The sequence below is a fragment of the Lysinibacillus sp. 2017 genome, from assembly GCF_003073375.1.
Taxonomy (GTDB): Bacteria; Bacillota; Bacilli; order Bacillales_A; family Planococcaceae; genus Solibacillus.
In genome coordinates this window covers 1,268,771-1,730,143 of record NZ_CP029002.1, presented here as the reverse complement: position 1 = coordinate 1,730,143, position 461,373 = coordinate 1,268,771, and the positions used below count along the sequence as shown (strand labels likewise).

477 protein-coding genes, 23 tRNA genes, 3 rRNA genes, 1 other RNA gene, 11 pseudogenes and 2 other annotated features (1 of these 517 running past the window's edge) are annotated in these 461,373 nt (G+C 35.9%); of the genes and pseudogenes, 120 read left to right on the top strand and 395 right to left on the bottom strand.

Features of this window, described 5'->3' with window-relative positions:
• The 3 genes from DCE79_RS08335 to DCE79_RS08325 all read right to left on the bottom strand — a co-directional run.
• A protein-coding gene (locus tag DCE79_RS08335) for a methionine ABC transporter permease (RefSeq protein ID WP_108712601.1) crosses the window boundary here: on the bottom strand, window positions 1–512 show its 5' portion. Its footprint begins 151 nt before the window's first position; the window shows 512 of its 663 coding nt (coding positions 1–512); it begins with the start codon at window positions 510–512; the stop codon falls past the left edge of the window.
• A complete protein-coding gene (locus DCE79_RS08330; RefSeq protein WP_108712600.1) occupies window positions 509–1,252 on the bottom strand; it encodes a methionine ABC transporter ATP-binding protein in 744 nt (247 codons plus the stop codon). The genes DCE79_RS08335 and DCE79_RS08330 overlap by 4 nt, the downstream gene beginning before the upstream one ends.
• 249 nt (window positions 1,253–1,501) lie before the next feature.
• Entirely contained in the window at window positions 1,502–2,470 is a 969-nt protein-coding gene (locus tag DCE79_RS08325) for an acyltransferase family protein (RefSeq protein ID WP_108712599.1), read from the bottom strand.
• Between the two features lie 341 nt (window positions 2,471–2,811).
• Here DCE79_RS08325 and DCE79_RS08320 point away from each other — a divergent pair, with 341 nt between their 5' ends.
• On the top strand, window positions 2,812–3,261 hold the full coding sequence (locus tag DCE79_RS08320) for an Hsp20/alpha crystallin family protein (protein WP_108712598.1): 450 nt from the start codon (window positions 2,812–2,814) through the stop codon (window positions 3,259–3,261).
• 308 nt (window positions 3,262–3,569) lie between these two features.
• Window positions 3,570–7,547: a S8 family serine peptidase gene (locus tag DCE79_RS08315; RefSeq protein ID WP_234417374.1), complete on the top strand. Its 3,978-nt coding sequence runs from the start codon at window positions 3,570–3,572 to the stop codon at window positions 7,545–7,547.
• 102 nt (window positions 7,548–7,649) lie between these two features.
• On the opposite strand, the gene DCE79_RS08305 is transcribed toward DCE79_RS08315, so the two are convergent.
• The 3 genes from DCE79_RS08305 to DCE79_RS08290 form a co-directional block, all read right to left on the bottom strand.
• The gene (locus DCE79_RS08305; RefSeq protein WP_108712597.1) at window positions 7,650–8,069 is read right to left on the bottom strand and encodes a GNAT family N-acetyltransferase; all 420 of its coding nucleotides are present in this window, start codon (window positions 8,067–8,069) and stop codon (window positions 7,650–7,652) included.
• 21 nt (window positions 8,070–8,090) lie between these two features.
• Window positions 8,091–9,128, bottom strand: a complete 1,038-nt coding sequence (locus DCE79_RS08300; RefSeq protein WP_108712596.1) for a serine hydrolase domain-containing protein — start codon at window positions 9,126–9,128, stop codon at window positions 8,091–8,093.
• Window positions 9,129–9,593: 465 nt separating this feature from the next.
• Window positions 9,594–10,070 carry a GNAT family N-acetyltransferase gene (locus DCE79_RS08290; protein ID WP_108712595.1) on the bottom strand — a complete coding sequence of 159 codons (477 nt, stop codon included), beginning with the start codon at window positions 10,068–10,070 and terminating at the stop codon, window positions 9,594–9,596.
• Window positions 10,071–10,624: 554 nt separating this feature from the next.
• On the opposite strand from DCE79_RS08290, the gene DCE79_RS08285 reads away from it, so the two are divergent.
• A complete protein-coding gene (locus tag DCE79_RS08285; protein ID WP_108712594.1) occupies window positions 10,625–11,476 on the top strand; it encodes a manganese catalase in 852 nt (283 codons plus the stop codon).
• Window positions 11,477–11,729: 253 nt separating this feature from the next.
• A complete protein-coding gene (locus DCE79_RS08280) occupies window positions 11,730–12,428 on the top strand; it encodes a YoaK family protein (protein WP_108712593.1) in 699 nt (232 codons plus the stop codon).
• Between the two features lie 109 nt (window positions 12,429–12,537).
• On the opposite strand, the gene DCE79_RS08275 is transcribed toward DCE79_RS08280, so the two are convergent.
• The 5 genes from DCE79_RS08275 to DCE79_RS08255 form a co-directional block, all read right to left on the bottom strand.
• Window positions 12,538–13,515 carry a serine hydrolase domain-containing protein gene (locus tag DCE79_RS08275; protein WP_255417982.1) on the bottom strand — a complete coding sequence of 326 codons (978 nt, stop codon included), beginning with the start codon at window positions 13,513–13,515 and terminating at the stop codon, window positions 12,538–12,540.
• A gap of 55 nt (window positions 13,516–13,570) precedes the next feature.
• Window positions 13,571–14,350, bottom strand: coding sequence for an SDR family oxidoreductase (locus DCE79_RS08270; protein ID WP_234417372.1), 780 nt, complete (start codon window positions 14,348–14,350; stop codon window positions 13,571–13,573).
• A 129-nt stretch (window positions 14,351–14,479) separates the two neighbouring features.
• On the bottom strand, window positions 14,480–14,842 hold the full coding sequence (locus tag DCE79_RS08265; protein WP_108712590.1) for a VOC family protein: 363 nt from the start codon (window positions 14,840–14,842) through the stop codon (window positions 14,480–14,482).
• Between the two features lie 181 nt (window positions 14,843–15,023).
• On the bottom strand, window positions 15,024–15,536 hold the full coding sequence (locus DCE79_RS08260) for a hypothetical protein (RefSeq protein ID WP_108712589.1): 513 nt from the start codon (window positions 15,534–15,536) through the stop codon (window positions 15,024–15,026).
• A 316-nt stretch (window positions 15,537–15,852) separates the two neighbouring features.
• Window positions 15,853–16,446, bottom strand: a complete 594-nt coding sequence (locus DCE79_RS08255) for a GNAT family N-acetyltransferase (protein ID WP_108712588.1) — start codon at window positions 16,444–16,446, stop codon at window positions 15,853–15,855.
• A gap of 302 nt (window positions 16,447–16,748) precedes the next feature.
• On the opposite strand from DCE79_RS08255, the gene DCE79_RS08250 reads away from it, so the two are divergent.
• A complete protein-coding gene (locus tag DCE79_RS08250; RefSeq protein WP_108712587.1) occupies window positions 16,749–17,084 on the top strand; it encodes a L,D-transpeptidase in 336 nt (111 codons plus the stop codon).
• A gap of 59 nt (window positions 17,085–17,143) precedes the next feature.
• Here DCE79_RS08250 and DCE79_RS08245 read toward each other — a convergent pair whose 3' ends face one another.
• The 4 genes from DCE79_RS08245 to DCE79_RS08230 form a co-directional block, all read right to left on the bottom strand.
• Window positions 17,144–18,121: an HAAS signaling domain-containing protein gene (locus DCE79_RS08245; RefSeq protein ID WP_108714464.1), complete on the bottom strand. Its 978-nt coding sequence runs from the start codon at window positions 18,119–18,121 to the stop codon at window positions 17,144–17,146.
• A complete protein-coding gene (locus tag DCE79_RS08240) occupies window positions 18,108–18,461 on the bottom strand; it encodes a PadR family transcriptional regulator (RefSeq protein WP_108712586.1) in 354 nt (117 codons plus the stop codon). The genes DCE79_RS08245 and DCE79_RS08240 overlap by 14 nt, the downstream gene beginning before the upstream one ends.
• 214 nt (window positions 18,462–18,675) lie before the next feature.
• On the bottom strand, window positions 18,676–20,475 hold the full coding sequence (locus DCE79_RS08235; protein WP_108712585.1) for a S9 family peptidase: 1,800 nt from the start codon (window positions 20,473–20,475) through the stop codon (window positions 18,676–18,678).
• Window positions 20,476–20,815: 340 nt separating this feature from the next.
• Window positions 20,816–21,631 carry a lipid II flippase Amj family protein gene (locus DCE79_RS08230; RefSeq protein ID WP_108712584.1) on the bottom strand — a complete coding sequence of 272 codons (816 nt, stop codon included), beginning with the start codon at window positions 21,629–21,631 and terminating at the stop codon, window positions 20,816–20,818.
• 518 nt (window positions 21,632–22,149) lie between these two features.
• Here DCE79_RS08230 and DCE79_RS08225 point away from each other — a divergent pair.
• Complete coding sequence (locus tag DCE79_RS08225; RefSeq protein ID WP_234417371.1) at window positions 22,150–22,758, top strand: glycosyltransferase family 2 protein; 609 nt, start codon at window positions 22,150–22,152, stop codon at window positions 22,756–22,758.
• A 46-nt stretch (window positions 22,759–22,804) separates the two neighbouring features.
• Window positions 22,805–23,392: a glycosyltransferase family 2 protein gene (locus DCE79_RS08220; protein ID WP_108712583.1), complete on the top strand. Its 588-nt coding sequence runs from the start codon at window positions 22,805–22,807 to the stop codon at window positions 23,390–23,392.
• Between the two features lie 193 nt (window positions 23,393–23,585).
• Here DCE79_RS08220 and DCE79_RS08215 read toward each other — a convergent pair whose 3' ends face one another.
• A complete protein-coding gene (locus DCE79_RS08215; RefSeq protein WP_199912309.1) occupies window positions 23,586–24,110 on the bottom strand; it encodes a class I SAM-dependent methyltransferase in 525 nt (174 codons plus the stop codon).
• 257 nt (window positions 24,111–24,367) lie between these two features.
• Between DCE79_RS08215 and DCE79_RS08210 the strand changes: the two genes are divergently transcribed.
• Genes DCE79_RS08210 through DCE79_RS08200 form a run of 3 tightly spaced genes read left to right on the top strand, consistent with a single transcriptional unit; the run spans window position 24,368 to window position 26,911 of the window.
• Window positions 24,368–24,970 (top strand): glycosyltransferase family 2 protein, encoded by a 603-nt coding sequence (locus tag DCE79_RS08210; protein WP_108712581.1) that lies wholly within the window; start codon window positions 24,368–24,370, stop codon window positions 24,968–24,970.
• 59 nt (window positions 24,971–25,029) lie between these two features.
• A complete protein-coding gene (locus tag DCE79_RS08205) occupies window positions 25,030–26,052 on the top strand; it encodes a polysaccharide biosynthesis protein (protein WP_108712580.1) in 1,023 nt (340 codons plus the stop codon).
• 1 nt (window position 26,053) lies between these two features.
• Entirely contained in the window at window positions 26,054–26,911 is an 858-nt protein-coding gene (locus tag DCE79_RS08200; protein WP_108712579.1) for an SDR family oxidoreductase, read from the top strand.
• Between the two features lie 249 nt (window positions 26,912–27,160).
• Here DCE79_RS08200 and DCE79_RS08195 read toward each other — a convergent pair whose 3' ends face one another.
• Both DCE79_RS08195 and DCE79_RS08190 read right to left on the bottom strand, forming a co-directional pair.
• Window positions 27,161–28,909 (bottom strand): collagen-like protein, encoded by a 1,749-nt coding sequence (locus DCE79_RS08195; protein WP_108712578.1) that lies wholly within the window; start codon window positions 28,907–28,909, stop codon window positions 27,161–27,163.
• 61 nt (window positions 28,910–28,970) lie between these two features.
• Window positions 28,971–30,047, bottom strand: coding sequence for a tetratricopeptide repeat-containing glycosyltransferase family 2 protein (locus DCE79_RS08190; protein ID WP_108712577.1), 1,077 nt, complete (start codon window positions 30,045–30,047; stop codon window positions 28,971–28,973).
• A gap of 147 nt (window positions 30,048–30,194) precedes the next feature.
• Here DCE79_RS08190 and DCE79_RS08185 point away from each other — a divergent pair, with 147 nt between their 5' ends.
• Window positions 30,195–31,295 (top strand): glycosyltransferase family 4 protein, encoded by a 1,101-nt coding sequence (locus tag DCE79_RS08185; RefSeq protein ID WP_108712576.1) that lies wholly within the window; start codon window positions 30,195–30,197, stop codon window positions 31,293–31,295.
• Window positions 31,296–31,416: 121 nt separating this feature from the next.
• Here the strand turns inward: DCE79_RS08185 and DCE79_RS08180 are convergent, their stop codons facing one another.
• The 9 genes and pseudogenes from DCE79_RS08180 to DCE79_RS08140 form a co-directional block, all read right to left on the bottom strand.
• Entirely contained in the window at window positions 31,417–31,941 is a 525-nt protein-coding gene (locus tag DCE79_RS08180; RefSeq protein ID WP_108712575.1) for a DUF1572 family protein, read from the bottom strand.
• Between the two features lie 37 nt (window positions 31,942–31,978).
• Window positions 31,979–32,251 (bottom strand): DJ-1/PfpI family protein, encoded by a 273-nt coding sequence (locus DCE79_RS08175; protein ID WP_108712574.1) that lies wholly within the window; start codon window positions 32,249–32,251, stop codon window positions 31,979–31,981.
• Window positions 32,252–32,292: 41 nt separating this feature from the next.
• Window positions 32,293–32,511, bottom strand: a pseudogene (locus DCE79_RS08170) (VOC family protein); the annotation flags it as partial.
• Window positions 32,512–32,627: 116 nt separating this feature from the next.
• Window positions 32,628–32,987 carry a VOC family protein gene (locus DCE79_RS08165; RefSeq protein ID WP_108714462.1) on the bottom strand — a complete coding sequence of 120 codons (360 nt, stop codon included), beginning with the start codon at window positions 32,985–32,987 and terminating at the stop codon, window positions 32,628–32,630.
• A 296-nt stretch (window positions 32,988–33,283) separates the two neighbouring features.
• Window positions 33,284–33,571: pseudogene (locus tag DCE79_RS08160) on the bottom strand (hypothetical protein); the annotation flags it as partial.
• 161 nt (window positions 33,572–33,732) lie between these two features.
• Entirely contained in the window at window positions 33,733–34,278 is a 546-nt protein-coding gene (locus tag DCE79_RS08155; RefSeq protein WP_108714461.1) for a GNAT family N-acetyltransferase, read from the bottom strand.
• A 55-nt stretch (window positions 34,279–34,333) separates the two neighbouring features.
• Window positions 34,334–35,104 carry a YqjF family protein gene (locus DCE79_RS08150; RefSeq protein ID WP_234417370.1) on the bottom strand — a complete coding sequence of 257 codons (771 nt, stop codon included), beginning with the start codon at window positions 35,102–35,104 and terminating at the stop codon, window positions 34,334–34,336.
• A 186-nt stretch (window positions 35,105–35,290) separates the two neighbouring features.
• On the bottom strand, window positions 35,291–36,196 hold the full coding sequence (gene spoIIP / locus DCE79_RS08145; protein ID WP_108712572.1) for a stage II sporulation protein P: 906 nt from the start codon (window positions 36,194–36,196) through the stop codon (window positions 35,291–35,293).
• Window positions 36,186–36,725, bottom strand: coding sequence for an RNA polymerase sigma factor (locus tag DCE79_RS08140; RefSeq protein ID WP_108712571.1), 540 nt, complete (start codon window positions 36,723–36,725; stop codon window positions 36,186–36,188). Before DCE79_RS08140 ends, spoIIP begins: the two co-directional genes overlap by 11 nt.
• Window positions 36,726–36,938: 213 nt before the next feature.
• Here DCE79_RS08140 and DCE79_RS08135 point away from each other — a divergent pair, with 213 nt between their 5' ends.
• Window positions 36,939–37,403, top strand: coding sequence for an SAM-dependent methyltransferase (locus DCE79_RS08135; protein WP_108712570.1), 465 nt, complete (start codon window positions 36,939–36,941; stop codon window positions 37,401–37,403).
• Between the two features lie 5 nt (window positions 37,404–37,408).
• Here the strand turns inward: DCE79_RS08135 and DCE79_RS08130 are convergent, their stop codons facing one another.
• From DCE79_RS08130 to DCE79_RS08095, 8 genes are all read right to left on the bottom strand, one after another.
• Entirely contained in the window at window positions 37,409–38,134 is a 726-nt protein-coding gene (locus tag DCE79_RS08130) for a ZIP family metal transporter (RefSeq protein ID WP_108712569.1), read from the bottom strand.
• A gap of 173 nt (window positions 38,135–38,307) precedes the next feature.
• Window positions 38,308–38,811, bottom strand: a complete 504-nt coding sequence (locus tag DCE79_RS08125; RefSeq protein ID WP_108712568.1) for a QueT transporter family protein — start codon at window positions 38,809–38,811, stop codon at window positions 38,308–38,310.
• A gap of 155 nt (window positions 38,812–38,966) precedes the next feature.
• A complete protein-coding gene (locus DCE79_RS08120; RefSeq protein WP_108712567.1) occupies window positions 38,967–39,689 on the bottom strand; it encodes a 3-oxoacyl-ACP reductase in 723 nt (240 codons plus the stop codon).
• A 55-nt stretch (window positions 39,690–39,744) separates the two neighbouring features.
• Window positions 39,745–39,969, bottom strand: a complete 225-nt coding sequence (locus DCE79_RS08115; RefSeq protein ID WP_108712566.1) for a DUF2829 domain-containing protein — start codon at window positions 39,967–39,969, stop codon at window positions 39,745–39,747.
• 123 nt (window positions 39,970–40,092) lie between these two features.
• Window positions 40,093–40,884 carry a DUF4097 family beta strand repeat-containing protein gene (locus DCE79_RS08110; RefSeq protein WP_108712565.1) on the bottom strand — a complete coding sequence of 264 codons (792 nt, stop codon included), beginning with the start codon at window positions 40,882–40,884 and terminating at the stop codon, window positions 40,093–40,095.
• On the bottom strand, window positions 40,877–41,110 hold the full coding sequence (locus DCE79_RS08105) for a DUF1700 domain-containing protein (protein WP_108712564.1): 234 nt from the start codon (window positions 41,108–41,110) through the stop codon (window positions 40,877–40,879). Before DCE79_RS08105 ends, DCE79_RS08110 begins: the two co-directional genes overlap by 8 nt.
• Window positions 41,111–41,296: 186 nt before the next feature.
• Window positions 41,297–41,707 carry a hypothetical protein gene (locus tag DCE79_RS08100; protein WP_108712563.1) on the bottom strand — a complete coding sequence of 137 codons (411 nt, stop codon included), beginning with the start codon at window positions 41,705–41,707 and terminating at the stop codon, window positions 41,297–41,299.
• Complete coding sequence (locus tag DCE79_RS08095; protein WP_108712562.1) at window positions 41,708–41,920, bottom strand: helix-turn-helix transcriptional regulator; 213 nt, start codon at window positions 41,918–41,920, stop codon at window positions 41,708–41,710.
• A 415-nt stretch (window positions 41,921–42,335) separates the two neighbouring features.
• Between DCE79_RS08095 and DCE79_RS08090 the strand changes: the two genes are divergently transcribed.
• Window positions 42,336–43,106, top strand: a complete 771-nt coding sequence (locus DCE79_RS08090; protein WP_108712561.1) for a MerR family transcriptional regulator — start codon at window positions 42,336–42,338, stop codon at window positions 43,104–43,106.
• Between the two features lie 784 nt (window positions 43,107–43,890).
• On the opposite strand, the gene DCE79_RS08085 is transcribed toward DCE79_RS08090, so the two are convergent.
• The 10 genes from DCE79_RS08085 to DCE79_RS08040 all read right to left on the bottom strand — a co-directional run bounded on the left by DCE79_RS08085 (window position 43,891) and on the right by DCE79_RS08040 (window position 49,586).
• Window positions 43,891–44,109, bottom strand: coding sequence for a hypothetical protein (locus tag DCE79_RS08085; protein WP_108712560.1), 219 nt, complete (start codon window positions 44,107–44,109; stop codon window positions 43,891–43,893).
• A gap of 378 nt (window positions 44,110–44,487) precedes the next feature.
• Window positions 44,488–45,495, bottom strand: a complete 1,008-nt coding sequence (locus DCE79_RS08080) for a DUF4179 domain-containing protein (protein WP_108712559.1) — start codon at window positions 45,493–45,495, stop codon at window positions 44,488–44,490.
• Window positions 45,473–46,015 carry a sigma-70 family RNA polymerase sigma factor gene (locus DCE79_RS08075; protein WP_108712558.1) on the bottom strand — a complete coding sequence of 181 codons (543 nt, stop codon included), beginning with the start codon at window positions 46,013–46,015 and terminating at the stop codon, window positions 45,473–45,475. The genes DCE79_RS08080 and DCE79_RS08075 overlap by 23 nt, the downstream gene beginning before the upstream one ends.
• Before the next feature lie 246 nt (window positions 46,016–46,261).
• The gene (locus tag DCE79_RS08070) at window positions 46,262–46,870 is read right to left on the bottom strand and encodes a CPBP family intramembrane glutamic endopeptidase (RefSeq protein ID WP_234417368.1); all 609 of its coding nucleotides are present in this window, start codon (window positions 46,868–46,870) and stop codon (window positions 46,262–46,264) included.
• A 297-nt stretch (window positions 46,871–47,167) separates the two neighbouring features.
• Complete coding sequence (locus DCE79_RS08065) at window positions 47,168–47,533, bottom strand: nuclear transport factor 2 family protein (RefSeq protein ID WP_108712557.1); 366 nt, start codon at window positions 47,531–47,533, stop codon at window positions 47,168–47,170.
• An 84-nt stretch (window positions 47,534–47,617) separates the two neighbouring features.
• Complete coding sequence (locus DCE79_RS08060; RefSeq protein WP_234417367.1) at window positions 47,618–47,962, bottom strand: nuclear transport factor 2 family protein; 345 nt, start codon at window positions 47,960–47,962, stop codon at window positions 47,618–47,620.
• A gap of 204 nt (window positions 47,963–48,166) precedes the next feature.
• Entirely contained in the window at window positions 48,167–48,586 is a 420-nt protein-coding gene (locus DCE79_RS08055; protein ID WP_108712555.1) for an RDD family protein, read from the bottom strand.
• 148 nt (window positions 48,587–48,734) lie between these two features.
• Window positions 48,735–48,866: a DUF3658 domain-containing protein gene (locus DCE79_RS18970; RefSeq protein WP_108712554.1), complete on the bottom strand. Its 132-nt coding sequence runs from the start codon at window positions 48,864–48,866 to the stop codon at window positions 48,735–48,737.
• Window positions 48,867–48,882: 16 nt separating this feature from the next.
• Entirely contained in the window at window positions 48,883–49,101 is a 219-nt protein-coding gene (locus DCE79_RS08045; RefSeq protein ID WP_159083073.1) for a hypothetical protein, read from the bottom strand.
• Complete coding sequence (locus DCE79_RS08040; protein WP_108712552.1) at window positions 49,098–49,586, bottom strand: DUF1835 domain-containing protein; 489 nt, start codon at window positions 49,584–49,586, stop codon at window positions 49,098–49,100. The genes DCE79_RS08045 and DCE79_RS08040 overlap by 4 nt, the downstream gene beginning before the upstream one ends.
• Before the next feature lie 414 nt (window positions 49,587–50,000).
• Between DCE79_RS08040 and DCE79_RS08035 the strand changes: the two genes are divergently transcribed.
• Window positions 50,001–50,369 (top strand): VOC family protein, encoded by a 369-nt coding sequence (locus DCE79_RS08035; protein WP_108712551.1) that lies wholly within the window; start codon window positions 50,001–50,003, stop codon window positions 50,367–50,369.
• Window positions 50,370–50,496: 127 nt separating this feature from the next.
• Here DCE79_RS08035 and DCE79_RS08030 read toward each other — a convergent pair whose 3' ends face one another.
• The 10 genes from DCE79_RS08030 to DCE79_RS07985 all read right to left on the bottom strand — a co-directional run bounded on the left by DCE79_RS08030 (window position 50,497) and on the right by DCE79_RS07985 (window position 60,452).
• Window positions 50,497–50,877: a hypothetical protein gene (locus tag DCE79_RS08030; RefSeq protein WP_108712550.1), complete on the bottom strand. Its 381-nt coding sequence runs from the start codon at window positions 50,875–50,877 to the stop codon at window positions 50,497–50,499.
• Between the two features lie 132 nt (window positions 50,878–51,009).
• Complete coding sequence (locus tag DCE79_RS08025) at window positions 51,010–51,249, bottom strand: hypothetical protein (RefSeq protein WP_108712549.1); 240 nt, start codon at window positions 51,247–51,249, stop codon at window positions 51,010–51,012.
• 177 nt (window positions 51,250–51,426) lie between these two features.
• On the bottom strand, window positions 51,427–52,737 hold the full coding sequence (locus DCE79_RS08020; protein WP_108712548.1) for a serine hydrolase domain-containing protein: 1,311 nt from the start codon (window positions 52,735–52,737) through the stop codon (window positions 51,427–51,429).
• 350 nt (window positions 52,738–53,087) lie between these two features.
• Entirely contained in the window at window positions 53,088–55,493 is a 2,406-nt protein-coding gene (locus tag DCE79_RS08015; protein WP_108712547.1) for an ABC transporter permease, read from the bottom strand.
• The gene (locus DCE79_RS08010) at window positions 55,493–56,269 is read right to left on the bottom strand and encodes an ABC transporter ATP-binding protein (RefSeq protein ID WP_369916811.1); all 777 of its coding nucleotides are present in this window, start codon (window positions 56,267–56,269) and stop codon (window positions 55,493–55,495) included. Before DCE79_RS08010 ends, DCE79_RS08015 begins: the two co-directional genes overlap by 1 nt.
• Window positions 56,262–56,801, bottom strand: a complete 540-nt coding sequence (locus tag DCE79_RS08005; RefSeq protein ID WP_255417981.1) for a sigma-70 family RNA polymerase sigma factor — start codon at window positions 56,799–56,801, stop codon at window positions 56,262–56,264. Before DCE79_RS08005 ends, DCE79_RS08010 begins: the two co-directional genes overlap by 8 nt.
• Window positions 56,802–57,070: 269 nt before the next feature.
• Window positions 57,071–57,760, bottom strand: a complete 690-nt coding sequence (locus DCE79_RS08000; protein WP_159083072.1) for an ABC-2 transporter permease — start codon at window positions 57,758–57,760, stop codon at window positions 57,071–57,073.
• Entirely contained in the window at window positions 57,753–58,676 is a 924-nt protein-coding gene (locus tag DCE79_RS07995) for an ATP-binding cassette domain-containing protein (protein WP_108712543.1), read from the bottom strand. The genes DCE79_RS08000 and DCE79_RS07995 overlap by 8 nt, the downstream gene beginning before the upstream one ends.
• Before the next feature lie 139 nt (window positions 58,677–58,815).
• The gene (locus DCE79_RS07990; RefSeq protein ID WP_108712542.1) at window positions 58,816–59,748 is read right to left on the bottom strand and encodes a sensor histidine kinase; all 933 of its coding nucleotides are present in this window, start codon (window positions 59,746–59,748) and stop codon (window positions 58,816–58,818) included.
• 2 nt (window positions 59,749–59,750) lie between these two features.
• Window positions 59,751–60,452 carry a response regulator transcription factor gene (locus DCE79_RS07985; protein ID WP_108712541.1) on the bottom strand — a complete coding sequence of 234 codons (702 nt, stop codon included), beginning with the start codon at window positions 60,450–60,452 and terminating at the stop codon, window positions 59,751–59,753.
• Between the two features lie 243 nt (window positions 60,453–60,695).
• Between DCE79_RS07985 and DCE79_RS07980 the strand changes: the two genes are divergently transcribed.
• On the top strand, window positions 60,696–60,896 hold the full coding sequence (locus DCE79_RS07980; RefSeq protein WP_108712540.1) for a helix-turn-helix transcriptional regulator: 201 nt from the start codon (window positions 60,696–60,698) through the stop codon (window positions 60,894–60,896).
• Window positions 60,897–60,898: 2 nt separating this feature from the next.
• On the top strand, window positions 60,899–61,210 hold the full coding sequence (locus DCE79_RS07975) for a hypothetical protein (RefSeq protein WP_108712539.1): 312 nt from the start codon (window positions 60,899–60,901) through the stop codon (window positions 61,208–61,210).
• Window positions 61,211–61,341: 131 nt separating this feature from the next.
• On the opposite strand, the gene DCE79_RS07970 is transcribed toward DCE79_RS07975, so the two are convergent.
• The 11 genes and pseudogenes from DCE79_RS07970 to DCE79_RS07920 all read right to left on the bottom strand — a co-directional run bounded on the left by DCE79_RS07970 (window position 61,342) and on the right by DCE79_RS07920 (window position 69,872).
• Window positions 61,342–62,364 (bottom strand): DUF4179 domain-containing protein, encoded by a 1,023-nt coding sequence (locus DCE79_RS07970; RefSeq protein WP_108712538.1) that lies wholly within the window; start codon window positions 62,362–62,364, stop codon window positions 61,342–61,344.
• Window positions 62,361–62,924: a sigma-70 family RNA polymerase sigma factor gene (locus DCE79_RS07965; protein WP_108712537.1), complete on the bottom strand. Its 564-nt coding sequence runs from the start codon at window positions 62,922–62,924 to the stop codon at window positions 62,361–62,363. Before DCE79_RS07965 ends, DCE79_RS07970 begins: the two co-directional genes overlap by 4 nt.
• A 391-nt stretch (window positions 62,925–63,315) precedes the next feature.
• Window positions 63,316–63,801, bottom strand: coding sequence for a lysozyme inhibitor LprI family protein (locus tag DCE79_RS07960; RefSeq protein WP_108712536.1), 486 nt, complete (start codon window positions 63,799–63,801; stop codon window positions 63,316–63,318).
• Window positions 63,802–63,904: 103 nt separating this feature from the next.
• Window positions 63,905–65,212, bottom strand: coding sequence for a glycoside hydrolase family 18 protein (locus DCE79_RS07955; protein ID WP_108712535.1), 1,308 nt, complete (start codon window positions 65,210–65,212; stop codon window positions 63,905–63,907).
• Between the two features lie 93 nt (window positions 65,213–65,305).
• Entirely contained in the window at window positions 65,306–65,830 is a 525-nt protein-coding gene (locus tag DCE79_RS07950; RefSeq protein ID WP_108712534.1) for a hypothetical protein, read from the bottom strand.
• Between the two features lie 138 nt (window positions 65,831–65,968).
• A complete protein-coding gene (locus tag DCE79_RS07945) occupies window positions 65,969–66,595 on the bottom strand; it encodes a DUF6944 family repetitive protein (RefSeq protein WP_108712533.1) in 627 nt (208 codons plus the stop codon).
• Between the two features lie 112 nt (window positions 66,596–66,707).
• Window positions 66,708–66,893 (bottom strand): annotated as a pseudogene (locus DCE79_RS18490) (YfzA family protein); the annotation flags it as partial.
• Window positions 66,894–66,927: 34 nt separating this feature from the next.
• Window positions 66,928–67,536, bottom strand: a complete 609-nt coding sequence (locus tag DCE79_RS07935) for an ABC-2 transporter permease (protein WP_159083071.1) — start codon at window positions 67,534–67,536, stop codon at window positions 66,928–66,930.
• On the bottom strand, window positions 67,520–68,398 hold the full coding sequence (locus tag DCE79_RS07930; RefSeq protein ID WP_108712531.1) for an ABC transporter ATP-binding protein: 879 nt from the start codon (window positions 68,396–68,398) through the stop codon (window positions 67,520–67,522). The genes DCE79_RS07935 and DCE79_RS07930 overlap by 17 nt, the downstream gene beginning before the upstream one ends.
• Window positions 68,398–68,775 carry a GntR family transcriptional regulator gene (locus DCE79_RS07925; RefSeq protein WP_108712530.1) on the bottom strand — a complete coding sequence of 126 codons (378 nt, stop codon included), beginning with the start codon at window positions 68,773–68,775 and terminating at the stop codon, window positions 68,398–68,400. Before DCE79_RS07925 ends, DCE79_RS07930 begins: the two co-directional genes overlap by 1 nt.
• A 185-nt stretch (window positions 68,776–68,960) precedes the next feature.
• Complete coding sequence (locus DCE79_RS07920; RefSeq protein ID WP_108712529.1) at window positions 68,961–69,872, bottom strand: DMT family transporter; 912 nt, start codon at window positions 69,870–69,872, stop codon at window positions 68,961–68,963.
• A gap of 132 nt (window positions 69,873–70,004) precedes the next feature.
• Between DCE79_RS07920 and DCE79_RS07915 the strand changes: the two genes are divergently transcribed.
• Window positions 70,005–71,414: an aminotransferase-like domain-containing protein gene (locus DCE79_RS07915; protein WP_108712528.1), complete on the top strand. Its 1,410-nt coding sequence runs from the start codon at window positions 70,005–70,007 to the stop codon at window positions 71,412–71,414.
• Between the two features lie 352 nt (window positions 71,415–71,766).
• Here the strand turns inward: DCE79_RS07915 and DCE79_RS07910 are convergent, their stop codons facing one another.
• Both DCE79_RS07910 and DCE79_RS07905 read right to left on the bottom strand, forming a co-directional pair.
• A complete protein-coding gene (locus DCE79_RS07910) occupies window positions 71,767–73,044 on the bottom strand; it encodes an IS110 family RNA-guided transposase (RefSeq protein WP_108712527.1) in 1,278 nt (425 codons plus the stop codon).
• Window positions 73,045–73,143: 99 nt separating this feature from the next.
• Window positions 73,144–73,422: a hypothetical protein gene (locus DCE79_RS07905; protein WP_108712526.1), complete on the bottom strand. Its 279-nt coding sequence runs from the start codon at window positions 73,420–73,422 to the stop codon at window positions 73,144–73,146.
• A gap of 310 nt (window positions 73,423–73,732) precedes the next feature.
• Between DCE79_RS07905 and DCE79_RS07900 the strand changes: the two genes are divergently transcribed.
• Together DCE79_RS07900 and DCE79_RS07895 are read left to right on the top strand one after the other, a co-directional pair.
• Window positions 73,733–75,010, top strand: coding sequence for an IS110 family RNA-guided transposase (locus DCE79_RS07900; protein WP_108712525.1), 1,278 nt, complete (start codon window positions 73,733–73,735; stop codon window positions 75,008–75,010).
• 407 nt (window positions 75,011–75,417) lie between these two features.
• Window positions 75,418–75,873, top strand: coding sequence for a hypothetical protein (locus DCE79_RS07895; protein ID WP_108712524.1), 456 nt, complete (start codon window positions 75,418–75,420; stop codon window positions 75,871–75,873).
• Window positions 75,874–76,009: 136 nt separating this feature from the next.
• Here DCE79_RS07895 and DCE79_RS07890 read toward each other — a convergent pair whose 3' ends face one another.
• From DCE79_RS07890 to DCE79_RS07880, 3 genes are all read right to left on the bottom strand, one after another.
• Window positions 76,010–76,549, bottom strand: coding sequence for an AAA family ATPase (locus DCE79_RS07890; RefSeq protein ID WP_108712523.1), 540 nt, complete (start codon window positions 76,547–76,549; stop codon window positions 76,010–76,012).
• A gap of 115 nt (window positions 76,550–76,664) precedes the next feature.
• Window positions 76,665–77,069, bottom strand: coding sequence for a VOC family protein (locus DCE79_RS07885; RefSeq protein WP_108712522.1), 405 nt, complete (start codon window positions 77,067–77,069; stop codon window positions 76,665–76,667).
• Between the two features lie 185 nt (window positions 77,070–77,254).
• Window positions 77,255–78,028, bottom strand: a complete 774-nt coding sequence (locus tag DCE79_RS07880) for a Cof-type HAD-IIB family hydrolase (protein ID WP_108712521.1) — start codon at window positions 78,026–78,028, stop codon at window positions 77,255–77,257.
• Between the two features lie 65 nt (window positions 78,029–78,093).
• On the opposite strand from DCE79_RS07880, the gene DCE79_RS07875 reads away from it, so the two are divergent.
• Both DCE79_RS07875 and DCE79_RS07870 read left to right on the top strand, forming a co-directional pair.
• Window positions 78,094–78,564: a DinB family protein gene (locus DCE79_RS07875; RefSeq protein WP_108712520.1), complete on the top strand. Its 471-nt coding sequence runs from the start codon at window positions 78,094–78,096 to the stop codon at window positions 78,562–78,564.
• A gap of 1 nt (window position 78,565) precedes the next feature.
• A complete protein-coding gene (locus tag DCE79_RS07870; protein WP_108712519.1) occupies window positions 78,566–79,180 on the top strand; it encodes a kinase in 615 nt (204 codons plus the stop codon).
• A 62-nt stretch (window positions 79,181–79,242) separates the two neighbouring features.
• Here DCE79_RS07870 and DCE79_RS07865 read toward each other — a convergent pair whose 3' ends face one another.
• The 7 genes from DCE79_RS07865 to DCE79_RS07835 all read right to left on the bottom strand — a co-directional run bounded on the left by DCE79_RS07865 (window position 79,243) and on the right by DCE79_RS07835 (window position 85,275).
• On the bottom strand, window positions 79,243–80,397 hold the full coding sequence (locus DCE79_RS07865) for an ABC transporter permease (RefSeq protein WP_108712518.1): 1,155 nt from the start codon (window positions 80,395–80,397) through the stop codon (window positions 79,243–79,245).
• On the bottom strand, window positions 80,394–81,266 hold the full coding sequence (locus DCE79_RS07860) for an ABC transporter ATP-binding protein (protein ID WP_108712517.1): 873 nt from the start codon (window positions 81,264–81,266) through the stop codon (window positions 80,394–80,396). The genes DCE79_RS07865 and DCE79_RS07860 overlap by 4 nt, the downstream gene beginning before the upstream one ends.
• Window positions 81,251–82,021 carry a hypothetical protein gene (locus tag DCE79_RS07855; RefSeq protein ID WP_108712516.1) on the bottom strand — a complete coding sequence of 257 codons (771 nt, stop codon included), beginning with the start codon at window positions 82,019–82,021 and terminating at the stop codon, window positions 81,251–81,253. Before DCE79_RS07855 ends, DCE79_RS07860 begins: the two co-directional genes overlap by 16 nt.
• Window positions 82,018–82,542, bottom strand: a complete 525-nt coding sequence (locus DCE79_RS07850) for an RNA polymerase sigma factor (RefSeq protein WP_108712515.1) — start codon at window positions 82,540–82,542, stop codon at window positions 82,018–82,020. The genes DCE79_RS07855 and DCE79_RS07850 overlap by 4 nt, the downstream gene beginning before the upstream one ends.
• Window positions 82,543–82,987: 445 nt before the next feature.
• Window positions 82,988–83,860, bottom strand: a complete 873-nt coding sequence (locus DCE79_RS07845) for a methyltransferase (protein WP_108712514.1) — start codon at window positions 83,858–83,860, stop codon at window positions 82,988–82,990.
• Window positions 83,861–84,388: 528 nt separating this feature from the next.
• On the bottom strand, window positions 84,389–85,006 hold the full coding sequence (locus tag DCE79_RS07840; RefSeq protein WP_135841974.1) for an SdpI family protein: 618 nt from the start codon (window positions 85,004–85,006) through the stop codon (window positions 84,389–84,391).
• 5 nt (window positions 85,007–85,011) lie between these two features.
• Window positions 85,012–85,275, bottom strand: a complete 264-nt coding sequence (locus DCE79_RS07835) for an autorepressor SdpR family transcription factor (RefSeq protein WP_199912308.1) — start codon at window positions 85,273–85,275, stop codon at window positions 85,012–85,014.
• A 527-nt stretch (window positions 85,276–85,802) separates the two neighbouring features.
• Here DCE79_RS07835 and DCE79_RS07830 point away from each other — a divergent pair.
• Complete coding sequence (locus DCE79_RS07830) at window positions 85,803–86,018, top strand: DUF4368 domain-containing protein (RefSeq protein WP_108712511.1); 216 nt, start codon at window positions 85,803–85,805, stop codon at window positions 86,016–86,018.
• A gap of 177 nt (window positions 86,019–86,195) precedes the next feature.
• Here DCE79_RS07830 and DCE79_RS07825 read toward each other — a convergent pair whose 3' ends face one another.
• The 3 genes and pseudogenes from DCE79_RS07825 to DCE79_RS07815 form a co-directional block, all read right to left on the bottom strand.
• Window positions 86,196–86,948, bottom strand: coding sequence for an aminoglycoside phosphotransferase family protein (locus tag DCE79_RS07825; protein WP_108712510.1), 753 nt, complete (start codon window positions 86,946–86,948; stop codon window positions 86,196–86,198).
• A 137-nt stretch (window positions 86,949–87,085) separates the two neighbouring features.
• Window positions 87,086–87,570 (bottom strand): annotated as a pseudogene (locus DCE79_RS07820) (NUDIX hydrolase).
• 258 nt (window positions 87,571–87,828) lie between these two features.
• Window positions 87,829–88,356, bottom strand: a complete 528-nt coding sequence (locus tag DCE79_RS07815) for a GNAT family N-acetyltransferase (RefSeq protein ID WP_108712509.1) — start codon at window positions 88,354–88,356, stop codon at window positions 87,829–87,831.
• A gap of 163 nt (window positions 88,357–88,519) precedes the next feature.
• Here DCE79_RS07815 and DCE79_RS07810 point away from each other — a divergent pair, with 163 nt between their 5' ends.
• Window positions 88,520–89,083 (top strand): cupin domain-containing protein, encoded by a 564-nt coding sequence (locus tag DCE79_RS07810; RefSeq protein WP_108712508.1) that lies wholly within the window; start codon window positions 88,520–88,522, stop codon window positions 89,081–89,083.
• A gap of 146 nt (window positions 89,084–89,229) precedes the next feature.
• On the opposite strand, the gene DCE79_RS18620 is transcribed toward DCE79_RS07810, so the two are convergent.
• The 5 genes and pseudogenes from DCE79_RS18620 to DCE79_RS18615 form a co-directional block, all read right to left on the bottom strand.
• Window positions 89,230–89,373: a hypothetical protein gene (locus DCE79_RS18620; protein ID WP_168214724.1), complete on the bottom strand. Its 144-nt coding sequence runs from the start codon at window positions 89,371–89,373 to the stop codon at window positions 89,230–89,232.
• A gap of 107 nt (window positions 89,374–89,480) precedes the next feature.
• The gene (locus tag DCE79_RS07805; RefSeq protein ID WP_234417364.1) at window positions 89,481–89,831 is read right to left on the bottom strand and encodes a hypothetical protein; all 351 of its coding nucleotides are present in this window, start codon (window positions 89,829–89,831) and stop codon (window positions 89,481–89,483) included.
• Window positions 89,832–90,027: 196 nt separating this feature from the next.
• Window positions 90,028–90,195, bottom strand: a complete 168-nt coding sequence (locus DCE79_RS18485; RefSeq protein ID WP_159083070.1) for a hypothetical protein — start codon at window positions 90,193–90,195, stop codon at window positions 90,028–90,030.
• A gap of 89 nt (window positions 90,196–90,284) precedes the next feature.
• Window positions 90,285–90,749 (bottom strand): hypothetical protein, encoded by a 465-nt coding sequence (locus DCE79_RS07800; protein WP_108712507.1) that lies wholly within the window; start codon window positions 90,747–90,749, stop codon window positions 90,285–90,287.
• 111 nt (window positions 90,750–90,860) lie between these two features.
• Window positions 90,861–91,069: pseudogene (locus tag DCE79_RS18615) on the bottom strand (hypothetical protein); the annotation flags it as partial.
• A 165-nt stretch (window positions 91,070–91,234) separates the two neighbouring features.
• On the opposite strand from DCE79_RS18615, the gene DCE79_RS07790 reads away from it, so the two are divergent.
• Window positions 91,235–91,732: a hypothetical protein gene (locus tag DCE79_RS07790; RefSeq protein WP_108712506.1), complete on the top strand. Its 498-nt coding sequence runs from the start codon at window positions 91,235–91,237 to the stop codon at window positions 91,730–91,732.
• 107 nt (window positions 91,733–91,839) lie between these two features.
• Here DCE79_RS07790 and DCE79_RS07785 read toward each other — a convergent pair whose 3' ends face one another.
• Window positions 91,840–92,280: a cell wall hydrolase gene (locus DCE79_RS07785; protein ID WP_108712505.1), complete on the bottom strand. Its 441-nt coding sequence runs from the start codon at window positions 92,278–92,280 to the stop codon at window positions 91,840–91,842.
• 1,007 nt (window positions 92,281–93,287) lie between these two features.
• Here DCE79_RS07785 and DCE79_RS07780 point away from each other — a divergent pair.
• Window positions 93,288–94,106, top strand: coding sequence for a DUF2785 domain-containing protein (locus DCE79_RS07780; RefSeq protein WP_159083069.1), 819 nt, complete (start codon window positions 93,288–93,290; stop codon window positions 94,104–94,106).
• A 173-nt stretch (window positions 94,107–94,279) separates the two neighbouring features.
• Here DCE79_RS07780 and DCE79_RS07775 read toward each other — a convergent pair whose 3' ends face one another.
• The 3 genes from DCE79_RS07775 to DCE79_RS07765 form a co-directional block, all read right to left on the bottom strand.
• The gene (locus DCE79_RS07775) at window positions 94,280–95,005 is read right to left on the bottom strand and encodes a 3-ketoacyl-ACP reductase (protein ID WP_108712503.1); all 726 of its coding nucleotides are present in this window, start codon (window positions 95,003–95,005) and stop codon (window positions 94,280–94,282) included.
• A 256-nt stretch (window positions 95,006–95,261) separates the two neighbouring features.
• A complete protein-coding gene (locus DCE79_RS07770) occupies window positions 95,262–95,939 on the bottom strand; it encodes an ABC transporter ATP-binding protein (RefSeq protein ID WP_108712502.1) in 678 nt (225 codons plus the stop codon).
• Window positions 95,940–97,052 carry an ABC transporter permease gene (locus DCE79_RS07765; protein WP_108712501.1) on the bottom strand — a complete coding sequence of 371 codons (1,113 nt, stop codon included), beginning with the start codon at window positions 97,050–97,052 and terminating at the stop codon, window positions 95,940–95,942.
• A 223-nt stretch (window positions 97,053–97,275) separates the two neighbouring features.
• On the opposite strand from DCE79_RS07765, the gene DCE79_RS07760 reads away from it, so the two are divergent.
• The gene (locus DCE79_RS07760) at window positions 97,276–97,944 is read left to right on the top strand and encodes a response regulator transcription factor (RefSeq protein ID WP_108712500.1); all 669 of its coding nucleotides are present in this window, start codon (window positions 97,276–97,278) and stop codon (window positions 97,942–97,944) included.
• Entirely contained in the window at window positions 97,941–99,314 is a 1,374-nt protein-coding gene (locus tag DCE79_RS07755; RefSeq protein ID WP_108712499.1) for a sensor histidine kinase, read from the top strand. Before DCE79_RS07760 ends, DCE79_RS07755 begins: the two co-directional genes overlap by 4 nt.
• Before the next feature lie 99 nt (window positions 99,315–99,413).
• Here DCE79_RS07755 and DCE79_RS07750 read toward each other — a convergent pair whose 3' ends face one another.
• From DCE79_RS07750 to DCE79_RS07735, 4 genes are all read right to left on the bottom strand, one after another.
• Window positions 99,414–101,369 (bottom strand): ABC transporter permease, encoded by a 1,956-nt coding sequence (locus DCE79_RS07750; RefSeq protein ID WP_108712498.1) that lies wholly within the window; start codon window positions 101,367–101,369, stop codon window positions 99,414–99,416.
• The gene (locus tag DCE79_RS07745) at window positions 101,362–102,123 is read right to left on the bottom strand and encodes an ABC transporter ATP-binding protein (RefSeq protein ID WP_108712497.1); all 762 of its coding nucleotides are present in this window, start codon (window positions 102,121–102,123) and stop codon (window positions 101,362–101,364) included. Before DCE79_RS07745 ends, DCE79_RS07750 begins: the two co-directional genes overlap by 8 nt.
• Window positions 102,124–102,208: 85 nt before the next feature.
• A complete protein-coding gene (locus DCE79_RS07740) occupies window positions 102,209–103,174 on the bottom strand; it encodes a sensor histidine kinase (protein WP_108712496.1) in 966 nt (321 codons plus the stop codon).
• Complete coding sequence (locus DCE79_RS07735; RefSeq protein WP_108712495.1) at window positions 103,171–103,782, bottom strand: response regulator transcription factor; 612 nt, start codon at window positions 103,780–103,782, stop codon at window positions 103,171–103,173. Before DCE79_RS07735 ends, DCE79_RS07740 begins: the two co-directional genes overlap by 4 nt.
• 496 nt (window positions 103,783–104,278) lie before the next feature.
• Here DCE79_RS07735 and DCE79_RS07730 point away from each other — a divergent pair, with 496 nt between their 5' ends.
• The 8 genes from DCE79_RS07730 to DCE79_RS07695 all read left to right on the top strand — a co-directional run bounded on the left by DCE79_RS07730 (window position 104,279) and on the right by DCE79_RS07695 (window position 111,816).
• Window positions 104,279–104,965 carry a response regulator transcription factor gene (locus DCE79_RS07730; protein WP_108712494.1) on the top strand — a complete coding sequence of 229 codons (687 nt, stop codon included), beginning with the start codon at window positions 104,279–104,281 and terminating at the stop codon, window positions 104,963–104,965.
• Window positions 104,952–105,941: a sensor histidine kinase gene (locus DCE79_RS07725; protein ID WP_108712493.1), complete on the top strand. Its 990-nt coding sequence runs from the start codon at window positions 104,952–104,954 to the stop codon at window positions 105,939–105,941. Before DCE79_RS07730 ends, DCE79_RS07725 begins: the two co-directional genes overlap by 14 nt.
• An 80-nt stretch (window positions 105,942–106,021) precedes the next feature.
• The gene (locus DCE79_RS07720; RefSeq protein WP_108712492.1) at window positions 106,022–106,708 is read left to right on the top strand and encodes an ABC transporter ATP-binding protein; all 687 of its coding nucleotides are present in this window, start codon (window positions 106,022–106,024) and stop codon (window positions 106,706–106,708) included.
• Window positions 106,708–109,257, top strand: coding sequence for an ABC transporter permease (locus DCE79_RS07715; RefSeq protein WP_108712491.1), 2,550 nt, complete (start codon window positions 106,708–106,710; stop codon window positions 109,255–109,257). Before DCE79_RS07720 ends, DCE79_RS07715 begins: the two co-directional genes overlap by 1 nt.
• Window positions 109,258–109,277: 20 nt before the next feature.
• Window positions 109,278–109,592 carry a methyltransferase domain-containing protein gene (locus DCE79_RS07710; protein WP_108712490.1) on the top strand — a complete coding sequence of 105 codons (315 nt, stop codon included), beginning with the start codon at window positions 109,278–109,280 and terminating at the stop codon, window positions 109,590–109,592.
• Window positions 109,593–109,668: 76 nt separating this feature from the next.
• The gene (locus DCE79_RS07705; protein ID WP_108712489.1) at window positions 109,669–110,169 is read left to right on the top strand and encodes a GNAT family N-acetyltransferase; all 501 of its coding nucleotides are present in this window, start codon (window positions 109,669–109,671) and stop codon (window positions 110,167–110,169) included.
• Window positions 110,170–110,327: 158 nt separating this feature from the next.
• Window positions 110,328–111,239: a class I SAM-dependent methyltransferase gene (locus tag DCE79_RS07700; RefSeq protein ID WP_108712488.1), complete on the top strand. Its 912-nt coding sequence runs from the start codon at window positions 110,328–110,330 to the stop codon at window positions 111,237–111,239.
• 100 nt (window positions 111,240–111,339) lie between these two features.
• Window positions 111,340–111,816 (top strand): VanZ family protein, encoded by a 477-nt coding sequence (locus DCE79_RS07695; RefSeq protein ID WP_108712487.1) that lies wholly within the window; start codon window positions 111,340–111,342, stop codon window positions 111,814–111,816.
• An 89-nt stretch (window positions 111,817–111,905) separates the two neighbouring features.
• Here DCE79_RS07695 and DCE79_RS07690 read toward each other — a convergent pair whose 3' ends face one another.
• From DCE79_RS07690 to DCE79_RS07675, 5 genes are all read right to left on the bottom strand, one after another.
• Window positions 111,906–112,910 (bottom strand): YdcF family protein, encoded by a 1,005-nt coding sequence (locus tag DCE79_RS07690; RefSeq protein WP_234417363.1) that lies wholly within the window; start codon window positions 112,908–112,910, stop codon window positions 111,906–111,908.
• 169 nt (window positions 112,911–113,079) lie between these two features.
• Window positions 113,080–113,565 (bottom strand): hypothetical protein, encoded by a 486-nt coding sequence (locus tag DCE79_RS07685; RefSeq protein ID WP_135841922.1) that lies wholly within the window; start codon window positions 113,563–113,565, stop codon window positions 113,080–113,082.
• A 27-nt stretch (window positions 113,566–113,592) separates the two neighbouring features.
• Window positions 113,593–113,754 (bottom strand): hypothetical protein, encoded by a 162-nt coding sequence (locus DCE79_RS18475; protein ID WP_159083067.1) that lies wholly within the window; start codon window positions 113,752–113,754, stop codon window positions 113,593–113,595.
• A gap of 85 nt (window positions 113,755–113,839) precedes the next feature.
• A complete protein-coding gene (locus DCE79_RS07680) occupies window positions 113,840–114,292 on the bottom strand; it encodes an NUDIX hydrolase (protein WP_108712485.1) in 453 nt (150 codons plus the stop codon).
• 808 nt (window positions 114,293–115,100) lie between these two features.
• Entirely contained in the window at window positions 115,101–115,484 is a 384-nt protein-coding gene (locus DCE79_RS07675) for a peptidylprolyl isomerase (protein WP_369916810.1), read from the bottom strand.
• A 233-nt stretch (window positions 115,485–115,717) separates the two neighbouring features.
• Between DCE79_RS07675 and DCE79_RS07670 the strand changes: the two genes are divergently transcribed.
• Window positions 115,718–116,185 (top strand): NUDIX hydrolase, encoded by a 468-nt coding sequence (locus tag DCE79_RS07670; protein WP_108712483.1) that lies wholly within the window; start codon window positions 115,718–115,720, stop codon window positions 116,183–116,185.
• Window positions 116,186–116,295: 110 nt separating this feature from the next.
• On the opposite strand, the gene DCE79_RS07665 is transcribed toward DCE79_RS07670, so the two are convergent.
• The 5 genes and pseudogenes from DCE79_RS07665 to DCE79_RS07650 form a co-directional block, all read right to left on the bottom strand.
• Window positions 116,296–116,523, bottom strand: coding sequence for a hypothetical protein (locus tag DCE79_RS07665; RefSeq protein WP_369916804.1), 228 nt, complete (start codon window positions 116,521–116,523; stop codon window positions 116,296–116,298).
• 100 nt (window positions 116,524–116,623) lie between these two features.
• A pseudogene (locus DCE79_RS18965) lies at window positions 116,624–117,064 on the bottom strand (methyl-accepting chemotaxis protein); the annotation flags it as partial.
• A gap of 69 nt (window positions 117,065–117,133) precedes the next feature.
• A pseudogene (locus tag DCE79_RS18960) lies at window positions 117,134–118,024 on the bottom strand (PAS domain-containing protein); the annotation flags it as partial.
• Window positions 118,025–118,387: 363 nt separating this feature from the next.
• Window positions 118,388–119,281 (bottom strand): 3-hydroxyacyl-CoA dehydrogenase, encoded by an 894-nt coding sequence (locus DCE79_RS07655; protein ID WP_108712482.1) that lies wholly within the window; start codon window positions 119,279–119,281, stop codon window positions 118,388–118,390.
• Between the two features lie 172 nt (window positions 119,282–119,453).
• Entirely contained in the window at window positions 119,454–119,825 is a 372-nt protein-coding gene (locus DCE79_RS07650; protein WP_108712481.1) for an SLAP domain-containing protein, read from the bottom strand.
• A 114-nt stretch (window positions 119,826–119,939) separates the two neighbouring features.
• Here DCE79_RS07650 and DCE79_RS07645 point away from each other — a divergent pair, with 114 nt between their 5' ends.
• Window positions 119,940–120,326 carry an SET domain-containing protein gene (locus DCE79_RS07645; protein WP_108712480.1) on the top strand — a complete coding sequence of 129 codons (387 nt, stop codon included), beginning with the start codon at window positions 119,940–119,942 and terminating at the stop codon, window positions 120,324–120,326.
• Window positions 120,327–120,367: 41 nt separating this feature from the next.
• Here DCE79_RS07645 and DCE79_RS07640 read toward each other — a convergent pair whose 3' ends face one another.
• The 3 genes from DCE79_RS07640 to DCE79_RS07630 form a co-directional block, all read right to left on the bottom strand.
• Window positions 120,368–121,102: an alpha/beta hydrolase gene (locus DCE79_RS07640; protein WP_234417362.1), complete on the bottom strand. Its 735-nt coding sequence runs from the start codon at window positions 121,100–121,102 to the stop codon at window positions 120,368–120,370.
• Between the two features lie 33 nt (window positions 121,103–121,135).
• Entirely contained in the window at window positions 121,136–121,498 is a 363-nt protein-coding gene (locus DCE79_RS07635) for a rhodanese-like domain-containing protein (RefSeq protein WP_234417361.1), read from the bottom strand.
• Between the two features lie 63 nt (window positions 121,499–121,561).
• Window positions 121,562–122,173 (bottom strand): DUF5052 family protein, encoded by a 612-nt coding sequence (locus tag DCE79_RS07630; protein WP_108712479.1) that lies wholly within the window; start codon window positions 122,171–122,173, stop codon window positions 121,562–121,564.
• A 418-nt stretch (window positions 122,174–122,591) separates the two neighbouring features.
• On the opposite strand from DCE79_RS07630, the gene DCE79_RS07625 reads away from it, so the two are divergent.
• Window positions 122,592–123,023, top strand: coding sequence for a hypothetical protein (locus tag DCE79_RS07625; protein WP_108712478.1), 432 nt, complete (start codon window positions 122,592–122,594; stop codon window positions 123,021–123,023).
• Between the two features lie 207 nt (window positions 123,024–123,230).
• Here DCE79_RS07625 and DCE79_RS07620 read toward each other — a convergent pair whose 3' ends face one another.
• From DCE79_RS07620 to DCE79_RS07555, 14 genes are all read right to left on the bottom strand, one after another.
• Window positions 123,231–125,357, bottom strand: a complete 2,127-nt coding sequence (locus DCE79_RS07620; RefSeq protein ID WP_369916803.1) for a penicillin-binding transpeptidase domain-containing protein — start codon at window positions 125,355–125,357, stop codon at window positions 123,231–123,233.
• Window positions 125,358–125,852: 495 nt separating this feature from the next.
• Complete coding sequence (locus DCE79_RS07615; protein ID WP_108712476.1) at window positions 125,853–126,497, bottom strand: pentapeptide repeat-containing protein; 645 nt, start codon at window positions 126,495–126,497, stop codon at window positions 125,853–125,855.
• A 190-nt stretch (window positions 126,498–126,687) separates the two neighbouring features.
• Window positions 126,688–127,311, bottom strand: coding sequence for a bifunctional 4-hydroxy-2-oxoglutarate aldolase/2-dehydro-3-deoxy-phosphogluconate aldolase (locus DCE79_RS07610; RefSeq protein WP_108712475.1), 624 nt, complete (start codon window positions 127,309–127,311; stop codon window positions 126,688–126,690).
• A 10-nt stretch (window positions 127,312–127,321) separates the two neighbouring features.
• A complete protein-coding gene (locus DCE79_RS07605) occupies window positions 127,322–128,260 on the bottom strand; it encodes a sugar kinase (RefSeq protein WP_108712474.1) in 939 nt (312 codons plus the stop codon).
• A 15-nt stretch (window positions 128,261–128,275) separates the two neighbouring features.
• The gene (locus DCE79_RS07600; protein ID WP_199912307.1) at window positions 128,276–129,121 is read right to left on the bottom strand and encodes an SDR family oxidoreductase; all 846 of its coding nucleotides are present in this window, start codon (window positions 129,119–129,121) and stop codon (window positions 128,276–128,278) included.
• Complete coding sequence (gene uxuA, locus DCE79_RS07595) at window positions 129,118–130,188, bottom strand: mannonate dehydratase (RefSeq protein ID WP_108712473.1); 1,071 nt, start codon at window positions 130,186–130,188, stop codon at window positions 129,118–129,120. The genes DCE79_RS07600 and uxuA overlap by 4 nt, the downstream gene beginning before the upstream one ends.
• A gap of 19 nt (window positions 130,189–130,207) precedes the next feature.
• Complete coding sequence (gene uxaC / locus DCE79_RS07590) at window positions 130,208–131,608, bottom strand: glucuronate isomerase (RefSeq protein ID WP_108712472.1); 1,401 nt, start codon at window positions 131,606–131,608, stop codon at window positions 130,208–130,210.
• Window positions 131,609–131,625: 17 nt separating this feature from the next.
• The gene (locus tag DCE79_RS07585; protein WP_108712471.1) at window positions 131,626–132,906 is read right to left on the bottom strand and encodes a TRAP transporter large permease; all 1,281 of its coding nucleotides are present in this window, start codon (window positions 132,904–132,906) and stop codon (window positions 131,626–131,628) included.
• Window positions 132,907–132,918: 12 nt separating this feature from the next.
• Window positions 132,919–133,407: a TRAP transporter small permease gene (locus DCE79_RS07580; RefSeq protein ID WP_108712470.1), complete on the bottom strand. Its 489-nt coding sequence runs from the start codon at window positions 133,405–133,407 to the stop codon at window positions 132,919–132,921.
• Window positions 133,408–133,415: 8 nt separating this feature from the next.
• Window positions 133,416–134,423, bottom strand: coding sequence for a C4-dicarboxylate TRAP transporter substrate-binding protein (locus tag DCE79_RS07575; protein ID WP_234417360.1), 1,008 nt, complete (start codon window positions 134,421–134,423; stop codon window positions 133,416–133,418).
• A 54-nt stretch (window positions 134,424–134,477) separates the two neighbouring features.
• The gene (locus DCE79_RS07570; RefSeq protein WP_234417359.1) at window positions 134,478–135,188 is read right to left on the bottom strand and encodes a GntR family transcriptional regulator; all 711 of its coding nucleotides are present in this window, start codon (window positions 135,186–135,188) and stop codon (window positions 134,478–134,480) included.
• Window positions 135,189–135,559: 371 nt separating this feature from the next.
• Window positions 135,560–136,024 carry an 8-oxo-dGTP diphosphatase gene (locus DCE79_RS07565; RefSeq protein WP_234417358.1) on the bottom strand — a complete coding sequence of 155 codons (465 nt, stop codon included), beginning with the start codon at window positions 136,022–136,024 and terminating at the stop codon, window positions 135,560–135,562.
• 740 nt (window positions 136,025–136,764) lie between these two features.
• Complete coding sequence (locus tag DCE79_RS07560; protein WP_108711351.1) at window positions 136,765–137,652, bottom strand: IS3 family transposase; 888 nt, start codon at window positions 137,650–137,652, stop codon at window positions 136,765–136,767.
• The gene (locus tag DCE79_RS07555) at window positions 137,592–138,149 is read right to left on the bottom strand and encodes a helix-turn-helix domain-containing protein (RefSeq protein ID WP_108712468.1); all 558 of its coding nucleotides are present in this window, start codon (window positions 138,147–138,149) and stop codon (window positions 137,592–137,594) included. Before DCE79_RS07555 ends, DCE79_RS07560 begins: the two co-directional genes overlap by 61 nt.
• 219 nt (window positions 138,150–138,368) lie before the next feature.
• Between DCE79_RS07555 and DCE79_RS07550 the strand changes: the two genes are divergently transcribed.
• A complete protein-coding gene (locus DCE79_RS07550; RefSeq protein WP_108712467.1) occupies window positions 138,369–138,800 on the top strand; it encodes a hypothetical protein in 432 nt (143 codons plus the stop codon).
• 34 nt (window positions 138,801–138,834) lie between these two features.
• Here the strand turns inward: DCE79_RS07550 and DCE79_RS07545 are convergent, their stop codons facing one another.
• The 22 genes from DCE79_RS07545 to DCE79_RS07440 form a co-directional block, all read right to left on the bottom strand.
• Window positions 138,835–139,395, bottom strand: coding sequence for a YdhK family protein (locus DCE79_RS07545; protein WP_108712466.1), 561 nt, complete (start codon window positions 139,393–139,395; stop codon window positions 138,835–138,837).
• Window positions 139,396–139,475: 80 nt separating this feature from the next.
• Window positions 139,476–141,893, bottom strand: coding sequence for a heavy metal translocating P-type ATPase (locus DCE79_RS07540; RefSeq protein WP_108712465.1), 2,418 nt, complete (start codon window positions 141,891–141,893; stop codon window positions 139,476–139,478).
• A gap of 80 nt (window positions 141,894–141,973) precedes the next feature.
• Window positions 141,974–142,180, bottom strand: coding sequence for a copper chaperone CopZ (copZ, locus tag DCE79_RS07535; RefSeq protein ID WP_108712464.1), 207 nt, complete (start codon window positions 142,178–142,180; stop codon window positions 141,974–141,976).
• Between the two features lie 74 nt (window positions 142,181–142,254).
• Window positions 142,255–142,587 (bottom strand): metal-sensitive transcriptional regulator, encoded by a 333-nt coding sequence (locus DCE79_RS07530; RefSeq protein ID WP_108712463.1) that lies wholly within the window; start codon window positions 142,585–142,587, stop codon window positions 142,255–142,257.
• Between the two features lie 202 nt (window positions 142,588–142,789).
• Complete coding sequence (mdh, locus tag DCE79_RS07525; RefSeq protein WP_108712462.1) at window positions 142,790–143,734, bottom strand: malate dehydrogenase; 945 nt, start codon at window positions 143,732–143,734, stop codon at window positions 142,790–142,792.
• A gap of 4 nt (window positions 143,735–143,738) precedes the next feature.
• Window positions 143,739–144,077, bottom strand: a complete 339-nt coding sequence (locus DCE79_RS07520; protein WP_108712461.1) for a BMC domain-containing protein — start codon at window positions 144,075–144,077, stop codon at window positions 143,739–143,741.
• Entirely contained in the window at window positions 144,070–144,351 is a 282-nt protein-coding gene (locus DCE79_RS07515; protein ID WP_108714450.1) for a EutN/CcmL family microcompartment protein, read from the bottom strand. Before DCE79_RS07515 ends, DCE79_RS07520 begins: the two co-directional genes overlap by 8 nt.
• A 17-nt stretch (window positions 144,352–144,368) precedes the next feature.
• Complete coding sequence (gene pduL / locus DCE79_RS07510; RefSeq protein ID WP_108712460.1) at window positions 144,369–145,229, bottom strand: phosphate propanoyltransferase; 861 nt, start codon at window positions 145,227–145,229, stop codon at window positions 144,369–144,371.
• Window positions 145,229–145,825, bottom strand: coding sequence for a phosphate propanoyltransferase (locus tag DCE79_RS07505; RefSeq protein WP_108712459.1), 597 nt, complete (start codon window positions 145,823–145,825; stop codon window positions 145,229–145,231). Before DCE79_RS07505 ends, pduL begins: the two co-directional genes overlap by 1 nt.
• A gap of 25 nt (window positions 145,826–145,850) precedes the next feature.
• Window positions 145,851–146,138, bottom strand: a complete 288-nt coding sequence (locus DCE79_RS07500) for a BMC domain-containing protein (RefSeq protein ID WP_108712458.1) — start codon at window positions 146,136–146,138, stop codon at window positions 145,851–145,853.
• 15 nt (window positions 146,139–146,153) lie between these two features.
• Window positions 146,154–147,644: an aldehyde dehydrogenase family protein gene (locus DCE79_RS07495; RefSeq protein ID WP_108712457.1), complete on the bottom strand. Its 1,491-nt coding sequence runs from the start codon at window positions 147,642–147,644 to the stop codon at window positions 146,154–146,156.
• A 12-nt stretch (window positions 147,645–147,656) separates the two neighbouring features.
• The gene (gene eutL, locus DCE79_RS07490; RefSeq protein WP_108712456.1) at window positions 147,657–148,304 is read right to left on the bottom strand and encodes an ethanolamine utilization microcompartment protein EutL; all 648 of its coding nucleotides are present in this window, start codon (window positions 148,302–148,304) and stop codon (window positions 147,657–147,659) included.
• A gap of 11 nt (window positions 148,305–148,315) precedes the next feature.
• Window positions 148,316–149,227: an ethanolamine ammonia-lyase subunit EutC gene (gene eutC / locus DCE79_RS07485; RefSeq protein WP_234417357.1), complete on the bottom strand. Its 912-nt coding sequence runs from the start codon at window positions 149,225–149,227 to the stop codon at window positions 148,316–148,318.
• Between the two features lie 8 nt (window positions 149,228–149,235).
• A complete protein-coding gene (locus DCE79_RS07480; RefSeq protein ID WP_108712455.1) occupies window positions 149,236–150,600 on the bottom strand; it encodes an ethanolamine ammonia-lyase subunit EutB in 1,365 nt (454 codons plus the stop codon).
• Window positions 150,601–150,611: 11 nt separating this feature from the next.
• Window positions 150,612–152,042 carry an ethanolamine ammonia-lyase reactivating factor EutA gene (locus DCE79_RS07475; RefSeq protein ID WP_108712454.1) on the bottom strand — a complete coding sequence of 477 codons (1,431 nt, stop codon included), beginning with the start codon at window positions 152,040–152,042 and terminating at the stop codon, window positions 150,612–150,614.
• Window positions 152,043–152,054: 12 nt separating this feature from the next.
• On the bottom strand, window positions 152,055–152,546 hold the full coding sequence (locus DCE79_RS07470) for a EutP/PduV family microcompartment system protein (protein ID WP_108712453.1): 492 nt from the start codon (window positions 152,544–152,546) through the stop codon (window positions 152,055–152,057).
• A 9-nt stretch (window positions 152,547–152,555) separates the two neighbouring features.
• Window positions 152,556–152,897, bottom strand: coding sequence for an ethanolamine utilization microcompartment protein EutS (eutS, locus tag DCE79_RS07465; RefSeq protein WP_108712452.1), 342 nt, complete (start codon window positions 152,895–152,897; stop codon window positions 152,556–152,558).
• Between the two features lie 12 nt (window positions 152,898–152,909).
• Entirely contained in the window at window positions 152,910–154,145 is a 1,236-nt protein-coding gene (gene eutH / locus DCE79_RS07460) for an ethanolamine utilization protein EutH (protein ID WP_108712451.1), read from the bottom strand.
• Window positions 154,136–154,459, bottom strand: coding sequence for an ethanolamine ammonia-lyase light chain EutC (locus DCE79_RS07455; protein ID WP_369916802.1), 324 nt, complete (start codon window positions 154,457–154,459; stop codon window positions 154,136–154,138). Before DCE79_RS07455 ends, eutH begins: the two co-directional genes overlap by 10 nt.
• Before the next feature lie 196 nt (window positions 154,460–154,655).
• On the bottom strand, window positions 154,656–154,871 hold the full coding sequence (eutB, locus tag DCE79_RS18955) for an ethanolamine ammonia-lyase subunit EutB (RefSeq protein WP_369916801.1): 216 nt from the start codon (window positions 154,869–154,871) through the stop codon (window positions 154,656–154,658).
• 409 nt (window positions 154,872–155,280) lie between these two features.
• Complete coding sequence (locus DCE79_RS07445) at window positions 155,281–156,270, bottom strand: C40 family peptidase (protein ID WP_108714448.1); 990 nt, start codon at window positions 156,268–156,270, stop codon at window positions 155,281–155,283.
• A gap of 286 nt (window positions 156,271–156,556) precedes the next feature.
• Entirely contained in the window at window positions 156,557–157,747 is a 1,191-nt protein-coding gene (locus tag DCE79_RS07440; protein WP_108712449.1) for an MFS transporter, read from the bottom strand.
• 113 nt (window positions 157,748–157,860) lie between these two features.
• Here DCE79_RS07440 and DCE79_RS07435 point away from each other — a divergent pair, with 113 nt between their 5' ends.
• Complete coding sequence (locus tag DCE79_RS07435) at window positions 157,861–158,751, top strand: LysR family transcriptional regulator (RefSeq protein WP_108712448.1); 891 nt, start codon at window positions 157,861–157,863, stop codon at window positions 158,749–158,751.
• Between the two features lie 100 nt (window positions 158,752–158,851).
• Here the strand turns inward: DCE79_RS07435 and DCE79_RS07430 are convergent, their stop codons facing one another.
• From DCE79_RS07430 to DCE79_RS07405, 6 genes and pseudogenes are all read right to left on the bottom strand, one after another.
• Window positions 158,852–159,055, bottom strand: coding sequence for a hypothetical protein (locus tag DCE79_RS07430; protein ID WP_108712447.1), 204 nt, complete (start codon window positions 159,053–159,055; stop codon window positions 158,852–158,854).
• Window positions 159,056–159,346: 291 nt separating this feature from the next.
• Complete coding sequence (locus tag DCE79_RS07425; RefSeq protein WP_108712446.1) at window positions 159,347–159,562, bottom strand: DUF3923 family protein; 216 nt, start codon at window positions 159,560–159,562, stop codon at window positions 159,347–159,349.
• A 201-nt stretch (window positions 159,563–159,763) separates the two neighbouring features.
• Window positions 159,764–160,033 (bottom strand): annotated as a pseudogene (locus DCE79_RS07420) (cysteine hydrolase family protein); the annotation flags it as partial.
• A 30-nt stretch (window positions 160,034–160,063) separates the two neighbouring features.
• Window positions 160,064–160,837: a GNAT family N-acetyltransferase gene (locus DCE79_RS07415; RefSeq protein ID WP_108712444.1), complete on the bottom strand. Its 774-nt coding sequence runs from the start codon at window positions 160,835–160,837 to the stop codon at window positions 160,064–160,066.
• A 155-nt stretch (window positions 160,838–160,992) separates the two neighbouring features.
• The gene (locus DCE79_RS07410; RefSeq protein WP_108712443.1) at window positions 160,993–161,409 is read right to left on the bottom strand and encodes a hypothetical protein; all 417 of its coding nucleotides are present in this window, start codon (window positions 161,407–161,409) and stop codon (window positions 160,993–160,995) included.
• Window positions 161,410–161,514: 105 nt separating this feature from the next.
• Complete coding sequence (locus tag DCE79_RS07405) at window positions 161,515–162,705, bottom strand: FtsW/RodA/SpoVE family cell cycle protein (RefSeq protein WP_369916800.1); 1,191 nt, start codon at window positions 162,703–162,705, stop codon at window positions 161,515–161,517.
• Window positions 162,706–162,977: 272 nt separating this feature from the next.
• Between DCE79_RS07405 and DCE79_RS07400 the strand changes: the two genes are divergently transcribed.
• Window positions 162,978–163,385: a MarR family winged helix-turn-helix transcriptional regulator gene (locus DCE79_RS07400; RefSeq protein ID WP_108712442.1), complete on the top strand. Its 408-nt coding sequence runs from the start codon at window positions 162,978–162,980 to the stop codon at window positions 163,383–163,385.
• Window positions 163,385–163,732, top strand: a complete 348-nt coding sequence (locus DCE79_RS07395) for a DUF3147 family protein (protein ID WP_108714446.1) — start codon at window positions 163,385–163,387, stop codon at window positions 163,730–163,732. Before DCE79_RS07400 ends, DCE79_RS07395 begins: the two co-directional genes overlap by 1 nt.
• A gap of 510 nt (window positions 163,733–164,242) precedes the next feature.
• Here the strand turns inward: DCE79_RS07395 and DCE79_RS18470 are convergent.
• Window positions 164,243–164,395, bottom strand: a complete 153-nt coding sequence (locus tag DCE79_RS18470; protein WP_159083066.1) for a hypothetical protein — start codon at window positions 164,393–164,395, stop codon at window positions 164,243–164,245.
• Window positions 164,396–164,475: 80 nt separating this feature from the next.
• Window positions 164,476–165,027 carry a TetR/AcrR family transcriptional regulator gene (locus DCE79_RS07385; protein ID WP_108712440.1) on the bottom strand — a complete coding sequence of 184 codons (552 nt, stop codon included), beginning with the start codon at window positions 165,025–165,027 and terminating at the stop codon, window positions 164,476–164,478.
• Between the two features lie 150 nt (window positions 165,028–165,177).
• On the opposite strand from DCE79_RS07385, the gene DCE79_RS07380 reads away from it, so the two are divergent.
• From DCE79_RS07380 to DCE79_RS07360, 5 genes and pseudogenes are all read left to right on the top strand, one after another.
• Entirely contained in the window at window positions 165,178–165,357 is a 180-nt protein-coding gene (locus tag DCE79_RS07380; RefSeq protein WP_108712439.1) for a hypothetical protein, read from the top strand.
• 56 nt (window positions 165,358–165,413) lie between these two features.
• Window positions 165,414–165,758: a DoxX family protein gene (locus DCE79_RS07375; RefSeq protein ID WP_108712438.1), complete on the top strand. Its 345-nt coding sequence runs from the start codon at window positions 165,414–165,416 to the stop codon at window positions 165,756–165,758.
• Window positions 165,759–165,782: 24 nt separating this feature from the next.
• A pseudogene (locus DCE79_RS07370) lies at window positions 165,783–166,112 on the top strand (LLM class flavin-dependent oxidoreductase); the annotation flags it as partial.
• A gap of 186 nt (window positions 166,113–166,298) precedes the next feature.
• Window positions 166,299–166,742: a MarR family winged helix-turn-helix transcriptional regulator gene (locus DCE79_RS07365; RefSeq protein ID WP_108712436.1), complete on the top strand. Its 444-nt coding sequence runs from the start codon at window positions 166,299–166,301 to the stop codon at window positions 166,740–166,742.
• Window positions 166,735–167,922, top strand: coding sequence for an MFS transporter (locus DCE79_RS07360; protein WP_108712435.1), 1,188 nt, complete (start codon window positions 166,735–166,737; stop codon window positions 167,920–167,922). Before DCE79_RS07365 ends, DCE79_RS07360 begins: the two co-directional genes overlap by 8 nt.
• Window positions 167,923–168,023: 101 nt before the next feature.
• On the opposite strand, the gene DCE79_RS07355 is transcribed toward DCE79_RS07360, so the two are convergent.
• From DCE79_RS07355 to DCE79_RS07345, 3 genes are read right to left on the bottom strand one after another with little or no spacing between them, the layout of a single operon-like run.
• A complete protein-coding gene (locus DCE79_RS07355; RefSeq protein WP_108712434.1) occupies window positions 168,024–168,755 on the bottom strand; it encodes an ABC transporter permease in 732 nt (243 codons plus the stop codon).
• A complete protein-coding gene (locus DCE79_RS07350; RefSeq protein ID WP_108712433.1) occupies window positions 168,752–169,486 on the bottom strand; it encodes an ABC transporter ATP-binding protein in 735 nt (244 codons plus the stop codon). The genes DCE79_RS07355 and DCE79_RS07350 overlap by 4 nt, the downstream gene beginning before the upstream one ends.
• A complete protein-coding gene (locus DCE79_RS07345) occupies window positions 169,486–169,917 on the bottom strand; it encodes a helix-turn-helix domain-containing protein (protein WP_108712432.1) in 432 nt (143 codons plus the stop codon). Before DCE79_RS07345 ends, DCE79_RS07350 begins: the two co-directional genes overlap by 1 nt.
• A gap of 233 nt (window positions 169,918–170,150) precedes the next feature.
• Here DCE79_RS07345 and DCE79_RS07340 point away from each other — a divergent pair, with 233 nt between their 5' ends.
• Window positions 170,151–170,720, top strand: a complete 570-nt coding sequence (locus DCE79_RS07340) for a GNAT family N-acetyltransferase (RefSeq protein WP_108712431.1) — start codon at window positions 170,151–170,153, stop codon at window positions 170,718–170,720.
• A 160-nt stretch (window positions 170,721–170,880) separates the two neighbouring features.
• Here the strand turns inward: DCE79_RS07340 and DCE79_RS07335 are convergent, their stop codons facing one another.
• The 17 genes from DCE79_RS07335 to DCE79_RS07255 form a co-directional block, all read right to left on the bottom strand.
• Window positions 170,881–171,723, bottom strand: a complete 843-nt coding sequence (locus tag DCE79_RS07335) for a cytochrome c oxidase assembly protein (RefSeq protein WP_108712430.1) — start codon at window positions 171,721–171,723, stop codon at window positions 170,881–170,883.
• The gene (locus DCE79_RS07330; protein WP_108712429.1) at window positions 171,720–172,175 is read right to left on the bottom strand and encodes a DUF2243 domain-containing protein; all 456 of its coding nucleotides are present in this window, start codon (window positions 172,173–172,175) and stop codon (window positions 171,720–171,722) included. The genes DCE79_RS07335 and DCE79_RS07330 overlap by 4 nt, the downstream gene beginning before the upstream one ends.
• Before the next feature lie 208 nt (window positions 172,176–172,383).
• Complete coding sequence (locus tag DCE79_RS07325; protein ID WP_108712428.1) at window positions 172,384–174,375, bottom strand: catalase; 1,992 nt, start codon at window positions 174,373–174,375, stop codon at window positions 172,384–172,386.
• A gap of 154 nt (window positions 174,376–174,529) precedes the next feature.
• The gene (locus DCE79_RS07320; RefSeq protein ID WP_108712427.1) at window positions 174,530–175,066 is read right to left on the bottom strand and encodes a GNAT family N-acetyltransferase; all 537 of its coding nucleotides are present in this window, start codon (window positions 175,064–175,066) and stop codon (window positions 174,530–174,532) included.
• Between the two features lie 124 nt (window positions 175,067–175,190).
• Window positions 175,191–175,423 (bottom strand) — a binding site (T-box leader).
• A 78-nt stretch (window positions 175,424–175,501) separates the two neighbouring features.
• Window positions 175,502–176,290 carry a sulfite exporter TauE/SafE family protein gene (locus DCE79_RS07315; RefSeq protein WP_108712426.1) on the bottom strand — a complete coding sequence of 263 codons (789 nt, stop codon included), beginning with the start codon at window positions 176,288–176,290 and terminating at the stop codon, window positions 175,502–175,504.
• A 58-nt stretch (window positions 176,291–176,348) separates the two neighbouring features.
• On the bottom strand, window positions 176,349–176,576 hold the full coding sequence (locus DCE79_RS07310) for a sulfurtransferase TusA family protein (protein ID WP_108712425.1): 228 nt from the start codon (window positions 176,574–176,576) through the stop codon (window positions 176,349–176,351).
• Between the two features lie 116 nt (window positions 176,577–176,692).
• The gene (locus tag DCE79_RS07305) at window positions 176,693–177,820 is read right to left on the bottom strand and encodes an MBL fold metallo-hydrolase (protein WP_108712424.1); all 1,128 of its coding nucleotides are present in this window, start codon (window positions 177,818–177,820) and stop codon (window positions 176,693–176,695) included.
• Between the two features lie 111 nt (window positions 177,821–177,931).
• On the bottom strand, window positions 177,932–178,327 hold the full coding sequence (locus DCE79_RS07300) for a DsrE/DsrF/DrsH-like family protein (RefSeq protein WP_108712423.1): 396 nt from the start codon (window positions 178,325–178,327) through the stop codon (window positions 177,932–177,934).
• Between the two features lies 1 nt (window position 178,328).
• Window positions 178,329–178,889 carry a sulfurtransferase TusA family protein gene (locus tag DCE79_RS07295; protein ID WP_108712422.1) on the bottom strand — a complete coding sequence of 187 codons (561 nt, stop codon included), beginning with the start codon at window positions 178,887–178,889 and terminating at the stop codon, window positions 178,329–178,331.
• A gap of 54 nt (window positions 178,890–178,943) precedes the next feature.
• The gene (locus DCE79_RS07290) at window positions 178,944–179,240 is read right to left on the bottom strand and encodes a rhodanese-like domain-containing protein (RefSeq protein ID WP_108712421.1); all 297 of its coding nucleotides are present in this window, start codon (window positions 179,238–179,240) and stop codon (window positions 178,944–178,946) included.
• Window positions 179,241–179,252: 12 nt separating this feature from the next.
• Window positions 179,253–179,594: a rhodanese-like domain-containing protein gene (locus tag DCE79_RS07285; protein ID WP_108712420.1), complete on the bottom strand. Its 342-nt coding sequence runs from the start codon at window positions 179,592–179,594 to the stop codon at window positions 179,253–179,255.
• 61 nt (window positions 179,595–179,655) lie between these two features.
• On the bottom strand, window positions 179,656–179,913 hold the full coding sequence (locus DCE79_RS07280; protein ID WP_108712419.1) for a metal-sensitive transcriptional regulator: 258 nt from the start codon (window positions 179,911–179,913) through the stop codon (window positions 179,656–179,658).
• A gap of 154 nt (window positions 179,914–180,067) precedes the next feature.
• Entirely contained in the window at window positions 180,068–180,826 is a 759-nt protein-coding gene (locus tag DCE79_RS07275; RefSeq protein ID WP_108712418.1) for a response regulator transcription factor, read from the bottom strand.
• The gene (locus DCE79_RS07270) at window positions 180,819–182,519 is read right to left on the bottom strand and encodes a sensor histidine kinase (RefSeq protein WP_159083065.1); all 1,701 of its coding nucleotides are present in this window, start codon (window positions 182,517–182,519) and stop codon (window positions 180,819–180,821) included. Before DCE79_RS07270 ends, DCE79_RS07275 begins: the two co-directional genes overlap by 8 nt.
• Before the next feature lie 15 nt (window positions 182,520–182,534).
• Window positions 182,535–184,199, bottom strand: a complete 1,665-nt coding sequence (locus DCE79_RS07265; RefSeq protein ID WP_108712416.1) for an ABC transporter permease — start codon at window positions 184,197–184,199, stop codon at window positions 182,535–182,537.
• Window positions 184,192–185,277: an ABC transporter ATP-binding protein gene (locus tag DCE79_RS07260; protein ID WP_108712415.1), complete on the bottom strand. Its 1,086-nt coding sequence runs from the start codon at window positions 185,275–185,277 to the stop codon at window positions 184,192–184,194. The genes DCE79_RS07265 and DCE79_RS07260 overlap by 8 nt, the downstream gene beginning before the upstream one ends.
• 70 nt (window positions 185,278–185,347) lie before the next feature.
• Window positions 185,348–186,391, bottom strand: a complete 1,044-nt coding sequence (locus DCE79_RS07255; protein WP_234417356.1) for an extracellular solute-binding protein — start codon at window positions 186,389–186,391, stop codon at window positions 185,348–185,350.
• Between the two features lie 243 nt (window positions 186,392–186,634).
• On the opposite strand from DCE79_RS07255, the gene DCE79_RS07250 reads away from it, so the two are divergent.
• Window positions 186,635–186,925, top strand: a complete 291-nt coding sequence (locus DCE79_RS07250; RefSeq protein WP_135841917.1) for a hypothetical protein — start codon at window positions 186,635–186,637, stop codon at window positions 186,923–186,925.
• A gap of 350 nt (window positions 186,926–187,275) precedes the next feature.
• Here the strand turns inward: DCE79_RS07250 and DCE79_RS07245 are convergent, their stop codons facing one another.
• The 6 genes from DCE79_RS07245 to DCE79_RS07225 all read right to left on the bottom strand — a co-directional run bounded on the left by DCE79_RS07245 (window position 187,276) and on the right by DCE79_RS07225 (window position 190,679).
• Window positions 187,276–187,569: a histidine kinase gene (locus DCE79_RS07245; RefSeq protein WP_108712413.1), complete on the bottom strand. Its 294-nt coding sequence runs from the start codon at window positions 187,567–187,569 to the stop codon at window positions 187,276–187,278.
• An 84-nt stretch (window positions 187,570–187,653) separates the two neighbouring features.
• Window positions 187,654–188,229, bottom strand: coding sequence for a phosphoglycerate mutase family protein (locus DCE79_RS07240; RefSeq protein WP_108712412.1), 576 nt, complete (start codon window positions 188,227–188,229; stop codon window positions 187,654–187,656).
• A gap of 92 nt (window positions 188,230–188,321) precedes the next feature.
• Complete coding sequence (locus tag DCE79_RS07235) at window positions 188,322–188,513, bottom strand: hypothetical protein (protein ID WP_108712411.1); 192 nt, start codon at window positions 188,511–188,513, stop codon at window positions 188,322–188,324.
• A 148-nt stretch (window positions 188,514–188,661) separates the two neighbouring features.
• On the bottom strand, window positions 188,662–188,799 hold the full coding sequence (locus tag DCE79_RS18465; RefSeq protein ID WP_159083064.1) for a hypothetical protein: 138 nt from the start codon (window positions 188,797–188,799) through the stop codon (window positions 188,662–188,664).
• A gap of 100 nt (window positions 188,800–188,899) precedes the next feature.
• On the bottom strand, window positions 188,900–189,349 hold the full coding sequence (locus tag DCE79_RS07230) for an NUDIX hydrolase (protein ID WP_108712410.1): 450 nt from the start codon (window positions 189,347–189,349) through the stop codon (window positions 188,900–188,902).
• Between the two features lie 148 nt (window positions 189,350–189,497).
• Entirely contained in the window at window positions 189,498–190,679 is a 1,182-nt protein-coding gene (locus tag DCE79_RS07225; RefSeq protein ID WP_108712409.1) for an MFS transporter, read from the bottom strand.
• Between the two features lie 364 nt (window positions 190,680–191,043).
• Between DCE79_RS07225 and DCE79_RS07220 the strand changes: the two genes are divergently transcribed.
• Complete coding sequence (locus DCE79_RS07220; RefSeq protein ID WP_108712408.1) at window positions 191,044–191,625, top strand: hypothetical protein; 582 nt, start codon at window positions 191,044–191,046, stop codon at window positions 191,623–191,625.
• A gap of 79 nt (window positions 191,626–191,704) precedes the next feature.
• Here the strand turns inward: DCE79_RS07220 and DCE79_RS07215 are convergent, their stop codons facing one another.
• Window positions 191,705–192,163 carry a DUF2975 domain-containing protein gene (locus tag DCE79_RS07215; protein WP_108712407.1) on the bottom strand — a complete coding sequence of 153 codons (459 nt, stop codon included), beginning with the start codon at window positions 192,161–192,163 and terminating at the stop codon, window positions 191,705–191,707.
• Window positions 192,164–192,295: 132 nt separating this feature from the next.
• Complete coding sequence (locus DCE79_RS07210) at window positions 192,296–192,496, bottom strand: cold-shock protein (RefSeq protein ID WP_108712406.1); 201 nt, start codon at window positions 192,494–192,496, stop codon at window positions 192,296–192,298.
• 481 nt (window positions 192,497–192,977) lie between these two features.
• Between DCE79_RS07210 and DCE79_RS18610 the strand changes: the two genes are divergently transcribed.
• Window positions 192,978–193,148, top strand: coding sequence for a hypothetical protein (locus tag DCE79_RS18610; RefSeq protein WP_168214710.1), 171 nt, complete (start codon window positions 192,978–192,980; stop codon window positions 193,146–193,148).
• Between the two features lie 97 nt (window positions 193,149–193,245).
• On the opposite strand, the gene DCE79_RS18950 is transcribed toward DCE79_RS18610, so the two are convergent.
• Window positions 193,246–193,359, bottom strand: a complete 114-nt coding sequence (locus DCE79_RS18950; protein WP_108712405.1) for a DUF3885 domain-containing protein — start codon at window positions 193,357–193,359, stop codon at window positions 193,246–193,248.
• Between the two features lie 198 nt (window positions 193,360–193,557).
• Here DCE79_RS18950 and DCE79_RS07200 point away from each other — a divergent pair, with 198 nt between their 5' ends.
• Both DCE79_RS07200 and DCE79_RS07195 read left to right on the top strand, forming a co-directional pair.
• Window positions 193,558–194,547, top strand: a complete 990-nt coding sequence (locus DCE79_RS07200; protein ID WP_108712404.1) for a S66 family peptidase — start codon at window positions 193,558–193,560, stop codon at window positions 194,545–194,547.
• Between the two features lie 16 nt (window positions 194,548–194,563).
• Window positions 194,564–194,863: a hypothetical protein gene (locus tag DCE79_RS07195; protein WP_108712403.1), complete on the top strand. Its 300-nt coding sequence runs from the start codon at window positions 194,564–194,566 to the stop codon at window positions 194,861–194,863.
• A gap of 246 nt (window positions 194,864–195,109) precedes the next feature.
• Here DCE79_RS07195 and DCE79_RS07190 read toward each other — a convergent pair.
• The 25 genes from DCE79_RS07190 to DCE79_RS07070 all read right to left on the bottom strand — a co-directional run bounded on the left by DCE79_RS07190 (window position 195,110) and on the right by DCE79_RS07070 (window position 202,214).
• Window positions 195,110–195,181 (bottom strand) — tRNA-Glu (locus tag DCE79_RS07190).
• Window positions 195,182–195,183: 2 nt separating this feature from the next.
• Window positions 195,184–195,259 (bottom strand) — tRNA-Asn (locus DCE79_RS07185).
• Between the two features lie 12 nt (window positions 195,260–195,271).
• Window positions 195,272–195,345, bottom strand: a tRNA-Ile gene (locus DCE79_RS07180).
• Window positions 195,346–195,350: 5 nt separating this feature from the next.
• Window positions 195,351–195,424: transfer RNA gene (locus tag DCE79_RS07175), tRNA-Gly, on the bottom strand.
• A 3-nt stretch (window positions 195,425–195,427) separates the two neighbouring features.
• Window positions 195,428–195,503: transfer RNA gene (locus DCE79_RS07170), tRNA-Phe, on the bottom strand.
• Window positions 195,504–195,508: 5 nt separating this feature from the next.
• Window positions 195,509–195,584 (bottom strand) — tRNA-Asp (locus DCE79_RS07165).
• A gap of 3 nt (window positions 195,585–195,587) precedes the next feature.
• Window positions 195,588–195,662, bottom strand: a tRNA-Met gene (locus tag DCE79_RS07160).
• A 23-nt stretch (window positions 195,663–195,685) separates the two neighbouring features.
• Window positions 195,686–195,760: transfer RNA gene (locus DCE79_RS07155), tRNA-Met, on the bottom strand.
• Between the two features lie 22 nt (window positions 195,761–195,782).
• Window positions 195,783–195,857, bottom strand: a tRNA-Met gene (locus DCE79_RS07150).
• Window positions 195,858–195,880: 23 nt separating this feature from the next.
• Window positions 195,881–195,955 (bottom strand) — tRNA-Met (locus DCE79_RS07145).
• A gap of 23 nt (window positions 195,956–195,978) precedes the next feature.
• Window positions 195,979–196,053, bottom strand: a tRNA-Met gene (locus DCE79_RS07140).
• A 24-nt stretch (window positions 196,054–196,077) separates the two neighbouring features.
• Window positions 196,078–196,152: transfer RNA gene (locus DCE79_RS07135), tRNA-Met, on the bottom strand.
• A 24-nt stretch (window positions 196,153–196,176) separates the two neighbouring features.
• Window positions 196,177–196,253: transfer RNA gene (locus DCE79_RS07130), tRNA-Met, on the bottom strand.
• A 24-nt stretch (window positions 196,254–196,277) separates the two neighbouring features.
• Window positions 196,278–196,353 (bottom strand) — tRNA-Ala (locus DCE79_RS07125).
• 8 nt (window positions 196,354–196,361) lie between these two features.
• Window positions 196,362–196,435: transfer RNA gene (locus tag DCE79_RS07120), tRNA-Pro, on the bottom strand.
• A gap of 5 nt (window positions 196,436–196,440) precedes the next feature.
• Window positions 196,441–196,517: transfer RNA gene (locus DCE79_RS07115), tRNA-Arg, on the bottom strand.
• A 25-nt stretch (window positions 196,518–196,542) separates the two neighbouring features.
• Window positions 196,543–196,627, bottom strand: a tRNA-Leu gene (locus DCE79_RS07110).
• A gap of 19 nt (window positions 196,628–196,646) precedes the next feature.
• Window positions 196,647–196,722 (bottom strand) — tRNA-Lys (locus DCE79_RS07105).
• 6 nt (window positions 196,723–196,728) lie between these two features.
• A tRNA-Gln gene (locus tag DCE79_RS07100) sits at window positions 196,729–196,803 on the bottom strand.
• A 26-nt stretch (window positions 196,804–196,829) separates the two neighbouring features.
• A tRNA-His gene (locus DCE79_RS07095) sits at window positions 196,830–196,905 on the bottom strand.
• 26 nt (window positions 196,906–196,931) lie between these two features.
• Window positions 196,932–197,005 (bottom strand) — tRNA-Trp (locus DCE79_RS07090).
• Between the two features lie 8 nt (window positions 197,006–197,013).
• Window positions 197,014–197,097: transfer RNA gene (locus DCE79_RS07085), tRNA-Tyr, on the bottom strand.
• Window positions 197,098–197,140: 43 nt separating this feature from the next.
• Window positions 197,141–197,256, bottom strand: a 5S ribosomal RNA gene (gene rrf / locus DCE79_RS07080).
• 150 nt (window positions 197,257–197,406) lie between these two features.
• A 23S ribosomal RNA gene (locus DCE79_RS07075) occupies window positions 197,407–200,335 on the bottom strand.
• A 323-nt stretch (window positions 200,336–200,658) separates the two neighbouring features.
• Window positions 200,659–202,214, bottom strand: a 16S ribosomal RNA gene (locus DCE79_RS07070).
• Together the 16S, 23S and 5S rRNA genes with 22 tRNA genes alongside form the textbook arrangement of a ribosomal RNA operon.
• Window positions 202,215–202,869: 655 nt before the next feature.
• Between DCE79_RS07070 and DCE79_RS07065 the strand changes: the two genes are divergently transcribed.
• The 7 genes from DCE79_RS07065 to DCE79_RS07035 all read left to right on the top strand — a co-directional run bounded on the left by DCE79_RS07065 (window position 202,870) and on the right by DCE79_RS07035 (window position 209,432).
• Window positions 202,870–203,631 carry a class I SAM-dependent methyltransferase gene (locus tag DCE79_RS07065; protein WP_108712402.1) on the top strand — a complete coding sequence of 254 codons (762 nt, stop codon included), beginning with the start codon at window positions 202,870–202,872 and terminating at the stop codon, window positions 203,629–203,631.
• 363 nt (window positions 203,632–203,994) lie between these two features.
• Entirely contained in the window at window positions 203,995–204,570 is a 576-nt protein-coding gene (locus DCE79_RS07060) for an ATP-binding cassette domain-containing protein (protein ID WP_108712401.1), read from the top strand.
• A complete protein-coding gene (locus DCE79_RS07055) occupies window positions 204,503–204,748 on the top strand; it encodes a sigma-70 family RNA polymerase sigma factor (protein WP_108712400.1) in 246 nt (81 codons plus the stop codon). Before DCE79_RS07060 ends, DCE79_RS07055 begins: the two co-directional genes overlap by 68 nt.
• A complete protein-coding gene (locus tag DCE79_RS07050; protein WP_108712399.1) occupies window positions 204,745–206,301 on the top strand; it encodes a S26 family signal peptidase in 1,557 nt (518 codons plus the stop codon). Before DCE79_RS07055 ends, DCE79_RS07050 begins: the two co-directional genes overlap by 4 nt.
• A 437-nt stretch (window positions 206,302–206,738) precedes the next feature.
• Entirely contained in the window at window positions 206,739–207,584 is an 846-nt protein-coding gene (locus DCE79_RS07045) for a DegV family protein (RefSeq protein WP_199912306.1), read from the top strand.
• A gap of 168 nt (window positions 207,585–207,752) precedes the next feature.
• Complete coding sequence (locus DCE79_RS07040; protein ID WP_108712398.1) at window positions 207,753–208,406, top strand: DedA family protein; 654 nt, start codon at window positions 207,753–207,755, stop codon at window positions 208,404–208,406.
• 195 nt (window positions 208,407–208,601) lie between these two features.
• Complete coding sequence (locus DCE79_RS07035) at window positions 208,602–209,432, top strand: flagellin N-terminal helical domain-containing protein (protein ID WP_108712397.1); 831 nt, start codon at window positions 208,602–208,604, stop codon at window positions 209,430–209,432.
• Between the two features lie 53 nt (window positions 209,433–209,485).
• On the opposite strand, the gene DCE79_RS07030 is transcribed toward DCE79_RS07035, so the two are convergent.
• Entirely contained in the window at window positions 209,486–211,420 is a 1,935-nt protein-coding gene (locus tag DCE79_RS07030; RefSeq protein ID WP_108712396.1) for an elongation factor G, read from the bottom strand.
• A gap of 165 nt (window positions 211,421–211,585) precedes the next feature.
• Between DCE79_RS07030 and DCE79_RS07025 the strand changes: the two genes are divergently transcribed.
• On the top strand, window positions 211,586–213,223 hold the full coding sequence (locus tag DCE79_RS07025) for a multicopper oxidase family protein (protein ID WP_234417355.1): 1,638 nt from the start codon (window positions 211,586–211,588) through the stop codon (window positions 213,221–213,223).
• A gap of 101 nt (window positions 213,224–213,324) precedes the next feature.
• On the opposite strand, the gene DCE79_RS07020 is transcribed toward DCE79_RS07025, so the two are convergent.
• Window positions 213,325–213,954, bottom strand: coding sequence for an RsiV family protein (locus DCE79_RS07020; RefSeq protein ID WP_199912305.1), 630 nt, complete (start codon window positions 213,952–213,954; stop codon window positions 213,325–213,327).
• A gap of 175 nt (window positions 213,955–214,129) precedes the next feature.
• Entirely contained in the window at window positions 214,130–215,041 is a 912-nt protein-coding gene (locus DCE79_RS07015) for a 1,4-dihydroxy-2-naphthoate polyprenyltransferase (protein ID WP_108712394.1), read from the bottom strand.
• A 1,118-nt stretch (window positions 215,042–216,159) separates the two neighbouring features.
• Here DCE79_RS07015 and DCE79_RS07010 point away from each other — a divergent pair.
• Entirely contained in the window at window positions 216,160–217,065 is a 906-nt protein-coding gene (locus tag DCE79_RS07010; RefSeq protein WP_108712393.1) for a cation diffusion facilitator family transporter, read from the top strand.
• Window positions 217,066–217,218: 153 nt separating this feature from the next.
• Here DCE79_RS07010 and DCE79_RS07005 read toward each other — a convergent pair whose 3' ends face one another.
• The 10 genes from DCE79_RS07005 to DCE79_RS06960 all read right to left on the bottom strand — a co-directional run bounded on the left by DCE79_RS07005 (window position 217,219) and on the right by DCE79_RS06960 (window position 225,155).
• Complete coding sequence (locus DCE79_RS07005) at window positions 217,219–217,833, bottom strand: C40 family peptidase (protein WP_108712392.1); 615 nt, start codon at window positions 217,831–217,833, stop codon at window positions 217,219–217,221.
• A 334-nt stretch (window positions 217,834–218,167) separates the two neighbouring features.
• Window positions 218,168–218,878, bottom strand: coding sequence for a hypothetical protein (locus DCE79_RS07000; protein WP_108712391.1), 711 nt, complete (start codon window positions 218,876–218,878; stop codon window positions 218,168–218,170).
• An 82-nt stretch (window positions 218,879–218,960) separates the two neighbouring features.
• Window positions 218,961–219,698 (bottom strand): SDR family NAD(P)-dependent oxidoreductase, encoded by a 738-nt coding sequence (locus DCE79_RS06995; protein WP_108712390.1) that lies wholly within the window; start codon window positions 219,696–219,698, stop codon window positions 218,961–218,963.
• A gap of 47 nt (window positions 219,699–219,745) precedes the next feature.
• Window positions 219,746–220,363, bottom strand: a complete 618-nt coding sequence (locus DCE79_RS06990; RefSeq protein WP_108712389.1) for an NUDIX hydrolase — start codon at window positions 220,361–220,363, stop codon at window positions 219,746–219,748.
• Window positions 220,360–220,503 carry an HAD family hydrolase gene (locus DCE79_RS18605; protein ID WP_199912304.1) on the bottom strand — a complete coding sequence of 48 codons (144 nt, stop codon included), beginning with the start codon at window positions 220,501–220,503 and terminating at the stop codon, window positions 220,360–220,362. Before DCE79_RS18605 ends, DCE79_RS06990 begins: the two co-directional genes overlap by 4 nt.
• Before the next feature lie 171 nt (window positions 220,504–220,674).
• On the bottom strand, window positions 220,675–221,946 hold the full coding sequence (locus DCE79_RS06980) for a histidine--tRNA ligase (RefSeq protein ID WP_108712388.1): 1,272 nt from the start codon (window positions 221,944–221,946) through the stop codon (window positions 220,675–220,677).
• 252 nt (window positions 221,947–222,198) lie between these two features.
• Complete coding sequence (locus DCE79_RS06975; RefSeq protein WP_234417354.1) at window positions 222,199–223,089, bottom strand: S16 family serine protease; 891 nt, start codon at window positions 223,087–223,089, stop codon at window positions 222,199–222,201.
• A 192-nt stretch (window positions 223,090–223,281) separates the two neighbouring features.
• Window positions 223,282–223,821: a histidine phosphatase family protein gene (locus DCE79_RS06970; protein ID WP_108712387.1), complete on the bottom strand. Its 540-nt coding sequence runs from the start codon at window positions 223,819–223,821 to the stop codon at window positions 223,282–223,284.
• Between the two features lie 47 nt (window positions 223,822–223,868).
• Entirely contained in the window at window positions 223,869–224,393 is a 525-nt protein-coding gene (locus tag DCE79_RS06965) for a GNAT family N-acetyltransferase (RefSeq protein ID WP_108712386.1), read from the bottom strand.
• Between the two features lie 465 nt (window positions 224,394–224,858).
• On the bottom strand, window positions 224,859–225,155 hold the full coding sequence (locus DCE79_RS06960) for a hypothetical protein (RefSeq protein WP_108712385.1): 297 nt from the start codon (window positions 225,153–225,155) through the stop codon (window positions 224,859–224,861).
• A 424-nt stretch (window positions 225,156–225,579) separates the two neighbouring features.
• Here DCE79_RS06960 and DCE79_RS06955 point away from each other — a divergent pair, with 424 nt between their 5' ends.
• Both DCE79_RS06955 and DCE79_RS06950 read left to right on the top strand, forming a co-directional pair.
• Window positions 225,580–226,005, top strand: coding sequence for a MerR family transcriptional regulator (locus DCE79_RS06955; RefSeq protein ID WP_108712384.1), 426 nt, complete (start codon window positions 225,580–225,582; stop codon window positions 226,003–226,005).
• Between the two features lies 1 nt (window position 226,006).
• Window positions 226,007–226,354, top strand: a complete 348-nt coding sequence (locus tag DCE79_RS06950) for a DUF4260 domain-containing protein (protein ID WP_108712383.1) — start codon at window positions 226,007–226,009, stop codon at window positions 226,352–226,354.
• 135 nt (window positions 226,355–226,489) lie between these two features.
• Here the strand turns inward: DCE79_RS06950 and DCE79_RS06945 are convergent, their stop codons facing one another.
• From DCE79_RS06945 to DCE79_RS06930, 4 genes are all read right to left on the bottom strand, one after another.
• Entirely contained in the window at window positions 226,490–227,083 is a 594-nt protein-coding gene (locus DCE79_RS06945) for a beta-class carbonic anhydrase (RefSeq protein WP_108712382.1), read from the bottom strand.
• A gap of 195 nt (window positions 227,084–227,278) precedes the next feature.
• Window positions 227,279–227,536, bottom strand: coding sequence for a DUF4190 domain-containing protein (locus DCE79_RS06940; RefSeq protein ID WP_108712381.1), 258 nt, complete (start codon window positions 227,534–227,536; stop codon window positions 227,279–227,281).
• A gap of 196 nt (window positions 227,537–227,732) precedes the next feature.
• A complete protein-coding gene (locus tag DCE79_RS06935; protein WP_135841887.1) occupies window positions 227,733–228,380 on the bottom strand; it encodes an alpha/beta hydrolase in 648 nt (215 codons plus the stop codon).
• 21 nt (window positions 228,381–228,401) lie between these two features.
• A complete protein-coding gene (locus DCE79_RS06930; RefSeq protein ID WP_108712379.1) occupies window positions 228,402–229,283 on the bottom strand; it encodes a hypothetical protein in 882 nt (293 codons plus the stop codon).
• A 97-nt stretch (window positions 229,284–229,380) separates the two neighbouring features.
• Here DCE79_RS06930 and DCE79_RS06925 point away from each other — a divergent pair, with 97 nt between their 5' ends.
• Window positions 229,381–229,617: a DUF3977 family protein gene (locus tag DCE79_RS06925; protein WP_108712378.1), complete on the top strand. Its 237-nt coding sequence runs from the start codon at window positions 229,381–229,383 to the stop codon at window positions 229,615–229,617.
• Between the two features lie 23 nt (window positions 229,618–229,640).
• Here DCE79_RS06925 and DCE79_RS06920 read toward each other — a convergent pair whose 3' ends face one another.
• Both DCE79_RS06920 and DCE79_RS06915 read right to left on the bottom strand, forming a co-directional pair.
• On the bottom strand, window positions 229,641–230,423 hold the full coding sequence (locus tag DCE79_RS06920) for an MBL fold metallo-hydrolase (protein WP_108712377.1): 783 nt from the start codon (window positions 230,421–230,423) through the stop codon (window positions 229,641–229,643).
• Between the two features lie 210 nt (window positions 230,424–230,633).
• On the bottom strand, window positions 230,634–231,173 hold the full coding sequence (locus tag DCE79_RS06915; RefSeq protein ID WP_108712376.1) for an ATP-dependent exonuclease: 540 nt from the start codon (window positions 231,171–231,173) through the stop codon (window positions 230,634–230,636).
• 315 nt (window positions 231,174–231,488) lie between these two features.
• Between DCE79_RS06915 and DCE79_RS06910 the strand changes: the two genes are divergently transcribed.
• Window positions 231,489–232,538 (top strand): beta-carotene 15,15'-monooxygenase, encoded by a 1,050-nt coding sequence (locus tag DCE79_RS06910; protein ID WP_369916799.1) that lies wholly within the window; start codon window positions 231,489–231,491, stop codon window positions 232,536–232,538.
• Between the two features lie 93 nt (window positions 232,539–232,631).
• On the opposite strand, the gene DCE79_RS06905 is transcribed toward DCE79_RS06910, so the two are convergent.
• The 3 genes from DCE79_RS06905 to DCE79_RS06895 are packed head-to-tail and all read right to left on the bottom strand — an operon-like array spanning window position 232,632 to window position 233,769.
• Complete coding sequence (locus DCE79_RS06905) at window positions 232,632–233,027, bottom strand: HIT family protein (RefSeq protein WP_108712374.1); 396 nt, start codon at window positions 233,025–233,027, stop codon at window positions 232,632–232,634.
• Window positions 233,028–233,078: 51 nt separating this feature from the next.
• The gene (locus DCE79_RS06900; protein WP_108712373.1) at window positions 233,079–233,477 is read right to left on the bottom strand and encodes a hypothetical protein; all 399 of its coding nucleotides are present in this window, start codon (window positions 233,475–233,477) and stop codon (window positions 233,079–233,081) included.
• Between the two features lies 1 nt (window position 233,478).
• Complete coding sequence (locus DCE79_RS06895; protein ID WP_255417975.1) at window positions 233,479–233,769, bottom strand: LytTR family DNA-binding domain-containing protein; 291 nt, start codon at window positions 233,767–233,769, stop codon at window positions 233,479–233,481.
• A 385-nt stretch (window positions 233,770–234,154) separates the two neighbouring features.
• Here DCE79_RS06895 and DCE79_RS06890 point away from each other — a divergent pair, with 385 nt between their 5' ends.
• Window positions 234,155–235,840, top strand: coding sequence for a methyl-accepting chemotaxis protein (locus DCE79_RS06890; protein ID WP_159083063.1), 1,686 nt, complete (start codon window positions 234,155–234,157; stop codon window positions 235,838–235,840).
• A gap of 133 nt (window positions 235,841–235,973) precedes the next feature.
• Here DCE79_RS06890 and DCE79_RS06885 read toward each other — a convergent pair whose 3' ends face one another.
• The 4 genes from DCE79_RS06885 to DCE79_RS06870 form a co-directional block, all read right to left on the bottom strand.
• A complete protein-coding gene (locus DCE79_RS06885) occupies window positions 235,974–236,795 on the bottom strand; it encodes a GNAT family N-acetyltransferase (RefSeq protein WP_108712371.1) in 822 nt (273 codons plus the stop codon).
• A gap of 20 nt (window positions 236,796–236,815) precedes the next feature.
• Window positions 236,816–238,492, bottom strand: coding sequence for an arginine--tRNA ligase (gene argS / locus DCE79_RS06880; protein ID WP_108712370.1), 1,677 nt, complete (start codon window positions 238,490–238,492; stop codon window positions 236,816–236,818).
• Window positions 238,493–238,552: 60 nt separating this feature from the next.
• Window positions 238,553–238,772, bottom strand: a binding site (T-box leader).
• Between the two features lie 75 nt (window positions 238,773–238,847).
• Window positions 238,848–239,375, bottom strand: a complete 528-nt coding sequence (locus tag DCE79_RS06875) for a P-loop nucleotide/nucleoside kinase family protein (protein WP_108712369.1) — start codon at window positions 239,373–239,375, stop codon at window positions 238,848–238,850.
• Between the two features lie 87 nt (window positions 239,376–239,462).
• A complete protein-coding gene (locus tag DCE79_RS06870) occupies window positions 239,463–240,032 on the bottom strand; it encodes a DUF6434 domain-containing protein (RefSeq protein ID WP_108712368.1) in 570 nt (189 codons plus the stop codon).
• Between the two features lie 545 nt (window positions 240,033–240,577).
• Here DCE79_RS06870 and DCE79_RS06865 point away from each other — a divergent pair.
• Genes DCE79_RS06865 through DCE79_RS06850 form a run of 4 tightly spaced genes read left to right on the top strand, consistent with a single transcriptional unit; the run spans window position 240,578 to window position 243,228 of the window.
• A complete protein-coding gene (locus DCE79_RS06865) occupies window positions 240,578–241,027 on the top strand; it encodes a LytTR family DNA-binding domain-containing protein (RefSeq protein ID WP_108712367.1) in 450 nt (149 codons plus the stop codon).
• The gene (locus DCE79_RS06860; RefSeq protein WP_108712366.1) at window positions 241,028–241,444 is read left to right on the top strand and encodes a DUF3021 family protein; all 417 of its coding nucleotides are present in this window, start codon (window positions 241,028–241,030) and stop codon (window positions 241,442–241,444) included. It abuts the gene before it with no gap.
• On the top strand, window positions 241,441–242,352 hold the full coding sequence (locus DCE79_RS06855; protein WP_108712365.1) for an ABC transporter ATP-binding protein: 912 nt from the start codon (window positions 241,441–241,443) through the stop codon (window positions 242,350–242,352). Before DCE79_RS06860 ends, DCE79_RS06855 begins: the two co-directional genes overlap by 4 nt.
• Before the next feature lie 9 nt (window positions 242,353–242,361).
• Entirely contained in the window at window positions 242,362–243,228 is an 867-nt protein-coding gene (locus DCE79_RS06850) for an ABC transporter permease (protein WP_108712364.1), read from the top strand.
• Between the two features lie 161 nt (window positions 243,229–243,389).
• Here the strand turns inward: DCE79_RS06850 and DCE79_RS06845 are convergent, their stop codons facing one another.
• The 5 genes from DCE79_RS06845 to DCE79_RS06825 all read right to left on the bottom strand — a co-directional run bounded on the left by DCE79_RS06845 (window position 243,390) and on the right by DCE79_RS06825 (window position 249,751).
• Entirely contained in the window at window positions 243,390–245,096 is a 1,707-nt protein-coding gene (locus DCE79_RS06845; protein ID WP_108712363.1) for a sensor domain-containing diguanylate cyclase, read from the bottom strand.
• Window positions 245,097–245,481: 385 nt separating this feature from the next.
• The gene (locus DCE79_RS06840) at window positions 245,482–247,293 is read right to left on the bottom strand and encodes an alpha/beta fold hydrolase (protein ID WP_108712362.1); all 1,812 of its coding nucleotides are present in this window, start codon (window positions 247,291–247,293) and stop codon (window positions 245,482–245,484) included.
• Between the two features lie 172 nt (window positions 247,294–247,465).
• On the bottom strand, window positions 247,466–248,161 hold the full coding sequence (locus DCE79_RS06835; RefSeq protein ID WP_108712361.1) for an AIM24 family protein: 696 nt from the start codon (window positions 248,159–248,161) through the stop codon (window positions 247,466–247,468).
• 232 nt (window positions 248,162–248,393) lie between these two features.
• Window positions 248,394–248,993 (bottom strand): hypothetical protein, encoded by a 600-nt coding sequence (locus DCE79_RS06830; RefSeq protein ID WP_234417353.1) that lies wholly within the window; start codon window positions 248,991–248,993, stop codon window positions 248,394–248,396.
• Window positions 248,994–249,007: 14 nt separating this feature from the next.
• A complete protein-coding gene (locus DCE79_RS06825; RefSeq protein WP_108712360.1) occupies window positions 249,008–249,751 on the bottom strand; it encodes an FxLYD domain-containing protein in 744 nt (247 codons plus the stop codon).
• A gap of 119 nt (window positions 249,752–249,870) precedes the next feature.
• Here DCE79_RS06825 and DCE79_RS06820 point away from each other — a divergent pair, with 119 nt between their 5' ends.
• The gene (locus tag DCE79_RS06820; protein ID WP_234417352.1) at window positions 249,871–250,164 is read left to right on the top strand and encodes an AMP-binding enzyme; all 294 of its coding nucleotides are present in this window, start codon (window positions 249,871–249,873) and stop codon (window positions 250,162–250,164) included.
• A 403-nt stretch (window positions 250,165–250,567) separates the two neighbouring features.
• Here the strand turns inward: DCE79_RS06820 and ptsP are convergent, their stop codons facing one another.
• From ptsP to DCE79_RS06790, 6 genes are all read right to left on the bottom strand, one after another.
• Window positions 250,568–252,274: a phosphoenolpyruvate--protein phosphotransferase gene (gene ptsP / locus DCE79_RS06815; RefSeq protein WP_108712358.1), complete on the bottom strand. Its 1,707-nt coding sequence runs from the start codon at window positions 252,272–252,274 to the stop codon at window positions 250,568–250,570.
• On the bottom strand, window positions 252,271–252,540 hold the full coding sequence (locus DCE79_RS06810) for an HPr family phosphocarrier protein (RefSeq protein WP_108712357.1): 270 nt from the start codon (window positions 252,538–252,540) through the stop codon (window positions 252,271–252,273). The genes ptsP and DCE79_RS06810 overlap by 4 nt, the downstream gene beginning before the upstream one ends.
• Window positions 252,509–253,714 (bottom strand): mannitol-1-phosphate 5-dehydrogenase, encoded by a 1,206-nt coding sequence (locus DCE79_RS06805; protein WP_108712356.1) that lies wholly within the window; start codon window positions 253,712–253,714, stop codon window positions 252,509–252,511. Before DCE79_RS06805 ends, DCE79_RS06810 begins: the two co-directional genes overlap by 32 nt.
• Window positions 253,715–254,146, bottom strand: a complete 432-nt coding sequence (locus DCE79_RS06800; RefSeq protein ID WP_168214678.1) for a PTS mannitol transporter subunit IIA — start codon at window positions 254,144–254,146, stop codon at window positions 253,715–253,717. It lies immediately after the preceding gene.
• A gap of 98 nt (window positions 254,147–254,244) precedes the next feature.
• The gene (locus DCE79_RS06795; protein ID WP_108712354.1) at window positions 254,245–255,657 is read right to left on the bottom strand and encodes a PTS mannitol transporter subunit IIBC; all 1,413 of its coding nucleotides are present in this window, start codon (window positions 255,655–255,657) and stop codon (window positions 254,245–254,247) included.
• Between the two features lie 342 nt (window positions 255,658–255,999).
• The gene (locus DCE79_RS06790) at window positions 256,000–257,148 is read right to left on the bottom strand and encodes an amidohydrolase family protein (RefSeq protein ID WP_234417351.1); all 1,149 of its coding nucleotides are present in this window, start codon (window positions 257,146–257,148) and stop codon (window positions 256,000–256,002) included.
• A 271-nt stretch (window positions 257,149–257,419) separates the two neighbouring features.
• Here DCE79_RS06790 and DCE79_RS06785 point away from each other — a divergent pair, with 271 nt between their 5' ends.
• Window positions 257,420–258,655, top strand: coding sequence for a helix-turn-helix domain-containing protein (locus DCE79_RS06785; RefSeq protein ID WP_108712353.1), 1,236 nt, complete (start codon window positions 257,420–257,422; stop codon window positions 258,653–258,655).
• Window positions 258,656–258,875: 220 nt separating this feature from the next.
• Here DCE79_RS06785 and DCE79_RS06780 read toward each other — a convergent pair whose 3' ends face one another.
• The 8 genes from DCE79_RS06780 to DCE79_RS06750 form a co-directional block, all read right to left on the bottom strand.
• Entirely contained in the window at window positions 258,876–259,193 is a 318-nt protein-coding gene (locus tag DCE79_RS06780; protein WP_108712352.1) for a hypothetical protein, read from the bottom strand.
• Window positions 259,194–259,634: 441 nt separating this feature from the next.
• Complete coding sequence (locus DCE79_RS06775; protein WP_108712351.1) at window positions 259,635–260,228, bottom strand: Type 1 glutamine amidotransferase-like domain-containing protein; 594 nt, start codon at window positions 260,226–260,228, stop codon at window positions 259,635–259,637.
• Between the two features lie 23 nt (window positions 260,229–260,251).
• Window positions 260,252–260,503: a hypothetical protein gene (locus DCE79_RS18460; RefSeq protein ID WP_135841888.1), complete on the bottom strand. Its 252-nt coding sequence runs from the start codon at window positions 260,501–260,503 to the stop codon at window positions 260,252–260,254.
• An 85-nt stretch (window positions 260,504–260,588) separates the two neighbouring features.
• Complete coding sequence (locus DCE79_RS06770; protein WP_108712350.1) at window positions 260,589–263,669, bottom strand: MMPL family transporter; 3,081 nt, start codon at window positions 263,667–263,669, stop codon at window positions 260,589–260,591.
• Between the two features lie 340 nt (window positions 263,670–264,009).
• A complete protein-coding gene (locus DCE79_RS06765; protein WP_108712349.1) occupies window positions 264,010–265,233 on the bottom strand; it encodes an MDR family MFS transporter in 1,224 nt (407 codons plus the stop codon).
• Between the two features lie 292 nt (window positions 265,234–265,525).
• Complete coding sequence (locus DCE79_RS06760) at window positions 265,526–266,710, bottom strand: DUF2812 domain-containing protein (protein ID WP_108712348.1); 1,185 nt, start codon at window positions 266,708–266,710, stop codon at window positions 265,526–265,528.
• The gene (locus DCE79_RS06755) at window positions 266,703–267,029 is read right to left on the bottom strand and encodes a PadR family transcriptional regulator (protein ID WP_108712347.1); all 327 of its coding nucleotides are present in this window, start codon (window positions 267,027–267,029) and stop codon (window positions 266,703–266,705) included. The genes DCE79_RS06760 and DCE79_RS06755 overlap by 8 nt, the downstream gene beginning before the upstream one ends.
• Window positions 267,030–267,569: 540 nt before the next feature.
• A complete protein-coding gene (locus DCE79_RS06750; protein ID WP_108712346.1) occupies window positions 267,570–268,274 on the bottom strand; it encodes a CPBP family intramembrane glutamic endopeptidase in 705 nt (234 codons plus the stop codon).
• 84 nt (window positions 268,275–268,358) lie between these two features.
• Here DCE79_RS06750 and DCE79_RS06745 point away from each other — a divergent pair, with 84 nt between their 5' ends.
• Window positions 268,359–269,093 (top strand): MerR family transcriptional regulator, encoded by a 735-nt coding sequence (locus tag DCE79_RS06745; protein ID WP_108712345.1) that lies wholly within the window; start codon window positions 268,359–268,361, stop codon window positions 269,091–269,093.
• A gap of 116 nt (window positions 269,094–269,209) precedes the next feature.
• Here DCE79_RS06745 and DCE79_RS06740 read toward each other — a convergent pair whose 3' ends face one another.
• Together DCE79_RS06740 and DCE79_RS06735 are read right to left on the bottom strand one after the other, a co-directional pair.
• Window positions 269,210–269,719 carry a YfiT family bacillithiol transferase gene (locus DCE79_RS06740; RefSeq protein ID WP_108712344.1) on the bottom strand — a complete coding sequence of 170 codons (510 nt, stop codon included), beginning with the start codon at window positions 269,717–269,719 and terminating at the stop codon, window positions 269,210–269,212.
• 75 nt (window positions 269,720–269,794) lie between these two features.
• A complete protein-coding gene (locus DCE79_RS06735) occupies window positions 269,795–270,736 on the bottom strand; it encodes an ATP-grasp domain-containing protein (RefSeq protein WP_108712343.1) in 942 nt (313 codons plus the stop codon).
• A gap of 240 nt (window positions 270,737–270,976) precedes the next feature.
• On the opposite strand from DCE79_RS06735, the gene DCE79_RS06730 reads away from it, so the two are divergent.
• Complete coding sequence (locus DCE79_RS06730; RefSeq protein WP_168214679.1) at window positions 270,977–272,191, top strand: MFS transporter; 1,215 nt, start codon at window positions 270,977–270,979, stop codon at window positions 272,189–272,191.
• A 4-nt stretch (window positions 272,192–272,195) separates the two neighbouring features.
• Window positions 272,196–273,473, top strand: a complete 1,278-nt coding sequence (locus tag DCE79_RS06725; RefSeq protein ID WP_108712341.1) for an alkaline phosphatase family protein — start codon at window positions 272,196–272,198, stop codon at window positions 273,471–273,473.
• 62 nt (window positions 273,474–273,535) lie between these two features.
• On the opposite strand, the gene DCE79_RS06720 is transcribed toward DCE79_RS06725, so the two are convergent.
• Entirely contained in the window at window positions 273,536–274,792 is a 1,257-nt protein-coding gene (locus DCE79_RS06720) for a helix-turn-helix domain-containing protein (protein ID WP_108712340.1), read from the bottom strand.
• A gap of 193 nt (window positions 274,793–274,985) precedes the next feature.
• On the opposite strand from DCE79_RS06720, the gene DCE79_RS06715 reads away from it, so the two are divergent.
• Window positions 274,986–276,275: an MFS transporter gene (locus DCE79_RS06715; RefSeq protein ID WP_108712339.1), complete on the top strand. Its 1,290-nt coding sequence runs from the start codon at window positions 274,986–274,988 to the stop codon at window positions 276,273–276,275.
• A gap of 53 nt (window positions 276,276–276,328) precedes the next feature.
• On the opposite strand, the gene DCE79_RS06710 is transcribed toward DCE79_RS06715, so the two are convergent.
• From DCE79_RS06710 to DCE79_RS06685, 6 genes are all read right to left on the bottom strand, one after another.
• A complete protein-coding gene (locus DCE79_RS06710; RefSeq protein ID WP_108712338.1) occupies window positions 276,329–277,156 on the bottom strand; it encodes an SDR family oxidoreductase in 828 nt (275 codons plus the stop codon).
• A gap of 63 nt (window positions 277,157–277,219) precedes the next feature.
• Window positions 277,220–278,389: an MDR family MFS transporter gene (locus tag DCE79_RS06705; RefSeq protein ID WP_108712337.1), complete on the bottom strand. Its 1,170-nt coding sequence runs from the start codon at window positions 278,387–278,389 to the stop codon at window positions 277,220–277,222.
• 94 nt (window positions 278,390–278,483) lie between these two features.
• Window positions 278,484–278,867, bottom strand: a complete 384-nt coding sequence (locus DCE79_RS06700) for a VOC family protein (protein ID WP_135841889.1) — start codon at window positions 278,865–278,867, stop codon at window positions 278,484–278,486.
• Between the two features lie 115 nt (window positions 278,868–278,982).
• Window positions 278,983–279,192: a hypothetical protein gene (locus tag DCE79_RS06695; RefSeq protein ID WP_108712335.1), complete on the bottom strand. Its 210-nt coding sequence runs from the start codon at window positions 279,190–279,192 to the stop codon at window positions 278,983–278,985.
• Between the two features lie 72 nt (window positions 279,193–279,264).
• Window positions 279,265–279,597 carry a redox protein gene (locus DCE79_RS06690; RefSeq protein WP_108712334.1) on the bottom strand — a complete coding sequence of 111 codons (333 nt, stop codon included), beginning with the start codon at window positions 279,595–279,597 and terminating at the stop codon, window positions 279,265–279,267.
• 219 nt (window positions 279,598–279,816) lie between these two features.
• Entirely contained in the window at window positions 279,817–280,386 is a 570-nt protein-coding gene (locus DCE79_RS06685; protein WP_108712333.1) for a 3D domain-containing protein, read from the bottom strand.
• 314 nt (window positions 280,387–280,700) lie between these two features.
• Between DCE79_RS06685 and DCE79_RS06680 the strand changes: the two genes are divergently transcribed.
• The gene (locus DCE79_RS06680; protein WP_108712332.1) at window positions 280,701–282,050 is read left to right on the top strand and encodes an MATE family efflux transporter; all 1,350 of its coding nucleotides are present in this window, start codon (window positions 280,701–280,703) and stop codon (window positions 282,048–282,050) included.
• A gap of 98 nt (window positions 282,051–282,148) precedes the next feature.
• On the opposite strand, the gene DCE79_RS06670 is transcribed toward DCE79_RS06680, so the two are convergent.
• Window positions 282,149–282,631 (bottom strand): homoserine dehydrogenase, encoded by a 483-nt coding sequence (locus DCE79_RS06670; RefSeq protein ID WP_234417350.1) that lies wholly within the window; start codon window positions 282,629–282,631, stop codon window positions 282,149–282,151.
• Window positions 282,632–282,925: 294 nt separating this feature from the next.
• Here DCE79_RS06670 and DCE79_RS06665 point away from each other — a divergent pair, with 294 nt between their 5' ends.
• Window positions 282,926–283,120 carry a hypothetical protein gene (locus DCE79_RS06665; protein WP_108712331.1) on the top strand — a complete coding sequence of 65 codons (195 nt, stop codon included), beginning with the start codon at window positions 282,926–282,928 and terminating at the stop codon, window positions 283,118–283,120.
• Window positions 283,121–283,166: 46 nt separating this feature from the next.
• Here the strand turns inward: DCE79_RS06665 and DCE79_RS06660 are convergent, their stop codons facing one another.
• The 8 genes from DCE79_RS06660 to topB form a co-directional block, all read right to left on the bottom strand.
• Complete coding sequence (locus tag DCE79_RS06660) at window positions 283,167–284,738, bottom strand: Na/Pi cotransporter family protein (RefSeq protein WP_108712330.1); 1,572 nt, start codon at window positions 284,736–284,738, stop codon at window positions 283,167–283,169.
• Window positions 284,739–284,857: 119 nt separating this feature from the next.
• Window positions 284,858–285,115 carry a hypothetical protein gene (locus tag DCE79_RS06655; protein WP_234417394.1) on the bottom strand — a complete coding sequence of 86 codons (258 nt, stop codon included), beginning with the start codon at window positions 285,113–285,115 and terminating at the stop codon, window positions 284,858–284,860.
• Window positions 285,116–285,183: 68 nt separating this feature from the next.
• On the bottom strand, window positions 285,184–285,420 hold the full coding sequence (locus DCE79_RS06650; RefSeq protein ID WP_108712328.1) for a thymidylate synthase: 237 nt from the start codon (window positions 285,418–285,420) through the stop codon (window positions 285,184–285,186).
• Between the two features lie 11 nt (window positions 285,421–285,431).
• Window positions 285,432–285,962 carry a tubby C-terminal domain-like protein gene (locus DCE79_RS06645; RefSeq protein ID WP_108712327.1) on the bottom strand — a complete coding sequence of 177 codons (531 nt, stop codon included), beginning with the start codon at window positions 285,960–285,962 and terminating at the stop codon, window positions 285,432–285,434.
• Between the two features lie 65 nt (window positions 285,963–286,027).
• Window positions 286,028–286,723: a DsbA family oxidoreductase gene (locus tag DCE79_RS06640; RefSeq protein WP_108712326.1), complete on the bottom strand. Its 696-nt coding sequence runs from the start codon at window positions 286,721–286,723 to the stop codon at window positions 286,028–286,030.
• A 104-nt stretch (window positions 286,724–286,827) separates the two neighbouring features.
• Window positions 286,828–288,189 carry an aspartate kinase gene (locus tag DCE79_RS06635; RefSeq protein ID WP_108712325.1) on the bottom strand — a complete coding sequence of 454 codons (1,362 nt, stop codon included), beginning with the start codon at window positions 288,187–288,189 and terminating at the stop codon, window positions 286,828–286,830.
• 263 nt (window positions 288,190–288,452) lie between these two features.
• Window positions 288,453–289,301, bottom strand: a complete 849-nt coding sequence (locus tag DCE79_RS06630) for a DegV family protein (RefSeq protein WP_108712324.1) — start codon at window positions 289,299–289,301, stop codon at window positions 288,453–288,455.
• A 163-nt stretch (window positions 289,302–289,464) separates the two neighbouring features.
• Window positions 289,465–291,597 (bottom strand): type IA DNA topoisomerase, encoded by a 2,133-nt coding sequence (topB, locus tag DCE79_RS06625; protein WP_108712323.1) that lies wholly within the window; start codon window positions 291,595–291,597, stop codon window positions 289,465–289,467.
• A 316-nt stretch (window positions 291,598–291,913) separates the two neighbouring features.
• On the opposite strand from topB, the gene DCE79_RS06620 reads away from it, so the two are divergent.
• Together DCE79_RS06620 and DCE79_RS06615 are read left to right on the top strand one after the other, a co-directional pair.
• The gene (locus DCE79_RS06620) at window positions 291,914–292,756 is read left to right on the top strand and encodes a DegV family protein (protein WP_108712322.1); all 843 of its coding nucleotides are present in this window, start codon (window positions 291,914–291,916) and stop codon (window positions 292,754–292,756) included.
• A 189-nt stretch (window positions 292,757–292,945) separates the two neighbouring features.
• On the top strand, window positions 292,946–293,668 hold the full coding sequence (locus DCE79_RS06615; RefSeq protein ID WP_159083062.1) for a ZIP family metal transporter: 723 nt from the start codon (window positions 292,946–292,948) through the stop codon (window positions 293,666–293,668).
• A gap of 73 nt (window positions 293,669–293,741) precedes the next feature.
• Here DCE79_RS06615 and DCE79_RS06610 read toward each other — a convergent pair whose 3' ends face one another.
• Window positions 293,742–294,407 (bottom strand): hypothetical protein, encoded by a 666-nt coding sequence (locus DCE79_RS06610; protein WP_234417349.1) that lies wholly within the window; start codon window positions 294,405–294,407, stop codon window positions 293,742–293,744.
• Between the two features lie 120 nt (window positions 294,408–294,527).
• On the opposite strand from DCE79_RS06610, the gene DCE79_RS06605 reads away from it, so the two are divergent.
• Window positions 294,528–294,926 carry a glucosamine 6-phosphate synthetase gene (locus DCE79_RS06605; protein WP_108712320.1) on the top strand — a complete coding sequence of 133 codons (399 nt, stop codon included), beginning with the start codon at window positions 294,528–294,530 and terminating at the stop codon, window positions 294,924–294,926.
• A gap of 183 nt (window positions 294,927–295,109) precedes the next feature.
• On the opposite strand, the gene DCE79_RS06600 is transcribed toward DCE79_RS06605, so the two are convergent.
• From DCE79_RS06600 to DCE79_RS06590, 3 genes are all read right to left on the bottom strand, one after another.
• Complete coding sequence (locus tag DCE79_RS06600; protein ID WP_108712319.1) at window positions 295,110–296,762, bottom strand: DUF4179 domain-containing protein; 1,653 nt, start codon at window positions 296,760–296,762, stop codon at window positions 295,110–295,112.
• A complete protein-coding gene (locus DCE79_RS06595) occupies window positions 296,749–297,282 on the bottom strand; it encodes an RNA polymerase sigma factor (RefSeq protein WP_108712318.1) in 534 nt (177 codons plus the stop codon). Before DCE79_RS06595 ends, DCE79_RS06600 begins: the two co-directional genes overlap by 14 nt.
• Before the next feature lie 371 nt (window positions 297,283–297,653).
• Window positions 297,654–298,145 carry a sigma-70 family RNA polymerase sigma factor gene (locus tag DCE79_RS06590; protein WP_108712317.1) on the bottom strand — a complete coding sequence of 164 codons (492 nt, stop codon included), beginning with the start codon at window positions 298,143–298,145 and terminating at the stop codon, window positions 297,654–297,656.
• A 525-nt stretch (window positions 298,146–298,670) separates the two neighbouring features.
• Here DCE79_RS06590 and proB point away from each other — a divergent pair.
• Genes proB through DCE79_RS06575 form a run of 3 tightly spaced genes read left to right on the top strand, consistent with a single transcriptional unit; the run spans window position 298,671 to window position 301,951 of the window.
• Window positions 298,671–299,753 carry a glutamate 5-kinase gene (gene proB, locus DCE79_RS06585; RefSeq protein ID WP_108712316.1) on the top strand — a complete coding sequence of 361 codons (1,083 nt, stop codon included), beginning with the start codon at window positions 298,671–298,673 and terminating at the stop codon, window positions 299,751–299,753.
• Between the two features lie 15 nt (window positions 299,754–299,768).
• Window positions 299,769–301,022, top strand: a complete 1,254-nt coding sequence (locus DCE79_RS06580; RefSeq protein ID WP_108714438.1) for a glutamate-5-semialdehyde dehydrogenase — start codon at window positions 299,769–299,771, stop codon at window positions 301,020–301,022.
• A gap of 41 nt (window positions 301,023–301,063) precedes the next feature.
• Window positions 301,064–301,951, top strand: coding sequence for a DMT family transporter (locus tag DCE79_RS06575; protein ID WP_108712315.1), 888 nt, complete (start codon window positions 301,064–301,066; stop codon window positions 301,949–301,951).
• Between the two features lie 65 nt (window positions 301,952–302,016).
• Here the strand turns inward: DCE79_RS06575 and DCE79_RS06570 are convergent, their stop codons facing one another.
• From DCE79_RS06570 to DCE79_RS06520, 11 genes are all read right to left on the bottom strand, one after another.
• The gene (locus tag DCE79_RS06570; RefSeq protein WP_108712314.1) at window positions 302,017–303,210 is read right to left on the bottom strand and encodes a hypothetical protein; all 1,194 of its coding nucleotides are present in this window, start codon (window positions 303,208–303,210) and stop codon (window positions 302,017–302,019) included.
• A gap of 201 nt (window positions 303,211–303,411) precedes the next feature.
• Window positions 303,412–304,530 (bottom strand): virulence factor, encoded by a 1,119-nt coding sequence (locus tag DCE79_RS06565; protein WP_108712313.1) that lies wholly within the window; start codon window positions 304,528–304,530, stop codon window positions 303,412–303,414.
• Between the two features lie 10 nt (window positions 304,531–304,540).
• Entirely contained in the window at window positions 304,541–306,427 is a 1,887-nt protein-coding gene (locus DCE79_RS06560) for an ABC-F family ATP-binding cassette domain-containing protein (RefSeq protein WP_108712312.1), read from the bottom strand.
• A complete protein-coding gene (locus DCE79_RS06555) occupies window positions 306,424–307,056 on the bottom strand; it encodes an HD domain-containing protein (RefSeq protein WP_108712311.1) in 633 nt (210 codons plus the stop codon). The genes DCE79_RS06560 and DCE79_RS06555 overlap by 4 nt, the downstream gene beginning before the upstream one ends.
• Window positions 307,057–307,236: 180 nt before the next feature.
• Complete coding sequence (locus DCE79_RS06550) at window positions 307,237–307,845, bottom strand: DUF4166 domain-containing protein (RefSeq protein WP_108712310.1); 609 nt, start codon at window positions 307,843–307,845, stop codon at window positions 307,237–307,239.
• Window positions 307,846–307,956: 111 nt separating this feature from the next.
• Window positions 307,957–308,886: a ribose ABC transporter substrate-binding protein RbsB gene (rbsB, locus tag DCE79_RS06545; RefSeq protein WP_108712309.1), complete on the bottom strand. Its 930-nt coding sequence runs from the start codon at window positions 308,884–308,886 to the stop codon at window positions 307,957–307,959.
• Window positions 308,887–308,898: 12 nt separating this feature from the next.
• Window positions 308,899–309,834, bottom strand: a complete 936-nt coding sequence (gene rbsC, locus DCE79_RS06540; protein WP_108712308.1) for a ribose ABC transporter permease — start codon at window positions 309,832–309,834, stop codon at window positions 308,899–308,901.
• Between the two features lie 2 nt (window positions 309,835–309,836).
• On the bottom strand, window positions 309,837–311,318 hold the full coding sequence (locus DCE79_RS06535) for a sugar ABC transporter ATP-binding protein (protein WP_108712307.1): 1,482 nt from the start codon (window positions 311,316–311,318) through the stop codon (window positions 309,837–309,839).
• Between the two features lie 18 nt (window positions 311,319–311,336).
• Complete coding sequence (gene rbsD, locus DCE79_RS06530) at window positions 311,337–311,723, bottom strand: D-ribose pyranase (RefSeq protein ID WP_108712306.1); 387 nt, start codon at window positions 311,721–311,723, stop codon at window positions 311,337–311,339.
• A gap of 4 nt (window positions 311,724–311,727) precedes the next feature.
• Window positions 311,728–312,603, bottom strand: a complete 876-nt coding sequence (gene rbsK / locus DCE79_RS06525) for a ribokinase (RefSeq protein ID WP_108712305.1) — start codon at window positions 312,601–312,603, stop codon at window positions 311,728–311,730.
• Window positions 312,604–312,609: 6 nt separating this feature from the next.
• Window positions 312,610–313,584, bottom strand: a complete 975-nt coding sequence (locus DCE79_RS06520; protein ID WP_108712304.1) for a LacI family DNA-binding transcriptional regulator — start codon at window positions 313,582–313,584, stop codon at window positions 312,610–312,612.
• A 346-nt stretch (window positions 313,585–313,930) separates the two neighbouring features.
• Here DCE79_RS06520 and DCE79_RS18600 point away from each other — a divergent pair, with 346 nt between their 5' ends.
• Window positions 313,931–314,083, top strand: a complete 153-nt coding sequence (locus DCE79_RS18600) for a hypothetical protein (RefSeq protein ID WP_168214676.1) — start codon at window positions 313,931–313,933, stop codon at window positions 314,081–314,083.
• Window positions 314,084–314,175: 92 nt separating this feature from the next.
• Here DCE79_RS18600 and DCE79_RS06515 read toward each other — a convergent pair whose 3' ends face one another.
• Window positions 314,176–315,855, bottom strand: a complete 1,680-nt coding sequence (locus DCE79_RS06515; protein ID WP_108712303.1) for a formate--tetrahydrofolate ligase — start codon at window positions 315,853–315,855, stop codon at window positions 314,176–314,178.
• A 189-nt stretch (window positions 315,856–316,044) separates the two neighbouring features.
• Here DCE79_RS06515 and DCE79_RS06510 point away from each other — a divergent pair, with 189 nt between their 5' ends.
• Window positions 316,045–316,245 (top strand): cold-shock protein, encoded by a 201-nt coding sequence (locus tag DCE79_RS06510; RefSeq protein WP_108712302.1) that lies wholly within the window; start codon window positions 316,045–316,047, stop codon window positions 316,243–316,245.
• 65 nt (window positions 316,246–316,310) lie between these two features.
• Here the strand turns inward: DCE79_RS06510 and DCE79_RS06505 are convergent, their stop codons facing one another.
• The 5 genes from DCE79_RS06505 to DCE79_RS06485 form a co-directional block, all read right to left on the bottom strand.
• The gene (locus tag DCE79_RS06505) at window positions 316,311–316,544 is read right to left on the bottom strand and encodes a hypothetical protein (RefSeq protein ID WP_108712301.1); all 234 of its coding nucleotides are present in this window, start codon (window positions 316,542–316,544) and stop codon (window positions 316,311–316,313) included.
• Window positions 316,545–316,588: 44 nt separating this feature from the next.
• A complete protein-coding gene (locus DCE79_RS06500; protein WP_108712300.1) occupies window positions 316,589–317,395 on the bottom strand; it encodes a VOC family protein in 807 nt (268 codons plus the stop codon).
• The gene (locus DCE79_RS06495) at window positions 317,382–317,879 is read right to left on the bottom strand and encodes a YbaK/EbsC family protein (protein ID WP_108712299.1); all 498 of its coding nucleotides are present in this window, start codon (window positions 317,877–317,879) and stop codon (window positions 317,382–317,384) included. The genes DCE79_RS06500 and DCE79_RS06495 overlap by 14 nt, the downstream gene beginning before the upstream one ends.
• 83 nt (window positions 317,880–317,962) lie before the next feature.
• Entirely contained in the window at window positions 317,963–318,625 is a 663-nt protein-coding gene (locus DCE79_RS06490; protein ID WP_108712298.1) for a phosphopantothenoylcysteine decarboxylase domain-containing protein, read from the bottom strand.
• Window positions 318,626–318,648: 23 nt separating this feature from the next.
• Window positions 318,649–319,518 carry a LysR family transcriptional regulator gene (locus DCE79_RS06485; protein WP_108712297.1) on the bottom strand — a complete coding sequence of 290 codons (870 nt, stop codon included), beginning with the start codon at window positions 319,516–319,518 and terminating at the stop codon, window positions 318,649–318,651.
• Between the two features lie 214 nt (window positions 319,519–319,732).
• Here DCE79_RS06485 and DCE79_RS06480 point away from each other — a divergent pair, with 214 nt between their 5' ends.
• Window positions 319,733–320,635 carry a DMT family transporter gene (locus DCE79_RS06480; protein WP_108712296.1) on the top strand — a complete coding sequence of 301 codons (903 nt, stop codon included), beginning with the start codon at window positions 319,733–319,735 and terminating at the stop codon, window positions 320,633–320,635.
• A gap of 222 nt (window positions 320,636–320,857) precedes the next feature.
• Window positions 320,858–321,841 (top strand): YecA family protein, encoded by a 984-nt coding sequence (locus DCE79_RS06475; RefSeq protein ID WP_108712295.1) that lies wholly within the window; start codon window positions 320,858–320,860, stop codon window positions 321,839–321,841.
• Between the two features lie 236 nt (window positions 321,842–322,077).
• Here the strand turns inward: DCE79_RS06475 and DCE79_RS06470 are convergent, their stop codons facing one another.
• Window positions 322,078–322,272 (bottom strand): zinc-finger domain-containing protein, encoded by a 195-nt coding sequence (locus DCE79_RS06470; RefSeq protein WP_108712294.1) that lies wholly within the window; start codon window positions 322,270–322,272, stop codon window positions 322,078–322,080.
• A 109-nt stretch (window positions 322,273–322,381) separates the two neighbouring features.
• Between DCE79_RS06470 and DCE79_RS06465 the strand changes: the two genes are divergently transcribed.
• Window positions 322,382–322,780 carry a ribonuclease HI family protein gene (locus DCE79_RS06465; protein WP_108712293.1) on the top strand — a complete coding sequence of 133 codons (399 nt, stop codon included), beginning with the start codon at window positions 322,382–322,384 and terminating at the stop codon, window positions 322,778–322,780.
• 51 nt (window positions 322,781–322,831) lie between these two features.
• On the opposite strand, the gene DCE79_RS06460 is transcribed toward DCE79_RS06465, so the two are convergent.
• From DCE79_RS06460 to DCE79_RS06445, 4 genes are all read right to left on the bottom strand, one after another.
• A complete protein-coding gene (locus DCE79_RS06460) occupies window positions 322,832–324,004 on the bottom strand; it encodes an MFS transporter (protein ID WP_108712292.1) in 1,173 nt (390 codons plus the stop codon).
• Between the two features lie 4 nt (window positions 324,005–324,008).
• The gene (locus DCE79_RS06455; protein WP_108712291.1) at window positions 324,009–324,407 is read right to left on the bottom strand and encodes a MarR family winged helix-turn-helix transcriptional regulator; all 399 of its coding nucleotides are present in this window, start codon (window positions 324,405–324,407) and stop codon (window positions 324,009–324,011) included.
• Window positions 324,408–324,675: 268 nt separating this feature from the next.
• The gene (gene coaW, locus DCE79_RS06450; protein WP_108712290.1) at window positions 324,676–325,512 is read right to left on the bottom strand and encodes a type II pantothenate kinase; all 837 of its coding nucleotides are present in this window, start codon (window positions 325,510–325,512) and stop codon (window positions 324,676–324,678) included.
• Between the two features lie 100 nt (window positions 325,513–325,612).
• A complete protein-coding gene (locus DCE79_RS06445; RefSeq protein WP_234417348.1) occupies window positions 325,613–326,683 on the bottom strand; it encodes a 3'-5' exonuclease in 1,071 nt (356 codons plus the stop codon).
• Between the two features lie 265 nt (window positions 326,684–326,948).
• Between DCE79_RS06445 and DCE79_RS06440 the strand changes: the two genes are divergently transcribed.
• Complete coding sequence (locus tag DCE79_RS06440) at window positions 326,949–327,770, top strand: squalene/phytoene synthase family protein (protein WP_108712288.1); 822 nt, start codon at window positions 326,949–326,951, stop codon at window positions 327,768–327,770.
• 139 nt (window positions 327,771–327,909) lie between these two features.
• Here DCE79_RS06440 and DCE79_RS06435 read toward each other — a convergent pair whose 3' ends face one another.
• Genes DCE79_RS06435 through DCE79_RS06425 form a run of 3 tightly spaced genes read right to left on the bottom strand, consistent with a single transcriptional unit; the run spans window position 327,910 to window position 330,079 of the window.
• Window positions 327,910–328,266: a DUF4181 domain-containing protein gene (locus DCE79_RS06435; RefSeq protein WP_108712287.1), complete on the bottom strand. Its 357-nt coding sequence runs from the start codon at window positions 328,264–328,266 to the stop codon at window positions 327,910–327,912.
• Between the two features lie 15 nt (window positions 328,267–328,281).
• Complete coding sequence (locus tag DCE79_RS06430) at window positions 328,282–329,610, bottom strand: D-serine ammonia-lyase (protein ID WP_108712286.1); 1,329 nt, start codon at window positions 329,608–329,610, stop codon at window positions 328,282–328,284.
• A complete protein-coding gene (locus tag DCE79_RS06425) occupies window positions 329,603–330,079 on the bottom strand; it encodes a YaiI/YqxD family protein (protein WP_108712285.1) in 477 nt (158 codons plus the stop codon). The genes DCE79_RS06430 and DCE79_RS06425 overlap by 8 nt, the downstream gene beginning before the upstream one ends.
• Window positions 330,080–330,242: 163 nt before the next feature.
• Here DCE79_RS06425 and gdhA point away from each other — a divergent pair, with 163 nt between their 5' ends.
• Window positions 330,243–331,610 carry an NADP-specific glutamate dehydrogenase gene (gene gdhA / locus DCE79_RS06420; protein WP_108712284.1) on the top strand — a complete coding sequence of 456 codons (1,368 nt, stop codon included), beginning with the start codon at window positions 330,243–330,245 and terminating at the stop codon, window positions 331,608–331,610.
• Window positions 331,611–331,771: 161 nt separating this feature from the next.
• On the opposite strand, the gene DCE79_RS06415 is transcribed toward gdhA, so the two are convergent.
• On the bottom strand, window positions 331,772–332,194 hold the full coding sequence (locus DCE79_RS06415) for a universal stress protein (RefSeq protein ID WP_108712283.1): 423 nt from the start codon (window positions 332,192–332,194) through the stop codon (window positions 331,772–331,774).
• A gap of 176 nt (window positions 332,195–332,370) precedes the next feature.
• Here DCE79_RS06415 and DCE79_RS06410 point away from each other — a divergent pair, with 176 nt between their 5' ends.
• The 3 genes and pseudogenes from DCE79_RS06410 to DCE79_RS18945 all read left to right on the top strand — a co-directional run.
• Window positions 332,371–333,057: a phosphoribosylaminoimidazolesuccinocarboxamide synthase gene (locus DCE79_RS06410; RefSeq protein ID WP_108712282.1), complete on the top strand. Its 687-nt coding sequence runs from the start codon at window positions 332,371–332,373 to the stop codon at window positions 333,055–333,057.
• Between the two features lie 157 nt (window positions 333,058–333,214).
• Complete coding sequence (gene nhaC / locus DCE79_RS06405; protein WP_108712281.1) at window positions 333,215–334,594, top strand: Na+/H+ antiporter NhaC; 1,380 nt, start codon at window positions 333,215–333,217, stop codon at window positions 334,592–334,594.
• Between the two features lie 290 nt (window positions 334,595–334,884).
• Window positions 334,885–335,181, top strand: a pseudogene (locus DCE79_RS18945) (DNA-binding protein); the annotation flags it as partial.
• A 168-nt stretch (window positions 335,182–335,349) separates the two neighbouring features.
• Here the strand turns inward: DCE79_RS18945 and DCE79_RS06395 are convergent.
• From DCE79_RS06395 to DCE79_RS06385, 3 genes are all read right to left on the bottom strand, one after another.
• Complete coding sequence (locus DCE79_RS06395; protein ID WP_199912303.1) at window positions 335,350–336,423, bottom strand: phosphotransferase enzyme family protein; 1,074 nt, start codon at window positions 336,421–336,423, stop codon at window positions 335,350–335,352.
• A 158-nt stretch (window positions 336,424–336,581) separates the two neighbouring features.
• Complete coding sequence (gene rsgA / locus DCE79_RS06390) at window positions 336,582–337,655, bottom strand: ribosome small subunit-dependent GTPase A (RefSeq protein WP_108712279.1); 1,074 nt, start codon at window positions 337,653–337,655, stop codon at window positions 336,582–336,584.
• A 579-nt stretch (window positions 337,656–338,234) separates the two neighbouring features.
• Window positions 338,235–339,092, bottom strand: a complete 858-nt coding sequence (locus DCE79_RS06385) for a patatin-like phospholipase family protein (RefSeq protein WP_234417347.1) — start codon at window positions 339,090–339,092, stop codon at window positions 338,235–338,237.
• A 163-nt stretch (window positions 339,093–339,255) separates the two neighbouring features.
• On the opposite strand from DCE79_RS06385, the gene pepF reads away from it, so the two are divergent.
• Window positions 339,256–341,061 (top strand): oligoendopeptidase F, encoded by a 1,806-nt coding sequence (pepF, locus tag DCE79_RS06380; protein WP_108712277.1) that lies wholly within the window; start codon window positions 339,256–339,258, stop codon window positions 341,059–341,061.
• A gap of 49 nt (window positions 341,062–341,110) precedes the next feature.
• Here pepF and DCE79_RS06375 read toward each other — a convergent pair whose 3' ends face one another.
• Window positions 341,111–342,325 carry an NAD(P)-dependent malic enzyme gene (locus DCE79_RS06375; RefSeq protein ID WP_108712276.1) on the bottom strand — a complete coding sequence of 405 codons (1,215 nt, stop codon included), beginning with the start codon at window positions 342,323–342,325 and terminating at the stop codon, window positions 341,111–341,113.
• A gap of 396 nt (window positions 342,326–342,721) precedes the next feature.
• Between DCE79_RS06375 and DCE79_RS06370 the strand changes: the two genes are divergently transcribed.
• Window positions 342,722–343,537, top strand: a complete 816-nt coding sequence (locus DCE79_RS06370) for a S1C family serine protease (RefSeq protein WP_108712275.1) — start codon at window positions 342,722–342,724, stop codon at window positions 343,535–343,537.
• A gap of 40 nt (window positions 343,538–343,577) precedes the next feature.
• On the opposite strand, the gene DCE79_RS06365 is transcribed toward DCE79_RS06370, so the two are convergent.
• The 6 genes from DCE79_RS06365 to DCE79_RS18455 all read right to left on the bottom strand — a co-directional run bounded on the left by DCE79_RS06365 (window position 343,578) and on the right by DCE79_RS18455 (window position 351,291).
• Window positions 343,578–344,594 carry an inorganic phosphate transporter gene (locus DCE79_RS06365; protein ID WP_108712274.1) on the bottom strand — a complete coding sequence of 339 codons (1,017 nt, stop codon included), beginning with the start codon at window positions 344,592–344,594 and terminating at the stop codon, window positions 343,578–343,580.
• Window positions 344,595–344,612: 18 nt separating this feature from the next.
• Window positions 344,613–345,233, bottom strand: coding sequence for a DUF47 domain-containing protein (locus tag DCE79_RS06360; protein WP_108712273.1), 621 nt, complete (start codon window positions 345,231–345,233; stop codon window positions 344,613–344,615).
• Between the two features lie 303 nt (window positions 345,234–345,536).
• A complete protein-coding gene (locus DCE79_RS06355) occupies window positions 345,537–346,346 on the bottom strand; it encodes an MBL fold metallo-hydrolase (protein WP_108712272.1) in 810 nt (269 codons plus the stop codon).
• Window positions 346,347–346,515: 169 nt separating this feature from the next.
• Window positions 346,516–347,325, bottom strand: a complete 810-nt coding sequence (locus tag DCE79_RS06350) for a sulfurtransferase (RefSeq protein WP_108712271.1) — start codon at window positions 347,323–347,325, stop codon at window positions 346,516–346,518.
• A 15-nt stretch (window positions 347,326–347,340) separates the two neighbouring features.
• Complete coding sequence (locus tag DCE79_RS06345; protein WP_108712270.1) at window positions 347,341–350,952, bottom strand: dynamin family protein; 3,612 nt, start codon at window positions 350,950–350,952, stop codon at window positions 347,341–347,343.
• A 195-nt stretch (window positions 350,953–351,147) separates the two neighbouring features.
• Window positions 351,148–351,291 carry a hypothetical protein gene (locus DCE79_RS18455; RefSeq protein ID WP_159083061.1) on the bottom strand — a complete coding sequence of 48 codons (144 nt, stop codon included), beginning with the start codon at window positions 351,289–351,291 and terminating at the stop codon, window positions 351,148–351,150.
• A gap of 283 nt (window positions 351,292–351,574) precedes the next feature.
• Here DCE79_RS18455 and DCE79_RS06340 point away from each other — a divergent pair, with 283 nt between their 5' ends.
• From DCE79_RS06340 to DCE79_RS06330, 4 genes are all read left to right on the top strand, one after another.
• Window positions 351,575–352,036 carry a chemotaxis protein CheX gene (locus DCE79_RS06340; RefSeq protein ID WP_108712269.1) on the top strand — a complete coding sequence of 154 codons (462 nt, stop codon included), beginning with the start codon at window positions 351,575–351,577 and terminating at the stop codon, window positions 352,034–352,036.
• Between the two features lie 196 nt (window positions 352,037–352,232).
• Window positions 352,233–352,355: a hypothetical protein gene (locus tag DCE79_RS18845; protein ID WP_255417973.1), complete on the top strand. Its 123-nt coding sequence runs from the start codon at window positions 352,233–352,235 to the stop codon at window positions 352,353–352,355.
• A gap of 26 nt (window positions 352,356–352,381) precedes the next feature.
• The gene (locus DCE79_RS06335; RefSeq protein ID WP_108712268.1) at window positions 352,382–352,882 is read left to right on the top strand and encodes a cytochrome c oxidase subunit II; all 501 of its coding nucleotides are present in this window, start codon (window positions 352,382–352,384) and stop codon (window positions 352,880–352,882) included.
• The gene (locus DCE79_RS06330; protein WP_108712267.1) at window positions 352,860–354,521 is read left to right on the top strand and encodes a b(o/a)3-type cytochrome-c oxidase subunit 1; all 1,662 of its coding nucleotides are present in this window, start codon (window positions 352,860–352,862) and stop codon (window positions 354,519–354,521) included. The genes DCE79_RS06335 and DCE79_RS06330 overlap by 23 nt, the downstream gene beginning before the upstream one ends.
• A 134-nt stretch (window positions 354,522–354,655) precedes the next feature.
• Here DCE79_RS06330 and DCE79_RS06325 read toward each other — a convergent pair whose 3' ends face one another.
• From DCE79_RS06325 to DCE79_RS06310, 3 genes are all read right to left on the bottom strand, one after another.
• The gene (locus tag DCE79_RS06325) at window positions 354,656–356,236 is read right to left on the bottom strand and encodes a recombinase family protein (protein WP_108712266.1); all 1,581 of its coding nucleotides are present in this window, start codon (window positions 356,234–356,236) and stop codon (window positions 354,656–354,658) included.
• A gap of 200 nt (window positions 356,237–356,436) precedes the next feature.
• Window positions 356,437–357,354: a hypothetical protein gene (locus DCE79_RS06320; RefSeq protein WP_108712265.1), complete on the bottom strand. Its 918-nt coding sequence runs from the start codon at window positions 357,352–357,354 to the stop codon at window positions 356,437–356,439.
• Window positions 357,355–357,782: 428 nt separating this feature from the next.
• A complete protein-coding gene (locus DCE79_RS06310) occupies window positions 357,783–359,063 on the bottom strand; it encodes a hypothetical protein (protein WP_108712263.1) in 1,281 nt (426 codons plus the stop codon).
• A gap of 650 nt (window positions 359,064–359,713) precedes the next feature.
• Between DCE79_RS06310 and DCE79_RS06305 the strand changes: the two are divergent.
• Window positions 359,714–360,832: pseudogene (locus DCE79_RS06305) on the top strand (cbb3-type cytochrome c oxidase subunit I); the annotation flags it as partial.
• A 136-nt stretch (window positions 360,833–360,968) separates the two neighbouring features.
• On the opposite strand, the gene DCE79_RS06300 reads toward DCE79_RS06305, so the two are convergent.
• From DCE79_RS06300 to DCE79_RS06260, 9 genes are all read right to left on the bottom strand, one after another.
• Window positions 360,969–362,870, bottom strand: coding sequence for an ATP-dependent DNA helicase (locus tag DCE79_RS06300; protein WP_108712261.1), 1,902 nt, complete (start codon window positions 362,868–362,870; stop codon window positions 360,969–360,971).
• 189 nt (window positions 362,871–363,059) lie between these two features.
• Window positions 363,060–364,202, bottom strand: a complete 1,143-nt coding sequence (locus DCE79_RS06295) for a THUMP domain-containing class I SAM-dependent RNA methyltransferase (protein WP_108712260.1) — start codon at window positions 364,200–364,202, stop codon at window positions 363,060–363,062.
• A gap of 6 nt (window positions 364,203–364,208) precedes the next feature.
• Window positions 364,209–365,957: a putative bifunctional diguanylate cyclase/phosphodiesterase gene (locus DCE79_RS06290; RefSeq protein WP_108712259.1), complete on the bottom strand. Its 1,749-nt coding sequence runs from the start codon at window positions 365,955–365,957 to the stop codon at window positions 364,209–364,211.
• A gap of 166 nt (window positions 365,958–366,123) precedes the next feature.
• An RNA gene (rnpB, locus tag DCE79_RS06285) (RNase P RNA component class B) lies at window positions 366,124–366,502 on the bottom strand.
• A gap of 62 nt (window positions 366,503–366,564) precedes the next feature.
• A complete protein-coding gene (gene gpsB / locus DCE79_RS06280; protein WP_108712258.1) occupies window positions 366,565–366,861 on the bottom strand; it encodes a cell division regulator GpsB in 297 nt (98 codons plus the stop codon).
• Between the two features lie 112 nt (window positions 366,862–366,973).
• A complete protein-coding gene (locus DCE79_RS06275; RefSeq protein WP_108712257.1) occupies window positions 366,974–368,221 on the bottom strand; it encodes a ribonuclease H-like domain-containing protein in 1,248 nt (415 codons plus the stop codon).
• A 4-nt stretch (window positions 368,222–368,225) separates the two neighbouring features.
• The gene (locus DCE79_RS06270) at window positions 368,226–370,502 is read right to left on the bottom strand and encodes a DEAD/DEAH box helicase (RefSeq protein WP_108712256.1); all 2,277 of its coding nucleotides are present in this window, start codon (window positions 370,500–370,502) and stop codon (window positions 368,226–368,228) included.
• On the bottom strand, window positions 370,495–370,860 hold the full coding sequence (locus tag DCE79_RS06265) for a YppE family protein (protein ID WP_108712255.1): 366 nt from the start codon (window positions 370,858–370,860) through the stop codon (window positions 370,495–370,497). The genes DCE79_RS06270 and DCE79_RS06265 overlap by 8 nt, the downstream gene beginning before the upstream one ends.
• A 49-nt stretch (window positions 370,861–370,909) precedes the next feature.
• Window positions 370,910–371,107, bottom strand: coding sequence for a molecular chaperone (locus tag DCE79_RS06260; RefSeq protein WP_108712254.1), 198 nt, complete (start codon window positions 371,105–371,107; stop codon window positions 370,910–370,912).
• A 184-nt stretch (window positions 371,108–371,291) separates the two neighbouring features.
• Between DCE79_RS06260 and recU the strand changes: the two genes are divergently transcribed.
• Entirely contained in the window at window positions 371,292–371,942 is a 651-nt protein-coding gene (gene recU / locus DCE79_RS06255) for a Holliday junction resolvase RecU (protein WP_108712253.1), read from the top strand.
• A 1-nt stretch (window position 371,943) separates the two neighbouring features.
• Window positions 371,944–374,688 (top strand): transglycosylase domain-containing protein, encoded by a 2,745-nt coding sequence (locus DCE79_RS06250; RefSeq protein ID WP_108712252.1) that lies wholly within the window; start codon window positions 371,944–371,946, stop codon window positions 374,686–374,688.
• 58 nt (window positions 374,689–374,746) lie between these two features.
• On the opposite strand, the gene DCE79_RS06245 is transcribed toward DCE79_RS06250, so the two are convergent.
• The 19 genes from DCE79_RS06245 to dapB all read right to left on the bottom strand — a co-directional run bounded on the left by DCE79_RS06245 (window position 374,747) and on the right by dapB (window position 393,524).
• Window positions 374,747–375,094: a YpoC family protein gene (locus DCE79_RS06245; protein ID WP_108712251.1), complete on the bottom strand. Its 348-nt coding sequence runs from the start codon at window positions 375,092–375,094 to the stop codon at window positions 374,747–374,749.
• A 2-nt stretch (window positions 375,095–375,096) separates the two neighbouring features.
• Window positions 375,097–375,750: an endonuclease III gene (gene nth, locus DCE79_RS06240; protein ID WP_108712250.1), complete on the bottom strand. Its 654-nt coding sequence runs from the start codon at window positions 375,748–375,750 to the stop codon at window positions 375,097–375,099.
• Window positions 375,751–375,767: 17 nt separating this feature from the next.
• Window positions 375,768–376,490 (bottom strand): DnaD domain-containing protein, encoded by a 723-nt coding sequence (locus DCE79_RS06235; RefSeq protein WP_108712249.1) that lies wholly within the window; start codon window positions 376,488–376,490, stop codon window positions 375,768–375,770.
• Window positions 376,491–376,591: 101 nt separating this feature from the next.
• On the bottom strand, window positions 376,592–377,887 hold the full coding sequence (gene asnS, locus DCE79_RS06230) for an asparagine--tRNA ligase (RefSeq protein WP_108712248.1): 1,296 nt from the start codon (window positions 377,885–377,887) through the stop codon (window positions 376,592–376,594).
• 32 nt (window positions 377,888–377,919) lie between these two features.
• The gene (locus tag DCE79_RS06225; RefSeq protein WP_108712247.1) at window positions 377,920–379,113 is read right to left on the bottom strand and encodes a pyridoxal phosphate-dependent aminotransferase; all 1,194 of its coding nucleotides are present in this window, start codon (window positions 379,111–379,113) and stop codon (window positions 377,920–377,922) included.
• A 12-nt stretch (window positions 379,114–379,125) separates the two neighbouring features.
• Window positions 379,126–379,608: a cell wall elongation regulator TseB-like domain-containing protein gene (locus DCE79_RS06220; protein WP_108712246.1), complete on the bottom strand. Its 483-nt coding sequence runs from the start codon at window positions 379,606–379,608 to the stop codon at window positions 379,126–379,128.
• Between the two features lie 100 nt (window positions 379,609–379,708).
• On the bottom strand, window positions 379,709–382,489 hold the full coding sequence (gene dinG / locus DCE79_RS06215; RefSeq protein ID WP_108712245.1) for an ATP-dependent DNA helicase DinG: 2,781 nt from the start codon (window positions 382,487–382,489) through the stop codon (window positions 379,709–379,711).
• Window positions 382,490–382,767: 278 nt separating this feature from the next.
• Window positions 382,768–383,916: a cation:proton antiporter gene (locus DCE79_RS06210; RefSeq protein WP_108712244.1), complete on the bottom strand. Its 1,149-nt coding sequence runs from the start codon at window positions 383,914–383,916 to the stop codon at window positions 382,768–382,770.
• A gap of 279 nt (window positions 383,917–384,195) precedes the next feature.
• Window positions 384,196–385,530 carry a dihydrolipoyl dehydrogenase gene (gene lpdA / locus DCE79_RS06205; RefSeq protein WP_108712243.1) on the bottom strand — a complete coding sequence of 445 codons (1,335 nt, stop codon included), beginning with the start codon at window positions 385,528–385,530 and terminating at the stop codon, window positions 384,196–384,198.
• 76 nt (window positions 385,531–385,606) lie between these two features.
• Complete coding sequence (locus tag DCE79_RS06200) at window positions 385,607–385,828, bottom strand: DUF423 domain-containing protein (RefSeq protein WP_108712242.1); 222 nt, start codon at window positions 385,826–385,828, stop codon at window positions 385,607–385,609.
• 116 nt (window positions 385,829–385,944) lie between these two features.
• On the bottom strand, window positions 385,945–386,496 hold the full coding sequence (locus DCE79_RS06195) for a 3D domain-containing protein (protein WP_108712241.1): 552 nt from the start codon (window positions 386,494–386,496) through the stop codon (window positions 385,945–385,947).
• Between the two features lie 182 nt (window positions 386,497–386,678).
• Window positions 386,679–387,062, bottom strand: coding sequence for an aspartate 1-decarboxylase (panD, locus tag DCE79_RS06190; RefSeq protein ID WP_108712240.1), 384 nt, complete (start codon window positions 387,060–387,062; stop codon window positions 386,679–386,681).
• Window positions 387,055–387,918 carry a pantoate--beta-alanine ligase gene (panC, locus tag DCE79_RS06185; RefSeq protein WP_108712239.1) on the bottom strand — a complete coding sequence of 288 codons (864 nt, stop codon included), beginning with the start codon at window positions 387,916–387,918 and terminating at the stop codon, window positions 387,055–387,057. Before panC ends, panD begins: the two co-directional genes overlap by 8 nt.
• Window positions 387,918–388,754, bottom strand: coding sequence for a 3-methyl-2-oxobutanoate hydroxymethyltransferase (gene panB / locus DCE79_RS06180; RefSeq protein WP_108712238.1), 837 nt, complete (start codon window positions 388,752–388,754; stop codon window positions 387,918–387,920). Before panB ends, panC begins: the two co-directional genes overlap by 1 nt.
• Window positions 388,755–389,001: 247 nt before the next feature.
• Complete coding sequence (locus DCE79_RS06175) at window positions 389,002–389,985, bottom strand: biotin--[acetyl-CoA-carboxylase] ligase (protein ID WP_108712237.1); 984 nt, start codon at window positions 389,983–389,985, stop codon at window positions 389,002–389,004.
• Window positions 389,963–391,132 (bottom strand): CCA tRNA nucleotidyltransferase, encoded by a 1,170-nt coding sequence (locus DCE79_RS06170; RefSeq protein ID WP_108712236.1) that lies wholly within the window; start codon window positions 391,130–391,132, stop codon window positions 389,963–389,965. Before DCE79_RS06170 ends, DCE79_RS06175 begins: the two co-directional genes overlap by 23 nt.
• Entirely contained in the window at window positions 391,101–392,264 is a 1,164-nt protein-coding gene (bshA, locus tag DCE79_RS06165) for an N-acetyl-alpha-D-glucosaminyl L-malate synthase BshA (protein WP_108712235.1), read from the bottom strand. The genes DCE79_RS06170 and bshA overlap by 32 nt, the downstream gene beginning before the upstream one ends.
• Before the next feature lie 41 nt (window positions 392,265–392,305).
• Window positions 392,306–392,710, bottom strand: coding sequence for a methylglyoxal synthase (mgsA, locus tag DCE79_RS06160; RefSeq protein WP_108712234.1), 405 nt, complete (start codon window positions 392,708–392,710; stop codon window positions 392,306–392,308).
• Between the two features lie 16 nt (window positions 392,711–392,726).
• A complete protein-coding gene (gene dapB, locus DCE79_RS06155) occupies window positions 392,727–393,524 on the bottom strand; it encodes a 4-hydroxy-tetrahydrodipicolinate reductase (protein WP_108712233.1) in 798 nt (265 codons plus the stop codon).
• A gap of 309 nt (window positions 393,525–393,833) precedes the next feature.
• On the opposite strand from dapB, the gene DCE79_RS06150 reads away from it, so the two are divergent.
• Entirely contained in the window at window positions 393,834–394,700 is an 867-nt protein-coding gene (locus DCE79_RS06150) for a YitT family protein (protein WP_108712232.1), read from the top strand.
• Window positions 394,701–394,746: 46 nt separating this feature from the next.
• On the opposite strand, the gene DCE79_RS06145 is transcribed toward DCE79_RS06150, so the two are convergent.
• From DCE79_RS06145 to der, 30 genes are all read right to left on the bottom strand, one after another.
• Window positions 394,747–395,430: a zinc metallopeptidase gene (locus DCE79_RS06145; protein ID WP_108712231.1), complete on the bottom strand. Its 684-nt coding sequence runs from the start codon at window positions 395,428–395,430 to the stop codon at window positions 394,747–394,749.
• Between the two features lie 65 nt (window positions 395,431–395,495).
• Window positions 395,496–396,095, bottom strand: a complete 600-nt coding sequence (locus DCE79_RS06140) for a lipoprotein heptaprenylglyceryl N-acetyltransferase LhaT (RefSeq protein ID WP_108712230.1) — start codon at window positions 396,093–396,095, stop codon at window positions 395,496–395,498.
• 176 nt (window positions 396,096–396,271) lie between these two features.
• Window positions 396,272–397,063, bottom strand: coding sequence for a menaquinol-cytochrome c reductase cytochrome b/c subunit (locus DCE79_RS06135; protein ID WP_108712229.1), 792 nt, complete (start codon window positions 397,061–397,063; stop codon window positions 396,272–396,274).
• A gap of 40 nt (window positions 397,064–397,103) precedes the next feature.
• Window positions 397,104–397,778 carry a menaquinol-cytochrome c reductase cytochrome b subunit gene (gene qcrB, locus DCE79_RS06130; protein WP_108712228.1) on the bottom strand — a complete coding sequence of 225 codons (675 nt, stop codon included), beginning with the start codon at window positions 397,776–397,778 and terminating at the stop codon, window positions 397,104–397,106.
• Window positions 397,779–397,799: 21 nt separating this feature from the next.
• On the bottom strand, window positions 397,800–398,303 hold the full coding sequence (locus DCE79_RS06125; protein WP_108712227.1) for a Rieske (2Fe-2S) protein: 504 nt from the start codon (window positions 398,301–398,303) through the stop codon (window positions 397,800–397,802).
• 167 nt (window positions 398,304–398,470) lie between these two features.
• A complete protein-coding gene (locus DCE79_RS06120) occupies window positions 398,471–398,914 on the bottom strand; it encodes a YpiF family protein (RefSeq protein ID WP_108712226.1) in 444 nt (147 codons plus the stop codon).
• Between the two features lie 48 nt (window positions 398,915–398,962).
• A complete protein-coding gene (locus DCE79_RS06115; RefSeq protein ID WP_108712225.1) occupies window positions 398,963–399,511 on the bottom strand; it encodes a ReoY family proteolytic degradation factor in 549 nt (182 codons plus the stop codon).
• Between the two features lie 15 nt (window positions 399,512–399,526).
• Window positions 399,527–400,771 (bottom strand): tetratricopeptide repeat protein, encoded by a 1,245-nt coding sequence (locus DCE79_RS06110; protein ID WP_108712224.1) that lies wholly within the window; start codon window positions 400,769–400,771, stop codon window positions 399,527–399,529.
• 327 nt (window positions 400,772–401,098) lie between these two features.
• On the bottom strand, window positions 401,099–402,388 hold the full coding sequence (aroA, locus tag DCE79_RS06105; RefSeq protein WP_108712223.1) for a 3-phosphoshikimate 1-carboxyvinyltransferase: 1,290 nt from the start codon (window positions 402,386–402,388) through the stop codon (window positions 401,099–401,101).
• A gap of 52 nt (window positions 402,389–402,440) precedes the next feature.
• Window positions 402,441–403,538 (bottom strand): prephenate dehydrogenase, encoded by a 1,098-nt coding sequence (locus DCE79_RS06100; protein WP_108712222.1) that lies wholly within the window; start codon window positions 403,536–403,538, stop codon window positions 402,441–402,443.
• The gene (gene hisC, locus DCE79_RS06095; protein ID WP_108712221.1) at window positions 403,535–404,635 is read right to left on the bottom strand and encodes a histidinol-phosphate transaminase; all 1,101 of its coding nucleotides are present in this window, start codon (window positions 404,633–404,635) and stop codon (window positions 403,535–403,537) included. Before hisC ends, DCE79_RS06100 begins: the two co-directional genes overlap by 4 nt.
• Before the next feature lie 25 nt (window positions 404,636–404,660).
• On the bottom strand, window positions 404,661–405,023 hold the full coding sequence (aroH, locus tag DCE79_RS06090; RefSeq protein WP_108712220.1) for a chorismate mutase: 363 nt from the start codon (window positions 405,021–405,023) through the stop codon (window positions 404,661–404,663).
• 2 nt (window positions 405,024–405,025) lie between these two features.
• Complete coding sequence (aroB, locus tag DCE79_RS06085; protein ID WP_108712219.1) at window positions 405,026–406,111, bottom strand: 3-dehydroquinate synthase; 1,086 nt, start codon at window positions 406,109–406,111, stop codon at window positions 405,026–405,028.
• 1 nt (window position 406,112) lies between these two features.
• Window positions 406,113–407,294 carry a chorismate synthase gene (gene aroC, locus DCE79_RS06080; RefSeq protein WP_108712218.1) on the bottom strand — a complete coding sequence of 394 codons (1,182 nt, stop codon included), beginning with the start codon at window positions 407,292–407,294 and terminating at the stop codon, window positions 406,113–406,115.
• A 283-nt stretch (window positions 407,295–407,577) separates the two neighbouring features.
• Window positions 407,578–408,348, bottom strand: a complete 771-nt coding sequence (locus tag DCE79_RS06075; protein WP_108712217.1) for a CheR family methyltransferase — start codon at window positions 408,346–408,348, stop codon at window positions 407,578–407,580.
• An 80-nt stretch (window positions 408,349–408,428) separates the two neighbouring features.
• Window positions 408,429–408,659, bottom strand: a complete 231-nt coding sequence (locus DCE79_RS06070) for a hypothetical protein (RefSeq protein WP_108712216.1) — start codon at window positions 408,657–408,659, stop codon at window positions 408,429–408,431.
• Between the two features lie 21 nt (window positions 408,660–408,680).
• Window positions 408,681–408,908, bottom strand: a complete 228-nt coding sequence (locus DCE79_RS06065) for a hypothetical protein (protein ID WP_108712215.1) — start codon at window positions 408,906–408,908, stop codon at window positions 408,681–408,683.
• Between the two features lie 46 nt (window positions 408,909–408,954).
• A complete protein-coding gene (locus tag DCE79_RS06060) occupies window positions 408,955–409,176 on the bottom strand; it encodes a hypothetical protein (protein ID WP_108712214.1) in 222 nt (73 codons plus the stop codon).
• A 158-nt stretch (window positions 409,177–409,334) separates the two neighbouring features.
• Window positions 409,335–409,754 carry a nucleoside-diphosphate kinase gene (gene ndk, locus DCE79_RS06055; RefSeq protein WP_108712213.1) on the bottom strand — a complete coding sequence of 140 codons (420 nt, stop codon included), beginning with the start codon at window positions 409,752–409,754 and terminating at the stop codon, window positions 409,335–409,337.
• A gap of 169 nt (window positions 409,755–409,923) precedes the next feature.
• Window positions 409,924–410,898, bottom strand: a complete 975-nt coding sequence (hepT, locus tag DCE79_RS06050) for a heptaprenyl diphosphate synthase component II (protein ID WP_108712212.1) — start codon at window positions 410,896–410,898, stop codon at window positions 409,924–409,926.
• A gap of 22 nt (window positions 410,899–410,920) precedes the next feature.
• Window positions 410,921–411,622, bottom strand: coding sequence for a demethylmenaquinone methyltransferase (locus DCE79_RS06045; protein ID WP_108712211.1), 702 nt, complete (start codon window positions 411,620–411,622; stop codon window positions 410,921–410,923).
• 23 nt (window positions 411,623–411,645) lie between these two features.
• Window positions 411,646–412,392: a heptaprenyl diphosphate synthase component 1 gene (locus DCE79_RS06040; protein ID WP_108712210.1), complete on the bottom strand. Its 747-nt coding sequence runs from the start codon at window positions 412,390–412,392 to the stop codon at window positions 411,646–411,648.
• 91 nt (window positions 412,393–412,483) lie between these two features.
• Window positions 412,484–412,699 carry a trp RNA-binding attenuation protein MtrB gene (mtrB, locus tag DCE79_RS06035; RefSeq protein ID WP_108712209.1) on the bottom strand — a complete coding sequence of 72 codons (216 nt, stop codon included), beginning with the start codon at window positions 412,697–412,699 and terminating at the stop codon, window positions 412,484–412,486.
• Window positions 412,700–412,756: 57 nt separating this feature from the next.
• Entirely contained in the window at window positions 412,757–413,326 is a 570-nt protein-coding gene (gene folE / locus DCE79_RS06030; protein ID WP_108712208.1) for a GTP cyclohydrolase I FolE, read from the bottom strand.
• 261 nt (window positions 413,327–413,587) lie between these two features.
• The gene (locus DCE79_RS06025; protein WP_108712207.1) at window positions 413,588–413,860 is read right to left on the bottom strand and encodes an HU family DNA-binding protein; all 273 of its coding nucleotides are present in this window, start codon (window positions 413,858–413,860) and stop codon (window positions 413,588–413,590) included.
• Between the two features lie 190 nt (window positions 413,861–414,050).
• Entirely contained in the window at window positions 414,051–415,532 is a 1,482-nt protein-coding gene (gene spoIVA, locus DCE79_RS06020) for a stage IV sporulation protein A (RefSeq protein WP_369916798.1), read from the bottom strand.
• A 140-nt stretch (window positions 415,533–415,672) separates the two neighbouring features.
• Complete coding sequence (locus tag DCE79_RS06015) at window positions 415,673–416,395, bottom strand: hypothetical protein (protein ID WP_108712206.1); 723 nt, start codon at window positions 416,393–416,395, stop codon at window positions 415,673–415,675.
• 18 nt (window positions 416,396–416,413) lie between these two features.
• Window positions 416,414–416,713, bottom strand: coding sequence for a DUF2768 domain-containing protein (locus DCE79_RS06010; RefSeq protein WP_234417345.1), 300 nt, complete (start codon window positions 416,711–416,713; stop codon window positions 416,414–416,416).
• A gap of 137 nt (window positions 416,714–416,850) precedes the next feature.
• Window positions 416,851–417,864, bottom strand: coding sequence for an NAD(P)H-dependent glycerol-3-phosphate dehydrogenase (locus DCE79_RS06005; RefSeq protein WP_108712205.1), 1,014 nt, complete (start codon window positions 417,862–417,864; stop codon window positions 416,851–416,853).
• Between the two features lie 120 nt (window positions 417,865–417,984).
• A complete protein-coding gene (gene der / locus DCE79_RS06000; RefSeq protein ID WP_108712204.1) occupies window positions 417,985–419,295 on the bottom strand; it encodes a ribosome biogenesis GTPase Der in 1,311 nt (436 codons plus the stop codon).
• 352 nt (window positions 419,296–419,647) lie between these two features.
• Between der and DCE79_RS05995 the strand changes: the two genes are divergently transcribed.
• Both DCE79_RS05995 and DCE79_RS05990 read left to right on the top strand, forming a co-directional pair.
• Window positions 419,648–420,097 (top strand): GNAT family N-acetyltransferase, encoded by a 450-nt coding sequence (locus tag DCE79_RS05995; protein ID WP_108712203.1) that lies wholly within the window; start codon window positions 419,648–419,650, stop codon window positions 420,095–420,097.
• Window positions 420,098–420,234: 137 nt separating this feature from the next.
• The gene (locus tag DCE79_RS05990) at window positions 420,235–420,663 is read left to right on the top strand and encodes a hypothetical protein (protein ID WP_108712202.1); all 429 of its coding nucleotides are present in this window, start codon (window positions 420,235–420,237) and stop codon (window positions 420,661–420,663) included.
• A 1,049-nt stretch (window positions 420,664–421,712) separates the two neighbouring features.
• Here the strand turns inward: DCE79_RS05990 and rpsA are convergent.
• The 12 genes from rpsA to DCE79_RS05925 all read right to left on the bottom strand — a co-directional run bounded on the left by rpsA (window position 421,713) and on the right by DCE79_RS05925 (window position 433,650).
• Window positions 421,713–422,855: a 30S ribosomal protein S1 gene (gene rpsA, locus DCE79_RS05980; RefSeq protein WP_108712200.1), complete on the bottom strand. Its 1,143-nt coding sequence runs from the start codon at window positions 422,853–422,855 to the stop codon at window positions 421,713–421,715.
• A gap of 115 nt (window positions 422,856–422,970) precedes the next feature.
• Window positions 422,971–423,645 (bottom strand): (d)CMP kinase, encoded by a 675-nt coding sequence (cmk, locus tag DCE79_RS05975; protein WP_108712199.1) that lies wholly within the window; start codon window positions 423,643–423,645, stop codon window positions 422,971–422,973.
• A gap of 143 nt (window positions 423,646–423,788) precedes the next feature.
• Window positions 423,789–424,442 carry a flagellar brake protein gene (locus DCE79_RS05970; protein WP_108712198.1) on the bottom strand — a complete coding sequence of 218 codons (654 nt, stop codon included), beginning with the start codon at window positions 424,440–424,442 and terminating at the stop codon, window positions 423,789–423,791.
• Window positions 424,443–424,533: 91 nt separating this feature from the next.
• On the bottom strand, window positions 424,534–425,817 hold the full coding sequence (locus DCE79_RS05965) for a PepSY1/2 domain-containing protein (RefSeq protein ID WP_108712197.1): 1,284 nt from the start codon (window positions 425,815–425,817) through the stop codon (window positions 424,534–424,536).
• Between the two features lie 12 nt (window positions 425,818–425,829).
• The gene (gene sleB / locus DCE79_RS05960; RefSeq protein ID WP_108712196.1) at window positions 425,830–426,603 is read right to left on the bottom strand and encodes a spore cortex-lytic enzyme; all 774 of its coding nucleotides are present in this window, start codon (window positions 426,601–426,603) and stop codon (window positions 425,830–425,832) included.
• 96 nt (window positions 426,604–426,699) lie between these two features.
• A complete protein-coding gene (gene prsW / locus DCE79_RS05955; RefSeq protein ID WP_108712195.1) occupies window positions 426,700–427,374 on the bottom strand; it encodes a glutamic-type intramembrane protease PrsW in 675 nt (224 codons plus the stop codon).
• 167 nt (window positions 427,375–427,541) lie between these two features.
• Window positions 427,542–428,507, bottom strand: a complete 966-nt coding sequence (locus DCE79_RS05950) for an asparaginase (protein ID WP_108712194.1) — start codon at window positions 428,505–428,507, stop codon at window positions 427,542–427,544.
• Between the two features lie 12 nt (window positions 428,508–428,519).
• On the bottom strand, window positions 428,520–429,485 hold the full coding sequence (locus DCE79_RS05945; RefSeq protein ID WP_108712193.1) for a YpdA family putative bacillithiol disulfide reductase: 966 nt from the start codon (window positions 429,483–429,485) through the stop codon (window positions 428,520–428,522).
• A 67-nt stretch (window positions 429,486–429,552) separates the two neighbouring features.
• Window positions 429,553–430,296 (bottom strand): metallophosphoesterase, encoded by a 744-nt coding sequence (locus DCE79_RS05940; protein WP_108712192.1) that lies wholly within the window; start codon window positions 430,294–430,296, stop codon window positions 429,553–429,555.
• An 83-nt stretch (window positions 430,297–430,379) separates the two neighbouring features.
• Window positions 430,380–431,090, bottom strand: coding sequence for a LysM peptidoglycan-binding domain-containing protein (locus DCE79_RS05935; RefSeq protein ID WP_108712191.1), 711 nt, complete (start codon window positions 431,088–431,090; stop codon window positions 430,380–430,382).
• An 86-nt stretch (window positions 431,091–431,176) separates the two neighbouring features.
• The gene (locus tag DCE79_RS05930; RefSeq protein WP_108712190.1) at window positions 431,177–432,616 is read right to left on the bottom strand and encodes a RecQ family ATP-dependent DNA helicase; all 1,440 of its coding nucleotides are present in this window, start codon (window positions 432,614–432,616) and stop codon (window positions 431,177–431,179) included.
• A complete protein-coding gene (locus DCE79_RS05925) occupies window positions 432,613–433,650 on the bottom strand; it encodes a YpbB family protein (protein ID WP_108712189.1) in 1,038 nt (345 codons plus the stop codon). The genes DCE79_RS05930 and DCE79_RS05925 overlap by 4 nt, the downstream gene beginning before the upstream one ends.
• A gap of 101 nt (window positions 433,651–433,751) precedes the next feature.
• On the opposite strand from DCE79_RS05925, the gene DCE79_RS05920 reads away from it, so the two are divergent.
• The 6 genes from DCE79_RS05920 (at window position 433,752) to DCE79_RS05895 (ending at window position 438,999) form a co-directional block, all read left to right on the top strand.
• On the top strand, window positions 433,752–434,000 hold the full coding sequence (locus DCE79_RS05920) for a ferredoxin (protein WP_108712188.1): 249 nt from the start codon (window positions 433,752–433,754) through the stop codon (window positions 433,998–434,000).
• Window positions 434,001–434,143: 143 nt separating this feature from the next.
• Entirely contained in the window at window positions 434,144–434,920 is a 777-nt protein-coding gene (fabI, locus tag DCE79_RS05915; protein ID WP_108712187.1) for an enoyl-ACP reductase FabI, read from the top strand.
• Window positions 434,921–435,077: 157 nt separating this feature from the next.
• Window positions 435,078–437,162, top strand: a complete 2,085-nt coding sequence (locus DCE79_RS05910) for a DUF2339 domain-containing protein (protein WP_108712186.1) — start codon at window positions 435,078–435,080, stop codon at window positions 437,160–437,162.
• A gap of 52 nt (window positions 437,163–437,214) precedes the next feature.
• Window positions 437,215–437,670, top strand: a complete 456-nt coding sequence (locus tag DCE79_RS05905; RefSeq protein ID WP_108712185.1) for a helix-turn-helix transcriptional regulator — start codon at window positions 437,215–437,217, stop codon at window positions 437,668–437,670.
• 108 nt (window positions 437,671–437,778) lie between these two features.
• A complete protein-coding gene (locus DCE79_RS05900; protein WP_108712184.1) occupies window positions 437,779–438,477 on the top strand; it encodes a glycerophosphodiester phosphodiesterase in 699 nt (232 codons plus the stop codon).
• A 342-nt stretch (window positions 438,478–438,819) separates the two neighbouring features.
• Window positions 438,820–438,999 (top strand): hypothetical protein, encoded by a 180-nt coding sequence (locus DCE79_RS05895; protein ID WP_108712183.1) that lies wholly within the window; start codon window positions 438,820–438,822, stop codon window positions 438,997–438,999.
• 230 nt (window positions 439,000–439,229) lie between these two features.
• On the opposite strand, the gene DCE79_RS05890 is transcribed toward DCE79_RS05895, so the two are convergent.
• On the bottom strand, window positions 439,230–440,492 hold the full coding sequence (locus DCE79_RS05890) for a M48 family metallopeptidase (protein WP_108712182.1): 1,263 nt from the start codon (window positions 440,490–440,492) through the stop codon (window positions 439,230–439,232).
• A 173-nt stretch (window positions 440,493–440,665) separates the two neighbouring features.
• Here DCE79_RS05890 and DCE79_RS05885 point away from each other — a divergent pair, with 173 nt between their 5' ends.
• Both DCE79_RS05885 and DCE79_RS05880 read left to right on the top strand, forming a co-directional pair.
• Window positions 440,666–440,884 (top strand): hypothetical protein, encoded by a 219-nt coding sequence (locus tag DCE79_RS05885; RefSeq protein ID WP_108712181.1) that lies wholly within the window; start codon window positions 440,666–440,668, stop codon window positions 440,882–440,884.
• Window positions 440,885–441,031: 147 nt separating this feature from the next.
• Window positions 441,032–441,104: transfer RNA gene (locus tag DCE79_RS05880), tRNA-Val, on the top strand.
• Window positions 441,105–441,200: 96 nt separating this feature from the next.
• Here DCE79_RS05880 and DCE79_RS18595 read toward each other — a convergent pair.
• Window positions 441,201–441,323 (bottom strand): integrase, encoded by a 123-nt coding sequence (locus DCE79_RS18595; RefSeq protein WP_199912302.1) that lies wholly within the window; start codon window positions 441,321–441,323, stop codon window positions 441,201–441,203.
• A 257-nt stretch (window positions 441,324–441,580) separates the two neighbouring features.
• Between DCE79_RS18595 and DCE79_RS18940 the strand changes: the two genes are divergently transcribed.
• The gene (locus tag DCE79_RS18940) at window positions 441,581–441,778 is read left to right on the top strand and encodes an IS3 family transposase (protein ID WP_369916809.1); all 198 of its coding nucleotides are present in this window, start codon (window positions 441,581–441,583) and stop codon (window positions 441,776–441,778) included.
• A 624-nt stretch (window positions 441,779–442,402) separates the two neighbouring features.
• A complete protein-coding gene (locus DCE79_RS05870) occupies window positions 442,403–442,606 on the top strand; it encodes an alpha/beta-type small acid-soluble spore protein (RefSeq protein WP_108712179.1) in 204 nt (67 codons plus the stop codon).
• A gap of 396 nt (window positions 442,607–443,002) precedes the next feature.
• Here DCE79_RS05870 and DCE79_RS05865 read toward each other — a convergent pair whose 3' ends face one another.
• A complete protein-coding gene (locus tag DCE79_RS05865) occupies window positions 443,003–443,362 on the bottom strand; it encodes a hypothetical protein (protein ID WP_108712178.1) in 360 nt (119 codons plus the stop codon).
• A 544-nt stretch (window positions 443,363–443,906) separates the two neighbouring features.
• Here DCE79_RS05865 and DCE79_RS05860 point away from each other — a divergent pair.
• A complete protein-coding gene (locus DCE79_RS05860) occupies window positions 443,907–444,323 on the top strand; it encodes a hypothetical protein (protein ID WP_108712177.1) in 417 nt (138 codons plus the stop codon).
• 353 nt (window positions 444,324–444,676) lie between these two features.
• Window positions 444,677–445,189, top strand: coding sequence for a VanZ family protein (locus tag DCE79_RS05855; protein WP_108712176.1), 513 nt, complete (start codon window positions 444,677–444,679; stop codon window positions 445,187–445,189).
• Window positions 445,190–445,265: 76 nt separating this feature from the next.
• Here DCE79_RS05855 and DCE79_RS05850 read toward each other — a convergent pair whose 3' ends face one another.
• The 4 genes from DCE79_RS05850 to DCE79_RS05835 all read right to left on the bottom strand — a co-directional run bounded on the left by DCE79_RS05850 (window position 445,266) and on the right by DCE79_RS05835 (window position 450,894).
• Window positions 445,266–445,877, bottom strand: coding sequence for a hypothetical protein (locus DCE79_RS05850; protein WP_135841890.1), 612 nt, complete (start codon window positions 445,875–445,877; stop codon window positions 445,266–445,268).
• Complete coding sequence (locus tag DCE79_RS05845) at window positions 445,837–446,505, bottom strand: hypothetical protein (protein ID WP_108712174.1); 669 nt, start codon at window positions 446,503–446,505, stop codon at window positions 445,837–445,839. Before DCE79_RS05845 ends, DCE79_RS05850 begins: the two co-directional genes overlap by 41 nt.
• A 415-nt stretch (window positions 446,506–446,920) precedes the next feature.
• The gene (locus tag DCE79_RS05840) at window positions 446,921–449,290 is read right to left on the bottom strand and encodes a FecR family protein (RefSeq protein WP_159083060.1); all 2,370 of its coding nucleotides are present in this window, start codon (window positions 449,288–449,290) and stop codon (window positions 446,921–446,923) included.
• Between the two features lie 23 nt (window positions 449,291–449,313).
• The gene (locus tag DCE79_RS05835; protein WP_108712172.1) at window positions 449,314–450,894 is read right to left on the bottom strand and encodes an NHL domain-containing protein; all 1,581 of its coding nucleotides are present in this window, start codon (window positions 450,892–450,894) and stop codon (window positions 449,314–449,316) included.
• Between the two features lie 896 nt (window positions 450,895–451,790).
• Here DCE79_RS05835 and DCE79_RS05830 point away from each other — a divergent pair.
• Window positions 451,791–453,551 (top strand): GIY-YIG nuclease family protein, encoded by a 1,761-nt coding sequence (locus DCE79_RS05830; RefSeq protein ID WP_108712171.1) that lies wholly within the window; start codon window positions 451,791–451,793, stop codon window positions 453,549–453,551.
• A 238-nt stretch (window positions 453,552–453,789) separates the two neighbouring features.
• Here the strand turns inward: DCE79_RS05830 and DCE79_RS05825 are convergent, their stop codons facing one another.
• From DCE79_RS05825 to DCE79_RS05795, 7 genes are all read right to left on the bottom strand, one after another.
• Window positions 453,790–454,029 (bottom strand): cAMP-binding protein, encoded by a 240-nt coding sequence (locus tag DCE79_RS05825; RefSeq protein WP_108712170.1) that lies wholly within the window; start codon window positions 454,027–454,029, stop codon window positions 453,790–453,792.
• Window positions 454,030–454,429: 400 nt separating this feature from the next.
• Window positions 454,430–456,166 carry an ABC transporter ATP-binding protein gene (locus DCE79_RS05820; RefSeq protein WP_108712169.1) on the bottom strand — a complete coding sequence of 579 codons (1,737 nt, stop codon included), beginning with the start codon at window positions 456,164–456,166 and terminating at the stop codon, window positions 454,430–454,432.
• The gene (locus DCE79_RS05815; protein ID WP_159083059.1) at window positions 456,163–456,450 is read right to left on the bottom strand and encodes a hypothetical protein; all 288 of its coding nucleotides are present in this window, start codon (window positions 456,448–456,450) and stop codon (window positions 456,163–456,165) included. Before DCE79_RS05815 ends, DCE79_RS05820 begins: the two co-directional genes overlap by 4 nt.
• Window positions 456,432–457,925 (bottom strand): ABC transporter ATP-binding protein, encoded by a 1,494-nt coding sequence (locus tag DCE79_RS05810; protein ID WP_108712167.1) that lies wholly within the window; start codon window positions 457,923–457,925, stop codon window positions 456,432–456,434. The genes DCE79_RS05815 and DCE79_RS05810 overlap by 19 nt, the downstream gene beginning before the upstream one ends.
• Before the next feature lie 366 nt (window positions 457,926–458,291).
• The gene (locus tag DCE79_RS05805) at window positions 458,292–458,615 is read right to left on the bottom strand and encodes a DUF4177 domain-containing protein (protein WP_108712166.1); all 324 of its coding nucleotides are present in this window, start codon (window positions 458,613–458,615) and stop codon (window positions 458,292–458,294) included.
• 21 nt (window positions 458,616–458,636) lie between these two features.
• On the bottom strand, window positions 458,637–459,158 hold the full coding sequence (locus DCE79_RS05800; protein WP_108712165.1) for a D-glycero-alpha-D-manno-heptose-1,7-bisphosphate 7-phosphatase: 522 nt from the start codon (window positions 459,156–459,158) through the stop codon (window positions 458,637–458,639).
• A 223-nt stretch (window positions 459,159–459,381) separates the two neighbouring features.
• Window positions 459,382–461,313, bottom strand: a complete 1,932-nt coding sequence (locus DCE79_RS05795) for a sigma-70 family RNA polymerase sigma factor (protein ID WP_159083058.1) — start codon at window positions 461,311–461,313, stop codon at window positions 459,382–459,384.
• Between the last annotated feature and the right edge of the window lie 60 nt (window positions 461,314–461,373).

Here is a 461,373-nt window from a genome sequence, read left to right as displayed (position 1 = left end):
CCAACGACGCCCATAATCGTTGAATACGAAATAAAGCTTATTGTAGAGGTTGTTAGACCAAGAACAAGGCCCGAACGCGCTTCAACAAATAGAAATTTAAAAATCACTTCCTTCACCGAAGCACCCATTGAAATAGCTGCATCGATAACGCCTTTAGGTACTTCTAACAACGATTGCTCAACAAGACGAGAATAATGAGCAATCGCAATAATCGCTAACGGTACAGTTGCAGCTGTCGTCCCAATCGCAGTTCCGACAAGCCATCTAGTAAATGGAATTAAAAACACGACCAGTAATAAAAACGGAAATGATCGAATAATATTCACCAGCAAATTTAATGTTACATACAATATACGATTTTCTAATAAACGCTCCTTACGACATAAAAATAACAGTGTGCCCACGGGTAATCCTACAATTATTGCAGCTACTATCGATACGCCAACCATCATAAATGTTTCTAAAATCGATTGAAGTATTTCTGCTTGGTATTGTACTAAAATATCTATCATTTCACGTCATCCTTCCTCGTTAATTGTTCGACGAAGGTTTGTGGATCGTGTGCGATTTTAGTAATGCCAGCCGGGATAATGTCTACCGTTTCATAAACTTTACCGTCTGCTAAGACACAAACACGCTGACAAATACTCTTAATCACGTCCATCTCATGGCTGACAATGACAATCGTTACACCAAACGTTTTATTGATCGTTTGCAATACTGTTAAAATTTCAGCGGTCGTCGTTGGGTCGAGTGAAGAGGTAGGCTCGTCGCAAAGTAACATTTGTGGCTTATTTGCTAACGCACGCGCAATCGCGACACGTTGCTTTTGTCCACCACTTAACTGTGAGGGATATCTTTTCTGCATCGATTCAAGCCCAACAAATTTTAAGCATTCTTCCACTCTTGTTTTTATTTCTCGTTTTGGATAATTTGCTAACTTCAATGAAATTGCAACGTTCTCATATACTGTTTTATTTGCTACTAAATTAAAATGTTGAAAAATCATACCAATGGATTTTCTCGCATTACGTAATTGATTTGAAGATAGGTATGTGAGCTGTTGTCCAGCCACATTTACCTCACCGGCATCTGGAAATTCTAGTAGATTCATCAGCCTTAGTAGTGTCGATTTCCCTGCCCCACTTGGACCTATTAATCCGTAAATTTCGCCTTGATTAATAGTAAGTGATACGTTTTTGACCGCATAAAACTCCTCATATTTTTTACTGACATTATGTAATTGAATCATGTATTTTCCTCCAGCTAACCTGTAACATTTGTCACAATGCATCTAAGTATACCGTTTAATTTAAATAATGCGAATGATATTAACTTAATTTTTATAATAATGCGATTTTTGTCTATATTTATATTGGATTTTAAACGTATTGAAATACCTTAAGCTCGATTTAGAATTCATGTTTACTTACTTTAAACGAAAAAGACTGCAGAAAACTCAATTTCTCTAGAGTTTTCTGCAGTCTGAATTGTTTTGCTATTATTTCTTATTTACTGTAAGTATCGGAGCAGTTATGCGCCACACCCATTTACGCGATAATACATAGACAATGATAAAGGCAATCGCAAACAATGCGAGATAATTCCCCGTATCCTCTATCCATTCAAAAATTTGAGTTTCTTTAAATGCTCGGACGATAAATAAATGTAGTAAATAGACACATAGTGTTTTACCGCCAATCGTTGTGTACCATAGATTTCCCTTTGGAACAAGTGTTAAAAAGATATATGTACTAACCATCATTAATCCGTAAATTAGTAATCTGCTTAGTACACTTGATTGAAGTATTCCATAGTGAATCTCTTCGTACGGTATACGTCCTAAAAACCATTCCTGCCAATGGACATCGCCGTATAAATAGACGAGTAGTACAAGCATAACCGCTAGTGTACTCGCAACTCGTACGTTCCATTTATTTTTCATCTTCGCAAAATTTTCCCGATTCAAGTAATAACCTATTAAAAAGAATGGGAAGAAGAAAAATGTTCTCGATAAAGTTAGCCACTCATTCACTTCACTCATATAACCTACTAGTAAGGATACAACGATGGATACTAAAACCATCGCTTTATGACCACCGAACACCAATAGCATGAGTTTCCACATCACCATACTGAGTAAAAACCATAAGGCGTAGCGTGGTTCAAAAAACTCTATTTCTACTCCGTCACCAAAGATGCTTTTATAGTAAAGACTATATATGAGTTGGAAAATAACATAGGGTAAAATCAAAGTTTTAGCGATTTTCTTTAGATCTGCTTTACTTTTAATTTTTCTAGAAAAATGTCCTGAAATTAAAATAAAGGCTGGCATATGGAATAAATAGATAACTAAATATAATGTGTCTAAATATTTATTTTCCAACAAATAGCCCGATAGTAAATGTCCTAATACAACTAAGTAAATTAAAATAGCTTTTGCGTTATCAAAATATGCTGTTCTTTTCATGATGCTTCCTTTCAAGCATCCATTGTAACACAATTTTTTGTGGTTCGATGTGCCAATTGTTCCCTTCCTAAAAGTAAAACTATTTCACTTTTTCCTACTATTAAGAATAGAAATATACTTCCGAAATTTCGCCTGACAATTAGTTGTATATTACCCCTCCCCACCTCCTGCCCAAACATTCAGCGGCCATCCGGATACACATCGAAATAAACATTTATCCAGATCAGTCCTTCAAACAGGTTCTCTGTAATGTGAATTTCACTAAATAATTGATATTGCCCAGCCAATTTAAGGAGCCCTGCACATAAAATATAAGCAAAAGTAAATAGGAGGCTTATAGAATGTCATTACTACCTGATGATTCATTTAAACAATTATCGAATGTAAGAAAAGAATTTGACCGGATGTTTTCAGCTTTTCCTTTTGATTTGAGTTTTTTTGATAATATGTTTGGAAACTTTAGCGGCATGAAAGTCGATGTGCATGAAACAGCAACGGAAGTCATCGTTATTTGTGATATTCCTGGTTTAGAAAAGGACGACGATATACAGATCAATGTTGATCAGAATATGTTAAGCATTAGAGGTTCCATCAATAAAGCAACAGAAATAAATGATGGAAATATGTTTAGACAAGAGCGTTATGCAGGTGGCTTCTATCGTTCTATATTCCTACCAAGTCCTGTTTCTAGAGACAGTGTGAAGGCAATTTATAGAAATGGTGTGCTTGAGGTAAGAATGCTTAAAACGGCACAAACTAACGTACAAAGTATTGATATAGATTTTTATTAACAAGCTACTAAAATATAATTATATAAATGCACCTCAATAATCGTGCCTCTTGAATAGGGATTTCCCATTCCAAGAGGCCTATTTTAGTTGTTTTTCTCAGCCCTTTCTTTAATTCCATTCTGAAAGTTCTACTTTTTATTATATTACCAGGAAGATAGATGTAACCTATTTTCCATAAACTATTACTTTATATCAATATTTAGAAATATCAGAGTATTTCGATATATAAATTGGTTTCCTTGTGATAAATTGTAAGCGTCATACTAAACTGAAAAGTATGAAAATTAAAACAAGGGGGGAATTGAGATTTGAATAAGTTTAAGTTTACAAAGTTCTTAAGTAGTATTCTAGCTTTCGTTATGGTGCTTTCTCTATTAGTTCCATTCTCGAGTGCTAGTGCTGAAGAACGGAATCCATTCAAGCAGGATAGTCAAAGTCAAAGTATGATCGAACTAAAGGCGGCTATTGCTGAACAGCTAAGCTTGTCTAAAGATGGTCCCACTCTTCATGAAAGCTTACAAAATGTATCAGGCAATGAAGAGGTTGCAGTTATCGTTCATTTATCTGAAAAGCCAGTTGCACTAGAGCAAGGGATGAGCGAAGTAAAAGGCAAAAAATTCTCTAATGCTCGAGCAAATGAAGTTCGTTCAAATGTTAAAGCTCAACAGGCAAAAGTAAAAAGAGAGTTAGTTGCAAAACAAGTACAGATGACGCAAGGATACACATTTGATACGGTGTTAAACGGTTTTGCGGCAACTATCAAAGCAAATGACCTTCCGAAATTACTAACAATTGAAGGAATTACATTAATTGAACCTGATGCAATTGTTTATGCTTCAGAGGATAATTCAACGAAATCATCGGAACTTATTAAGGAAGATCAATTAGAAGCTCAAATGAATACAAGTAATTCTTTCCTTGGCATCGAACAGCTTTGGAATGAAGGAATTGAAGGACAAGGGGTAAAAGTAGCTGTACTAGATACTGGTATTGATGCAGACCACCCTGAGTTTGCTGGAGTTTATAAAGGCGGGAAAAACTTCATCCCTAACTCGTCAACTTACACTAAGCCCCGTGAAGATAACGATGCATCGGAGACATTACCTTCAGAGCGCCCAGCTGGGACACCTGAATTTAATGCAAACGGAAGCGCGTTCTATACTTCTCACGGTACACATGTTGCCGGAACAATTGCAGCAATCGGAGCTAACGAATTCGGTATTAAAGGAATCGCTCCAAAAGTAGACCTGTATGCTTATCGTGTTCTTGGGGCATATGGAAGTGGTGCTACGTCTGGTATTGTGAAAGCAATTGAAACTGCAGTAATAGAAGAAATGGACATTATCAATCTTTCACTTGGCGGCGGTGCTAACTCTGAAACAGATGCTGGCTCATTTGCTATTAATAATGCAATGATGGCTGGAACAATTGGAGTGATTGCAACAGGAAACTCTGGTCCAAACCGCGGTACTATGGGAACACCAGCAACTGCTCGTTTAGGGATTGCAGTTGGTAACACAACAAATCCTGAAACAATGTATAACGGTGAAGTTAACGTTACAGTAGGCGATTTCAATCTTACAAAACAACTTCCATTGATGGGAACTACTTTTGGTGGAAATTTAGTAGCACAGCTTCAAGGAGAATTTGATCTAGTTGCGATTCCTGGAAACGGAGAAATGAAAGATTTTGAAGGAATTGATGTAGAAGGTAAAGTGGCTTTGATTTCTCGCGGCAGTATCGCATTTGTTGATAAAATTGCGAATGCCAAAGCAAATGGAGCAGTTGCAACAATTATTCATAACTTTGCTGGCGGAACAAATGCACCAGATATTTCAGGTACATTCCTTGGTGACTCATTTGAGTTCCTGCCAACATTCGATTTGTCCGTAACAGATGGTAATGCTATCCGCGCTGCATTAGCAGGCGGAACTGGAAAAGTAAGCTTTGGTAAGTTTGGTTCCACATCGACAACTGGGGATGATGTAAACTCTTCTAGTTCACGTGGACCATCTACACCAAACTTTGATATTAAACCAGACGTATCAGCGCCTGGAACAAATATTATGTCAACGATTCCAATGTATAAAACAGATTTCCCTAATGCAGTTTACGATAAAGCATATGATCGCAAAACAGGAACTTCTATGGCAACACCACATATTGCGGGTATTGCTGCATTAGTGAAACAAGCAAATCCTGATTGGAACGCGTTCGATGTAAAAGTTGCGCTATCCAATACTGCAAAAGTTTTAGACACAGCAAAATATGATGTGTTCTCTCAAGGTGCAGGGCGTGTAAACCCTTATGCAGCTGCTCATCCAGAAATTCTTGCGTATGCACTTGATACGGCAGTTTTAGATGGAACTGGAGCTGTTGTAGAAAACCAGAAAGGTACTGTTACTTTTGGTCCTCAATCACTGAAAGACGGGAATATTTCTGTAACGAAACAAGTATTAGTAAAAGATATTAAAGGAAATGGCGGCCAATACAATGTATCAGTAGATGTAACAAAAACATTTGGTGATGCTGCCGTTACAGTAGATCAGCCGACATTTAATCTAGCTGGTGAGCAAATTTTAAATATTACATTAACTGCCTCACAAGCTACGGCACCAAACGGCTCTGAAATACTAGGATATATCCACATTAACGGTGGAGCTACAGACATTTCATTGCCATTCGCTGCTGATTTCGGTAGTGTGGCTACAACTCAACTAAAAGACTTCAAGATTACAGAAACAGACTTATCGTTTAACGGAGATGGCGTGAAAGACTCGGCTGTACTTTCATTCACATTAACTGGAGATGTATCAACGAACTATATCGAGCTTTGGGATATTATGAATCCTGAAGGCGGAGAATATGGAGATGGCTACATCGGTTATCTACACGCAGGTACTTCGCTTGGAAAAGGATCTTATACGCTGAACGTTGGCGGGCAATACAAACCGTGGAGCTCAGCACCTGCAACAACGATTCCGGATGGTCTATATACAATTGACTTCACAGGTCTTGCTGCTACAGGAGTAGTTTCGGATTATGTTGGACCAATTGTTGTAAAAACGACAAAGCCGGAAATTACAGGTTCAGTAGCTGAAGGTGTCGCTACAGGACAAGTAACTGATAAGTATATCGATTACAATGAAGAATTATATTTATACGGTTTAGATTACAATTTAAATGATAAATTAAAAGCTTCATATATTGCGACGGTAAATGGCGAAGTACAAGCGCCAGTTGCTTTTGAATTAAATCAGAACGGTAGCTTCACATTCCCAGTAACAGCAGAAACGAATGCTGTGACAGTAGTAATTACTGACGCTGCTGGAAATGTTGGCGAGGCAATAATCTATGAAAAAGAAATAGTAGAACCTGTCTTAACACTTTCTGTAAACCCTACTGTGTTAGATCTAACAGTTGGAGAAACTGCACAGCTTGCGGTAACGGAAACATCAACGCCTGCTGAAGGCGAGGCATCAGAGGAAGATGTAACTTCAAAAGCTACGTATGTTATTGCAGATGAAAATGTTGCAACTGTAGTAAATGGATTAGTAACTGCAGTAGGAGATGGCACAACGACAATTACTATTTCATACGGTAATAATGAAGTAAATGTAAATGTTACAGTTAAGGCGCCGGTTATAGAAGAACCGGTAGTAACTCTAGAAATCGACCAAGCTCAGGTTGAAACTAGTATAGGTAAAGAAGTTATGGTTAAGATTAATGAAATAACTACTTTTGACGGTAAAGTAACAGAAAAAGACGTTACAACACTTGCAAATTACAAAGTAGAGAATGATAAGATTGCTACTGTAAAAGCGGGTGCTGTAAAAGGTAAAGGTCAAGGTACTACAAAGATTACAGTAACGTATGGTGAAAACACACTAACGTTTGAAGTGAATGTTGGGAAGCCAGGCAATGGTAACGGTAATGGTAACGGCAACGGCAACGGCAACGGTAATGGTAACGGTAACGGCAACGGTAATGGTAATGGTAATGGTAATGGTAATGGTAATGGTAATGGTAATGGTAATGGTAATGGTAATGGTAATGGTAATGGTAATGGTAATGGTAATGGTAATGGTAATGGTAATGGTAATGGTAATGGTAACGGTAACGGTAACGGTAACGGTAACGGTAACGGTAACGGTAACGGTAACGGTAACGGTAACGGTAACGGTAACGGTAACGGTAACGGTAACGGTAACGGTAACGGTAACGGCAACGGTAATGGTAATGGTAATGGTAACGGCAACGGTAATGGTAACGGTAACGGCAACTAAAGAAGTTACCGAGTACGAGTTATAATTAATTTCAGTTCAAACAAAAAGAGAAATTGCACAGCGCAATTTCTCTTTTTTGCGATTTGTTATTAAAAAAACCAATTAATGAAGGTTACTAAAAACCCAGATTTTATACTCTTCATTTTGTTCTTGTAAACTCCAACCCGTTTTACGAAAATAGTCATTAAAATCAGAATTCATTGGACAAAGTATCATGATAGGTAAATCATTTATCGGTTTTAACATCTTTTTTAACAATCCTTGACCCCGATAATCCCCTCTTATCGCAAATTGATATAAAGAAATTTTATTTTGTGTCTTTTTTCTATAAAATCGAAATGCTCCCACTACTTGACCTTCTACTGTTGCTACTATCATTTGATTTCTTCTGATGGCTGCTTTAATTCCAAGAGGACATACAAACTCTTCGGAATAAACTGCGCTATGATTACTATCTAAATTTTCATTGAAAAATGATACAACTTCAGATATATGGTTTAGATTCGCGAAAGCTATTTGCATCTTTCTCCCCCCTAAAATAATTTAAGACATAAGCATTGTATATATCTCTCCTATAATTCCTTCCATTTGATGCACACCTAAATCTGCATTAGTCATGATAACTGCCCCTTTTTCCATATGTGGTAATGCTACCATCATACATTGAAAGCCCACTCCCCAACCAAGTGATGTAATTTCTAATTGTTTTTCGGAACCTTCAAGAAACACACCTAATCCAGTCCAACTCTTACCTTTTTGCGGTGTTATCATTTCTTTTGCTAATCTTTCTGAAATGCCAATTTTACTTTCTCCTTTTAGAGCATTCAGTAACTCAAGAACTAATCGAGCTAAATCTAAAGAAGTTGTCCATAATCCAGAAGCTGCTGGGTAAGGATATATAGGATACTTTTCCTCAACCAATTCCCCTTCTTTATTATGACCACAAGAAAATTGTTTTTTATCTTTCTCTAACATTGTTGTATTTAAATTGCTATTTCCCATTCCTAATGGCTTAAATATGAACTCATTCACCACTTGATAAAACGGCTTATCTGTAACATCTTCAATTAGTTGCTGAATAACACAATAACCTGCATCTGAGTAGTGAAATTCACTCTCTGGTTCACACAGCACTTTAATAGGAGCTTTACAATAAGGACTTTTGCCCTCCAATAATTCAACCATTGAAGGAATGCCTATTTCTGAATTTAGTTCAGAAAAGCTGCCTTCTGGGTCCTTAATTCCAGATTGATGACTAAGTAAATTTCTCAATGTAACACCTTTATTTTTAGTAAATTCATTTTCTGGTACTTTCCATGATTTAAGTCTTTGATTTATATCCTCATCTAAATCTATAAAGCCTTCCTCTATTAGCTTTATAGCAAGTATTCCTGTTAAAAACTTGCTAATGGAACACGCACTAAAAATAGAATTTTCATTAACCTTCCTATCGCTTTCTGCCTCTAGTAAACCGTAATTTTCTGTTCCGCTAATTTGCCCGTTCTCAAGCAAAGCAATACTCAAACCTAGCACATTATAATGTTTCATTTGTCCATCAATGTCGATATTCTTTAATTTCATATTTTCCCCCTACAATAGTGATTACCCATAAAAGTTAAATAGTTGCCCGAATATAGCGCGAAAATGTTATAGGTAAGCCATCTTCTGTTGCATGCTGTTCAAAAACTTTAGCTATTTTATACAAGTCTTTTTCTTTCAATGTTTCATAAATTGATGGATGCTGGCCAAAACAACGTAACTTTAAAATATCTAGGGGGGAATGAATAAACTCTGTACTATTTATTACATCTATATTCGAATCAGAGAAATTACTATTAGCTTTGAGTCACTTCTTTATCAAAAATAGTTTCTCCATTAGGCTCACTAATTGTAGAGTTCCAAGATTAGATGTATTTTCCCTGAAGGTTACTGAGTTGTTTGTACCATTCGATGGAATGTGGATGTAGCCATGCTTCAAAAGTAGTTGGGTCAGTTAATTTCATGAATTTTCCCACCTTTTAGCTGTAGAATTCTGTTATATCCCTATTAACCGACTTTTTTAACCATTGTCATAAATTCTGCAAAATCGGTGCTAAATTCATTTTCCGCCACAAAACCAAGCTTTTCATATAGATGAATAGCTCTTAGGTTAAATTTTGCCACTGTTAAACGAATTGGCGTACTTTTACAATTTTCTTGGATAAATTTAATAATAAATGAGCAAAATTCATAACCATTTCCTCTGCCAACAAGATTCGGATTCATACCAAGTCCCATATCAACAAAATCCTCTATATAAACTCCAAATTGTTTTCCAATGGGCACTTGGGCATTCTCACCCATGCAAAAAAATCCAATTAATTCTTTCAATTCATCAACAATCGCGTAGTATGAACCATCAAGTATTTCCTTCATCGCTTCATCGGTTACTTCATTATTGTAAAAGTCATATGGCTTATCGTATTTCCAGTTGAGAATTTCGTTAGCCATATTTCCATTCAAATTTTCAATATATAGTTTCATTTTATTCTCTCCTTAATAATAGAGGTAAATATATTTTATATGTTGACCCCATTCGTAGATTTTGATCTACGCATAATCTTTTCTACATATTTTATGATTATTACGCCTATCCTGGGGGCGTGGCTCCATCTTGATATCAATTTTGTTACTCTAATAGGGTCAAACTACCGATTAAAAATATCATTTCATATACAAATTATTGTTTGAAATTAAGTCTTGGTAAAAAATTTGCCCACTATATCTGATAGAACTAATACAAATAAAAATTTACCCAATGAAGTAGTGATTTAGCTTTTTCCATTATAATACAAATACATTTTCTTTCATACCTCGCCCTGTTCGATACATTAAACCTCAAATGATAGCCTGTTTTGTAACAGAGCATTTTGAATAAGGAGATAAAACGAAAAAATTCCCATAGCTCTAGTCAAGTTCGTAATTCAAATGAATACATATTGTTCCCCTCTAAGTTGTAAGAAATATCTAAAAACATGCACCCAATTTTTTTTAAGTCATATAATGGTTGGTAGTATTAAACAAAAGGGTGTGGAAAATTGTTTTATCATACAAAAAAGTTACAATATCATGCAAAGCCTGAAAAACCGGATCCTTTTTTTGCCAAGCAATTACAAGAAATTTTAGGTGGGCAATTTGGGGAGATTTCCGTTGCTTTGCAATATCTGTTCCAAGGTTGGAATGTTCGTGGAGATGGCAAGTATAAAGACCTTTTGATGGATACTGGTACTGAAGAATTGGCACATATAGAAATGCTCGCTACCATGATTGCAAGGTTATTAGATGGTGCTCCAGTTGGGGATTTAGAGGTCGCTGCAAAAGATCCTGTAATCGGAGCCATTCTCGGTGGTATGAATCCGCAGCATGCTATTGTCTCTGGACTTGGCGCTATGCCAGTGGATAGTGTAGGAAATCGTTGGAATGCAGATTATATTGTTGCAAGTGGAAATTTACTTGCAGACTTTAGAGCAAATTTAAACGCAGAATCTCAAGGCCGATTACAAGCGGTAAGATTATATGAAGCTACTACTGATCGAGGTGTAAAAGATATGCTATCGTGGTTAATTGCGAGAGATACTATGCACCAAAATCAATGGATAGCCGCCATTAAAGAACTTGAAGCAAAAGAAAACATTATTGTTCCAAGCACATTCCCACGTGAGCTTGAAAAACGCGAGGTATCTCATACATTATTTAATTTTTCAAAAGGAAATGAGAGCGCTGCAGGTAGATGGGCAAATGGACCAAGTTTAGATGGAGAGGGGCAATTCCGTTACGTCGAGCAGCCTCTACCACTAGCACCAAAACCAGCTTTAAATCCTGCCCCACCTTATATACATGACACGTTACCTTCAATTATTAAAGGTGATTTGCCTCCAAATTTCGCTTAAAAAGCTGTATAAACAATATCCAAGGAAAAGGTCAAGAAACGTTTATTTCACAACGTTTCTTGGCTTTTTGTGTCTTGAAAGACTTTCATTCGAGTTCCCCTTCACTATTGATAATAATGCATAAAGGTACTGGAATTGCTTTCTTCGAATAATTAGAGCTTAACTGTGGAATAATTCCGGTTAAGTGGTGGTGTTCTTATGGTCCCGCCTATTAACTATGTAACGGAGCATTTTGAGTAAGGAGATAAAACAGATGATGGATAAAACGAAAAAATGGTACTCATTAGCACCGAACTCCTTGATTATGGGTATGTTATTAGCTTTAGTTGGGGGTTATTTAGATGCGTATACTTATATCACCAGAGATGGCGTGTTTGCAACAGCACAAACCGGTAATACTGTATTATTTGCGGTAAGAGCTGCAAGTCCGGAGTATGATGGAGCATTCCAAAATGTACCACCCTTTTTGGCCTTTATTGCAGGTGTTTTAGTTGCAGAACATATGAAAGATCGACTAGATAAGTATAGACGAGCCGTTCTGGCATTGGAGTGTGTAATTTTATTTATAGTTGGATGGTTACCAGGAAGTGTACCTAATATGATTATCACCATCAGTGTTGCATTTGTGTCCTCTTTACAAATTGCGACCTTTAACAAATTGGGAAAGTGGAGCTACAATTCAACAATCACTACAGGGAATCTACGAACAGCAGCTTCCGCTTCCTATGGAGCATTTGCAAACCATGATCAAGAAGCCAAGAAAAAATTCATATATTTCTCTGCAATTATTCTTTCTTTTATTGGTGGCGCTTTAATTGGGACCTTTTTTAGTACGTCCTTAGAACACAAAGCCATATGGATAGCATCAGGTATTATACTAATTACTGTAATCCTTTACCATAAGAACAGAGAACAGGAAGGCACGAAAGAACCAATTGAGGTGAAAGAATAAATCATTTAGATTGTCTCATTCCAAATAGCCAAATAGCATTAAATAAAACATACACAAACGCTCACCTGTTGATCAGGTGAGCGTTATTTTGCGCTTTCATCCTAAACCATCATTTTAAATCTAATATAATTGCATCTCCAAAAGCTCTTACATCCTTCAAATAATCATAGCCCTCTGGATTTCCATAGCTATTAAATGCTCTTACAGCTACGATGTTTTCACTTGGAATTACTAAAAGTGTAACCGTTGTATATCCTAAGATTTGATAGGCACCATTTGGCACAAGTGCTCCTATTTCGGATTTTTTAGCCTGTGACGCTTTCACAAACCAAAAAATTCCATTATCAGGCAAATCAACGTTTGAGTAAGGCGTGCTTTGTATAGTCGTAGCAAGTTTAAAAATGTTTGGATCAAGCACTTGTTCCCCGTTTAACGAGCCTTTATTTAGATGAATTAGCCCCCATTTCGCTAGTTCACGTGCTGAAACATACATATTCATTTTGCTACCGTCAAGATTTTTGGAAGCTGACCAATGTCTATTATTCTCTTTTCCAATCACATCAACAAAAGTATCATCAAATGTGTTGTACCAATTTGTTTCAGTGAAATTTAAAGGTGTAAACACCTCATCATTTACTATAGCTGCAATTGTTTTTTTAGTTGTAAATTGAATAATTTCAGATATTAATTCTACATTTATGCCACGATATGCCCAGCTCGTACCAGCAGTAAATTCCCTTACACCTTCTCCATTACTTTCTGTAAGTCCGTGTGAATGCGTTACAAGATGACGAATTGTCGTGCCTTTATATATTTCCTTCTGATGTGATAGCGGGAGGTACATTAAAATTTCATCGTCTAATGATCGAATGTAGCCATAATGGAGCGCATAGGCAACAGCAAATGCGACATAACTTTTTCGACAGGAAGCAATATGAAACTTTGTATCGGGTTGAACTAAACGAGCGTCTTCTTTGGCAGATTGTTTCCCATAATATTGCTCGACCTTTAATTCATTGTTATGAAAAATCACAAGAGCTGCACCTGTACAATCTAAAGTTTGATATGTATTTTCTACGGAATGAATAACATTTTTAAAAGTAGTTGATGTTAAAATATGCGAACACCCTTTCTGTATTTAATTACTTACCCAAAAATCCACCATCAGAATTAATAATTTGACCAGTAATCCATTCGGAATCATCACTTGCTAAAAATTTTATTAACTTTGCTGCATCTTCAGGTACCCCTAAACGTCCCATAGGAAATAGATTTATGAAGTGAGATTTTAATTCTTCATTCATCCACCCTGTATCAGTCGGACCTGGATTAACCGAATTTACAGTTATGCCAATTGGGCCGAGACCAACTGACAATGGTTCAGTAATCGCAATAATAGCCCCTTTAGTAGCAATATAGGCTAAATTATTTGGATCTGGACCTCCAGAAACGAGATTTATGATTCTTCCACCTTTTTTACTTAAAAAAACTTTTTCAAACCTTTTTGCAAATTCTATACTTAGCAAAATTGTCCCGCTATTATTAACTTGATAATGTTTATTTAAAATTTCTTCATTTAAATTTCTAAAATTAGATGGTGCCCCAAATGTTGCATTGTTGACCAAAATGCTAGGCGGCCCAATTTTATTTTCAACCTCATTTAGAAGTTCTATTGGTGCTTCAGGCTTTGATAAATCAATCTCTAAATGATGACATCTAACACCTAATTTACTTATCCGTTCACTAAGAATGTCTGGAAAATCTCTTTCTGCACCATTACCTTCTTTTTCATCAAATTGACTCCAATGTGTAAAGAAAATGTCTGCACCCGCTTCTGCAAATGCTAGACACACAGCAGCTCCAATTCCAGTAGAGCGACTAGCACCTGTTACAATAGCTAACTTACCTTTTAAATTTGTCAAAATAGCATCCTCCAATAAGTTTAATAAACATATAATAACTTCAAAGTCATTAGAAAGTTGCCACAAGACATTCTCCATTCCGCTTCTACTTTCTGTGAACTGCTCATTAAGTTGAATACTAAAAAAAAACTAAATTTCTTTAATAATCTCTACTCTGTTTCCAAAAGGGTCTCTAAACTCAAAGCGCTCAAAATTAGGAATTGGTACTGAATCTAATATTTTTATACCCTTTTCCATCAATAGGCTTCTCCAATACGATACATCCTCTACCTGGTATGCTAAGTGAGCTTTTGTTGTCAATCGATCAAAGCCATCTTCTGTTCCTACATGTACTTCTTTATTACCAACTTGTAACCAAAAGCCTCCTCTTCCTCGAAGTGAAACTGGCTTCTCAATTTCTTCTAATCCCAATACATTACAATAAAAATTCTTACCTTCCTCTTCAGCACCGCTTGGAATCGTTATCTGTGCGTGATGTAATCCAAGAATCATGCATTTCCCTCCTAAGTATGAAAAGTATTTCTTTTCTTTATCATACTCGATAAGGTATATAAAGAAAAATATGGGTTATTTATGTAAATCCATAATTATTTCTTATTGAAGTAAACTGTCTTTTGTGACATAAGAAAAAGGCCTCCTATCATTAAAGGAAAGCCCCCTTATATTCAGCTTCTTAAGCATCAGTCACTATATAATCAAATAGCCATTGTCCATTCTGTTTAATAAATCCAAAATAAATGGTACTATGTCCCTCAAAAAAATAGTTTGCAAAGCCAATTATCAACGTATCATTTTTTAATTCATAAAAACGGTACTCTAGGTTTTCTAAAAGATACTCCATATCATTAATTTTATAACTATAGTTAGTAGAATTGATCATACTTTCTTCCACGTCAACTTGAACATTCGAAGAAGAAATGGATGTAATATAATCAAAATCTTTATTATTTATTGCCGTGAAAAGATGAAATGCTAAATTCATTGTTGTCCGTAACGCTTCCTTTTCTTCGTCATTCTTCTTTTCCATTTCAGATATTTGATTTTTCAATTGCTCATTTACCATTTCGAGTTGCTCAATTTGGGCATTATTATTTACTTCACTACTTTCTAATACCGGTATTGATTTCTCCTCACATCCAAATAAAAATAAGACTAAGGTAAATATAAAATATTTCTTTATTTTCATGTACCTCCCTCTAAAAATTGGCAGTGTTCTGCTCTTCAATCGATTACCTTATACTACTTTGCTTTTATGATTACTTGAAACTAAACTGCTGCTATAGTCTATTACTTCAACAAAAAAGGCATTAATCCTTTTTAGATCAACGCCCCCGTTAGTCCAACAACGATTAAGTCATTAGAACCTTTACTATTTATTATTACGTAATTCTTTTAATACGCTTATTTTTAAATAATTGTATTGTTCAATGTTCGTATCCATTAATGCCTCTTCCCTATTTGAAAGAACATCTTCATAGCTTATCTTTTCCCGTTTTAATCTTCTAACCTAAGGATATAACTTTTGGCACCATCATGGATTTAAGATAATCTTCTTGAAGTATTCCATAAATAGCACAGTCTTTGTATTGATTCTTGGCATTGCGAACCATATGTCTGATGATTCCTTCTTGGACCATCCCTGCCTTACGCATTACCTTTCCGGAAGCTATGTTGTCAGTATTATGTGCTGCTGCGATTTTATGTATATTCATATTTCGAAAACCAAACTCCATAATCGCCCTTAATACTTCGGTCCCATACCCCTGGTTCCACCATTCGTATCCAATCGAATAACTTACCTCACAGTTTCCAGTGGTATTGTCGAAATCATACAAATCAATTTCTCCAATTAATTCTCCGGTAACTTTTCGCTCAATAGTCCACCAGCAAAAATCTTTATTATCATAATCCTTTACTATTTTTTCTATCCTTTCGATAGTTTCCGAAACAGTCTTATGTGCCGCGCTGACTCGATTGTCAGATACCCTTTCATCCGAAAGCCAGTTGTCAAAAGCCTTTGGAGCATCAGACAGTTCCATCCTTCTAAGAATTAATCTATCGGTTTCAATTTTGGGTGTTCCTAAATAATTGATCATTTATGTCACCTTTCTAAATAGCGAAGATCTAAGATATTAGCTGCTCATCCATATCACTTGTAACAATTTCCGCCTCCCAGTAGATAAAATACTAATGATTCTTATTCTGCGAGGGTTTGGTAAGACTTCGAAAATAAGATACTTCATATATAATATTTTATTACATATATACATAAATGTAAAAATAATCAATTTGCAAAAAACTTACCTGAAAACCTTTTATGGAGGTCTTAAATGAAAAATAAGAAAATCAAAAGCCTTATCTCCTACATAATATAAACTTAAAACTGGAGTTGGTCTTATTGGTAAAATGGATTGACGTATCTACATCACAACATCAGTTAAAACTTTTTGATGGTAATGAGCTTATAAAAACCTATCCGATAGCTGTTGGGAAGATATTATCACCAACGCCTACTGGATCGTACACAATTATTAATAAACAGAAAAATCCTGGTGGACCATTTGGAGCCTTTTGGTTGGGTCTATCAAAACCTCATTATGGGATACACGGAACCAATCAACCGTCGTCAATTGGCCATAATGTTTCCCATGGGTGCATTAGGATGTTTAATCATGATGTTTTAGATCTATCATCTAGAGTCCAAACTGGAACTACTGTATATATTCATAAATAAATTAAAAATACCCCAAGAGTTAGATTCTTTACCTCTAACTTTTGGGGTATACGCATTTTCTAACGCGCTCTAACCCTCTTGAACCCATCATATACATTAACTGCGGCGCCAATTATAAAGATGAAAATTAAAATACCAACTATCTGTTGATCTTTCCAATCGGTCATATACGTGATGAATGCTTGGTTCATTATATTCGGATTCGTTATAATAATAGTGAAGACAATGGTTATAATTATTTGGAGGATAGTATTAAATATGGCCATTCTTTTTGTCCATTGTTCCTTGAGTAACTTATAAAGAGAAAGTGCTATTTCAAAAACGATTATCATCACGATAATTGGCCTATAGCTTAGTAAAACTTCCTGATTCAGAGCAGGGATCACAAATTCAAATCGATCACCATCCCCTTCATATACACCTACAAGCTGGCTGGCATAAAAATATAGAGTTGCCCAAATGGCCGTCCACATCAAACTTCCAAAAACTTCAAACTTCGAAATGGCTTTTCTCTTAGGAATATAAGTAATATTTTTTAAATCGTCTGCAGTCCATTTTTCCATACTTGAAGTTACTGGTTGTGGATCTTTATCCTTATCCACCCTTTCGATAATCGCAAAGGTAAGTGTTAACCAGAAAAAGACTTGGATTCCCACCTCGATGATAGACCCAATCCCTTTAACAATAATGGTTATAACAACATTTAAAATTGACTCTTCTCCACTGTATCCAATAAAATTTTGAGCAATTATTGAGATTAAGGAAATGACAATTGCAATTGGTACAATCATTTTTAATAACGAGACATATAGATCAAAATATCGTGGACCTATGAGATGCATTGGCTGGTCTTTGTAACCATTCGCCAATACTGCTGGGTTCCCTAATTGATTTAGTACCCTTTTAACATGTTCCTCTCGATAATTATCTGGAAGCATATCCTCAATGGTTGAACGTAACTCGAGTGCAATATCTGTACGCATTCTTTCAGGCAGCCTACGAGTAACCTCTTGAATATAAACCTCAATTAACCTCATCTTCATCTTCCTCATCCTCTCTTAATAGAGCATAAAGTTCCTTCGAATTGTTAATCCATTCTTTTTTTAATTGCAAAAAAATTTCCAAACCATATTCACTCAATACGTAGTACTTACGAGGTCTGCTTTCTGATGTGTCCCAACTACTTGAAACCAACTCTTGTTTTTCTAATCGGCGAAGTAATGGATATAGGGTACTTTGATCAATGGAAATTCCAGACCCCTCCAATAACTGAACTAGTGAATATCCGTACTGAGGAGTTCTTAACTGACTTAAAACCGCTAATGTCAGCGTTCCTCTCCTAAGCTCTGTTGTTAATGAATTCAATAAATTACTCATGGACTCACCTCTTGTTCTTTATTGTATGTCGTACAGTATTTAACTTATACTATGTATCATACATTATTATTGTTACAGATTTCATCGTTCATGATGTGTATTCGCTTTTTCGCCCATTGATTTTATAAAAAAACACCCTATAAGATAGACTTTTTGCAAAGTGACTATTTTATAGGGTACATTTTATTTTATTCCATGCTTGAAGGAAGTCCTTTTATGCTTTCACTTTCGCTTCAACGAATTGATTAAAAAATGTGAGGATTTTTTTGTAAACAGCAATTTCATTTTCCTTTTTAGAGAATCCATGGCCTTCGTCTTCAAGAAGCATGTATTCGACATCACGACCTTTATCTTTTAAAGCTTGCACAATTTGGTCGGATTCTGCTTTCACAACACGTGGGTCATTTGCTCCTTGGATAACGAGCATTGGCTTCGTCATCGTATCTAAATACGTAATTGGAGAGTATTCAGTCAGTTTTTCTTTGTCCTTTTCTGGATTTCCTACCCATTTATCCATCATCGGTTTCCAATCTTCAGGAACTGAATTGATAAATGAGAACAAATCAGATGGGCCAAAAATATCCACTACGGCTTTGAAATAATCAGCATGTCGGCCGTGAAGCAATAACGCCATGTATCCTCCATAGCTTCCGCCCATCAATAAAATATTGCCTTTTTCCGCGTAGCCATTATCAATAAGCCAATCGAGACCAGCGACATTGTCGAGGCGTGGGCCGTGTCCCCAATCCCCATCTACCATTTTCGTGAAAGCTAAGCCATAGCCTGTTGAACCACGGAAATTAGGAGCAAAGATGCTATAGCCATTATTTAAAAAGAATTGGAACGAAGCTCTGAAAAATTTACGCTCGGCAGCTTGCGGACCACCATGTGGCCAAAAGATGATTTCACAATTATCATTTTCCTTTTTTGCCTTGAAGAATAAGGATTCAATTTCAAGCCCGTCATAGGAAGTATACGTGATTACATCTGGCTCGACTAACTCGCTTTGATCGACGCCTGGAACTGAGTATTGCGTTAGAGAGATCCAAACATTTTCCATCAGTTGATAAATATTATGTGGATTTGTAGCTCCTCTTCCTAATAAATACAAACTACCGGATTTCGTAACGACAAGTTTTTCGATAACACTGCATGGTGTTTGCAGTTCTTTCCAATCATTTGTTTGCAAATCATACATGTATAAATGATCTTCTACACCTTTTTCACTACTAATATACAAGCGCTGTTGTTGTTTATCATATTTTAAGCCAGTAAAACTTTCATTCTCTATATCTTTCACTTTGGTAAATTCATTTTTCTCTAAATTATACGTAGCCAAATACGTAAAGTCTGCATCATAATTCGTTAAAAAATAGATGAGTTCGTCGGATACGAAACAGGCGTCACTGACCGTATGTTCCTGCTCTGTAAGTGGTGTCAGGAGAATATGCTCCTCTCCTCGTTTGGCATACATCAGTGAATACGTATTGGCAAAGGCTTTTACATAGAGGAATGTCTCTTCATTTGGGCTAAAATCTACTAAAAAAGTTGTCGTATCTTTACCCTCAAGGACGATTTCTTCCTCGCCTGTCTCAAGGTCATAGCCATAAGCATTTAAATAAGTTGGGTTTCCTTTAGAAGATGTGTAATATAGCTTTTTCCCATCTTCAGATAAAATGGGTCCAGCATTACGCGTTCCTTCTTCATAAATAATTGGTTTCAGTGTCCCCCCTTGTAGCGGAAGTCCATAAAATTGAGAATTTTCATCTCCATTTTGGTCAAAACCGGCAATGATGAACTGTCCTTGTTTATCATAAAGAAGACCTTGGCAGCTTTGGTCAATAAATGTCAGCTGCATCGGGAACGTATTCGGCAAATTCATCGCCCATAAATTATACTTACCACTTAAATTTGTACTGAAAACAAGTTGTTTTTCATCTGGACTCACCGCAAAATCACCTATCGCAAATGTTCGTAGAAACTGTTCCACATCAGGTTTAGAAAACGATACCATACTAAAAAAATCCCCCTCAAGTTTAAAATTAATGAAAATTCTGTATTTTTATAATATCACCATTACTGTTCTTTATATGGAAATAACAAAAAAATATATAAAAACACACTGAATGTACTATATGTTGATGGGTTGAAGATAAGTACACCTATTCATAAAACAAAGCTTTTCATATATTTCGAGAACCATAACGTGTAGATTTTCTCTCACATTCCCTTATTGTTAAGTAACTTATTTTACGCAATGAAAAATAAAAGATTTAGCTTCTGCTGTGGCTATTTTGAATGCCCAATCTTCATAAGCATTGACGGATTTGCAGCATTCTCAATTTGTTCTATACTTAAATCCACTCGGCAAACCACGCAACATAATAGGCTGCTGGTATAAATAATAATTGAGCAAAAATGGTACCAAAAAATTTCGAGCTAATCATCGTTAGTGAATAACTTTTCAAAAAGACATAATCGCTTTCCTTTTTTAATACTCTATCTGCTAAAACAGAAGCCTTTGGATCTATAAATAATGTCAGTAAAATCGTTGCTACTCCATTAATAATCCCTGAAGACATTAAAGCGGTCTGTACATAATCCTCTGGGACTAACATCGATGCATATAAAGAAGATAAAACGCCAATTGTAAAAACAGCAGAGACAATAACATTTATCACAAATAACCGTTTCGGTATGGTCTTAAATGTAATACCCTGTAAGTGCGTTAATTTAGGGAAGCGAAAACACATAACAATTTTTTTCATACCTTTAAGGTTTAATTGCTTGAACAGCATGGTGATTACCGAACCTTTTTCATTGGATAATTGAATAATAGCTCTTGAAAAAATGTTGATAAAGGTTGGAAATAAAAGAATACCAAGTAATACGCCAACAGATGTAATCCCTATTAAAATCCGATACTGGTCTTCTATAAAACCTAACTTGTTTAGATCTGGTGCTTCTGCTATTAGTTTTGCTGTTAAAGGTTGTTGAATCATAGTAGAAAATCTTGAAACAATCACTAACGTACTAAACAACGAAATAGCCGTTGCGATTAATCTTACCCTTATACCAGAAATCCGCGTAGAATAAGCTAAAGTCTCAATCGCAGTAATAATTAACAAGAACAATGCGATTACAATTACTTTACTTGTTATTAACTCCATCTACATCCTCCCCTAACATTCTTCTTCAATTGATAGCTTAGTCAAAATTAGTGGCATAACAATCTTATTGAATGAAAATTCTGACGAAATAGATAAAGGAATGTTCCAAGTACATTTGGAAATTCTAGTATGCATTTTAGGATAGAAGTATCAAATTAAGATCGGTAAAGAAATTTATCACGATATTGGTTTTGCATATTAGAGTTTGTACATTGATTTTATGGTTTTTCCCCACATAAACCGAACCCCGTTAGAATGCTCCCCATCTTGTTTTAATTAGCTTTCGGCAATACTATAAGCAAGTAATAAAAGATACCCGATTGTACACATTGCAATAATATTAATTCAACAAAAAATGCGCTAATCCTTTTTGGACCAACTATGTGTAATGAGTTAAGTAACTTAGATGTTTGAACAATAATCTCCTTCTAGGGGGGAGTCCTTAATCCTTTAATTATTAGTGCATATAGTATTGGAGAAGTGAGTTATAGGCATCTTCAACTAAAAGGTACAAAGGAGTGATTCCCATAAAATTTAGTTTTTTAACACCTGCATATAATTCTGAAAAGTGGATTTCGCGACTGTTAGACAGTATCCCGAAAAAATATGCATATGAAATTATTATTTGTGATGATGCTTCAACAGATAATACGCTGAATATTTTATTAGACTATCAAAAAAAATGCCCTCAACTTAAAATCTTAATCAATAAAAAAAATCTTGGCGCTAGTGAAAGTTATAATCGTTTAATCGAAGAGGCAACTGGAGATTACGTAGCCATTATAGATAGCGACGACATGTATTTACCAACGATTGTTGATGTATTAAAACAAGTCGATGGAACGTATGATATTTACTATTACAATATGTTAACAAAAGATGGGCAGGCATTTATTAAACGGCCTACCGATGGCTATATATGGCCAGGTCAATTTAAAATTATTCGGCGCTCCTTTATAGGGAATGCGCGATTTGTAACAAGAAAAGAATATGCCGGGGATACTGATTTTAATATGGCGTTACTTAATCAAGGTCCTACCTGTAAATATACTGGGATTTTCGCTTATTGGTACAACTTCCCGAGAGAAAATTCAGAATCTGATTTACATCTAAGAGGGTTAAAATAAATGGTGATTAAGCAATTAAAATAGTATATTTGAAAAGAGGTTTACTATGAAGTTTAGTTTTGTAACGCCAGTTTATAATGCTGAAGATTCTATTGAGATGATGCTCGATAGTATTCCAAAAGAATATGCTTACGAAATTATCGTTTGTGATGATGGCTCAACCGATCGAACATTAGAAATTTTGGAAAACTACCAAAAAACATGTCCTCAACTTAAATTTTTAAAGCATGAAAAAAATAAAGGGGCAAGTGAATCTTACAATGACTGCTTAGCTGCAGTTACAGGAGATTATGTAGCCATTATCGATAGTGATGATATCTATTTACCAACGATTAATGACGTATTACACCAAATCGATGGTACATACGATATTTATTATTACAATATGTTAACGAAAGAGGGTAGCTATTATATTCACGGCCCAGTTGATTGGCCAGGAAACTTTAAAATCTTTCGAAGTAGCATAATTGGGGATGCAAAATATACAAAAAAGCCTACTGGTGCAGATTTAGATTTTTATAATTCTTTATTAGCGAAAAATCCAACCCGCAAACATACAGGGATTTTTGCTTATTGGTATAACTACCCTCGAGAAGGTTCAGAGTCAGATTTATACTTTAAAAGTTTACATTGATATACTGGAAAATCTAATCTTTCAAATAAAAAAGCTCAAATTTTACATTACACTGTAAAATTTGAGCTTTTTTCTCTTTCATTATATTAACAATATCTTGGAAGCCTATTGCTAACTATATGTTTTTAGTCGTTTCTTCCCCATCTCCGAACAATTCGCTTCACTTAATCCATATTGTTTCTGCAGTAGCTTGTTACTCGTGCCAAGATAATTGCTTTTTACGTTTTCTGCAAAGAGTTAAACCAGGGTTAACCGGTATTGTCATTAATTCATACTCCGTTGTGTCTTTTGACAATTCTTCAATTGCTTGAAAGGCCGTATCGCAAAGAGCCCTTTGCATCATCCAATTATCCCTTGGGTGTGTATCATGGAACAAAATTAAACCATGTGGTGCGACGAAAGGAAAATAATCATAAAAGTCCTGTAATACCGCTTCTTTTGCATGGTCCGCGTCGATAAACAAAAGATCAATTTGCAATGGATTTTCTTGTAATTCTTGCACAAATTGTTGTGTAGTACCGTTAAAAAAACGGACTTTTTCCGACTGTTGCATAAAATTTCCTGCTACAGGATTCATGTCAACCCCAATTAATTTTTCCGCATGGGGAATCATTCTATTAAATAAATCACAGTGAAATAACCCAAGTTCTACATATAACTTTGGGCGAATAAGGCCTCCAAGAAAATCGATTAAATCCTCATGCCACGTTTCCTTCAATTTCTCACTACCTTCCTTATTGTATAAAAATTTATTAGAATTTAGCTCCTCTATCATATTTTGAAATGAACGAAATGTTACAAGAATAACATTTCATTTAATAATCTTTTCTAATTTCCCTTAGAACAACTTCTCTTCACAAGGATTCAAATATTTGGGTAGTAGCACCCAAACTCAAAATCCCCCTACCCATATAATAATTAGAGAATCATCTATAAAACTATAAAAAGTTTAATTCGACGGAATGGGGTGTTTATTTGAAATTCAGCTTTTTATCCCCTGCGTTCAATAGCGAGGCGTGGATTAAGCGAATGCTAGATAGTATTCCAAAAGAATATGCCTATGAAATTATTGTATGCGATGATGGTTCTATCGATCGGACCGTTGAAATTTTAGAGAAGTATCAGCAAACTTGTCCTCAACTCAAAATATTGAAGAACGGCGCAAATAAAGGCGCAAGTCATTCCTATAATCGATGCATTGAGGAAGCAAGCGGAGATTATATTGCAATTATTGACAGTGATGATATTTATTTACCTACCATACGAGATGTTTTAGCTCAAGTAGATGGTACATACGACATTTACTATTACAATATGTTGACTAAAATTGGGCAACGTTTTGTGAAGAGTGAAACAGATGGGTACAGTTGGTGTGGGCAATTTAAAATTATACGTAGAAATTTTATAGGGGATGCGAGATTTACAAATCGAAAAGATATGGCTGGAGATTACGATTTCAATAAAACATTAATTGATCAACATCCAACGAGCAAATATACAGGAATCTTCGCCTATTGGTACAACTACCCAAGGGAAAATTCGGAGTTTTATTTATATCAAAGAGGATTAAAATCGTGAATCCATAATGAAGTACGACTAATATTTAATATTACAGTGAAGTTTGGAGAGAATACACCTTGTTTAAAGACAAAATATTATTGATAACTGGCGGCACTGGTTCATTTGGAAATGCAGTATTGAAACAATTTTTAAATACGGATATTAAAGAAATTCGAATTTTTTCTCGAGATGAAAAGAAACAAGATGACATGCGGACTTTATATCAAAATGATAAATTAAAGTTCTTTATCGGGGATGTCAGGGACATTCATAGTATTAATCATGCTATGTATAATGTGGATTATGTATTTCATGCTGCAGCCTTGAAGCAAGTACCTTCTTGCGAGTTTTTTCCTTTAGAGGCTGTCAAAACAAATATTCTTGGCACAGATAATATGTTAACTTCCGCTATTCAAGCAGGTGTTAAAAAAGTCATTTGTCTTTCTACCGACAAAGCCGCTTATCCTGTAAATGCCATGGGGATTTCTAAAGCAATGATGGAAAAAACGTTTATTGCAAAATCACGAATGGCTCCTGATGAAACGTTAATCTGTGGTACTCGTTATGGAAATGTAATGGCATCAAGAGGTTCGGTCATTCCGTTATTTATCGATCAAATTAAGAGTGGAAAACCACTGACAATTACTGATGACAAAATGACACGCTTTATGATGAGTCTAGAAGAAGCGGTAGACTTAGTCATCTATGCATTCCATCATGCATCAAATGGTGACATTATGGTACAAAAAGCTCCCTCTTCTTATATTAAAGACCTCGCTCAAGCATTAATTGAGTTATTTGAAGCAAATAATGAGATTCATACAATAGGCACTCGTCATGGTGAAAAAATATATGAAGTACTATTAACGAAAGAAGAAGCAGCGAAGGCGATTGATATTGGCAACTTTTATCGAATCCCCGCTGACAACCGTGATTTAAATTACGCAAAATATCTCAATCAAGGCTCCCCTAAAATTACATTAAGTGATGAATATAACTCCAACAACACAAAAATCCTTACAATCGATGAAATAAAACAGAAATTACTAACGCTCCCTTTAATACAAGAGGAATTAAATTCTTGGAAGGGTGGTCATTAGTTTGAAATATTTAGTATTAGGCGCAACTGGAATGGCTGGTCATACAATTGCTCTTTATTTGTTGGAGAATGGGCATGAAGTCATTACGTACTCTAGAAGTCCTTTTTCGTATGGAGATAATGTGAATGGTGATTTAACAGATGGAGCATTTTTAAAGTCCCTTCTTCTCGATTTGGACTACGATATTGTGATTAATTGTATCGGCGTATTGAACGATGCTTGTGATAAAGCACCCTCCAATGCGGTCTTTTTTAACAGTTATTTACCACATGCCATTGTTGAAATACTTAAAGCCGATGAACATAAAAAGTTATTCCACATGAGTACAGATTGTGTATTTTCAGGAAAAAAGGCCCCCTATTATGAGCATAGTCTTCGTGATGGAGAAACCTTTTATGATCGCACGAAGGCATTAGGGGAAATCGAAAATGAAAGACATTTAACATTTAGAAATTCCATTATCGGTCCTGATATGAAAGAAGACGGAATTGGCTTATTTAATTGGTTTATGAAACAAAATGGCACGATACATGGTTATAAAGAGGCTATTTGGACTGGAGTTACAACGTTAACGTTAGCTAAAGCGATGGAAAGAGCAGGAAGCGAAGGGTTATGCGGATTATACAATTTAGTAAATAATGCTAGCATAAATAAATTTGACCTTTTAACGTTATTCAATCAACATTTTAAGGATGAAAAAATAATCATTTTACCTGATTCAAAAGTGAAATTAGATAAAACCCTTATCAATCAACGGCAGGATTTTAAATTTAAAGTCCCGTCTTATGAACAGATGATTATCGAGATGAAAGATTGGATTGAGTCTCACCATAATTTATATGCGCATTATTTCATTTAAATATATGAACTTTCAAAACTGAGTTTGTTAAAAACAAATTCAGTTTTTTATTTGCGTTTTTGAGCTGAAAAATACCCGTGAAAAAATTCAACCCTGACGTTTATTAGAATAACTCCTACCATCTCTAACTGTACCAAAAACAGCCTAAGGGTAAAATAAAAAAAGTGTTGCAAATCTACTAGCATTTGATTTGCAACACTTTAAATTTATAGAGTTGGGTTTCATCCCAGCACCTTTATTTATAATTTTCTATGCTAATCGAATAATAGTTAATGAGGCATTTATTACCTCTTGACCATCTAAGGTTTCTCTAAGCGTTGTTGGTGAAGTACCTGCATTAACTAAGTTGATAGTAGCTGGTGCAGTAATAGAAAGTATAGCATTCCCCGTTAAACTTTGTGTATCAAGACCTGATGAAGTGAATTGACCATATACAGTTGAAGGTTGCGTAATTGAATTTACCTGAATACCAAATACTGCATTATCCAAGCCAGTAGATAAAGCGGTGTATACAATCAAGTACGTTCCACTTTCTGTTATAACTACATCCTGCGATGGTGCGGTAAATGTAATACCTCCCAAAATTGGTCCGTTAGCTCTTAATAGAACCGGTGTAGCTGCCCCAACAGATGTAGTTCCTGTTGTGAAGAAATATCCAAATCCAGAAATTGTACCGGTTGCTCCTGTTGCTCCGGTCGGACCCGTTTCACCTGTTGCTCCTGTTTCACCTGTCGCTCCGGTTGGTCCTGTTGGGAATGTTGTTTGTTCGATTGTAACAATGGCAGAACCTGGTGTTACTATAATTTCCAATGTATCAGAATTAAAAGCTAAAACATCTCCTAAACCTACTGTTGCTGTACCAGTCTCTCCTGAAACAAAGAATAAAGCTTGGCCTGTTGCGAATGCACCTGTTGCGCCTGTTGCCCCAGTTGCTCCTGCTTCTCCTGTTGCTCCAGTTGCTCCCGCTTCTCCTGTTGCTCCAGTTGCTCCGGTTGCTCCCGCTTCTCCTGTTGCCCCAGTTGCTCCTGCTTCTCCAGTTGCTCCGGTTGCTCCCGCTTCTCCTGTTGCCCCAGTTGCTCCGGTTGCTCCCGCTTCTCCTGTTGCCCCAGTTGCTCCCGCTTCTCCTGTTGCTCCTGCTTCTCCTGTTGCTCCTGCTTCTCCAGTTGCTCCGGTTGCTCCTGTATCTCCTGTCGGTCCGGTTGCTCCCGTTGTTCCTGTTACTCCTGTTGCTCCGGTTGCTCCTGTTGCCCCAGTTGCTCCGGTTGCTCCCGCTTCTCCTGTTGCCCCAGTTGCTCCCGCTTCTCCTGTTGCTCCTGCTTCTCCAGTTCCTCCTGTTGCTCCAGTTCCTCCTGTTGCTCCGGTTCCTCCAGTTCCTCCTGTTGCTCCAGTTGCTCCAGTTCCTCCAGTTCCTCCTGTTGCTCCAGTTGCTCCTGTTCCTCCTGTTGCTCCGGTTGCTCCTGTTGCTCCTGTTGCTCCAGTTCCTCCTGTTGCTCCTGTTGCTCCTGTTGCTCCAGTTCCTCCTGTTGCTCCAGTTCCTCCAGTTCCTCCTGTTGCTCCGGTTGCTCCTGTTGCTCCAGTTGCTCCAGTTCCTCCTGTTGCTCCGGTTGCTCCTGTTGCTCCAGTTGCTCCAGTTCCTCCTGTTGCTCCTGTTGCTCCTGTTGCTCCTGTTGCCCCAGTTGCTCCTGTTGCTCCAGTTGCTCCTGTTGCTCCTGTTGCTCCAGTTCCTCCTGTTGCTCCAGTTACTCCAGTACCTGGACCTGTTGGACCTGTTGGACCTGTTGGACCTGTTGGACCTGTTGGACCTGTTACCCCAGTCGGACCAGGACTTGGAGGCGTAGGAGGTAAAGGTACACAATGACATTTTGGTGAATGACATCTTATACAAGCATCTTGGGCACGATATACTTTTAATGGACCTTTGTTTTGATTCTGGCAAATACAATCTGAATGGTGACACATTTTACAAGCATGATGATTATAATAATTATTTAAACTCATATTTTCTCACCTCCCTCGTAATAAGCTATTCAACTCTATAATGGGAGGTAAGGACATAAAACTATTTGAATAAAATATTATCAAAGTATTTTTTGTTATATAGTACTTTTTCAGAGTTTGGAATATATTTACTAGCTAACTCATTATGCATATAAGCAGTTTGGTAATCTTTTAAACGATCGTATAGAACACATAGTTGTAAATGTGGAAGCCAAGTAGAAAATGCTGGATTTTGCAGACTTAAACTCGATTCTACACTCGTGCTGTGTAAAAGAGCATGTTTATACCAATATATTGCTTCATTATTTTTATTTTGCTCCATAAAATAGAACCCAATTCGACAGCATGCTTCTGGTCGTGGCATATCATAAGAAAAGGTTCTTAACGTTGCTGTAATCGCCTTATCTTTTTCCTTTATTTCACTATAACAATCAGCTATTCGAAGACAAGCTCGAATATTATCCTCAACCCACCCTTTTTTTGTTTCAAGAAATTCCTCATATTTCTTTATTGCTTGAAGATATTCTCCATGATCTGCGAGTTCATTTGCATAATAATAAAGATCTCTTGGAGAAAAGTCTTTTCCTGCTTCTAACATTTTTTCATAAATTCCGATATTCCGATTCGTATCATGACTTAACGGAAGATGGCTAACCGCTAAATCACTCTGATATATATTTCCATGAACTGCGAGATACTCATGGACTTCACCAACCCATTGGAAATTGTTCAATCTTTTCGCTAAGCGATTTCTTCGTAAAAGTGCAGTAACATTCCCATCATTATCAAATCCTAAATTATAGATCATAGAAACTGCATCAACATCTGGAGAAAGCGTTTCTTTTAAACGTTTAAACTTTTCTTGGTCTTCTTCCAGAAATACATCATCTGCATCAATCCAGAGAATATAGTTCTTCGTTGCTTGCTGGAAAGAGAAATTTCTTGCAGCAGCGAAGTTATTAATCCACTCAAAATCAAAAATTCTATCGGTAAAAGTACTAACAATTTCTTTTGTTTTATCTGTTGAACCTGTATCGACAATATTTATTTCATCAACGAGGTCTTTTACAGATTCAAGACAACGACCAATTACCTCTTCTTCATTTTTTACAATCATACATAAACTAATTGAAATCATTACATTTCCCTCCCGTACTATATATATGTATAGGAAGTAAGATTGGTTGGGACATATATAGGGAAAATGTGTAAGAATGGAACCTAATTTGTACATGAAAACTATCATATTGTAAGGGGACAGAAAATACTATGGAGGGGAAATTTCATGAAAAAAATTGCGTTACTCAGTATGGATGGGCATACATTAGGTGATCAATATATTTTTAAAGATATTTGCTTAATTCCTATCTTGTTAGGGGATTATTTAGGCTATGATGTTCTAATTACGACGGAAATAAATCAAGAAAAGTTAAAGGAAACTTTTCCAAGTATCAATTTTGAATTTATCGCTTTTCAGGATAATTATGAAATAAATATGAATCAATATTTACAAGACCATGCGAACGAAATCGATATTACCTTTGCCTTTGGGGCTTATCCTTCTTATTTGCAACTATTAGAGACATACAAAAAGAACAACCCAAATGGAAAAACGTATTTAAAATTGGATATGAACCGCTATTGGTTAAATCGTTTAGTAGATTCACCCAATTATTTAAATCACCTATTTCAGCATTGTGATTTTGTATCAGCAGAATGTACACCCATTGTAAAAATACTTGAGGAAAAATATCAAAGGAAAATTCACCATATTCCAAATGGGTATTATGATTTTTCCCCAACAGAAGCGGTGTCTTATGATGAAAAGAAAAATATAATTTTAACTGTCGGTCGATTGGATTCACCGGATAAACAAGTAATGATGACCGTACATGCTTTTTTGAATGCCAGGCTTCCGGATTGGGAGCTTCGTTTAGTTGGTGCCATGTCAGATGAATTTAAAAAACAGTTAATAGATGTTGTTTCTGCTAGTCCGTATTCGAATCAGGTTAAAATTTTAGGACCTATCTTTGACAAGCTTAAATTAGAGGCCGAATATCGACAAGCTAAAATATTTTGTCTTACATCAAAGGTTGAATGTCATGCCCACGTATTAGCGGAAGCTGCAAAAAACGGATGTTATCTCATGTTGACGGATATAGATGGTGCAATTGATATTACGAAAAATCAAAGATGGGGAAGAATCCATCCTATATACAATTGGCCCTTCTTTACTGAGTCACTTAAAGAAGTGTCAGAACAGGAAGAATTGCTTAAAGTAACATGTGAGGAAATTCAAAACTTTGCAAGAGAGAACTTAAATTGGCATCACCTCATTGAGAAAATAGCGAAAATTTTAGGAGAAGAACTTGAACAAAAAAACTGAGTTACTATTTTGGATGGAACCTATATATTAGTATGCGAAATTATCGAATGATGAATAAAGCAAAGTTTAGTAAACGACGGCTATAAATTAGAATTTTGGACAGAAGCTTATCTAGTTACGCTTACAGTCCGGATTTAGTTACATTGTCCTTCTTGGATTTCTTAGGAATCGTTAATGATTGCCAATTACTTGATTTTAAATGTTTGGCTATATAAATGATTTGCCCAATATGATAAGAATAATGGTACATTTGACGTTCAATTGCTTCTATCACTGAATGCGACTCATTTCGGATCGTAATTGTTTTTAACAGGTGTTCTTCGTCAATGTCTTTTAATGACGTTAAAAAGGTAGTCCAACCAAGGTTCCACAGTTCCATAACCTGATCTTTCGTATGAAAATCTCCTACAAATTCTTCATCCCGATTACGGTCCGGTTTTTCCCCATCTGTTGTAAAAAAATCAGTCCAACGAGAAACCATATTTCCACTCATATGTTTGATAATAATCGCAATACTATTAGACTCTTCATCAGGAGTCCAAAACAATTCACTTTCCGTTAATTGCTCAATTGCTTTTTCGGCCGTTATTTTTGCTTCTGTAAAGCGTTGAAGAACTGTTCTCAAATACTCTCTACCTATGCTCATAAACTCACCTTTCTATAAAGGATTTTTCCACCAGCATTTAACCTTGGTACCATCTTTCATCAAAAGAAAGGTTCAATGCTTTTCCTATTAATGTTCCAAACTGTATAAACCCACTCCCTGTAGCAGTAATTAATTTACCATCTTGGACTACGAGATTATCCGAATAATGTTCACGTTCAAAAATCCCTAACGTCTCACGTGCTTGTTCCGTCAATCCGACTGTATATTTTTTACCCTTTAACACGCCCGCTTTAGCTAGGAGATAGGGAGAACTAGAAATGCTGGCAATTAATGCAACTTTACTTTCCATCTCTCGAATAAAATCAAATAGTCTTTCCTCATTTTGCAGTATTCTATTGAAAAGGCAATATGTGTATAGGATTGGCTTATTTCATTACGGGGTATATTTTTCTCTACGTTCAGAGCAAGCCACATACCATTTATATCGAAGTAAGCAGTTTTTTTACCCTTTACTAACAATTTAGCATCAAAAACTTTATGATAAAACTCTATTGAATCTTCTAAATCAGTAACTGAAAATAGTAAATGATTAAGACCTTTTATAGACACTTTTATCACCCCTAAGTTTGAATCTTAAATTAAACTGGGTCGTTAATTGTAGTGGGAAATATCCCTAATCCTTAACGAAGTAAATAAGTAACTACACTTCAACAGATTTATTCTTATTATTTACCTACTAAAACAAACACATTTCCATCTGGTGCTTGCATTACAGCAACATGACCACCTAAAGAATTAGGGAAAGGCGTGCGAATCCACTGCACTTCAGTATTTAATTTTAATCTTTTGTAAGCCTCCCGAACGTCTTCAACAACAATTTCCGCTTCAATAAAATTCAAATTGGGGTTATTCTTTAATACTAACTCTGAATTACCATCAGGAAATTTCATGCCAACCAGTGTCCATTGTTTTTCTTCGTCTTGAAATGTTTCCCAAGATTTTGTTAACCCTAATGATTGATAGAACTTTACCGACTTTTCAATGTCTTCTGTATAAATTGCAACACATTCTAATGCTTTCCACATCATTCATTCTCCCCTTCATAAAACAAAAACTTATGTTCCTTATATATAATAATCCATATTTTAAATACCCATAATGAATATCACAAATGTTAATTTTCTCTTTTTATTGATTTAGAATCGACTATTTTGTCACCAATAAACGCTATTAATAAACCAATAATGATTGGTAAGAGGGCAACTTCAGTACTTGAAGGTGTAATCTTAAATACAAGAAAATCTATATCGAATATAAACCCCAATAAATATAGGAATGCCATTGATCCTAACGAAAGAATTAAAGGAATCATATACTCTTTTTTGCTATAAATTTCATAAGCAAAGTATCCAAATAACAAACCGAATCCAGCTCCTAAACTAATTGCAGAAAGTAAAGAGATTGGAGAAAATATGCTAAGGAGTATCCCAACAACATAACCAATTACCATTCCCAGCGGTATTAAACTATCTAATAAAATTTGAGCACCTTTTGAATTTTTCTTACCCAAGGTGCCTTTCTTAAGTTTGCGCTCCATTCTTTTCACTACGAATACAGCAATTCCACCTACTATTATAAGAGGTAGAGCGATTTCCAAAGCTAAATCCATATTAGAATCTCCCTTGTTTAGCATAATTTATTCCGCAAAATAGCCCGCTTGCGGAATAATGCTGGTGATTAATGAAATTTCATTTTCCATCTGTATAATATGCGCAAAAAGCCTTTCCTCATTTTGTAGTATTCTATTCCCCATGAAGCCTGCTGTTTAATTTATTCATTAAATCTTCCCATGACAACTGTATTATAATAATTCCCATCGGATAGTAGCCTATCATTTTTTAGTACGCCTTCTTGTTCAAACCCTAACTTTTTATACAGCATGATGGCTTTTTCATTGGTTTCGAGTACATTTAAAGTCATTTTTCTAATATCGTTAGCATCAGCCCATTTAATAGATTCCTTTAACAAGTTCGTACCAATGCTATAGCCCCAAAAATCCTTTAGTACACAAACACCAAACTCCACTTTATGAGCCATTCTTTTCAACTCATTGCCTTCACACCTTGAAAAGCCTACTATACTACCGCTTACTTCACAGACTAGAAAAAGATTATGAGATTTTTTTGTGTCTTCTTTAATTAACTGTTTAAAACCAACCTCATCTATGTACGCTTCCCCTTGTTCCCTATCCATATTTTCTGTTTCACCATCGATTTGGAATCGTACTTCAGACAATTTTTTCGCATCCTCTTGTTTCGCTGACCTTAAAGAATAGGTTAAATTACGAATATGGAATTCTATTGGATTTACTATTATTACAAACTCCTCCCTCCTGAGATTTTCCAGCTTAAAGCGATAACTATCTCTGTCCTCAAATACTAAAACGATTCGTGAAATGATGAACCAATGGCCAAGCACGCACCTCTATTTTTTTTGCAAAATGCAGTATAGGCAAATCACTCTCAACAGCAATTCCTTGCTTGGACAGTATCGAATTATGCTTAAATTCTGCTTCTGCATTTTGTAATATCCAAGGCTCATGTAAAATATCGCAACGTAGTGGTACACCTGAGGAATTTAACGTATAAAAGCAGTAACGCTCGACCAACCATTCCTCGAAAGACCCAATAGGTGCTTGAAATGGTTCTGAAATCGGTCTATAGCTACACGCTAATTCAATTTCAGTGTCCTTTCGTCTCTTACTTTCAAATTCAATAGTTGTTGTTCCACTATTTTTGATTTCCATTTCAGAGTACCAATATGGTAAATGATAGAGAGTTTTAGCTCCCTGTACAGCAAGCCAGTTGGCAGCATCCAAACTAAAAAAGTACACGCCAGGCTTACCATTTAGCACTACATAGGTCCGTACATTCAGCTCCGGAAATTGGTCTGTTCCCGGAATAGGTGGCAATCCTCGTAGCCTAACTCCCGACATACGAAACGGCACAACCCCAATCCAGCACATATCATTATATGAATCCAAAGGCAGTTCTTCAGGTACTAACTTTCGTAATGCTTCAAATTTAATTGGATAATGGGCAAATAAAAGATCGCTCCATGTCTGTTTCATCGTCCAAGGTAAATTCGGTAGAGCCCACGGACGATGACTGTCATCCCATCGATTTTTCGAATTTTTTTCCACAGCAAGTCACTTCCTTTTTTACTTATTATTACATAATTTTCGAAGTCTAAATTAATTTATTTTCAAAGATTGTTTGATAATTATAATAACTACTTAAATTGTATCTAACTGTAAAAAGAGCTGTTGAACTTTGTCGATCAACAACTCATTATATTTTTATGGGACAAAGATTACCCAAACATAATTTTATTCTTTTAATTCCTGAATTATTTCCTTAATAGCTTTTGCTAAAGCATTAGTAGTTCTATAAGATTCCTCTAATGTATTTTCAACACCACCAATGTTTAACAAGGCGGCTTGATCATAGACATCTTGATTATATGTGTTTCGAGGATTCACACCTTTTTCACTAACACCTTTTGATAATCCAGGATACAGTTGCTCTAATTTTTCATGAATGCGGTTGGCAAATGCTTTGTTTTTTTCATAATTATCGCTTGTCTTTGATACAACAAACCCGATTCTTGCATAATTGATTCCGTCAATCTTGATTGTGGTTGTTGTTCTTTTTTCGGAATCTCTGTGTATATCGAAAACCATTTTAATGCTGTTATATTTATTTACGGCATCCTGTACAACTTCCCTCGAAATGGTATAGGCGTCATTGAAAGTTAAATTTTGTTCCTGTAGCATTTCGAAAATATCGGTCTCACTGTACACACTGTTAATATTGTTTTCCTTTAGAGCCTCACTTAAAGCCTTTCCGACTAAAGTGACATTTTTAGTTGGGCTAAATGGTTCGCCAAATTGTGTGATATTATGTTCTGGCAAATATGATTCGTGATTATGTGTGTGGTAAATAAACACTACTGGATTTTTGTCATCAATGGCAGTGGCGGACGATCCATTGCCAGCATGACTAAACATAGTTGTAATTGACTTGTCCTCTATAAAGAAAAGCATATAGGATAATACGATTGCGAAAAGTAAAATACTGCTTGTGACAGCTGATAATCTTTTTACACTGCTCGTTCGCTTCATACCTCTTGCCTTTTGTCTCAACTTCTTTTCGGTTGATGCAATAAAGTCCTTACTTGGATGTTGAGGATACGTTTCTTTCATCATTTGAAATAGTTCTTTTTCATTTAACATTTGTCAAAACCCCCTCTACGCCAATATTCAATTTTCCTTTCAGGTCTTTCAATGCTCTGTGGTAATCTACTTTCACTTTTGATTCACTACATTGTAGAATTTCCGACGTCTCCTTGATGGAGCATTCATTGATGCCGCGCAAAATGACGACCGCCCTATATTTTGGCTTTAATTTAGAAATCGCTGCATGCACCATTTGTTCCATTTCAGAAATTTCAACCTCTTCATCAGGCTTTTTGTCTTTAGACTCTAATTGCGTGAAAAACCCTTCCTTAAAGACAGCGGTAAACTTCTTTTTTCGATAATGGTCTACTGCTACATGTTTGGCGATGGAGAAGATCCATGTCTTTAGATTGTTGCCTTCTTTAAAATTTGGTAAGTTTTTTAATACACGAATAAATACTTCTTGCGTCAAGTCCTCTGCATCGTTTTGATTTCCTGAAAAACAAATAAGAAATCGAAATACGTCTAAATAATGTTTGTGGTAAATCTCAACGATACTCGATTCTAAGTCCTTTCGATCAATCAAGCTTATCCCTCCTCAATCTGTTCACTCATTATTCGTTTGAGGTTTAGAAAAGGTTACAATTATTTGATTTAAAATTTCCCATTCTCCCCCGCTGCTCCATAAGACAAAGTTATGACACTATATAATAGATGAATATTATCTTTTATATATTGTAGTTGGTATGATGAATATGAAAATAATGGGATTTTTTATTCAAATAAGGAGGAACAGCAAATGCAGTATTCAATCCAGCCCGTAGCTTATGTAAATAATAATCGAAAAGAGATTGCGGATGATAATTGGGGTTCCATCTTATCAACAATTGAACTTGCAGAAAATATTAATACTTCATCATTAAAAGGTATCAATGAATTCTCGCATTTAGAAATCATTTTTTACTTTGATAAAGTATCCGATCATCAAATTCAATATGAAGCAAGACATCCAAGAAACAATCAAGCATATCCTGAGGTTGGGATCTTCGTTCAACGGGGAAAAAATAGACCAAATAAATTGGGCGTAACTATGGTTGAACTGGTTGACGTTAAAGAGCGGGCTTTAATTGTTAAAGGATTAGATGCAATAGATGGAACGCCCATTATCGACATGAAGCCAGTAATGAAGGAATTCCTACCTAAAGGTGAAGTAAGACAACCGAATTGGTCCATCTCTTTAATGGAAAATTATTGGGGAGATTAATATTGTTATCGAAACCAATCCGTTAAAATCACCATTGTCAGAAAGCCGAAAATGAAGGCGATTGTTGCTGCTCTTTCATTGCCATCTCCATGACTCTCTGGAATTAATTCTTTATAAACAACAAAGAGCATTGAACCTGCAGCAAAAGCAAGGCCATAAGGGACAATATATTCAAACGATTCTCCAAATAATATACCAATTAATCCAGCACACATTTCAATGATTCCTGTCAAGGTAGCCAAAAAAATGGCCTTACTACGTTTCACATTTTGTGTCACTAAAAACAGGGCAACTAAAAAGCCATCTGGTACATTTTGAAGTCCAATTGCAATCGCAACAAGTACCCCCAACTCCTGTCCATTGCGTACATTACTAATACCGACTGATAAACCCTCAGGCAAGTTATGTAAAGACATGGCAACTAAAAACAAAACGATTGCTCTCGAATTAGTCGCCGGTTTACGTGAATGCTCTAAATCAACATGTGGAATTATACTTTCTAATAGCGTGAGGACAAACGTACCGATCAGTATCCCTATAACCAATACAGTAATGTTCGATAGTTTGAGAGCAGATGGAATTAAACCATAGGCGGAAGCGGCAACCATTATGCCTGCTGTATAAGCGAGCAATGTATCCTTTCCTTTATGGGAAACGTTTTTAATTAACAAAACAGGAATGGCGCCTAAGCCTGTACAAAGAGAAGAAAGAATAATAGGTAAATACTGCATTGGAATCCTCCAGAATCGTGTTAATTCATGTTATGTAAAAATCCCAGTAACATGCACCCTAGATGGCTGCATATTGATTCATCAAATACTGATTCGGGTTTCTAACTATTTTTAAAATAGTATTATATAAGCCCAATAGAAAAGCCCCGCTTAAATTTGCGAGGCTGGAGCTGTTATTTAGTAAAATCAATTTTCTTCTGTAATAAATAAATTGTGATGCCACCTACTAGCATTGAAAAGGCTTCACCGACTGCTACCATGCCATATGTTGGCCAAAATGGTGCATTAAATATGATCGTGATTTGTGCAGCTACTGTAAACATCGAGGCTGTAAAAATTATGCCGGTTACAATCAATTTCCACACCAAGCTTTTCATATTTTTTGTTAGCATTCGACAAATCATCAATGCAATGAATGTCGCAATACCACCTACCGGTACATCAACCCACCACATCGGTGATAAGAAATTTGCGATAACTACGCCAAGCGTTACCGCCATAATATAACGTTTATGGAAAAGTGCTAAATAGTTAAACATTTCGGATAGTCTTAATTGAACAGCACCGAAACTAATCACAGCTAAAACAAGTGTCACTGCCACATAAAGCGAAGCAATGATAGCCACCTTAGCCGTTTCATGCACGCTAACACGTGACGTTGAAACAGAAGTTGCCATTATTTAAATTTCCTCCTTTATAAAATAGCTTTTTGCTATTTTACTAATAACTATGACCAAAGGAGCAAGAGTGCTAGTACTCTGCCAAAGTGCCATAGTGTGCTTTTGCACCTTTCTATTATGAAGGAAAAAGTAAATAATGGCAATATTCATCTTTACTTGTTCATCCAGCCGCCATCTATCGGCATAATCGTTGCGTGCATATAATCGCTTGCTTCACTTGCTAAAAATAACGTAAGGTTCGCAACTTCCTCAGGCTTTGCCCAACGTTTTGCTGGTGTTTGCTCAGCAACCCATTTCGCCATCTCGCCAGTCCCTTCAAAATCTGCAGCATTCATCGGCGTTTCAATTGCTCCAGGGGCAATGCCGTTTACACGTATCCCGTCTCGACAATAATCGTACGACAGCTGCTTTGTATAACCTATAACAGCATGCTTAGAAGCTGTATATGCTGCACCACCACCACCTGCAATAAGACCAGCAATGGAAGCCATATTAATAATGATGCCTTGCTTACGTGGTAGCATTTTTTTCAGCGTTGCATTCGTCACGAAATACATACCTTTTACATTCACATTAAAAATACGATCCCAAAGAGCTTCATCCGTTTCCAGTGATTTCGCATAGCCGTCTAGCATACCTGCCGTATTACATAAAATATCTATTTGTTCGATTTGTGCAATTGTTTGCTCAAGGAATTCCTGATCCGTCACACTCCCTACAAAATGCGAGTAGCTTTCCTCCACGACATCGCTTTTCTGAATGTCAATTCCTATTACTTTAGCACCTTCCTGTAAAAATGCCTTCACCTGCGCTCGTCCAATACCAGATGCAGCTCCCGTTACAAGTACTACGTTGTTTTCAAAACGATTATTCATTTATTTATCCTCCATAAAAAGAACTGACCTGCTAGATACAAGTCAGCTCTTAGTATTACGCTGTTACGACTTCCCAATCGTCCGCTAAAATATCACATACTGTTGGTGTAAACATCGTATAGCCTTCACCTGTCACATTAATAACAAAATACGGGTTCATCGATAAACCATCTAATGTCGTTTGCGGCACATACTTTACATATAGCTCTGCTCCGCCCCAGCCTTTACGAATAATTTTCTCTCCATTTTTTAAGCACGGTAAAATTTCCTCAAATGTCATTGGTCATCTTCCTCTAACTAATTATGTCATCTAGTCATTATACCATTTTTAACGGCGGAAAATAGCATATAATCAGGCTTTTTTATAAATCCGACGATTTACATTCTCTCTACAATCCTCTTTTTATTTTATCACTTCGATTTTGCCGTTATTCGATTCTAGATCAACTAGATTTTCTCCCTTTCCTATGACTGCATTCCCCTGATATTTATCGAGAATATTGATTTCCCCATTGTCTGCAGATATTTTAAAGGTGGTATTAGTCGGTTCCTTATCCGTTTTAATCGTAATTTTACCATTGTCGCTCTCTAATTGTATGTTCCGATCTAAGTCTTTTGTAGTGAGCGATATTTTACCATTATTTGAGGAACCCTTGAGATTTCCTTCTACATCATTAAGCTCCAACTTGCCATTTGCACTTTTTACGTCAACGTTTTCTGCTACAATCTTATTTAATTCAATACGACCATTATCCGTTTTCACTTTCAAATTCTTTATATTCAGCTCTGACATTTTCACTTTTCCATTATCATTATCGACGACAAAGGAAGAATACGATTTTTGCGGGACATAAACGTATAAATGAGAGGATTGAATATTAAAGTCAATGCTGAAACTACTGTTGCGCTCTTTTAATCTAATGGTAAGCTTATTCCCTTTTACTTCGGCATTAAAATCCAACTTAGAAACATCCACACCTTTTGTTACATGCTCTACTTTAATTTCTGAATCCGAAGTAGGAAGAACTTCTACAGTTGCATTGTCCGTTTGAATGTAGACCTCTTTCACCATATCAGAACTCACTGTTTTCTCTGTCGTGGTTTCTTCTTGATTGGTTTGGGAAAACGTAATGAAACTGCCGATACCGCCAATTAGTAAAAGAAGCAACGCAAGGATTGATAATTTTTTACCCATGCTTCAAACCACCCTTCACAAAAGTAATGTTAAATTTCAAATAGCGAATAAATCCTTTAGTTAGAGCTTTTGTTGCGACGAACATCCCCATCGCTATAAATATTCCAATTCCACAAAGACCAAGTGAGAAGAATAAGTCAAACATTCTGAATACCCCTATAAATAAATTAATAAGAATACTGAATGGAGCAAGAATAAACGCTATAGACGCCAACCATCCGGAAATGAAGTGACCCCTAAAAGTTAGACATGGTTATTGGTTACCTAACTTTAATTTGGAAACGTTATTTTGTATGATTCTGCATATTTTATAAATCTTTAATGAACTAAGAACTTTGAATTTAATGACGCTTCTCCAACAATCGTGCCGCATGGTTGAAGAGAACTTACTATGTTAAATTAGATTATCATTTTATAATCTTTTCACTACTAAAGTACCTAGACCAAGTATAGTATACAAACCGAACAAACAGAAAATTAATAAACCTGTTTCGATATATTCGATTCCCAGTGAATAGGCAATGAGTAACGCAGCACCACTAGCCAATAAAATAACATAAAGTGCAATCAAAAAATACTTCTGAATTAATGACACACTACGCTCATCAATATCTGGCACATTTCCATTTCTTTTTTGCTTGAACTTTGAAAATACGATAAAAATTAGAAAACCACCAAATGTACCAAGGCAAATTGGCAATAATAAGTCATAATTAAATCGCCCTGTTTCTTTTCCTATCAAATAAATCCCCAATAACCCACCTATCAAAAAACACCCTATAATTACAATCCAAGTAATTATTTGCAACTTCTTAGGTGACATTTATTTCCCCTCCATTTCATCTAAATAAAATAACTGTTCAATCGGTACATCAAAATACTTCACCAGTTTTAGTGCTAACTCAAGGCTAGGATTATACTTGTTTTTTTCAATTGCATTTATAGTTTGTCTAGTGATTTGTAAATCCTCTGCCATTTGTACTTGTGTAATGCCTTTTTTTAATCGGATTTCTTTGATGTGATTAATTACTTTCAAATTTGCACCTCCACAAAAAAGTAAAGATATCTTTACATGTATATTATAATAAAAGCAGGTCAATGTAAAGATATCTTTACATTGACCTGCTTTTTATTGAATAGTGAAAAAACATTCCCTAAGTGGCATTGAACGTTTATTAGATTTTATTTGTATGCTTCCTAAGTTATATTTTGAAATATTTAACAACACTCGACTTCACTTTATAGGAATTTAAATATAAAATTACAATAGTTGTAATAATAATAAACAAGATACTTATGAAAGAAGGTTGTTTTAATGACAATGGAAGGTTTCTTTATTTTAGTGATTGAACCGCTCATTGTGACAATATATCAATTTCAAATTTATCCCTTGAACCTCAAGTTACTTGAGGTTTTATAATGAACTTATACTTTTGTTAGGAGGAATTTTGATGAATAACAATAACAAGTTTTCCGTTGGGGAGTTTTCAGAAAAAACAGGAATACCTATTCCTACTTTACATTACTATGATGAAATTGGTTTATTACGACCAGAAAAGAATCCTTCTTCAGGGCATCGCATTTACAATTATCAAGATATTATAATATTACAAAAAATTTTGAGTTTAAAATACCTAGGATATAGTCTGGATGAAATAAAAAATTTATTAAATAAAACAAGCTTTACCGTTGATTTAAACGAAAGCTTGTATCTCCATTTTCAAGCTTTAGAAAAAGAGAAAAAACAAATCGAACAGTCAATGAAATCTATTAATAGAGTAATTAGGTTAATTGAGGAAGAGGGAACAGTGGATAGTAACTTAATACTTAACCTTATTCACGGTATGCGTATTCAACATATACAAGAAGAATGGATGGATCGCCATATGTTAACGGATATCGCGGAAGAGTTAGAAAAGAAACCGGAAGAAGATAAAATCTCTTTAGATAAAACGTTTATTCAAGTGTCTAAAGAAGTGAAACAATTATATGGTAAACCCGTAGAGGACCCGAAAGTACAACGAATGATTAAGAACTATGTAGAAGAATTTTTTTCATTTCTTGGTGAGGATTTGATACAAAAACTCGCTGATACGAATATAGAAGGAGAACTTGATATTCAAGAACTTGAAAATATGACACCTTCTCCTTTTACAGAAGATGAACAAAAATGGTTTGATCAAGCGATAGAATATTATATTCAGCAAGAAGAAATGGAATAGATATTAATGAGCTATACTCTTAAATTATAGTTGGTCAATCTTATTTAAAACAATACACTTGATTTTCCATTACAGGGTATGATGAAGGGGGATATAGTTACTTAACTTTGATTTGGGAACGTTTTATTGCATAGCATTTACATTCGATTGCTAAATATATAGTTTAAAATCAGAAGCAGTCAAACCACTTAATATAATAAATAATGCAATTGCTGCTAATAATAGCGGCTTGCTACTAGAGTTTTCATTTTTTATTAACTCTTTAATATTAATCCTTCTCCTTTCTAACTGAAAAATTGCATATAAATTTCCGTGTCATTTGGGAACGTTTATTTGTATGAGATTGTATATTCTACACTTAGCTAAAAGTGCCGACTAAATCTATAAATTTTCCATTATGGGCGTCTATCACGATCGTCGCATTCATTTCAGGGGCTTTTATTGTCACTTCCCATTGCATTCTATTAAATAATTCATTCAAAAATCCAGATTTTTCGGAAAGGTTTACATGTATATCTTCTTCTGGGATTCCTTCTAGTCCATCAAATAAAATCGTTCCCCATTCTTCTGATGGATTTAGTAAATATTTTTCCGCATTAATTAAAGCTGCGTCGGCACTAAGTATGGGTGTTTTATAAAAATATAAAAAACAAATGACACTAGAAACGATTAAAACTAATGCTATTTTTTTAAAAATAATACCACCTCAAATGAAATTATTGTGTTATCTATTCAAATCGCCCCCAAAGTGTCCTTTGGGAACGTTATTTGTGTATCGTATTAATTATTGATAACCATCTTTTTTGCTACTAAGTTTGATAAAAAAGGGGAAAATATTTGCAAGCAGAAAACTAATAGAACCTAAGCTCATAATGTTTTGAGTTGTTTTTGAAACATACTGTTTTTCTCCACAGTTAGGACATGATTTACCGTCTTTTGAAAATCCAGCAGTCATGACCTCTTTAAACGTCCATTTATAGTTACAATTTGTGCATCTTGCCATACAAATCCTCCTCCATAACTTTTATACAAGTATACATGATAAGGATTTTAAAACTGAAATTATAGCACTCATAGAACATTCCCAAAGCGTCGTTTGGTAACATTTCATGCCATTCAGAACAAGTGGATCGAACAGTCCTCTTTAAAATAATTTTTCACAGCGTCTCAGAGCGTTATTTTCTATAAAAACAGCGACAAACACTGTGAAATCAGTGTCTGTCGCTGTTTGAAAGGTTCCCAAACTTGAAGTGACCCCTAAAAGTTAGACATGGTTATTGGTTACCTAACTTTGATTTGGGAACGTTATTTGTATTTATTTTTTATACAGTATTAGTTGTTGTTACATTGGGGTCCCTGTTAGTGCAATAATGATAAATAGTTAATTCAATTCAATCGTAATCGCTTCGAAATCAATTCGTTTATTATCACTTTGACTATTACTTACATGGGCGAATGGGTAAAACGTAATCGATGTTGCCTCGGAATCCAGTCCATGAATTGTTGCATTCCAGGTGATATCTTCACTCGAATCCCCACCTTTTGTGTCAGATCCACCATTATATGGAACTTCATATTTATTGCCTAAATTATCAATCGCACTCAACTCAGCCTCAACATACCTCCATCTTTCATGAACAGCAGGATCGATATCTTGTAAGTAATTGATCGTTAAATTAACATCTGTTTTGATTGCATCGATTAGCTCGATCGATACCCCCTCTTTGTTTACTTGCTCATTAATTACGATCTGTTTTCCTTCTAGCTTGTTTAAAGAAAATTCAAAATGCCAGTCACCTTTCATTACTTTTTCTCCTGAATGAATTGCTTGAGGACTCCACTCTATATTCACTTTGTCTTGTGGGTTATCACGCATGGATACCGTCATCATGCATACATAGCCAACACCGTTCACATACTTCCCATCATAGCCTGCGTTACTTATATTCGTTGGCATATTTTCAAAAGTCGGAAATGAACCTAAATCCTCTTCAGCTCGTAAAACGTATGAAAGAGTTACCGTACTCCCATCGTAAAATGCTTGCTCAATAATTATCTCAATCCCATTGCTTTCTTCAACTAAACCAATATCTGTACTGATTTCCTCATATGCTTGATAGTAGCCTTCTTGTGAAATGAAATAGTCGAATGCCTGACCAATAATCGGAATTTGTGTAACAAAGTTAGCAAATGCAGGTGAAACATAAACAGATGAAATTAGACCAATCGATAGAATTCCCACGGCAGCAGTATATTTAACCATTCGTTTAAAAGGGAATTTCCGCTGCTTCTTCTCTTGCTGAAAAGCGTCAGCCAAAATAGCGTCTAATTCTTTAGAAGGAACAGGAATTTCATTCATAGCCTCTTTAAATCGGTTTTGTTCGTTCATCTATGTACACTCCTTTCAATGCCTTTTTTATTTTCTCTAACGCTCTTTTACCATTCGATTTCACTGTGCCAATCGGTTCGCCAAGCACCTGTGCTATTTGTTCGAAAGTCAAATCCTCATAATATTTTAAAAGCAGTACCGTTTTATATTTTTCATCTAACCGATAGATCGCATCAAGCAAGTCCAACTTTTCATCAGATGTTGCGATTTCAGTAGAGAGAGTTTGCAATTTTAACTCATCAATTAAAATTACATTTTTTTGTTTATGTAATACATGAAGCGACGCATTAATACAAATTTTCATCAGCCATGTCGTGAAATACTTTGGCTCTCGTAGCTGATGAATGGACTCAATCGCCAGTAGCACCGTTTGCTGAAAAACATCTAGTGCATCCTCTTTATTTTGAACATAACTATAAGCAGTTCTATAAAGCTTATCTTTTTCTTGATTTAGTAAAAATAGTAGAGCTTCGCGATCTCCTCTTATAGCTTGCTTTACCTTCTTTTCGTTAACCGTCATGTTTTCACCCCCTAATTATTAGAGAACCAGTCATCGAAAAAAGATGCACTTTTTTATAAGAAATTTAAAATTATAACAGTGGAGCTAGTTGAATAAAAAATTCTCCAAAGCGATGGGGGAAGAAAAGCAGCTAAGACAAGAAGATGTCCTAGCTGCTCACCTGAATGTTCCAAAAGTTTCATTTGGGAACGTTATTAGGTCTGTTTATGTATACGTTATGAATGCTTGTAGCACTAAAATATATCATTACAACAAATTAAATAAAGCCAAAGTGGAAGAGATTGTATTAACAATCCCGTGTATTAGCCAACTTGAAATAATTGAACCGTTTGATTGCTTCTCATTTATCCAGCCAAGCAAATATCCTCCAATTCCAGTAATTAGAATAATAATTATTAGTTGTATTGGATTGAGTAGCATCATAAAAATTGCACCATGCATTAATCCAAATAGAAAACCCTGTATAGAATTACCGAGTTGAAAACCGAATTTATTTATTAATCTTTTAGCTAGAAAACCACGGAAAAATAATTCTTCTGATAGTCCAGTTTGCAAAAAGGCATAGATTAAAGCTGGGATAAATGCTGAAATCCCTTTACCTGTAAACTGTGAGGTTGCCATTGCCGATTCATCGATATAAAAATTAATTGCTATATAAGCGGGTATTACTAAAATAATAATAATGAATAAAAATAAAGCCATATACGTTTGATTGTTTCTTATTTTTATTTTTTTAATTCCTAACCAAGTTAAGAACCTAGTTTCTTTTCTAGCAGTAACCAGCCACCAAACGAATGGAAATATTGAAAAAAGCAATACTTGGAAAATTGCACTAATTAACAAATTAATTATCATTTTTCACGCTCCTTTATAATCAATAATCTATTCTACATTCATAACTTCAATAAACTTATTACTTAAATACGATTGAAATAATTTTAAGTTCCATATTTTTGTAAATAAATTATTTTAAATTGACAAAGTCCACAGCTAGCTATCCATGCAGCAAAACAACATTGCTGCACCACAGAAAATGAAAGTGAGGATGGTTCCTTTCGTGAAAATTGAATGAAAAATGTTACCAAGCTTTGATTTGGGAACGTTTTATTGATTGCAATTGTATACTTTATAAATCGTTTAATTAAATAAAAATTAAAGTGAAGAAGGTATTTTTGTACCCTGATGAAAATGCATTTTCCAATGTCCATCAACTAATTTCCATATTGAACTACGTAAAGAAGATTGTTGGTTTAACTTATTATAAATTTTATAAGTTGTTAAAATAATTTCCTCTGATAATGGATGAATTTCAAAATCACTTAAACTCATTTGTACTTCACTAAGTTGTATTTCATTAATATTTTCATCTTTATACAGCACTTTACCCGAACTTCCGAATTCAAAAAAACTTTCCGCCAGTAACTTACATAATTCAGCTTTTGAACTACGAACTTCAGGTTCTAATAATTTTTTTTCTAATTCGAAGAGTTGTTTCTCTATCGAAGAAAATTCCCGCATCTATTTCACCTTTTCTTTTCATAATTATTACCCAAACTTGCATTTATATTTATTTAGATTATTCATTCAATTTACAACTATAATTTAAAGAGTACGTGTTCCCTGATGAAAATACAGATACCAACGTGTATTTTCATATCGCCAAATAGAACTTCTTAATGTTTTGGAACCCTCAACTATTGATTCTGTTTGATAAGTTATATGTGCAATGTTCTCCGATAATAAATTTACATAAAAATTCGTAATTATAAATGGAATTTCGGTTAATCCTTTTTCATTTACGAAACTTAATTGTGATGTCTTATCATATACTTTCCCCGACGTTCCAAACTCAATAAAATCTTCGGATAGAATCGTTTCAAAATCGTGTAATCGATAATACATTAGTTGCTTTTCTAAGTTTAAAAGTGTTGTTTTTAACTCTATCAATATAGCTCACCTCTTAATATTCAAGATTTGGAGTTCATAATAATTTAATTAAGCATAACCTTCCCAAAGCGATGTTGAAGTGAACCCTAAAAGTTAGACATGGTTATTGATTACCTAACTTTTATTTGGGAACGTTATTTTATATGGATTTGTATGTTTTATAAATCGTTGTTGTACTAGAGCATCTGTTAGTGAAAGAAAAATTTATTCTTTATTAACATAAGTCCCGCCAATGAAATCATGAATGGCTCTCTTGTCTTCTCGTAAGATAACCATAAGTCCACTGACCAATACTGATATTCCAAAGGTAGCTAATACAATGATATATTTACCAACCACTTCTCTCATAATCATATTGAGTATTGTAGGGTTCTCATCATCGTTAAAACGCTTTATTTTAACCTTACAAATTTTCTTGCCGATTACGTATCCACCCCACAAAATAGGAGTAATGGTCAAATACAAGGTATATAATGCTTGAAAAGTGAATTCTTCGGTCTGTTCGATAGAATAATTACCGTTTATCATGTAAAATACGATTCCAAATATTGACGAAATAATTAAAAAATCTATAATACTTGCTACAAATCTTATACCAAATCCTGCTGGTTTCTTAAAATTCATCTAATCCCCCTAAAATCCCATTTATTATAAATTATACTATTTTATTGTTGAACTACTATCTCGTTAATTGAAGAAAAACGTCCCCAAAGCGGTGTTTAGGAACGATTTTTGAAATAACAGTTGCCATCTAGGCTAGGAAGCTAATGTATTATTTAATTTTAATGCTATAGTATCGCATTGCTGTCGGCACACCTTCCATGTCCAATACGCCATTCATGATTAAGCGTATGACGCGATACTGGATAAATTGGTCGCCAATATATTGATTTAAATGACCCATTACTTCGCCAATGATTCTATTGCCAGATTCGCAAAGCTTCTTTCTCGACACATAGTCGCTCCCATTGTTGTTCGAATGCTTTACGTTCTGATTGTGTTAGTGCATGCCAATTTTTCTTGTTTTCATGCATTTGTTGTAATTGCTTCGCTGAAAGTTCACCCATATGTCGTGGGGTAAAATCAATTTCAGGTCGTTCAAAATGCGTTTTATAGGCTTCATTTATATTGATCATCACAATATCGTTTTTGTTTTTTCTTTTAATACATAGAGCATAAATCGCAAAGCCGTTTGTTCATGTGCATTTTCTCCAGCCCAAATCACAACTTGGTGATGCTTTGGCATTTGTTCAATCGTTAATAGATTTTGTTTAAAGTTGTCTTCATAATTGAATAGCACTTCATCATCCATGCTTATATGTGTACGTAACCACTCGTATCGATTATTGATTCCTTCTACGGCATGTAAGTTCCAAATCGGACCTATTGAAAATAAATCGGAAAAGTTAAATATGTTTTCTTGTTGCATTAAATCAGACTCTTTTAAAGCGATTTTTAAACAACCAGCAGGTGAATCATCAAATACAATATGCGTCGTGTGAAATTGTGTTTGATCGACACTAGCTTGATTTTTTTTATATGCTAACAGGTCGTTATATGTATTTTTTATATCTAAAAAGAATTGCTGCTCTGAATAGCCTTTTCTCTCCTCAACAGTTTGCATATGCAAAAAGACTTAAAGTAATAATGATTTTAATTCTGTATCTTCCAAATGATTAATCATATCTTTCATTTCATTAAACAATTAAAAAACCTCCTTTTGTACAATTTTACCATATATTTAATTAAGGTAATTGAAGTAGAATGTCTCCAAACCGTCGTTTGGTAACAATTCTTTGAGAGTCTATTTATATGTTACAGCCATTCAGAACAAGTGGGATCGAACAGTCCTCTTTAGAATAATTTTCACAGCGTCTCAGAGCCTTATTTTCTATAAAAAACACCGACAAATACTGTTAAATTAGTGTTTTTCGGTGTTTGAAGTGCTCCCAAATTGTCATTTGGCAACGTTTATTAGGTTTATTTTGTATGCTTTATAAAGTATAATTTAACCACAATAAACAAAAGGTGGGATAAAGTGGTTAATAAAGTTTGTGTTATAAGTATTTACGTACCAAATCTAAATCAAGCGATTGACTTTTATACCAATACTTTAGGTTTTGAACTAAACAAGCAATACGGTCCTAATATTGCTTCACTTGTACATGGCGAGTTACCAATTATTTTAGAAGAGAATGATAATGTAACTTACAATCAAGATAATAAAACTTCAAGAGTTGTATTAGGTTTGCAAACAGATAATATTTTTGAGACGGTCAAATCCTTAAAAGAAAAAGACGTGAATTTTATAATAGAAGAACCAACTGATTGTCCCCCAGGAAAATATATTAGTTTCACTGACCCATTCGGAAATATTTTAGAATACCTTCAATTTGAAAATGTATAACCAGTTAAGTTCAACAAATTTGTTGAACCTTTTTTATTTTATCTTCAATTGACCTATTTTATTAATTTAAAAAATGCACCCAAAGCGACGTTGGAAACATATATCCCTCATTTGAACTTCAAGAAGGCTACTTTTTATTTTTTGGGAAAAATTTAATGCAGCTATTTTCATTGTTATGTAAGAATCGTAAATCTTCAATCGTTACTTGCTGTGGATTTATTCGATGTATGTTTTTAGAAGGTACTTTTTCACTGTGCCATATTGCCCAAAATTCAACTCGGTTTTGTTCTTCAACATTCTCCTTAATATAGTCAACAAGTTGATCTAAAAACGTTTCATTTATATTCCCTCTCACTTTGTAGATATTAGGCTTTTGAATTTGCCCCCCTGATGCGATAGGAGGATTTTTTCTACAAGGAAGAACTTCAAACTGTTCCCCAAAATGGTATTCTAAATTTATAACAGTCGGTAAGGGATTTTTTGAAGCAAAATAACGATAAAGGCTCATTATATTCCTCTTTCTAAATAGTTTTAATTAAAAATAATATACCAAATAATGTAACTATGAAGTTAGATAGTTACCAAATACGCGTCTAATTTACGTTTGGTAACGTTATTTTGTATAGCTTGAATAAATGTCTTAATCCAACTTAACGTTACGTTTTTGTAGAAAAAAGCTAAATATAACACTGACTATTATTGAAATTACTATTTTGAAAAGGTAGTTATTTGTAAATCCTTCAATCACATAGCCCTTAAATTTTTGTAGAAATGTCGCTTCTGGCACCCAATCAATAACATATCCAATCCCTAATATCGCTGGAAGGCTAACCAATATATATATAACGATAAAACTAATAATAACCGTCTTAATATTCATAATGTTAAACCACCGTTCTTTGCTAAAACTTCAAATTACAGATTTAAATTATTTCGACACATAGAATTTCATTCCTTTAAATATTCCCAAAGCGGTGTTGAAGTGACCCCATATCTACCATCCACGACTAATGTCTTGATAAGCCACTTCAACTCGTATCATGCCTTCTAATAGTACTTAAAATTCAATGCGATAACATATGTATTCCTCACCATACAGGTCAATGTATTGCATATAATCAATTTCTCCTGAAGTTCTTGAATAATGAAGGATTACTTTTTCATTTATATATTCAGTTAAAAAAGTTATTTTATATAATTCTTGTTCAACAGGAATCAGTCTATATTTATAGAGTACACCATACATTTTTGGAGCTATCAAATATAGTTCATTTAGTTTTTCAGAGATATGCACCTTTTTACTTTGGTCATTTTCAAACTGATATTCACCTACTATTTTTGGGGGATTCTTTAATTGAATGGATTCTAATGGCCTTGGAAGGGTAACTTCTTCATCAAAAACCACTTTTGCTACCTCTTTTGTTAAATGCGATACAGGAGTAATATTCAAATTACTTAAAAAGATTACAGTAACTTCTTCATCAATAAATCGAAGAAAACTACTGCAATAGCCACTTAAATCACCAAAGTGATGTATACATTTTCTACTAAGTATTTCAGATACAACCCACCCAGATGCATAAGAAGAATAGTGGGGTGTAAACATTTTTGTCATTAAATTATCATTCAAAAGATTAGAATTTTTTAATGTTTGATCCCAGATATACAAGTCTTCTGTCGTGGAATATAGCCCATAAGAACCTAAGGGAAATGACATATCGGTATATTCAGCGTGAATTGTCTCTTCCCATAAAGAATAACCTGATGCCAACTCGGGTATTATCTTTCTACCATCATCACAACCAGTATTCTTCATTCCAAAAGGAATAAATATCTCCTCTCGCATATAATTCGAATAAGATAAACCCGACACTTGTTCAATGATAGCTGTTAAAATAGCATAACCAGAATTAGAATATTCAAATTGTTCTCCGGGTTTAAAGTTTAAAGGTTGATCTTTAAATGTATCGATTAGTTGTTTTAGAGAAGATGGTAACCGCATTGTACTAGACCAAAAGTCTCGAAAACTAGTATAATTCGGAATTCCAGATGTATTAGTTAAGCAATGATAAATTGATATATTCTCTCCAACCGGATAATTATCTATGTATTTACTAATCATATCGTTTATATTTAATTTTCCTCTATCAAGTAATTGAAAAATAGCATAAGCTGTAAAGGCTTTAGAAAGTGATCCTATACGGTATTTAGTTGATTTTGAATTAGGTATAGCGTGTTCTATATTAGCATAACCAAATCCTTTATTTTCAAGGATATTCCCTTTAGATGCTACAAGAATTGATCCATTTAAATATCCATTTTTGTTATATGAATCTAACATTTGCCTTACTTTTTCTGATGTAGCCATAATATTTCACTCCAAATAAACATTTTTTCTACATAGGTTTAATTCGACAAATACTGCCTATATCCTTTTCACTAAAATGCACCTCCTTGTTAGACACATCTAACAAGGGTGTAGTTCACGTTTCGGAACATTATTTGCTTAACTTTGTAAATCCGCATAAATCTGGTAGGACTCAATAGGGCCCATTTTTGCGTAAAAGATACATTAGTACATGCCTTGGTCAAAAAATATTCAAGCCACATGTGCAAAATAGTCAGCTAACTGAAAAAAATTTCAGTTAGCTGACCATTCGTCGTTCGTACCGTGAAAAAATCGAAAAGCCGATAAATATACAGTAAGCCCGAAATATATCAAAGCTCCACCATTTCCTCTGAAAGCTTGCGTCTGCTAATCATATACCCCTGTAACCCAAATACAATGAGTAATACGAAAATGAGTCCCGCACTGACTAAGCCAATCGTTCCGAAATCAAACGCAATTTGTCCTCCCTTATCAATCAGAGCGACCAGACGCGTTAATAACGCGCCGATTAGTAAACCTGTCACTAAGCCATACAACACAAAGCATAAAACCTGCATACATAAGTATTTCACTAACCCATTTGGCGAAAGGCCGAGCAAACGTTGAATGGTATACTGTGCACGATTCGTATAAATTAAATGCATTAAAGTTTGAATAATGCCGATTGTTGTTGTAACAAGTAACACACAAAATACTCCAACAAATAGGCTCCAACGCTGGTAGAACATCGTATTTGATTGTTCAATTGCTTCCTGCTTTTCTATCAAATGAAACATTGGATAACGACTTAATAGCTGATCTAGCTGACCTCTATCTACTGTATCGAGCTTGATTTCACGCAATGGTAATTGATTTCGGGCATATTCTGAGGATAAATCGATATAGGCATGGTTGTTTAAATACTCTTCTTTTCCAATGATTTTGACAACTTCAAATGCTCCTTGCTGCTGCATGAAACCAGAACTATACCCGTAGAAATACGGTGTGATAAAATTACCAATTGCAATATTTTCAGCGTTAGCAAATTTTTCGGTTATAACAATTTTATTTTCTGTTGCCCCCTCAACTCCGTATGCACTCAAGTTTACCGCAAAGAAATTAAATATCTCCCCATCAGCTGACAGCGACAGTGACAGCGAATTCCCATAACTTCTTACACGTTTCACTACGGTATTTGGTAATTGCTCAAGCTCTGTTAAAATATTGCTATTTACCGCTATATCCGATGCGGAATTTGTCAAAATGTACTGTGCCTCAAAACGTTCCTCGAGATACACTAAATCATTTGCCTGCAGCGATTTTAGTACCGATGAACCAAACACTAAAATAACAACTAAGCCTACTAGTGTAAGGACAATTTTGATATTCACACGAATTTGTGGAATAAGTTGCTGGCACGCTAAATAGGCTTCCTTCCCGAAAATCATGCGAATTGGGCGTAGTACACCTTTTAATAGCCACTGGAAGGCAAATGGAATTAAATACAGCACAGTTAATGCCAATAATAGCGAGCCAAAAAGGATTTGCAACGCTCCCGTTCCGCCTCCTGGATCAAGCTGTCCACCTAATACTAAAAGTAAAGCCATGACTGCAAAAATTCCGACAACAATCATCTTCCACTTCGTTAAAACAAACATACGCTGTTCTGTGTCATTAACGATTTGTAGCGGTAAAATATTCGTAGCTTTTTGCACTTGCATCAGCATATAGCCTGTTAATAATAGGCCAATTCCAAAGACTATACCCAACACTAAAACAATTGGAAATTCCGTTGATGCTTCCGGTAACTGCATCCATTTAATGAACTGAGGTAAAGCGAAATGAATGGTTACAAAACTAAGCATCGTGCCTGAAATTAAACCTAAAGCGACTATACTAACAAGCTGAATTCGAATAAGCTGTGCAATTTGTGTAGTAGATGCGCCAAGCGAGCGTAATATCATGAGCTGCTCTTTTAGTTTTGTAAATAACAGCTGCATTGTTGATAACAATAATAGCGCAGTAATGAGTATGACAAATACAGATAATACGACCACAAAAATAAGCAAAGTCAGTAAATTCATTTTGACAAAATCATAATCATTCACAATATCAATTCTGAGCTGTGAATCAAACGTATGTAACGCCTTTGCTATTGTTTCAACTTCGTCAGTTTGAATAAGCATAAACAACGCTGCAAAACCGCTCTCTTTTAATTCATCGTTATGAACGAATGCCATATTAAATGGCTCTGCGCCCATCGCTGTAGGCAACACTTCAATTACGGTGTAAACCTTGTCATTTAACGTGACCGAATCTCCTTTTGTTACAGTTAATGTTTTCGCCAACAACTCACTTATAATGACGGTTTCATCTGTCACATCCTGCTCAAAATGATAGCGGCTTTTTACAAGTGCATCGTTTTCTACTCCGAGTGTATAGACATTTGATAATTCATTAATGTCTGTCATTTCAAGGGAAACCGGCGAAATCGCATCCACTTCTGGTAGCTCCTGCACCGTTTCAAACAGTTCAGATGAAACATATTGTCCTTGCCCGTAATCGTAGCCTGCGAGTATATCCATTTCGCCAAACATGGCATCAATATTGGCATCTAATGTCGCTTTCGCATTATGAATATACGTGGCCATTGTGACGATTAAACAGATTGAAACGGCAATGATACTGATACTTGTGATGACATGCGTTTTTGCAGCCTTACATAATTTCCATGCAATCGCTCTCAAATCAAACATTACGCATCACCTCTAGAAATCGTTTTAAAGCGCTCTAAAATGATATCTAAATCCTCTGGGGCTTGCTCTGTTTGGTAGCTATCGACGATTTGACCATCATGGAAAAATAACACACGCCCCGCAAACGTTGCCACATACGGATCATGTGTCACTAAAATAATCGTTTGCCCTTGCTGTTGTAACTCAGTTAATAGCTGTAAAATGTCATTTGTTGTGTTCACATCAAGTGCCCCTGTTGGCTCGTCTGCTAGTAAAATCGGTGGTTCATGAATAATCGCTCGGGCAATGGCCACACGCTGCTTTTGCCCACCGGATAATTGCTGTGGACGATGCTTGCGCCACTCATAAATACCAAGTTGCTTCATCACCTTTTCCACTCGACTCGCAATTTCTTTAGAAGGCACGTCATTTAAAATAAGCGGAATCGCGATGTTATCCTCCACATTCAAATCCTTTAATAAATGAAAATCCTGAAAAACAAAGCCAATCTGCTCTTTTCTAAATTTCGACGCATTCGGTTCCTTATACATCTCATTGGCATTTTCGCCAAATAAATAAAGTGTTCCAGATGAAGGCTCATCAATCGCACTAATCATGTTCAGCAGTGTACTCTTCCCTGAGCCACTTGTTCCCATAATTGCCACCATTTCTCCTTCATAAATCGTACAATGGACATTTTTTAAGGCCCGGACCGTATGTGACGGTTGCTCGAAAAGTTTACTCATACCATCAATTCGTAGCACCTCTCTTAGCGGTGGTACCGGTATTTTATTCATCATTTCCTTCAACGGATTGTAGCCATTCATCTAGATACACCCCTTTCAATTTTTGTTTTAGTTGCATGAGACCACGCCTAATATTTGTTTTCACCGTACCTAAAGGCGTTTCTAAAATATTTGCCACTTCTGGTACCGTATAGTCTTGGTAAAATCTTAAAAGCAGCACCGTTTTGTATTTTTCTTCTAATGATTGCAGGGCATCCCACAAATCGATTTCTTCTTCCTGATATGTATGCGAAACAGACTGGACATCGACTAGTTCAAGCGGATCTGTCACATCTAGTTTCCTTGTTTTTGCCAAATACGTTTTACTACAATTAATGACAATTCGAATCATCCACGTTTTGAAATAATTTGGCTCTTTCAGGCTGTCGATGCGTTCATATGCTTGAATCATCGCTTGCTGAAGGATGTCGACTGCATCGGCTTCATTTTGCACATACGCATAAGCCATGCGATAAAGATCCGCATGAATTGGCTGAATGAGCTCATAAAACACCTCTGAATCGCCTTGCTTGATACGTTCAATTAAATTTTCCTGTAAACAATTAATAAGACCTCACCGCCCTCTATTCATTAGACTAACGAACGCCTTAAATCGATTCAAAATATTTTCATTTTTTATAAAAATAAGGTAAGTTTTAACCGGAAGAGGATCGATTTTGACGAGAACAATGTTTAATTTGTTTGTTGACATAAGATTGGCACCCCCTTTAAAAGATACGTTTATCGTACAGGAGGTGCCAGGTTGTTTATATGCGTATTTTGATTGGGGCTTACCGAAATACGCCCCAACGATCAAATATCTACATGTTCAATATTTCTTACTGCCAGATAACCAATGATGATTCCTATTATCCCAAGAGAAATCAGCATGGAAATTAGTTGTAACATGCTGACCCCATCAATTGACGATCCTGTAAGAGTTGCAAGGAGAATAGCTGAAACAATTGTAGCTGTCGATGATTTTTTACGCATTCCAAAAAATAGTGGAATAAGGCTCAACCCCGCCGTTGCCAGTGCACCGAAAAAGCTTGTCGTTAGAAACGCTACAACATTCTCTCCACTAATCGATTCAGGGACAATATGGATCATGGGATTAAGTAAATAAACGCCAACACCCATCAACAATGATGAAAACATAATCGTTGTAAAAGTAAAGATTACAACAATGGTTAGCTTCGAAAGTAAAATCTTCTTTCTACTAATTGGGTAGGTAAACATAATACTCATTAAATTACTTTTATACTCTTCTATGATTATTTTAACCATGATAATCGATGAAAAAATAAGAAACGTAGCTCGAATTAGAGTATCACTCATACTCATCATCATATTAAAATCTTCAAATGGCATATTTAACTCAATTTTTTCTATAATAAATATCATACTCATCAATGCGATAATACTTATATTCGCTATTAGGACGCCTAACCAGTAATTAAATAGCTTATGTTTCTTAATTTCTAGATGAATTAGTTTAAGCAATTGTCCCACCCCCATTAATTATTTTCATAAAGTAATCTTCTAATGAATGTTCTTTCTTATTCATCTTGGTTACAAGAACACCATTCAAAATAAGAGCCTTTGAAATCTCACCTTCAGCTATTTCCGACTCATATATCCGGATTGTTTGAGTATCGATTATTTTAAAGTTCGTGATTTTTAATATTTCATTAATTACAAATACAGATTTCTTGATATCATCTGTTTCTAATTCTATATAGCTCACATTCTCTGATCGAATTTCCTCCATTAATACTTCCTTAATGAGTTGGCCATCTTTAATAATCGCAATAGTGTCTGCAACTTTTTCAATTTCCCCAAGATTATGACTAGATATCAACAATGTCATTCCATAATCTTCCTTCAAAATCTTGAAAAGCGTACGCATTTCTTTAATCCCAACCGGATCTAGACCATTTAATGGCTCATCGAGTATTAATAATTCGGGTTTAGTTAGAATGGCCCTTGCAATGCCTAAACGCTGCTTCATACCTAATGAAAAATCCTTTACTTGTTTCTCTTCAAAGTCCTTTAATTGGACCATTGCGAGAGCAGCATCAATCCCATTTTTGTCATAATAACCGATATATTCACAGTGAAGATTTAAGTTTTCACGAGCTGTTAATTTTTCATAAAAAATCGGGTATTCAATGATATTACCGATTCTTTTGAAAAGCTCATAGGATGTAGGAGTTAGCTTTTGATCAAAAACGAGTATCTCTCCGTGAGATGGCTTTACCAAATTCAAAATCATTCTCATGATAGTTGTTTTCCCTGCACCATTCGGACCTAAAAGCCCATAAATTTCTCCCTTCTTCACATGTAAATTTACATTCGAAACAACTTCTTTATCTTTATAAATCTTTGTTACATTCTTTGCCTGTAGTATATAGTTCATTTTCTAGCCCCTTTCATAATTTTATTGTATCGAATAAACTTATCCTTTTTATTAACCATTCCTTACGAATTCCTTACTTTTCCAAAAAAATAGTTGGAATACTAACATCTTTTCGATATTAGGTATTCCAACGACATGTTTAACCTATAAACCTATTTAATTTAACAGTGAAGGCCGTTCTATGGTAAGGCGTACTCTCTAATAAAATTTCTCCACCCATTTTTTCCACCAATGTTTTCGTAATCGTTAAGCCAAGACCGCTTCCTTGGTAACGGCTATTTCGAGAATCATCCATCGTATACATCCGATCAAAAACATGCTCTTTATGTATTTCATCTATCCCCTTGCCTTGATCCGATACCACAATATAAATATGCTCCTTATCCGCCTTTACCTCTAAGCCGACCATTTTTCCATCAGCACCATATTTAATGGCATTAGATAGTAAATTATCGAGAACTCTTTCCATTTCTATTGTATTTACTAAGGCATAATAAATATCTTCAGGAATTAAAATAGATACTTTAAAATCTTTACTCGACAATATATCATAATAATCGAGAATTTTTTTTCGACATATTTCATTTATATTAACTTTTGAAATTTCTACCGTCTTATCTTCTGATTCAAGCTTTGCTAATTCAAAAAACTTATTGATTAATCCAATGACCTCTTCCGCTTTTAGATTCACGATATTTAACAACGAATTCAACTGTTGAGGGGTTAGACTTTCGTCATTGGCCATCATTTCTGTATAACCAAGAATGACTGTTAGCGGTGTTTTAATATCATGTGAAATATTAGACAACATTCTTCTCATGGAACGTTCGATACGATTGTAATCTGCTGCCATGATTTGGTTGTAATCTAGTAAACGATTTATTTGCGTTAGTAAAGATTGTATCTGAGAATTATCCGTATAAAGCAATAATTTTTCATCGTTTTTTTCATGTATAATTTGCTGTATTTTCATATGAATATATTCCAGTTGTTTGTATTGCGACACACGTTTCATAGACAGATAGACATTTAAACTAAGTGACAGTCCGAGAACTACGAGGATGACTACCATTTTTAAAATTCCCCCAGCCTATAGCCGATACCCCATAAAGTTTGAATATACTTAGGGTTTGAAGGATCTTCTTCTATCTTTTCTCTAAGCCTTCTGATATGGACATTGATGACATTCATATCTTGCACGTACTCTGCCTGCCATACAAGATTATATAATTGCTCCTTCGTAAATACTTGCTTCGGCTTTGTTAAAAGTAAACTTAAAATACTGAATTCTTTAGCGGTAAGTTTCAAATTTTCACCGTTTTTGTTCACAGCATAACCGTTCAAATCAACTACTAAATCTCCTACTCTAATAATATTCTCTTGTTTGTTTGCAATTTCAGTAGAATAATTTGTCGTTCTTCTTATGAGCGCTTTAATTCTAGCGATCAATTCTATCATTGAAAAGGGTTTTGAAATGTAGTCATCAGCACCCATCCCAAGTCCTAATGCTTTATCTACATCATCACCTTTTGCAGACATTATTAAAATCGGCACTACACTATTGAGTCGAATCACTCTTAGACATTCAAGACCATCCACTTTCGGTAGCATTAAATCTAAGAGAATTAAATCAAAGTCCTGCTCACGGGTCAGGACGTCTAAAGCTTCTTCGCCATCAAATACAGTCGTTACTAAATAATCTTCCCTTGATAAACTATCACTGACCATCTGACTAATTGCTTGGTCATCTTCAATAATCAATATTTTTTTCTTCAAAATAACACTCCACTTCTAAAATGATGCTGAGTTCATTTCTTAATTATAAAATATAAGCAGCATATTGGAAATAAATTACACGTATAATTGCAAATCTCTTTGGTTATGTTGGCTATTTCTAATTTGGTACTTAAAAATCTTTTTAAAAAAGCAGCAGCAAATGTAATATTTTTTTTACAAAATGTATGAAATATATTACAATGAAATCATGTCTTCAGAAGATGCGTTAAAAAGGGGGATACTTTGCTTACAAATAACATTTTAATCGGCAGAGCTGAAAAAAAGTGGACACAACAGCACTTAGCGGATGCCGTTGGAGTAAGTCGTCAAACGATCGTGGCTTTGGAACAAAATAAGTACAATCCTTCTTTAGTGTTAGCTTTTAAAATAGCAGCCGCACTGGAAAAGGAAATAACAGATATTTTTGAATATAAGGAGGATTAGAATTGATTAATATTTTCACATCTATTATTTTGGGGTTAGTAATCATCACGTTGGTAGCGGAATTTTACAAAGCGACTTTTGAACATAACAAGGAGTCGCAGGATGAAAGAGGCAAAATGATTACTTATAAAATAAAGTCATTTTCTTATACCTTTCTTACGGGCGGAATAATCATTGGTGTCATTTTAGTAGCAATTTTCGAGTTATTTAATCGAGAATTATTTATCTTTTATGTCATGTTCGTCTTCTTTATTCAAAGCATCGCATCATCAATATATTTAGCCATTGTAAGAAAATATAATCTGGTAAAATAAATAAACAGCTCAGTTTACAACTGACTCTAAAATTTAGGCTTGGTGATATCTAGTTCAATAAAAAAGGCTTTACTCCTTCTTGAAGTAAAGCCCGTTAGTTTATTTAATGATTATGAATCATAACTCTCAATCTATCTCTCAAGTTTCACTATAATTGGCTCTAGCAATTCACTCATATCTGACGTGATGACACCTGATTGTGCCACATAAGACAGTTCAGCTGTTAATGTAATTGTCGATACATCCTCCGGTAAATCATATAAGGCAAAACTCCAATTAAAACCGTGACCTTCTTTTGAAATCATTCCACCATTGTCATGAATATCATACTCATTGCCAAAAGTATCGACCGCTTTTACGATATGAATGGATGATAGCGGGTACTTTTTCATAATGGCTGGGTCGATGTTATATTCATAATGGATAACTGTTGATAAATCCGTATAGTCAACGGTATGAATTTGGATTTGCGCGTTATCATCCGTTATAGTTGTTGTTAATTGTTCAGATTTGCTAGGAAGTGCATCCATTGTAAAAGCAAATGACCAATCTCCTTCAAACGTTTCATTGGTCTCGGGATTTGTAATTGTTTTAGGCTGCCACTTAATTTGCAATACGTCCATGTTCTTATTAAATTTAGGGGTTACTGAGCTCAGACCGGTATAAAGACCGTTAGCAGATTTATCTAATGATGAAGTCCCTGTTGCAACAATTGCTCCCTTTATATCTAACATTGTACCCGTCATAGGCTGTTCTCCTAAATCTTTGTCGGAATGGATGGCATATGTCACCATTAATGTCGTACCATCATAAACAGCATTTTCAATCATCATATCAATGCCATTACTGGATTCCACTTGGTTAATAATTGTCGCGAGATCCTCATAGTTTTTAGGTACAAAGTTAGGATCAATTTTCTCTAAAATATTTTCAACAAAAGGCAACTGACTGGCGATAGTCGGTAATGCATATACACTTCCAAAAATCACTACTAAGCTTACAACGGCAGCTGTAAGCAATTTGTTCCACTTACGATTTGGTACTTTTTTTATACGTGCATTTTTACGGATTTTCTGCTTTTGTATGTCTGTTAGTGGTATTTCTTCTACTGTATCTATATCCATTTGCACGAATCGTTTCATTTCATCATTCATATGAATTGCTCCTTTAATTTTATATTTTGAGCAAGCTTTTTCCGACCACGTGATAATCGATTATCGATAGCAGATACAGACAACTGTAAAGCTTCTGCGATTTCACCACTTGGTAGATCTAAAAAGTATTTCATCATGAAAATGTCGCGATCTATTTCTGGCAATCCACTAATGGCAGCTAATAGCTCATCTCTTTGTTCCTTTTGTATATAGGTCATTTGCATATCAGGTATTGCTTGCGCCAAAATCACCTGTTCATCAATTTTTTCACGTGTCTTTTGCTTTTCTAAGGCGCGATAATAATCAATGGCCTTATATTTCGTAATCATGCCAACCCACTTTTTAAAGGCTTTTGTATCTCCATCAAATTGATGCGCACGTTGCCAAATCAGTAAAAATGTATCATTCACACATTCATCGACAGCTTGACGGCTAATATGTCCCAAAATTTGATGAGTGATACCGTGTACTAAACCACCGTAATGATTCATTATATATTCAAGTGCGTCTTCTTTTTTCTTTTTGAGTCGGCTAATATAATTTCTCTCTGTACATTTCATATGCTCGCCCCTTCATGTCATTCGAAAAGCTTTTCACTAATTATAACGAATCCATTTCGAATTTCCTCGCATAGAATACACACAAAAAACCCGGAAAAATTAATTTCCGGGCGTGATTAACACTTACATATAATCTTCCATGACACACTGCCTCGCGTCTGCCTTAATTCTCCTAAGAAAATTGTGCATTAGCTGTATTCAGTTTTGATGGTCCTTCAGAGAAAACGATCATTCGCACTCATCGGGTTAACCCTCCTAGTCATTTAGATTGGAAGTGAAATCTTTAATAGTATAGGTCGATTATTAACTTTTATACACTTACTTTTAAATTTTTTTGTTTTTAGTTTCCTGTTGCTATGTAGTTGGAAAATTTGAGATTTATGGTTGTTCGCTACTTCATATATTTCTCCACTAACTCATAGCATCGATCCCTTGTAAGATTTGCTAGCGTAGTCACATATTCTAATGGTTCCATCGAGCCACCTTCATACTTAAGTGAAGCTTCTTTTGCAGTTTCATCTCTGTGTTTTATCCAGTTCCGTTGTTCTTCTCTTAATTTATTCATCTGTTCTGCACTAAGCTGAGCTTTCAACACTTCGTAAATTTCGTTCAGCTCCGCGTCCCATTTTTTATATCTCTCCGAAGCTTGTTCATTCAACTCTACCATTGTTGTTCCAGCTTCAATGTTTTTATCGGATTCTTCCATAGCATTAAGTTTCTTGAGATATTCTTCCTTCTTAATTTCACTTGTATTCGTGTCAGCGTTTATATGCTCACGATCTTTTGTGTTCGCTATATCGGTAGAATTTTCACAACCCGCTAATAATGCTAAAACTAAAGCAAATATTATCATTACTATTTTTTTATTTTTGTCCATTTCAAATCCACCTTCCTTAATAATATATTAGTGTCTTTTAAAGTAAATAGGTTACATTATTTCACGTGAAATTAAATAAAGGGTAGGTTTCCCTACCCCCGAATCAATTTGAACTTCTATTAGCTTTCTTCACTACATTAAAATTTGCTCCGATAAGTTGCCAGTTTTGTGGGAACGGAAGTCCGAGTTTCCAATAACCTACACCGCGCAAATTCAATCGTTTTACTAAATTAAACTTTGCTTGGATAGAACGAGCATCTTCAAACCACACCGTATGCGTACGACCTTGTTCATCAACATAGTTAAAATAAGGTGCTTGTGCTGTATAGTCATAGTAAATGACTGCATTATACCGTTTTGCAATTTCAATTGCACGTTGTGGACTTACTGCTTCTGCATATTCGCCACCTTGTACGAAGGGTAGCGTCCAGTCATAGCCATATAAGTTTTGTCCAAGCATTATTTTACTCGCCGGTATTTCGGTTAATGCATACCGTACTACTTCTTCAACTTGTGGCAACGGCGAAACGGCCATTGGTGGTCCTGCAGAATACCCCCACTCATATGTCATCAACATTACAAAATCAACTATTTCCCCATGTGCCCTATAGTCATGCCCAGCCGTCCATTCTCCTGGCTGATTAGCTCTTGTTTTTGGTGCTAGTGCTGTCGATACTGTGTAGCCTTCTGCGTGCATGCGTTCAACCGCTCTTCGTAAAAAGTTATTATATGCTTCTCGTTGATCTCCTGGTATTTTTTCGAAATCAAAATGAATATCCGAAATCGTTCCAACGCGCTTCGCTTCTTTAATAATATTGTCAAAAAGTAAATTTTGAACAGCTACACTTTGAAAAATGTCGCGTGCTAGTTCACTACTGAACTGAAAGTCTTCAAGATTTGTTATCACCATTGCTATAACGGTATTGCTTTGTGCTGCAATGGTTGGCAATGGCTCAATTGGCGGAGCTTTTAACGTACCATCACGCATTGCTTCATAACTAAATAGCGCCAAATACGTTAAATAAGGACTTGCTTCCCTTGCTTGGTTTACTAATGCTTCGCTCACTGCATCTCCTCTGGGTTCAATATACGCTAGAATTTCTGCGGATGTTTTTGGAAGTGGCGGAATAAATAAATTCGTTCCTATCATCAATAGTGCATTCGGATTAATGCCATTCATTTGAGCAATCGTTAAATAATTTATACCAAAACGCTGCCCAATGGACCATAAACTATCCCCTGGCTGCACGACATAAAATTGTCCCCACATTGGTATCACTAAAGCTTGCCCGACAACTAAACGGTCTGGTTCTGGAATTTGATTGGCCGAAACCAAATTTTCTATAGTTGTTCCATAAGCTTGAGCAATCCCCCACAACGACTCCCCTGGTTGTACTACATGAATTTGAATCGTACGTCCTCCTCTTGTTTCTGGTTTTATAATTTATGAGTTGGATTCGAGGAGTATGTACGGAATATACATGGAAGTAGATGCGAAACTTGATTAAGCATCCCCTACGAATATGTATTTAAATTTCATGTCATTGTCAAATAACATATAAATTAAATCTGATCTATCATAGTTTGGGTTAGAAATAAAATAACTAATTTCCATGCCTTCTTTATGTTTTATAAAATTTGCGATATACATAAAGTTTGAAGCTAATTCTATTGAAAATGGGGCATTGGATTCTGGTACGCCAAAAACTATTACATCATCTTTAATCTCAAATTCCACACGATATTCTGTCTTTAATTTTTCAAATTCACCTTCTGCAATAAGTCGCATTATTTTCCTAGCCTCACGATCTGTTTCTTGTAAGGATGTTCTATAGTCCGTGTCTGGAATGAGTTTATAGGCTTCAATCTCTTCTTTCAATTCCTTAATTTCTTTTTGTTGCTCTTGTATGACCTTTTGTTTTTCATCAAGTTGGTTCTCGAATTTTTTCGTTAATTGAACTATATCTTCTGTTTTTGAGCATCCCCCAACAATAAACAAAATAAAAAAGAGTAGACTCAATTTTTTCATCTCATATCTCTCCCAAAATGTAGGTCCATATTCTTCAACAACCTACGTGTATCTTTAGTTCAATAACTTCAACAAAAATATCGTTACTCCTTTTTTCAACATTCTATTATCAATTTACCTTTTACCTTCTTAATTACCTTATTCAGTAGCCAATGCTGTAATTACAGCTCCGACCACTTGTATCCAAGCACCTATAGCGTTCATTTCGATTCCTTCTTGTGTATCAGTATTAGCGAAAACTTGAATTACTGTCCCTATTAATTGAATTATATTTCCCGTATTAGATATAGTTTGTAAGAGTGTTTGTTGCCCCTGAGTATTAATGGTAACCCCTATTCCCACTACTTGAAGAAGATTTCCTTGCATTTCTAAAAGTTGACTTGACTGCTCATTATTCCCCAGTATTCCTGCCACAACAGCTAAATTACCTATAGCTTGTAGTTGGTCTCCAACACTATTTAATAATGAATCTTCACTTTCTGCTGCAATTGCGGTTCCACCAGCTTCTAATATATTTCCAATTATATTGAAATCTGTTAGCGTTTGTTGAGTAAAAATAGTTGAAGGTGTGCTCCCAATTGCAGTTATTATTGTTCCAATAGCTTCAATCCAGTTCCCCGCAATAGCAGTAATATTGGAATCACTTTCGTTATTATTACTTGAACTATTCTGATTTTCTCGTCTTTTAGGGAACACTAAGTTATCCCATTTATTAAAAGGGTTATTTTGTTTTCTCGAATTATTTGAGCTATTAAAATCCGTCATTTTTCTCCACCTACTAAGTATAAAAAAAGAAAGTTATATTCCTATTGATTAAACAAACATACAACAGTATATGATTTTTTAAATGGATTAGTTAGACCTTTATAATGACGGACTATGCACATATTGTGGTTGTGTTCTTCGTCATATGAGGATTGAACCAGATGCCTTTTATATTTGCATTTTGACAACCATCAATCTCTTTTAACCGAGGAACCCATCCTGTCAGCTCCAATAAAATGAAGATGCATTGTAAAATGGCGAATGACAAAATAGCAAGAAACCACTGTCTTTTATAAAAGGGTTTTCGTTTTTGCTTGAAGCATCACCTCTCATTAAAACACTTTCTTTTCATAAATCTTGATTGATAATAACCATGATGTACAGTAAACAATCACTAATGCGATCATTGCATATAAGAGATATATCGGTTCTCCTCCAGCAGCGATATTGGCAAATGCGTTACGTATTTGATCATTCAAATTTGGCACAAATAATTTAACGGTTAAAAAATAAAATGCAAATCCTACGAAAAATGCAATGAGTAAATATTTACTCGCAAATTTATATGAGAATGGATACATTAAGGCGACAAAAAACAAGGATACGATGACAACGAAGGCTAGATGTAACCAGTTTGGTAGCTCTTGGTGAATTACTAAATTACCAGCGCTCATCGTTACTACAACTAATAAAACATAAAGTATTGCTGAAATGTATTTTGAGCTAACTATCTCTTTACGAGTAAACGGTAAAGAACTTAAGAGCATTTTTGCTTGTCGCTTCTCATCGCTTGAAAATACTTGCATTGTCATCGTCCAAGAAAATAAAAGACCAAGGATAATCATTGAAATATCGACAACCATATAAGCAATCAATGCAGCAAACATAATCACTAATATATTTTTATGAATAATGAAGTCCTTCTTAACTAATTGAAACAACACCCTCATCTCCCTTCTTTGTATAGAACATAATGTCTTCTAACGTAGCCTTTTCGTAAAGTGCTAATTCACCAAATAATTGCATGACACGTTCCTTATTACTCGACAGACCTTCAAAACCGAGCTTTGATTTTCGGATCGCGACAAATTCTTTTTCAGTGTCTGTATCAAGTAAATCTAACCCGCCTTTTACAAGCACATATTGTTCCGCAACCGCATAAAATTCTTGGGTAAATATAATCTCCCCCTTATGCAAAAAGACAATGTAATCCGCAATTCTATCTAAATCTGATGTGATGTGCGTAGAAAAAAATATCGTTTTCTCCCCGTCCTGAACAATATCATGTAATAAATTTAAAAACTCTCTTCTAAAAACAGGATCCAATCCTGCAGTTGGTTCATCCATAATAATTAGTTCTGCATGATGAGACAAAGCAATTGCAAGTGAAGCTTTCATCATCATCCCTTTTGAGAATGTCTTTAATTTTTTCTTTAGCGGAAGTTGAAATAGTTTTATATAAGAACCAAATAGCTCATCGTCCCATCGTTCATACATGGGCTTAATAAGCTTTTTCATTTCAATTAATGTTAAATGCTCATAAAAAACATGCTCATCGTATACGAATCCGATTTTTTGTTTAATTTCTTTTTCATGCTCTTTATAACTTAAGCCGAAAACCTTTACGGTCCCACTATCTGGCTGAAGTAAATTCATAATCAACTTAATAGATGTCGATTTCCCCGCACCATTTGCCCCAACAAATCCGGTAACAAATCCTTTTTTCACTTGGAACGAAAGATCTTTAATCGCAAACCCATCAAAAGCTTTATTTACATTGGATAGCTCTATAATTGATTCCATTAATCCATCTCCTCATATAAAAGTGTAATTAATTCTTGTATTTCATCTAAGCTAAGTCCAATTTCTTTACTATTTTTAATTGCCTGACTTAGCTGCTCTTCGATTACCTTTTGCTTTCTGTCAATAATCATTTCCAGGTTTTGCTCTGAAACGAAAGAGCCCTTCCCTACTACGGAGTAAATCAAACCCGCTTTCTCTAGCTCCTCATATGCACGTTTGGTCGTAATGACACTGACATCTAAATCTTTTGCCATATTGCGCATAGATGGCAGTGCGTATCCTGATGGGAGTTCATTCGCTAATATACCTGTCTTTATTTGATTAACGATTTGTTCATAAATAGGCTCTTTCGAATTGTGAGAGATTAAAATTTGCATGCATGTTCCTCAATTCACATTGTATATATACTTTATACACAATATACATAATGCATCCATTTAATGTCAAGTGAAATAAATTAAATAATTCAGATTATTTATTCGAACTTAAATGCTTTTATACAAAAAGCCGTTTAACATCTTAAAGCAATGCTAAACGGCTATTCTAGTTCTATCATTTCTATTTACTCTAGATCCAATAACTCTGTATTCAAAGCGGAAGACTCTTTTTTTGATATCGATGCATTTTTCCCAATAACTACCGCGACTACAACAATCATAGCGGTTAGAACTGTCACTATTGTTATCGACTCTTCTAAAAATAATACGGCGAAAGTAATCATTAAAAACGGCTGCAAATATTGTAATTGACTGATCCTTGCAATTCCCCCTAATGCCATTCCCCCGTACCATGCTACATATGCTAAGAACTGACTAACAACGGCTAAATAGAATAAACTAACCCAAGCTTTCATTGGTGCATCCAGCATTTCTATGGAGAGCTCTAATCCTACTGGAATGACAAAGAATGGTGCTCCGATAACAATCGCCCATGCAATAACTTGCCAACTCCCCATTTCTTGAGATAATTTTCCACCTTCTGCATAACTAAGTCCTAGAATTAATACAGCTCCTAATAATGCGAAATCCGCAACATGAAAGCCACCGATTCCTAAATTAAGGGCGTATACAATAACCGCGCTTGAACCGACAAGACTAGCTAACCAAAATCGCAAAGACGGTCGTTCACCAGCTCTAAAAATTGCAATACCTGCTGTAGCTAATGGTAATAAAGCAAGCTCTACTGCCCCATGTGAAACGGGCAAAGTCTCCATCGCCCAAGAAGTGAGTAATGGGAATCCTAATACTGCGCCCACTGCTACAATTAGCAAACTTTTAAATTGTTTACGTGTGGGCAGCTTTTCTTTACGAACTAAAAATATAATCGCAACTAATATGGCTGCTATGACGGTTCTCCCCAAACCAACTACGGTAGTACCAAAATACGCCACTGCAACACTTGTGGAGGGTAGCGTCAAACTAAAACAAGTCACCCCAATTATTCCTAACAACAACCCTGCTTTCTCTTTTTCCATAACGCTTCCTCCCAATCAAATTGTCCCATTCATTAGGGGCAATTTTTGTTATAATGCAAGAATAAAGGACCCGTTGCTAATTTAACATTCCATTTTTAATTCACTGTATGGGTACAGATTGGGGGAAATAGGATGAAAGCAAAGTATTTAGAGATTGTTGATACGATAAAACAGCAGTTGCAAAATGGCGATTATCAAGCAGGAAGTAAGCTACCATCGATTAGACAACTATCCGTACAGTTTAATTGTAGTAAAAATACGATTTTAAAGGCCTATGATGAATTAGAAAAGGAGCATGTCCTTTATGCAAAAGCACAAAGTGGCTACTATATAGTGAACGATTATAAAACCATGCTACCTACAACAAACGAAATCGACTTTTATTCTGCTGGACCAGCCAAGGATTTAATTCCATATACTGATTTTCAACATTGTTTGAACCAGGCAATTGATACCTATAAAGAGGAACTTTTCGATTACGCTGCTCCACAAGGTCTATACTCATTGCGTACAGAAATTGCCAAACGGCTACAAACATTACAAGTCTTCACTACACCAAATCGCGTTGTCATGGTCTCGGGTTCCCAACAGGCTCTTCATCTCTTAACGACTATGCCATTTCCAAACGGTAAGAAAAACATATTGATTGAACAGCCAACCTATTTTGGCATGATTGAATCACTAAATCTCAGTCAAACAACCACATTTGGTATTGAACTAACGATGAATGGCATTGATTTAGAACGACTTGAATACATCTTTAAAAATAACGAGATTAAGTTTTTCTATGTCATCCCGCGCTTTCATAATCCACTTGGTCACTGTTACACAAATTTAGAAAAGAAGAAAATAGTCGAGCTCGCTAAGAAATATGATGTGTACATTGTTGAAGATGATTTTTTAGGGGAATTAGATACGGATAAAAAGGCTGACCCCTTCTTTAGTTTTGATCCTTCTGGCAGGGTCATCTACATTCAAAGCTATTCTAAAATATTTTTACCTGGCTTACGTATTGCAAGTATTGTTTTACATGAGCTCCTAATCAAAACATTTCTACGCTATAAAATTAGTACCGATTTTACCAGCCCCATTCTTTCACAAGGCGCACTCGATATTTATTTGAAAAGCGGGATGTATGTAACCCATTTAAAAAAGATCAAAAAAGTTTATCAGCATAAAATGGATGTATTAAAAAAAGCCTGTGCGCACTATTTACCCGTAGAAATCGATTATACAAAGCCTAGTACAGGGTTCTACTTATCTATCTATTTGCCAAAAAACATTTCAGCTAAAAAGCTAACTTATTCGCTAGCTGAAAATAACATCCTTGTTGACGACACCGAACGCATGTTTTTAGATATGTATAAACAGGATAATCTCATTCGCTTATGTATTTCTCAGCTAGATGAACAACAAATAATATCTGGGATCAAAAAAATAGGAGACCTAATTGTAGAACTCAATAAAAGAAAATCTACGTCCCGTAAGCTGCCACCTCCCTCTATAAATGTTGATATATCAATGGCTCACGCCATTTTTTGAGTGTCAAAAAAATATTTTCAACACGTACATCTAACGTTATTTTGTAATTATTGATTTTTCTTACAATCTGTCCGAACGCTTCGCTAAAGGATGAACCATTAACTGGTAATGATTATCCTGATCCCGTGCGGTATATCGATGCACTTTTGGATCTCTGCGATGCTTATGATGACGGACCCTCCCATGTCTCTAGGCGTCTGTTTGCGCGTACATTCCTTCGTTCGGTCTATTCATAAGGCAGAGGCTGGCGATGCTCCTTAAGGGACTCGTTTAAATAAATCACGGTCGGATGGTGAAAATAATGCCGGCTTCTCCGTGTCATCCTCTTGTTTTGACTTTCGATGAAATACGTTTAGGCAGCCGTTTGAAGACTAGCGAAATCACTCATCATTTGTTGTTCGTTAAACATTGTTTTCTTTTTGCACAAGGCATGTAAAACCTTTAACAGTTTGCCACACAACACAACGATCGATTGCTTCTTGCGAAGCGGATTGGCTGTGCGTGTAGTGTAGTATTCGTGTAATTGCTTAAAGGCTGGGTTATGCAAAATTAAAGGCATCATAACTCGGAATAGAAGCGCACGTAATTTACGTCTACCTCTTTTGGATATACGTTTTTGTCCCTTTTGCTGGCCGGAAGAGTTTTCACGCAATGTGAGTCCCGCTAGTTTAATTAATTGGCGTGGATGTGCATATTGAGTGAGAGAACCAACTTCTGATAGTAAGTCGACAATAGTAACATCTCCGATTCCTGGGACAGATGCTAAGTAGTCATAATCCGCCATTTGTTTGGCTAGCTCTACGAGCTGAGACGTTAATTCATCTAGTTGAGTTTGCATCAATTTGTACTGTGAAAGAAGTGTGGCGATTTCGAATTTGGCCATCACTAAGCCTTCTGTCAATCCAATTGAGTTTTCTGCAACTTCGACTAATTGTTTTGCCTTTGGTAGTTGTGGACATTTCATCCCTTCAACTTGGCGATATAAGAAGAGTAACTCTTCTGGTGATTTCCCTTTAATATCTGTCGGCAGAGGTGTCATTTCGAGCACCGCATAGGCCATTTTCCCGAAGTTTTTAAACACTTGTGTAAACTCTGGGAAAAAGCGATCTAACCAACGAATCATGCGATTTTGAAGGGCATTTAAATCTTCTTGAATCTTCGAGCGTAATGTAGCACCGTTTCGTAATTCAGCTTCCACACCTTCCAAAATGCGAGGATAGCTGAAGCGTCCGTCTCGCATTAAACGGGCAATGACGAGTGCATCTTTTTGGTCATTTTTCGTTTGGAGATTGTCATCAAGCTCCTTTGAACGATTGACGTGCATTGGGTTGACCATCACAAATGGAATTCCATAGTTCGTTAAAAACGCTGCTAAGTTCATCCAGTAGTGACCTGTTGGCTCGAAACCAACGAGGATTTCTTGTTTTTCATGAGTTGTTCTGAGCGCCATTAGGCGTTCATAGAAGTTTTCAAACCCAATACGTGATTGCACGACTGGAAATGATTTTTGGAGCACCCGACCTCGATCGTCGATGGCACATGCGAAATGTTTGTGCTTTGCGATATCGACACCGATGACTAGTGTATTTTCAGAAACTTGATTTATTTTTTCATTCGTATTAAAATTCATTGTTATGGAGTCCTCTCTGTAGATGTGCGAGTCAATGGCTGTTGACACTCAAGCATCATACAAGAGGGCTTTTTTTATTTCAAGTCCCCGAAAATCCTTCTAACAGGAATGCTCTTTAAATGGAATGGATTGCTCATCTCTATTGGTTCCGGGGCTTGAATTAGGAAGAATATGGTCTTTGAAAAACGTGTTGAGCAAATGCTTTTTCAGCGTGTCAAAAACGAACAACACCACAGTCAATTCTTGAGGGCTGTTTTGTAAGGCATAAAAAAAGGATATTCTACCTAACGCTCCTATTGACACTCCACTGAACATTGTAAAAAACATAACAACAAAGATTAATAAAGTAGTAAGTGAAAAAACACTATATTTATTCAAATGGGTTCACCTCCTGAAAGTTGTTTGTTATTCGTAATTTAACATATTCAATAATTTAAGATTAAATTAAAATTCTAAGTGACTTTATCTTAAGATTTTTAGGTTATGCCTGATTGAATTAGCCCAAATATTACTTGGGATATTTACTTTAGGTTATTTAAAGATTATTATTGAAATGGAAATTTTCCACTTATAAGGAGCATTCCTGTTAGAAACATTTTCGGGGACTTGAAAATAAAAAAGCCCTCTTGTATGATGCTTGAGTGTCAACAGCCATTGACTCGCACATCTACAGAGAGGACTTCCAAAAATGAATTTTAATACGAATGAAAAAATTAATCAAGTTTCTGAAAATACTTTAGTCATCGGCATCGACATTGCCAAACACAAACACTTCGCTTGTGCAATTGATGATCGTGGCCGTGTGCTCCAAAAATCATTTCCAATACTGCAATCGCGCGTTGGATTTGAAGGCTTTTATGAACGTCTACTTACGTTAAAAGTAGCCCATGAAAAACAGGGAATCCTTGTTGGTTTCGAGCCAACAGGTCACTATTGGATGAACTTAGCAGCGTTTTTAACGAACTACGGGATTCCGTTTGTGATGGTCAATCCGATGCACGTCAACCGTTCAAAGGAATTGGACGATAATCTCCAAACTAAAAATGACCAAAAAGATGCACTCGTCATCGCACGTTTAATGCGAGATGGACGCTTCAGTTATCCTCGTCTTTTAGAAGGTGTGGAAGCGGAATTACGAAATGGCGCGACATTGCGCTCGAAAATTCAAGAAGATTTAAATGCCCTTCGAAATCGCCTGATTCGTTGGTTAGATCGCTTCTTTCCCGAGTTTCCACAAGTCTTTAAGAAGTTCGGGAAAATGGCGTATGCGGCGCTCGAAATGACGCCACTACCTTCGGATATTAAAGGGAAATCACCAGATGAACTACTCTTCTTATATCGCCAAGTAGAAGGAATGAAAAGCCCACAACTACCAAAGGCAAAACAATTAGTTGAAGCGGCTCAAAACTCGATTGGATTAACAGAAGGTTTAGTGATGGCCAAATATGAAATCGCCACACTGCTTTCGCAAATCAAATTGATGCAAGCTCAACTTGATGAATTAACGGTTCAGCTCACAGAGCTAGCGAAACAAATGACAGATTATGATTATTTAGCATCTATACCAGGAATCGGGGATGTAACGGTTGTCGATTTACTTTCAGAAGTCGGTTCTTTAACACAATATGAGCATCCACGCCAATTAATTAAACTCGCGGGACTTACATTGCGTGAAAACTCTTCTGGTAAGCAAAAGGGACAAAAGCGCATTTCTAAACGAGGAAGACGTAAGCTACGAGCACTCTTGTTTCGTGTGATGATGCCCCTAATTCGACATAATCAAGCATTTAAGCAATTACATGAATACTACACAACACGTACAGTGAATCCACTTCGCAAGAAGCAATCGATTGTCGTCCTGTGTGGCAAGTTACTCAAGATTTTACATGCCTTGTGTAAAAAGAAAACAATGTTTAACGTACAACAAATGATGAACGATTTCGCCAGTCTTCAAGCAGCTGCTTAAACGTACTTCATCAAAAGTCCAACCAAGAGGATGACACGGAGAAGCCGGCACTATTTATTCCATTCGACCGTGCACAAATAGCAACGAGTCCCCTGAGGAGCATCGCCAGCCTCTGCCTTATGAATAGACCGAACGAAGGAATGTACGCGCAATTAGACGCCTAGAGACATGGGAGGGTCCGTCATCATAAGCAACGCAGAGATCCAAATGTGCATCAAAATAACGTACTGGATCAAGGGATTAATTACCATTAAAAGGGAATTAATTTAGCGAAGCTTTCAGGTGTATTGTTAAAAAAATCAATAATTACAAAATAAAGATAGATGTACGTGTCGAAAAAAATTTTTTGAACACTCAAAAATGGCGCGAGCCATTGATATATCAACATTTATAGAGGGAGGATATTTATGCATGAATTTTATTTGATAAAAAAGACCGAAACACAAGATGACGATTTTTTTCTATACTTTTATAGGGATAACGACAATTACAAGGATTTAATTGTTGAATACATTGGGCTTGAAGATAACATCGTTGAATATATTTATGATTCACTTACATGGATTCCATGTATGAACCCCGCTTTCCCAGGAAACCCCAAACAAGTAGGGTTTAATGACATTGGGATAACACTATTTGATGAACATTCGGCTCCTTCCCTTATATCTATTTTTACTGCTTGGAGTGATTTATTAAGGAATGGTCCAAAAGAAATCCTAAAAATGATTTATTATCATGATTACTCCGAGGATGAATTAGTGCGTTTTGATAGAGATATCGCGATAGAAAAATTTGGAAAAATCATTTCTATATCTAAACAATTGTCTGATGGCAAGTACTACTTATATCATTGTGGTATATGAAAACTTAAAAACAACCGGATGATGCGCTCATCTATGCCATTGAAAAGGGGAATTTCGGCTGTACCCTTGGATAATAAGGATATGTACTTTTTTCGCTTGAAATTTAAAATAGATAGAGTTTCTCGCTCTAATGATCTTAAACTTTGTTAATTAGATTTAGCTTTTCTTTTATATTGTCAATAATTTCAGTAATGCTTACCCCTTCAGTGTTGATATACGTTCCAAAGTTGTGTGCATTATAGGCTTCTAGACATTTATCCGTTTGTTGAAAGCACCAATTCCCTTCTTCCTCTCCGCGCTGTCTTAGCCTTTCGTAAATGGTTTCTTTACTTGCTTGCAAGCAAAAGTGATGCGTTTGCTCATCAATACTTTTGAAACCATTTTGAATGAAATGGAAGTACTCTACTTTCCGAATAGTCATAGGTACTATTAGGTTCATGTTATATTTAGTTATTAAACGTTTTGCCACATCCACCGTTAATTCTTTCCATAAATCCAAATCCTGAAAATCACCTGTATCTGCTTCAATTTTTCTAATTTCCTCAGGTACAATATTTCTTAACATATACCCTACCTCTTCAGGGTCATATATCATGCTATTTTGAATTTCTTTGTGAAGCGCATTGGCAATTGTGGTCTTTCCCACACCAAATGCTCCATTAATCATGATTATCATTAGTCTTTCCCCCTCTATAAAGATTGAAATTTCAATTATTTCTATTCAATAATTTCCTGAGAAATAATTTTAGAATTTTCAGTAAACTGAATGATGTACATAATCCAAACTTCATTTAAACTCCTGGATTATTACGTAATTCGATAATTGTTCCTTCTGGCGCTATTAACTTGCATAACTCACCATTTTCAACATGGTAAATAATTTCTTTATTTTTTTGTAAAAAATTCACGTTCATTCTCTTTAAACGTTCGACTTCAAATTCTAGATCTTCCACCCAAATACAAAAATGAACAAGCCCTTCACTATTCGAATTGATCTGTGCTAGTTGTTCATTCTGTTTGCCTGTCTGGAGTTCAATATAAAAAGTACCTAGCTTTAACCATGTATTAAATTCACGACCATGAAAATCAGGAGATTCTTGAACAAGTTCAAATCCTAACCCTTTCGTATAAAATTCAATCGTTTCCAAATATGAATTTGTCTGTATACATAAATGATGTACATAACTCGTTTTCATAGTATGATCAACCCCCCCCTCTTTAACATTCCGTTCGCTCCTGCATGACCACATCTTCATCATAACAAGCTCCCCAAAATATTATTTTAATATTTTAAATAGCGAAACATTTTTAATCCTTGCAACTAATTTCATTTTAAATAAAAGTAATCTTGGGATACTCCATACAGCAAAAGGATTCATTTTCAAATGAAGCCATATTTCTTTAAAGCGATTGTGATACCATCTTCACTAGATTCTTTCGTAACAAAATTGGCAATCGATTTTAACTTTTCTCCTGCATTCCCCATTGCTATTCCGACATCAACCATTTCTAACATATCCATATCATTTTCTCCATCGCCAAATGCTACTGCTTCACTTTTGTCTAACCCAAAATATTCAAGTACTTTTATAATTGCTTTTGATTTTGAAACGTCTTCTTCAAGTACGTTTAAAATAAAAGGATGCCACCGTTTAAACGTAAGCTGCGGAAAACGAATTTTGTATTTATGAATCATATCTTCATTTGCAAATATACACATTAAGTAGGTATCTTCCTCATAAGCAGCTAAATTTTCAGGTGGATACTCTTCCAATGATAATGTTTCGTTTAGTGCTTTTAATATCATTGGATGTTTTATATTATTCATCTGTAATTTTTCAGAGTAAAAGGTAAGTGCATTTTTTTCGGTCGATGCGTAATCCATGACCGCTCTTACTATCTCATGATTTAAAACGATTTTATGAATGACAATATCGTTGTGTTTCACATAAGCCCCATTTGCAGTAATAAACGTGTTTATACCTAATTTTGCTATTTCATCACACATGGATAAGGGTCTGCCGGTTGCTGCAACAACTTGAATACCCATATCCAGCAATTTTCGAATAGCAGCTTTCGTGCTCTTAGCAATCGTTCCATCTTTATAATTTGTGATTGTTCCATCGACATCAAAAAATACAATTTTATGTTTCATTTTTATCACCTCAAGTTTATGCTAATATTACCATATAATGTTATAAAAAAAGAATGAGGTGCAACATGTTAAGCTTATTTAATTACAATTGGCAAGTACGTGAAGATTGGTTTAAATGGTGTCAATCACTCCCTACAGAAGAGTTTCATAAAGAACGAATTGGCGGTATGAAAAGTATTCGCGAAACCTTAATTCATATCATAGACTGTGAACTGCTTTGGTTAAATAGCATGTCAGAACGGAAAATTGTATATGAAAAGCGAAACACTATAAGTGAATTAAATGATATAAAAGAATACTCGGATTTTGTGAAATCCCAAACTCAACTATTCATTCGTCATTTACCTGTAGAATATGAAAATCATGCAGTTGAAATTAAAAGAAAAAATGGGACTATATTAAATTTTACTCAAGAAAAGATTCTGTTACATATGATTACTCATGAAGTCCATCATGTTGGACAGTTATCGATTTGGTCTAGAGAGCTTGGCCTCAAGCCCATTTTTTCGGATCTTATAGCGAGGGATTTTTATTAAAATGGATAAATATGATGATTTAATTCGCCAAATTAACGATGGCTATAAAAAGCATGTTGAAGCAAGGCCTTATATTGTTGCAATCGATGGCTTAAGTGGTGCTGGCAAAACGACACTTGTGAATCACCTGAAAGAAATGCTAGATAACCTAGTCATTATTCATATTGATGACCATATTGTTGAACAATCTAAGCGCTATAATACTGGTCATGACGAATGGTTTGAATACTATCAGTTACAGTGGGATAGCAATTATTTAAAAGAAGAATTATTTGATAAATTATATACAAATGAAAAATGCCTACACTTACCCTTTTACAATAAAATTAATGATACATTTACTCAACAAGAAATAAAAATAGCTCCTAACAATATTATCGTAATCGAAGGGATTTTTCTTTTAAGAGACGAATGGAAAAACTTTTATGATTACATCGTTTTCTTAGATTGTCCTAAGGAAATAAGATACGAGCGTGTACTTCATCGTGATACATACATTGGAAATTTAGAAGAAAGATTAAATAAATATAAAAGAAGATATTGGCCGGCAGAGGAATATTATTTAAAAAATCAAAAACCACTCGACCTTGCCCATTCTATTCAAAAATCGTTCTAACAGTCCGCCCGAGACTTTTTTTAGGTACAAGTCTACTTAACAGGTAGCACTCTTTTTCCTTATTAAATCTGGTGATTCTTAAAATTCCGGTAGGTGAAAATGAGTAATAAAATAGACAGTATAGCTGCAGTGAAAATCATCATGATTGGCTGCAACAACGGCATACCGAAGAAATTATAAGACACGCCTAATTCAAAATGTTGTGCTGCATTCATCATATTGATTGGAAATAAATCTAATATAAGAGCTGCTGTATACGAAATTTCCGATACGTCTATTTTCGGAATGTAAAGGATTGCTGCAGATAGGATGACTGCTATAAATGGATTTTTCATTTTAGATGATATAAATAATGTGATGACCGCTATAAACAACAGCCCAATCAAACTTAAGCCGAACGAATAAATAGTTAACTCTAAGAAATCCATATTATAAGGCGATTGATAGTACCATCCGTGAAGCTGTATGCTGGCTTTGTAACCATCTAATCCATAAATCATTGCATGTAGAATAAAGTGCAATGATACAAATAAAAAATAGACAGCGAGCGTAAATATCAATGAACTAAGTAGTTTTGCTACAATCACTTTATTTTTTCCGTATTTTGTTGTTAAAATGATTGCATCTGTTCTTTGGCTATACTCCTCGGAAAAAACGGGGGATAAACAGATGACAATAATTGCACTTATAACTAAAGCTACTAATATAGAAAAACTTGAACTCATTTTTTCCCAACCATCGTAATAATCGTAGTAAAAAGGTACTTCAATTTGTTCATACATATTGAGTAATTTAGTCAATTCATTACTTGTTCCAACAGGCCTTGGTTTATCTGATATCGGCTCGTTCAAAATATTATCGTAAATACGATTGATATTCCCTGCCTTTAACTCCGATATTATATTAGGTAAGCGGACTTCTTGTACACCAATAGTAGGTAAAATCCCCCAATATGTAGGGTCATTTTGATTAGCTTCTATATTTATTTGATTAATATATTCGTCCGTAAGGTACCCACTTAGCTCACCCTGAACATTCCTTTCATTTTCAATAGCTTGAAATCCTTTTAATTTTTCTGTTTCAGTAATGTATGAGGTTTCAGCTACTGCACCAAAGAAAATCGCAAAGAAACTTATAAGTAATGCCACAATTATGATGTAGAGTGTACTACGCTTTCGAATGTTTTTTTTTAATTCAAAAGAGATAAGCCCCTTCATTGCGCTTTCCCCCCTTCAAAGTAATGAAGGTAAAGATCTTCAAGATTAGGGGAAACATTCACTGCACCATTAATAGGTCTAGTTTCGGAAACAATTCGAATCTTTACCTTATTCTCTACATGTTTTAAATTACTTATCGTGTGTGTCTGATTTAATGTATTTGCTTCTTCCTTCGTTACTTCGCATTCCCACACATAACCTTCTATACCACTTGTAATCTCTTTCACATTTCCTTTATGCAACAACTGTCCGGCTTTCATTACGATAATTTCATCTGCAATATATTCAACATCAGAGACAATGTGAGTGGATAAAATAATGATTCTATCCGTGCTGATCGAACTTATTAGATTTCTAAAGCGTACCCTTTCCTTTGGGTCTAGTCCTGCTGTAGGTTCATCTAATATCAATAATTTAGGGTCATTAAGAATCGCTTGAGCAATTCCCAATCGTTGCCGCATACCACCAGAGAATGTTTTTATTTTTTTATCTTTTTCATCTATAAGGCCTACCAGTTCAAGCAACTCTAAGCTTTTTTTCTTCGCTTTGAAATGAGGAATTCCTTTTAAAGAAGCAATATACATTAGAAAATCGTATGCTTTAAAATTCGGATAGTAGCCAAAGTTTTGAGGAAGATAGCCTAATAGGTCACGGTAATCCTCGCCAAGCTTGTTTATTTCTATTCCATCGTATTTTATTTCTCCAGTTGTCGGTCTTAAGGTCCCGCTAATCAATTTCATCAGGGTGGTTTTCCCCGCTCCATTCGCACCGAGTAACCCATAAACACCTGAAGTAAGTGTAGTGGTAAATGCATCAACGACAGTTTCATTTTCATATTTTTTCCCAACATTTTCTATTGATAATTCCATAACATTTCCCCTCCACTTTGAGTGGCTTTAATGAACTTCACCACTTCTTGCATTAAAGTACAAATTGAAAAAGCCAATAAAATAACCCATATAAATGTTGATGCTAGTACATACCAGGCATTAAATATTGAAAGAGAAGCAAGTGCAACCACGATAATTAACCCCGCTATTAAACACCTAATTACGCCAACTTTCTCATGCGATTTTCTTAGTAAAAATAAATACACACTGTTTGCCAAATTAAAGGGTACAAGGAAATAGAGTAAACTACTGACTAGGCTAATGTCATAAAAGACTTTCGTTGTCATCATCAAAATCGTTATGATTGTTATGTCGACTATGCCTATAATCAAAAGGCGTATAGCAATTAACTTTTGGAGGTTAAATTTACTAGTAGATTCAATTTCCCACATGTTATAGCTAAAGCTTTTTGCTAGCTCAGGTATCGCAACTAATGCAATAATCGGAGCTGTCACAGAAAGTATCGTAATTATTGCATGCTGTTCGTTCACCCCATTGGCAGAGGGAGACAAAATAAATAACACGATAAAAAGAAGAATTGTTTGAACAATCCAAAGATAAGGAGAAATATATTTTATTTGCCCTACAAATAATTCTCTAAACGGCATTTTATATTGAATAGGTGTACTTTCAAACTCGTGTTTGGCAAGGTCTACCGTTTTTTCAATCACTGAATCTGGCATTTGTGGCGACTGATAACTTTTTAATGTATCTTCTAGTTTTTTCGGTTTCAAAATACGTCCTCCCTATTTAAGATTTTTTTTAGTTTATCCAATCCTTGTTTTAACCTTGATTTGGTTGTAGCAAGGGAGGAATCCGTTATTTCAGCAATTTCCTTTAGTTTCATGTCATGATAAAAACGTAAAATAATCACATCTTTTTGGAAGTCTGGCAAACTTCCTATCGCCTTCGTAATTACTTCTGATTGATCAAACCTTGTGAGATTATTATCACTATCCGGAATCTCCAATAAATCGATATCCTCACTGGCTTCCGCATTCTTTTGGTAATAATCATGACACGTATTTTTTGCGATAATAAAAAGGTAATTTTTAAATTTACCTTTGTGAACATAAGTATGTATGTATTTTGCGAGCCTCAAAAATACTTCTTGCGTCAAATCAGCAGCAACAAATGCATTTCCTGTTTTTCTGTAACAATAGCTATACATATCGTTGTAGTATTTCCTAATGATTACATCAAGCGCATCGCTATCCCCTTGTTGTATTTTTTTTATCAGCTTTTTATCATCCAACCAATGTCACCCCCAAACCCATATCATTTCCTTTTTTATCCTTTCATATAGTTTAACTCTAAAAAAGAACAAAAGGATTTAATCATTGTTGGATTTATTTTTGGATTTTTATCTCATATGAATTTAAAACACCAAATCCCTTCAAAGAGATTTGGTGTATGCACTATTTATTAAACTAATTCCAACCATGCCACCGCTTCTGTATGTGTGGAGTGTATGTGGCAACACATTGGTGCTGGTGGGTTTAATTTATTGGCTAGGTTTCACCAAAGTAGAACAAGCTTTTTTTAGTCTTCCAAGATAAATACTTATAAAAACTAAACCGTGTAAAACAAGTTGAGATCGACTGTTTCACAAAATAAATATCCATAAAGAATTGAGGTGTTGAAGATGATTTAATTAAAGCCCTCAGTAGTTGAAGAAGATCTAAAGGTGTTAAGATTAATTAACACCTTTTTATATCTCCAAAAGTAATTTTCATACTTGGTGCGTATATTAAATAGGAATCCATGTTAAAAACTTGAGAAAACAGTAGTTCAGCTTCGAATTGTTCCTGAGCATCATTATATGTAACTCCTCGTTTTATCAAGTTCTCGATAAACTGATCCTTTTTTATTGGCTCTCCACCAACTCCATCTTCTTTAAGCGAATAAAACAACTTTTTCTTAACGTGTTGAGCTTCTTCAGGATTGAGGAAGTTAACTTTATCACTGACTCTACACTCAATGTTCTTTACACCCAATTCAGATAAATATCTAGGTAATTTCACTCCAATATTCCCATTTATATTTTTACTTTTTTCGAATAATTTCTGCAGAACTCCAAGAGGCACAATTTGTGATTGTTCATACCCTCCAAGTTCGTATGATGACATGCCTGAAATCCAATGTGGTTCAAAGCAAATTATTTTCCCACCGTTAGCTATAGAATTTACCATTTTTTTTAGTACCTTTTGGGGTTCGGACATGTGTAATAAAAATGCGTGGCAAATCGCAATATCGTACTTACCCTCTAATTCAATCTCATTAATATCTGTGACAAAGAATTCAGATTCATACGGAAACCCATGAAAATATTCTATGGCCTTATTAATGAGTTGTTGTCCTTTATCTATTCCTGTATATTTAGAACCTTTTGGTAATAGGGGTAATAATTTAAGTCCTAAATACCCGTACCCACACCCAAAATCAATAATATGTACTGGTTTAGAAATCTTCCAAACACTTTTTACTAAAAACTCTAAGTAGTCATCGTTATAATATAAATCCCTCGTTCTTTTGAGGTATTCCAGCTGCGTATCCCAATAATAATCTTCCATCTAATCCCCCCTATATTTCTATAACCAAAACATTCTATACAAATCGTACAATTCCCTTCTTAACTAAGCTGCACATTAGTTTAAGTGAATCCACGATATGGCCCCTTAATGAAAAAAAGCGCGTTCCTACATAAACGCGCCCGATTGTTGAATAAGAAAACTGCATTCCATACAGGTTTTTTATCAAACTTTATTATAAATGATCGAACTTAATTATATTTTCCATCTTCATTAAAAGACCCAAAAAAAATACATCCATTATCTCAATAAATATTTAGTGGATGTATTTTTATATACAAAAAAAGTTTGATTATTTTTAATCAAACTCAACCCCTATATATATAATGTTTGACTTTAATTCATTATACTATTTACCCTATATACATATAAGCTGAGCGTTTTTTTAAATATTTCACTCCAAATGTTCCAATAGAAAATGCGTAAACGCTTTTAAATCAGCGTTTACGCATTTTCTGTGTATTCCCAAACTTTTATTTAGGAACATTATTTTTACTAGTTTTGTAAAATTTATAAATTATTTTTTACTAATTTATTTGAATACACCTGAATAACAAATAACATTGACGCAAAAATAAGTGATATTGTGACGACTGCGTATAAAAAAGATGGGATTAAAGCTGTACAACTCATTAATAACCCACATATAACAAAAGTGTTTCCACTAAATCTTTGAATTTTATTCCATGTTTTTTTATCCTTAAAACTCGCTCCATTTCTAACACCGATTTTAAGATTATAACGTACTGTGGGTAGATAATTTCCGATGACAATAAAAATACATCCAACAAATATTAACAAGAAGCTATCAGTATTTAATGATTCATTATGAGCATTCAATAGGTATACAATATTCAAGCCTATTACAAAGAGACTACCTATTATGGCAAATGCCTTATTTATTTTTGAATTACTCTTCCGTTCTATAAGCAATAACAATGAAAACACTACTAATATGAAAAAAGAAATAATCATGAACATTATAAACATAAAACTTTTCGTCGCATAATCAATACTGCCTACTGAATCAACATGCATTATTACTCTTTTCGGTAAAGAGCCATAACAACTTAACCAAATAATTAAAGATATAAAGAATGAGGAAATTAATAATAATAAATTTTTCAATTTATTCACCCTTTCGTATTAATCAAAGACAAAAACCATTTAAAACTTTCTTCTAATACCGTCGTATTCAATGAATAATAAATATGTCTTCCTGATTTCTCTGAAGTGATTAATCCTGCATTTCTCAAGATGGTTAAGTGGTTAGATATACTGGGTTGGCTGATATTAAATTTTTCAACAATTTCGTTTACAGTTAAATCACTTTCTTTTAATAAATTTAAAATTTCTCTTCTAATAGGGTCTGCAATGGCTTTGAATATATCCCCCACTATTATCTTCTCCTTAAAATTCGATATATAGCTATATATCTATATAATACAACAAAACCATAAAATGTAAAGCGATAAAACACTTGGAATTTTTATTCATACAAGTTTCATCGGTTCCTTCTAATGCAACTTGCCTCGTCAATTTAAATACTTTACATCACAATCTAACCCAAAATGTATGTATCCCATCTTTGTAATTCGCATTTCATTATTACCACCAAAAATTCTTCAAACTTTTAATATCTTTATTACTCTATATAGCGGGTCTTTATACTTAAATTTGGATCTGCGCTATCAGAAAAAAACTATTTTTATTTTTCTTAAAGGGTTGAATTTAATTAACCCTGAAAATATAATCCCTTCGGAGAATTTAGTAACTGGTTGAAAAGATAATCAAGCAAATCAATAGCTTGTGTTCTGCAATTTTCACTTACTTTTTTTCAATTTATCAGATCTATTGATTTGGAACAAGTAATCTCGTGTGACATAAAGGCCTTATTTCAAATCTTTAAGGACCTATTTCTGATTTGGATCGTGAGTTAAATAATTGTTCAAATGAAAACTATCTACAATCCCTAATGAATAAGCTTGAACAATTTCTCTCCATCGATAAATTAACTTCACAAATGCTAAATGCATTAGTCGATAAAATTACTTGTAGTGTAAACGGTGAAATTCGAATTCATTATAATTTTGAAAATCCGTTTGAAACGCAAAAAGAAGACAGTAACCTCGATGGGTAGCTGTCTTCTTTAAAAGGATTAGTCCTCTTCTTTTAAAATGAGTTGCGAGACACACTCGACGTGTGTGGAGTGTATGTGGCAACACATGAGATGTTGATAAAGCCAATCGTAATCTTTTCTCCTTTCATTATTTGAATTACTACCTTGGTACATTAACTACTACAAACTATAGTTTTATTATAATGGACAGTATTGATTAACTATCTCCATAAGACGTTCATTCTTTTCTGATGATACATTTTCAGATAATCTTGCCCCGGCAATAATTGGAGCCCATTGAAAAATGTCCTCTTTTGATAACCCACTTTTTTGACAATAAAGGCGCAAATACATTTCTGCTAATTGTACTGAGAACTGTTCATACAAAAGATAAGTTCGATAGACGTCTGCACGTAAATCCCCTGCACTAGAATCTACCCAATCAATAATTGTTACTTGTTGGTTATCTGACATAATTAAATTAAACATATGAAAATCGCCATGACATAACCTTTTTTTATATGTAATCGTATCCATTTTTTGTAGCAAAGCGTTCTTTTGTCTTGTATCTAAATCGAGTGCGGATTCAATTTGCCGATGTAACTTTAAAGACATCGGTTCAAGTGAATCAGCTTCTATCCTATGAATCTTTTGTTGGATTTCTATGGAAATATTCATGTAATATTCTGCTTGGTCCATATTTTCTAACAAAAGATTCCCTATTGTTTTCCCCTTAACAAACTCCATTATTATGGCTTGTTTCCCATCTATTGTCGTGACATCAAATATTTTTGGTACAGAAAGTCCACATGAATAGGCATATTTTTGTTTATTTGCTTCATATGAAGATTCTGTATCGGGCAAAAAATCATTGAATACTTTAATAATCTTGTTTTCATACAGATAAATTTGTGCTGTATTTCCAATTGCTATTGGAGTGCCTAAATTCATGGGTTTCTACTCCCCCTAATTTTATTTAATTGGTATTATAGAAATCATTCTAACCCCCACGGATACGATGCTTTATTAATGTACTTTGGATTCCTTTATTGTCTTCCGGATAAGTATGTTTTAATTTTGTATTCGGTTTATTGTATAGCACAATCCAATATTTTCTGATAAAGCATATTCCACTTGTGATAATATGAGGAAACATCATTAGAGTTTACAAGCATACGTTGAGCAGATTCATATTTACCTTCAAATGGAAGCAGTTTTGTTATATTCATTTTGTAGAATATTTGAAAACCAATTTTAGGATAAGGACTACTTTCTGTCCACAATGGATTTTCGCTATGGTCAACAATTATGTATCCTAATAACTTACATTCACCTTCAACATACCCTTCTTCTAGTGCTTCCCGTTTAAAGCATTCTTCTGGAGTTTCACCAGATTCAATATGTCCTCCTGGGAAATCCCACCCTCTATGGTTTAAGTCGACCAATAATAATTTATCTTCTTGAAAACAAAAGCCGTGAACACTTGTGATTAAATTATTTGTGGAAGCAAGGTATTTTTTTCCCAAGTTAACTTAACTCTTGATTTTCCCCAATTTACGTAAGTAGTAGTCAATTTTTTTCCTCCAATAAAAACCAAGCTCTATTCATTTTCTTAATTTCCCATTCATCTGCTTGATTCTGTTTTTCTTGCCAGATTATAAATAATCAATAGATTAGTTAGAGACCACCCTTACATACATTCCTCTTGTAGCTTTTTCATATGCTACATTGCCCATAATCTCCACTTTTTTTGATAATTGCGATGATGGGATTATCCATGATGAGTTATTATCATTTTTTCTAATGACAGATTTAGAGTCTTAGCCAATATTTATTTATAGTAGTCTTCTTGAAGCATGCCCATTAGGACTTCATCAGAATATTTATTGTTCATGTAAAGGGATTGTCTCAATGTTCCCTCTTTTTTAAACCCTGCTTTTTCATATGCTTTTATGCCTCGAACGTTATGAGAAAATACTTCTAATTCCAAACGATTTAGTTTAAGCTCCTCAAAAGTAAATTTTAGTGCAAGTTGAGTGGCTTCAGTACCATAACCTTTGTTCAAAGTATTTTTACTATGCAGCGATATTCTAAAACCCGCCTTTTTATTGTCTTGGTCAATGTCTACTATGGATAAATCACCTATTATTTCATCCGTATCTACTAAACAAATGGCAAAATCATAACGTGTCGGGTCTTTACTAAACTGTTTATAACTTTTAATGATTTCATCAAGTGTAAATGTCTTACGAGTACCCGTCATATACAAAAATTCTTCATCTTGACAAGACATATAAATGCTTTCCATATCTTCCTCTTCAATAGATCTTAAGTATATGAATTTTCCCTTTACCTCCATAATAACTACCTCTTTCTACTTTTTAATTTTCAAAACATCAGATTGTAAATATATTTTAGATTTTAATCAACAAGCGCTTCCTTGACTTCAATATGTACACTCCTGTGTTACCGTACATAAAATAATTTGTAATGAATAAATGAATGTGGGAGGAATTAGAAAAATGTACTATATGCCTTACACGTATCAATATCCTAATTATTCAAATGGACCAACGCATCCTCAAGGAAATCCTACTGGCTATTGGGCTGTTCCTAATGAGTTGCCGTTTGGTTCTTATCAATATGGTGACGGTGGAAACTTATTAAAAGATTATGGAGCAAACCCATTTGTTATAAATATCAACGAGGCCACCAAGCAAAACAACACGTATCGTACAGCACTATGGACAGGAAATCATCTGCAAGTCACATTAATGAGCATCAATGTTGGTGAAGATGTCGGTTTGGAAATACACCCTAATGTGGACCAATTCTTACGTGTTGAACAAGGTCAAGGGATTGTACAAATGGGTAAGAGTAAAGATAATTTAAGTTTCCAATGTAGAATCTTCGATGACTCAGCTATTATTATACCATCCGGAATGTGGCACAATGTCACAAATACAGGAAATATCCCATTAAAATTGTACTCTATCTATGCCCCGCCTAACCACCCATTCGGTACTGTTCATAAAACTAAAACAGATGCAATGATTATGGAAGCAGGTTTGGGTGAACCACATTAAAATAAGAACAGTATAGCCAAGAGTTTCCATAAAAAAAGCAGACGGTATATTAAAAGTACTTTTTCGTACATTTTAATCGTCTGCTTTTATAATCAGAATATAATTTTTATACTAACTCCAACTTTTTTACTAAAATTGATAAAAATTTATGTTCCTCTGTGCTTTGTAACTTCTTGCGGTGGGTTATTATGAATTACTTGATTGAACTCTTTTGAATATTCTTCACGCCGATTCGTATCTTTAGTTTCCTTTTTATCCTTCTTGAAGCTGGTTTTACTTTTCTTTGCCATTCTATTACACCTCCAGAAAAAGACTGACTATAAAGTCTAATCTAATGTGCGCAAAATTATTGATATTATTCTGCATTTCACATAAATAAAGGAAACAAACAAGGTTTTTACGGATCGATGTGACTTGATTCTTCTAATGACTCACCACGTATTTTGGCTACTCTTCCTTTAATAATGCCATCTAGCTTTTTGAAATCTGATTTACCAAACGTTAGCGCATACACAATCATGATAACGATCAAAATTTGATAAATTGAAAATTCACCAGTACGCCGATAATCCATAAAAGCTAATAACGCAATCCATAAATCATTAATGATAAAAACGCCAAAAGCAAACATACTTAGTTTATCGAGCTTATACCAATAGCGTAATAGTAAAAACGCAATCGCACATACCCAAAAAATAATTTCTGCTGTAATAAGGAAAAACCATTTATGTTCTAAAATAATATCCAAACCTTCACTCCTTTGAATCTCTTAACATATCCATACATTTCATATCTGCTAATACTTACTAATATAAAGTACATTTCTCAAATGTACATCACTTAAGTACGTTATGTAAAAACTATAGACCATAAAGTAAATTTATGGTCTATAGTAGAAAAATTGCTCTTATTGTTTTGTTGAAATAACATAAAAGGGGTTCGAATTATTCGTTTTTGCTTGGAAAGACTGAGTCAGCTGCAACAGCGGCTGCATTATCTTCTTCGCTTTTTGACGAATTCATATTGGTGAACTGTTGAAACATGCCATTTTGCATTACTTTCGTTACTCCATAAATAGCAGCGCCGATTAATCCCCATTTAAAGTATTTCAATTGTAAAACCTCCTTCTTAAATTAAATTATGAAACAGCTTTAGTATTAGATATTACAAATAAAGTATACTGAACATTTTTTGACACTAATTATTCTTTAATTTCATAAACTAAAATATCAAATAACTTTTCGTCAGTATAAAGCAAAATTGCCCATTCTCCTGGCTCTGGTATTTTAACGCTAGAAGGTATATGTGCATCTGCTCCATTATTTGCGCTACTAAGCTCCGTTGTCCAGCCATCTATTAAAATCTGATGGATAGTTTCTGATTCTTTATGAAAACCAACAATGGTTAACTTTGTATTATTAGGATTTTCAATTCCCCAAAGGTGCCACATCCACTTTTGAACGTTTAAACTTGGCATTTCTGCACCTATAACACCTGATTTATTTTCATTTCCAATAATTCCACTGTCACCAAATTTCACTGCTTTTCTTTCCCAATTAATTGTTTCAAAATCACTTTCTTGAACAAAGTTAGGAATGTCATCAGGTAAAACTGTTTTACTTTCTACTACTTCATCTGCTGTGCAACCTACAACAAAAAGAAACATACTTAATAAAATTAATGTCCTAGTTATTTTTTTAATAAAATCCCTCCGTTAAAATAATGTTATAAAAAGAATTAACAATTCTAGTAAATTTGATTCCCTAATTATTAATATTTATTTAGGAATTACAGGAACCCAAAGTTCATTTCTAGGTTTGTGCTTTGGGGGATAATAGCATTCGATACAAGGAATATCAGCAAGTTCGTATCCTGAAGTAGGAATCTTTCCTATTACTTTTAATTCAAAATCAAGAGTTTCAATCCGATAATCCATTTCGGTATCCCCTTTATCGAAATTTGAAAGGAGATTTTTGGATAGGCTTTTTATGGCTATATCTCATTTCATTTCCCCTTTCCTTTCACATTTCTTTACCATTGACTCAGTTCTAGTTATTATTAGGAATTTCCTTCTTTTGCTGTCTTTGTATGTAATACACTACAAATTAAAAATGAATGGAAGTCTACTATATTTATTTTTGGAGGTCTTATATGACAAATTTTTATTCTTTTCAAGGAACGATCATGGAGATTACGGATTTTAATACAGGTCAAAATGGTAATAACGAGGGTTGTACTAAATTTTTTACACTAGTAAATGAATTAGGTAATATCGTTAATTTCGTGGTTTCACCTTCAACTTACGTTGTTGACCAAGAAACACTTGTAGTTGGCGACCGTGTAACAGGATATTATGACGGAGATGCACCGGCTATTCTTATTTACCCTCCACAATATCAGGCACTAGTTATAGTAAAAGATAACCCAAATTACAATGTAAAGGTTGATTATTTTAATAACCAATTGGTGAGTAGTGATGGTCAATTACAGTTAAATTTATCTCCAGATACCCAAATACTTTTAACGAATGGTCAATACTTTTCGAATTTTCCAGGAAATAGAGATTTAATTGTTACTTATAGATATACTACAAGAAGCATTCCCGCTCAGACCACACCATATCGTATTATAGTTTTATGTTCATCTTAATCTTGCTTCCTTGAATAAATTACTATAACAAATAATTTAAAGGGAACTACCTGGATACCCAAGCAGTTCCCTTTTTTTTGAGTTAAATTAATTGGCAGCTAAATGTTCTAACCCTGATAAACACTATCACATGTTCCTGGTGCTGGTTCATAAAAACAATGTTGTTTAAATTGACCTGTAAAAGGTTGCCCGTACCAGCTTGGCGGGCACTCACCAGACGGATTAAAGTACCAAAGTGCATATTTTGCTGGGTGGTCCCGCCAATAATCTAACGTTTGCTTTGCCAATCTTCTTTCAGTTTCTCTCGCTCGTTGATAAAACATATTCCCCTTTTGAACTGCTTCAAAAGAGTAATTATTTCCCTGTACCTGATATATGACTTGTTCAACTGTTCTTACATCATTAAAGTCTAAACAACTGGCAATCACACGGTTCACAATGACATTTCCTACATATAACATACCTTGTTTACCTTCACCTTCAGCCTCTGCTCGCATCATCCTTGCCATTAGGTCAATATCAGCATCACGGTATTTTATTCTCGGCATCTTTTCACCCCTAAAGATATAGTATGAAAAAATGTCAGATTGATGATTGATAAGCTGAATTGTGAATCTTCAACTTATGTATATTTTAGTAACCTTTTTGAATATCAATTGACTATGTAACTGGATAATCACCATAAGTTGGGGATGACATAATTTTAGGATTCAAAGTGATTCCTTTTTAATCTAGTCCGTTCTGCTACGCTACGGGGGACGCTTTCCTGGGGGCGTGGCTCCATCTAACTTGTTACTTGCCTCTACGGCGGCAAGCAACAAGTGGATATTCCGCGCACGCTTAATCCCCAAGGGGTCGCCCCCTGCGCTTCGCGGCACTCTATTTTAGAATAAAAATTTTTTTCTAATAAGGTGTTTTAGATAAGGCTTATTCGATAAAGTATCTTTTATAAACGTGAAAATAGTTTAAATGAAAGAGTGTTCATCATAACTGAAACCATGGCATTCACTTTCATTTCAATAACGAAATAGGATTCAAAATTCACTTAGAATAGAGGATAAACTTGATCAATCCCCGCCGCCTCGCGATAGCGCAAGCGGCATTATCAGACGCATTTAACCGGGTAAAATGTACAACACTTGGCGGGCCTTGCATGCGGTATTAAAGACAGTAGTATGGACACGTACCACGTGGCCATACTGCGGGTAGCCCGCCAATAGCTAGACAAACTGATAAAACAATAATCAACCCCATGTTACGGTGATGAACCAATTAGGCTCTCCACCATAAGTTGGGGATGACAAAACTTGATAGAAAAACGAGTTGATTGGAATGGAGGGAAGGCGACTCCTGCGGGAACAGCACGAGCGAAAAATCCATTTTTTGTGCCGCCGTAAGAGGCACAAAAAATTAGTTGGAGCCGTGCCCGCGGAAAGCGTCCGTACCGGAATGGTAATCAACCCCATGTTACGGTGATGAACCATCTATTTCCTAAAAAATACAAATAATGTTACATTTATTTTATACGAAAATTACAATAAAGGGGACATTAATATTGGACTATCAAATAATATTAGAACAGCTTGCAAACGATGAACTAAATCCACTACAAAATATTGATATTGAGAATTTAATCGACTACATGATTGAGAATATAGGAAATCCTGACCCGTATATTCGCGACACTTTAGTGTATTTCGGGTTCTCAAAATTACTGCTAAAACACCCTATTGAGGATAAAATACTTCACAAACTATTAACGATTTGCATGGATGATGAGCATTTGTTTTATAAAATCGATGAACAAATTATAGATGATTCTGTGTTTACTCGTTCTTTTTCTGCGTTAGTCATTGCTTTAGTACTTTATCAAGATGCTAAAACACCCGCTCTACCAAAAGATATTTTACTACCGACTCTTACTGCGAGCATTAACTATTTAAAACGAGAGTATGATTATCGTGGTTATGTAGAACAAAAAGGTTGGGCCCATAGTGTTGCGCATGGCAGTGATCTGTTAGCGGATGCTGTTGCTCACCCTCAATTTGAAAATGTGGCGACCATTGAGGAATGCCTATGCGTCTTGCAAAAATGCTTACATACTGACTATGCATTTATTGATGAAGAAGATGATAGAATGTTGCCTGTCTTAGATATGCTTTTTGAAAAAGGCTTATCCGATCATCAATTAAAGCAGTGGTTAATCAAGCTCCATACGGTTGAGGATATGGATGAGTTAAAAAAGGCTCGCATGTATTGGAATGTGAAGAAATTTACGATGACACTGTATGTCCATTTAATACGTACGAACAATCATACCGAAACAAAGGATTGGATTTATTCAACGATAATTTTAAATGAAAATATTTCATAATGCAGATTTTAATCAACAAAAAAAATTCGCCAATCAACAAAGTGACCGGCGAACTTTTTCTATATTCTCTAACCCATACGTTAAACACATGTCTTTTCGCTACTCAAGAAAATTTAAACGGATCGCTCCATTCTTAAAACTTTCGTGGCTAAAAATTATCGAGTTACAATAACTCAGTATGGATTTGTGTTCATTAGTGTAGCGTTTTTAATGTACATGCGTTGGCTTAGTTTTAATTGTGACACGATGTATTCTGCTACATCTTCTGGGTGCATGTATTGATCGCGTTTGTCAGCAGGAATTAAGTTAAGTGCATCTGCTAAGTCTGTGGCAATTGTACTTGGTGTTAAAACTGTTACACGAATATTGTTACGACGAACTTCTGCCGCTAACGATTCTGTAATCCCAATAACGCCGAATTTTGCAGCACTGTATGCACTTGAAGTTGCTGCGCCGTTTAAGCCGTTTGTAGATGAAATATTAATGACATCACCCGCATTTTTTTCGATTAATTGTGGCACGATTGTGTGTGACACGTTGAATGTCCCCATAATGCTTACGTCCACGATATGTTTGAAGTCTGCTGGATCCATATCGACAAGCTTTTCAAATTTCCCAGCGCCTGCGTTGTTAACTAAAATGTCTGTTAAGCCTAATGTTGCTTTTAATTTGTCCGCAGCAGCTTGTACTTGTTCTAGGTTTGTTACGTCCGCAACTGCATATGCCGCTTTTACGCCGTAGCCTTCGATTTCTTTTGCAACTGCTTGTAAATCGTTTTCAGAGCGCGCGATAATCCCTACGTTTACGCCCTCTTTTGCTAATGAAATAGCAATGGCTTTCCCAATACCACGTGCAGCACCTGTTACGACTGCTACTTTACCTTTAATTGATTGACTCATGATGATCTACTCCTTTATAAGAGATAGGTTAATGATCCTACCTTAAACTACATAAATATGCACAACTTGTTTGAACAAACAATTGCATACTTTTCCTACAACTATTGTACAATATAAACTTTGTTCTTACATAATTGAAGCCTTGAAAATGCTATTTTTTTTGAATCGTATTGCAAATAAAAAAGGGTGTACCCACGCTCTATACAATGCGCTGAGTACCCCCCTATTTAACATTTGCTACCGAACAATTAGTGTATTAATCTTGCAGTGTTAATACGCCGTCTTCCATGCGGTAAATTTTATCACAAAACTCTAGCATACGTTCATCATGCGTTACCATAATGGCTGCTTTGTTGCGATCTTTTACTTCATTTCGAATTTGTTTAACTACTTCATATGCACGTTTAGAGTCTAAACTTGCTGTTGGTTCATCGGCTAAAATGATTTTCGAATCATTAACGAATGCACGAGCAATTGCCACACGTTGACGTTCCCCACCTGATAATTCGTTCGGGAATTTAGTTAGTTTATCGCCTAAGCCTAGTTCTGTTAATAATTGTTTAGCAAAGTCAGTATCTTTTGTAGATACTTTGCCGCTCATTTTGCGAATAAGTAACAGTTGGTCTAACACATTTAAATAAGGGATTAAGTTTGATGTTTGTAAGATGAAGCCAACGTCAGTTAAACGGAAACCAGAAAGTTCTTTTTCTTTCATTTTCCCAATGTCTGTCCCATTTACTAACACTTCACCATTTGTAGGTTGTAATAATGCTCCTGCAATTGATAACAGTGTACTTTTACCAGAACCAGATGGACCAATGATAGCGATGAAGTCTCCAGGGTTTACTGTTAATGATACATTTTTTAATGCGTCTACAGTAGAATTCCCTTCTTTAAACGATTTCGTTACGTTTTTTAATACTAATCCTGTCATCTATTCCACTCTCCCAATCGCTGTTAAAGGATCGATTTTTGTTACTTGACGAGCAGAAACAATTGAACCTAAAACAGAAACAATTAATAACACAATTGCGTATAAAATAACCATTTTAAAGTCTAAATTAAATGGCATACCTTCAGGGAATATTAAGGCAGTTAAATACGTTAACACAATCCCAGCAATAATACTAATGAGTGATAACACGAACACTTGTGCAATAATTGATTTTTTAATGAATTTATCTGAAGCACCGATTGCTTTCATAACACCAAATTGTTGCGTTTTTTGTAAAATAAATACATAGAAGAATACAGCAATAATTACTGCTGAAATCGCAAATAAGAAGGCAAGCATCAGATAAATTGTACCGCTCTCTTCTTTATAACCTGGCATACCCATTACGGCTTCAGATTTCGTGAATGTTTCGATTTCATCGAAGTTGTCTTCGATTTTTTGTGCATCAATATCTTTACCTTGTAATGCAATCATAGCGGTTGGGCTTTCGAAACCATTATCAGAGCCTGGTGCTGCGAATGCATAGTTTTGCCAAGTGTCTACGTTAGCGAATACACTTGGTACGTGGTTAAATGTTTCGCCTTTTGTAATACCGATTACTGTTAATTCAATGTCAGAGCTTGCTACTTGGATTTTGTCACCAATGCCATACCCTTTTTCTGTTAAAGTTTCATCGATAATAACGCCAAATTTATCATCTGTAGATAATTGTTTACCATCAATTACTTTTGGTTCGATAAATTTGCCTGGTTCAATCCCAAGAAATGCAATGTCATTTTTTGACTTACCATCTGGTGATTTTACGTTGACAGTAGATTGTCCAAATTGTGCTGCATTTTTTACACCATATTTACCTTCTACGTCATCAACGATTTTACCCTCTATCTTCGTTTTCATCATTGTAGCTGCAGAGCCCTCTTCATAAATAAAAAGATCTCCGTCAATATTTTTCATCGTTGCAGCTGCTAATGTTGATAATCCATTACCTAAGCCCGATAAAATAAAAACAAGCCATGCGATTAGCATAATAATTGAGCCAATCATCACGAATCTTTTTTTAGCATGTTTCATTTCTTTAATTGCTAAAAACATTGTGCGTTCCTCCTCAAGTTCTATTACGAAAATTGATTCTATCATAAAAATTTATTATGAAATCACTTTTGCGTCATATCCATATGCTATCATATAACACGAATATAAACTCTAGATAAACTTTTCCTAAATAGTTTCGAAAGTTGACATACCCGTAAATGCGCTTTACAGTATTGTTTTGAATTATAAAATAATCGTATACTTTTGAAAGGATGTTAAACTTTTGCACATTTTAGTAGTAGATGATGACCCATTTATCCGAAAATTAATTGGCATTCATTTGAAAAAGAATGGCTATGACGCACTATTTGCCAGTAACGGCATTGAAGCACTTGAAATGGTGAATCATCACACGTTAGATTTAGCAATTGTTGATGTGATGATGCCAAAAATGGACGGAATATCATTAACTGAGCGCCTAACAGCTAAAGAAATCCCTGTGCTTTTGCTAACCGCTAAAACAGCACTTGAGGATAAAGAAAAGGGTTTTCTAGCTGGGGCTGATGATTATATGGTAAAGCCGTTTGAGCCAAAAGAATTATTATTCCGCATACAAGCTATTTTACGTCGTTATCAAAAACTTGAAAGAAATCACACTTATCTAGGAAACATGCTTATTGACCGACTTACTTATGAAGTCAAGGTCGGCGAACAAGTACTACTTTTACCATTAAAGGAGTTTGAGCTACTAAGTATTTTATGTAGTAAGCCTGAACTCGTTTTCAGTCGAGAACAGCTTATGGAGCAAGTATGGGGCTATGATTATAACGGAGATGATTATACGTTGACGACCCATATTAAACGCCTTCGTGCTCGTTTAGAAGAAGTAAAAGCCGCCGTGAAAATTCAAACGGTCCGTGGAATTGGCTATAAAATAGAGGAATTGAAATGAAAACACTATACAAGCAATATATTATCGTAACCATTATCGTTATCGTAGCAAGCATAGGGATTTCCATGATTTTAGTAAATGGTCTTTATAACTTGAAAGTAAGAGAAGATACGGATTCCAAAAATTTACATGTTGCACAACAAGTATCCTCGATTATCCAAACATTGCCTCAAAATCAAATGGATGACTATTTAAGCTCTGTTGCACAGCTTGGCTATCAAATCGTTACGCTAAATGATAAGAATAAGCCAACCTTTTATGGTGCGCCATTTGATGATACAAATATGACGAATGACATGTTACATGTATTGTCGGCCAATAGCACTTATCACGGAATTAGAGATTATAGAAAACACTTTTCTATTGTGAATCATTATGCCAATGACGTAGAAAATACTATTGGCATACCTTTACAAGTGGAAGGCAAACAATTTGCCCTTTTTATTCGTTCAGATAATGCTTCATCATTTACCGAAATGCACTATTTGATCGTTGGCTTTTTACTTGTCAGTGCCATTATGATTTTTGCTGCAATGATTTTTTTAGCACGACAGCTTGTGCGACCAATCAAACAATTACAGCTAGCAACCGAGCAAATTGCGCAAGAAAATTATGACATCAATTTAAATATTAATCGAAATGACGAGCTTGGCTTACTTGCAACGCAGTTTCAAAAAATGGCACAACATTTAGCAGAAAATGACCAGTTAAAAAAAGACTTTATTAATAATGTGTCTCATGATTTCCAATCACCACTTCTCAATATTCAAGGCTATGCAAGCGTCTTAAAGGATGCCGAAAATACAGAGGAAGAGCGTATTCAATATTTGGAAATTATTGAGCAAGAAACAAAACGTCTATCTGCGCTTACAAAGCAATTACTATTACTTAGTTCATTGGACCAAAGGAATTTACCGATTGAGAAAAAAAGGTTCGCCGTCGATCAGCAGCTTAAAAATCTATTATTTGCAAAGCGCTGGCTATTGGATGACCGGGAAATGGAACTCGTGTATGAACTCGAGCCTTTAGAAATTTTTGCTGACGAGCATTTACTTGAACAAGTATGGGATAACTTATTAACGAATGCGATTCGCTATAGTGAAAATAAAGGGAAAATTGTGGTGACGTGTACGAATGATGAACAAACGGTTAACGTCGTTATAAAAGACTATGGTATTGGTATTCCCGAAGAGGCAATTGAACGTGTAACCGACCGCTTTTACCGAGTAGATACTGCTCGCTCTAATCAAAGTAGCGGCCTTGGCCTTGCGATTGTAGCGGAAATTGTACAGCGTCATGAAGGCGAGCTAATCATTAAAAGTGAATTAGGAAAAGGTACGACCATTACCGTACAGTTGCCGAAAAATTAGCTGTTAATACACAAATTAAGTAAGTGAAGGTCTAACTAAAAAAGGCTATAATACTATTGAAAGGATGATTTCTGGACAAGACAGAAATCATCCCTTTTTTTAATTTTCTTGCATTAACACATGTTTTTTAGTAATCGCAAATGTCACAGCAAAATAAATGAAATAAATCATGACAATGACTGCTACGATAACAATGGATAAGAATTGCATACTTAGTTCCTCTTGAAAACCGAGTAAATGAATGAATTGCTCGGATACAATCGCAATAGGAATCGCCAATAAAATCGGAATGATTACTGGGAACGCAAAGAATAGCAATATTTGCTTAGCTAACGTCATTGTTTGAACGGCTTTAGACACACCGATTCGATATAAAATGCGGTATCTTTTCTCATCCTCACTAATGGCCGATAATGTTTTAAGTGCTAAAATGGCCATCGCAAGCAGAATGAAAACAAAGCCTAAGTATAGAACACCTACAATTAAAATCGCCGAGAATGCCATACTATCTAATCGCTCATAGCTTTGAATACGATAGTCACTTCGTTGCACAAAATAATTGCTATAAGGCTCTTTATAAGATAATGCTTTTTGTAATGCCTCTGCATCAAAATCCGATTCTTTTACATCCCATGCATATGCAGTTTGCACCTGCTGCATTCCATCCACGACTTCATCAGGTACAACGATCACAAAATATGCCCAAACAAATGCGGGTAATTTAGCTTCAACATCGTTTAACCGATACAGTTTCCCATTATGTGTAATCGTCTGTTTACTAAAATCGTAGCTTTCGATAATTGCACTGTCTGAATAAATCGCATATTCATTATTCAGCTTGATTGGCTCCTCACCAAGCGCTCGTAGTAACGTATTTAAATCCGATTCACGTAGATAGACGTCTCTATCTGTAAAATTTTCATCATACCACGACGTTAGCTTTAAAAAATCGACCGCTCCAGACGTAAAAAAAGGTGTTTCGATTGAGCGTTCAATTATTGTATATTTTTCAATGGCTTGTTTTGCTTGCTCAAACGAAATAGCTGGTGCTTCATGAGCATCTTCGTTACCCATCACATCAAATGGAAACCGTTTCTCTACATTTACCTCTTCCACCGCTTTATATAAAAAGCCAGTATTTGCTGCGATAATCGCAAAGGAAATGAGAAAAGCTAATATTCCGAGTAACAATGCATTCGAACTTAATGTAGCGCTTAGCTGACGGAGTACAAACTGATTTGTTCCCCTGCGACGTAGTTTTTTACTTTTTAACAGTAGATACATCAAGCTTTTGGCTAGGCCGATATGGAAAAGTGTTAATGCAATCGCAAGTAATGCAATCATCCATAGAAGCCCAATTTCACTACCGCTTTCTTCTTTAAATACACCTTCTAGATGTGTGGAAAAATTCGTAAAAGCATACACAATGGCAACAGCGGAAATAAGCGTTAAGCATACTGAAAATATTGGCTTATGTTGTACTTTTTGGACTTTGTTTTCTCCATGAATGAGTTCATAAATCGTCACGCGCTTTAAATACACACTGGATGAAAAAAATGTAACAGCAAAAATAAACAGTGCCATGATGATGGTGATGATGACCCCTTTTGCTGAAACAAACGAAAATGCAAATGGATAATCCAGTAATTCGGACATCAATAGCATTAAGCCTTGATAGAGAAGTGAGCCAAAAACAAAACCCGTTCCAACCGCAAAAATGCCTAAAAAGCTATTTTCAAGTAAAAATAGCTTCACAATTTGATGGCGTTTCATACCGAGCGTTAAATAGGTACCAAACTCCCGCTTTCGTAATCGAAGTATATAAGCATTCGCGTAGCCAAGTACGATGGCGATTATAACACATAAAAAGCCCGATAATACGAGCAGCCCGACAGATAAAGACGCAAACGAATTAGCCCGCGCTTGTAAATCAGCATTATAAATCATATTGTTCATGGCAAACACAAGCGAAATGGTCATCGCAATCGTCACAAAATAAATTAAATAATTGCGAAGCTGACGTTTCATATTGCGAAAGGCTAATGTTTTATACACGCCCTTCACCTCCAAGTAGTGCCATCGTCGCTAAAATTTCTTCATGCATCGCACGACTTGATTTATCCCCTTTATAAAGCTCATTCCAAAGCTTACCGTCCTTTAAAAACAGCACACGCTTTGCATAGGAACCGACTAATGCATCATGTGTGACCATTAAAATCGTTGCATCCATCTGTTCGTTCATGATGGCCAATGTTTCCATTAGCTTTTTTGAATTCGTCGAATCTAATGCGCCAGTTGGTTCATCCGCCAAAATGATACGAGGATTCGTAATTAATGCCCGCGCACACGCTACTCGCTGACGTTGCCCGCCTGATAATTCAATCGGAAATTTTTGAAGCTGTTCGACGATACCGAGTTCCTTTGCCATTTTCCGGCAAAGTACGGATGCTTTCTTTTCTGGTACACCTTGTAAATTTAATGGCAACACGATATTTTCTTCTACCGTTAATGTATCGAGTAAATTATACTCTTGAAAAATAAAGCCTAATTGATCACGTCTGTAGTTCGCTAATTCATTTTCTTTTTTTGCTGAAATTTCTTCTCCCGCAAGTACAATTTTCCCTGCACTCACTTTATCGATTGTGGCGACACAGTTTAGGAGTGTACTTTTTCCTGAACCAGAAGCCCCCATAATCGCAATAAAATCACCCTTTGTCACCTGAAAGGAAATGCCGTCTAATGCCTTAGTCATGACCTGACTGTTTCCATAATATTTCGTTACATCCTCTATTTGAAGTAAAGCCGTCATTCTATCTTCCTCCATTTCGACTTTAACTTAGCACGAGTAAGATTGATTTGTTCTAACGCTATCTATCAGTAATCTTACATTTTCGTTAGATTTGTGGAAATGTCAGTGTAAAACGTGTAAACTGTCCAACTTCCGCTTCTACCTGTATGTGAATGTGCAGCTCCTGACACATGTTCGCAACAATATACAAGCCCATTCCTGTACTTGTCCCTAACTTTCTACCATTCGTTCCTGTGTATCCTCTCTCAAAAATACGTGGAACATCATGCTTCATAATCCCAATCCCGTTATCCTCATAGGTGAACACATTGTCACAAACCGTCATGACTACTTTACTTTCAGGACAATATTTTGCACTATTGATTAAAAACTGGTTGACTATAAACTGTAGCGCCTTTTGATCTGTGTAAACAGTTGAATCCCCTTCAATGGATACTTGAATTCGCGCTGCAATTAATACATCCATTTGATTTTTCACGGCCTGATTAAGTAATATTGCAAGCGAGAATCGATCAAATTGTTTATCCTTTTCAATTGATTGAAGTCTAGCAAAATGAAGCACTTGATCTGTTAAATTGTCTAACCGCTTTAGTTCTCGACGCAATTTTCGCTTATCGCCATCATTCGCTAAAATCAAGTTCATCGCGGTAAGCGGTGTTTTTAGTTCATGAATCCATTGTTCAACAAATTCCCTGTATTCATATGCCTCACGATTTGCCTGTTCCACACGATGAATGGCATCTTTTGATACTACTTGCATCAGTTCATAATATTGTTTTTCAGTATAGGAGCTTGGCACAGGTAACACTTCACCAACTAAATAACGCTGCTCTAATTGCTGTACTAAATGGTTAAGTTTGGTTTGTTTTCTTTTAGCCAAAGTAAAGCTTACGATGAGCCAACCAGTAAAGCTCAATATATATACGGCACCCATTGTACTAATCGTGATGACCGGTACATTGAGAACAACTAAAAAAACGACCATGAAAATAAAAGCCATGCATAAAAAACCAATTGTAATCATCTTATCCAATAAAAATGGTTTCATCATAAACGATAGCCAACCCCGCGCACCGTCTTAATAAAATCGACTGCATCAATTTGCTTTAATTTTTCACGTAATCGATTAATATTCACATACAATGTATTTTCATCAATATATAAGCTGTCATTCCATAAGTCTTCAATGATTTCTTCACGTGTCATCAATTCTTTTTTCATTAAACTCGCTAAAATGCGACTTTCATTTTTTGTGAGCTCCGTGGATTTCTCATGATAGCGTACTTTTAAATTCGCTAAATCTAAACTAAGCTCGCGTACGGTGCTCGTTACATTTGTTTTTCGTGCGAGTAATCGCTCAATTCGTGCAAGTAAAATGGAAGAATTATATGGCTTATGTATATAATCATCCGCCCCTATGCGAAAGCCGATTAGCTCATCCTCCGTTGAATCCCTCGCAGTTAAAAAAATTATCGGGATATCCGATTTTTCGCGAATTTTCCGAGCAATTTCAAACCCATTCTCACCTGGTAAATTCACATCAAGCAACGCTAAATCACAAGGAAAGCTATTTACCGGCTCATATCCATGAAGACGTAGCAGGAATTGCAGCTCTTCATAAATGGTTTCATCATCTTCTATTACTAAAATTTTATTCATCCACTCACCTCTTTCATTTGCATTTTCTATGAAGCAGTATTACACAACAAGTTAAACTAAAAGCTATAATTTTTATACTACAAAATAATTAAAACAAGTTTTCTTAACTTTAACATGATATAAATAGCAATTATAAAAAACTTACCCTAAATAAAACAATTCCCCTCATATTATTGGTTCTCTTTAGTACAAATATGGAATAGCTAACTTTGTAGTTACGCAGACGTGGAAATAGACAAAAACGATAGCACCATTTAGGTTCCTCGCTTGTCATACAACATACAGCATTATACAATTCACAAGCTTATCCATTCATGTGCTATGTTATAAAAGAAAGAAGCGGGTATTTATCAATTACACGGACATTTCCCTCTAATTTTCCGTGTTCGTCCGAATTACTTGAAACAATGTACGCTGAATGAAAACATTCATTTTGAACGACTTACCAGATTTCAATACCATGATTATTGGTTTTAAAAGAAAAGGATGACGAAAAATGAACCATATTTTTTTAGTTGAAGACGATGCAGAGATCGCGAAAAACCTTTCTCTTCTTCTACGCTCTGAAGGCTTTACAATTACGCATGCTGCTTCACAGACTGAAGCGATTACACTCGTTACTGAACAAAAATTTAATTTAGCACTTGTTGATATTTCTCTTCCAGATGGAAACGGCTTTGCGGTATGCACAGAAATCAAACAAACCCAAAACATCCCGGTGATCTTTCTAACCGCTTCTGGTGACGAAGCGAGTGTTGTCACAGGACTTAATATGGGTGCTGACGACTACATTACGAAACCGTTTCGCCCACGTGAATTGATTGCACGTATTGGCAATTGTTTACGCAAATATACGCCAACATCTACTGCCTTTGAGCTCGACGGACTTTATGTGGATGCGACAACGGGTATTGTCAAAAAAAATGGCCAAGAAGTATTTCTATCCGCACTGGAGTACCGGTTATTACTCGTGTTTATTAATAATCCGAAAAGCATTATTACACGTGACCGGCTACTTGATGAGTTGTGGGATGCATCGGGCGAATTCGTCACAAACAATACGTTAACCGTTTATATTAAACGACTGCGTGAAAAAATCGAGTCGGACACTAGCAACCCACATTTCATTTTAACTGTTCGCGGCACTGGCTACCGTTTAGGAGGCAGCCATGTTTCGCAATAATGAAGTTCGCAAACTCGCATATAGTTTTAGCACGATTACTGCAATCGCAACAGTACTAGGATTTCTCATTGAGCCGTTAGCTGGTCTATTACTACTTATTACTTGTGTACTACTTGGGACGATCTTTTTCATTTTCACAAGAACACGCTATAAAAGTATTGCACAAATTTCAGAGCAAATTGACATGGTGCTTCATCACGATGACCAGCTATTTATACAAGCGGCAGAGGAAGGAGAACTGTCGATTTTACAACATGAAATCACCAAAATGACGGTGCGTATTCGCGAGCAAAACGAAGCGTTGCAAAAGGAAAAAGTGTATTTAGCAGAGTCCCTAGCAGACATCGCACATCAGTTACGTACCCCACTCACATCGGCTACACTCATTTTGTCACTACTTCAAAACGAGCCAAATGAACGAAAACGTAAAATGTTGCTAAGAGATAGTCAAAAATCCTTCGACCAAATGGACTGGCTCATTACGTCACTTCTTAAAATTTCTCGATTAGATGCAGGCATTGTGACATTTAAAACAGAGACACTTCGCGTGGAACAATTAATCCAACAAACGCTTCAGCCTTTTCAAATCACAATGGACTTGCACAATATTACCGTACATCTAACTATTCCTAACCAAGCAACGATACAAGGCGATTTTGACTGGCTTTCAGAGGCTCTACAAAATATGATCAAAAATTGTATCGAAAGCACGGTCAATGATGGAGTCATTCAAATTACGTGCGAGGAAAACCCGTTATATACTGAACTTAGCTTGCACGACAGCGGACCTGGCTTCAAAAAAGAAGATATCCCTTATCTTTTTGAACGTTTTTACCAGGGGAAAAATACAAATACTGCAGGATACGGGATTGGTCTTGCCCTATCTAAAACGATTCTTACCCGTCAAGGCGGGATGGTGAGTGCGAAAAACCATCAAGATGGCGGTGCAATTTTTATAATTCGATTTCCAAAGTGACGAATCTCTCACTTTCCCGTCACGAAAATGTAACGCAAACGATCTATTATAAGCGTATAGCACAAAAGGAGGCACTTATAATGGAATTCCTAAAAATTGAACACTTATGTAAAGAATATGGACAAGGTGAAAATAAAATAACAGCCCTTGACAATGTCTCTTTAACAATTGAAAAAGGCGAATTTACCGCGATCATTGGTTCTTCAGGCTCCGGTAAATCGACATTACTGCATGCCATTGCCGGTGTAGACGTACCGACGAGTGGAAAAATCTATTTAAACGGCCAAGATGTATACGCCCAAAATAATGATAAGCTTGCGATTTTTCGTCGACGTGAAGTAGGTTTAATTTATCAGTTTCACAACCTGATTCCCACATTGAATGTAGTCGAAAATATTACATTACCGATTTTGATGGATAAACGGAACGTGAATGAAGCACGCTTATACGATTTACTCCAATTACTTGGGCTTCATGAACGCAAAACCCACCTACCTAATCAGCTTTCAGGTGGTCAACAGCAGCGTGTAGCCATTGGACGTGCACTCATGAATGCACCAGCTGTCATGCTTGCAGATGAGCCAACAGGTAGCTTAGACAGTAAAAATGGTCATGAAATTATGCGTTTATTAAAATCGAGTCATGAAAAATATGAGCAAACATTAATTGTTGTTACACATGATGAAAATATCGCCTTACAAGCCGACCGCATTATTACGATGGCTGACGGCAAAGTCATTCGCGATGAGAGACGGGTGGCACGATAATGAATATTTTCAATAAAGTGGCGCTGCAAGGTTTACTAAAAAACCGTACGCGAACAATTGTGACGATTATTGGTGTGATTCTATCTGCTGCGATGATTACAGGCATTGCGACCTTTGCGACTTCCCTACAAAACTATATGGTGAATGGTTCCATTATGAAGTATGGCGATTGGCATGTTGGCTTTTCAGACGTGGATAAAGCGTTTATCGAACAACAGCAGGAAGATGACCGTATTGCCAACACGATTACATTTGAAAACATTGGTTATGCTGCGCTTGAAAACAGTAAAAATGAACATAAGCCATACGTTTTTATTGCTGGCTTTGATCAAAATACCTATGGCGAACTACCGATTACGTTAACAACTGGTCACTACCCTGAAAACAATTCTGAAATCATTGTGCCTTCCCACTTAAAAGAAAATGGTGAGGTGTCTATTGCAATCGGTGACACCGTAACGCTAAACATTGGACAGCGTATGCAAAATGAACAGTCCCTTTCCCAATATGATGCATATCAAGGACAATCTGAAACATTGAACGCACAACAGGAAAAAACGTATACCGTTGTCGGTACATTCAGTCGCCCTACTTTTGAGGAAGCCTCAGCACCTGGCTATACCATTATTACAACAGCAGAAAATTTAGAAGAAACAAGTAGCTTTAGCGCCTTTATTAAAATGGATAACCCAAGAAATGTACATGATTATGTAGATGAAGTGAAACAACAGCATTTCATGTACAACGATAATGTATTACGTTTTATGGGGCTCTCTAACGATAAGACCTTCAATACATTACTCTATTCAGTCGGTGCCATTTTAGTTGCACTCATTATGCTTGGCTCTGTATTCCTTATTTACAATGCGTTTACGATTTCATTAAATGAACGGATGCGTCAATTCGGCATTTTATTATCCGTTGGTGCAACGGCGAAGCAATTACGAAATTCTGTTTTATTCGAAGGGCTTTGCATTGGTGCAGTCGGTATTCCGCTTGGTGTACTTGTCGGCATTCCAACTGTTAGTGGTGTATTATCACTTGTCTCTAAAAACTTCAGCAATATTGCCTATAGTGGTGTTCCCTTAACTTTACACGTCTCAATGCCAATTATTTTAATTGCCGTCGCAATTAGTTTCGTAACAATTTTAGTTTCGGCATATATACCTGCACGGAAAGCAGCCAATACACCTGTTATGGCATGTATTCGTCAAACAAACGAAATTAAAGTTGAGATGAAAGAAATTCAAACATCTAAGTGGACGGAGCAACTATTTGGCTTAGAACGCACACTCGCACTAAAAAACTTTAGACGTAACAAAAGACGCTATCGCACGATTGTCTTATCCTTAACCTTAAGTGTTGTCATGTTCGTATCAGCAAGTGCTTTCAAAACCACATTACAACAAGCTGCTGACTCTTCCGCCGTGAGCACAGACTATGACTTACTTTTCTTTAGTGAAAATATGCAAGAAGACGAAGCAACACAGCTATTTGAAAAGTTCCAAAACGTAGAAGGTATTTACGGGGGCTCATATCAAGCAATGATGGACTATTCAACAGATGTGCATGTTGACGACGTAACATCTGGTTTTCGTCAAACAATAAATGCTGAACCAACTAATGGAACAATCGATTTGCCTTTAGACGTTCAGTTTTTAGAGGATGAATTGTACTTCGATTTCTTGAACCAATTAGGTCTTAATCCCGCTGAGTATACAGGACACAATGCGAAAGCAATCGCAGTGGCGAAAGTGTTACCTAACGATGCGACGGACTATATGGATGTATTTACAAAGCAATCAAAGTTACTCGTACTAACACCTATGACGAATGATGGGGAGCAAGTAGAGGCGCATTCGGTTGACATGACATTTGTTGAAACGTATCCAATTGATCCACTACCAAAGCAGCTATCAGAAGTAAAGCCGTATACCTTTATGGTTGTTGTGCCGTATCAACAAATCGAGGAATGGGGATTAACCGGTGTACCAATGGACCGAGGTTTAACGTTCCAGTCAAAAGATACAACATCAGCGGTAACAGATATGGGGAAAATCGCACAGGCACAAGCTATCTCTAGTGAGTATACAATATACAATGCCAACGAAATCTTTGAGCAAAACCGTAATATCATTTTCATTATTGATTTGTTCACGATTGTGTTCATTGTGATGATTTCACTCATTGCGATTGCCAATGTATTTAACACGATTTCAACAAACATTCGCTTGCGTAGACGGGAGCTCGCCATGCTTCGTTCTGTCGGAATGTCTGATCGTAACTTCAATAAAATGATGCGCTTTGAGTGTGCCCTTTACGGCTTCCAAACATTATTATTTGGTCTTCCGATTTCTGGACTTCTCGCTTGGCTTATTTACAAAGGCATGTCTGCTGGTGGTGCGGATGTTCAATTTAAATTCCCATGGATGAGTATTACCATTAGTATCATAGGCGTGTTTATCATTATTTTTATAACAACGATGTATGCGCTCCATATGATTAAAAAAGAAAATATAATTGATGCACTGCGTGATGATTTAAATTAATGAAATAGCGACCAGTTTTAATCGTATTTCATCTAAAACAAAAGAGAAAAAGAAAGCAATGGAAGTTCGAGCATAAAGTCATCCCTTTGCATGCAAATGCACTATACTTACCATATGCAGATAAGTTTTTTGATACAATTGTGAGCATTGACGCCTTTCATTATTACAGCTGCGAGCCACAATTTTTAGCGAACAAAATGCACCCCCTTTTAAAAGGGGGTGGCTATGCACTCCTATACGTTCCAGTTGTAAAAGCAGTGCCAGAACAAATGCCCAAGCTTATGGAAGAATGGGCGCAAGAATCAGCGGATACTTTTCATAGTGTCGCATGGTGAGAAAATCATATTTAACAACATTGATGCACTCAAAATAGGATGCATCTTCATAAACTTAAAAAAGAAGGTTTTAATAATGTTAGGAACGAAACGTTTAAAGCTAGTTGACTACACAGAGGCTGATCTTCCATTTTTAGAGAATATGCTACGTAATCCGAATGTGATGCGTTTTATCAGCGATGGACAAGTTCGAAATAAAGAACAAGCCGTTCAATTTTTGAATCGGATTATGGGCCATTATCATACACATGCCGATTATGGCTTAAAGCTTTTACTCGATAAAGAAACCGGTGCCAAAATTGGCCATGCCGGACTCGTACCACAAACAATCGACTGCGAGGAATTTATCGAAGTCGGCTACTGGATTGATGAGCCTTTTTGGGGCAATGGCTACGCGTCTGAAGTGGCAATTGCACTACTACAACATGGCTTACAAACATTACATTTACCAAAAGTAATTTCCTTAATTCAACACGGAAATATCGCCTCTGAAAAAATTGCCATAAAAAACGGCATGAAAAAAGTACGTGATCTTATGTTAAGCGGAAAATCCGTTCATTTATATACAAGCAGGTAATCGCTATCAAATGGATAGAAAATGACTATTTCCATACTATTAAAAGGGTAAATATTTGACAAAAAAATTAATTTATGCTATAATTTACATATAAAATTACAAGTGATACAATGAGATTCTCCTGGCCAGGGGAATCTTTTTTTATTGGAGTGTTTTAAATGAAAAATAATGAATCTAGTTTAACATCTCTTGTATCGGCTTTTAGTAGAGCCTACCACGTAAAAGAGGATTACCCGATTATTTTTAACGATACAGTCGCACAGCATTTTTTATCAAATGAAGAATACAATGCGATTTCCTCTAACATGGCACAGGGTATCCAGTTTTTCAGTCCCGAAATGGCAGAAAAACTAAAAGGCAATGATGCCGCCATTTTAAAATGGGTCAATCAAATCCAACTATCCCCTACTCCGTTAGCTCGAGCTGCTTATGCCGAACAGGTTGTAACTAATGAAATTATGCTCGGTGCAGAGCAGTACGTCATTTTAGGTGCAGGATTAGATACATTTGCATGGCGTCACCCAAATCTAGACGTCGCAATCTTTGAAGTGGACCACCCTTCCACCCAGCAATTTAAGCTACAACGACTGCAACAAGCAAACCTCGCATACCCGGACAATTTAACATTTGTCGCGATGGATTTCACGGAAGAACTTTCACTTAAAAAGTTAATAGCAAATGGATTTGATCCAAATAAGAAAACCGTCTTTACTTTATTAGGGGTTACGTATTATTTAACAAAAGATATCCTTCAACAGCTTGTAAATACATTATTTAGAGATTTAACAAAAGGCAGCTCGATACTATTTGATGTAGCGGATGAGCGCTTATTTACAGAGCAAGGCATTTATAATCGCGTGCAACATATGGTTCAAATGGCCGCAGCTTCTGGGGAACCAATGAAATTTAGCACGACACTTCCAGAGCTTGAACAACTGCTTGCCAAAGAGCAGCTATTCATTTATGAGCACCTGTCCCCACAAGACATTCAAAATCAATTTTTCGATAACCGCGACGACAACTTGCAAGCATTTGAAACGATTCACTATATACATGCGGTAAAAAGCTAATTTTTGTAAAACAAAACTTAAGAATATCTTAAGTTTTCACCTCAATTTCTCTTAATCTTTCCGTGATATGCTATAGAAAGTAAGCTTAAAGGGGAATTATATGAAGAAAGTTTTAAATATCGGCTATTGGTTTGTTTTATTATTCTATGTATATCTACTGATTGACACTGTATTTTTAGCACGTGACGCAAGACGTAGTATTAACCTAGTACCGTTTGACATGATTACTGAACAAGGCTTTTCGTTAAATGTATGGGGAAATATGTTAATGTTTATTCCACTAGGGCTTTATGTAGCAAACTTAATGAAGCCGTTTCGTTTTTGGAATGTACTCGGAGCTATTGCTGGGACAAGCTTAGGCATTGAAATACTTCAATATATTTTGAAACGTGGCGCTAGCGATATCGATGATTTATTGTTAAATACAGCAGGTGGACTCATCGGGATTTTGATTTACTTCGTGTTCAAATTACTATTCAAATCCAAAGAACGTATCCACACTGCCATTTCTGTGCTATCACTTGTCGTCGGTATTCCAGTTGTGATTTTAGTGGCGATTCTATACTTAGGAAATTAAAAGAGAGAAATTCATTCGCATCCATATGTGAATGAATTTCCCTCTTTTCCACTGCCTTTTTAAATGAAACAGAATATAAAATTCTTTGCTTAATTCGACGCCCGTAAAACCAACAGCATAAAAATTGTATACAATGCAATAAGCGTAATATGGCGCCATTTAAACATTTCGAGTAAGCCAATAAACTCACGTGTAAAAGCGTTTGGAACGTAGTAAAAAGCGGTTTTCGAGCCAACACCATTTGCCTGTAATTTCGCTCGGCGCGCATAGTAGCCAGCACGTAAAATATGATAATTGTTTGAAACGAATAGACCGCGTGCTTTTTCGCCGAATCTTTCCTTAATGATCTTTTTAGAAAACAGCATATTTTCTAAAGTTGTTGTGGAACGGTCTTCCATCACAACCGCTTCATCTGGAATTTCTGGGTAGTGCTCATGAATGTATTTTTTCATCGCAAAGCTTTCTGCAACTTTTTCATCACTACCTTGTCCGCCAGATGTAATAATTAGAGGACGGCCATTATATTTTTTATATTGTTGAACGGCTCTATTTATGCGACTTGCAAGTAGTGGTGGTACACGGTCACCAATTAATCCAGAACCTAAAATAATAATATAATCCGGCGTATAGGAAATAGGACGCCAATTATAAAGTGCTGCGTAAATAGCTGTTGCAGAATACATCATCGTAAAGTAAACAAAAAGTCCAAAAATATAATAAAACGCTACTTCACTATACACATTTCCACTAATCGTACGCATCGAATAAATATAATAAATAAGCACAATATTTGTTGCTACACCTAGAATGCCTAAAAATAAATTGGACTTTTTACGCCCTTCTTTTTCAAGAAGCACCTTACTATTGAAGTATGTTAATACGGATAACGTAGCCATAATTAGTGGGATAAATGCAAATACGAATGTGAAGCTTGTAATGTTAAGTACTTGTTCACTAAAGTTCGTATTAAAGAATATTTTTTCTGTATAATAAAGCAACTCTACTAATAAAATAAGTGCCAATAAATAAATATTATTATACGAGCGTGGCTCAATTATAAAGAAGGCAATAACGATAAAAATTAAAATTGCCAAGATTATCCCTCCTGTTCAACTTCACTTTAAAATAATATTATACAGTGTCTATCCCCGATATAATATGAAATTATCCAATGATATAATGATTTACGTTTACAAGGAAATAGTTTCCTTTAAGTTGAACGGCTTTTCGAAAAGATTATTAATGCCTATGTATAAAAAGTGTCTACTTCATTAAGTCCATCGCGAAACGATAAAATGATGTATCTTCTGTTTCATAATAATAATGCTTCTTACTAGGATTTACCCCTAATAAACTGATCACTGTTTTTCCATCGTGTTGTTTAAATAACATTTTTTTTGTACCATTAATCGCGTTGATCGTTTGCTCTGTATCAAAACTGATAATATACGCAGTGCTATCGATTGCTTCTAATCGTTCCTTCGACTTTTTAATATCCGTTAACGCTAAATAACCAAATAAGGTTTCAAGTTTTGTTCCTTCTATCAATATATGTTGTGGATCAGATACGACATTCACAAGTTGTGCAGATAGTATATCTTCAGTTACTAAGACGCTATCATCCTTCCAATTTCCCTTGGCTTCTAATAGATCCAATATGGATATCGGCTCTTTAATAGCAAATAGATAAATAAAACCCGTCCAAAGAATTAAAAATACAACGGTGCTCAGTATTCTCTTTTTGTTCATAAAACCCTTCCTTCTCTGATTGCTAAATTATGTGGAGCGTTTGCCTTTAAAAAGCCTTTCAATCAACAAAATACCGCCAAAAATGATGACGATGGAGTAAATAATATAAAATCCATCTTTTTGAACGCCTAATTTATTCATACTATATCCATATAGAAAGACCCATAAAATGATGATGCCTATTTTCATCCAAAACTCCCCTTTGTAAAGTTCTCAATAAATTTGAATTCAAAGTAAGATGGTGCGTGTATCTCATTAACGAAAATATTATTTACTATTCATTAATCACAATGTACCCCGCCTTTTCAAGCAGCTTTGACGTTGTATAATTAAGATTAGGCAGGTTGTCTAATGCAAAATAGTTTAATGCCTTGCTTTCTTCGTTTTTATGTAGTGTACCTGTTACATTTATTGCTTTATAAATCGCCGTTGCATTGTAAATTTCATCGCCATGCGGGAATTTATAATATAAGTCTTTGCCAGAAGCTAGTCCTACTAGTCGCAAATCTTGTGCGATCAATCCTGTTTCTTCGAATAATTCCTTTTGAGCGGTTTCTTCAAAGCTATCGCCAATTTCCATACCACCACCCGGAAGGCCCCAATCATTTGTATCTGAGCGTAGTTGCAATAATAGTTCATTGTTTTCATTCAAAACAATAATAGCCGATCCTGGTGCAATAATTGGACTTGTTCCGATGTGTTGACGTAATGATTTAATATAATTCATCGTTAACCCTCTTTCTATAAATTAACTAAATTGTATTAGCATAATGGTTCATCACCGTAACATGGAGTTGATTATTGTTTTATCAGTTTGTCTAGCTATTGGCGGGCTACGGCCAGGCCCACCAATACAAAGTGTTGTACATTTTACTCGGTTAAATGCGTCTGATAATGCCGCTTGCGCTATCGCGAGGCGGCGGGGATTGATCAAGTTTATCCTCTATATTTTGAATCCTATTTCATTAATGGAATGAAAGTGAATGCCATTGTTTCATTTATGATGAACACTCTTTAATTAAACTATTTTCACGTTTATAAAAGATACTTTATCGAATACGCCTTATCTAAAACACCTTATTAGAAAAAATTTTTATTCCAAATTAGAGTGCCGCGAAGCGCAGGGGGCGACCCCTTGGGGATTAAGCGTGCGCGGAATATCCACTTGTTGCTTGCCGCCGTAGAGGCAAGTAACAAGTTAGATGGAGCCACGCCCCCAGGAAAGCGTCCCCCGAAGCGTAGCAGAACGGACTAGATTAAAAAGGAATCACTTTGAATCTTAAAATTATGTCATCCCCAACTTATGGTGATGAGCCAGCATACACCGATAAATACATAGCTAAAAACATAAGAATTAAAGCTGAAATTTTTCTCCATCCCATAAATTCATATCCTTTCTAAGCTTGCTTCAAAGGTGATATTTTAATATTTGGTACCATAGTTATTTTCGAAAGATTTTTTCAGAAAGTCATCATAGTGTCATTTGGGAACGTTTTTTGTATGTAGTTACATTAAAAATTCACAAGTCAATATTTTTAAAAAATCGTCCTACCACCATCAAAAGGCATATTTTCCTCGTTAACTAACACATTAATTGTGTCATGTTCTGAATCTCCACGATTTAATTTATAAACATACTGTTTTAACTCAGTATTTTCTTGATTTGTTGTATTAAATTTTATGTTTAATATATTCTCTGTCACTTCAAGCTCAACTGAAACGGCTTCTGTTGAGTGAAAAACAATGTAGGTGTTCTTTTCGCCATTAGTAATCATTTGCAGTGTAGAATCAGATTTGATTACATCTTGTACTTTACTAGGAACGCTTTGAAGTTCACTAATACTCAACTTTGAATTACAAGCTGCTAAAATGATTATAGCAACTAACATTAAAGAAAATAATCTTTTCAATTTAATCACCTCTTTCATCAAGGTTACCATATCGCCATACAATTATGGATATTTTTGTATGTTAAACATAGGTAAGGTAAGGTAAGGTAAGGTAAGGTAAGGTAAGGTAAGGTAAGGTAAAATATAATAGAATAAAATTTAAGGTAAGTTCTTTTAATGTAGTCTGCTCTGCTTCGTTAAGGGGGGCTGGATTTTTTCAACAATCCTACAAGCTGAAAATAAGTCATTTTGAGGTGATAAAGTTGAGTTATATTTTGAATTTAAGAAAAAAGATTGGGTCTGAACCACTTATCATGGTCGGTGCTTGTGTACTCATTTTCAACGAACAAAAGCAATTATTGCTACAATTAAGAAAGGATAATGGTTGTTGGGGATTAGCTGGAGGGTCAATGGATTTAGGTGAAAGTTTAGAGGAAGTGGCTGCTAGAGAAATGGTTGAAGAAACAGGATTAACTGCAAACAAGCTAACGTTGCTTCATCTTTTTTCTGGAAAAGCTCTTTATTATCAATATCCACATGGTGATGAAGTATACAATGTGGTGGCAGCCTATACGTGTGAAAACTATAGCGGTATTATCCAGTTTGATGAAACAGAATCAACCGATATCAAATTCTTTGATGTACATAATCTCCCACAGCAAATTAGTCCCCCTGATAAAATCGTTATCGATTATTTTTTACAGCAATTCACTATGAAAGACACAAAATAAAATTCAGCCTCGTAATCGTTTTTATTTTAGACTACGAGGTGTTCTTAACATTTAAATCTTACATATTTCATAGGTTAAAAAATTGGCTCTACATTCGTACTTTTACTACGTTAAAAACTCGACATCTTTAAAATGATGAAATAATTGATAATCGTAGGTGCTAAAAGTGCAAGTGCCAGTGAAAGTACTGCAAAAAGCTTCGAACTCTTTTGAAGTTGCGTGTCCCCTGATTTTAAATGTTGAAAAAATGTAAGTGTAAAATAAAAACAACTAATATAAAACACTACTGGAATGATGGTAAACCAAATTGCATTGCCAAATGTATTAATCATCTCCACAAATATCCCCCCATTTCTCTTTTTCTCACTTCATCATATCAAATATTTTCCAATATAAAAATGCACATTCACTTTTGTATGTAAATGTGCATGCGTCATCTTATTTTTTTGCGAAATCAACTAAATCTTGTGACATACTATTAATTTCATCAGCCGAAGCATTCATTTGTTCAGTTAATGCTGCTTGTGTTTGCGCTAAATCACTAATTTTCGTCATGTAATTTAAAATTGTATCAATCGATTTTTTCATTTGCGTTAGGCTGGATTCAATACTATCAGTCGCTTCAGCAGAATTCACTGCCAGTTTACGTACTTCATCTGCGACAACGCCAAAGCCTTTGCCATGTTCTCCTGCACGCGCTGCCTCAATTGCTGCGTTCAAGCCAAGTAAATTCGTTTGGTCTGCAATTCCCTTGATAAAGTTAGAAATATCTTGTGTTTTATTAGCCAATGTTTTCGCATCTGCTGCAGCTTCTGAAGTTCGCTCCTGTGTCGTAGCTAGTTCTTGTGCTTGTTGTGTAATGGAATTAATACCCGTTACCATCTCGTTGATTGAAGCAGATAATTCTTCCATACGTGCTACCGTTTCTACGATATTTGCTTGTTTGTTCTTCTCAAATGAAATGTCACGTATTGTTCCAGCCAAGCGTATTGGAACACCTTTAGAATCACGTCGAGTCTTACCACTTGCATGGAACCAAACATATTCACCCGATTTTAGCTGTAAACGGTAATCCTCTTCAAATGGGGTACGTCCTGAATAATCCATTAAATGATTCGTAAACGCTTGTAATGCATTTTCTTTATCTTCTGGATGTAATCGATCACTCCATGAGCTCATAACATTTGGAAAATCACTTTCATCTTTAAAGCCTAGTGTTTTGCGGAACTGAGGACTCCACCAAAAGTTGTTATTAGTATTCATTGGATCCGATTGTTCAATCGTCATATCCCACGGAGCTTCTATAAGTGCTTCATTGATTAAATCATATCGTGTAACAAAGCCTTCAAGCTCTTCAGAATTCACTTTCTGTTCATGAATATTTGTAATGGTCGCAATCATACGGTATGGCGCACCATCTGAATGACGTTTCGCCGTACCGAAAGTATGTACCCAACGATATTGTCCATCTTTAAAACGCATTGGATGCTCTAAATCAAATGGTGTTTTGCCTGATTTATCATTTAAATGAGCCATCATACCAGATAATACTTGCTCACCGTAATTTTCAGGAACCAGTGTTTCTAAATCAGCTAAACCCCGATTTAACTCTGAATCGTCGTAACCTAATACACGCTTCAATGTAGAATCAATGATGAATTCATTTTCCTCATTATTGAAATCACCAGTTGGTAGTTTCAGCTCCCAAAAACCGACCTGATTAATCGTTGTTAAATTAAATAATTTTTGACGCAATACGCATTCATATGTCTCACGCAATTCATTTACTTCATTTGTATTTATTAGTAATTTTTTTAAATCTTCATTTTCTACATCCATTTGATAAGTGTAATCAAATTTCCCTGCTTTTGCTTGCTGTAATTGTTTTTCACTTTCTGCTATAAACGCAGCTAGTGAGTTTGAGTTTGACTTTTCTTTTTTAGAAAACAATATTTTCCCTCCAAAATTTTATTTGTTAATTCATATTATACAGAAACTTTATAAATATAACATTTATTTAAGCCTTTAGTCATATTTATCTAAAAATAGAGAAGTATAAAGTACCAAGAAGCAAAAATCTTACAACAATATCTTTATTTTCTACATTTTAAATTGAATTTAATAACAAAAAAACTGCATCACCCATTAGAATTACTAATAGGAATGCAGTATAGATTTTAGAAATTTTATAGAAAAATGGCTTTAATTTGATTTTAAGAAATTTGGGTCTTGGTACGCTGGATTTGGATATTTGTAGAAGCCTTCGCCAGTACTAACTCCCATTTTACCTTGATCTATCATTTCACGTTTAATTTTGTCTGCTACAAATTGTGCAGCTGGATCTTCTTTTGCACGCATTAAGTTTAAATTATAAGGTGTTTCCATACCAACGATATCATAAATTGCGAATGGACCAGCTGGCGCACCTGTAGAAATCATCCAATTTTTATCGATCGTTTGTGGGTCTGCAATGTCTTTTACCCAAAGCTCCATTGCAGCTGATAAGAATGGTACTAATAATGAGTTTAAAATATAACCTGGTTGCTCTTTTTTCAGTACAAATGGAATCATACCAATACTACGAGCAAATTCAGTTACTTCGTCAACATATTTGAAGTCTGTTCCGGGATGTCCCATTACTTCAGCCGTATTTTTCTCCCAAATAGAGTTTGCAAAGTGAAGCGCTAAAAACTTCTCGGGACGACCAGTGAACTTAGCAAATTGACTTGGTAATAATGTTGAAGAGTTCGAAGCAAAGACTGCTTTTTCAGGTGCTACTTTCGCTAATCCTTCATAGAAGCTTTGTTTGATTTCGATACGTTCTGGTACCGCTTCGATGACTAAATCGGCATCTTTAACCGCTTCAGCTAAAACAGTATAATAATTTAAACTTGCGAATGCTTTCTCCGCGCGTGCTACGTCATTAAAGTACGTACCGTATATGCCCTCTAAATTTCCCAGACGAGATTTTGCTGCTTCAATTGCCCCATCATTAATATCATAGACGCTTACTTCAAAGCCGTGGAATGCTGATTGGAAGGCGATTTGACTTCCTAGTACGCCACTACCTGCAATTGTTACCTTTTTGTATTTCAAGTTTCATTCTCCTTTTACAAGCTACTAAGAACTTGATTCATTTACAAGCTTAACTTTACCTATATCGATTATTTTAATCATAAAGCATGGCATATTATACATACAAAACTATTTTGACGTAATTAAACTGGAATAAAAAAAGACTTCGTTTACGTTCGCGAAGTCTTTCTCATTATTCGTCAATTTTCACCCCAAGTAATTCTGTAAATAAAAATTCAGCACTATCCTCAAATATAAATGTCCATGGCATGCTTGTCTGACTAGGGATTGTTAATGCGGGAATGGTGAACTTTTGTGAGACACTGCCCTCTTCAAGCAAACAATATACTTCACGATTATCAAATGCTATGTCTCCGTCGGTGAAATTATGGATAAGTACGGTGATTAACATTTGGTTTTTGTGATTGATGGCTTGACGAATACTATGACAGATGATGTTACTATTTTTAAATTCGAAAGTGTTTTGGAATAGTTGTTCGATTTCTTTACGATCCTTCATACTAATTGCTTTATTCCAAGAATGTTCAAATTGCAGTTTTAGCATATAATCAGCCCCTTCTTTAAAAATAATTCATAAAAAATATGAAATAATCCACGCGTTGTCGTGCGATACATGGTACAGTAAGACAGAATCTTAAAAGTGAGTAGGAGAACAAACATGATTGAAGTAAAAACATCTCCCATTAGTGATGGAGAATATAACCGCGGCGTTTTTGCAAAAACCGCGATTTCAAAAGGCACGTTATTCCATGAAGCACCTGTATTAGTCTATCCAAATGAAGAGCATGAGCACATTGAAAAAACGGCCCTTGCTGATTATGCATTTGAATATGGTATCGGACGCTCATGCATTCTATTAGGCTATGGTATGTTATTTAACCATTCTTATGAGCCCAACGCAACATATGAAATTAACTTTGAAAATAATACATTCGATTTCTTTGCCTATAAAGATATTGCAGCTGGTGAAGAAATTTTCATTAATTACAATGGCGATGTTGATGACCAAGATCCGCTTTGGTTCAATAAAGAAGACGAAGAATAATACGAAAATCACCATCTCACTTTAATGTGGATGGTGATTTTTTATGAAGTCGATTGAATAAATGCTATTAAATCTTCCGCTAATTCCTCACGTTCTTTTCCTAATGTAATGAGATGTCCGCTATTTTCGTATAATTTCTTTATGACGATTTCACTCTGTACGGTTTTTTCAATCAAATCAATGCTTTCCATAAATACGATATCATCAAGTGCGCCCTTTGCTAAATAGAGCGGCTGTTTTAGTTGTGGTAGCATCAAACCTGTTCTTACAATAAATTGTTGGAGCGCGATTAATTTTTCAGGTGGCCGTGGGAAATGTTTTCCTAAAAACACCTGTAATTCGTCCTCTGATGTCCCTTTATTTAAAAAATAACGCTTAGAAAAATGCTCAACACGTTTTTCTAAGCCCTCTATAGGTCGCTCAATAACAGGTGAAGATATAATACATAAAGCTTTACACGCTTCGAAAGTATTGGCTAAACGGATTCCCAATACGCCCCCAAGAGACTGACCTACTACAACTATTTCCTCATGCCCTTTTTCCATTAATTGTTCGAACGCTTCCTTTGCCCCTTGCCACACATCTTCCATCGAAGAAGCAAACAATTTTTCTGGGCTAGTCCCATGACCTGCTAAATTCGGTGCAGAACATGTATACCCCGCTTCGTGAAATGCAGTTGCTAAATGACGCATTTCTTTGGCATTACTCGTAAAACTATGTAATAGAAGTACGGCATTATTTCCTGCTTCTAAATAAATATTCTCGACTTTTTGCAAAGCACTTACCTCATTTTTTTAACCCGGTTTTTATTAAATGTCGCCGCGCTGTTGATACGAACTAATGCCACCTTTAACATTTGTAATGCGTGGGTAGCCAAGTTTTTTCAGCTCTTTACACGTATCAAGTGAACGGATTCCAGAACGACACATCACGACAATCTCTTTATCTTTTGGTAGCACTGCAATGCCCTTACCACTTGGATCATTAATAAATGGTGAGACATGCATTTTATTAAAATCACGTGCGCTACGAACGTCGATGAAAATTTTATCGTTATCACGCAACATCGTCTGTAGTTCATCGGTTGTAATCGTTTTAATGCCTTGTACTGGACGCTTTTTCCAAATTACAACGACCGCGCAAATGGCGATAACGACGATTAATTGAATCATGCTTACTACCCCTTTAAAACATTTTTACCCTATTGTAGCATGATTCGAAGTTATATTTGAATTTCAAGAACCTGCTAATAAGCTCATATCATAAATTGTATAATCACAGCGGTAAATGAATAAATAGTGTCCGTCAATTAATAGACCTGTAGATTTGTCCATTTCTGTCGCATAATAGCTAACATCTTTACCGGCAAATGTAGCTAATGGTTGTCCAGATTGCGAACGAACTAACACGACCTTATCCTTCCCTGTTGTGTAATTCGATAAATCATTCACCATGCGATTGATAAATGGTACCGATCGATCAAAATTCGACAAATCGACTTGCTGTGAATAAATATCAAATAAATCCTCTAAGCCATCCTCATACGCTATTAGACTACTCCCGACATGCAACATTTGTTTACCACCGACCGTAATATTTAAGACAGAAGATTTTTCAACCGTATTGCCTTCCTTGTCCTTTAAACTAAACTTGTCATCCGCTTCAATACTAACACTTTTCCCTTGTACGCGATCAATTAACTGACTGTTTTCGTCATATGTTTGAATCGTTAACTCACGCCCAACGAATTGTTCTTTAATATTACCGAACTTCATCTCAAGCCAGTTACAACCAGATAATACAATAGTCGCGCATAAAATGACGCTAATAAATAATCCCTTTTTCATGAAATCTCTCTCCCTACTATGTATGAAATAGTATATTAACGAATGAGCATAGGAAAAAGATTCATTTTATTAGAAAAATATTTTACTGATGACTTTCAAAAATTAAAATACGGTTTGCTTTTTGCTGGTTAATAGCCGTTAACGCATCATCATGCTGAATCGCATACATGTTTTTTACTCAATGCATAAAAAATTACACATATCCATTTGCCTGTCCCAAATTTTCTTCCGTTACTTTTGTAAAATCGTTTAGCTCTTCCGGTGTTTAATTACATTTTAATGAGCTGGATATTTATGTTAAAATCAAGATGACTTTGTGAAGAAATACTTAAACTAAATGGTCAGGTTAGTTGTAGAAGGATTGGCATAAGGAAACAGAAAGTTTATTTATAAATTGAAAAATGAAGGGGGACTGTTCATGAAGAAATTAATACCGTATTTATGGAAGTTAGCCTGGGTTGTTGGTCTATTGTTATTAACAATCATAAGTTTTGATATTGATAAACAAATAGATTCATTCTCAGCTTCCAGTTTTAATATATCACCTAAATTTTGGGCTAATTTTCTTATTCATTTTATTTGGGGGATCTATTTATCATTAATTTGCATTAAGAAATGGACTTTTCAAATTAACCTACCTTTACTAATTTGTGTATTCTTACCTTGTATTCTCTTTTCGCTTATTATTCCAATTTCTGTTGTTACATCCATAAATGTTCCATTAGGCGGAATTTGGTTTGTAAAAGTTCTTGCTTCGGGTTTTATTGAAATTGTTGCAGGTTTCACACTCATGCTAAGCATTTTTAACAGGCAAACTATTGAAATATCGACTGCTTTAGTTGAAAAATGATTTTCCACAATCGGGTGCTTTCTTGGAAAACCAGGTAAGCGTCTTTGTTATAGGACATAGTGTTATTGAAAGCAGGATTTGGGCGCAGTTATTCAATAAAACTTAGATTTTCAAACGATTTATTGTTATTTTTTAGTATAGTGAACCCCGTCCTAAATTCGAACGGGGTTATTCTTGTTTTTGCTTTTAAAACGCACCCTCATTATTTCATTCCGACTCTTCATTTTCTTCTGTTACTTTTTCAGAAAATGTAGTCATAGGTAGCTGTACTTTGTTTGTTGAAATATTTTCATTTTGGTATTGATCTTTCAGTTCAAAATAAATATCTAATATTTCCCTAGCCGCTTGATTTCCATGAGGAAGTGACACATCGAAATTTGTCGTAGCCCATGGAAAGATTACTGCATAAGCCACTTCTGGATTTTCAAATGGTGCAAAACCGACGTGTACAATATTAATTGTTTCGGTTCCGTATTTATCATGTTGAGGGCCGTAATATACTACTTGGGCTGTCCCTGTCTTACCTGCCGCAGTATAGGCAGCATCTCCAAAGACTTTTCTTGCTGAACCTTGTGAACCAAAGTAAACACGGCGTAAGCCTTCTTTGACATGATCAATTTCTTCCTCTGTATTTGCAATGCGATTTAAAATGGTTGGGGGAACTTCTAATACTAGTGGCCCTAAAATTTCGCCATCATTTGAAGGTTTTCGTATTTCCTTTAATATACGGGGCTGGATCCGATAGCCCCCATTCGCTATCGTCGAAATATACTGTACTAGTTGCATTGGCGTATACGTATCAAACTGTCCAATCGCTAAATTTAATAATTTAACATCTCGATCTGGGTTTGCTTGATAGCCTGCAGCTTCACCTGGCAAATCGATTCCTGTTGGAACGCCAAGTCCGAATTGTGCATATTCATTCCGCATTTTAGTAAGTGTTCCTTTAGCTAGACTAAAGCGCATTCCAGGTGCATAAGTTCTTCCGCCAATCGCCATCGCAATTTTGAACATATATACATTTGAAGATTTTTCTAACGCTTTTAAATCATCAATCATTTCACTTCCATGTTTATTAAATAAAGAATTTAACGTTAACTCACCAATCTGCATCGGTGCATCTAACATCACTGTTCCAGGAGTAATAACGTCTTCGTTATAGCCCATTAACACCGTTGCACCCTTTATACTTGAGCCTGCTTCATACGCTGTTGAAAATGTTCCGTAAGAGTAGTCTGCCATATAATGTTCATTTGTTTCCTTATTCGTTTCGATTTTCTTACCTACAACGGACAATAATTCACCTGTATTTGGGTTCATCATGACATAAAATGCACGATCTAATAATTCCGAATGACCAAGCGATTTTAAATTTAACAGTTTATCCTCAATGATTGCTTCCGCTTTTCTTTGTAGTTCAATATTTATTGTCGTTACCAAATCCCTACCTGGTTCACCCTCGAAAGTGGTAATCGTATCCTTAACTTGCCCTTGTTTGTTTGTAATATTTTTTACAACTGCCTTTTGTCCTTGTAAAAGTTCTTCATATTGCCATTCAAAATAACTTTCTCCAACTCGATCATTTCGTGCGTATCCACGAGCTAAATAAGCATTTATCTGAGACTTTGGAATACCTTTACTCGGGATTGTAGTACGGCCTAAAACTGATAATGTAGATGCATGCACACGTCTCCAATCGGTTGTCGCATTAACTCCCGGTAATTCGCTCAACTGTTCCGAAACACGGGCAAATTCTTCAATTGTCACGTTTTCACCTTTAATAATTTGGGGTGATAAAAAATAACCTGTCAGCATTTCGCGGTAAATTGCCATTACATTTAAATCAAAATCGGTTAAAGTAGCTAACTCTTTATCTGTAATTCGTTCACGTACTCGTCGATCATGTTCTTGGCTAATTGCATTTTTGCTGAATTTTGGGTTTTGCTTCCGAAACTCAAGTATTTCTTCTTCTGTTACTTTTTCTTTTGCTGCTTCTTCGTTTACAAACATCCAGTAATCGAGCTTATCATGATATGTTACTTTATTGGTTGGTTGGTCAATTAAACGTGCTAAGTCCGTAGCAATTTTAAACATTTCCTTTAGAGTCGTAGTCTGCATTTTGGTATAGGTAATGACATTTTCGGGTTCGTTATCAATTAAGATTCGACCATATCGATCTAAAATCCTACCACGAGGCGTGCTTGTGTTGATCTCTACCTCTTCTGTGCGCTCAAGCAAACGCACATAATCTTCCCCATTAATAATTTGTAAATAGCCAAGTCTGATAATTAACAATGAAAACAGAATCGTAGTTGCAAAAAAAAGGATATTCATGCGATACGAAATTAATTTTTGATTTACTTTTGAATCAAACGTTCTTATTGAATATTTTCTCATAATTGCATACCCTTTCGTTTAAACATCAATTTTGAATGAGCGATAGTAACTTTCCATATAGAGTTACGTATAATTGAAAAAAAGAGGAATATAGTTATCTATGAAAGAAATTGCTCTGCTATTAACTATTTTTTTAATAGTTTGTCAAAATATCGAAAAAACTACCAATTCCGCAAATGATAAAATTCCAATCTTCACGAATGCAACTAATGATGTTATAGACCGACACGGTAAAATTGAAAATATAGAACGTTTCAGAGAATTCTTTAGAAGATAATCGTAGAGATAAATATAGCGGTGGAGGAATCATTACAAGGAGTTGTACTTCAATTAAATCAGTCGAAAATTTAGCAAACGTCAAATATGGTCTTGAAGATTTATAAGCCCTTATAAAAACGAATGCCGTCCAAAAATACTAAAGGACGGCAAAGTTTATTTAACTACTAACCCTAATAGCGTGGCAAAACCAACTGCTTGTTCTGAAGATACTTCACAGCCTTTGAGACTTTCTAGTGGAACGGTTATTCTTTCAAATCGGCACGTACTTATATCTATGCCATTTAAAGAAGTATAAGTGAAATCTGCTTCGTTCAAATCACAATCAATCATTTTTACTTTATTCCATGTACAGTCATAAAAATTTGCATTTTTTAAAGAGGCGTTTTCAAAAAGGATTTGTTTCATCTTCGTCTCTGCTAAATTTATGAAACTTGCATTACAAGAAATCATCGAAATATTTCCTAAATTAGCTTCGGTTATATCTACCCCTAATAGCTTTGAATTTCTAAAGGATACGCGATGTATGATTCCTTCGTTAAAATTTGCATTGGACAAATCACAATTTTCAAAGATTACATCGGTTAAATCTATTTTTCTAAAGACGACATTTAGAAAAGTTACATTTTTAAAGATGACCTTCGATACAACTAATCTATCAATCTGCTCACCATCAATTACAGCATTTTCGATGATGCAATTTGACAAATATGGATCTTCCTCGGCATAAACATCCTGAAAGTGACTTTTTTCTAAATTCGTTGGAATAAATGGTTCCTCTATTTTAAAATTCTTTGCCATGTTTTCACGCCCTTTTTATTTTCCTTTTCCTTGTAATAATACCATTCACTCAACTGTTCGGATATGCTTCCATTCAAATGCTATAATTGGTCTTAAAAAATGGCCTTCCCTGCTATGAATTTGGTACTAGCAGAAAAGGCCATAAGTTTTAAGTTTTAAGCTTGCGTAAATCATAATATTTTAAATCACGCTATCCTATCTTTTTACTCACTATTTCAAGCCAACTTTGTGCTTCCATCGCTAAGCCATCCCAGTCTTTACGTTGAATATACTCTTGTTTTAACAATGCACTCCCAGCACCGATTGCTGTTGCTCCAGCATCCAAATAGGAACGTGCTGTTTCTTTAGTAATGCCACCAGTAGTCATGATGTCAATATGACCAAGTGGACCTTTTACATCTTTAATAAAACTTGGTCCTACACTAGAAGCTGGGAAAAGTTTAATCATATTAGCACCTACTTTAGAGGCTTCTAACATTTCTGAAGGTGTTAGCACCCCTGGAATAAATAACACTTGTTGGCTGACTGCAAACTTCAATACTTCTATATCTAATGCAGGAGACACTAGAAATTGTGCTCCAGCTTTAATAGCTCGTTTAGCATCTTCTACAGTTAAGACCGTTCCCGCTCCAACAAGCATTTTTCCTTCATACCTTGCTAATGTCTCTCTTATTATTTCCTCTGCGTGCTGCGTTTCCATTGTTATTTCTATTGCTTTGATGCCACCCTTATATAGCGCATCTACTATAGAGGTACTTTCATGATAGGGAATTTTTCTTAAAACAGGGATAATCGTACAACTCTTTATATCCATATATACTCTCCTATCGCTGAATTTGTTTATATTCAGGATTAATTTGAAACTCGTACGGGTATCCTTCAGAATCTCCTGGAACCAATAACGCAAAAGATGCAACCCGATTTGCCATACCTACAGATTCTTCTAACGATAGATTACGCAATAGTCCTGACATTAATCCAGCCGCAAATCCATCCCCAGCTCCTATTGGATCAACAATTTTTTCTAAACGTTCTCCCTTTACATGGCCTGATTTTGAACTATTGGCATAGTATGCTCCAGCTTCACCGAGCTTAATAACAACCGTTGATGTTTCTCCACTTAAAAAGTATTCTGCTATTTTCTGAGGATTCTCTTCCCCGCTGAGCATCATTCCTTCTTCAATTCCTGGCAAGAAAATATCACTTTTTTGTGCAATAATCTTTAAAACAGGTGTAGCTTGTTCTTTTGTCCAAAGCTTCAATCTAATATTCGGATCAAATACTACTTTGACGCCGTGTTTTTTTGCCACATCAATACTATGAAGAATCGTTTCTAAACAAGATTCACTTAATGCTGGCGTGATACCCGTTAAATGGAGGTACTTTGCTTTAGCTATATAGTCTTCATTTATATCGCTCGGTGATAAGTTAGAGGCAGCCGAACCTTTACGATAATAAAAAACAGCTGGCTCCCCTTCAGCCTTTCTTTCTTTAAAGAATACAGCTGTTGGATAATCATTTAAAAACTTTACTTGAGAGGTATCTACACCCTCTCCACGTATTGTATTTCGGATATAGATGCCGAAGTAATCCTGTCCTAATAAAGAAATCCATCCTACATCGTGTCCTAATCTTGCTAAAGCTATGGCTACATTTGATTCTGCTCCTCCAATTGTTTTAACGAATTTAGGAGCATATATCATAGATCCTTCTGTCTCTGGAGTAAATAAGACCATCGATTCGCCAATCGTAACTACGTCCAATGAAGTAACCCTCCCTTAAACTCCCGAATAAGCCATGAAGCCACCATCTACAGGTACAGTAATACCTGTTACGAACCCAGACATCTCTTCATTCGCTAACCAAAGCATCGTCCCTAACAAATCTTCAGGTTTTCCAAATCGTTTCTTAGGTGTATGCGTGATAATTTTATGTGCACGTTCCGTTAAAGAACCATCTTCATTAGTAAGTAGACTTTTATTTTGTTCTGTTAAAAAGAAACCAGGTGCGATAGCATTTACTCGAATACCTGCATCTGCAAAGTGGACAGCTAACCATTTCGTAAGATTTTCAATTCCTGCTTTTGCAGCACTATAGGCAGGTACCTTTGTCATTGGAGATGGTGCACTCATAGAAGACATATTGATAATTGTGGCGTGTTCTTTCCCGATCATTTCTTCTGCAAAGACTTGAGTTGGCAGCAAAGTACCCATAATATTTAAATCAAATACAAAACCAAACCCTTCTTTCGTCAAATCAAAGAAAGTTTTAACTGTTTCATCACTCAAATGTTTTTTATCAAAAGTTTCGTGTGTTGTTATTCCTTTAGGATGATTTCCACCCGCTCCATTTAATAAAATATCACATGAACCAAACTCCGAACGTACCTGTTCTCTCGCTTCGATAATCGATTGCTTATCCAAAACGTCACAAGATAAGGCAAGTGCATCTCCACCGGCTGCTCGAATTTCCTGAGCAATCGCTTCACCATTTTCAAGATTACGATTAAGGATTGCTACTTTAACTCCATGACGACCTAATTCCTTTGCCATAGCACTACAAAGTACACCGCTTCCTCCTGTTATAACTGCAACTTTTCCCTTTAAGTTTGGATACAAATTCAATGTTTTTCACCTCTCTTATTTAAAGCGTCCCATAAGCCGAATAGATACATTACTCCTAAAGCCCTATCATAGAGACCATATCCTGGTCGACCTACTTCTCCCCATATATCTCTTCCATGATCTGGACGGATATAGCCGGTATAGCCGATATCATAAAATGCTTCCATGATTCCTACCATATCGATAGATCCATACGACATCTTATGAGCAGTTTCTATAAAATCACCATTTTCATATCTTTTTAAGTTTCGTACATGTGCAAAGTGAATTCGTTTCCTATGTTTTCTAATGATAGCTGGTAAATCATTCGCAGGATTTGCACCTAATGAACCACTACAAAAAGTAATTCCATTTGAGGGGCTATCTACTAAGCTTACTATTCTTCCTATATTTTCTTCATTCGTTACAATTCTTGGCAAACCAAATACAGACCATGGTGGATCATCCGGATGAATAGCAAGTTTGATATCACACTCTTCCGCAACCGGTATTACTTCTTCTAAAAAGTACTGTAAATTAGACCAAAGCTTTTCTTCATCTACTTCTTCATAAGCAGTCAAAACCTCTTGCAGTTGTTCTAAACGTTCAGGTTCCCAACCAGGTAGGGTAAATCCTTTGCTTTTAAGAACGGTAGACACAAGCGTCTTCGGATCACTGCCCTCAATCATATTTTTTTCAAAAAATAAAGCAGTAGAGCCATCTTCTAATTTCTTATAAAGATCCGTTCGAATCCAATCAAATACTGGCATAAAATTATAACAAATCACTTTCACTCCAACCTTAGCCAGTTCTCTTATGGTTTCTTTATAATTGTGAATATAATGATCTCTAGAAGGGCGTCCAAGCTTGATATCTTCATGAATATTAACACTTTCTACTACCTCAATATGGAGATTATGTGCATGTGCTTGCGCTTGAACTTCCTTGATTTTATTTAACGGCCATTTTTCTCCTGCTGCTTCATGATGAAGAGACCAAACTATCCCTTTTACATCCGGAATTTGCTTAATTTGCTCTAATCGTACATGATCATTACCTTCTCCAAACCACCTAAAAACCATCTCCATTTATATCACCTAACAATCCTTATATTTCTAAAGATAAATAGTTTTTAATATTAAAATAGCAAATATCCTTAATGATGTTTCCTAACAACTCATAGTCGGCTGGAAACTCGCCATTTTCTACCCACTCTCCTATAACATCACAGAGGATTCTACGGAAATATTCATGTCGAGTATAGGATAGAAAACTACGTGAATCTGTTAACATACCGACAAAGCGTGCTAGTAAACCTGTATTTGCTAATACTTTAATTTGTTCAACCATTCCATCTCGTTGATCCCCAAACCACCAGGCTGTCCCAAACTGCATTTTTCCTGGGATTCCCCCTTGGAAATTACCGATCATTGAACCAATCATGTAATTATCCCTTGGATTCAAGTTGTAGATAATCGTCTTAGGTAACTCATTTGTATAATCAAGGGCGTCTAAAAACTGAGAAAGATCTGCCGAATATGTAAAATCATGAATAGAATCATAACCTGTATTTTGTCCAACACACTCTAACATTCTTCTATTATTATTTCGAATGGCGCCTATATGAAGCTGCATTGCCCAGCCCTTTTCTGCATACATTTTTCCGAGTTCTATAAGTGTGGAAGTTTTAAACTGAATTACTTCTTTTTCCGTAAGAGCATCATTCTTTAGCCCTTTTTGGAAAATAACCTCTATCTCCTCTGCCGAAAATAAATGATAGAAAGAAGCATCTAGACCATGATCCGAAAGCTTGCATCCTAGTTCATCAAAGTATTGAATACGTTGTTTAAGGGCAATTAAAAAATCCTTGTACGATATTATATTTACGCCAGAAACTGTTATAAGATTGATAATCCATTGTGAGAAAGTTTCAAGTTCAATTCCCAGAGCGCCATCTGGTCTAAAAGTTGGCAGTACCTTAACTCGATAGCCTTCTTCTTTTAGAGAACGGTGATACTGTAAATCATCTATTGGGTCATCCGTTGTACATATTACATGAACATTAGATTTCTCTATTAGTGCCCTTGATGTAAATTGTTTTGTATTCAGTTGATTATTGCATCGCTCCCATATTTCATCAGCTGTATTTGGAGTTAAAATTTTATCAATACCAAAGTATTTATCCAACTCCAAAGCAGTCCAGTGAAAAAGCGGATTGCCCATAGTATAAGGAACTGTAGCTGCCCATTTATCAAATTTTTCTTTTGCAGTAGCATCTCCAGTTATAAAGCGCTCTTCAACACCATTGGCTCTCAAAGCACGCCATTTGTAATGGTCTCCCTGTAACCAAATTTCTGAAAGATCTTGAAAAGCCTTATTCTCAGCTATTTCTTTTGCAGAGAGATGACAGTGGTAATCAATTATCGGCATCTCTTTTGCATATTCATGGAACAATTTTTGAGCCGTTTTTGTTTTTAATAAAAAGTGTTCATCCTTAAAGGGTTTCATTTATATTTCCCCTTTCATTACATAAATAGATCTGGTAAGAACATAACTAGTGATGGGAAGAAGGTTAAAATTAGAACTAATAAAAATACGCCTAATATAAATGGAATAGACTCTTTAATATAATCTTCTAGTGGTACCTTCATAATGGATGTCGTCGTATACATCGTGACCCCTACTGGTGGAGTCATACCACCAAACGTAACGATTGTCATCATCAGTATTCCAAAATGTACTGGGTCAATCCCTACTTGTTGGACTACTGGTAAGAATATTGGTGTTAATAAAAGAACTAGAACTGTTGACTCAATAAACATCCCTGCAATGACTAAGAAGATTAGAATTAAAATGACCATGAGACTTCCGTTAGTCGTTACACCAATTAAGAAATCAGCTGCATTTTGTGGTAATCTATCATAAGTAATTAAGAAACCTAGGATTGAAGAAACTGAGATGATTAATAAAATAGAAGCATTGTCTGTGATAGATTGAGAAAGTGCTTCTTTAAAGTTTTTCCAATTTAACTCTTTATAAACGAAGAAGCCAATAACAATGGCATAAACAACTGCAAAAGCACCTGCTTCAGATGCTGTAAAAATTCCAAATCTGATTCCGACTACTAAAATTACAGGGAACATTAAAGCCCAAATACTTTCTTTTAGTGTTTCACCAATTTCAGGTAATGTAGCTCGCCTTTGTTCGTTATTACTGTCATAGCCTCTTTTTCTGGCAATTATATAAGAGATAACCATTAAAATCACCATCATTAGTAATCCAGGAATAATTCCTGCTAAAAATAGTTTCCCAATAGATACCTGCCCAACATAACCATATAGAATAAGACCGATACTTGGCGGAATCGTTGCAGTAATTAAGGAGCTAATTGCAATAACTGAAGCAGAATAACCACCTGAATAACCACGGTCAATCATTTTCTGACCTAGGATACGACTTTGCATTGCTGCATCTGCATTTGCAGAACCCGAAACCCCACCCATTACCGTACTTAATACAATAGATACATGAGCCAAGCTTCCTTGAAGATGTCCTGTCAGTGCATTTGAAAATCGAATAAGTCTTTCCGTAATACCAGAAGCATTCATTAAATTACCTGCTAAGATAAAGAAAGGAACCGCTAACAGAGGGAATGACTGAGTTCCTGCTACCATTCGCTGAGTTGTAATTTCTATCGGTAAATTAGATCCAATAAAGAAATACATAAGACTTCCTATACCTATAGCAAATGCAACAGGCATGTTCAGGAATAACAAGGTTAAAAATACAATTGCAACTATTAACAAATGATTCCCTCCCTACGATTTCAATTCATTAGATGACTTTATGCTGCTCAATTCTTCCTTTAATTGAGCCAAAATCGTACAAATCATTAATACACTTCCTATTGGTACTGCTAATGTTATAAAAGAATAACTCAAAGGAAGATTACTAATTTGTCTAGCTGAGTTTTCAACACTGAGTTGGAAACCATATATTGTTAGAAAGACTAAAAATGCTATAACCAAAATCTTTGTCAAAACTTCTATAATCCTCCTTACCTTTAGAGGTAGAACTTTTACAAAGATATCGACTGTTATATGTTTTCTTTCTCTCAGCGTCCGATTCGACCCTAAAAAAATGACCCAAACGAACAGTAATTGTGCAAATTCAACAGACCATGAGAGGGGCAATCCAGCCCATCTCATAATTGCTGCTAAGAAAACAAAGAATACAATTGCTACAAGTAAAAAGTTTGTTAGAAAGTTTTCGAATTTTATATAAATTCCAGCAGCCTGTTTTACCATTGCATTCCCTACTTCCCTAGGATTTTGTTCACTTCTTCTCTTAATTCTGCATATCCATCAATTTTATAGTAAACCGATTCTGTTAATTGTTTAAACGGTTCGATGTCTACTTCATTAACCTCAACACCAGCATCTTTCATTTTCGATTCGAAATCTGCCAGTAGTGCAATCGTATTTTCAGAAGCTTCTTCACCTGCTTTTAATGCTTCTTTATAAACAATTTTTTGATATTCTTCCGGTAATTCTGCCATCCAATCTGCACCAGCTACAATGCCCGTGATTAGTTGGAAGTGACTAGTCTTCGTGATATATTTAACAACTTCATGCAAGTTTGCACCATAAGAAGCTGGATGCTGCGCTTCTGCACCATCAATTACCCCTTGTTGGATACCTGGATATACTTCAGAAAATGCCATACCTGCTGGACTTGCCCCCATTGCAGAAATAGTTTCTGTCCACACAGTAGCTCCAGGAGTACGGATTTTTAAGCCTTTTAAATCTGCAGGTTTCTCGATTTTCTTATTTGTAAGGAAATGACGATCCCCTTGATACCAGTTAAATGATAAAATCTGAAGGTTATGTTCCGTTGCAAGTTTGTCAGACCATCCTTTAAACAAATCAGATTGTGCAACTTTATTTCCTTCTTCGTAACTGTCAACAATGTATGGAGCAGAAAGAATCCCAATTTCAGGTACTAATTCTGCTAGACGTCCAGCATCTACTAATACCGCAACGTTCGCCCCTACTTTAGCTTGTTCAAGAACATCACTGTCATCGCCCAACGCCCCATTACCATAAATTTCAATTACTACTTGATTATTAGTTTTTTCTGCTACTTGTTCTTTGAATTCTTCTAATCCTTGATAAATCGGATCAGTAGCAGCCAAAGCTGTGTTGATTTTAAGCGTATAAACCTTATCTGAACTTGCTTCTGTACTGCTATCTTCTGAGCATGCCGCTAATAGCGTTACAACAATGAATATCATACTTAATAAGAAACCACTTTTTAATTTCATACTAATTTCCCCCTAATTTGTTTGAATTTAAAGCGCTTACATTTTTATTTATAATTACTTAAAATACGTTGGATACCCTTCTTTTAAAGAATCCAATTCAAATCGAAGTTTCCGTAAATGCTCCCCCATCGCCTCATCAGCTAACATTCCATCACCATTCTCTATCGCTCCTGCAATAACAAGATGTTGTGACAAAATTTGGTCCCAGTTATAATTTGAAGCTAAACTCAACATACGAATACGATTTAAATGCGCATTGAAATTTTGTAAAACAGACCAAATTCTTGGTTTACCCGCTCCAATGGAGATAATATGATGAAACTCCTCATCCAACTCAAAAAGTTTCATATAGTTTTTCTCATCCATACAAAATTTCTGTCTTTGTAAATTCTCTCTCAATAAAACAAAATCTACATCGCTAGAATTTTCGGCTGCTAGCTTTGCTGACGCCCTCTCAAGCAACTCTCGGATAAATCTAACTTCCTCTACGTATTCCAAATCAATTAATGAAATGAATGTACCACGTTGAGGATATACTTCTAACAACTCTTCTTGCGCTAATTTTACAAACGCTTCTCGAACAGGCGTTCTACTAACATTCAATAACGCTGATATTTCTTTCTCTGAAATACTCTGCCCTGGCTTCAATTCCAACTTAATAATACTTTCTCTTAATGTTTCATATACATGATCCCTAGTCGAAAAATTTCTACGGCTGTTTAAATTACCCGTTATCAGAACACTCGCCCCTTTCATCAGTAACATATTAATATACTTGTATGGTAGTATATATTCGACTATTCAGAAAATTATACATATTAGCAATGGGATAAATGATTTCAATTGAGAAGAAATTTACTCGTAAACAAAATTGAGTACTATCTTTATATTGAAAAGGAATAATATAAACGCCTACTACCATTTAGTTTAAGTGATTCATTAATCGCATTAACTTAAAAAGATTGATACCGAGAATCCACCATCGTTTCTTTTAAGAGATGGAGTTTTTGATTGGTTTTGCATTATATATGGAGTATTCATAAAAATTTGCATAAAAAAAACACAAAATCACACTTTTTATATACTTGAAAGTTATAAAAAGATGATTTGTGTTTATACACATAATTATGGTGGCATTACAGTATTTTCGAATGGAATTCTTCCTCTTCGTTGTAATAATACACTTCACTTAGCTGCTCTGATTCGAATACCGTAATCATTTTTTCAAAGTCATTTGCTAATGGGTAATCAAAAAGATTTTCTCGGTTGATCCAAAACACTTCGCCTTCTTCGGAAGATTTAAGTTCCCCTTCAAATTGATTTGTTTTGTATAAAAGAACGACATAACGCTCGCCTTCTCCAGTTTGAAACTGCTTGATACCGCAAAGTACGGGCGACTGTATCGTTAGCCCAGTTTCTTCAAAAACTTCACGAATAACGGAATCCGCAAATGCTTCTCCCTTGTCCACATGGCCCCCTGGAAATGTAATCCCTGGCCAATTTGGATTCAATCGATCTTGTACAACAATTCTTCCATTGTCATCATAAACCATGCACATATTTGTAAAAATTGCTTGTTCACTTCTACTCAAACTAATCATCCCTTACTATTAATCTAACTAAGTCATAAAATATGTATGAACGCGAAAGGCAAAATCAGTTACACCTTAAATTAATCCGCGCCAAACCAAGTTCCCTCTTTCTTAAATTGTACAGAATATATTGTATACATACAAATTGGAATAATTTGTTTATTATACTATATAATGGCTCATCACCATAAGTTGGGGATGACATAATTTTAGGATTCAAAGTGATTCCTTTTTAATCTAGTCCGTTCTGCTACGCTACGGGGGACGCTTTCCTGGGGGCGTGGCTCCATCTAACTTGTTACTTGCCTCTACGGCGGCAAGCAACAAGTGGATATTCCGCGCACGCTTAATCCCCAAGGGGTCGCCCCCTGCGCTTCGCGGCACTCTATTTTGGAATAAAAAATTTTTTCTAATAAGGTGTTTTAGATAAGGCTTATTCGATAAAGTATCTTTTATAAACGTGAAAATAGTTTAAATGAAAGAGTGTTCATCATAACTGAAACCATGGCATTCACTTTCATTCCAATAACGAAATAGGATTCAAAATTCACTTAGAATAGAGGATAAACTTGATCAATCCCCGCCGCCTCGCGATAGCGCAAGCGGCATTATCAGACGCATTTAACCAGGTTAAATGAATGACACTTTGTATTGGAGGGCCTTGCATGCGGCATTAAAGACAGTAGTATGGACATGTACCACGTGGCCATAATGCTGTCAGGTAGTGACCCCTTAAAGTTAGAGTTTTATTATGCAGCTAATTGGTTGACATGAGTTCGGTATTTTACTGGGCTCATGCCACCCAGTTTCTGTTTAATTCGTTCGTTATTATAGTAATCGATATAGTCTTCGACTTTCTTCTTTAACGCTTCATAAGAGGTTAATTCCTCACCGTAATACATTTCTTGTTTCAATAAGCCAAAGAAGTTTTCCATGGCCGCATTATCTGCACAAGTTGCTTTGCGAGACATGCTTTGGAAAATCTTGTTCTGCTTTAACGTGCGTACCCATGCCTTATGTTGATAGTGCCAGCCCTGATCAGAGTGAATTGTTATTCGATAGTTTGCGCCATCCTGTAGGACTGGGAGCGCTTGTTTCAGTGATGCCATGACGAACTCTAGTGTCGGCCGTTTTGAGATACTAAATCCAATTATCTCTCCATTATATAAGTCCATAAGCGGACTTAAATACAGTTTTTCGTCATTTGTACACTTGAACTCTGTTACGTCCGTTACGACTTTCTGTAAGGCATGTGGTGTACTGAAGCGACGATTCATACGGTTTTTAGCCACTTTTCCAACAGTCCCTTTATACGATTTATAGCGTGACTTGCGTACAAATTTCTCACATTTCAAGTTCAATTCCTGCATGAGGCGCTGTACTTTCTTGTGATTAACCATGTACCCTTGTGCTTTTAATTCCGCATGAATCCGACGGTAACCATATCGCCCTTCATGTTTCTCAAACGTCTCTAAAATCAAGGCTTTCCAAGCTTCATCCGGGTTCTCGTTTTTGAGTTGCTTGATGTGATAATGGTACGTTGCTTCTGGAATCGCTACTTGTTTTAAGACATCGATTAATCGGAATCCTTCTTCTTTAAGCTCGAAGGCAATGGTTGCTTGTGCTTTTCGAGGAATGTTTTTGGGTTCTCCCGAAAAGCCCTCAACTTTTTTAAATAAGCGACCTCTAAACGAAGTAGTTCCACTTCTCGTTCTAGCTGTTCTTCGCGTGACATTATTTCTTGTTTCGTTTTATTTGTTTTTTTAGGCATAGTTGGCCATCCTTTCACGCGTTCCAGGCCTTCTATACCTTCCTTTGAAAATTTAGCTTTCCATTTCGAGACCAAATTAGGGTCGTTCAAGTCAAATTGAATCGCTGTCTCCTGTAAAGAAGCACCTGTTTGTTTCATAAAGTTTAGTACATTTAACTTGAATTGAACAGAATAAACTTGATCCTTCTTTTTCACCGCTAACCCATTTCGCCCAAATGCTTTATAGGCGCTTACCCAACGTCTTACTTGTGAGGGTACAAGTGGTGCATATTTATTTGCAATTAATCGATAACCATATGGGCCATTTAAATATTCCTGAACGACCTTTAATTTAAATTCTTCACTATACTTCGCCTTAGGCATAACATCACCCCAAAAGTTCGTTTTTAGCTCTAACTTTTGGGGTGCAGTACCTCATGCCGTAGCCCGCCAATAGCTAGACAAACTGATAAAACAATAATCAACCCCATGTTACGGTGATGAACCTATATAATTGATTCAACATAATTTATAGATGATGAGAGATATTTCAATCATTATTGAACAAAGTACATAATTTCCGTCTAGAAAGTGAGGTTGTTTATGAAAAAAACTGCATTCGTAACCTTTTCAATCATTCATATTTTACTGTCAATCATTTTGTTCTTTTTAGGAAAATACTATGCATTTACCGTGTCTATTTTTAATTATTGGTTACCTATGTTGCTAACAGGAATCGTATTGCTAATCATTTTCATTTTTAAGGATTCCACAACAATTCATAAAATGCGAAATGCCATTTTTATCTCATATCCAAGTGGACTATTGATAGTTGCTTTGCTCATTATTTACGAATTACCACAGTACAGCTATATAGATGCAAGTAACATCATTGAAAAAAGTACAGGTCAAATTGCAATTGAACCTAATAAAGGACAAGTAAAAGGACAGCAAGGGCATTATTATATTTACACAAATACGCAAACTTACTTATTTAATGCACTAACTGGAGATTTTGCAGAAAGTAAAAAATAGCACCACCTAGTTTATAGGACGGCGCTATTAATTATTATTTTTCCACTAATTCACTTTCTGTTACCCATTTATGATTTTTTACTTTCTCACCAGAACTTGATGTGTAATCAACCATATAAACAGTCATTTCTTCTATCGTATCAATTGTAGCAGTTGCCCCTTGCATGCCTTCCATGTGATCCGCATTTAAACTGACTTTCGAATTTTGTTTTAAAGGTTCGTTATCATCAATTTGTAGTTCTTCATGAATTACCCATTTATGTTCTCTTTCAGGATTTCCACCAGTAGTCGGTGTATACGTAACGGCATAAACTGTCGTATCATACGCACCGACAATTGTTGCATCTACCCCATTCATCCCTTCCATATGGTCAGCTTCCATTAATACTGTGCTGCCAACTGGAAATGTAGGATTTTTTGCTGCCTGTAAACCTTCTGGAAGCTCTCCATTACTTGAATGATGCTGATGTGAACTGCCATTTTCATGTAGTTTGGTTTCATGTTGATTGCTATCTTCACTGTCATTTCCTCCACAAGCGGTAAGTGTCACTAAGCTAGCTAAAGCAATGATGGTCATTCTAAGTTTTTTACGCATCAATTTTCTCCTATCCTTGATGATTGTGCTTGGTCGACACCCAATTCGTTTTCGAACTTGTATAAAGGTTCACTTTTTCTTCATTTATTTAGTTTTACTTTTTGTAATCGTAGGGCATTTAATACAACGGATACGGAACTAAATGCCATTGCTGCACCTGCGACCCAAGGAGCCAGGAAGCCGGATGCTGCAATTGGAATCCCTATTGCATTATAGGCAAATGCCCAGAATAGGTTTTGTTTAATATTACGCATTGTTTTACGGCTCATTACAATGGCATCGGCAATACTGTTTAAATCGCCACGAATTAATGTAATGTCCGCAGCTTCCATTGCAACATCTGTTCCCGTACCTATCGCCATACCGACATTCGCTGTTGCAAGAGCTGGCGCATCATTAATACCATCACCAACCATTGCCACATTTCTACCTTGCGTTTGAAGTTTTTTCACTTCTTCAGCCTTTCCTTCCGGTAATACTTCTGCGATAACAGCATTTACACCGACTTCTTTACCAATGGCTTGTGCAGCACGAACATTGTCACCTGTCATCATAATGACTTCAATACCCATTTGTTGAAGACGCTCGATTGCTTGCTTTGATGTTTCTTTAATCGTATCAGCAACTGCTACTAATCCTGCAAATTTCCCATTAATCGCAGCTAACATCGCTGTTTTACCATCCGATTCTAATTGTTCCATTTGAGGTAACTCATTTGTAATATCAATATTGAATTGTTGCATTAATTTACGTGTACCAATAATGACGCCTTGTCCGGATACAGTAGACTGCACACCGTAGCCAGGAATCGATTCAAAAAATTGAACAGTTCCAAGCTCTATGCCTTTGTCCTCAATCCCTTGAACAATTGCTTGCGCTAATGGATGTTCCGATTGTTTCTCTGCTGCACCAAGAAGTGCTAGAAAATTTTCTTCTTCTATCCCTTGCGCAACAATTACATCTGTTAACACAGGTTTACCATGTGTAACCGTCCCTGTTTTATCGACGACCACTGTATCAATGGCTTGCGTTTGTTCTAGGTGTTCGCCACCTTTAAACAAAATTCCAAATTCCGCAGCACGTCCACTACCAGCCATAATTGAAGTTGGTGTTGCTAAACCAAGTGCACACGGACAAGCAATGACTAAAACCGCAATTAACACTTCAAGTGCTTGCGTAAAGTTACCTGGATCAATCCATACTATCCAAACGATAAACGTTAATACCGCAATCCCTACAACAATTGGAACAAATATCCCCGAAATTTTATCGGCTAAACGTTGAATTGGCGCTTTAGAGCCTTGCGCATCTTCTACTACTTTAATAATTTGTGCAAGCGCTGTATCACGACCAACTTTTGTCGCTTTCATTTTAATGAAACCGTTTTTGTTAATTGTTGAACCATAAAGAACGTCACCCATTTTTTTATCTAAGGGTAAGCTTTCACCTGTTAGCATGGATTCATCAACAGCTGTTTGACCTTCTAGCATCTCACCATCAACTGGGATTTTTTCACCTGGTTTCACGAACAGAATGTTGCCAATTGCTACTTCTTCTAAAGGTACTTCCACTTCAACGCTATCACGAAGAATGATCGCTGTTTTCACTTGAAGTCCCATTAATTTTTTAATCGCCTCTGATGAACGACCTTTTGCTTTTGCTTCAAATAGTTTTCCTAAAAGAATGAGTGTAATCAGGACTGCACTTGTTTCAAAATATAAATGTGGTGCGTGATGTGAGCCATTCATCACAATCATTTGATACACACTATAAAAGTAAGCCGCTGAAGTACCCATGACTACAAGAACATCCATATTTGCTGAACCATTACGAAGTGCTTTATAGGCACCTTCATAAAATTGTCGGCCGATTATAAATTGAACGGGTGTTGCTAAAATTAGTTGTACCCATGGGTTCATTAGAAAATCAGGAACATATAAAAACGATGTAAATGAAAAATGGGCTACCATCGTCCAAAGTAATGGTAATGATAAAATGGCTGACATGATGAATTTCCATTTTTGTTGTTGAATCGCTTTTTCGCGATAATCGACTTGATCTTTTTCATCCTGTTTTTGATGCGCACCATATCCAAGCTTTTCTACTTTAGCAATGACATCAGCAACTGACACTTGCGCTGGATTAAATTCAATCGTTGCCTTTTCTAATGCTAAGTTGACATTGGCAGTAGAAATACCATCCATTCTATTTAAACCTTTTTCAATTCGTGCTGAACAGGCAGCACATGTCATGCCTGTAATATCTAATTCTGCTTTTTGTTTGATGACACCGTAACCGAGCGCTTCAATTTTTTTCTCGAAATCATTTTCTGTTAATCTCGTTGCATCATATTTTATCGATGACTTTTCAAGTGCCAAGTTAACTGTTGCTTGGTCGACACCCTCCATTTTATTGAGTGCTTTTTCAATACGTGCTGAACAGGCGGCACATGTCATACCTGTTATTTGAATGGTTGTATTTTTTTCTTTTACAGTCATTGAGCGTCCCTCCTCCATATACCGTATGGGGGTATATTTCAATAAAAATAAGAGAGTGCCTATAACAGCACTCTACTCAATTATTTTACATCGTAGCCTTGTTCTTCAATGGCTTCTTTGATTGCTTCAACTGACACTTGAGCTTCATTAAAAGCCACTGTTACTTTTGCATCTTCTAAGTTTACTGATACTTCATTAATACCTTGTAATTCGTTTACGCCACTCTCTACTGCTTTCACACAGTGACCACATGACATTCCTTGAACATTTAATGTAACGTTTTGCATAATTGATTCTCTCCCTTAATATGAATGATTATTTATTTTATATACACCACTGGGGTATATAATTGTTAAAAAAATTATTTTTTCATAAGCTTTTGTATTGTTACAAGTAATTCATCAAGTACTTCATCATCGCCTTCTGAAAGTCGATCCACAACACAGCCTTTTAAATGGCCTTCTAATAAAATCTTAGCAACACTATTTAATGCAGATTGAGTAGCAGAAAGCTGCGTAATAACATCATCGCAATAGACATCTTTCTCAATCATACCTTTTATCCCACGAATTTGACCCTCAATTCGATTTAATCTTGTCGTCATATCTTTTTTGATACGTTCAGAATGATGACTTTTTCTACAAGAGGCACTATCTTCTGTATGGCAGGCGACATCATTTACTTCATTTTCCATTAGATCAACCTCCTAATACACCCCATACTAACATACCCCCTCAAGGTATGTAAAGCGTGTAGGATTATTTTTTTCATCTATAAATGACAAGTATATATCTACTATTTAATTCGTTTTATCAAATGATTAAATTTTCACTTTAAAATTATAAAAAGGTTGGTTTCCATGTTACATGAAAACCAACCTGCTTTAATAATCTCAATTATAATGTCTTACAAAAATCCACCATTTCCTTCACGACATTTGCCGAAACTGCTAATGCCTCTTTTTCAGCTTCTTCTAAATCAAGTTGCACGATATTTTCAATACCGTTCCCTCCTAAAATCGTCGGAACACCTAGGCAAATATCATTGTAACCGTATTGCCCTTGTAGATAAGCAACACTTGGGATGATTCTTTTTTGATCGCGAATAATTGTTTCGGCCATTTTTACAGTTGCGGCGGCAGGAGCGTAATAGGCACTTCCATTACCTAGTAAAGCGACAATTTCTCCTCCACCTTTACGTGTGCGTTCAACAATTTTTTCTAAGCGATTCGGTGCAATCACTTTTTCGACTGGGATGCCACCTACGTATGAATAACGAATTAAAGGGACCATTTCATCGCCGTGACCACCTAACACAAAACTAGAAACATCTTCTACACCAATGCCTAATTCCTGTGCCACAAATGTGTTAAAGCGAGCTGCATCAAGGACGCCAGACTGTCCAATGACACGATGCGGTTCGAAACCTGTTTCCTTTAGGCAAACATAGGTCATTGCATCGACTGGATTGCTCAAAACAAGGACAATACTGTCAGGTGCATATTTTTTTATATTTTGCGCGACGTTTTTCATAATGTTCGCATTCGTTTTGACTAAATCATTACGACTCATACCAGGTTTACGTGGGAAGCCAGCTGTCACAATGACTAAACTAGCCCCTTCCATTTCTGCGTATTGATCGGTACCCATTACATTGACATTAAAATTTTCAATGGGACCAGCTTGTAGTAAATCAAGTGCCTTGCCTGCTGTTGGCTTTGCCACTTCAGGAATATCGATCAGCACAATATCACCCAATTGCTTTTGTGCTAAATAAAGTGCAGCGGTCATTCCGGTATTTCCTGCGCCTACAATTACGATTTTATGTTTTTTAAAACCCATGCTTTCACTCCTCACTTACACTTTTCGGCTGTGTCGCTTTTGGCGCAGTTCGCTTTGGTGTATGCTTCGGAACTTTTTTCTCAAATAATTTCGCTACTTCTTCATCTGGTCGAGGAATTACATGTGCGGCAAGTAATTCACCCACACGTGCCGCTGCTTCTCTCCCTGCATCAACTGCTGCTTGCACAGCGCCTACATCTCCAGTAATAAATACTGTAACGATACCACCATCAATCATTTCTTGTTTTAGAATTTCAACATTCGCTGCTTTCACCATTGCATCTGCTGCTTCAATTGAACCGACTAACCCCTTTGTTTCAATCATGCCCATTGCTTTACTCATTTTTATCACCTCGCACCTCTGTCGAATCAATAATACCGATAACTACTGCATCAATGGGGAGAGGGTTGTCTGTTAAAATATAGCGAGCTGCACCACCATTTGTAACGAGTACCTCATCACCAATCCCTGCGCCGATACGATCTGCTACAACTAATTCATGACGAATCGGCTGATTTTTTGAATCAATGGGTTGAACGATTAATAGCTTCAAGCCGTTTAAGTTTTCTTCTTTTCTTGTTGCCCATACATTGCCGATTACTCGAGCCATCATCATTTCCATCATCACCTACTTTATTTTTGCCGAACTATTTTGATTCCTCGTTTACGAGCTTGATCATATGCCAGTGCTGTAATGATTGTTTTTGGATTTACTACCATTTCAGTTCCAGTCCAATCCGCTACATCTTTTTCCGTTACAAGTTTTTTGTTGAATCCTGTCGGAATTGAGTTAGCATGTGTTTGCGTATAACTTGGTGTTGGTTGTAACATTGGCATTTGCTGAACTGGTTCGTCCGTTACAATTTCTCCAACATCATTTACAGAAATCATCGCCGCATTGCCTTCGTCTGTGTCAACATGCATTTCTAATTTAAAACGCTCGGATACACGTATTTTTACATGATTAAAAATTAGAGGTCGTTGTGACAACACACGTACATTGACAAATTGTCCATCTGTAACACCAAAAGAGTGGGCATCTTCAACAGACATATGAATATGTGCCGCAGCAATAATACAGCCTTCTTGTAAATAAATACTACCTTTAGGTCCAACAATAGTAATAGGTGCGGAACCAGCCGTATCTCCAGAAAAGCGAAGTGGTACTTGGATACCTAATTGTCGTGCATCGGTTGCACTCACTTCTACTTGAGTCAGCTTGCGTGCTGGGCCCAACACGCGAACTTGATGAATCGACCCCTTATTACCAACAATGGTGACTTGTTCTTCCGCTGCAAACTGTCCTGGCTGTGATAATGGTGACTTTGGTTTCAATTCATAGCCCTCTCCAAATAACAAATGCACATGTTCTTCGCTTAAATGGACATGGCGAGCAGAAATTCCAATCGAAAATTTGCCTGGTGAATTATAATGGGCTCCATGAATTTTCGCTAATACCTCATCGACGATTGAACTAATCAATTGATCATTCATTAAATCGCCTCCTTAATTAGCTTAACTACTGTGCCAAAGCCTCGAATTAAATTACTTGCGTTGCCTTCATCCGTATCAATATGCATGTCGAGTTTAAAGCTTTCAGATACTCGAATGATGATATTATGAAATGTTATTGGTCGATCTGAATCGACAATTACATCAACAAGTTCACCATCCGTAACTTGAAATTGGCTTGCGTCATCTGGATGCATATGAATATGTGCTTTTGCTATTATGCAGCCTTCTTCAATTGCAACTTCTCCTGCTGGACCAATTAATGTGATTGGCTCACTCCCACTAATATCACCTGATTGACGAATTGGTGGGTTGACACCAAGTACAAAGCTATCCGTTCTACTCACTTCAACTTGAGAAGCAATGCGAGCAGGTCCTAGTACACGTACTTTTTCAATTTGTCCTTTTGGTCCACGAATCGTTACGCGTTCTGCGGCTGCAAATTGTCCTGGCTGTGATAAATCAAAATCATTCGTTAATGTAGCTCCTGGCCCAAATAGGATGGCAATATGTGCTTCGGTTAAATGAACATGACGAGCAGATACAGCAATTGGGACTTGCGTATCGAGATTTGTCATCCTCTACATCCCCTTTGTGTGCGGATTATAGCTCTAATTTTGGTAAAATCAATTCTAATTCATTGTGTGGACGCGGAATTACATGAACAGATAATAATTCTCCAACACGTTCTGCCGCAGCTGCACCCGCATCTGTAGCTGCCTTTACTGCACCTACATCCCCACGGACTAATACTGTTACGATCCCGCCACCTACATGTACTTTACCAACAAGATTAACACTCGCTGCTTTAACCATAGAGTCCGCTGCCTCAATTGCTCCTACTAGCCCTTTTGTTTCTACCATTCCTAAAGCTGTTCCTTCACGATTCATAGTTAATTCCTCCAATTATTTAAGTTGTTTTAGTACTTCTTCCACAATTTTTGCAACAAGCTGTTCATCAATTGAACCTGCTTGTTGTTGTACAATCGATTCAATATCGACACTTTCCTCAACTGGAGGTGCCGGTACTTTCACTTCTTTCACACCATAACTCATACGTTTAGTTAATAATAAATGCTGTGCTGATACATTATCCGACGTAATATTTCCGCCAAATGTACCGCAACCTAATGTAAACGATGGACGCAAATTCGTCGTACCACCAACGGCACCCATCGTAGCCATCGTATTAACCACAATTCGGGAAACTGGTAATTCAAATGCAAAGGTTCTAGCGATTTTATCGTTCTCCGTATGAATGGATAATGTATGTCCGCGCCCACCAATATTTAGTAATTGCAAGCACGTATCTTTCGCTTCATCACTATTTTGTACTTTATAAAGCGCTAAAACTGGTGAAAGCTTTTCTAAAGAGAAAGGAATCTCTTTTCCAATTTTCGTTTCGATGCCTACAATGATTTTCGTTTCTTTTGGAATTTGAATTCCTGCTAGTTTCGCAATCGTTTGTGGAGATCGGCCAACGATTTTGGGATTCACTTTCCCCACTTCAGGAGAGATTACTTTCTCCATCTTTTGTTTTTCTGCATCCGATAAAAAGTAAGCCCCTAGCTTTTTCAGCTTTTCAACAGTCTTTTCATAAATAACTTCATCCACGATTAATGCTTGTTCTGTGGCACAAATCGTTCCATAATCAAAGCTTTTACTTTCCACGATATGTCTTAATGCGATATCGAGTTTAGCCGATTTCTCAACATAAACTGGAACATTTCCAGGTCCAACCCCGTAAGCAGGCTTTCCAGAACTATACGCTGCACGAACTAACCCACCGCCACCTGTCGCTAAAATGACATGTGTATTTGGATGCTTCATAAGAGCTTCTGTAGCTTCCATTGATTTTTGTGTTAAGCATTGAATTAACCCTGCTGGAGCACCTGCTTTTACAGCAGCCTCTTCACAAATATCGAGCGCGGCTTTTGTACAGCTCACTGCATAAGGATGTGGGCTTACAACGATAGCATTGCGCGTTTTTAATGAAATGAGCACTTTAAAAATGGCAGTAGATGTTGGATTTGTTGTCGGAATAATTGCTGCAACAACCCCATAGGGCGCTGCAATTTCAATAACTTTTTTCATACGGTTTTCATTAATGATACCGACTGTTTTCAAGTCTTTAATGTCTTCATAAACCGCCTTTGATCCGACTTCATTTTTCATTTTTTTATGTGCGACAACACCCATTCCAGTTTCTTCAACTGCCAATCTCGCTAAATATTCCGACTTTTCATAGGTTACCTCTGCAATAGCCTTCACAATTTTATCAACTTGTTGTTGGGTGAACTTGGCATATTGTAGCTGTGCCTCAAATGCAAGTTTCACCTTGTGATCAACTTCATCGATTGCATCAGTCGATTGTCCGTTTTCAAATAACTGAATCATCCTGTCACCTCCTTATGATGCATCAATTGGATTTTGTGCAATTCGCTCGATAGATTCACGAAATGCATCCGCTGCTGCTTTACAAGATGATTGGGATCCGCTTAATAACCCACCACCGAAGTTTGTTTCAGACGGTGGACCAAAAAATACTTTCAGCTCAACATCGGCAGCCTTTAACGCAGCGTCTAACCCCACAATTGCTTCTAGCGGCGGAGCAATTAAGTACGCTAAAGCTGAACCAACTGGAACACCCGCTGTTTCAGCTAAATAACTGCCACAGCTGGAAACGGTATGTGCATAAAGGGCATGTCCTTCGCCTATTTCTTCAAAAAACGCATCGTATTGCACCTTTTGCTCGATTGCATCAAATGCACTACGTATTTCATCAGGCGAGGAGCCAGCTAAAATACCAATCATTTCACCTGATAATGGTCCAGACGCATGAGCCGCGCCTGCATAAAAACTTTTTGCGTAAACGACTTCAACATCTGCTTTTTTCGTTGCTTCATCGATAGCGGTGTAGCCTACGTCATCGATTGTTAACGTAACAATCCCTATACTTTGATGCCAATCGGCTAATTGCAATTGCTGTGCTAACTGGCTACTGACTCTCGGAATGATTTGCATCGCTAAAATATCGGCAAACAATTTATTCGTCATTCATTAGCCTCCTATTCTTCTTTTTGCACTAAATTGACACCACTCGCTTCGTATTTCAATATTTTTTGAACGATATTCCCTAAAAATGCGCCTGCTTCCACAGGTGGAATTCCGCCTTTATGAATATTTGAAACGACAGTACGATCCGATTCAATCGTGTCTTTACGCGGCTTGTAGCAAATGTACGCACTCATAGATTCTGCTGATACGAGCCCTGGACGTTCACCAATTAAATAGACGATTACTTCGGGTTGTAATAACTCCCCAATATCATCCATCAAACCAACACGCCCTTGCTCAATATAAAACGGTGTTCCCGTCTGATAGCCTAGACTTTGTAAGCTTTGTTGCAATGATAAATACACATTTTCTAGGTTGGCATTAATTGCTTCCGCGCTTAGACCATTTGATACGATAATTTGGACCTTCGCGTTTTTTTGACATTTTTCTAGTAATGTTTTTTTGGCTTCATCGGATAATTTTCGTCCGTAATCAGGTCTTAAAATATATGTTTCTTTATCTTCTTCTGCCTTTGTTCCAATTGTGAATAGCTGCAATTTTTGTAGAAGGGCTTGTTCAACTTCCCCATAAACCGTATCTACTGCTGCTGCATGATCAAAGCGGAACTTTAACATCGTGTTCGTTAAAGGCCTTGGCCCACTTCTACCTACACCAATACGCGCTGGTGTTTGTGTGCGAAAATGCATAAATTTTTCATCAATTACCTCTTCAAATTTTTTCGCATCAGCTTGTTGATTTACTTGTTGTTTTTGCTGTGCACTCGAATTCGGTGCTGGATGATTAAATAGCTGAATAGTTGCTGCTTGCACGTGTTGTTCAGGTTGTTTACGTTCTGTTAATTGTTGTTGGACAAGCTTTTCTGTGACTAGCTTCGTAATCATTTCGACTAACTCTCGATCCACTTCATCACCTACTTCTCAAAAATCGTTAAGTCGCCTGCTTTGCTTGTTAGACGACCATTTTCCATAATGCCCATTTTTTCAAGCCATACTTCAAACTCACGTGCAGGTCGTTTTTGCATCATTTCTTGCAAGGTCGGCACATCATGGTAACTTAAAGATTGATAGTTTAACATGACATCGTCGCCCATTGGTGCAGCAATCACAAAGTTCACACCCGCTGCCGCTAAAAGTACGCCTAAATTTTCGTTGTCATTTTGGTCAGCTTTTATATGATTCGTATAACAAATATCAACACCCATTGGTAGCCCATGCATTTTTCCCATAAAATGATCCTCGAGCCCTGCGCGAATTACTTGCTTGCTATCATATAAATATTCAGGTCCAATAAATCCAACAACGGTATTGACGATAAACGGATTGAAATGACGTGCAAAGCCATAATTTCGGGCTTCTAATGTCAACTGGTCGATGCTATGATGTGCTTCTGCTGATAATTCAGAACCTTGTCCCGTTTCAAAATAAAGCTGGTTTGGTCCTGCACTTGTTCCTTGTTTTTTTACAAGTTGCGCAGCTTCCTTAATTAAATCTACAGATATCCCGAAAGCACGGTTTGCTTTTTCAGTACCTGCAATACTTTGGAAAATCATATCTGCAGGTGCCCCTTGGCGAATGGCTTTCATCTGTGTTGTTACATGGGCGAGTACACAGTTTTGAGTGGGTACTTGCCAATCATTGATAAAATCCTTTGTTGCGTGCAATACACGTTTTACACTTTCTACTGAATCATCAACGGGATTAATACCGATGACAGCATCACCAACACCGTATGCTAAGCCTTCCTTCATTGACGCAATGATGCCGTCAATATTATCTGTAGGATGGTTTGGCTGTAGACGAGATGATAATGTTCCTTTTTGACCGATTGTAATATTACACGTCGATAATACTTCGATTTTATTCGCTGCATAGATTAAATCCATATTGGACATTAATTTTGCTGCGGCTGCAATCATTTCAGAAGATAGACCTTTTCCAAGACGACGCAATGCCGCATTATCCACGTGACTGCTTAAAATATATTCGCGTAATTCTGCAACACTCCAATTTTGAATTTCTCCATAAATCGTTTCATTAATGTCTCCATCAAGTAAACGTGATACTTCATCTTCTTCCATTGGAATGAGTGGATTATTGCGAATATCTTTTAAGAGAATATCACCTAATACTACTTTTGCTGCTACTCGTTGCTGCACATTTTCAGCAGCAATACCAGCCAATTCATCGCCTGATTTCAATTCATTTGCTTTTGCCAATAAATCTTTTAAATCTTGAAAGGTATAGACGATTCCACCTAAATTTGTTGAAAGGTTCATTCGCAACCTCCTTATGCTTTATGAAATGCTAGAGTTTTCACGACAACTGGCACAACACCTGCTTGAAGCGGATTGCCAATATCAATATAATCACCTGTTCGTACGAAAATTTGATCGATACAAACAATTTGTCGTCCTTCTTTTCGTAGTAATAAACTTTGACCGAGCACTTTTGCATAATCAGCCTCTAAAATAAGGAGTATAATTCCATTTTTAGTTGGCCAACTTGTCGCAATGCTTTCGGCCAATTGATCGATATCTGCAAAATTCATATATGGCAAATTGTTTAAATATAACGCAAATGGTTCACCGCTATTTTCCGTGTCAAACAGCTGTACTGCTTGAATCATACTCGCTTCAATTGCCTGCATTATTTGATTTGATTGCTTATTAAAATCAACAGTTAATACAGGCACATTTTTAATAGGCAAAACCGATGCATCAACTTCAATCGTTGCGCCACTTACATCTGTTGACTGTGAACCTGCTCCCGTAACGGTTGCACGCACAGTTTCAACGGGTTCTATCCATTCAAATTTGGCAAGCGTTTCGTCAGCCATTAGTGCTTCTGCAATTTTCTTTCCTAAATCATCAAATCTTCCTGTATCACAATTGGCATCGCTACGTGGATACATGCAATGGGCAACCCCTCCTGAAAAACTGATCACTTGCACGGGTTCTTGCCAATTCGGCACATGACCTAATAGTAATGGAATCTTTTCAGCTCGTTGCTCTGCACAGAGTACATAATTTAGGCTAGTGATCATTTGTTGGATAATAAATTGTTCCGTGCGCACCTCACGTGAATCCCCAATTTTATAGTCAATACTTGCTTGCTGTAATAATCGTTGAATAGATGGTGCCATACTAATCACTTGATTGTGTACATATTCAATCAATCGACCACCTAGATGAAGTGTTACTGTACCGATTACTTCCCCATGTTTTAAAACCGCAATATTCGTTGTACCACCACCGATATCGATATTCGCTACAACCTTGCTCGTTTTTTTTGAATGAGCAACGGCGCCAGAACCCTTTGCAGCTAAAATACTTTCCAAATCAGGTCCAGCAGTCGCTACTAAAAATTCACCCGCCGCATCCGAGATAAAATGAATCAGTTCCCGCGCATTCTTTTTCGTTGCCGTTTCACCCGTTATAAGCACGACCCCAGTTTGAATTTGTTGTGGCTCAATTTGGGCTTGTTTGTATTGTTGAAACACAATTTCTTCAATTTTTTTTACATCAATTGTTACATCATCTAGTAAAGGTGTCCGAAAAATTGGGCTTTGGTAGAGTACTTCTTTATCGACAATTTCAAAGCGCGGAACATGAGCTTGACCTGCTGTATTTTGAATCGTAAGTCGACTAATAATAATTTTGGTCGTGCTCGTACCAATGTCGATTCCTGCACTAATGAGTGACTGTACCTTTTTTGACATGCGCTCCCTCCTTCAGGAAAAGAACACCAATGGATCATTGGCTTGTTCAACATACGCACGCATTTCATCTATTGAATTGCACTGTACAAGCTGTCTCACATGTTCGATTCCAATTCCTTCAACCGCTGAAGTCATGACAATTGGTGCCTTTCCAATTACTTGTTTTAACCACTTCACCGCTTGTTCAGGATTAGCTTCCGGCAAATCCGTTTTCGTCACAACTCCAATCGGCAATTTTGACATTCCTGTGCCGAAAAGCGGTGGAAAATTAGAGATTTTCCGGGTAGCATCTTGTAAAAATATCAAATGTGATACTTCCATCGATGTCGCAATGATATTTTTATAAAACATAGGGTTTTCCAAATATTCACCTGGTGTGTCTACAATCCAGCCTTCATAATTTAGTGCCTGTGTTTTCACTGCATGAAGTTCTTTATTCAACAAGGCTTTTGTTAATGTTGATTTTCCAGCACGGATTGCGCCAATAATCATCACTTTATTCATTGTGATCACCTACGATTTTGTGATATTTGCTGGTGTATATCCTAAATTTGTCTCTAAAAAACGATTAATTTCAATCAATGACATTTCTACTTCTGAAACGCTGCCAATAATGACTAAACTACCTGTAAAACGGTCTAAAAAGCCGATTCGAACATTGGCTGCTTTTGTTGCTAAATCTCCCGCAATGATGACTGTTTCACTCGGTGTACATGTCATTATCCCCAGAGCACCTAATTGTTGAATACCCAATTTCTCCAGCATTTCGCTGTCTGGGTTTGCAATTAAATGACTTAATGTAAGCTGTTTACCAGGAACAAACTCTTGAATAAACCGCTTTTTTTCCTCGGCCATTTCATCACCTACTTATGCATCTTTGTATTCGCCTTCTTTAATAATGCCAGCTGCACGATCTTCTTGTTCTAGCTTTAATGCAGTTGGAACTGATAACTTATATGCGAAGTAAATCGCGATAACACCAGCTAATAATTTCCCTAAAATTACAGGTAAAATAATTGTTGGCTGGAAGTTTGCTGTGAACGATAAATGGTCACCTAATAGGAACGCCGCACACACACCAAACGCGATATTAATAACCTTGTCTTTCGGTGGCATTGAACGAACTAATGTAAACATCGCTAAAATGTTCGCAATTGTTGCGAGTAATCCCGCACTACCAACTGCTGATAAACCAATTTTTCCACCAACTGCCTCAAGTGGTTTAGAGAAATATTTACGAATTAAATACACCATCGGAAACGCACCTGCTAACATAATCCCAATATATCCCGCTGTTTCAAGGGCTCGAAATTGATCTTCCGTATCTGCCATAATCGGGTCAAAGCCCCATACACCAAAGATTGTTGTAAATAAACCTGTGAAAATCTCAACAATCGAGAATACAAGGACCAATTTGATTCCTGCATCCATGACGCGACCAAAAATCATAAAGCCATTGATCATCATTTTTGGTAAGAACTTTAGTCCAAGTGCAATAAGCACAACAAACACAAAGAGCGGCGCCAAGTTTATGAGAATCTGGACGACAGAAATACTAAAGGTATAAATTGGTTCAGCTGATGTATCAATCACTTCACGAACTTTTGTATCAAATAATGAGATCGAAATTGCTGAAATAAATGCACCAATCGGAATCGTTAATACACCTGCCATAATGCCAAGCGCCATATATTTATGGTCACGCTTGTCAAGCATGGCAAGCCCCATCGGAATAGAGAATACGATGGTTGCTCCTGCCATAAAACCAACGATTAATGCCATTACCCAACCTTCCTGTGAATCTTTTAATGCGTTGGCTAACTGATAACCACCCATGTCTGATGCTAAAATCGTTGTAGCAGCAAGTGCAGGGTCTGCTCCGATTTTATGAAAGACAGGGCTTACTACCTTTTCAATGAAAATTGTTAAGTATGGAATCGACGCCATAATACCTGCCGCTGGTACGAAAATATGACCAACCGCGTGAAGCCCACCCATAAACTCTTTCCCCAAACCATTATCAGGATCTTTTATGGCTGCAAATGCACCAGCAACCGCACAAGCCATAATAATATAAACAATCACAACACCTATTAACTCCATGAACGTACCCCCATCACATTAGTTTGCATTATTTTTTTGCGCATAAATGCTACCCTTGTACATTCTAATTTCAGCATTTGCTCTATCAATTCTGATAAATAAGCACCTGCTTCACTGGGTGATAATCCATTTTCATGGATGTTTGAAATGACTGTTCGATCCGCTTCAACCGTTTTTTCATTCGGTTTGTAAATGATATACGCGCTCATCGACTCTGCTGTATTAAGACCTGGACGCTCCCCTATTAATAGAATGGTCACTTTACTTTGAACGATTTTCGCAATTTCCTCTTGAAGCCATACACGCGCCAGCATTAATTTGGACTTGAGTCGTAATATGCGCAAACACACAATTTTGTGTAGGAATTTGCCAATATTACATAAAGTCATCTGTCATTTGCAAGATGCGCCTCACGGATTCAAGAGAGTCAACCGTAGGATTACAATGTTGATTTGGTTATAGATTGAGAGGTTTTCATCATCATAGATAATGCGTGTTACATTATCCTTCTCACATGGTATGACTGGTTTCCCATAAATATCCTTTAAATATAAGTTTACTTAGGACAATCTTTACTGCCATTCGTTCGAGTGAAGGTATAGCAGCAATTCCGGCTAAAATGTCCCCAGACTTCACTTCACTAGCCTTAGCTAGCACTTCTTTTATAGAGTTAAATTGATAATGTACTCCTTTTAAAGCACAATTTAACTTTAATATTTCACCCATTTTCCAGAAAATTTAATATACTTCTATTTTTAGAATATTACTAATATATAAAAATTTCAATTAATTATGTCTTATACTGAAATTTTCTTTATAAAACAAAAAACATCTTGATATGATTTAATCCGACAAAAGACGATTAATAAAACATAAGATTTACATACCTCACTTTATAGTTGGCTTTTAAATCACAAAAAACCCTATCCAAAATACATAGGGTTAAGGAATAGATCATGGCTAAAGAAGACATCATTTCTGGAGCCAATTGTATAGTTTCCATGCTGAAGAACATTAATAATACGTATATTGCGACAGTCGGTAACTTTAACCAACACAAACTGCTATATATAGTGCTACACGATTAAAAAGGTGCAAACACTGTCATATCAGTGTTTGCACCTTTAAAAAGATATTAAATTCGACCGTAACTAGTGAAATGTTTCTTCCAATAACCTGTTGAGAATGATGCAACACTTACTTTTGAACCACTTGCACTAATCATTTTTCCACTGCCGATATAAATACCTACGTGAGAAATACCTGATTTATATGTGTTACTAAAGAATACTAAGTCTCCAACTTTTGGTGTGAATACTTTTTTAGACGCATTATAATAACTTGCAGCTGATGAACGTCCGATTGATTTCCCAGATTTTTTAAACACATAATAAATAAAACCAGAGCAGTCAAAACCAGAAGGAGAAGCTCCCCCAAATACATATCGTGTACCTAGATATTTTTGTGCTATAGTAGCAACGCTTTTGTTACTTGTAGCAGATGCTGTCGTTGATTTTTTGGTTGTAGATGTAGAAGAAGTTCCACTAACTTTCAACTTTTGACCAACTCGGATGGCTGTTGATTTTAAACCATTCAGACTTTTTAGCGCTGCCGTAGTCGTACCATATTTTTTGGCGATTTTTGATAGTGAATCCCCACTTTTAACTGTATATGTACTTGAACTTGCAGTAGTTGTTTTCACAGCCTTAGTAGACGATGCAGTAGAAGTTCCACTAACTTTTAATTTTTGACCAACTCGGATGGCTGTTGATTTTAAACCATTCAGACTTTTTAGCGCTGCCGTAGTCGTACCATATTTTTTGGCGATTTTTGATAGTGAATCCCCGCTTTTAACTGTATATGTACTTGAACTTGCAGTTGTTTTCACAGCCTTAGTAGACGATGTACTACCAATTTGTAATTTTTGACCAATGTGAAGGGATGTTGATCCTAAACCATTTTGTTTCATAATGGTTGTATAAGGCGTACCATATTGCTTTGCAATTTTTGATAATGTATCGCCATTTTTTACTGTATAAGTAGCAGCAGACGCACTGATTACTGAAGAAAATAATAGTGATGTACCAAGTGCAACGGATGCCGCCTTTTTTGTTAAACTATTCATATCCAAATAAAACCTCTATATCTTTATAATATTTTTATGTTTTAAATTTTCCTATACGAATGATAATATCAAATAAATGTTACAACACCTTTACAGCAATATTAAATATAAAGACAAATTTATAATAATTCATCAGAAGTCCCACAAAAAAGACGTGTCCGAAATATGATTTCTGGACACGCCTTTTCTTGTTCACTAAGCTTTTAGCAGCAGCATTTAGTGAATTATCTTAGTTATATATATGAATGAATACCGTTTAACGGTTTTCAACTAAGAACAATTTGATTTATGCGACAGGCTGTTTTTTATTTTTATTTGGACGTGCATATAAAAATGTATAGAGCACGATACTTAATAAAATAACAACAGCAAGTACTGCATATAACTGGCTATATGATAAAATCGCGATTACGGCTCCTAATAAATATGGGCCAAAACCAAGACCTAAATCTAAAAAGATGGAAAATGTCGATGTAGATAATCCAATTTTTTCTGGAGGTACACTTTTAATAGCAACTGCTTGGCAGCACGATTGAATATTGCCGTAGCCAAAACCAATTAACACACTCGCAAGTAAAAACGTAAATCCTGAATGTGCTGTACTTAATACCAACATCCCTAGAGCAAAAATGACAGTAGCCGGGTACATAACGTAATTGGCACCTTTTTTATCTAATAGTTTCCCTGAGAATGGACGTGAAATTAAAATCGCAATCGAATAGGCAATGAAGAAGAAACTTGCCACTTTTGCAAGGTCTAGCTCATTGGCATAGAAGTTCATATATGTTAAAACACTTGAATAACAAAATGCAAGTACTAATATGACAATCGAAATAGGTAGAGCTCGCGGTTCAATAAAGCTTTTAAGCGAAAGTGACATTTTTTCTGGCGGTGCATCTGTATGAACAGGATTTGGAATATTGACCATTAGCGCAACAATTAAGCTAATAACCCCTAGACCAACACAACCAGCGAAAATGACATTATAACTAGCATGTTGGACAAGTAATATTCCGAGGAATGGACCGATAGCAGTGGCTAAAATCGTACTTAAACTAAAGTAACCAATTCCTTCACCTCTTCGACTAGGAGGAATAATATGTGCGATACTTGCTGTGACCACCATAAGAGTAACCCCTAACATCACACCGTGAATGACACGAGTTATAAGCAAAAAGCCAATTCCTGTTTGGATAAAATATAAGCCGGATGTAAGCATGTATAAAATCAGACCGACAAATAATAATTTACGATAGCCAATTTTTTCAATATATCGTCCCATAAACAGACGCCCGATTAAGGCACCTACCATAAAAATACTTGAAACGAGGCCTGCTTGACTAGTAGACGCATGAAACACTTCTATTGCATATCCACCCATTATAACGATTAGTAAATAAAACACTAATGTTAATAAAAAGTTCATGGCTGAAACGAGGATAAAATCTTTCGTCCATAAACGTTGTGGTTGATTCATTTAAAAGACCCTTTCTTTCGCTTTGTTACTTTATTGTAATATTAACTATTATTAATGTAAAATTAGTATATTTAATGTTAACATTAACGCAAATTAAGTAACGGAGGGAGAAAATGAAATTAGAGCAATTTTATTATGTTCGTGAAATTCTTCAAACAAAATCGATTACAATCGCATCTGAAAACTTGCATGTAACACAGTCTGCAATTAGCCAATCGATAACGTCACTCGAAAAAGAAGTAGGCATTCCTTTATTTCATCGTTCGCGACAAGGAACGATTCCTACGGAGGAAGGAAAGACGATTCTTTACAAAATTCTGGAGATTTTAAACAAAATGGACGAATTAAATTTAGAAATGCAATCGATCCAATCCTCTTACAAGGGTGAAATCAATATTGCGACAATTCCAAGTATCTTCATGACATTTCTTCCTGGAATTTTATCACGTTTTCAAAAAGACTATCCACATATAAAAGTAAATATACATGAAATGGAAAATTTAGAAACATTAAATGCGCTTCAGCACGAGAAAATTGATATGGGGTTTATCGCTTTATTTCATGATTCCAATAAAAAATTTAATAACCAGATTTCTTTTCGTCCGATGCAAATTAATGGCGCTTTCTCGGCAATTGTTCCTAAAAATTCAAAGCTTGCTTTAAAAAAATTTTTAACCGTTCAGGATATTCAAGATGAGTATTTTATCTTATATGATAGTCAGTTTTACCATGAAATGATGGAAGAATTTCAACTCGAAATATCTGAGCTTAAGGTCATTTTTAAAACAACGAATACAGAAGTCATTAAACGCTCAGTACTAGAAGGAATAGGCATTAGTATTCTTTCCGACTTAATGTTAAAAAATGATCCTTATATGGATAGTGGAGAAATTATCGCGGTCCCTTTTCAATTTCAATGGAATAATCAAATAGAATTCGGGACAATTCATAAACAAAATAGCGCTCATTTGCGAATCATTCAAAAGTTTTTGGAGTATGTGTGATGTTTACATCTCTTACTGAATAGTTTTGAAAGCAAACGACCCATATTAAAAAGGAACGAAATGTTGTTAAATCAACATCTCGTCCCTATTTCTTTATGAATTACTTTTTGTTTGATTGTTGATTTTTGTCATGGTTCGTTTTATTATTTTTATTTTTTAGTTTAGAATCAAATTCTTCGGCAAATTCTGCTGTATTGTCCTCAGGATTGCGATTGTGACTCGTTTTGTTATGATGTAATTCTTTAAAAGTTTCAAAGGGATTATGCGTTCTTTCATTTAATGTCTTCTTATTATTCTTACTCATATTATTCACCTCCTACTGATTTAATGTGCTCAGTGTAGGAGGATTTATGCTATTAAGCTAAGAGTCCATGGTGATGAGGATTCCGGTAAGATTGAACCAACACTGCGGATTTTTGAACTGCCTGTTGCCGAACCGAGAGTCACTTCTATTTAAAGGAAATCCCGATTAGATAATGCAGCGTGTCCAAAATGTCCCTAAATCCTTGCTATGACTGGATTTCAATAAATGTGCATAAGAAAAGCCACGAAACGTGTGATTTCACAAGGTTCGTAGCTATTTTGTGTGGGACTTCTATGATAGACGTACTCTTTTACGAACAAAATAAAACCAGATTAGTTGTATTATAAGAACAAATCCAAATGCAACACCTAAAATTATAAATGTAATAATTCTTATTTCAGGTGTTTGAATAGCCCCCGCGCCATCTACTTGTCTTGTTCCAATAATAATTGCCAGCACAGAAAAAATTACTAACCAAAATACATTTCCAACCCACCAGAGCTTCAACTTTACTCCTCCCTCATTCCATTATTAAATACTATACATATGGTAATACGGATATTTGAGATATAAGTTTCAAAATTTTTTAATACCTTTTGACTAAGGGGGCGTTAGTTGAAGTAACACCTTCCCAAACAGTGGTTTTGAGACATTCCCTAACTTGCATTTGGAAACCTAATTTAAATTATAGGTATAAAAATATTCAAACTATTTTTCTTGGATTGTGTTTTTTATTTTATACGCTTCAACATATTCTTCGTAATCTAATACTTCAATAGCATTTGACCAATGTAAAACAATTCCAACAATATCTTTTATATCTAAACCTTGAATTTCAAAAGTTTCATCCGTATTAACAGTTCCAGTCGCATCTTCTATAAATGTTACTGTATAACCTCTATCAAATGCTGATATAGCAGTGAATATACAACAGAATTCAGTATTAAACCCTGCAATAAAAAGGTGATTTACACCCAGCAATAATTGAATGTGCTCAAGGAAACAATTTTATTTTTCATTATTAATAAAATATGTATCATAGGATTCTTGCAGTTTATAGCCGATTTTTTGAGCTAATTTAACAGATTCCTCATTAGCACCATCCCAATTAGGGTACTTTCCTCTATCTAAGCAATCTAATATTAAAATAGAAGCGACAATTGTAGCTAAACCTTGCCTTCTATAATCAGGGTGACTAGCAACTTCAATCTCAATCCCATCATCATATATACTAAACGAGGTTGCAGCAGAAACAACGTGATCGTTATTGATAATTGCATAACCTATTCCTCTATTAATAAAATCATCAATAGAATCAAACTGGCTTACGAAGTCCTCTGAAAGTTCATGGAAAGACGGATCTTGTGCTATCGTTTTATCTATCTGCTTAATCTCATACCCATCAGGTAGTGTTGATATTAGACTTTGTATATGTTTTCTATTTAAATGTTCCAAATTCTTTTCAAATCTATATCGTGGAAACTTCTCAATTGAACCAACATGAACTGTTTCGATACGATTTTTCCATTCATCGGAATCAACAATTGCAAGAGTAAAATCAGGTAGATTATTAAGTAATTCTTCAGCTGCTTTTGTGTCCGCATTTCCAGCAAAAAACACAAAAATCCCCACTGTTATTTGAGCAACAGTCGGATTCTCAAGGTCATCCACCCAAGCAGTTCCCATATGTCCTTGAAGGCATGATAGAATTATCGTGCTATCAATTTTTTCAAACATCGGGATTAATTTTTGCCTTACATGTAAATCTGCTTCTAAAATCATTAAATTCCTTCTTTCTTATACACAATTTTTACTTACATTATCCATAATAACTCAAATGAGGAATAATTACCCTAATTAATCAAAGTGTTACGTAGCCTTAATTTTAAAATATTCACATTGGTTTTATATATCTGTATCAATTTCATCTCTTCTCCCTATACTGCATTAATCATGAAACGTCCTGGTGAGGCTTTTATTTCAAAATAATATTTTTCCCCTCTCTTCAATTTCTCTAATTTAATGCTTTTTCCAGGGGTTATTTGAAATTCATCAATAATTACATTACCTTTTTCGTCTTTTACTCTTAGGATTACATCACTTTCACTATTCGCATCATTAACAATTCTCTTTTCCCCAAAAAGTTGTCCATAAATTAAATAATCCTGGTCGTTAAAATGGAAATCCGTAAAACGAATACTCTGCCAATCTTCCATATCATCCTCTATGTCTACAAATGCGGTGACTTTTGGAAAAAAGAAATCTTTAACAACTCCTACATCCTGAACTACTAGCATACCGATAATAGTAAGGTCATTTGCATAGGATTTATAGATTTCACTTAAATCCTCCACTAAATACCTCCCTTCAACATCCTTAAATTGAGCTTACATATATATAGAATGAAACAAAGATTCGTTACAAATAATGCTAAATTAATTTAGTGAATTATTACGATTTCAATCTTCATCATCCTCACCAATAGTGGTAAACATATAGTGTTTATGATGAAAATGCATGCTGAAAATAAGGCCGATTGCGAGTGCATTGCCCATTAATGAACTACCGCCATAACTAATAAATGGTAGTGGAATTCCGGTAATCGGTAATAATTGAATCGTCATACCGATATTTTCAAATACATGGAATGTAATCATTGCGATAATTCCCGTGCAAATATATGAACTGTATGGATCTTTTACCATCATCGCAATTTTGATTAAATGATACATTAAAATGAAGTACATACAAATGATGAAGCTTGCGCCGATAAAGCCCCATTTTTCACCAATAACTGTAAAAATGAAATCTGTATGATTTTCGACTACATATACCTCACGATTTAAATAACCTTTGCCAAATATTTCACCAGAGCCAATTGAATTCATCGAGGAAATTAGTTGAAAACCTTCATTTGATGCGTATTTATAAGGGTCAAACCAAGAAAAAATACGCCCCAGTTTATATGGCTCAATGCCAAACATATTTTCCAAAAAATCTTGCATGTTAAATACCATCCAAATAACAAAACCACTAGTTGCTGTTGCTAGTGTCAATAATGGTAAAATTATCAACCACGAAATTCCCGAAACGAGTATAAGTGCAATCGTAATGGCGATGAAAACAAGTGCGGATCCTAAATCAGGTTGATCGAATACAAGTAAAAATGGCACAATTAATAACCCTAAAATTTTAATCAATAAATATAAGTCCGTTTTTAATGTGCGTAAATGTTTTTCGTTATGTAAGCCGATCGTTTTAGCACACGCCAATATGTAAAAAGTTTTCATGAATTCGGATGGTTGTATATTGCCTAGTGGGGTATGATACCAACTTTTTGCACCATTGACCACCTCTCCAATTTGTCCCTTTCCTTCCGGCATAAATATTAATGCAACGAGTAATAGAATGCCAAAACCATACAAAAACCAAGTGATTTTTTTATACTGTTCAATATCAAAATACATGACACATAGTATGATGAATGCCAAAATCCCGTAATAAACTATTTGACGAGGAATAAAATTGATACCTGTATAGCTAGTTGTTTGTGCAGAAGAAATAGCTAGTAAACTAATACAAAAGAAGATAAATAAAATAGAAATTAATGTCCAATCTATTTTTTCCATGAAGGGGTTTTTATCATTCAATAGGTCGCGCTCCTTCCATTTCTAATATTTATTATAGTTAACGAATAAATTGTAAAATAGTTCCTTTTTATTATTGATTCATTCAATACAAAAAACTGAGGATCAAAAGTAAAATATTAAATTAAGAAACCGAATTATCGGTCGTTTGGGTGCTTTGGAGATTTAAACATTTAATGAAAGTTTTTAGTTCTCCTACATTCTTAGAAAAAGCATTTACTTTATATCGTTTAAAACGATATAATCTGTTCATACGATGAAAATGAGGTGTTCCTATGGATAAGGAGATTAAATCACTAAATCAATACTGGACAGATATTTATTTTGCCCTTCATTATGTACATGAAGAACAGATTTCGCATCAAGCTGTCCGTATTTTACAATTAATCAAAAAAACAAATTTAAATAGCGTTGGAAACATTGCAGAGTATTTAAAAATTTCCCATAATACAGCATCTGAGCATGTAAAAAGGTTAGTGAATAGAGGGTATCTCTCTAAGTCTAGAAGTACGGAAGACGAACGGAGGGTAATACTATATTTAACAAAATTAGGGGAAGATGTTCTCGAAAAAAATACAAGCTTGGATGAATCAAAGCTTGAAAAGATTATGCAGTCATTAAGTGATCAAGAAAGATTAGAATTGGTGAATAGCTTAAAATTATTAAGCGAGCGTGCTAAATGATGTATGCAGTAGTTAAAATTTTAGTTTCAGCAATCATTATTGGTTTAGTAACAGAAATTGCAAAAAGATTTCCTACGTACGGAGGAATTATAGCGGCATTACCCTTAGTGAGTTTGTTGAGTATTTTATGGCTATCTATACAGGGGGAACAAGCGGTAACATTAAATAAATTTATTGTCGGGGTTTTAATGGGCTTACCAGCAACGATGGCTTTATTGATTATTGTTTACTTCGGAATGAAAAATTCACTCCACTTGTTATGGTCGGTACTTTTAGGTATAGCGGGATGGATGTTATTTTTAGCTATTCAAGATATACTTATAAAACTTTTTAAAGACATTTATTAGAGACATATATCAATCGTTCCCAAACATGATGTAACCCTTAAAAGATACGGTTACTTTCAGGAAGCTATTTGGGAACGTTTTTTCTATCAAAATGTCTTTTGAATTCATAACACGAATTAAAGTATTCAACTTTTGGTCTTTTTAGATAATTGACTCCATATTTTTTGTATGCTTAGCAATATCACAGAAAATATACTTGTTCTTAATAAAAAAATAAAAGCCGTTAGCATAATGATTGGCAAAATGTCTTTAAATGAGAAATTTTCTAATTGAGTAAAATTGAAGTTCTTTAAGGAAAAAGATAGCATAATTAGAGCAGCGATTAATACAAGCCATTTCTTTTTGAGCGAATTTGTATTATTCAAGTAAAGATAACCCCCAGTTAATTTATAAAAGGATCTAAAGGTTTTCCGATTTTCCATATTTCTTTTTATAAGAGCGAGAACAACAAATCCGATTATGCTGATACCAGAAAATACCAGAATAATGAATCCACTTTTTATCACCCTTTCACCAGATGTTCTTTATTAAACGAATAATCATTTTGGGAATAAACATTAAAATGTTCCAAGCCACTTCAAATATGATTGAACTGGTAAGCTCCCCTAGCATCTCTTTAAAAAGGCCGTCCTGTTTTTCTTTCTTTACTTTTTTATTTTTCATTTTCTAACTCCAAATAATTCAATATTTATTTAAATTATATCATGCATCAAAATATAGCCTCTGTTATTTGTGTGTAACAGTTATTCCTTCAGTAATGTTGCAAATAATGCCTCAATCAATTGTTCTGTTGGCTGTTCCCCACTTTTTACATATTTCGTTGACATCCCGTAAAGTGTCCAACTCACTAATATACTTTTTAAATCCACCTTTTCAAAAGACCATTCTGGATATTTCACCTTTAAAAGATCACGAAATACGCGACCAAGTTCATCCTTAACTATCGTCTCAATTTTTGGTGTAAACGCCTCATAGCTTCTAGAACACTGATTCGCTAATCCCTTTTGAAAACTTAGTAAGCTAAAGAAAATATCTTTTAATGTAGCAGTAGTTAATGCTTCATATGAGCTTACATTTTTTAATACGCCTTTTAGTACATTCTCACTTAATACTTTTTCGAGTAGATCAAATTTATCAAAGAAATGATAATAAAACGTCGCACGATTGATTGTGGCACGCGATGTAATATCTTTGATCGTAATGTCTTTAAAGTCCTTTTCCACAGCTAGTTGCATAAAGGCATCCATTATCAATTGTCTCGTTCTTAAAATACGTGGATCGATTGCTTTTTCCATAGGTATACGCCTCACTTTTTCGACACTTAGCTTCATATGTCGTATATACGATTTTTAAAATGTTTTGTTGGTTGTGGCAAATTTAGTTTGAATTTAAGATAACTATACAACATATGTTGGATAAACGAAAGATGTTGGAGGTGAAATAAATTGAATATTACTGTATTTGGTGCCAACGGAAAGATTGGTCAAGACTGGACAGTTGTTCGTATTATTAACCCGAATATCAAAACAGATGGAAATGGCTATACAACGTCTTTTGGTGATACGAAAGCAAATTTAGTGTATCCCGTAAAAATGCAGCGAAATGTATGTATGATTCCATTCTAAAAACAGAATGGATTCATAAAATGCCAATTGTATTTAATAAATAAGGGAGGATTCATATGACCGTATTAGCCATGGTATTACAGGGGATTTTAGCGTTAATGTTTATTATGGCTGGTTTTGGTAAAGTGTCTGGTTCAAAAATGCATATCGAAGGATTTACAAAATGGGGTTACCCACAGTGGTTCCGAGTAGTCACTGGGTTAATTGAATTAATTGCGGCGGCATTATTAATCGTAGGTTTTTGGAATGAAACAGCAGCCATCATCGGAGTAGCCATTCTAGTAGCAGTCGGTATCGGTGGCGTGATTACACATATTCGTATAAAAGATACAATGAAAGATACAGCACTGATTCTCGTACTTGGCATTTTAGCACTTGCACTACTAATCATTCTATTATAAAAAGCAGGTGAAAATATGAACTTTGTATTTGGTGTGGGTGAACATCATCGTTTAGACTTTGTGACATCCAGCTATGCGATGCTACTTGCTGCTATTGCGCGTGAAACTAAAAATATTAAGTTAGCAAGTACACTTTCCGTTATTAGTACGGCTGATCCAGTACGTGTCTATGAGGATTTCGCGACGCTTGATTTACTATCGGGTGGACGTACAGAAGTTATTTTAGGGCGTGGCGCTTTTTTAGAAGGCTTTTCATTATTTGGCGCAAGTCTTGATGATTATGACAAGCTATTTGAAGAAAAGCTTGGACTGTTTATGCAATTACAAGAACAAATCACAAGCAGCCATAGAAATATTCGTTTGCTTCTATTAAATATTTATAAGCTCAAAACGCCATTATGTCAGCGTTTTGAGCTTATTTTGTTTCCTATTATTCACACTTCTTTGCAACTATTTAACATTATACTTTTTAAATAAATTGACACTATAGTAGAAAAGTTATATAGTTGCATACGCAACTATTTTAAAGGAGGTTAGAGTTTGAGTCATCGAAAAGAGCTAGTCCATCATTTTTTCCAAGTAGCCAGGACTATGACCAACAACCTTAATCAACGTATGGCTGAGTTTAAACTTACCCATGCGCAATTAGCGATAATAGAATTTCTATTAAAGAAAGAGGATTCCTCTTCACTCGTTGATATTGCGAAGTATTTAAATGTTGAAAAATCTACTGTTACGCGTGCTGTGAATCAATTAATTAAAAACAATTATGTTCTTCAGGTTCCTTCAAATGACAGTCGAGAAAGAAGAATTGTTTTAAGTAAGACTAGTTATGAGATTCAGTCTACGGTTCAGCAAACTAAGGATGATTTTGAAAATACAGCTTTTAACAATATCTCAGATGAAGAGTTGGACGTTACTTTTCAAACCTTACTTAAAATATTGAACAAATTAAACGGAGATGAACACAAGCAACATGACTAAATCAAAATTATGGACCAAAGACTTTATCATTATTACTGTCACATCATTTTTAGTATTTCTAACATTTTACTTATTAATGACCACACTAACGCTCTATGCGATTCAACAATTTAACGCGTCACAAACTGAAGCTGGATTTGCAGCTAGTATATTCGTAATCGGTTCTTTAGTTTTACGTTTAGTAGCCGGCAAATACATTGATGTCATTGGACGAAATAAATTACTTTATAGCAGCTTAATCTTATTTTTAATTGCATCTATACTATATTTCTTAGTAGATAATCTAAACTTACTATTATTAGTACGCTTTATACATGGTGCGGCATTCGGGGTCGCTTCTACCGTTATGGCAACTGCTGTTATGAATATTATTCCCGCTGAACGTAGAGGCGAAGGTACAAGTTATTACTCTTTAAGCACACCTCTTGCAACTGCTGTTGGCCCTTTCTTAGGTATACTTATTATGCAACATGCCGACTTTGATATGATTTTTGAGGTGTGTACGCTATTTTCTGTCATAAGCATTATCGTCATGCTATTCGCAAAAATACCTGAAGTGCCTTTAACAAAAGCTCAACTACAACAAGCGAAGGGCTTTAAATTACAAGATTTCTTTGAAAAAACGGCGTTACCTATCGCAAGTATTATTTTTGTATTAGGAATTACTTATGCAAGTGTACTAACATATATTAGCCCTTATGCCACCGAAATAAATTTAACTGGTGCAGCTAGTCTCTTTTTCATTGTATATGCATTCTTCCTGTTAGGCTCTAGACCATTTACGGGTAAGTTACTAGATAGAAAAGGTGAAAATATTGTCATCTATCCAGCACTACTGTTGTATACAGTTGGTTTATTTTGCTTAAGCCAATCCTATTCAAACTTTATGCTTCTACTAGCGAGTGCATTTATTGCACTTGGTTTTGGTAATATGGTTTCATGTAGCCAAACCGTTGTGGTCAATAAATCGCCGCGCCATCGTATTGGCCTTGCCACTTCAACATTTTATATTGCTATGGATGCAGGTATTGGCGTTGGACCGCTCATCATTGGGATGATTATGCCAATTTTCGGTTTCAGAGGCATGTACCTATCTATGGGTGTCCTAGTATTTTTAACGATCATCATTTATTATTTTGTACACGGAAAAAAGGCTAAGTTTAAAGAACTTCCAGCTTAAGCAAATTAATAACATAATATTTAATAGAGCACCAACTAAAAATGCCATCCGCACAGTTATTCACTGTACGGATGGCATTTTTTATAGGACTATTATGGAGGCTACATTTCCCTCGACTTCTCCTTAAACACAATAATCGAAAGTATCACAAGTACACCTGTATAGCCAAGTACCCACCATATATGTGGAAACAAATCTCCTACTTCCCCATTTAACGCAGCTTTACTCATTTCAACTGCATGGACAAATGGAAGTGAATAGGCAATATCTCTAAACAGTCCTCCTACTAAATCTAGATCAAACCAAATACCTGAAACCCACGCCGATACGTTTGTCAATAATGCGCCGCAAATCCCTACGGCTGCTTTTTCACTAAACAATGTTCCGCAAATTAACCCTATACTAATATAAATAAAAGCGACCGGTACTAAAACGGCAATCAATAAGAAAATCGTATATGAAAATGACAGCCCCATTACGACTGCTACGAACATACATACCATTACCTGTACACAAGACATGATAAGTAGGGGCATCATATAACCGAGCATAAAATCGTTTGAAGTCATCGGGGTCGTGTAAAGCCGCGTTAAAAATGAACTGGCACGGTCCTTCGATACAACTTGTGCTGTAAATACTGCCATAAAGGATAGCCCAAATACCGCAATGCCTGGAGCGAGAGACGCTAGATTAAATAAATCTACGGGAATACTATTATTAATTGCTGATAGCAAGAATAGTAATATTAATGGAAAGGCCAACCCAAAAAACAATGACAACGGATCTCGTATAATTTCTTTGGATACGCGGTTGGCAAAAATTAACGCTCTCATAAGATCGCCTCCTTCGTCACAATTTCAACAAAGGCGTCTTCAAAGTTTTGCGTCTTCGTCATGTCGATTAACTCGTGAACTGTACCAATTGCTTTGACCTGACCTGACTTCATGACACAAATTCGGTCACACAAGCTACTCGCTTCTTCTAAATAATGCGTTGTCAAAACGATGGTTGTCGTCTTTTTAAGTTGTTCGATGACTGCCCAAAGCTCGCGTCGTCCTAAAACATCTAATCCTAACGTCGGCTCATCTAAAAATAAGATTTGCGGTTCTGTTATGAGCGCTAAGGCAATACTCAGTTTTCGTTGCCAACCACCTGATAACGTTTTGCTCTTTTGCTTTTCATACGGGTGCAAGGAAAAAACTTCTATTATATATTGAATTTTTTCTTTCATTTCTTTTTTAGAAAAGCCATGAATCCCTGCCATTAGCTCTAAATTTTCACGGACAGTTAAATTTGGCGCGATTGCTGTTTCTTGAGGAGATACAGCGATTACTTTTTTTATTTGTTCTCGTTGTTGGATGATATCCTTCCCTACAATAGTTGCAAGTCCGCTAGTCGGTTTTGTTAAACCACACAGCATTTTAATTAAGGTTGTTTTCCCTGCACCATTGACACCAAGTAATCCAAATAATTCCCCCTCTTTGATTGAAAGACTGACATGGTCAACAACAATTTTATCTCCGTATTGTTTTGTTAAATCCTCTATTGAAATGGTTATTTGCATCATTCGTCCTCCACATTTAATGGCGTTTTCAATAAGTTTAAAAAGTCATTCATCATTTGCTCTGGTACAATGGCAAGTCCTCGTTCTTCATCGCCTAAAAAGATGAGGGAATCTCCAGGCTTGATGGAAAAAACATCGCGTGCTTTTTTAGGAATCACGATTTGTCCGCGCTCCCCCATTTTTGCCACACCAAAAAAGTGTTTTCCTTTTGGTGGAACCATCACATCGGTAGCTTCCCCATCAAAATTCACTAAATTATCTAGCGTCACATTGTATAATTTTGCGAGTGCCTGACAGTGTTCGAGGTCTGGTGACGATTCGCCCTTCTCCCATTTCGCAATGACTTGTCTCGAGACATTTAGTTGGAAAGCCAATTCTTCTTGCGTTAGTTTATGGTGCATTCTCAATTTTTTTAAATTCATATTTATCATACTTTTCGTACCTCCATAATCATTATTAGCTATAATCGTATATTACTCTACCAACAAAATCGAACCTTATTGTTATAATTCGTAGCATTCCTATCAAACCTTCTATTATTGCTCTCGGAAATTATCTATTTCTATTAAAAGGAAATACGATTAAGATATGCTATAATTCCGAATAGACTGATTAATAAGTACTATCGTTATCTGTCGTAAACAACTAGGAGTGAACATAAAACATGGAAAATAAAAACCTTTTAATGATTAAACACAGTCAATTGGAGAGCGAACGCGTCCTTCTACGTCCAATTTCACTTGATGATGCTGAAGATATGTATGAATATCATTCAGACGAAGAAACGACACGTTTTATTTTTGACCAACACAAGGATTTAGTTCAAACAAAAAATATGATGGCTAACTATTATTTAAAAGAGCCAATCGGTAAGTATGCCATCGTATTAAAAGAAAGCAGTAAAATGATTGGGATAGTCGAGTTCAGAGTACATGAACACAATCAAAATGGAGAATTTGGGTTTACTTTAAATAGACAATTCTGGGGCAATGGCTACATGACAGAAGCTTGTAAACCAATACTAGATTTAGCTTTCAATGTACTAGGTTTGGAGCGCGTTTATGCTGAACATGACGTTCGTAATCCCGCATCTGGAAAAGTCTTAATTCGCTTAGGCATGACATGTGATGGAATCCTTCGAAAAAACCATATGGTAAAGGGCTTCCTAACTGATAGTGCCCATTATTCTATTTTGAAAGAGGAATTTAAAAATCTCTCAAAAAACGAACAATAGGTTTTGTAATCAATAAGGTATAGACCTAACTACTTTGATTAGAAAATCCCTATCCAATTGTATTTGGATAGGGATTTCTGATTTTACGATTGGACTCAGGACGTTTTCAACTAGACTTTATTAAAAAATATCTAATTAATAAGGCCTACTTAAATTTAAATCAATCCATTGTTTCACTTACTTTAATTAAATCCAACTGTTTTGCTCCCACATCTCGCGGTCTCATAGCTTTGAACCATTGCGAACAAAGTATGATAATTATCACTGCATCGATCACATCTCCACCATAATACATAATCTGCGCTCCCAGTTCAGCTTGCTCAAAAGGTACCCCTACAGGCGGATAGCCATAAATAATCTTAGCCAATATTCCATGACTCGCTAACGCTAAAATGAAAACAATCGCTCTAAATAAAAAGGATTTTCTATGGGGAATGGGATCAAAGTAAATGATCGACACTGTGAATAAATAGCCTGCGAAAAATACATGAAAATGTACAATAAATTCAACGAGTCCATTTGTATGCATGAGCGCAAAAAGTTCCGTTGTATACAAAACGTAAAGTCCGCCAATATTCATAATAGATGCAAAGATTGGATGTGTAACGATACGACTCGGCCAACTTTTTAATAAAACTGAAAGTCTACGTGCTTTTGGTGTGCCTAATGTACGAAGGAGTAATGTTACCGGTGCTGCAATGACCATTAATAGTGGCGCTAACATCCCTAAAAGTAAATGACTTAACATATGCGTTGTGAAGTCTGATTGGCTATAAATCACTGGACCCATCACTGCAATTAACGCCAACAACGTCCCAATAGACCAACAAACCGTCCGATGAAGCGGCCAGCGTTTATACCGTCGATTTGTAAAAATAACGGCTCCTATATAGAGAAGTAATAACAGACAGAAGAGTGAAGATAAAATGAGAGAAGGAATCATTTCAGATAAAGAAAATGTTGTTGTATGATCGACGTGATGTACTGCCGTTATATGATTCATTTTAGATGTCCTTTATGGTTCGGTTTTCTTTTCATAAAATAAATGCCAATTAATAAAAGAATAATCGCGATAACATTCCAAACAATATCATATACAATGACATTTTCAACATATCGTATTTGATGGAGCCGCATCAATTTATGTTGGATAATTCCGTCATATAATTGAAAGCCGCCTATTCCTATGAATAATCCACCCAGCCACCTTGCTAACCAAAATCCATTTCGACGACGAATATCAGCAAATAAAAATAGGCCTGCAATCGTGGCAAACCAGCTTAAAGCATGAAACAAACCATCAGAAATCAAACCTATATCCGTTGTAGATTTGTCATAAAAATGATGCCAGTGCAAAAGCTGATGAAAAACAGCCTCATCTACGAAAGCTATTAACCCCACTCCAAATAATAAACCCGACCAAAAATTACGGCTTGAATAGTTAGATAGATTCAAGTGATTTACTCCCTTCGATTCGTACGCTTTTCAAGTATCTCCTGATTTAATGCAAGTTATTCGAGAGATTTCCTTCATAGCACTAAGTAAAACACAACACGTCAAAGTTCATATAATGTGCTATTGTTAGTTAAATTTAATACTCTATAGATCAAAAGACAAAAAGTTATTCGTTATCTAATTAGAGAACGAATAACTTTAATTTTACTTACCCTATTGCATCTTCTCGCTTAAAGTGTCGTCCAATTTTTAATGCGTTCACAAACGAATCAATTGTTAGCTCTACACCTGGTGAAGTTTGATATGGTAAATCTGCAGTATCTTCTATTAAATAGCCCAACGGTTTATAATGGTTGTATATTTCATCGATAAACATTTTCTGTTTACGCTTCGTTACTACATTATCAAAAGTGGTTGCTACAATTAAACCATCATAAAGGACCGGTGAAGCTGTATCAAAAGTATGATCGATTAATTGGTTTCTAATTATCCCTTGCTTGTCACTAATTAATTCAGCTACTATGCCTTTATTTTCGAGTACCTGTAAAATTTGAGTTAAATCACTATTTTCATTCATAATGATACCCACTTTTTTAGTTTCCACAAATAGGACAGGGTCGGCTAGCATACTTAACGCTTTCGAAGGTTGGGAATCTTTAACCTGTTTAATAGATTCTGTTGGTGGTATAACCCCAATGTTAGCAGCAATTTGTTCTGCCATTGCTTTGTCTACCTGTGCGAACATATCGACAGCTGCTTTGCGAATTTCTAAAGTTTCAACTTTACCTAATTCAAAGCTAAAAGCATTAATTATATGCGTTTGTTCAACTGGTGTTTGACTTAACCAAAATTGACGTGCTTGCGTAAAATGATCTTCAAAAGATTCACTGCGTGTGCGTACTTTTCTTCCTTCAACTTTTTCCTCATAGTGTACATAACCGCCATCTTTTTCATCGACTGTATGCGGTGTGTTATTTTGTATCTGATTTTCACCATAAGCGACACGGCCACGATTAATCGTCATTCGATTATAACCATCTCGTTGGTTATTATGGAAAGGACATACGGAGCGGTTAATCGGAAGCTCGTGGAAGTTAGGTCCTCCTAGTCGAATTAACTGTGTATCGGTATATGAGAATAGACGTCCTTGTAATAATGGATCGTTTGAAAAGTCAATTCCTGGTACGACCTGTCCAGCATGAAAAGCAACCTGTTCTGTTTCAGCAAAGAAATTATCGACATTACGATTTAATGTCATTTTACCAAGCTTGCGCAGTGGCACAATTTCTTCTGGCCACAGTTTTGTTGGATCTAATATATCAAAGTCAAAATTAAATTCGTCTTCTTGTGCAATTAATTGTACACATAGTTCAAACTCAGGATAATTTCCAGTTTCAATATTATCGAATAAATCTCGACGATGATAATCTGGGTCTTTACCTGCAATTTTTTGCGCCTCATCCCAAACAAATGCATGTACACCTAATACAGGTTTCCAATGGAATTTCACAAAATGTGGTTCCCCTTTTTCGTTTACAAAGCGAAACGTATTAACGCCAAAGCCTTCCATTAAACGCAAACTTTTTGGAATTGCTCGGTCCGACATATGCCACATCACCATATGTGCGGTTTCCTGATTATTCACAACAAAATCCCAAAACGTATCGTGTGCACTTTGCGCTTGAGGAATCTCATTATGTGGTTCGGGTTTTACTGCATGGACAAAATCCGGAAATTTAATGGCATCTTGAATGAAAAACACTGGAATATTATTGCCAACTAAATCATAATTTCCTTCTTGTGTATAAAACTTTGTAGCAAAACCACGTGCGTCACGAACTGAGTCTGCCGAGCCACGAGAACCTGCAACGGTAGAAAAGCGTACAAATACGGGAGTTTGACGACCTTTCTCTCCTAAGAAATGCGCCATTGTAATATCTGAAGCATCCTCATAGCTTTCAAAAATCCCGTGTGCTGCTGTTCCTCTTGCATGTACGACACGTTCAGGAATACGCTCATGGTCGAAATGTGTCATTTTTTCACGAAAATGAAAGTCCTCCATTAATGTGGGACCGCGTTCCCCTGACTTTAGTGAATGTTCATCCTCGCTTAACTTAACTCCATGATTGGTTGTTAACGCTTGCCCCTCATCTGTTACCGTAAATTGTTTTAGCTGCTCAATTTTTTCATTTTTCTTCATGTCTACTCCTCCTAATATTTTCAGTCTCGACTAAGAAAGCGCTCAAATTGAAATAAGCTAATCTTGTATATATCCTTCTAAACAAAGATAGAGATACTTCAATATTAGTAGTTACCCAGGTTTTTAAAATTTTATTCATATTTTAATATATTTTTTAACTTTTATAATACTCATCTGCCAAAATAGCTAAGTAATCCATATCTTCATAAACATCATCTTTCAAAAATTCTTGTTTTAAACGGCCTTCCCATACCATTCCTGACTTTTCCATAACTTTTCGAGAAGCGCTATTTCTCACCATACAGCAAATTCTGTTTAATTGATGCTCTTCAAATCCATACTCTATTATTTTTTTACATGCTTCAGTTGCATAGCCCTTTCCCCATTCATTTACATCGATAAAATAGCCTACTTCTGCATTTCGATGATTTTTGGATATACTCACTAAACCACAATTTCCAATATAACGAGGCTCTTCCCCTTTTAAAAAGATTGCAAATTCAAATGCCGTTCCACGCTCACAGCTCTTTTGTAAATAGGAAATCCACTGATCCACTACTTCCCGTGGATAGGGATGGGGAATCATCACCATCGTATCAGCAATTTCCTTATGTTTGACAACCTCATAAATTTCATCTGCAAATTCGATTTCATATGGTTTTAATACTAATCGTTCTGTTTCTAAAATCATTTTACTTCCTCCCTTTAATTAAAAAATTTTTCGTGCAAAATAAGCGGAATTATACCCTTTTTGTGAATCTACTTGAAGATATATGCTTTCTTATCCACTAAAAAAACGCCCTAATCGATTTAACGATTAGGACGAATTATTCGTGGTACCACCTAATTTTACATATAGCTCACACTATTTGACTCTAACAGTAATGTTCATACTGGTGCCGTTGTAACGAGTGCTCGTCTCGTCGTAGCCTACATTTCGGTACGAAGCTCAAAGGCCATGTTCAGTAAAATCATTTTGCTTCATTTCCACCATCAGAAGCTCTCTATAAAAAATCCAATACCTACTCTTCCTTATCAAAGCTGTATATTATTTACTATATTTTAACAGAATAAATAGCATTTTAAAGTAGGATAAACAGTTGAATTGCTTTGTTAAAACCAAAAATTACTTCACCAGAATATCAATCCAGATTTTAATTGCCGTGCCTGCTATCATAAGTGCTAATAACATTTGCAACATTTTCGTATTCAGTTTTTTTCCTACCTTTGCCCCCAGTGGCGCTGCTATTAAGCTCGCTACTATCATAATGAAGGCCGGTACATACTCGATTTGTCCCGTCAAAAGTTTGCCGACACTGCTACCTATTGAAGAAATAAATGCAATAGCTAAACTTGTGGCAATGGTTATCCGTGTAGGAATTTTTAAAATAGTGAGCATAATAGGCACCAGTAGAAAACCACCAGCAGCCCCGACAATTCCCGAACCAATTCCGACTATTAAGGCAAGGATGCTCGCTACTATACGATTAAATTGAATTGGTTGATGCACATTTTCATCTATATTTTTTCGAGGAACAAACATCATCACAGCTGCAATTAAGGCTAGGACCCCATATACGATGTTTATGCCATTTTCAGTTAAAAGGTTGGAACCGAAACTTCCTATGAAACTTCCTATTAAAACGGCACTCCCCATGTAAAGAATGAGTTCTTTATTCAAATAGCCACCTTTTCGATAGGCTAAAACTCCAGCAAGCGATGCGAAGAATACTTCAATTGCACTAATCCCTGAGACTTCATGTGCTGTAAAGGCCGTTAAACCGAATAAGGGAGGAATATATAAAAGCATAGGGAACTTAATAATCGCGCCCCCAATTCCTAGTAACCCTGATAAAAAAGAGCCGACAAACCCTAGTGCAAATATGACAAGGATAAATGTGATCGAGATATCCATAGTAAACCTTCTTTCTCATCAAAAAAACGAGTAGAAATGCGCTACTCGCTATTTGATTTTATGCTTTTTGAATGTAGAAGGTCAGCACATCTGCCTCTACTTTTTGTTCGATTACTTTATTTCCAACAGAAGTTGCCCATGCTGGGATATCATTTAGTGCCCCTTTATCTGTAACGAGCACTTCTAATACTTCGCCAGATTTCATAGTATCCATCGCTTTTTTTGTTCTAACGATTGGCATAGGACATGCTAATCCTTTTACGTCTAAAGATTTTGTGCTATTCATCTTGTATTCCTCTTTTCCTATTGAAATTCTGATTTGAGGCGAACACGATGTTCGTCACAAATGCATTGCCACAGGATGTGGCAATTTGCATTTGTTCCTCTGATTGGACCGATTCGTTAGCGCACAGCGCAACGATTTGGTCCAATCTCCATTTCCGTTTGTTCATCTTCATTTGGTGTGATTTTCCCCATATTAACTTGTCGGATTTCCTGGTACGCATTTGGCTGTGGTGGAAGCCCTTCTGTAACCATTTTGCGGAATACCTCTTCATCCTCAATATTTAAACCGTGGTTTTCAGCAAACAGATTTCCTAATCGTTTTGCTACTGTCCCATCTTCATTAAGTTCTTTGATCATCATAAAGTGTGCCGGCAATACGATTAAATCATCTGCCAATGTTCGATAACGGCGATATAAAGTGTCACGTAAATCACTAACCCAATCTTCGGCAAGTCCTGCTAAATCAGGACGACCAATTGAATCGATGAATAAAATATCACCTGTTAATAAGTATTTCGAATCGATTACAAAGGAAGTTGAACCAATTGTATGACCTGGCGAATAAAGTGCGCCAACCTCTATTTTTGATGCCCCTAGCTGAACTACTAAACCGTCACTTAGTGATGTGTAATCATACACAACTTCTTCTGCATCTTTTGGTGGTAAATAATATGTTGCACCCGTCTCTTTTGCGATATGACGGCCACCTGAAATATGGTCTGCATGTAAATGTGTATCAAATACGTGCTTAATTTTCACGCCTTTACTTTCTGCAAACGTTGTAAATACATCTGTAAAACGTACAGCGTCAATAAGTGCTGCTTCCCCTTCAGAAATCACCATGTATGAAAGACAACCCTTCCCTAAACGTACAAATTGATACAATTCGCCGCCATCAGTAAGGTCACCTACTTTGATAGGCTCTAAGTACATCGACCAAGATTTCATACCGCCTTCAAGATATGCAACTTCAAGTCCTGCATCTGATAACATTTCTGCGATCATGAGCGATGAGCCTTCTTTTGCACAGACAACTAATACTTCTTTATTTGTTGGAATTTGCGGCAAAATTTCTTCTATGCCATCGAGTAGTTCAAAATAAGGAATATTTAAGTATTCAAATTTGTGTCCTTCAATTTTCCAATCTGCAAATGCATCATGATTTCGTACATCTAAAACAAATAAATCTTTGTTGTCAATGACATACCGCGCAATTTGAGCTGCTGTCCAAGTATTTACTGCCATACTTTCATTACCCCCATAGGTATAAAATTTTAGATTTTTTTAGTTCGGGTAGCGCCTTGCTTCCCGAACCAAATATAAGAATATTAGTTAATTGTAGACGATTGTTAATTACTAGAACGTTAATGTTGGTGCAGCATCTTTTGCATATTCTAAAAATGTAACAGCGCCGCCGGTTTCGATACCCTCTACTAAATCTTCATTTGTTAAGCTCATAACATCCATTGTCATCTGACAAGCAATAAATTTCACGCCAAGCTCTTGTGCCATTTCCACTAATTGCGGAATAGATGGAACCTGTGCTTTTTCAAAACCTTGAGCAAAATGTTCTTTGCCAGCTGGCATTTCTAAGTTGTGCATTGCTCCTTTATGAATTAAATTTAACCCTTCAAATGTGAAGAAGATGGCTACTTCTTTTTCAGAAGCGGCTGCTGCTGTTGCAATGTTGAACACTTTGTATGCATCAAATAATCCACCATTTGCTGCGATAATTGCTACTTTGTTTGACATTTTATTTAACCTCTTTCTTTAGTTCACCGTTATATGCATTCATGCCTGGTAAAACATTTCTAACATATTTGAAGCCCGCTGTTGCAAGCTGTTTTGCTGCTAAATCTGAACGTGTGCCTGTACGGCAAATCACGTAAACCGGTTCTTCTTTATGAAGTTCGTCTAATCGGTCCGCTAATTCCCCTAATGGAATTGACTTCGCTCCTGGAATATGACCGAATGCAAACTCGGCAGCTTCACGGACATCTAAAATTAGACCAGATGCTTTCAGTGCTTCCTCGTTTGAAATTGTATCCTCAAATGTTTTTTCTAATTTGTCACTTGTTTCTGGATTACATTTGCGAACATAATGAAAGAGAACTCCATTCTCTTCACGAGAGCCAATATATTGATGTCCAACGGCTTTACACCAAGCAGCTAAATCAGCCACGGAGCCTTTATCTGTAGCTTGTACTTCTAATACTTGACCTTCTGTAAGTTCTTGCATTGCTTTTTTTGTTTTAATAATCGGCATCGGGCAGGCTAAGCCTTTCGCATCTAATTGAACATCTGATTGAACCATGTACTTCCTCCATCTTTACCGAATAGGGTATGTTTTAATTTATAAATTATACAGTTATTTGACTTCGCCATTCCAAGCAAGCATTCCGCCAGCCATATTAGTTACATCAAATCCTTGAGATTCTAAAAATGCTGTTGCTTGACTACTTCGACCACCTGAACGGCAAACCATAATATAAGATTCTTTTTTGTCTAACTCATTCATTTTAAATTCAAGTAAACCAAGTGGGATGTTAGTAATGCCCGGAATATGTCCTTCTTCAACTTCGTCTACTTCACGAACATCGATTATTTTTAACGCTTCTCCAGCCTCTAATTTTTCTTGAACTTCTTGTGCTTGAATTGTTTTCATTTTATTTTCCTCCTAATAAGTACTCATGCCACCACGGACATTCGTTACTTTTTCAAAACCTAATTTTTTTAATTGTTTACATGCTTGTTGAGAACGCATACCACTTTGGCAAATGACCACTATTTCTTTATCCTTTGGTAATTTTGAATAATCAGAACCAAGAGGCATATTTTTGAATTGGCGAATATTGCGTGCTTTGTATTCACCTTGTGTACGCACATCGATAAATAATTTATCTTTATCGTTTAGCATTTCTTTCAGTTTGGCTGTTGTAATGGAGTTTATGCCTTTAGCTGGCAACAGACGCCACGCAAAAAACACTACCACTATCGCTATTATTATGACTGTACTCATAGTTTCCCTCTTTCAGTCCCTATACCCGTATAGGTATACAAATTTTTAAAAATAAAAAGCCTTATCGACTTTTTACTAATAACTCAATCGCTTGTTTGACTAATTGATCTTTTTCGTCTTTTGATTGCGTTTCTGAGATGCAATCTACTAAATTCTCTGCTACGATAATGCCAATTGTACGATCAACAGCTGAACGAACTGCACTTAATTGGGTAATCACATCTTTACAATCTTTTTCTTCTTCCATCATACGTAAGATAGCATTTAATTGACCATCTGCTTTTTTTAAACGCAATTTCACCTTATCATCGTACATCATCAACATTCACCTCTTTTAAAAGTTATAAGCCTATATTAGTACCCCATGGGGTATATGTCAATATATTTGTACGCTACTTTATATAACAATACGCTAATAATCAAAAAATGACTGGCTTACGCTCATCAGTAGTCATTCAGATAGATTAGCCCTTTTATGCAAATTGACTAGGTGAATAACCGGTGTACTTTTTGAACACCTGACTAAAATATTTATAATCTATAAACCCTACCTTTGATGCGACTTCATATATGAGCGTATGCTCCTCACGCATGAATTCAATCGCCTTCATAATTCGGTAGCGGTTTAAGAAATCATTAAACGTATAGTTTGTTGCCTTTTTGAATTTAGTGTGGAGCGTGGTATGCGATGTATGAAGTGTTTCACTTAAATCATGAATAGATATTTTTTCAGCATAATGACTTTGAATATAATCAATCATTTCCTTTACATATTTCATATCTCGTGTTTGCCCATTCAATTCAGGGAGCTCAATTAACGTTTGAATTTGTTCTAAGTTGGAGCTTTTCACGTGCGCTTTTTCATCTAGTTTTTTTTTAATTTTTATTAACGCTGCGTTTAATTCATCGTAATGAATCGGTTTTAGTATGAAATCGACTACGCCCAATTGAATCCCCTTTTTAGCATATTCAAAATCGCTATAGCCCGATATAATAATGGCTTCGTAATTAATCTGTTCTTTCGTTCGCTCAATAAGTTCAATCCCATTGATAAGAGGCATACGAATATCAGAGATCACAATATTTGGTTGTAATTTTTTAATCAGTTCAATCCCCTCTTGCCCATTGCTTGCCGTTCCTACAACGACACAGTTATGCATAAGCCAATCTACTTTATAATGAATCCCTTTTTGAATAATCAGCTCATCTTCTACGATTAACACTTTATACATGAATTCCACCCCTTAGAATTGGTAAGCGTAATTTGATGGTAGTACCTTGTAAAGTTTGACTATATAGCTCAATTCCGAATTCCGTTCCGTATAGTAATTCAATTATTTTTTTCGTATTATAAAGTCCAATATTGGTTTCTGGCGGATTTTCTTGTTCGAATACATCTAAAATTTGTTGATAGCGTGTTTGTTCGATGCCTATACCATTATCTTGAACCGAAAGGATAAGTTGTCCATTCTCCAGCGCCACGTTAATTTGAATTTGTAAGTTTAATGTTTTTTCCATACAGTGTTTGATGCTATTTTCAATTATATTTTGCAGAATTAGCTTTGGTACAAAACAATGTTTAACATCATCCGAGACATCTATTGAATAATGCAGTCTCTCTCCGAAACGCACTTTTTGGATTTGTAAATAATCCTCTATATGTTTAATTTCCGTTTCTAACAAAACTTCAGATGGACCTTCATTTATAGAGTAACGCATCAAATTTGCAAGGGCCATGACCATTTGTTCTGCACTTTCGGTATCAAAAGCAATTTCATAACGTAGTGTTTCAAGCGTATTAAATACAAAATGTGGGTTAAATTGATTTTCTAAATGCTTTATTTCTAATTGCTTTTTCTTTTCCGCTACTTGCTGATTATGTTCGATGAGTGCTTCTACTTTATTGGTCAGAGCATTAAATTCATCAATAACAATTTGAAACTCATCAAATGTTTTTTCTTTAACGAACAGATTCATATTTTTACCTTTAAAATTTGCAAAAGCTTCAAGTAATGCGTTAAGTGGATTTAATACCCTTTTGCTAATTCGAGGAATGACCATCATCATAATGCCAAGTAGGACAAGAAAAGACAAGCTAAGTAAAATGGTTCCTAGCACGATAAATTTTTTAAAGGTTACTACAGAAACAAATGTCATGATTTGGATCGGCACACTACCTAACTTACTCTTCACTGTGTAATAAGGATTTCCTGCAATTTTTTGCAGTTGTTTATTAGGCTGATTCAGATTAAATTTTTGTTGAATATGATATGCGTTTGAAAAAGATGAGTAAATCACATTGTCAAAACGATCTGTTAAAACGATTGCATCTGTATTTTTAAAATCGATAAATTCTTCTAAGTCTTTAATGTAAAGAAGTAGATATCCATAAATCTCACCATTCAATTGAACCGTTTTGCTAAATACGTATTGGCTATACTGATTGGATTCAAATAATATTGGATTAATTTGCTGATTTATCACATCTTTTTGTGCAGCCGTTTGACGTAATAGATTTTTCATTTTTAAGTTATTAGTTAAACGATCTTGATTCGGTTTGTATAAGTTACTCGAGATGGGAACACCTTCTTTATCGACTAGTAAAAAATAATCTTCGTAAGGTGTCCCGTTAGTATATGTATATAAATATTGGTTTACCGCTGTCTGGTTTTTGTGATTAATGAGCCGATCTAGTACAAGAACATTTTTTGATAGATTAGTTAAGTTGAATTGAATATCTTTAAATTCACCTTCTAATTGTTCTTGAATTTTTAAGTTTGAATTTTTGTTCGCCTTTACAACCGATTCCTCATAAACCAAAAATAACGTACTAAAAAACAATGCAAAAATCACAATAATCATTAAAACAGAGTATCGCATAAACATAGATTTTAAATACTCGTCGAATTGATTGGATTTTCGCATTGTCATCACCCTATATTACATAGTAATTTCTTTTTTACCTGTTACTTTGAAGAAAATTAATAATGAGATAATTGAAGTTAATGTCAAAATAGTTGAATACGCGGAGGCATTACCATAGTTCCCGCGGATAACCTCTGTATAAATCGATACGGTTAAAGTTTGTGTGCCACTCGTATATAAAATAATTGATGCACTTAATTCACTTATTACCGTAATCCAACTCATAATGGCACCGGCAATAACACCAGGCATCATCATAGGAATAATTACTTTTGTGAATGCTTTCCTGTCTGATGCTCCTAAACTAATCGCTGCTTCTTCAATACTTGGACTAATTTGACTAATAATCGCTGTAGAAGAACGAATCGTATAAGGCATACGACGAATTGCAAAAGCTATTATCATTATAAACATAGTGCCACTTAATAATAAAGGCTTTTCGCTAAACGCGAATAAGTATGCAATCCCGAGAACAGAGCCTGGGATGATAAACGGAAACATCGACGTAATATCTAATAAAGCCGTTGCTTTACTACGTTTACGTACCGTTAAATAAGATATTAATATACCTAATACGACGATAATAATTATCGCGATAATACCGATTAAATACGTATTCAAAATAACAAAATTATTCTTCCCTAGCAAAATATTTTTATAACTTTCCAGTGAGAAGCCACCGCTAAATACGGCACCACCTGAAGTTTTTAAGAATGACGTTAAAATAACTACGAGCTGAGGAATTATTGCTAATAATACCGTAGAGTATACAAGTATGTGCGCTAAAAATCCTTTCATATTTTTTTCTGTTACTCTTGTCATTGGTTTAAGTGCTGACATCGAATAAGAATAACGCTTTGCCAATACGCGTTGCAGCATAAATAATGCCATTGTGATGACGATGATAATTAAACATAAAGCGGCAGCAAATCCATCATCCCCGCCAACTTCACTCATAAATTGCGTATAAATTAATACGGGCATAGTACGATAACCTTCACCAATAAGCATTGGTGTACCAAAGTCTGCAATAACGCGCATGAATACTAGTAATCCACTGGCAAGTACAGTTGGCATAATCAGCGGTAAAATAATATTGTATAATCGTTGGAAGCTTGAGTAACCTAAACTTTCTGCTGCTTCATTTAAAGAGTTATCTAAATTTTTCAATGCCCCTGAAATGTATATATACACAAGTGGAAACGATTGTAATGTCATAACTAAGACAATTCCCCAAAATCCGTATATCCCATTTAACTGAACATTAAAGAGATCATTCAAAAATTGCGTTACCTTACCACCACGCCCTAATAATTGAATCCATGCATAAGCACCGATAAACGGAGGTGATAAATAAGAAATAATAATGACAATTTCTAATACACCTGACCCGAAAATGCGAATTTTACGCATCATATAGGCAATTGGTAAACCAATTAATAACGCAAGTAATGTTGTTACAAATGTTACTTTGATACTGTTTACTAACGTTATCCAATAAAATTTACGGTCAAAAAACTTCGTTATGTAGCCAAGTGTAAAATCGCCAGTGCCTGTGTCAAAAAAGCTTTTCTTTAAAACTAGAAATAAGGGGAAGATAATAAATAAAATAAATACGGCTAAAATAACAAGAGTAATCGTATTCCATGTGGTAAATTTCTTTTTAGCAGATTCATTCAAGCGTCTCGCCTCCTCTTAAAAGATTCTCCTTCGAATTTACGTCATAAATATTTACTTTCTTTTCATTTACCGTTAAGTAAACAACAGTGTCTTTTGGTAAAATATCCGATTTCTCATTGAATTCTACAACTTCAATTTCATCGCCATTTTCTAATTCGATAAAATACGTCGTATACATTCCTAAAAAAATACTTTTTGTAATCGCTCCTTTAATACCGCGCCCCTCTTGATTAATTGTTAAATCATTTGGACGAACAGAAACTAATACATCTTGATTTTTAACTGGACAGTTTGCTAACTGAATTTGATACGAATTATTAAATTGAAGTGTACCACCTTCTACAAGCTTTCCATGAATTGTATTCGATGTACCGATAAAATTGGCCACAAATAAATTTGACGGGTGATCATAAATTTCTTGTGGCGAGCCTACTTGTTGAATCACACCCTCATTCATTACTGCAATACGATCTGAAATCGCTAGCGCTTCTTCTTGATCATGTGTAACATAAACTGTCGTAATACCGACCTCTTGTTGAATTTCACGAATAGCATTACGCATATCAATACGTAGCTTCGCATCAAGATTTGAAAGCGGTTCATCCATTAATAGCACTTCAGGGTGAATAACAATCGCACGGGCAAGCGCTACACGTTGCTGTTGACCACCTGATAATTTCTCAGGCATACGGTTTTCATATTCATTTAACTTTACTGTTTGAATAATTTCATCAAGACGGGCATTCATTTCATCTTTTGAAATTTTTTTATTTTTAAGACCGAATGCAATGTTTTCACGAACATTCATATGTGGGAAAATCGCATAATTTTGAAACACCATACCCATATTTCGTTTGTTTACAGGAATGTTATTAATCACTTTTTCATTGACTTCAATCGTTCCACCATCGATTGAGTTAAAACCGATTATCATACGTAGTAACGTCGTTTTCCCACAGCCTGAAGGACCTAGCAGTGTGAACAACTCACCTGGTTGAATTGTTAAGTTTAATTGATTGATAATCGTTTTTTCTTCAAACTTTTTAACTACATCGTTCACCTTGATTGTTACACTCATTGTAGTTCCTCCTATTAAAATAAGAGGCTAGTTTTTCAAACACACCTGAAAAACTGCCTCTATAAATTGTTTAGTCCATTGAACGTTCTAGGTAATCTGTAAATTTCGCTGTAATTGCATCTTTATTTTCAGCTACCCAGCTCTCTTCGTAATTTTTGGCAATTTTGATGGATTCTGTTGGTGTCATATAAGAAGCCAATTCTACGCCATCACGTAATGGACGCACTGTTAATTCTTGGCCTACTTGCGTTTGAATATCTTCTGAAATCATGAAGTCTACAAATTTCTTCGCATTTTCTAAGTTTTTCGCATTTTTAACAATTTGTACAGACTCCCCTGGGAAAATAGCTCCTTCAGTTGGGAATACTACTTCTACTGGCGCGCCATTATTAATGTAATTGACTACAGGATCTTCCCAAGTTAAGCCAACTGGGTATTCCCCGTCTGCTACACTTTTGTGTAATTGTCCTGAGCTGGCAATCATTTTTCCATCTAGATTTTTAATGAATTTTTCTACGAAATCCCATGCTTTGTCACTCATTGGGTCTCCATCGCCCATTGCATAAAGCATTGCTGCTAATGATTGGAATGCAGAGCTTGAGTTAACTGGGTCACCAAAAGCAATTTTTCCTTTTAGTTCAGGATTTAATAAATCTTCAAAGCTGTCCATTTTTTTGTCTCCAATTAAATCTGTATTAACAATTAATACAGTTGGGTCAGAAAACGCTGGTGTAAAGTAACCAGATTTATTGCGGAATTGCTCAATCATATTTTTATCTTCCGGAGATACATATTGCTCAAAGAATTCTTTTGAAGTAGATAACATCGTTTCGTCAGCTGCCCACAGTACATCGCCTAGTGGATTGTTCTTTTCTGATTCCACACGTTTTAAAAGTTCCCCTGTACCTGCAACAATTAATTCAACCTTAATACCCGTTTCTTTTTCAAAGTTAGATATGACAAGGTTGTTTAAATTTTCACTACGAGCCGAGTAAACTGTTAAGACATTTTTATCACCTGATGATGAATCTGAGTCATCTGAACATGCAGCTAAAAAAACAACCGATAAAATAGTCAGACTAATCAATAATGTAAACGCTTTAATTTTTTTCAAAACGTAACCACCCCTTCTTTTATTACTACACTGTAAAGTTTACAGGTTATGTTAGCACCGGTATATATGAAAATTCTAAAAAAACATTCAAAATTGTAAAGTTTGTGAATACATAGAAATTTGAATTATAATCGATTTACGTAATCATTCATTATAGAATTATTTAAACAATCATTTATTTTAGGGGGTACTTTATGAAAAAAAATGGGCCTCGTTTTTGTCGCTATCCTAGTAATCTGTTTTATGTACTTTTATAAAACGCCCCTTATTAGTAGACACGAAGCGATAATTAATGCAGAAAACTATTTATTAAATCCTCCAGAGGAATGGGGAAATTCAATTTCATTTGATGGATTAGACGATCTTCCAGAGGAGAATATTCGTGTAGAACTTCAACAAAAACGCGGGTTTTGGAATGAATTAACAAATCGAATGCAGTGGGCAGTTACAATTAAATATGCTGATGGTGAATCAAGTATTGTAATGGATGAACACACTGGAAAGTTCATAGATATAATTGGTCAATTTAGTTAACAATCAGAGGTTTTTTGAAATAATGGGAAATTAGTTCATTACTGATGAAAATAACTTTTAATCCTTTGGATAGGTAAAAACTTAAGCAAAGATTTAAGAGGTGTAAACTTTAAATGTGCATATTTGATTGCTGCTGATATGAAATACACGATTAAGTAATGCAAATCTTTCTACAAGTATGTTTTTAACTCAAATGCATATCAATTCGGCAAAAGGAAATGCGAACACTCTATTGCCTCTACATATCCAAATACCGTCTCATTGGAACTAATATAAGCCCCCCATAATATTTTTATGGGCACAAATCGGTGTTTGGACAAATGGAAGGGTTATCTGATTTTCGGATGTACTTAAGATTCTGTATGGATATAAAGTAATGAATAGTCATCACTGATATCTACTTCAAAAAAGTAGTTTGTTTTTGTTGTGGTGTTTACTACTTCAACTCCGAATAAACCTAGCCCTCTGTAATAATCAATTTTTCCAGGCTTTAAGTTTTCCTTATCAATATTATAATTTGTTTCAATATAGTTTTCCGCATGAAAATAAGCAATCGTTTGTTTTGATTTAGAATCATAATAGTAATTACAAACAACAATAACTAATAAACAAAATAGTAAATTAAATCCAATAATTTTCTTCATCCCCAACCTCCATTATTTGGAATTACTATACCGTTTATAATTTGGTGCGAAGGAGTTATTTGTTGAACTAAATCACTCATTGGTTCAACAAGTAATTTGAAACCAATCTGTTTCTTGTAGGAAATCTTTTCTTGTGAGTCTTTGACCAGAAATCATTTGGCGATAGGAAGTAATCGTACCATCATGTGACACGATATATATCTTTTCCTTTTGTAGTCGCTTACAATTTACTATGAATTCTTCAGCAAGTTTTGTAAATTGTTCTTCAGGTAAAGTATTTATGCCCTCAGTCCATATATTTCCAGAGGCTTTTTTATCAATTTCAAATGTTGGATAAAAATATAAAATTACTTCTAAATCAATTATTTTATCACAAGGTAATGTGCTACAACTTGGACGAATGGGAAATATTTTAGGAGACACTAATGGGCTTACAATCTTACGACAGTCTATATTTTTACTCCAAATGAATGCTGTTTCTAACGCTCTTCTAATAGGGCTTATAAAAATAATATCTTTATTGTTTAAAGGAATTTGATTTCTTAAAAGTTTTGCTTGTTCAATCCCTTTAGCAGTTAATGACGGATCTTCTATATATAGGCTGCTAGGTATATCTAATGTATGTTCTCCTTCACCGTGGCGAATAAACACTAACTCCATTTAAACACTCCTTTTAGCTTATATCGGCACTTTTTGGGCTATTTACCCACTAGCTTTAAAGCAATTTTTATACCTTAGTATGCATTTAAATATTATTTAGGAATGTCAGCCTTTTTAGATAGAAAATATCTTGCATTTGCAAAAAATATAGTCCCTAATAGAAACAGTATAACGGTACCCCAACTTGCAATTGCTGAATAATCACCTTTAAAAATAAATTCGCTTGTCAAATTAACAGCTACCATTATTATCATAACTAGATACAAACCCATTATATACTTCATATTTTTCGCTCCTTCCTTGATATATGTAAAATACATTTCCTTAGCGTATATTTCAAGCTTTTTGTTAGTATCGAGGTTATTTTGAATGAATAGCTTATACTATGGTTAAAAAATGCTTCTTTCATGAATCCAATTACATAAGCACCCGTTAGCTGAATTTATTTACTTCTTCTTCTAATTTTTCAATTCTTTCTCTCAACTTTCGATTCTCTTTTTTTACTTGATCGGAGTTATAAAATGCTCCAGCAGCAAGGGAAAACGCAAACCAAGCCCATAACCAATCCATTCAAAATCCCCCTCTATACTTTACCTAAAAAATTCATTACCTTATAGTACTGTCCTTCCTTTAGTTGAAGAAGAAACAAATGACCGAGCCAAATTAACCATTAAACGGAGACGAAAAATTGTTTAATAAGGTTTTTTATCATTGGATTAAGTCCTTCTGGTAATTCATTTACTTTAAAGAACTTTGCTTCAGTCGTTTCTTGACCATCTGCTTTAAGAACTCCGCCTTTAATTTCTTTTGAGATATATGCAATAGTAACAGGATAGAATTCATCACCATTTGGTAACTTAACAAAATGCTGCTTACCTGAAAATACACCGATTAAATCAAGTTTACCAAGTTCAATTCCTGTTTCTTCTAAAACTTCTCTTCTCCCTGCTTCTTCAGTAGATTCGCCTAATTCAATAAATCCACCTGGAACGCCCCATTGTCCATCAATTCGTTTTTGTAATAATAATTCGCCTATTTCATTTACTACAGCAACCGCAACTCCAACTAGTATAAGCGGTTGATTGCCAACGACTTTACGTAAATCTTCAATATACCCCATAGTATCCTCCTAAAAATATAATATTTCTTCCACAAACATAGTTCGACAATTGATAATATTTCTCCTTCATCTCTTCTATGAATAGTAGATTCTTTATTAATGAATAAAAGACCTCATTTCAAAATTATGAGGTCTTTTACTGGTTCAATTATTTAAATCTCTTTTGTACATAACTAAAATAAATTGCAGACACAAGTAGTAGTAGCCCTGCTCCTATAAAAAGCCACTGGACAGGGAAAATACTTGCTAACGCTCCTGCTAGTAATGTAGCGAGTGCGAATAACAGAGAAGTTAATACACCTTGTGCACTATAAACTATTACAAGCTGTTCGTCGGATGCTTTTAATTGCAGCCACGTGCCCAGTAGAATACCTTTGAACTGATCAAAAACACCGAATAATAGACTTAATAAAAGCGCAACTATGGCAACTTGATTTAATCCAAATGATAACATCACGATTGCCATTGCAAATGAAGAGAATAGCACGATACCCTTTAATTTTTTCATAAAAGCTTGTTCGAATTTGGTACAAATAAAACCACCCAGAACCAATCCAATGAAGAAAGTGGTATTCAAATATCCCCACCATGCCTCAGATACATGCAGAACATTCGCTACAAAAATATACATTATAGCTGCGACCCAAACGACATTGGCAATCGATTCAAGAAGTAGCATGACGTGAATCGCTCGGAATGAATGATCTTTCCAAATAATTTTAAAGCCTTCACTTAATTCATGTTTTTTAGAAACTGTTATTTTTCTTTCAAATGGTGTTCGATCTACAATGAAAACTATACACAGAGTAGAAATCATATAAAGTAACAATGTAATCCAAATAATGATGTTACCATTTGTAGCTGCAACTAGTAATCCACCGAGTGCCCATCCACCGAGCTGTGTTGATTCATTAATCATCGATAAAATACCATTAGCACGCAATAACCTCGACTTTTCTACGATACGAGGAATTAGCGAAGTACTAGCTGGTTGTGCAACCCCATCTAACAATGCCACAGCAAACACAATGATGAACATGAATATAAATGATAACGTTTGAAGCGAACCTACTGCTAAAATCAACAATAAAACCGTTTTTAATGCTTGGGAAATAACAAGTACTTGTTTTAAACGGTAACGATTAAACAGAAGTGGCGCAATACTACTACTCATCATGCGACCGGCCATATTAAAAAATGGTAAGAGCACCATAATAAACGCCGACTCACTTGCATGATATAAAATCGAAATTAATCCAACAATATAAAATACATCACCTAAATTTGCAAATAATTGACTAATCCATAAAAAATGAAATGATTTTTTCATCTTCACTACCCTTTCTTGTATTACTCATTCAAAAGGTAGTTTTAATTACACTCGTATCTCCTCCATTTTCAATGCGGTCCTCATTTACTAACTTTCAACACTAACGACAGCAACAATTACTTACTTATGCATTTTTGGTAGGAAGATGAAATATTAAGTTAATCATAACCTGAACTTATCCTCTTTTAAAGTAAATTTTGACATAAAATTATCCAAAATTGTTTGTTAAAAAACGCTTTGCTAAGTCATGCTGAGAATTAAAATAAACCTATTAAAATTTTAAATTGGTGCATATAATAAACAATTTAACAGAGGTGTTTGTTCAGGATAAATATTTATTTTTGGAGACAACAAGGAGGCTTTTATGAAAAAAGTTATATCAATATGTTTCATATTATTGGTTGTCGCTTTTGCTAGTGTTTTTTTGTATAACCCACAGCTTTCAAATAACGCACTAGAACAGCAAGTACTCTCACAACAAAAATATTATCTAATATTGCAAGACCGGAAAGTACCGATAGACATTTTTGTGAAACCAGAATGGATTCCAAAAGCGCAAGATGAGGAGATTATAATTCAGGAAGTTGTTGCTACAATTGAAGGGAATGATATTTTACTTGATAATGTGGCTTACCGTGAAAACGATATTTATTTTAGCTTTACGACGAAAAATAATATGCAGCGAAACGGCGGTATCCTCATTGCGAATCAAATAATAGAGAAAAATGGTGAAGTTTCATCAGGCAACTTTTTAAGCCTCTTAAATTTAAATAATGCTAATGGAGAAGTAATAATACCTGGTCAATTAGGCATTGGACCGGGATTTGATTTTTCCCTTGGCGTTGAGTTAGAAGATGCACCGAGTATCCAACAAGGCTTTTATGTAAAAAATGCGAGCTATATGCTATATCGCTATAAGAAGAAGTTTTTTGAGTTTGGTGAATAGAGCTAAGATTTACATAAGGTCGGATTAAAGTGCAAACAAAAGACCACTCCATTTAGTTTTCGGAATGGTCTTGCATTCATTAAATAATCTCGATCTGATTTTTTAACAGTACATTTTTTAAAAAAGCGGCTCCTGTCGCCACCAAAATGGTAATAACAATAATACAAATTCCCATAACCGCGATTAATGGAGGTAATGCATTTTCATAATCAAGTATTGAAAATCCTACAACATACAACCCCATAATCACAAAGGCACAATGTTTAATTGTATTTAATCCTTGAACAATGTGATTTGAAAAAATGGATTCCCGCTCAGTAACTTGAATCATCATGATCGTTTCGTATAGCGCATAAAAAAATGGCAGCGCAGTTGCATACATTCCTAATAAAATCGGATATTGTAGATAGGCAACTTCCGGATTTATTCGTGCAGTTTCCAACGCTAAACTTGGTAATACAAATATACATAATAACAATACGATAATACCTGTTAAAACAATGACTGAACTTAAAATAATGGCATTGAATTTTTGCATATTAAATCCCCTCTTTTTAACTGTTTACCAATAAAACGTTTCGAAATTCAGAAAGTTCCAAAATAAATAACACCAATAAAAAAAGAGGCATCCTAATGAAAGGATACCTCTTTTATGATTACATCATTAAAATTAAAGTTTTACGATGTTTGTAGCTTGTGGGCCACGTTGACCGTCTTCAACTTCGAATTCAACTTTTTGACCTTCGTCTAAAGATTTGAAACCGTCGCCTTGGATTGCTGAGAAGTGAGCGAATACGTCGTTTCCGCCTTCAACTTCGATAAAACCAAAACCTTTTTCTGCGTTAAACCATTTTACTGTACCTTGTGTCATTTAAATGACCTCCATTGATCGTATTTAATAAGATCACATTTCTTCTAAAAAGAAAAAAATTCATACATTACAAAAAGCACCAAATAAAACACTAATACGCTTTGTAATAGATGAATTTATTGTTGTTTTGTAACTTATCTCATTGACCTTAGTATACAATATAAAAAAACATTTGTCTAGTACCTAAACGAATATTCATGTTCCTTACCTATGCTTATTCAAATTCCTTCAAATAATTCACCTCCAATTATGCCGGAAAACTTTTTTACTTTGCCAAGATTTTTAATAAGCATTTCCCTATTTAAAAGCGTAATTACAAAAGTTGAGGAAAGCCTTATCATAAGTAAAAGGGTCTTTAATGTCTTAGTTGATTTATACATATAACGCTCCTAAACCTTGCTATGAAAGTATTTGTGAAGGGAAATCAGGATTTTTGTTGAATTAATACATTAATAAGTCGCTTCAAAAAAGGGGAATCACCTTGAAAAAATTATTAGGCATACTATTATTTTTAATCGGTGCCAAAATACTTACCATATATGTTTTCGACCTTCCTATTTTAGTACAAATCCTAGTGAAATTTATTGGCATATTTTTATTTATTCAAGGTGGTCTTTTGTTCTTCAATAAAAAAAATCAAACAAAAAAGTAAATTTAATTTTTAATATGACACAAAAGATTTCCACACTCTTTCACAATTCATGGAGTCAATTTATTTTAATTCAAAAACACGCTCTATTGTTTCTCGGTCATAATCTAAAACCCACGCGGTAGTCATTATAAAGTGGCATAATTGTCCCTTTATTACTCGCTAATACATCACATCCACGATCATCGTGCACATAATAAATGGTTTTTGCCATTTTATTAAACAGTCTTTCTATAATAAATAAACTTGTTGTTTACGGAGGTAGAGCATGGAGAGTGAACTATTTTTAAACGATATTTTTCGAATCTTGAGCTAAAGCCAGGGATCGTAGGTAAATCGATCCCCATAAAATACCATTAAACGTTAAAATAAACAAAAATATTTGATAAACATTAAAAGGATGTGATTATATATGTTTCAAACTTTAAACCCTGGAGATTGCATTGGAATTTTTTCTCCTTCTTCTCCAGATACAACAACGGAAAAAGAACGATACATACGTGGAAAGCAATATTTAGAAAATAAAGGGTTTCATCTAGTAGAAGGTTCATTGACTGGAAAACAAGATGGGTATCGGTCCGGTACACCCAAAGAACGGGCAGAAGAATTAAATGCACATCTTCGTAATCCAAATGTCAAAATGATTATGTCATCAATCGGTGGTACTAATTCGAATAGTATGCTTCCATACCTTGATTACGAAGCTTTTGCAAAGAATCCAAAAATTATCGTAGGCTACTCTGATGCAACAGCTATTTTATTGGCTTTATATGCCAAAACAAATATTCCAACTTTTTATGGGCCAGCTCTGATTCCATCTTTCGGTGAATTTGAGCCACTCGTTTCCGATACGTATCACTATTTCGAAAGATTTTTTTGTTCACCTTCTGTACCTTATACAATCGAAAAAGCACCCTTTTGGTCAGACGAAATGATCAACTGGCTATCTTTTGAGAAGCCTAAAACTTTATATAAAAATGAATGGATCAGTATTTATGATGGCATTGTCGAAGGACGTCTAATTGGCGGTAATAACAATGCGATGTATGGCTTTATAGGTACTTCATTTTTCCCTAAAATAAAACAAGGAGATATTTTATTAATTGAAGACACAATGAAAAACGCGGCTATTGTAGAAAAAAATATGGCTATGCTCAAACTACATGAAGTTTTCGATAAAGTACATTGTATTTTACTTGGAAAGCATGAACAATATGACGATTTAGGCACTGGTAAGCAGCCCGTAGATATCTTGCTAGAACAATTAGATGGAACACAAATACCGATTCTAGCCAATATTGATTGTTCTCATACACACCCTATGTTTCCCCTAGCAATAGGAAAAAAAATTATTGTTAATACAATTGATCGATCGATTAGTTATAGAGAGGGCTGGTTATAAGCATAATTGTACCAATGTGTTCGTTGGCCAGTTATGTTATGAATATACTTTAATACTCAGAAACTATTTATATGGCCGTTCCAATAGCATCATAACTTCAAAAGAAGCTGAAGAAATAGCAATTCAAACCGCTATAGACGAAGGTTATGCAAATCCTAAGCTTTATACAGAATATGATACGGAGACTTTGCAATTATATCATTATTCAAAAGATGCTGAAAAAGGTATAAAAGTTTGGAGAGTCGATTTAGTAATGGATGAGCGCCCTCGTGAAATAGGCTTGCTGGAAGACTTTATTTATTATATTAATATTTAAAAACGGAGAAATTATCGATAAATTAAGTAGCGTCGATTAATATAACTTATGGTTTAAATACACACATGGTCCGCGAATAAGTTGCTCCTAATTCTGCATTAGTATCTATATAAAATTAAATTAAGCTGTGTTTCTGCCTTCCTTAATGCTTCTAATTCGCCAGAAACTGTTAAAGTTGTTTTACCAAAAATTCAAATCCTTATAAAACACAAAAAAAGTATGCAGCATATGCTACATACTTATATATGACCCGTACGAGAATCGAACTCGTGTTACCGCCGTGAAAGGGCGGTGTCTTAACCGCTTGACCAACGGGCCAATGGCTCCGAAGGTAGGACTCGAACCTACGACCTGCCGGTTAACAGCCGGATGCTCTACCAACTGAGCTACTTCGGAAAAATACTATGATGGGCCTAAATGGACTCGAACCATCGACCTCACGCTTATCAGGCGTGCGCTCTAACCAGCTGAGCTATAGGCCCTATTTTGGAGCGGGTGATGAGAATCGAACTCACGACATCAGCTTGGAAGGCTGAGGTTTTACCATTAAACTACACCCGCATATGGTGGGTTTGGACGGAATCGAACCGCCGACACTTAGAGCTTCAATCTAATGCTCTACCAACTGAGCTACAAACCCACAAATGGCGGTCCCGACCGGGATCGAACCGGCGATCTCCTGCGTGACAGGCAGGCATGTTAACCGCTACACCACGGGACCATTTGGTTGCGGGGACAGGACTTGAACCTGTGACCTTCGGGTTATGAGCCCGACGAGCTACCACTGCTCCACCCCGCGATAATACTATTATTTTGAAAAGTTGGTTGCGGGGACAGGACTTGAACCTGTGACCTTCGGGTTATGAGCCCGACGAGCTACCACTGCTCCACCCCGCGATAATCTATTATTTTGAAAAGTTGGTTGCGGGGACAGGACTTGAACCTGTGACCTTCGGGTTATGAGCCCGACGAGCTACCACTGCTCCACCCCGCGATAATCTATTATTTTGAAAAGTTTGGTTGCGGGGACAGGACTTGAACCTGTGACCTTCGGGTTATGAGCCCGACGAGCTACCACTGCTCCACCCCGCGATAATCTATTATTTTGAAAAGTTTGGTTGCGGGGACAGGACTTGAACCTGTGACCTTCGGGTTATGAGCCCGACGAGCTACCACTGCTCCACCCCGCGATAATACTATTATTTTGAAAAGTTTGGTTGCGGGGACAGGACTTGAACCTGTGACCTTCGGGTTATGAGCCCGACGAGCTACCACTGCTCCACCCCGCGATAATACTATTATTTTGAAAAATTTGGTGGCGGCAGAGGGAGTCGAACCCACGACCTTTCGGGTATGAACCGAGTGCTCTAGCCAACTGAGCTACACCGCCAGTATCTTTATTTGTTAATCTTTATGGTGGAGCCTAGCGGGATCGAACCGCTGACCTCCTGCGTGCAAGGCAGGCGCTCTCCCAGCTGAGCTAAGGCCTCATTTGTGATCGGAATGACAGGATTCGAACCTACGACCCCTTGGTCCCAAACCAAGTGCTCTACCAAGCTGAGCTACATTCCGTAAAATGGTGCGCTCGACAGGACTTGAACCTACAACCTTCTGATTCGTAGTCAGATGCTCTATCCAATTGAGCTACGAGCGCTAAACTATTATTTTAAAATTAAAAATGGTGCGGGTGAAGGGAGTCGAACCCCCACGCCTTGCGGCGCTAGATCCTAAGTCTAGTGCGTCTGCCAATTCCGCCACACCCGCAGCAGACATATTATAAAACTGGTGTGCCATGAAGGACTCGAACCTTCGACCCTCTGATTAAAAGTCAGATGCTCTACCAACTGAGCTAATGGCACTAAAAATGGCTGGGGAACCTGGATTCGAACCAGGGCATGACGGAATCAAAATCCGTTGCCTTACCGCTTGGCTATACCCCAAAGTTTTTAATTTTTTATATTAAAAATGGGGCGACTGATGGGAATCGAACCCACGAATGCCGGAATCACAATCCGGTGCGTTAACCACTTCGCCACAACCGCCACTATTATATTGTTTATTTAAAAATTGGCAGGGGCAGTAGGAATTGAACCCACACTGACGGTTTTGGAGACCGTAGTTCTACCTTTAAACTATGCCCCTATAAAAAGTGGTGGAGGGGGGCGGATTCGAACCGCCGAACCCTAAGGAGCGGATTTACAGTCCGCCGCGTTTAGCCACTTCGCTACCCCTCCGACATAATAGAGCTTTATACATTATACTTTTTATAAAAATTAAGCGAAGCGACGTCCTACTCTCACAGGGGGAAACCCCCAACTACCATCGGCGCTAAAGAGCTTAACTTCTGTGTTCGGTATGGGAACAGGTGTGACCTCTTTGCCATCATCACTTCACTTTGACATGGATGTCATGGCGTCTACTTTGCCACAGGACGTGGCGCTCTTAGTAGACGTTCCTTTTAATTTAAAGAACATCCGTGTATATGTAGAAAGAATTGTTCTTTCAAAACTGGATAAACGTTTCATTGAGTTATGCAATAAAATGTGGTTAAGTCCTCGACCGATTAGTATTCGTCAGCTCCATGTGTCACCACACTTCCACCTCGAACCTATCTACCTGATCGTCTTTCAGGGGTCTTACTTACTTGCGTAATGGGAAATCTCATCTTGAGGGGGGCTTCATGCTTAGATGCTTTCAGCACTTATCCCGTCCACACATAGCTACCCAGCGATGCTCTTGGCAGAACAACTGGTACACCAGCGGTGTGTCCATCCCGGTCCTCTCGTACTAAGGACAGCTCCTCTCAAATTTCCTACGCCCACGACGGATAGGGACCGAACTGTCTCACGACGTTCTGAACCCAGCTCGCGTACCGCTTTAATGGGCGAACAGCCCAACCCTTGGGACCGACTACAGCCCCAGGATGCGATGAGCCGACATCGAGGTGCCAAACCTCCCCGTCGATGTGGACTCTTGGGGGAGATAAGCCTGTTATCCCCGGGGTAGCTTTTATCCGTTGAGCGATGGCCCTTCCATGCGGAACCACCGGATCACTAAGCCCGTCTTTCGACCCTGCTCGACTTGTAGGTCTCGCAGTCAAGCTCCCTTATGCCTTTACACTCTTCGAATGATTTCCAACCATTCTGAGGGAACCTTTGGGCGCCTCCGTTACTCTTTAGGAGGCGACCGCCCCAGTCAAACTGTCCGCCTGACACTGTCTCCTACCCCGCTAAGGGGTATGGGTTAGAAGTTCAATACAACCAGGGTAGTATCCCACTGACGCCTCCTCCGAAGCTGGCGCTCCGGAATCTCTGGCTCCTACCTATCCTGTACAAGTTGTACCAAAATTCAATATCAGGCTACAGTAAAGCTCCACGGGGTCTTTCCGTCCTGTCGCGGGTAACCTGCATCTTCACAGGTACTATAATTTCACCGAGTCTCTCGTTGAGACAGTGCCCAGATCGTTACGCCTTTCGTGCGGGTCGGAACTTACCCGACAAGGAATTTCGCTACCTTAGGACCGTTATAGTTACGGCCGCCGTTTACTGGGGCTTCAATTCGCAGCTTCGCTTGCGCTAACCACTCCTCTTAACCTTCCAGCACCGGGCAGGCGTCAGCCCCTATACGTCACCTTACGGTTTTGCAGAGACCTGTGTTTTTGCTAAACAGTCGCCTGGGCCTATTCACTGCGGCTCTTCATGGCTATTCACCTTAAAGAGCACCCCTTCTCCCGAAGTTACGGGGTCATTTTGCCGAGTTCCTTAACGAGAGTTCTCTCGCACACCTTAGGATTCTCTCCTCGACTACCTGTGTCGGTTTGCGGTACGGGCACCTCTCACCTCGATAGAGGCTTTTCTTGGCAGCGTGAAATCAGGAACTTCGCTCATACGAGCTCGTCATCACAGCTCAACGTTAAAGTATGCGGATTTGCCTACATACACGCCTTACTGCTTGAACAGAGACAACCAACGCTCTGCTTACCCTATCCTACTGCGTCCCCCCATTTCTCAAACGGTGAGGAGGTGGTACAGGAATATCAACCTGTTGTCCATCGCCTACGCCTATCGGCCTCGGCTTAGGTCCCGACTAACCCTGAGCGGACGAGCCTTCCTCAGGAAACCTTAGTCATACGGTGCATGGGATTCTCACCCATGTTTCGCTACTCATACCGGCATTCTCACTTCTAAGCGCTCCACCAGTCCTTCCGGTCTGACTTCAACGCCCTTAGAACGCTCTCCTACCACGCATCCATACGGATGCATCCACAGCTTCGGTGAATCGTTTAGCCCCGATACATTTTCGGCGCAGTGTCACTCGACCAGTGAGCTATTACGCACTCTTTAAATGATGGCTGCTTCTAAGCCAACATCCTGGTTGTCTAAGCAACGCCACATCCTTTTCCACTTAACGATTACTTTGGGACCTTAGCTGGTGGTCTGGGCTGTTTCCCTTTTGACTACGGATCTTATCACTCGCAGTCTGACTCCCGTGTATAAATATCTGGCATTCGGAGTTTGTCTGAATTCGGTAACCCGAGATGGGCCCCTAGTCCAAACAGTGCTCTACCTCCAGTATTCTCTGGTCACGAGGCTAGCCCTAAAGCTATTTCGGAGAGAACCAGCTATCTCCAGGTTCGATTGGAATTTCTCCGCTACCCACACCTCATCCCCGCATTTTTCAACATGCGTGGGTTCGGGCCTCCAGTAAGTGTTACCTCACCTTCACCCTGGACATGGGTAGATCACCTGGTTTCGGGTCTACGACCACGTACTAATTCGCCCTATTCAGACTCGCTTTCGCTGCGGCTCCGTCTTCTCAACTTAACCTCGCACGTAATCGTAACTCGCCGGTTCATTCTACAAAAGGCACGCTATCACCCATTAACGGGCTCTAACTACTTGTAGGCACACGGTTTCAGGATCTATTTCACTCCCCTTCCGGGGTGCTTTTCACCTTTCCCTCACGGTACTGGTTCACTATCGGTCACTAGGTAGTATTTAGCCTTGGGAGATGGTCCTCCCAGATTCCGACGGAATTTCACGTGTTCCGCCGTACTCAGGATACACTCTGGAGGGAATGAACTTTTGACTACAGGGCTTTTACCTTGTTTCGCGGACCTTTCCAAGTCGCTTCGTCTAGCTCATTCTTTTGTAACTCCGTATAGAATGTCCTACAACCCCAAAGAGCAAGCTCTTTGGTTTGGGCTCTTCCCGTTTCGCTCGCCGCTACTCAGGGAATCGAATTTTCTTTCTGTTCCTGCAGGTACTTAGATGTTTCAGTTCTCTGCGTCTGTCTTCATCACGCTATGAATTCACGTGTAGATACTATCCGATTAAAGATAGTGGGTTCCCCCATTCGGAAATCCCCGGATCAAAGCTTACTTACAGCTCCCCGAGGCATATCGGTGTTAGTGCCGTCCTTCATCGACTCCTAGTGCCAAGGCATCCACCGTGCGCCCTTATTAACTTAACCAAAAGTTTAGTTAAACTTGAACAAGTTCAAGATTTAAGTTTGCACGTCAATTACTTGACGTTTGTGATCTATCATTACTAATAGAAAATTTGTTTATTGCTTTCAATGTCGTTTTATCCAGTTTTCAAAGAACAAAGCAGCTGACTTCAATCACATCGTGAATAAGCTTCGCTGAATTTGCTTCATGCAGCTTTGCGACAATAGCGCTAGCGTAAGGAGCAAATATTTTTTTTGAAGTTTTTCATCTTTCGATGAACCTTCAAAACTGAACAGCAAACGTTAATGTTTCATTCCCCGAAGGAATGATTCCGAAAAATCCTTAGAAAGGAGGTGATCCAGCCGCACCTTCCGATACGGCTACCTTGTTACGACTTCACCCCAATCATCTATCCCACCTTCGGCGGCTGGCTCCACAAGGGTTACCTCACCGACTTCGGGTGTTACAAACTCTCGTGGTGTGACGGGCGGTGTGTACAAGGCCCGGGAACGTATTCACCGTGGCATGCTGATCCACGATTACTAGCGATTCCGGCTTCATGTAGGCGAGTTGCAGCCTACAATCCGAACTGAGAACGATTTTATCGGATTAGCTCCCCCTCGCGGGTTGGCAACCGTTTGTATCGTCCATTGTAGCACGTGTGTAGCCCAGGTCATAAGGGGCATGATGATTTGACGTCATCCCCACCTTCCTCCGGTTTATCACCGGCAGTCTCCTTAGAGTGCCCAACTAAATGATGGCAACTAAGAACAAGGGTTGCGCTCGTTGCGGGACTTAACCCAACATCTCACGACACGAGCTGACGACAACCATGCACCACCTGTCACCGTTGTCCCCGAAGGGAAAACTGTATCTCTACAGTGGTCAATGGGATGTCAAGACCTGGTAAGGTTCTTCGCGTTGCTTCGAATTAAACCACATGCTCCACCGCTTGTGCGGGCCCCCGTCAATTCCTTTGAGTTTCAGTCTTGCGACCGTACTCCCCAGGCGGAGTGCTTAATGCGTTAGCTGCAGCACTGAGGGGCGGAAACCCCCCAACACTTAGCACTCATCGTTTACGGCGTGGACTACCAGGGTATCTAATCCTGTTTGCTCCCCACGCTTTCGCGCCTCAGTGTCAGTTACAGACCAGATAGTCGCCTTCGCCACTGGTGTTCCTCCAAATCTCTACGCATTTCACCGCTACACTTGGAATTCCACTATCCTCTTCTGCACTCAAGTTCCCCAGTTTCCAATGACCCTCCACGGTTGAGCCGTGGGCTTTCACATCAGACTTAAGGAACCACCTGCGCGCGCTTTACGCCCAATAATTCCGGACAACGCTTGCCACCTACGTATTACCGCGGCTGCTGGCACGTAGTTAGCCGTGGCTTTCTAACAAGGTACCGTCAAGGTAGCGCCAGTTACTACGCTACTTGTTCTTCCCTTGCAACAGAGTTTTACGAACCGAAATCCTTCTTCACTCACGCGGCATTGCTCCATCAGGCTTTCGCCCATTGTGGAAGATTCCCTACTGCTGCCTCCCGTAGGAGTCTGGGCCGTGTCTCAGTCCCAGTGTGGCCGATCACCCTCTCAGGTCGGCTACGCATCGTTGCCTTGGTGAGCCGTTACCTCACCAACTAGCTAATGCGCCGCGGGCCCATCTTACAGTGATAGCAAAACCATCTTTCAACAAGGAACTATGTAGTTCCAAGTATTATCCGGTATTAGCCTCGGTTTCCCGAAGTTATCCCAGTCTGTAGGGTAGGTTACCCACGTGTTACTCACCCGTCCGCCGCTAACGAAAGTTTAGTGCAAGCACCAAAAGTTCGTCCGCTCGACTTGCATGTATTAGGCATGCCGCCAGCGTTCGTCCTGAGCCAGGATCAAACTCTCCATAATAGTTAGTTTGAAAGCTCATTTGCTTTGCTAGCGTATCAACTAAAAGTTGATATCTATTTTTGCTTCATTTAAGAAGCTTTGTTTCATTAACGTTGCTTGTTCAGTTTTCAAGGTTCATTTAATTTCGTTTGCCGCGGCATCTCTTGGCGACTTATAAAATAATACACGAAATTATTTAATTGGTCAATACTTTTTCAAAAATAATTCAAAATAAAAATCTCTTCTTATTAAATACAAAATAATTCCCTTATTATATTTTTAACAATTGAAGGTATCCACTATATTTTCACGCCCCTTTTAAGTCGTACCATCAAAAAACACGGATATTCATCGTTAAGTAAACAAGTTACCAAAACTTGAATTTAACAGTGTTTACTAGTTCTTTTAATCATTGCATTGCAGCTATATAGTTTTCTTTATAACTTTCATATAAAATTGTGCATAATAAATCAATATCTTATCGTTTCACATTTTAACCACCTATCAAAGTTGTCATTTTAAAATTTAAATTTATTGACCGCATAAGAACAAGGATCTCTTCCCTCTTTTACATTGATGTTAACCTTTTTAAAATTACTGCATCTTTCCGCACATAAAATTTAATGATAAAATAAATTATACTAATATTCAAAAAATTATAATGTGAGGTACCTTTATGTTAAAAAATGAATTCACAAATAATTTATCAAAATATGCAAACCCAGTAGAATATGATATTTCATATAAAAACTATACTGCTGATTTAGATTTTATCCAAAATCATTTAGCAGGTACGAAGCAAACTATCATTGAATTAGCTTGCGGAACGGGACGCTTAGCAATTCCCTTAGCAAAACGTGGTCACAGAGTATACGGTGTTGACATCGATACTGGGATGTTGAAGCATGCTCAAGAAAAAGCCGAGTTAGAAGACATTAACATTCACCTCAATGTCCAAGACTGCACAAAATTGAATTTACCTATTAAATCGCACTTTATTTATATGACGGGTAACTCCTTTCAACACTTCTTAACAAACGAAAGTCAAAATGCTCTATTCACGTCTGTAAGAAAGCATTTAAATCCCAATGGTGAATTTATTTTTGATACGAGAAACCCTATTCTTCATGAACTTGCAGCAGTTGAAATTTCTAAAGAAACATTAGAGAAGAATGGTGAAACGATCACTGTAATCAGTCAGGAAGCGTATCACCCAATAACGCAAATTTTAGAATGTACTTCTACATATATATCACCATCAAACGAATATAAAGATAGTATTAATCTTAGATACACATATCCTTTAGAAATGAAACGTCTTTTAGAACAGCATGGATTTGAACTAATCAATTTATACGGTTCTTGGACAAAAGCAAGATTTGACGCCAATAGTATTTCAATGGTCGTTCATGCAAGGTCGAATTCCAATAAAATATAATTTGAATTTTCAACTAAAATCGATTACGATTATAATAATTTATGAGAAGGAGGGATTTTCCTATGTTTTTACTTCGTTTACGCTAAGCTGGCAATAAAAAAGTAAACCCTTTATTTTAGGGCTTTTTTGTCATGCTTGTAATCGAAGGATTATTGTAGGAGTTCCCCTTTTAACGGGTTTTCTATATTTTTCTGAGCAGGCATACAAGATGTCTGCTTTTTTATTGCGTTTTGGACTCACTAATCTTAATGGAGGACTAAAACTATGCAGATGCTTCTATTCTTTTAATACGAGCGATCATTCTTAACTCGCTCGTATCGATAAGCTATCGATACGAAATTCTACATTTCGGAGGTAGCAAACATGGAAAACGTATGCTTTGAGCTTAAAAATATACATGTTCAATTTTTAGATAGGGATCTATTAGCAATTCCAAAATTAGCAGTGCATCAATTCGATCGCATCGGTATTGTCGGTAAAAACGGCGCTGGTAAAAGCACCTTATTAAAGTTATTAGCTGGTGCTTTAGCGCCACAGTTAGGTAGTGTAAAGGCACATGTCGATTATTATTATTTTGAACAAACAGCCCCTGCCCATACACCGCACTATATAGACGTAGCACTAAAACACAAATTGAATGCTGTTAACCCACATAGTGGTGGTGAACTAACACGTCTGAAGTTGACACAAGTTTTTAGTCATTACTATGACGCATTGCTTCTCGATGAACCGTCATCGCATTTAGATAAAAATGGGATAGATTTTTTACAGGAACAGCTTCAGCACTATTACGGCGCAGTCCTATTAATTAGTCACAATCGAAACTTACTAGATCATGTAGTAACAACGATTTGGGAAATAAACGAAGGACATGTCTCGGTTTATAGCGGTAATTATTCGGATTATGAGGCACAGAAGGATTGCAAAGGCTGTACTTGAACTGCCAATCAAATACCGAGAAGTAATCGTCCTTTTTTATTACGAAGAAATGACAAGCATTGAAATCGCGTCACTTTTAGAAGTTTCGGAAAATACAATTAAAACGAGGTTAAGGCGCGGACGTGTTTTATTGAAAACATCACTTAGTGAACTCGAATGGAGAGGTGATTTTTTGTGAATGACATTAAGCGAGAATTAACCGAAGTATTGGAAGAACAATCGCGATTTAGTAGGGTAAGTGAAGAACATGTAATTCAAAAATTCCAGCAACCAAAAACGAAAAAACGTAAAATTTGGTTCACGGCCATTAGTTTTGCCGCGCTACTTATAATTTTTGTTTTTGGCGGACTATATAAGCAAAACGATTCCGTGCAGGCACAATTTACAACTTACTTTGAACAAAAGATGCACGGGAAAGATTATGAAGTGATTTTTCAGGAATTTGATTATGTGAAAAAACAGGATGCACTTGTAGCTTTCATCGAACGAACGGATGTAGAGAGAATTTATTTAGCATATTTGGAATATAAGGATGGTTGGGCATGGCAGCAAACGACTGGTGTGACAAGTAAGCCAATGAACAATCAAAATCCTTGGGGTTCAAGAGGTTCCACAGATAATGCACCTTTTATGTATGCTGGCATAATATCAAATTTTGATGCAAGTCAAATTATCGTGGGCCAGCAAGAAGCCGAAACAATTCAGTTGGATAATAACTTCACATACTGGTTTGCGGTAAGTGATAAAGCCGCGCGTATTGTTGCACAAAATCAACATGGACAATGGAAACGGTTAACAGACACATTTGATACGATTGAAGAAGATTTCAATGTCCCCATTATCGATTCATTATCAGCTAAACAAACGGTACTCGATTTAAAAACAGACACAATGGATCGTGGCAACAAAGAGTATTATCGCTACCCTATCGTTATTGATCCTGAAATCGATAAATTAGAACGCGGTGACATCATTACGTATACAAACACAAAAGGTCAGCAAACATTAAGTCGTGTCATTGGCTTGCCAGATGAAACAGTGGAAATAATTAATGGGACGGTTGTAGTAGATTCCATTTATTTTGCGCAGGATTACTTTTTTGCAAAAATAATGGGTGAAACGGTTTATGAAAGTTATTTAGAAAAGCTTAAAGACGCAAATATCAATGAACAAGCTGCAAAAGAGGTTTTCTTTTATAATTTCCCACGAACGACACTTGGTAAGAATCAAGTATTCGTCGTTCCAGATAATTGGGCACGCGGAGCCATTGAAGTGATCTCCCTAAATCAACTAAAAGGTAAGGTGCTTGGTTATGAAGTTAGAAATTTTGAATCAGAATGGTCTGACTTAGAGCATCAGTATTATTTAGAATTTAAAAAGACAAATGATATCGAGGTATTTCGTGATGTGGACCCAATCACATATGTACGCGTTCAGCTTTATGCAGACTTTTTAATGGATGATCAAACGAATTATCGTTTGTATACAACACGCGAGGAATATGTACATTGGTCGGAGCAAGAACATACTCAGCAATCGACAATTTCTCAAAATTCATACGAGCGACTTAAAGCCCTTGAATATGCTCAACTCATCAAAAAAGGAGATTTTCAGTTTGATGGAGAAGAAGGCGGCATTCGCTTTCCTTTAGGAAGTGGTGATGAATCCATATGGCGTATGGTTTTAAGTGAAACTGGTATATGGCAATCTGGCTTTTTACCTTTGCAATAAAACACACACTACTTGCGTTCCATTTAGCATGAGTTTGAGATTACATTGAACTCATGCTATTTTTTTATTCTATTTCAATTTACATCTTGTACAAACTCAATATGCAACTATTTTCGATGTCCTTCTTTTCGTGCTTGTATAAAACCGTAATACGCACAAGTACCATTTTGAGATATATCTTAATTATAAGTCGCTTTTGGGGTTTGTGTTTACGCATTTTCTAAATTGAAGTTGCAGAAACACTATGAAGAAACAGAGTAGATATTTACATACTAAGTTCATGACTTTAGAAATTGCATTCGTTATTATCCATAACACCCCAAATAAGTACCACCCTTTTTCCATTTCTCTCGAACACTGCTATAATTAGCATTACATCTATAAATTATTACATGTTACAATTTATGAGACTAAATTTATTAAGAGGTGTAGACAATTTGATTAAAATTACAGCAGATAGTACATGTGACTTATCTCCAGAACTTCTTGCAGAATATGATATTACATTGGCACCACTTCATGTGTTAATTAATGAAGAAGATTTTTTGGATGGTGTCAATATCACACCGAAGGACATTTTCCACTATGTTGGTATTGAGAATAAAACCTGTTCTACTGCAGCCATAAATACATACGAATACGAACAATTTTTCAAGCCATTTACGGAGCAATTTGATGCAGTTATTCATATCAGTTTAGGGGTGCAATTTTCTTCATGCCATCAAAACGCACAGTTAGCGGCACAAGAATTCAGTAATGTCTTTGTTGTTGATTCTCAAAATTTATCAACTGGTAGTGGCCATTTAGTTATTGAAGCAGCTGAACTAGCTAAGCAAGGATTAGGTGCTGAACAAATTGTTACTCAAATTACAGCACTAGCTTCACAAGTAGAAGCAAGCTTTATCATTGATAAAATGGACTATTTAAAACGTGGTGGACGTTGCTCTAGCATCGAAGCTTTTGGCGCGACTTTACTAAAAATCAAACCTTCAATCGAAGTACTTGGTGGAAAAATGGAAGTAGGCAAAAAATATCGCGGCAATTTTAAAGGCTGTCTTGAGAAATATATAAAAGATCGTTTAGAAAATCGAACAGATGTTGATAGTTCGCGCATTTTTATTACCCATTCAGAATGCTCTGACGAAGTCATTGAATATGTGAAATCACTTGTTTCTGAATATGTACAATTCGATGAGGTACATATTACAAAAGCAGGTTGTACAGTATCTACGCATTGTGGGCCAAACACATTAGGAATTTTATTTAAGCGTAAAACTAATTAATATATCCGCACAGAAGCTAAATTCGAATTACATTAACCCTTTTAACCTAGCGAAACCGAAAATTTTGCTAGGTTAATTTATTCCTAAAATACGACATAATACTACAGGTTACTAACATTATGTTACAATTAAAAAAATGCATATTTTCAAATGAAATGAGGGGATTTTTTGCGAGAATTTTTATTTTCAATCCGCTCAATTGATACGCAACTAAACCATTTTATAGGGATTTATGGTAAACATATTTATTTTATTTTATTTCTTATTATTTTTGCTAAAACAGCATTTATTATTTTCACGTTTTTACCTGGAGATGCAACACTTTTTGCGAGTGGAACGATTGCAGCAATTGGCCAGCTAGATATTCGTATTCTATTGATTTTATTTATTGTGGCTACACTTGCTGGTGATACACATAATTTTCTTTTAGGTACATTACTAAAACGCTCTAAAGGTAAACAACGCAAATACTCATTATCTCGACTCGTACCCGATAAATCTATTTATAAGGCCAGTAAATTTTTAACGAAATACGGTAAACTAACAATTATGTTTTCTCGCTTTATACCTTTATTAAGCGCGACTGTACCCTTCGTTTGTGGGTTTACTGGCTACCGCTTTAAAGATTTTATTAGTTCCAATTTTATCGGTGCACTGATTTGGTCAATCGTTTGGGTTTTAGCAGGCTATGGTTTAGGCAACCTCGATTGGGTTTCTAGGCATTTATTTATTTCGCTTATTGTGATTACGATTTTAAGCTTTATTGCACCCATTATTGCATATGTCTTTAAACTTTTTAAAACTAAAGCAGCTGCAAAATAAAGAAAAGTTTGTAGTCGATAACATTAATTAAATTAGTGAAAAAATCAAGATTCTCCTGTTGAGGGGAATCTTTTTTATTTGTAGTATTTATTTAAAAAACGGGTATTAATTATCAAATATCTTCTCATCACTTTATAAATAATCATTTATTACGATATAAATAATGGATAATTCCAGCAGAAAGGAGCGTTTTTTATGTTAGGGAATATTAAGGCAGCAACGTCAATTATAAATAACTTGAATAAGAGTTATACCGTAACAGACATGGCAATGGAACGTATTTCATCAGGCAATCGAATTAACCGCGCAGCAGATGATGCAGCAGGTTTAGCGATTTCCGAAAAATTACTTAGCCAAATGAATGGATTAAATATAGCTGCAAAAAACACACAAGATGGGATTTCGATGATTCAAACGGCAGAAGGCGCGATGAATGAAACGCATGCGATTGTCCAAAAAATGCGTGAATTAGCCGTTCAATCTTCTAATGATACAAACACCCCTCAAGAACGGGATGCATTGAACTTACAATTCCAAGAGCTTATTAAAGAAATTGACCGTATTGCAAAGGATACACAATTCAATACGCGAACATTACTGAATGGCGATTATAAGGATAGGCCATTGAAACTTCAAATTGGTGCAAATTCTGGGCAGCATATGGACATTTATATTAGGGATATGCGTTGGGATTCCTTAATTGGGAATAATAGCGGAAGTACAGATTTAAACTTGCTAACTCAAGAGAACTCCGATGCAATGATTGGTGTGATGGACAAAGTTTTGAATGTTGTATCATCAGAACGTGGCAAAATGGGAGCTTACACAAATCGCTTAGAGCATGCCTATAATAATACGTTAAACACAGGCGAAAATTTAACAGCTGCCTATTCACAAATTAAAGACGCCGATATTGCCAAAGAAATAATGCGAATTACGACGGAATCTATTAAACAACAAGCTGCAACTTCCGTTCTCTCCATGCATATGCAAACAGCTTCCAATGTTTTGAATTTATTACGTTAAACAAATTAGGGGCTGTCCCACTTGCTAGACAACCCCTTTTTCTAAACTTCTATTTAATTTTCAACTAAACAATGCATCGCTGCTTTTGCTTCCTGCCAAGGTACACTATACCCCTTGCCCTTTGCACAAAAAATACTTGAAGACGTGTACGCTGGATCTGCATATTTGTTATAACCAATTTGTTCAATAACCTCAGCTGAATTATGACATAAATCATAGCCATCAAATTGCAGAGTTAATGCCCCTTTACCATTTGTATAGGTCGCCAATTGCGTGCTGTAATCCATAAAAGTTGCAACCGGTGCTCTTCCAACAATAACTACTTTATCTTCGGTTAGAATTGGCGCATCAAATATGCCACTTGCTTGCTGAATATCAGACATCATCCGCCCAATATGTTCATTGGATGCCTTCATCTTAAAACGATAAAATGGTTCGAGTAATACATTAGGAACTTGCTCTAAACCTTGACGTAACGCTCGAAACGTCGCTTCTCTAAAATCCCCACCCGTTGTATGTTTATTATGGGCTCGACCTGTTAGTAACGTGAAATGAATATCCGTCACAGAAAATCCAGTCAATAACCCGTGATGTTCTTTTTCAAAAAGATGTTTTTCAATTAAGCGCTGATGCCCAACGGATAAATCATCTGCATGACAGGCATTCGAAAATGTATTGCCTTTTCCACGTTCATTTGGTTCCATTTTTAGATGAACTTCTGCATAATGCTTGAGCGGTTCGAAATGGCCACAACCTGTAACACAAGTATTAATCGTTTCCATATATAAAATTTGTGGCTTGCCAAATTGTACATCAAGCCCAAATCGCTCTCTTAATACTTCCTCTAATACTTCCAATTGAATAATACCCATTACATGCACCGAAATTTCTTGGAACTGTTCGTTCCAAACGACTCGTAAGCTCGGTTCTTCTGCTTCTAATTCACGGAACATGCGTGTTACTTCTTTCATATGTTGCTGACCATTATAAATGACCTTGGCCTGTAATGTTGGCACCATTTCAAAAGGTTTCGGATTTGCTTGTGATTGTCCAATCATATTGCCGATAACAGGTGTAGAAAGTCCCTTTACTGCAAAAATATCTCCTGCTTGAACTTGTTGCACCTGTTCAAAACGTTTGCCGTTATATATACGAATTTCTGTTACTTTTTCAGTAGCATCTCCAAACGCAAATTCATCTCGTACTTGCAGTGTCCCAGCCAATGCTTTCATAAAGGTTAAACGATGCGCGTTGTCATGACGGATTTTAAACACTTGGGCTTGAAATGGTTCATCGCTATCATATGACGTTGTCGTTAAATTGGCGAGCTGTTCAAAAAATTCCAGTACCCCTTCATCTTTTAATGCTGACCCTGCCATACAAACAACACACTTTTGCTCAGTAATCCGTTTGCGTAAGCTATTGATACAAGTTTCTTCATCTAATTGATTTGCGAAATAAGCATCCATCAGTGTTTCATCTCGTTCTGCGAGCCATTCTTTTACCACATCGTTCATGCCATCATCAAGAAGCAGTGCGTCTTGTGATAATTCTTTTTGAATCGATGCAAAAAAATGGCCTACATCCGCGCCTTCACGATCTGTTTTATTAATAAAAATAAAGGTTGGTACTAGATTATCACGTAGTAATTGCCATACGGTTTCTGTATGACCTTCGATACCGTCTACTGCGCTAATAATGACAATAGCAACGTCCATAACATGAATGGCACGCTCCATTTCAGGGGCAAAATCTACGTGTCCAGGCGTATCAATTAAGGTGTATATGTCCCCTTTATAATCAATGCGTCCTTGTTCTGCAAAAATGGTAATTCCACGCTGACGCTCGATTTCATGGTTATCCAAAAAGGCGTCTTGATGATCGACGCGACCGCGCTCTTTAATGCTGTTTGTATGATAAAGTAACTGCTCACAAAAGGTTGTTTTCCCTGCATCAACATGTGCCAGTACTCCGATTGTTTTATACAAATTGCTTCCTCAACTTTCTAAAATAGTACGATATAGTACGATTGTTTTTACTATTAGTATATTCTCTAAAAATGCAAAATAACAGAGGTCGCAACAAATACGCCTCCGTAAAAAGGAACGACCTTAACAATAGAAGAATACACTAATTACATAAAATAACGAAGGATGTGCGTATTGAAAGTCCCTGAAAATCCATTAAATCCAATAAACCCAGCAGTTCCTGATACTATCCCTAAATTTGTAACTCCATTAATAAAGCCACCCACTGCTACTCCAAGGCCGAATAAAAATTACCCGATAGGTTCTTATTATGAAATAAGGATGATGAAATCAAGACATCAATTTCATAAAAATTTTCCATACACTGAAGTTTGGGGTTATGACGGAATCGTACCCGGTCCAACTATCGAAGCAAAAAAAGATCAAACGACCTATGTAAAATACTTAAACAAACTTCCAGACAAGCACTTCTTACCGGTTGATTTGAGTTTGCACGGGGTTAATAATTCATCTGAAGTTCGAACTGTTGTCCATCTACACGGGGCAAATGTGGCTTCTGAAAGCGATGGTCATCCAGAAGCATGGTATACACGAGATTATACCGCTACCGGCCCAACCTTTAAACGCCAAGTACATGAATATACCAATCATCAACCTGGAACAACCATGTGGTATCACGACCATTGTATGGGTTTGACGCGATTAAATGTTTGTGCAGGATTAGCGGGCTTTTATCTACTTCGTGATTCTTCAGAAGAACGCTTGCAATTACCAAAGGGAAACTACGAAATCCCTCTCCTCATTCAAGATAAATCATTTAATGAAGATGGTTCTATTTTTTATCCCACTAAACTAGACCCACCATTTCCACTTCCCGTTCCTGACCAACTCCCACTGCCAGACCCTACCGTTACATTAGGTTACGTGGGTAATACGATTCAAGTAAACGGAAAAATATGGCCTTATTTAAATGTAGAACCTAGAAAGTATCGTTTCCGTATACTAAACGGCTCGAATCGAAGAAGTTATAAATTGCGTCTTTCAAACAATGATGTACTCTACCAAATCGGAACAGATGGTGGATTTTTAGAAGCCACGACCGAAATTCAAACAGTAGAATTAAACCCTGCTGAACGTGTAGATGTGATTATTGATTTCAGTAATTATAAGAATGAAGAAATTCTATTAATGAATGATGACGATGAGTTTCCTGATGAACATACGAATGTGATTATGAAATTTAATGTTACGTTACCTTTAAAAGGTCAAGATTCAAGTCAAATTCCGACTCTATTAGAACCCTCAATGGATTTGCACGAGCATCATGCACACACGATTCGTAATCTCCCTCTAACTAGCACGCTAGACCGTTATGGCAGACTGATGCTCATGTTAGACGATAAAATGTACCATGATCCTGCAACAGAAAAACCTGCTTTAGACAGCATTGAAATTTGGAATTTCATCAATACCACGCCCGTTTTCCATCCGATTCATCTCCATTTAGTACAATTTAAAATAATTGAGCGTCGGCCATTTAATGTAGATCTTTATGTAGCAGAAGGGAAATTGGAATTCACGGGTGAACCAGAAGAACCTCGTGACTATGAAAGAGGTTGGAAGGATACAGTAAAAGCAGACATTGGGAAAGTTACAAAAATCATTATGCATTGGAAGGAACATACCGGAAATTATATGTGGCATTGTCATTTTCTTGAACATGAAGATCACGACATGATGCGCCCGATACGTGTTATAGAAGATGCCCACCCCGTTCAGCCACCACATCTTGATGATCACTAATAGATAAAAATATAGAAAGTCACACTTTTTATTCAATAAAAAAGCCCCTGACAGGATTTCTATTTACTCCTACCAGGGGCATCATTTAATAATTACGATGCTTAATTATTAATCGCCATTCTACCAAGGGGACCGTTTTCATCAATAATCTCTCTCAAATCAAATACAGAAATCGGGAACATCGGAAATCCCTCAACATACGGAGTAATATCATATAACTGAAAGTAAATTACTAACACCTTATCCGCAATATAAAAATCTTGGTTCGGTTGAATCTCTGTAAATCCATCTAGCAATTGGATATCTCGCTGCACTATTTGTTTCTTTATAATATCCGAAAGAACCTTTTCGTAATTACTTCCAGGTATAAACAAGTCATTCAGTTTGCATATGCGCTGCTGTTCTAAATCAAATGTTAATGATTTTATATACGTCAAACCATGTGCTGCATGGTAATGGTACGTATAATTAGAAAGAGATAAACTCAGTACCTGACGTTGGTTATTTTTAATTTCATAAAAACCTAGCATTTGTTCAACCGTTGTCGGCATATTCCCAAATTGTATCGAAATAAGTTCCATCACCTGTTCGTAAATCGCATAATTCATTTTACTTTCCCATAAACTATTTTCACATAATGCCACTTGCGGATAATATACAATCTGATCCTTACCGCTTCCTATACAAAACGTATTTATAGGAACTGGAGATAGTTGAACGATATTTCCCATCCTTTTTTAATTTTGTTTAATCAATTATTTATATGAAATTTGGACTTAATTATGTAAATAAAATTGGCATACGTTCAAGTTCGTAAACGTAACAAAACTAAAAAACCTCCAATTTTCACGAAGTATTTTTCAATACTCGTTTCATTGGAGGGTATTTATGAACTTCAACGATATTTTAAAATAAGTAGCTGATTAATAACCCTACTGACAATAGGAAACCAAAAATTGTATTCGTTATGGCTGTTGATTTCATCGCTACTTTCATATAGCTCGGTTCTGTTGCGCCTTTTTTGAAACCTTGAATTGCCGCAATCGGTTTTTTAACACCTAGGATTATCATAAACGCCCAAGGACTAATATAACCCATTAACACAATTACAACGATCCATAAATAGGCAATAACAAAGCCAGAAGCTAATACGAACACAGCCTTTTCTCTTCCCAAAAGGATTGCTAAAGTTTTTCGTCCACCCTTAATATCCTCATCGATATCTCGAATATTATTAGCCATGTTGATAGCTCCAACTAAAATGCCTACTGGAAGGGAAATCAAAATACTTTCAATTGTTAATGTATCTGTTTGGATAAAGAAAGCAATTAATACAAAAAACGTTCCCATGAATAATCCTGCAAATAATTCTCCAAATGGTGTATACGCAATCGGGAATGGTCCCCCTGTGTATAAATAACCTACCGCCATACCAATTAAACCTAAAACGACTAACCACCAGCTACTATTCATACAAATATAGACGCCGATAATCGCCGCTAAAAGATATAATAATAAAGCAACTGTTAATACATTATTAGGTTGCAATCCGTGACGAACAATGCCTCCGCCTATACCTACTGAATCTGAAGTGTCTAACCCACGTTTAAAATCATAATATTCGTTAAATAAATTCGTTGCAATTTGCAATGCTAAACACGCCACCATCATCGCAGCAAACAATTTCCAATCGAGTTGCGTTTCATATAGTGCTGCAACTGTCCCTAAAATAATTGGCGCAAATGTTGCCGTTAATGTATGTGGACGTGTCATTTTCCACATTAATTTAAAAGAACTAATCTCTTTTTCTTGTCCCATATCTTTTGTTCCATTCTCCTTCATATAAACTATTTAATCTAGATTTCTCATAATTGATAAAAAATCGCCTAGAGGTATTATAACAGTTCTTTAAGTAGAGTGAATGGCAAAAAGATTTTATTTTGCGTTTGATTTAGCATTTTATTAACATCTGTCTAAAAAATTCTATGACTAACAACATCCACCTAGTCCACTATTACATACACCTGTTTCTGGTATTGATAATTTAACTGTTGTTGCAACTCCTTCTATATCTCCTGCTAAATAGGCAAAGACTGAATGAACCTGTCCATAACCCGTTGCCGCATTTTTCCATTAAAATGGTTCATCACCGTAACATGGGGTTGATTATTGTTTTATCAGTTTGTCTAGCTATTGGCGGGCTACGGCATGACAGCATTATGGCCAGGTGGTACATGTCCATACTACTGTCTTTAATGCCGCATGCAAGGCCCTCCAATACAAAGTGTCATTCATTTAACCTGGTTAAATGTGTCTGATAATGCCGCTTGCGCTATCGCGAGGCGGCGGGGATTGATCAAGTTTATCCTCTATTCTAAGTGAATTTTGAATCCTATTTCGTCATTGAAATGAAAGTGAATGCCATGGTTTCATTTATGATGAACACTCTTTCATTTAAACTATTTTCACGTTTATAAAAGATACTTTATCGAATAAGCCTTATCTAAAACACCTTATTAGAAAAAATTTTTTATTCCAAAATAGAGTGACGCGAAGCGCAGGGGGCGACCCCTTGGGGATTAAGCGTGCGCGGAATATCCACTTGTTGCTTGCCGTCGTAGAGGCAAGTAACAAGTTAGATGGAGCCACGCCCCCAGGAAAGCGTCCCCCGTAGCGTAGCAGAACGGACTAGATTAAAAAGGAATCACTTTGAATCCTAAAATTATGTCATCCCCAACTTATGGTGATGAGCCATTAAAATACAATATGTCCAATTAGTAGTCCCATGATCACGATGAATCTAAAATTAATTAGATATTAAATAGAATTTATGTTATAATAATATAACTAAATTACATTCAAAGAGGTTACACCCACGAAATTTGTGAGGTGTAACCTCTTTCATGTTTAAAGAACTTTTTCGGAGGGGAAACATTTTGGAGCAGTATACAAACTTACGTGCTGGTGAAAAAGGCGCTTATCTATCCATTATTGCCTATATTTTTTTAAGCGCTCTTAAATTAGCATATGGTTATATCGGTGATTCGGAGGCGTTAAAAGCAGACGGACTAAATAATACGACAGATATTATTGCTTCGATTGCCGTATTAATTGGCTTACGAATTTCTCAACGACCACCAGATGATGATCACCGCTACGGCCATTTCCGTGCAGAAACAATTGCTTCATTAGTTGCTTCCTTCATTATGATTTATGTAGGTATTGAAGTATTAATTGGAGCTGGAAAGAATATCTTCTCTCCAATTCGCCAAAATCCCAGTAGCATAACCATCTTTGTTTCTTTATTTAGTGCTGTTGTTATGTATGGTGTCTATATATACAATATTCGACTGGCTAAAAAGATTAACAGTAATGCTGTGAAAGCAGCTGCATATGACAATCGTTCTGATGCTCTGGTTAGTATCGGAACTGCTATTGGTATTACTGCAGCGATGTTAGGATTCCCTATTATCGATACGATTACTGCATTTATTATCGGTTTAATCATTATTAAAACAGCAATTGAAATTTTTAAAGACTCGGTTTTTTCATTAACTGACGGTTTTGATAGTCAATTTTTAAGGGAAATTAAAGAGAATTTAGAACAAATGCCGCGCGTCCGTGAAATTGTGGAAGTACGTGGAAGACAGCATGGTAGCCTACTTTTAGTGGATGTAACGGTTAGTGTGAATCCAAATTTAAATGTTCGTGATTCGCATAGCATTACTGAGGAAATTGAAGAGGTCGTACAACAACTAAATCCATATGCGATGACATTTGTCCATATTGAACCATATGAACCCAAAGACAAAATTGTTTGTGATGATGATTTTCATTTTTAAAATTTCCCTTATTTAAAGCTGTTAAGGCTATTCCAAAATAAAATAATCCGTCTTTCTACGATTGATAATCGAAAAAAGATGGATTAATTTAAAATTATTTATTTTACTTTTGTAATCCCTGATAGAATACCTTTATTTAGACATACGAAATTCTTAAATACGGCCATAAGCAGTGAAATGGTTTTTCCAATAACCTGAATGAACAGATGAAATATTGACATCTGAACCACTTGCACTAATCATTTTGCCACTACCAATATAAATGCCTACGTGTGAAATACCTTTTTTATATGTATTGCTAAAGAATACTAAATCCCCCACTTTTGGTGAAGATACTTTTTGAGATATGCTATAGTAGCTTGATGCCGATGTACGGTAAATTGATTTCCCCGATTTCTTAAGTACATAATAAATAAAGCCAGAACAATCAAATCCATATGGTGAAGAACCACCAAATATATAACGTGCGCCAAGGTAATTTTTAGCAATACTTACAACTTTCTCGTTACTTGTAGAAGTTACACTTGTTGCTGTTTTTGTAGAAGTTGTACTGCCAATTTGTAATTTTTGACCAACATTTATATTCGTTGATTTTAAACCGTTTTGATCCATAATCACTTTATAATTCATACCATACTGATTTGCGATTTTCGTTAATGTATCTCCACTTTTCACTGAATATGTTGCTGCAGATGCACCTGTTACTGACGAAAATAAAATAGATGTCCCTATTGCTACTGAAGCCACTTTTTTCGTTAAATTATTCATATTTCTATAAACCCTCTATATCTTTATAATATTTTTATGTTCAAAAATTCCCCATAAAACCAATAATAACAAAAAAATGTTACAATTATATTACAATAACATTAAAATCAAAGGCTTATTAAAATAAGTTGATTCGACTACACTTAGTCCCGTCCACTAAAAACGTATATTACTTACATATCTTTACGAATATCCCCTAGCAATTGATGTGAAATTTTTCAATTTATTCAGCCAAAAAAGCTCGTGACAAACCTATCCATTTTGCAGACAGTTCGCACAAGCTCTTTTTATGTACTAATAAATTATAGGAATCCATTCTTTTAATAACGTTAACTTACATATTTAATAAATACTGCGATAAAGAAGATTTTGCATCTAATTGATCTAGTAATGAAGAATTTGGAGAACTTGTATTTGTCGTTCCATTTGTTAATTGGCTGAGCAATGTATCATATTGATTTGTCGCTGATGAATCAGCTGATTTTGTCGTCATATAATTGCTCACCGTATTAATATTTTGCTGCATTTGTTCCATGCGAAGTTTTGCTGCTTCTGTTGGATTTTCGCCCGCGCGTTGTACATAGCCATCAAAATTTGTTTGCAATTTCGCTTTGGCAGCACTCATATTTTTCATAATTTGCGCTTGGAAATTATTTGTTAAACTACTTGCAAACATATCTGTTGCGTTTGCTGAATCTGTTGAAGTTGTAGAACTTGTTGAATTGAATAAATTATTCAGGCTGGTGCTAGAATCTGTTGAACTCGTTGACGATGTTTGCAAACTTTGAATTAACTGACTTGCGATGTCATTTGTGTTACCTGAAGAATTTAACCCATTTAATAAGGAAGTTGTACTGGAACCAGAAATTAAATCAAATAAACTGGAATCGCTTGTCTTTGTAGGACTTTGAGATCCACCTAATGCGTTCATTAAAAAGTCTTCAAAGTTTGCGTTTGATGTTGATTGTGTCGATGTTGCGGCTGCTCCATTTGAAGTGCCTAGTAAACTCATGATTGAATTTAATGATGAGAGATCCATTGACATATGTTTCACCTCCCTTTCTTACCTTGTATATCATACAGTTGAATTATGAAATGAAAATGAAAAATTAGCAATAACCTAAAAATTATTCTTCATATATCATTTTCTTCGTCATTCCACCATCAATTGTTAAGTTCGTTCCGGTAATAAAATTATTTTCTGGATTTGCTAAATACAAACAGGCACGTGCAATATCATCTGGTTTTCCTACGCGGTTTGAAAAATGCTGCGTATGATCCGCTTCTTTTAGTGCCTCGTAATCTCCAGTTTCAATCCAGCCTGGAGAAATGCTATTTACAGTAATATTGAATTCACTAAACGAACTTGCTAGTGCATGTGTAAGTGCTACAATACCACCTTTTGATGCCGCGTAGCTTTCAGAATGTGGTTCTGACATAAAAGCTCGTGTGGAGGCAAGATTAATAATAGCGCCACCATTTTCCATATGCTTTGCTGCTTCACGCGAGCATAAAAATACGCTTCGTAAATTGGTATTGATGATATCATCCCATTCATCAAGTGTTAGCTCTAATGGTGAAATCCATTTTCCTTTCCCTGCGTTGTTGACTAATATATCAATGCCACCAAAGCGTGAAATAGCCGTTTCAACTGTTTGACGTACATTTTCTTCATTTCGTACATCCGTTTTTAAAAATAATGCCGAGTAACCATCCTTTAATAATTCACCTGACAGTTGGAAACCTAAGTTTTCATTCATGTCTGCAATGACAACATTGGCACCTGACTTAGCAAAATGATTTGCCACTGAACGACCAATCCCTTGAGCAGCCCCTGTGATAATAACTGTTTTGTTTTGGAACATATGATTTACCTCCATCCTGAAATTGCTACCTAGTATGGATAGTAACTTCAATCAATTAGGGTTCCCTTCTCGGGTTTCCTTAAAAATTCGAATAGTAAATGAATTTGCGACTCAGTAACTCTAGTAGTAGAGAGCTTCGGTAAATTATCTTCCGAAAAAAATTGAATGCTACTCGTTTCTATTCCTACAGTAGCTTCCCCTCCAATAATCTCACACAGTATAAATATCTTATAGTAATGATATGGGTCGGGTGGATGTGGGTGCTTATTTTTATCTAATAAAGCAAGTAATCTGATTGGCATTACATCATACCCAGATTCCTCTTTAATTTCTTTTACTACATTCTCTGAAGGGGACAATCCAATATCGCAAAATCCCCCTGGTAAAGCCCATTTATCATCCTTTTTTTCTTTTACCATTAAAATTTGATTATCTTTAAAAACAACACCACGTACATCGACTTTTGGCGTTTGGTACCCTATTTCATTTGTAAACAAATCCTCTATTTTACTCATTTCAAGTTCAGTATATTCAGACATAATCTCTGCACTAATCTTTCGTAACTCTTCGTAACGCTCAGTATCAAAAACATCTTTAGAAAAGGCTAATCCCGTTTGAGAAAGAGCTTGTATTCTCTTTGCCCACTCTAACCATTGATAATTCATAATGCACCTTCTTTAAATAGTCTATTAAAATCCATTACACTTTTTAGAATACAATCAGGTTGTGCGCCAAAAATAGGTGTTTGATACTCTGGTAACCACTGCACGCCGATTGTATAAACATTAGCCTGTCTACCAGCCACTACATCAGCATCACTATCGCCAATATAAATTGCCTGTGAATTTTCTACTTATGTTCCATCAAAATCAAACACGATAGCCTTCATAATTCACTCTCTCTTTCTAATATAAATACAAAATTACCACTAAATGTAATTTTACCATTATTGCCTTTTATATCCTACCTAGGGCATTTAAAATTTAAATTCGATTTCCAGTACTTCTCCACTTTTCATATCCTTCAATAAGAATTGATTTTTCCTTACTTCATCTTCGCCTAAAACGATCACTTTACACACATTTTCACGATTTGCCTTTTCCATTGCTTTTCGTACCTTTTTGCCACTTAGTTCTACCTCTACACGATTTCCGTCTTTTCGTAATGCCGATGCTAATTGTAAGGCCTCTATTTCTGTAGCGATTGGAATAATATAAATATCAATTACAGATGCATTTTTTTCTACTTTCCCAGCTAATTCAAATGCTGTATAAATTACATCTAAGCCAAATGAAATCCCTACTGTTGCAAAGGCTTGATCCGTTCCGATTAAACCTCCAATCGCATTATCGTAACGCCCACCACTACCAATACTCGATTTAATCGCACCATCTGCTAAGAAAATTTCATAAATTGTTCCTGTATAGATTTCAAGACCGCGAGCTAAAAATGGATTAAATACACAGGAAGTTAGATTTAGTGCTGTTAAAAAGTTCGTTAACTCACGTAATTCCTCCACACCTTGATGAACAAATTCATTTTGCGTAACGTATTGGTCGAAATATTCAAGTGTTGGCGCTACGTCTAAAAATCCTTCAATTGCTATTAAAGAATCCTTTGATAGCTGTAATTCCGTTAGCTCTTTTATCAATGTTGCACGGTCAATTTTCTCCATCTTATCTAAAATCAAAATAACACGATTCATGTGCTCAGCTGGTACTTCAAAATGTTGTAATAGCCCATATAATAGCTTGCGGTTATTAAATTGAATGGTAATATTCACATTTAACTTTTCGAAGGCATCGACTGCCATCATCATGAGTTCTGCTTCTGCTGCCTGTGATTCTACTCCGACAATATCTACATCACACTGTGTAAATTCACGGAAACGCCCTGCTTTAATCGGCCCATCACGAAATACTTTGCCGATTTCGTAGCGCTTAAATGGTATCGTTAGTTCAGGATTCATAGCCACTACTTTTGCAAACGGTATCGTTAAATCATAACGCAATGCTAAATCACGTTCACCACGGTCTGTTAATGTATACATTTCCTGCAAAATTTCTGCCCCACCCGCATATTTCGACGCCATTAAATCGGTGTAGTTAATAATCGGTGTTTCAAGTGGTTTGCAGCCATATAAGATAAATGTATCTTCCAATGTACGACGAATTTTACGTCTTACAACCTCAGCTTGCGGTAAAAAATCCTGTGTCCCTCGTACATTTTGATAATCCATTTTCTTCATTTTCGTTGTTCCTCCTCCATTTTGGTAATAAAAAAAATCGTATATTCATAAAGCTCCCAATCGGCTTTATTTATACGATTTCACGAAAAATAGTCTTCCTATTCAATATTAAAAAATTAATAAAGATAGCAAGACTACTATGTATGATGATGTACTGTTGAAATGACTGTTGTTAATTTTCGCATTTAAGATTCCTCCCAATAAGTTACAAATGACTATACAGGAAGTTTTCGAATATAACAACTAATAAATTTACTTAACTGTCTGAATCCTTTCAATTTCACTAACTGCCTCATCAACATGCTCAACTGCTATGATTTCGATGTTTAAATTTTGCTCTGATTTCACTTTTTGCGCCTCAGTAGCATTTTCTACAGGTAAGATAATATAGGGCAAATGATATTTCTCCGCAATTAATATTTTTGCCTTTATAGAACCAATTTCCATGACATTTCCAAAACCATCTATCGCACCAGTAACTGCTACTGGTCGATTATTGTGAAGTTCCTTTTTTTCAATCAAACCACTTAATGCCAAAGCTAGCCCTGCACTATCTCCTTCTATATCATCTCGATTGAAAAACTTTTCCAGGTTTTTAGATTCAAAATTTAAATAGGTAATTACATTTCCCTTCATTTTATTAAAATAATTTTTTGAAGGGGTAATATAACTTAATAATTGTATATTTTTAGAATGGTAGCGCATCCTATTTGTCACTTCCACATAATCCAAAACTTCTCTATTTTGCAACTGTTCTACTGAATGGATCATATAACCTAAATCCTTAAAATGCTGAATCTCCGTTTCATGGACAGCTAGTACATGAATACCAGAATTATCAACAACTTCTAAAGGCTCGTTATAGCTCGTAACGATGAATGTAGTAAATTCATAGGCTAGTAGACGAAATTCGAAAAGTGAGAGTAACAGCATTAGAATAGTAATTGCTGTAAAAATCATCTTTTGCTTTTTCCTATTTCGATAATAAAATACGCAAGCGATAGATATTATAAAGGCTACCAATATAAACACCATAAATATGGCTAAATTTATGATATCAACATAATAAGCAACTAAACCAACAACATAAAAAATAATTGGCAAGAGTAGTTGAATGACGAATTTCAAATTTTCATTTATCATATCTTCCCTCCAACTGATTGATATTTAAGAACTTTAGCCAATCTTCCTTAGTTAAATCCCCTAGTTCACCTTTTTCACATAATCAAATAGCGTTAGCTTTTCGGATATGACATGCTCCCCAACTTTTTGGCTTCTGCTTCAGTTGTTTTTTGTATTTTTAACACCGAATTCCCCCTATAAGTTCATAAACAATCACTTATTCCAGATTCGTTTAAGTTGAATGGATTCTTCTAACATCTCTAATAAAAATACATCCGGATTACTTAATAATTGCCATTCATCGAAGCCAAAATCTTTTCTATAGTGATTTAATAATAGTGACATTATATTTCCATGCGTGATAATTGCTGCTGAAGAATGATTACTACTTAATAATTCATTTACTAATCCAATAATTCTTTCAGTAGCTTCATTACTGGATTCGCCTTCAGTAAACTTTAAATTTTGGTCTTCATATGTTTGTTTTAACTTCTCTAACCAATCGGATAGATTTTCACTACTTAAAATTCTTTCCTTTAAGCGTTCATCGATTTTCCATTCAATATTATGTTCACTAACAAATGGTTTAATCGTGTCAATTGCTCGTTTATAAGGACTAGAAACAACTAACTCTATTTCATAGTCAGCTAATCGCTTTGACAATTCATGCGACATTTTCTCACCGTCTTCAGTTAAGTTTGCATCAGGGGCTTGTCCTTCCGCTGCACAATGTCGGATAATATATAATTTCATTTTTCATCGCATCCTTACACAATTCGTTTCTTTACTTATTCCCCGAATTATTGCAGCTTACTTAATACTGCATCAATATCGTTCCAAACATAAATGTCTTCATCAACCACTTTTCCGTCAAATTTAAGTTGCACTGTTTTCACATATTCAGCACCGTAATATTCATAAAAATGGCGGGTTTTATTTTCCGCTAATACTTCTACATAGATCTTTTGAAATCCCTTTTCCTTAAATGACTGCATCACTGCATTCAATAGTAATCTCCCAACACCATTACCTTGCCACTGTTCTAAAAGATAAATCGCTGATAAATCGCTAGCGTTAAGTTCTAAATTTGTTTCTCGCTTTTCTCCCACGACAAATCCTATAATCTCATTTGCATTATTTACAGCAACAAAAATGGCACCATTACTATCTGCAATATTCTTTTGCCAAAGCTTCGTTCTTTGTTCATAACTTAAATTATCTAGAAAATTTTGCGGAATAATCCCACGGTAAGTTGTTCGCCAGCTATCTACATGGACTTTTGCTATCCCAGCTGCATCTTGTAATGTTGCACTACGAATTTCCATTAAATCCCCTTACTTTCTATATTAATTTTCCAATATTAAGAATATAATAACATTAATTGAAAAATGGTGAAAAAGACCTTAGAACGCAAGAAGCAGCATGGCCTTCTACCATGCTGCTTTTTTATTCTTATTTTTCTAGCTATTATTTCGTTATAACCTGAACTACTGTCTTTAATGCCTTTTTCGCCTCGGATATTGGAAATACTGGAAACGCATGATTGATTTTCGGACATTCAAAATAATTGATTTCCACACCTTCTTCCTTCGCTCTTTTTAATAGCATCCGCGCTATGCAATGTCAACGTCATACATTTAGTAAATCTTCATGAGAATGGGATGTCTTGAGTAGGATGTTGTATCGACAATGAACTACTTTAGGTGTTTTTGGGCAAATTAAAAGGCTTGAATCCCTTAAAATACAGGATTCAAGCCAGTAAAAAGTATATGCGTTATTTGCTTATGGGCTTACCTTGGGGCATTATTTACTCTCTTTTTAATTAATAAATATAGCGAGACTAAAAATGCACAAATTGTAAGAAACCATGTTGTTAAAAATGAAAGCCCCAAACCAATATTTGCGTCTTCGTATTGAACTATTTTATGATTAATTACTGCAATAATAACCGGACTAGCAATAATTAAATAGATAATGCATGAGAAGATTAAAGGCATTTTCCCTTCCTTATTGGTATTTTTCAAGTAAATAATAAAGGGAATTACCAATATAATTAAAGTAATTACTAACTTAAAAATTAAATCCATACAATTCACACCTCCACATAGTAGTTTTTGCTCAAATTTTCCGCTTTTACTGTACTTAAATCGTCGAGAATTAGCATGGAAAACGTTACGTGCATTCAAATCTTAACATGGATACTTTAGGTTTAAAAGTTTATAATTGTAATCTATTACATAGGGTTGGAGAAAAGTTTTTTCATTGTATAGAAATTAAATAAAAACTGGCTGGCATGAATCCAGAGAAATACCGAAGTCATACCAGCCAATTAGTTGCATAATATTAACTCTAACTTTATGGGGTCTACTTTGAAATGGCAATCGTATCGGAGGTGCCTCTTTGATTTCTTGTTTTTATTCTCAATCTAATTATCTTTTTTATTAATATGTAGAATTAACCCATTGACCATGGAGTTATATCTAATGTTATGCTAGCTACGAGGTGATGAATATGCAAATTAAACAATTTGCTCTGAAATATGAAGTTCCAGTAGATACAGTTCGTTTTTACGAAAAGGAAGGGTTACTTAAGCCTAAAAGATTAGAAAATGGTTATCGTCAATATAATGAAGATTGCGCAAACCAACTAAAAATGATTATTGTGTTAAAGCAACTTGGCTTCACTTTAAAGGAAATTTATCAGTTAACTGAATTGAAGATGGAACAAATTACGCCTGAATGTAATCAGGCATCTGTCCTATTGTTTGATCAAAAGCTTCAGCAACTTGCAGAAAAAATTGAGTTTTATAAACAAGCTGCACAAATTTTAGAAACGGTGAAACAATTAACGCATGAAGAAAAGTATTTCGAAAATAAGTTGGTCATTGAAAATTTGATTACGAATCTTTTCGATCACAGCCATTTAGGAGATTTATAAAATGATAAAGTTATTTTTAAGAATTGAATACGGAATCGCTTTTGCTATGCTATTATTCATTTATAATCAATTTGATTTTTCATGGTGGTTGTTTTTCATTTTATTATTTGTACCGGATCTAACGATGATCGGCTATGCAATAAATACACGAATCGGTGCTATTATTTACAACTTTGGTCATAGCTTCAACCTACCCCTACTTTTACTAGGTGTATCGCTCTTCTTTTCAAACGAATTTTTGTTAATGCTGACTATCATTTGGGTAGCACATATATTGATGGATCGCTGTTTTGGCTTTGGTTTGAAGTATGAACACTCCTTTAATGAAACACATCTTCAACGCCTATAATTAAATTTCTACCAGAAAGCTGTGTTCATGTTCACCCTTTTGATTAAATGAACACAGCTTTATATTTGTAAATTTTATATTTGCTTAAAACCAAAACGTCTATTTGGCAGCAATACTAAATAGACGTTTTAATAATTACTTTAATTTTCCTACTTCAGTAATTTTAAGAACTTCAGGTACCGGTACTTCTATTAAGCGACCTGTTTTCACATCATAAATATAACCATGAACTGGAATATACGGTGGCACCAAAGGATGGTTTTTAATTTTTTCTACATCTTCGATTACGCTTCCAGCTAAATCACTAATCGTTAAGAAATCAATTTCCTTACCAACTGATGAACCTGGTGTAAAACCACTATCTTTCCACTCCCCATCGAATGTTGCTGTGTCTAAACTTGATTCAAGTAAATTACCCATGATTTCATTTGTGAAAAGTTCCATACCACAATCTGTATGGTGAATAACAAACCATTCTTTCGTGCCTAATAGTTTATAAGAAATCACTAAAGATCGGATCGCGTCATCACTTGCACGACCTCCTGCATTTCGAATTACATGTGCGTCACCTTCAGCTAAGCCAGCAAATTTAGCTGGATCTAAACGAGCATCCATACAAGTTAAAACGGCAAATTGGCGAGCTGGTGGTAAAGCTAAATCCCCTTTCCCTCCAAAACCCTCAACATATTCATTATTTGCTTGGATTACCTCTTTTACTAATTTACTCAAACACTACACCCCTTTTCTATATTCGTATCGGTTTACTATACTTTTATAATATGATTATTTAAGATTTTTATCAACTATTTTTCAGATTATTCGGACACATTAAAGCAACCTATTTACAAAAATAAAACAATAAGAAATTTTAGCCAAATAACGAAGAAACGAGTGCTGCTTTTTAGCACTCGTTTCTTCTATCGATTAAATAGTGACATACCATAGAACCATAAATAGAAGGATAAAAACTCCCACCATACTACAAATTAAACCTACCGTTGCTAATCCTCTACCATTTTCATTCGTTGAGTTAATTTGTACTATAGCTATCCTTGAAAATACAATTCCGATAATGCCTAAGATTAACCCAATTACAGGAGTAATTAATGCTAAAAATAATGATAAAATACCAACTATTAAAGAAATCACTGAATTATTATTTGTTTGTATTTTTTCAGACATCCCTAACTCCCCCTTTTCAATAAATCAATAATAGGGTGATAACAAATATCTTTTAAAATATTTAATGGTTTCTTGTTTTCATAATTAATTTATGGTTATTTCTTATTTTTATTCTCAATCTAATGATTTTTTTCATTAATTAGAAACACTTCCCCCAGAGGTAAATTTTGTTTCCTAGATTTGTATACAGATTAAGTTAAATAAAAGTACGTATTACTTCCATTACTTCAGACATCTCTTTTAATGAACGAAATGTATTTGTCGGTTCTACTTCTAAAGAGTGATTTGCATTTGCTATTTCGAGCATATCTATATTCGCTCTTTCTTGAAGCTTTACTATTTTTTCAGCAATGTAGTGACTATCTTCATTCCCAATAACAATTAGCATTTCATTTGAACTGTTCATGACGCCATCAGAAAATAAATCAAATTTCAACAACGGCGTTAGTAAGATTGTTTTACACTTCGAATAACTTTCATCATGGATGTATTTAGAGATTAGTGGAATTGTTCCTAATGACTTTCCTAAAAAGACAATTTGCTCGTAGTTCGCACCCTTTAATACTTCAGTAACTACCGAATCAACATCTGCCTCTATTAATTCAGCGACGTATTGTAATTCATTATCAAACAACTCTTTTCCATAAGAATAATGAATTTGAACAATATCAAATTGTTTTTCTATCATTAACATCGTTGCGTAATACAATAATGGCTTATCATATGTATAGCCAGTACCTGATAGCATAAAGCAAATTGTTTTAGATCCATTTTCAATGTAAGTGTAATTTACATTTTTTTGAGATTCCTTTTTCCCAACATTCATTTCATTCACTCCAATCAAAATTATTACCTACTTAATTTTCTATAAATCACATTGTCTATATATTACCTGCTTTAAAGCACCCCACTCTTTATCCAACTGATCTTTTGTTAGCAATTTCCAAGGGTTAAAATACGTTTGACCATGCTTGTTAAAAAATAGGTTTTGTTCAATATGAAAGGCTGCATGTTGAATGACATCGTTATCATCTTGCCATACTAGTACATCTCGCGGTAATAACTCATCCGAATCTACCAATTGATAGTGGTATTGTGTTAATTTTTCAATAAATGTGTTTTGATGCACCCACTCTTCAATAAACCAAGACTGTTTTCCATTTGTTATCGCAAATAATACAGCGGCTAAACAATTCGCACCTTGTTTTGCACCAAATTTATTGGCAAATGGCGATAAATATCTTGGCAAGAAGCTTGGAATAGTTTCACACTCTCCGTTATCCCACCATTCAAAAACCGTCGCTGTCAGTAATTGCTCTTTCGTTTTCCAACTCAACTTGTCCCACATCGCACGTTGTAATACGATTTGATCATTATGTATATAACTAGCTGGAATCTCTTTAATCTGTTCAACAAACGAAATCGGTACGACTAATCCGCGCTCACATTGTATTTGTGCACGTAATATGAATCGTCGATCTTCTTCATTAAGCTGCTGATTAATCCAATTAGGTTGCGCAACAATTACATAGTTCGCATGTTTGATATTCCAATACTCATAACTATTTGTATAATCAATTTGTCCATAGGTCGAATGTGTATAAAACTCATTAATTGGCATAACAAGCACATCCGAGTAATCAATCTTTCTCTTATATTGTTCATTAGATAAAAAATAGAAATCTAATTCTGGTACATAGCTTTCAATCCAAGAAGCTAAAACATCTGGTGTTGGTTTAATTTTCATTAAGGACGCCTTCCTTTATATTGAATTTTCAAAAATTTAATTCCCGCCATCAACAATATGCACTATAATAATAAAAATCGATAATTTGGGAGGTATCATGAAATATTTCGAAGTAGGTATCGGTAATACATGGCTAGTACGAACAGAAATTGAGTTAGCAGATGGAACGGAAATCGAAAAAAAGGGAATTGAAGGACCGATTAGATTTCAGTCTTGTTATATACGATTTTGGATCGGTAAACGCATCTTGATTTTAGATTCTTGTGAAGGTATAAAAACGAGTATAAAAAATAGAAACAAGTTTAAGATGATTGTTGGCATTGCTAGCTTATAATTGTCCCTAATCCATATCAATAGTTAAAATTGTACGCTAAAACCGTTAAACTTATGGATTCCTGTCCCAAATTTTGCAAGCCCATTTTCTCTCAAATAATTCACTGCAAATTTTACTTCTTCTAAGATTTTTGGTTGAAGTCCTAATGTGTTATGTGAACCGTAAATCATTGATACATTTGGTATTATCGAGATTTTCTCCAATGAATTCACTAAATCAACAGGGTTGGTTGAAGGATAAAAAGCATATATAGGCGTTTCATCATATAATAAGTCCCCTGTAAACAAATAACCGGTAGTTTCATCAAAAATACAAATATGACCCGGAGAATGTCCAGGCGTATGGTAAATAATTAGCTTTCGATTTCCTAAATCAATTTCGTCACCATCACCTAAAATATCTGTAGGTTCACCTTGAAACGGTTGATAGCTATCTGGATCGAATGTAATTGGGGTAGGCATTGTTATATCTCTACGAATATCTTTTCGAATTTGTTCGATTGATAACCCTTTTATTCCATTCACTAACCAATCTTTATCTGCCTCATGGACGTAAATTCTATCAAATTGCCCATGACTCCCGATATGATCTGTATGGACATGAGTGGTGATTACTTCTATTGGTAAGGTAGTCAGCTGGTCAGTAATTCGCTTAATATTATCAATTCCAAGGCCAGTATCAATAAGTGCCGCCTTTTCCTCTCCCAATAATAAAAAAGAGTGTACCTTCTCCCAGTGCCCATTTTCACTAATTGCGTATGTATTTCCGTCAATCTGTTGCACAGTAAACCATGAATCTTTTATCATATACTACCTCCCCAAATTAGTTTCTTTTTTTATTTCCTATTGAACTAATCCAACTATTGTCATGAAGTTGAATAAAGTATTATTTAAACGATAAGGATGTAGACAGCTGAATAGTTGATTCAACAATCAAAATCTTGAATGAAACTTATTTGCATTAATTACAAAAACAAGTACAAGAATTGTAGAAGATTCTTGTACTTGATACTTACATTATTTCTTTTCTCGCTCGATGTAAGGAATATTTTTATCTTTTGCTATATTATATATTCCACTAGTCACATCAGATTTATGTTCTTTAATTATTAATTGTTGTCCGTCTTTTCCTTTAAATATAAATTCGCCTAAATCATCTGGTACATATTCAAAAAGAACTTCATCAATATTTGCCCATTCCATCGAGTCTTCAAATACAAAATTTTTCACAAAAATCTGTTCATAATCAATAGCTGTATATATTTGCGTCGTACTATATAAGGCGACAAAGCCAATTAGAACAATGATGATACTTCCTACATATGTACTGATATTTCTTTTCCAAAATAACAGCATACTTGCAGCTGCAAAAAGTATAAATGCGAAAATAATTATGAAAGCTACTCTACCAAATGGAAAAATATAAATTTTCGTAATATCAGTGTACAATGTCTGGATAAGTAAAATCGGTGTAAACAGTGCAAATAATGGCGAAATAATGACCATTGCAATAGCGGCCATCGAAAAAAATAGCCGAGGTGAAAAATCTTTAAACATAATATTCCCTCCAAACCCTTTTTAAAATTGCATGCTTTAACAAATAGTTGTGACCTAAGCCATATAAAATTAAGCCTATCTGTGCTCCTTCTATTTATAAGAATTTTCTAACAGTAATATTATAACCTAATTAACTCCTTAAATTATCCATAATTTTAATATTGAAACAAAATTACCCATATTTTATTATTAAGTTAACTTAACCATAAAGGTTCATTCAATTTGTGCAGAACTAAGAGCATGCTTGTATTACCTACAAATCAGCTCACTATCCAACTAGAAACATAATGATAAAACCAATTCAAATAACTGGAGATGAGTAAATTGTACGTTATTGAAAAATTTAAAACTATTTGGTTACTCTTAATCATTCTTCTCTTAAGTAGTAACTTTCTGCTCTATCAAACTGCTGTTGGTTCAACCATTTTACCGGAAGACACGCAATACGTCGTACTTGGGTCGCTGTTAGATTTCATCCTTTTTTTGCCACTATTTATTATGCTTTATCGTAAAAAGTTCTCTGTTAAATCTTGTGTATTATTAGCTGCATTCGGTTGTATTTTAATTCGCTTCCTTATCCCGCCCACGATGTTGGAGCCTTATGTAACAGTTACTTGGATTGGGTTATTAGTCGAAGGTTGTATCATTGTTTTTGAACTACTTTTAATAATCACCTTTGTTCGTTTTATGCCTTCAATCATAAAAGAAACGAAACGAACTAAGCTACCATTATTATTTTCCTTTTCAAACGCCGTTAACAATCACGTTCGATATAACCCCATTATTCAAATGATTTGTTCAGAATTACTCATGTTTTATTACGCAATGGGCAGTTGGAAAAGCAAAGTACCAGACGGGGTTACTCTGTATAAAAAGTCGAGCTTTATTGCATTTCAAGTAATGATGATTCATGCTATCGTTGTTGAAACATTGGGCGTTCATTATTGGTTACATGCAAAAGCACCGATTGTATCGATTCTATTATTACTACTAAATATTTATTCGATTATTTTTTTCTTAGCAGATTTACAAGCTTTACGGTTAAACCCAATTCATTTTACAAACGAATCATTTTTCATTTCATTAGGCTTAATGAAGCGAGCAAAAATTGATTATACAAACATTGAATCGATAATCGAGGATCCAGAAATATTACAACGTAAACTTTCGAAAAGTACGATTGATTTTGTCATTCGCGATTTCGAAAAAGTATATCCTGATATCATTTTAAAAATGAAATGCCCACAAAAAGTCACTTTATTTATGGGCATTGAAAAAGAATATGAATTTGTCGCGATTAAATGTGATACACCTATGGAATTGAAGGAACAGATTCAAACATTTATGATGAATAACAACATTTAAAATAAACATAAAAAGCATGTGAAAGTGATCATTAATCTTCACATGCTTTTGTTAATCACTTCCGAAATTCTCTTCCCGAATGCGGTACTCATTTCAATTAGATAGGCTTTTTAATTGAATTTTAAGCTTCTCTATCGACAAGGTATGTTCTACAACTTCTTGATTATCCCAAAAAGCATCCTTTGTATATCGTGGGATTACGTGAACGTGCAAATGTGTTCCTTCATCCATAATTTTTCCGTTATTTTGAATAATACTTACACCATCCACTGCAAAATTCTTTTCGAGTAGATCAATGATACGCTTTTGTAACTGGAAAAACTCTAAAATTAGAGGATTTGAGAGTTCTCGTATATCTAAATAATGATGTTTGGACAGTATGAGTAAGTGACCGGATTGAATAGGGTCAATATCAAAAATCACCTTAAAATTTTCTGTTTCAGTTAAGGGCTGATCCTCTTTTATATCATGGCAAAAAATACAGTTCATTTTTTAGTTGCTCCGCCCTTCTGATGTATATTTCGATGCACCTTTCAACGACTAAGCATGATGAGTTGTTGACCATTTACGAAACTTATAAAGAATATTATTACTTACGACTTTCAAATTTTTTTTCGCATCATTGACAAGCATGAAATAATTGAATACCCATAGAATAATAAAAATGATAGATGTGAGTGTAAAGTAAAATATTAAATTTAAGAATGACCAATTTACAAATCCTAACCAAATGGAGAGTATCATAATGGAAAGTATTGTTGTTCCATAATGCAAGGCAATTTGAAATTTATATTGAATTAACACAATCTTATCAAATTGAGAAACGACATTTTCAAAAGCTGCTTCACCTATTTGCCAATAATGATAACATAATGAAAGCATAAAAATCATACAACCGTTTTCAAATGCTAAATACGTAGTAGAAAAGGCATTTTTCATTTTATTTCACCCCTAATCTTTCTTTAAATTGTTTACGATAAGTTCTCGAAATGACTTCCTCATAACCATTTTCAAGGTAGAGCTCCATTGTTCCATTAAAGGACGCTTTTACAGTCTTTATGCTATCGATGTTGACGATTGCACTTTTAGAAATTCTGACAAATTGTTCTCCAAGTAGATTTTCTAACTCTTGTAACGTTTCCTTTATTTCAAACCAATCACCATCTACCATATACACAACGACTTTTCCTAACTCCATTCTTGCAACTTGCATTTTATTTCGAGAAAGCAACAATACACTTTTTCCTTGGCTGACTGAAATTTTCGTGGAAAAATCTTCTTTCTCGATGACTTCTTTAACCGCTTCTATTCTTGGTGTAACTTTATTTGTTTTTATTTGTGCAACTGGCTCCGTAAGTTCCGGTGTCAGTAAGATTTACTTTCATTGGCTCACCTCCTAAAAAAAAGTATAGCAAATTATTTTTCCAAAAAAATGCATTTCACTTCCAAAATTGAACATGTTAAAAATAACAAGGACCCATATTTTATAACTATTCTAAAAATTGCAACATCAAAAAAATGATAACATACTATTAAAATTAGCGAAATCATGTCGAAGTTACATATGTATATCGTACTATCTATATATGAAAACTTATTGGAGGACAACAAATACTATGTCAATTAGAAAAAAATTATTTTTAAGTTTCGGGATTATTATTCTTATCCTTATTGGACTTTCAGCTTTTTCTGTAAATCAAATGTCTAAAATGGATAATGAATACACATTTTTATTAGAAGATCGTGCATATAAGGTAATGGAAGCAAATAAAATCCAAAATGCCACTTCATTACAAGGATTATATATCCGTTCTTATGTACTACGCCAAGAAAGCTCGAATCTAGATAATCTGTATACACAAAGAGAACTTGTTACGAACACTTTAAAAGAAATCGAGCCTCTGTTTACATTGCCACAAATGCAAGAAGAAATTAAAAATATAAAAGAGCAACAAGTTGTGTATAACGATTATGTAGATGAAATTATTGAATATGTTAATAACGGTCAAAATGATAAGGCCAAATCTGTACTTTTTGACTATGCCGTTCCAGCAAATAGAGCTATTCAACAATCAATTAATAATATTGTCGATTTCCAAGTCGAACAAATGAACGTTTCAAGTAACGATACAACTGAAAATGCAGCATTTAGTCAAAAGATTTTAATTATCATTTCAATTTTAGGTGTAATTTCAGCAATCATTTTAGGGATTATGATTACACGAAATATTACGATTCCATTGAAACGTTTAACAACTGCTACAAATGTCATTGCAACGGGCGATTTAAGCGATAAGGATATTGTTGTTAATACGAAAGATGAACTAAATGAACTTGCTCAAGCTTTTAATACGATGAAGGCAAATTTATCTAATCTTATTCGTAATGTCTCCATGAATGTCTCGAATACAACTGCTGCTGCTGAACAATTAGCAGCTAGTACAGACGAGGTTACGGTAGCCACGAAAGATATTGCAGAACATATGGAACATATCGCCTCAGCTGGAGGACAAGCTGCTGATACTGGTAATGACTGTGCTATTGCAACGGACGAAAGTGCACAAGGGGTTGGAAGAATTGCAGAAGCAGCTCAAAGCTTGCATTCACAATCTATTGATACGCAATCCATGGCTAATGAAGGTGGTCAAACGCTTCAAACAGCTGAAAAACAAATGGCTGTCATCCAAAAGTCTTCACATGAAACAAGAGAAAGAATTCAACAGTTAAGCAAGCAATCAGCTGAAATTGAAAGCATTACAAAAGTCATTACGGATATTACAGAGCAAACAAACCTTCTTGCACTAAACGCTGCTATTGAAGCTGCTCGTGCTGGGGAACATGGAAAAGGCTTTGCCGTTGTGGCTGATGAAGTTCGAAAACTAGCAGAAGAATCAAAAAGCTCTGCTTCAAAAATTGTTGGGTTAACTTCTCTCATTCAAAAAGATACTAAAGAAGTAGAAGAAAGTGTAAACTTAACTGTACAAAACGTAGACCAGGGCGTTACTTATCTACAAAATGCTCAAGCTTCATTTAGCAATATTGTTGGATCAATTACGGTAATGACCGCCCAAATCCAAGAGGTATCTGCCTCATCGGAAGAAATCTCTGCGAGCACAGAGGAAGTAGCAGCTTCTGTTACAGAAATGGCACAGGCTGCAAATAATGCAGCACAGCAATCTAGTCTTGTTCTAGCTTCTGTAGAAGAGCAAACAGCTACTATGCACGAGATTAACTCTGTTGCTAAATCATTAAGTGAAGGTGCCATGGCAATCCATGAAGAAATAAATCAATTTAAAATTTAATGTAACTTAAAAAAATAAAATTCACTACTTCAAATAGCGCACTCAAAAGGCACCGAGATTTAACTCTCAGTGCCTTTCTTCATTTTTATTATTTATGGCCGCTTTGAAACGATTTTTTTAAATGAACTACATGCTATGAAATTATGAATTTAGTATTTTGCGGCTCATAACGTATCATCGACCAATAACCAATATCCTCAAATCCAAGACGTTTATAGATACTTCCGGCAGCTGGATTATCATAAAACAAACAGATTGTTTTACCTTCTGCCAATAAATCGCTACATAGCTTTTCCATACAACGTGTTGCATATCCTCTTTTTGCATAGCCTGGTCTTGTGCCTACGCCTACAATCATCGCAGATTGTGAGTTTTCTGCCGTAGTTGATGCAGAAGAAACCATGACGCCCTGTTCATCTCGCATCATATATGTACGACCTGTTTTATACTTTTCCGCGCGTTCTCTGCCTTCTACACTAAACGTCCCCGTTGAAAATTCAGGAATTGAGCTTAACATTTCAACATTTTCTGCATACTCAGATGGCTGCAAGTATGATACCTTTTCAAATTGAGTTGTATCCACTTCATAATTCAGTTCTGTACATTTTGCATAATACGTTTCACTGTCCCTTCGAATATCACGGTCAATGAATTTTCGTAAAGGAGCGATTAAATACTGTAGGCCAGATATTTCTATTTGATTTGGATTTTTATTAATAATTTCAGCAAAGCCTGCTACATCATATGCTCCTTCGCTATAAGGAATATAATTTTGATCATATCTTAATAAAATCGCGACTAATTTTTCATCTTCAAATTGACCCCAAAGTTCTTGAATATCTGATTCAAAACCATATGCTTCAATATCACCGATTATAAATAAGTTCTCTGCTGGTTTTATACTTACTAGCGCCATGACAATGTTTCGGTCATCGTTTGTTAATTTCCGTATCATCATTATCCCCCCATATACTATTACATATTTTTTGGAGCTTCTATTCCTAATATTGCTAAACATTCTTGCAAAATCATTGCCACACAATAGCTAAAAATCAATCTACTTTCTTTCATGTCATCTTCGACTAAAATTTTTGTATGTGCGTAATATTTGTTGAAAGCACGAGCTAATTGTAAAGCAAATTTAGCAATTAACGATGGGTCGGCTTGTTCAAAAGCATCGGTCACAATTTGTGGAAAATGATTTAATAACTGAATCGCTGTCCAAGCTTGCTCACCTAATTCATTAATTTGCATAGCTTCTTCCATTTTGAATTGTGCTTTTTCAAGAATAGATGAAATACGTGCAAACGTGTACTGAACATATGGACCAGTTTCTCCTTCAAAATTCATCATTTGTTCTAAAGAAAATTCAATATCATTTAAGCGAAAGTTTTTTAAATCATTAAAGATCACCGCACCGACACCTACTTGCTTTGCCACTATTTCTTTATTCGTCAAACTCGGGTTTTTTTCCTCTATATTCGCTTTAGCTGTTTCAATGGCTTCATTAAGGACATCTTTTAACAAAATGACTCTGCCTTTACGTGTCGACATTTTCTTACCACTTTTTAGCATCATGCCAAAAGGTACATGCTGTAAATTTTCATACCATGTATACCCCATTTTTGAAATGACGTTGAAAAATTGTTTAAAATGTAACGTTTGTTCATTCCCCACTACATAAAATACTTTCGCAGGATCATATTGTTTTTTACGATGGATAGCCGCTGCTAAGTCACGTGTAGCGTAAAGAGTAGCTCCATCCTGCTTTGTAATTAAACATGGTGGCATATTTTCTAACGCTACGACATAAGCACCATCTGATAATGTAAGTAAATTTTTCTGTTGTAGCTCTTCGATAACCAGATGCATTTTATCGTTATAAAACGCTTCCCCGTCGTAAGAATCAAAATGAATATTTAACACATCATAAATCTCTTTGAATTCTTGTAAAGAGGCCTCTTTGAACCACTTCCAAAGTGCCAGTGCTTGTGCGTCATGTTGTTCAAGAGCTTTAAATGCAGCTCGTGCCTGAACATTTAGCTGCTCATCCTCCTCCGCCAGCTCATGAAATTTCACGTATAACTTTAATAGTTCTTGAATTGGTGCGGCTTCAATGGCCTCCTTATTTCCCCATAAATGGTATGCTACAATTAATTTACCAAACTGAGTTCCCCAATCCCCTAAATGGTTGATGCGAATTACATCATAGCCATTTTTCTCTGAAATGTTTGCCAGAGCATTCCCGATTACCGTTGAACGCAAATGCCCCATTGAAAACGGCTTCGCAATATTTGGCGACGAAAAATCCACTACAACATTTTGATGCTGTTTTTCTTTTTGACCATATGCTGATTTAGCATGAAGGATCGTTGAAATCACATTTTGCGTAACGCTCTTTTTGTTTAAGAACAGATTGATATAACCACCAACCACTTGAACTTCTTGAATGAGGTCATTTTCAATTTTGGCTGCGATATCTTGTGCAATTATTTGTGGCGCTTTTCTAAATTTTTTTGCAAGCGTAAAGCAAGGGAAAGCTATATCACCAAGATTTTGGTGCTTCGGTTTTTCTAAGAGCTTCTCAATTTCATTTTGAGTTAATTGATTTTCTAATACAGTTACTAAAATTGCTGCTATTTCTTTATACATTTCATGTTCTCTCCTTGAATTCTTTTATTTTTATCCATAAAAAAACTCCCGTCTCTATGTATAAGAGACGAGAGTATAGTTTCCCGTGGTACCACTCTAGTTGCCACAATCTGTGACCACTTTCCATTGTTAACGAGGTGACTCCCCGGCATTCCCTACTATCATTTCAAGAAGCTTCTCCAAAGTGCGGTTCATTTATGCTCTTTGTACTGGGCTCTCACCATTTCCCAACTCGCTGACCAAATCCCACATAAACTACTCTCTTTTTCTAAGAATTTATATTTGAAAAGCATTATATCCAATAAAATTGAATTGTGTCAATGTTTTTATAATAAACCGCCTACACAAAAAAATATCAGTCCGTAATCACATAACGCATAACATCTTCTATATACGATTCTAAAATATTCGCTGTATTCACAACAATAGAGCCATTAACTAAAGGTTTTTTACTACCTTGAAGTGTCGTGTAAAAATTAGTTTCTGATTGAAATTCAGTAATTTGACTAAGCATCTTTTGTCGACTCTTTAACCGGTGATTGATTTCAGTGAAATCTTCAAGATAGCACTCTATGTATTTATAGTTTGCGTTATACTTTGCAGATAATTTTGTCCCCTTTTCAATCATCTCATCATATAAACACGGGCTATCAAGTATTACGTTCTGCCCAAGGGATAAATGAAAGTCCACCAACGAAAAATCAATATTATATGATATTTTCCCAGCTAATTTCCCATCCATATTAATTTCCTCCATAGAATTCAATAATGCAGTTTTTACGATATCGTGATCAACGATGATACAACCTGTTCTTTTGGCAATTTCACGTGCTAATGTGGATTTTCCAGAGCCAGGAACACCAGACATTTGAATGAAAAACAATGTTCGTATACCCCATTTACATTTGATTTTTTCGGCTTTCCACACTTTTCTGAGTACTAAAATAACAAGGTTTTTCAAATACTAAGGTTATTTATTGGATTCATATTTGTTGCTTCCAGGCAATTTCTTGATTTCATTCCATTCTTCTATCGCTTTTTCACGACTGATTCCTTGATTTTTAGGGTCTGCAAAAAAGTCGCGAATGAATTGGTTATATTCGAATTGAGGTGCAATTTTTTTCTTGTACGAAGGGTTTTTCTTGAGTTCCTCTTCCTCATACCAAGCATTTACAACATGACGATAAGTCTTTCCAACGTTATTTTTAAAGTAGTTTTGAATATAAGTAGAAAAGTGGAATTTAGGGATTACTGTCTTAAAGAACGCTCTTACATCTTGACTACAACGATGGTTTTCTGTAATAACTGTATTCAAACTTAAATCTATTTGTGGTTCTACGTTCTTATTTACACTTGATTTTCTGATAGACTTTTTTATTTCCCCCGTCAGAAGAAATGTTTCGATTCTAACAAAAATTTCTATTTTAGAGCCAGAAGTACTTATTCCATTTTCTTTACAAAATGATTGTAATTCCTCTTTTAACCAATAGTAATCTCTAAAACTTTCTATACTAATATCTTTTGTTAAATTAGGTCTCACAAAACACACCCCCGTTTACAACTTTTTCCATTGTAGAACAAACGTTTATTTTTATCAAATCAATTAATTTCACAACCAACAAATAGCAAATAAATATTGCCGTTTCTTCATTTGTAAAACAAAGAAATATTTCAACCTAGGAAGTAATTTTTATTTTCCAGGAAATAATTTAGAATTTTCAAATAATTGAATGTTTCTTGTGTTTGTTCACCATTTGGAACACGCTAAAATTATTGAGTGAATAGTAAATAAAAATAGCCTTCAAAATCAATACCATCAATTTGTACTTTTGATCAGTTACATCTATTTTAAAGAATAGGAAATTGTTTGAAAACATAAATGCAAGTACCCCTTTTTACTCCATTTTTCAAAATTGTACATTATGTATCGAAAATATCGTTTTCTAAGTTACAATTAAGTAGATTTAAACATTTCTCCTTATATACCATTTATTACCGTTTAATTAACCATTTTAACCACTTACATACAAAAACCATTGAGGTTTTATATTCGATGATAAACTCAACGTAAGAAAGGAGCTCCATATGAAAGTCCATTTGCATATCGAAAACGAGCGCCAAGAAATCGAAGTGCATATCCATGCACCACTATATGATGACAATGTGAAACAGCTCATGAAAAAAATAAACAATACACAACTGGAAAATCTTATTGGTTACTTGAATACAGATATCCATCTACTCAAACCGCAAGAAATTTTCACGATTTTTACTGAAGATGGCAAAGTCTACCTTCAAACAGATGAAGAAGAGTTTGAGGCAAAAAATAAATTATATGAATTAGAGGAACGCTTCAGCTCAGCCTTTATACGTGTCAACAAATCGATGCTCGTCAATCTCAATAAAATCGTTTCCATTCAATCGAAAGTGCTTGGCAACCCACAAATAGTGTTATCAAACGAAGCGACAGTACCTGTAAGTCGAAATTATTTTAAATTACTTAAAGAAGCACTTGGATTAGGGAGGGAAAAGTAGATGAGAAACTTTTTAATTAGCTGTTTCGTAAGTGTTTTCACATCCTATTTCACCATTGCATTAATTTCTTTTAGAGAGCCCACTGCATTATGGGCTGGTGATGAACTAATAGAGGAATTTTTATTAGCACTAGCTTTAGGTCTCATGATTGGCTGCGCAAACAATATATTTAAGTTAAATCAATGGCCTTACATTGCTGTTTTAGCCGTTCACTATATTATCGTTGTTTCATCTGCTTTCACAATCGGCATTTTTGGCAGTTGGTTTTCAATGGAACAACCGATGACCATTGTTGCATTATTCATTCGAATTACTATCATTTATATCATTGTATGGCTATTTATTTTAATGACACAAAAAAAAGACATTAAACGTATGAATGAAATCTTACAAGAAAGTCGAGGCGAGCAAGAATGACTTATGCGATTAAAGTTCAAGACTTAAAAAAGCAGTACGGTAATGTTACAGCTGTAAAGGGAATCAGTTTTTCAGTAAAAAAGGGATCATTTTTTGCATTTTTAGGAAGCAATGGTGCCGGTAAGTCGACAACGATTGAAATACTATGCACGTTACTTGAAAAAACGAGTGGTGATGTAGTGATCAATGGACACACACTAGGTACGGTTAATCACAACCAATCTATACGCCAATCAATTGGTATCGTTTTTCAACAGAGTTTACTAGACCCACTGCTCACGGTTAAAGAAAATATTATCCATCGCGGGCGTTTTTATAATATGCCAAAAGCTCAACTAAAGGAAAATTATGAATTTGTCTATAAATATTTACAATTAGAAGACATAGAATCAAAGAAATACGGCCAGTTATCAGGTGGGCAAAGACGTCGTGCGGATATTGCCCGTGCAATCATCCATAAACCAAACGTATTATTTTTAGACGAACCCACAACAGGACTTGATCCACATACGCGAAGGTTCGTATGGGAAACGATTGAACGACTAAGACAAGAATCAAATATGACGATTTTTTTAACGACGCACTATATGGAAGAAGCGGCAAATGCTGACCAAATTGTCATCATTAAAAGAGGAGAGATTGTCGCACAAGGTACACCAAACGAATTAAAAGAACAATATGCATCTGACCAACTTATTATTGCACTAAAAAGTGATGTCCGTGTACATGAAATCACTGCACTCATTGACTTAGACATGGCTTTAGCTGGCGATGTATACAAAGTGAAGCTACCTTCTACGATGGATGCGATTCCAATTATTCAAAGAATTTCCCCGTTTATTACATCGTTTGAAGTCGTGAAAGGCTCTATTGATCAAGTTTTCATTCAAATAAACGAAGAAAAGTAGGTGTTCCTCATGTTATGGAGTTTAGTAAGTCGAAATAATAAAGTGTTTCTACGTGATAAAGTACTCGTCTTTTTTTCACTTTTATCGGTACTTATCCTAATCGGTGTTTACGTAATTTTCTTACAAAAGCTACAAGTTAGTTCGATTGAACAATATGTCCCTATCTCACCAGCAATTGAAGTAATGGTAAGTGAATGGATGGTCGCTGGATTATTATCAATTATCGCGATGACCACGACTTTAGCGACGTTCGGAATCTATATCAAGGACATCGAATCAAAAATTACCGCAGATTTTTTAGTAACGGATGCATCGCGCTTCAAAATTCAACTAAGTTATGTTATTAGTTCGTTTATTATCGGTTTTATCATGACCTTTATTGGCTTTATTTGCTGTGAAATATTTATCGTCTCTATTGGCGGTGAATTCCTTTCTATAATTGCGCTGATGAAAGTGATTGGTATATTAATTTTGGCTGTGATGATGAGTAGTATGATCAATTTATTTATTGTGTTATTTGTGAACACTGAAACGGCATTTTCTACAGTTAATACAATTATCGGAACAGTACTTGGATTTTTATGTGGCATTTATGTTCCTATGTCAGCTCTTCCGAACTATGTGCAATCAATCATCCACTTTTTTCCTGTCAGTCATATTACAGTTCTTTTAAGAAATACTTTTATGACGGATTCTTTTGATAAAGTATTTGGTGGAAATGTAGAATTTGCAGAAGATTATATGTTGAACTTTGGAGTTGTATATAAGATAAACGGCTCGATTATTTCAGGGACAACGAGCATTCTTTTTATAGTCGGTACAATCATCTTGTTAGGCTTTTTATCTGCAATTGTCTTTTTGAAAAAGCATAAATAAAACGAAAGTATAAATTAATGATGTTACAGCATTTATCCAAATAGCAAACAAACTTCAATAAATTAAAGAAGTATGTGGATATTTAAAAACAAGAAAAAAACGAATTTCATCATTCATGATTGAAATTCGTTTTTTTCATTATACTAGACAACACATTAGCTTTATATTCTTACATATTGTGCAACTTTATTCCGCCCTGCTTGCTTTGCCCCAATATAGAGAGCACGATCGGCATTGCGTAATAGTCCTTTCGTTTCCTCGGTATCATCCGGGGCATGGGAAACTCCAATACTTACCGTCAAAAATATAATTTCTTCACGAGGAGCTTCCGCCAAATCTGTTTCAATTAAGAATGGTGTATTTTCTACTTTTTGGCGTATTCTCTCACCTAACTCTGTTGCATCACTTTTACTTAGATGAGGGACAAGCATAACAAACTCTTCTCCCCCATAACGTGCTAAAATGGCACCATCTGGGACGAGACTTTCTAACATTTTAGCAAAATCTTTTAACACGATATTTCCTGCATGATGTCCAAACGTATCATTTATTCGTTTAAAATGGTCAATATCCATCATTAATAAAGAATACTGTAGATGCGGATTGGCTTCCATACGTTCTTGCTCCATCGCTAACATTTTATCCAAATAACGATAATTATAAAGACCTGTCAGTGCACACGATTCGCTTTTCTCAACTGCTGCATTTAAATATTTAGCTTTTTCAAGAGACACAGCAAAATAGGTCGACAATAAATGAACGATATCCATTTGGTACTTTTCAAACGCATTTTTCTTACGAGCCGCTAAAATGACCATCCCTTCTGTGCGTTGATTGCGGTGAATAGGAACAATCATGACACTATTCATATCAGGAGACAGGAAGTCAGGTGCTTCTTTTACCCATTCTTTGGCATTTCCATAAATTCGTTTCTCTTCTGTTTGAAAGCAACAATGAATAAAGGATTTTCGAATCGACTCTGACTCCGCTTGGACATCGATATCTATCCCATCCACTCGAGCACGCAGAATAACATATTTCCCTAGAATATGATCTACAATATACATATCATCATGAGCAAAAAGTTGACTTACGCGGTTCATAAATAAATCTATGATTTGCTGAGCACTTAAACGATCTGCCAACTCATGCCCGAAATTACTCGCTTTACTTAATGAATAATTAACACGTTCTGATATATTATAAATTTTCACAACATATGTTATCGCAAAGAACGGAATTCCAAGCAAGAAGATTGCAGCTACTCCCAATTCTTTAATCATAATTACTAAAGAAATGGCAAAAGGTATAGTAATCGCTATACTGCTATAATCCCATTTAATATCCTCACTAAAAAACTTCTCTTCGATTCCGACTAATCGGTCACGTAAATACAAAATCAAATGATTCATAAATAAGTGGATGATAACGAATAAAGACCCATAAATGAGTAAATACATTAGATTCGCATTACCAACTTCAAAACCTAATAAATGTACCGCCCCTGCAGCAACGAAAGATGTATACATAAACATCCAGGAAATAAATAAGATTCGATAAAACATATCTGGGCGATTTCTCATTTGATAAATAATCGGCAAAATACTCAGTTGAACAGCAATCATTTCAGCACCAACACCATATAACAAAAAGGCAGCTAATGTTGCCCATTGCGAAAGTACAATCGTCGTATTGCCGACTTGGAATGGAATAGCAGTTGTAATGATTGCAAAAATACTCAAATATAAAAAAATTGTCCAGTCGATTGGTTGGCTCGGAAATAAGAAATACAATACATACATAAGTGGCAACCCTGTAAAAATCCACAGCAACAGAATATTACGCTTTGTTTTCTGATTAAAATCCATATTATCCCTCATTCTTTTGATTGAAATATCTGATAATTAAGTATAGCATTTCTACCTAGTATTGTATCTGTCTTTATTACCATTTAATAACTTATAATATTCTAAAAATTACAATATTATTAGTTCATTTTAACTAAAGTTTGTGTAATACAAGTAAAAATCAAGGGATAATTTATCGAATTTCAAATTCTTCTTCTCGTATTCTTTGTTATTATAAAGTTATGTATTCTACTAATTGCACAAGAGAAAAAGCATCAAAATCCTTAATTTAAATGGGATTTTGCTGCTCTAGAGGCTTAATTTATAGCTTGAAGAGTTTGGGTGAAATAGGAGCCGTACACATCGCTCTTCTATTTTTTCCAATACTCAATAAGATTTTCTGTCATCACTTTAAGGCTGTATAGATAAACGTTGTAATACTATCAACAAGTCCTTCTGCCAGTGGAAGTGATGGATCGGTATACGTCGCCACATTACCTGCTTGATCAGTCGGAGAATCTTTTAACACATGATTCATTTTATCGAAGTACACGATTTTAGCAGTCGGCTTTGCTGTACTTAAGCGTTGTGAATCCGTCATTTTTACTTGTAAGTCATTTTTTCCTTGGACAATAAGTGTTGGCACATCGAGCTTTTTCAGTACTTCGGCTGGATCGTACTGCAACCAAGAAATCATATATGGTTGAACAGATGGTCTGAATACAGAATATAAGCTTTCAGGGACATCCGCTACAAGCTCCCCTTTTTTCAACGACGCTAATATATCTTTACTCTTCTTCAGTAAATCCTCTGGTAGCTGAGCTGTTAATTGTTCAACGAGTACTTCTTCAATTGGTCGACCTGCGCCAGCAATTGAAACGATAGAATCCACTTTTTTTGAAGTAGCAGCGACCATACCAACTAAGGAACCTTCGCTATGTCCGATGATATGAACAGTTGAAAAGCGTGCATCACTATTTACTGCCTTCACAATACTTTCTGCATCTTTTGCAAAATCATTAAATGTCAAATCCTCTTCTTTAGCAATAAGGCTCATATTATCACCAACACCGCGTTTATCATAGCGAATAGAAGCAATGCCTTTTGCTGCCAAATCTTCCGCTAACATCTTCAAACTATTGTTGTCACCAAGAACCGTATTGCCATCTTTCGTTGTAGCTCCTGAACCTGCAATGATAATCGCAACTGGGACAGGTGCGTTTGCTTTAACAGTCGGCATTTGAAGTGCTACTTTTAACTGTCCGCCTGTAACAGGGATTGTTAATTCCTCATACGCTACGTTTGATTCTTCAGGTTCCTCATATGGTGTTAATGTAAGTGGAAGCGTCATACCATTTTGCGTGAAAGTCGCTGTAATTTTTTCTTTCTCTACTGTTCCTTCAATAACCATACTTGACCCTGCAATCTCAATATCTACGCGAATTTTATTACCTGTAACCGTAACAGATTTAACAGGGAAATCCTTTACTCCTTGAGCTGGTACAGAAAATGTGCCTGTACCATTTTCAGATATGTTTAGTTGAACTGCTAAAGGGCTTTGTGGAATATCAATTTGACCACTCCACTGACCGATATGTTGTGTCAATGGTTGTTCCCCCTCGATATGGATTAATCGATATAAAAGCAAAGCATACTGACCTCTTGTTAATTTTTCATTTGGTTGAAAAAGGCCATTATCTGTTATGGTTGTAATCCCATTTCCGGCAAGCCTTTGAATGTATTCATTGCTCCAATGTGTTAATGGTACATCTTGCAATGGAAATTGTTTACCAGCCTTCAAATCAAACGCTAAGGCTAGTATTTTCGCTGCTTGAGCACGTGTAATAGCTTCATTCGGATTGAAGTTTTTGTTTTGATCACCATCAATAATGCCTGCACGATATGCTTTTTGGATTGCGTCAAAGTATGGATGCGTAGTCGGTATATCTGTAAATGATTTCGACTCACGAACCGGCTTTAAGTCTACTAGTTTATTGATAATTGAAATAACATGCTGTCTAGCAATGGTTTCCGAAGGACGGAATGTTTGGTCATCGTACCCACCAATAATATTTTCCGCCTGTAAAAAAGCAACTGCCTCTGCATAAGGACTTGTCGAAGTAATATCTTTAAATGGTGTCTCTGCGTTTACTGGTAAAACAACAGCAGGAATAGCAACTGCAGATGCCAAAATAGATGTAAATATTTTTTTCTTCATTTATTATCCCCCTATTCTTGTTAGTTTTTGAAATGAGTAATGAAGCGTTTTTATATAATTAACCTTCTAATATCACTCATTTCCCTGCTATCCGAACAGATAGCCCCATTGCCATTATACCAAATTTGGATATTACTGTATTTTCCTAAAGGCTATTATCCAGAATAATTAATTAACTTTGCGTCTGCTGCAAATATACTTCTTCAAACGGCTGGATGATGACAAAACCTTCTCCTTCAAATCGCATTTGAATGGATTCACCGCTTCCTCTACCAAAGAAAGTTTTCAGTGAAATATCCGTTTGAAATTCTGGTCGAAGGTTTCCTGACCATGCTACGGTTGCATTTGGATCTGTTATAACGGGATTTCCAGGGGTAACACGTAATGTTAGTGGTTCATAATGCGCCGTAATCGCAACTAATCCCGTTCCTTCACAGCGAACATTAAACAAACCACCTGCAAGCATCCCCGCTACTTTTCTCATTAACTTAATCTCGTGGTTAATAGACGGTTCAAATGCAAGCAAATCATTACCATTGACATAGATTGCTTCATTCTGTAAATGAAGGATAATAATTTTTTTACCGCTGTCTGCAAGATATAATTTTCCTTTCCCATTTGCTTTCATAAGGGAAGTTCCTTCACCGGTGAATGCTTTTTTAAACATCGTACCAATGCCATGTTCTAAAATGCCCTCTCGCTCAAACTTAATTTTGCCGTTGTATGCAACCATTGAACCTGCCTTCGCCCAAACGAGTCCGCCAAGATTCACCTCTAACATACGTGAGGTTTCCAATTCAAAAAAGCCTTCTCCCTTATCTACTTGCTCGGTATTTTTTATGAATTCTGTAATCGAGTATTTATTCATAACACACCACCTCCTTTTACTAACATATTACCAAGGATATGGATTTACAATTAAAAAATAAAAAAGGCTACCTAAACAATCATTAGTGATTATTTAGGTAGCCTCACATTTGGACATTCCTCTTAATTCTAGAAAACATCAAAAAACGGATTTGGAACCTGTTATCCAAATCCGTTTTTGTCAGGACTTATTAGAAGTCCTTGTACTCGGCAAGTATATTATTTGAAAAAAATTATTCTGTTACTGTATTTTCTTCATCTTCCAAATCATCTGGGAATATAAATGAGTCGTACTCTTCACCTGTCGCTTCATCAATCATGTTCATCGTTAACTTCAAATCGTCTGATTTTCCATCTAATCCGTTATAATACGTACTTGAAATCGCTAATGAAAATATGGCAAATCCGTCCATACTGTTATTGAATGCATTTTGATCTACCGTAATATCATATTCGGTAAAATCTTTATTATATGAAATTTCCTTAATAGAAGAATATTCATCTGAATTCACAATTTCAGCAATGCTATCTACAATGCTTTGTTTCGCATCTTTCATCATCTTTTTATGTTCAGATTTTGACATTTTGTAATAAACTGTGCCATCTTCATTCACTTTAACTTCTTTTACGCCTTTTTCTTTAGCATTTGCAATGATTTCATCTTCTGTTTGCCCTTCAAATAAATCTGCAGGCAATGTTAATTCGACATCAAGAAGCCCTTTATCTACAGCAATCTCTTGCTCAGAATCCCCTTTTTTTGTAGCTGCTTCATCATCGCCACATGCAGCTAACATCGCAACTGTAAGGCTTAATCCAATAAATAATTTTTTCACTTTTAATCCTCCGTTTACCAAGTAAATCCGTAACTTTTCACTTCAATATTTTTTACCTTTGTACCAATGTTTTCTGGCAAACTTGGATAACTTAAGTCAAAACCAGCATCCCCATTAGGTGCTAGCCCTACATCAACACTTCCTGTCAATGCCCCAATAACTTTGTCAGAAGCATCATATAAAATCGCCGCAATACGAACATCATCTTGTTTAATATTTGTAGGATTTTTTACCATGCCAGTTACACTATAATCGTATTCACCTTGAACACCTTTTACATTACTAACTTCCATTAAGTTAGAATCTGCATCAGTCGGTTCAAAATTAAAGTTATACGTCGTTTCTAAAAAATTGTCCGTTGTTGTTTCACCATCTAACACTGTACCCTCACCAACAATCGCTGTTTCACCTGGTTGCACAACTGTAGGAACAGCATAAATCATTGAAGATGTACCCATAATCGAATCATCTTTTGCTTTAAAGTTCATTTGTGTTTCGCCAATTTCAACTGCCACATCACCAGTATTTTTATAGATTGCTGCAGAATTCACCCAAACGCTATTAATGCTATCAACCCATACCGTAGATCCTGAATTTACAATTTCTAAAGAAGCATTTTGTTCTTTTTCTGTTTGTTGTTTGCTCTGTTCTTCGTCATTCGAAGTTGGAGTTGATTGTGAAATCGTTTGCTTCGAATCACACGCAGCTAACGATAATAAGAGCACCATAAATAGCATTGATGTAAATATTTTTTTCAAATAAATCTCCCTCTCTACCAATAATATTACTAAAAAGTATTTTAAACCTTTTTTATATAATAACATTCTATTAGCAGAAATACTTACAAATCACTAAATGCTTATATTTCCCATCATCGTTGTTCCCATTATCGTACCCGCATCTTCTACCTTGCCATTTCGATAAGTGGTTCTCCCTTTCTGCAATCACTATCCAAACTAGAATTATCTTAATCTTTTACGGCGAAGTCCTAAAAGCATTCGTTGTCTTTAAAGAATGCAAACAGTTAGACGTCGAAGGCATTTTCAATTATGTCATTAAAAATATCGCTAAATACAAATGCCCAGCAGAAATTGAAGTGCTCGATGCCTTACCGCACAACGACTCTGGTAAAGTGTTAAAGCATACGTTAAAGCCATTGAAAGTGCTATAGCATGACGAAAAAGAAATGATTGAAAAAGTAAAACCGACATCGTTGTTTCAATTGCAACGATGCCGGTTTATTTTATTAAAACATTTAGCTCCATACTCCAAATGTATAGTTATTGCTTTAATTTAAAATACCAAGTTAAATGGCGCTGGTAAAGCAAAAAGTGTTGCATATAAAACAACAAAAATTGCTCCTGTGTTCCCAGATTTGGGATTATAGTTTTCCTTGTATAGGACATTTTGTAGATATAGAGAGGAATACTGATGATGTTATAGGGAAAATAAAATATCCTTACAAAGATAGAATTGTTAAAAGTGAAACTCATTAAAAAAGAAAAAGTGCTAAAACCCTTGATTTGATAAGGATTTTGGCACTCAGTGAAAACTCTTTATAAGTAGTATTTTGCTTAGATTTCATTCAATACATAGTGCATCACTTGTTCACTACTCTCCATAGAAAGTGCAATTTTAGCCAGTTCTTTCATTTCACTTTGCTTAAGTTGATTAATTTGATCTCTTGCCTTTAACGTTGAAGACACACTCATTGAAAATTCATCTAATCCTAGACCAATCAATAGTGGAATTGCAATCGCATCTCCTGCCATTTCACCACACATACCAACCCATTTTCCTTGTACATGTGCAGCATCTATGACCATTTTTATAAGTCGTAAAATGGCAGGATTGTATGGCTGATAAAGGTATGATACATGTTCATTCATTCTGTCTGCAGCAAATGTATATTGAATAAGATCGTTTGTTCCAATACTAAAAAAGTCTACTTCTTTTGCAAACTGATTTGCCAGTATGGCAGTGGAAGGAATCTCAACCATGATTCCAATTTCAAATGTTCCTGCCACTGGAATCCCATGCTCTTGGAGTTTCTTCTTTTCCTCCAGTAATAATTGCTTTGCCTCTCTAAATTCCTCTATAGTAGCAATCATCGGAAACATGATCTTGAGGTTCCCAAAACAACTTGCTCTTAATAACGCTCTTAACTGCGTTCGAAATAAGTCTTGTTGTTGTAAACAGAGACGAATTGCACGTAAACCAAGGAAGGGATTTAATTCTTCAGGAAGATGTAAATAAGGAAGTTGCTTGTCTCCCCCAATATCAAGGGTGCGGATGACGACTGGTTTACCCTCCATTTTTTCAAGTACGGTTTTATATGCCTCAAATTGCTCTTCCTCCGTTGGTAGTGAATCTCTCTCCATATACAAAAATTCTGTACGATAAAGACCGATTCCCTCCGCGCCATTCTCAAGTACTTGCATTACTTCCTGAGGCGTCCCAATATTTGCAGCAATCTCAATTCGAATTCCGTCTACTGTTATTGTTGGTTTATTTTTTAATCGTTCCAATGCTTTCATCTGTACCTCAAATTTAGCCTTTTTTTCTTTGTAATGGTCAATCAACTCTTGAGTAGGATTAATAAATATTTCTCCACTATCCCCATTAAGTATTATGAAATCTCCATTTTGAACGATTTTCGTAGCAGTTGTTGTACCTACAATTGCTGGAATCCCCATGGAACGTGCCATGATTGCAGAATGTGAGGTACGACCACCTAAATCAGTTATAAAACCTTTCGCAAATACAGGATTCAATTGTACTGTTTCAGAAGGTGCTAAATCCTTTGTGATAATGATTACTTCTTCAGTAATTAAATTGATATTTGGTATTTCTACATGTAATAACTCTGCTAAAACTTGTTTTGTTACGTCCTTAATGTCTGCTACGCGTTCACGCAAATACTCGTCATCAAGTTGTTCAAATATTTCAATCAATGACAAGGAAGTTTCTTGCAATGCAAATTCAGCATTTACACCTGCATTCACTTGATTTTCAACTGTTTCGATTATTTCTGGGTCACTTAATACAAGTAAATGGGCATCAAAAATAGCAGCATTTACTTCGCCTAGCTCCGTCTCTGTTCGATCTCGAATGATTTGTAATTGTTGTTTGACTGTATTTACAGCAGCATGAAATCGAGCAATTTCATTATTAGGATTTAGAATGGACTTTTTTGTAACTGAGAGTTCCGGCTCCACCAATAGGAATGCTCTTCCCATTGCAATTCCCCCTGAAGCAGCAATTCCTCTGAGCAACGTCATATTTCAACTAAACCTTCAGATTTTAAAAATTGGTCTAGTTCTTGTAGTACTTCTTCCTCATCTTCTCCATCAATATAAATAGAAAAAGATTGTCCTTTTCCAAGTCCTAAAGACATCACTCCAAGGATGGATTTTAAGTTCGCTTTTCGCTCATTCTTTTCTATTTGGATAGTAGAAGAAAATTTTGATGCTACTTTCACTAATCCCGCTGCAGGTCTTGCATGAATGCCTGTTTCAGTAATAATCACGTACGATTTTTTTTTCAAAAAAGTCATCTCCCTTTATAGAATTGGAACTATACTCTTGATAATGATTGTAAATCGCATTAAATAGCTCTGTTCCCGGCTTTAACGTAGTAAATTTTTCAATTGCATAGTGTATTCCTTTTAGTTGAATCGTTTCTTGTAACTGCTTTGCCTCTAAATCTTCTAAGTAGTCATACTTTAAAGCAAATGCTATCCCCATAGCCAAATGGTTAGGAATCTCATCAAACAGCTCTACATATTTAGTAGCCGGACTTACGAGACGATCATTTGCCATCAGTTTACGTATGGGCGAACGGCCTACCCTTGTAGTGACGTCCGGTATATAGGGATTATGAAAACGATTTATGATTTTATCAACATATTCCTGATGTGCTAGTTCATTAAATCCATGTTTGGTTACGAGGTATTTACTTGTCTCTTGTAGCACATTCATCATTAATTTTTTAACGTTTTCGTTAGAGACTGCTTCATGTATTGGTAGAATCCCTTCTAAATAGCCTCCATAGGCAGCGATTGCATGTCCGGTATTCACTGTAAAGAGTTTTCTCTCAATATATGGTTCTAAGTTTTTCACATATGTAATTGCTTTTATAGGTGGAAGAGAACTATCCGTTTTTGTTTGTTCTACAATCCATTCATAAAATGGTTCAACGATAACTGCCAGTTGATCTTCATTTGATTGATTTGGGACGATACAATCTACCGCAGCATTTGGAAAGCTAAAATATTTATTAAATTGTGCTATTTCATCTGCAGTTAACTCTTTGTAGACACATTCCTTAAGATAGGAGCTTCCATCAATCATATTTTCACAAGCAATAATGGTCAATGAAGGTTGCGACTGTTTGAGGCGTTTTTTTAACCCTTGCACTAATAATTTTGCAACATGCGGAAGAATATTGGGTCCAACAGCCGTACTGACAATTTCTGCTTTAGCAATTGCCTCTATGACTAAATCTGGATGTGTTGAACTATTAATGGCATGGACATCCTTAACTAAAAATTGTTCATGCAGATCATTAGCATACTCAACAATGTATTGCTTTTTATCATTTAACAAATGAACCAATTTATCATTAACATCTATAAAACAAGTTTTAAAACCCGACTGGTACAATAAATACCCTATAAATCCTCGGCCAATGTTTCCAGCACCAAAATGGACCGCATCCATTTAAACAACGTCCTTAAAATATGCGAACACATCCATTGCTGAAGTTGTATTGACAATTTTATGGACATTCTCAATATCTGATACAACAATTGCAATATTAGATAAGATATCTATATGCTCATCACCTTTACCTGCAATGCCAAAAATCAACTTCACTATACTTCCATCCCCAAAATCTACGCCATTGGGTATTTGAATGATGACAATTCCAGATTCTAAAATCTCCCTTTTTCCTTCATCTGTCCCATGAGGAATAGCAACAAGATTCCCCATATAGGTTGAGGTCAACTCTTCACGCTCTAACATTTTTTCTATATAGGTTTGTTGAACATAGCCACGGTCCACAAGTAATTTTCCTGTTAAACGGATTGCCTCTTCTTTTGTTTTCATCACCTGGTTCAATAAAATATTTTCCAGCGATAAAATCGGCAGTGTCAATACAACGACTCCTTCATCCTTTTTTAAACAGCGCCTTATTGATCAAAACTCGGCCATATTTTGCCTAGGCCGAGTTTTAGTGTTTTAGTGTTTTAATTTTCCTTTAACTTTTCAATCAGTTCATCATATGCAGGACTATTTAAAAAATTATCCACAGAAATATGATGAGCATTTGGCAATTTTTCTTTTGCTCTTGGGGTTAAATCTTGGTGTGTAATCACAATTTCCGAATCTTCTGGCAAACTACTAATTGAAGTATTTATCACATTCACGTCAAGATTAGCTTTTTTTATTTTATTTCTTAAAATGGAAGCCCCCATTGCACTTGATCCCATCCCTGCATCACATGCAAAGGTAATATTTTTAATTCCAGTGAATTTCGTAGCTGATTGGTCAAGAAGCTCAGCTGCTCTGCTTTCTTTACCCTTTAGGGAAGAAGCTTTTTCTGTTGCGACTTCTAACGCATCTTCTTCCGTTTCTTTAGATGTTTTTAAGATAAGAGCAGCTATGAGGAAGGAGACAACCGCTGCAATTACTACACCTAAAATAATCCCGACATAACCGCCTTTTGGTGTTAACGCTAATACTGCAAAAATACTACCTGGAGACGGCGCTGCAACTAAACCTGCGTTAAATAATTGCAACGTAAATACCCCTGATGCTCCTCCAGCAATTGCAGCTATGATAAGCATGGGCTTCATTAGAATATACGGGAAATAGATTTCATGTATCCCACCAAAGAAATGGATAATCCCTGCACCTGAAGCCGTTTGTTTTGCTATTCCTTTTCCGAAAAACATAAATGCTAGTAAAATTCCGAGACCAGGTCCTGGATTGGCTTCGAGTAAAAATAGGACGGATTTTCCTGCATCGGCTGCTTGATCAATTGCGATAGGACCTAAAATTCCATGGTTAATGGCATTGTTTAAAAACAGAACTTTTGCTGGCTCTATGAATATGCTTGCGAATGGTAATAGATTTGCATCGACAATGATTTCCACACCCGCAGCAAGTAAGTCACTTAATGATTCTACTAAGGGGCCAATCACTTTGAATGCCACTAAAGTGAAAGCGCCACCAATTATTCCAGCAGAAAAGTTATTCACAAGCATTTCAAAGCCGGACTTAATTTTCCCTTCAATTGCATCATCAAACTTTTTAATAACCCATCCACCTAGTGGACCTACAATCATTGCTCCAAGGAACATCGGTATATCGGAACCAACGATCACACCCATTGTTATCGTTGCACCAACAACCCCTCCTCGAATACCATAAACAAGGCGCCCACCAGTAAACCCTATTAAAATAGGCAATAAATAATTGATCATTGGTCCAACTAATTCTGCTAAACTTTCATTTGGAATCCAACCAGTCGGAATAAATAATGCCGTTATAAGACCCCATGCTATGAAAGCACCAATATTCGGCATAATCATGCCACTTAAAAAACTTCCGAATTTCTGTATTTTGGTTTTATAATCCCTTTTTGCATTTCCTCCCATTTCCCAGAACCTCCTCCGTAATATTTGTAAAATTACTCACATTACTGACTCACGTCCATTCGAAATATGTATATGAACTAAAAATATAAAATATCTGCACTTTTTATAATTAATCGTTCAATTAAATAAATACGGAAAGTGTCCATCGTATTGAAGAACACCAGCTAAAAGTAGATAAAAACAAAGCCCCGAAAACGTTTTACTCATCGTAAAGTTTTCGGGGCTTCTTATTTTCGAGGTGGGTTTTGTTCCAGCCTCTTATTTTATAGTGATTGCATCATGATTAGCAATCACGATTTACAATTTATAGATGCAGCTTGCTGTCGTACCGTCTTAACGATTCTATACCAACTGTAGTTCCTTAAATTTAACTACTAATTCATTTGTATAAATCGTCATCTCTTCTTCTGTAGGAACAGCTTTTATTAATTGTTGCGGTGTATATACGGTTCCCCCCTTAATTATTTGATTAATATCCGTTGTGTGTTCTATATTTTCTACGGGATTGCGGTTTAAAATGAGGATATCTGCCAAATAGTTTTCTTTAAGCATTCCTAAATTATCGATATTCAATGCTTTCGCGGCACTCATCGTTGCTTGTTGAATTGCTTCAGTCTCTGTGAAACCTGCTTCGACAAATAATTGAAGTTCACGATGCAACGCCATACCTGGATAAGTGTAAATACCTGCGGGTGTGTCCGTTCCTGGTACAACTACCCCGCCCATTTTAAAATACGTATAGGCGATTTTTTGAATCGTTTTAACCTGTCTTCCAAAATACTTTTGCCCACTTTTTTGTTGTGCAGCTGGCTCCCAATGCTGAAATAAGTGTGTACTATTTTCAATATGTTGAATAATTGGGTGTTTAAATGTCCAATAATTTTCTGCTAATCGCATTTGATCATACAGTACAAGTGTTGGACATAGTTTTGTTCCCTTCTGCAATAACAGTTCACATAGCTCCTGAATTTTTTGCTCATTTGGATTGTCCCACGGAATTTGATTCCAAATATCCTCCGATGCATCCATTGTCCATTGTGGATACATCGCTTGAATCATTCCCGAGCAATGCTCTAGCCAATCAATCCCAAAGTTCGCCGCGTCTATTGCATTTACCTTTTTCGAATGTAGGATGTCACAGCTTACTTCTTTACCAAATTTTTTTGCCTCATCAACGACAACTTTCATAAACTCAGGTTCTAACCAACCATAAATTTTTATAAAATCCGTTCCAAGAGCGACTTGTCTTTGCACTTCTTTTCTTGCAGCATCTTCATCACTCACATTGAGATTGTACGGGCTATCTTCTCCCCAAAGTCCTGGAGGTCCGTCAATCATTCGATCGGCTGAAATGACACGAGGTTCACTCGAATTCGATGGTGCTATCATAAATGGTTGTAATTCAATCACACTTCCTGCAGTATTTCTTATAGTCGTTATACCAGCAGCAGTAAAATAATGAGCAAAGTGTTTTTTTATATGAACGTGCATGTCGATTAAACCTGGGATCAGCCATTTGTTCTCACAATTGATTATTGTAGATTCGTCTTCACATACATTTGTGGAAATTTATACAATACGATCATCTTTAATTAAAATATCTTTTTTCTCAAAAATACCTGCTTCTACATTTAACACAAAACCATTTTTCAACACCAACATAAAATCACCCCAAATAGTTTTAATATATTGAAAATTTTAATACAATTTAAATATTTTGTAAATTATAAAAATTTGATATACTAAAAATGAGGTGACACACATGAATTCATTAGGTGAAAAAATCAAAAAAAGAAGAAAAGATATGAAGCTAACATTAAAACAATTAGCTGGTACTGATTTTTCTTATAGCCTTTTAAGTCAAATTGAAAATGATAAAGCAAACCCTTCGATGGAAACATTACATAAACTTGCAAAAAAATTAGAAATACCAATTAGTGATTTACTCAATCCTGTAGTGACAATCGATTATAAAAGTTTACTAAGCACATGCGAAAAAAATTTATTTAGGTATTATGATCGTGACCCACAAATAGATCAAGAAATTATCAAAAGTATTGAAGAAGTACTAGATCATTTAACTTATTCACACTACGAAGAAGTACGGCTCATTGAAATATATTGCATGTGTAGCTATTACGTAACTGAAGAAATTCACATCGAGTTTTTCGAAAAAGTACTGCACTATTATCAACAAACTGGCGCATTAAATCAGTTTTTCAAAACAAAATTATTTATAATCAATGCCAATTTTTCGGTTAAAAATTATGACGAATGTTCGAACCAGATAGATTATTTACTTGGGCGTATTGAGAAAGAAGAATATTTAATCGAAAAACCGGTCATTTTGCGTTGTTATTATACGAAGAGTTTAATTGCTGGAGCTAAAGGTAACTATTTGGAGGCAATGGATTTTATCGAGCGTTGCTTTGATCTGGCTGAAAGTACATCACTCTATTCACAGCATAGTGCATATTTACAATATGCAGTCATGCTAACAATCCAGTTGGATGATAATTTAAAAGCAAGAAAATATATAGAAAAATTTCGAAACTATGTGCAATTTACTGAAAACATGTACGAAACGGCGCACTTTCAATATTCGTATTATCATGTTGAAAACCGATTCAATGCAGATGCACAATTAGCTGCTGAGATTAATGATTTTATAATAGAATTCCCAAAAACAACGGATTGTACATTATCACCAATTTATAATCATGAATTAGCATACGCACATTGGAAAAATAGGAACTATCAACTCGTGATTGATGCATTAAAGGATTACGAAGTCCCTTCCTATATTAATCATCCATTAGACCGCGCTGCTTGTATAGAAGCATTAGCTATTCGTGCATATTGCCTTGATAAATTAGGCAATCGAGAAAAAGGTGTCGAATTAATTGTTCAGCAATATCAGCTTTTAAACGATTATCCAGACTCAACCTATAAAAATTCAGTGACTAAGATTTACAGAGAACTATTAAATATAAAATAACAATAAAACACCCATTCAACGTGCGTAACCCGTTCAGTTCAGTGGTACAAACATTTGAAATAGCATTCGAAATAGCAAAGTTGACAAGGGAATTATCATTGCCATTGACATAATAATTAGCATGAATTATGACAAATAAAAGGACTTAGTTCATAACTAAGTCCTTTTATGATTACTATTCGGTATTCACTTTTAATAAAACTTCAAGTCTTGAACTCGGTTATTTACCCCAAGGCTGTTCACCATATCTTTTAAGCATCACTACTTCACCATCATTATTAATCAATTGATTATAAGCATACTTGATTTTGTATTCGTTATATTTTTCTAAGTCTATTTTTTCGTAAAAATCCTTCGATAAAGATAACTCACGTTCATCAATCAATAGATAGTGTTCACCATTTTTTTCCACAATATTTTGTTCATCAAGTTTATAGGTGCTTTCAATATGAACATTATTAACAGAATAAAAGCCTACTACGAACAACCCTACAAAAAGGAATAATAAAAGGGTTACAAATAACTTACTTTTACTCATATACTCCACCCATTTCTTTGTATTTTATACGAATTAATTAATACTAAAGTTTCAAAATTTACCCATTATATAAATAATCAAAATATAACATTTAATTTATATCATAAATATAACTTTTCCCATCTCCACGAGCCGTTACGAGCGGTCTTTCTAAAATGGATAATCTTCTACGCACCGTCTGAAAAAAAGCATTAATGGCATTATCATTAACTCTGATAAGTGCAGATGCAAGTTGGTATTTCGTTAAATCATTCAGGTCAGTTAATACATCCAGTTTTCGATACCCTCTGTCCTGTGATGGAATAGGATGGTCTATTCGATTTCTTAGGTGTTTAGTTTCGATTTAAAATTTCATTAATAAAAGTAGCATCATTAGTCGATTAAATTGATCAAGATCTTCGTTATTTAGATATGTAAGTACACCAAAATTAAACTATTTGCTCAAGTAGTAATCATCGCAATTCGCTGTTCATTTTTAAAATACAGACTTTCGTTATCTTTAAGTCGATAACTAGAAACTTCTATTAGTGTACTTATCCACTTATCGTAGGGCATTTTGTATGCTTGATGATTATAATGTGGGCAAAGACTTCCCTTTAGAATTCCAAGTCCTTCAAACTCTTCATTTTCACTAAAACAGCGTTCAAACCAACACATCGCACCCGCGCTAATTCCAGCTAGCACAACACCGTTCTCATATGCTTGTTTCAATACTTGGTCAAAGCCCGTTTCCCGCCATAGATTCAACATATATTTCGTATTACCCCCTCCAACATAAATGATATCTAGCTCATTTACGATGTTTTGGATATTTGGCAATTCAAAATCTTGGATTGTGATATGACTTGGTAGCTGGTGTTTAAACGCTTCATAAAATTTATCAATATAACCTTGTGCATCATTACTAGCCGTAGCAATAAAAGCAATTTTAACTGGTTTATCCCTTTTTACTAAATTTACGATATAGTCATCAATATAAGCATTTTTCTCTTCAGAAAATCCACCGCCTGATATAGTAACAATCTGTCTTTTCATGCAGTTCACCCTCTATTTGTTTTCTAAAAACTTAATCCATAACTAATTAAAAACAACGTCAATGCAATGATGCCGAATACATTGCCAATCTTAAAAAGATTTATTTGTTTTTCTGAATAGCTTGGTGGTTCCTTATATCGCCATCGATCAAATAGCAGCTGTGCTTCGACTGGCTCTTTAATAGACCAAATTAAAAATGCGTAAAATGGTAATGAGAAAAAATGGCTAATACTAAAAACATCGTGCTCCCTCCTGACATTGATCTTTTCATACATTTACGAAAGCAAGCGAGAAATAGTTTCAAATATTGTAAAACAAAAAACTTCTTTCACCTAAAAAGGATAAAAGAAGTTTTTGATGTTATTTTTCTTTTTTCACTATGTGCTGGAATTTTTGTAAAAGTCCGAAGCATGCTGGTAAAAGCATTGGCATGATAAAGATGCTGAGTAGAACAAGTCCAACCATTACGGTAATTGCTACTTGAATAAGCGTAATAATCCCAGAAGGAATTAATGCCGCAAACGTACCACCTAAAATAATGGCTGCCGATACAATGACTCCTCCCATTTCAGAAGCAGCAGGAATAATTTGATTGAGTCCGAGCTTTTTTGATTCGTTATAGCGCATCATGAAGAAAATACTATAATCGACTCCAAGTGTGATGAGCATAATCATCGAGAAGAACGGTACATTCCAGCTTAATGCTTCATGTCCTAAAAGATGTGTTGTAATTAGCTCTGTAATGCCAAGTGCGGCAAAATTCGTCAGCATTAACGCACCAATAATAACAAGCGTTTGGAAAGCTGAACGTGTAACCCATAATAATATAAGTGTAATACCGATCATCATCACAACAATACTACGAATAAAATCCGCTTGTGAAATCTGCTGCAAATCAACATTCGTCATCGTTTTACCCGATAAATACACTTCATCATCTGCAAGTGATGAGCTGGCCACGTAACCTTGTACTTTTTTATCGATGACTTTAACGATGTCCATCGCTTCTTCTGTATATGGATTGACGTCTAAAATAATCGTCATACTCGTCATATTATGTTCTTCATTCATATACGTAGCAAAACTTTCACTGAACTCTTCTCCTTCTAAAACTTCTTGTGGAATAAAGAATTCCGCTGATTCACTCGTATTTAAATCTTTTAAATAGCTATTCGCATCATCCAAGCCTGCATAAATCTCATCTAAGCCTTCAGTAGATTGTTTTAATCCTTTGCCTAGTTGGGCCATTTGATTTTGTAGCTCTTCTAAACTCGTTTTGAGCTGCTTCTGTCCGTCATTTACAGCCTGAAGTCCAGAAACGAAACTAGAAGATTCTTTTGCAATTTGTGTGGAACCGTTTTGTGCTTGTTGTAAGCCTTCAGTCAGTGTATTTGCACCATTCGTTAACTGACTCGCACCTTGCTCTATTTGTGTTACTGCATCATTCGCTTGTTGAAGTGCTGCATTTGCTTGCGTGAAGCCACTTGTTAACTGCGTGTATTGTGCTTTTGAAGAAGCAATTTGCTGTGACATATCTGTTAACTGTGTTTGTGCTTGAACAGCAATTTCTAGTGCTGTTTGAACTTCAGTTAAATCAGGATTTTCCGCTGCAGCTTTTTTCATCAGCTCTTCGATTTGTGCATAACCTTGTTTTGCAGAATTAATCGCAGTCTCAGTTCCATCAAACACAGAAGTAAACTGATTGAATCCATTTGAGAGTGTCGCATAATTGGTTGCTAATGTAGCAAGTCCATCTTTTAACGTACCTATTGAAGTCGTTAATTGTTGAAGGTTTTGCTGGATTTTCTTTGAACCATTTGTCCCATCTGCGATACCCGTAGATAACTTATTTAACGCATCTTGTAACTCCGTAGCACCATCTTGTAACGCATTGGTCCCACTAATTAACTGTGAAACACCTGATAAATCCTGTGGTTTTGTTACTTTTTCTTGAGCCTCTGATAAGCCGGAGTGAATTTGTTCAACACCGCCCTGTGCATCGCCAATGCCCTCTTTTAATTGACCTGATTGCTCACTAATATAAAGGTCTTCAATTCGTTTCCCCTCAGGACGTGTTACACTGTACACCTTTGATACACCATCAACTTGTTCAATGATACCAGCTAGTTTATCAATTTCAGCTAAACTTGCTTGCGTAGCTAGTGACTTGTCTGCCTTTATGGCTAATGATAAAGGTGAAGAAAAACCTGCATCATAGTGTTTTTCAATTAAGGATACTGCTTGCTTTGATTCATATTTGTCATCAATTTCAACTAAATCATTGTAATTTAGCTCGCTTGAATACAGCCAAATAAATGGTACTGTGACAAGTGCTACTACGATCAATGATAGCAATGGACGTAAAAATGAAAATTTACTAAAGGCTTTCCACATTTTATTGTCTTGGTGGCCTTTCACCTCTTTAATCGGCCAGAAAAGCTTGAAGCCGAACACCCCCATAAAAAATGGATTGAGTGTCATTAAAACAAGTAGTAATACAGCAACCCCAATTGAAACAGCCGCTGTTGCTTTATACATCGAGAACTCAGCTAAAAATAAAGCGATAAATCCTACTAAAACTGCAAGTCCACTAAAAATAACAGTTTTACCCGCAGTAGCATAGGTCGTTGAAATCGCCTTTATCACATGTCCCTGCTTCGCGAGTTCTTCTTTGAAACGTGTAAATAATAAAATATTGTAATCCGTTCCAATCCCAAATAACACAACGACTAAAAATACTTGTGTAAAATTCGAGAATGGCAAATCAGCATGTTCAACAAGTAATGCGACAATCGATAATGAAATGATATAGGCAATACCAACTGTAATTAGTGAAATTAACGGAACAATTGGTGAACGGAAAATAATGATTAAAATGACGATAATAAAGATGATTGCAATAATTTCCGTTTTCTTAACGCCTTCTTGTGTTGATTGTGAAAAATCAGACATAACTATATCACTACCAGTTAAATACGTATCCACCGTTAAATCCTCTATATACGGACGTAACTGCTCGGCCACTTCTTCTGCCGTATTCAACCCTTTTTGAATTGATACTTGTGCTAAAATTGTTGTACCGTCCTGAGAAACTAACTGCTCAGCAGCTTGCTCACTTTGCGTGTGAAACAACGAATAAAGTATGTGTAATTTTTCTTTGTCAGCTTCTATATTCGAAAGTGTTTGTTCGATTTGAGCAGTTTCATCCTTCGTTAAACCATCGTCACTATGAAAAACGAAGGCGAACTGGTAAATGCTCTCACCTTCTGTTTTTAATTCATTTAAAAGCTTAGCGCCTTTTTCACTTTGACTCGTTTCTGGAATCGAAATTTGTCCCTTTTCAATCACTAATTTATCAAGGTTTGGCATCACGACCACCATAACAATGACTAATACGACCCAAAAAACAAAACTCAGCGTGCGTTTATTTTTCCATCCCATAAGTGCTCTCCTTTCTTATAAAGTGAAAATTCTCCCTATGAGTTTTACTGCCCGTTAAAGCGGGATAAAGTTCTATTTCTAATTTTACATAATATTCTTTACCCTTAAGATTAGATAATTGCCATAAATCCCTTAAAAATATTTTAAAACAATTATTAGTAAAGTAATACAGTCGTTGCAATAAGAAGCAGTGCAGCTTTTGCTAGATGAGGAAGCTGATCTTTTGAGGAATGCCTGGTATTTTACACCGTTCTATTATTTAAAGGATAACCGTGCTTTTGCTCTTTCAGCCATGAAATCTTTACGTATCCGATCAATTTAAATATTTTTTTTACGGCGTTCAAGGATTTGCATGCTGATGCAATTTGACATACATACCTAAACTAAATAATGCACAAATTAAGATTGCACTGAAAACAACCATTGAACTAAAATAACCTGATAAGATAACAGTCATTGGAGCCAAGAATCGACCAATGGTAAACTGCATATTCGATGCTGCCATATATTGTGCACGAGCATGTTGTGGTGCGTAGTTACTGACAAAGTTATAAAGAACTGGCGAACGAACCAGCTCGCCAAATGTGAAAATAATTGTAAACATGAATAGAAACCAAATATTGGACGTTAATCCCACCGCAAACATCCCAAAACCCGCAAGTAAACAACTTAGTACAAACACTTGTAAATCGCTCCATCGCTTTAGCCATTTCGTTACTGGTATGATAAACAGTACAAAAATGACACCATTTATCCCTAATATCCATCCTAAAATTTCTTTACTTGATAGGATAAAACCACTACCTGCAAATAATACTTGGCTCGGTACCTCATCATAAATGTAAATTGCCAAATACAAATCGAGCTGCATTATAGCAATGACTGAAAATACCCCCGCAGCAATATAGAGCGCAAACGCCTTATCTTTCATTATTTGTAGATAACTACGTAATTCACCGCTTATTGAAAATACTTTTTTATGCTGATTTACTTCATCTGTCACAGGCATTGTTTCCGTCGACTTTGTATAAATAACAACAAAATAAACCATTAAAAAGCACGCACAACTCCATAGTAGTAACGAACGATGATCGAAAAACACCCAAGCACCAATAATCGGACCGAGTACTGCGCCAAGATTGCTACCTGTGATAAATTTAGCAAATACCTCTTTTCTTTCCTCAGCTGGTACTGTATCTGCCACCATTGCATCACTTGCAGGTTTATAAATACCCTTCCCAATTGTAATTCCTAAAAAGGCAAAATAGTTTAACCAAACAAAGTCCGAACTAGCAAACAGTATGAACATAAGAAGTTGAATCCCTGTCCCCCACAACATTAAGCGCTTTCGCCCATATCGATCTGCATATGAGCCCCCTACTAATCCCGCTATCAAACTGACAATTGGCGGTATCGTCATTAATAGACCAGTCCACCCTATCCCCATTGACTGACTAAAGTAAATCGCCATAAACGGAAAGTACATCCAGTAAAAGATATTGAATACCGTTTCCCCTAATAGTCGTACTTTTAAATTCGTATCCCATACAAATCTCTCTTCCATTTCATCCACTCCTAACACCTGATTTTGCTGATGAAATGAGTTTAACGGGAAATTTAGCCAATAAATAGACTTATAAAAAAATTTATAATATACTAATAATATGAAGAACAAATAATAAGAACCTCTATTCGACGAGCACCATAAAACGAACATACATTCTTACATTTTCAAGCAAATTCTTACAGAGGATTTGCTTTTTTATTTTCTAATTAATTTGGCATGAACAGGGTATAAGAAACACATATAATGTCTGATTTTTCAGTCATCTAAAATAATAGACATAACTTTAAATTTAGTTCATTTTCATCGCGACTTGCTCAATGACAGTTTCCAAATCTGCATAGCCATAATAACGAACAAGCATGACAAGATTGTCCTTTGATGCAAAAATATATTTTGACGCTTCCGATGATTCAAGAGTAATTATTCGATCTAATCCTGGATGCTCCAATTCAACTTTTTTTGATTGTTCGTCAAAATACAATTCCCTTTCAACTAAATCATCAATCAATGGAGATGCCAAAAAGGAAAAACGTAATTCATAAATATCAGAATTTAGTGCTGGTGAATACTCCCCATCTTGATCATTCCACATTTCCCCAGGGACAATTCCACTTTCATTTATTTCGTACTTAGCGGGTGCTAATAGACTCCAGCTAAAAACGATGCGATTGTCAAAGTCCACACCGTCAACAAAATGTTCTTCACGTTGCAATACTGTATTTTGCTCAATCGCAGCTAATCGCGCAACTGGAACATCAATCTCTTCCACTGGCAATGTTTTCTTATCATAAGCAATGATTTCATAAATCGGAATAATGATTGTTACAATTGCCAGAAGTATTGGAAGGAGTGAAACGATATAATGGATTTTACTAGACTGTCTCCAGGATGCATGATGATTGATAGATTTCCCCTCTAGTAAATCGTTTCTTAAATTATTTATTGATTTCACACTTTTCAAAAACATAACTACAGCATAAATGTAGATAATTAGGATTAAAAGTGTTTGAGATGTATTGGTTGTCACTACATTATAGGTGGGAGTACCATCGAAAAATACCATAAAGAGCATGTAGCCCAACATTACAATGGTGCCTATAATTAAACTAATAACCCCTTTTATAAATTGTTTATTTAAAGATTTTAATGTTAATGATTGTTCGGCTGAATCCGTATGAATTTCAGGTACATTGCGCTCAACTGGTGATGAAAACACATGATAATTATAAAAGCTGGATACATATTCCCAACCGTGTTCCTCATACATGTTAATTTGTTCATATGCAATTTCATTTTTAGGTGTAACTTCAATTCGATATTTCATTTTTTGGGGCTCATCTTTTACGAACTTCGCAAATAACGAGCCCATCTTTGTAAAATGATAGCCATTTTCAGCCATATCTGAAAGCCAGCTTTCATTTTCCCCAATTTGCCAATTATCTGCAGGTCTTAATTTCCAAACGGTTTTAATCATGCGCCTCTCCCTCTCCCTCTTCCAATATATAACTATCTACAATTAATGCTTTTAAGCGGTTATATTCTATTCTTAAAGCTTGTTCACCGAGTTCAGTTATTTCGTATGTTTTTCGTCGCCCGTCATCATTTGTCAATAAAATAAGTCCGTCTTTTTGCATGCGAGACAGTACCCCATAAAGTGTTCCTGGTCCCATTTTTAACCGACCATTGGATACTTGCGTAACTGCTTGCATCAGTTGATAACCATGATTGGGACGCATTAATGCAAGTAGTACGTAATACATTGCTTCCGTCATCGGTCCACCGTTATATGACATAACATCAACACCTTCCTCACTATTATGTGACGCGATATATCGTATAACATAACAATACATTAAAGGTAGTGTTTTGTAAATATTATGAAATTTATAAATAAATTAACTAATTCTATATTTACAAGAATTTTCCCACTATATTTCTTCCATAACTTTTACTTTTGATTACACCATTAATAGCTAGATAAATTGTTAATCCTCTCTAAATGTGTTAATTCATACACAGCAGTAATGCAACACTCCCTGCATCAAACTATGCATTCTATAAAAATCCAGAATTTGATGCGCTACTTGAACAAGCACGCCAAGAATACGATCAAGAAAAACGTGCTGCTCTTTATGAACAAGCACAAGAAATCTTCCATGATGATATTCCTTGGTACATGATTGCGCATACAACACCACCTGTTGCTGCGGCGGATTATGTAAAAGGGTTAAATCTACACCCTATGGAAATTGATGATTACGCGAAAGTTTCTATTGTGAAATAATTTTAAAAAGACAAGTACAGATGGCATTCTGTACTTGTCTTTTTTATCTTTATCCTAAACTTGTTAACAAAACCATAAGTCCATTGGTAATACCATGGATCAGCACTGATGGCCATATCGAATTCGTTCGCTCATAGGCTAAAGCGAAAATGATACCACTAAAAAAATTTACTGGCATTACATTATATGTCGGTATATGTACAATTGTAAAAATCATTGAGCTAAGTAGAATCGCTCCGATAAGTCCCATACGAGTACGCAACCAACGATATAAAAATCCACGGTAAAATATTTCCTCATAAATTGGAGAGATTATTGCTGCAGAAACAAAGGCTATGAAAACTGTAAAGAATGATACGTTTCGCTGCAAAGACTCTGTTTTGCTGTTCTCCCACGTATTCCCTATAAAGCTTGTAAGTACAACAATGATTACCGCGCCAATGAGTAAAATAACTGAATAAATAATAATAGTCTTCCAGTCTCTCCACATGAACCTCTTTATCCCTACCTCCCCCCAAGAAAGTGCCTTTGGACGGAGCGCAATAAAATAAACGCCCAAAAGTAAAATCATTGCGATTGTTAGTCCTATTAAGGTACCTGCGTAAAGGTCATTGTTCAGCCAGGAGAAATAAATAGGCTTAACAATAAATTTAATACAGCCAATTACAAAGACGAACTCCAGTAACATTAATAATATAAATTCTTTACTCCCCCAATGATCTTGCTTTTTCCAATTATTTCGATTCAGTTCCATCTTTACATCTCCCTACATATGGTATAATTAGAATATAATTGATTACGTAACGTAACCTGCAAGCTTTTTTTAGGAGGAAATGCAATGAAACGATGGACTACTGGAGAAGTCAGTAAACTGCGAAATCTATCTATTCGAACACTTCGCTATTACGATCAAATCAATCTCCTTACCCCTAGTTTTAAAGATGAGCATGGAAAACGATTCTATTCTGAAGAAGACTTATTTAAATTAGAGAAGATTATTATTCTAAAAAATCTTTCTCTACCATTAGAGGATATCCCCCAACTATTAGACAAACTGTCTTATAAACAAATTTTGACTTCACACTACAATTACTTACAAGAGCAGCTCTCAAAACTTCAAACAAGCATCGCTAACACCACTTCACTAATCAACATGATTGATTTAGAACCATCTTTAGCTTGGGAACATGTAACAGAACTTGTTCAACTTTCACATACTACATCAAAAAAATGGATCGACTATTTTCAAGATGATGAGAAAATTATCTTACAAAACTTTATTCCTAGCCTTAGTAGCAATGATGAGATAACCCATCAATATATATTATTAATAAAACAAATAGAATCTTGTCTAATACAAAATATTAGGCCAGAATCATCAGAAGGCTTACAAATTGCTACTAAATTAACAGAACTATCAAACGAAACTTTTCAAGGTGATAGTAATTTGATGGATAAGTTTTGGGAAGTAAGAAAACTACCTGCAGAAGAAACGGGACTATACCCGATTTCTGAAGATGTACTGGAGTTTGTGGAACGTTGTATTGATTATGCTACGTTTAAAAGTAGGTAACGGATAAATAAGAAGTAAAAAATACTTAAATTGTTCGTTAAAGAATTTCAATACAGCTTTAAATTAAAATAAAGAACGAATTCACATTAATATGAATTCGTTCTTTTTCACTTTTCTTATTTCGATAATGCGATTTTAATATGTGCTAAGTGATGTTCTTCATGCCAAGCTAACTTTGCAATTTTTGTTGCCACTGTGATTTTTCCATTTGTTTGATGCGTAAATGCTCTGTCTAATTGTGATTCAGTTAAACTATGTCCCAATGCAACGATACGCGCATTTAATCCTTCTAACATTTTAATCGAACTTTCTACAGGAAGCTTTGTATCCGGTTGAATCGCCCACTTATTTTCATCAAATGGTGGTACCGTAGGATTGTCATCTGTTAAAGCAAGCTTTAATCGTTGGTACATGTTCAACTGAGAGTCTGCAATATGATGAACAAGTTGTCGAACTGTCCAAGCACCTTCACGATACGTTTTGTTTAATTCTTCATCACTTAATGTGTCAACAGTTTCTCTTAAACGAATTGTATACGTTACGATTTGCTTTAACCATTCTTGAACATTTTCTAGTGTCACATTTTCAGGCACTTGTAATGGCCCTATTGGTTGTCTTACATCCATTTTTAAAACCCCTATTCTATTTATTATTAATCGTTATTAACACTTAATATATCAATCGGCATACTTGTTATATTGCTACGCCAAATCCGCCAACTGCTCCCCCAAAAACTTCGCTAATTCCAACATTGCGAATGTTCCATAAGCATTTTCTGCATCTGCATTGTAGTTCGTATTTGTATTCACATCATATGCATACGTATTTCCCTCTTCATCGACGATAAACTCAATACCAGCAACTGCAATGCTACTGCCCGCTAAAAAAATTTCAAACTTTTCAATTAATTCTTTATATGGATTATCTATGATTTCAAACTTCATATATGACTTCGGTTGTTCTCCAACTGGGCAATATAAATCGCCAATTTGGCAAGCATCTGCTGGGCATAATTCAAAGCCTTCTGATGTATCCACTCGAACAGAGTACATATATTTTCCGCCGATAAATTCTGCGCGTGTAATAAATTGCTCTGGTGATTTAATATATTGTTGCACAAGTGTAATCCCGTCCACGGGTTCTTCAAAACGGTCACTGTACACATATTCTTCTAAAGCTTCAATCGAATAAAATAATTGTACACCTAAGCCCTTCCCTGCACGATTATGCTTTGTAATAAACGGCAATAAGTTTAGTTGTTTAGCAGCTTCAATGATTTGTACCTTTCCAACTGCTACGACTGTTCTTGGTGTTTGAATACCGAATCGTTCTAACTGTGTATATTGCTTCACTTTACTCAATTCATAGCGTAACGCTTCACTGCCATTAAATACTTTACGTCCATGGAATTCTAACCATTCTAACACAGCACCCGTTAATTCTGGTGCGTAGCGGTGGTTTCGTGTATGAGAAGAAGCACTCATACGACTATAGAAAACCCCATCTGGTGGCGCTTCTAGTAGATTAACCGTACCTTCATCTAAATGCCAAAGCTCATAAGGTAAATTTAATTGTTCGAGTCGCTTTTGTAAATGAATCGTCCATTCGTTATTTTCATGTATTACATAGATTTTCTTAGTCATACCATACACATCCTTTATTAGTCTTAAATTGATAATACATCAATTCCTACTATTTTTATAGGGTATGTTATTTGTTTGGATGCAATTCACTATTAGCTTCATTACAAAATACTCTTTTTGAAAGTATTTATTTAATAAATTCATACAATCCCTATTTTCAATAAAATGGTATAATTAAGAATATTTTATACATAAGGGGGTGTTCCTTTGAAACTGACAAGAGAAGAAAAATCATGGATTATGTACGATTGTGGGAATTCAGCGTATTCTATGGCTATTACAACTGCCTTATTTCCAATCGTATTTGGTATGTTTGACGGAGTAAATAATATGGATCTCGGCTATTTTAACTCTCTCGCAAGTATTTTAGTCGCTGTCCTTAGTCCGATTTTAGGTGCATTTGCTGACTATAAGGACAAGAAAAAACGATTCTTTACGTTCTTTGCATTACTTGGAATTATCGCAACATTATCATTCACATTTATTTCTCCAGCAAGCGGACAGTGGCAACTACTCATAATTATTTATGTTCTTTCATGCATTGGTTTTGCTGGGGCAAACATTTTCTATGATTCGTTTTTAGTGGACATTACTTCTGATGAGCGCATGGATAAAGTTTCGACAAGCGGCTTTGCATTTGGTTATATTTCAAGTGTTATTCCATTCGGGATTAGCTTAGCGGTTATTTTCTTTATGGGAATGGACGTAGCAATTGGTTATCAAATCGGATTCCTCATTACCGCTTTATGGTGGGGATTATTAACGATTCCAATGATCAAAGATGTTCGTCAACGTCATTACATCGAACCAGAACCAAACCCAATCGGCAAAAGCTTCAAACGATTAGGTCAAACTTTTTTACAAATTAAAGATTATAAAGTTGTCTTCATCTTCTTAATTGCATACTTCTGCTACATTGACGGTGTGGATACGATTATTAAAATGGTGGTACCGTATGCGACAAGTGTATTAGGTGCGGATTCATTTGATACATTTATGCTGCTTGCGATTCTATTAGTCATTCAAATTATCGCATTCCCTTGTGCACTCATATACGGTAGTCTAGCAAAAAAATATTCTACGAGAACAATGATACTTTTCGGAATTTGTACGTATATCGTATCTTGTATCTCAGCGTACTTCATTTCAGAAATGTGGCATATTTTCATTTTAGGTGCGATGATTGGTTCAGCACAAGGTGGTATTCAAGCATTAAGTCGCTCGTATTATGGAAAAATTATTCCGAAAGAACGCTCAAATGAATTTTTCGGCTTTTACAATATTTTCGGGAAATTCGCAGCCATCATTGGGCCATTTTTAATGGCCTTAACAACAACACTTACTGGTGTGGCAAGATATAGTATTTTATCAATTATTCCTTTATTCATCATCGGGTTCGTTGTATTTTTAATGCTCCCAAAAGATGCACATTTAACGACAAAAACTTCAGGGTGATTACATGAAAAGTAACTATTGTATCGTCATCTCCTATGACGCATTTTCAAAAGACAACTGGGAAAACGCACGTCATAAGCCAAATTTAGCGAAGTTAATCGCAAATGGCGCTTCGACTGACAAAGTAAAAAGTGTTTATCCAACCCTTACTTACGTTATCCATAGCTCGTATGTGACAGGTGCCTATCCAAACAAACATGGTGTTTATCATAACAACCTGTTCCAGCCGTTCGTTCCAGAAAGCGATCAAAACTGGCATTGGTTCCGTAACGACATTAAGCTTCCAACTGTATATGATGCCGCGCGAAAGAAGGGCTTAAAAACTGCAGGACTTTTATGGCCGGTATCAGGTAAAGCAAATATTGATTTCAATATTCCAGAAATTAGAGCCGTAAAAAATGAAAATCAAGCGCTAAAAATATTGAAGAATGGCAGTAAATTATTTACGCTCTCCATGGAAATAAAACATGGTAAAGTGCGTAATGGCATCGAACAACCGGAGTTAGATGATTTTACTACGCTATGTGCCATCGATACGATTAAAAAGAAAAAACCCAATTTACTGCTCATGCACTTAATCGATTTAGACGATACCAAGCATATGTTTGGAACAAAAGGCCCTCACATTGAAGAAGTCCTAAATCGAATGGATAAACGACTAGGTGACATTTTGCAGGCAGTTCAAGACGCAGGAATTTACGACGACACTACGTTTATCGTTGTTGGCGATCATGGACAACTTGATGTTCAGTACAAAGTGTATTTAAATCGTCTGTTTTTTGATAATGGCCTTATTTATGAAGAAAATGGTGAAATGAAATGGCGTGCATATGTACAGGGTGCTGGTGGTGCCGCGTATTTATATGTGCAGCCTCATGATGAAGAAGCCTTGAAATTAGCACTTCAGCTTTTAGAAGGAGCCGCACAAAATGAAGCATACGGCATTGAAGCGATTTATGATCGACAAATTTTAGATTCGATGCATATTGATGAGAACTTTTCTTATATGCTTGAAGCAAAAGAAGGCTACTGCTTTGAGGATGCTTATAACAAAGAGGTTATTGTCGATTTACATGCAGCTGGTAAAGTATACGCCACACATGGCTATTCACCTGACATTCCCGATTATACGAGTAATTTAGTTATTTCAGGGGCGTCTGTAAAAGCAGGCTATGATATAGGAAATGTCGGAGTCATTGATATTGGGCCAACTATTGCTCATATTTTAGGATTGGACTTTGAAGCCATTGATGGTCGCGCTTTAGTAGAAGCCTTTAAATAATGAAAAAAATATCCCCATGACTAACAATCAAATTTGTTAATCATGGGGATTTTCTATAAAAATTATTTTTTCATAATCGTATCATACGCACCTAAAATAAATTGTTTACCAAACAGTTCTTTAAAGTTCTTCACGCCATCGACTGCATATAAAATGTCTCGCTTCGCATTCTCTTTATCGCCCTTTTCGTAATAGCAAAGTGCACGGATTGCATAGCTACGATAATAACGAACTAAATCGATTGGATGCTGATTAACATCATACGTAACTTTGAAATCAATTAATTGGGCAAGCGCTTCATCAATTCGATCTAGCTTCCAATACGCAAAAGCATATTCGCCTTTAGCAAAATAATTAATTTCTTCTAACACTTCATCAGGTAATGTCGATTTTTTAAAAGTTGTTGCAATTGTTTTCTCATAATCCTTCTCAATATGATTAATGTAAAATAACGTTAAAATTTGTTCGACCAAAATTTCAACAGGGTCCTCTAACACTTCCGTAAGTAAGCGTATTTTCCTTAAATAAAAGGCCGCCTTTTCCCCGTTTTCATCGGCACAGTGATTAAGAAATATAAAGCGATAAAAATCATTTATACGATACAAAATTTTCTTTTCTTTTGCAATTTTCAATGCCATTTCTAAATATTTCTCAGCCTGCTTATTCTCATTCACTGCTGCATAAAGAACCGTAATATTGTAATATAAATCTAACTTTTCTAAATCACCAATTAGATCCCCGTAACGTTTTGTATAGGTTTCTCCCTTTAATAAAAAGGTCAATCCATCTTCATATTTTCGCTCTTCAAACTTATAACCTGCTAAGCGACTATACACATTTATAATTTTCGAATACGCATGTACCTGTTCATACATTGGAATGACTTCAAAAAATGGTTCGAGTGACTTATCGATACTTAATCGATTTCGCATGCCCAAATACATCTCATACAAACGAACTTCCTCATATGTTTGTCCTTTTAATTTCCCCTCTTTTACAAAAGGTTCAATCAAATCATGAAGCTTTTGTTGAAGTGCCATATAGGTATCTTTTACATATTCGTCGTTGATTTGTAAGCTTAAATCCTCTGCTTGTAAGTATAGTTCACGAACTTCTTCACTATCCCCATTTTGCATAAGCTCAGCCACGTCAATATTTAATTGTTTTGCTATATGCTGCAAGCTTTCCATAGATGGCTGTGCCTTACCATTTTCAATTAGACTTAGCATTCCTTTCGTAATACGGTCGCCTGCTACATCGGCTAACGTCATTTTTCGCGCTTTTCGTAATTCTTTTATCTTCGCTCCAATATTTAACATGTCGTCACCTCATACTATTTAGTGTACCAAATCCTTTCGTTCGTTGGTATATTTTAAATTAAATTAAACCTAATACTCTATAAGTCATTTATAAAATGAACAAATTTTAAATTTAATTAAACTTTTAATTGCAAATTGATTTTAAATGTTTTATTATTAGTTTAATAAAATTAAACAAAAGGGGTTTGGTAACATGAACGAACAATTAAAACACAAAAAGGCAACCTATCATTTGTACACATTTCTCGTAAGTAAAATGATTGGATCGCTTGGTTCTCACGTTTATGCATTTGGTATTAGTATGTATATTCTTTCTTTGACAGGTTCATCGTTAAGTTTTGCGACGAATATTTTGCTTAGTTATTTGCCGCGAATCATCTTTTCGCCAATTGCAGGTTTAATCGGAGACCGCATTCCACGTAAATGGTTAGTACTTGGTGGGCAAGCGGGTGTTATATTATCCATCAGTACATTGTTATTTTACACGCATACCGTGGAACTTTCTTTAATTGCCATATACATTACAACGGTTTTCAATAGTATTTTCAGTTCATTTTCAAGTGTTGCCTTCTCAGCATCCATTGCAAATTTAGTTGATGAGGCTCGGCTACAAAAAGCGATGAGCTTTAACCAATTAGCTCAATCGATTTCGGGAATTGGTGGTCCAGTATTTGGTGGGATGCTATTCGGATTTGTCTCAATGGAAATCTTTTTAGCTGCATTCATCGTTGCTGCTGTAATTACACTTTCACTTGAATCCACAATGAACTTTACACTTTACAAAAAAGCGGCAATTACAAATGATGGTCAAAAAGAGACGATGTTTCAAAGTTTAAAGGCCGGATTCCGCTATGTAAGTAAACAACATGTTTTACGTTCTATTTTATGGACAGCATTATGGCTAAATTTATTCTTTACAAGTATCAATATAGGTGGGGATTTTATTTTAGTCACGATTTTAAAATTAGATCCTACTTTGATTGGATTTACAGAAGCGGGTGCAGCAATCGGGATGCTTATAACATCGATTTATTTTGCTACTCGTTCGAATGTAAAGTTTCCATTAGTTTTTGTAAAACGTACGCTACTTTTAATGTCTAGTTTAATACTTATAGCGGCAATCCCTTTATTCTTTCATTTTTCGACAATCTTGAATTTCACCTTCTATTTCATTTTAATGTTGTTATTTGGTTCTTTGGGGGTTTTAACAAATACACCACTCGGAGTCATGTTACAGTTATCAGTAGAGGAAGAATATCGTGGCCGTGTATTTGGAATTGTTGAAATGATGTCGATGAGTATGATGCCAGTGGGTACCCTTTTATATGGCTTCTTATATGATATATTACCAGCGGAGTGGATTTTAATCGTAAGTGGTATGATCCTTATCATCTGTGTCCTGTTATTATTACGAACTTCTATAATAGAAATGGCACATCCTGAATTGAAAAAGGAACAACAGAAAGAAATTTTACAAGCTTAAAAGTAAAAAGCCATTCAAACATTTATGAGTGGCTTTCGTTCTATCTATTTCTATTATTGATTTTGTTGCATGGCTTGACGCATACGTGCCATGTTGGCAATCGTACCGCCATCAACTAAAATGTCTGTTCCCGTTACATAAGATGCCGCATCACTTAGTAAAAATTCTACAACTTTCGCGATTTCATCGGCATCTCCTTCACGACGTAATGGCGTATGCGCAAGTAAAACCGCCATTTGTTGACTTTGTTGTTTTTCCGCCCGCCCCATTTGAGTATCGATTGTACCTGGAGAGATCGATGTTAAACGCGCACCTTTTTCACCCCAAGCCCAAGCTAAATCTTTCACCATTTCGATTACTGAGATTTTAGAGAATGGATATGATGCAGCTGTAGAGCCTTTCGTAGCTACTTCCATTTTTTCCATGAAGCCTTCAGCTAATGGATTTTTCAGCATTTCACGCAATTCTGGTGGTGCTGGAACCATATGTGCACTCATTGATGACATACATACTGCAGCTGTTTCTGGTCCAGCAATTTTTAGGAATTCATCTAAAATATAAGCCGTACCTACTGCATTGACTTCCATAATTTTTTTCCAGTCTGCCATTGTTGGAGAAAGGCCTGCAGTATGAACTAAACCTGCTAATTCACCCATTGAAGCCGCTTTTTCAGCTAAAGCTTTTACCGCTTCACGGTTTGAAATGTCTGCTGTCATGTATTCAACTGTTTGAATACCCGCTTCTTTTAATTCAGCAGCTGTAGCAGCTAAACGCTCTTCACTCATATCCGCTAAAAGTAAAGCTCCCTTTTTCCCTAAACGTAAGGCAGTAGCTTTCCCCATTCCACCTGTTCCACCTGTAATCACATAAACTTTTGACATGTGTAGTTCCTCCTTAAGGTGGGTTACATAAATTAAAATGTTCCATCCTTTTCTATTATAAAATTAATATCTAAGCGCTTTTCGATAGACGAATATACTACTAAACATAATTATTGCAATAATACTATACATCCAATCTACGGTTGCTACTAGTAGCCATCCACCTAGAACCGGACCAATAAAACCACCTATATTTTTCAATTGTGCCGCGCCCAAATAAATTCCCTTTTGGTCTACTGGCGCAATTTCTTCAATGACGGCATTCATTGTTGGAAAGCAGAAAATTTCTCCGATTGAAAAAAGAATCATACTCGCAATGAACATCCACGCACTTTCGGAAAAGCCAAATAAAAGTAACCCGACTGCAAAGATGGTAATTCCGATTTTAAGTGAAGTATAAATAGGTATTTTCTCAATAAGCATCGTTAAAGGTAATTGTAACGTTAGCACTGTAATGGAATTCGCAACGATCACATAGGAAAATAACTTCACCCCATCTTCTACTTTTAAATCAATTAATTGTGGTAATGTCGAATCAAATTGTGCATAGCCGACTGATATTAATATACCCCCGGTGATAAAGTACAACAGTTTTTGGTCTTTTCTCACTGCATTTAAAATAGCCTGAATCTTATTGCCTGCTGCTAACTTTTGTTGTTTCATTTCATATCGCTTTAATATGATGATTAAAAAGATGCCATACGTTGCATACATCAAACCGGTAATAATAAATGGAACCGAAGCACTCGACATATTTGAAATCCATACACCTAATAACGGACCAATAACCGCCGCTATATTAATGGCTGTGTAACGAACCGAAAATAAGCGTCGTTTTTTGACATCTTCCGTAAAATCAATCATAAGGGCTTGTGTACCTGGCTCAAAAAATGATCGACAAAATCCGTTTAAGGCATTTAAAAAGACAAAATAGATGGCTGTTGGTGCAAAAGCAAAACCAATAAAAGTAAGACTCCATACAAAAACTGTAATGATAATAACGATTTTTCGGCCAAATCGATCTGTTAAATAGCCCCCTATAAGCCCTCCAAATGTTGAACATAATGGCGCGATCCCTATCGTTAATCCTATTAATAACGGGGATGCATTTAATTGATTATGTAAATATAATGCTAAAAACGGAATCGCCATAAAGCTTGCTGTTCGAGCAAAAATTGTTCCGCTTAAAATGATCCATACGAGTGGATGGAAATATTTTATGATTGCTTGCATTATTTGAACCTTTCTTATTCTCTCTAGAAACTGTATGCTCATCCTAACTTATTTACCTAAAACTGTAAATACAAAAAACAGAATTCAAATTGACTTATTCAATTGCTGCGCAAATTTCAATATAATGCCCATCTGGATCTGCAATGTACGCTACTGTTTGACCCCAAGGTTTTATAATTGGCTCTTTTATTATCTTTACCCCTTGTGCCCGTAACTGTTCAATCGTGCTTTCTACTTCTTCTACAACGAACCCCACTTCAAATGTTTGAGTAGCTGCTGAAGCTTCGGGTACATTTAGGCCAATGTCTTCTTTAATCGATTGACGTGTATTGATAGACAAGGTTGTTGCTCCAGTATTAAATTCTACATAAGATCCTTGTTGCATTTTAATGGGTAAGCCAAGCATGTCCTTATAAAAATGGATCGTTGCTTCTAAATCATTCACATAAAGTATGATATATTTCATCGTCAATTTCACAGAAAATCCTCCTTTAAACATTATCTAACTTTTCTAACTATTACTATAGAGGATTTTATCTAAAATGAACAAATAAAAAAGCAATTACAGTATGTTGTAATTGCTCGTTTTCATATTAGCGAGATGCCTTTGGTGGTTGGCAAACATCACATTTTTGTTGTTTATTTTCTTTGAATTTTTTCCAAGGCTTCTGGAATTTTGTGCCACAAGCGCACTCAAACTCTAGCTTTTGTGAAAACCCTGTAAATTCTTTTGATAATAATTTTGTATCTGTATTTTTCGTTACATATTCTTGAATTTCTTGAATTGTCCATTTTTTACTCATATTCATTACACCTCCACGAAAACCTCATTATACCATGGGAACCTCATTGATACTTATTTTTTTCTAAATGTTTTAGCTAAATATCCAATCAAATATAGTCATAATTCCTTTGAAAGCAAAGTACATGACAACAATCGCTAAAATAATCGTAATCAAACATGAAAACAATCCTGAAAAGGCGAAAAATTTCACAGTTGGTCCTTTTCGATTTCCCCATTCTTCTTTATTTTCACTTGAAACAGTATTGATTGTATTACATTCCGGACAATGTGCTATATACGTTCGTTTTTGTTTTTTTTTACCATTCATTATTTGAATCTCAGATGAGAAATGTGCTGTATTAAAATCCACTTCCATATCTTCACCGCAATTTTCACAAGAAATTATTACCTTTTTTGCTTCCATTAATGACATCTCCTTTGATCATCATCCATTATACCATCAAAAAAGATGTTCTTTAAATGCATGACCCATCATACGTTAATAATTAATCACGATGAAACAAATATTTACATGAATTCGCATTTTTCACGTGGTTTATAAACCTATAATCACGAAATTGCCCAAAAGAAAAACCTATTGATGAAATTTGAAACACCCCATCAATAGGTTACTACTCATTTTCTATGATTTTAAAACTTTAACCGTTACTGTTTTGCGGCCCCATTTGTTTGCTGTTGCTTTATTACTTAGAAATACATCAATTTTATTCCCTTTAATAGAGCCACCAGTATCTCCTGCAATCGCAATGCCATATCCTTCAACCCAAACTTTCGAGCCAAGTGGAATAATTTTTGGATCCACTGCAATTAATTTTACTGTTGGATTTTTTCTTAAATTAATACCTATTTTTGTATAGCCTGTGCATCCTTTGCAAGTAGCCGTGAACGCTGTTGCTGACATCTTAATTGTTTTCTTCACATTTGAAGGATCTGTTGCTGAAACAGTTTGTTTCTTAGCCGTGCTTGTTTGACCTTTAGATGGAATTGAAAGCACTTGTTTAACTTTAATTTGACTAGACTTTAAATTGTTTGCAGACATAATAGCTTTTACAGTTGTATTGTAATTTTTCGATATTTTAGTTAAGGTATCCCCTGATTTAACTGTATATGTAGTGGCCGCGAATGATGTGTTAGCAAAAATAAGTGAACTCATAATCACTACTGCGGTAAGTGATAATAATTTTTTGATCATACTTGAATATTTCCCTCCAATAATTGGTTTCGCGAAAAATCTTTTTGATTCAACTATTTAAGCATACCGAATTCATATTTCAATTGTATGACAGTAGTATGTTTCGAATGTTACAGTTTGATTACGAAACGTCGATTCTTGTCGTTTTAATATTACTAATAACAGAATTCTTTCAACTATCTACTTTTTAATTCCAATTTGCTTATAAATAGGCAGTAATTTATAAAAGTACTCCGTAATTCGGACTATCTAAGGCTTCCTTTTTATGGTACGATACGTAATGTTTTATGAAATTACATGAAAGAGTGAACGCATTGGAAAAAAAGACAAAGGAATTAAGTTTATTTAAATTAACTTGGCCCTTATTTTTAGAGCTATTTTTATTTATGCTCATGGGGTTAGCTGATACATTTATGTTAAGTGCTGTTTCAGATGACGCTGTTGCTGGTGTAGGAACTGCAAACCAATACATACAAATTGCAATTTTATTATTAGGTGTAATTGGAACAGGTGCATCGATCGTTGTTTCACAATATTTAGGCTCACGACTCGTGGCAGAAGCATCAAAAATTGCGGCACTATCGGTTACATTAAACGTCATTATCGGTTTTGTAAATAGTGGCTTGTTTATGTTATTTTCAGATAAAATCATGAAAATGATGAATTTACAAGGTGCTGTTTTGGAAGCAGCGCAAAGTTACTTAGCCATTGTGGGTGGGTTTATTTTTGTACAAGCGCTCATTACATCTCTTTCCTCAGTAATCCGCGTACAGGGCTGGACGAAGCAAACGATGTTCGTATCTCTTGGTATGAATGTAGTACACGTTATTTTAAACTACATTTTAATCTTCGGTAAGTTTGGTGCTCCCGAACTGGGTGTTGAAGGAGCTGCAATATCTTCAGTGATCAGTCGTATTTTAGCGGCTGTTGTTTTCTTCTGGTTACTATATCAAGCATTAGAAGTACGCATTGTAATTTCTGATTATTACCGTTTTTCAAAAGAGTATATCGGTAAAATTCTAAAAATCGGTATTCCTTCAGCATTAGAGCAAGTGCTATATCAAACAAGTCAAATTGTTTTACTCTACTATGTGACCTATATCGGTGCAGAAGCGCTGTCCGCTCGTCAATATGCCGTTAATATTTCGATGTTTACGTATTTATTTGCAATGGCAATTGGTTCAGGTACAGCAATTTTAGTAGGTCGCTATGTGGGGTCTGGAGATAAAGATCGCGCGTATAAAACGGTTTGGTTTAGTGTCAAATCTGCGCTTGTATTTACGTTAGTTATGGTAGCTCTTGTTATGATATTTAGAGAACCTTTAATGGGGTTGTTTACGGATAACGAAGATATTATTCAAATCGGTGCGAGTGTATTATTATTAAGTATTTTCCTTGAAACAGGTCGTACGATTAATATTACGATTATTAACTCTTTACGTGCCTCTGGGGACGCGGCTTATCCAGTACGAATCGGCCTCATTTCCATGATACTTATTGGTTTATCCTTAGGTTATATTTTCGTATTTGTTCTAGATTTAGGTCTAGTTGGTGTATGGCTTGCAATTTCTTGCGATGAATGGATTCGTGCCATTTTAGTTATTTTCCGTTGGCGTAGTCGAAAATGGGAACGTTATGCGATTGTCGGTCCAAATAAAAAATAACTCCACACAAACTACCCTTTTATATTGTTATTTACATTAAAAAATCCGGCTCTATCTACACATAGAGTCGGATTTCTTATTTATATAAGTAGCTACTATTATTCTTCAGTGTTTTCTACAACAGCTTCTTCTGTTTCTACATCCGCTTCTGCTTCTGCTTCTGCTTCTACATTTGTTTCAACTTCTGCTTCAACTTCTTCCGCAGATTCTTCAGCAAGTGCTGCTGCTTCTGCTGCAAGTGCTGCTTCTTCAGCTTTACGTTGTGCTGCTTCTTCAGCCGCTTTTTTGGCAGCTTCTTCGATTGGTTTGTTAACTACGCCAAGGCACCAAATAAATTCTTCCCATGCCATATTCCAACCTTTGAAGATTTCTTCAGAGTCGTCCCATTTCACTAAATACGCAAGGCCATCTTCTGTTTTAGCTAAAGATAATGTTAAATCTGCATTAACACGGTCACTAACTAATTTGATTTTTCCCTCTTCATCAAATCGTTCTTCGATATTATCTTTATCTGTAAATGAACGGCTTTGTGCAATTTCAAGTAATTCATTGCTATGAATACGAAATTTATTTTTTTGCATTGTTTTCCCAACTTCCATCAAAAATTAATTACTTTACCTATATTACTACGATTCCAAAATATTTTCGCATCTTTTTTATGGATTAAGCACTTTTTATTATTTTATCACAAAACCAACTACTTAAACCACCTTTGATTACTTCAAATAGAACGTATATTCGTTTGTTTTGTGAAATTTTCATGAAAAAATAGTGGCAAACCTATGCAGTAATTATTTCTCATAGATTACCACATTTCCACTGTTAACATTGTATTCACTAATTGGGCGTGTTAGAATTTTTCAGAGGTGAATAAAGTGAACATCATAACTGCAGGATTATTAGTTTCCTTTTCAGGCATCCTTGTCGTTGCTATCGGACTTTTTAATGTACTTCCAAATACAACGCAAACATTAAACTATGTATTTATCGGTATTGGCTGGATATTTATTTTAATTGGTATTGTCATTCGCATTATTGGTATGAAGGCAGAAAAGAAATATAAAAAATAATAAAATGGAGGTGTCCGGAAATCGCTTTCTGGACACCTCCTTTATCTTACTCGTCATTGGCCGTTTGATATTCGGCCATTCGAGCCGTTGCGCGCCAGTAATGGTATACTAAACGGTCAATCCATAGCAATGACTCTACTTTCGAAACCGCTAAATCTAATTGTGTTTCATTTGATACAGAGCGCTCAAAATATTGGTTTCGTTTATCACGACGTTCCTGTGCCATTTGCTGAGAAGTTTGCTCAAGAATAATGGAAATATCCAGCATCTTTTCTTCGTGAATTAATTTTTCTTCTATTGTCGTTAACATTTCTTGCCATTCTAGCATTAGTTTTTCTTGTAAGTATAAGGCCTCTACTTTTTGCTGCTCACGTAATACTTTAATTAATCGAATTAAATGATCCAGTGTATGTAAAATTGAAATAAGTTTTAAACGTTCTCTTTTTGAAGTCACTAAAATACCATCTAAAAATTTACGGGTACTATCAATTGCTTCCTCAATTTCTAACATTTTCTTTTCGTATTCAACGGTTACTTTTTTCACATTCATTAACATTTGTTGCGTTTTTGTTAGTTCTAACATAATCTCACGCATCGTTTTAAATGACACTTCAATTGCTACTGAAGGCATCTCAACTAAGCTGTTATCTAAATTACGCGTTAAGGCATTCTCACGTTCTGGTACCATTTTAATGAGTAAATTCGCAAATGGCTTCATAAGTGGAATAAAAATAAGTGCCCCTACTAGACTAAACAGCGTGTGGAAAATGGCCAAACCTAATGTCTGATCAAATTCTCCGGAGATAAAAACAGTAATCGATTTTGTCGCCTTAACAAAATACGAGAAAATCATTGTAACAATTAAGGCGGTAATTAGGTTGAACATTAAATGGGTCATCGCCGTTCGTTTTGCAGAAACCGATGCACCGATAGATGCAAATAGAGCGGTTGCAGTTGTACCAATGTTTTGCCCGATGACTAAATAAGCTGCTTGTTCAAAATCGATTGCCCCTGTAAATAATGCAGCTAATGTAGCAGCCATTGCCGCGCTTGATGCTTGCATAATAACGGTCATCACAACGCCGATGACGATTAATAAGAAAATCGAGATAATCGAGTCTGCTGGAATCGATTCGAATGAAATTAAATCTTGTGCAGAACCCATTCCTTGTTGAAGCATATCAATTCCTAAAAATAAAAGACCAAAACCTGCAAAAACATTTCCAAACTTCTTAATATCATTAGGTGCAATCAGAGACATAAATACTCCTATACCAATAATTGGTAATGCCATCGTTTGTAAACTAATTTTGAAACCGATTAAAGAAATAATCCAACCTGTACTCGTACTACCTATATTCGCACCGATAATAACGCCTATCGATTGCATAAAGGTTAATAACCCTGCACTAACAAAACCAATTGTTAGAAGGGTTGTGGCTGTTGATGATTGTACAAGTAACGTCATCACAGCACCGGAAATCACCGCACTAATTCGACCTTTTGTAAACGTATTTAACCATCGCTTTAATGCATCGCCGGCAATTTCTTTTAGGCCATTTGTTAACATCGTCATCCCGAGTAAAAATAGACCAATCCCACCAAAAATCGTGAGCATTCCATCACCACCAAATTGTTATTATCATTAAAATCCTATCTTATCATGACATTTACATAAAATTAACAATTATTTTACAATTTGGTTTTTCGGTATGTGACATTTACATAGCTACTATACTATCCTATCCATATCAATTCTTGCTCCATCAAGTAATACTTCAATCCATATATATCCACTTCATATGTTACTACATTTTTGTCGTTAATTTGAACATTTGTGATTTCGCCAACTTTATTTAGTATATGCGGCTCATAATATTTACGATAATGATGTGTTTCACTATCGATTTCTTCATCAATTAACACAACCTTTACTTTATCTAAAAGCTGAAAGTTGGTTTTTACCTGCTCTGAATGTACGTCAAATAAACTCATTTGCTCCAAAAAAAATCACCTGCCAAAATGTACTATTTCATACATTCGACAGGCGCTGGATTTTTCCTTTAAATTGGAAAAACTGTTTCGTTTTTATTTTGTTCTGGTTTTAAATAAATAACTAATTCTTGATTGTAAACCCCATCTATTAAATAATGATCGAGTGTGTGGCTGTCATATTGATACGTACCGAATGGGAAAGATACGCTCTCCCCCTTAACCGCAGCAAGTAATCCTGCAACGTCATGAGATACCATTTTCAGCACTTCTTCTGCTGTTTCTGTTAATACAAATACTACGTTCATCTAATTCTCTCCTATACCCCAATAAATAATGTTGCTTGTGCAATGGCGATATAATAAGCGATATCTTGAATTGGTGCTTCCTCTGAAAGTTCCAATGTGATATCGAACAATTTACTTTGTTCATTATAATTAGCAAGCCAACGTGCAATTACTTGTTCATCAACGATAAATGTAGACCAATCTTCCATCTCTTTATCAATTTTCATTTTAACATTATTTCCTGTAACGAATAGCTCGGGCACACCTATTCGCCAGTTTTCATAGTTAATAATATATTTTTTATTCGATGCAAGATTTCGTGCCTCGAACCATACTTTACCTCGGCGAAAAATTTTCTTTGTTTGAAAAATTGCTTGACCATTTTTATCGAGCACTTCATATTTCAAAAAATACCGATTATCAAAATAATTATCGAGCAACTTTTTCAATCCGTTATCATAAACCCGTTGCACACTTTGAATATGCTCACCCTGTTCATTATAAATTGGCTGCGGTACTGTTGATTTGATGTCACCTAATGATTGATACATATACTTTTGCATGAAAATCCCCTTATAAATGATGTGAATAGTTTATCAAAAATACATCGTTTTTCTATGAAAATTGTTTATATTGTACAGCCGCCATCTCCACAATTTAAATCACTTTCAATGACCTGCAAGTTTGTTGTGGCAATTTCTTTTGCCTGTAATAACGTCTTTGTAAATACTTCCATCGGCTCTACACCTTTTATACCGTAACGATTTTCAAATACAAAAAATGGTACACTTGTAATTTGAAGCTGTTGAGCATCATAACGATCCTGTGCTAATGATTGTGAAAAGCGGTCTGTGTTAATCGCTTCGATTGCTTCAGATTCTGGAATAGCCAATTCCGAACAAATTTCTAGCAACGCGGCTGAATCATTCAAATTTAAACATTTAGTAAAATACCGATGCATTACGTTTTCAACAAATTGTTGTTCCTTGTTATACAATTTGGCAAGTTTACTTAATCGATGTGCATTTTCTGTGTTCGCTAAAATGATGTTGTCAAAATCGAATGTAAGGCCTACCTCACTTGCATGAGTTTGTATCGATTCCGTTACTTCATCCAATTTATTTTGTGACAACCCTTTTAATTCAAGCATTGCTTTTTTATAAGGTATCACTTCTGTTTTGGAAGCAGATGGATTTAACGAATAGGCTTTATATTCAATAGTTACTTCATCTTGTAAATGTAATTGTTCAATTGCTTCATATAATCTCGTTTTTGCAATATAACAAAACGGACAAGCAAAGTCAGAGAAGATTTCAATTTTCATGTTAACGCCTCCTACGAGCAACCTCTAACTATTCTCACATGTTGGTTTTTATTATACAAGAAAAAAAGCCGAACCCCTTATGGATTCGACTTGTTCTCTTCATTTCAAACGATTGATATGGCTGCGAAAAACTCTTCATACAGACTTTTTAAAATCTGAACTTCGTATTGAGAACGCACGCCAAACACTAAGCTCACTTCTGATGAACCTTGGTTGATCATTTCAATATTGGCACCTGTTTTAGAAATAGCGGTTGCCGCGCGTGCTGCTAAGCCTGTGTTATTACGCATACCTTCACCCACAATAACAATCATAGATAAATCATGCCTAAAATGTACATCATCTGCGCATAATTCGGTTTTCACACGTTCGATAATGCGTTTTTCTATTGCTGCAGTTAGCTGGTTTGAGCGCATAATAACCGAAATATCATCTAGCCCTGAAGGTGTATGATCGTATGAAATGTTTTCCTCTTCAATAATTTGAAGTAACTTACGACCGAAGCCAATTTCTCGGTTCATTAAATATTTAGATACATATAATATCGAGAAGCCACCATCCGCGGAAATCCCTGTTACAGGTCGATTTGTTAGAGGACGTGTAGGTAATATGTGTGTCCCTGGTGCTGATGGATTATTTGTATTTTTAATATTAACCGGTATCCCTTGTTTATAAACTGGCATCAGTGCTTCGTCATGAAACACAGAAAAGCCTGCATAGGAAAGTTCACGCATTTCACGGTACGTAATTTCTTTAATATCAATCGGATCATTGACTATTTTCGGATTAGCGGCAAAAACGCAATCTACATCTGTAAAGTTTTCATAAAGGTCCGCTCCAACTGCAGAAGCTAATATCGAACCAGTTATGTCCGAGCCACCTCGATCAAACGTACGTAAAATTCCCGCTTTTGTATAACCGAAGAATCCTGGGAAAATAATAATTTCTTGTTCATCTTTTAATTTTTGTAAGTTTTCATATGCTTCAGGAAGTGCATAGGTACGCTCTGGTAAATCGTTGACGATTAGCCCCTCTTTCGGACTAACATATTTTGCTGGAAGACCTACCGCATTAAAATAGGTTGCGATTAACTTTGCATTATTGTCTTCACCACTTGCTTTAATACTATCAATAAATAATTCTTTATTTGAACGATCGCCTGTTACACGCTCACGTAAGTCTTGCACAATAATATCGATAATGGTGTCATCTAACCCTAAACCATTTGTAATGGCACGATAACGATTTACTACAATTTCAATTTTTGATTCAGCATCTCCACCTGCTAGTGCCGTGTCAGCTAAATCAATTAAAAGGTCTGTCACCTTAATATCATCACTTGAACGCTTACCTGGCGCAGAAACAGCGACAATCTTTCTTTCAGGATTAGACTTCACAATATTTGCTACTTTTTTGATTTGTTCTGCACTAGCGACAGACGTGCCGCCAAATTTACATACTATCATTTCATCATATCCTTACTTTCAAATTAATATTTGTCTTTGCCGAAAAAACACTTGACCTTACACAGTGTACAAATTCTCCTTGATACAGTCAATAGTATTCTGTAAATTTAGTAATCTATTTAGTCAAAATACGTATAATTTTCTAATTTGTCAATATATTATATGTTTTTTTATGAAAACGGTGTGTTCTTTAGTGGAAAATCGACATTTTAATGAAAATAAAACGGCCAACTTGATCATCATTTGTCCTTTCAACCTATTTATCATTGTTCAATTCCTGCAATTCCAAAACTACCAGGACCAGCATGTGAAGATATAACTGCACCAGCCTCCAGCCACACTACATTTTCGAATCCTTTTTCTTTCACATATTCGTTCACATAGTGTTTAATGGATTCGCTAAACCCTAAAGAATAAACTAAATAAAGTTGATGTTGACAAAGTGTATATTCTTCAAAAAAGTTATGAATTAATTTTTCTACTACACTTTCCAATATTCCATAGTACATTTTCGTAGTGAGTAGGTTTCCTTCAATTTGTTCAATACATGGCCAACTTTTTAAATATGAATTCTCCATCATGGCACTATTTTGCACACGTCCACCAGCCTTTATAAATTGAACATTTCCTGCAACAAAGGCATATTTCGTTTTTGGCACAATTGCCTCAATTTTTTCCAGTAATTGTGTCAGTTCAATCGATGGATCTTGTTTTAATTGCTCAGCTGCAAAAAGTACGATTGCACTTAACCCTCCATTTGCGCTAAGTGTGTCTATTAGATATATGTGTTTAAATTGCTTTGATGCAACACTTGCATTGTGAAAAGATTTCGATGTTTTTGATGAATAACATATGTGAACAATCGTACAATCCTGGTACTTTTCGAAAATACGATTAAAAAAATGTACATATTCTATAATTGATGGAGCGCTAGTACTCGGGGTCATATTCGTACGATCGTGATAATGTAAAATCTCATTCACTGAAACTTGCCCATCTAAGTACTTACAACCATCCATTAAAATATGCATCGGTATAATTTGTATGTTATGCTGAGTTGCTAACTTTACTGGTAAATCTGAACCACTTTCTGTTGAAATTATAATTTTCATTGTCACATTCCCCTTTCTTTCGTCTCACTGTCTTGTTACTTTTACTATACAGGTAAAGGATAAAATTTCCAACATTTTTCTAATTATTCAGTCATTTTAAACTACTTTAATTCACAGCAAAAATAAAAGCAGCTTGTACGAATACAAACTACCTCGATTTCTGTTATTTTTTTACATTAAATTCAAATTCAAGTTTACCTTCAACTAAACGTAGTGAAGCACTAAACTGTTTCCCACTCTTTGCTTTAAATCCTTTGATTTCTGAAGTTTTACCGTTCGTACATAAGTCTTTAATGTATTTTTCCGTCAGTTTCTTCCCTAGTAATCTTTCAGGAAATGTTTGTTTACAACCATTTTTATAATCTGAGCAACCATAAAAATTTTTACGTAAGCCAATTTTACCTACTTTACATGTTGGGCAAGTAACAATATCCTTTGCTATTGGCTTCGTAAACTGCTCGGCTTCGATTGTTAGCGTATTGATTTTATTTGGTACCTCTGCAATTAACTGATTAATAAATTTGCCAATGCTTTCAATAAAATGTTTTGCTGATCCTTCTCCACGCCCTATCTTTTTTAGATAGATTTCCCACTTAGCTGTCATAGAAGGACTTGATAGCAATGTCCCTTCGATGGCTCTACATAGAAGTTCTCCCTTAGGTGTGATGCTTACAATATTTCTCTTTACTTCGATAAACTCATGCTTTTTAATCGTTTCAATAATTCCACTTCGAGTTGCTTCTGTGCCAATGCCTTCAATGGACTTTAACACTTCAATTTCTTCCTCATCCTCAACCGACTTCCCGCACGTTTTCATCATCGTAATGAGCTGCCCTTCTGTATAAGGTTTAGGAGGCATTGTTGTTCCTTCGACAATCGAAACCTTACTTTGCACAATCTCTCCCTGGAAAACAACTGGAAGTACTTCCTCACGCGCTTGTAGACCCTTATCACCCGTAAAAAGCTCTTTCCACCCTTTTACAAGTTCTGTTTTACCAATCGATTTAAATTCAATATTTTTGACATTCGTTAGTATCATTTTTTCATCGTATTCATAATCTAGATGAAACATTGCAAGCGTTGTATTTAAAATTTCAAAATAAATATTCCGTTCATCTGCTGCCATTGATTGCAATGCTTTCTCTGTTGGTACCTTTTTCGTTGGAATAATAGCATAGTGCTCGCCGACATTAGAACCGTCCACATAACGCTTATTATGTCCTCTTGAAATCGGCGCAAACGATTTACCAATAAGTTGTTGGTATTTAGGTAGCGCATCACTTAAATAGTCGTACTCATTATGTGTAATAAGTTGAGAATCAGTACGTGGGTAAGAAACCAATTTCTTCTCATACAGCGACTGCGTCAACTTTAACACATGTGCAGGACTATATTTCCAACGTTTATTGGCAGTTGCTTGTAATGTCGATAACGCATGAAGTCGTGGTGGCTGGATTCGCTTCGTTTTATTCGTCACGTTCGATATTTGACCAGTATCCATCGGCTGAATTCCATGTTGCATTAGTAACTGCTCAGCTTCTGCTCTAACATTTGTTTTAATCTTTGCTTTACCTTTATACACTCCATTTTGCGCTTTGAAAACTCCTTCGATTTCATAAAAATTCTCTGGTTTAAAATTGTTGATTTCTTGGAGTCTTTTATAAATCAAATAAACTGTTGGCGATTGTACTCGACCTATGGAAATACTGCCTTTAAAACCCTTTTGTTGCAACAATAACGTATATAGGCGGCTACAATTCATTCCAACGAGCCAGTCACTAATTTGACGTGTCTTCGCTTCCTGATACATAAGCAAGTCACGTTCATTACTTTGCATATTTTGAAAGCCTTTTCGAATTTCATCAACCTCTAAAGAGTTGATCCATAAGCGTTTTACAGGCTTTTTCACCTTCGACATTTTATAAATTGAGTAAAAAATATTTGATCCTTCACGCTCAGCATCACAAGCGTTATAAATCATTGTCACTTGGGGGTCATTAAATACTCTTTTGACCGCATTAAATTGTGTGTACGTTTTTGATGACACTTTATCTTCATATTTATCTAGGATTATCGGTAGTGAAACAAGTGACCACTTTTCCCATTCTTTTTTATATTCCTTTGGCTGTTTTAATTCAACGAGATGACCTATACCCCAACTTATAATTGCGCCTTCAGGAAATGTAGGACACGGCTCTAACTCGATAAATGTTTTCTCTTTTTGTTTAATTTTAAATGCTTCTGCATAAGCTCTAGCTTGAGATGGTTTCTCAGCCAAAATAGCGATTTTCCCCATTTATCATCACATCTTCTTTTAAATATTTTAGTAGTTAACTATATAAAAATGTAAAACTCAACTAATCAGATTAGTTGAGTTTATTATGAACTTCCATACTCCTATCTTACTTTAAACAATTTAAAATATCACTTACTAAAATTTTTGCACTCGTTGAAAACGTCAAATATTTCTAAGGTGCATTTGAAAGCAAGTCCATTTCATCAAAGCTCATTAGCATGTCATCTATTTACAAACTGTTCTAATTATTCAAACTATACGTTATATTTAACTACGCAATCATTCGTTTTAAATTTAAATAGAGGAGCTTGAAAATATGAAAACTGTAATTGTTACAGATAGTACAGTTTATTTACCGATTGAAGAACGCGAAAAATACAATATACATATTGTTCCGATAAGTGTTCATTTTGATGATGTTTCTTTTGAAGAGGAAATAACACTTAGCGTAGATCAATTTTATGAAATAGTGCGTAAGACTCAGCAATTCCCAAAAACTGCACAACCACCTATTGGGAAATTTGTTGAACTTTATGAACGATTAGCGAAAGACTATGATGAAATTGTTGCGATTCATATATCAAGTGGCGTTAGTGGCACATATGATTGCGCATTACAAGCAGCACAATTGGTCGACAATGTGAAAGTATATGGATTTGACTCTGGTGTGGCAGGAGGCCCATTAGCATCTTATACAATCGAAGCTGCAAAATTAGCTGCAAATGGTGCATCAGCTGCACAAGTGCTAGCCCGTTTAGAAGATTTACAAAAAACGTTAGATGCTTATTTTATTGTGGATGATTTAGTTCATTTACAACGAAGCGGACGTTTATCTTTAACTTCATCGATTATCGGCAGTTTATTGCAAATAAAACCTATTTTGCATATGAAAAATAAGAAAATTACTGTGTTTGAAAAAGTTCGAACAAAAAGAAAAGCGTTACGTCGCGTTAAGGAAATTTTACATGATGCGGTTGAGACGTATGGCGAGCTACAAGCTGTAGTCATGCATGCAAATTGCGAGCAGCTAGGGCGTACTTGGATGGAAAAACTACAATCTTCCTATCCAACTGTTCATTTCAAATTGGCCTACTTCGGTCCTGCACTAGCAACCCATTTAGGTGAAGGAACTCTAGCAATTTCATGGATGAAGAAATAACATCTCCTACACTTTTTTATCATCTCTACACAGATAGAGATACTTTAGCTAACATTTCTGTAAAAAAGACAATGCACCGGTTACACACCAAGTTTTGGTGCATAGCCGGTGCATTTTTTTCTATTGCTGCTCTGAATAAATACTCAAGATTCACCATATATGTTTATATGTTGCATGAAGGGGTGTTGTATGTATTACTTAGGAATTATAAGTTTTATTGCAACTGTGATAGGGATTGGTATTGGTGGATTATTTGCCCTATTTCTTAAGAAATTTCAGCAAAGTATAGCAAACGTTTATGCAATATGTGCAGGAATGATTCTTGGATTGATCTATTTGGAAATTGCACCTGAAAGTATTAAATTGGGCGGTTGGCCTTTATTCACTTTAGGATTTTCGACTGGAGTTTTCCTTTTTTTTATTATCCACAAAGCATCTCACATCATTATTAGAGTCCCTGATAACCAGAATAGAGATTCATATATTTTAACTGGCCTATTTCTGATGTTTAGCATTTCCCTACATAATTTCCCATTAGGTATTGCCTTTGGTTCAACTCAAAATTTAGGATTAAGCAATTCAGTACTACACACAATTATTTTACATAATATTCCTGAGGGTATTGCCATGTTTACGCCATTTTTGTTAGCTAAAATAAAATTTCATGCTTCTCTCCTAATTTCAATTATCGTTTCCTTACCTGTTGGTATAGGTGCTATTTTAGGAAGAAACATTGGCCTGGATTATCCCCTTTTGTGGGCTTTTATTATAAGTTCCGCAATTGGTATGATGATTATAGTCACTATTAAAGAAATATACTTTGAAGCATTGAAACAATCTTCAGTAGCTTACAGTTTAATCATGGCAGGTTTTGGGGTCATGATTATATGGGCATATTTAAGAATTATATGAAATTTAATACAGTAGATTCAATATTGTTTGATTAGGATTATAGTAGATCATAAAAAATTCTAATCAAAACCATTTATTTAAACTTCACAACCCAAGGCAATGTTCGTTTGCCAAAATCAGTCATGGAGTATAGATAATTTTCCTTTTGCCATTTCGCTATCGTACCACTTTGTTCAGTATCGACATGTAAAGAGCCGTAATCTTTTGGTATCGGAAGCGTGTGGGTTTCTAAAAATTCTACCGTTTCTTTCGCTGTTGTTAAGCCTTCTGTAGCTTTTTCCGTCAATGAACGTGCAATAATTGCCCAGCGTCCTTCATTCCAGCTCGTAAAGAGGGATCCTGCCCCTGCGTCCTGATAGCCCGTAATTCCATGCCCTAAATCCACAGCTATTCCTTCATTAAAAACGCTTTGATCAATTTCTGCGCTCGCTAATTTTTCGGAGGCGTATTTGGTGATTGTAAGTTGCCCAACATATTTACCACTTTGCTTAATGTTATTGTGATTAATCGCCAGTTGAGATGGTGTTTCATAAAAATTAAACGTTATGACATTATTATTTGCCGTTGTAATGGCAGTCAAATAGCTACCCTTAGTGACAGGGAAGTCGGTTGGTACTTTAACATCCCAGTTACTCGGAATTAAAGCACATGAGAAAGTATTCGCTTTTTCACCGAAAGGATCCCTCGTTTCACCGATTATTTCATAATGAATATACCCACGGCTATTTTTTAAGCACATACGTTAGCACTTCATTATATTTAGTAACTATCACCGCTTTCGAGATGATAGTTATGTTAATGTAGAAAAACACTAACTTTAAATGTTATACTAATTTTACATTAAAGGGGGATTCTTCAAATGCAGAAAAGGAAACGCACGATTTTTTGGATTATACCAATTGCGGTTTTAGGAATTTTTATTTATGTTTTCGGACCTAAAAGTACGGTTACGGACAACGATTATATTTCATACATAAAAGCAGCGCCCCTGACAGAAAATAGTAATGTGAACAACGAAGCTGTATTCATAAACTATTGTGAGAAAAGTAGTTGGGAATATTTCCAAACGAAAATGATGGAGCACGTTGTAGAGTTTAAAGGGAAATGCGAAGTGAATGATGATGTACAATCGATTAATTTGCAGTACGTCGTTGAAAAAAATCAAATTTCTCATCATATCGGCGCCCTGCTTGTCGACGGAGTTCAACAATCGGAAGAGCAACGCGCAGAATTTTTACAAATACTAGAAAAACAATAAATTGCAATGGCTGTCCTAATCATTTCATAGAGACAGCCATTTTTTAATGTACTCTTTTCATGGCCTCATACGAGAAAACAAAGTGATTCATTCTTGATAAACAATAGTGATGCAACAAACGATAAAAAGCTCAAAACGCTGATCTTCCAGCATTTGAGCTTACTGTATACTCCATAATGTACATTAATCCACTTTTCCAGACTTAAGGGGTACGCGCAGCTCATCGTTCTGCTTATGGGTTGTGTAATTCCAAATGTAAATGTCGAGCTCGGTTTTGTCGAAATTCTCATATACGTCCATATGTTGATTATTGTCATCACCAAGTAGACCCAACATAGCAGGCGTTCCATAGCTCCGTTCTTTGCCGTCCAGATAATAGGTTTGATTAACTCCCCCGAAATCCGGGTCTGAGCTCACCGATTCCACATATAGGTTATTATCCTTCATATAATACTTCCAAGAGATCGGATACCCCGCAATGTGCGTCGTTAAGCTTTGGGGGTTAACTGATATGTTCGTCAAACGAATCGGATTGTCATCACCTTTAAATTCATCGACGCGGTGGCTAGCGATGAAGGTCATAGGTTGATTTGCTAAGGACATTACATCTATTCCAGTCACTTCAAAGCGTAGCTCCGTTTTGTTAGGGTCTTCGTTATTCAACATATATCCTTTTAAAAGGGTTCCACCTATATCTAATTGATAGTTTTGGTAAGGAATCCGGTTATACTTCATTTTATGTGTAAAAACTAGGCGAATTTGGGTTGGAGTAACCTTCATTTCGTGAATTTTTGTTTCACCAGGAACATCCGGCAAATCGATATTTAGTACTTCCTTAAATGATGCATTTTCTAATTGTTTTTTAGTTAAGTTTAAATCTAAGTTCCAAGTACCTTCAGCGGTTGCTAGTGTATGGTTATACGCTAGCTGGAATTTAGTGTTCTCCGCACGTAAGGCGTCAGATTTAAATATTTGCTGACTCAAGTATTCTCCAATTGCTCCTGGAGTTCCAAAGATTGATGTTTCAGCTTTTTTAATAGATTGGTTTACATCATTGATTGCTTCGATACGCACCCAACTTTTACTCGCCATTTCAGTATCTGTAAACGTAATTGAAGATTGAAGTAATACTTTTTCATCAGGTTGTTCAAAAGCTTGCAATGTCACGCTGCCAATTCCATCCTTCTGAATAGGAAACACTTGCGTATTGAGATTGTTAGGGTCGTAGTCGATTGACTGCTTCCTATCGCCGATGAGTTGAATATTCTCCATAATAAATTCAACTTCTTCCGACTGTCCTTTCACAACCCAGTCCGTTTCAAAATAACCCTGGAACACACCAAGTTCATCATTCCACCTTTGTACGTAGTTCCCTTCAATTAAATGCCCGTTATGGTCCTTCAGTCCGATTTGATCAAAGCTCACATTCTTTCCAGCCCATGAGGCATCAGGTTTCAAACTATATAGTAAAAACGTTCTATTATCGTCTATAAACGCCGTGTGTACGGTTAGCGTAACATGATCCTTTGTAATGGATTGCTCAAGTGTCTGGCCTAGTCCTTGGTCTAATGCGGACTGAATTCCTTCTCTATAAGAAAGGATGTTGGACCAGTCATAATTCAGTGCCGCAAAGACAGGTACAGTCAACAGAGCCACGGATAACCCTGCTATTAAAGCAAATCGTGTACGTTTTTTAGGCCGATGTGCAACTGGTTTGCTTGCAGTAGTCTTCAGCTTGTCCTGCTGGATACTATTCCACATTTGATTGAAATCAGGTGAGGGTATGTTATTCGATTCTTTCAATTGTTTTTTTAACTCTTTTTCAATGCGTTCCAAATTGATTTTCCCCCTTCAAACGTAAGCTCTGATTATTTTCTAGCTTTTTACGCATAATTTTCAATGCCTTGTGGAGTCTCGATTTCACGGTGCCCACAGGAATCTCCAATGTTTCAGCGATTTCTACCATCGACAGCTCTCCGATATAGCGTAGGGTAACAACCGCCATCAACTTGTCTGGAAGTTGCTTTAGCACTTCCTCCCATTCCGTCGAAGTTTCATGTTCGATTACGATAGTGTCTACAGATTTAACTGATGTTGATGTCTGTTCATGAAGCCATTGGACTTGGCTCTGCTTTTCTCGTTGGGTCTGATTTCTTTTAAGTAGGTTTAAGCAATGATTCATCGCGATGCGCATAATCCAGGCACGTGTATGCTCAACACTTTTCCAATCCTGGCGAAAAACAGTGATAAATACATCGTGGCAGAGATCTTCCGCATCTTGTGCGTTGCGCATCATGTAGTAGCACGTACGGTAAACATCCTTGTTATACGCATCAAATAGCTCTCGTTCTGTCAATCCAAGTCACTCCTTTCTTCGCGTTATACATTATAAACAAATGACTCTTCGAAAAGGTTCATCTTTTTTTGGGCTCAGCAATAGGTGCTGTAATTGGGATTTTCTAGGCTATGTTTGTTTCTTGAAGACATTACACTGGTTGTGGTGTCATTTGCATTATTACAATTTATTGGTAATCCATTAATTATAACTGAGCGTAGTTAATGTATTGAAATTTTGTTTAATTTCTTGGTTTGTCCATTAGCATCTGTCACATATTGAAGGCTATTTCCGTCACAGAGAAAAACAAAAGCACTGGTTTTTACAAACATTAGAACAACAATAAATTGCAATGGCTGTCCTAATCATTTCATAGAGACAGCCATTTTTTATTAATGTAACGCTTCTTTTGGTACCAATTGTTTCAACTTTTTCATTAGCCTCTGCCTTCTCTTTTTCATGGCCTCATATGAATAACCAAAGAGATTTGCTACCTCTTCAGTCGTTTTCCCCTCATAATAAATCATTTTTAGATAAATTCTCTCTTCATCATTTAATAATGCAAACCAATCTGGATATCTTTCTTCTTTACCACTTTCCTCTTGCTGATCGAGTTGAAATTGGATTTTATCTTGCTCCATAACGACTTCAAATTGCTCATATTTCTTGGCCTGTTTTAACGCATGAATAATCGCATATTTAATGCGCATATACGCAAACATCTCAAATTCACCCAAGCTTTCATCGTAATCTCCTACACATTCCCACAATGCGATTCTTCCAATTTGTAAATAATCCTCTACGTTTTGATATAGGTTTAATTTATAAACCACTCGCTTTACCAAAATCTCATGCTGTTCTACGATTTGTTCAATCGATTGCATGCTAGTCCATTCCTTGAAGCTGTGCACAACTTTGTATTCCTAGGTAATGCAACCATAAAGAAAGGGACAATTTGATTCAAAATACGTTTAGTAGCATTTCGACTTAATTTACTTTTAGTTAATATAGTAAACAGGTCAAAATGGCATTTTCAAACTTAAAATAGGCGCATTTGTACATTTTCGAGAGATTAAAGAATCTGTTATTTAAAACCGTAATCAACTTTTAAATCCTTTATTGACAAAATGACGTCCATCATTCATGCTATTAGAAAATGTCAAAGCGCATTGAAGACTAGTAAGTAGCACTTAGCTGAACAAGAGAGCTCATTCCTGAGGCTGAAAGAATGACACAGCAAAACCTACTGAACCTACTTCAACATGCTCCTAAAAAATAGGCGCCGACTCAGCGTTATGAGATAGAGTGGAATGTTTTATACATTCAATTTAGGTGGTACCACGGAAAAGCACATTTCGTCCTAACAATTTAGGATGAAATGTGCTTTTTTATTGTTAAGGAGGATTTTTGTGGAAAGAAAACGTGTAGTTGTAAAAATCGGCAGTAGCTCATTAACGAACAGTAAAGGTGAAATTGATCAACTTAAATTTAAAGATCATGTTTCCGCTCTTGCAGCATTAAAACAAGCAGGACATGAAGTAATATTAGTCTCTTCTGGTGCAGTCGCTGCAGGTTTCCGTAAATTAGGATACTCTTCAAGACCCGTAACCATTAAAGGCAAGCAAGCCGCAGCTGCTGTCGGGCAAAGCGTGCTTATCCAGGCCTATTCAGATGAATTTGCTTCCTATGACATTACCCCCGCGCAAATTTTATTAACGCGCTCTGATTTTAGTGATAAAAAACGTTATAAAAATGCCTACGAGACATTATCTGAGCTGTTAGAACGGAAAGTCATCCCGATCATCAATGAAAATGACACCGTTTCAGTTGCGGAACTTACATTTGGCGATAATGATATGCTATCTGCGCTTGTTAGCGGACTCGTTCACGCTGATCAGTTAGTTATTTTAACAGACGTCAATGGTTTATATACAGCCAACCCATTAACGAATGTTGATGCACAGCGGATTTCCGTGATCAAAGAAATAACGGATGACTTACTTGGCTTTGCTTCTGGTAGTAGCTCAAAAGTTGGCACAGGTGGGATGCAATCTAAATTAGCAGCTGCCAAATTTGCGATGAATACAGGTGTTGATGTTTTTATCGGAATCGGTTCAGGCTCAGCTAAATTAATTGAAATTTTAAACAATAACGGAGATGGCACTTATTTTACTCGTAATGACAAGGCCGTTCCTACGAATAAACAATGGGTCACATTAACAAAAACGTCAGGTAAGCTATTTATTGACGAAGGTGCCGTTCAAGCGCTTCAATTCGGTGGAAAAAGCTTACTTCCTGCTGGAATTTACGCATTTGAAGGTCATTTTGAAAAAGGTGATGTCGTCGAAGTATATGATCGACACATATGCATCGGGCGCGGTGAAATATTATATTCTGCAAATGAATTAGAACAAGCGATGGGAAAACGCACCGATGAACTAACAAACAATCCAATTGAGGTCATTCATCGAAATCAATGGGTAGAAATTTAAGGAGGCTTTCTGATGATGGAAAATGAGGTAATAGCAAAAGGGAAACGAGCAAAAATTGCTAGTTATGAAACGAATATTAAATCTACTTCTGAAAAAAATGAAGCATTAAAACAAATTGCTGCTCAGTTGCTAAAGGACATGGAACTTATTTTGGTTGAAAATGCGAAAGATATTGTTGCTGGTGAAAAACAACAATTTCCTGCATCAACATTGGACCGAATTTTATTAACAGAAGATCGCGTTCAAGCCATGAGCGATGCCATTTTGCAATTGATCGAGTTACCTGATCCTGTAGGTGAAGTTTTAGAAGATATTACGAAAGAAAATGGTTTACACATTATAAAAAAACGGGTGCCCCTCGGAGTCATTGGTATGATTTATGAAGCGAGACCAAATGTGACGGTTGATGCAGCTACCTTATGTTTGAAAACAGGTAATGCCGTTCTATTACGTGGTAGTTCATCTGCAAAGCATTCCAATATCGCCCTTGTCTCGTCTATTCATCGTGCATTACAAGTTGTTCATTATCCGCAAGATGCCGTTCTACTTATTGAAGATACAAGCCGCGAAACAGCCAAAACTTTATTTACATTAAATGAGTACTTAGACGTTTTAATTCCTCGCGGGGGGAAGAATTTAATTGATTTAGTTGTTCGTGAATCGACTGTTCCCGTATTAGAAACGGGCGCAGGAAATTGCCACATTTATTTAGACCATTTTGCGAATGTAGTTATGGCTAAGAGCGTTGTCAAAAATGCCAAAACGCAACGTTTATCAGTTTGTAATACTACCGAAAGCCTGCTGATGCATGAAGACTTTTTCGACATTCACGGCAAAGAATTTTTACAGTACTTATCGCATGATTTAGGGATTAAAATTTATGGAGATGACCTGGTTTGCCATGTTTTAAAAGAGGCCATTCCTGCAACAGATGAACATTATGCACAGGAGTTTTTAGCTTTAACTTTAAGTGTGAAAATCGTTAAAAATGTTTTTGATGCCATTCATCATATTAATCATTTTGGGACAAATCATTCGGAAGCAATTATTACGGAGAATCAGCAAAATGCCGACGTATTTTTAAATTCGGTTGATGCAGCGGCTGTCTATCATAATGCTTCGACACGTTTTACAGATGGTTTTGAATTTGGTTACGGAGCAGAAATCGGTATTTCAACACAAAAGTTACATGCTCGTGGACCAATGGGTTTACCTGCTTTAACATCAACGAAATATTATATTTTAGGTAATGGACAAGTTCGTCCGTAAATAATTAACGTAAACTTCATTTGAAAGTAGGTACGCCAACGATGAACGTAAATGCAATGATTAAACTGACCATCTCAATGGCCATTTTCGGCTCTATTGGTTTTTTTACTACACAAACAGGAATACCAGCTGTTGAACTCGTTTTTGTGCGTTGTATTTGTGCAACAATTTTTTTAGGGGTTCTCTGGCTACTAACCGGTGGGCATAAAACAGAAGTTTGGCAAAAAGCTGAAGTGTTGAAAACAATCCTTTGTGGGATCTTTCTAGTACTCAACTGGGTGTTCTTATTCAAAGCATTTGAAGTGATGTCGATTTCGATTTCGATTTCCATTTATAATTTGGCACCTATATTTGTTTTAATGCTTGGTTCTGTGTTTCTAGCAGAGAAAATGGGAGTCCGTTCGATTTTAGCAACAATCATTTGTTTTTTTGGAAGTATCCTCATTGTAGGCATTGAAAGCTTCACTTCTCTTTCTGAATTTATGAATTCTGGCTTTGTTTGGGCACTTTTATCTGCTATTTGTTATGCAATGACGATGTTTACAAGTAAAACAATTAAAGGAATGTCATCCTATGCGCTTACTTTTGTGCAAACGATTGTAGGCATTGTGATGCTATTCCCTTTATGTGATTTCACATTATTCGAGGGGTTAACGCAGACAAATTGGCTTTATATATTAGGAACAGGCTTTATCCATACCGGCTTTGTCTACTTTTTATTCTTTGATAGTATTCGCAATTTATCGACCGTGCTAGTATCGGTTTTAGTCTTTGTTGATCCTGTGGTTGCGATATTGTTAGATGCTATTTTTTTATCTTTCCGTCCAACATTACTGCAAACGCTCGGTATTTTATTAATTTTTGGTAGTATTTTATATACTGTATTTTACCCCGATCAATCCTTGAAAGAAATCGATTCCGTCACTTGATTAGGTATATAAGCTCTGAATAGTGAGCCCCACACTAACGCACACTATTCAGAGTTTATAAGGTTTTAATAGAATGCAGTTAAATCTTGGCTTAAAACTACTCGATCTGCAAACCAAATAGGTTGTAACTTCTCTCTATCTCCTACATATAATACAATAATTTCTACATTCATATTCTGTTTATTGTGCTCTACCGCAAGCTGCCAATCTTCATCAATTGGTAAGTATTCGAAAAGTAACTCATTACATAACAATATAATTTTACCTGTAGTCTTCGTGGATAATTCTAATTTCAACATAGTAAACGCGAAATTTAATACATTTTTATAATTTATCGGTTCCTCTTTTATCGAAAAGCTTTTTAAAATTTTTAAATAAGAATTAATATCTAAATCCCCATTTAGAGAGATAGATTCTCGTTCAATCACTTGTGCAAATGGAAGTAAAATAAAATTGATATTATAGTTTTTTGTCTTTTCATAGAACGTTAATCCTAATGCCAATCGATAATTCAAATCCAACTGTATCGTACTATCTTGTTGTGCACAAAGGACAATCGTCGAATTTTCATTTCCCTCATATTGCGTAATCTTCTCTATTTCAATTTTATTACGCCAAAATTGAACTTCAGAAAAATGATTATTTTCAAGACAGTCAATTAATTGTTCCATGTATTCTTCCTGTAAAATATCCCAAACATTATTCCCCAATAAACGTTCGGCTGCGGTCATTTCCTTAATAATATTCAAAATAGTGACATCGTATATTTGTTGAATTGTATATAAATCTTTTAACCAAGTATTTTGAACAACATTAATTAGTTTTTGCTGAACTGCTAAATCTTCTTCATCCGTATCATTTATATTTTTATAGTATTCTGTCAGAATTCTCACTATTTCAGGTGAGGATTTAATAATTTCAGAGTACTCTTTAGCAAACTTCTTTACAATTAACACTGCGATATAAAAGTTTTTTATTGTTGATGATTCAAAAAAGGTACTGTTTTCTTGATATTGCCTGTTAGATGCAGAAAAATCCAATAGAAATAATCTCCACCTTTTTAATTTTATAAAATCAGCATGAAGATTTTCTTTATAATCTTTACCAAGCTCTAGTAATAGCCACAAATCATAAATATATAAATTAAAATATTCTTTATTTATCCCCATAGAATGCTTATCATCTAAATTTTCTAATTGATATAATAATCGTTCAATTCGCATATCACTTAAATCAATTGGACTCTTTATATTTCCCATTCCATTTCCCATCCCCTTCTCTATTTGTAATTATAAATATATAAATGTTTTTCAATTATTACCAATTGAATTATACTCAAATCACTCTAAAATAACAAATCGAAAGTAGGTATTTGGCTCTAACTTTATTTAGTCCTTTAAAACTATCCAAAGTAAAAAGTTGTTGAGAAGTCTAAAAATCCCCAACAACTTTCACTTTAGCTATTTTCTACTCTCTGTCATCTGTTTCCAAACAGAGCCTTTTGCTTCCTCGCCATCTTCAATTCGGGCTAAAGCCATTTTTGCTTGTAATTTCACTTCAAATTCTTTATCTTCACAAGCAACTTTTAACGCCTGTATTGCTGCATCAGTACCAACCTCATATAAATACATGGCCGCGCGCCAACGAACCAATTTATTTTTATCTGCTAAGGCTGAAATCATTGCAGGTTCAAACGCTGTTAAGCCTAAATCACTCATGCAGTCGCCTGCTGTACGACGAACGGCTGAGCTTTTATCATTAAGTGCTTTCGTTAAAGCAGATACCACAGCATTATCTTCAATCATACCCAAATAAACTGTAGCTAGACGACGAATAGACATTTGCTCATCTTCTAGTGCCTTTTCAAGTAAAGGAATATCCTTTAGCTCTGGATCAGGTAGCTTGTCTAATAATTGAAAGCGTTGTTGCCAATCGGCTGCTTGCATATATTCTTCTAGCGTCACTTCTTTGCGCTCATCCGCAATTGTTGCAACCTTTTCATTTACACCTTCAACAATTTGCTCCACACGGTCTTGTGGGTAAAGTGCATCCACTTCTTTGACAACTTCTTCTGCAACTTGAGTTTTATCCCCATAACGGACACCAAAATCAACCCATTTGCGTTCCAAAATATAATTACCCTCTGCTACTTTAAATTGTAAACGTTTGAACGCTAGTGTAAATCGATCTCCCGCGCTTAAACGTACCTCTCCTTCTCCATCAAATGCTTTAATTTGAAGTGGGATGGCTTTATACATTTGTACATGAACATTCACTTCACCGTAATGTTCATTTACACCTTGCTGTTCAATTTCGCTCGCTTCTCCACCAAGTGACGTGCGTATTTCTGCTAAAATATTTTCCCATGCATATTTTGAATTTCGTTCAACAGCTAAAAAGTTTGATACGTGATAAATCCCCTTCACACCTTCTACTCCGAAAATCGCCTGTAATTCAGTTGAAGCTTCCGAAATATTATCCTTTGTGTAGTTAAAACTTTTGCCAAATGGTAAGTCTTGATCAATGATAATTTTCATTGAATTAGGACTTGGTGTCGGTTCAATTGATAAAATTTTCATAGGTATGCTCCTATCCATTTACGATTTCGTCTAAATAACTCCAACGCTCGATTAATTGCTCATATTCACTATTATATTTTTCTAATTCTGACGTTAACTGCTGTAATTTTGTAAAGTCTGAGCCCGCTGTTGAAATATCATCTTCAGTTTGCATAATTTTTTCTTCCATCGAAGAAATTTGATCAGCTATCGTTTCCCATTCTTTTTGTTCTTTAAATGATAATTTTTTCTTCTCTGTTTTAGGCTTTTCTTGCTTTGGTTTTTCAACCTTAATTTCTTTTGCCTCTTGCTGACTTTCTTCTGCTTTTTTTGCTAAATAGTCTGTGTACACATCTAAGCTTTCCGATACACCGCCTTGACCATCTAAAATCCATAGTTTTTTCGCAATTCGATCAAGGAAGAAACGGTCATGGGAAATTGTAATAACAACACCAGGGAAGTTTTCAATAAAGTCTTCTAACACCCCTAATGTTTCGATATCTAAGTCATTTGTCGGTTCATCCAGTAATAAGACGTTCGGTTGTTCCATTAATAGCTTTAATAAGTGAAGACGTTTTCGTTCCCCACCTGATAGCTTACTAATCGGTGTCCCATGAGCATTTAATGGGAATAAAAAGCGTTCTAACATTTGTGATGCCGAGAATCGTTCGCCTTGTGAATCGGTAATATCATTAGATGCTTCACGAATGTAGTCAATCATACGGGCATTTTCATTCATGGCAGGTAATATTTGTTTAAAGTGTAGTCGTTTAACGGTAGTTCCAACAATAACTTCGCCTTTATCTGGCTCAATTTCACCAGCTAGCATATTTAATAATGTGGATTTACCATAACCATTTGCACCAATAATTCCAATACGGTCGCCTTGCTGAAGTAAAAAGCTATAATCTTCAATAAGCATACGATCACCATAAGATTTTGTAATTCCTTCAGATTCCAATACTTTTTTACCTAAACGCGACGTTGCTAAGCCCATTTCCAAATCTGTTTGATCATTTGAGCGGTCCATTGATTCGTCTAATGATTCAAATCGCTGAATACGCGCCTTTTGCTTTGTCGAACGAGCTTTTGCACCACGGCGAATCCATTTTAATTCTGAACGGTATCGGTTACGCATTTTTGCCTGCGTTGCGACCTGCATTTCTTCTCGAATGGCGCGGGCTTCTAAATAATCTCCGTATGAACCAGTATGGCGATATAATGTTTTGTCAGCTAACTCGTAAATATGCGTTGCGGTTTCATCTAAGAAATAACGATCATGGGTAATGAAAATAACTGCACCTTTTAAGCGCGATACCATTTCTTGTAGCCATTCAGTAGATGTGACATCTAAATGGTTGGTAGGTTCGTCTAGTAAGTATAGGTCAGCTGGCTCGATTAATACTTTTGCTAGTGCTACACGTTTTTGCTGACCACCTGATAGTGACGTTACCTGTTGGTCGAACATATCGATACCAAGCTTTGTTAACGCTTGTTTGGCAAGTGCATTGACATCCCATGCGTTATCATTATCCATTTGCTGTTGTAATCGGAATAATTCGTTTTGTAATTTTTCTGATTCAGGATTACTTGTCAGTGCTGCAAGTGCTTCTTCATAAGCACGATTTAATTTTAAAATCGGCGAATCACTGCTAAATACTGCTTGTAGAACGGTCATATTGTCTTCGAATTGCGGATCTTGTTCTAAATAAGCAATACGGTATTTATTTGGATGATCTAGTTCAATCGAATCGGCATCTTGTATACCCGCTAAAATGGATAGTAAAGTCGATTTACCTGTACCGTTAATCCCGATTAACCCAGCACGTTCGCCTTCATAAAGTGTAAATTCGATATTTTGAAATAGCGTTTTATCGCCAACTGTTTTTGTTAAATTTGATACGATTAAATGACTCATGAAATCCCGTCTCTTTCTTTTTTAAGCTGATCTAAAAATTGTACCATAAAGTTATGACGTTCCCTTGCCATTTGTTGACCTTTAGCTGTCACCATTAAATCTTTTAATAGTAGGAGCTTTTCATAAAAGTGCGTTACACTTGCTGTTGATTTTGAACGGTATTCTTCTAATGTCATATCTCCGCGTGCTTCTTCTGCGTCATCATATAACTTGCGCCCTTTTGCTCCACCATACGCAAATGTACGGGCGATTCCGACTGCTCCTATTGCATCTAGGCGATCCGCGTCACGTACGATTTTTGATTCAATACTAGTTGCAGGAAGTTCGTTACCTCCATTAAAGGAAACTTCCGAGATGACAGATTGAATATGTTTAATTTCGTCTTCACTCAAATTAAGTGCATTTAAAATACGATCTTCATTCGATTTATCAGATGCATACTTTGAATCACTGACATCATGAAGGAATACTGCTAAACGTACGATTTTCTCGTTTGCAGTTGGTTCCGTTTTTAATATGGATAGAGCATTTTCATAGACACGTTCGATATGTTGGAAGTCATGACTTGCATCCATCTCGTTATATATTTCTTTAACAAGTAGCTCACATTTTTTTATTTGTTCGTTCATTCGCTTCACCATTTCCCTTATATATACTTATTCTCTCATTATTTTATCATGGAAAGTGCCTCAAACTCACTATTTGCTCTTAATTCTTATGAAGAAAAGATGTTCTAATTTACTTACGATAAAAATAACCTCATTCTAGCCCACAGTATATTGTGCCTAAAATGAGGTTATCTCGTTAATTTAGTTTTTTTGTTGCGTAAACTGACCTGCATACATGACTAGCCTTCCAAAAATATTATGGTAAATCGATAAATGAATCGTATAGACGTCGAGTTCATCATCATAGCCTTCAAGTACAAATGCGCGAGCTGCTAGCGGTGCGGGAGATTTCATCTCACACTTTCCTAAAACGACTTGCTGTTGTTTGGAACGCGTAATTAAAAAACCTTCCTTTGTCACATCAAATTGTAACTCTGAATTTACAATCGCTGGTTTGCCCATATAGTCTTTTACAATTTCCTTTTCTAAATCAACCGTCATCTTCGTATTGAATGTTCTTGTTCTATGAGGAAAATGAAATTGTCGTTGCCAGTCGATTTCTACATACTGTCCATCATTGTACGCACATGAATAGGAAATGTTAAATGGCACCATTTCTCCACTTTCAGGAAACAAGAAGTTAGCCTTTGAAAATAGATGATATAACGGATTTAATAGTTTTGGACCAGCATGAATAACATGCATCGTGCCAGTCGCGTGAAATACTTGATTTAATGAAAGCTGATATCGTTGCTTAAGCTTCGGATGTAATCGTTCAAAATCTTCTCCTAAAATGGTTTCAAAAATCATCCTATCACTCCATTACTCATTTTGTACTATTGTAATAGTAATAGTTTCAGATAGACAAATAAATAGATTAAAAAAGCGGACAGTCGTTTAATACGCTGTCCGCTTCAAAAATTATTTTTTAATTAATTCTAAATCAACTGGAATATTGGCATCCACTGTTTCACCAGCTAAAATTTTAATAGCTGCTTCGATTGCTTTTTCACCAATTAATGTTGGTTGCTGAGCCACAGTTGCAGCTAACGTACCTGCTTTAACTTTTGCTACAGCATCATCCGTTGCATCGAAACCGATAATAATCACATCTTTACGTGCAGCTGTAATTGCTTCTAATGCGCCTAAAGCCATTTCATCATTTTGTGCAAATACTGCTTTAACATTTGGATTTGCTTGTAAAATATTTTCCATTACTGTTAAACCTTCTGTACGGTTGAAGTTTGCTGTTTGGCTAGCAACTAACTTTACTTTGTCATCCACAATATTTAAGAATCCTTGACCACGGTCATTGGCAGCAGAAGAACCCGCAACACCTTCAAGCATAGCTACTTCAGAACCCTCTTCAATTAATGTCATTAAATATTCACCAGCAAGTTCACCACCAGCTACATTATCTGAAGCGATATGTGCAACTACATCGCCACCATCAGAAGTACGGTCAACTGTAATTACTGGAATATTTGCTGCATTTGCTGATTCAACAGCTGTTGCTACAGAAGACGAATCCACAGGGTTGATGATGATTAAGTCAACGCCTTTTTGAATTAAATTTTCTACGTCAGATGCTTGTTTTGAGGCATCATCTTGTGCATCAGAAACTGTAATTTTCACACCATTTTCTTTCGCCTTTTCTTCAGCAGAATCGCTTAAAGTTACAAAGAATGGGTTGTTTAATGTTGAAATTGATAAACCAATCGAGTGTTCAGAAGTTTCTTTTGGAGCTACTTTTGAGCTTTTATCCTTTGTTGGAAAACCCGGTTCCATTGAACAAGCTGCAAGTACAATGGAAATGGCCGCTGCCATTACTAAAAAAGACCACTTTTTCATGTTGTTACACTCCTATGCTGTTTTTTTACGATCCATCAATACCGCTAATAAGATAACAATCCCTTTTACAACTTGTTGGAAGAATGATGAAACACCGATAAGTGTCATCCCGTTATTAAGTACCCCAATAATTAAAGCACCCACTAATGTACCGAAAATCCATCCTTTACCACCAGTTAAACTTGTACCACCTAATACTACTGCTGCGATAGCATCTAATTCATACGATTCACCTGCTGTAGGTTGTGCTGAGTTTAAACGTGATGTAATGATTAATGCAGAAATTGATGCTAATAAACCTGTAATTGCATAAACTGCAATTTTAATGCGATCTGGGTTAATACCTGATAATTTTGAAGCTTCTTCGTTGCCACCAACCGCATAAACACGACGTCCAAAAGTTGTTTTGTGTAAAATGAAATATAGAATAGCAAACGAAATAATCATTGTTACGACCGGTACTGGAATACCAAAGAAATAACCTTTACCGAACAGTTGGAATGAAAGAGAATCGCCTAAACCTGATACTGGACGACCATCTGTATAAACTAGAGTTAAGCCACGATAAATTGTCATTGTTGCTAATGTTGCGATGAATGGGGCCACTTTCCCTTTTGTAATGATGACACCATTAACAGCACCTAAAATCAACCCTAAAATAAGCGCTGCTAGCATTGCTAAAAGTGGATCTGTTCCTGAAGCAAGTAATGTTGCAACAACAGCTCCTGTCAAACCAAGAGTCGAACCAACAGATAAATCGATTCCTCCTGTTAAGATAACAAATGTCATACCGAATGCGATTAATGCACTAATTGATACTTGTCGTAATACGTTTAATAAGTTATTTACTGATAAAAAACTTGGATTTAAAATCGTTAAAATGACGATTAATAATAGTAAGCCGATAAACGGTCCAAGTTTGGCGATTAATTCTTTATTTTTAGCCATTTTTATTCCCCTCCTGTTGCATAATGCATGATGTTTTCTTGTGTCATATTGTCTTTTGACACCATGCCAGTTACTTTGCCTTCACGCATAACAAGTACACGGTCTGCCATACCGATTACTTCTGGCAATTCAGAGGAAATCATTAATATTGAAACCCCAGCTTCGGCTAAGTTATTCATAATTTGATAAATTTCTTTTTTCGCACCGATGTCAACACCACGCGTAGGCTCGTCTAAAATTAAAATTTCAGGTTTTGTGCCTAACCACTTGGCAATAACAACTTTTTGCTGGTTACCACCACTAAGTGATTTTGCAGCTAAATCGGCACTTGATGTACGAATACGTAATTGTTCAATGTATTCGCCTACCATTTTATTTTCAAGCTTAGGCTTAATAACGCCCGATTTTGAACCTTTTTCTAAGTTTGCTAACATGATGTTCTCTTTAATCGAGAAATCTAAGACAAGACCTTGTGTTTTACGGTCCTCTGTAACGAAACCAATTTTTTTCTTCATTGCTTCAATGGGTGAGTTGATTTTAACAGCTTGTCCATCAATGAATACTTCCCCATTTGACAGTTTGCGGTAACCGAATAATGCTTGAGCAACTTCTGTACGCCCTGCACCCATCAGACCTGCAACAGCTAATACCTCACCTTTGCGAATTTCAAACGATACATTATCAAATGCACCCTTTGCACATAAATCTTTCACTTGTAGCTTTACATCGCCGATAGTTGCATTACGTTCTGGGAATCGCTCACCTAGTTCGCGTCCAACCATCATTGATACAATTTCTTCAAATGAAGATTCTTTAATATTACGTACACCTACATACGTACCATCACGTAAAATCGTAATACGGTCACAAATCGCAAAAATTTCTTCCATTCGGTGAGAAATATACACAAATGAAATTCCTTTTTCCTTTAATTCATTTACAGTTACAAAAAGTGTTTCGATTTCTCGGTCAGTTAACGCAGCTGTTGGCTCATCCATAACGATATACTTTGCATCTGATGCAATCGCTTTAGCAATTTCAATAATTTGCTGTTTTCCCACTGATAAATCTCCAGCACGTGTGCGTGGATCAATATTTAAACCTAATCTCGCTAACAGTGCTTTAGCTTCTTCGTGCATTTCTTTTTTCTTTAAAATACCGAATAAGCCATATGTTTTCTCTTTCCCTAAAAACAAATTTTCGGTCACTGTTAAATCTGGTAAGATATTTAGTTCCTGGTGAATTACCGCAATTCCTAAAGCTTCTGCTTCTTGTGGCGAGTTAAAATGAACTTCCCGACCATCTACTTTAATGACACCTTCATCACGCTTGTATATACCTGTTAAAATCTTCATCATTGTTGATTTACCAGCACCATTTTCACCCATCAAAGCGTGAATTTCACCTGGTTTTAATTCAAATGACACGTTATTTAAAACGACGTTACCACTAAACGCTTTTGAAATCCCTGACATTTCAATCATGTTGCCCACCTGCCCTTACTAGAAAATAACGCCGCTTTGTAAAATAATGTTGGCGTAAGGTGTTGTTTCACCTGTTCGAATAATAACTTTTGCACTTTTTGTTAATTGCTTAAATTGCTCATGTGATACATAGCTCGCTGCTAACTTCTCTGAAACAACGGTATGCACAGCTACATTTTGTTCTTTAATTTCTTCTGCTAAAACTGCTGATTCCACAACTAAATCATCCAGCACAACATTTAAAATCGTTAAAAACGATGGTTCACCTAATTTATAGGCTAAATCAATACATGGTACACCCTCTGGAATCGGTAAACCGCAATCTGCGATAACGATTTGATCAGTATGTCCAAGCTTAGCAAAAATACCTGCCAATTCGCGATTTAAAATTCCATGCTTCTTCATACAATCATTCTCCCTTAATTCTTGCATTTACTGCTTCTAATGTCGGCATGCCGCCTTGTGCTCCAAACTTTTCTACCGATAACGAACCTGCAATATTCGCAAAATGAACCGCATCTTCAATAGAAGCACCTTCACAAATTTTATGCGCAAATGCACCATTAAAAGTATCACCAGCACCAGTTGTATCAACAGCAGTTGTTTTATAACATGGCAATTTCACAATTTTTTCGCCGTTATGATACATCGCACCATCTTCACCCAATGTTACGATGAGTTTGTTCGGATATTTTGCTAAAGATGTTTCTACTTCTTCATTGAAAATAAATGCACATTCTGTTTCATTAGGTGTCGCATAAGCAATTTTATCCATCCACTCAGGTTTGAAATTTCGCGCTGGCGCAGGATTTAATAACACGGGAACACCATGTTTTTTACAAATTGCCATTGTATGCTCAACTGTTTCTACAGGAATTTCTAATTGCATCACAACAAGCTTCGAATTTTTTAAAACATCTTCATGTTTGTCCACCATTTCTGGTGTTACCTCAAAATTTGCACCTGGTACAACGATAATACGGTTATCTTGTTCAAATAAAGTGATGTTGGCAATGCCTGTATTTGTTTCAACAGTAGCAACTGTATTTGTCTCAATTGTTTCATCTTGTAATGTTTTTAAAAGTGCTGGACCAAAGCTATCTTGTCCTACTGCTCCAATCATTGTTACCGCGCTACCTAAGCGAGCTGCTGCAACTGCTTGATTGGCACCTTTTCCACCAGGAATCGTTTCAAATCTTTGTCCCAATACGGTTTCACCTTGCTTAGGAAACACGTCCGTTTGACAAACGATGTCCATATTAATACTTCCTACTACTGTAATCACCAGCATCTACTCCTTTGTTGTCTCACGTATAATTAAGCTTGGTTCAATGGTAATATGCTTTTGCTTTAACGTTTCGCCATTAATTTGCTGAACGAGCATTTTCGTCGCGGCTTCACCAAGTGCATAAATATTTTGTGCTACTGTTGTCAATCCTGGTGTCACGATTTCACCGATTGCAATTCCATCAAATCCAACAATTTGTAGCTCTTCAGGAACTCGAATGCCTAATTTATGCGCTGCCTTTAAAACGCCCATTGCGATCATATCACTACTAGCAAAAACACCATCAATTGTTGGATACTTTGTCAAAGCTTCTCTTGTAATCTTTTCAGCTTCTAAAAAATCAAACGGGCTTTCAAAAATGTGCGTTTTAATATTTTTCTCCATTGTTGCCTTTTGAAAACCCGCCAAACGTTGTTGCACTGGCTTTAAGTTTTTAGGTCCACTTAAAAATGCTACTTCTTTTATATGTCGCTCTATTAAATAATGAGTGGCCATTTCTGCACCTAGTTGATTTTCCGAAGTTACAGAAGGTAAATCAATTTCTAATAAACGGTCGAGTAACACAATTGGAACATTTAGTTTACGATATTGTTCAACCGGTAATTGATTTGTAGCTATAATGAACCCTGCGATATATTTTTGCTGCAATGTTTCAATATATTGCAGTTCTTTTTCAGCATTCTCGTCAGAGTTACACAATATAACGGTATAGCCTTCTTTTAATGCCGTGTCTTCGATTGCACGTGCTAATTCAGGGAAGAATGGGTTCGATATGTCTGGCACGATTAAGCCAATTATGTGCAATTGTTTCGTTGATAATGAGCGAGCAATTTGATTCGGCTTGTAATCTAACTCGTTAATCGCCTTTTCAATTGCTAGATTGGATTTTGAACTGACGTAACCATTTTTATTTAAATATCTCGAAACGGTTGCAACAGAAACATCTGCTAATTTTGCAACATCTTTTATCGTAGCCATATTGTTCTCCCTTTAGCAAAATATGTAACCGATTACATATTGGCACAAAAAAAATATATAAAGATTTAAAGCGTATTGTGTAACCGATTACACATAATATAAGGCATACTTTTAGGTCACGTCAACCCTTTTTTCACATATAGTACACGTTATTTGTAGTGATTAGTATGACACATTAAAAAGAAAAAATTTTCGATTTAATCAGTAAATTAAATGCCACTATTTCCTTTTCCAACAAATGGTTTTATTTACTTTTGTCAGAATTGTGAACAAATTCATTGAAGTATACAGAAAAATAACATATAATAGTTTCAAGGACACACAAAACAGATAAAGGAGTGTTTTTATGCAAAGAACATTAAATTCAACTACGTACGTAATGAAAGATCGTGAAAAGAAAGCACTACTAGTTATTAGTCCAATTATTATTGGATCTATTGCTTATGGTGCTAGTATCGGCTTTATGGTGTTAAATCATATGCTTCAAATTATGTTCTAAGGATTTTGATTAAATTGTATAAATTTTCTCCAAATTAAAAAAACGTATTCGAAAAAACATCGAATACGTTTCTTTTTTATTTATTTCCATCATTAGAATAATCCAACAGCACTACCATCTTCTGCTACATCCATGCGTAAAGCTGCTGGTTGTTTTGGTAATCCTGGCATTGTCATAATATCCCCAGTTAAACATACTAAGAAACCTGCCCCTAATTTCGGGATAATTTCTCGAATTGTTACTGTAAAGTCTGTTGGGCGACCAAGTAGACTTGGTTGATCTGATAATGAATACTGTGTTTTCGCCATACAAATCGGTAAGTGATCCCAGCCATTTTTTTCGATTGTTGCTAATTGTTTTTTAGCAGTATCTGTAAACTGTACACCTTTTCCGCCATATACTTGTTGCACAATTTTAGTTAGCTTCTGTTCAACCGTTTCTTGTAATTCATATAAATGATGGAAATTATTTGGCTCTTGAATGACTTCTAGCACTTGTTTCGCTAATTCAATGCCACCTTTTCCGCCTTCTTCCCAAACATTCGTACGAGCAATACGCACATCATTTTCCTTCGCCCAATTTAACACAACTTCTAGTTCTGCTTCTGTATCTGTGATGAAACGATTTAAAGCAACTACAGGTTGTAAACCGAAATTACGAACATTGGCAATATGTTGCGCTAAGTTTTGGATGCCCACTTTTAACGCTTCGACATTTTCTTGAACTAAGTCGGTTTTTGCAACACCACCATGCATTTTTAATGCGCGAATTGTCGCAACTACAACGACAGCACTTGGTTTAAAGCCAGCTTCACGTGCCTTAATATTTAAAAACTTCTCTGCACCTAAATCTGATCCGAATCCCGCTTCTGTTACAACGATATCCGCTAGCTTACGTGCCGTTTGCGTAGCGATGATTGAATTACAACCATGTGCAATGTTCGCGAAGGGACCTCCATGTATTATTGAGGGTGTTCCTTCAATTGTTTGAACTAAGTTAGGATTTAACGCCTCTTTTAATAAAAGTGTTAAAGACCCTTCCACCTTTAAATCACCAACAGTAACTGGCTCACGGTCATATGTATAACCGATTACAATACGTGCTAGGCGCTGTTTTAAGTCTTGAATATTTGTTGCTAAGCAGAATATCGCCATAATTTCTGATGCAACGGTAATGTCAAAGCCATCCTCACGCGGAACCCCTTGTAATGGGCCACCTAACCCTACTATTACGTGACGTAATGCACGGTCATTTAAATCTAAAACGCGCTTCCAAATAATACGGCGTGGATCAATATTTAATGCATTTCCTTGATGAATATGGTTGTCGATTAATGCTGATAAAGCATTATTCGCCGTAGTAATCGCATGAAAATCACCATTGAAATGTAAATTGATTTGCTCCATTGGCAGCACTTGTGCATAACCGCCACCTGTTGCGCCTCCTTTAACACCCATAACTGGTCCTAATGAAGGTTCACGTAAAGCAACCATAACACGCTGATCTAATTGATTTAACGCATCGGCTAAACCTACAGTTACCGTCGATTTCCCTTCCCCTGCTGGTGTTGGGCTAATCGCAGTCACAAGTACTACTTTAGCATTTGCTGCACCTGTTACTTTACTTGTGTCGATTTTTGCTTTATATCGACCGTACTGTTCCACTGCATCTAGTGGAATTCCTGCATTTTCTGCAATTTCGATTATAGGTCTCATCGTTGCATTTTTCGCGATTTCAATATCTGATAGTGGCTTTTTTGTTGTAGTCGTCATGTATAAACCCTGCTTTCTGAAGTAGTCTTATTTATTATAGTCTGTTTTGTTTGAATTCATAAATAAAAACCCATACGCAAATCGACAAATTATTGACATGCAACGCAGAATTATTATATAGTTTATTCGTAATATTCTGTATTTTAGTGATTCATCAATTATTTTTGACAGTATCGGAGGAGAAAGCGGATGCACCAAGGCACTGTAAAATGGTTTGATAATGAAAAAGGTTACGGATTTATAGAATGTGAGAATGGTGAAGATGTTTTTGTACACTTTACTGGCATACAAATAGAGGGGTTTCGTTCACTTGATGAAGGACAAGCCGTGGAATTTGATATCGTAGACGGCATTCGAGGTGCACAAGCTGCGAATGTTTACAAAAAATAAATAGCGCAGCCCTCTTCAAGCAAAATTTCGCTTTAATGGGCTGCTTTTTTTTATTTAGTGTTTCTCTATTTCTCTACAATCATATAATCTTTTTTACTTGTTTTGTCACTTAAAGTTGACATTACATTCGTAATAGAACCAATATAATGTGCAGGTTCTTCATTACCTTCTTCATACACATAAATATTATAATCTGTACGATTTGCTTTTTTAATAAGTACGTTACCAGTATTTGTCGTAAAGCCAATAAATTCGTTGTTATTTAATGCTTGTAGTGCCTGTTGTTTTGTTAATGTCATAGTAATACTCCTTTAAATACGCCAATTTCGATAAGGGTGTAAATTTATTTTGTTGTCACTTCATAAAATCCCCCATCGCAGTTAATTCCTTTTTGCTCGTTGCCACCTGATAGTACAATTTTCCGAATGCTGTAGCCATGTTCTAACATGTCATCCCAAACTGGTCCTTCGCCTAAAGGACGATAAAATTTGAGACGAGCATTTGGTAAGATGATTGATGCAATTTCAGAATTCGTTTCCGAGTCTACTTTCATTTCGACTTGTGCTTCACAAAGTTTAGCGAATTGTTCTACCTGTTTAAAATTTGGTACAACGAAATGAATCGAATCAATTGTTACATCACCTAAAGGATGTGGCGCTATAATCCCGCGATTTGTATTTTCTTCACGTCTTAAATCATCATCCAGCTCCCACTGAATAAAAAATGGAAAATCTATTTTCGTATTCGGATAACCGATATGTAGTAATTTCCAGCTTACAGTAGAACCGTCTTCACGCGTTCTAAAACAAGAGGTTGGACCAACAACGTCAAAGCCTGCTTCACTAAATTTTTGTGCATCTTCTTCAATCGTTGTCGTACGAATGGCAAAACGTGTGAAACCGTTTTTTCGATTCACTTTTTGGTAGCTTTCATGCAATGTGTATTTTTTATTCGCTGCTTGTTGAAATAAGTCTTCGTCAAAAATCCCTATAAGCTCGATGTAACTCAAATCAAAATAACTCAGTGCATTGTAAGTTCCCCAGTCTTCATGCTGTCCACCGTTTACAACATGTAACCCCTCTTTTTTTAGCTGTTCCAGTGTGTGTTCTGGTTGATCGACAAAATGGACAAGATGATCAAACTGATACATGTTCGCTCTCCCCTTCATTCCATGCTTTACAAACATCTACCCATTGTTTAGCATTTGAAAATTGTTCAAGTTCCTTACACGTTAATTCAATCGCAGAGTTGGCACTGCCGCAAGCGGGAAAAATGGTATCAAATCGCTTTAATGACTCATCTAAGTAAATGGGTAAATCGTTTTCTAAGCCAAAAGGACAAACACCGCCCACTGGATGACCCGTTTGTTCTAAAACGTATTGTGCATCAAGCATTTTCGCCTTTACATCAAATTGTTGTTTGAACTTTGCATTATCAATTTTCGCATCACCCGCAGCTACCACTAAAAATGCTTGCTCTTTTCCTTGAAACGATAACGTTTTCGCAATTCGTGCAGGTATGACATTTAACACCGCTGCTGCTTCTGCAACCGTTGCACTGCTACGTTCATATTGTAATACATCTTTTTCTCGACCAAATTGTTCAAAATGCTGAAGTACTCTTTGTAATGACATTTAAAACGCTCCTTTTATATAGAAAGAATATTCAAATTATATCATCACATTGAATTTCAGCACAGTCTATTTGATGCGAACAATTATTGAAATATATCAATTAATGCCGTAGCAGCTGCTTGTTTACCATCAACTTTTACAATTTCACCGGTATTTGAAACAATATAATGCGGTTCCATTGCGCCATATAAAGATTTCGAGCTATTGGCTACCATGAAATCTGCTTGTGCTGCTTTCATACGTAATGTCGCACGGTCGATTAAATATTGTTCATCTTCCGTCGCTTCTAATTTAAAACCAACTAAAGTTAAATTCGGGTTCCAATTTTTAATTTGCGCTAATATTTTCGGTGCTTTTTTAAAATGGATGATTGGTGGTTCATCAGATGGCATTTTCCCTTTTTCTGTTAGCTCATTGCCAGCTTGATCAAATACTTTGTCAACTAGCCAGTCTGAGCCGGCAACTGCCATAATGCAATAATCGACTTTTTTATTTTGAACAATTACTTTTAATCGCTCCCCTAAATCTTCAATCCCTTCAAATCGCACTAATTGCATGTTTTCTTTGTGTTCTGGTAATTGCGCGAAATAGCCGTGCATGTATATGACATTTGCTCCTTTTTCTAAAGCAGCCTCAGCCAAATAGCAGCCCATCGTTCCTTTCGATAAGTTCGTATGTCCGCGCACATTATCCCATTTTTCAAATGTACCTCCACTTGTGATAACGATTGTTTTACCTTTTAACATTTTAAAAACCCCTTAACTAATTATTACTCTGCCACACCTAACCATTGTTTTAATATTTCCACGAATTTTTGTGCTGCTGGCGATAATTTTTGTTTTGTTGAAAGACCAATTGTACGGAAGCTTTCTTGTTTTAATGGTAATGCCTTTAAATTTCCAGGTAACTCTGAGACGGCAAGCTCTGGTAAAATGCTAATACCGATATCATGTTTAACCATCGAAATTATTCCTTTTTCATCATACAATTGAAAACGAATATTCGGACGTAAATTATGTTTTTCAAATGCTATGATGACATCATTTGTTCCTTTATAAGAAAGTAAAATAAACGGCAAATCTTTTATATCGAAAAGATCGATTTCATCCTTATGATATAGTGAACTTTGTGATGATACAATACATAACAATGGATCCCGTTTTAGTGGTATAAAGTCAAACTGTTTGGAACTTGTCTGATTTAAAAAACCGCAATCCACTTCTCCATTCAATAACCATTGTTCAATTTCATAATAATCGCCTTCATGGAGCTCGACATGAATGCCTGGGTATTGTGAATCCATCATATGAATAATTTCTGGCATCCAATGCGTTGAGATTGTAGAAATTAAACCAATTCGCACTGTCCCTTTGGCAACCCCTAAAATTTTTGCTGCTTGTTGTCGTAAATGCTCTTCTGCAAATAATACCTTGCGCATTTCAATGAGCATTGTATGGCCATCCTCAGTTAATGTGACACCTGTTCGATTGCGATGAATAAGATTAAAACCAAATTCCTTTTCCATACTTGAAATTGCGTGACTAACTGCAGATTGTGTTAACCCCAGTATTTGAGCCGCTTTTGTAAAACTTTGTACTTCCGCCACTTTACTTAAAATTTCGTATTTAACTAAACTCAATATAATTCACCTCAAATTGTAAATCTAAACATGAATTTTTTTCATACTAACCATTATAAACATTCGTTTTACTAATCACAATGTACAGTTTATATTGTTTTATAACAGAAAATACATTAGGAGGATGCCTCCTAAAATAACAGCATTACTGAAACGATACATAAATAATACTACTGTTATAGGAAATCAATTTTTGAGGAATGTGGTGACATCTTTGAGTTTACAAGGAAAAGCAAATTTATTAATGGTTATTGTTACAATGTTTTGGGGGCTTTCTTATACATTTATGGTCATGGGTTTAGAAGTTTTAGAAGCCTATAATGTTGTTGCATTACGATGCTTAATCGCCTTTGTTATTGCGGGGTTAATCTTTTTACCGAAGATGTTACGTGTTTCTAAAAAAACAATTGCATACGCAGCTATACAGGGTGCACTATTATTCGCAGTTTTTGCCCTTTCATTATTTGGTTTAAAAACTACCTCTGCAGGTAATGCGGGCTTTATCTTAAGTTTAACAGTGGTTTTAGTACCAATTTTCACAAGTTTCCTTGAAAGACGATTGCCTTCACGTGCTGTGAGTTTTGCAATTTTCTGTACGATGATTGGTATTACAGTGCTGACATTGAAAGAATCATTAGCTTTCCAAACAGGGGATATTTTAATTGCGATTGCAGCTGTATGTTATTCTATCTACTTGATTTTAAATAGTAAGTTTACCAAAAATGTTGAATCGATTTCTTATGGTGTATATCAGTTAGGTTTTGCAGGTGTTCTAGGTGCCTTATTAACACTAATTTTTGAAACACCACAGATCCCAACTAACTCTTTAGGCTGGGGCGCTGTTTTGGGATTAGGAATTATTTGTACTGCATTTTGCTTCATTGCACAGGCTGTTGTACAACAATATACTTCTCCTACACATACAGGATTAATTTTCTCACTTGAACCGATTTTTGCAGCGCTTTTCGCAATGATGTTCTTAGGAGAAGTCCTTACCATACAACTATTATTCGGTGGTGCATTTATTTTAATTGGAAATTTTGTTGCACAGATCGAGCAATTTAAATCTACTAAAAAAGCACCTGCAGCATTACAATCCAAAGTTTCATCACATTAATTTAAGAAGACATAGCTATCTTTTGGCTATGTCTTTTTTCATTACATAATTTAAATTTACATTCTAAAACTATCTTTCATTTCATATACTATAAAACAAAACTATTTTCAGATAGTTCGAAAAAGATAATTAGTTTTCATAATAACATTCTGACGTTATTATAAAGTATAGCAATACTTGCACGACAAGTATTTATCAAGTTGTATTAAAGGAAGTGTTACAATGGTTGGACGTAATGACCTATGCCCATGTGGTAGCGGAAAAAAATATAAGAAGTGTTGTGAAGGTAAAGACCAAACAACGACTTTAACAGTGTTCCATGAAGAAATTGAAAATGTACTACAAACTTTCTACAGTAATTATCCTGAAAGAAAAGACATTCGTGAGTTTATCGAATTAGTACAAGCATGGGCACCAAAACTAGAATCAAAATTACAAAAGGAATTAGTAGAAGCAGTTGCATTAGATGAATTTTTCTTCCATAAGCGCCCAGAAATTTGGACAAATTTCTTAGCAAAAATGTCGAAGAAAATGGTTCGCCCATCGATGATCGAGCTTTTAAAAACTTGGGAAAAACCAATATTCTTTATCGGTACAGTTGAATCCGTTGAAAACGAATACTTCACCGCGATTTCAGCATTGGATGGACAAGCTTATAACATTCAACGTGAAAGTCCAAAACCGATTCCATTAGGTATGCGCGTATTTGCATTCCTTTTACCAGATGGCTCTCAAAAAGCAAATCATGTGTTAGCGGTATCTACACTAATTTTCTTCCACAAAGAACATGCAATTTCATTTGAAGAATTTACTACTGCTTATAAAGCAAGTGGCTTATCTTTAGAAAAATTCACAAAAGAAAACCACCTATTATTATGGGAAGGTTTAGTGGAAAATGGATATAAAGGTGAAGAATTCACACCATTCGAACAAGAAGTTGTTGAACAATTAAAAGCGTTTATGCAAACAAAAGCAATTGATAATGAAAACTTCATTGCGATTGTTGAAGATTATTTAATTGAAAAACAACCGTCTGCTCGTAAAGCTGGTGCAATCGCTGCTGGTGCAATACGCTTCGGTCAAGACAATGATTTATTAGGTCAAAAATTTACGGTGAAAGATATCGCGGATAGCTTCGGCGTATCCTCTTCATCATTAAACAAATATCATCAAGAATTAACTGCTTTCTATCAAGAAAAAAACTAAACACTAAAAAGCTGTTGCCTGTTAGATACATCTAACGGACAACAGCTTTTTTAACATAACAAAAGACTCCTTGAAAACAAAATGGCAGTATGTTTTCAAGGAGTCTTTTTACCTTAGGATAAAAGGATTTAGAAAGAAGAAATCTCCAACGGATAATCCGTTGGAAGACAAAAACAAATACTTAATAAGTGCATCAAAAAAGTATTATTAGTCAAGAGTAATATATTGGGATTACATTATAGTTTTTCATAAACTTTCATCATTTCTTGACCTAAAAACTGAAGTTGTTCTCCTACAGTGCATTGTTCTATACAAAAGCGATGTGCCCCTTGCTTCCCTCTTGTTTTTCGAAGGTCACGAATGACAAGGCAATCTGTACAGTACGTATCCGTTAATTCATCAATATCTTTCATAACATCAACTTTATTCATCATCTGTGCCTCCTTTCATGCATTTTTTATTGTACTCTATTTCTTTATTTTCTCCAACTATTGTCTTGTTTGTTATACTAATAATATGACCTTGTAAAGGAGCAAATACATGTTAGAAATATACATTGACGGTGCAAGTGCAGGTAATCCCGGTCCTAGTGGTATTGGACTGTTTTTAAAAGGAGAAGGCGTTCATCTAAAAATAAGCGAACCAATCGGCCTTACCAATAACCATCAAGCTGAATTCATTGCACTTGTTCGCGGGTTAGAAGAAGCGAAAAAAACGGGTTCAACTTTCATCTCCGTTCGCTCAGACTCCAAAATAGTCGTTAGCTCGATTGAAAAAAATTACGTGAAAAATGAAGAATTCAAACCCTATTTACAGCATGCTCAACAGTTAATAGAGGAATTCGAGTTATTCTTTATAAAATGGATTCCTGATAAAGAAAACAAAGCAGCAGATGCCCTCGCACGTGCAGCCATTTTAAAAAATAACCACGCTGAATAATGAAAACGATTCATCTACCAAAAATTTTGGTAAATGAATCGCTTTTTATGCTTAATTTGATCGTTTTCTTGCAAAGAATACCATATAAAGGATAAATACACCCGCTAATATAAGAGCTGAAATCATATAGACAGATTCATAGCTCAATTTTACCGCGATAATTCCTAGAAGATACGATCCTAAAGCTATACCAATATCAAATAAGGTAAAATAGGTCGCAGTTGCATAACCACTTCGTTTTGGAGATGCTGCTTGAATACATAATGATTGGAAACTTGTCGTAAGTGTCCCGTAACCCGCGCCGATGAAAATAGCTGACACTAAAAACAACCACATTCCGTTTGCACTTGCCAACATGATTAAGCCAATTGCAAACAAGAAAAACGATGGAATAATAATAAATTTAGGTCCTATTGTATCATAGATTTTACCTGTCAACGGGCGAATACTAATCATCGCCACTGCAAATACGGCATAAAAATAACTCGCTACACTTAACAAATCCTTTTGTTCGGCATATAACGATAAGAAAGAAAGCACACTTGAATAGGAAAATGCGATTAAACAAGCTAACAAAGCAATCGGTATGGCTTTTCGTTCAAATAAATCGTCAAATGAAAACTTAAAGTTACGATTCGTCGTTTCTGGCTGCGGTAAATCATTTGTATTAACAGATAAAGCGAATAGCCCACCTATTAAAACAACGGCTGACAGTACGATAAATAATGCATTAAAGCTTGCATATTGAATAACAAGTAAACCGATAAACGGACCCATTACAACAGCTAAATTTGTAGACATAGTAAAATAACCCAGTCCAGTCCCTTTACGATTAGCAGGTACGATATCAGCAGCTAAAGAACCCGATGCTGTTGTAGCAATACTAAACCAAATCCCTTGGAAAAAGCGTAATACGAGTAAAATCGCAAACGGTTTAAAGAATAAATATAAAATCGTACATAGTAAATAAAATACTATACTGATGATTAATAATCTTTTCTTACCGTATAAATCTAATAATTTCCCACTGAATGGTCGCATAATAATGGCTGAAAGTAAAAACATTGTAACTAGTAAGCCTGATTCATCATCTGAGCGTCCAAGTTCACCTATTGCATAAAGCGGTAATGTTGTCACTAAGCCATAAAATACAAAGAACACAGCCATATTCGTGAAAAATAAACTTATAAAACGCTTTGTAAATATTTTATTTTGTTGTTCCATCAAATCAACCCTTCATTTTTTTCAATAAATGAATTAAGAGCTGTTGATCTTCGTTATTCAAATTCTGAATCATTTGCTGCTCAAACGCTAAAACAGATGCTTCCACTGTTGGAAACTGCTCGTTTGCATAGGGAGTTAGTGTGATAATCTTTTCACGCTTATCAATTCCTTGCTGCCGTTCAACCCAACCTAATACCTCTAAGCGAGAAACTGTTCTTGTAATCGTCGGTGCCTCTACATTCAAATATTTCCATATCGATGTTAATGACATCGGACCATTTTCGTGCAGTAAAAAAAGAATGGTCCATTGCGAGTTAAATAATCCATGATTCTTTAATACATCATTTAGTTGATTAACTAAATATCGGTTTTGTTGAAATAAAATGTGAAATAACGGGTTCATAACATTCGCTCCTAATTTTATTTACCTAGTTAAATAAATTTCTTTTTTATTCTACGCCTGTCCCGCATCGTTGTAAAGGGGAATTTATTTTTACGCAATAAACAAAAGCGCTAAAGCGCCTGTTAAGCCCCGACAAGTTTTGGAGGACCCGACAAAAAAGTAAACGCACACTTTTGTAAGAGTGGGGTCGAAAAGGATTCGATGCATCTATAATTTCCTTAACAATAAAAAAACACTTAAACCGGTTGTCCAGCTTAAGTGCTCCATATTATTTTTCATTTTGCTCCATAATATTTAACAACGCCCCTACAGCGCCTGAGAAACCGGAGTCTTTTAAGAATATGGGTTTATGTTTCTTCAAAATTGTGTAATTATTAATGACCTTTTTCAACTGCTCGTTATCTGTTAATGTCGAGCCAATATAGACAATATAATCTGCATTATGTTGTTCGGCTAATTGAATACTTAATGTCGTAATTACTTCACCGACTAAGCCTTGCGTTGTAGCAAGCACATCATTTTGTGCAAATTCTTGTTTATCTGTAATCCCAACTTTACCAAAGTTACTTGCAGTCAAATTTCCGTCTATCGGTGTATCCATGCCTCGATAAATATCTTTCACTAACAGATCGATACCTTCACGATTGCCTTTAGAAGCATTTGCTTTGATCACATCAAAGTCCGAAATACCTGTCATAATGGCAGAAAGACCGATTAATGTTCCTCCACCTATACCAGTACCGCCAACTCGTTCATGCGTATTGCCATCCATATAATGGATTGATGTACCTGTTCCAATATTCGTAATGATGCTTTGATCGATTGTGTGCCCTTCTTCTTCCAATAAATACCGCACACCTTTTAATGTCGCTTCAAATTCTACGATATATTCTATCGACTTCATCGTTTTTAAAACATCACGTAACTGCTCTGTTCGTCCACCTGTTAAGCCGATTTCTTCTACTTGAGGATGTTCTTCTAACCATACTTTTACCAACTGCATTTCTGAAGATGGAAAAACAGCTAATGTAAGCACCTGCTGCTCATTAAAATACGCAAGCTTTGTCAACGTTCCCCCTGTATCAATTCCAATCCATGTTGACATACATTTTTCTCCTTTAATCTTTACCACTTATCTGCTACTAATCTATTTTAACGTAATGAATATCTGCAATAAAGTATAAATTTCCCCAAAAGATTTTCTATTATACTTGAACAGTTTCTTCTTGTAATAGGGCGCGTTTATGAAATTCTTCAACAAATGCCGCTTCGAATTTTCGTACTAAGCGTAAAATTTTTGCTTCATATGCATGTGTCGACTCATCAGCCAAATTGAATTTTGCGATTAATTCTTCTTTTTTCAATAAATTGGTTAATGTCATTACTTCTGTTTTAGGTAAGGCCACATGATGTAATTTCAAAATTTTTGACATAGAACGTAATGCTGAGCGAGACACTAAAATTTTCCCTGGTGCAGACAGTGCGGCTTGTTGTAAAAATTCTTTCGCCACATCATTCGGCTTAATTTTAATATATTCCGTGATTCTTATATCCCCATCACTTGTCATTCGTTCTTCACTTTGAATGGTAAATGGTAATTCATCACGGAAAGTTTTCATTTCTTCTATATGTACTTGATTATTGAGTACCTTACAAGTTGTAGTAGAAATAATAAGCTCATACGTAGATTCTAGCATTTTAAAATTCGTTAATAATAAGATAAATTCGTTCGTTTGCTGCTGCTCGATTAACTTTTCTCCATCTACCTCTTGGAATATACGAAGTAAACTAAACGCATCTGCTAATGCACGATGTTGCGTTTCAACTTCTAAACCAAGATGTTGCATTAAACCGCCCAGACTTGGTTGCTCTTTCATCGCATTAGCAATCATGTATTTTTGTTGGAAGTCTACGATTGGATATAAGCAATCCTTATTAAGATAATTACGAGTTAATTCTTCCTCTAGCACTTTTCGGTCGAATTCGCCAAATGTTAAAAATATATAATCTTGCTTGCACCAGCGCTTAAATTTATAAAAAGCTTCTTTAAATGACGGTGCATCGATTAATTGCTCAGTCGTAATGCCTGTTAACTGTTGAATATGCACATTCAACTTTTTAAATTTATAAGGTTGAATTAATTGAGTGAAGGTTTCTGTCGTACCATCCGGCAACCATTTCACTGCTCCAATTTCAATAATATACTGTTTTCCACGAATCAATGCCGCTTCCACATCGACACTAATATATGTTTTTCTTCGTCCCAAAATTTTCACCTACTATTTTCGTTACCGACTAAATGTCTTTATGCAACTTTTAAGGATGCAAATATTCCCATAAAAATAAACCTCTTCTTATTGTATATGAAAAAGTCTCAGAAAACACGGGAATATTCGTAAAAAAGAAGCTTGTCAAAAAATCCATTAAATTTTAGGCATTGTCATACCGTTTCAAAAGATTATTGGAACTTTTATTTTCACTTTTTGTCATTTTGCGATACCATTAGAAAGGAAGCAATAATGAATGGAGGAACACTTCCTTATGACAAATAAACCCCTACAAAAAGATACGATGCGTGTTTTAAAAGAAACAAGCCGTACATTTTATATTCCCATTACATTTTTAGATAAAGAATTAAAAATGACTGTCGCAGCAGCCTATTTAGCAATGCGTGCGATTGATGAAATTGAAGATCATGAAGATGTCGAAAACGAAGTGAAACATGATGTGCTATTAAAAGTAGAACAACTACTACTTGCCCCTGAATTTGATCACGCTGCTTATATGGAAGCTTTAGCACCAGTTCTTGATGAAATGCCAGAAGTAACATTGCGTTTAGCAGATTGGATTGAAGTTTGTCCAGCTGGTGCACGTGGAATTGTTATGCGTGCAACGAGTGAAATGGCTGGTGGAATGGGCAAATGGGCATTAGCTAACTGGCAAGTGCATACGCGTGAAGATTTAGATGACTATACATATTACGTTGCAGGTCTTGTTGGTGTAATGTTATCTGAGCTTTGGGAATGGAGTGCCGGGATTAAGACAGATCGTGACCTAGCTATTGGCTATGGCCGAGGCTTACAGGCTGTCAACATTTTACGCAATGAACAAGAGGATATGGATGAGCGCGGTGTTAGCTTCGTGCCAGATGGTTGGACACGCACTGAGCTATTCGCTTATGCTGAAGAAAACTTAGCAAAAGCAGACCTTTATATGAAGGATATTAATAAACGTTCAATCAAACTATTCTGTCGTCTTCCACTTGCTTTGGCTCATAAAACACTTCAAGCACTAAAAGAAGGACGCGTAAAAATGTCCCGTGCAGAAGTAGAAGCTACAGTTGAAGAAGTTCAAGAAGATTAATATTTTACAAACGAAAAGCTGTTCCCTCTAAAAAATGAAGGGAACAGCTTTTTTACTTAAAGTTAACCTTTAATAAGCGGGGGATTCTTCCGCCCCTGCTCATTTTTAAATCAACCAAAATTGGGCCACTAATTGCCCATTATTGAGGAATAAACAGAAGAATCGCGATGGTAATCACCGCACAAAGACCGACATACGTAAATGAAATAATGTGACGTTTCTTATCTTTTCTAAATAAATATTCTAATAAACCTCTAATAACGAATAACACCATAATAAAGAAGAATAACAAGATAGATGTCGTTTTCTGATCAAATACATACTTCGTGACAAATGCTAAAAATAGTAAGCATAAAAGTACTTCTAATAATACATGCCATTTTCCGACATATTGATCCATAAACCTACTATTTTTTTCAATATTATACTTTTTGCGAAGCTTTAAATCAATCATCCCCGCGATAAAAAAACCTACAATGACTACAGCAATTAACACATTCTTACTTCCCCTCTATATCTCTGTCTGTAAATAATGTTGGCGCAATTCTTCTGGAACTAAATCGCCACCCGTTGACCAAATGATATGCGTGGCCTTATCCATTTTATCTTGCAATCCTTTTTGCTGTAAATACGCTGTCCCCTGCATCATTAATTCAATGGGTCCGTAAACACCTGCATGAGCAGACGGTTCCATAAAAATATTTTCCTGCTCATACATTCCTTTTAAGCTTCTAAACAAAAAGCTGTCATCCACAGTATAGCAGCCACTTAGGACCGATTCCATTAAAGTTCCAACAAATCGCGATGGTCGTCCAACAGCTAACCCATCCGCTTCAGTTTTATTTGATAAGCCAATATCCGATACACTAATTTGGTCGTGCAAACCCGTCATCATCCCAAGAAGCATACACGGTGAAGCAAATGGTTCTCCGAAGAAAATGTGCACATGTTCGCCGTAAATTTGTTTTAAGCTATAGGCAACCCCACCAGGTCCACCGCCAACTCCGCATGGAAGGTATACGAATAGTGGATGGTCTTCATCTACATGAATTTTGGATTGCTTTAGTTGTTGCTCTAAACGTAAGCCTGCCACCGCATAGCCTAAAAATAGATCTAGTGAGTTTTCATCATCAACAAAGTGACAACGCTCATCTTGCTCTGCAGCTAAACGACCTTGCGCAACAGCTTGTGTGTAATCCGTTTTATGTTCGATAACTTCTACACCTTTTTCACGTAGCAACGTTTTTTTCCATTGCTTCGCTTCTTCTGACATGTGTACTGTTACTTGAAAACCTAGTTGTGCACTAATAATACCAATACTTAACCCTAAATTTCCTGTTGAACCGACCGCAATTTTATAGCCATTAAAAAATTGACGGAATTGGTTACTATGTAATTTTGCATAATCATCCGTTTGTTGAAGTAATCCAGCATCCATCGCTAGCTTTTCTGCATAACATAACACTTCATAAATACCACCTCTTGCCTTAATGGAACCCGCAATCGGTAAAGCATGATCACATTTCAGCATTAATTGTCCTGGAATGTCAAAACCTCGACGCCCTTCAATTAATTTTTTCATAGCGGGTATTTCTTTTAAATCGGATTCTATAATCCCTTTTGAAAATTTTGTTAAAGGAAATGCAGCCATTATATATGAAGAAAAGCGTTGCAGTTTTTGTTCAGCTTTCCGTACCATTTCCATCGTTACGGGTGCAATTGTTTGCTTTTTAGTTGATAATTGATCATTTATCCAAAACACATATTGTTCATTTTGTAACTTTTCAATTAGCGGAAAGTTTGCTGTTAATTCATTTACATCAATTTTATGTTCATTCATTTGCAGTTCCTCCTCTGACTAAAATCGCACGTTCACAAATTTGTCGAAATTGCGTTTCAAATTCCAAATTGTTTTCTTCCGTACGTTTTTTAGGTCCCTTTGTGCGACCCCCTGCTCTCCTTATCTTCGCACTTTCATAACGAATTGCCAACAGCTGATCGATGTTGTCAGACGTCAGTTCTTTTCCGTTGTGAGTGATAACAATTCCACCTTTTGCCAAACACATGGCAGCTAACCCATAATCACCTGTAATGACGATATCTCCTTTATTCAATATGCTTACTAGCTTAAAATCGACCGAATCTGGTCCTTTGTCAACAATAATAGTTTTTACATTTTCTCTCTCTACTCTATGTGATGTATCGCAGAACAAGATTGGAATAATCTCATAACGAGATGAAACAAACAGCGCTAAATCAACAACTGGACAAGCATCTGCATCAATTAATAATTGTAAAATAAAAAACATCCCCTTCAATAAATACTTAATTTTTATTATATTAATATAACTAATCGAAAGCGTTTTCTCAACCTCACATCATTTTGACAAGCTCATGTTACCTAAATCGCGGTTGAATTGTTTGATAATTCATACTAATGTATAGACATCAACAAAATTTGGGGGTTACAAAATGACAACAACAGCATTAGTTAACAACGCAAAACAATACGTAGATGGTGTATTTGCTAAACTTACAGCAAAAAACGCACACCAACCTGAATTCTTACAAGCGGCGGAAGAAATCTTCCTTTCATTAGTTCCGGTATTCGAGCAAAATCCGGAATATATTAAACACAACATTTTAGATCGAATCGTTGAACCTGATCGCATCATTTCGTTCCGTGTTGCTTGGCAAGATGACAATCACCAAGTACAGGTTAACCGCGGTTATCGTGTCCAATACAACAATGTAATCGGACCTTATAAAGGCGGACTTCGTTTCCACCCAACTGTAAACGAATCCATTATGAAATTTTTAGCCTTTGAACAAATTTTCAAAAACGCATTAACAGGTCAACCAATTGGCGGTGGTAAGGGTGGTTCCGATTTTGATCCGAAAGGAAAATCAGATGCTGAAATTATGCGTTTCTGCCAAGCGTTTATGACTGAATTATACCGTTATATAGGTCCTGATGTCGATGTTCCAGCAGGTGATATTGGTGTTGGTGCTCGTGAAATTGGCTTCCTTTGGGGTCAATATAAACGCATTCGTGGTGCATACGAATCAGGCGTATTAACTGGTAAAAAGCCTGGTTATGGTGGTTCATTAGCACGTACAGAGGCAACTGGCTATGGTTTAGTTTACTTCGTAAGTGAAATGTTACGCGAAGCAAGCGATACATTTATTAATAAAACTGTAGTCGTTTCAGGTTCAGGTAACGTAGCTATTTATGCGATTGAAAAAGCACAGCATTTCGGCGCAAAAGTGGTAGCTTGTTCAGATTCATCTGGCTATATTTATGATCCAGAAGGTATTGATTTAAAGGTTGTGAAAGAAATTAAAGAAGTTCAAGGCAAACGTATTAAAGAATATGTAACCTATCGTCCAAACGCTACTTATACAGAAGGATGCTCTGATATCTGGACAATTCCATGTGACATTGCCCTTCCATGTGCGACACAAAACGAAATTAATGGTGACCAAGCGCGTACATTAATCGCAAATGGCGTAAAAGTAGTTGCAGAAGGTGCAAATATGCCTTCAAATTTAGAAGCAATCAATGAATTTATTGATAATGGCGTATTATTCGGCCCAGCAAAAGCAGCAAATGCTGGTGGTGTTGCTGTATCTGCTCTTGAAATGGCACAAAACTCTAGTCGTAACTACTGGACATTCCAAGAAGTTGATGCAAAATTACATGAAATTATGAAATCAATTTATAAAGAAAGCTCAGATGCCGCGAAGAAATATGGCAATGAAGGCAATTTAGTCGTTGGATCTAACATCGCAGGATTTAAACGAGTTGCTAATGGGATGCTTGTTGAGGGCATTTACTAATAACGTAAAGAAACTAAAGAACGTAAAGAAGGGTCTGTCCGGAAAATCATTCGGTACAGACCCTTTGTTATGAGGATGGAGGCCAACATGATGTTGGTCATGAATGAGTTGTCACAAGGACGTGACGTTTTTAGCTTTTGGGACAACTCCTTCATTTTCTTTTATCGAACAACAAGTACATCACACTTCGCTGCACGTACAACATTTCCAGAAACAGAGCCAAGTAAAAAACGTTCTGCCATGTTTAAACCAGTTGCACCTACAATAATAAGGTCAGCTTCAGTAAGACTTGTTAAAATGACCTTTGGTGATCCTTCTTCCACTAATATTCGGATTTTTTTCACACCTGCAGTTTCAGCCTCCGCTTTGTACTGCGTTAAATTTTGTTCTGCTTTTCCCTTTAGTTCCTTTGCATACTTTAAATCATAGGCTTCTACAGATCCAAAAGAATGCGTATCAATTACACTTACTAGATGAAGCGTAGCACCCGTTAATTTGGCAATAAGAATGCCTCGTTCAAAAGCAATTTTAGCTTTTTCAGAAAAATCTACGGCTACGACAATATTTTTATAAGTTTCTTCCATTTAAACCACTCCTTCTCATTTTACTTAGTATAACAAATGATCGTTATGCTTTGAAATCAATATCCTTCCAAAATAAGTTGTCGGACGTCCTTCTTTAAACACGAACATTTTTTGTATTTAACTATACATTATTCGTGATATAATGAATCAAGCAAAAATATTGGAGGTTTTTTATCGTGAAATTAATTTATACAGGTAAAACAAAAAATGTTTTCAAATTAGAAGATGAACTTTATTTATTAAAATTCAAAGATGATGTTACAGGTGAAAACGGCGTATTCGATCCAGGTGCGAACACAGTTGGCTTAACAATTGATGGTGCTGGCTTAGCTGGTTTAAAATTAACATCATTTTTCTACTCTAAACTTAATGCTTTAGATGTTCCTACACATTATGTAGATGCAGACTTTAAAAATGCTACAATGACGGTAAAACCCGCTACAGTATTCGGTAAAGGCTTAGAAGTAATTTGCCGCTTTAAAGCAGTTGGTTCCTTTTTACGTCGTTACGGCGCTTATGTTGAAGAAGGCCAAGAACTGGATTCATTCGTTGAAGTGACAATTAAAGATGATGACCGCTTAGATCCGCCTATTTCAGAAGATGCATTAGCGATGTTAAATCTTTTAACACACGAAGAATATGCGATTTTAAAAGAGCGTACAATCGAAATTTCAAAATTCGTCGCTGCTGAGCTAGCGAAAAAAGGCTTAACTTTATATGATATTAAATTAGAGTTCGGCCGCGATGCGAAAACAGGTGAAATTTTATTAATCGATGAGATTTCCGGTGGTAATATGCGCGCATATAAAGGTGATACATATATCGAGCCACTAGAATTAGAAAAAATTATGTTAGCTGAATAATCCTTTTTTGAGGGGTTGTGTACAAAGTCAATTTGATTTTGTACACAGCTCCTTTTATTATTTCCCTGCTCTTCCTTTTTCAATAAGTCCATGCTATACTTACTTTCGTGCTTTGACGCGTTGAAGCGCGAAATTTCTTCCAAGGAGTCATTACTTCATGATTATTAAACAGCAATTAAAACCTCATTTATTCGAAGCACTATTCATGATGCTCTTTATTATTGCCATTATTTCTTATTCCATTATTAAACTTGAGAGCGTGCCACATATTCCAATTTTGATTTCGATTTTTATATTAATTGTTTATGGTATATTGAAAAAGGTATCTTATCGTGAACTTGAAAAAAGTATGATCAGCTCAGTTTCCACGAGTATTAGTGCCATCTATATCTTTTTGTTAATCGGTGTGCTTATTAGTAGCTGGTTAATTAGTGGAACGATTCCTACCCTTTTATATATCGGATTTTCAATTGTTTCAGCGAGCTTCTTTTACGCGATTGTTTTCCTTATTACGAGCATCATCGGAACAGCTATCGGTAGTTCGTTAACAACAGTTGCGACTGTCGGGGTTGCGATGTTAGGAGTTGCAAGTTCGATTGATGCTTCACTCGTAATTACTGCCGGTGCGATTGTTTCTGGTGCGTTTTTTGGCGATAAAATGTCACCACTTTCAGATACGACAAACTTAGCCGCATCAGTTGTCGGGATTGATTTATTTACACATATTAAAAATATGATGTATACGACGATTCCAGCATTTATCATTTCACTTATTGCCTATGCCGTGTTATCACCAAGTTCAGAGACGATTGATACACAGCTTATCGCACATTATAAAGACATACTATTATCAACCAATTTAATTCATTGGTATTCATTACTTCCGCTTGTTCTACTAATTATTTGTACAGTTTACAAGTTGCCAAGTCTTGCAACATTAGCGATTAGCGCCATTAGTGGAATCGTTATTTCTTACTTCCATCGTTTGATTCCTTTAAATGAACTTTTCACTATTTTATACAACGGATTTACGATGCATACAGGTGTTGAAGCGATTGATTCTTTATTATCTCGTGGTGGCATGAATAGTATGGTGTTTACGATTATCTTGATCGTGCTATCGCTTTCAATGGGCGGGCTATTATTTGCACTCGGTATCATTCAAACACTACTTCAGTCCGTTCAATTATTACTTACTTCCGTCGGTACAGCCATTACTGGATCCGCGCTTACAGCAATTGCGATTAATCTATTTATTGGTGAACAATATTTATCGATCCTATTAACAGGTGAAGCGTATAAAGAAAAATTTAAAAGTTTACAGCTTCATCCTAAAAATTTATCACGTGTTATTGAAGATGCAGGTACCGTTATAAATCCACTTGTTCCATGGAGTGTTTGCGGCTTGTTTATTGCGTCCGCACTGCAAGTTAGCGTAATTGATTATTTACCGTTTGCATTCTTTTGTTTACTAAGCCCAGTCATGACCATATTATTTGGTTGGTTGAATATTACGATCACAAAAGAAACGCACTAGCCTACTCTGTAAAATTAAGGACAAGTGAATGTTCCTTTTTATTGTCAGAGTAAATGATTAACTTTAATGTCACACATTAAAGTTAAAATTTAAGAACATCACTTTAATAAGTGGTGTTCTTTTTTTATAGGTTGAAGTAAAAATAACTTAGTTTACTACAACAACATTTTACTTTTTTTCATAAAATGTTAAATACGATACGATAGGAACATACGCTCGCATTATAAATTTTAGGAGGTGTATTTTTGGAGGGACACACAGTGTAATAATTTTCTGAATTTTTAGTTAAAATTGAAGAAACCATTAAGCGATGGATTCGTTCAGGTAAATTTCCAAACGCATACAAAAATAGTGATAAAGAAAGTTGGAGGATTATTGAATCGGATTTATTAGAATATAATAAGGGGTTGTCTACAAGCCTGAACAACCAGTCGAGATAATAGAATCTGACTTTGATGAAAAAGAGTTTAGGGATAAAACGAACACTAGAAATTCTACTTGTTATGCAGCAATCAGCAACAAAAGTGATAAATCCTGATAGATTTATCAAGATAGCAATACGTGAAAATTTAAATCCAACTTCTATACATAAGTAATTGCGCCCGATTGTTGAATATGTAAAAACATTTTGGAACTGACTTCTTTTTTCTTACATTTACATATTCCGTTGACCATTGTTCTAATGCAGTTAAAAATATCCAAACAAGAATAGAAATTTGAAGATGACAGAGTTGTCATCTTCAAAAATTAGTGAATTAAATATTTCGTTCCTCACACTCGAAAGGTTCTTCACATGAGAAAATTTCATGGAAAAATCCCTTATATGGAATGTTTTCTTCAAGGCATTTTATGAGATATGACAATTCCTCATCACACGCTGGTTCTTCACTATTATTCCGGATGACCTCAAATGCATCCACAATATTTTCCATTATATTCACATGGATAAATAAAGGCAGCTGCACCAACATCGAATCCTTGAGTTTGGTCTCAGATGTGTAACCATCCAATACTGCTTTAAAATAATCATCCATAAAGGCCTTTCGTTTAGCGGCATCCGGATGGAATTGTATCCAGCCTAATCCGTTCAACCAGACATTCGCCAAATCATACATATAAAAACAGAAACAAGAGTTATCAAAATCATATACAGTGATTTGTCCGGTATTAAAGTCAATCTTATAATTACCATCGTTGTAATCAAAATGTACCATTCCGAATGACTCCCTGTTTTGGTCCAATCCTTCTAACGTATTAAGAAGCTCAACCATCTTCGTCTTAAGCAGTGGTAACGTATCTGGTATTAGATTATTGATATACTCAACATTATATTTATCAAAGAAACTATACCGGCGTTGAACAGGAGCATAGCTTTTCGATAATTGATGCAGCTTCCCGAGAGTTTTACCGCAGCTATAAAAATATTCCGTAATAGGAACGCCTTCACGGTACTCATAATCATTTTCTGCAAGCGTTTTTCCGTTAGCCTTTTCAAACAAGGAAACAAAAAAAGTGTCATGATTATGCGTGAATTCTTCTAGTAGATTGCCCTTCCGAGAGCTGATGACATTCGAGACACTACCACCATGCTCGGATAAATATTGGATATATTCAACTTCGGCCAATATATCCTCTCGGCTTCTGTCATTTAAATAGGTGATTCTGAGTATTTTTTCATTAGCGCCCTTTTTCTCACAGTTATAAACGACATTGCGCCCTCCGTCATGAGCATTAATTAAACTTGTTTCATAGCCGTCCAAGTCGTATAACTTTGATACTAGTGGACTTAAATAAGCTTCGTATATTTCTGCAACTTGATTATGATTCATAAATCGTCTCCTTTAGCAACAATAGTAGTTAAAACCTCTGTTCGTAATGATTGGAAGGACCTGCAACCTTCGTGAATAAATTAACTTCTGCTTACAAAATTCTATAAATCGATTGAGCGATTGGCTTAAGGCATAGTTCAGCATTTCGAATCTAATAATTATTTCTTCCATCCTCCGTTTTTCTTCGTTTGCTTGCTCCTCATAGCGCTCATTTTGTTTCGAGCATTCTTGTCTATAAGGTAGCTGGCTTTATCTTGGACATATTTGTTTTCATGCTGTTGGGCAATATATTGCTCCCACCGTTCATGTGGCAACGAACCGTTGGCAAGCGCGTTGCGAACAGCACAACCTGGCTCTGCCTGATGGCGGCAATCCCTAAATCGACATTGCTGGAACCATTCCTCCACATCAGTAAAGCTTGCGCTTATGCCTTCGTCGGCATCAAATAGCCCCAGCTCACGCATACCCGGTGTATCGATAACCATCGTACCTGAGGAGAGCATGAACAGCTGTCGGTGCGTTGTCGTATGTCGCCCTCGGCTATCTACCTCCCGAATTTCCTGAACTTTCATTACTTCTTGTTCCATCAATGCATTGAGCAGAGACGATTTCCCGACTCCAGACATACCGAGAAAGACGACTGTTTTACCAGGCATCAAGTAGTGGGTAAGTTCGTCCAGCCCCAGACCTGTGTGACTGCTGATTGCGTGAACCGCCACATCAGGAATGCTTTGTGTGACTTCTGCGATTGCGAGGCTATAATCTTCAACGAGATCAGCCTTGGTTAGAATAACGACTGGTTGGGCACCGCTCTGCCTAGCTTGTGTCACGTATCGCATGATGCGGCTAACCTTGAAATCCAAATTCAGTGAAGAAAGGATAAATACATAGTCAAAGTTAGTTGCAACGACCTGTTCCCTTATTGTCTTCGCATATCCTACGGCATGCCCTGAGTAATCTGCGCGTGAAAATTTTGATCGGCGGGGCAGTACTGTAACGATGAGAGAATCTCCGCTTTCGTTGTAATGCAACAAAACAAAATCACCGACACACGGGAAGTCAACATGCGTTTCTAAGCTGTGATAGAACGCTCCTTTGAGTACCGCCGTTACTTCGCCGCGCTCAGTCACGACCGTGAAGCGCTCTCGCCGAAGCTCTGTCACCCTGCCCGGCAATAAATCATCAGGAATTACTTCTAATTCTGTGTAGCCATAGTTTTTCAAATCAATCATATTTTTTTGTTAGCTCCTTTAATGTTGTTTTTTGGACGCAAAAATGCCACGGACAAGCAGCCTCTATAGAAGCTGCTGTCACGCGGCATAAAGACACAAAAAGATACGACCTTCATCGTATCTTGCAAACAGCAATATTGTCGAAAGGTTACTTTGAATGGCAAACTTAATAATACGGGCTTATTCCCGTTTATTTTCAAGTATGCCTACTATTCAATTTTAAGACAAGATCACCATATAAGTAGAATGATTTGCCATTAAAAACATCTCCTTTCGTCTTCGGAACTTGCTTATCACTAAGCTTCCTATATAATAACTCTTTTGGGATAAAAATACAATAATTTGGCAACGTAATTACAATGTAATATTTTATTGTGTCCTAAATAACAACATAATCAAATTATTGTAATAACGAGGTTATTTGTAGCACTAAAAAGATAGAAGGTGCAATTCCAAATATGCATCCTCTATCCCTAATCTTTATATTATAATGTCTGACATTAAATAGAAATGTATTAATATAATGAATTTAAAGAAATATCTTGACTTTTAATAAAAATTCGCTGCTAGTGCGTTTTCTTATTTAATATTTAAGAATCGCTTTAACTCAGGCATTTTTTTCACAGCTTGCTCATAGCCTAGTTCATAATTGGCGCGCATTTGGTCAAGCTTACTTTCAAAGCTTTTTAATGCATAATCTGGCTTTAAGATAAAGGCATTGCCTGTCTCCTCAAGCTCTCCAATATGGTGCATCGTTTCATTATACATATTCGCGCGATTATTCATCGCTGCAGCTAATCGCGGATAACGCTTTTGGAAAAGTTTCGTCGCCCATTTATTCGTTTTTGATGTTCCCTTTATATAGCCAGGTTCGCGCGTTAAAATGATTAAATGTTTATCAAAACCCTTTTCAATCGCTCGTTTTACAGGAATGGAATCTGCTAAACCGCCGTCATAATAAGGTACATCTCCAAGCTTTATTTCTGGGAAAAGTATCGGAATCGCACAAGTTGCTTGAAGTATATCGCAGTTTCTAGACATTTCATGTGCGCTTTTGTATTCCACTTTCCCTGTATACGCATTCGTTACGCCAAATTCAACTTCCCCTGGGTAATCATAAAACGCATCCCAATCAAATATATCAAGTTGATTTGGAACCACATTGTAGGAGAAATCTAACCCAAAATAACTTTTTTCTTTTAAAAAATTTCGTGCGCCCATATAACGCGGATCGTTGCGATATGTCGTTAATACACGGAATGTACGTTCAGGCTGGTTCGACATATATGATACCGCATTAATCGCACCTGCAGAGATAGCTGCAATATATGGCATCTTTATTTGTTGCTCCATTAATGCATCCAGTACACCTGCAGTAAACACTGTTCGAAACGTGCCACCTTCTAATACTAAACTACAGTCTTTAATTTCAGGCATCATTTTCACACTCTTTCAATCTTTTCTTTTTAACTTCTCTTTAAATCAATTATACCCCTTTTCTCCATTTTGTAAGAAACTTTATTCGTCTCGCAAGTACTTCCTAAATATTCTGAAATATGTTATATTTATTTCGAATATCGGAATATTAGGAGGTTATGAAATGTCATCAATAAATCGAAATGAAGTTCCCGTTCAAGAAACGTGGAATTTAGGAGATCTATTCCCTTCAGAAGAAGCCTATTTAGCAGCAATTGAAGGTTTAAAAGAAGAAGTAAATGCGGCCGTTGATCAATTAACAGGCACTATTACAGATGCACGAGGCGTAGTTAAAGCGATTGAGACTACCGAAAAAATCCAACTTAAAATGGTACCAATTGGCACATATGCTAGCCTTTCGCATAGCGTAGATCAAACGAGCACAGAAAATCAAATGCGTTCGGCACAATTTGGTTCCGTTGCCGCAACACTTGCAACAAAGTTATCTTTCGTAAAAAGTGATTTATTAGCTTTAGATGAATCTGTATTAAAAGAAGCTCAACAACTTAAACCAGAATATGCGAATTACATTGAAAAATTACTGATTCAAAAACCTTACCAATTACATCCTGAAGCAGAAAAAGCTTTAGCAGCATTTGGTGCAACATTGGACGCACCATATGAACTTTACAACACAACGAAATTAGTTGATATGAAATTCCCGAATTTCGAAGTAAATGGTGAAACATTCCCAATGAGCTACAACCTATTCGAAGGTGATTGGGAATTAGAAACGGACACGGACAAACGCCGTGCCGCATTTGATGCCTTTTCTAATAAATTACGTGACTATCAACATACAACAGCAAAAGCTTATAATACCCACTTAAACATTGAAAAAACGGATGCAGATTTACGTGGGTATTCATCGATTTATGATGCATTACTTGAATCACAGCAAGTGGATCGTACGCTTTATGATCGTCAAATTGATTTAATTATGAATGAGCTTGCACCACATATGCGTCGTTATGCGAAGTTATTACAAAAAACTCATGGCCTAGACAAAATGACATTCGCCGATTTAAAAGTTTCATTAGACCCATCTTATGAACCTACAATTACGGTAGAAGAATCTCGTCAATATATGAAGGACGGCTTAGCAGTTATGGGCGAAGATTATAGTAAAATGCTAGACCGCGCTTTTGAAGAACGCTGGATTGACTTTGCTCAAAATGCAGGCAAATCAACAGGTGCATTTTGTTCAAGTCCTTACGGTGTACATCCTTATGTACTAATTTCTTGGACAAGTCGTATGAATGAAGTATTTGTATTAGCACACGAGCTTGGTCATGCTGGACACTTCTATTTAGCAAATGATGCACAAAATATTTTCAATGCGCGTCCATCACTATACTTCATTGAAGCCCCATCAACAATGAATGAAATGCTAATGGCCAACTATTTACTGAAAAATTCAAATGATACACAATTCAAGCGTTGGGTTATTTCGACAATCATTAGCCGTACGTATTACCACAACTTTGTTACACATTTACTTGAAGCGGCTTACCAACGTAAAGTATATGATATTATTGATGCAGGTGGTAATGTCAACGCACCAAAACTAAATGAATTAAAACGAGAAGTGCTCGAGCAGTTCTGGGGTGATACGGTTGAAATTAACGAAGGTGCAGAGTTAACTTGGATGCGTCAACCACATTACTATATGGGCTTATATCCGTACACATACTCTGCTGGCTTAACGATTTCAACACAAGTTTCACAACGTATTTTAAACGGTGACGAATCAGCAGTTGCCGAATGGACAGAAGTATTAAAAACAGGTGGTACAAAAACACCAGTTGAATTAGCAAAAATGGCTGGATTAGATATTACGACAGAAAAGCCACTACGAGATACAATTGCGTTTATTGGCGATTTAATTACTCAACTTGAGCAGTTAACGAAGGAATTAGAAAACGCGTGATAGATTAAACAGACCACCTGATGAATTTTTATCAGGTGGTCTGTTTTCATTAGATGGCCACTGTTTGTTTTACAACATCTACTTGTTGGAATAATACTGAAACGCCTGATTCAATCGCAGCAGATCCGACTGCTTTTGCAACGACACCGGCTACACGCTCATCCATAGAGCTTGGCACGATAAAATCTTCATGTAATTCTTCGGCTGTAACAAGTGATGCGATAGCTTCTACAGCTGCGAGTTTCATCGCTTCATTAATATCCGTTGCACGAACGTCCAAAGCCCCGCGGAAAATTCCAGGAAATGCTAATAAGTTATTAATTTGATTGGCGTGATCGGAGCGACCTGTTCCGATAATACGTACGCCCCATTTCTTCGCATTTTCTGGGGTAATCTCAGGATTTGGATTTGCTAGTGCAAAGACAATGGAATCATCTCCCATAGACTTAATGTGAGCCTCTGTTAAAATATCTGCAGCAGATACCCCAATAAATACATCTGCACCCATTAACGCATCATCTAAGCTACCACGGATTTGATATGGATTTGTTAAGTTCGCTACTTGATCTTTAATAGGGTTCATCCCTTCTTGGCGCCCTTCATAAATAATCCCTTTTGTATCACACATGATGATATTCGTGTACCCCATTTGAATTAAAATTCGCAAAATCGCAATTCCTGCAGCACCCGCTCCATTAATGACAACTTTCATATTCTTCGCTACTTTATTAACAACCTTAATCGCATTAATTAATGCTGCCCCGACTACAATGGCTGTTCCATGCTGATCATCATGAAAAACAGGAATATTACATTCTGCTCGCAGACGGTCTTCAATTTCAAAACAACGCGGTGCAGAAATATCTTCTAAGTTAATCCCCCCATATGTTGGTGAAATGGCCTTTACCACATTCACAATTTCATCGACATCTTTCGTCGCTAAACAAACTGGCACCGCATCCACATTTGCAAAGCGTTTTAGGAGTAATGCCTTCCCTTCCATAACAGGTAACGCGGCTTCAGGGCCGATATCACCTAGACCTAAGACGGCTGTACCATCTGTAACAACTGCAACTAAATTTCCCTTCATCGTATAATCATATACAGTCGACGGATTTTTTGCGATTTCCAAACAAGGGGCTGCTACACCAGGAGAATATGCTAAACTTAAATCATATTTATCTTGCACAGGTACTTTCGCGCGAATCTCCATCTTCCCACCAAAATGTTCATGCATTTCTAGCGACTTCTTCATCAAATCCATTTTAACCAACCCCTTCAAATTTTTAGAATATTCTTTATATTTACGTATCATATTTGTTTTAAATTCCTTTGTCAACGATAATATCCAAAACAGTATTTATCTAACCATATATTCTTAAAAACTCAGTAACGCCAAGGCTTAGAATGCTTTTTTCAGATTTTTTCAGATTGTTAAAACGTACACAATCAATTATTCTAACAAAATAAATGTAAGTGCTGTCATTTCCAAACCACTGCTTTACCGCGTTAAAGTATGTGATAGTTTACACGAATCACTTTTCATCGTAAAATATGAAACATTTCACAAAGTCCTAAAAATATTTTTATCTGTCATAATTTTTTCCGTCACATTTGCACCACATTATTTGTTAAACTTATACATATCGGAGGGATTGCCATGGCTGAAGATTACAAATCAGAAGAACTAACTGAAGAAGAGTTTTTGCAATTAGTTTTAGATGAACAAGAAAAGGCACTTGCTAAAGCAAGGGAAGAGAGACTAAATCCTTCCATCAAAAAAAAGAAAAAACAAAAGCCTATTGTCCGTCTTGTCGTTTGGCTAATGGCACTTATACTTGTCTTTAATACATTTGCTATTTTATTTAATATATATTCCATTCCAGCAATTGAGTTCGTCAAGGTTTCCTCTCAACTTTCTAGTCAAGAAAATATTCAAACTTATAAAAAGTCCGTTGTTACAATTAATACGGAGTCAAGTAAAGGGACAGGTTTTGTGGTTAGTGAAGACGGTTATATTTTAACAAATGAACACGTCATAGATGATGCGTTAACGCTAACAGTTGTGTTCCCAGATAATTCCCTTTATCAAGCGGAAGTCATTGAAGCGTATGAGCAATATGACTTAGCCTTAATAAAAGTGGATGGCAGTGAACTACCCCATTTAACATTAAGTGATTCGAGTACATTTTTAGATCAACAACATGTATACTTTATCGGGAATCCGCTCGCATTTAGTGGCATTGCCAATGAAGGGAAAATTGTGGGTCTTACAACGGCGACTTCAATTGATACAGAAATTGTGATGATGGATGCCCCCGTTTATAAAGGCAATAGTGGTAGCCCTGTCATTAGAGAAGATGGTGAAGTCATTGGGGTCGTATTTGCTACAGGTAAACGAGATCCACATGGAAAAGTCGGCTTATTCATCCCAATTGAAAGAGCACATGAACTGTTTTCACAATGGATACACTAAAAAACGGCTCTCGTAAAATATACGAGTAGCCGTTTTTATATTAGAAAATGATATTATATAAAACATAAAATAATCCTGCCATTAATGCAGATATAGGGAGAGTAATGAACCACGTAATGACAATTTTACGTGCCATACCCCATCTTACACCTTTTACCCGTTGTGCCGCACCGACACCCATAATGGCTGAAGAAATAACATGTGTTGTTGATACAGGTAATGCAATAAGAGTTGCCCCAAAAATAATCGATGCAGAACTTAAGTCTGCAGCTACACCATTAATAGGACGGATTTTCATAATTTTACCGCCCACTGTTTTAATAATTTTGTAACCACCAATCGATGTTCCAAGACCCATCGCTAGTGCACAAGCAAAACGAACCCAGCTTTGTACTTCATCTGTTGTTTGCCAATTCGCAGCGATTAGAGCCATTGTAATAATCCCCATCGCTTTTTGCGCATCGTTTGTCCCATGTGTAAACGATTGAAGGGCTGCCGTACCGATTTGCGTTATACGAAATGCCTTTGTTGTTGTATATAAAGGAGAATGCTTAAAAATAAACTTAAAAATCTTCATGACGATAAAGCCAAGTACAATCGCGATAATCGGCGACATGATTAATGCTTGTATAATTTTAAGAAAACCTGTGTAATTGATAATTTCAAAACCAGCAGACGCCACTGCCGCCCCTGCAATTGAACCAATTAATGTATGAGATGAACTTGAAGGAATTCCGAAATACCACGTCACTAAGTTCCACGTAATGGCCGAACTTAGTGCAGCCAAAATAACAACCGAACCTGTAACATCGCCTTCAAAAGCATTGAGCGAGAAAGGATCAACAATTCCAGATGCAACAGCTTTTGCTACACCTACGAATGTAATTGCCCCAACAAAGTTCATGATTGCTGCCATCAATATAGCGACACGCGGCTTTAAAGCACGCGTCGAGACAGATGTTGCAATTGCGTTTGCCGTATCATGAAAACCGTTAATAAAATCAAAGGCTAACGCAAAGATTACAACGAGTATAGTAATGATTAATAACGTATTCATAGTTTACCCCTTCACACGTTATGCATTACGCATAATGATTGTTTCAATTGTATTTGCAACTGTTTGGCAATAGTCGGCACTTTCTTCTAATTGCTCATATAAGTCCTTAAATATAATTAAGCGAATCGGATCTTTTTCAACTTCGAACAATTCCGTAATCGACTTACGGAAAATCTCATCACACTGATGCTCATAATCTTTCATTAAAATTGCATGTTGATGCATTCCTAATAGATCCCTTTTATTTAATAATACCATTGCTTTTACTGCTTCATCTGAGGCTTTCGCGATGAAGTCTACAAAATCACGCATATAGTGATTCACTTCTGTAAATGCATACATTTCAAAATGCGCAATCGTATTTTCAATTCCATCCAAAATATCATCTAACTTGATCGCAAGTGATAAAATATCTTCACGTTCAATCGGTGTCATGAACGAATCATTTAATTTGACGATTAATTCATGGATTAATTTATCGCCAGCTGTTTCGTATGATTTCATTTTAATTTGAATTTGTTTCAAGTCCGCAATGTTTGTAATTGTACATTCCCTTGCAAAATTTGCACCCTCTTGTACGTTTTTTGCAATATTTAATAATCCTTCAAAAAATGGATCTGGTTTTTTTGAGTTGAACATGATTGTAAATCCTCCTATAAAATGAAGTATATATCTTTAAACTTAGGTCATCATACCACCGATTTTTCGCATTCATCAACTTTCACATAACTTCTTAACAAAACCTTTACAATCGACATAAATGAAATAGACATAAATCCAAAAATATTATTAAAAAAAGAAGAGACTCTTTTAAAAAAAGAAGAAAAAAGTAATAAAAACAATGATATTTATGTATTTTCGATAGAAATTAATTATACAATCGCTGTTGTTATTACTATAATCAAATAATTTAATTATTCAATTGTAAAGAGATTGTAAAGGTTAACTTTTCCTTAATACCGATGCAACAATATGTGCTGAATCCCATTCTCCTGCTGATACACGGGTAATTGGATACTTCTTATGAAATAGTTGATGGTTAATTTCTTTTAGTGTTAAGCCTTCCTCGTTCATTATCTGAATTTGATTGGTTAACTCCACTAAATACTCATGCTTCCGTTTTAATGCTTGGCGTCCATTTTTTACAAAGCCCGCATGATTACAATACATTTCGTCAAAATCATATGTAAGGACTTTTTCAATCGATGAAATAATTTGTGGAATGCTTTCCTCCTTCAAAACAACCTTCGTTTTTGGAGATACAAATAAATCTCCTGTGAATAATTGACCTGTTGTTTCATTTAAGAATGCTAAATGGTCATTTGTGTGACCTGGTGTTTCAATAACAGACCAGTTCGATGTTCTCGATGAAAATTGTTGTCCAATCGCTTGTGCAGTAAAACTTGGGCGACTTCCCCAAAATAACTTTCGATAAAGGGGATAGTTAGCCTTTTCTTTGCATTCTAATCGTCTAATATCACTCATATACACGGGCAAGTTATAGTTTTTTTGTAAATACTGCACACAGCCAGAATGGTCTTCATGATAATGTGTTAACATGATTTGATCAACATCCATTTCTGAAAAGAACGGCTTAAATTGATCAAGTAGTTTCGCGGCACCCGTGTCGATTAACACGCCATCAACTTCAAAGCAATAAACATTTAATCGAATGGCTTTAAAGCGTATAAAACCATTCATCATACGTACACCAGAATGTTCACTTTGCTCTGCTTTTTTTTTAAAAAACATCAAAACCCACTCCTTCAATTATCCATTTTCTTGTAAATAACTCTATCATAAATGATAGCAATACGCTTCTCAAAGTAGAAAATCATTATCGGAAGAGAGTAAATTTTTGTTTTAAAGGACAAAAAAGAGTTACTTTGTGAACAATCTCACAAAGTAACTCCTTAACTAATTACAGATTTTCGCCTTTTTCAATTGAATGATGTTTCGACCAATCACTGTAACCCGCCATATAAATTTTGATATTTTGATAGCCTGCTTGTGCAAGAATCGAATAAATCGGTGTTGCTGTAACTCCTGACCCACAATAGATAATAATTTCTTCATCCTTTGATACTTTCTCAAGCAATGAATTCGTAATAACTAATTGGGATTGGTCTTTTAGTAGTTCCCAATCATAATTTTTTGCGGTTGGAATATGTCCTGCAATCGGATCAAGCGGTTCAAAATCTCCACGGTAACGTCCTGCTGCTCGTGCATCCAATAATGTGGCTTTGTGATTGCCCTCCACAATATTTAACACATCTTTACGTGACATTAGAATACTATCGTTCCAATTTAGATCGAGCTTTGTTGGGGCAAATGTTGGAACAGCTGATGTCATAGAAAATCCTGCAAACATCAACGCATCATATCCGCCATTCACGATATAAGCATGTTGAAAGCCTGCGTATTTTAATATCCACCAAGCTCTAGTCGCATAAGGCGAAGCACCCTGATCATAAATATAAATTGCATCATCATAGCGTAAACCATGCTTTTCAAATAACGCATGCAAATCCTCTTTATTTGGCAATGGGTGACGACCATCCGTTTTTGTCATATCCGAAAGGTCTTGCTCTAAATCCCAATAAATCGCCCCTTCAATATGTTCTTTATCATATAACTCTTTACCTAATTCGTCATTTTGTAAATCAAAGCGTGTGTCAATAAAACGACCGTTACGTTCTAATTTATCTGCTGTAACAAATACTTTTGGCATTTTATAAACCTCTCTTTACGATTTTAATTGTGCATAAATGTCTTTCCAAACAGCTAAACGGCTTTCCTCTTGAAGTAGTAAACGCTCTGTGTCGATTTGTTCAACAGCTTGCTCAAGCATATGTTGGCGTAATCCTTCTGCATCAATTGCAATAAAGCCATTTGCCCACTCCACTAATTTTTCTTTTTCTATTTCTAAAAACTTTTGGGCATCTGGTTTTGTTAGCTGTTCTAATGCATCACGTAATTGTTCTTTCTCATTTTTCTCAAAGAATGACTTTGCATTTTTAAAATAAGATTTAACACTTGTATAAGGCGTGATATCACTAAATGGCCCTGTATAATCCATTAATTGTGGTTCCGTTCCTTCATACGCTAAAAATGCAAAACTTGGATTTAGTTCTTTTAAATTACGCACTTCATCTTTAAAGCGTTCTTTCATTTTCTTCTCAACAAATTGTGCTAAACGGAAGTTCGTTACACGTAATTCTTGCGCAAAGTCAAAGCTTAATGCATGTAACACTTCTTTTAATGCCGATTCTAACGCTTGTTGCGCTGGCATTTGAGCAAATGTCGATGGGTTATAGCTTTCACGGAAGAAATCAGGATAACGATAATACACACGCTGTAACACATAGTATAATAACTCATCTAATTCTTGCTTCGTTTCACTTTCAACCATTGACGTTTGTGTACTTTGGTAGTTCGAACGGATATGTTTTTCTAAGTGCGCTAATTCGCCTAAACGCTCATCTTTACGTTTTAAGTTCTCTTCGGTTTGCGTGATTAAATCGTATAAACGCGCTTCGGTTTTGTCGACTTCCTCTTGTAATGCTTGAACTGCGATGCCCATTAATTCGTCATTTAAGAAATAATGGAACGCATCTTCAAATGGTGCCATACCCGATTGATGTTCTTGTTGATCTTGCTTTTCTTTTAATGCGAGTAAGCTTGATACCCCGTAAAGTCTTGGGAAACGAATACCAAAGCGTTGTAATTCAGAGCGCACATACCCTTTTACTTCTTCCTCTTCATCCATTGTCGAAGCTAAGTCGATCGCATTCACGATGAAGAACATTTTATCTAATTCAAACGCATCTTTTACACGACCTAATTGAATTAAGAATTCACGGTCCGCTTTTGCAAATGCATGGTTAAAGTATGTGATGAAAAGAATCGCATCTGCATTTCGAATATAATCAAATGCAACACCTGTATGACGAGCATTGATGGAGTCTGCTCCTGGTGTATCTACTAAGGTTACGCCCATGCGAGTCAGAGGTGAATCAAAGTAGAAATCAATATTATCAACGAAGCATGAACGATTTTCTTGTGCTACGTACTTTTCAAAATCATGACGGTTTACTCGAAGTGTTGTACCTAATTTTGGAATGAATGTATCAAAGCCTTCTGAGTATGCACGAATAAATGATTTATGCACATTTAAACGTTCGTCCGTTAATTTTACTGCTAGTCCTTCTTCTGCACGTTCATACGCTTCTTTTAATGAAGAGACGTGTAAGCCGATAGCTGCATACGAACCTTGAATATCTTCCAGTAGCTGTGCTTCATTTTTTAAATGAATGTCCGCAGTTTCATGTGGATGCTCTGGTGTTACTGGGCGAATTTTGTTAATCGCTGCTGTTGTCGGGTTTGGTGATACTGGTAACACACGTTCTCCCATTAACGCATTGGAGAAGCTTGATTTACCCGCACTAAATGCACCGAATAATGCAATCGTAAAATCTCGTTTTTGTAAACGCTCGACTTTTTTCGTTAAGAAGCTTGCTACTTCCTTAAACCCTTGAACATTGCTTACAATATCAGCAGTTTTTAACGCTTTTTGAATCACTGTATCCGCACTTAAACCTGCACCAATTTTTTCTGTTGCTTGATGGGCCTGTTCTTCCACTTTTTGTTCTTTTGGCTTTAACATAGATTCATCAAATGGACGAATATCTTTTAACGCTTGTTCATGATCACGTGTCCATTTTTCTAAATGTACTTTTGACTCCGCGCGTAACTCATTGGAAACTTGTGTCATCACTTTTTGGTTATACGCTTCAAACTCGTCAATTTGCATAATATGTTGCAATGCCTGTACTTTTTCAGTCATCGCATTAATTTTTAGTTTGACTGGTGCTGATACTTCAGAAGCCACTTGCTCAAGCACCACTTTTTGTTCTAATTTCCACGCATCTGTTGTTTGAATAAAGTATCGTTTCGCTGCTTCTGAAACACGGTTTGCAAAGTTTAATACTGCATCGCCTGTTACAATTGTATTTTTTTGCACTTGATCTTCCATGACACTAACGGGCATATCAAAAACTTTTGCATCAATGGCAGCTGCACGCTCATCTGTTAACGCACCTACATCTTTTAATGCCGTTTTCATTAATGCTTTTATGTGCCCTGTAATTTGTGATTGGACAACATGATTAAAGCTCGCAAAACCTTCTTCTTTTCGACGTTCACGTTCCTCAGCCGTTTTCTTTTTCGCTGTGAATAAACCGCCTACTTTAAAGTCCTCTTGTTGGCTTTCTAAGTAGTTGCGTAATTTTTCACGTACATCAGATGGCATAATCGCTGCATTTGTAAGTAACTCTTTACGATTTTCATCAAATAATTTATCCCACTGTTCAAACGAGAATAGCTCTGTTTGACGCGTTAGTTTGTCGAATTGCTCCAAAATATCATGGCGACTTGCCCAATCATCTTCAGATACAACATCTGTATAGGTTTCGAAACGATCTTGCTTTTCTTCTACTAAATAGGTTTCATGCTCATGTTGTAATTTAGTTAATGTATTTTCAGCTGTTAAAATTAATTGTTCTTGCCAATCATTCATCGAATCCATAACAATTTTTTTCACTTTTTCAAAGTCATTGTTTGGAAGATCCTTTTCACGTAGGGATGTGAAGAAAATATCTTTCGGCGTCACTCCCCAAGCTGCGAATGAATGATGCACAGATTGTTTAAAGTCATCAAATGATAGTTCTGAATCCCGGTGCTTATCAATTTGGTTAACAATTAAATATACATTTGGATTGTATTTCATTAGTTGCTTCGTAAATTGGAAATTCAGCTCTGATTGTACGTGGTTGTAGTCCATCGTGTAGAATACCATATCGGCAATATGAAGCGCTGATTCCGTACTCATCGCATGCGCATCGTCTGTTGAATCCACACCTGGTGTATCCATTACCGTTACGCCAAGTGGTAAACCAGATTTACTATGCCCAATCTCAATTTGAGACACAAGCTCACCATTTTTACTTAGCTCTTTCACTTGTTTAATATCAAAGCCTGCAGAGAATTTTACAGGCTTCTCATTGTGCATATATACGATTGCAAAATCCTCATCTGCCTTATGCACCTTTACAATGTTGGCACTCGTTGGAATTGGACTTGCCGCTAAAATATCTTCACCTGACAATGCATTAATCATACTTGATTTACCTGCTGAGAAATGCCCTGCAAAACCAATAACAAATTCTTTTTGTAATAATTTGCGTGCGAATAAATTAAGCTTTTCAACACGTTCTGTATCTTCATTTTTATTATAAATTATGTATTGTAAAGCTGATTGCTGTAACAATTCATGAATTTTTTCATCAAACGAACTCATTTTTCTAACCCCTTTAATTTGCCTTAAAATCGTCACAAACCTATAGTACCATGATTGGTAACGAAAATCGGCTAGTATTTCATAAAAATTATTGAATTTGTTTATTTTTACTTACGCTTCTTACGCTCATACATGAAAATCTTTATAGCCAAACTAAATAGAGCATTGCTTTTATATGCAAAAAAACTCCTTATTCTATTTAGTTAACAAAAAGGAGTTTTTCGTATTCGATTTACTTTTTAACACTTCGTAGAGCGTTGCTTGATTGCGTCCATTACGTTTTGATTCATACAATGCATCATCCGCATGTTGGAACAGCGTATCAAGTAAATGCATCATGCGATTGAATTTGTCTGTTTATGAAAATTTAAATTAGTTTAAGTGGATGCAATTACTTCACTACATTTTTATAAACGTAATTACCAATTGCCATATATGCTAAAATTGTTGCTCCTATAAATGCATAAAGCATACGATACACCACCTCGAATTAATTGATAATAATTATCAATATCATTATAATCCAATGAGAAACGCACGTCAATAGTTTGAAATTTTTTCTATACATCTACTTTCTTGACATGGTAAGATGTAGAAAAAGTATGAAAAGGGTGAAATTTATTTGAGTACTTCAAAGCATATCCAGACGATTTTAAACGGGACTATTCATTCATTAAAATCAATTTTACCTATGAATATAGATGTTAAATCACCTGCAGTTGCAACTGAGCCATATGAACAAAAAGAAATGGGTGTACTAATTGGTCTTGTCGGAGATTTAAAGGGACGTATTATTATTGATGGCTCCCCTGAAATTTTTGGTGCTATTGGATCGGCAATGTTCGGAATGCCTCTAGAGGGTGCTATGCTTGAATCATTTACTGGTGAACTTGGTAATATGATTGCAGGAAATTTATGTACATATGTAGGTCAATATGATCTTGAATTAGATATTACCCCTCCAACAGTTATGGTCGGAAACACGAAACTATATGGATTCCAACAAGCATTTAAATTGCCTGCAACTATTGACGGTGTTGGTGACATCGTTATCCTTTACACAATTGATGACGAAAATGAATAATTGAATTTGTTTAACGAAACGACACGCAAAAGTATGCGTGTCGTTTTTATTATATTTAAAAATGCACTTTTTTATTTTCACACTTTTTTCACAAAAATAGGGAATTAAAGTGAGAAAAATCACATCTTCTAACTAGTCATTCCCATATGATGAAAACAGTAATACAACTTTTCTTCAAATTGGGGAGGGAGAATCGATGAGTAAGCAAAAGAAAAAGGAAGAGAACTTAAAAGGTACGCTTTATATGACTTTTGCTTTAGGCTTTATCATAATTTTAATTTGGGCCTACTGCTTCAGCTTATTTTCAGGTCGAATGTAACGTAAAAGAAGAAAGGAGTACTAATCATGCACTTACATAAGTTTGAAAAGTGGTGGCTTGTGTTTGGATGCGGCTCATTAGTAGCATTTTTAATTATTTTAGGAGTTGGCGCATTCCATACAGGCACACACCCAAACGAGTCGAAAAATACGATTAACTATGAAAAAGTTGATGAAATTGCACCATTTAACAATCCAGGTGTTCATAAAGTAGAAGGAAAAGAGTGGGATTACGAAGTCGTAATCGTTGCTTCAGCATTCTACTATAATCCACCTGAAATCGAAGTTCCCCTTGGCGCAAAAGTGAAATTCATCGCAACGACAAAGGATGTTATTCACGGATTCCAAGTAGCTGGAACAAATATTAATATGATGTTAGAGCCTGGTTATGTTTCTGAATATTTAGCAGAAATGAATCAAGCTGGCGAATATTTAATCCTATGTAACGAGTACTGTGGTACTGGTCATACAGCAATGCATTCTATGTTAAAGGTGGTGGACGAAAATGCAACAGCCGACAGTCATTAAAAATGTCGCTCCAAAAGATGCTAAGCTAGCAATGGCTAATATGTATGTCGCATTTATCGCATTGCTACTTGGTGGTCTTGCAGGTTTTCTTCAAGTATTAGTTCGTTCAGGAGAATTTTCACTTCCTGGTGGAATTAAAATAGGCTATTACCAAGTATTAACAGTTCATGGCGTATTACTTGGCTTAATTTTAACGACATTCTTCATTTTAGGGTTCCAAATTGCCGCGGTTAGCCGTACAGCAGGACCATTAACTGACACACAACGTAAATTAGGGTGGATTGGTTTTTGGCTAATGACACTTGGTACAGCAATGGCTGCAGTCATGGTGTTACTAAATAAAGCAACTGTTCTTTATACGTTCTATGCGCCATTAAAGGCACACTGGATCTTCTATTTAGGGCTCACGCTTGTAGTAGTCGGCTCTTGGCTTTTATGTGCTGCTCAAATTATGAAATACTTCCAATGGAAAAAGGAAAATAAAGGTCAAACAACACCATTACTTACATACATGGTATTTGTAAATTGTATTTTATGGGTAATTAGTACCAGTTCAGTCGCCGCTGAGGTACTACTTCAATTGCTTCCATGGTCATTGGGGTTGATTTCTCGTGTTGACGTGTTATTAACCCGTACACTATTCTGGTACTTCGGGCACGCACTTGTATACTTCTGGTTATTACCAGCATATATGGCTTGGTATGTGATTGTTCCAAAAATCATCGGTGCTAAAATTTTCTCTGATTCATTAGCTCGTTTATCATTTATTTTATTCTTATTATTCTCAGTTCCAGTTGGTCTTCACCACCAATTAACAGAGCCTGGTATTGACGGTCTTTGGAAGTTCCTTCAAGTAGTCTTAACGTTCTTCGTTATTATACCATCATTAATGACAGCGTTCTCGTTGTTCGCAACATTTGAATTACGTGGACGTGAATTAGGCGCAAAAGGCGTACTTGGCTGGTTCAAAAAATTACCTTGGGGTGATTCACGTTTCTTACTACCATTTATCGGGATGGTCGCCTTCATTCCTGGTGGCGCTGGTGGTATCGTTAACGCATCTCACCAAATGAACCAATTAGTGCACAATACAATTTGGGTTACAGGTCACTTCCATTTAACTGTGGCAACTACAGTAGTCTTAACATTCTTCGGGGTTGCATTCTGGTTAATTCCACATTTAACTGGTCGTGTGTTAACACCAGTATTAAATAAAATGGGGATTTACGTAGGTGTACTTTGGGCAATCGGTATGGCAATTATGTCAGGATCGATGCATATTGCAGGTTTACTTGGTGCCCCTCGTCGTTCAGATTATTCCGAATATGGCGGTGCACAACAGGCAATCGATTGGATTCCTTATTCAATTGCACAAGCAGTTGGTGGAACAATTCTATTCGTAGCCATTATTTTAATCACTTATATGATAATTCAATTAGCATTCTTCGCACCAAAAGGTCATGAAGAATTCCCAGTTGCAGAAGTCGCAGCAGGAGCAGAAAAAACACCTGCTATTTTAGAGAACTTCAAGCTTTGGGGGGTTATCTTAGTCGCATTAATTCTTATCGCTTACACAGTGCCTATTATACAAATACTTTCAAATTCACCACTTGGTTCAACTGGATTCAGCCCATGGTAAAAAATCCTCTCCCCCTTCTTCTGCGATGGGAGAGTTTTTTTATAGGTACTAATTTAACCAAAAACTTTACTATTAGATAACCTTCTGTGGATAACTTTTAATTGTATATTATTTTACAATACGTAACTCCCATATTAACTTCTATCCTCCAAAAGAAACTTCACAGTAATTTCTGCTTCATCATCCTTCATTTTCTTCCATATAATTTTATCAAATATATTAATATATACCTCTCTAAGCTTTTCTGGATTATTATGATACTGTAATATTCTCTTTTTATATTGACGTAATCTTTTCAGCATTTTATCTTTGTCTATAACTGTAATTTTACTTTGTTTCGAATGAATTTGTTCTATGTCTTTAATTAACTTTACTATTATTCCTTCTCTCTTTTTACGACTCCGTATCATTTTTTCTATTGTATATTCTCCCATTTCAAAAGCATTTTCAATTCGCTCTATTGCCTTTTCATTGAGAGCAATTTCATTCTTAATTTTTTCAACATCTTTTGCATACATTGATTGTTTTAATACTTCATCTTGTTTAATATTTGTAGCTAAAAGTTTTTCTTCATATATTTTAAAAACACCATTTATTACTGTATCAATAATTTCTATAGTGCCACCTTTGTTTTTCCCACATTTACATGGCTTAAATCGAAATTTTTCCTTTTCTTGATCCTTCTTTTGTTTGCACTTTTGTATATGCATGCTGTGGCCACAGTTATAACATTTAACAAGAGCGTGTAAAGGGTGTAAATTTGTCTTTGATTGTATTTTACCTCGCGTTTTAAATAATCCCAAAATTATATCTTGTTCTTCTAAAGTTTTTAATGGTGGATGTGCGTCATACGCATAAGTCCATTTTTCTGGTGGAAGTTTTCTATAAGGATCTTTATTTATGGAATCCATAGATTTTTTACTACCAGTAGTTTTATTGTATATAATTGTTCCACAATATAATTCACTTTTTAGTAATTTAATAACTGTTGGTGTTGTCCATTCTTTATTTCTAGGGGAAGGGATTTTTGCATTATTGAGCTCTTGTACTATTTGGTCTACTATCTTTCCATTAAGAAAAGGCTTTAAAATACGTTCTTTATAAATTTCCCCTTCCTCTTTGTTGATAATTAAATGTTTTGTTTTTCTATCTCTATCATAGCCAAATGGTGTTTTACCCGAAACCCATTTCCCCTCTTTTGCTCCAATTCTCTTATAGCTTGTAAACCGAGACACAATTTGACCATACTCAAAGTTTGAGAACAAACCCTTCATTTTTAATCGATTCATATCCTCCCTATTTAAAGGATTGAAAATAACACCTGACACTTCTACAATTAGTGTAGCTGAGTTTCTTAATACGTTTAAAATTCTCTCTTGGTCTCTACCCGATCCACGGCTTAGACGGTCATAATCAACAACTATGACAGCATCACAAAAACCCTCTTGTATTTCTTTTAGCATTTCTTGCATAACTGGTCTATCAGAAATATTTTCTCCCGATTTCACTTCACGGAATAATTTAAATTTCCAGCCTTTTCTCTTACAGTAATCTTCAAGTCGAGCCACTTGCATTTCTAAATCTTTTTCAATTCGATTTTCTTCATCCTCTGTTTCCCTTTTTGGTTGTGATTTACGTGCATATGCAAAAACATAATATACTTCTTTTTCTAACTCATAAGATGAAAGGTCTAGCATCTTTTCAAGAGTAATCATTAATTGTCCTCCTTTATTAATACCTTATAATAGGTACATTTTAGGACAAAAAAGAACAAGTAATTCATCCATTGCATAGATAAATTACTTGTTCTTGATTTTTGTTTAAGGTTGTTTTCTCAAAGATTGTTGCTATAAAGAAAAGGTGGGCTTATACATCAATCGGGATTGTGGAATATCGAAAATATATTATCACCTTATCAATTTTTAGATTGTATAAACTGTATTTGATATTCCTTTTGCTCAATAAATTTCTGCTTTTGTTCATCAGTCATTGTTTTTTTTTCTTCCTGATAAAAGGCAAAATTTATTATAGTCATATCTGTAAAATTTATAGTCTCCATTGCACTTTTTAGATAAATCTTCCACCTTAAGTTAAAATCAATATTTTTTTCATAATCAGTGTGAAAAGTATTTTGATTATATAGTTCTTCATTAAGGCTTAAATATAATTCAGCAATTATATCTAATAATAAGAAAATCCTTGTATTATTATCCCTTACAACTTCTACGTCCTCAATGTTATCTAAGAGATGTAAAGTTCTGTTTCTATTAAATTCTTTTTTTACACCTTCTTCTGAATCCTTAAATCTAAGGTAAAATACTTCGTTAATCATAAAATCAAAAAATTTAATTTGATTATTAATCCAATTTTGGAACTTGATATTAGTATGGCGTTCATTATTTTTTTCGTATAAATACTTAACTAGGTTTTCTACAAAAATTTTTCTGTTAAAGTCACCCCCTTGTTTATTTATTGATTTAATTTCATTAAACCATTTTCGTAATATTGCTTCTACCACTGGCACCAAACTCAAATAGGAACAAATGTAATTTCCTATCATCAAATCATAGGTTGCACTTTCAATTATTTTCATGAAGTCATTAAATATTTTTGTTGGCTTAAATCTATATTCAATTTGATAGGCTCTTTGCCATGGATTTTTTACCATCCTTAATATTTCTCCATCTAACCCTCCCCAAGCTGGATCTGGATTTTCTAAGCTAGCTAACAATTCTTGTATCCTCTTGCCTGAAACACAAGGGTAAGGAGGAATAGTTAGCAATTTTTCATTTAGATGTTTATCTACTTTCACATAAGTTTCCCATAAGTTCATGTAATCACCTCAAAAATAATTATGCCATACTTGTTTATGCTAAAATATAATCACTAAAAATAACTTATTATGCAATAATCATTTTTCCCGAAAATATATTGTTTCATAAAATAACCCTTTAATGAAAACGAGAGCGATTGTTGAAAATCGTTTTTTTCAATTAAAGCTCCTGTAATTGAAGTATAGGAACGTAAAAAAAAAATGCAGGTTTTTATTCAGATAACACACTCTGCATAATCTTGAAAAGTACTATCGTAGCCCTGTTTATATATTTGTAAAAAGCTGTATAAACAATATTCAAAGGGAAATCCAAGAAATGTTGGTTTAACGCCATTTCTTGGATTTCAATTTCTTTCCAAACTTCCATTTTTAAAGTCCGTTCAAAAATCAAGTTCTGTTGTTGCGCTACCCCTTGAATACCTATCTGATTAGGATACTGCTTCTTTTATTGAACTTAAATAACAAGGTGGTTCAATCTCATATTCCCCCAAAATAGTAATAAAGGAATCTCTCTTTTCTGGGTTTTCTATAAAAAATTCATTTAAAGCATCTCTTAAATGCCATGGATGATTACTTGTGTCAAAGGTAGACGTTATTGCTCTAACAACTAGCTCATCCAGTGGAAATTGTTGTAAATAATAGGTGATAATATCTCTTCTATTGTTCGCTCTATCAAAGTTATTCAAAAAGGATGTTCCAAATATAATTTCTTTGAATTTTACGAAAAAGTCATTTTTATTTAGAATATAAAAATCATCTTCATCAGGAATAATATTGCTTATTTTTCTTACAATATTTTCTTTTGCCTCATCTTGCTCTTCGTACGCAATTAAATCATTTCTTAGAATGGCACAATATAATTTTAAATCTCCTTTAGGATCATAAGCATTTTCAAATATCTTTGAATGCCATAAATTACGTATAAAAGATGCATCACTAGAAAAGTAATTTACCCGATTAGGAAATGCTCTTAAAAATGGCATTACAAGGTTTTCATTAGATTTCATGAATTGGACCAGATACCTCGTAACTTTTTCGTTATTTAGTAAAAAGAGCTTTTCCCAAAAACTAATATAACTCTGATCGATATCCCAAAGAATGGTAGTATCAGTAAAATAATTAAATATTGTTTCAAAAAAAACATTAAGATCGCTTTCTTCAATAGCTTGAGGTACTTCATTTACAATATATGTAATATCAGCATTTGGAGCGGTCAAGCTAACATCAAAATGTCTTTTTATTTTGTTTATTAATGCTTCTCGACTTCCATTAACCATAATCTTAGGTAGGTTAGACCTGATGAATGTCCAAAAACTTTCAACATGGGAAACGGTAATTTTGTTATTTTTAGAGTGTGCGCAATCGTTTCTCCGATTTTTCCAAAAAGTAATTTGATTACGTATATCGTCATTTAATAGAAAGATTTCCTTAGGTGATTGTCTTTGAAGGTTATCATATACTGTTGAATCCCACTTATCTTCATTTCGGAGATTTTTTAGTATGTCATCCCACAAACCTTGAGAAATATTGTCTGGCTTATGTGCATTAAGCATTCTATCTCTAATTATTGTTTGAAAGCACAGATAAGAAAATAATAATGAAGCTTTGTAAGCTGTTGCCTTATAACACAATAGTGCTTCATTAATCAAATCTTTCGCATCTGTAGAAATTTCTTGTGATAAGATCCATTCTTCAAATCGAAGTCTCATGTTCAACACCCTTTAACTTAATTGGTAATTTCAGTACATTATATATAATTTTCTAACAAATGGAAATGATTAATATTTGTAGGGGTAACAAAAAGTAGATGTAGAGTTGTTAGAACTATTGAATTAAACATATTCCACAAACGGGCGCGCCCCACTCTTCTCCATGGCAAGAATCTTTGATAAGACAGCCTAATTTAATTCTGGATGCAAAATAGGATAGATAGAGCGATTTTAGGTAAGCTCATCTATCCTTTTGGATTCTATACATATATTGCGTGACATTAAATAAAAATTCACTTTTAAAAATAGCATTAACTTGAATTTTAATAAAATTCATAATTAGGCAATTGGATAAACTATTATATCGATTTAACGAAATTCGAAGTAATGGAATTCCTTAAAAAAAATCCTACGGCAAAATATTTTGTCCATACAATTACCTTTAAATAAACTATATCCAACTTACAACAATTTCATAAAGAAAAAATCTACGCTTGTCGCTGATTTTCATATACAAGTCGATTAATATTATAAATCTGTACATTAAAATGTACCTGTGGATAACTTTTTACCATTTTTTGTAATCTTTAAACGTTGATATATATAGGTTTGTGGGGATAGACTAAAGTAAACATACGTAAATCCCCAATGTTAAGTGCCTATTATGGATTACATGTTCTTTAGGTGTTGCAGTCGAAGTGTTATTCCAGTTATTACCTTGGGCTCTTGGTTTAATTTCTCGTGTTGACGTTTTATTAACTCGTACATTATTCTGGTATTTTGGACATGCGCTTGTATACTTCTGGTTATTACCAGCATATATGGCTTGGTATGTCATCGTACCAAAAATTATCGGAGCGAAAATTTTCTCTGATTCACTAGCTCGTTTATCGTTTATTTTATTCTTATTATTCTCATTCCCAGTAGGTCTTCACCACCAATTGACAGAGCCTGGTATTGATGGATTTTGGAAGTTCATTCAAGTTACGTTAACATTCTTTGTCATTATTCCATCATTAATGACTGCGTTCTCATTGTTCGCAACATTTGAGTTACGTGGCCGTGAATTAGGTGCGAAAGGTGTTCTTGGTTGGTTCAAAAAATTACCTTGGGGTGATTCACGCTTCTTACTACCTTTTATTGGGATGGTTGCCTTCATTCCTGGTGGCGCTGGTGGTATCGTTAACGCATCTCACCAAATGAACCAATTAGTGCATAATACGATTTGGGTAACAGGTCACTTCCATTTAACGGTGGCAACAGCAGTAGTATTAACATTCTTCGGGGTTGCATTCTGGTTAATTCCACATTTAACTGGCCGTGTGTTAACGCCCGTATTAAATAAAATGGGGATTTATGTAGGAGTTCTTTGGGCAATTGGTATGGCTATCATGTCGGGATCAATGCACATTGCAGGTTTACTCGGTGCTCCACGTCGCTCAGATTACTCTGAATACGGCGGTGCACAACAAGCAATCGATTGGATTCCTTACTCAATTGCTCAAGCAGTAGGCGGAACAATTCTTTTCGTTGCCATTATTTTAATCACTTATATGGTAATTCAATTAGCATTCTTCGCACCAAAAGGTCATGAAGAATTCCCAGTTGCAGAAGCTGCTCCAGGTGCACAAAAAACACCTGCTATTTTAGAAAACTTTAAACTTTGGGGTGTTATTGTTGCAGCGTTAATCATTTTCGCTTATACAATGCCAATTATCGAGATTTTAAGAAACTCACCATTAGGCACTACAGGATTTACTCCTTGGTGATAATATAAAGACTCCCCCTCTCTTACTAGATTTGTCACACAAAAACCATCCGTTACTTCATTCACGGATGGTTTTTCTATTTGACTTACTAAATTGAAAAAACCCGTTCGATTTATTATCGAACGGGCTACTTTAATTATTGAGGGTCTACCGCTAAAATGTCGATGAAGTTTGATTTTACTTTCGCTTCTTCTTCATTTAGTAAAATATGAATATCTCCATGGTCCTTCGAAGTACGAATTAGACGGCCCATCCCTTGTTGAAGACGCAGTTGCATAAATGGTAACTCGACTTCTTCAAACGGATTTTGAGCGAATGAACGCTTCGCATCAAATAATGGGTCATGTGGTGGGAATGGTAAATCAAAAATAATAACACGTGTTAACGCTTCTTCAGGTAAGTCTAAACCTTCCCATAAATGGTATGAACATAATGTTTTAATGTCACCATTTTGGAAATCACGGACGATTGCTGAAAGCTCTCGGTCCCCTTCAAACGCCACTTTTAAACGTGTCATTAAGCTAAGCTGTGATTTGAATTGGTTCATCGCTTGTTTTGACTTAAATAAAATTAACGTTTGTTCCTTGTCTTTTAGTAAGCTTTCTACTTTTGCAGTCTTTTCTTGTTGCGTTAATTCGTGTAAATAGATTTTCATTACTTCTTCGTAATCGAATGGTGATGGTACACTGAAGTTTTGGTGTTTTTCGATACCTAAGCTTGAAGCGATATAGGTAAAGTCTTTTTTCACTGATAATGTCGCTGATGAGAACACAATCGGCATTTTTTTCGAGAATAATGTTTCTGATAATACTTCTGTAATAAGTCGAGGCATAATGACTAATGTTTCTTCACCATCTGTATCCTCTAACCAATCTACGGCATCACCTTGTGCTACAAAAATACGTAGTGCCGCGGCATAGTGCTCTAAAAACTCTTCAGCCATATTTAATTCATATTCTGGAATCATATAAAGCTCTGATTCAAATACGAATTCTTCTAATAGCTGATCCACATAAGCAACAACCCGTTTACCGAGCTCGATTAAACGGTCTGACTTATTTATTCGTTTACGATCTTCATCTGATTTTACAACATCATCACGTAATTGATCGAAGAATAATTCATGATGATCTTGCAAGTGCTCTATTGCATATAATGTACGCTCACGAACACCATCCACCATTAAATGCTCCAAAAGTTCAACGATTGTAAATGCCTGTACTTTATACGTTAAAGCCTTTTGTGCTGCATATTCTAATAAATGGCCTTCATCAAGGACAGCCATCGACACTTCTGGTAAAAGTGGCAATTGACCTTCACGTTCACGTGATTCCTTCGTCGCTAAGTGCTCCATTAAGAAATCTTGAGAACAGATAATAAGGTCCGAAGATTTTCGGTAATGTCCACGGTGCAGCGTTTGACCACAACGATTACGTAAGTCACAAACTGCACATTGCATAATGGAGTTGTAGTTCACTTTTTGCCAATCTTCATCGCTGACACCTGAATAGTCTGAGCGCTCTCCGTAAGGTTGAACTGCAATCATGCTACCTTGCGCATAAACACCATCTGGAATTGAAAAGGCGATATCGTCAATCCATTCTTCTGTTTCTGTTTTTTCTGCTTCTTCAAAGCGTTTTAGACATAAATATTGGTCACGTGATTTGGCTAAACGTACGTCAATATCAAGCTCTAGTACATCACGTAATTTATGAATATCGCCACCTTCTTTTACAAGCTGGTCGATTAGAGTTTCATCCGCACATGCAATTAAAGCAGGTTTCCCCGTATAACGTGCATAGGAAACAGCTGGTAAAAGGTAAGCAATTGTTTTACCCGTACCTACACCTGCCTCAGCAAATAATATATTTTTTTCTTTTAATGCTTGTTCGATTTGATACGCCATGAAAATTTGCTCATCACGGCATTCAAAGCCCTTCTCAGGTAGTTCATCATATAGTACGTCACCCATCCAGTTGCCTAGTGACTCAAAGAAAGTTAAATCTCTTGATAGCTCAAACGGTAAAGACTTTCTCAAATTGTTGTTCCCCCTCAATATGAAGCGGAAGGAACTCTGGCATCCCTTCCGCATCTAGTTAACTCCACTTATAATCTACATTTTCTAAATAAAAATCCCGTACTAATCATTATACAATGAATAAATAAATAATCCTACTTATTCGAAACGAAAAAACTACATTAGCTCAATACTAATGTAGTTGCTTTATTAGAATTGTGGACGACCCGATTTTTGACCCCAATATTGATAAAGGTCTGTACGAATAAATCCATTAAATAATTTACGTTTTTTTGTCGCCTTTTTACCGTAATGTACTTCGAAATCTTCCATTGAAGAAAGCATGTATATAGACCATGTTGGATAGTTTTTCATAACTGTTCCAAACTCACGTAGCATTTTTTCGATTTCTTCTACATCACCGATACGTTCCCCATAAGGTGGGTTCGTTACAATAACACCGTCTGTTAATTTTGATGTAAAGTCTGTTGCTTGCATTTGCTTAAAGGTAATAATATCACCAAAGCCTGCTTCAACTGCATTTTCTTGTGCAATTGTAACCATACGGTGATCGATATCCGTTCCGATAATTGTTAGCTCTTGATCGTAATCAGCTAATTCATCTGCTTCATCACGTGCCTTTTCCCAAATGGCTTGCTTCATCCATGGCCATGTTTCTGAAATGAATTCACGGTTGTAGCCTGGAGCGATATTTTGACCAATCATTGCTGCTTCAAGAGCAATTGTTCCCGAACCACAAAATGGGTCTACGAATGGACGACTTGGTGACCATTTTGAAATTTTCACTAAAGCTGCTGCTAATGTTTCTTTAAGCGGCGCTTCCCCTTGACTTGTACGATAGCCGCGCTTATGAAGACCCACACCAGATGTATCAATGGTTAATGTTGCGACATCTTTTAAAATTGAAATTTCAATTTTAAATGTTGGACCAGATTCATCTAAGAACCCTAAGCGTTTATAAGCTAATTTCATACGCTCAACAATTGCTTTTTTCGTAATCGCTTGGCAATCAGGTACACTAAATAATGTTGATTTTACTGATTTACCCGATACTGGGAATGCAGCGTCTACTGGTAGATATTGTTCCCAGTTGATTGCTTTCACTCCTTCGAATAATTGATCAAATGTACGAGCTGGAAATTGAGCAACGACAATTTTGACACGATCTGCTACACGTAACCAAAGATTTGTACGTGCAATCGCTAGCTCGTCTCCTTCAAAATACACTTTGCCGTTTTCGACACGTGTTTCATATCCTAATGCGCGCACTTCATCTGCAACGATTGCCTCTAAGCCCATTGCTGCAGTTGCAACTAAATTAAATGTTGTCATACGTTGTTAAATCCTTCCTTGACACTCGAGCTCCCAAAATTGAATGAATTCAATTAATTCTTCGAGTGGTAGTGGTCTGCTGTAATAATATCCTTGAATGTAATCGCAGCCCATTTTACGTAACATCTCTACCTGTTGTCCACTTTCAACACCTTCAGCAACTACTTTCATTTGCAGGCGATGTGCCATTTGAATGATGGCATCTACAATTGCTTGTTTATCTGCTAAAGAACTAATATGTTGAATGAAGCTACGGTCAATTTTTAATACATCTAATGGGAAACGAACTAAATAGCTTAATGATGAATAACCCGTTCCAAAATCATCAATCGATAATTTAAACCCGAGTTTCTTCAGTTTAACCAATTTACTTACCGTTTCCGCAGCACTATTCATAACCGTACGTTCTGTTACTTCAATTTCAAATGCATGTGCAGAAGTATTGTTTTTTTCTAAAATCGATTGAATGGATTCTAAGAAATTCTGTTGTTGGAAATGTAAGCTCGATACATTTATTGCAATAGGGACAGATGGATAGCCCGCATGCGATAATTTTGCATACCCTTCACATGCCAAATCAAAAACAATTTCACTAAGTGGTATGATAAGCCCTGATTCCTCAGCATATTCAATAAATTCTGTCGGAGATACAAAGCCTAACTTTTCATTATTCCAGCGAACGAGTGCTTCAACACCAACAATAGCCTCTGTTTTTACACATATTTTTGGCTGATAGGCTAATGTAAATTCACGATTTTCAATAGCTTTTCGTAATTCCGCATCTAAAACCAATAAACGATTTGTATCTGTTTTAAGCTCATCAAAATAGAAAGAAAAACAATTTCGTCCATTATCTTTTGAAAAGCCCATCGCTTTATCAGCACGATTAAGCAATTGTTCTGTTGTCATACCGTCTTCAGGATAAATACTAATACCAATACTTGTAGATACAAAAACTTCTTGGTTTTGAACAATAATTGGTTTTTCGATTTCTTGAATAACCAATTCCGCAAATTTTGCAGCTTCACGTGGATGATGAATATTCGTTAATGTAATAACAAATTCATCCCCACCATAACGTGCTAAAATATCTTTACTTTTCAGTAACCCTTTTAAGCGCTTCGATACTTCAACTAGCAAATGATCACCAATCTCATGACCTAACGTATCATTGACTTGTTTAAAACGGTCTAAATCCATGAAAAAGACAGCATGCTGAATTGGTTCCCTATTACCATTTGGTATTTCTAGTAATGCTTTCATTTGTTCAATAAATGCAAAACGATTAAAAACATCCGTTAATGTATCACTTAATGTTCTTTTTTCTAACTCATTTTCAACAATTTTACGCTCTGATAAATCAGTGAAAATAGCACAGTAATTATTAAGCTTGCCTGCATCATTTGATATCGCCATAATTGTAAGCCATTCAGGATATACCTCACCTGTCTTACGTCGATTCCAAATTTCACCTTGCCAACTACCATCTTTATCAATATGGTTCCACATATCTATATAAAATGACTTTTCATGAACTCCAGACTGCAAAATAGATGGATTTTCTCCAATTACTTCATCCTTCATATAGCCTGTAACCAATTCAAATGCCGAATTCACATTCACGATTCGTTTCTTCTCATCGGTAATCATAATGCCTTCTGTGACATTTTCAAAAATCTTGTTAATCAGATTATCTGGATAGTGCGACAACGAAAGTTCTTGTGCGATTGAAATGTTCGACATTGCTTCGTTCAATGAATATCACCCTTATTTTTTAATAAAACTTTATATTTTATGTATGCCAAACATTCAAAATTTTAATTATTATAGTGTGGATAAGGTCTAAAATGACTTATCTATAAGAAAGGCTCTCCACAAAAGAATGGAGAGCCTTTTTAACTATTCAAAAAAAGCACCAATAAACAATAAGCCATGTTTTGTTCCTAAGTACTCAAACGACCTTCGTCTCGTACGAGTAGGTAGTAATCATCTATCTACGGCCAATAGCCGTCCCTCCATCCGTTCAATTCCTTCAGGAGAGTGCCCCTACCATAATTTGGGTTTCTCACTCATGGGGTTTACCTCGTTCCACCTTATAACTTTCATTATAAGCTCCGTCACTGTGGCACTTTCAGGAAGTTTCGTCCATATCTAAAAGACTTAGGAGTTCCTTCCGCCGTCAAGCATTTGCTTGCCTTACCTTATTTTTTCAGTAAGCACGAACACTACGGTCATCTCAGATCCGTGTGAGCATGGACTTTCCTCTACGATTTTAACAACCGCAGCGATTACTCGTATTATTGATGTATTCCTAGTATACTGCACTCGTCAAAAAAATACAATGCCTCTATAAATAGTCGAACTATTCGTATAGTTTACTTCCAAAAACATGTTTTTCTAAATTGGATAAACGTTTCAAAATATCAAAATTTGTATTGTTTGTTGTTGGCTGAGTTGGTGCCGGTTTGCGACTGCTAGTAGTTGCTTCTTGTTTAAGACGCGCATTTTCTTCTTCTAATGCTGCGATTTTCGTAGCGAAAGTATCATAATCTTCGCGAATTACATCTAAAAATTGATCGACCTCATCCACGTTATAACCTTTCATGCTCTTTTTGAATTCTTTTTCTAATATATAGTCAGCTGTTAATTTAATGTCCATAATCATCGTCCTTCCATAAAGCAACTTCTTATTTCTTATTATAGCAATAGGTCCGATGTTTCGCACGTATTGGTTTGTAATTAGCATGAAAAATTTTTACATCGTTTTGATTTTAGAAATCCATTTTGCGCTGTAAACGCAATAACCGTTTTCGCCAATTTTGAAGTAGCCTTTGTTGCTGCTCTTTTTTTGCATACGTATGAGTTGTTACTAATTCCTGTCCAACTTGTGACAGCTCGTATGCCTTTTGGTAGTCTTTCAGTTGATGTTCATAAAGCATCGCCAACTGTTCATAGGCTAGAACTTGTTTCAGACGCGGTAAAGTGGGCACGGCTGAGTGAAAAGCCTGAACCGCTAATTCATATTCGCCTGTTCGTTTTAATTCAAACGCTAAATAAAAATGGGCAAAACCCGCTTCGCTTGCGTCAAATTGTTCTGTTACAGCCTTTAGAATTTCAGCACTCGTTTGTCGTTTTTTTAAATCCCCGAACCATTTCCCAATATTCGTATACGTCGTTGCAGATTCTTCGCCATCTTGTTGTAATAATAAGTTTGTTGAATGTACATAAAGCGTAATTAATGAAAGTAAATCCCATTCATTATGTATTAGAACTTTCATCAGTGTCGTTGCATTACCACTTTTTATTGCATCAAAATAAATAATTGGCGCTAAATGACCCGGGATATCTCCCTGTCTTTCGAATCCTAACTTTTCTTTTTCCACTTGCGTTAGATTCATCTTTGATAAATCATCTTTCCATAATCGCTTTGAGCTATGCAATAAATCAACTTGACGCTGTGGCTTTAATTTGGGGATATGCTGCTTATTTAATGTCCATCGCACTTCGAGCTGGGGCCAATCAAAACTTTTACCATTGTAAGAAACGACCGTAATATTGCGTTGCCAAAGTTTTGATTCAAACAAAAATGCCGCTTCATTTGATGGGTCAGCAAGCACGTATTGTGTTAATACGAATTGTTCCCCTTTTTCTTCTAAAAATCCAAGTAAAAATATATACGTGCCTGCTCCTTTTAACCCTGTCGTTTCTGTATCAAAGAATACGATCACTTCATCCTCCGTCATGGCAAACGGATGATCGTCTTCTTGCGTAGTCCAACGATTGAGCGAGTCAAAAAGTTCCCTAAGCTTATGATTTCCATGCACATAATCGAGTGGGTATCGCACTTCACGTTTAAAAAGAATGCCGAAATCATTTTCAATTAGTTCCAAACCAGCTTGTTGCCACTGTTCGACATATGGTGGTTTTTCAGGTTTTATAAATTTTGCTTGTTCTTTTTTTTGCTCTGTTTTTTTACCTAGCATTTTTTTCATTTGCAAAATTTTGTTTTCATACGACATATTTTCACATCATTTCATTCATTAAAATGTTCAGTACCTTTAACACTTGCTTTTTACTATTCCCTAAACTATCTTGCGCGCCAATGCAAGATGGACAGCCATCTGGACAAGGGCATAGTTCGACATGCTGCGTTGTTTGTTCTAGTAATGGTAATAGCACATCATACATGCGTTCACTTAATCCAATACCACCAGGATAACTATCATAGATAAACAATGTTGGCTTTTCATTATGAATGGCTTTCACTTGTGGCACAACAGATACATCTGATCGATCGCAGTGTATAAATAGTGGGATAAAGCTTGCCATTGCATAAGCCGCGCCAGTCAATGCATCCGTCAACTGCTCCTCCGACCAATTTTCAGGTAAGTCAAAACTTATCCACGTAGCATTCGTATGCATTTCCATCGGTGGTATCGTGATAGGACCTGAACCAATATTATCGTGTGTATTGAAACGGATTTTTTTGAAGATTGTAGGGATTGCTAGTAAGCTAACATCCCCGTAACTGACAACGGCCTTTTTATAGGAAATACTTTTATCTTCACTTAATACTTTTAATTCCACTGCTAAATTCGCATCGGTAAAGTAATCGACATCCACTTCACGAACAAATGCCTTTTTTTCCTCCCAGTCGAGCTTTTCTACTTGGAACTGAGTACCTTGGTGTAAGTAAATGGCTTCTTCATGAAGTAATGTCATGGCAGAATACGTGTCCATCTCACCAATAACCTTCGTATTTGCTGGTGTTGAAATATCAATAATTACTACATTTTCTTGTGCTGCCGAGCGAAGGGATATTTCATGTGCTGGGAATCGATCACTCATCCAATGCCACTGTGTACTTGTTTGAACGAGTACCCCTTCTTCCTCTAAATAACTCAGCAGCTCCTGCACTTCATATTCTCCGTAGCTATCTGTCATAGAAAATGGCAATTCGAAAGCGGCACACTTTAAATGATCCATTAAAATCAGCATATTTTCAGGGTTAATACGCGCTTCTTCTGGTGAACTACCTAATAAATAGCTAGGATGTTGTACGACGTATTGATCTAAAGCGGTAGACTGTGCAACATAAATAATAAGTGCTTCGTCTTGACGTCTACCTGCGCGTCCGGCTTGCTGCCATGCACTCGCAATATTTCCTGGGTAACCTGTCATGATACAAGCTTGTAATTGGCCAATATCCACGCCGAGTTCTAACGCATTTGTACTGATTACCATCTGGATAGAACCGTTGCGAAGTCCTTTTTCAATTGTTCGGCGCTCACTTGGTAAATACCCGCCACGATAGCCTTGAATCGATTCGTCTTGAATCTTTTTTGCAGTTAATGATTTCAAGTATGTTACGAGCATTTCTACACGTACACGAGATTTCGCAAAAATAATCGTTTGAATACCCGCTTCATAAAGTCGTTTCGATAAATCTCGTACTTCTAATACGGCACTTCTTCTTACGCCAAATGTCGGATGAATGATGGGTGGATTATAAAATATAAATGTCTTTTTCCCAATTGGAGCACCTGATTTCGAAATAAGTTCATGCTTCGAGTTCGTTAACGATTCCGCTAGCTCTTTCGGATTTTTAATCGTAGCACTTGTACAAATAATGACGGGCTCACTGCCGTAAAATGCACATATACGCTGTAATCGGCGAATAACATGTGCAACATGGGAGCCAAAAACACCTTTATACGTATGTAATTCATCAATAACGATAAATTTTAAGTTTTCAAAGAGCGACACCCATTTTGTATGATGCGGCAATATACCCGAATGCAACATATCGGGATTTGTCATCACAATATGACCTGCTTTCCGGATTTTTTGACGAATACCTGGTGCAGTATCCCCGTCATACGTATAGCTTAAAATTTCTTCATCCATTAACTCGATTAGTTCATTCAAATCCGACTTTTGATCTTGTGCAAGTGCCTTTGTCGGGAATAAATAAATCGCACGACTCGAAGAATCCTCTAATATTTGTTGCAGCACTGGCAAATGATAACAATACGATTTTCCTGATGCAGTTGGCGTAATGGCTGTAAAGCTCTTTCCTTGCTGTGCATAATCAAAAGCTTCACGCTGATGTGTATACAGTTGGTTGATTCCCCTACTATTTAATGCTTTCTTTATAGAGGGATGTAATGTTATTGGAAAGTCTGCATAAGCAGCTTCTTTTGCATCAATTGTATGCCAGCCGATAATATTTTGTTTTAACTCTTCATCATATTGCCATTCTTCTAGCAATTGCTGAATCGTGCGTTGTTTACTAAGCATCCTCATCACCTTGTTCAATCTTTCTTTTTAAAATAAATAATGTATACTGCGTTGATTGAATCGATTGGATGAAGCGTTTCTTACTCGTCCCCTTATAAAAAGACTGCACAACAAATTGCTCCATAGCATCAGCGGCATGGTCAATTTGTTGTACATATAGATTTTTTGGTTGTTCCATTTTAATCCATTGATGAGCAGATTGCTGCCATAATTTAATTAATGCATGTAAATCATCTGCGTATGGCTTAACTTCAATATAAAAGTCTGGATCTTTATCAAGTCTTCTCATTTCATAAAAACGGTCTAATGACAGTTGACACTCTTCGATTAATCGATTTGTTTCGTTCAATAATTTCATAGTTAGCACCTCAGGTAGTTTCACATAGTTGCGTTTAGTTTAACAAATTCTACTCATTTGTACTACTCATATGCGAACAAGTATTCTTTACTTGCAAATGCTTTTCTGCTAAGCTTACCTTTTGAAAACCTACGACCAGTTGAGAGACATATTCATGTGAAAGTCTTGATTGTTCTAACTCGATTTGGAGTGTTAACAATTGTTGCGCGAAATCCAGTTGCGATATAAGCATTGAAATTTTTGACATAGACTAGCCTCCTTTTCGCCATTCATTCGATATAAGACGAGGGAATCCTTGTCCTTCGTCAAAACAAGTCAGCAATCGCTAAAAGTTCCTAAATTATTCGTTTGAATTATCGATATTTTTAACATATGGATGCTTTATGTTAAAATCAAACTATAGTTAATTGTATGTTAAGGAAGGTGATTCTATGGTCATTCGATATCCTAATGGGAAGCTATATAATGCCTCGCCTACTTCCGGTTCACCGAAGAAAAAAAACGATCAGCAAAAAAAACAGGAAATTTCCTATAGTAATCGAGGAAAAAGCTTAGAAGATGATATAAATGAAACAAATGAGTTTTATTTACTACGAAATTTGGCAAACATTCACAAGAAACCTGTTCCCATTCAAATCGTCAAAGTAGATTATCCAGCAAGAAGTGCGGCGGTTATTCGCGAAGCTTATTTCCGTACCCCTTCTACAACGGATTATAATGGCGTATGGAATGGTTTTTATATTGATTTTGAGGCAAAGGAAACCGACAGTAAAACTTCCTTTCCACTAAAAAATATCCATCCCCATCAAATGACGCATATGAAATCAGTAGAAAGCCAACGAGGTATTGCGTTTTTTATTGTTCGCTTTAGTAAGTTAAGGCGAAATTTTGTAATGCCATACAATACGGTAGAACAAAGTTGGACATTGATGCAAGATGGTGGAAGAAAATCAATACCACTTACCATTTTCGAACAGCAAGCGATTGAAATCGAGGAAGGCTATTTACCAAGACTCGATTATTTAGAAGCTGTCAAAAAGTTCATCGCAAGCGATACAGTTTGTAAAAGTGAGGAGAATTAATGTGACAGAAAGAAGAAGAACGCGTGAAGAAATTCAACGCGAACGACAACAACAAAAGAGAAAGTCTAAAAAAACAAAAACCCCTGGTTCACCTATTGGAAAATGGGTGAAACGTATATTATTAACTATCGTTTTAATCGGTGTACTTGGCTTTTTGGGTGGAGCCGCACTTTTCGGTTACTACGTAAGTAAAGCACCAGAATTAGATGAAGAATTATTAAAAGATCCGATTTCTTCCGAGTTTTATGATGTGAATGGTGAGCTTTTCGCTACGATAGGTTCACAATCTCGAAAATATATAAAATATGAAGATATTCCAGAACAAATGCGTGATGCAATTATCGCAACAGAGGATTCTCGATTCTTTGACCATTTCGGAATCGACATATGGCGTCTTGGTGGAGCTGTTATTGCCAACCTAAAATCAGGCGGGTACTCTCAAGGTGCGAGTACGATCACACAGCAAGTTGTGAAAAACTCTTTCTTTACAAATGAAAAAAAATTAGAGCGTAAAGCACAAGAAGCTTGGCTAGCGATTCAGTTAGAACGCCAATATAGTAAAGAAGAAATTTTTGAAATGTATTTCAATAAAGTATTAATGTCTGGACGTATTTACGGATTTGGTACGGCCGCGGAAGAATTTTATGGGAAAGAATTAAGTGAATTAAGTCTCGGTGAAGCTGCACAACTAGCAGGTATGCCACAAAGTCCAAATAGCTTTAACCCATATAAAAACCCAGAACGCGCAGAAAAACGACGTAATATTGTTTTATCTTTAATGGTACAACACGACAAAATTACTAAGGCTCAAGCATCTGAAGCAAAAGCTGAGGATATAACTGCGAGTTTATTACCAGAAGAACAACGTGTCGCAAACAGTACAACAAAATATCCTGCCTTCTTAGATGTCGTTTTATCAGAACTTGAAAAAAACGGTGACTCAAGTTTAATTTCTGAAGGTATTAAAGTTTATACAACACTAGATCCAAAAGCACAAACAATCGTTGAATCTACGATGAACGATGACAGTAATTTTCCAACGGAAGATATCGAATCAGGTGTTGCCGTTGTAGATACACAAACTGGTGAATTACGTGCAATTGGTGGCGGTCGTAACTATACAGGAGAATTCAACTTCAACTTTGCTTATGACTTACAAACTCGTTCTCCAGGTTCTACGATTAAACCATTAATCGATTACGGACCTGCCATTGAATATTTAAAATGGTCCACAGGTCAAAGAATTGTCGATGAAGAAATGACATATACAGGCTCAAAACAAGTGATTACAAACTGGGATAGTAAGTATTTAGGAACAATGTCTATTCGTGAAGCGCTTTATGCTTCTCGTAACATCCCAGCAGTCAAAACATTTAAAGAGGTTGGCGCAAATCGTGCAAAAGAGTTCATCTCCAACCTAGGGATTAAAACGGATAAATTAGTAGAATCCGATGCAATCGGTGGCGGACATGTAACATTGACTCCAATCCAAATAGCTGCATCCTATGCTGCTTTTGGTAATAATGGTACGTACAATGATGCTACTGCTATTTCAAAAATCGTATACCGTGATGGTAAAACTTCAAAATCATATAAATCTGAACCAAAAATTGCAATGAGTGATTACACAGCTTATATGGTGACAGATATTTTACGTGATGTTTTAAGTAACAAAAACAATTCATCTGCACCACGAGCAAGTATTTCAGGTGTAGATATTGCGGGTAAAACTGGTACAACAAACTATTCATCTGATGAATTTAGTAAATACAATCTGAAAAAGGGTTCCGTTCCTGATTCATGGTTTACAGGATATACAACGAACTATTCGATTTCGATTTGGAGTGGATACTCTAAACGTAGTGATGCAATCTCAACATGGGATGAACGTTGGTTGCCACAATATTTATTTAAAGATATTATGTCAGATTTAAATGATTACAACCCTGCATCATCATTCAAACAACCAAAATCGGTTGTTTCTGCAACAGTTGAAATCGGTTCTGATCCATTAAGATTAGCTAGCAGTTCTACACCTTCAAATTTACGTAGTACGGAACTGTTCGTAAGAGGTACTGAACCACATGAGGTCGCTGAAGAAGTACATGAAGAAGAACAAACATTAACTGCACCATCGAATTTACAAGCAACCTATAATAATGTGGCACAATCAGTCGATTTATCATGGTCACCCTCTTCATTATCAGGAAGTTCTGATGATGAATCTGAAGCATCGGGTCCTATCACTTATGAAGTGACAATGGCCGCTGAAGGTAGTGCTCCAACAGTCGTTTCAGTTTCGAGTGCAACAGCGATTCAAGTACCAAATATAACGCCAGGTACAACCTATAAATTTACAGTAACTGCAATATCTGGCGATTTAAAAAGTAGCAGTACATCTGTTTCACTGTATGTGGAAGGCGCACCGGTAACTGAACCTACTGAGCCAGAAGATCCGAATAATGCGATAGAAGATCCAAATACAAATACGCCTACACCAGAACAACCAAATAATAATGATAATAATAATTCTGGAAATGGAAATGGCAACGGTAACAGTAATAATGGAAATGGAAACAATCCTAATAGTGGTGGTAATAACGGAAATGGCAGCAATCCAAATAGCGGTGGTAATAATACTTCTACTGAACCTGAGCCAAGTCCAACACCAACACAGCCTGCCCAACCAGCAACTCCAGGCACTGGAAACGGTGATTCGGAAGAACCTGTTGGTAGTGGTGAATAATTATTAAACTTATTAAAAATGCAGCTAACCTTAAATAATAAAGGTTAGCTGCATTTTTTTATTTTACTAAACGTAATCGCGCACATCGTTTTTTCGTTTCTTTGTACAATTCGTCTAATTGGCGATAACATGCATATTGAGCAGGACGCATTTTGATGAATTGGAAGCGTTCCATGCCGTTTATCGGCATCACTTCATATTTATTGTTCTCTGAAAAAGGTTCATCGGCTTGCGAGTGCTTTACTAAAAATCGTTCGTATAGTTGAATCCCCTTTTCCATAAATCCAAGGGCTGAGCCATCTCGTCGATCATGAGCTGCATGAATTTCTTCACGTAAAGCTTCCCATTCATTAAACCAAGCATCGACTACTTCTTTTGTAATACCTTCTTTATTTACTAAAATCATACTTACACCGTACCTTTTTTTAAACGTTTTTGCCCTTCACGACAATCGGTTAACAACGGGCAGACCGCGCATCCTGGATTTTGCGCTTTACAATGGTACCGACCAAAGAAAATCATTTGATGATGCGCACGACTCCAACGTTCAATTGGCGTTTTTTTCATAATGGTTTCTTCTACCTCAAGAACGCTATCTTTCCAGCGGCATAAACCTAAGCGCTTTGTAACGCGTTCTACATGTGTATCAACAGCCATTGCTGGCACATCAAACGCAACAGATAATACCACATTGGCTGTTTTACGTCCGACACCTGGCAACGTTACGAGTTCCTCTCTTGAAGCAGGGATCTCCCCACCATAAACATCAAGTAATCGCGCACATAGCAATTGAATATTTTTGGCTTTGTTTCGGTACAATCCAATCGAACGAATGTCATTTTGCAGTTCTTCTAACGGAACATTTAAATAATCTTGGGGTGTTTTATATTTTTGAAATAATTGTTTCGTCACTTTGTTAACTAATACATCGGTACATTGAGCGGATAATAGTGTGGCAATCGTTAGTTCAAACGGATTTTCATGAACGAGTTCACAATGTGCATCTGGATACATGCGATCCATTTCATCTAAAAAATGATTCCACTTTGCTTTTGTTAACATGTTTTACTGGGTCCCCCCTATTCTCTTTCTTCCAACCAGTTATAAAAGGGTACTTTTGGCTGTTGTTGTTGTTGTTGATTCGCTGGCGCTGGTGCAGGTGTTGTCGTATATTTACGATATTGTTCGCTATGCTTTTCAATTTGCTGCAATGTTTTAATATTTTTCTTTTTCCACTCCATTAAAATGCGATCAATGTAACGTAAACTCACCTTGCCTGCAAGTACCGCCTCTTTTAATGCTGCTTTTATAATTTCAGGTGAATGATGATCGATATCCATCCACATGCCAATTGTTTCGATTTCAATCGGAGATAAAAGACGCCCTAGCTCTTGTTCAAATAATTTGAAAATCGCGGCCTCATCTACTTTAGTTGCCGTATCCTTTTGGCGTATTTCCTTCGTTTGAAGCAAATCTAATAACCGTTCCCATAATGGATAGACCGAGTACTTTTCTGATAACTTGCCAGCATCATCCGTACTTTGAGAAATTTCAACAAATCCTTTTTGCATCAAACGTTGCAATATTTGTGAAATCAACATCATTTGAAAGTTTGTGCGTTCTATTAAATCATTAGGTGTTGGGAAGTCAACACCTTCTTGTTCAAAGCTAATTAAATGCAATAATATTAAGGCTTCATCATCTTGAATATTCATTTCGCTGTAATGCTTAAAAAATAACTGTGGCACTGAAATATGACGTTGCTCAGTCCAAATGCGGATTCGATTAAATTCACTTTTCATACGAGAATCCCCCTTTGTTGTATAGTAACAACAAAGCGCCCGGTTATAAGCCGGACGCTTTCTTATAATAATAATCGTTTTTATCTCGTAATAGCCTTTAATTAAGGATATAAACGGTTTAATAAACGTGGGAATGGAATTGTTTCACGGATGTGCTCTGTTCCTGAAATCCACGCTACTGTACGCTCTAAACCAAGACCGAAACCTGAGTGAGGTACTGAACCTTGTTTACGTAATTCTAAATACCAAGCGTATGCGTCCATTGATAGACCATGTTCTTGTAAACGCGATTTTAATAAATCATAATCATGAATACGTTCAGAACCACCAATGATTTCGCCGTAGCCTTCTGGTGCGATTAAATCTGCACATAATACAACGTCATCACGGTCTGGATGTGGTTGCATGTAGAATGGCTTGATGCCTACTGGGTAGCATGTAATAAATACAGGCTTGTCAAATGCATTGGCAATCGCTGTTTCATGTGGTGCACCGAAGTCATCACCCCACTGAATATCATCAAAGCCTTGCTCATGTAAGAATTTGATTGCATCATCATAAGAGATACGTGGGAATGGTGCTTGGATTTGTTCTAATTTAGATGTATCACGACCAAGACGTTCTAAATCTAATTTACAATTTTTTAGTACAGATTGAACGATATGTGATACATATTGTTCTTGTACTTCTAAGTTTTCTTCAAATTCTACAAACGCCATTTCTGGTTCAATCATCCAGAATTCGATTAAGTGACGACGTGTTTTAGATTTTTCAGCACGGAATGTAGGGCCGAATGAGAATACGCGACCTTGTGCCATTGCAGCAGCTTCCATGTATAACTGACCTGATTGAGAAAGGTACGCATCTTCATCGAAATATTTTGTAGCAAATAATTCAGATGTACCTTCTGGTGCTGAACCCGTTAAGATTGGTGGGTCCATTTTTGTGAAACCATTTTCGTTAAAGAATTCGTAAGTTGCACGAATAATTTCATTACGAATTTTCATTACCGCATGTTGTTTACGAGAACGTAACCATAAATGACGGTTGTCCATTAAGAACTCTGTACCGTGTTCTTTTGGTGTGATTGGGAAATCTGTTGCTGCGTGAATAACTTCAATGCCCGTAACATTTAATTCTGCACCAAATGAAGAACGCTCATCTGCTTTTACTTCACCAACGATGTACATTGATGTTTCTTGTGTCATACCTTTTGCTACTGCAAATAATTCTTCGCCTACTTCTGCTTTTACGACAACGCCTTGTGCGAAGCCTGAGCCATCACGTAATTGTAAAAATGCTAATTTACCGCTAGAACGTTTGTTAGCTAACCAAGCGCCTAATTTTACGGTTTCGCCGATATGCTGAGGCATATCTTTGATCATAATTTTTTTCATATAGTCCTCCAAAACTTAAAGTCCAGTTGTACTTAATCTTGCCATTTTGCTTTTACAAATGCATCGATTCGACGAACTGCCTCTTCTAATAATTCTAAAGATGTTGCATAAGATAAACGCATTGTCGCAGGTGCGCCAAAGCCTGAGCCTGGGATAACTGCAACATTTGCTTCTGTTAATAATGCACTTGCAAACTCATCTACTGATGCGTAGCCTGTTTTTGCTGCTGTTTCTGATACATCTGGAAGTAAGTAAAACGCACCTTGTGGTTTTAATACTTTGACACCAGGAATCGCAGCCACTTTTGGGAAGATTGCTTCTAAACGTGATTCAAATGCTTGACGCATCATTTCAACTGTATCCTGAGGACCATTATATGCCTCAACAGTTGCATACTGAGATGTTGTTGTTGCATTTGAAGTTGAGTGAGAAGCTAAATCTGTCATCGCTTTAATAATCGAAGCATCACCAGCAGCATAACCAATACGCCAGCCAGTCATTGAATGTGATTTTGCGACACCGTTTACAACCATTGTACGCGCTTTAACTGTATCTGAAAGCTGTGCAATTGAAAAATGCTCTACTCCATTGTAAACAAGCTTTTCATAAATTTCATCTGAAACGATTAAAATATCTTTTTCTTCCGCCACTTTTGCAAGCTCAGCTAATTCTTCTTTTGAATAAATCATACCAGAAGGATTTGATGGTGAGTTAATGATGACAGCTTTTGTTTTATCTGTAATCGCCTCACGTAATTGTTGTGCTGTAATTTTGTAACCTTGCTCAGCAGTACCTTCTACATAAACAGGTACACCGCCCGCTAACTTCACTTGCTCTGGATAAGAAACCCAATATGGAATTGGGATAATCACTTCATCCCCTGCATTTAAAATTACTTGGAACAATGTATACAGTACATGCTTAGCACCAACACCAACCAAAATTTCATTGGCTTTGTATGTAAGGTGATTGTCGCGCTCTAACTTATCAATAATGGCTTTTTTTAGTACAGGTAAGCCTCCAGCTGGCGTATATTTTGTTAACCCAGCATCCATTGATTGTTTAGCAGCAGTTAAGATGTTTTCTGGTGTATTGAAGTCTGGCTCTCCAGCTCCTAAACCAATCACGTCAATACCTTGCTCCTTTAACTCTTTTGCTTTCGCAGTGATGGCTAAAGTTGAAGATGGCGTTAATGTTTTAACACGGTTTGCTAACATATGTTTCATGTTCATTCTCCTCTACAAATTCAATATGCGTTTCCACCAATTTCCGTCTTCAAACAAAAGATAAACATAATTTAATTTGCCAGACTCGCCAATATATGTAATTTCCCATACTGCGCCTGGCTCCTCAAAGCCTAATTTTGTATGAAGAATCTCTTTTACAGATGTTTCTTTGCGAAAAGCTTCTAAAGCTTGATCTTTGTTAATCCCATCTTGTAAAAAAACTTCCTGCATTGAATTCTCATCTAAACTCATCGGGACGAAGATGGCTTTTTCTTTACCGTATTCGTCTACACCAAATACAGTAACATACGGCTTATTCCCATTATACACATAGGAATTAGAAACGACGGCAAGTGCCTTTGTATCAAGTGCTAATTGCTCCGCTTTTTGTTCCATATCGTTAAACGGTGCATCAGCCTTCCAAACGATTAACACTGAGATAACAAGTGACAAAGATAAAATAAAGACAGCCGTAAAGATAATCCAGTTTTTCATGACTGCACCAGGCTATACTTTTTGTTTGGATGTACAGTAAACGTCTCTGTACGAAGTTCGAGATTTTGTTTCATAATTGTCAACCTGCTTTCCTTCCTCATCATTTATTATTATACCAATTTCCAAGCTGTTGTACCATACTATCAAGTGGCAGTTTTTGCACCGAAATTGGCGGTAATGACTGGATAAATTGTTGTCCATAAGATTTTGTTTCAATTCGGCGATCAAGTACGATGAAAACACCTTTGTCATGACTCGAACGAATTAATCGTCCAAAGCCTTGCTTGAATCGTAAAATTGCCTCTGGTAAAGCGAGCTCTGAAAAAGAATTTCGCCCTTGCTGACTAATAAATTGTGCCCTTGCTTTAAATGTCGGTTCTTCTGGTGAAGAAAATGGTAAGCGTACCACAATGACCGAAGCCAATCCATCACCAGGCACATCTACACCTTCCCAAAAACTGTTCGTACCAAATAACACGGAATGATTAAATTTTTGGAATGATTTTAATAAGCGCATGCGACTACCTGCTGTGACACCTTGTGCAAAAATCATATAATCACTCAATAATTCACTTTCATGAATAAGCTCAACGGTTTTTCTTAGCATGTCTTGTGAAGTAAACAACACAAAGCTACGTCCTTCTGTCATTCGCACAGCATTCGTCACAGCATGCGCGACTTCTTCAATATAATCACTTTGTGAAACCGCTTGAATATCTGGCATATCCGTAACAATATAAACTTCTGCACCATCATAATAGCTTGTAGGTGCATGTAATTTTTCAATAGCTATAGACGTATCAATGCCTAATTGGTTCGCTATAAATCGTTCGTTATCCGGTACTGTCAACGTACCTGATGTCCAAATAACGGCAGCCTTTTGTCGAATTGAATGAAATAATTTTGTGATTGTTTGCGTTACATTGATAGGCTTTTTAAATAAACGGATGCTTCCTGGTACACTTCGTCGATCTAGTTCTAACCAACATGAGTAATGTTCATCCTGTTTTAGAAACACTTCATCCCATTCAGCTAATTTCATCGTGAATTCTCGCACTAAATAATTCCACTGTTCGATTAAAAATATATGTTCAGGTGCTAACTCTTCGACACCCGAAGTGAATTGTTCAGAGATTTGTTGTGCGGCATCAATCCAGTGTTGAATTGCTGTTGATACTTTTACAAACACTTCAGTCGGTAAATTTAGTTCGCTAATAAACAGAGCTAGCTTTTGACCTTTTGGCTGATTAATGTCCGCTAATTTTACATGTTGGTAAAGTGTAGTGATTGCCTCGTCAAAGCGTTGCACCATTTGCATGAAACGCTTTTCCATTTGTTGCAAAGTTTGCATACTGATTAAATGTTTTTTTAGTGCTGCACGTCGCACTTGATAAAACAGTTGCTCATCTTCATACAACCCGATTTGTCCAAATAAGTATTTCCAGTTCATATACGTAAAGATTTTTTCGTCTTGGCTAATGGCAGCTTGAATAAACTGGTGTGCCTCATCAATAATCCAGCCACCTAAATCATCAAAAATTTGTTCGTGACGCACTAAATCGCTCAAAAGCATCGCATGGTTCGTCACAATAATATCGGCTTGGCGACTATTTTGAATGGCACGTGAATAAAAATCATAAAGAGGCATAGTCGTTCTCGGTAATTCGGTTTTTCGAATTTTATCGATTAATAATTGTCCGCCACCAGAAACATTCAATTCGTTTAAATCACCTGTTTCCGTTTTTGCTAACCAAACAAGTGTTTGTAAAAGTGTAAATGTTTCATCATACGAGTCATCTGGGGCCTTTAATAGTTGATCAAACTTTTCAACATCGATGTAATGATTCATCCCTTTTAATAATGCAATTTTTAGCGGTTGCCCTAGCGCCTGTTCTAGTAAAGGAATTTCATTTTGTAGTAATTGGTCAAGTAAATGGGCTGTATACGAACTAATCCCCACTTTTTTTCCTGTCTTTTTCGCGTAAAAAATAGCCGGTACTAAATACCCCATCGTTTTACCAATACCTGTTGACGCTTCAATAACATGTTCATTCTTTGCATTTAATGTACGCCAAATACTATCCATCATTTGAAATTGCTCTGGACGCTCTTCAAAATTCGCTAGTCCTTTTTGAAGTAATGCAATTTTTTTATCCGATGTTTCAGGATAATCGATTGGTTCATCCTGTGTTTTTGGTGTCGGAGCCATTTTACGAATCGCCAATTTATGAAAGTATACATGTTCATTTTCATCCAGCGTTTTTGCTCGTTTTTCTAATAAGGCATCGAAAAATAGCTGGGCTAAATTCGTTCTCAATCTAAAGGAGCGTTTATGAAGTTGCTCCAATGTAGCTAATGGCAACGATAATAATTCTTGCCAACAATGTTTTAGTAAATAGGCCGTAGCAAGTGCATCTTCATCCGCTCGATGCGCACTTTCTAAAGGTATTTTTAAATCACTCGCTAAATCACCTAACTTATAGCTTAGCGACATTGGAAATAAAATTTTTGATAGTTCAACTGTATCGATTTTGTTCCCTTGCCACTTTGGTAATCCCGCTCGTTTAAATTCAGCCTGTAAAAAGGACAAATCAAAATCCGTATTATGTGCAACAAAAACAGTATCTTGCAATAATTCATAAATATAATCCGCACGCTCTTCAAAAGGCATCGCATCTTTAACATCTTCGTCTGTAATATTCGTTAAATCCTGGATAAATAACGGAATGGGTTTACCAGGGTGAATAAATGTTGCGTATTTTTTCACTACTTGCCAGTCTTGCATAATCACAATCGCAATTTGAATCATGCGATCTCCGCTTGCTGGCGAATGTCCTGTTGTTTCAATATCAACAATGGCATATTTTTGACTTTCATTCATATACATTCAACTCACAGTTCAAGTAATATAACGGCATTTTAACATACTGTAGGCGAAAAGGTCATGTAAATGCAAAAAAACCTAATATCACCTGATGGCAATACTAGGTTAATAAGTTATGTAAGGTGTGCAGGGGCTCATCTCCCTGCACAATTCAAAAGTCTCCCAGCAAATCCGTGCTGTTGGTGGAGTCTTTTGTTGTGAAGTCTAAAACTTCACCGAGGTTTTGGCACCTAAATTAGAATTTACTACAAAACTACTTAAAAATCAAGCAATTTTTACTTATGATGATGTTCACGAACACCAAAGATTCCTTTTAACAATGGCGGTGTCACTAATGTTGTCACAATTATAACAATGACCATTGGTGTATAATCTTCTGCTGGTAGTAGTCCACTCGATAAACCCATACCCGCTAAAATTAAGGCAACTTCTCCTCGAGAAATCATACCTGATCCAATACCAATAGAGGATCTCCAACTAAATCCAGCAAGTTTTGCACCTAGTCCAGAACCAATTAATTTTGAAAGAATTGCTACAACTGAGAATATTACTAAAAACCAAACATTTTCTGTGATCCCAGCAAACGTAACGGATAAACCAATACTTACAAAGAAAAATGGAACGAAAATCCCGCTCGCGATTGGCTCTACTTTATGTTCAATCGTTTCTCTAAACTCTGTTCGACCGATGGCAATCCCCATGAAGAAAGCACCAATAATTGCCGCAATTCCGAAGTAGTGTTCCCCAATATATGCAATTGCGAAACAAGCTACTAATGCACCACTTAATAACGCTTCTGTAACTTTTAAGCGGCTAAATACTTTTAAGAATGGTGGAATTACCCATCTTGCCACGACAAATAATAAAACGAAGAAGAACACTTTACCACCAATTAAGGTTGGAATCGATACGTCATCACCGACTAAGAAGCCCATCGCAATCGCTATTAATACAACGACGATAATATCATCTAAAACGGCAGCACCAAGTAATGCAGAACCTTCTTTACTTTTTAGCCAACCAATCTCACTTAATGTTTGAACGGAAATACTTACCGATGTGGCAGCTAATGTTAAGCCAATGAAAATGGCCTGACCTTGTGATAAATCGAAAGCAAGCGCAAGTGGATAACTTAATGCGATTGGCATAATAACTCCACCAACTGCTACAAAGATAGCCCCTTTCATATTGGCATTTAAATCTTCTAAATCTGTTTCAAGTCCTGCTAAAAACATTAATAAAATAACCCCAATTTGACTAAAGGTTTGCATAATCTCCCCATCAGAAATCCATCCTAGCATAGCTGGTCCGATAATAATCCCAATTAAAATTTTACCAAGTACAGATGGTTGACCAAGTCGAACACTAAAATGTCCGGCTATTTTTGTTGCGAGTAAAACAATTACAATTTGAAAAATAAACATACAACGACCCCTTTCTAGATATAAAAAAGGCATAGTGATGCCAGATTTGACTGACTCCACCATGCCGTGCTTAAGTATTTGAATACTTTTATTTTACAGACCTATCTCTTAAATTGCAAACTAAAAATAATATTTTCAGAAGGTTCCTATGAAAACTTAGAAATATCCTGGTGAAATTTCACGCTTATAATGACTATTTTTTCGTAACCACACATTTATAAAGCATTCAACCTTCCATAAAAAAAAGCTATGAAGCAAAATGTGCCTCATAGCCATTAGTTATGCATGAATCGCTTTACCAAAAACAGAGCGAGCTGCATCGCCAACATGTTCACTAACAGTAGGATGTGGGAAAATTAAGCGCGCTAAATCTTTCACCGAACCTCCTAATACTTTGGCCGTTAACATCGAGTTAATTATCTCCGTTGCGCCGTCCCCTACAACACAAGCCCCATAAATATCCCCTTCAGGACTCGCCACAAATTTCATAAAACCTTCTGTATTGCCCTCTAGCAATGCTTTTGGATTGGTTGGCAAGTACATTTTTGTTACGATTGAATCTGCTGGTGCTTCGTGCTCCAACATACCAAATGTTGCAATTTCAGGGTGTGTATATACACAGCGTGGAATTTCTTGTTGGTTAATCACTTTGGGATGCTTACCTAAAATATAATCGACTGCATGAACACCTTCTGCACTTGCTGAATGTGCCAATTGAAAGCCCCCAACCAAGTCCCCAATCGCATAAATTCCTGAAATGCTCGTTTCATAATGGTTCGTCACTTGAATTAAACGCCCATCCATTTGCATTTCTAGTGCTTCTGCTATCGCCGTATTTGGGCGGCGACCTGTTGCAAACAATAAATTTTCATATTGAAAATCTCCAATGGACGTTTGAATATGTGTCGGATGAATTTCTTCAAACGTAAAGTCCATGAATAGTTCGATTCCTAATCGTTTCATTTTTTCTTTAATAATTGGACGTGCATCGGGCTCTTCTGTTTGTAAAATATCCTTGCTATGATTTAATACGGTAACTTTTGTACCCATTGGTGCTAATGCAAAGGCCATTTCGATTGCAATGACACCACCACCAATAATCGTTAACTGTTTTGGAAGTTCCTGAATTGAGAAAAAAGTGTCCGTTGTATAATAATTTGCCGCATCAATCCCTTTAAACGGTGGTACAAACGGACGGCTACCTGTCGCTAAAATGACATGATCTGCTGTAAATGCCTCATCCCCAACAATGACCTTCCTCTGAGCTGTTACGGCTGCTTCTCCACGGAACATCGTGATTTGAGCATTAGTAATAAACTGTTCAATATTTGATAATAACTCCTCTACAACAAGGTCTTTTCGTTTCATTAATTTTGGAAAATCAATATTAATTGTTGGAACTGTCACGCCCCAGTCCGTACCACGACGAATTTCTTGAACTAATTTACTATGCTCTAACATAATTTTTGAGGGAATACAGCCCACATTGTAACATGCGCCCCCTACTTTATCTCGTTCTACTAGTGCAACTTTAAGTCCACTCTTTGCAGCGTGAATGGCTGCTACATAACCTCCAGGTCCCGCTCCAATAACCGCTAAATCAAAGTTTTTCATTTTTTTTCACCTCGTTTTTCAAGATAACATTACAGAATATGGAACGCAACTACATCTGCATAATTTTAACAAAAAATCATAATACTCCCATAACTAGACAAATCCATTCCGCTAGGAAACGAATGCCGCCAATGGGTGTAATGGCTCCAAGCCTTTGAATGCCTGTTATCAATACAATGGCTAAGTTGTGATAGATTTGGTTACGAACGCCCGTTTCATAAGTTTGTTCATAATGTGCTTCCTTAAACGTTCCTTTTAATGCATGCGTACCAAATGCACCGATTGCCTCTAAAAACAACTAAAAATTGTGCCAATTGCAATTATAATTACCTTCAGTAATTCTCTACCTAGCTCCCATTATATGCAAATAAAACAGCAATTAAATTTAATCAATTACTGTTTCTAATTACACGATTATTTTAAAATTTTAATGACTACCTTTTTTCTACCCCAATCGTATGCAATTTGCTTTGTTTTAACAAAAATGTCAATTTTATTTCCCTTTATAGATCCGCCTGTGTCACCAGCGATAGCAATACCGTAGCCTTCAACCCAAACTTTCGTTCCTAGAGGAATAACATTCGTGTCAACTGCAATTAATTTAATGTCAGGATTTTTCTTTAAGTCAATCCCATATGCGGTTTTTCCTAAGCACCCACCACATTGAGCTGTAAATGCACTTGCTTCAACGGTCATTGTTTTAACAACTTCATAATTATTTAATGTTTCTTTTGCTTCTTTTACGTATTCAGGTAATTTTAAAACGGTACCAGCTTGGGCTTCATCTTTTGTATCCAAATTGTTTAAATCTAATAATTCTTCAATTGTTGTACCATATAATTTAGCGATATCAGTTAACTGTTCGCCATCTTTTTTTGTATGAGTTGCAGCATCTGTAGAATGCGCAAAGAAAATCGTACTTACAAAGACAAAGGCTAGGCTTAATAGTATTTTACTTTTATACATTATAGCTATTTCCTCCAGTACCATTTGTAATATTTTGAATATTTCAGCTACTATTAGTTTACACATTTTATATTTCAATTACATTACAGTAATATGTATTAATAATTACAAAATATAGCTGAATATAATATTTTGTAACAATAAAAAAACAGGAATGCTTTTTAGGCATTCCTGCGAATTGATTACATGATAGTAGCTTCTGGTTCATATGAAATCATTTCTTTAATAGTATTGTTCTCCCCCATGATTGCCACAGTTGGTTTGTGATCCGCTATTTCTTTATTATCAACATATACATACGAAATGATGATGACAATATCACCTTTTTGTACAAGTCGCGCTGCGGCACCGTTGACACAAATAACACCAGATCCACGCTCCCCTGCAATAATATATGTTTCAAAGCGGGCACCGTTATTATTGTTTACGATATGCACCTTTTCATTTGGCAGCATGCCGACTGCGTCTAGAATGTCCTCATCAATTGTAATCGAGCCGACATAATTTAAATCTGCTTGTGTAACTTGTGCACGGTGGATTTTACTATTCATCATCATTCTAAACATGAGCGATTTCCCCTTTTAAAGAAAAAATTAAATTATCTATTAGACGTGTTTTACCCACATATACAGCAACCGCTAAAACCACTTGCTGCGTTTTGTCCGTTACTTCTGATAAATCTGGATAAGAAAGCAATGACAAATAATCGATTTTCCCGTTCAAATTATTTTGGATTAATTTCGTCGCAAGTTTTACGGCTTCATCAGTATCACCTGATTCTAAAAGTTCAAGTTTCGCCAATTGTAATGCTTGTTGAATTGCAGGTGCTTGACTACGTTCTGCAGCTGTCAGGTAAACATTACGACTCGATTTTGCTAAGCCATCCTCTTCACGTACTACCGAAACGATACGTAATTCGATTGGGAAATTGTAATCGCGTACCATCGTTTGAATAATGGCCACTTGCTGTGCATCTTTTTGACCAAAATACGCACGATCTGGCTGCACTAAATTAAATAGCTTTGCCACGACTTGTAACACCCCGTCAAAATGTCCTGGACGGCTCGCGCCACATAAAAGTGTAGCTTGACGACCAGCGCGAATCATAATGCCTCCATCATGTGGATACATTTCTTCTACTGACGGTGCGAAAATATAATCCACTCCTACCGATTCAGCTAACTTCGAATCGCGTTCTAAATCACGTGGATAGGATTCAAAGTCTTCATTTGGTCCAAATTGTGTTGGATTAACAAATATGCTCATAACAACGATGTCATTTTCTTTTCGTGCTTCGGACGCTAATGTTAAATGTCCTTCATGTAAATAGCCCATTGTTGGCACTAGACCGATTGTTTTTTGCTGTTGTTTTGCTGCTAAAACAACCGTTCTTAATTGCTCGACCGTGTGAATTACGTTCATTATTTCACGCCTCCGTACAGCTGTGTTAATTCGTCTTCTTTCATCGTAAAGCTATGCGCTAGTGTGGGAAATGTATTCGCTTTTACAGCATTCGTGTAGCCTTTGATACCGCGCTCAATTTCATCGCCAACTTGAGCAAAACCTTCCACAAACTTCGGAATATGATGCTTCCCATATTGCAATAAGTCATGGAATACAAGCACTTGACCATCCGCTTCCCGTCCTGCACCAATTCCAATTGTTGGAATCACCAAATTTTCCGATACGATTTCCGTTAATTGATGTGGAATACATTCTAATACGACTGCACATGCGCCAGCCTTTTCGACTAATAACGCATCTTTTACAAGTTTTTCGGCTTGTTCTGCTGTTTTGCCTTGCACTTTATAGCCACCTAGCACGCCTGCTGATTGTGGTAATAATCCTAAATGTGCCACAACTGGAATGCCTGCATTTGTTAGCTTTTCAATAACTTGTACAACCTCACCAGAGCCTTCAACTTTTAATGCGTTAGCATTTGTTTCTTGCATCATACGAACGGCTATTTTTAATGTTTCGTTTAAATCTCCATGGTAAGAACCAAATGGCATATCGACTACGATAAACGTATCTGGTGCTCCGCGTCTTACGGCTTTACTATGGTGAATCATATCTTCAACTGTTACGGGCATTGTTGAATCATAACCGAGTACGACCATCCCTAATGAATCTCCAACTAAAATCATATCTACTTCTGCTTCTTCAGAAAACTTAGCCCCAGGATAATCGTAGGCTGTAATCATGACGATTTTTTCTTGCTGTTCTTTCATTTTTAAAAATTGTGCGGTTGTTTTCATATTCATCCTCCTGTTCGAAGGAAGAAAACAAAAATACCCTTCTATCTATAATTAGACAGAAGGGTAGCGTCATACGTAGTAAAGATTTTTAAACGCGTGTTTTCTTCCGTCCCTGTCTGTTGTAGATCAAGGCAGATCCTGTTATAAAAAAAATAAAGCTCTTAGGTACAGTTCGATTACGATACTGTCCTAGAGCTACTATAACAAGTTTGAAAGAAAACGTACAGAAATTAATAGTCAAACTAGTTTAAACAATTTCAATATCAGCTGAATAAACACCTTTAATTTCACCATTTTCTTGGCGAATTTCGAGAACACCACTTTCCGTTATACTAATGGCTTCACCTTTCACGACTTCACGTAATGTTGTCGCTTTTACTTGTTTACCAATTGTGCCAGAAGATTCTTCCCACAGCTTTTTAATGCGTGGAAATCCATGCTTCACATAATGGTCACTATAATGCTCTAAAAATTCAAGTACCTTTGCCACAAGATGCACTCGTTCTAATCGTTCACCTTCTTCAATTGAAAGTGACGTGGCAATTGAATGGAGTTCTTGCGGGAAATCTTCTAATGATTGATTCACATTAATACCAATGCCAATTAGTAATGCTTGAATACGATCTGTCTCTGAAATCATTTCAGTCAAAATACCGGTCGTCTTTTTACCATTTATCAAAATATCATTCGGCCATTTTATTTCTGGCGTGAAATTTTTATACATCGCTTTCATTGCATTGACCACAGCTACTGCCGTTACAAGTGTAAATTGTGGTGCTTGATGTGGTGCAACATCTGGACGAATAATTAGGGTCATCCAAATGCCTTTTCCTTTTGAGGAATCCCATTCACGCATCATCCTACCGCGCCCAGCTGTTTGATGTTCTGCAATAACTACCGTACCATCTGGTGCCCCAGAACGGACAAGCTCATGGGCAATCAGCTGAGTGGAATCGACACTTTCAAAGTAGTGCACAGTCTGCCCGTAGCGTTTTGTATGTAACACCTGCTTTAGCTGTCCGATATCAACCCGATCTGGTGCAGCTATTAAGCGGTAGCCACGTTTTTTTATCGTTTCAAATTCATAGCCTTCTTGCTGCAATGATTGCATATGTTTCCAAATGGCAGTACGAGATACTTGAAATTCATCCGCCAATTGTTGACCAGAAATGGGTTCACCTTGTGCGTTTAAAAAGCGTTGTACTAGTTCATCCTTCATCGTTAAATGCATGAAACCATTCCTTTAACTGTTGTTTATCATTCGCTATTTTGCCGTCAAGGACAGCCAATAATGCGGCATCTAATACGGTTTTAATCCATGGCCCTCTTTTTCTCTCTGACCAATCAAGGACGTCTTTCCCTGTTAAAGCAAGTTCTTTTTGATGCTGAATTGGTAATGCCTTCTTTTTTCGTTCTATTTCTTCGTAAGTAATTAATGGCACTTCTTTTTTCCATATTGTAAACTGATAAGCCGTTTGTAAAATATAAAGATCGAAGCGTAAATAGTCAATTGCTTGTAGTCCCGTTTGCATACAGGTATATGCTTCGATAACTTGCTTTGTAAACTGTTTATCCTTGTTTGATAAGCGATATCTTGTAAGTAGTGTTGTATCAAGATTGTTTACGAAACAAAAATAAGCCCAGCCTACTTGTCGATCACTCGAATTGAAGTTTTTCCAATCTAATGCATTGAATTCTCCATCCAAGCTAGCTGCTAAACCGGTTTGTTCGATATATTCAATGGCACGGTAAACATAGTTCGAAGTCCAAGCCTTTGAAAGCTCGATTTGAATACGTTCCAGCGCAATATAGGAAATTGATCGAGACTGTTCTTTAATCGCTTGAAGCGTTTGTTCTTCAATCGCGAAGCCAAGTTGCGCGGCAAATCGAATTGCTCGAAGCATGCGTAGTGCATCTTCCTTAAAGCGTTCACTTGGATTGCCAACAGCACGAATAATTTTCGCATCAATATCGGCACGACCATTAAATAAATCAATATAGTCCCCTGTTTGACTAAGAGCCATCGCATTCATCGTAAAATCTCGACGTTTTAAATCCTCTTCTAAGTTACGAACAAATTGTACTTCATCAGGTCTACGATGATCCGTATACGTCGATTCGGTACGATAGGTTGTGACTTCTATCGGCTCCCCACAATCCAGCACTAAAACTGTCCCATGCTCGATTCCTACATCAATCGTTTGAGAAAAAATCGCTTGAATTTCCGCGGGTAACGCACTCGTTGCAATATCAACGTCCGCATTTTTTTTGTCTAAGTAGAAATCACGAACCGCGCCACCAACAATATAGGCTTCAAAACCCGCTTGTTCGATGATACGAATGACTTTAGTCGCGGCTTGCCACTGTTTTGGAAACATGTTTCTTTACCGCCAATCTTTCATAAATTCGTTCATACTGCTCAATGATTTTCGTCTCATGGAAATTTTTCTCCACTGACTCTAGCGCTGCTTGACGGAATTGATTGTGCTTTTCTTCATCTTGTAGTAGTGCGACCGCATAGTCTGCAACAGCCTTTGTATCCCCAAGTTCGACGATATAGCCATTGACATTATGCTCAATTACTTCGGGAATCCCGCCAATATTCGTACCGATTCCTGGTACACCACAAGCCATTGCTTCAAGTAAAACTAAACCGAACGATTCTTTTTCTGACAGTAATAATTTCAAATCACTAATAGCAAAAAGTTCCGTAATATTTTCTTGCTTTCCTAAAAACAGCACATCTTTTCTATAGGGTGAAGCTTTTACAATTTCCATTACACGGTGCTTTTCAGGTCCATCGCCTACTAGCAGTAATTTTGCTGGCATTTTTTCACGAATTTGAATGAATGAATTGACGATGTCTGGTAAATTTTTAATCTTACGGAAGTTCGAAATGTGAATAATCACTTTTTCATCTTCACGAATGCCAAACTGTTCTTTTAAATTTCCTGGATCAACTGGACGAAATACGTTTTCATCAACAAAGTTATAAATCGTTTCAATCGGCATTTCTGTATCGATCAAATCATACGTTTGTTGCTTTAATGCATCCGAAACAGCTGTTACGGCATCTGAGCGATTTATCCCGTATTTAATGGCAGAAGATAAGGTTGAATCTTCGCCTAAAACAGAAATATCAGTACCATGCAATGTCGTCACAATCCCGAAGTCTTCTCCACTCATATCACGCGCTAAGACCGCACAAACTGCATGTGGAATTGCATAGTGGACATGTAAAATATCAAGCTGTTCTTCTTTTACAACTTCCGCCATTTTACTTGCTAATGCAATATCATACGGCGGATACTGAAATACCGAATAATTATTTACTTCAACTTCATGGAAAAAGACGTTTGGATAAATTTTGTTCAGTCGAAATGGCACACTTGATGTAATGAAATGAATTTCATAACCTCTTTCGGCTAACATTTTTCCTAATTCTGTTGCAATAACACCAGAACCACCAACTGTCGGGTAACATGTGATACCTATTTTTAATTTTTTCATTCGTCTCTCCATCCTTTCTTAAAGTACTAAAAATCTATTCGCTATTGTCTTCTTTCCTCAATTTTTCTCCAGTCAACAAAGCCTTCTTGTAAACCTTTTAGTAAAATTTCAGCAGTTCCCATATTCGTTGCTAATGGAATATGATATAGGTCACATAAACGTACAAGTGCCATTACATCTGGTTCATGTGGTTGTGCAGTCAATGGATCACGGAAGAAAAAGACCATATCCATATCATTGTTGGCAATCATTGCACCAATTTGTTGATCTCCACCAAGTGGTCCTGAACGGAATTTAGTAATAGGTAACCCTGTTTCTGCTTCAATCATTGTCCCAGTTGTCCCTGTCGCGTATAAATCGTGTTCTGCTATAATATCTCGATAAGCAATAGCAAATTGAATTAAATTATCCTTTTTACGATCGTGTGCAATTAATGCGATTTTCATAAATTTCATCTCGTTTCTAAATAATGTTCTCTAACCCGTATACTAACGTTTCACGTTTCATAACTTCTACGATACAAAATGCGATGCCGCCCATAAAGCTGCCACGATTGAAGGAGTCATGTCGTATCGTTAATAATTCACCTGTTCCTCCAAATAATACTTGTTGATGTGCAACTAAACCAGGAAGACGCACTGAATGAATGTGCATACCATCATAATTTGCGCCACGTGCACCAGCATGTGTTTCCTTTTCATCTAAATGACCTTGTTGCTTGGTAGCTCGCACTTCACTAATCATTTGTGCGGTTTTAAGTCCTGTTCCAGATGGTGCATCGAGCTTTTGATCATGGTGCATTTCAATTATTTCAACATCTGGGAAATACTTAGCTGCTTCTTTTGCAAATTTCATCATCAAAATGGCACCAATTGCGAAGTTAGGAGCAACAATACATCCTATTCCTTTTTCAACTGATAAATTTGTTAGCTCTTGTAATTGATCATCTGTAAATCCTGTTGTACCGATAACTGGGCGAACACTATTCAATAATGCCTGCTTTGTATGCTCATATACAAAATGGGGGTTCGTTAAATCAACAAATACATCTGGCTTTGTGTCAGCTACTAATTGTTCGAAATCCGTATAAATTGGGACTTCATAATGATTTGGAAATAGTTCTAACGTGGCCAAAGTTTGACCGACATCTTTATAATCTAAAACGGCAACAAGTTCCATTCCATCATTTTTCATAACTGTATGTACGGCTTCTACACCCATTTTACCTCTTGCTCCAGCAATGGCTACTTTAATTGACATAACTATAACTCCCTTTTACAAAAATTTTCGTCAAAATAAAATGAACAATCATTACTATTTTAAACGGATCTACTTGCATTACAGATATACTTTATCCCGCTTTAACGGCAGTAAAACCTCCATGCATTGAAGTTTTACTTTATTATATTTTCTCTGTGATACCTATATAGTTGAATCATTTTTATCGAATGTTGTCAAAATATGAAAAATACAACATAATAAAGTGAACTGTTCCATTAAAGTTCATAATAGATGCAACTCATCTACTCGCAGCTTTGATTAAACTAAATATGTTCTAGGAGGCTTTCAATGCAAGGAATCAAGCTACAAAATATAGTCGGAATCTTAATCGGGACTGCACTCTTTAGTTTCGGTTTTGTCCATTTTAATATGCAAAACCAACTTGGTGAAGGTGGATTTAGTGGTATTACACTTATTTTATATTTTACACTAAATTGGGACCCTGCATTAATGAATTTACTTTTAAATATTCCAATGTTTATCCTTGGATGGCGCTTACTTGGCAAAAAGTCATTCATTTATACACTTGTTGGAACAATTAGCGTATCAGTGTTTTTGAAGATTTTCCAAAAGTATGAGTTCCAGATGCATCTACAAGAGGATTTGCTACTTGTTTCGTTATTTGCTGGTGTTTTTGTCGGTGTCGGTCTAGGTATTGTGTTCCGTTTTGGCGGAACAACTGGTGGCGTTGATATTTTAGCGCGATTAGCGAATAAATATCTCGGCTGGAGCATGGGCAAAACAATGTTTGCCTTTGACTTTGTTGTTATTTTACTTTCTTGGCTTACATTTTTAGATGCACATTCAATGATGTATACGTTAGTTGCCGTTTATGTAGGCGGTCGTGTTATTGATCTTGTACAAGATGGTGCTTATTCAGCTAAGGGTGTTTTTATTATTTCTTTACAATCTGGGGAAATTGCCGATGTCATTTCAACATCAATGGGGCGTGGTATTACAATTTTTGATGGACATGGCCATTATACGAAAGAGCATCGTGATGTGCTGTATTGTGTTGTTGGACGAAACGAACTCGTTCGCTTGAAATCAATCATTCATACGATAGACCCACACGCTTTCGTATCTGTTATGGATGTAAAAGACGTAGCGGGTGAAGGCTTTACACTTGATGAAAAAAAACAGCCCCTAAATTAAAAAAAATGGTGTTTGGCAGATTAAATTGCCAAGCACCATTTTTATATTAGTCGTCTGAATTCCCCATACCTGTATAAATTAAAATTAAACGAAGTAGCTCTAATACGGCAACAGATGCTGCTGCTACATAAGTCATTGCTGCTGCATTTAGTACTTTACGTGCTGAACGTTCTTCCGTATTATTAATAATCCCTAATGCCACGACTTCATTCATCGCACGTTTTGAAGCATCAAACTCCACTGGTAATGTAATTAATTGGAACACAACACCTGCAGCTAATAGCACGATACCGATTAATAATAAATTAGACAATTGAGCCAACATCCCAATAATAACAAAAATCCAAGAGAAATTTGAAGCAAAGCTTGCTACTGGCACTAATTTAGAACGGAACGTTAAAAATGAATACGCTTCTGAGTGTTGAATCGCGTGACCAACCTCATGCGCTGCGACAGCTGTACCTGCAAGTGAAGAATTATAATAATTGTCTTCAGATAATGCTACTGTTTTTGTCGTTGGGTTATAGTGATCCGCAAGTACCCCTTGTGTCGGTACTACACGAACATCTGCTAATCCATGTTGATCTAAAATATATCGAGCAACTTGTGCACCAGTCATCCCTTTTTCGGCTGGTACTTTCGCAAATTTTTTGTATGTGCTTTTCACTTTCATTTGTGCGTATAAAGGTAATAATAACACGATTAAAAAGTAAACGATAAACATTCCCATTTTTTTGAACTTCCTTTCTCTATCTTATCCCTATCTTATAATTCACTATTAATTTTATATAGTTTTTACAGGCGTTGCAAATATTCGCGCTTGCGACTTTCTAAAAAAGCGAGCAAGATACAAGCAATAGATAGCCAAAATGTGAAATAGCCGATTTCACTTGGGTATTGGTCAATCACATGATAAATAGGCATTTGACCAAATAAATAATCAATCACATCATTGTGAAGTGTCCAAATAGCAGCGACAATGACATGCCACAATTCAAATCGATATTTTGGTAAATAAAGAACGGCTTGTACAGCCATTAAAAAGTGTGACGCCACAAGCATCCAACCCATCCAGCCAATATACCCGGTATCAAGTAACGTTAATAGATTCATGACAACTGCCCATAAGCCGTATTTAATAAGGGTTACAAGTGCTAAGACTTCCATCAATTTAAAGTTTCTACCGAGTAACCAACCTACGATAGCCAAGCAAAAAAATAAGCTTGCGGTTGGAGAATCTGGAACAAAAATATAATATTTCGGGTCAGTCATCTCAAGTTGCCCTTGATACCAATAATATCCATAAATTGTACCAAGTACATTGATCACTAATAAAATTATTAAAAATGCGCGTTGGTTCAATATATATTGCAATTGCATAACAAGTGGTTTCATGTATTCACCTTCATTTCATCTTATTCAATAAAATTCATTTTCTTATGTACTTTGTGCAACTAAAGAGCGTTACGCACGTCTTTAATTATATACATAACGCATCATTACGCAAGTATTCCAGACATTCGAAATATTAAAAAAAAGAGAGCCAGAAATCTGACCCTCTTCTAGAAAATTTACTTTTCTTCTTTTAAGTTAGCAATGAATTCAGCTAAAACTTGAAGCTCTTCTTCTGTACCACTGAATGCGCCAGCTGGCATACCGCCACGACCATTATGGATAACTTCAGATACTTCTTCAGCTGTTAATTCATTACCTAATAACATTGGACCAGATACACCAGCTAAATCACCACCGTGACACCCGATACAAGATGCTTGAGCTTGATAGATTTCATAACCTTCAGAAGTTTCATCAACTTCAACATCAGGTAATAAACCTAAATCTTTATCTGTAATAACACCTTGTGCTTTAACTGCTTCCCAGTTAGTTGCTTCAACTGATTCCCAAGTTGTATAAATAAGTGCAGCGATACCTAGTAACAAAAATGCTACCGGTAAAGGACGTTTAGATGGACGACGCTCTGGCGTAGTATCTAAGAATGGTGCTAATGCTAATGTAATAAATGCGATACCTGGAATAATTAATCCGAAGATATTATATGGACCAGATGCATACGTATATTTTAATAATTGGTACATTGATAAGAAGTACCAGTCCGGTAAAGGAATATAAGATGCATTGGTTGGATCTGCCGGACCTTCAAGTGGTGAAGGATGAGCGACAGTTAACAGTAAATATCCAATTAAGAATACAGCCCCTACCATCCATTCTTTTAATAAGAAGTCTGGCCAGAAAGCTTCTGTTTTACCAGGATACTCGGTATAATCTTTTGGCACGTTCGCCATACGGTTATTCGCCTTAATACGCGAATCACCAACGAACTTCATACCTTTTCCGCGTTGCATAGTGTCCCCTCCTTTAGTAATTTATAAAGTCTGATTCAGATCATAGAGGACCTGAAATACCTTGTTTTCGAATCATAATAAAGTGAACTGCCAATAATGCAAATAATACTGCAGGTAAGAAGAATACGTGAATTGCAAAGAAACGAGTTAAAGTTTGAGCGCCGAGAATTGTAGAGTCACCAGCAAGTAAAACTTTAATGATGTCACCAAGATATGGTACTGAAGCGGCAATTTCGATACCTACTTTAGTTGCAAATAACGCCTTCATGTCCCAAGGTAGTAAATAACCTGTGAAACCTAAACCTAACATAACTCCAAAAATACCTACACCAACTAACCAGTTTAATTCACGAGGTTTCTTATATGAACCAGTGAAGAATACACGAAGCGTATGTAAGAACATCATTACAATTACCAATGAAGCCCCCCAGTGGTGCATACCACGAACGATTTCACCGAACGCTACTTCGTTTTGTAAGTAATAAACTGATTTCCAAGCATTTTCAACGTCTGGTACATAGTACATCGTTAAGAACATACCAGATAAAATTTGAATTACTGTTATGAAGAAAGTTAATCCCCCGAAACAGTATACGAATGCTGAAAAGTGATGGGCAGGGTTAACGTGCTCTGGCACTTCGTGGTCGGCAATATCACGCCAAATAGGAGTAATATCTAAACGTTCATCGACCCAATCATAAATTTTGTTTAGCACTGTGTCGTACCCCCTAACTTATTAACTGTGTGTGTTTGCAATTTTTTTCCCAAGCATTAAGAATCCGTCTTTTTCTGTCACTTCATACATATCAAGTGGTCCTACAGGTGGTGTACCCTTAACGTTTACACCGTTTTTCTCATAACGTCCACCGTGACACGCACAGAAGAATTGGCTCGTGAAATCTGGATTACTATTCCAGTTTACCGTACACCCTAAGTGCTTACATACTGGTGACAACGCAATAATTTGATCGCCTTCTTTGTAAACCCAAGCTGCATCTGCAACCTCAGATTTGTACCAAGCATCCGTTTGCTCGTACGAGAAGTCAACTTTTACAGGTTCAGCTGTGATATCTGCCGCCTTTTGACTTGTCGGAACGAAATCGCCTTCTTCCTTATTTTGAAGAATTGGGTCAATTGCAAAACGAACCATTGGCATTAACATACCAGCTGCCATAAATCCACCTACACCAGTAATTGTGTACGTTAAAAATTGACGTCGCGTAACTCGATTATTACTCATATTTTTCCCCCCTCTTACTAAAAGGTCAGTCCAACGGACATATACTTTTACAAATAGTAAATAACTAGGACATATCTATGATATATCAACTGATTAAGTTGGTCAATATTGCATTCATTTCCAAAAGTATACTTTGTGAACATTTAATGAAACTAATTAATTCCAAATTAAGACCAAACTTTTGTTAGGACAGGGATAATTTGTTTAATTTGTTCCTCTAAGATGCGTTGCTTAACAGTTTTATCCATGGATTCCAGTGGAATAGATGGTAACCAAATAATATCATATCTATCTTTTTGTGACGTCCAATTCGAATCACATGTCATAAATATGACAGATTTAAATCCAGAAGCTGTTAATTGTTGTTGCAAGGAAAATGGTAAATTATCATCTCTCGTTTGATCTGTATAAGAAAATGGTGGTAATAGCACTAATCTGCCATGGAACTGTTGCTCCACAAAAGCAGTTAATGTCATTAAATATTCTGTCGCAGAACTACTCTGTTTAATCCCCTGCTCTGAAAAATCTAATTGTACGAGTGGAACAATCGCTGTATCAATAAATTGTTTATTTGCTTGGAACTGTTCAACATCACTAACTTTAAAAATCACAAGAATTCCCCCTGAATCACAATAAAATTTTTATTCTCTAGTAGTTTCTTATTTTGAATGTTTTAAAGCCTGCAATAAATTCGATAATTCAAAAAAGCGTTCTTTATCACCTGCATCAAGAGCCGCATCAATTTCATTTAAAATTTGTTGCTCCTGAAATTCATACAAACTATTTTCAAGTAGTTTCTCTGCAGCGATTCGGTCCTTTTCATTAATCACAACATCATTCGGAACATATGGATTTTCCTCTAAAACCGCCAAATACAAAGGATCTGGCGGTATATTTGGGAAGTTTAATTGCACATACATTGACTTTTGTGCATTTAAACGTAGTTCATGAAACGATTTTTCTGCATCCGAAGTCATGATATTCTCTTTGTAAAATCGAAATGGTATGCTCGTTGTTTCCACCGTCGACATGACAATTGCTCTTGGACAATAATGAGCATCGTCAACAAAGTGAACATTTTCTAATAACTCATCGTTACTTAATAAGTAATTTAAAATCCATACCCCTTCTCGACGTTTCAGTTGGAAATTTTTTAGGAACCATCTAATGAAGACTTTTTTATCATGTAATGGTACGGAATACGTCAACATGCAATCCTCCCTTTACTCAAATCGCTCTAATAAGTCATGCCATTGCTGTTCTGTAGGTTGTAATTCGACAAGCTTTTGAGCGATTTTTTTCGCTTCTTGTTGTTTGCTATCCTCAACTAAGAACAAGCAATATTTTTCTAAAAACTCTATGTCCTCATTGAAATCATTATATGCGAGTGTATAAATTTCGTATGCTTTTTCAAATCGTTCTTCTTCGTTATAAGCATTCGCAACGAACGGATATAAAGACACCCATTCAAACTCATTTTTTTGTAATTGTTCAAATAGCTCAATAACATCTTCATAGCGTTCTTGCGTGCTATAAACAGACATTAATACTAAAATAGCCTCCATATACTCTGGATCAAGTGCAATCGCTTCGTTTAAAAATTCAATTGCTTCATCTGGCTTACTATTTTTAAGCGCCATTTTTCCAGCAAATAAAAATAATGACTTATCGTATTCATCACGTTTTAGACCCTCTTTAATGGCCTTTAAAGCACGCTCGTTATCCTCTTGCATTGCATAGCTTTCCGCTAATAATAAATACGCTGAGAAGTAATCAGGATCAAGCTCTTTTAAATCCTCTAATTGTTTAATCGCTAATTCATAGTTTTTAATTTGGAAAGCCGCATAACCCGAACCAAATAATAAATCTGGTGTTACTTCCTCTTCAAGTGCTTCCATATAATAATCAAGCGCAGTTTCATAGCCAGCCCCTGCACGATATACTTCTGCTAAGCGCTGAGCAAGTACTGTACCTGCAAACTTCTTATCGATTTCATAAATTTCCTCATAAATACGAGCAGCTTCTGAAAAACGGCCTGTTTCGAATAATAATTCAGCCTTTGCAAATTTTAATAACGGTTCATTTGGTAAAATTTGGAGAGCTTCATTAATACGAATTTCCGCTACTTCGAATAAGCCTTGCATTTGATAGTAATCAGCTAATACTAATAATGCTTGTGGGTACTCTGGTGCATCATCTTTTACAGCCATTAATAAATCTAGTGCATCATCTTCTTCGCCAAGTTCGATTAAAACCCCTGCACGATCGATTGCAATTTGTGCTTCTTCTGGAAATAAAAATTGTAAATGTTCAAATACACGATTTGCTTCATTCATATAGCCGTAGTGTGTTAATGCTTCGGCAATTTCATATTGTGCTGATGGTTCAGCATCCATTAAAAATGATTCAAGAAGTTGGTCGATTAATTGTAAATCGCCATCTTGGATTGCTTGTAATAATTGTTCCATAGTTATTCACCTTTTCCTACTTTATCAATATTATGCTACACAACTGCGGTCCGCTTCACAAGGAAAAGTAGCTGTTTTTTTTTATTTGTTTTTTGTATCGATAAAAATGTACATATTTAGGAAGTCTGCTATAGTTCCTTATGCTCCATTAAAGTTTTCAACTTGGGATTATCTTAGTTTGGTGAATAACGTCAGTTTAAGTAAATTAGAATTTAAAATTGTCAGAAATGCAAATAAAAAGACAGAATCAAATTTCGATTCCGCCTTTAGCTATTAACATAATGCGAGCAATTCCTTTACTTAATAAAAAGGATTCGCCAATTTTGGTTATTTGACTAGACTATTCAGATGCACGAAGAAATTTGGATACGAAACAGCGATACACTGTGCATCGTCTAATTCGACTTCGCCCTCCGCTATTAATGCGGCCACAGCACCCATCATACCGATACGATGGTCGCCGTATGTTTTTAATGAAGCCCCTGTTAATTTTGTAGGACCGTCAATAATCATGCCGTCTTCTGTCGCTTCGATATGAGCACCTAATTTTTTTAGTTCATTGACTACCGCGTCGATACGATTCGTTTCTTTTACTTTTAACTCTTCCGCGTCTTTAATAATTGTTTTGCCATTCGCTTGTGTTGCGAGTAACGCGATAATTGGAATTTCATCGATTAAGCGAGGAATGATGGCTCCCTCAATAGTAGTTCCGTTTAAATGTGAAGTTTCGATTGTAATCGTTGCAGTTGGTTCTGCTGCGTTTTCATCGTCAATGTCAATTGTCATATGGGCTCCCATATTTTGAAGTACTTCTATGATGCCATCGCGCGTTTCATTTATGCCGACATTATTCATCACAATACGGCTATTTTCCGTAATGGCACCCGCAACTAAGAAAAAGGCCGCAGATGAAATGTCGCCAGGTACATTCACATGTGTCCCTGTCAACGCTTGGCCACCTTCAAATGAAATTACGCCGTTTTCCACCGAAATTTCCGCGCCAAATTGGCGTAGCATACGCTCAGTGTGATCACGTGATACTTCACGTTCACGAACAATTGTCGTCCCTTTTGCACGAAGTCCAGCAAGTAAAACAGCAGATTTCACTTGTGCACTCGCAACAGGCATTTTATAATCAATTGCTTTTAATTGGCTTCCCTGAATGGCAAGTGGTGTATATTGTCCGTTTTCACGGCCCGCAATTTGCGCACCCATTAAACGAAGTGGATCTGCTACGCGACGCATTGGACGCTTGCCAATTGAAGCATCACCCGTCATGACCGTATGTAAATTCGTGCCCGATAAAATGCCGAGCATTAAACGTGTTGTCGTACCAGAGTTTCCGGTATAAAGTACTTCTTTCGGTTCCGACCAGCCTTCCATGCCTGGACTTTCAATTGTTACATTCGTCCCGTCTACTTCAATCTGAACGCCAAGCTTTTTAAAGCAATCAATCGTACTCAGACAATCTTCCCCTAATAAAAAGCCATTCACCGTTGTTTTACCTTTTGCAATCGATCCAAACATTACCGAGCGATGGGAAATGGATTTATCACCGGGTACGGTAATTTCACCTTGTAATGATGATTGCTTATAATTCAATATTTTTGAAGTCAATAAAATCCCTCCCTAGAAAAATACATCTCGCCTGATGAGCGAGATGCGGTGTTTATGAAATATGCGTATCGTAATTTGCCTTAGTGGCAATGCATTTTGCAGCGCGTTCACGATCTTCATTTGATTGGAAACTGATCACAAGAATCCCGAAAACGTCGACGCGTGTTTCCACAATACGAATATTTGTAATACTAATATTTTCTTCAGCTAAATAGCCCGTTATTTCTGAAATAACACCCGGATAGTCTGGGATATCTACATATAAATCATATGGCACATATAACGCACCATTTGCGATTGGTAGATTATCTCGAACATCACGTGCATGTGAAAAATACGTTTCAATCGCTGCTTCGTCACCTGCTTCAAGCAAATGACGTACACGACCCATCTCATCAAGCCACGTATCTAATTGGCCAACAAGCTCTTTACGGTTTTGCATTGTAATATCACGCCAAAGTGTCGGATTTGATGAGGCGATACGAGTAATATCCCGGAACCCACCAGCAGCAAGTGATGTCGTCATCGGAAAAGTTTTCTTCTCAAAGTTTAACTGATGGACTAACGAAGCAGCAACAATATGTGGAAAATGACTGACAACTGCCGTCATATGGTCATGTACTTTCGCGTCCACAACTACCATCTTCCCTAACGTAAATTTTAGCAAATCATCAAGTGCGGCAAGCTTCTCGATTTCTTCACCTTCATTTGGTGTTAGCATATAATACGCATTTTCGAGTAAGTACGGTTTCGCAGCAGTAATCCCACTTTTATGCGAGCCTGCCATTGGGTGCCCCCCGATAAACGTGATCCCCAATTCGCGTAATTCCTTAGCCTTCTCCATAATTTGCGCCTTCGTACTACCTGTATCTGTAAGGATAACGCCGCGCTTTAAGTCCCATGATTTTAATTGTTCCATAAATTCGAGCGTGATAGTAACAGGTGTACCAAAAATAATGACATCTGCTTGTTTGGCAAATGCAGCAGGATCTTCTACAACTTCGTTCACGACGCCTAATGTGCTAGCTAATTGTCTTGTTTTTTCATGGTAGTCGTAGCCAAACACTTTCGTACGCGGGGCCTTTTGTAGAGCTAGTGCAACAGATCCACCAATTAGTCCAAGTCCGATTACGAAAACATTACGTGTCATGCAAAAACCCCTTGCTCCGTTAATACGTCTTCAAGCAATTGTAAAAACTTCGCATTTTGCGCTTCTGTGCCGATTGTGACACGGATATACCCATCTAAACCAAGAGCAGCACCACTACGAATAATAAAACCGCGCTTCATCATTTCCTCAAATACAACTTGACTGCTTGCTTTTACTTCGAACATGATAAAGTTTGTTTGAGACGGGAAATAGTTTAGCTTATGTTTTTCACAAAATGCCACGTATTGCTTTTTACCGATTTCATTGGCTTCACGGCAACTCTTTATATAGTCTTGGTCAGCAAGGGCAATTTGTGCCACGCTTTGACTTAGGATCGTATTGTTAAACGGCGCGCGCACTGGATCTAATTTTGCAATAACATCTGCATGTGCAATCCCATATCCAACGCGGAATGAAGCTAAGCCATATGCTTTAGAGAATGTGCGAAGTAAAATTAAATTTTTGTAGTCACGGAAATAATGTAATGTATCTTTGTAGTCCGGTGCATTCACATATTCAATGTAAGCCTCATCTAAAACAACAAATACATCTTCAGGAACTTTCGCTAAAAAGGCACTCAACGCTTCATCCGATACAAGTGTTCCTGTCGGATTATTTGGATTACATACCCATACGATCGAAGTATTTTCATCGATTGCTGCTAACATCGCATCTAAATCATGAACTCCATTTTTCATCGGAACTTTGCGAACTTCTGCGCCCTCAATTTCAGCATTATGCCAATATTGAGAGAAAGAAAGATCCGCCATTACCGTATTAACCCCAGGATATAATAAGGCACGTGTGATAATCGCGATTAAGTCGTCCGAACCATTTCCTAAAATGAGTTCGCTTTCTTCTACACTGTAAAAGTTCGCTAAAGCTGTACGTAAATTTTGAGCGTACCCATCAGGATAAATGGCATGGTTTGATGCATCCGCTTGTAAAAATCGTTTTACGTTAGGTGAGCTACCGAACGGATTTTCATTGGATGCTAACTTCACAACTTCATCTAATCCAAACTGTTTTTTTACTTCATCAATGGGCTTCCCTGGTTGGTAAGCTTTCATTCCAAATAATTGTTGTTTCCACTTCATCGTAAACGTCTCCTCTATTTGGCCGCTATTTCACTAAATCTGGGCGTAATTTCACTGCTTCATTTAAATACACATGGTGAATCTCATGTTGGGGCGTATCTGTATTGACATGCATTAATACACGAATACATAAAGGTAATGCACCAGGTACTGCCATTTCATGCATGCACATAATCGGTACGTATTGCCAACCTTCTAGCGTACGAACTGCCTTTGCTGGGAAGGCTGAACGAATATCAGGTGTTGTGGAAATCGTTACAGATGCGATATCTTCTGGTTTAATTGCATTTTGTTTTGCGACTTCTTGTACAAGCTTTGCCGTCTCATCCCAAACATCTTGTGCCTGGTCTTCTGTTATTGTAATGGCACCTCGTATACCTCGAATCATACTTACACCTCCGCTAGTAAACTTCTAAGTTGTTCGTCAATCTCTCTACATTCAGCCAGTTCAATTTTTTGAACAAATGGATTGCCGATTGTATCTAATAACACGAATTGTAACTCTCCGTAGTCCGCTTTTTTGTCTTTCAATAAATACTCTGTTAATTGATCAAATGTAAATTCATGGACTGCTTCAAATGGATAGCCATTTTCTAACGCAAACTGTAAAAAGCGTTTCGTAAACAAATGATTGATTTTGCCGTAGCGTTCACATAAAAGTAAACAATACACTAAGCCAATCATTACCGCTTCACCATGCGCGACACGACCATAGCCTGCTGCTGCCTCAATTGCATGACCATACGTATGGCCTAAATTTAAATACTTTCGCACGGATTGCTCTGTTTCATCCTGCTCTACAATCTTCGCCTTTACTTGAACGCCATGTGCTAAGTAGTTGGCTAATAGATCTTCAGGTAATTGGGTCACATGCTCCCCTTCAAGTAATTCTTCTACCCACTGTGCATCGGAAATAAGTGCATGCTTGATGACTTCGGCCATTCCTGAACGAACTTCCTTTTCATTTAAGCTATGTAAAAAGTTCGTATCGTAAAATACTGCTTGAGGTTGATAAAAAGCACCAATCATATTCTTTCCTAGTGTGTGGTTGATTGCTGTTTTGCCACCGACTGCCGAATCATGCGCTAAAATCGTTGTTGGTACTTGAACGAATGGAATACCACGCATATAAGTCGCTGCTACAAATCCCGCTAAATCACCCACCGCACCACCACCGAACGCAATGACCAGTGACTTTCGTGTACATTTTTGTTCAAGTAAAAATGTTTGTGCGCCTAAAAAGTTTTCAAATGTTTTACACTTTTCTCCTGCAGGCATAACCAATACATGAAATGCATGCGGGAAATTCTCCTCAAAATACTGCTGTTGCGCAGCCCAAACATGTTCATCCGTTAAGACGATGATTTTATCTGCTTTTTCAAACAGTTTTTCATGTGACGCTACTGCTTGTTTTAATATGCCTTTCCCAATCGTCACAGCATACGAATGAGATGCAGCACGAACTGGAATCTCCATATTAGTACCCCTTTGTATAGTTGCGCATGTCATCTAATTGCGCTTTTAATTGTGGTAATTGATCGCTATGGAATTGTTCAACGATTGCGTTGGCGATTTCCCAAGCAATGACGTGTTCTGCTACGATAGAAGCCGCTGGAACTGCACAACTATCTGAACGCTCCACACTTGCTTTAAATGGCTCTTTTGTTTCAATATCCACACTTTGTAGTGGCTTATATAAGGTAGGAATTGGCTTCATGACACCGCGCACGACAATCGGCATACCAGTTGTCATACCGCCTTCTAAACCGCCTAATCGATTCGTGGCGCGTGTATAACCATGCTCTTCATCCCATAAAATTTCATCATGTACTTCTGAACCCTTTTTTCGCGCCATTTCAAAGCCGATTCCGAACTCTACACCTTTGAATGCATTAATGCTTAACATAGCAGCAGCTAATTTTGCATCTAGCTTACGGTCGTAGTGTACATATGAGCCAATCCCTGCTGGTAAACCTTCTACGATAACTTCGACAACACCACCAATGGAATCGCCAGCTTGTTTGGCATCATCAATTGCTTGAACCATTTTCGCTGAAGCTTCAGGATCTACACAGTAACATGGGTCATGCTCTACAATCGTACGAATTTCAGCTACCGATTTGCCTTCTAATAGTTGAGTATCTGCTTTAATGCCGACAATTTCTGTCACATGAGCAACAATTGAAATGCCAAGTTCATTTAATAAGGCTTTCGCAACAGAACCAACAGCTACACGCACCGTTGTTTCACGTGCACTAGAACGCTCTAGTACGTTTCGCAAATCACGATGTCCATATTTCATCCCACCGACTAAATCTGCGTGTCCCGGACGAGGGCGTGAAATTTGACGCTTAATTTCAGCTGGATCGATATCTTCTGGTAGCTCTTCTGCGCCCATAATTTTCGTCCAGTGTTTCCAATCATCGTTCGTTACAACAAGCGCAACTGGAGACCCTAGTGTTTTCCCGTGTCGTACACCTGAAACAATTTCCACTGTATCGGTTTCAATTTGCATACGGCGACCTCGGCCGTGACCACCTTGACGACGTTTTAAATCATAATTTATTTTTTCTGCTGTCACTGGTAAAAGTGACGGCAATCCCTCGATTATCGTAGTTAATTGTGGTCCGTGTGACTCACCTGCAGTTAAATAACGCATTAAACACTTTCTCCCTTCAACTCGCTAAAGTATTTATTTTTCACTATAACATATTTCATTTTAATTCGCAGTATTGATTTATTCTATTTATCAATTATATTAGAATATTCTGAACGCTTCGTTTATAAAGTAATGCATGAGTTAGCGAAAAATAAACAAAAAACACCTTTCACAAATTGTATGAAAAGCGTTTCTTATCTCGTATAAAGGTCACCTCTATCATAAAAGTGGCTACTTCTTCAAGCTTTCACTGCACACATACATCGCATTTATTATTGTACAACTATTTTTTTCTGTAGAAGAATGTATCTTCTACTTCAAAACCATAACGGGCAGGGTTGAAAATTTGCTCCGTTGAACCCACGAATAATATTCCACCTGGGCGCAATGCTTTACTAAAGTTTTCATAAATTTGATCCTTTGCCTCTTCTGTAAAGTAAATCATCACATTTCGGCAAACGATTAAATCAAAATTCGATTCATAATTATCTTTTAATAAATTATGCTTTTTAAATGTAACTGTTCGTTTAATTTCATCTTTTACTTTGAAAAACTGACCTTCAATATCAAAGTACTTTGCTTGTACATCTTTTGGTACTTCTGCTAACGAACGCTCAGGATATAATCCAAGCTTTGCCTTTTGTATTACGTTTTCATCCAAATCAGTTGCTAATACTCCGATTTGAGATAATGGTAAATGTTGTGATAACACCATCGCTAAGCTATATGGCTCTTCACCCGTTGAACAAGCGGCACTCCATATTTTAGGTCGTTTATTTGTTTGAAGTAGCATTGGGAAAATTTTGTTTTGCAATACTTCCCAGCGCTTTCCATTACGATAGAATTCAGATACGTTTATTGTCATGCGATCTAAAAACTCATTCATTAAATCACGATCTCTATCTAAGGCAGTAAAAAACTCAACAAAGTTTTTATAACCCTTTTTCTCATATAATGACGTTAAACGGCGTTTCATTTGTGCTTCTTTATATAGGGCTAAATCTATGCCTGTTTTGCGCTTGATGCCATCTATAAATTGTTCGTAATCTGACATTCATCATCTTTCCCCTCATGTATCTTAAGCCTATTATAGCTGAAAATGTCAGATTCTGAAATAGGATTTGTACACAAATGCTAGCCGTTACGTGTTTCAAGCAAAAGTTGTTTCGAGTGTTCTAGTTCAAGTTTCATTTTTTCTGTTTCAATTTTATAACTGTCTAACCGAATTTGTTCGAGCTCTGCTTCTTTTTCGAGCATTTTTATCTGAAGCTTAAGATTAGCTCTTTTATGAGCGGTAAGAATAGCGGTTAAGGCAATTAAAGCACCTGAGCCAAAAATAATAGACAAAATGATGATATCTTCCATACGGACTTTCGCACCCCCTTATTATTGTTCAATGTTATTACTTTGTTGTTTCATTTCTAAAAGATGCTGCTTTGTGTACTCTAATTCTAATTTCATCTTTTCTGTTTCTTTATCATAGTTTTCAAGACGCAATTTTTCGAGCTCAATTTCTTTATCGATCCGTTTTAAATCAATTTTTTTATTTTTAGTATACGTATCTGATAAAATCCCTACTACCACAATGACCATAACTACTCCCCAAAAGAACATACTACTCACTCCCCTAACTAAACTACTATGTATAAAATCATTATCATTACTTTTGTTTATGTTCTAATAAAAGCTGTTTTGAATGCTCTAATTCTAGGCGCATTTTTTCTGTTTCTTTTTCATAACTTTCGAGACGTAATTTTTCCAGTTCGATTTCTTTATTCAATTTCTTAACATCAATACGTTTACTTTCATTGCGCGCATCTGTAATTATCGCTATGGCTCCAACTGCCATTACCGCAACCACTACCATTGCCCAAACCCACATAAGCTTCCTCCTTATTTACAGTCGATACTTTTTATACGTTTATATTTTCGATATAGTTTCATTATTCAGATTTATTATAGCATTATTTAGTCTTTAAATATTCCATAATAAAAGAAAAAAGTCATCACATAAAGTGATGACTTTGAAAGAAGCTAAAATTATTCAGCTAAACCTTCTGGGAACCATAAACCGATTTCACGTTCAGCAGAAGCTAAAGAGTCAGAACCGTGGATTACGTTGTGAGATAATGTTACAGCGTAGTCACCGCGGATTGTACCAGGAGCAGATTCTTCTGGTTTAGTAGCACCCATCATGATACGAGCTAAAGCGATAACGTTCTCGCCTTCCCAAACCATACCGAATACAGGACCTGAAGTGATGAAGTCTACTAATTCACCGAAGAATGGACGTTCAGCGTGCTCAGCATAGTGTGCTGCAGCTAATTCATGAGAAGCTGTCATTAATTTAGCTCCGCGCATTACGAAACCGCGACGTTCAAAGCGGTCTACGATATCACCGATTACTTGACGTTCAACGCCGTCTGGTTTAACCATTAAAAATGTTTTTTCGATTGCCATTGTTTAAACACTCCTTAAATTTAAGTAAAAGGTTTTACACCTACCGATAAATACTACCAAAATACTACTCAAATTACAACAAATATTAGGAATGCACGCTATTTTGCTAACTTTCACCAATTATGTCTCGGCATAATTGGTCCGAATTCGTGATATTCGTCGAAAGTAGTTAGAACTTACGCTTACCCATAAATAGTGCAACATCGCGCAATTTCTTTTTCACCGGATGATTTGGTAAAGCTTCCACTTCTTTTAGTGCTTTTTGTAAATATAAATCACTAATTTTTGTTGCTTCTTTTATCGCATCGGATTTTCGAACATAAGCGAGCATTTGTTGACGTTCATCCTCTGTTAGTCCAGTCGTAGATACTTTTTGTAAATACGGAATAATGTTCGGATCATTCTTCATCAATAAAATAGGAAGCGTCACATTTCCTTGCATTAAATCACTACCAGCAGGTTTTCCAAGCTGCTTATCTGTCGAAGTGAAATCTAAAATATCGTCGATGATTTGGAAACTCATCCCAACAAAATAACCGTATCGTTTTAAATGACGTACCGTTGTTTCGTCTGCTTCACTAACCACCGCTCCTAACTCACAGCACGATTCAATTAAAAGTGCTGTTTTGCGCTTAATGCGGCGGAAATAATCTTTCAACGTTTGATCTAAACGAAACTTATCTTCAATTTGAATGACCTCACCATTTACTAGCTCCACCATTGTTTTCGACAATATTTGGTGTGCACGTGGGTTTTCAATACTTGCCACATATTCAAGCGCTCTTGCAAAAATAAAATTTCCTGTATACATTGCTACACGGTTATTCCATTGTGATTTAACGGTTTCTTTACCTCTACGCATATCAGAATTATCAATAACATCATCGTGTACTAATGAGCCCATGTGAATTAATTCTAATGGTACGGCGATATTTTTCATTCGCTCAATATTATAATTACCAAATTTTGCACTTAGTAATACAAATACAGGTCGAATTCGCTTTCCACCCGCTTGTAGTAAATGTAAGGAGGCATCATTCAATGAGTGTGAAGATGAATTTAACGCTTTTTCTAATTCGTTTTCGATGATTTCTATATCTGATTTAATATCCGCATATAGCATTTTAATCTTCATCTTTTCCACGCGTCAAAACCTTCTCCCACTGTTATTTCTTTTTAAAGCCCATATGCATCGCTGCAGCGCCACCGCTATAAGGTTTGTATGATACGTTTTCTAAACCTGCATCTTTGAACATTTGCGCTAATTTTTTCATGCCTGGGAAGTCATTCGCAGATTCTTGTAGCCATGAGTATTCTTTAAAGCTTTTCGCAAATAGTTTACCAAAAATCGGCATGATGTATTTAAAGTAAAAACGGAAAAGTTGACGATAGCCTGGGATTTCAGATTGTGATGTTTCTAGGCATACAACTGTTCCACCTGGTTTTACGACGCGATTCATCTCACGTAATACTTGCATATAGTCTGGTACATTTCGTAAGCCAAAACCAATCGTTACATAATCAAATGTATTATCTTCAAATGGTAATTCCATCGCATTACCATGGATTAATTCAATATTTTTAATGTCAGCCGTTTTTTCTTCACCGACTTTTAACATGTTCTTACTAAAGTCTAAACCTTTTACGATGCCTTCCTCGCCTACTGCCTTCGCTAAAGCAATTGTCCAGTCAGCGGTACCACAGCAAACGTCTAAACATTTAGAGCCCTTTTCTACGGCCATGCGTTTCATCGTATCATCTCTCCAGCCAACGTGTAGCTGGAAACTAATTACCGAGTTCATTTTATCGTAGCTATCTGAAATATTTTCAAATACTTCATGAACATGTTCTTCTTTCGATTTCGCCATATTTCCAAACCTTTCTTTTTCACTTATAAAGTGACGTATTGCTTGATGTATTGTTTTAACTCTGGCTGTAGCGCCGTTTGCTTTAACAGTTCAAGCAATTGCTGTTGACGCTTTTCTAACTCCAGTTCAAGTTCTTTTTGAATAGAAGTGTTTGCATATTGATCGTTATGTAACGATAATACTTTACTTAAAAAGCTTTCTTTCCCAGCTTTAAGTAAACGCTCTTCTTCTTTCAATCGAACAAATGATAGCGTATTTTTCATAATACTTGATAAATACGTAAATCCATATGCGTCATAATATTGCTCGATTAATTCGCACTCAATAATTGTTAAACTTTCTATGCCTTGTTTTAAGGTTCTTTGTTCAGGTTCGTATTGTTTAATTTGATGCTCACAACGATTTACAATACCTTTAGATAATCTTTGGATTAACGCAATGTTTCTCGATTGGGCAAGCAATTGATAATAACGTCCACTATAATAGTCACCTGACAGAACCGTTAATTGCTGTTGCTTACTTGTCGCATCTATTTCTTTAATCTTTTCATGTTCACGTAAAGAAGCATGAACAATTCCTACTGTTGCCGCACTGATTTTATGCTCTTCCGTCATATTTTCCCCATTCAAAAAAGGTAGCTGAATAAAGAACAATTGCTCCTGCTGCAACGTAGGCTGTCCAACATTTTGTAGTAATGCTCTATGACGAACAAATTGAATAATATTTGATTGTAATGCTTGAACTGATTGTGTTATAAATGTTGCACTCATAGAAATTACTCCATTTCAGTGTTATAAAATCACCGAATACCTATTCTTGTAATCGATTATTCAATAATTAGTTATTCAAAACGAAATTCGTTTATTTTTTACTATGCACGACACCATGTGCCGAATGAATTGTTGCGTTACCACGAATTTTCATTGCAGAAGTATGCTCTGTAAATTGAGCAATCATCACTTCTCCAGCATCTAATTTTTCAGAATGATGAAATTTTGTATCTGAACCACGTGTTAAGCCGATTACATGTACGCCATCTTCTTCAGCTTCAATCACAATATAGTCTGTTTGTGCCATTGTTTTGGTCTCCCTACATCACATTTTCTTTGTTTATCATACCATAAAACGTATGAATTATTTCATTTGGATGAATGTCATAACTTCTCCGCGTTTTACATCATCTTGTTCGTAAATACCACGTGCTACCGATGTGACTGTTTTAGAACCTGGTTTTTTCAAGCCACGCATTGTCATGCACATATGCTCTGCCTCTACAACTACATAAACACCTTTTGGATCAAGCATTTCCATAATTGTATCTGCTACTGTGGATGTAATGCGTTCTTGTAATTGTGGTCGGCGTGCTACAGACTCTACGCAACGGCCTAGCTTACTTAAACCTGCTACTTTCCCATCTTTCGGAATATATGCAACATGAGCTTTCCCGTAAAATGGCACTAAATGGTGTTCACACATAGAATAGAACGGGATGTCTTTTACTAAGACCATTTCTTCATGGTCCTCATGGAATACAGTGCTGAAATATTCGCGTGGGTCTTCATTTAAGCCACCGAACATTTCTGCATACATTTTTGAAACACGTTTTGGTGTATCAAGTAAACCTTCACGTTCCACATCTTCCCCAACGGCTTCTAAAATCATTTTTACAGCTTCTTCAATCTTTTTTAAATCGACATTTGTCATGAAACAAGTTCCTCCTACAATTCCAAAACGTTTTTATGTATAAATGAAATTGCGATTCCTTCGAATCCAGCTTTCATCATTGATTTGATTTTTTATTATCTTATATTTAGCTATTTAAATACTCTTGAATCGTAGCACATTAAGCGAATAAGTTCAAAACTGTTCTACTATTTATAGCATTCTTCTACATAATAAAACAAAAATAAAAAGAGTAGTCTTCAGTAAACTGAAAACTACTCTATGTAACTCTAGACTACTGTATTATTTTACAGCGTCTTTAAGCGCTTTACCTGGTTTGAAAGCAGGTACTTTTGAAGCAGCAATTTCGATTTCTTTACCAGTTTGTGGGTTACGACCTTTACGAGCCGCACGTTCACGTACTTCGAAGTTACCAAAACCGATTAATTGTACTTTATCACCCTTTGCAAGAGCTTCTTGAATCGTTTCAAATACAGATTCAACTGCTTTTGAAGCATCTTTCTTAGAAAGACCTGCTGCTTCAGCAACTGAGTTTACTAATTCTGTTTTATTCACACCATCCACCTCCTCTCAAAGGGTCATGAATCTAAATCCTGTAAAAAGAGTAACACACTGAAAACCCCTACGCAACTGAATTCATTCATGTTTTGCTGATATTTTTGCTTTTTTTACAAAAAAATCATATTTACGTGACTAAACACCTAAAAATGTAGGGTTCTACTGCATTTGTATATGGCCAATTTTTTTAAAGTATAAATGTAATGAGACCTCTCTCGCCTTCATTAATCATCCGTTCGAGCATTAAACGCATACGATTTTTCGCACCTGTTGGCACAGCTTTCATTTTATAGCGAATACTTTCTGTTAAAACTTCATGTAATGGTGTCCCAAACACTTGTGTCCCCCATAATGCTTGTCGATCATGATCATATGCGTGTTGCAAATCTTTCAATAAATGCTGACTATGAAATTCCGAGCCGATTAATGGCGAAAATTCTGCTTCCATATCTATGCGAATAATATGATAAGAAGGGGCTGACGCTTTCATTCGCACACCATAAAAATTATTTTGCTGAATTAACTCTGGTTCGCTCGGTGAAAACTCTTGCATTGCAGGTAATGTCACCCCGTAACCATCTTCTTTGGCTTGTTGAATGGCTTCGCTGAAACGACTGTGTGCCGCTTTTGCTTCTGACGCTTCTTTAATAAAGAGTAACCAATCCTTTTTGGAATCAACTGGCTTTTCTAACCACTGCTCACAAACCTTTTTATACATTTCGCTATTTACCGTAAGACGTAAAGTTGCAATGCCCTGACCTGCATCGATATTTTCGACATGACAGCTTTCAACAAAATCAATGTCTTGTAAAATAATACTCGCATTTTCGACATCTCGAATTTTCATAACATCATTTTGGATTTGACTAACTGCAAAAGCGATTGTTTCATTGAGTTCATGATGATCACCAAGCACTTCAAGCCAATCTGGTTTTTCCACTTCAATTTGATTTACTTGGAATTCAAATAATGCCTCTTGCAATATAGCAGCGACATCTAACGGCTGTAATGTATCGATTGACGTGACAATAACAGGTGCATCATATTGTTCTGTTAGCGTTTGTCTTAATGTCATTGTTTCATGTGTATTTGGTGTGGCACTATTCAATACGACAACAAAAGGTTTGCCGATTTCAGTTAGTTGCTCAATAATTTGCTGTTCCGCTTTTTGGGCAGCAGACCGCTTTATCCCATTTACTGTTCCATCTGTTGTTACCACTATTCCAATATTCGCATGATCACGGATAACTTTATCCGTCCCTATTTTCGCTGCTTCCTCGAAAGCAATAGGTTCTGTGTGCCATGGTGTATGAACATATTTCGGTCCATTTTCATCTTCATAACCTTTTGCACCCTCGATGACATATCCGACACAATCCACTAGTCGAATACGAAATGGAATCGAATTCTCTCCAATCGCTATTGTCGTTCCTTGTGCAGGGACAAACTTTGGCTCAGATGTCATAATAACAGGTCCAGGTGAGCTCTGTGGCAACTCGTCCATTGCCCGCATCTTATCTTCTGGATTTGTAATATTCGGTAACACAATACTCTCCATGACCTTTTTGACAAAAGTAGACTTCCCAACTCGTACTGGTCCAACAACACCGATATAAATATCACCATTCGTCCGTTCAGCTAATTGCTGAAAAATTTGCTCGCTTATCACTTTTCCTCCTTTGAACTATTTATCCAAACAATCGATCTCCCATTTGAAGTTGCACAATAAGCACTATCAACAACACTTTATGTAATAATTCCTTATTATATGAAAAAATCCCACACAATTAGCTGTGCGGGATACATTCATTACTTTTCTTTATTGATCGGGTCGTACATAATAACCGGTTCATTGTTTTCATCAACTGTGTAAGGCAGTGAATACGCTGGAACAATTGGGTATGCATCGATTAAAATTTCGCGAATATCATCACCAGGTGTTGCTGTAATATCATTTTCTTTCATATAGTTGTTTAAATCGATCGAGTAATCGACATATAAATCCCCTTCCGATGTAACAACTAACGGCAATTGCGTATTTGAATATGGACTTTGAACCGTGACATCTTGTTTATAGCCAATATTTTTGTAATTGATTGTATAAACATGTTCTACGACTTTATCTTTGAATTGCGGATATTTTGTACCTGAAAATCGAATATTAATTTCACGGATACGCTCTGGTGTACGTAAATCGACAAGTTTTACAGTCGGATTTTCTTCTGGATCCCAAATCATATATTGGAAAATACCGCCTTTTTCATAAGAGTTCGCTGGTGGCGAGCCAATATATTTTGGCACAAGCTTGTCAAAATCAATTAAGTATTTAATGAAAATATCTGTGTCTTGATCTCTTGTTTTGATTGGAAGTACGCCCGTATCTTCACGGTATTCATTCACAGCGCGTTGAACACCCGCTAGCATATCTACATCTGGCCCAAAGGTTGATTGATCAAAGTTTGTCGCCGAACCACAGCCAGCTAGCACCATGACCACGAGAGATAAGAGCACAAATAGTTTAGACCATTTCATTTCTTTATTCCTCCAATACTAGTTTGGCCACGTAAGTATTACGAGTACCATTAAAAAAGTTCCTATTAAAAAAATTCCATAAGCAATTAATCGAAGAATAAAGGCTAAGACAGCGTTATGTATCCATTTTCGGATGGCAGAAATAAGTATTAAGGAAGCAAATAGTAAGCCTATCGAATAAAACGAAACCCACATAACATCTAGCGCGTGCAAACTCGCTAAAGGACCACGATTAGATGCTAATACCATATATGATGCAGGGTTCGTTGCTTGCATAAAGTGTTGCAATGGTAAGACCGCCTTTCTTTTATTTTCCACTTCTATTCCGCTAATAATTATAGCCTTTCCATTTCAAAAAAAATAGGAGGTATACTCAGATACCTCCCTAATTGTGACAATTTATTAAATTTTTCGCTCACTTTTCTACTTTTTACAATAAAGTAAGAGAATATCAATTAGCTTAATTCATCGATTTCTCTTTTTTTCATTCGAACCATCAGTTCATCAACTGCTGCTTTTGGTTCTTTTTGATCAAACAACACTTCATATAATGCAGAAGTAATCGGCATTGGCACTTTATATTTTTGAGCTAGTTGGAAAGCCGCCTTCGTTGTACGTACACCTTCAACAACCATACCCATTTCATCTAGAACTTGTTCTAGCTTCATGCCTTTTCCAAGTAGATTACCTGCTCTCCAGTTACGTGAATGTACACTTGTACATGTGACGATTAAGTCACCCATACCTGTTAGCCCTGCGAATGTAAATGGATTTCCACCCATTTTCACGCCAAGTCGTGTAATTTCAGCTAAACCACGTGTTATTAATGCAGCTTTTGCATTGTCACCGTAGTTTAAGCCGTCTGTAATCCCTGCAGCAAGTGCAATAACATTTTTTAAAGCACCACCGATTTCAACACCGATTACATCATCATTTGTGTAAATACGGAAATAGTGGTTCATAAATAAATCTTGCACTTTTTCAGCCGCCGCTAGATTTTTACTTGCAGCAGTAATCGTGGTTGGGTGATGTAATACTACTTCTTCTGCGTGAGAAGGGCCTGATAATACAACAATATCACTGACTACCTTTTCGTCTAAGCTTTCTATCATTAATTCCGAAATACGCATTAATGAGTCAGGTTCAATCCCTTTTGATACATGGACAAATAATATTTTCTCTTTTATAAATGTTGAAATATTTGTACATACTTCACGAATACCTTTTGTTGGCACCGCCATCACAAGCGTTGTCGCATGTTGCGCTGCCTGTTGTAAATCACTTGTTGCTTTTAGTGATTCTGGTAACACTGTATTTGGTAAATACTTTTTATTGGTATGCTGATTGTTAATCTCAGCAGCTTGATCTGCACGGTGTGACCAAATTAATGTATCATGCCCGTTTTCAGCTAACACAATGGCTAATGCAGTCCCCCAAGAACCTGCACCTAACACTACTACTTTTTCCATAATATAACCCCCAATTTCACTTAAAGTTTTTTTATTCGATTTCCTTACTTCAAGTCAAATTCTCCCTGATTGAACAAAAACGCTAGTTCATTTTCATAAACTAGCGCTAATTTTATTTGATTAGTCACGTGCACGTGTAATTAAACGAATTGGCGTACCTTCGAAATCAAACGTATCACGAATACGGTTTTCTAAGAAACGTTCATATGAGAAGTGCATCATTTCAGGTTCATTTACGAACACAACAAATGTTGGCGGTTTAATTGCCACCTGTGTTGCGTAGTAAATACGTAAACGACGCCCTTTATCAGTTGGCGCTGGGTTACGTGCAACTGCATCTTCAATTAATTCATTTAAGATTGAAGATTTGATACGCATCGCATGATTTTCACTTACACGTCGAATAACAGGTAGTAAGCTTAATACACGTTGTTTCGTTTTCGCTGATACGTAAACGATTGGTGCGTAATCTAAGAATAAGAAGTGTTCACGAATTTGTTCCGTATAACGGTTCATCGTTTTGTCATCTTTTTCAAGAGCATCCCATTTATTAATTACGATAATAACTGCTTTACCAGCTTCATGTGCATAGCCGGCAATTTTTTTATCTTGTTCTTGAATACCTTCTTCAGCATTCATTACAACTAAAACAACATCTGAACGTTCAATTGCTCGTAGTGCACGTAGAACAGAGTATTTCTCTGTCGATTCGTATACTTTCCCTTTTTTACGCATACCCGCTGTATCAATGATGACATAATCATGATCATCATATGAATACGGCGTATCAATCGCATCACGTGTTGTCCCTTGAATTTCACTTACGATTACGCGTTCCTCACCTAAGAAAGCATTCACAAGTGATGATTTCCCAACGTTTGGACGACCAATAAGTGAGAATTTAATCGTATCTTCACTGTATTGTTCTTCATTTGGTTCTGGGAAGTGTTTTGCACACTCGTCTAGTAAATCCCCTAACCCTAAACCGTGTGAACCTGAAATTGGCCAAGGCTCGCCGAATCCTAATGTATAGAAATCGTAAAGCATGTGACGCATATCTGGGTTATCAATTTTGTTAACTGCTAATACGACTGGTTTTTTTGTTTTATATAAAATTTTTGCTACTTGTTCATCAGCAGCTGTTACGCCTTCACGACCATTTGTCATGAAAATGATAACGTCTGCTTCGTCAATTGCGATTTCTGCTTGTTGACGAATTTGCTCTAAAAATGGCTCATCGCCTATCTCAATACCACCTGTATCGATGATATTAAATTCATGTGCTAGCCAATCAGCCGAACTATAAATACGGTCACGTGTTACACCTGGAATATCTTCCACGATTGATACACGTTCTCCAACGATGCGGTTAAAGATCGTCGATTTACCTACGTTCGGACGTCCTACGATGGCGATTACTGGTTTTGTCATCTGTACTTCATCCTTCCAAACTCTAATATTCTGTATTATACACGAATTTGTTTATTATATCATTTTTTCACAACATTCAAAATGCATTTATTGTGCGGATTCATTTTGAAATGGACAATTTTTATAACTTACACACTTCTTTTAGTAGTACAGTTAAGATTCGATCAACCAAAGCATAACTCATCTAACTTTTTTTAAAATGAATTTCTCACTATTTTAGATAAAGGGTATTCTTTGTTCTTTTTGAAGGAATATAAGTATATACATAGAAATTATTGTATAACAAATCATTTATGTGTAGTTTTTTAGGAGGGTGTATGGGAGGGTGTAACTGAAAAGACTAATCATAATTATGTTAATTCTAATTTTAATTGTTCCCGTTTGTACGATACAAATAAAAAAACAACTTTATGAAAAAAGAGTGGAAAACTATTTAGTTAAAGAACTTTCTTATGAAAAATTAAAGCACTATACACCTTATTACAATGAATATTGGGACTCTACAGAAAATTTCCTTCAAAATGGAATAGGTTTTTGTGTGATGGATAAAGAGAAAATTATTAGTGAAGCAGTTTCAATTTTTAAGTCTCAAAAATATGCTGAAGTAGATATAATAACTGACTCTAATTACAGAGGAAAAGGGTTAGCGAGTATTATAGGTGAACGATTTATCGAATATTGTATTTCGCATAATATTGAACCTCGTTGGGATTGTGATATTGATAATATTGCTTCAATTAATCTAGGTAGCAAATTAGGTTTTATTGACCCAGAGGAATATACTATTTACACAAAAATATAATTATTTATGTTCGTAATAACTGAGTAACATCTTGTATATTTTATTAATATTTATTTCAAATAACGTTCCCAAATGACACTTAGGGGGCGTTCAATCCAACAGTTAAGTGAGATAAGTATCTTAAAAGGGGGGATTTAGTGTTTAAGCGAAAATTATTGGCATTTATTTGCACAGCCATAATATCTGTACCTATTATTGGGTTGGTTTTTATGTTTATAGAAGGGAGTACATTAACGGAGTTACCTGCGTTAATTGCCTTTACTAGCATCTATGCAATTCCCGTAACCCTTTTATTTGGGATTCCTGTATCAATTCTCTCGGATAAAATGAACAATCGGTTTGACAGTAATAAAAGAGTATTCTTTTCATTAGTTGTTCATTTATTTTTTAGCACCAGTTTTATAGTCTTGTTGATATTAATTCTTGATTCAAGGTTTATTTTGACGAATTTCAATTCCTTTGACTTATATTTCTTAGTTGCAGCCACACTTATCTCATTCATTGGCTGGGGTATGGATGAGATTTTAAGAACATATTTCAGGAAAACTCAAAAGACTTTTTATTAAATAGATTTATATAATGAGAATCAAAACTTATTCATTTCCATACAAATAAATGTTCCTAAATCGAAGTTTTGTCACGTCACAAAAACCCACAAACGCTGTAAATTCAACGTTTGTGGGTTTTTTAACAGAAAATTCTTTATACACGATTTTATAAACATTTGATAAATTTCAAGCGTAGCAATGGTTTGAACTGATTTTGGGGAATATTGCAACACTAGTATTGTTGTATGAAATCGTGCATATTATCCAAGCTAATATAATCGTGTGTTTCTCTAATACAAACTTTATTTAGTGAGTAAAATCTCAAAAACATTGCTATACCAAAAAAAATAGCCCATTAAATTTTAAAAGTTAATTGGCGGCAATATAAATGGCAAACAAAAACGCTCAATAGTTTAATCTGAGCGTTGGTATTACTTACTGTTCTTCTTCAGTAGAGGTAGCAAATAGAATAACTAAATATATATAAATTGGATATAGAAGAATAACACCATATATCAGAAGATTAAAAATCGGAAACCATGTTTCACCAGAATTAAGAGGATACAAATAGGTGAAGCTACAGTAAAAAAGGATGAAATAAGGAAACCAAATAATGACTGACCAATAACTTGTTTTTCTACTTATCTTCCATTTTTTCATTATATAAAGAATTAAGACTGTTGAAAGTAGCAATCCAATTAAACTAATCACAAAAATCGCAATTATAACTACATCAAAATGCCATCCAGTTACGCTACTAATGCGATATACATTTATCACGAGTCCAATTGAAATAAACAATGCCAAAGCATATAACACACTAACAGAATTTAATTTTATAAAAACCTTCACATACTCACCCCTTTTAACCGACATATAACAAAACGAAGAATACCGAAGAATGTTACAACCTTATTTCAAGTAACCGGCCTCGTTAGTTTAATAAAAGTATTCCAATAACATATTTAGATTTCAACATACCATTTTCCTACTTCTACAAAAACAGTACACTACAAAAAACCGCTTTATAAGCAAAATTGCTTACAAAACGGTTATGAACAATATAATTATTTTTTAAAGCCCTTTAATTGATCACCTATAACATCACTGAACGAGAACCCTGAGTTTTCTTCTGGTAGTTCATAATCGAAATCTTCATCATCAACAGGTGCTTCTAGAAGTGCTTTAATGCTTAAAGCTAAGCGTTTATCGTCTCCGCTCACTTCTAACACTTTCACTTCAACTTCTTGACCTTCTTTAAGTGCTTCTTGTGGTGTATTCACATGCTTATGTGAAATTTGTGAAATGTGTACAAGACCTTCAACACCTGGGAACACTTCGACAAATGCACCGAATGTCACAAGACGTTTTACAACACCTGTTAATACAGCGCCTTTAGAAGCCTTTTCCTCAATATTCGTCCAAGGTCCTTCTAATGTATCTTTAATTGATAACGATATACGCTCATTTTCAGGATCGACAGAAAGTACTTTAACTGTCACTGATTGTCCTTCTTGTAGCACCGTTGATACATCATCCACATGTTCATGTGCTACTTGTGAAATGTGAACTAACCCGTCTACACCACCTAAGTCGATGAATGCACCGAATTTTGCTAAACGTTGTACCGTACCTTCTATAATGTCGCCTTCTCTAATCGATTCGATAGCTTGCTGCTTTTTAGAAGCTTTTTCTTCTTCTAATACAGCTCGGTGAGACAAGATGAGACGACCTTTTTCTTTATCTAATTCTGTAATTTTAAAGCTTAAAATTTTACCATTATAATCATCAAAATTTTCTACAAAATAATCTTCAACAAGTGAAGCTGGAACGAAACCGCGCACTCCTAAATCTACTACAAGTCCGCCTTTCACAACATCTTTTACTTCAGCTTCGAATACTTCACCAGATTCAAATTTCGCCTCTAGCTTATCCCATGCATGCAGTGCATCCACTTTGCGTTTTGATAAGACAAAATTTTCTTCTTCAACTTTTGTAATCATTAGCTCTAATTGATCGCCTACAGAGACAAAATCAGATGCTTTTTCAATGTGTAAGCTTGAAAGTTCGCTAATTGGTATAATTCCGTCAAATGGTGCTCCCTCGATCGAAACTGTCACTGCCTTATCTTCCACCTGAGCAGCAACACCTTTCACAATATCTCCTTCTTGAAATTGATGGTTTGACCCTAAATTCATTTCTTCAGACATATGTAACCCTCCTTCGCATATTCCACTTATTATTTTATTCGAAAAGTTCGATAAAAACAAAATATATCCTTTTATTTTCAGAAATTTTCGTAAAAATCATTGTAAATAGTTCGGATTAAGCCATTTTACTTTTTGCTAATTTTAGAATTTCTTCTGCCGCTTCATCAATTGATAAATTCGTCGTATCTAAAAATAACGCATCTTGTGCTTGAATTAACGGGGATGCTTCACGTTCGCTGTCTAATTTATCGCGACGTGCAATATCTAGCTGTAATGATTCGATAGTAGAAGAAATACCTCGGCGCTCATTGTCTAAGAAGCGACGTTGTGCACGTTCTTCAACCGTTGCCGACATAAAAATTTTAAGTTCTGCATCTTTTAATACATGTGTGGCGATATCTCGTCCATCCATAACAACACCACCATTTGACGCCAATTGTTGTTGCATAGCAACTAAAATTTCACGGATATTAGCATGTGCTGCTACTTGCGAAACATTTGCTGTCACTTCGTTTGAACGAATGGCTTGTGACACATCTTCTCCATCAACAAATACTAATTGACCCTGCTCTGAAGGCTTCAACGTAATCGTCGTTTTATTTAACATCGCTTCGATAGCTGCTGCGTCATGTAATTGTATGTTTTCGTTCATAGCTTTATACGTTACGGCACGATACATTGCACCTGTATCAATGTAAGTAAACGCGAGTGCCTCTGCTACAATTTTGGCAATTGTACTTTTCCCCGCACCTGCTGGACCATCAATTGCAATTTGAATTTTTTTCATCATAACTAATCCCTACTTTCCGTTGTTATTGTATCATAATCTAAAATACATAATCTTTTATAAAGTCCTTTTTCCAATGAAAAATCCTCTACCCAAAATGAAAAAGAGAGCTCTAAAAAGTTTATACTTTTTAGAACCCTTTTTACTTATATTTCATTTGTTTCCTTTTTGCGAATCATTAGTTGACGTTCAAAACAAAAACGAACGATATGTTGCTGATCTAGTTCATCTGTATCCGTAAATTGAATCGATGCAATGGTAACTTCGTCTTTCTCGAAAATACGAATAATCGTAGCATCGGTTTCAACATAGCGAATATCTCCACTTACAAATGGTAATACAACCATCATTTTTACTACGTCACCCTCATTGAAACCAACAGGTGATTTTATATGAATGGCCGTACCACCCGCACTAATATCCTCTGCAACAAATTGATAACGGCGTCCGTCAAATTCAATTGCTACATCAACAGGTGTCTCTACACGTACATATTCTCTTCGTTGAATTTTAATAAATCCTTCGGGAGGTGGGCAAGATATTAGGATCATTTGAATATTGCCCGCTCTTCTCCCTAACACTTCGGTATTAAAGCTATAGCTCAACTTTGATTCTGTATTATAAGTTACTCGAAATTGTGCACCATCTACTAAAAATGCTGTTTTCTTTGTTGCAACATTTATCGGATAGTCGATAAATAACACATTTGCTTTACGATCTACTACTCTACAACGAAACTTCTCGATGCGATCCGTATATGTTGGTTCTAATGTTAAAAGTGTACCAATTTTAAGTTCCATTTGTCTCTCCTCGTGCGATAAAGATTAATGAAACTATTATCTCACGAGATCAAAGAATTAGCTATATGTTCCTAACTGAATTTCAAAAATATTACTGAAGCTTCTCGACTTTCACGACTTCATGGGTTTCTGTATCGATGACAACGCGAAAAGTATCGTCATATTGATTTTCCATTCGTAAGAGCACTTCATAGCATTTACGTAATTGCAATTGATTGTTAGCAGTGTAAATCTTTTTTACTTCTTCAACATTGGCATCATTTGCGAAAAACGCATCCCAGTCGATAGGGATTTCTGATTGTTTAGCAATGGTTTCTTCTTGTATATATTCCATCGCATTTAATCCAAGTATTTCTGCGTTGTCTTTTGCTACTTTTATTTGAATGCTATCGGGATAAACAAGTGCTTGGTCTGCACCATGAACACGCGAAAATACAAAATGCCAAGCTTCATGATTTTCGCGGGATTCGGTCAATTTTACATCCGTATACCCAACTTTCATCATGAACTCCTGTGCAGCAACTGTAATGTCCTCATGTGATACCGCATTTTTTAACACAGGACGCTCTAATAAAAAGGACAATAAATGTCCACCCTTTTCCGTAATATCTGCATATCCAATTCGAGAGCCTCTTATAAATTGAATGTGATAAAACGGATATGGTGCATCATCACTGCTTTTTGTCACGGTCACCATCGAATCATTTATTTCCGGAAAATAATTTTTCAGTTTATCAATTGCTTGTTTTTTTGTTATTTTTTCAGCAGTAATATGTTGCAATTCTCGTTTTTTTTCATAATCGGATTCACTCGCGGTTAATGGAAAATCAGTTTCATTATATGTTTTAAGTTGCTTAGATGCTTGAGCAAATGGCGATTCACTTAAACCAAGTTCTTTATTGCTCGTCCATTTTTTTAGATTACCATCATTTTCGTAAAAGGAGATTGTTGCGACTTTCCACTCCTCAGAAAACGCTTGTAAATTCGTTGATACGGTCGTCATTTTAGTTTTCCATGTGTCTAAATCACCGCTATTTGAAGCTTGTTTCGCATTATCGCCAATCTTACCTAAATAACGCATCCATTCATTTTGTACTTCTTCTTGTAGTGGTAAGTTTGCTACCGATTTTCTCAAATCGCTACTCATGCGCCATATGGAATCGAGTTCCGTCTTTAATGCCCGGTCATCTTGAAATAATAGTGACTGATTAATCGTTTGATGAAGCAGTGACAATTTTTCTGTTGCAGCCGATAAATCTCTAGACTGAGTTGCATAAACAGCGCGCTCTAATTGCTTATTTTCCTTGTAAAAATCAAGTGATACAAACGCTAAAATGACGACAAATAGTCCTAATAAATATGAAAGATTTTTCATGTTGGCACCCTCTTAATAACAAAAAATATGTTCGCCGATTTGTTTGATTTGGGGTCTTGACCAAATCCACTTACTCGTAGCCGTCACTGGGTTAAAATAATAAAGTGCATTCTCAGAAGGATCCCAACCGTTAATGGCATCAAGTACTGCCTGTTTCGCACGTACATTGGGTGTCAACCAAATTTGTCCATCCGCAACCGCTGTAAAGGCGCCTGGTTGAAAAATAATCTCGGATACACTATCTGGAAACTCAGGTGATTCTAATCGATTTAAAATAACCGCGGCAACCGCCACTTGTCCTTCATAAGGCTCACCGCGCGATTCACCGTACACCGCATTCGCTAGTATTTGCAAATCTTGTTCACTATAATTCGCAGGTAATTGCATCGATGTTGATGAATTCGTTCCTCCACCATTTTGCACTTGCTGATCTAGTGGAACCCCACCGTAATAAGTAAAGCGATTTCCCGCATTAATATGCTTATGAACAAACTCTTTATCAAAATCCGTATTATTTACTAGCCTATCTTTTGTTGTCTTTCCGGCAATTCCATCTACCGGTAAGCCATACTGCTCTTGAAAGTTGCGTAATGCCCAATAAGTACCGTAGCCGAATTTACCGTCAATTTTGCCATGATAGTAACTCAAATATTGTAAGCGTGCTTGTAGTTCAATCACGTCGTCACCAAACGCACCACGTTGTATTTGTTGATTTGAAAAAGCAGCCGCATTTAATGACGTACTAAAGGAAATAATCAATAAAAGTAGCACAATTTTTTTCAACATACTTCCACTCCTTTTATGAGTAGCATGTTAAAAAAAACGGATTTCATACATTAGAAAAAGCTATTTAAAGAAAATAGATTCTTTAAATAGCTTAAATTACTGCCCATTATGGCGTGATAAATGTTCAATTAAATGTTCATGTGCTTGTTTTACTTTTCTTAATGCAAACCACCATAAAAACAGCATAAACGGCAGCATCGCATATATAAAATATTCTTCTAACATTAAAATCGAATTATACATAATGTGTAACCCAATTGGCGCAAATAGTGCAAGAGCAATGTATTTTTTTTGTATATCATCGCTCATAAACTTGCCCTTGCCAAAATAATAGCCCATTACAACGCCAAATAAGGCATGACTTGAAACGGGTAAAATTGCACGGATAAGAGCCTGATCAATACCAAATGACAACAAATAAATAACATTTTCAACTGTCGCAAAGCCGAGCGAGACTGCAGCACCATAAAGAACCCCGTCATACGGATCATCAAATTCCACATGTCGCAAAATAACAGCTAATATAATAAGCCATTTTACGAATTCCTCTATTGAACTTGTAAATACAACATTCACAAAAAAGGGATTCGAGAAAGTATGTTCTTCTTTTAAAATAAATTGAATAAATAGGACCGGGAATGTAATAATGGCTCCATAAATGAAGGCATGAAGTAATGTTCGCCTTGGTTCCGTATCCATTTGATTGCGTAAATAAAAATAACTTAAAAGGGCTAAACCCGGCGCGATGGCTGCTGATAAAAGTATGAACATGGGCCGGCTCCTCTCATTTACATATTTCTGTTAAAAGTATATCACTAAATAGATTTCAACTGTGCAGTGAAGTAAAGTTTACAAAAAAGTAACGTATTCTAGCAATTTTTGCCTACAAAAAAGGAGGTGTCCAGAAAGCTATTTCGGGACACCTCCTTCATTATTAATTAGTGCATAAATGAATCATAGTTTGTATCTTCATTTGCTAGCATTAGCAATAATTTTAAGCGTGCTTTTTTCGGATCATAGTCGCCACCCATAATTACGCCTTTATCCTTCAAATTGTTCGCACTACTGTAATAATCATATGTTGGGAATACGCGTCCTTCTTCGGTAGACGTCGTTAAAATTACCTTTATCCCCTTTTGACATAGCTTTTCAATCGTATTGGTCATATCTGGTGTCACTTGACCGCGACCTGCGCCAACAAGTACAATCCCGTCAACATCCGCTTCATACAATGCATCAATAATAATCGAACTTGCACCCAAATAAGCCATGACGATTTCTACTGTAGGATAGTTTTCTTTTATAGCATAGATTTCCTTATGCGTTGGTTTTTGATAAATGATAACTTCATCATTATCGATATAGCCAAGCATCCCATAACCAATAGCACCAAAACCGTTAATACTTGAAGAATGTACTTTTTTTACATATTTTGAATGAATAATTTTTTCATTAAATACGACACAGGTTCCAATATTTTTTGCTTCATCACTTGAAGCGACTAATAAAGAGTTACGTAAGTTCGAATAAACATCTGTCCCAATATCTCCCGATGATTTTTGAGAACCCGTTACAATGATTGGACGTGGGTCATTCACCGTTAATTCAAGGAAATAAGCAGTTTCCTCCAAACTATCCGTGCCATGCGTAATAACGATACCATTTACGGACTCATCTTTAAAAATTTGATGAATCACAGTATTTAGTTGATTTAAGTTTTCAAACGTCATATGCATTGATGGAATTTGATATAAATCAACTAATTCAATATCAAGTTCATTTTCAAGCTGACACATGGATAAAATGGCATTGCCATCAAGCTTACCTGATTCTAATTTATTTTTATCATTACGCGTACTCGCAATCGTTCCACCTGTTGTAATTAAAGCTACTTTTTTCTTCAAGACATTCACCTCTTATTTGTTGTGCTTAACGATTTTTTCAGCGATTAATCCGCCATGGAATCGTCCATTTTCAATAAAAATTTCATTTGCATTATTTCCAGCTGCTAATACACCCGCAATAAATAGGTTCTCTACATTTGTTTCCATTGTTTCAGGATCAAAATAAGGTCTACCTGTTTCCTCATCTAATTCAACGCCCATCGCACGGATGAAGCTATGATCTGGATGGTAGCCTGTCATCGCAAAGACGATATCATTAGCAATTGTTTGTTCTTCGCCTTCAATATCTAATACAACTTCTTGCTCAGTAATTTCTTTGATATTTGTATTAAAATGCATCGCAATTTCACCATCACGAACTAACCCTAAAAACTCAGGTAATACCCACGGTTTAATGCTTGATGAATATTCTGCCCCACGGTAAACAACCGTAACATGCGCACCTGCTTTATTTAACTCTAATGCTGCATCAATGGCTGAGTTTTTACCACCAATCACAAGAACATTTAAATCAAAAAATGGATGTCCTTCTTTAAAATAATGATGCACTTTCGGTAAATTTTCACCTGGAATATTTAAATAATTTGGGTGATCATAATAGCCCGTTGCAATGACTACATACGGCGTTTTATATGTTTCTTTATCCGTTTGAACTGTAAAAGTATCTTCGTTTTTCTTAACACTTTGTACCGTTTCAAATCGATTCACCTGAATTTTTTTTGCTTTTACAACTTCTCGGTAATAGACAAGTGCCTGATTGCGTTTCGGTTTGCGTTCTTCGATAATGAACGGCACATCACCAATCGCTAATTTTTCACTTGTACTAAAGAAAGTTTGATGAGTTGGGTAGTTATAAATCGCATTTACGACATTTCCTTTTTCAATAACAATCGGTGTTAAACCAATGTTTTGTAGTTCAATCGCAGCAGATAATCCACATGGACCTCCACCAACTATGATTGCTTCTACATTTTGCATACGAACATCTCCTTAAATTTTTACACTGCATTCATTATACTGCTATTTTTTATTCATCGCTTTCTTTTCACTCAAAAATTATTTCAATAACATGGCACTCTGGTTTTGCACAAAAACGAAGTGGTAACAGTGTCGTACCATACCCATTGCTCACGAGTTCATAACGGTCTTTAGTTTTTTTGAAATAACCATGTGGCTGAATTCCATAAGGGCCAAGACGAATTTGCCCACCATGTAAATGACCACCCAAACTAAGGAATGGTTGAAATTGACGATATACTTTCGAAAATTTTTGTGGATTATGTGCGATAAAAACCGTGGTTTCTTCCGTACAATTTGCCACAGCTTCCTGGATTTTTTGTTCATTTGGACTATAACTAACTGCACTTACCCGTACATGATTTACACTCGGTAAACTAATCGATTCATTTTCTATTATTTGTACGTGATTTTGTACGAATAGTTGACGAAGCTTCTTTTCTCCAAACTCGATATCATTGTTCCCCCATACAAAGTAAACGGGGGCTAGTCGTTGAAGTAGATGGATATTTTGCAATAATTTTTGTTCGGTTGTACGTTTATCGACAAAGTCGCCGCCAACAAGGACGGCATCAAAATGGCCATCTAGCTTTTTTATCATTCGCTCGTTGATTTTTCGTGCATGTGTATCTGAAATAAAAAATAAACGAATTGTTTCTTTTTTACCGTTTGCCTTTAGTCGATGTTTTCGAACATTGTTTTCATAGGCTTGTTTAACCATAGCCAATAATAAAAGGACACAAGCGACAACGACGATAAAAAGAATCGTCATACTTTTTTCCTCCACTTCAAAAGAAAAAGACGAGCACCACTACACGGTTCGTCTTTTTCATATTCACTATATAAACTATATTACTACGGGTTAATGATTAATACTTGTCCTGTTGAAATACTATCAGAACTTAAATTATTTGCTGCTTTAATTTTTTCGATACTCGCTGGACTTCCATCACCGTAATATTTTAATGCAATACGATATAAATTGTCAGTCGATTGTACCGTATGTGTTTTTTGTTCTTTTTGTGCAGCCGCTTTTTGTGCCTCAGCTTTTTTCTTTTCTTCTTGTTCTTTTGCTTTTTGTGCAGCAACTTTTTGTGCTGACTCAGCATCTTTTACTTTCTTTTGTTCTGTTGCTTTTGCTTGCTTTTGCTCTTCCGCTTTTTTAGCTTCTTCAGCGGCTAGACGTTCTTTTTCAGCTTCATCATTAGCCTTTGCATCAGTGTCATCTTTTTTCTCTTCGGCTTCGTCATCTTTTTCCGCTGACTCTACCACTTTCACTTCATTTGGATCTTGTTTTATAATTTCTACTAACTGATCTTTTTCATCTTCTTTTACAACATCATTCTGCTTCGTACCTGGATCAAAAATAAATAATACATAACCCAAAATGCTTAATGGAATAAAAATAAAAATAACTACTAAAACTGTCATTATTGGATTTTTTTGTTTTTTGGCATCTTTTTTATGATGACGGCTTACACGAGACAATTTCGCTTCTGACTCATTATGTAAATCAATCTCTTGACGATGCTCTTCTACCTTTTCACGGTAATCTTCTTTCGCCACAGCTAAAACCTCCAACTCTATTAACATACTACCCTTATTATGACGAATTTCTACAAAAAAGTAAACGGTTCAACAATAGTTTCCAACTATCGTAATAGTATTTGACGCAATCTTTGTTGCCAAGTTGCATAATCATTTATATTTTCTTCATCTGTTCTCTCATGAATTAACTGATTTAATTCGAGTCCGCAGTTAGAGCAACAATTTTCTTGTTTTTGTTCAAGCTGCTGACCAAAGTATTCGACAACTTGTTCTCGCATACAAGTTGGTGATTCTATCAATTTTTGCATCTCAGTTACTTCATCAAACTTTTTCGTCTGAATCGCCTGCATGCGCTGTTTCACATGTTCAACAGATTCACGTTCAAGCCAGTAACTTAAGACACGAAAAGCTACTTCCGGAATTTCTCCATTTGCAAGCATCGCTGTTGGTTGCTCGCCAGATTGTATATATTGAACAAACCGGTCAATATGGAAGTCCTTCGGCAAATCTTCTGATACGATAAACTTCGCGTATTGCTCGTCCCCTTCACAATATAAAAGGATCGCAACCGAAGACTCCCCATCACGTCCAGCACGACCAATTTCCTGCATATAATTCGAAATAGTAGATGGCATTGTTTCATGGATGACTTGGCGTACATCATTTTTATGAACCCCCATACCAAAAGCATTCGTCGCAACAATCCATTGTAAGTGCCCTGTTAAAAATTGTTGCTGAATAAATTGACGATCCTGCATTTCTTTTCCGGCATGGTAGGCAGCCGCAGAAATATTTTGCTGCAATAATGCTAAACTAATTGCTTCCGCCTTCGCACGTGACTGGGTATAAATAATTCCTGGCCCTGCCGTACGATTGACATGCTCAAGTATCCACGTAATTTTTTCATCCTTATTGGAGAAAAGTTTTTTGGCTAAATGAATATTGGGGCGATTCACTGAATGTTTAAACGTGAACGGTTCTTTCATCTGTAAATACTGCCCAATATCTAGTAATACACTTTCCGTTGCAGTTGCAGATAATGCTAAGATTGGTGGTCGATTTGTTTCAGAAATGACTTCACCAATTCGTAAATAATCCGGACGGAAATCGTAACCCCATTGCGAAATACAATGTGCTTCATCTGCCACAATAAGTGATAATTCCATCGAGGCAAGCCGCGCTTTGACTTGCGGCTGAATCAGCATCTCTGGTGAAATAAAAATAAAACGGTATTCATGTAAAAAATGCAATGCGTAATTTTTTTGTTGTTGTGTTAAAAATGAATTCAACGCCACCACACGTTTTTCACCCATTTGCTTTAATTGGTCGACTTGATCTTGCATTAATGAAAGCAGCGGTGAAACGATTAAAACAGGCTTATTAAAAAGATATCCAGGTAGCTGATAACACAGTGATTTCCCCATCCCAGTCGGTAAAATGGCCACAACATCTTGTCCATCTAGTAAACTTTGAATAATTTCTTTTTGTCCTGGTCTAAAAGAGTCATAACCGAAATAGCGTTGTAAAGTTTCTTCTAAATTCATACGTTCTCAACTCCCTTCGCTAAGGCTAGGCGCAATTGAAAATAACTAATTTGTGGCAAAATTTCATGTAATGTTCGTAGCCTTTTCGTATCATAGGCTTCCACAGTTTGAATTACTTGCTGCTGTTCTTCCTTCGATACGAACTGTTCAATTGAAAAATGGGTATCATTCATCGCCAGTTCCACTAAATGATCTTCAATAGTACTTGTTTTTAATTTTCGCATAAGACTAATTTGTTCAAGCGAATAGCCCTTGTTATAAAGCTTGGCCGTTGTATTAGCTGAATCCGTTAATATGGCTTCTACACGGATACCTTCTGCTAATTGTTGCAAAATTGGGTAGCCATCATTATTTTCGATTTCCATTAACCATTGATGCAAACCACTTATATAAAGAAGTTGCACATCCATTTCTTGCATATGATACCCAAAAGCTAGCTGCTGCCATGTATAGCCTGGTTGTTCATAGCCTGTTAACCGATAGATTAGTAAATCTTTTATTTTTTCTTCTACTTTTAAATTTTGTAAACTTTGCTCCATTTCTTCATATAGAACTTGCTGTAATTTTTGCTGTTGAAAGTGATTCTTCACTAGGAAATTTCGTACCCAGTGTTGGACCGTTTCATTACGTTCAATTGGGATAAACGCTCTTACTCCGTTTGTTTGATGCGATAAACTTTGACTAACGAGCGATAATCTTGCAAAGAACAGATGTTCATTGCCACGGTAATGCCAGCTATCAAAGGCAAATGGTAGCGGCTCTTCTGCAAGTTTTTTTCCTTCAGCAGTCATTTGGAAATAGCCGTTTTCTTCTATTACAATAGTATTTTTCGCAAATAATATGTCAATTTGTTCATCAAATTTTGGACGCGTTAATTTTGGTAAAAGTCCAAAAAACTGATACAATTTGAATAGACCAACATCTTGAATGGTTTGACCAGAGCGCTTGCCTTTTAATAAATGATAGGCAGCAGAAATTGTTCGCTCATTTTGAAAAGATGTTAGTATTTTTAAAAGAATTTGTTGAAATAGCAAATCAAATCCCTCATTTTCGTAGTATTAGGTTGAAATGTGTGAAAAACACATTTAGAATAAATAAGAGCTTGACGGAGCGAACGGACAAAGGAGAGGTAATAATGCCAAAATATACAATCGTAGATAAAGACACTTGCATCGCTTGTGGCGCTTGCGGCGCTGCTGCACCAGACATTTATGATTATGATGATGAAGGAATTGCTTTCGTTATTTTAGATGATAACATGGGTACTACAGAAGTTCCAGAAGATCTACTAGAAGACATGCAAGATGCATTCGAAGGCTGCCCAACTGATTCAATTAAAGTTGCAGAAGAAACATTCGATGGCGATTCTTTAAAATTTGAATAGTATTTCTTAAAAACGACTCTTTCATTGCAAAATGAGAGAGTCGTTTTTTTATGTAAAATTTTATTGCACAACATTTTTTCGAATGTTATAGTTATTGTTAGTAGTAGGTACTAATAATAACTAACTATTTTAGGGGTGTAACAATGGATTTATTACAATTACAGGGGAAAAATGTTGTCGTGATGGGCGTTGCCAATGAGCGCAGCATTGCTTGGGGAATTGCAAAAAAGCTATTTCAAGTTGGAGCAAATGTCATTTTCACATATCGTAAAGAACGTTCTAAAGGTAAAATCGAAAAATTACTAACTGATTATTCGGAGCATTCAACTACGATTATTGAATGTGATGTCAATAGTGATGAAAGCATTCAAAATGCATTTCAATCCATCGGCGAAAAATTTCAAGTCATTCACGGAATTGTGCATTCAGTAGCATTTGCACATGCCGAAGATTTACACAATCGCTTTGTAGAAACGTCTCGCGATGGTTATGCGTTCGCACAAGATACAAGTGCTTATTCATTAATTGCTGTTGCAAAAGCAGCAAAACCTTATATGGCAGATGGTGGTTCGATTGTAACAATGTCTTATTTAGGAGCTGAACGCGTGCTAGATGGCTACAATGTCATGGGTGTTGCGAAGGCTGCTTTAGAAGCTTCGATGCGTTATTTAGCAGCAGATATTGGCGCTGATAATATTCGCGTAAATGCGATTTCAGCTGGTGCTATCCGTACATTAGCAGCAAAAGGTGTCCCAAGCTTCAATCAAATTTTGCGCAAAATTGAAGAAACTGCTCCACTAAAACGCAATACAAATCAAGAAGAAGTTGCAGATATGACGATCGTGATGCTTAGTCACCTCTCTCGTGGGGTTACGGGTGAAACAATTTATATCGATAGTGGCTATCATATAATGGGTTAATCATGGGCGATTTCACATCTTTGGTGAAATCGCTTATTTTATACCGATATGCACTACATCTTAAGAAAAAACAACGAAATAATAATTTACACGCTCTATATAAAAGTGTAATATTACACTAAATAGGTAAAATTACTTTTAAAGAGAGGTGGAAGACATGGACCACGAAACAAAAATGCTCGACCGCATCGTAGCACTGGAAAAGGAAGTTTCGGATTTACGCTCGGAAGTTCAACACTTAAAGCAACATACATCATTTGAGCCCGCTAAAAAGGCGTTAACTCCTGCATACGTTGCACCAATTAAACAAGAACATGGGGAAGAATCTGTACAAACAAATATGCAACTGGAAGAACCTATACTAGAAAAAGAAAAACGTTCGCTAGAGGAACTGTTTACGCGCGCGTTACCGAAAATCTTTATGGTTATTTTAGTGCTTGGGGTCCTTTGGGGATTAAAACTTGTTAGTGATTATGGATTTTTATCGGATAGTATCAAAATTATTGCTGGCTTTGTGTTATCGATTGGGCTTAGCGTTTGTGCCTTTGTGATGGATAAAAAGAAAAAGGGATCGCGTGTTGTCGCCCTTTCACTCTATGGTGGCGCGTTCATTGTTGGGATTTTGGTAACCGCAGCTGGTGCAATTTTGTATGATGTGCTTGGCCTTTATACAGCACTTATTATTGCACTCATTTACATCGTTTACGGTGTCGCAATTAGCTATATGAAGGGTAACGAAGCATTAACCGCGCTCGTTGTCTTTACATCCTTATTACTCCCGTATTTACTGGAATATATGGAATTTAGCACAATGATTATCGGTATTTTTATTGTACTGCTATTTACAGTCGTGCAGGTCGTGATTTTAAAACATAAACAGCGTAAAGCTCTTTATATCGGCATGGCCTTTTCAGTTTTAGCGTTATGTATTGTTTCAGGTTTTCATATAGAGCAAATCGTATTTTTTGCAATCGCACTTGTTCTACTATATAGCCTATTTTTAGTGAGCTACTTGCAGTTATATCCTGGTGAAAATAAACTTCATGCAGGTATACTATTTAGCTTTACAATCTCTGTCTTAACAGCAATAAATCTCATGCTTCTTCATAAAGATGCAGCACCATACATTGTGCTAATACTAGTTGGCATTTTGAGCTTTGTCACGTACATCGTGTTTAAACGTAAAGATAAACTGTTACTCGATATTGTTGCGACATTAACAGTACTGACATTATTAACTTTCATTGCACAACTGAATATTTCAGGAGATGTTATTTTATTATTATGTGTCATTGTTGCATTTGCAGGTTTAATCCTTGCGGTGAAGCATGCCATTCGATTTATGAAATGGATGTATACCTTTGTCTTTACGATTCTTGGGCTATTTGTGTTTATCTTCTTTGACGTTCAACCAGTTGTATCCATTGAGCATTTAGTGCAACTTTTAATAATCGGGATGCTTGTAATCTTGTACCGCACGCTTCGCAAGTATAGCATTTCACATGAAGATGACACGATGTCAATGATAGCGCGAGAAGATGTGTTCCCAATACTCATTTATGGTGCCGCGCTCGTTTATATTTGGAAAATCGATATAACACATATGCCAGATCACTTTACGACCTATTTAACATATTTGGTAATCGCGCTCTTCTTTGCTACGTTACTTATTATAAAACGGGACGTAGTTGGTCGCCTCCTACCGGCAATCGCTGGTGCGGTTTATATTGTTGCTGTACTTTCTCTTTTTTCAAGTGTTTGGGTGGAGGATCAAACGGTTATGTTGGCACTCATTATGCGCCTACTTTATATAGGTCTCCTTTGGGCAATCCTTGTTGATATTTGGAAACGTGGGGCTATTTATAAAAATTACGCCGATATTTTAGAAGGTTATACGGAGCAACTAACTATTATAGTCATGATTGTTTCAATCATCGCGATGTTCGGCTTAACAAACTTTATGATTTTTCATCAACAAATCAACTGGAACTCAGCAGTTATACTAAATACAGTATCGATTTTCATTGCTGCTTGTTTATCACTATTTTTAGCAGCGAAACGAGACTATCGAAACTTAAAACTAGCAGGCATTGGGTTATTATTTTTCGGTATCGTGAAAATGATTTTCTTTGACTTGTCAGCGCTTGACCTACTCATTCGTTCAATTTCCTTCATTATTATTGGTGCAATTGGGTTAGTCATTTCAAATAAGCTACTCGATAAAGGAAAAGACTCCGAATGATTCGGAACTAACAATATGTTATATTTAGTGTATTATTACACGAGGTGATTCGATGGACAGAGAGAGCATTACACAAATCACGTCCGAAAACCTGAAGCTCATTCGGACTGAAAATGACTATACACAAGATAAAATGGCAGAAATATTAGGGATTTCCAAAAAGACACTCGTTCAAATTGAAAAAGGACGCATATTAGCGAACTGGACAACAACGATTGCCATTTGTGCCCTCTTTCACAATAGTCCAACCTTGCAGAATCAAATTGGCGGCGATCCAATGGAAGTCATTGAACTCACAGTACATGATGTCATTATTACACCAAAGGAAAAAACAATGGGTGGCTACATTTGGTGGAAAAATATCGAAGAACACAAAAAATTCCGCTTGCAACAAAACCTTTTAAGCAAGCATTATCGCATTTTAGACGACGAAAATTATCGCCTCTTTAGCATGCTCGATGAAAAAGTAGCATTAGAAAAATGGCAAGAAATTAAAGTGGTTTTATAAACGATTCATTAGCGATTTCACATTTCGAAGTGAAATCGCTTTTTTTATTTTGAATACTTTATGCTAAAATGATTTCAAAAGTAAATAAAAGGAAGGAAGGTGGAAATATTGAATATACTTGCGCATCGCGGTTACAGTGCGAAATTTCCAGAAAACACGTTGATTGCTTTTGAAGAAGCAGCAAAGCTTGATGTATGGGGTGTCGAGTTTGATGTCCATTTAACGAAGGATCAGCAGCTTGTCGTCATCCATGATGAATCGATTAATCGTACTTCAAATGGGAAAGGTTTTGTGAAAGATTTAAGTTTAGTGGAGCTACGAGCGTTTGATTATGGCTCGTGGTTTGCAGAGGAATTTGCTGGGCAGAAAATCCCTACTTTAGCGGAAGTGCTCGCTATTTTTAAGGACACGGATTATCAAATTAACATTGAAATTAAATCAGATATATTTGAGTATGAAGGCATCGAGGCATTAATTGCCCAGGAAATCCTAAACTTTGGGTTACAAGAACGGATCATCATTTCTTCGTTTAATCATGAAAGTATTGCGCGCTTTCAGCAAATCATGCCGAACGTGAAAACAGCCCTGTTATTTGCTTCTCTCGTTACGAAGCTCGAAGACTATGTGAAACTATTCGGTTGCGAGGCGATTCATATCCCCTACTATTACGGCAAACGTTCCATTATTCAGCAGGCCATTAAAAATGGGGTTATTGTGAGAGCCTATACCGTGAATAATGCGAAGATTGCTGGGCAGATGGATGCACTTGGGGTTGATGCGGTGTTTTCGGATGTAGTGAGAGTTTAAAGGTAAAGATGAGGAAAATACACTGGCAGTAGGTGTATCAGTAAAAGTTACTTAAATAACTGTAACAAGTAGAACGCATCTCTGCAAAATTATTGGTAGATTAAGCATTTACGTTTCATAATCTGTTTCAATTGATTTTTGGATCTTTTGAAACAGATTTTTTAATTCTTAATATTGCGACGATTTGTAGGAAAACGCTTCCAATAAGCGAAAATAAGTCTAGTTCATTTTGTTGTCATATTGTGAACGTTTTCATGTACTTTTCTCTTACTATCCGTTGAGGTCAGACTTCTATTTGGTGTATATTTATAGTAACAAATAACTGATTCGGAGTTGACATATATGAACGCAGAAATTTTATCCTTTGTTGAAAAGATAGAAGCAGCCGTATTAAATGACCTAGTAACTACAGACACGTCTGATTTATATGAAATCGCAGTAGAAATGATTGCTGAGGACAAAGAAGCTTTCCAACATATTTGCCAAGCTTATGAAGTCGTAAAACATAATATGCTTGGGTAAATTGTAAGTTTATTTTTTTCAATTCCCCCTATCCTTACTTGGTGTGCCTGGTAATTGATTGGCTTGTGAGTGTTGTTGGAATGGTATGGAAATTTATAAAAATAGAAGAAGGAATATTGAAATGGAGTTATTCTCTATTCAATATTCTTTTTTGTTGTAGATAAGATAAAGCTGTATTCCACCATGTGAAATACAGCTTTCTTGAAAACTATTATTTGAGGAATTTCACTTTATTCCCTTTTAGTTTGATCAGCTACTTTTTTTATTCTTTCTATCATCGGTGGATGTGAATAACGGAACCATTTGACAAGTGTTGATGGGTTTACTTCACCTAGTCCAGCTTTTGTCAGCTGTTGAAAAGCCGAGACCGCTGCCTCAGGATCTTCAACTAGTTCCATGGCATATTGATCGGCTCTTTGTTCCTGATAACGTGAGACCATATTCGACAATGGGCTTGAGAAGAATAATAGAAAAGATGAAATCAATAAAAACAAAGGTAATGAGTTAATATTGCTCATTTTTTTAATTTTTAATAGTGATCCATAACGAAGAATCATCCAAGGCATGATTTTTGCGATTAACCAAAGTCCAATAAGCGTTGTCAACAAATATCCAGCGATGCCTATATAAATATCCTTCATGACGTAGTGCCCCATCTCATGTGCCATAATGAAGAGTATTTCCTCATCCGTTAATCGGTTCAATGTCGTATCCCACAGCACTATCCTTGAATTTGCACCAATCCCGGTCACATACGCATTTAAAGCATTTGTCTTCTCCGCCATATTCACTTCATACACATGTTCAGAAGGAATATCTGCTTGCTCTGCTAGTGAAAGAATCTTCGTCTCTAATTCTTTATCTTTTAGTGGATAAAAATCATTGTATATTGGATCGATCACGACTGGTTGGATGAACATAAGGAAAATTGAAAATGGCACGGTTAACGCCCATGCATATAACCACCATCTCTTTGTACTCTTTTTAATGAGCCAATAGAGAACTGTTACGATTATAACTAACATCCCAAACTCCATCCAAAAATCAATAACATTATCCCTCATCCATGAGGAAAAAAGTTGCGTACTAATGCCATAGCTTTTGCTTAGAGAATACTGATAATAGTCTAGTGGGAATTTGAGGATAAATACTAAAATTGATAGTAAAAATAAATACACAGCATTTCGCCAAATTGCCCATTTTTTTTGTACAGGGCTCCATTTCTCAAACAAATGTGAAATACCAGAAATTAAAATAATAAAGTAAAGAAACCATTCAAACGGTGTTGCAATAAAAAAAAGGAAATTTCTTATTTTCGCTAAATCCTTACTTAACACCAATTCCTGTGCTGACATAAAACTGTTTGGATCTACTACCGTTCCTTTAAGCGTTGCGGGTATCCCACTATCCTGGCTATGAAAAAAATAGAAATACATCGCCACAACATACATACCAAATCCAAGAACACTTATTAAACCCCATTTTTTCGTCATTCCATCTACACCTCAATTCATTCGATTACCCTATTCTATTATTGGAATCCTGAATCCATTTCTCTCAATTTTTTTAATCTCCCTTTTATGATAGTTCTATCTACAAGAGAATCATCATAAATTGAGAAAAATTCACTCAATCTTTCATTTGAGTTTACAAGGAGATTATAAAAATGTATGCCATTCATTATTTTGAAAATAACTCACCTGCACTAAGCCAATGTTTACGACGTATTCCGGAAGTTGATGAAAATATCAAAATCAAAGGCCGTAAAGGGAAAGTTGTAAATATCGCCCAAATTGCCGAAGACAAATATCATGTTCATTTAGTCCTTGAAAAATTAGTTAAAAAAGAAACATTGCTACTAGACGATAAGAAGAAAAAACGCTGATTAGTAAGAGGAATGTGTTCGCGATCATTACTATTTGAAATAATAACATGAAAAGTAAAATAGTGGTGGTTTTCTATGTACCACCACCGCCTCTTATGCTATTATTCTATGTAAGAACATTTTTAAGCTTCTTTATGTATCTTACATGGTCTTGTAGCTCAGTTGGGAGAGCATCACCTCGACAAGGTGGGGGTCGCTGGTTCGAGACCAGTCGGGACCATCACTTTCCACAGCCTGTAAACGTTGATATAACAACGTTTACAGGTTTTTTCTTTTGGAACACTTCCTGTACGAAACCTCGATTTTTAGGCAATGCTCACGCGATTTTTTCCAGTGCATTTTCAAAAATATCAGCTAAATCATTCTCTTCATTTGGAACGAGGTGCGCATAGGTTTCTAATGTGATTTTCGCATTCGCGTGACCTAAACGTTTGGACACCTTTACAACATCAACACCCTTTGTAACGAACGTTGAATATGAATTGTTTTATTGACCAAATCAATATCGCTCCAGTTTACCCCTAAAAGCTCGCCTCGTCTCATTCCCGGATAAATGGCAAGAAAGAAAGTTAAATAATGTTTTTCTCCCTTACAGTGTTTATACCCTTCATCAATTTTAAGGTTATAAGAAGCATCAATATCCTATGTCCTAATTTTTGATAAGGGCTTATTCGCTTGATACACCATCTGCATTAGATCGTTGGGTTAAAAATCATCAAGACACGGGTTCTTTCAAAGCGGAAGATAACCGTTCAGACGACGAAAGCAACGTATAAGAGTTTTAAAATTGAATTTGTGTACCAGATGACCTATGAATCACTTGAACAGCTCGAAATTAACAATATTCGAATTCACCAAACGCTTGGATATCTTACGCCAGCAGCATTTAAGTAACAGTCCTTATAAATATTGTACTATTTTGTGTGGGTATTCCAGGTCTTATAAAAAAAACAAGCGGAATCCATCCCTTATTCATTTCATATGATATTGAAAAGGAGGTTTATAATGTTACCAGCTATACTATTACAATTTGCTTACCTAATTATTTTAATATGGTCAGTAGCTATGCTAGTGCAAGACTTTCAAGGGACACATAAGAATTGGTTAACCGTATTGTTACACATCTCTGTTGCAATCATTTCACTTAACTACTTACTGGTTTCACTTGGCATAAGTATCTAACCATTAAATGAGCCATGCTTACATACGTGTAAGCATAGCTCATTTATTTTAGGTGATGGGTAACAGATCACATAGCTAGTTAGTGCAACTAAAGCCCCCAATATGAACTGTTTGTTGAATAGCGTAACTAACATTTTTTAATGCCTTTATACACAAGTATTATAAACCTTCACTTCTTTTTCAATTATAGAAAAAACAATGCTTTTATTTATTCTAATTAACCACTTTTTTTAGTTTATTGACACTTTTTTTCTGATGTTACGAATAATTTAAAGCTTTACTCTCATAATAATTCCACAGGCGACAAACCTGATAACTTGATTGGAGGAATGCACAATGAGTAATTCAAACAATAAATCAAATCAATTAAACGTACCCGGCGCTCGCCAAGCGGTAGATAACATGAAGTATGAAATTGCGCAGGAATTCGGAGTAAACCTTGGTCCGGAAGCATCATCAAGAGCTAATGGTTCTGTTGGCGGAGAAATCACAAAACGATTAGTTGCAATGGCTCAACAACAATTAAAAACGTCAAAGTAACAATTTAGACCATTAATGAATTTAGACAACATTAAAAATAAATAATTAAACGGAAGTGGAGATCGTTTTCACTTCCGTTTTCTGTATTAAACGGTCCATATAAAACGGAGAAATCCGCACAAACAAATTATCTATAGAATAGTAGCGATGCATATGCTCAAAAAGGACAACTTACTCAAAGAGAGAAGTCTGTCAAAAATGAGATTGAATTCATTCATATATTATTTGGCGTTGTTTTTATTACTCCATCTCGATCTAAAAAACTGCCTTTTTCAATCCAATCACACCTTTTATTTTTAACATTACTTTTATTATGTTAAAAATTATCGGCTTTAAGCAGTCTTATTTAAGGTATCCACTAATTACCATAATGAACTCCATCAGCTAAAAAATAATTTAAAATCTTTCTTTTATTTTCTTAATGTCCCAACTTTTTAATTGAGTTTGCATATTTCTTATTGAAGCTTTAATTTCATTTCCATTCACTAATACTGCAACGACAATTGTTTCAATAAGTGCAATTCCCCATACAAATAGAAGAATTAATGTAATTGCAATATCTGCTCCGCTTTCCATTGTATTTCTGGTCTCAAAGAAAATCATTTTTCCTAAGAAAAAAATTACCCCTACCCCAAGTGAAATAGGTCCATTATATAAAATGTAGTTATAGGAAAATTTTCTGCCTAAAATGTACATAACACTCGCAATAAGAAGAATCAGAATAAGACAAGATAAAACAATGGAAAAATAATTCATTTATTTCTCCTTTCTCTGTATTTTATACATATTTTTTCCTATTAGTTGAGATAATATTCAATTTTTCCATACTATATGCAATAAATAGCCCCCCAAAAAAATCAACTTTTCGAGGGTATAATGAATATTTTTTAAAAATAACTGCGATTACTGGGTTGTTAATCCCATCAATTACAAATTCAGAGCCTGTAAAAAGAGTAATACAGACCGCCTGTTTACTCTTTTGTCCGCAATTTGTCCGCAGAATTATTTTTTTGTGCTGATTTTATTTAACTGAAATGATTTTACTTGTCCCAAAAGCCTTATTAAATCAGGCTTTCTAAACTTAATTGAGTTTAATTTAACTCGGTTTATTTAGCCAGATAAATTCGACAAGGTGGGGGTCGCAGGTTCGAGACTTGTCGGGACCATCATTTTTTATAGCCTGTAAACGTTGATATAACAACGTTTACAGGCTTTTCTCTTTGAATGACTTCCTACCCTACTAAAGCCCCAGCAATCTGAGAAGTTTCTCGTCTCGCTGGGGCTAATTTTTTTATTTTATTTGACTATTTACAGAAAAATCACTGTACCTAATAAGTTTTATTTTACTTGCATAAGTCGGTATAAAAACATCACAAATTGTGCTCTTGTTACAGGAATTGTATATGGGGCCGGTACATTATTTAAAGATTTACCTAAAGGCAGCTCGATTATTTTCGATATTGCCGATGAACGTTTATTTACGGAAACCGGCATTTTCAACCGTGTACAAAATATGGTCCAAATGGCTGCAGCTTCTGGTGAACCGATGCAATTTTGTTCATCTATTGCACAATTAGAACAATTATTAGCGCAGCAAGACTTACTCATCTTTGAGCATCTAGCACCTCAAGACATTCAAAATCGACATTTTGTAGATCGTGAAGATGACCTGCAAGCTTTCGAAACGATTCATTATATCCATGCGGTGAAGAAATAGAAGGTTTTACAACGCTTAATAACATTAACTCTACCTATCACACTTTCAAATTATTTTCATAAACTATAAAATAAGTGGATTTGAATGAATCACTAAGAAAAAAGACAAACGCTGTAAATTCAACGTTTGTCGTTTTCTTTTTTGAGTAGAATATTACGGTTATATCCCTCTTGAAATACAAGAATCATAAAAATAATCGTTTTTGTGCTTGGCACGACCATTTTTAATGATTTCACAAGACAGGTCAAATTAACGATTGAATAAAAAAGCTAGTTCCGATATTTTAAATGTGAGCACCATAAAGCTAGCTCATTCAATCACATCCAGCACTGCCATTAGAAAAGGAAAAAATTATGAAAAAACTAAAAAAACTATTACTCAATATTTTACTATACGCCGTATTGGTATTTTATTTGGTTGTGCTATTTGGGCTGCTCTTTCTGAAGGCACGTGATTTTAGCTCGGTCAATCTCGTGCCGTTTTATAGCATTGGCAGTTTTCTATTTAGCGATGATCCATTGTTACATGCTTTTTCATTTTCGAATGTCATCGGCAACATTGTATTATTCGTGCCATTAGGTCTTTATTTATCACTTTTTATTCGCGAAAAAAATGTGGTGAAAAATGTGCTCTTGGTCATTTTCATCAGCGTGTCTGTTGAAGTTTTGCAGTTTGTCTTTAAAGTAGGTGCAACCGATATTGATGATGTCATTTTAAATGGATTCGGTGGCTTTATAGGGATAATTGCATATCACATTCTACTAAAAATGATTGGAGATGCACAAAAAGTAAAGCTCATTGTCACACTGGGTGCCCCGATTGCAGCGATTTTTAGTGTTTTAGGCATCATTATTTATAATGGTTAAAATCGCACTACGCTTCATGTACACAATAAAAGCAAACAACACATGATTTAGTGCTGTTTGCTTTTGTTTCATCTTCTTATTTTTTTGTACATCGATAAAAAATGGCTGCCGCAATGCTACCGCACGCTAAACTTAGTAACAGCCACTTCATCTCATTCATTTGGGACAAATAAAATGCCCCTAATTGCTTCGCTACGAAGAAATTCATGACATAGTAAATAATTGCTACCATATAGCCGACTGTGCTACTTTTTGTTAGTGCCATAGCGACTAGTGCTAAGCCTCCTAAAAACAACAAATTAATAAAGCTATACAGGACATGGCGCCATAAAAACGCACTACCATTTACCGCTAGAATCGTTAAGTAAACAGCATACAAGATAGCAACTATCAATAATGCCGTCACGAGCCTTATACACACGACCTTCCAGTAGGCAAGTCGCTTCGTCCAAATAACTGAAGCAATGTCTTCGTCAAATTCATGCAGAAGGATTGGCGAAATAAGTACGAGCCCCAGTAACGGGAAAAAGCGACCTAAAATTTGCATCGTTGCCGTTTCTGTTAACTGCACGACCCCAAATAACGGAATCATGCTCCCGCAAAGCAGTGCCGCTACACTAAACGAAAGTACTTGAAAGTGGCGAATATTACGAACGGCGAGCGTGAAGTACGTGTTGAATCCATTCATAAGCAGTGCGCATCCCCTTTCGCTTTTGTTCATAAAGCCCTATTGTTAAACCAAGTAACACGAAGGCTAAAGCCGTATAACTAACCCGATTGATCCACAGTGCCTGAAGGTGATCCACATACACTTGCGTATTGCCAATGATGTTATGGCGAAGTGCAATGAGCCCTAAGCTATAGCCACCCTCCATTTGCTGCAGCCCAATCGACATCGTTACAAAAAATAACGCAAACTGTAACACAATGGCTAAAATCGTGCCCGACCATTCCGTCACAAAGAAACCGAACGCTACGACAACAAGTATCGTTGGTAATAGCCAAATAAAGGCGTGCTCCACAAAGGCGAAATAATCAAGCAACTCATTTGGATAAAGCGAGACAACACGGTACGTTTCATAAATTGCTACGAATAACACCGGTAAAATCGTTGCACAAACTACGGCTAAAAAACGCGTCATCACTAATTGAAACGATGAGATGCTGCGGCTATAAATAACCGTTGTCACGCCCGCTCCCTGATCCTTTAAGGATAGGGTCGTAATAATGAAAATCGGTAAAATTAATAAAATGATCCCTGTATAATCTGCATTTTGGCCAAGAAGTTTTGATATGGGAATTCTTATTCTAACCAAATATTTTTATTTGTTCTAATTTTCCACGAACTCCATTACGTCCCAGGTGCACTTTTGCATATTTGCTGGGACGTTGGTGTTATTGGGTTTGCGGGATTTGTGTGTAGAGATTGTGTAAATCTATTATCTTTCCAAATCAAACTTGCTATTTATCGTTCCATCTTCATTAATCAAATAAGCGTATGAAGCTTTTACACCATTGACAACTTCCCCAAAGGGTGAAGTCTGTCAAAAGCGAAATGGAATTCATACATAAATTATTTGGTGTAGTTTCATAATTCACGGATATGAAGGGTAATGAGGTACCATGTTTCTAACAAATCATATTTGCACCCGAACCCTATTTCTTGTTTATTAGTCATATCAATTGCTAGATGAAAACTCAATTAATGATTTAGCAATTGATCTTAGACTTTTAATTATTCCATTGAATGGAAGGGACATTAATGAGATACGTCTCTGTAATCCCATCCCTTGTATGCACTAGTTCGTACTGTATTGAATCAGTCCCCGGAGTTGGATAGTGTTTATATTCCACACTATCTTGGAGATGGAGATTCATTTCTAGAGGTTGCCACTCATCTCCAACTTTCACATGTAGCAACATCTCATCGGCGTCATCTTTTCTATTAAAAACTATAGCATTAAGATATTGTTCAGTAAAATTAATCTCATCTACTGTAATGACGTAATCATAATTAGAAACTCCTGTGCTAATTGTATATGGGGCCGGTAGATAAGAAACGACACTTCCATCATGACCTCCCCACATTTCGTAAATATTAAATGGTTGTACAACGGTATTCACTATCAACTTAAATATTTTCGGACCAAACGTATTATGTTGCACGGTTATTGTGAAAATTAACTCAGTTTTCTGTTGTCCCAACTGCGTTAAAAATCCAGTATCTGGATTTTTAATACTTACTCCATTTTGTTCAATTTCAAGTATTTGTATATTTTGGTCACTTGTTATAATTGCCAAAGATACATTATCACCGTTAACTGGTATTTCTCGTTCAATTAATAGGTTGGTGATATCATCTTCTTGACCACTCTTACTATAATTCAAATCTGTCGGCAATTCATTTTTCAGAAGTTGAACATCGAACGGTTTCTCTATATCTGACCATGAGGGTGGTACTTCTGTAGCCACATTCAAATTAAATTCTTTCGTATCTAACTTGTTATGCTTCACCGTTACTGTGAATCTCATCTCAGCGCGTTCCTGAGACAAATGAGTTATAAATACTCCATCACCATTACCGTCATCGTCTTCATCTAGTTCATAGATGGGCTCACCATCACGTTTAACTTCTAAAAGTTGCATCGATGGGTCCGTTGATTTAAATACAAGACTTACATCATCACTGCTTACTACTATTGGTTCTTTAACTAGTAGATCGGTAATCGACGCTCCTCGCTTATAATTCATGGCTGTCGAACTATCACCTATCTCGAGCTGTAAATCGAATGGCTTCTCTATTTGTGGCCATGTTGGTGTTGGAGGTTCTGTCGGTTTCGGTGTCTCTGTCGGGCCAGGATTTTCTGTCGGGCCAGGAGTCTCTGTTGGTTTTGGAGATACCGTTGAACCACTATTAGAGTTCCCCTGATTTGGTTGCTGCTCATCTAATCTTTCCTGCTTCTTGCGTTCATATTCATCTCGTTCAGCTTGGCTTTGCTTAGCAAGCCAGAGCTTTTCTAATGCATCAAGCCGATCTTGCTTCAATTTATCCTCTTTTGCTTTTTGTTCACTAGCTAAAAATTCTTTTTTTAATGCATCCTTTTTGGCCTGCTCTGCCTTTAATTTTTCTAAACGCTGTTGCTCGCTTAATTTTTTCGCTTCAAATTCCCAATCTACATCGCCTTTATTTCCATGCAATTCAGAATTAACCAGTTGCTGCTCTTTAATTTTCTGTTGTAATTCTGATAGTGCATTTCCATCTATTTTATTTAACTTAAATGCCTCTTCTGCTAGAGCTAGCAATAAATTATATACATTATCAGTATATTGATTTTGCGCTAGCGGAAATTGATTAATTTCCGTTGGGAAAGTTGTCGTTGAAAACTGATTCATTAGCTTTTGGTTCTCACTAATAATTTTTTGTGCACTTTCTAGGATCGCTGCCATAACTTCACTACTAGTTGAATTTAACATTTGAGCTAAAATTTGGTTATCTATCGGTATCATTTGTAGTTGATCTTGGCCACCAACAGTCAATGCTGAAGCTGGATAAACGTTAAATTGATCAGTATTATTACCGCTTCCAGTAACATTAACATTCCCCGACAAAACCGCTAACGAAGGGAGTCCTGTGTTAGGGTCTACACCTACAAAGAAATTTGTACCCCGTACACCCATAATAGCAGTCGGAGTTTCCAATACAAATTCATCATCTTTATTTTTAATCGATTTTACATCGACCCATGCCTTTCCTTTAAGCATACTTACTTTCGTTATAGTACCACTCTTATTAGACAGCTTACTAAAAGTTACCTTTGCACTACTCTCTAATACGAATGTATCGTCTTCTGATGTACCATTAGAAAATTTCAATACAACTGAGCTTTCCTTACCAGTAGTTACAATATCACCTTGATTCAAGCTCATTCCTTTGAATCCTTTAAGTATCTTTTTACCTCCGGATTTTTGAACCTCAACTGTACCTTCCACCTTCGATATAATTGCAACTCTCGAAGTGGATGCCTCAGCTGTTCCGACATGGCTAAATATCGATACTGTCAAAAATATAGCTATAAGCGTTACTATACTCCATCTTTTCAAAGTAATTCCTCCTTCGCTCATTATCAATTAAATATTGTATGTCTTATAACAACATTACTGTTCGCTTGATCCCATTGCACATCATATCCAAGTTGCTCTGCAAAAAATCTCACTGGAATTAATAAACGACCATCCGCTAAAATAACGGAATTATCCATCAATAATTCACTATTCACACCATTTTCAAGCTTTATTACGCGATCACTTGATGTAGAGAATATATAGCTCAGCTTATCATCGACGATAACTTCATATTGCTTCGTCTCTGTCAAATAGTTGACATTCAAACCTAGCTTCGTAACGATCGCTCGTAGCGGTGCATATATCCGATTTTTTTCGAGCATTGGAGCAACATCCGTTTCCAGCAGCTCATCATTTACAATAATACGAGTGGGGCCATCATATTTTACCCTTTCTGGAATTACATAAGATTGAACGACTCTTATTCTATTGTTAGATGAATCAGCAATCGCGATATTTCCATTAGCTAATTCGATGACATCGGTAGGCTTATTCAATGCCCCTGAGGATAGTACGCCATCCGCGAAGCCATACTCCCCTCCAATACCAGCGACTGTCGTTACATTTCCATTATAAATAGCCCGAACGACATGATTAAGTGTATCTGCGACAAGTACTATACCTGATTTTGTTACTGTAATCCCTGCTGGAGAGGATAGACGTGCAACAGAAACTGTCCCATCAACATAAGCTCCCTTCACATACAACTCATCGCTGTCATAAAGGCCATTGCCCACTACTGTCGATACCTTATTCGTAGCAAAATCGATATAGCGGATACGTTGATTCCCTTTATCGCTAACATATAAATTATCTTGAGCATCTATCGCTAGACCAGTAGGCTCATTGAACATAGCTTCAGCTATAGAACCATCTGCAAAATCGCCACTATACTCTAATACACCTGGAAAATATTCAACCACTCTTTCAGATGCCTTATTCAAAGTTGTAACATTGCCCTTCGTATCTATTTTACGAATAAGATGATTTAACGTATCAGCAACATAGACGTTACCTTGACTATCGACAGCAACATCGGATGGAGAATAGAATCCTGCAGCTGAGCCCTTCCCATCTTGATCGCCAAGTTGCCATGAACCAGCAATTGTTGTTACAGTACCTTCCTTAGAAATAAGGCGAATACTATGATTATTTGTATCAGCAATATAGATTTGACCTTGTTCATCCATAGCAAGTCCACCAGGTGATTGATACATAGCTACATCAATAGCACCATCTCCATAGCTTCCTATTGGCATTGAAGATTCATCGAAATCTACAATATGACCGCTTAAAGTTGTCAGCTGATCGATAGCTAACATTCTAATTTTATGATTATTGGTATCACTAATAAGTAAGCTGCCGTCAGCCTGCTGTAGTAATGAAGTAGGATAGAATAATGACGCATCAGCAGTGGAACCGTCGTTAAAACCAGCCTTCGATTGTCCTACCATTGTGCGTAATTCTAGCAATCCGTGCTTACTATCGAGCACTCCTTCACCCTGCGCAACGAATGGTGTCGCTAAAACCATCAAGCATACAGATGTGATTACGATATATTTTTTCAAAGTCTGATGTTTCATTTCATTCACCAACCCTATAAATTTTCAAATCTATTGTTCACCTTATTGAAATTTTCATTGCATTAACTCACTCACCATCCGCTTGTGTATTCCAGCCATTAAATGTATAACCTGAATTTCCAGTTTTCTTGCTACAGTTATACTGTCCGCTACGCATATGTCTGCTCTTGGAAGTGTCTGTTAAATTACATCTACATGTTTATTTAACTACTCGTACTGTCCTACCATTACCAATTGCTAAATGGCGAGTAAACCAATTGGTACAACACCACAGTATTCCATTAAATGCAATATATCAAATAAATAAAAAAGAGTTAAATGGATATATTAGGAAAATAATAGTAATCGCGAAAAACTTATTATAAGCACAATAAAATGATTAAATAATTTTTATCAGAAAATTAAGCCTATTCATCCCTCCCCATATATATCCTATTCCATATTTTACTTTTGAAAGGTTAAAATTAGGTTAAAAAAAGTAAGATAGTCATTTTTAAAGTGAAGATTTGATTGGCAATACAAGTGAAAGTTGCAACGGATACAAGTTGTTAGTGCCATTCTTTCATGCTATTAAAAATAGCCTTATTTTTTAATCTATTAAACGATGAAATCTCTCCCAAACACTACGTTTGATCTATTTTTAAATCAATGTCTCCCATACTTATTTAACTGAGCTAACCTAGCTTAATTTGGCCGAATGCTTTCGATCAAAGTAAACCACATTCAAACTATGTTAATATATAGAATTTTATTATGCAATATCTTCCAAAGTCCCGCTACCATTGATATATACAACCTCATTAGATACAATAAAAGCTTAAGATACTCTATAGTAATATAAGTTTCGCTATATTCTTATATAAGCTATTTTGTTCAATTAGTAGGAGGTTGTTTTAATGACTAAAGAAAAGAAAGAATCCAATAAAATTAATATGCCCTGGTATTTTAGCCGCTGGATGATTACTTTAATGCTTTTATTCGGATTATTTACATTTGGAGTTACAGCAGTTATAGCAGTAATTCTATGGGGAGGTAAATTTATATATATCAAAACCAATAAAATACGGTTGGAGGCACTCGAAGTTAAGAACATGATCGCCGAAAAAGCTACCTTAGAAGCTGATAAAGCCACTTTAGAAAGTGAAAAAGTGACTTTGGAATCTAATAAAGCTACTTTAGAAGCTGAGCTTGTGGGATTAAATTCTGAAAAAACTCTGTTACAAAACGATATTGAAAACAGTAACAGTATATTTAAAGCAAAGAAAAATGATTTTGTTAATCAAATTAAGCTTGAATTCGAAGATGAAGGAAAGCGTATCGTCGAAAATGTTCTAAAGGAAAATGAAGATAAAATGTCTGAATTGCAGAGATTTACGGAGCAATATGACAAGTTAACAATTGAAAATGGAAAATTAGAAAAAAGCATTAAATCAAATAACACTAAATTGTTGAAGTTAAATACTGAATATAATGGTATTAAAAATTTAATTACACATTTTCCTCATGCCATTAACCTTGAAAAGCTTTCTAAAAAACTAGTTGATTTAGTTAACAACTACGATGAAGAAAGCATTATGAAAAGCTTAGTTGAATTAGATTACCATGCAATGAATTCAAAAGAACTAAGAAAGAAAATAAACAACATCAAAAAAGAAATCGCAAATTTATTAGATAGATATAAAGTTCGCTACACAACAAAAGCGAACAAAACCATTTATCAATTAATGGTCATTGGCTTACAGGCCGAGTTACAAAATATCTTATATACCCTTACGTATACAAAGCATGATGTAGCATTAGACAATGCAAAAGCCTTAATTCAAAAATATTTAGTGATTACTTCAAATGGGAATGCGTTAATAGCTCCTACCATTGCAAAGTTCTTAACTGAATTAGAGCCACTGTTCTTAGAAGCAATTGAGATTGAGTACCTTTACTATGTTAAACGTGAGCAAGAGAAAGAAGAACAGCGCTTAATCCGTGAACAAATGAAACAAGAAGCTGCAGATAAAAAAGAGCTTGATGCGCAGCGAAAAAAAATTGAAGCAGAAGAAGCAAAATATACCGTGGAGCTACAAAGAACGAGCGTGCTACTAGATAACGAGACGAATCCAGATGTTATAACTCAATTACAACATCGCATTGCAGAATTAGAGCAACAACAAAATCAAGTTGCAATCGAAAAAGAGGAAATTTTAAAACGTGCGAATGGTAAAGCTGGATATGTCTATGTAATTTCAAACTTAGGTTCGTTCGGAAATCAAGTATTTAAAGTTGGTATGACAAGACGTATGAATCCTCAGGACCGAGTGGATGAGCTAGGAGATGCTTCCGTTCCATTTAAATTTGATGTTCATGCAATGGTGTTCTCTGAAGATGCAGTCGGCTTAGAATATCGTCTGCACCAAGAACTAGCTGCTAAACGCTTAAACAAAGTAAACTTAAGAAAAGAGTTCTTTGTTACAGATGTGAAAGTATTGAAAGATTTAGTCGAAACAATTGACCCTACAGCAGAATTCAAAACAACTTTAGTAGCACAGGAATACTATAGAAGTCTAGAAATCGCGAACGAGCGCATAATTCCAACTTCAACTATGACTGATACAGATGTGGAACTTGAAGAAGTTGATCATGTAACTATTAATAAATTTTATTGATTTGTTTTTATCATACGCAAATAAAAGAGACGAGTTCGAAGCATGAAAGGAAGATGTGCTTCGACTCGTCTTTTCTTTTGTGACTACTTCCTACCTCACACCTCTAATTTAACTGATTTTGAAAATAAAAAGATTCCTTAAATTAAAAGCACAAGCTCTTAATTTAAGGAATTGTAAAGTTTTTTACTTACTCTAAAGGAAGAACTGCCTTAAGTCACAATTGATTCACTTACAATAATTACCTCGGCCCATTTCGATCTAAAATGGCGGATGTATTATCTTGTTGTAAGTTGTTCAAAGTTGTTGTAGTACTATCCCTTGCATATACATCATCTTTCCCTAAAGGAATATCCGTAGTTTGAACTTCCGACGCCTGTGCTAATAATGCTTCGCTATCGTTTTTTGACATGCCAAATGCTTCACTTATTAGTTCGGCTCCTGTTTTTCCATGATTCGCCTTCGAAACATTCTTCCCCATATTCACACCTCCTCTTTATAGAATGTGTGATGGTTCATTATTTATGTAAAAAATCTAGGAGGTTTCATTTGCCAATCATCTGATTTCGAAGCAACTTATCTTTGTAATTAATGCATTAAATAACTTCTGCAGCTTCCCTAGATGATTATTACAAAAATTGGAGAAAATTAATAACTTAACCTTACAAAAAATGCCAAGCTCACGAAAAACTGTTTGAGAAGAAGAAAAAAAGCACCCTTTATCAGCTCCCTAAAATACATTTAAAATTGACGGAATGGAAAATCACAAAGGTTCAACTAAAAAAACATCCAGGTTGAGCTCATGTACTGTTCCGTTCCGTCCGTGAAATTGGTATTCAAAATCATGCATATGGAATTTTTAAAAAAGGTCTATAATTTTTTTACTGATACATTAAAGAATTATTATCTTTCATCTCATTCATCACTAATTCATAATATAATGATTTATTTTTTAGTAACTCCGAATGACAACCTTGTTCTACAATTTTCCCCTTATCAATAACAAATATCACGTCTGAATCTTTAATCGTAGAGAGTCGGTGAGCAATAATAATTGTCGTTTTATTTTCTCTAAGTATGGCAAGATTGTTATGAATGATTTTTTCTGTGTTTACATCTAATGCCGAGGTTGACTCGTCTAAAATTAATACCTCTGGATCCCTAATTAAAGCACGAACTAAAGCCAATCTTTGTTTTTCACCGCCTGAAATCGTTATTCCACGCTCTCCTAGTGAACTGTCATACTTATCTGGTAATTTTTGAATGAAATCATCGATACACATTGCTTCGGCTAAACTCATTATTTGATCATCAGTAATTTGTTTATATCCCAATAATAGATTATCTCTTATAGTACTTGGAAATATGTATGGATCTTGAAAAACAATGCCTACCTTCGCTTTCCAAATATCTTTTGAAATATCAGTAATATTGATATTATTTGCCTTTATACTTCCCTCCTCAACTTCTTGTAAGCCTTCAAGTAAACTTCCAATAGTTGATTTTCCACTACCACTAAATCCAACTAAAGCTATTTTCTTACCAATTGGTATATCTAAAGAAAAATTTTTTAATATAAATTTTCCGCCTGAATTATAACGAAAAGAGATGTTATCCATCGTTAATGATTCAATAGAGGCTATCGTTTTAGTATTCTCTGTTTGTTTTGGTTTTGTATTAAACCAATTGCTAATATTTTCAACTGAAGCCATCTTGCCTGAAAATGAAAATACTAAATTGTATACTTTTACAAATGAGTGGAGCAGTTCTATTGTCAGTTGGTAAATCACAACTAATAATCCAATTGACATTTCCCCCTTAAATACAAGGTATCCCCCATAACCAATTACAATGATCTGTGCAATGGAAGTGATAGATTCTAATGAAAACACCATTTTTATCTTTAGCTTTCCTTCCATCATTACACTATTAAAGTATTGAATAAATCTGTTTTGATATCTCGTTTTTTCCCAATCTCCACGATTATTCGCTATCACATCACGCGTAGAAGTTATACATTCTTCCAATACAATTAGTAGTGAAGATTTTTTATTTTGAATATCTTTCGATACTTTTTTTTGCTCATTCGATAATTTTTTTCCAGTTTTTATATAAAAAAGAGATAAAGTCAGGATAGATAAGAAAAGGATAGGAGATGCCTTTAAAAATAATACACAAATAATAATGGTACTTACGAAATGCTTTATAATATCCGAAATATCTTCACCTATTAATTTTGCAACAATTGATATTTCATTCGTAAAGAAATGTACATAACGAGCATTTCTTTCTTTCTGAATGATATTGATTGGCGTACTATATAAAGTCGATAAGCCTTGCTCAACTAATTGATATTTAATACGACCATGAATTTTACTTTGAATATAGGGATTCACAACAAATAAAATGATGAATATTACATAACAAAAAGCAATTAATAGAACATATTTTAAAATCCCACCAAAATTTGATCCCATAATGATTTGATCAATAATATATTGTTGCAAGGTTATTGAATAAACGAAGCTTATAGATTCAGTGATTAATAAAATGACAGAAGAAAAATAGAGGAGCTTTAGATTTTTAATATAAGACCAAATCCAATGCAGATTCTTCATACGAGCCCAGCTTCTTTCGTTTGTAGTATAAATTTCTCATAAAGACCATTCTTTGCTAGTAACTGCCCATGTGAACCAAATTCTGTAATGATGCCATTATCAAGTACGTATATACGATCATAATCTCGAATGGTACTTAATCTGTGAGCAATAGTTATTACAGTCTTATCCATTAGAAAACTATCTAAAGATTGTTGTATATGTTTTTCAGTGATATTATCTAAAGCAGAGGTTGGTTCATCCATGATTACGATCGATGGATTCATTAGAAACAGTCTTGCCAAACCCACTCGTTGTTTGAGTCCCCTGATAATGTATCCCCTTTTTCATCAACTTTCGTATTATATTGATCCGGTAATTCCATAATATAGTCATGCAGATGTGCAGCTTTTGATGCTTCAATGATTTCTTCTTCAGATACATGTGGATTTCCAAATAAAATATTTTCCTTTATCGTAGAACCAAAAATATAAACATCTTGAAAGACAATTCCAATTGATCTTCTTATTGTCTCCAAACTTAGTAAGTGAATAGGATTTCTATCAATTGAAATTTCCCCAGTATTACAATCATAAAAACGTATCATTAACTTAGCAATTGTAGATTTCCCACTTCCTGACTCTCCAACAAATGCTATTTTTTCACCAGACTTAATAGTAAAACTTAAATTTTTTAATATGGGATGATTAGGAGTGTAACTAAAGGATACATTTTCAAAATTGATATTTCCTTCTACCTTATTTAAATGTATCGCACCTTCTATTTGAGTAATTGTTGGTTCTATATGGGTAAACTCATATAATTTGCTCGCTTGAAACATAAGCATTTTTTGCTCTGTTAAAAGAGTAATTACTGATGTTAATTTATGCATCGTAGCTAAATATAGGAGTAAAAATGAAACAAATTCCCCCGCTGTTATCGTTTCTTCACCTATTAAATAACAACCAAATATTATAAGAATAATCGTTCCAAAATAATAAGTAAAACGTCGAATCGATCCTCTTAAATAGGCATACCAATACCGCTTCGAATATAAATTTGTATTGTTCCCTACCTCTTTTAATGTATTCTTTAAATCCCATTTAAAGCCGTTAAACACATGCAGTTCTTTGATTAGGGAGACACTTTCATAATATTTTTGTCCTAAATTGATTTGACTATCCGCTAATTTTTGGGCAATATTAGAAGCTTTCTTTTCAATCCTTGGCCCAAATAAATAATACAGGGAAATGCACGGAATTATAGATATACTTAAATAAATACTAATATCTATCATTAGGTAAATAGAGATAGAAACAAATAAAATATGTTGGATCATTTCAGGGAAATATCTTCTATATAGTTGTTGTAAAGCTGCAACTTCAGTGTTTACTAACGCAAGTATTGTTCCTGTGGAGTTTTTCTCAAGATAACTGGCCCCAAGATTTCGTAATTTTGTTACAACGCTCCACTGCAAATCTCTCACACTATTTTCTTGAATGTAACGTTGCAAATATTCTTTTGATGCTGTAGCGATTAATTTTAGTAGTAATACTAAAAAAATTGCACATAAGCAATAGACAAATAAATTTATATTCTTATTCTTTAAAACATCATCTATAAAATATCCAAACATTTTAGGAATGATCAGTTCACTTACTGAGATAACTACCCCGCAAATGATTAATAGTGAAACTTTCATTAAATATGGCTTTAAAAAGGAAACTGCCCATATATAAACTTTAAACAAACTTATTTCCATTGAGCTTATATTTTTCATTTTATCCCTCTTTTTATTCTAATTAAAATTCATACTCCTATAACAAAATATCCCCTCCCTTTATAATCGATAAATAATGATAATATTAACATAATCAATTTATTAATTGGAATATATTTCTATGTTTATATTCGATTATCATCCGCAGATTATTAAAGTAATAAGTTTCCTAAAGCGTGATTGGTTTAACAATCTGGTCTTGGTTCTACATAACCCTGTGCATCAATTAGTAGTCACAATTGGAACACGGCGTAATAACAGTTTCGTAAACAGTGGCAGAATATCGCTTCTTTTCTGGTGATAAGTAATAGATTTTCTACTGTTAGGCAGCAATGTGGTCATGTCCTGAACTTGTAAAGGTCGGGTCTATGGGTTCTGAAGTGCCAAGATGATTGCATAATAAAAAGCCGTCTCATATGAGTCGGCTTTTGTAAAAATTATATAATCTTCATCAACTTCTAATTCAAATACTAATGTGTATCCTTTGGTGGTTCCTTCCTCTAGATAAGGAATTATGGAATGTAACACAAATCCATTTTCTGCATAAGAATTAATAAAATCAGTTAAACGATTGTTTATACTACCGTTATCTGACAAATATCTTGTTTCATATTCTTTTATCAATTGGTTTTCTGTGTCCCCAAAATTATTTGCACATTTCTTGTTGCTTGACAATGGATAATTTTCCACTGTGGGTTATTTCTTATCATTTTAAATATCACGAATAATCCATTGTGCTGCCTCTTTTAAATTTGGACATACTGCATCAGCTAATGGATCACTCTCACCAATAAAAACGGTTCTTGTACCAGCTTTTTTACCTGCCTGAATATCCGTATAAGTATCTCCAACCATATATGATTTTTCAAGATCAATTTTGTATTTTTCTCCTAAATCTAAAATCATTTTGCTATTTGGTTTTCTACATTCACACTTAGCCTTTGGTTTATGAGGACAATAGGCAACCTCATGAATCGTTGCTCCCTTTTTCTCCAGTTCAGCTACCATATAGCCATGAATTTTATGTAACTGCTTTTCCTTCATATATCCTAATCCAATTCCACCTTGATTTGTTACGACAAATACATAATCAAAATACTCATTTAAACTTTTAATTGCTTCTTCTACACCAGGTAAAAAATAAAATTGATTCGGTTCGTTTACAAATTTCACTCGATCAGTTAGCACTTCATTTATTACTCCATCTCGATCTAAAAAAACTGCCCTTTTCAATCCAATCACACCTTTAATTTTTAATATTACTTTTATTATGTTAAAAATTATCGGATTTAAGCAGTCTTATTTCAGATGTCCACTAATTTCCATACAGAAGTAGCGTAAATATATAGATATAAAAGATTTTTCCGCTGAGGCGTGAGACTGCACGCTTGACCCGCGCTCCCGTCCGCCGTAACGGAGAACAACGGGATAAAAATAAAGCGACGCTGCTTTTTGGTTATATTACACTATAAATAACCTCTCCGCTTTCCGCATTAACCCCTTTTATAAAAGCACCGTCCGTCATTTGAATACGGTAAATAAAACGCATCTCATCCTCATCCTTCTCTGTTTTCCCGTACACCTTGTCCCATTCCAGTTGCACTTTTAAGCCTTTTAGTGGCAGTAATTCTTTAATAGGCTTAATCACTTTTGGCTCAAACTTTCCGATAGATTCAACCGCTATATCTGGTGCTAAAAACATCAAAATGCCGCCCGTTTTTTTACTAATATTCATATGGAAAAATTCATTTTCAACGAAAAATCCATCCTTCTGCACGACAAATCGGAAAAAGGCGCGGTTTTCCTCTATGTCCTCTTCATCTTTCATCTCTACATGTAAATAGGGTGTATAGTCCGCATAGTACGTTTGAATAAACTGTGCGGCAATTTGTAAGCATTCCTCTTCAGAAAGCTTCGCCTCGCCTTCGATTTCAGCGAACCAAATGAAACTATCCAAGCGCTTCGTACGTTTGTCCACTTTTGCCTTTACCCGATTTTCAAATTTACTTTTCATGTAATGCTCGTATGATTTTCCCTCAGAATCTTGCCAGCCTTTAGGACGCCAGTTGAGCTCTTCATACGCTTCATCCATGCTTTCTTCTTCATATTGCTCCCATTCCTCATTGATGCCTACAATTTCTTCAATTGTGTATTTTTTTTGCAGTGCTTCTACTTTTGGAAACGGCACATAGCTTCGCTTTGACTCATTACCATAATCAAATAATTGTTTTCCTGTCGCCGCATCATAGGCCTGCGTTAATAGCTCTGACTCATAGATTGCATATATACCTGACTCTGAAACGGATTCATATTTTTTATTAAAGCTTTCAGCACAAAGTAACCAGTCACCTTCGTACAATGTATTTAAAATACGCTCCGTAGGATAAAGCTCCTTTGGCATTTCTGGAGGATTTTCCATATAGCCTGTATAGGTGAAATAAATGACCTCACCTGGATCGGTGACTTCAATTCGACAATAAAAACCGTCTAATGGAAACCCGCTAACAACTTGCCCATACTTAAAGCTTGTACTCGATTCCTTTTTATTTTGTTCTACCAGTGTATAATACGAAAGTGCTTCCGGGTATTGTTCACGTAGCAGTCGCTCGGCTATTTCAAGCTTCATTTCTTCAGTAATCGGTGTTCCTTCTTTTGTCGGGGTTTTCGCAAAATCATCAAGTCGCCCTTTGTCATCTAATCGAATAAAAGCTCCTTCATCCTTACTTTGCCCTTTCCACATGAACGAAGCGATTCCATCCTCATGATAGTCTTCAAGTTCTAGCTCATAGTGCGCAGGCACATTTGCATATTGCTGTGCTAAGTCAAATAACTGCTCTTTTAACATGCGTTTCACATCCTTTTGTTGTATTGGTTGTTGCATCGTTTCCTCTAGCTTTAGGCGTAGCGCTTTTCTGCCGCGATGCAGATGCATTTTAATCGTGTTGTTTGGCTTCCCTAGCATTTCCGCGATTTCAAACACTTTAAAATCATAAAAGTAATGCAATACAATCGCCGTTTGGTAGTCTTTTTTAAGGCTTGCAATTGCGTTATGTAACTCGCTGTAATCCTCGCTTTTTTCCTGGTCTAGTAACTGAAGTTGCTCCATGATTTCTAGCTCTAACAGCTTCGTGCGCTCCTTCTTTTTCATCGCAAAAAAGCTTTCACGAATCAATATTTTGTATAGCCACGTCGCAAAATATTTCGGTTCCTTCAGCTGAGCCAGTGCACCGAACGCTTTGATGAACGTTTCTTGCACAATATCTTCCGCATCCTGCTTATTTTTCATATATGTATATGCTTTAGCGAATAATCTAGGTTTATGCATCGTTGTTAAATGCCCGATCGCAATCTCATCGCCAGCAAGTGCTTGTTGTATGTACTGATCCATTGCATTCCCTCCTACTAACTTAGAGTACGGTTTTAGTGTAAAGGTTTCATTTCGTGGAAT

Excerpts from the sequence above, each read along its gene's own strand:
- DCE79_RS07515 (WP_108714450.1), bottom strand. The coding sequence starts at position 144,351 with ATGATGATGGCTCGAGTAATCGGCAATGTATGGGCAACAAGAAAAGAA.
- DCE79_RS07650 (WP_108712481.1), bottom strand. The coding sequence starts at position 119,825 with ATGCTAAAACTGCAATTTGAACATTCTTGGAATAAAGCAATTAGTATG.
- aroC (WP_108712218.1), bottom strand. The coding sequence starts at position 407,294 with ATGCGTTATTTAACTGCAGGTGAGTCACACGGACCACAATTAACTACG.
- DCE79_RS08195 (WP_108712578.1), bottom strand. The coding sequence starts at position 28,909 with ATGAGTTTAAATAATTATTATAATCATCATGCTTGTAAAATGTGTCAC.
- DCE79_RS08125 (WP_108712568.1), bottom strand. The coding sequence starts at position 38,811 with ATGGCAACTTCTGTTTCAACGTCACGTGTTAGCGTGCATGAAACGGCT.
- DCE79_RS07910 (WP_108712527.1), bottom strand. The coding sequence starts at position 73,044 with ATGAATTTTAATACGAATGAAAAAATAAATCAAGTTTCTGAAAATACA.
- DCE79_RS06260 (WP_108712254.1), bottom strand. The coding sequence starts at position 371,107 with ATGTCAAAAATTTCAATGCTTATATCGCAACTGGATTTCGCGCAACAA.
- DCE79_RS06845 (WP_108712363.1), bottom strand. The coding sequence starts at position 245,096 with ATGGATTTTAATCAGAAAACAAAGCGTAATATTCTGTTGCTGTGGATT.
- DCE79_RS08075 (WP_108712558.1), bottom strand. The coding sequence starts at position 46,015 with ATGACGGTTAACGAAAAGAAGGTAAAGCAAGCTATAAGAGGAGATCGC.
- DCE79_RS06720 (WP_108712340.1), bottom strand. The coding sequence starts at position 274,792 with ATGTTAAATATTGGAGCGAAGATAAAAGAATTACGAAAAGCGCGAAAA.
- gdhA (WP_108712284.1), top strand. The coding sequence starts at position 330,243 with ATGACAACAACAGCATTAGTTAACAACGCAAAACAATACGTAGATGGT.
- DCE79_RS18460 (WP_135841888.1), bottom strand. The coding sequence starts at position 260,503 with ATGTATGAAAAGATCAATGTCAGGAGGGAGCACGATGTTTTTAGTATT.
- DCE79_RS07725 (WP_108712493.1), top strand. The coding sequence starts at position 104,952 with ATGTTTCGCAATAATGAAGTTCGCAAACTCGCATATAGTTTTAGCACG.
- DCE79_RS07745 (WP_108712497.1), bottom strand. The coding sequence starts at position 102,123 with ATGACGGCTTTACTTCAAATAGAGGATGTAACGAAATATTATGGAAAC.
- DCE79_RS06725 (WP_108712341.1), top strand. The coding sequence starts at position 272,196 with ATGAAAAGTAACTATTGTATCGTCATCTCCTATGACGCATTTTCAAAA.
- DCE79_RS06965 (WP_108712386.1), bottom strand. The coding sequence starts at position 224,393 with ATGGAAATTCGTAGTGCAACATTACAAGATGCAGCTGGGATAGCAAAA.
- DCE79_RS07445 (WP_108714448.1), bottom strand. The coding sequence starts at position 156,270 with ATGAATAGTTTAACAAAAAAGGCGGCATCCGTTGCACTTGGTACATCA.
- DCE79_RS06805 (WP_108712356.1), bottom strand. The coding sequence starts at position 253,714 with ATGGATGCGGTCCATTTTGGTGCTGGAAACATTGGCCGAGGATTTATA.
- DCE79_RS07685 (WP_135841922.1), bottom strand. The coding sequence starts at position 113,565 with ATGAACAAAAAGAGAATACTGAGCACCGTTGTATTTTTAATTCTTTGG.
- DCE79_RS06980 (WP_108712388.1), bottom strand. The coding sequence starts at position 221,946 with ATGAAGAAAATGGATTATCAAAATGTACGAGGGACACAGGATTTTTTA.
- DCE79_RS06940 (WP_108712381.1), bottom strand. The coding sequence starts at position 227,536 with ATGTCTGAAAAAATACAAACAAATAATAATTCAGTGATTTCTTTAATA.
- DCE79_RS06505 (WP_108712301.1), bottom strand. The coding sequence starts at position 316,544 with ATGACATTAACAAAACAACAGGCACTACAAGCATTAAATAACAACGAA.
- DCE79_RS07610 (WP_108712475.1), bottom strand. The coding sequence starts at position 127,311 with ATGGATATAAAGAGTTGTACGATTATCCCTGTTTTAAGAAAAATTCCC.
- DCE79_RS07200 (WP_108712404.1), top strand. The coding sequence starts at position 193,558 with ATGTTTCAAACTTTAAACCCTGGAGATTGCATTGGAATTTTTTCTCCT.
- DCE79_RS07065 (WP_108712402.1), top strand. The coding sequence starts at position 202,870 with ATGTTAAAAAATGAATTCACAAATAATTTATCAAAATATGCAAACCCA.
- DCE79_RS08135 (WP_108712570.1), top strand. The coding sequence starts at position 36,939 with ATGCAGTATTCAATCCAGCCCGTAGCTTATGTAAATAATAATCGAAAA.
- DCE79_RS05945 (WP_108712193.1), bottom strand. The coding sequence starts at position 429,485 with ATGCAAAATGTAGAAGCAATCATAGTTGGTGGAGGTCCATGTGGATTA.
- DCE79_RS06865 (WP_108712367.1), top strand. The coding sequence starts at position 240,578 with ATGAAAGTCCATTTGCATATCGAAAACGAGCGCCAAGAAATCGAAGTG.
- DCE79_RS08055 (WP_108712555.1), bottom strand. The coding sequence starts at position 48,586 with ATGAATTTTAAGAAACCAGCAGGATTTGGTATAAGATTTGTAGCAAGT.
- DCE79_RS07520 (WP_108712461.1), bottom strand. The coding sequence starts at position 144,077 with ATGAGTAAAGCAATGGGCATGATTGAAACAAAGGGGTTAGTCGGTTCA.
- DCE79_RS07895 (WP_108712524.1), top strand. The coding sequence starts at position 75,418 with ATGCATGAATTTTATTTGATAAAAAAGACCGAAACACAAGATGACGAT.
- DCE79_RS05820 (WP_108712169.1), bottom strand. The coding sequence starts at position 456,166 with ATGAAGAATCTGCATTGGATTTGGTCTTATATTAAAAATCTAAAGCTC.
- recU (WP_108712253.1), top strand. The coding sequence starts at position 371,292 with ATGGTCATTCGATATCCTAATGGGAAGCTATATAATGCCTCGCCTACT.
- DCE79_RS07995 (WP_108712543.1), bottom strand. The coding sequence starts at position 58,676 with ATGAACTATATACTACAGGCAAAGAATGTAACAAAGATTTATAAAGAT.
- DCE79_RS07695 (WP_108712487.1), top strand. The coding sequence starts at position 111,340 with ATGAAGAAAGTTTTAAATATCGGCTATTGGTTTGTTTTATTATTCTAT.
- DCE79_RS06755 (WP_108712347.1), bottom strand. The coding sequence starts at position 267,029 with ATGTCATATAACGGTGGACCGATGACGGAAGCAATGTATTACGTACTA.
- DCE79_RS07360 (WP_108712435.1), top strand. The coding sequence starts at position 166,735 with ATGACTAAATCAAAATTATGGACCAAAGACTTTATCATTATTACTGTC.
- DCE79_RS06785 (WP_108712353.1), top strand. The coding sequence starts at position 257,420 with ATGAATTCATTAGGTGAAAAAATCAAAAAAAGAAGAAAAGATATGAAG.
- cmk (WP_108712199.1), bottom strand. The coding sequence starts at position 423,645 with ATGATGAAAAAAATTCAAATTGCAATTGATGGTCCAGCAGGTGCGGGG.
- DCE79_RS07900 (WP_108712525.1), top strand. The coding sequence starts at position 73,733 with ATGAATTTTAATACGAATGAAAAAATTAATCAAGTTTCTGAAAATACT.
- DCE79_RS05970 (WP_108712198.1), bottom strand. The coding sequence starts at position 424,442 with ATGGAACTTAAAATTGGTACACTTTTAACATTAGAACCAACATATACG.
- DCE79_RS07915 (WP_108712528.1), top strand. The coding sequence starts at position 70,005 with ATGAAAGCAAAGTATTTAGAGATTGTTGATACGATAAAACAGCAGTTG.
- DCE79_RS06310 (WP_108712263.1), bottom strand. The coding sequence starts at position 359,063 with ATGAGACTTCGATTTGAAGAATGGATCTTATCACAAGAAATTTCTACA.
- panC (WP_108712239.1), bottom strand. The coding sequence starts at position 387,918 with ATGAACGTAATTCACACGGTCGAGCAATTAAGAACGGTTGTTTTAGCA.
- DCE79_RS06890 (WP_159083063.1), top strand. The coding sequence starts at position 234,155 with ATGTCAATTAGAAAAAAATTATTTTTAAGTTTCGGGATTATTATTCTT.
- DCE79_RS06915 (WP_108712376.1), bottom strand. The coding sequence starts at position 231,173 with ATGTTTAAAGATTTTTCACCTCGGCTATTTTTTTCGATGGCCGCTATT.
- DCE79_RS07215 (WP_108712407.1), bottom strand. The coding sequence starts at position 192,163 with ATGCAAAAATTCAATGCCATTATTTTAAGTTCAGTCATTGTTTTAACA.
- spoIIP (WP_108712572.1), bottom strand. The coding sequence starts at position 36,196 with ATGTTAAATGAAAAAGAACTATTTCAAATGATGAAAGAAACGTATCCT.
- DCE79_RS06885 (WP_108712371.1), bottom strand. The coding sequence starts at position 236,795 with ATGATACGGAAATTAACAAACGATGACCGAAACATTGTCATGGCGCTA.
- DCE79_RS08220 (WP_108712583.1), top strand. The coding sequence starts at position 22,805 with ATGAAGTTTAGTTTTGTAACGCCAGTTTATAATGCTGAAGATTCTATT.
- DCE79_RS06275 (WP_108712257.1), bottom strand. The coding sequence starts at position 368,221 with ATGTCGTATGAAAACAAAATTTTGCAAATGAAAAAAATGCTAGGTAAA.
- DCE79_RS07020 (WP_199912305.1), bottom strand. The coding sequence starts at position 213,954 with ATGGGAAATATCGTTCAACTATCTCCAGTTCCTATAAATACGTTTTGT.
- DCE79_RS07530 (WP_108712463.1), bottom strand. The coding sequence starts at position 142,587 with ATGGAAAATGAAGTAAATGATGTCGCCTGCCATACAGAAGATAGTGCC.
- DCE79_RS18470 (WP_159083066.1), bottom strand. The coding sequence starts at position 164,395 with ATGAAAAATAAAAAAGTAAAGAAAGAAAAACAGGACGGCCTTTTTAAA.
- DCE79_RS06320 (WP_108712265.1), bottom strand. The coding sequence starts at position 357,354 with ATGAACTTATGGGAAACTTATGTGAAAGTAGATAAACATCTAAATGAA.
- DCE79_RS07440 (WP_108712449.1), bottom strand. The coding sequence starts at position 157,747 with ATGAATCAACCACAACGTTTATGGACGAAAGATTTTATCCTCGTTTCA.
- DCE79_RS07280 (WP_108712419.1), bottom strand. The coding sequence starts at position 179,913 with ATGATGTACGATGATAAGGTGAAATTGCGTTTAAAAAAAGCAGATGGT.
- DCE79_RS08245 (WP_108714464.1), bottom strand. The coding sequence starts at position 18,121 with ATGAGGTTAATTGAGGTTTATATTCAAGAGGTTACTCGTAGGCTGCCT.
- DCE79_RS08230 (WP_108712584.1), bottom strand. The coding sequence starts at position 21,631 with ATGGAGTTAATAACAAGTAAAGTAATTGTAATCGCATTGTTCTTGTTA.
- DCE79_RS08085 (WP_108712560.1), bottom strand. The coding sequence starts at position 44,109 with ATGGCAAGATGCACAAATTGTAACTATAAATGGACGTTTAAAGAGGTC.
- DCE79_RS18950 (WP_108712405.1), bottom strand. The coding sequence starts at position 193,359 with ATGGCAAAAACCATTTATTATGTGCACGATGATCGTGGATGTGATGTA.
- DCE79_RS08070 (WP_234417368.1), bottom strand. The coding sequence starts at position 46,870 with ATGATAATTAATTTGTTAATTAGTGCAATTTTCCAAGTATTGCTTTTT.
- DCE79_RS07055 (WP_108712400.1), top strand. The coding sequence starts at position 204,503 with ATGTCTCGGTTTATAGCGGTAATTATTCGGATTATGAGGCACAGAAGG.
- DCE79_RS07430 (WP_108712447.1), bottom strand. The coding sequence starts at position 159,055 with ATGAGTAAGAATAATAAGAAGACATTAAATGAAAGAACGCATAATCCC.
- DCE79_RS06745 (WP_108712345.1), top strand. The coding sequence starts at position 268,359 with ATGAAACGATGGACTACTGGAGAAGTCAGTAAACTGCGAAATCTATCT.
- DCE79_RS08320 (WP_108712598.1), top strand. The coding sequence starts at position 2,812 with ATGTCATTACTACCTGATGATTCATTTAAACAATTATCGAATGTAAGA.
- DCE79_RS06140 (WP_108712230.1), bottom strand. The coding sequence starts at position 396,095 with ATGAAACCACTTGTTATGCAATTGCAATATATATTGAACCAACGCGCA.
- DCE79_RS06860 (WP_108712366.1), top strand. The coding sequence starts at position 241,028 with ATGAGAAACTTTTTAATTAGCTGTTTCGTAAGTGTTTTCACATCCTAT.
- DCE79_RS06470 (WP_108712294.1), bottom strand. The coding sequence starts at position 322,272 with ATGAATAAAGTTGATGTTATGAAAGATATTGATGAATTAACGGATACG.
- DCE79_RS07925 (WP_108712530.1), bottom strand. The coding sequence starts at position 68,775 with ATGCAAATTTTAATCTCTCACAATTCGAAAGAGCCTATTTATGAACAA.
- DCE79_RS06975 (WP_234417354.1), bottom strand. The coding sequence starts at position 223,089 with ATGATAAATGAAAATTTGAAATTCGTCATTCAACTACTCTTGCCAATT.
- DCE79_RS08180 (WP_108712575.1), bottom strand. The coding sequence starts at position 31,941 with ATGAGCATAGGTAGAGAGTATTTGAGAACAGTTCTTCAACGCTTTACA.
- DCE79_RS06690 (WP_108712334.1), bottom strand. The coding sequence starts at position 279,597 with ATGGAAGCAAAAAAGGTAATAATTTCTTGTGAAAATTGCGGTGAAGAT.
- DCE79_RS07810 (WP_108712508.1), top strand. The coding sequence starts at position 88,520 with ATGTACTATATGCCTTACACGTATCAATATCCTAATTATTCAAATGGA.
- DCE79_RS06510 (WP_108712302.1), top strand. The coding sequence starts at position 316,045 with ATGCACCAAGGCACTGTAAAATGGTTTGATAATGAAAAAGGTTACGGA.
- DCE79_RS05795 (WP_159083058.1), bottom strand. The coding sequence starts at position 461,313 with ATGGATCAGTACATACAACAAGCACTTGCTGGCGATGAGATTGCGATC.
- DCE79_RS07715 (WP_108712491.1), top strand. The coding sequence starts at position 106,708 with ATGAATATTTTCAATAAAGTGGCGCTGCAAGGTTTACTAAAAAACCGT.
- DCE79_RS07495 (WP_108712457.1), bottom strand. The coding sequence starts at position 147,644 with ATGATTCAGTTATTTGAAAACGGACAATCGACTGATGCAATCGATGAA.
- DCE79_RS05895 (WP_108712183.1), top strand. The coding sequence starts at position 438,820 with ATGAACGCAGAAATTTTATCCTTTGTTGAAAAGATAGAAGCAGCCGTA.
- DCE79_RS06740 (WP_108712344.1), bottom strand. The coding sequence starts at position 269,719 with ATGGATGTAAGACAACCAATAGGGCCATTACAAGTGCCTGAAAATGTG.
- DCE79_RS07035 (WP_108712397.1), top strand. The coding sequence starts at position 208,602 with ATGTTAGGGAATATTAAGGCAGCAACGTCAATTATAAATAACTTGAAT.
- DCE79_RS08015 (WP_108712547.1), bottom strand. The coding sequence starts at position 55,493 with ATGTTTGATTTGAGAGCGATTGCATGGAAATTATGTAAGGCTGCAAAA.
- DCE79_RS06930 (WP_108712379.1), bottom strand. The coding sequence starts at position 229,283 with ATGAAAATTAAACCAACACCAGATGTTTTAGCTTCTTGGATTGAAAGC.
- DCE79_RS06220 (WP_108712246.1), bottom strand. The coding sequence starts at position 379,608 with ATGAAAAACTGGATTATCTTTACGGCTGTCTTTATTTTATCTTTGTCA.
- DCE79_RS08110 (WP_108712565.1), bottom strand. The coding sequence starts at position 40,884 with ATGGGTAAAAAATTATCAATCCTTGCGTTGCTTCTTTTACTAATTGGC.
- DCE79_RS06760 (WP_108712348.1), bottom strand. The coding sequence starts at position 266,710 with ATGATTAAAACCGTTTGGAAATTAAGACCTGCAGATAATTGGCAAATT.
- DCE79_RS18970 (WP_108712554.1), bottom strand. The coding sequence starts at position 48,866 with ATGGGTCATTTAAATCAATATATTGGCGACCAATTTATCCAGTATCGC.
- DCE79_RS05830 (WP_108712171.1), top strand. The coding sequence starts at position 451,791 with ATGACTAAAGAAAAGAAAGAATCCAATAAAATTAATATGCCCTGGTAT.
- DCE79_RS07880 (WP_108712521.1), bottom strand. The coding sequence starts at position 78,028 with ATGAAACATAAAATTGTATTTTTTGATGTCGATGGAACAATCACAAAT.
- DCE79_RS07400 (WP_108712442.1), top strand. The coding sequence starts at position 162,978 with ATGGATAAGGAGATTAAATCACTAAATCAATACTGGACAGATATTTAT.
- DCE79_RS07245 (WP_108712413.1), bottom strand. The coding sequence starts at position 187,569 with ATGAAGAAAATTATTGGATTTAATTTACTATTTTGTTTATTAGTTATT.
- DCE79_RS08020 (WP_108712548.1), bottom strand. The coding sequence starts at position 52,737 with ATGGCTACATCAGAAAAAGTAAGGCAAATGTTAGATTCATATAACAAA.
- DCE79_RS06325 (WP_108712266.1), bottom strand. The coding sequence starts at position 356,236 with ATGATTACTCTTGAAAAGATGCTAGACCTTTCATCTTATGAGTTAGAA.
- DCE79_RS07240 (WP_108712412.1), bottom strand. The coding sequence starts at position 188,229 with ATGGAGTTAGTGTTTATTCGCCACGGTGAAGGAGAACATACATTAGAT.
- DCE79_RS07275 (WP_108712418.1), bottom strand. The coding sequence starts at position 180,826 with ATGTATAAAGTGTTAATCGTAGAAGATGAGCTGATTATTCAAAAAGGG.
- DCE79_RS07235 (WP_108712411.1), bottom strand. The coding sequence starts at position 188,513 with ATGAAGTATATAATGGGTTTGTATCTAGTTATGATAATAATGGTAGCT.
- DCE79_RS07645 (WP_108712480.1), top strand. The coding sequence starts at position 119,940 with ATGATTGAAGTAAAAACATCTCCCATTAGTGATGGAGAATATAACCGC.
- DCE79_RS08240 (WP_108712586.1), bottom strand. The coding sequence starts at position 18,461 with ATGAGTAATTTATTGAATTCATTAACAACAGAGCTTAGGAGAGGAACG.
- DCE79_RS07770 (WP_108712502.1), bottom strand. The coding sequence starts at position 95,939 with ATGACAGGATTAGTATTAAAAAACGTAACGAAATCGTTTAAAGAAGGG.
- DCE79_RS06370 (WP_108712275.1), top strand. The coding sequence starts at position 342,722 with ATGGCTGAAGATTACAAATCAGAAGAACTAACTGAAGAAGAGTTTTTG.
- DCE79_RS07260 (WP_108712415.1), bottom strand. The coding sequence starts at position 185,277 with ATGAGTGTAACAATCAAGGTGAACGATGTAGTTAAAAAGTTTGAAGAA.
- DCE79_RS06735 (WP_108712343.1), bottom strand. The coding sequence starts at position 270,736 with ATGACTAAGAAAATCTATGTAATACATGAAAATAACGAATGGACGATT.
- DCE79_RS07580 (WP_108712470.1), bottom strand. The coding sequence starts at position 133,407 with ATGGTAAAACAGGCTGCTGGAATTTATATAAAATTCGAAAACTTTCTA.
- DCE79_RS07270 (WP_159083065.1), bottom strand. The coding sequence starts at position 182,519 with ATGCGAAAATCCAATCAATTCGACGAGTATTTAAAATCTATGTTTATG.
- DCE79_RS07785 (WP_108712505.1), bottom strand. The coding sequence starts at position 92,280 with ATGCCGAGAATAAAATACCGTGATGCTGATATTGACCTAATGGCAAGG.
- DCE79_RS06075 (WP_108712217.1), bottom strand. The coding sequence starts at position 408,348 with ATGTCAGATTACGAACAATTTATAGATGGCATCAAGCGCAAAACAGGC.
- DCE79_RS07950 (WP_108712534.1), bottom strand. The coding sequence starts at position 65,830 with ATGAAAAAATTGAGTCTACTCTTTTTTATTTTGTTTATTGTTGGGGGA.
- DCE79_RS06605 (WP_108712320.1), top strand. The coding sequence starts at position 294,528 with ATGCAGAAAAGGAAACGCACGATTTTTTGGATTATACCAATTGCGGTT.
- DCE79_RS07310 (WP_108712425.1), bottom strand. The coding sequence starts at position 176,576 with ATGAATAGCACAAAATCTTTAGACGTAAAAGGATTAGCATGTCCTATG.
- rsgA (WP_108712279.1), bottom strand. The coding sequence starts at position 337,655 with ATGATTGATTTGAAAAACTATGGCTACACAGAATTAGAAGTAATTCCT.
- DCE79_RS07680 (WP_108712485.1), bottom strand. The coding sequence starts at position 114,292 with ATGAATTATATTAAATCATTACGTCAACACATCGGAACAAGTCCAATT.
- DCE79_RS05930 (WP_108712190.1), bottom strand. The coding sequence starts at position 432,616 with ATGAATTTAGAAGAAACTTTACAACGCTATTTCGGTTATGACTCTTTT.
- DCE79_RS07920 (WP_108712529.1), bottom strand. The coding sequence starts at position 69,872 with ATGGAAAAAGAGAAAGCAGGGTTGTTGTTAGGAATAATTGGGGTGACT.
- DCE79_RS07340 (WP_108712431.1), top strand. The coding sequence starts at position 170,151 with ATGGAAAATAAAAACCTTTTAATGATTAAACACAGTCAATTGGAGAGC.
- DCE79_RS07730 (WP_108712494.1), top strand. The coding sequence starts at position 104,279 with ATGAACCATATTTTTTTAGTTGAAGACGATGCAGAGATCGCGAAAAAC.
- DCE79_RS06850 (WP_108712364.1), top strand. The coding sequence starts at position 242,362 with ATGTTATGGAGTTTAGTAAGTCGAAATAATAAAGTGTTTCTACGTGAT.
- DCE79_RS07990 (WP_108712542.1), bottom strand. The coding sequence starts at position 59,748 with ATGGTAGTCATCCTCGTAGTTCTCGGACTGTCACTTAGTTTAAATGTC.
- DCE79_RS06770 (WP_108712350.1), bottom strand. The coding sequence starts at position 263,669 with ATGGGATGGAAAAATAAACGCACGCTGAGTTTTGTTTTTTGGGTCGTA.
- DCE79_RS08265 (WP_108712590.1), bottom strand. The coding sequence starts at position 14,842 with ATGATTCTTGGATTACATCACGCACAGATAACGATTCCAAGCGGTGCT.
- DCE79_RS06840 (WP_108712362.1), bottom strand. The coding sequence starts at position 247,293 with ATGAAGAAAAAAATATTTACATCTATTTTGGCATCTGCAGTTGCTATT.
- DCE79_RS05885 (WP_108712181.1), top strand. The coding sequence starts at position 440,666 with ATGTATGCCATTCATTATTTTGAAAATAACTCACCTGCACTAAGCCAA.
- DCE79_RS07550 (WP_108712467.1), top strand. The coding sequence starts at position 138,369 with ATGAAAAAAACTGCATTCGTAACCTTTTCAATCATTCATATTTTACTG.
- DCE79_RS06960 (WP_108712385.1), bottom strand. The coding sequence starts at position 225,155 with ATGGATTTAATTTTTAAGTTAGTAATTACTTTAATTATATTGGTAATT.
- DCE79_RS07845 (WP_108712514.1), bottom strand. The coding sequence starts at position 83,860 with ATGGAAGATTATTATTGGGATACGCAGCTGGAATACCTCAAAAGAACG.
- DCE79_RS08175 (WP_108712574.1), bottom strand. The coding sequence starts at position 32,251 with ATGGAAAGTAAAGTTGCATTAATTGCCAGCATTTCTAGTTCTCCCTAT.
- DCE79_RS06515 (WP_108712303.1), bottom strand. The coding sequence starts at position 315,855 with ATGACGACTACAACAAAAAAGCCACTATCAGATATTGAAATCGCGAAA.
- DCE79_RS07540 (WP_108712465.1), bottom strand. The coding sequence starts at position 141,893 with ATGACTGTAAAAGAAAAAAATACAACCATTCAAATAACAGGTATGACA.
- ndk (WP_108712213.1), bottom strand. The coding sequence starts at position 409,754 with ATGGCAATCGAAAAAACATTTTTAATGGTTAAACCAGACGGCGTTGAA.
- DCE79_RS06670 (WP_234417350.1), bottom strand. The coding sequence starts at position 282,631 with ATGCAAAAAAATAAATTTCGTATTCATAGCAATGAATTACTTGAAATT.
- DCE79_RS06490 (WP_108712298.1), bottom strand. The coding sequence starts at position 318,625 with ATGTTAAAAGGTAAAACAATCGTTATCACAAGTGGAGGTACATTTGAA.
- DCE79_RS05870 (WP_108712179.1), top strand. The coding sequence starts at position 442,403 with ATGAGTAATTCAAACAATAAATCAAATCAATTAAACGTACCCGGCGCT.
- DCE79_RS06580 (WP_108714438.1), top strand. The coding sequence starts at position 299,769 with ATGGAAAATGAGGTAATAGCAAAAGGGAAACGAGCAAAAATTGCTAGT.
- DCE79_RS06135 (WP_108712229.1), bottom strand. The coding sequence starts at position 397,063 with ATGCAACGCGGAAAAGGTATGAAGTTCGTTGGTGATTCGCGTATTAAG.
- DCE79_RS07250 (WP_135841917.1), top strand. The coding sequence starts at position 186,635 with ATGTACTTTTATAAAACGCCCCTTATTAGTAGACACGAAGCGATAATT.
- DCE79_RS06730 (WP_168214679.1), top strand. The coding sequence starts at position 270,977 with ATGTACGATTGTGGGAATTCAGCGTATTCTATGGCTATTACAACTGCC.
- DCE79_RS07740 (WP_108712496.1), bottom strand. The coding sequence starts at position 103,174 with ATGATGAAACCATTTTTATTGGATAAGATGATTACAATTGGTTTTTTA.
- DCE79_RS07225 (WP_108712409.1), bottom strand. The coding sequence starts at position 190,679 with ATGAAAAAATCATTTCATTTTTTATGGATTAGTCAATTATTTGCAAAT.
- DCE79_RS07615 (WP_108712476.1), bottom strand. The coding sequence starts at position 126,497 with ATGGCAAAGAATTTTAAAATAGAGGAACCATTTATTCCAACGAATTTA.
- DCE79_RS06210 (WP_108712244.1), bottom strand. The coding sequence starts at position 383,916 with ATGTTTATTTTTCAAATTGTAATTGTTTTACTCGCAACAAAAATAGCC.
- DCE79_RS07865 (WP_108712518.1), bottom strand. The coding sequence starts at position 80,397 with ATGAAGGGGCTTATCTCTTTTGAATTAAAAAAAAACATTCGAAAGCGT.
- DCE79_RS06145 (WP_108712231.1), bottom strand. The coding sequence starts at position 395,430 with ATGGGAATGTTTATCGTTTACTTTTTAATCGTGTTATTATTACCTTTA.
- DCE79_RS07705 (WP_108712489.1), top strand. The coding sequence starts at position 109,669 with ATGTTAGGAACGAAACGTTTAAAGCTAGTTGACTACACAGAGGCTGAT.
- DCE79_RS06495 (WP_108712299.1), bottom strand. The coding sequence starts at position 317,879 with ATGTCATTACAAAGAGTACTTCAGCATTTTGAACAATTTGGTCGAGAA.
- DCE79_RS06015 (WP_108712206.1), bottom strand. The coding sequence starts at position 416,395 with ATGAAATGGTCTAAACTATTTGTGCTCTTATCTCTCGTGGTCATGGTG.
- DCE79_RS07545 (WP_108712466.1), bottom strand. The coding sequence starts at position 139,395 with ATGCGTAAAAAACTTAGAATGACCATCATTGCTTTAGCTAGCTTAGTG.
- DCE79_RS07345 (WP_108712432.1), bottom strand. The coding sequence starts at position 169,917 with ATGATAAATATGAATTTAAAAAAATTGAGAATGCACCATAAACTAACG.
- DCE79_RS08065 (WP_108712557.1), bottom strand. The coding sequence starts at position 47,533 with ATGCGGGAATTTTCTTCGATAGAGAAACAACTCTTCGAATTAGAAAAA.
- DCE79_RS06900 (WP_108712373.1), bottom strand. The coding sequence starts at position 233,477 with ATGAAAAATGCCTTTTCTACTACGTATTTAGCATTTGAAAACGGTTGT.
- uxuA (WP_108712473.1), bottom strand. The coding sequence starts at position 130,188 with ATGGAGATGGTTTTTAGGTGGTTTGGAGAAGGTAATGATCATGTACGA.
- DCE79_RS07635 (WP_234417361.1), bottom strand. The coding sequence starts at position 121,498 with ATGATTCAATTAATCGTCGTTATCGCCATTTGCGCGGTCGTTGTAATT.
- DCE79_RS06660 (WP_108712330.1), bottom strand. The coding sequence starts at position 284,738 with ATGCTCACGATTTTTGGTGGGATTGGTCTATTTTTACTCGGGATGACG.
- DCE79_RS06790 (WP_234417351.1), bottom strand. The coding sequence starts at position 257,148 with ATGCACGTTCATATAAAAAAACACTTTGCTCATTATTTTACTGCTGCT.
- rbsC (WP_108712308.1), bottom strand. The coding sequence starts at position 309,834 with ATGGCTAAAAATAAAGAATTAATCGCCAAACTTGGACCGTTTATCGGC.
- DCE79_RS06715 (WP_108712339.1), top strand. The coding sequence starts at position 274,986 with ATGAACGAACAATTAAAACACAAAAAGGCAACCTATCATTTGTACACA.
- DCE79_RS06520 (WP_108712304.1), bottom strand. The coding sequence starts at position 313,584 with ATGGCTACGATAAAAGATGTTGCAAAATTAGCAGATGTTTCTGTTGCA.
- DCE79_RS07355 (WP_108712434.1), bottom strand. The coding sequence starts at position 168,755 with ATGAGAGCGTTAATTTTTGCCAACCGCGTATCCAAAGAAATTATACGA.
- DCE79_RS07965 (WP_108712537.1), bottom strand. The coding sequence starts at position 62,924 with ATGAAATGTACAGAGAGAAATTATATTAGCCGACTCAAAAAGAAAAAA.
- DCE79_RS06705 (WP_108712337.1), bottom strand. The coding sequence starts at position 278,389 with ATGCAAGCAATCATAAAATATTTCCATCCACTCGTATGGATCATTTTA.
- DCE79_RS06655 (WP_234417394.1), bottom strand. The coding sequence starts at position 285,115 with ATGAGTTTATTTGACGTACATTCAGAGCAGGTAAAAACCAACTTTCAG.
- DCE79_RS06910 (WP_369916799.1), top strand. The coding sequence starts at position 231,489 with ATGAGTAAATTGTACGTTATTGAAAAATTTAAAACTATTTGGTTACTC.
- DCE79_RS07945 (WP_108712533.1), bottom strand. The coding sequence starts at position 66,595 with ATGACGGATTTTAATAGCTCAAATAATTCGAGAAAACAAAATAACCCT.
- DCE79_RS07470 (WP_108712453.1), bottom strand. The coding sequence starts at position 152,546 with ATGAATAAAGTGATGATTATTGGCGCAATCCGTGCTGGAAAATCAACA.
- sleB (WP_108712196.1), bottom strand. The coding sequence starts at position 426,603 with ATGTTGAAAAAAATTGTGCTACTTTTATTGATTATTTCCTTTAGTACG.
- DCE79_RS07930 (WP_108712531.1), bottom strand. The coding sequence starts at position 68,398 with ATGGAATCAATTATAGAGCTATCCAATGTAAATAAAGCTTTTGATGGG.
- DCE79_RS05825 (WP_108712170.1), bottom strand. The coding sequence starts at position 454,029 with ATGGGGAAGAATGTTTCGAAGGCGAATCATGGAAAAACAGGAGCCGAA.
- DCE79_RS07815 (WP_108712509.1), bottom strand. The coding sequence starts at position 88,356 with ATGGAGGTAAAGGGAAAATTCATATACTTAAGATCTATTGAAGAGGAA.
- DCE79_RS06330 (WP_108712267.1), top strand. The coding sequence starts at position 352,860 with ATGCAACAGCCGACAGTCATTAAAAATGTCGCTCCAAAAGATGCTAAG.
- DCE79_RS06695 (WP_108712335.1), bottom strand. The coding sequence starts at position 279,192 with ATGAGTAAAAAATGGACAATTCAAGAAATTCAAGAATATGTAACGAAA.
- DCE79_RS08130 (WP_108712569.1), bottom strand. The coding sequence starts at position 38,134 with ATGCAGTATTTACCTATTATTCTTTCTTCTCTTTGTACAGGCTTAGGC.
- DCE79_RS06835 (WP_108712361.1), bottom strand. The coding sequence starts at position 248,161 with ATGAATAAATACTCGATTACAGAATTCATAAAAAATACCGAGCAAGTA.
- DCE79_RS05810 (WP_108712167.1), bottom strand. The coding sequence starts at position 457,925 with ATGAAAAATATAAGCTCAATGGAAATAAGTTTGTTTAAAGTTTATATA.
- DCE79_RS07890 (WP_108712523.1), bottom strand. The coding sequence starts at position 76,549 with ATGATAATCATGATTAATGGAGCATTTGGTGTGGGAAAGACCACAATT.
- panB (WP_108712238.1), bottom strand. The coding sequence starts at position 388,754 with ATGAAAACAACCGCACAATTTTTAAAAATGAAAGAACAGCAAGAAAAA.
- pduL (WP_108712460.1), bottom strand. The coding sequence starts at position 145,229 with ATGAATGATCAATTGATTAGTTCAATCGTCGATGAGGTATTAGCGAAA.
- DCE79_RS06920 (WP_108712377.1), bottom strand. The coding sequence starts at position 230,423 with ATGATAAAAGATTCATGGTTTACTGTGCAACAGATTGACGGAAATACA.
- rbsB (WP_108712309.1), bottom strand. The coding sequence starts at position 308,886 with ATGAAAAAGTGGTCTTTTTTAGTAATGGCAGCGGCCATTTCCATTGTA.
- DCE79_RS06355 (WP_108712272.1), bottom strand. The coding sequence starts at position 346,346 with ATGTTTTTTAAAAAAAAAGCAGAGCAAAGTGAACATTCTGGTGTACGT.
- fabI (WP_108712187.1), top strand. The coding sequence starts at position 434,144 with ATGGATTTATTACAATTACAGGGGAAAAATGTTGTCGTGATGGGCGTT.
- DCE79_RS06635 (WP_108712325.1), bottom strand. The coding sequence starts at position 288,189 with ATGATAGTATGTAAATTTGGCGGCACGTCTGTCGCTAGTGCAGAACAA.
- coaW (WP_108712290.1), bottom strand. The coding sequence starts at position 325,512 with ATGTCAACATGGATTGGAATTGATACAGGGGGAACGTTGACAAAGCTT.
- DCE79_RS07630 (WP_108712479.1), bottom strand. The coding sequence starts at position 122,173 with ATGAAAAAGGGATTATTTATTAGCGTCATTTTATGCGCGACTATTGTA.
- DCE79_RS07575 (WP_234417360.1), bottom strand. The coding sequence starts at position 134,423 with ATGAAATTAAAAAGTGGTTTCTTATTAAGTATGATATTCATTGTTGTA.
- DCE79_RS06475 (WP_108712295.1), top strand. The coding sequence starts at position 320,858 with ATGGTTGGACGTAATGACCTATGCCCATGTGGTAGCGGAAAAAAATAT.
- rpsA (WP_108712200.1), bottom strand. The coding sequence starts at position 422,855 with ATGTCTGAAGAAATGAATTTAGGGTCAAACCATCAATTTCAAGAAGGA.
- DCE79_RS07305 (WP_108712424.1), bottom strand. The coding sequence starts at position 177,820 with ATGGCAGTAAATACTTGGACAGCAGCTCAAATTGCGCGGTATGTCATT.
- DCE79_RS06295 (WP_108712260.1), bottom strand. The coding sequence starts at position 364,202 with ATGACAACATTTAATTTAGTTGCAACTGCAGCAATGGGCTTAGAGGCA.
- DCE79_RS06375 (WP_108712276.1), bottom strand. The coding sequence starts at position 342,325 with ATGGATTTGATGAAGAAGTCGCTAGAAATGCATGAACATTTTGGTGGG.
- DCE79_RS06440 (WP_108712288.1), top strand. The coding sequence starts at position 326,949 with ATGACAAATAAACCCCTACAAAAAGATACGATGCGTGTTTTAAAAGAA.
- DCE79_RS07500 (WP_108712458.1), bottom strand. The coding sequence starts at position 146,138 with ATGAATCGTGAAGGAACAGCTTTAGGAATGGTAGAAACAAAAGGGCTA.
- DCE79_RS06765 (WP_108712349.1), bottom strand. The coding sequence starts at position 265,233 with ATGGAAGAGAGATTTGTATGGGATACGAATTTAAAAGTACGACTATTA.
- DCE79_RS06265 (WP_108712255.1), bottom strand. The coding sequence starts at position 370,860 with ATGAAATTATTGAACGAAACAAATCGATTAATCGAAGAGTGTCAACTG.
- DCE79_RS05865 (WP_108712178.1), bottom strand. The coding sequence starts at position 443,362 with ATGAATTATTTTTCCATTGTTTTATCTTGTCTTATTCTGATTCTTCTT.
- rbsD (WP_108712306.1), bottom strand. The coding sequence starts at position 311,723 with ATGAAGAAGCATGGAATTTTAAATCGCGAATTGGCAGGTATTTTTGCT.
- DCE79_RS07285 (WP_108712420.1), bottom strand. The coding sequence starts at position 179,594 with ATGAGTACAGTCATAATAATAGCGATAGTGGTAGTGTTTTTTGCGTGG.
- DCE79_RS18845 (WP_255417973.1), top strand. The coding sequence starts at position 352,233 with ATGAGTAAGCAAAAGAAAAAGGAAGAGAACTTAAAAGGTACGCTTTAT.
- DCE79_RS08290 (WP_108712595.1), bottom strand. The coding sequence starts at position 10,070 with ATGAAACTATATATTGAAAATTTGAATGGAAATATGGCTAACGAAATT.
- DCE79_RS06175 (WP_108712237.1), bottom strand. The coding sequence starts at position 389,985 with ATGCATTTAACGATGAAGGATGAACTAGTACAACGCTTTTTAAACGCA.
- DCE79_RS06245 (WP_108712251.1), bottom strand. The coding sequence starts at position 375,094 with ATGATTTTAGTAAATAAAGAAGGTATTACAAAAGAAGTAGTCGATGCT.
- DCE79_RS06430 (WP_108712286.1), bottom strand. The coding sequence starts at position 329,610 with ATGAATGAACATAAAATTGATGTAAATGAATTAACAGCAAACTTTCCG.
- DCE79_RS06650 (WP_108712328.1), bottom strand. The coding sequence starts at position 285,420 with ATGAACGTAGTATTTGTATTAACAGAAACAGCAGAAGAAGTGCTGAAA.
- DCE79_RS07005 (WP_108712392.1), bottom strand. The coding sequence starts at position 217,833 with ATGAATAATTTAACGAAAAAAGTGGCTTCAGTAGCAATAGGGACATCT.
- DCE79_RS06455 (WP_108712291.1), bottom strand. The coding sequence starts at position 324,407 with ATGAACCCGTTATTTCACATTTTATTTCAACAAAACCGATATTTAGTT.
- DCE79_RS06970 (WP_108712387.1), bottom strand. The coding sequence starts at position 223,821 with ATGAAATTATATATTATCCGACATTGTGCAGCGGAAGGACAAGCCCCT.
- DCE79_RS07700 (WP_108712488.1), top strand. The coding sequence starts at position 110,328 with ATGAAAAATAATGAATCTAGTTTAACATCTCTTGTATCGGCTTTTAGT.
- DCE79_RS07025 (WP_234417355.1), top strand. The coding sequence starts at position 211,586 with ATGTGCGTATTGAAAGTCCCTGAAAATCCATTAAATCCAATAAACCCA.
- DCE79_RS07395 (WP_108714446.1), top strand. The coding sequence starts at position 163,385 with ATGTATGCAGTAGTTAAAATTTTAGTTTCAGCAATCATTATTGGTTTA.
- DCE79_RS06795 (WP_108712354.1), bottom strand. The coding sequence starts at position 255,657 with ATGGGAGGAAATGCAAAAAGGGATTATAAAACCAAAATACAGAAATTC.
- DCE79_RS06855 (WP_108712365.1), top strand. The coding sequence starts at position 241,441 with ATGACTTATGCGATTAAAGTTCAAGACTTAAAAAAGCAGTACGGTAAT.
- DCE79_RS06995 (WP_108712390.1), bottom strand. The coding sequence starts at position 219,698 with ATGTTCCAAAACAAAACAGTTATTATCACAGGGGCTGCTCAAGGGATT.
- DCE79_RS07300 (WP_108712423.1), bottom strand. The coding sequence starts at position 178,327 with ATGTCAAACAAAGTAGCAATTATCGCAGCAAATGGTGGATTATTTGAT.
- DCE79_RS07325 (WP_108712428.1), bottom strand. The coding sequence starts at position 174,375 with ATGAAGAAAAATGAAAAAATTGAGCAGCTAAAACAATTTACGGTAACA.
- DCE79_RS07210 (WP_108712406.1), bottom strand. The coding sequence starts at position 192,496 with ATGACACAAGGTACAGTAAAATGGTTTAACGCAGAAAAAGGTTTTGGT.
- DCE79_RS06550 (WP_108712310.1), bottom strand. The coding sequence starts at position 307,845 with ATGATTTTTGAAACCATTTTAGGAGAAGATTTTGAACGATTACATCCG.
- DCE79_RS07415 (WP_108712444.1), bottom strand. The coding sequence starts at position 160,837 with ATGATTTTAGAAGCAGATTTACATGTAAGGCAAAAATTAATCCCGATG.
- DCE79_RS07800 (WP_108712507.1), bottom strand. The coding sequence starts at position 90,749 with ATGTTTCTTTTTGTTGTAGGTTGCACAGCAGATGAAGTAGTAGAAAGT.
- DCE79_RS07825 (WP_108712510.1), bottom strand. The coding sequence starts at position 86,948 with ATGAATTTAGGCACTCCAATAGCAATTGGAAATACAGCACAAATTTAT.
- DCE79_RS06570 (WP_108712314.1), bottom strand. The coding sequence starts at position 303,210 with ATGGGAAATATAAAGAGTCCAATTGATTTAAGTGATATGCGAATTGAA.
- bshA (WP_108712235.1), bottom strand. The coding sequence starts at position 392,264 with ATGAAAAAATTAAAAATAGGTATCACATGTTACCCGACAGTTGGTGGT.
- DCE79_RS08025 (WP_108712549.1), bottom strand. The coding sequence starts at position 51,249 with ATGAATATTAAGACGGTTATTATTAGTTTTATCGTTATATATATATTG.
- DCE79_RS06270 (WP_108712256.1), bottom strand. The coding sequence starts at position 370,502 with ATGCTTAGTAAACAACGCACGATTCAGCAATTGCTAGAAGAATGGCAA.
- dinG (WP_108712245.1), bottom strand. The coding sequence starts at position 382,489 with ATGAATGAAAGTCAAAAATATGCCATTGTTGATATTGAAACAACAGGA.
- DCE79_RS07220 (WP_108712408.1), top strand. The coding sequence starts at position 191,044 with ATGAAAAAAGTTATATCAATATGTTTCATATTATTGGTTGTCGCTTTT.
- DCE79_RS06385 (WP_234417347.1), bottom strand. The coding sequence starts at position 339,092 with ATGCCTGAAATTAAAGACTGTAGTTTAGTATTAGAAGGTGGCACGTTT.
- DCE79_RS07755 (WP_108712499.1), top strand. The coding sequence starts at position 97,941 with ATGAAAACACTATACAAGCAATATATTATCGTAACCATTATCGTTATC.
- DCE79_RS06125 (WP_108712227.1), bottom strand. The coding sequence starts at position 398,303 with ATGAGTAATAATCGAGTTACGCGACGTCAATTTTTAACGTACACAATT.
- eutH (WP_108712451.1), bottom strand. The coding sequence starts at position 154,145 with ATGGAGTTAATAGGTGTTGTGATTGTTTATATTATTATGGCTTGTGCG.
- DCE79_RS18475 (WP_159083067.1), bottom strand. The coding sequence starts at position 113,754 with ATGAAAATAGGCATCATCATTTTATGGGTCTTTCTATATGGATATAGT.
- DCE79_RS07505 (WP_108712459.1), bottom strand. The coding sequence starts at position 145,825 with ATGACAAATCTCGATACGCAAGTCCCAATTGCTGTATCTGCTCGTCAT.
- DCE79_RS07960 (WP_108712536.1), bottom strand. The coding sequence starts at position 63,801 with ATGGACAAAAATAAAAAAATAGTAATGATAATATTTGCTTTAGTTTTA.
- DCE79_RS06955 (WP_108712384.1), top strand. The coding sequence starts at position 225,580 with ATGCAAATTAAACAATTTGCTCTGAAATATGAAGTTCCAGTAGATACA.
- eutL (WP_108712456.1), bottom strand. The coding sequence starts at position 148,304 with ATGACGAATAAATTGTTTGCCGATATTTTAGCGATGCAAATCATTCCG.
- DCE79_RS06610 (WP_234417349.1), bottom strand. The coding sequence starts at position 294,407 with ATGTGCTTAAAAAATAGCCGTGGGTATATTCATTATGAAATAATCGGT.
- DCE79_RS05890 (WP_108712182.1), bottom strand. The coding sequence starts at position 440,492 with ATGACGAAAAAATGGGGTTTAATAAGTGTTCTTGGATTTGGTATGTAT.
- DCE79_RS06775 (WP_108712351.1), bottom strand. The coding sequence starts at position 260,228 with ATGAAAAGACAGATTGTTACTATATCAGGCGGTGGATTTTCTGAAGAG.
- DCE79_RS06780 (WP_108712352.1), bottom strand. The coding sequence starts at position 259,193 with ATGAGTAAAAGTAAGTTATTTGTAACCCTTTTATTATTCCTTTTTGTA.
- mgsA (WP_108712234.1), bottom strand. The coding sequence starts at position 392,710 with ATGAAAATCGCATTAATTGCACACGATCGTAAAAAGGATAATTTAATT.
- DCE79_RS07620 (WP_369916803.1), bottom strand. The coding sequence starts at position 125,357 with ATGAATATCCTTTTTTTTGCAACTACGATTCTGTTTTCATTGTTAATT.
- DCE79_RS06195 (WP_108712241.1), bottom strand. The coding sequence starts at position 386,496 with ATGTATAAAAGTAAAATACTATTAAGCCTAGCCTTTGTCTTTGTAAGT.
- lpdA (WP_108712243.1), bottom strand. The coding sequence starts at position 385,530 with ATGAAAAACTTTGATTTAGCGGTTATTGGAGCGGGACCTGGAGGTTAT.
- DCE79_RS06060 (WP_108712214.1), bottom strand. The coding sequence starts at position 409,176 with ATGTGGGTTTGGGCAATGGTAGTGGTTGCGGTAATGGCAGTTGGAGCC.
- DCE79_RS07625 (WP_108712478.1), top strand. The coding sequence starts at position 122,592 with ATGAAGAAATTAATACCGTATTTATGGAAGTTAGCCTGGGTTGTTGGT.
- DCE79_RS08090 (WP_108712561.1), top strand. The coding sequence starts at position 42,336 with ATGAATAACAATAACAAGTTTTCCGTTGGGGAGTTTTCAGAAAAAACA.
- DCE79_RS07290 (WP_108712421.1), bottom strand. The coding sequence starts at position 179,240 with ATGAAAACAATTCAAGCACAAGAAGTTCAAGAAAAATTAGAGGCTGGA.
- der (WP_108712204.1), bottom strand. The coding sequence starts at position 419,295 with ATGACAAAACCAGTAATCGCCATCGTAGGACGTCCGAACGTAGGTAAA.
- DCE79_RS07765 (WP_108712501.1), bottom strand. The coding sequence starts at position 97,052 with ATGTTTTTAGCAATTAAAGAAATGAAACATGCTAAAAAAAGATTCGTG.
- DCE79_RS07315 (WP_108712426.1), bottom strand. The coding sequence starts at position 176,290 with ATGGATATCTCGATCACATTTATCCTTGTCATATTTGCACTAGGGTTT.
- DCE79_RS08010 (WP_369916811.1), bottom strand. The coding sequence starts at position 56,269 with ATGAATAAAATACCGGTACCACCGCTAAGAGAGGTGCTACGAATTGAT.
- DCE79_RS07875 (WP_108712520.1), top strand. The coding sequence starts at position 78,094 with ATGTTAAGCTTATTTAATTACAATTGGCAAGTACGTGAAGATTGGTTT.
- DCE79_RS06750 (WP_108712346.1), bottom strand. The coding sequence starts at position 268,274 with ATGGAACTGAATCGAAATAATTGGAAAAAGCAAGATCATTGGGGGAGT.
- DCE79_RS08330 (WP_108712600.1), bottom strand. The coding sequence starts at position 1,252 with ATGATTCAATTACATAATGTCAGTAAAAAATATGAGGAGTTTTATGCG.
- DCE79_RS07230 (WP_108712410.1), bottom strand. The coding sequence starts at position 189,349 with ATGGGGTATATTGAAGATTTACGTAAAGTCGTTGGCAATCAACCGCTT.
- DCE79_RS06040 (WP_108712210.1), bottom strand. The coding sequence starts at position 412,392 with ATGAGTGCAACATTTATAACACAATCAGTTCAAGCATTACAATCAAAT.
- DCE79_RS07790 (WP_108712506.1), top strand. The coding sequence starts at position 91,235 with ATGACAAATTTTTATTCTTTTCAAGGAACGATCATGGAGATTACGGAT.
- DCE79_RS05835 (WP_108712172.1), bottom strand. The coding sequence starts at position 450,894 with ATGAAACATCAGACTTTGAAAAAATATATCGTAATCACATCTGTATGC.
- panD (WP_108712240.1), bottom strand. The coding sequence starts at position 387,062 with ATGTTTAGAATGATGATGAATAGTAAAATCCACCGTGCACAAGTTACA.
- DCE79_RS08255 (WP_108712588.1), bottom strand. The coding sequence starts at position 16,446 with ATGATCAATTATTTAGGAACACCCAAAATTGAAACCGATAGATTAATT.
- DCE79_RS06345 (WP_108712270.1), bottom strand. The coding sequence starts at position 350,952 with ATGAGTTCGTTTGATGAAAAAATTCATGAATTGTTACAGCAATCAGCT.
- DCE79_RS07885 (WP_108712522.1), bottom strand. The coding sequence starts at position 77,069 with ATGAAAACGAGTTATGTACATCATTTATGTATACAGACAAATTCATAT.
- DCE79_RS05995 (WP_108712203.1), top strand. The coding sequence starts at position 419,648 with ATGTTAATTCTAATTTTAATTGTTCCCGTTTGTACGATACAAATAAAA.
- DCE79_RS06535 (WP_108712307.1), bottom strand. The coding sequence starts at position 311,318 with ATGATTGAAATGTCAGGGATTTCAAAAGCGTTTAGTGGTAACGTCGTT.
- DCE79_RS05910 (WP_108712186.1), top strand. The coding sequence starts at position 435,078 with ATGGACCACGAAACAAAAATGCTCGACCGCATCGTAGCACTGGAAAAG.
- DCE79_RS06645 (WP_108712327.1), bottom strand. The coding sequence starts at position 285,962 with ATGCAAAAGTATATGTATCAATCATTAGGTGACATCAAATCAACAGTA.
- DCE79_RS05905 (WP_108712185.1), top strand. The coding sequence starts at position 437,215 with ATGGACAGAGAGAGCATTACACAAATCACGTCCGAAAACCTGAAGCTC.
- folE (WP_108712208.1), bottom strand. The coding sequence starts at position 413,326 with ATGACAAATGTCGATTTAAAAAAGATTGAAGAAGCTGTAAAAATGATT.
- DCE79_RS06615 (WP_159083062.1), top strand. The coding sequence starts at position 292,946 with ATGTATTACTTAGGAATTATAAGTTTTATTGCAACTGTGATAGGGATT.
- DCE79_RS06365 (WP_108712274.1), bottom strand. The coding sequence starts at position 344,594 with ATGAATACGTTATTAATCATTACTATACTCGTTGTAATCTTTGCGTTA.
- DCE79_RS08100 (WP_108712563.1), bottom strand. The coding sequence starts at position 41,707 with ATGTCACCTAAGAAGTTGCAAATAATTACTTGGATTGTAATTATAGGG.
- DCE79_RS06150 (WP_108712232.1), top strand. The coding sequence starts at position 393,834 with ATGCAAGGAATCAAGCTACAAAATATAGTCGGAATCTTAATCGGGACT.
- DCE79_RS06560 (WP_108712312.1), bottom strand. The coding sequence starts at position 306,427 with ATGAGTCATTTAATCGTATCAAATTTAACAAAAACAGTTGGCGATAAA.
- DCE79_RS08190 (WP_108712577.1), bottom strand. The coding sequence starts at position 30,047 with ATGATTTCAATTAGTTTATGTATGATTGTAAAAAATGAAGAAGAGGTA.
- DCE79_RS07870 (WP_108712519.1), top strand. The coding sequence starts at position 78,566 with ATGGATAAATATGATGATTTAATTCGCCAAATTAACGATGGCTATAAA.
- argS (WP_108712370.1), bottom strand. The coding sequence starts at position 238,492 with ATGTATAAAGAAATAGCAGCAATTTTAGTAACTGTATTAGAAAATCAA.
- DCE79_RS07970 (WP_108712538.1), bottom strand. The coding sequence starts at position 62,364 with ATGAATGATGAAATGAAACGATTCGTGCAAATGGATATAGATACAGTA.
- DCE79_RS07375 (WP_108712438.1), top strand. The coding sequence starts at position 165,414 with ATGACCGTATTAGCCATGGTATTACAGGGGATTTTAGCGTTAATGTTT.
- DCE79_RS05940 (WP_108712192.1), bottom strand. The coding sequence starts at position 430,296 with ATGACGATTCTTTTTATCGTCGTTGTCGCTTGTGTCCTTTTATTATTG.
- DCE79_RS06425 (WP_108712285.1), bottom strand. The coding sequence starts at position 330,079 with ATGTTTTTTATTTTACAATTATTAATTGATGCAGATGCTTGTCCAGTT.
- DCE79_RS05855 (WP_108712176.1), top strand. The coding sequence starts at position 444,677 with ATGAAAAAACTAAAAAAACTATTACTCAATATTTTACTATACGCCGTA.
- dapB (WP_108712233.1), bottom strand. The coding sequence starts at position 393,524 with ATGTCAATTAAAGTAGCCATTGCTGGAGCAAGAGGTAAAATGGGTGTA.
- DCE79_RS07480 (WP_108712455.1), bottom strand. The coding sequence starts at position 150,600 with ATGAACCTTTCAACAAATTTAGGTGGAATCGTCTATACCTTTCAAGAT.
- DCE79_RS06685 (WP_108712333.1), bottom strand. The coding sequence starts at position 280,386 with ATGATCAAAAAATTATTATCACTTACCGCAGTAGTGATTATGAGTTCA.
- DCE79_RS07720 (WP_108712492.1), top strand. The coding sequence starts at position 106,022 with ATGGAATTCCTAAAAATTGAACACTTATGTAAAGAATATGGACAAGGT.
- DCE79_RS06335 (WP_108712268.1), top strand. The coding sequence starts at position 352,382 with ATGCACTTACATAAGTTTGAAAAGTGGTGGCTTGTGTTTGGATGCGGC.
- DCE79_RS07335 (WP_108712430.1), bottom strand. The coding sequence starts at position 171,723 with ATGAATCATATAACGGCAGTACATCACGTCGATCATACAACAACATTT.
- DCE79_RS06950 (WP_108712383.1), top strand. The coding sequence starts at position 226,007 with ATGATAAAGTTATTTTTAAGAATTGAATACGGAATCGCTTTTGCTATG.
- DCE79_RS07860 (WP_108712517.1), bottom strand. The coding sequence starts at position 81,266 with ATGGAATTATCAATAGAAAATGTTGGGAAAAAATATGAAAATGAAACT.
- DCE79_RS06005 (WP_108712205.1), bottom strand. The coding sequence starts at position 417,864 with ATGGAAAAAGTAGTAGTGTTAGGTGCAGGTTCTTGGGGGACTGCATTA.
- DCE79_RS07455 (WP_369916802.1), bottom strand. The coding sequence starts at position 154,459 with ATGCTGGCGCGTGTATGGCTTCAAGAGGAAATTGCGAAAATCGTTCAA.
- mtrB (WP_108712209.1), bottom strand. The coding sequence starts at position 412,699 with ATGGCACAAACAGACTATATTGTGATTGAAGCTGAAGAAGATGGCGTA.
- DCE79_RS06225 (WP_108712247.1), bottom strand. The coding sequence starts at position 379,113 with ATGAAACATATGTTAGCAAACCGTGTTAAAACATTAACGCCATCTTCA.
- mdh (WP_108712462.1), bottom strand. The coding sequence starts at position 143,734 with ATGGGTTTTAAAAAACATAAAATCGTAATTGTAGGCGCAGGAAATACC.
- DCE79_RS06500 (WP_108712300.1), bottom strand. The coding sequence starts at position 317,395 with ATGTATCAGTTTGATCATCTTGTCCATTTTGTCGATCAACCAGAACAC.
- DCE79_RS06630 (WP_108712324.1), bottom strand. The coding sequence starts at position 289,301 with ATGAAAATTATAATTTCAACAGAAAGTGGTTCAGATTTACCAGTAAAG.
- DCE79_RS06350 (WP_108712271.1), bottom strand. The coding sequence starts at position 347,325 with ATGCCAAAAGTATTTGTTACAGCAGATAAATTAGAACGTAACGGTCGT.
- DCE79_RS07015 (WP_108712394.1), bottom strand. The coding sequence starts at position 215,041 with ATGGGACAAGAAAAAGAGATTAGTTCTTTTAAATTAATGTGGAAAATG.
- DCE79_RS06360 (WP_108712273.1), bottom strand. The coding sequence starts at position 345,233 with ATGTTCAACTCAAAAAAACCAGATCCATTTTTTGAAGGATTATTAAAT.
- DCE79_RS06415 (WP_108712283.1), bottom strand. The coding sequence starts at position 332,194 with ATGGAAGAAACTTATAAAAATATTGTCGTAGCCGTAGATTTTTCTGAA.
- DCE79_RS07385 (WP_108712440.1), bottom strand. The coding sequence starts at position 165,027 with ATGGAAAAAGCAATCGATCCACGTATTTTAAGAACGAGACAATTGATA.
- DCE79_RS18455 (WP_159083061.1), bottom strand. The coding sequence starts at position 351,291 with ATGATGCATTTACTTGATACGCTGTTCCAACATGCGGATGATGCATTG.
- hisC (WP_108712221.1), bottom strand. The coding sequence starts at position 404,635 with ATGAAGTGGAAACAACAATTATTTGGAATGAAAGCTTACCAACCAGGG.
- DCE79_RS06170 (WP_108712236.1), bottom strand. The coding sequence starts at position 391,132 with ATGTTTCCAAAACAGTGGCAAGCCGCGACTAAAGTCATTCGTATCATC.
- pepF (WP_108712277.1), top strand. The coding sequence starts at position 339,256 with ATGTCATCAATAAATCGAAATGAAGTTCCCGTTCAAGAAACGTGGAAT.
- DCE79_RS05850 (WP_135841890.1), bottom strand. The coding sequence starts at position 445,877 with ATGAATGGATTCAACACGTACTTCACGCTCGCCGTTCGTAATATTCGC.
- DCE79_RS07350 (WP_108712433.1), bottom strand. The coding sequence starts at position 169,486 with ATGCAAATAACCATTTCAATAGAGGATTTAACAAAACAATACGGAGAT.
- DCE79_RS06395 (WP_199912303.1), bottom strand. The coding sequence starts at position 336,423 with ATGAATCATAATCAAGTTGCAGAAATATACGAAGCTTATTTAAGTCCA.
- DCE79_RS08165 (WP_108714462.1), bottom strand. The coding sequence starts at position 32,987 with ATGTGGAAAGCATTAGAATGTGTTGCAATTTATACAGAAGACATTGAA.
- prsW (WP_108712195.1), bottom strand. The coding sequence starts at position 427,374 with ATGTTCATACTTTTATCAGCAGCCATCGCGCCGGGTTTAGCCCTTTTA.
- DCE79_RS08185 (WP_108712576.1), top strand. The coding sequence starts at position 30,195 with ATGAAAAAAATTGCGTTACTCAGTATGGATGGGCATACATTAGGTGAT.
- DCE79_RS08300 (WP_108712596.1), bottom strand. The coding sequence starts at position 9,128 with ATGAAATTAAAGAATATCGACATTGATGGACAAATGAAACATTATAAT.
- DCE79_RS06070 (WP_108712216.1), bottom strand. The coding sequence starts at position 408,659 with ATGGAAGATATCATCATTTTGTCTATTATTTTTGGCTCAGGTGCTTTA.
- DCE79_RS18465 (WP_159083064.1), bottom strand. The coding sequence starts at position 188,799 with ATGGATTGGTTATGGGCTTGGTTTGCGTTTTCCCTTGCTGCTGGAGCA.
- DCE79_RS06620 (WP_108712322.1), top strand. The coding sequence starts at position 291,914 with ATGAAAACTGTAATTGTTACAGATAGTACAGTTTATTTACCGATTGAA.
- DCE79_RS07775 (WP_108712503.1), bottom strand. The coding sequence starts at position 95,005 with ATGAGTCAATCAATTAAAGGTAAAGTAGCAGTCGTAACAGGTGCTGCA.
- DCE79_RS06235 (WP_108712249.1), bottom strand. The coding sequence starts at position 376,490 with ATGAAAAGTGAATTTAATCGAATCCGCATTTGGACTGAGCAACGTCAT.
- DCE79_RS06100 (WP_108712222.1), bottom strand. The coding sequence starts at position 403,538 with ATGACACGTAATGTTTTCGTAATCGGACTTGGACTAATTGGTGGATCT.
- DCE79_RS08030 (WP_108712550.1), bottom strand. The coding sequence starts at position 50,877 with ATGAGCCTTTATCGTTATTTTGCTTCAAAAAATCCCTTACCGACTGTT.
- DCE79_RS07475 (WP_108712454.1), bottom strand. The coding sequence starts at position 152,042 with ATGTCAAAAAAGGTACAGTCACTCATTAGTGCAGGAATCGACATTGGT.
- gpsB (WP_108712258.1), bottom strand. The coding sequence starts at position 366,861 with ATGGACATTAAATTAACAGCTGACTATATATTAGAAAAAGAATTCAAA.
- DCE79_RS06565 (WP_108712313.1), bottom strand. The coding sequence starts at position 304,530 with ATGAAAATTTTATCAATTGAACCGACACCAAGTCCTAATTCAATGAAA.
- DCE79_RS06990 (WP_108712389.1), bottom strand. The coding sequence starts at position 220,363 with ATGAATTATCAATGGTTAGAGTGGGCAAAGAGAATACAAGCTCTTTCT.
- DCE79_RS06465 (WP_108712293.1), top strand. The coding sequence starts at position 322,382 with ATGTTAGAAATATACATTGACGGTGCAAGTGCAGGTAATCCCGGTCCT.
- DCE79_RS08115 (WP_108712566.1), bottom strand. The coding sequence starts at position 39,969 with ATGACATTTGAGGAAATTTTACCGTGCTTAAAAAATGGAGAGAAAATT.
- asnS (WP_108712248.1), bottom strand. The coding sequence starts at position 377,887 with ATGAAAAAAATTATGATCAAAGATATGCCTCAGCATATCGGCGAAACC.
- DCE79_RS07320 (WP_108712427.1), bottom strand. The coding sequence starts at position 175,066 with ATGATTTTAGAAACAGAACGATTAGTATTAAAACCATATGAAATCGAA.
- nhaC (WP_108712281.1), top strand. The coding sequence starts at position 333,215 with ATGATTATTAAACAGCAATTAAAACCTCATTTATTCGAAGCACTATTC.
- DCE79_RS05965 (WP_108712197.1), bottom strand. The coding sequence starts at position 425,817 with ATGAAAAATCTTTCATATTTATTAGGACTATTTGTCGTCATTTTAGCG.
- DCE79_RS06710 (WP_108712338.1), bottom strand. The coding sequence starts at position 277,156 with ATGTCAAAAGTTTATGTGATTACAGGTGGAACAGGTGGAATGGGGAAA.
- DCE79_RS06905 (WP_108712374.1), bottom strand. The coding sequence starts at position 233,027 with ATGAACTGTATTTTTTGCCATGATATAAAAGAGGATCAGCCCTTAACT.
- DCE79_RS06640 (WP_108712326.1), bottom strand. The coding sequence starts at position 286,723 with ATGAAAATTGAAATCTTCTCTGACTTTGCTTGTCCGTTTTGTTATATT.
- DCE79_RS08305 (WP_108712597.1), bottom strand. The coding sequence starts at position 8,069 with ATGCAAATAGCTTTCGCGAATCTAAACCATATATCTGAAGTTGTATCA.
- eutB (WP_369916801.1), bottom strand. The coding sequence starts at position 154,871 with ATGGGTGAAATATTAAAGTTAAATTGTGCTTTAAAAGGAGTACATTAT.
- DCE79_RS05920 (WP_108712188.1), top strand. The coding sequence starts at position 433,752 with ATGCCAAAATATACAATCGTAGATAAAGACACTTGCATCGCTTGTGGC.
- DCE79_RS06555 (WP_108712311.1), bottom strand. The coding sequence starts at position 307,056 with ATGAACGAACAAATAAAAAAATGTGAGCTACTTGTTAAAGAAATATAT.
- DCE79_RS08325 (WP_108712599.1), bottom strand. The coding sequence starts at position 2,470 with ATGAAAAGAACAGCATATTTTGATAACGCAAAAGCTATTTTAATTTAC.
- DCE79_RS08280 (WP_108712593.1), top strand. The coding sequence starts at position 11,730 with ATGATGGATAAAACGAAAAAATGGTACTCATTAGCACCGAACTCCTTG.
- DCE79_RS08260 (WP_108712589.1), bottom strand. The coding sequence starts at position 15,536 with ATGAAAATAAAGAAATATTTTATATTTACCTTAGTCTTATTTTTATTT.
- uxaC (WP_108712472.1), bottom strand. The coding sequence starts at position 131,608 with ATGAAACCCTTTAAGGATGAACACTTTTTATTAAAAACAAAAACGGCT.
- topB (WP_108712323.1), bottom strand. The coding sequence starts at position 291,597 with ATGGGGAAAATCGCTATTTTGGCTGAGAAACCATCTCAAGCTAGAGCT.
- DCE79_RS07735 (WP_108712495.1), bottom strand. The coding sequence starts at position 103,782 with ATGAATAAAATTTTAGTAATAGAAGATGATGAAACCATTTATGAAGAG.
- DCE79_RS08080 (WP_108712559.1), bottom strand. The coding sequence starts at position 45,495 with ATGAACGAACAAAACCGATTTAAAGAGGCTATGAATGAAATTCCTGTT.
- eutS (WP_108712452.1), bottom strand. The coding sequence starts at position 152,897 with ATGGCCGAGGAAAAAAAGCGGTTTATTCAAGAGTTTGTTCCTGGTAAA.
- DCE79_RS07060 (WP_108712401.1), top strand. The coding sequence starts at position 203,995 with ATGGAAAACGTATGCTTTGAGCTTAAAAATATACATGTTCAATTTTTA.
- DCE79_RS18600 (WP_168214676.1), top strand. The coding sequence starts at position 313,931 with ATGCAAAGAACATTAAATTCAACTACGTACGTAATGAAAGATCGTGAA.
- DCE79_RS07295 (WP_108712422.1), bottom strand. The coding sequence starts at position 178,889 with ATGGTTCAATCAGATGTTCAATTAGATGCGAAAGGCTTAGCCTGCCCG.
- aroB (WP_108712219.1), bottom strand. The coding sequence starts at position 406,111 with ATGGAGATTCCAGTTCGTGCTGCATCTCATTCGTATGCTGTGACGATT.
- DCE79_RS07435 (WP_108712448.1), top strand. The coding sequence starts at position 157,861 with ATGAAATTAGAGCAATTTTATTATGTTCGTGAAATTCTTCAAACAAAA.
- DCE79_RS07555 (WP_108712468.1), bottom strand. The coding sequence starts at position 138,149 with ATGCCTAAGGCGAAGTATAGTGAAGAATTTAAATTAAAGGTCGTTCAG.
- DCE79_RS08040 (WP_108712552.1), bottom strand. The coding sequence starts at position 49,586 with ATGCAAACTGTTGAGGAGAGAAAAGGCTATTCAGAGCAGCAATTCTTT.
- DCE79_RS06065 (WP_108712215.1), bottom strand. The coding sequence starts at position 408,908 with ATGTTCTTTTGGGGAGTAGTTATGGTCATTGTGGTAGTAGGGATTTTA.
- aroH (WP_108712220.1), bottom strand. The coding sequence starts at position 405,023 with ATGATTCGAGGTATACGAGGTGCCATTACAATAACAGAAGACCAGGCA.
- DCE79_RS08120 (WP_108712567.1), bottom strand. The coding sequence starts at position 39,689 with ATGAATAATCGTTTTGAAAACAACGTAGTACTTGTAACGGGAGCTGCA.
- DCE79_RS07565 (WP_234417358.1), bottom strand. The coding sequence starts at position 136,024 with ATGATTAGTTTGAGTAGAAGTGAACAAGCAATTTTTACAAATATGTGC.
- DCE79_RS06045 (WP_108712211.1), bottom strand. The coding sequence starts at position 411,622 with ATGGCGAAATCGAAAGAAGAACATGTTCATGAAGTATTTGAAAATATT.
- DCE79_RS06925 (WP_108712378.1), top strand. The coding sequence starts at position 229,381 with ATGAAATATTTCGAAGTAGGTATCGGTAATACATGGCTAGTACGAACA.
- DCE79_RS18620 (WP_168214724.1), bottom strand. The coding sequence starts at position 89,373 with ATGGCAAAGAAAAGTAAAACCAGCTTCAAGAAGGATAAAAAGGAAACT.
- ptsP (WP_108712358.1), bottom strand. The coding sequence starts at position 252,274 with ATGACGTTGCTCAGAGGAATTGCTGCTTCAGGGGGAATTGCAATGGGA.
- DCE79_RS06110 (WP_108712224.1), bottom strand. The coding sequence starts at position 400,771 with ATGGAACAATTATTACAAGCAATCCAAGATGGCGATTTACAATTAATC.
- DCE79_RS06575 (WP_108712315.1), top strand. The coding sequence starts at position 301,064 with ATGAACGTAAATGCAATGATTAAACTGACCATCTCAATGGCCATTTTC.
- copZ (WP_108712464.1), bottom strand. The coding sequence starts at position 142,180 with ATGCAAAACGTTACATTAAATGTTCAAGGAATGTCATGTGGTCACTGT.
- DCE79_RS07000 (WP_108712391.1), bottom strand. The coding sequence starts at position 218,878 with ATGTCAATGGATCTCTCATCATTAAATTCAATCATGAGTTTACTAGGC.
- DCE79_RS06460 (WP_108712292.1), bottom strand. The coding sequence starts at position 324,004 with ATGGAACAACAAAATAAAATATTTACAAAGCGTTTTATAAGTTTATTT.
- DCE79_RS08235 (WP_108712585.1), bottom strand. The coding sequence starts at position 20,475 with ATGGTATCGTTTTCTAAACCTGATGTGGAACAGTTTCTACGAACATTT.
- nth (WP_108712250.1), bottom strand. The coding sequence starts at position 375,750 with ATGTTAACAAAAGCAAAGTGGAATCATTTTTTAGATGAAATGGATCGC.
- DCE79_RS06590 (WP_108712317.1), bottom strand. The coding sequence starts at position 298,145 with ATGCAATCGATTGAACAAATCGTAGAACAGCATGAGATTTTGGTAAAG.
- DCE79_RS07570 (WP_234417359.1), bottom strand. The coding sequence starts at position 135,188 with ATGTTACTGATGAAAGGGGCGAGTGTTCTGATAACGGGTAATTTAAAC.